306 protein-coding genes, 1 tRNA gene, 4 pseudogenes and 2 riboswitches (1 of these 313 only partly in view) are annotated in these 371,717 nt (G+C 67.1%); of the genes and pseudogenes, 130 read left to right on the forward strand and 181 right to left on the reverse strand.

Translation table 11 applies throughout. The annotated features are described in order from the left end of the window. The 4 genes from KXV01_RS12920 to KXV01_RS12935 all read right to left on the reverse strand — a co-directional run. Window positions 1-272, reverse strand: partial view of a M28 family metallopeptidase gene (locus KXV01_RS12920; protein ID WP_049412562.1) — the beginning only. The gene continues 1,381 nt to the left of window position 1, outside the view; 272 of the gene's 1,653 nt are visible here — the first part of the coding sequence; the start codon lies at window positions 270-272; its stop codon lies beyond the left edge, outside the window. Between the two features lie 106 nt (window positions 273-378). Then, window positions 379-1,311, reverse strand: coding sequence for an MBL fold metallo-hydrolase (locus tag KXV01_RS12925; RefSeq protein WP_049412565.1), 933 nt, complete (start codon window positions 1,309-1,311; stop codon window positions 379-381). Between the two features lie 149 nt (window positions 1,312-1,460). Continuing rightward, window positions 1,461-1,757, reverse strand: coding sequence for a hypothetical protein (locus tag KXV01_RS12930; protein ID WP_180879428.1), 297 nt, complete (start codon window positions 1,755-1,757; stop codon window positions 1,461-1,463). A 123-nt stretch (window positions 1,758-1,880) separates the two neighbouring features. Beyond that, complete coding sequence (locus KXV01_RS12935; protein ID WP_049412569.1) at window positions 1,881-3,173, reverse strand: tryptophan--tRNA ligase; 1,293 nt, start codon at window positions 3,171-3,173, stop codon at window positions 1,881-1,883. A 108-nt stretch (window positions 3,174-3,281) separates the two neighbouring features. On the opposite strand from KXV01_RS12935, the gene KXV01_RS12940 reads away from it, so the two are divergent. Next, complete coding sequence (locus KXV01_RS12940; RefSeq protein WP_111096995.1) at window positions 3,282-4,082, forward strand: hypothetical protein; 801 nt, start codon at window positions 3,282-3,284, stop codon at window positions 4,080-4,082. Between the two features lie 66 nt (window positions 4,083-4,148). On the opposite strand, the gene KXV01_RS12945 is transcribed toward KXV01_RS12940, so the two are convergent. The 3 genes from KXV01_RS12945 to rocF form a co-directional block, all read right to left on the reverse strand. Continuing rightward, on the reverse strand, window positions 4,149-4,370 hold the full coding sequence (locus tag KXV01_RS12945; RefSeq protein ID WP_019661831.1) for a CsbD family protein: 222 nt from the start codon (window positions 4,368-4,370) through the stop codon (window positions 4,149-4,151). A gap of 201 nt (window positions 4,371-4,571) precedes the next feature. Next, window positions 4,572-4,709 (reverse strand): entericidin A/B family lipoprotein, encoded by a 138-nt coding sequence (locus tag KXV01_RS12950; RefSeq protein WP_019661832.1) that lies wholly within the window; start codon window positions 4,707-4,709, stop codon window positions 4,572-4,574. A gap of 163 nt (window positions 4,710-4,872) precedes the next feature. Continuing rightward, window positions 4,873-5,793, reverse strand: coding sequence for an arginase (gene rocF, locus KXV01_RS12955; RefSeq protein ID WP_049439712.1), 921 nt, complete (start codon window positions 5,791-5,793; stop codon window positions 4,873-4,875). Window positions 5,794-6,065: 272 nt separating this feature from the next. Here rocF and KXV01_RS12960 point away from each other — a divergent pair, with 272 nt between their 5' ends. Continuing rightward, window positions 6,066-6,515 (forward strand): hypothetical protein, encoded by a 450-nt coding sequence (locus KXV01_RS12960; RefSeq protein WP_099488055.1) that lies wholly within the window; start codon window positions 6,066-6,068, stop codon window positions 6,513-6,515. A 56-nt stretch (window positions 6,516-6,571) separates the two neighbouring features. Here the strand turns inward: KXV01_RS12960 and KXV01_RS12965 are convergent, their stop codons facing one another. Further along, entirely contained in the window at window positions 6,572-7,342 is a 771-nt protein-coding gene (locus KXV01_RS12965) for a DUF3011 domain-containing protein (protein WP_263467836.1), read from the reverse strand. A gap of 597 nt (window positions 7,343-7,939) precedes the next feature. Between KXV01_RS12965 and KXV01_RS12970 the strand changes: the two genes are divergently transcribed. Next, window positions 7,940-8,347, forward strand: a complete 408-nt coding sequence (locus tag KXV01_RS12970) for a hypothetical protein (RefSeq protein ID WP_263467837.1) — start codon at window positions 7,940-7,942, stop codon at window positions 8,345-8,347. Between the two features lie 79 nt (window positions 8,348-8,426). After that, on the forward strand, window positions 8,427-8,750 hold the full coding sequence (locus KXV01_RS12975; RefSeq protein ID WP_263467838.1) for a hypothetical protein: 324 nt from the start codon (window positions 8,427-8,429) through the stop codon (window positions 8,748-8,750). Window positions 8,751-8,807: 57 nt separating this feature from the next. On the opposite strand, the gene KXV01_RS12980 is transcribed toward KXV01_RS12975, so the two are convergent. The 7 genes and pseudogenes from KXV01_RS12980 to birA form a co-directional block, all read right to left on the reverse strand. Continuing rightward, entirely contained in the window at window positions 8,808-9,110 is a 303-nt protein-coding gene (locus KXV01_RS12980) for an addiction module antidote protein (protein WP_263467839.1), read from the reverse strand. 58 nt (window positions 9,111-9,168) lie between these two features. After that, window positions 9,169-9,479: pseudogene (locus tag KXV01_RS12985) on the reverse strand (type II toxin-antitoxin system RelE/ParE family toxin). A 152-nt stretch (window positions 9,480-9,631) separates the two neighbouring features. After that, window positions 9,632-9,707: transfer RNA gene (locus KXV01_RS12990), tRNA-Thr, on the reverse strand. 175 nt (window positions 9,708-9,882) lie between these two features. Further along, complete coding sequence (locus KXV01_RS12995) at window positions 9,883-10,824, reverse strand: hypothetical protein (protein ID WP_263467840.1); 942 nt, start codon at window positions 10,822-10,824, stop codon at window positions 9,883-9,885. 93 nt (window positions 10,825-10,917) lie between these two features. Beyond that, on the reverse strand, window positions 10,918-11,766 hold the full coding sequence (locus KXV01_RS13000; RefSeq protein ID WP_263467841.1) for an SPOR domain-containing protein: 849 nt from the start codon (window positions 11,764-11,766) through the stop codon (window positions 10,918-10,920). Between the two features lie 9 nt (window positions 11,767-11,775). Next, a complete protein-coding gene (locus KXV01_RS13005) occupies window positions 11,776-12,507 on the reverse strand; it encodes a type III pantothenate kinase (RefSeq protein ID WP_263467842.1) in 732 nt (243 codons plus the stop codon). Next, complete coding sequence (gene birA, locus KXV01_RS13010; protein ID WP_263467843.1) at window positions 12,504-13,472, reverse strand: bifunctional biotin--[acetyl-CoA-carboxylase] ligase/biotin operon repressor BirA; 969 nt, start codon at window positions 13,470-13,472, stop codon at window positions 12,504-12,506. The genes KXV01_RS13005 and birA overlap by 4 nt, the downstream gene beginning before the upstream one ends. A 144-nt stretch (window positions 13,473-13,616) precedes the next feature. Here birA and KXV01_RS13015 point away from each other — a divergent pair, with 144 nt between their 5' ends. Together KXV01_RS13015 and KXV01_RS13020 are read left to right on the forward strand one after the other, a co-directional pair. Beyond that, window positions 13,617-13,901, forward strand: coding sequence for a hypothetical protein (locus KXV01_RS13015; protein WP_014645622.1), 285 nt, complete (start codon window positions 13,617-13,619; stop codon window positions 13,899-13,901). Beyond that, a complete protein-coding gene (locus tag KXV01_RS13020) occupies window positions 13,868-14,659 on the forward strand; it encodes a M90 family metallopeptidase (protein WP_263467844.1) in 792 nt (263 codons plus the stop codon). Before KXV01_RS13015 ends, KXV01_RS13020 begins: the two co-directional genes overlap by 34 nt. Window positions 14,660-14,744: 85 nt before the next feature. Here KXV01_RS13020 and KXV01_RS13025 read toward each other — a convergent pair whose 3' ends face one another. The 7 genes from KXV01_RS13025 to KXV01_RS13055 form a co-directional block, all read right to left on the reverse strand. Further along, window positions 14,745-16,169 (reverse strand): sensor histidine kinase, encoded by a 1,425-nt coding sequence (locus KXV01_RS13025; protein ID WP_099495452.1) that lies wholly within the window; start codon window positions 16,167-16,169, stop codon window positions 14,745-14,747. A 25-nt stretch (window positions 16,170-16,194) separates the two neighbouring features. Continuing rightward, window positions 16,195-16,878 carry a response regulator transcription factor gene (locus KXV01_RS13030; protein ID WP_004136763.1) on the reverse strand — a complete coding sequence of 228 codons (684 nt, stop codon included), beginning with the start codon at window positions 16,876-16,878 and terminating at the stop codon, window positions 16,195-16,197. A gap of 73 nt (window positions 16,879-16,951) precedes the next feature. Continuing rightward, entirely contained in the window at window positions 16,952-17,326 is a 375-nt protein-coding gene (locus tag KXV01_RS13035; protein WP_005420623.1) for a hypothetical protein, read from the reverse strand. Window positions 17,327-17,538: 212 nt separating this feature from the next. Then, entirely contained in the window at window positions 17,539-18,570 is a 1,032-nt protein-coding gene (gene dusA / locus KXV01_RS13040; RefSeq protein ID WP_164283785.1) for a tRNA dihydrouridine(20/20a) synthase DusA, read from the reverse strand. A 94-nt stretch (window positions 18,571-18,664) separates the two neighbouring features. Beyond that, the gene (locus KXV01_RS13045) at window positions 18,665-21,046 is read right to left on the reverse strand and encodes a peptidoglycan-binding protein (RefSeq protein ID WP_263467845.1); all 2,382 of its coding nucleotides are present in this window, start codon (window positions 21,044-21,046) and stop codon (window positions 18,665-18,667) included. A gap of 25 nt (window positions 21,047-21,071) precedes the next feature. Then, window positions 21,072-21,665, reverse strand: coding sequence for a lysozyme inhibitor LprI family protein (locus KXV01_RS13050; protein ID WP_049438556.1), 594 nt, complete (start codon window positions 21,663-21,665; stop codon window positions 21,072-21,074). A 155-nt stretch (window positions 21,666-21,820) separates the two neighbouring features. Beyond that, window positions 21,821-23,275 carry a SulP family inorganic anion transporter gene (locus KXV01_RS13055; RefSeq protein WP_263467846.1) on the reverse strand — a complete coding sequence of 485 codons (1,455 nt, stop codon included), beginning with the start codon at window positions 23,273-23,275 and terminating at the stop codon, window positions 21,821-21,823. Window positions 23,276-23,483: 208 nt separating this feature from the next. On the opposite strand from KXV01_RS13055, the gene KXV01_RS13060 reads away from it, so the two are divergent. After that, the gene (locus tag KXV01_RS13060; RefSeq protein WP_164283781.1) at window positions 23,484-24,464 is read left to right on the forward strand and encodes a cation transporter; all 981 of its coding nucleotides are present in this window, start codon (window positions 23,484-23,486) and stop codon (window positions 24,462-24,464) included. A 111-nt stretch (window positions 24,465-24,575) separates the two neighbouring features. After that, window positions 24,576-25,001, forward strand: coding sequence for an organic hydroperoxide resistance protein (locus KXV01_RS13065; RefSeq protein ID WP_005411948.1), 426 nt, complete (start codon window positions 24,576-24,578; stop codon window positions 24,999-25,001). 314 nt (window positions 25,002-25,315) lie between these two features. Here KXV01_RS13065 and mmsB read toward each other — a convergent pair whose 3' ends face one another. The 5 genes from mmsB to KXV01_RS13090 are packed head-to-tail and all read right to left on the reverse strand — an operon-like array spanning window position 25,316 to window position 30,855. Then, window positions 25,316-26,206, reverse strand: coding sequence for a 3-hydroxyisobutyrate dehydrogenase (gene mmsB / locus KXV01_RS13070; RefSeq protein WP_049449384.1), 891 nt, complete (start codon window positions 26,204-26,206; stop codon window positions 25,316-25,318). Next, window positions 26,203-27,378, reverse strand: a complete 1,176-nt coding sequence (locus KXV01_RS13075) for an enoyl-CoA hydratase/isomerase family protein (protein ID WP_164283779.1) — start codon at window positions 27,376-27,378, stop codon at window positions 26,203-26,205. Before KXV01_RS13075 ends, mmsB begins: the two co-directional genes overlap by 4 nt. Next, on the reverse strand, window positions 27,375-28,172 hold the full coding sequence (locus KXV01_RS13080) for an enoyl-CoA hydratase (RefSeq protein WP_263467847.1): 798 nt from the start codon (window positions 28,170-28,172) through the stop codon (window positions 27,375-27,377). The genes KXV01_RS13075 and KXV01_RS13080 overlap by 4 nt, the downstream gene beginning before the upstream one ends. Beyond that, complete coding sequence (locus KXV01_RS13085) at window positions 28,169-29,335, reverse strand: acyl-CoA dehydrogenase family protein (RefSeq protein WP_134729691.1); 1,167 nt, start codon at window positions 29,333-29,335, stop codon at window positions 28,169-28,171. Before KXV01_RS13085 ends, KXV01_RS13080 begins: the two co-directional genes overlap by 4 nt. Window positions 29,336-29,349: 14 nt before the next feature. Further along, the gene (locus KXV01_RS13090) at window positions 29,350-30,855 is read right to left on the reverse strand and encodes a CoA-acylating methylmalonate-semialdehyde dehydrogenase (RefSeq protein WP_263467848.1); all 1,506 of its coding nucleotides are present in this window, start codon (window positions 30,853-30,855) and stop codon (window positions 29,350-29,352) included. A 115-nt stretch (window positions 30,856-30,970) separates the two neighbouring features. Here KXV01_RS13090 and KXV01_RS13095 point away from each other — a divergent pair, with 115 nt between their 5' ends. After that, entirely contained in the window at window positions 30,971-32,338 is a 1,368-nt protein-coding gene (locus KXV01_RS13095; RefSeq protein ID WP_049412618.1) for a short-chain fatty acyl-CoA regulator family protein, read from the forward strand. A 448-nt stretch (window positions 32,339-32,786) separates the two neighbouring features. Here KXV01_RS13095 and KXV01_RS13100 read toward each other — a convergent pair whose 3' ends face one another. Together KXV01_RS13100 and KXV01_RS13105 are read right to left on the reverse strand one after the other, a co-directional pair. Beyond that, window positions 32,787-33,224: a hypothetical protein gene (locus tag KXV01_RS13100; RefSeq protein ID WP_263467849.1), complete on the reverse strand. Its 438-nt coding sequence runs from the start codon at window positions 33,222-33,224 to the stop codon at window positions 32,787-32,789. A 43-nt stretch (window positions 33,225-33,267) separates the two neighbouring features. Continuing rightward, a complete protein-coding gene (locus KXV01_RS13105) occupies window positions 33,268-35,160 on the reverse strand; it encodes a patatin-like phospholipase family protein (protein ID WP_049415821.1) in 1,893 nt (630 codons plus the stop codon). Between the two features lie 188 nt (window positions 35,161-35,348). On the opposite strand from KXV01_RS13105, the gene KXV01_RS13110 reads away from it, so the two are divergent. The 6 genes from KXV01_RS13110 (at window position 35,349) to pncA (ending at window position 42,100) form a co-directional block, all read left to right on the forward strand. Then, window positions 35,349-36,404 carry a bifunctional nicotinamide-nucleotide adenylyltransferase/Nudix hydroxylase gene (locus tag KXV01_RS13110; protein ID WP_263467882.1) on the forward strand — a complete coding sequence of 352 codons (1,056 nt, stop codon included), beginning with the start codon at window positions 35,349-35,351 and terminating at the stop codon, window positions 36,402-36,404. Window positions 36,405-36,468: 64 nt separating this feature from the next. Beyond that, the gene (locus KXV01_RS13115; RefSeq protein ID WP_263467850.1) at window positions 36,469-37,878 is read left to right on the forward strand and encodes a nicotinate phosphoribosyltransferase; all 1,410 of its coding nucleotides are present in this window, start codon (window positions 36,469-36,471) and stop codon (window positions 37,876-37,878) included. A gap of 315 nt (window positions 37,879-38,193) precedes the next feature. Beyond that, window positions 38,194-39,147 carry a retron St85 family effector protein gene (locus KXV01_RS13120; RefSeq protein ID WP_263467851.1) on the forward strand — a complete coding sequence of 318 codons (954 nt, stop codon included), beginning with the start codon at window positions 38,194-38,196 and terminating at the stop codon, window positions 39,145-39,147. Then, entirely contained in the window at window positions 39,144-40,070 is a 927-nt protein-coding gene (locus KXV01_RS13125) for a retron St85 family RNA-directed DNA polymerase (protein WP_263467852.1), read from the forward strand. Before KXV01_RS13120 ends, KXV01_RS13125 begins: the two co-directional genes overlap by 4 nt. A gap of 320 nt (window positions 40,071-40,390) precedes the next feature. Further along, window positions 40,391-40,608: riboswitch (cobalamin riboswitch) on the forward strand. Window positions 40,609-40,746: 138 nt separating this feature from the next. Further along, the gene (locus KXV01_RS13130; RefSeq protein WP_263467853.1) at window positions 40,747-41,418 is read left to right on the forward strand and encodes an epoxyqueuosine reductase QueH; all 672 of its coding nucleotides are present in this window, start codon (window positions 40,747-40,749) and stop codon (window positions 41,416-41,418) included. A 55-nt stretch (window positions 41,419-41,473) separates the two neighbouring features. Next, window positions 41,474-42,100: a bifunctional nicotinamidase/pyrazinamidase gene (gene pncA, locus KXV01_RS13135; RefSeq protein WP_049438534.1), complete on the forward strand. Its 627-nt coding sequence runs from the start codon at window positions 41,474-41,476 to the stop codon at window positions 42,098-42,100. A 140-nt stretch (window positions 42,101-42,240) separates the two neighbouring features. Here the strand turns inward: pncA and purU are convergent, their stop codons facing one another. Next, on the reverse strand, window positions 42,241-43,092 hold the full coding sequence (gene purU, locus KXV01_RS13140; RefSeq protein ID WP_049415819.1) for a formyltetrahydrofolate deformylase: 852 nt from the start codon (window positions 43,090-43,092) through the stop codon (window positions 42,241-42,243). 114 nt (window positions 43,093-43,206) lie between these two features. Between purU and KXV01_RS13145 the strand changes: the two genes are divergently transcribed. Continuing rightward, window positions 43,207-44,118 (forward strand): LysR family transcriptional regulator, encoded by a 912-nt coding sequence (locus KXV01_RS13145; protein ID WP_049438538.1) that lies wholly within the window; start codon window positions 43,207-43,209, stop codon window positions 44,116-44,118. A gap of 3 nt (window positions 44,119-44,121) precedes the next feature. Here the strand turns inward: KXV01_RS13145 and KXV01_RS13150 are convergent, their stop codons facing one another. From KXV01_RS13150 to KXV01_RS13160, 3 genes are all read right to left on the reverse strand, one after another. Continuing rightward, window positions 44,122-45,222, reverse strand: coding sequence for an NADH:flavin oxidoreductase/NADH oxidase (locus KXV01_RS13150; protein ID WP_080354726.1), 1,101 nt, complete (start codon window positions 45,220-45,222; stop codon window positions 44,122-44,124). 164 nt (window positions 45,223-45,386) lie between these two features. Next, window positions 45,387-46,193: an NAD-dependent protein deacetylase gene (locus KXV01_RS13155; RefSeq protein ID WP_099495444.1), complete on the reverse strand. Its 807-nt coding sequence runs from the start codon at window positions 46,191-46,193 to the stop codon at window positions 45,387-45,389. A gap of 43 nt (window positions 46,194-46,236) precedes the next feature. Continuing rightward, on the reverse strand, window positions 46,237-46,638 hold the full coding sequence (locus KXV01_RS13160) for an acyl-CoA thioesterase (protein WP_021203756.1): 402 nt from the start codon (window positions 46,636-46,638) through the stop codon (window positions 46,237-46,239). A gap of 90 nt (window positions 46,639-46,728) precedes the next feature. On the opposite strand from KXV01_RS13160, the gene KXV01_RS13165 reads away from it, so the two are divergent. After that, window positions 46,729-47,364 carry a LysE family translocator gene (locus KXV01_RS13165; RefSeq protein ID WP_099495443.1) on the forward strand — a complete coding sequence of 212 codons (636 nt, stop codon included), beginning with the start codon at window positions 46,729-46,731 and terminating at the stop codon, window positions 47,362-47,364. 132 nt (window positions 47,365-47,496) lie between these two features. Here the strand turns inward: KXV01_RS13165 and KXV01_RS13170 are convergent, their stop codons facing one another. The 4 genes from KXV01_RS13170 to KXV01_RS13185 all read right to left on the reverse strand — a co-directional run bounded on the left by KXV01_RS13170 (window position 47,497) and on the right by KXV01_RS13185 (window position 53,477). Continuing rightward, window positions 47,497-48,516 (reverse strand): ribonucleotide-diphosphate reductase subunit beta, encoded by a 1,020-nt coding sequence (locus KXV01_RS13170; RefSeq protein ID WP_005420683.1) that lies wholly within the window; start codon window positions 48,514-48,516, stop codon window positions 47,497-47,499. 153 nt (window positions 48,517-48,669) lie between these two features. Next, on the reverse strand, window positions 48,670-51,072 hold the full coding sequence (locus KXV01_RS13175) for a ribonucleoside-diphosphate reductase subunit alpha (protein ID WP_049415794.1): 2,403 nt from the start codon (window positions 51,070-51,072) through the stop codon (window positions 48,670-48,672). Between the two features lie 636 nt (window positions 51,073-51,708). Further along, the gene (gene zapE, locus KXV01_RS13180; protein ID WP_049415791.1) at window positions 51,709-52,809 is read right to left on the reverse strand and encodes a cell division protein ZapE; all 1,101 of its coding nucleotides are present in this window, start codon (window positions 52,807-52,809) and stop codon (window positions 51,709-51,711) included. Beyond that, the gene (locus tag KXV01_RS13185; protein WP_099495442.1) at window positions 52,806-53,477 is read right to left on the reverse strand and encodes a CocE/NonD family hydrolase; all 672 of its coding nucleotides are present in this window, start codon (window positions 53,475-53,477) and stop codon (window positions 52,806-52,808) included. The genes zapE and KXV01_RS13185 overlap by 4 nt, the downstream gene beginning before the upstream one ends. A 43-nt stretch (window positions 53,478-53,520) precedes the next feature. Here KXV01_RS13185 and KXV01_RS13190 point away from each other — a divergent pair, with 43 nt between their 5' ends. After that, on the forward strand, window positions 53,521-54,378 hold the full coding sequence (locus KXV01_RS13190; RefSeq protein ID WP_099496109.1) for a hypothetical protein: 858 nt from the start codon (window positions 53,521-53,523) through the stop codon (window positions 54,376-54,378). A gap of 300 nt (window positions 54,379-54,678) precedes the next feature. Here KXV01_RS13190 and KXV01_RS13195 read toward each other — a convergent pair whose 3' ends face one another. The 3 genes from KXV01_RS13195 to KXV01_RS13205 all read right to left on the reverse strand — a co-directional run bounded on the left by KXV01_RS13195 (window position 54,679) and on the right by KXV01_RS13205 (window position 57,631). Next, window positions 54,679-56,124, reverse strand: a complete 1,446-nt coding sequence (locus KXV01_RS13195; RefSeq protein WP_099496108.1) for an ExeM/NucH family extracellular endonuclease — start codon at window positions 56,122-56,124, stop codon at window positions 54,679-54,681. A gap of 173 nt (window positions 56,125-56,297) precedes the next feature. Continuing rightward, window positions 56,298-56,816: a c-type cytochrome gene (locus KXV01_RS13200; protein ID WP_005420711.1), complete on the reverse strand. Its 519-nt coding sequence runs from the start codon at window positions 56,814-56,816 to the stop codon at window positions 56,298-56,300. 197 nt (window positions 56,817-57,013) lie between these two features. Beyond that, on the reverse strand, window positions 57,014-57,631 hold the full coding sequence (locus KXV01_RS13205; RefSeq protein WP_049413500.1) for a TetR/AcrR family transcriptional regulator: 618 nt from the start codon (window positions 57,629-57,631) through the stop codon (window positions 57,014-57,016). Between the two features lie 158 nt (window positions 57,632-57,789). Between KXV01_RS13205 and KXV01_RS13210 the strand changes: the two genes are divergently transcribed. From KXV01_RS13210 to KXV01_RS13220, 3 genes are read left to right on the forward strand one after another with little or no spacing between them, the layout of a single operon-like run. Next, window positions 57,790-58,953, forward strand: a complete 1,164-nt coding sequence (locus KXV01_RS13210; protein ID WP_014035590.1) for an isovaleryl-CoA dehydrogenase — start codon at window positions 57,790-57,792, stop codon at window positions 58,951-58,953. Window positions 58,954-58,963: 10 nt separating this feature from the next. Beyond that, window positions 58,964-60,574, forward strand: a complete 1,611-nt coding sequence (locus tag KXV01_RS13215; protein WP_099496107.1) for a carboxyl transferase domain-containing protein — start codon at window positions 58,964-58,966, stop codon at window positions 60,572-60,574. 41 nt (window positions 60,575-60,615) lie between these two features. Then, on the forward strand, window positions 60,616-62,598 hold the full coding sequence (locus KXV01_RS13220) for an acetyl/propionyl/methylcrotonyl-CoA carboxylase subunit alpha (protein ID WP_049410952.1): 1,983 nt from the start codon (window positions 60,616-60,618) through the stop codon (window positions 62,596-62,598). Window positions 62,599-62,617: 19 nt separating this feature from the next. Here KXV01_RS13220 and KXV01_RS13225 read toward each other — a convergent pair whose 3' ends face one another. After that, complete coding sequence (locus KXV01_RS13225) at window positions 62,618-63,784, reverse strand: putative peptide maturation dehydrogenase (protein ID WP_049438816.1); 1,167 nt, start codon at window positions 63,782-63,784, stop codon at window positions 62,618-62,620. 138 nt (window positions 63,785-63,922) lie between these two features. On the opposite strand from KXV01_RS13225, the gene KXV01_RS13230 reads away from it, so the two are divergent. Next, window positions 63,923-64,219 carry an NHLP-related RiPP peptide gene (locus tag KXV01_RS13230; protein WP_005420725.1) on the forward strand — a complete coding sequence of 99 codons (297 nt, stop codon included), beginning with the start codon at window positions 63,923-63,925 and terminating at the stop codon, window positions 64,217-64,219. 7 nt (window positions 64,220-64,226) lie between these two features. Here KXV01_RS13230 and KXV01_RS13235 read toward each other — a convergent pair whose 3' ends face one another. The 4 genes from KXV01_RS13235 to aceB form a co-directional block, all read right to left on the reverse strand. Next, a complete protein-coding gene (locus KXV01_RS13235; protein ID WP_099496105.1) occupies window positions 64,227-66,728 on the reverse strand; it encodes a putative peptide modification system cyclase in 2,502 nt (833 codons plus the stop codon). Between the two features lie 4 nt (window positions 66,729-66,732). Next, window positions 66,733-67,773: a GGDEF domain-containing protein gene (locus KXV01_RS13240; RefSeq protein ID WP_049410942.1), complete on the reverse strand. Its 1,041-nt coding sequence runs from the start codon at window positions 67,771-67,773 to the stop codon at window positions 66,733-66,735. A 433-nt stretch (window positions 67,774-68,206) separates the two neighbouring features. Further along, the gene (aceA, locus tag KXV01_RS13245) at window positions 68,207-69,508 is read right to left on the reverse strand and encodes an isocitrate lyase (protein WP_049410939.1); all 1,302 of its coding nucleotides are present in this window, start codon (window positions 69,506-69,508) and stop codon (window positions 68,207-68,209) included. 64 nt (window positions 69,509-69,572) lie between these two features. After that, complete coding sequence (aceB, locus tag KXV01_RS13250; protein WP_099496104.1) at window positions 69,573-71,195, reverse strand: malate synthase A; 1,623 nt, start codon at window positions 71,193-71,195, stop codon at window positions 69,573-69,575. 109 nt (window positions 71,196-71,304) lie between these two features. Between aceB and KXV01_RS13255 the strand changes: the two genes are divergently transcribed. Together KXV01_RS13255 and KXV01_RS13260 are read left to right on the forward strand one after the other, a co-directional pair. After that, window positions 71,305-72,273 (forward strand): LysR family transcriptional regulator, encoded by a 969-nt coding sequence (locus KXV01_RS13255; RefSeq protein WP_049410934.1) that lies wholly within the window; start codon window positions 71,305-71,307, stop codon window positions 72,271-72,273. Window positions 72,274-72,539: 266 nt separating this feature from the next. Continuing rightward, window positions 72,540-73,448 carry a LysR family transcriptional regulator gene (locus KXV01_RS13260; protein WP_049439147.1) on the forward strand — a complete coding sequence of 303 codons (909 nt, stop codon included), beginning with the start codon at window positions 72,540-72,542 and terminating at the stop codon, window positions 73,446-73,448. A 94-nt stretch (window positions 73,449-73,542) separates the two neighbouring features. Here KXV01_RS13260 and KXV01_RS13265 read toward each other — a convergent pair whose 3' ends face one another. Both KXV01_RS13265 and lepB read right to left on the reverse strand, forming a co-directional pair. After that, window positions 73,543-74,799: an MFS transporter gene (locus KXV01_RS13265; protein ID WP_099496103.1), complete on the reverse strand. Its 1,257-nt coding sequence runs from the start codon at window positions 74,797-74,799 to the stop codon at window positions 73,543-73,545. Between the two features lie 125 nt (window positions 74,800-74,924). Continuing rightward, window positions 74,925-75,551, reverse strand: coding sequence for a signal peptidase I (gene lepB / locus KXV01_RS13270; protein WP_099496102.1), 627 nt, complete (start codon window positions 75,549-75,551; stop codon window positions 74,925-74,927). Window positions 75,552-75,808: 257 nt separating this feature from the next. Here lepB and KXV01_RS13275 point away from each other — a divergent pair, with 257 nt between their 5' ends. Continuing rightward, a complete protein-coding gene (locus KXV01_RS13275) occupies window positions 75,809-76,210 on the forward strand; it encodes a hypothetical protein (protein ID WP_019661885.1) in 402 nt (133 codons plus the stop codon). 3 nt (window positions 76,211-76,213) lie between these two features. Beyond that, a complete protein-coding gene (locus tag KXV01_RS13280) occupies window positions 76,214-76,660 on the forward strand; it encodes a 3-dehydroquinate dehydratase (protein WP_004153636.1) in 447 nt (148 codons plus the stop codon). A gap of 116 nt (window positions 76,661-76,776) precedes the next feature. On the opposite strand, the gene dcp is transcribed toward KXV01_RS13280, so the two are convergent. From dcp to arfB, 3 genes are all read right to left on the reverse strand, one after another. After that, complete coding sequence (gene dcp / locus KXV01_RS13285) at window positions 76,777-78,933, reverse strand: peptidyl-dipeptidase Dcp (protein WP_049439148.1); 2,157 nt, start codon at window positions 78,931-78,933, stop codon at window positions 76,777-76,779. Window positions 78,934-79,044: 111 nt separating this feature from the next. Then, the gene (locus tag KXV01_RS13290) at window positions 79,045-79,647 is read right to left on the reverse strand and encodes a lysophospholipid acyltransferase family protein (protein WP_049413619.1); all 603 of its coding nucleotides are present in this window, start codon (window positions 79,645-79,647) and stop codon (window positions 79,045-79,047) included. A 4-nt stretch (window positions 79,648-79,651) separates the two neighbouring features. Beyond that, complete coding sequence (arfB, locus tag KXV01_RS13295; RefSeq protein WP_111096367.1) at window positions 79,652-80,083, reverse strand: alternative ribosome rescue aminoacyl-tRNA hydrolase ArfB; 432 nt, start codon at window positions 80,081-80,083, stop codon at window positions 79,652-79,654. A gap of 133 nt (window positions 80,084-80,216) precedes the next feature. Between arfB and KXV01_RS13300 the strand changes: the two genes are divergently transcribed. Beyond that, window positions 80,217-80,750 (forward strand): DUF2059 domain-containing protein, encoded by a 534-nt coding sequence (locus KXV01_RS13300; protein ID WP_005420757.1) that lies wholly within the window; start codon window positions 80,217-80,219, stop codon window positions 80,748-80,750. Between the two features lie 75 nt (window positions 80,751-80,825). On the opposite strand, the gene KXV01_RS13305 is transcribed toward KXV01_RS13300, so the two are convergent. From KXV01_RS13305 to KXV01_RS13320, 4 genes are all read right to left on the reverse strand, one after another. Beyond that, a complete protein-coding gene (locus tag KXV01_RS13305; RefSeq protein ID WP_088496707.1) occupies window positions 80,826-81,569 on the reverse strand; it encodes a pseudouridine synthase in 744 nt (247 codons plus the stop codon). A gap of 131 nt (window positions 81,570-81,700) precedes the next feature. Further along, complete coding sequence (locus KXV01_RS13310) at window positions 81,701-82,252, reverse strand: O-methyltransferase (RefSeq protein WP_164282726.1); 552 nt, start codon at window positions 82,250-82,252, stop codon at window positions 81,701-81,703. 32 nt (window positions 82,253-82,284) lie between these two features. Then, window positions 82,285-83,940, reverse strand: a complete 1,656-nt coding sequence (gene ubiB / locus KXV01_RS13315) for a ubiquinone biosynthesis regulatory protein kinase UbiB (RefSeq protein WP_061479344.1) — start codon at window positions 83,938-83,940, stop codon at window positions 82,285-82,287. Continuing rightward, complete coding sequence (locus KXV01_RS13320) at window positions 83,937-84,572, reverse strand: SCP2 sterol-binding domain-containing protein (RefSeq protein WP_005420772.1); 636 nt, start codon at window positions 84,570-84,572, stop codon at window positions 83,937-83,939. Before KXV01_RS13320 ends, ubiB begins: the two co-directional genes overlap by 4 nt. Before the next feature lie 409 nt (window positions 84,573-84,981). On the opposite strand from KXV01_RS13320, the gene ddlA reads away from it, so the two are divergent. Next, window positions 84,982-86,076 (forward strand): D-alanine--D-alanine ligase, encoded by a 1,095-nt coding sequence (gene ddlA, locus KXV01_RS13325; protein WP_111096371.1) that lies wholly within the window; start codon window positions 84,982-84,984, stop codon window positions 86,074-86,076. A gap of 76 nt (window positions 86,077-86,152) precedes the next feature. On the opposite strand, the gene KXV01_RS13330 is transcribed toward ddlA, so the two are convergent. From KXV01_RS13330 to oleC, 3 genes are all read right to left on the reverse strand, one after another. Further along, the gene (locus KXV01_RS13330) at window positions 86,153-86,308 is read right to left on the reverse strand and encodes a DUF1328 domain-containing protein (RefSeq protein WP_005407633.1); all 156 of its coding nucleotides are present in this window, start codon (window positions 86,306-86,308) and stop codon (window positions 86,153-86,155) included. A gap of 81 nt (window positions 86,309-86,389) precedes the next feature. Then, on the reverse strand, window positions 86,390-87,382 hold the full coding sequence (gene oleD, locus KXV01_RS13335) for a 2-alkyl-3-oxoalkanoate reductase (RefSeq protein ID WP_111096365.1): 993 nt from the start codon (window positions 87,380-87,382) through the stop codon (window positions 86,390-86,392). Beyond that, window positions 87,379-89,037 (reverse strand): olefin beta-lactone synthetase, encoded by a 1,659-nt coding sequence (oleC, locus tag KXV01_RS13340; protein WP_049441070.1) that lies wholly within the window; start codon window positions 89,035-89,037, stop codon window positions 87,379-87,381. Before oleC ends, oleD begins: the two co-directional genes overlap by 4 nt. Window positions 89,038-89,141: 104 nt before the next feature. Here oleC and KXV01_RS13345 point away from each other — a divergent pair, with 104 nt between their 5' ends. Further along, window positions 89,142-89,573: a YkgJ family cysteine cluster protein gene (locus KXV01_RS13345; protein ID WP_049416617.1), complete on the forward strand. Its 432-nt coding sequence runs from the start codon at window positions 89,142-89,144 to the stop codon at window positions 89,571-89,573. Window positions 89,574-89,673: 100 nt separating this feature from the next. On the opposite strand, the gene KXV01_RS13350 is transcribed toward KXV01_RS13345, so the two are convergent. From KXV01_RS13350 to KXV01_RS13365, 4 genes are all read right to left on the reverse strand, one after another. Then, on the reverse strand, window positions 89,674-90,564 hold the full coding sequence (locus KXV01_RS13350; RefSeq protein WP_049441068.1) for an alpha/beta fold hydrolase: 891 nt from the start codon (window positions 90,562-90,564) through the stop codon (window positions 89,674-89,676). Between the two features lie 140 nt (window positions 90,565-90,704). Continuing rightward, window positions 90,705-91,721, reverse strand: coding sequence for a 3-oxoacyl-ACP synthase III (locus KXV01_RS13355; RefSeq protein ID WP_005420782.1), 1,017 nt, complete (start codon window positions 91,719-91,721; stop codon window positions 90,705-90,707). A 102-nt stretch (window positions 91,722-91,823) separates the two neighbouring features. Then, complete coding sequence (locus KXV01_RS13360; protein WP_111096364.1) at window positions 91,824-92,141, reverse strand: DUF4156 domain-containing protein; 318 nt, start codon at window positions 92,139-92,141, stop codon at window positions 91,824-91,826. A 168-nt stretch (window positions 92,142-92,309) separates the two neighbouring features. Then, window positions 92,310-95,159: a pitrilysin family protein gene (locus KXV01_RS13365; RefSeq protein WP_111096363.1), complete on the reverse strand. Its 2,850-nt coding sequence runs from the start codon at window positions 95,157-95,159 to the stop codon at window positions 92,310-92,312. A 416-nt stretch (window positions 95,160-95,575) separates the two neighbouring features. Between KXV01_RS13365 and KXV01_RS13370 the strand changes: the two genes are divergently transcribed. Then, window positions 95,576-96,052: a hypothetical protein gene (locus KXV01_RS13370; protein ID WP_049441064.1), complete on the forward strand. Its 477-nt coding sequence runs from the start codon at window positions 95,576-95,578 to the stop codon at window positions 96,050-96,052. Window positions 96,053-96,121: 69 nt separating this feature from the next. Next, window positions 96,122-96,601: a tRNA (cytidine(34)-2'-O)-methyltransferase gene (locus tag KXV01_RS13375; RefSeq protein ID WP_099496096.1), complete on the forward strand. Its 480-nt coding sequence runs from the start codon at window positions 96,122-96,124 to the stop codon at window positions 96,599-96,601. 406 nt (window positions 96,602-97,007) lie between these two features. On the opposite strand, the gene KXV01_RS13380 is transcribed toward KXV01_RS13375, so the two are convergent. After that, window positions 97,008-98,171, reverse strand: coding sequence for an acyl-CoA dehydrogenase family protein (locus KXV01_RS13380; protein ID WP_024956299.1), 1,164 nt, complete (start codon window positions 98,169-98,171; stop codon window positions 97,008-97,010). A gap of 257 nt (window positions 98,172-98,428) precedes the next feature. On the opposite strand from KXV01_RS13380, the gene KXV01_RS13385 reads away from it, so the two are divergent. Then, entirely contained in the window at window positions 98,429-100,105 is a 1,677-nt protein-coding gene (locus tag KXV01_RS13385; protein WP_069138112.1) for an electron transfer flavoprotein-ubiquinone oxidoreductase, read from the forward strand. 65 nt (window positions 100,106-100,170) lie between these two features. Beyond that, a complete protein-coding gene (locus KXV01_RS13390; RefSeq protein WP_049416603.1) occupies window positions 100,171-100,572 on the forward strand; it encodes a c-type cytochrome in 402 nt (133 codons plus the stop codon). Here KXV01_RS13390 and KXV01_RS13395 read toward each other — a convergent pair. Continuing rightward, window positions 100,566-104,165 (reverse strand): transporter substrate-binding domain-containing protein, encoded by a 3,600-nt coding sequence (locus KXV01_RS13395; protein WP_164282717.1) that lies wholly within the window; start codon window positions 104,163-104,165, stop codon window positions 100,566-100,568. The genes KXV01_RS13390 and KXV01_RS13395 overlap by 7 nt on opposite strands. Before the next feature lie 75 nt (window positions 104,166-104,240). Here KXV01_RS13395 and KXV01_RS13400 point away from each other — a divergent pair, with 75 nt between their 5' ends. The 5 genes from KXV01_RS13400 to pnuC all read left to right on the forward strand — a co-directional run bounded on the left by KXV01_RS13400 (window position 104,241) and on the right by pnuC (window position 109,944). Beyond that, complete coding sequence (locus KXV01_RS13400) at window positions 104,241-104,879, forward strand: response regulator transcription factor (protein WP_049439268.1); 639 nt, start codon at window positions 104,241-104,243, stop codon at window positions 104,877-104,879. Window positions 104,880-105,305: 426 nt separating this feature from the next. Then, window positions 105,306-105,713, forward strand: coding sequence for a glycine zipper 2TM domain-containing protein (locus KXV01_RS13405; RefSeq protein WP_049416597.1), 408 nt, complete (start codon window positions 105,306-105,308; stop codon window positions 105,711-105,713). A gap of 129 nt (window positions 105,714-105,842) precedes the next feature. Then, window positions 105,843-106,967, forward strand: a complete 1,125-nt coding sequence (locus KXV01_RS13410; RefSeq protein ID WP_099496094.1) for a phosphotransferase — start codon at window positions 105,843-105,845, stop codon at window positions 106,965-106,967. A gap of 43 nt (window positions 106,968-107,010) precedes the next feature. Continuing rightward, a riboswitch (TPP riboswitch) is annotated at window positions 107,011-107,106 on the forward strand. Window positions 107,107-107,176: 70 nt separating this feature from the next. Then, window positions 107,177-109,366, forward strand: coding sequence for a TonB-dependent siderophore receptor (locus KXV01_RS13415; protein ID WP_263467854.1), 2,190 nt, complete (start codon window positions 107,177-107,179; stop codon window positions 109,364-109,366). Between the two features lie 8 nt (window positions 109,367-109,374). Next, window positions 109,375-109,944, forward strand: a complete 570-nt coding sequence (gene pnuC / locus KXV01_RS13420; protein ID WP_111096370.1) for a nicotinamide riboside transporter PnuC — start codon at window positions 109,375-109,377, stop codon at window positions 109,942-109,944. Between the two features lie 59 nt (window positions 109,945-110,003). On the opposite strand, the gene KXV01_RS13425 is transcribed toward pnuC, so the two are convergent. Together KXV01_RS13425 and KXV01_RS13430 are read right to left on the reverse strand one after the other, a co-directional pair. Next, window positions 110,004-110,420, reverse strand: a complete 417-nt coding sequence (locus KXV01_RS13425; protein WP_111096359.1) for a hypothetical protein — start codon at window positions 110,418-110,420, stop codon at window positions 110,004-110,006. An 80-nt stretch (window positions 110,421-110,500) separates the two neighbouring features. After that, window positions 110,501-111,475 carry a Dyp-type peroxidase gene (locus KXV01_RS13430; RefSeq protein WP_049416589.1) on the reverse strand — a complete coding sequence of 325 codons (975 nt, stop codon included), beginning with the start codon at window positions 111,473-111,475 and terminating at the stop codon, window positions 110,501-110,503. A 179-nt stretch (window positions 111,476-111,654) separates the two neighbouring features. Between KXV01_RS13430 and KXV01_RS13435 the strand changes: the two genes are divergently transcribed. Further along, window positions 111,655-112,752: a hypothetical protein gene (locus tag KXV01_RS13435; protein WP_080353033.1), complete on the forward strand. Its 1,098-nt coding sequence runs from the start codon at window positions 111,655-111,657 to the stop codon at window positions 112,750-112,752. Between the two features lie 217 nt (window positions 112,753-112,969). Here the strand turns inward: KXV01_RS13435 and KXV01_RS13440 are convergent, their stop codons facing one another. Beyond that, on the reverse strand, window positions 112,970-113,545 hold the full coding sequence (locus KXV01_RS13440; RefSeq protein ID WP_049416584.1) for an Ax21 family protein: 576 nt from the start codon (window positions 113,543-113,545) through the stop codon (window positions 112,970-112,972). Between the two features lie 161 nt (window positions 113,546-113,706). Here KXV01_RS13440 and KXV01_RS13445 point away from each other — a divergent pair, with 161 nt between their 5' ends. The 4 genes from KXV01_RS13445 (at window position 113,707) to KXV01_RS13460 (ending at window position 116,562) form a co-directional block, all read left to right on the forward strand. Beyond that, complete coding sequence (locus tag KXV01_RS13445) at window positions 113,707-114,702, forward strand: DUF2268 domain-containing putative Zn-dependent protease (protein WP_049416582.1); 996 nt, start codon at window positions 113,707-113,709, stop codon at window positions 114,700-114,702. A gap of 212 nt (window positions 114,703-114,914) precedes the next feature. After that, on the forward strand, window positions 114,915-115,187 hold the full coding sequence (locus KXV01_RS13450) for a hypothetical protein (RefSeq protein WP_005420910.1): 273 nt from the start codon (window positions 114,915-114,917) through the stop codon (window positions 115,185-115,187). Window positions 115,188-115,343: 156 nt separating this feature from the next. Then, window positions 115,344-116,030 carry a L,D-transpeptidase gene (locus KXV01_RS13455; protein WP_049416581.1) on the forward strand — a complete coding sequence of 229 codons (687 nt, stop codon included), beginning with the start codon at window positions 115,344-115,346 and terminating at the stop codon, window positions 116,028-116,030. Window positions 116,031-116,229: 199 nt separating this feature from the next. Further along, a complete protein-coding gene (locus KXV01_RS13460; RefSeq protein ID WP_238378540.1) occupies window positions 116,230-116,562 on the forward strand; it encodes a hypothetical protein in 333 nt (110 codons plus the stop codon). A gap of 28 nt (window positions 116,563-116,590) precedes the next feature. Here KXV01_RS13460 and arsH read toward each other — a convergent pair whose 3' ends face one another. Then, the gene (gene arsH / locus KXV01_RS13465) at window positions 116,591-117,319 is read right to left on the reverse strand and encodes an arsenical resistance protein ArsH (RefSeq protein ID WP_099496088.1); all 729 of its coding nucleotides are present in this window, start codon (window positions 117,317-117,319) and stop codon (window positions 116,591-116,593) included. Window positions 117,320-117,336: 17 nt separating this feature from the next. On the opposite strand from arsH, the gene KXV01_RS13470 reads away from it, so the two are divergent. From KXV01_RS13470 to arsB, 4 genes and pseudogenes are all read left to right on the forward strand, one after another. Then, window positions 117,337-117,666: a metalloregulator ArsR/SmtB family transcription factor gene (locus tag KXV01_RS13470; RefSeq protein ID WP_049439249.1), complete on the forward strand. Its 330-nt coding sequence runs from the start codon at window positions 117,337-117,339 to the stop codon at window positions 117,664-117,666. Between the two features lies 1 nt (window position 117,667). Next, window positions 117,668-118,087, forward strand: a pseudogene (arsN2, locus tag KXV01_RS13475) (arsenic resistance N-acetyltransferase ArsN2); the annotation flags it as partial. Between the two features lie 36 nt (window positions 118,088-118,123). After that, window positions 118,124-118,627 (forward strand): arsenate reductase ArsC, encoded by a 504-nt coding sequence (locus KXV01_RS13480; protein WP_238378556.1) that lies wholly within the window; start codon window positions 118,124-118,126, stop codon window positions 118,625-118,627. 13 nt (window positions 118,628-118,640) lie between these two features. Beyond that, entirely contained in the window at window positions 118,641-119,672 is a 1,032-nt protein-coding gene (arsB, locus tag KXV01_RS13485; RefSeq protein ID WP_263467855.1) for an ACR3 family arsenite efflux transporter, read from the forward strand. Window positions 119,673-120,128: 456 nt separating this feature from the next. Here the strand turns inward: arsB and KXV01_RS13490 are convergent, their stop codons facing one another. Further along, window positions 120,129-120,575 carry a hypothetical protein gene (locus tag KXV01_RS13490; RefSeq protein ID WP_152904756.1) on the reverse strand — a complete coding sequence of 149 codons (447 nt, stop codon included), beginning with the start codon at window positions 120,573-120,575 and terminating at the stop codon, window positions 120,129-120,131. Between the two features lie 675 nt (window positions 120,576-121,250). Between KXV01_RS13490 and KXV01_RS13495 the strand changes: the two genes are divergently transcribed. Next, the gene (locus KXV01_RS13495) at window positions 121,251-121,625 is read left to right on the forward strand and encodes a hypothetical protein (RefSeq protein ID WP_111096352.1); all 375 of its coding nucleotides are present in this window, start codon (window positions 121,251-121,253) and stop codon (window positions 121,623-121,625) included. A 13-nt stretch (window positions 121,626-121,638) separates the two neighbouring features. Here the strand turns inward: KXV01_RS13495 and KXV01_RS13500 are convergent, their stop codons facing one another. The 6 genes from KXV01_RS13500 to KXV01_RS13525 all read right to left on the reverse strand — a co-directional run bounded on the left by KXV01_RS13500 (window position 121,639) and on the right by KXV01_RS13525 (window position 125,042). Then, window positions 121,639-121,773, reverse strand: coding sequence for a hypothetical protein (locus tag KXV01_RS13500; protein ID WP_258014920.1), 135 nt, complete (start codon window positions 121,771-121,773; stop codon window positions 121,639-121,641). A 183-nt stretch (window positions 121,774-121,956) separates the two neighbouring features. Beyond that, a complete protein-coding gene (locus tag KXV01_RS13505) occupies window positions 121,957-122,982 on the reverse strand; it encodes an NAD(P)H-dependent glycerol-3-phosphate dehydrogenase (RefSeq protein ID WP_049439236.1) in 1,026 nt (341 codons plus the stop codon). Window positions 122,983-123,002: 20 nt separating this feature from the next. Continuing rightward, the gene (secB, locus tag KXV01_RS13510) at window positions 123,003-123,521 is read right to left on the reverse strand and encodes a protein-export chaperone SecB (RefSeq protein ID WP_005407596.1); all 519 of its coding nucleotides are present in this window, start codon (window positions 123,519-123,521) and stop codon (window positions 123,003-123,005) included. A 100-nt stretch (window positions 123,522-123,621) separates the two neighbouring features. Beyond that, window positions 123,622-124,059, reverse strand: a complete 438-nt coding sequence (locus tag KXV01_RS13515; protein WP_049416566.1) for a rhodanese-like domain-containing protein — start codon at window positions 124,057-124,059, stop codon at window positions 123,622-123,624. Between the two features lie 57 nt (window positions 124,060-124,116). Then, complete coding sequence (locus KXV01_RS13520) at window positions 124,117-124,542, reverse strand: hypothetical protein (protein WP_111096351.1); 426 nt, start codon at window positions 124,540-124,542, stop codon at window positions 124,117-124,119. Window positions 124,543-124,574: 32 nt separating this feature from the next. Next, complete coding sequence (locus tag KXV01_RS13525) at window positions 124,575-125,042, reverse strand: YiiD C-terminal domain-containing protein (RefSeq protein WP_049439234.1); 468 nt, start codon at window positions 125,040-125,042, stop codon at window positions 124,575-124,577. 35 nt (window positions 125,043-125,077) lie between these two features. Here KXV01_RS13525 and KXV01_RS13530 point away from each other — a divergent pair, with 35 nt between their 5' ends. The 3 genes from KXV01_RS13530 (at window position 125,078) to KXV01_RS13540 (ending at window position 128,272) form a co-directional block, all read left to right on the forward strand. Next, window positions 125,078-125,887 (forward strand): uroporphyrinogen-III synthase, encoded by an 810-nt coding sequence (locus tag KXV01_RS13530; RefSeq protein WP_263467856.1) that lies wholly within the window; start codon window positions 125,078-125,080, stop codon window positions 125,885-125,887. Between the two features lie 105 nt (window positions 125,888-125,992). Next, window positions 125,993-126,970, forward strand: a complete 978-nt coding sequence (locus KXV01_RS13535; RefSeq protein ID WP_263467857.1) for a uroporphyrinogen-III C-methyltransferase — start codon at window positions 125,993-125,995, stop codon at window positions 126,968-126,970. Between the two features lie 6 nt (window positions 126,971-126,976). Further along, window positions 126,977-128,272: a heme biosynthesis HemY N-terminal domain-containing protein gene (locus tag KXV01_RS13540; RefSeq protein WP_099488158.1), complete on the forward strand. Its 1,296-nt coding sequence runs from the start codon at window positions 126,977-126,979 to the stop codon at window positions 128,270-128,272. A gap of 108 nt (window positions 128,273-128,380) precedes the next feature. Here KXV01_RS13540 and KXV01_RS13545 read toward each other — a convergent pair whose 3' ends face one another. Then, window positions 128,381-129,676 carry an acetyl-CoA C-acetyltransferase gene (locus KXV01_RS13545; protein ID WP_005420942.1) on the reverse strand — a complete coding sequence of 432 codons (1,296 nt, stop codon included), beginning with the start codon at window positions 129,674-129,676 and terminating at the stop codon, window positions 128,381-128,383. Window positions 129,677-129,769: 93 nt separating this feature from the next. Between KXV01_RS13545 and KXV01_RS13550 the strand changes: the two genes are divergently transcribed. Then, window positions 129,770-130,657 (forward strand): hypothetical protein, encoded by an 888-nt coding sequence (locus KXV01_RS13550; RefSeq protein WP_263467858.1) that lies wholly within the window; start codon window positions 129,770-129,772, stop codon window positions 130,655-130,657. 120 nt (window positions 130,658-130,777) lie between these two features. On the opposite strand, the gene KXV01_RS13555 is transcribed toward KXV01_RS13550, so the two are convergent. The 15 genes from KXV01_RS13555 to glnA form a co-directional block, all read right to left on the reverse strand. After that, entirely contained in the window at window positions 130,778-131,404 is a 627-nt protein-coding gene (locus KXV01_RS13555; RefSeq protein ID WP_049408330.1) for a superoxide dismutase family protein, read from the reverse strand. Between the two features lie 32 nt (window positions 131,405-131,436). Then, window positions 131,437-132,006 carry a superoxide dismutase family protein gene (locus KXV01_RS13560; protein WP_049439225.1) on the reverse strand — a complete coding sequence of 190 codons (570 nt, stop codon included), beginning with the start codon at window positions 132,004-132,006 and terminating at the stop codon, window positions 131,437-131,439. 93 nt (window positions 132,007-132,099) lie between these two features. Continuing rightward, entirely contained in the window at window positions 132,100-133,548 is a 1,449-nt protein-coding gene (ntrC, locus tag KXV01_RS13565; protein WP_049416552.1) for a nitrogen regulation protein NR(I), read from the reverse strand. After that, a complete protein-coding gene (locus tag KXV01_RS13570) occupies window positions 133,541-134,602 on the reverse strand; it encodes an ATP-binding protein (protein WP_111096369.1) in 1,062 nt (353 codons plus the stop codon). The genes ntrC and KXV01_RS13570 overlap by 8 nt, the downstream gene beginning before the upstream one ends. A 114-nt stretch (window positions 134,603-134,716) precedes the next feature. Next, window positions 134,717-136,762, reverse strand: a complete 2,046-nt coding sequence (locus KXV01_RS13575; protein ID WP_263467859.1) for a TonB-dependent receptor — start codon at window positions 136,760-136,762, stop codon at window positions 134,717-134,719. A gap of 102 nt (window positions 136,763-136,864) precedes the next feature. Then, a complete protein-coding gene (locus KXV01_RS13580; RefSeq protein ID WP_049435786.1) occupies window positions 136,865-137,179 on the reverse strand; it encodes a hypothetical protein in 315 nt (104 codons plus the stop codon). Between the two features lie 108 nt (window positions 137,180-137,287). Beyond that, window positions 137,288-138,454, reverse strand: a complete 1,167-nt coding sequence (locus KXV01_RS13585; RefSeq protein ID WP_111191727.1) for an MltA domain-containing protein — start codon at window positions 138,452-138,454, stop codon at window positions 137,288-137,290. A 67-nt stretch (window positions 138,455-138,521) separates the two neighbouring features. Beyond that, complete coding sequence (locus KXV01_RS13590; protein ID WP_263467860.1) at window positions 138,522-139,268, reverse strand: N-acetylmuramoyl-L-alanine amidase; 747 nt, start codon at window positions 139,266-139,268, stop codon at window positions 138,522-138,524. Between the two features lie 141 nt (window positions 139,269-139,409). Continuing rightward, window positions 139,410-139,796, reverse strand: a complete 387-nt coding sequence (locus tag KXV01_RS13595) for a hypothetical protein (protein ID WP_049439218.1) — start codon at window positions 139,794-139,796, stop codon at window positions 139,410-139,412. 94 nt (window positions 139,797-139,890) lie between these two features. Next, window positions 139,891-140,286, reverse strand: a complete 396-nt coding sequence (locus tag KXV01_RS13600) for a hypothetical protein (protein WP_134709074.1) — start codon at window positions 140,284-140,286, stop codon at window positions 139,891-139,893. Window positions 140,287-140,304: 18 nt separating this feature from the next. Further along, window positions 140,305-155,532 carry a hemagglutinin repeat-containing protein gene (locus tag KXV01_RS13605; RefSeq protein WP_263467861.1) on the reverse strand — a complete coding sequence of 5,076 codons (15,228 nt, stop codon included), beginning with the start codon at window positions 155,530-155,532 and terminating at the stop codon, window positions 140,305-140,307. Between the two features lie 106 nt (window positions 155,533-155,638). Beyond that, window positions 155,639-157,363: a ShlB/FhaC/HecB family hemolysin secretion/activation protein gene (locus tag KXV01_RS13610; RefSeq protein WP_111096345.1), complete on the reverse strand. Its 1,725-nt coding sequence runs from the start codon at window positions 157,361-157,363 to the stop codon at window positions 155,639-155,641. 295 nt (window positions 157,364-157,658) lie between these two features. Then, complete coding sequence (amt, locus tag KXV01_RS13615) at window positions 157,659-159,089, reverse strand: ammonium transporter (protein ID WP_263467862.1); 1,431 nt, start codon at window positions 159,087-159,089, stop codon at window positions 157,659-157,661. Between the two features lie 21 nt (window positions 159,090-159,110). Continuing rightward, window positions 159,111-159,449, reverse strand: a complete 339-nt coding sequence (locus KXV01_RS13620) for a P-II family nitrogen regulator (protein WP_004134334.1) — start codon at window positions 159,447-159,449, stop codon at window positions 159,111-159,113. Window positions 159,450-159,770: 321 nt separating this feature from the next. Next, window positions 159,771-161,180, reverse strand: a complete 1,410-nt coding sequence (glnA, locus tag KXV01_RS13625; RefSeq protein WP_019661939.1) for a type I glutamate--ammonia ligase — start codon at window positions 161,178-161,180, stop codon at window positions 159,771-159,773. Between the two features lie 224 nt (window positions 161,181-161,404). Between glnA and KXV01_RS13630 the strand changes: the two genes are divergently transcribed. Together KXV01_RS13630 and KXV01_RS13635 are read left to right on the forward strand one after the other, a co-directional pair. After that, window positions 161,405-162,199, forward strand: coding sequence for an undecaprenyl-diphosphate phosphatase (locus KXV01_RS13630; protein WP_263467863.1), 795 nt, complete (start codon window positions 161,405-161,407; stop codon window positions 162,197-162,199). Between the two features lie 73 nt (window positions 162,200-162,272). Next, window positions 162,273-163,097, forward strand: coding sequence for an META and DUF4377 domain-containing protein (locus tag KXV01_RS13635; protein WP_049414463.1), 825 nt, complete (start codon window positions 162,273-162,275; stop codon window positions 163,095-163,097). A gap of 156 nt (window positions 163,098-163,253) precedes the next feature. On the opposite strand, the gene KXV01_RS13640 is transcribed toward KXV01_RS13635, so the two are convergent. The 9 genes from KXV01_RS13640 to KXV01_RS13680 form a co-directional block, all read right to left on the reverse strand. After that, window positions 163,254-163,865, reverse strand: a complete 612-nt coding sequence (locus KXV01_RS13640; RefSeq protein WP_049414462.1) for a YbhB/YbcL family Raf kinase inhibitor-like protein — start codon at window positions 163,863-163,865, stop codon at window positions 163,254-163,256. A 10-nt stretch (window positions 163,866-163,875) separates the two neighbouring features. Then, window positions 163,876-165,945, reverse strand: a complete 2,070-nt coding sequence (locus tag KXV01_RS13645; protein WP_263467864.1) for a tetratricopeptide repeat protein — start codon at window positions 165,943-165,945, stop codon at window positions 163,876-163,878. Window positions 165,946-166,001: 56 nt separating this feature from the next. Further along, window positions 166,002-166,991 carry an alpha/beta fold hydrolase gene (locus KXV01_RS13650; RefSeq protein WP_049414470.1) on the reverse strand — a complete coding sequence of 330 codons (990 nt, stop codon included), beginning with the start codon at window positions 166,989-166,991 and terminating at the stop codon, window positions 166,002-166,004. A 52-nt stretch (window positions 166,992-167,043) separates the two neighbouring features. After that, the gene (locus KXV01_RS13655; protein WP_049414460.1) at window positions 167,044-167,835 is read right to left on the reverse strand and encodes a lysophospholipid acyltransferase family protein; all 792 of its coding nucleotides are present in this window, start codon (window positions 167,833-167,835) and stop codon (window positions 167,044-167,046) included. A gap of 118 nt (window positions 167,836-167,953) precedes the next feature. Continuing rightward, complete coding sequence (locus tag KXV01_RS13660; protein ID WP_049414459.1) at window positions 167,954-168,388, reverse strand: hotdog fold thioesterase; 435 nt, start codon at window positions 168,386-168,388, stop codon at window positions 167,954-167,956. Between the two features lie 10 nt (window positions 168,389-168,398). Then, window positions 168,399-170,456 carry a phospholipase D family protein gene (locus tag KXV01_RS13665; protein ID WP_111096342.1) on the reverse strand — a complete coding sequence of 686 codons (2,058 nt, stop codon included), beginning with the start codon at window positions 170,454-170,456 and terminating at the stop codon, window positions 168,399-168,401. Beyond that, a complete protein-coding gene (locus KXV01_RS13670; RefSeq protein WP_005420984.1) occupies window positions 170,453-171,070 on the reverse strand; it encodes a YceI family protein in 618 nt (205 codons plus the stop codon). The genes KXV01_RS13665 and KXV01_RS13670 overlap by 4 nt, the downstream gene beginning before the upstream one ends. Before the next feature lie 4 nt (window positions 171,071-171,074). Then, entirely contained in the window at window positions 171,075-171,551 is a 477-nt protein-coding gene (locus KXV01_RS13675) for a histidine phosphatase family protein (RefSeq protein WP_005420985.1), read from the reverse strand. A gap of 49 nt (window positions 171,552-171,600) precedes the next feature. Continuing rightward, window positions 171,601-172,230, reverse strand: a complete 630-nt coding sequence (locus tag KXV01_RS13680) for a ParA family protein (protein WP_049414457.1) — start codon at window positions 172,228-172,230, stop codon at window positions 171,601-171,603. 123 nt (window positions 172,231-172,353) lie between these two features. Here KXV01_RS13680 and KXV01_RS13685 point away from each other — a divergent pair, with 123 nt between their 5' ends. Then, window positions 172,354-173,838 (forward strand): AAA family ATPase, encoded by a 1,485-nt coding sequence (locus tag KXV01_RS13685; RefSeq protein ID WP_005420987.1) that lies wholly within the window; start codon window positions 172,354-172,356, stop codon window positions 173,836-173,838. Window positions 173,839-174,182: 344 nt separating this feature from the next. Here KXV01_RS13685 and KXV01_RS13690 read toward each other — a convergent pair whose 3' ends face one another. Continuing rightward, window positions 174,183-174,818: a tetratricopeptide repeat protein gene (locus KXV01_RS13690; RefSeq protein WP_049414456.1), complete on the reverse strand. Its 636-nt coding sequence runs from the start codon at window positions 174,816-174,818 to the stop codon at window positions 174,183-174,185. Window positions 174,819-174,989: 171 nt separating this feature from the next. Here KXV01_RS13690 and KXV01_RS13695 point away from each other — a divergent pair, with 171 nt between their 5' ends. Then, window positions 174,990-178,676: an indolepyruvate ferredoxin oxidoreductase family protein gene (locus tag KXV01_RS13695; RefSeq protein WP_111191413.1), complete on the forward strand. Its 3,687-nt coding sequence runs from the start codon at window positions 174,990-174,992 to the stop codon at window positions 178,674-178,676. An 82-nt stretch (window positions 178,677-178,758) separates the two neighbouring features. On the opposite strand, the gene KXV01_RS13700 is transcribed toward KXV01_RS13695, so the two are convergent. Beyond that, window positions 178,759-179,373 (reverse strand): class I SAM-dependent methyltransferase, encoded by a 615-nt coding sequence (locus KXV01_RS13700; RefSeq protein ID WP_263467865.1) that lies wholly within the window; start codon window positions 179,371-179,373, stop codon window positions 178,759-178,761. 687 nt (window positions 179,374-180,060) lie between these two features. On the opposite strand from KXV01_RS13700, the gene KXV01_RS13705 reads away from it, so the two are divergent. From KXV01_RS13705 to KXV01_RS13745, 9 genes are read left to right on the forward strand one after another with little or no spacing between them, the layout of a single operon-like run. Further along, on the forward strand, window positions 180,061-181,692 hold the full coding sequence (locus tag KXV01_RS13705) for a TldD/PmbA family protein (RefSeq protein ID WP_164282689.1): 1,632 nt from the start codon (window positions 180,061-180,063) through the stop codon (window positions 181,690-181,692). A gap of 30 nt (window positions 181,693-181,722) precedes the next feature. Beyond that, a complete protein-coding gene (locus tag KXV01_RS13710; protein WP_111096552.1) occupies window positions 181,723-183,357 on the forward strand; it encodes a TldD/PmbA family protein in 1,635 nt (544 codons plus the stop codon). A 20-nt stretch (window positions 183,358-183,377) separates the two neighbouring features. Further along, complete coding sequence (locus KXV01_RS13715) at window positions 183,378-184,712, forward strand: TldD/PmbA family protein (protein WP_049416132.1); 1,335 nt, start codon at window positions 183,378-183,380, stop codon at window positions 184,710-184,712. After that, window positions 184,712-185,419, forward strand: a complete 708-nt coding sequence (locus KXV01_RS13720) for a DUF4159 domain-containing protein (RefSeq protein WP_005421001.1) — start codon at window positions 184,712-184,714, stop codon at window positions 185,417-185,419. Before KXV01_RS13715 ends, KXV01_RS13720 begins: the two co-directional genes overlap by 1 nt. Window positions 185,420-185,435: 16 nt before the next feature. Beyond that, complete coding sequence (locus KXV01_RS13725) at window positions 185,436-186,419, forward strand: MoxR family ATPase (protein WP_049416131.1); 984 nt, start codon at window positions 185,436-185,438, stop codon at window positions 186,417-186,419. Between the two features lie 7 nt (window positions 186,420-186,426). Next, the gene (locus tag KXV01_RS13730; protein ID WP_111096551.1) at window positions 186,427-187,323 is read left to right on the forward strand and encodes a DUF58 domain-containing protein; all 897 of its coding nucleotides are present in this window, start codon (window positions 186,427-186,429) and stop codon (window positions 187,321-187,323) included. Beyond that, the gene (locus KXV01_RS13735) at window positions 187,320-188,441 is read left to right on the forward strand and encodes a BatA domain-containing protein (RefSeq protein WP_111096550.1); all 1,122 of its coding nucleotides are present in this window, start codon (window positions 187,320-187,322) and stop codon (window positions 188,439-188,441) included. The genes KXV01_RS13730 and KXV01_RS13735 overlap by 4 nt, the downstream gene beginning before the upstream one ends. After that, window positions 188,438-190,606, forward strand: coding sequence for a hypothetical protein (locus tag KXV01_RS13740; RefSeq protein WP_263467866.1), 2,169 nt, complete (start codon window positions 188,438-188,440; stop codon window positions 190,604-190,606). The genes KXV01_RS13735 and KXV01_RS13740 overlap by 4 nt, the downstream gene beginning before the upstream one ends. Beyond that, the gene (locus KXV01_RS13745) at window positions 190,603-192,411 is read left to right on the forward strand and encodes a hypothetical protein (protein WP_111096548.1); all 1,809 of its coding nucleotides are present in this window, start codon (window positions 190,603-190,605) and stop codon (window positions 192,409-192,411) included. Before KXV01_RS13740 ends, KXV01_RS13745 begins: the two co-directional genes overlap by 4 nt. 99 nt (window positions 192,412-192,510) lie before the next feature. Here KXV01_RS13745 and KXV01_RS13750 read toward each other — a convergent pair whose 3' ends face one another. Both KXV01_RS13750 and KXV01_RS13755 read right to left on the reverse strand, forming a co-directional pair. Then, window positions 192,511-193,185: a hypothetical protein gene (locus KXV01_RS13750; RefSeq protein ID WP_072167397.1), complete on the reverse strand. Its 675-nt coding sequence runs from the start codon at window positions 193,183-193,185 to the stop codon at window positions 192,511-192,513. Between the two features lie 40 nt (window positions 193,186-193,225). Next, window positions 193,226-193,744 (reverse strand): hypothetical protein, encoded by a 519-nt coding sequence (locus KXV01_RS13755; protein WP_061479909.1) that lies wholly within the window; start codon window positions 193,742-193,744, stop codon window positions 193,226-193,228. Between the two features lie 126 nt (window positions 193,745-193,870). Between KXV01_RS13755 and KXV01_RS13760 the strand changes: the two genes are divergently transcribed. The 4 genes from KXV01_RS13760 to KXV01_RS13775 all read left to right on the forward strand — a co-directional run bounded on the left by KXV01_RS13760 (window position 193,871) and on the right by KXV01_RS13775 (window position 199,092). Further along, a complete protein-coding gene (locus KXV01_RS13760) occupies window positions 193,871-195,085 on the forward strand; it encodes a hypothetical protein (protein ID WP_263467867.1) in 1,215 nt (404 codons plus the stop codon). Between the two features lie 93 nt (window positions 195,086-195,178). Next, entirely contained in the window at window positions 195,179-197,668 is a 2,490-nt protein-coding gene (locus tag KXV01_RS13765) for a DEAD/DEAH box helicase (RefSeq protein ID WP_263467868.1), read from the forward strand. Continuing rightward, window positions 197,665-198,693 carry a ribonuclease H-like domain-containing protein gene (locus KXV01_RS13770; protein WP_111096546.1) on the forward strand — a complete coding sequence of 343 codons (1,029 nt, stop codon included), beginning with the start codon at window positions 197,665-197,667 and terminating at the stop codon, window positions 198,691-198,693. Before KXV01_RS13765 ends, KXV01_RS13770 begins: the two co-directional genes overlap by 4 nt. Before the next feature lie 78 nt (window positions 198,694-198,771). Beyond that, complete coding sequence (locus tag KXV01_RS13775) at window positions 198,772-199,092, forward strand: I78 family peptidase inhibitor (protein WP_049416109.1); 321 nt, start codon at window positions 198,772-198,774, stop codon at window positions 199,090-199,092. Between the two features lie 67 nt (window positions 199,093-199,159). On the opposite strand, the gene KXV01_RS13780 is transcribed toward KXV01_RS13775, so the two are convergent. After that, window positions 199,160-201,151, reverse strand: coding sequence for a M56 family metallopeptidase (locus KXV01_RS13780; RefSeq protein WP_263467869.1), 1,992 nt, complete (start codon window positions 201,149-201,151; stop codon window positions 199,160-199,162). 3 nt (window positions 201,152-201,154) lie between these two features. Next, window positions 201,155-201,541 carry a BlaI/MecI/CopY family transcriptional regulator gene (locus tag KXV01_RS13785; protein ID WP_072167402.1) on the reverse strand — a complete coding sequence of 129 codons (387 nt, stop codon included), beginning with the start codon at window positions 201,539-201,541 and terminating at the stop codon, window positions 201,155-201,157. Window positions 201,542-201,732: 191 nt separating this feature from the next. Between KXV01_RS13785 and KXV01_RS13790 the strand changes: the two genes are divergently transcribed. Beyond that, the gene (locus tag KXV01_RS13790) at window positions 201,733-202,800 is read left to right on the forward strand and encodes a serine hydrolase domain-containing protein (RefSeq protein WP_164282681.1); all 1,068 of its coding nucleotides are present in this window, start codon (window positions 201,733-201,735) and stop codon (window positions 202,798-202,800) included. Window positions 202,801-202,839: 39 nt separating this feature from the next. On the opposite strand, the gene KXV01_RS13795 is transcribed toward KXV01_RS13790, so the two are convergent. Next, window positions 202,840-203,946: an SDR family oxidoreductase gene (locus KXV01_RS13795; RefSeq protein ID WP_111096544.1), complete on the reverse strand. Its 1,107-nt coding sequence runs from the start codon at window positions 203,944-203,946 to the stop codon at window positions 202,840-202,842. Window positions 203,947-204,142: 196 nt separating this feature from the next. Here KXV01_RS13795 and KXV01_RS13800 point away from each other — a divergent pair, with 196 nt between their 5' ends. Beyond that, entirely contained in the window at window positions 204,143-204,451 is a 309-nt protein-coding gene (locus KXV01_RS13800; RefSeq protein WP_049438731.1) for a hypothetical protein, read from the forward strand. On the opposite strand, the gene KXV01_RS13805 is transcribed toward KXV01_RS13800, so the two are convergent. Beyond that, a complete protein-coding gene (locus KXV01_RS13805) occupies window positions 204,439-205,497 on the reverse strand; it encodes a DNA topoisomerase IB (protein ID WP_263467870.1) in 1,059 nt (352 codons plus the stop codon). The two genes, KXV01_RS13800 and KXV01_RS13805, sit on opposite strands and share 13 nt — an antisense overlap. Window positions 205,498-205,608: 111 nt before the next feature. On the opposite strand from KXV01_RS13805, the gene KXV01_RS13810 reads away from it, so the two are divergent. The 3 genes from KXV01_RS13810 to KXV01_RS13820 all read left to right on the forward strand — a co-directional run bounded on the left by KXV01_RS13810 (window position 205,609) and on the right by KXV01_RS13820 (window position 212,158). Continuing rightward, window positions 205,609-205,998, forward strand: coding sequence for an I78 family peptidase inhibitor (locus tag KXV01_RS13810; RefSeq protein WP_032954733.1), 390 nt, complete (start codon window positions 205,609-205,611; stop codon window positions 205,996-205,998). A gap of 174 nt (window positions 205,999-206,172) precedes the next feature. Then, the gene (gene gltB, locus KXV01_RS13815; protein WP_049438733.1) at window positions 206,173-210,627 is read left to right on the forward strand and encodes a glutamate synthase large subunit; all 4,455 of its coding nucleotides are present in this window, start codon (window positions 206,173-206,175) and stop codon (window positions 210,625-210,627) included. Between the two features lie 85 nt (window positions 210,628-210,712). Then, entirely contained in the window at window positions 210,713-212,158 is a 1,446-nt protein-coding gene (locus KXV01_RS13820; RefSeq protein WP_263467871.1) for an FAD-dependent oxidoreductase, read from the forward strand. Here KXV01_RS13820 and KXV01_RS13825 read toward each other — a convergent pair. Then, entirely contained in the window at window positions 212,144-214,552 is a 2,409-nt protein-coding gene (locus KXV01_RS13825; RefSeq protein ID WP_262223679.1) for a response regulator, read from the reverse strand. The two genes, KXV01_RS13820 and KXV01_RS13825, sit on opposite strands and share 15 nt — an antisense overlap. Window positions 214,553-214,719: 167 nt before the next feature. On the opposite strand from KXV01_RS13825, the gene KXV01_RS13830 reads away from it, so the two are divergent. Beyond that, window positions 214,720-215,586, forward strand: coding sequence for a methylglyoxal synthase (locus KXV01_RS13830; RefSeq protein WP_049416084.1), 867 nt, complete (start codon window positions 214,720-214,722; stop codon window positions 215,584-215,586). A 156-nt stretch (window positions 215,587-215,742) separates the two neighbouring features. Here the strand turns inward: KXV01_RS13830 and KXV01_RS13835 are convergent, their stop codons facing one another. From KXV01_RS13835 to ttcA, 3 genes are read right to left on the reverse strand one after another with little or no spacing between them, the layout of a single operon-like run. Further along, complete coding sequence (locus KXV01_RS13835; protein ID WP_049438735.1) at window positions 215,743-216,522, reverse strand: SprT family zinc-dependent metalloprotease; 780 nt, start codon at window positions 216,520-216,522, stop codon at window positions 215,743-215,745. Between the two features lie 59 nt (window positions 216,523-216,581). Then, complete coding sequence (locus KXV01_RS13840) at window positions 216,582-217,487, reverse strand: recombination-associated protein RdgC (protein WP_005421064.1); 906 nt, start codon at window positions 217,485-217,487, stop codon at window positions 216,582-216,584. A 36-nt stretch (window positions 217,488-217,523) separates the two neighbouring features. Further along, window positions 217,524-218,444 (reverse strand): tRNA 2-thiocytidine(32) synthetase TtcA, encoded by a 921-nt coding sequence (ttcA, locus tag KXV01_RS13845; RefSeq protein WP_170944947.1) that lies wholly within the window; start codon window positions 218,442-218,444, stop codon window positions 217,524-217,526. Window positions 218,445-218,535: 91 nt separating this feature from the next. Between ttcA and KXV01_RS13850 the strand changes: the two genes are divergently transcribed. Continuing rightward, window positions 218,536-218,739 (forward strand): YdcH family protein, encoded by a 204-nt coding sequence (locus KXV01_RS13850; protein WP_005421068.1) that lies wholly within the window; start codon window positions 218,536-218,538, stop codon window positions 218,737-218,739. An 88-nt stretch (window positions 218,740-218,827) separates the two neighbouring features. Here the strand turns inward: KXV01_RS13850 and plsB are convergent, their stop codons facing one another. The 5 genes from plsB to KXV01_RS13875 form a co-directional block, all read right to left on the reverse strand. Next, the gene (gene plsB / locus KXV01_RS13855) at window positions 218,828-221,464 is read right to left on the reverse strand and encodes a glycerol-3-phosphate 1-O-acyltransferase PlsB (RefSeq protein ID WP_049416076.1); all 2,637 of its coding nucleotides are present in this window, start codon (window positions 221,462-221,464) and stop codon (window positions 218,828-218,830) included. After that, complete coding sequence (locus KXV01_RS13860) at window positions 221,464-222,417, reverse strand: hypothetical protein (protein WP_049438737.1); 954 nt, start codon at window positions 222,415-222,417, stop codon at window positions 221,464-221,466. Before KXV01_RS13860 ends, plsB begins: the two co-directional genes overlap by 1 nt. A gap of 269 nt (window positions 222,418-222,686) precedes the next feature. Then, complete coding sequence (locus KXV01_RS13865; protein ID WP_049416072.1) at window positions 222,687-223,508, reverse strand: serine protease; 822 nt, start codon at window positions 223,506-223,508, stop codon at window positions 222,687-222,689. Between the two features lie 218 nt (window positions 223,509-223,726). Then, window positions 223,727-224,452, reverse strand: a complete 726-nt coding sequence (pyrF, locus tag KXV01_RS13870) for an orotidine-5'-phosphate decarboxylase (RefSeq protein ID WP_049416068.1) — start codon at window positions 224,450-224,452, stop codon at window positions 223,727-223,729. Beyond that, window positions 224,449-225,372 carry a 5'-nucleotidase, lipoprotein e(P4) family gene (locus KXV01_RS13875; protein WP_049416065.1) on the reverse strand — a complete coding sequence of 308 codons (924 nt, stop codon included), beginning with the start codon at window positions 225,370-225,372 and terminating at the stop codon, window positions 224,449-224,451. Before KXV01_RS13875 ends, pyrF begins: the two co-directional genes overlap by 4 nt. Window positions 225,373-225,473: 101 nt before the next feature. Here KXV01_RS13875 and KXV01_RS13880 point away from each other — a divergent pair, with 101 nt between their 5' ends. Then, window positions 225,474-226,127: a DUF480 domain-containing protein gene (locus KXV01_RS13880; protein WP_049416063.1), complete on the forward strand. Its 654-nt coding sequence runs from the start codon at window positions 225,474-225,476 to the stop codon at window positions 226,125-226,127. Between the two features lie 72 nt (window positions 226,128-226,199). On the opposite strand, the gene KXV01_RS13885 is transcribed toward KXV01_RS13880, so the two are convergent. Both KXV01_RS13885 and KXV01_RS13890 read right to left on the reverse strand, forming a co-directional pair. Continuing rightward, the gene (locus KXV01_RS13885; RefSeq protein ID WP_099487458.1) at window positions 226,200-226,727 is read right to left on the reverse strand and encodes a GNAT family N-acetyltransferase; all 528 of its coding nucleotides are present in this window, start codon (window positions 226,725-226,727) and stop codon (window positions 226,200-226,202) included. 339 nt (window positions 226,728-227,066) lie between these two features. Continuing rightward, window positions 227,067-229,043, reverse strand: a complete 1,977-nt coding sequence (locus tag KXV01_RS13890) for a UvrD-helicase domain-containing protein (protein WP_049438979.1) — start codon at window positions 229,041-229,043, stop codon at window positions 227,067-227,069. Between the two features lie 99 nt (window positions 229,044-229,142). On the opposite strand from KXV01_RS13890, the gene KXV01_RS13895 reads away from it, so the two are divergent. Beyond that, window positions 229,143-229,814, forward strand: coding sequence for an SEL1-like repeat protein (locus KXV01_RS13895; protein ID WP_099486979.1), 672 nt, complete (start codon window positions 229,143-229,145; stop codon window positions 229,812-229,814). A 125-nt stretch (window positions 229,815-229,939) separates the two neighbouring features. After that, on the forward strand, window positions 229,940-230,560 hold the full coding sequence (locus tag KXV01_RS13900) for a thymidine kinase (RefSeq protein ID WP_100479099.1): 621 nt from the start codon (window positions 229,940-229,942) through the stop codon (window positions 230,558-230,560). Between the two features lie 524 nt (window positions 230,561-231,084). On the opposite strand, the gene KXV01_RS13905 is transcribed toward KXV01_RS13900, so the two are convergent. The 5 genes from KXV01_RS13905 to KXV01_RS13925 all read right to left on the reverse strand — a co-directional run bounded on the left by KXV01_RS13905 (window position 231,085) and on the right by KXV01_RS13925 (window position 235,912). Further along, on the reverse strand, window positions 231,085-232,689 hold the full coding sequence (locus KXV01_RS13905; protein ID WP_069138171.1) for a glucan biosynthesis protein D: 1,605 nt from the start codon (window positions 232,687-232,689) through the stop codon (window positions 231,085-231,087). A gap of 105 nt (window positions 232,690-232,794) precedes the next feature. Further along, window positions 232,795-233,607, reverse strand: coding sequence for a bifunctional DNA-formamidopyrimidine glycosylase/DNA-(apurinic or apyrimidinic site) lyase (mutM, locus tag KXV01_RS13910; RefSeq protein ID WP_005421105.1), 813 nt, complete (start codon window positions 233,605-233,607; stop codon window positions 232,795-232,797). Window positions 233,608-233,660: 53 nt separating this feature from the next. Then, entirely contained in the window at window positions 233,661-234,311 is a 651-nt protein-coding gene (locus KXV01_RS13915; RefSeq protein WP_181453013.1) for a hypothetical protein, read from the reverse strand. A gap of 69 nt (window positions 234,312-234,380) precedes the next feature. Continuing rightward, complete coding sequence (locus KXV01_RS13920; RefSeq protein WP_263467872.1) at window positions 234,381-234,713, reverse strand: hypothetical protein; 333 nt, start codon at window positions 234,711-234,713, stop codon at window positions 234,381-234,383. Further along, entirely contained in the window at window positions 234,710-235,912 is a 1,203-nt protein-coding gene (locus KXV01_RS13925; protein WP_164284694.1) for a fatty acid desaturase, read from the reverse strand. Before KXV01_RS13925 ends, KXV01_RS13920 begins: the two co-directional genes overlap by 4 nt. 151 nt (window positions 235,913-236,063) lie before the next feature. Here KXV01_RS13925 and KXV01_RS13930 point away from each other — a divergent pair, with 151 nt between their 5' ends. Continuing rightward, window positions 236,064-236,885: an ATP-binding cassette domain-containing protein gene (locus KXV01_RS13930; protein ID WP_049416214.1), complete on the forward strand. Its 822-nt coding sequence runs from the start codon at window positions 236,064-236,066 to the stop codon at window positions 236,883-236,885. Window positions 236,886-237,015: 130 nt separating this feature from the next. Here KXV01_RS13930 and KXV01_RS13935 read toward each other — a convergent pair whose 3' ends face one another. Together KXV01_RS13935 and KXV01_RS13940 are read right to left on the reverse strand one after the other, a co-directional pair. Beyond that, complete coding sequence (locus tag KXV01_RS13935; RefSeq protein WP_164284697.1) at window positions 237,016-238,218, reverse strand: DUF4785 domain-containing protein; 1,203 nt, start codon at window positions 238,216-238,218, stop codon at window positions 237,016-237,018. Between the two features lie 11 nt (window positions 238,219-238,229). Next, window positions 238,230-239,108 carry a hypothetical protein gene (locus tag KXV01_RS13940; protein ID WP_049416212.1) on the reverse strand — a complete coding sequence of 293 codons (879 nt, stop codon included), beginning with the start codon at window positions 239,106-239,108 and terminating at the stop codon, window positions 238,230-238,232. A gap of 261 nt (window positions 239,109-239,369) precedes the next feature. On the opposite strand from KXV01_RS13940, the gene KXV01_RS13945 reads away from it, so the two are divergent. Continuing rightward, window positions 239,370-240,209 (forward strand): phosphatase PAP2 family protein, encoded by an 840-nt coding sequence (locus KXV01_RS13945; RefSeq protein WP_263467873.1) that lies wholly within the window; start codon window positions 239,370-239,372, stop codon window positions 240,207-240,209. A gap of 112 nt (window positions 240,210-240,321) precedes the next feature. On the opposite strand, the gene KXV01_RS13950 is transcribed toward KXV01_RS13945, so the two are convergent. Next, window positions 240,322-242,592: a TonB-dependent receptor gene (locus tag KXV01_RS13950; protein ID WP_099494537.1), complete on the reverse strand. Its 2,271-nt coding sequence runs from the start codon at window positions 242,590-242,592 to the stop codon at window positions 240,322-240,324. Between the two features lie 160 nt (window positions 242,593-242,752). On the opposite strand from KXV01_RS13950, the gene KXV01_RS13955 reads away from it, so the two are divergent. Further along, entirely contained in the window at window positions 242,753-243,769 is a 1,017-nt protein-coding gene (locus tag KXV01_RS13955; protein ID WP_263467874.1) for a TIGR00266 family protein, read from the forward strand. A gap of 233 nt (window positions 243,770-244,002) precedes the next feature. Further along, complete coding sequence (locus KXV01_RS13960; RefSeq protein WP_049416200.1) at window positions 244,003-244,995, forward strand: patatin-like phospholipase family protein; 993 nt, start codon at window positions 244,003-244,005, stop codon at window positions 244,993-244,995. 39 nt (window positions 244,996-245,034) lie between these two features. Here the strand turns inward: KXV01_RS13960 and KXV01_RS13965 are convergent, their stop codons facing one another. Next, window positions 245,035-245,520 (reverse strand): Lrp/AsnC family transcriptional regulator, encoded by a 486-nt coding sequence (locus KXV01_RS13965; protein WP_014035441.1) that lies wholly within the window; start codon window positions 245,518-245,520, stop codon window positions 245,035-245,037. 125 nt (window positions 245,521-245,645) lie between these two features. Here KXV01_RS13965 and phhA point away from each other — a divergent pair, with 125 nt between their 5' ends. After that, window positions 245,646-246,539, forward strand: a complete 894-nt coding sequence (gene phhA / locus KXV01_RS13970) for a phenylalanine 4-monooxygenase (RefSeq protein WP_111097227.1) — start codon at window positions 245,646-245,648, stop codon at window positions 246,537-246,539. 31 nt (window positions 246,540-246,570) lie between these two features. Beyond that, complete coding sequence (locus KXV01_RS13975; RefSeq protein WP_111097226.1) at window positions 246,571-247,221, forward strand: DUF4375 domain-containing protein; 651 nt, start codon at window positions 246,571-246,573, stop codon at window positions 247,219-247,221. A 79-nt stretch (window positions 247,222-247,300) separates the two neighbouring features. Here the strand turns inward: KXV01_RS13975 and KXV01_RS13980 are convergent, their stop codons facing one another. The 9 genes from KXV01_RS13980 to KXV01_RS14020 form a co-directional block, all read right to left on the reverse strand. Then, window positions 247,301-248,398 carry a GDSL-type esterase/lipase family protein gene (locus KXV01_RS13980; protein ID WP_111097225.1) on the reverse strand — a complete coding sequence of 366 codons (1,098 nt, stop codon included), beginning with the start codon at window positions 248,396-248,398 and terminating at the stop codon, window positions 247,301-247,303. Between the two features lie 90 nt (window positions 248,399-248,488). Further along, window positions 248,489-249,244, reverse strand: a complete 756-nt coding sequence (kduD, locus tag KXV01_RS13985; RefSeq protein WP_005421125.1) for a 2-dehydro-3-deoxy-D-gluconate 5-dehydrogenase KduD — start codon at window positions 249,242-249,244, stop codon at window positions 248,489-248,491. A gap of 79 nt (window positions 249,245-249,323) precedes the next feature. Continuing rightward, a complete protein-coding gene (gene kduI, locus KXV01_RS13990; RefSeq protein ID WP_049416190.1) occupies window positions 249,324-250,172 on the reverse strand; it encodes a 5-dehydro-4-deoxy-D-glucuronate isomerase in 849 nt (282 codons plus the stop codon). A gap of 197 nt (window positions 250,173-250,369) precedes the next feature. Continuing rightward, the gene (locus tag KXV01_RS13995; protein ID WP_005421130.1) at window positions 250,370-251,428 is read right to left on the reverse strand and encodes a LacI family DNA-binding transcriptional regulator; all 1,059 of its coding nucleotides are present in this window, start codon (window positions 251,426-251,428) and stop codon (window positions 250,370-250,372) included. Window positions 251,429-251,467: 39 nt separating this feature from the next. Next, the gene (locus KXV01_RS14000; protein ID WP_309250489.1) at window positions 251,468-253,012 is read right to left on the reverse strand and encodes a family 43 glycosylhydrolase; all 1,545 of its coding nucleotides are present in this window, start codon (window positions 253,010-253,012) and stop codon (window positions 251,468-251,470) included. A gap of 62 nt (window positions 253,013-253,074) precedes the next feature. Continuing rightward, window positions 253,075-254,358, reverse strand: coding sequence for a TRAP transporter large permease (locus KXV01_RS14005; RefSeq protein ID WP_005421133.1), 1,284 nt, complete (start codon window positions 254,356-254,358; stop codon window positions 253,075-253,077). A gap of 3 nt (window positions 254,359-254,361) precedes the next feature. Continuing rightward, complete coding sequence (locus KXV01_RS14010; protein ID WP_005421135.1) at window positions 254,362-254,892, reverse strand: TRAP transporter small permease; 531 nt, start codon at window positions 254,890-254,892, stop codon at window positions 254,362-254,364. Window positions 254,893-254,902: 10 nt separating this feature from the next. After that, window positions 254,903-255,904 (reverse strand): TRAP transporter substrate-binding protein, encoded by a 1,002-nt coding sequence (locus tag KXV01_RS14015; protein ID WP_049413376.1) that lies wholly within the window; start codon window positions 255,902-255,904, stop codon window positions 254,903-254,905. A 40-nt stretch (window positions 255,905-255,944) separates the two neighbouring features. Next, complete coding sequence (locus KXV01_RS14020) at window positions 255,945-256,772, reverse strand: 2-keto-4-pentenoate hydratase (protein WP_111097223.1); 828 nt, start codon at window positions 256,770-256,772, stop codon at window positions 255,945-255,947. 174 nt (window positions 256,773-256,946) lie between these two features. Between KXV01_RS14020 and KXV01_RS14025 the strand changes: the two genes are divergently transcribed. From KXV01_RS14025 to KXV01_RS14035, 3 genes are read left to right on the forward strand one after another with little or no spacing between them, the layout of a single operon-like run. Beyond that, window positions 256,947-257,921: an alpha/beta hydrolase gene (locus KXV01_RS14025; RefSeq protein WP_099495975.1), complete on the forward strand. Its 975-nt coding sequence runs from the start codon at window positions 256,947-256,949 to the stop codon at window positions 257,919-257,921. Continuing rightward, complete coding sequence (locus KXV01_RS14030) at window positions 257,918-259,540, forward strand: carboxylesterase family protein (protein ID WP_111097222.1); 1,623 nt, start codon at window positions 257,918-257,920, stop codon at window positions 259,538-259,540. Before KXV01_RS14025 ends, KXV01_RS14030 begins: the two co-directional genes overlap by 4 nt. 51 nt (window positions 259,541-259,591) lie before the next feature. Further along, window positions 259,592-260,179, forward strand: a complete 588-nt coding sequence (locus tag KXV01_RS14035) for a cysteine dioxygenase family protein (RefSeq protein ID WP_005421147.1) — start codon at window positions 259,592-259,594, stop codon at window positions 260,177-260,179. 34 nt (window positions 260,180-260,213) lie between these two features. Here KXV01_RS14035 and KXV01_RS14040 read toward each other — a convergent pair whose 3' ends face one another. Together KXV01_RS14040 and KXV01_RS14045 are read right to left on the reverse strand one after the other, a co-directional pair. Next, a complete protein-coding gene (locus KXV01_RS14040) occupies window positions 260,214-264,017 on the reverse strand; it encodes a LamG domain-containing protein (RefSeq protein ID WP_263467875.1) in 3,804 nt (1,267 codons plus the stop codon). Between the two features lie 138 nt (window positions 264,018-264,155). Beyond that, window positions 264,156-266,906, reverse strand: coding sequence for a TonB-dependent receptor (locus tag KXV01_RS14045; RefSeq protein WP_049413383.1), 2,751 nt, complete (start codon window positions 266,904-266,906; stop codon window positions 264,156-264,158). A 283-nt stretch (window positions 266,907-267,189) separates the two neighbouring features. On the opposite strand from KXV01_RS14045, the gene KXV01_RS14050 reads away from it, so the two are divergent. Together KXV01_RS14050 and eda are read left to right on the forward strand one after the other, a co-directional pair. Beyond that, entirely contained in the window at window positions 267,190-268,209 is a 1,020-nt protein-coding gene (locus KXV01_RS14050; RefSeq protein WP_005421153.1) for a sugar kinase, read from the forward strand. Further along, complete coding sequence (eda, locus tag KXV01_RS14055) at window positions 268,196-268,834, forward strand: bifunctional 4-hydroxy-2-oxoglutarate aldolase/2-dehydro-3-deoxy-phosphogluconate aldolase (RefSeq protein WP_049438647.1); 639 nt, start codon at window positions 268,196-268,198, stop codon at window positions 268,832-268,834. The genes KXV01_RS14050 and eda overlap by 14 nt, the downstream gene beginning before the upstream one ends. A 38-nt stretch (window positions 268,835-268,872) precedes the next feature. On the opposite strand, the gene KXV01_RS14060 is transcribed toward eda, so the two are convergent. Continuing rightward, entirely contained in the window at window positions 268,873-270,762 is a 1,890-nt protein-coding gene (locus tag KXV01_RS14060) for a sigma-54-dependent Fis family transcriptional regulator (protein WP_049413388.1), read from the reverse strand. A 236-nt stretch (window positions 270,763-270,998) separates the two neighbouring features. Here KXV01_RS14060 and adh point away from each other — a divergent pair, with 236 nt between their 5' ends. The 3 genes from adh to KXV01_RS14075 all read left to right on the forward strand — a co-directional run bounded on the left by adh (window position 270,999) and on the right by KXV01_RS14075 (window position 274,186). Further along, window positions 270,999-272,540, forward strand: coding sequence for an aldehyde dehydrogenase (adh, locus tag KXV01_RS14065; protein WP_005421161.1), 1,542 nt, complete (start codon window positions 270,999-271,001; stop codon window positions 272,538-272,540). Between the two features lie 75 nt (window positions 272,541-272,615). Beyond that, window positions 272,616-273,644, forward strand: coding sequence for an alcohol dehydrogenase AdhP (gene adhP, locus KXV01_RS14070; RefSeq protein ID WP_263467876.1), 1,029 nt, complete (start codon window positions 272,616-272,618; stop codon window positions 273,642-273,644). A gap of 149 nt (window positions 273,645-273,793) precedes the next feature. Beyond that, window positions 273,794-274,186: a hypothetical protein gene (locus KXV01_RS14075; RefSeq protein ID WP_049413416.1), complete on the forward strand. Its 393-nt coding sequence runs from the start codon at window positions 273,794-273,796 to the stop codon at window positions 274,184-274,186. Window positions 274,187-274,257: 71 nt separating this feature from the next. Here KXV01_RS14075 and ligD read toward each other — a convergent pair whose 3' ends face one another. The 3 genes from ligD to KXV01_RS14090 form a co-directional block, all read right to left on the reverse strand. Next, window positions 274,258-276,744: a DNA ligase D gene (gene ligD / locus KXV01_RS14080; protein WP_049413390.1), complete on the reverse strand. Its 2,487-nt coding sequence runs from the start codon at window positions 276,742-276,744 to the stop codon at window positions 274,258-274,260. A gap of 3 nt (window positions 276,745-276,747) precedes the next feature. Continuing rightward, window positions 276,748-277,668 carry a Ku protein gene (locus KXV01_RS14085; RefSeq protein WP_049438649.1) on the reverse strand — a complete coding sequence of 307 codons (921 nt, stop codon included), beginning with the start codon at window positions 277,666-277,668 and terminating at the stop codon, window positions 276,748-276,750. Window positions 277,669-277,831: 163 nt separating this feature from the next. Beyond that, entirely contained in the window at window positions 277,832-278,230 is a 399-nt protein-coding gene (locus KXV01_RS14090) for a hypothetical protein (protein ID WP_049413394.1), read from the reverse strand. Between the two features lie 146 nt (window positions 278,231-278,376). On the opposite strand from KXV01_RS14090, the gene KXV01_RS14095 reads away from it, so the two are divergent. Continuing rightward, window positions 278,377-278,721, forward strand: coding sequence for a hypothetical protein (locus tag KXV01_RS14095; protein ID WP_049413396.1), 345 nt, complete (start codon window positions 278,377-278,379; stop codon window positions 278,719-278,721). Between the two features lie 81 nt (window positions 278,722-278,802). On the opposite strand, the gene KXV01_RS14100 is transcribed toward KXV01_RS14095, so the two are convergent. Continuing rightward, entirely contained in the window at window positions 278,803-280,896 is a 2,094-nt protein-coding gene (locus KXV01_RS14100) for a TonB-dependent receptor (protein WP_263467877.1), read from the reverse strand. A 171-nt stretch (window positions 280,897-281,067) separates the two neighbouring features. On the opposite strand from KXV01_RS14100, the gene KXV01_RS14105 reads away from it, so the two are divergent. The 3 genes from KXV01_RS14105 (at window position 281,068) to KXV01_RS14115 (ending at window position 284,442) form a co-directional block, all read left to right on the forward strand. Beyond that, complete coding sequence (locus KXV01_RS14105; protein ID WP_263467878.1) at window positions 281,068-282,270, forward strand: amino acid aminotransferase; 1,203 nt, start codon at window positions 281,068-281,070, stop codon at window positions 282,268-282,270. 339 nt (window positions 282,271-282,609) lie between these two features. Next, window positions 282,610-283,626 (forward strand): class 1 fructose-bisphosphatase, encoded by a 1,017-nt coding sequence (locus KXV01_RS14110; RefSeq protein WP_049438869.1) that lies wholly within the window; start codon window positions 282,610-282,612, stop codon window positions 283,624-283,626. A gap of 108 nt (window positions 283,627-283,734) precedes the next feature. Beyond that, window positions 283,735-284,442 (forward strand): 2OG-Fe(II) oxygenase, encoded by a 708-nt coding sequence (locus KXV01_RS14115; protein WP_099542793.1) that lies wholly within the window; start codon window positions 283,735-283,737, stop codon window positions 284,440-284,442. 55 nt (window positions 284,443-284,497) lie between these two features. Here the strand turns inward: KXV01_RS14115 and KXV01_RS14120 are convergent, their stop codons facing one another. The 15 genes from KXV01_RS14120 to dnaA form a co-directional block, all read right to left on the reverse strand. Next, window positions 284,498-285,589 (reverse strand): PA0069 family radical SAM protein, encoded by a 1,092-nt coding sequence (locus KXV01_RS14120; RefSeq protein ID WP_099485357.1) that lies wholly within the window; start codon window positions 285,587-285,589, stop codon window positions 284,498-284,500. A 99-nt stretch (window positions 285,590-285,688) separates the two neighbouring features. Beyond that, window positions 285,689-286,432: a pyridoxine 5'-phosphate synthase gene (locus tag KXV01_RS14125; protein WP_164284299.1), complete on the reverse strand. Its 744-nt coding sequence runs from the start codon at window positions 286,430-286,432 to the stop codon at window positions 285,689-285,691. Between the two features lie 9 nt (window positions 286,433-286,441). After that, window positions 286,442-286,711: a hypothetical protein gene (locus KXV01_RS14130; protein ID WP_049438866.1), complete on the reverse strand. Its 270-nt coding sequence runs from the start codon at window positions 286,709-286,711 to the stop codon at window positions 286,442-286,444. Window positions 286,712-286,751: 40 nt separating this feature from the next. After that, window positions 286,752-288,212, reverse strand: a complete 1,461-nt coding sequence (cls, locus tag KXV01_RS14135) for a cardiolipin synthase (RefSeq protein ID WP_049413411.1) — start codon at window positions 288,210-288,212, stop codon at window positions 286,752-286,754. Between the two features lie 157 nt (window positions 288,213-288,369). After that, window positions 288,370-288,783 carry a biopolymer transporter ExbD gene (locus KXV01_RS14140; RefSeq protein WP_005411740.1) on the reverse strand — a complete coding sequence of 138 codons (414 nt, stop codon included), beginning with the start codon at window positions 288,781-288,783 and terminating at the stop codon, window positions 288,370-288,372. 3 nt (window positions 288,784-288,786) lie between these two features. Further along, window positions 288,787-289,212: a biopolymer transporter ExbD gene (locus tag KXV01_RS14145; protein ID WP_005421196.1), complete on the reverse strand. Its 426-nt coding sequence runs from the start codon at window positions 289,210-289,212 to the stop codon at window positions 288,787-288,789. Between the two features lie 61 nt (window positions 289,213-289,273). Then, complete coding sequence (exbB, locus tag KXV01_RS14150; protein ID WP_005411738.1) at window positions 289,274-290,035, reverse strand: TonB-system energizer ExbB; 762 nt, start codon at window positions 290,033-290,035, stop codon at window positions 289,274-289,276. A gap of 94 nt (window positions 290,036-290,129) precedes the next feature. Then, window positions 290,130-290,687: an energy transducer TonB gene (locus KXV01_RS14155; protein WP_171956535.1), complete on the reverse strand. Its 558-nt coding sequence runs from the start codon at window positions 290,685-290,687 to the stop codon at window positions 290,130-290,132. Window positions 290,688-290,941: 254 nt separating this feature from the next. After that, on the reverse strand, window positions 290,942-292,135 hold the full coding sequence (locus tag KXV01_RS14160) for a tetratricopeptide repeat protein (protein WP_049417129.1): 1,194 nt from the start codon (window positions 292,133-292,135) through the stop codon (window positions 290,942-290,944). 132 nt (window positions 292,136-292,267) lie between these two features. After that, window positions 292,268-293,074 (reverse strand): M48 family metallopeptidase, encoded by an 807-nt coding sequence (locus KXV01_RS14165; protein WP_049417131.1) that lies wholly within the window; start codon window positions 293,072-293,074, stop codon window positions 292,268-292,270. A 71-nt stretch (window positions 293,075-293,145) separates the two neighbouring features. Then, window positions 293,146-293,994, reverse strand: coding sequence for a CPBP family intramembrane glutamic endopeptidase (locus KXV01_RS14170; RefSeq protein WP_049417132.1), 849 nt, complete (start codon window positions 293,992-293,994; stop codon window positions 293,146-293,148). A 67-nt stretch (window positions 293,995-294,061) separates the two neighbouring features. Next, window positions 294,062-296,521 carry a DNA topoisomerase (ATP-hydrolyzing) subunit B gene (gyrB, locus tag KXV01_RS14175; protein WP_049417134.1) on the reverse strand — a complete coding sequence of 820 codons (2,460 nt, stop codon included), beginning with the start codon at window positions 296,519-296,521 and terminating at the stop codon, window positions 294,062-294,064. 112 nt (window positions 296,522-296,633) lie between these two features. After that, on the reverse strand, window positions 296,634-297,728 hold the full coding sequence (recF, locus tag KXV01_RS14180; RefSeq protein WP_099494992.1) for a DNA replication/repair protein RecF: 1,095 nt from the start codon (window positions 297,726-297,728) through the stop codon (window positions 296,634-296,636). 984 nt (window positions 297,729-298,712) lie between these two features. After that, window positions 298,713-299,813, reverse strand: coding sequence for a DNA polymerase III subunit beta (dnaN, locus tag KXV01_RS14185; protein ID WP_049417138.1), 1,101 nt, complete (start codon window positions 299,811-299,813; stop codon window positions 298,713-298,715). A 275-nt stretch (window positions 299,814-300,088) separates the two neighbouring features. Further along, a complete protein-coding gene (dnaA, locus tag KXV01_RS14190; protein WP_049417185.1) occupies window positions 300,089-301,420 on the reverse strand; it encodes a chromosomal replication initiator protein DnaA in 1,332 nt (443 codons plus the stop codon). A gap of 255 nt (window positions 301,421-301,675) precedes the next feature. On the opposite strand from dnaA, the gene rpmH reads away from it, so the two are divergent. The 14 genes from rpmH to KXV01_RS14260 all read left to right on the forward strand — a co-directional run bounded on the left by rpmH (window position 301,676) and on the right by KXV01_RS14260 (window position 320,401). Continuing rightward, a complete protein-coding gene (gene rpmH / locus KXV01_RS14195) occupies window positions 301,676-301,816 on the forward strand; it encodes a 50S ribosomal protein L34 (protein ID WP_005411729.1) in 141 nt (46 codons plus the stop codon). A gap of 5 nt (window positions 301,817-301,821) precedes the next feature. Continuing rightward, on the forward strand, window positions 301,822-302,316 hold the full coding sequence (gene rnpA / locus KXV01_RS14200) for a ribonuclease P protein component (protein ID WP_072168770.1): 495 nt from the start codon (window positions 301,822-301,824) through the stop codon (window positions 302,314-302,316). Then, window positions 302,316-304,031, forward strand: coding sequence for a membrane protein insertase YidC (gene yidC / locus KXV01_RS14205; protein WP_111096992.1), 1,716 nt, complete (start codon window positions 302,316-302,318; stop codon window positions 304,029-304,031). Before rnpA ends, yidC begins: the two co-directional genes overlap by 1 nt. A gap of 115 nt (window positions 304,032-304,146) precedes the next feature. Continuing rightward, the gene (locus KXV01_RS14210; protein WP_263467879.1) at window positions 304,147-306,816 is read left to right on the forward strand and encodes a polysaccharide deacetylase family protein; all 2,670 of its coding nucleotides are present in this window, start codon (window positions 304,147-304,149) and stop codon (window positions 306,814-306,816) included. A 3-nt stretch (window positions 306,817-306,819) separates the two neighbouring features. Next, window positions 306,820-308,169 carry a tRNA uridine-5-carboxymethylaminomethyl(34) synthesis GTPase MnmE gene (gene mnmE / locus KXV01_RS14215; protein WP_100477386.1) on the forward strand — a complete coding sequence of 450 codons (1,350 nt, stop codon included), beginning with the start codon at window positions 306,820-306,822 and terminating at the stop codon, window positions 308,167-308,169. Between the two features lie 265 nt (window positions 308,170-308,434). Continuing rightward, a complete protein-coding gene (locus tag KXV01_RS14220; protein ID WP_238378391.1) occupies window positions 308,435-308,704 on the forward strand; it encodes an Arm DNA-binding domain-containing protein in 270 nt (89 codons plus the stop codon). Continuing rightward, a complete protein-coding gene (locus tag KXV01_RS14225; RefSeq protein WP_238378392.1) occupies window positions 308,644-309,414 on the forward strand; it encodes a site-specific integrase in 771 nt (256 codons plus the stop codon). The genes KXV01_RS14220 and KXV01_RS14225 overlap by 61 nt, the downstream gene beginning before the upstream one ends. Then, window positions 309,369-309,557 carry a hypothetical protein gene (locus KXV01_RS14230; RefSeq protein WP_317987337.1) on the forward strand — a complete coding sequence of 63 codons (189 nt, stop codon included), beginning with the start codon at window positions 309,369-309,371 and terminating at the stop codon, window positions 309,555-309,557. The genes KXV01_RS14225 and KXV01_RS14230 overlap by 46 nt, the downstream gene beginning before the upstream one ends. A gap of 158 nt (window positions 309,558-309,715) precedes the next feature. Next, on the forward strand, window positions 309,716-310,048 hold the full coding sequence (locus tag KXV01_RS14235; RefSeq protein WP_202908076.1) for a MarR family transcriptional regulator: 333 nt from the start codon (window positions 309,716-309,718) through the stop codon (window positions 310,046-310,048). A 28-nt stretch (window positions 310,049-310,076) separates the two neighbouring features. Then, on the forward strand, window positions 310,077-313,391 hold the full coding sequence (locus tag KXV01_RS14240; protein ID WP_100477387.1) for a helicase-related protein: 3,315 nt from the start codon (window positions 310,077-310,079) through the stop codon (window positions 313,389-313,391). Then, on the forward strand, window positions 313,384-317,322 hold the full coding sequence (locus tag KXV01_RS14245; RefSeq protein WP_100477388.1) for an Eco57I restriction-modification methylase domain-containing protein: 3,939 nt from the start codon (window positions 313,384-313,386) through the stop codon (window positions 317,320-317,322). Before KXV01_RS14240 ends, KXV01_RS14245 begins: the two co-directional genes overlap by 8 nt. Further along, entirely contained in the window at window positions 317,319-318,866 is a 1,548-nt protein-coding gene (locus tag KXV01_RS14250; protein ID WP_157803425.1) for a HEPN domain-containing protein, read from the forward strand. The genes KXV01_RS14245 and KXV01_RS14250 overlap by 4 nt, the downstream gene beginning before the upstream one ends. Next, window positions 318,863-319,120 (forward strand): ATP-binding protein, encoded by a 258-nt coding sequence (locus KXV01_RS14255; protein ID WP_202908077.1) that lies wholly within the window; start codon window positions 318,863-318,865, stop codon window positions 319,118-319,120. Before KXV01_RS14250 ends, KXV01_RS14255 begins: the two co-directional genes overlap by 4 nt. A 174-nt stretch (window positions 319,121-319,294) precedes the next feature. After that, window positions 319,295-320,401 carry a glycerophosphodiester phosphodiesterase gene (locus KXV01_RS14260; protein ID WP_263467880.1) on the forward strand — a complete coding sequence of 369 codons (1,107 nt, stop codon included), beginning with the start codon at window positions 319,295-319,297 and terminating at the stop codon, window positions 320,399-320,401. Between the two features lie 67 nt (window positions 320,402-320,468). On the opposite strand, the gene KXV01_RS14265 is transcribed toward KXV01_RS14260, so the two are convergent. Both KXV01_RS14265 and KXV01_RS14270 read right to left on the reverse strand, forming a co-directional pair. Next, window positions 320,469-321,239, reverse strand: coding sequence for a rhomboid family intramembrane serine protease (locus tag KXV01_RS14265; RefSeq protein WP_049417149.1), 771 nt, complete (start codon window positions 321,237-321,239; stop codon window positions 320,469-320,471). A 106-nt stretch (window positions 321,240-321,345) separates the two neighbouring features. Continuing rightward, window positions 321,346-322,308: a TerC family protein gene (locus KXV01_RS14270; RefSeq protein WP_049417151.1), complete on the reverse strand. Its 963-nt coding sequence runs from the start codon at window positions 322,306-322,308 to the stop codon at window positions 321,346-321,348. A 372-nt stretch (window positions 322,309-322,680) separates the two neighbouring features. On the opposite strand from KXV01_RS14270, the gene KXV01_RS14275 reads away from it, so the two are divergent. Together KXV01_RS14275 and KXV01_RS14280 are read left to right on the forward strand one after the other, a co-directional pair. Beyond that, window positions 322,681-323,850, forward strand: coding sequence for a class I SAM-dependent rRNA methyltransferase (locus KXV01_RS14275; RefSeq protein WP_049417152.1), 1,170 nt, complete (start codon window positions 322,681-322,683; stop codon window positions 323,848-323,850). A gap of 103 nt (window positions 323,851-323,953) precedes the next feature. Beyond that, window positions 323,954-325,195, forward strand: coding sequence for a dipeptidase (locus KXV01_RS14280; RefSeq protein WP_049439131.1), 1,242 nt, complete (start codon window positions 323,954-323,956; stop codon window positions 325,193-325,195). Between the two features lie 92 nt (window positions 325,196-325,287). Here the strand turns inward: KXV01_RS14280 and KXV01_RS14285 are convergent, their stop codons facing one another. The 3 genes and pseudogenes from KXV01_RS14285 to KXV01_RS14295 form a co-directional block, all read right to left on the reverse strand. Next, window positions 325,288-326,715, reverse strand: coding sequence for an amino acid permease (locus KXV01_RS14285; protein ID WP_049417155.1), 1,428 nt, complete (start codon window positions 326,713-326,715; stop codon window positions 325,288-325,290). 164 nt (window positions 326,716-326,879) lie between these two features. Further along, the gene (locus tag KXV01_RS14290; protein ID WP_049439130.1) at window positions 326,880-327,296 is read right to left on the reverse strand and encodes a hypothetical protein; all 417 of its coding nucleotides are present in this window, start codon (window positions 327,294-327,296) and stop codon (window positions 326,880-326,882) included. A gap of 57 nt (window positions 327,297-327,353) precedes the next feature. Next, window positions 327,354-328,432, reverse strand: a pseudogene (locus tag KXV01_RS14295) (aldo/keto reductase). Between the two features lie 110 nt (window positions 328,433-328,542). Between KXV01_RS14295 and KXV01_RS14300 the strand changes: the two are divergent. Beyond that, complete coding sequence (locus KXV01_RS14300) at window positions 328,543-329,460, forward strand: LysR family transcriptional regulator (RefSeq protein WP_111096987.1); 918 nt, start codon at window positions 328,543-328,545, stop codon at window positions 329,458-329,460. 30 nt (window positions 329,461-329,490) lie between these two features. Here the strand turns inward: KXV01_RS14300 and leuE are convergent, their stop codons facing one another. Next, the gene (leuE, locus tag KXV01_RS14305) at window positions 329,491-330,120 is read right to left on the reverse strand and encodes a leucine efflux protein LeuE (protein ID WP_049417162.1); all 630 of its coding nucleotides are present in this window, start codon (window positions 330,118-330,120) and stop codon (window positions 329,491-329,493) included. Window positions 330,121-330,134: 14 nt separating this feature from the next. Further along, window positions 330,135-331,106 (reverse strand): LysR family transcriptional regulator, encoded by a 972-nt coding sequence (locus tag KXV01_RS14310; RefSeq protein ID WP_049439127.1) that lies wholly within the window; start codon window positions 331,104-331,106, stop codon window positions 330,135-330,137. Between the two features lie 91 nt (window positions 331,107-331,197). Between KXV01_RS14310 and KXV01_RS14315 the strand changes: the two genes are divergently transcribed. Further along, window positions 331,198-332,205 (forward strand): zinc-binding alcohol dehydrogenase family protein, encoded by a 1,008-nt coding sequence (locus KXV01_RS14315; protein WP_049417166.1) that lies wholly within the window; start codon window positions 331,198-331,200, stop codon window positions 332,203-332,205. A 161-nt stretch (window positions 332,206-332,366) separates the two neighbouring features. Here KXV01_RS14315 and KXV01_RS14320 read toward each other — a convergent pair whose 3' ends face one another. Further along, on the reverse strand, window positions 332,367-332,972 hold the full coding sequence (locus KXV01_RS14320; protein WP_049439125.1) for a glutathione S-transferase N-terminal domain-containing protein: 606 nt from the start codon (window positions 332,970-332,972) through the stop codon (window positions 332,367-332,369). Between the two features lie 45 nt (window positions 332,973-333,017). Between KXV01_RS14320 and rmuC the strand changes: the two genes are divergently transcribed. The 3 genes from rmuC (at window position 333,018) to KXV01_RS14335 (ending at window position 335,723) form a co-directional block, all read left to right on the forward strand. After that, a complete protein-coding gene (rmuC, locus tag KXV01_RS14325; RefSeq protein ID WP_099494987.1) occupies window positions 333,018-334,574 on the forward strand; it encodes a DNA recombination protein RmuC in 1,557 nt (518 codons plus the stop codon). Window positions 334,575-334,645: 71 nt separating this feature from the next. Next, window positions 334,646-335,041, forward strand: coding sequence for a hypothetical protein (locus KXV01_RS14330; RefSeq protein WP_099486007.1), 396 nt, complete (start codon window positions 334,646-334,648; stop codon window positions 335,039-335,041). Between the two features lie 136 nt (window positions 335,042-335,177). Continuing rightward, window positions 335,178-335,723 carry a glutathione peroxidase gene (locus tag KXV01_RS14335; protein ID WP_049417173.1) on the forward strand — a complete coding sequence of 182 codons (546 nt, stop codon included), beginning with the start codon at window positions 335,178-335,180 and terminating at the stop codon, window positions 335,721-335,723. Between the two features lie 85 nt (window positions 335,724-335,808). Here the strand turns inward: KXV01_RS14335 and KXV01_RS14340 are convergent, their stop codons facing one another. The 6 genes and pseudogenes from KXV01_RS14340 to KXV01_RS14365 all read right to left on the reverse strand — a co-directional run bounded on the left by KXV01_RS14340 (window position 335,809) and on the right by KXV01_RS14365 (window position 339,905). Then, window positions 335,809-336,822, reverse strand: a complete 1,014-nt coding sequence (locus tag KXV01_RS14340; protein ID WP_099486009.1) for a VacJ family lipoprotein — start codon at window positions 336,820-336,822, stop codon at window positions 335,809-335,811. A gap of 1 nt (window position 336,823) precedes the next feature. Further along, a complete protein-coding gene (locus KXV01_RS14345; RefSeq protein ID WP_049417176.1) occupies window positions 336,824-337,135 on the reverse strand; it encodes an STAS domain-containing protein in 312 nt (103 codons plus the stop codon). Further along, complete coding sequence (locus KXV01_RS14350) at window positions 337,125-337,787, reverse strand: ABC transporter substrate-binding protein (protein WP_049417178.1); 663 nt, start codon at window positions 337,785-337,787, stop codon at window positions 337,125-337,127. Before KXV01_RS14350 ends, KXV01_RS14345 begins: the two co-directional genes overlap by 11 nt. Before the next feature lie 56 nt (window positions 337,788-337,843). Next, a pseudogene (mlaD, locus tag KXV01_RS14355) lies at window positions 337,844-338,308 on the reverse strand (outer membrane lipid asymmetry maintenance protein MlaD); the annotation flags it as partial. A gap of 59 nt (window positions 338,309-338,367) precedes the next feature. After that, window positions 338,368-339,117, reverse strand: a complete 750-nt coding sequence (locus KXV01_RS14360) for an MlaE family lipid ABC transporter permease subunit (RefSeq protein WP_005414955.1) — start codon at window positions 339,115-339,117, stop codon at window positions 338,368-338,370. Beyond that, window positions 339,117-339,905, reverse strand: coding sequence for an ATP-binding cassette domain-containing protein (locus tag KXV01_RS14365; RefSeq protein WP_014039019.1), 789 nt, complete (start codon window positions 339,903-339,905; stop codon window positions 339,117-339,119). Before KXV01_RS14365 ends, KXV01_RS14360 begins: the two co-directional genes overlap by 1 nt. Window positions 339,906-340,094: 189 nt before the next feature. Between KXV01_RS14365 and recC the strand changes: the two genes are divergently transcribed. The 3 genes from recC to recD are packed head-to-tail and all read left to right on the forward strand — an operon-like array spanning window position 340,095 to window position 348,996. Beyond that, window positions 340,095-343,442 (forward strand): exodeoxyribonuclease V subunit gamma, encoded by a 3,348-nt coding sequence (gene recC, locus KXV01_RS14370; RefSeq protein WP_111096986.1) that lies wholly within the window; start codon window positions 340,095-340,097, stop codon window positions 343,440-343,442. Further along, on the forward strand, window positions 343,439-347,119 hold the full coding sequence (gene recB, locus KXV01_RS14375; protein ID WP_263467881.1) for an exodeoxyribonuclease V subunit beta: 3,681 nt from the start codon (window positions 343,439-343,441) through the stop codon (window positions 347,117-347,119). The genes recC and recB overlap by 4 nt, the downstream gene beginning before the upstream one ends. Next, the gene (gene recD / locus KXV01_RS14380) at window positions 347,116-348,996 is read left to right on the forward strand and encodes an exodeoxyribonuclease V subunit alpha (protein ID WP_164283806.1); all 1,881 of its coding nucleotides are present in this window, start codon (window positions 347,116-347,118) and stop codon (window positions 348,994-348,996) included. Before recB ends, recD begins: the two co-directional genes overlap by 4 nt. 226 nt (window positions 348,997-349,222) lie before the next feature. Here recD and KXV01_RS14385 read toward each other — a convergent pair whose 3' ends face one another. The 6 genes from KXV01_RS14385 to KXV01_RS14410 all read right to left on the reverse strand — a co-directional run bounded on the left by KXV01_RS14385 (window position 349,223) and on the right by KXV01_RS14410 (window position 354,864). Further along, window positions 349,223-349,621: a hypothetical protein gene (locus KXV01_RS14385; protein ID WP_164283808.1), complete on the reverse strand. Its 399-nt coding sequence runs from the start codon at window positions 349,619-349,621 to the stop codon at window positions 349,223-349,225. A 61-nt stretch (window positions 349,622-349,682) separates the two neighbouring features. Next, a complete protein-coding gene (locus tag KXV01_RS14390) occupies window positions 349,683-351,722 on the reverse strand; it encodes an FUSC family protein (protein ID WP_049411004.1) in 2,040 nt (679 codons plus the stop codon). A gap of 3 nt (window positions 351,723-351,725) precedes the next feature. Beyond that, complete coding sequence (locus KXV01_RS14395; RefSeq protein WP_164283810.1) at window positions 351,726-353,180, reverse strand: efflux transporter outer membrane subunit; 1,455 nt, start codon at window positions 353,178-353,180, stop codon at window positions 351,726-351,728. After that, complete coding sequence (locus KXV01_RS14400) at window positions 353,177-354,094, reverse strand: HlyD family secretion protein (RefSeq protein ID WP_164283812.1); 918 nt, start codon at window positions 354,092-354,094, stop codon at window positions 353,177-353,179. The genes KXV01_RS14395 and KXV01_RS14400 overlap by 4 nt, the downstream gene beginning before the upstream one ends. After that, a complete protein-coding gene (locus tag KXV01_RS14405; protein WP_025875651.1) occupies window positions 354,091-354,300 on the reverse strand; it encodes a DUF1656 domain-containing protein in 210 nt (69 codons plus the stop codon). The genes KXV01_RS14400 and KXV01_RS14405 overlap by 4 nt, the downstream gene beginning before the upstream one ends. A 108-nt stretch (window positions 354,301-354,408) precedes the next feature. Further along, complete coding sequence (locus tag KXV01_RS14410; RefSeq protein ID WP_005421298.1) at window positions 354,409-354,864, reverse strand: MarR family transcriptional regulator; 456 nt, start codon at window positions 354,862-354,864, stop codon at window positions 354,409-354,411. Window positions 354,865-355,524: 660 nt separating this feature from the next. On the opposite strand from KXV01_RS14410, the gene folE reads away from it, so the two are divergent. From folE to KXV01_RS14430, 4 genes are all read left to right on the forward strand, one after another. Then, a complete protein-coding gene (gene folE, locus KXV01_RS14415; protein ID WP_004141296.1) occupies window positions 355,525-356,136 on the forward strand; it encodes a GTP cyclohydrolase I FolE in 612 nt (203 codons plus the stop codon). A 112-nt stretch (window positions 356,137-356,248) separates the two neighbouring features. After that, window positions 356,249-357,718, forward strand: coding sequence for a DUF3375 domain-containing protein (locus KXV01_RS14420; RefSeq protein WP_049412510.1), 1,470 nt, complete (start codon window positions 356,249-356,251; stop codon window positions 357,716-357,718). Next, window positions 357,705-358,406, forward strand: coding sequence for a DUF4194 domain-containing protein (locus KXV01_RS14425; RefSeq protein WP_049438706.1), 702 nt, complete (start codon window positions 357,705-357,707; stop codon window positions 358,404-358,406). The genes KXV01_RS14420 and KXV01_RS14425 overlap by 14 nt, the downstream gene beginning before the upstream one ends. 16 nt (window positions 358,407-358,422) lie before the next feature. Further along, window positions 358,423-361,803, forward strand: a complete 3,381-nt coding sequence (locus KXV01_RS14430) for an SbcC/MukB-like Walker B domain-containing protein (RefSeq protein ID WP_099486022.1) — start codon at window positions 358,423-358,425, stop codon at window positions 361,801-361,803. Window positions 361,804-361,892: 89 nt separating this feature from the next. Here the strand turns inward: KXV01_RS14430 and KXV01_RS14435 are convergent, their stop codons facing one another. Further along, window positions 361,893-362,672: a TSUP family transporter gene (locus tag KXV01_RS14435; protein WP_049412519.1), complete on the reverse strand. Its 780-nt coding sequence runs from the start codon at window positions 362,670-362,672 to the stop codon at window positions 361,893-361,895. A gap of 102 nt (window positions 362,673-362,774) precedes the next feature. Between KXV01_RS14435 and KXV01_RS14440 the strand changes: the two genes are divergently transcribed. Continuing rightward, complete coding sequence (locus tag KXV01_RS14440; protein ID WP_111191829.1) at window positions 362,775-363,167, forward strand: YchJ family protein; 393 nt, start codon at window positions 362,775-362,777, stop codon at window positions 363,165-363,167. A 3-nt stretch (window positions 363,168-363,170) separates the two neighbouring features. Here the strand turns inward: KXV01_RS14440 and KXV01_RS14445 are convergent, their stop codons facing one another. Beyond that, window positions 363,171-364,451: a GGDEF domain-containing protein gene (locus tag KXV01_RS14445; RefSeq protein WP_164283814.1), complete on the reverse strand. Its 1,281-nt coding sequence runs from the start codon at window positions 364,449-364,451 to the stop codon at window positions 363,171-363,173. 166 nt (window positions 364,452-364,617) lie between these two features. Here KXV01_RS14445 and egtB point away from each other — a divergent pair, with 166 nt between their 5' ends. The 4 genes from egtB to KXV01_RS14465 all read left to right on the forward strand — a co-directional run bounded on the left by egtB (window position 364,618) and on the right by KXV01_RS14465 (window position 369,930). Beyond that, window positions 364,618-365,889 carry an ergothioneine biosynthesis protein EgtB gene (gene egtB / locus KXV01_RS14450; RefSeq protein ID WP_111191827.1) on the forward strand — a complete coding sequence of 424 codons (1,272 nt, stop codon included), beginning with the start codon at window positions 364,618-364,620 and terminating at the stop codon, window positions 365,887-365,889. Beyond that, window positions 365,886-366,860, forward strand: coding sequence for an L-histidine N(alpha)-methyltransferase (gene egtD, locus KXV01_RS14455; RefSeq protein WP_164283816.1), 975 nt, complete (start codon window positions 365,886-365,888; stop codon window positions 366,858-366,860). Before egtB ends, egtD begins: the two co-directional genes overlap by 4 nt. Window positions 366,861-366,943: 83 nt before the next feature. Beyond that, a complete protein-coding gene (locus KXV01_RS14460) occupies window positions 366,944-369,130 on the forward strand; it encodes a lytic murein transglycosylase (protein ID WP_164283818.1) in 2,187 nt (728 codons plus the stop codon). 26 nt (window positions 369,131-369,156) lie between these two features. Beyond that, the gene (locus KXV01_RS14465) at window positions 369,157-369,930 is read left to right on the forward strand and encodes a DUF2628 domain-containing protein (protein ID WP_164283819.1); all 774 of its coding nucleotides are present in this window, start codon (window positions 369,157-369,159) and stop codon (window positions 369,928-369,930) included. 6 nt (window positions 369,931-369,936) lie between these two features. On the opposite strand, the gene KXV01_RS14470 is transcribed toward KXV01_RS14465, so the two are convergent. Beyond that, window positions 369,937-371,124 (reverse strand): benzoate/H(+) symporter BenE family transporter, encoded by a 1,188-nt coding sequence (locus KXV01_RS14470; RefSeq protein ID WP_099494581.1) that lies wholly within the window; start codon window positions 371,122-371,124, stop codon window positions 369,937-369,939. Window positions 371,125-371,717 lie beyond the last annotated feature (593 nt).

Raw genomic sequence — 371,717 nt, forward strand, 5'->3', positions numbered from 1 at the left:
TCCAACTGCGCGCGCACCAGCGGCACCGGCTGCACCCAGCTGCCGTCCACGCCGCCCGGCTGCAGGCCATAGCTGCGGAACTGCTCGATCAGGTACTGCACCGTGCGCTCTTCGCCCTCGGTGGCCGGTGCGCGGCCCTCGAACTCATCCGACGCCAGCACGCGCACATGGCGCGACAGCGCCTGCGGATCGATGCCGCCACCCGGCAGGTCGTTGGCCGCATGGGCCAGGCCCCCGACGAACAGGCAGGACGACAGCAGCAACACGCGCATCGGATTCACGGCAGTACCACGGCTAGCTTGGAAGTCACCAGAGTGTAACGTGGTCGTGACATCACGGCGCAGGCTTGGGCCTGCGTCATCCACGCAGGGCGTGGATCTACCTGCTGATACGGTCCAGCCAGCAGGCCAGGCCCTGTGCGTTGAGCTCGATGTCCATCGCCAGCACGGCGGTCACTGCCGCATCGTCCAGCGCACAACCGTGCAGCTGTGCGCGTTCCAGGTACAGCGCCTGCAGTGCGGCCAGCAGGCAGCGATGGCGGTCCGGCCGGCCATCGCACTGGCGGCCGATGGCGGCCATCGCATCGATCTGCTCGAACAGGTCCCCTGCCAGTTTTTCCACCTGCTCCACGCGCCCATAGTGGGTCAGGTACATCGCCTGCGGCGCGTAATCGAGCATGCGCCGGATCGAGGCCTTCATCGCCTCCGGGTCGAACTGCACCGGCGAGGAGGTCGGGAAGATGAAAGCGCCCTGCGCGCTGTCCAGCTCGCGGTAGGAGATGCCGAACGTATCGCCGGTGAACCAGCTGCGGCTGCGCGCATCCCACACGCAATAGTGGTGCAGTGCGTGGCCCGGCGTGTGCAGCAGCACCAGCTCGCGGCCAGCGAGATCGATGCGGTGGCCGTCTTCGGCCACCACCACGCGGTGCTCGGGAATCGGCTCGATGCGGCCGTAGCTGCGCGCGATCTCCTCGGCGCCGTACACCGCCGTCGCACCCGCAATCAGCCGGGTCGGGTCGATCATGTGCGGCGCACCGCGCGGATGCAGCACCGCCTTTGCGTTGGGCAGCTGCTGCATCAGCAGTCCGGCGCCGCCGGCGTGGTCCAGGTGCACGTGCGTGAGCAGCAGCCAGTCCACCGCGTCCACGCCCAGGCCAGCGTCCACCAGCGCCTGCAGCATGGCCGGCACTGACAGCCCTGTGCCGCAGTCGACGAAGGCCGCGCGGCCGTTTTCAACGATCAGGTAGGCCGCGTCGAAATCGGGACGCTGGAAGCCGGTATCGATGGTGTGGATGCTGGGGTCGGCGATCATCGGCACGCACCTGGCAGTCTCGGAAACAGACGCCCATGGTAGGCGCGCAGGCGGTCCAGGTTCGATGCGGCTTTGGTCGGGTAGTGCCGGCCGCTGGCCGGCAACCTCGGGGCAGCCCGTTGAATGCCGTTGCCGGCCAGCGGCCGGCACTACCGGTCCAACCAGCGCGGCCGCAGCAGCAGGGCCAGCACCAGCACCGCCAGGAACGCGCCGTAGGCATACAGCACCGCCAGCACCTGCGGCCAGATCGGGCCGGCGCCGGGTTGCACCACGCCAAGGCGGTAGCCCCACAGCATCGACACGATGCTCAGCGCGAATGCCACGACCAGGGTGGTGCCATCGAACAGGCGCCGCCGCGCGCTGCGCGGCTGGCGCGGAAACAGCCAGTACAGGCTGCCCAGCAGCAGGAACCAGGGCAGGAACAGCAGCAGCGACAACCAGGCCATCGCAGACTCCATGTCATCGCGCCGGAGGCGCGCGGACATCATGCCATGACCTTGGGCGGCGGGTAGTGCCGGCCGCTGGCCGGCGTTTCCCATGCAGTTGCCGGCCAGCGGCCGGCACTACCTTTACGCTTCGCGCAGCGCGGCCAGGGCGGCCAGCACCGCGTCCACCTCGGCGTCCAGCTTGAACAGCTCGCTCTGCAGCTGGTCGCCCTGCTCGGCCTGCTTGATCACGGCAATCAGCTGGCCGGCATCACGTGGCGAATCGAAGCCTTCGCTCTGGATCAACAGCGTGCCGTCACCAGCAGTCAGCTTGAAGTAGAAACGCCCATCCTTCTCGCGGTACTGCTTGAACTGCGGCGGTGCCACACGGGCCACGCCCGCGTCCTCACTGGCGATGTCGCCGGCGCTGGACAGGTCACGCAGGCCCACCGCATGGCGCAGCTCGTCCAGCAGCGGCGCCGCCAGCTGCTCGCGCAGCTGCTGGCCACGGCGCTTGAGCAGCGCTTCGATCTTCTCCGGCTCGGCCATCAGCGCGTTGTAGCGCTCGCGCAGCGGCGACAGTTCGCTGTCGATGCGCTCGAACAGCTGCTGCTTGGCGTCACCCCAGCTGATGCCCGCAGCGAACGCCCTGGCGAATTCGGCGGTCTGTTCCGGGGTGGCGAACGCCTGGTACATCTGGAACAGCGCCGAGCCCTCGGTGTCCTTTGGCTCGCCCGGCGCGCGCGAGTCGGTCAGGATCGAGAACACCAGCTTCTTCAGCTCCTCGCGCGGCACGAACAGCGGGATGGTGTTGTGGTAGCTCTTGCTCATCTTGCGGCCATCCAGGCCCGCCAGCGTCGCCACCTGCTCGTCGATCACCACGTCCGGCAGCGGGAAATACTCCTTGCCGTACACGTGGTTGAAGCGCTGGGCGAAATCGCGCGCCATCTCGATGTGCTGGATCTGGTCACGGCCCACCGGTACCTGGTTGGCCTTGAAGATCAGGATGTCGGCCGCCATCAGCACCGGGTACATGAACAGGCCGGCGCTGACGCCTGCGTCCTCGTCCACGCCTTCCTCGCGGTTCTTGTCCACCGCTGCCTTGTAGGCGTGCGCGCGGTTGAGGATGCCCTTGCTGGCGATGGCGGTCAGGAACCACATCAGCTCGGTGGTCTCGCGGATGTCGCTCTGGCGGTAGAACCACACGTGTTCCGGGTCCAGGCCGCAGGCCAGCCAGCTGGCCGCGATCTCCAGGGTCGCGCGCTGGGTGCGCTGCGGGTCCTGCGACTTGATCAGGCTGTGCAGGTCGGCCAGGAAGAAGAAGCTCTCGATCCCCGGCGCGCGGCTGGCCGCGATGGCCGGACGGATGGCACCAACGTAGTTGCCCAGGTGGGGCGTGCCGGAGGGGGTAATGCCGGTAAGGACTCGGGTGGTCATGACTGCGTGGGGTAACCTTCGATGAACGGGGCCAGTTTACCTTGCACGCCACCAACCCCGTCAGGCCCTGCGGCGCGTTCATTCACGCAACCCTGCTGGAGACGCCCGATGAAACGCCTGCTGCCCCTGCTGCTGATCCTGCCTCTGGCCGGCTTCCGCCCGGCCCCGATTCCGCCGCCGGTCTACGACCGCGGCCCCGTGCGCATGGCCCTGGTCGACCGCGACCGCGGCACCGAACTGCGCAGCTACCCCGCCGAGGGCCAGCGCTGGGTGGCTGGCGAGCGCGGCCACCGCTACGCCGTGCGCCTGTACAACGACAGCCCGCGCCGGGTGCTGGTAGTGCTGTCGGTGGACGGCGTCAACGCCATCTCCGGCGAGGATGCCGATCCCTCGCAGACCGGCTACGTGCTCAATCCCGGCCAGCGCGCCGACATCACCGGTTGGCGCAAGAGCCAGGACGAAGTTGCGCAGTTCGTGTTCAGCAGCCCCAGCGGCAGCTATGCCAGCCGCACTGGCCGCCCGGACAACATCGGCGTGGTCGGCGTGGCGGTGTTCGAGGAGGCGCGTCGCTGGTACCCGCAGCCGATCCTGCGACGTGGCGTGCCGCTGCCGGCACCAACCGCGCAAGCCGAGGCTGCCGCCGACGCCAGTGCCAGCCGCATCGAGGGCTATGCCAGCAAGTCGCAGGCGCCAGCGCTGGGCACCGGCCACGGCGCACGCGAACAATCTTCGGTGCGCGATACCGACTTCGAACGGGCCAGCCGCAGCCCGGCGCAGGTTCTGCAGCTGCGCTACGACAGCGCCCGCAACCTGCGTGCGCGCGGCATCCTGGTCGATGCGCCCTCGCGCCTGCCGCGCGAACCGCAGGCCTTCCCCAACCGTTACGTGCCGGACCCGCCGGCACGCTGAGCGGAGACAGCACAACGCCCGCAACCTCGCGGTGCGGGCGTTGTGCTGTGGGGGAATCCGTCGCGCTTACTTGTAGTCCGGGTAGTCCTTGCGCACGCTGTCTTCGAAATCCCTGACTTCCTTCTCGGCACGGTCCTTGGCCCAGCCATAACGTTCCTGCAGGCGGCCGGCCAGGTATTCGGCATTGCCTTCGGCCACATCGAAATCGTCGTTGGTCAGATCGCCCCACTTGGCCTGGGCCTTGCCCTTCAGCTGCGACCACTTGCCGGAAATGATGTCTTTGTTCATTGCTGGGAGTCCTTGGTTGCAACGGCGTTCTTACCGTAGCTCCAGCTTCGCGCAGCGGCTGTTGAATACCGGTCAACCGGCAATGAAATAGATGCTCACCTGCTTGAATGGTTCACTCCGCTTGCACAGCCGTGCGTGGCAGCGGGCATAAAAAAGGCCGGGGATGATCCCCGGCCTTTCTCTTTCCGTTCCGCACCGGGCTCAGTTGCCCTTCGCGGCATCCTCAACCTTCTCGCCGGCCTTCTGCACGTCCTTGCCGGCACCGGCCACGGTGTTGCAACCGGCCAGCAGGGCCACCGAGAACATCGACAACAGCATCAGGGCAACTACGCGCTTCATGGGCTTCTCCTTGGGTTCGCCGCTATACCGCTTCATTCGCGGATGGGATTCTCTCGCTCGGCGGGAGGGCACCAATGCCCACTGCCGCCGCGTGAAGTGCAATCTGGCGGCAGCGGCGTGGAGCGGGCGTGAACGGTTCGGCTATCCGTTCAGCAGGGGGCGGTCAGTCGCGCATCAGGGTGGACTTGCCGAACAGGCTTTCCACCAGGTCCACGGCCAGTTCGGCGGTGGCATTCTGCTTGTCCAGCAAGGGGTTGAGCTCGACGATGTCCAGCGAACCCATGCGCCCGGTGTCGGCGATCATCTCCATCACCAGCTGCGCCTCGCGGTAGTTCACCCCGCCCGGCACCGTGGTGCCCACGCCCGGCGCGATGCTCGGGTCGAGGAAGTCCACATCGAAGCTGACATGCAGGTGGGTGTTCTCGTCGATGCCCGCCAGTGCTGCTTCGACCGTGCGCTTCATGCCGTTCTCGTCGATGTAGCGCATGTCATAGACATCCACCTTGTGGGTCTTGATCAGGCGCTTCTCTTCCGGGTCCACCGAGCGGATGCCGATCTGGTGCATCTGCGCCGGGGTGATCGCCGGCGCGCTGCCACCCAGGCGGGTCAGTGCGTCCGGGCCGAGGCCACACAGGCAGGCCACCGGCATGCCGTGGATGTTGCCCGACGGCGTGACATCGCTGGTGTTGAAGTCCGAATGCGCGTCCAGCCACAGCACGCGCAGATTCTTCCCCTGCTCGCGGCACCACCGCGCGACGGCGGTGATCGAACCGATGCCCAGGCAATGGTCGCCACCGAGCATGATCGGCATGCGCCCGGCCTGCAGCTCGGCGTAGCTGGCTTCCATCAGTGCGCGGTTCCAGGCCACCACCTCATCCAGGTGGCGGTAGCCCTCCACCGGCGCGGTCCAGGGGTTGCGCGGGCCATCCAGGTTGCCCACGTCGCGCACGTCCACGCCGCGCGCCTCCAGCGCCTCCGGCAGGCCCGCCACGCGCAGCGCTTCCGGCCCCAGCCGTGCACCGCGATGGCCCGCACCGACATCGGTGGGAACGCCGATCAGGGATACGGAAATGGGATGGGCCATGGGTGCCTCCTGCGCGGAAAAAGAAGCACAGTCTAGCCAGAGCTGTGTGACACCACTCGCGGCGGTGCAGCAGGCCGAGGGTAAGATCGCCAGGAACGCGTGGCCCTTACCGGTCAGGCTTTCCAGCGCTGGATCGTCAGACATTCAATCTTCCGCGACCCGCTTCACATCCCGGTCGGTTTCGCCTCTTACGCAAGGCTGTTGTTGTGTCCAGGCTGCGTCGGCACCCTGAAGGTGCCGCATCACTTCCTCACTCATGGAGCACCACGCGCATGAAACATGCACTCAATGGACTTGCGGTACTGGCAATTGCCCTGGGCGGACTGTTTCCCGCCGCTGCCAGTGCACCCTCGCAACGCATCACGCATACGGTGACCACCGACGCGTACCCCATGCAGACGGCAGGCGCACGCCAGGTACTCGACTGGGTGGCGCAGCGGGTGAAGCCGTCGTTCGCCCCGCAGGGCTACGGCAGCATACAGGTGGAACGACAGGCAGTCTCCGTAGGACGTGCGTCTGCACGCTCGGATGAATCGATTCCTGGAAAGCTGCCAGACCAGGGCATTCCCGGTGAGATCTACCGGGTGGAAAACCTGCTTCCCGACGGCTCCATCCAGACGTGGGAATTCACCTGGGTAGAACCCTCATCCGGCCATGGCGGCGGCTGGGATGTCACCGGGTACTCCTACAAGAAGGGAAATGACCCGGTGAACCAGCAATAGCCGGACTGGGGCAACGCGCACCGCGCTGCCCCCTTCGGACACGCCGCCGCAGCGCCTCAACCGCCGCGGCGGCGAACCGGCGTCAGGCTCTGCACCTGGCCGTTGTTGCGCATCATGCACAGGAAACGGCCATCGGGATAATCGATGATCAGTTCCTGGTAATCGCTGCCCACCGGCATCTGGGTGACCAGCGCGCCCTGAGCGCCCTTGCGCATGTTGCAGGAACCCAGCGCGGTATCGCCCGCCGGCGCCGGGGTGGCCACCGAGGACACATTGCGGAACACCGCGCGGCAGCCACCGTTGACCCACACCGAATGCCGCGCCAACCCCCAGTTCTTTCCTTTCTCGCAGCGGGTACGGCTGAGCTGGCGCACGATTTCGACGTTGCCACGGGTATTCAGATCGCACGACACCTGCTGCTGGCCGGTGGATTCGCAGGTGACTTCGCGGGGTAGCGCGGCATCCCCGGCGGCAGCGTCGCGAGGGCGAACGCTGTTTGCGGCGGGCGCAGGCGCACCACTGCTACTGACCTGGCAGATGCCATTGGCGCCGCCACGGCCGGTGTAGCTGATCTGCGGCGTGCCGTCATCGCTGCGGCTGATCGACAACGTGATACCACTGTTGGCATCGCGTGCTTCGAAATAGCGGTCGTTGAAGCGTTTCAGCGTGGCCTCGCGGCCCTGCACGTAGACCGGCCCGCCTTCGTCGGCGTGCACATCGATGCCGCCCGGGCAGCTGGCGTTGAAGAACGGCACCGCGGCCATGGCCGGGGCCACGAAAGCGGTGGAAAGCAGGGCGACGGTGAGCGGCAGGGCGTGGCGATGCATGGGCGGATCCCGAAGCGGCCGAAGTGGGCGTGTGGCGGCAGTATGCGGTGGGGCGTTGCTCACTGTCCGTGAGGAATATCAAGATCCGGACGGCGCGCGTTGTGGGCTTCAGGTCTGATATCGTGGCCTCGGCGTCTTGCCGGGCCTGTTAAGCCAGCTTTACTTCGCACGCCGAAGCAAGCCGCGTCACCACAAAGGCGCGGCCCTGATTGCCGATGATGGCGGCACTGCGCGATATGTCGCTTTCAGCATCGCAGCGGCGGGAACAGGCCAATCGCGATAATTCATTTTTCCTTTCAGGTCACCCGATGCCATCGAAACAATCGACTGGCAGGCGGGGGTTTGGCGTGCGCATGATGAATCGCCACCTGCAAAGGTGGTCGGGTCTTCCAAGCCCGTGTAATCGAAGCTGTATACGCTTGCCAGCCGGCGTCGTCCTCCCAAGAGCGGCGTCGGCTGGCAATCCGTTCGCCGATCGACGGCGGGCGGTGCGTGGGGGCCTTGTGCCCGCCGGCTCATCGATTCCCGGTCTTGGAAGCCACGCATCGCCCGCCACCTTATCGTGGCGGCGCCTCTGTGCCTGACGAGGATGCCCGCATGTCCAAGACGCTCTACCCGTATCTGACTGCCACGCTCGGCGACGCCGCCCTACGCTTGCCACCCGAACTGGCGCAGCCGCTGGAAGCCGCTTTCGCCGCCGCCAACGAGGCGCCCGCGCCGATCGATCTGCCCGGATGCCTGCAGCGCATCCGCGCCGGAGATGCTGCCGACGGACAGCCATGGCAGGGGCCATCCAACACGCTCGGCCACGCCGTGGCCGCCGCGCGCAGGGACCGCGCCGCGGTTGGCCTGGTGTCGCTGCTGGAGCTGTACCACGCCAAAGAGCGAGTACGCGTGGATGGGGAAGAGAATGACGATATTGGCGACGGTGCACGCGAGGGATTGATGCTGGCCTGCCGGGGGCTGGCGGAGTATGTGGCGTTGCAGGTGCGGGGGGCTCAGTAATGCAGGACGGTGGGATTCCAACGCACAGCTTCAACGCGTCGCTACCCCGGCTATCGAATCAGGCTGACCCACTCCTGAAATGAGCACACCCCATCCAAACCTGAAACCTGTTCTCGTTGAGCTGCGGCTGGACGAAGTGGATTCGCGCGGCGGCGCTGTTGCCGAGATGATCGCCTCCACCGCGCGCCCCATGGCGCTTTCAATAAGCCCTGAACTCATGTGGTACAGCTTCGTGCTGAATGATCGCGTCATCACCCGCATCGCACCGGGAACGCGGGCACACTGCACGATCTCATTCGTCAACCATGACGGTGCGAAGGAGGTATTCCGCTGTGGAACGGTGGCCGCCTTCGGAGACGGATCGGCAACACGAGGGTTGATCCGCATCATTCGGTTTGATTGAACCTGATCGCGCCGGGCTTCTTGAGGTGGCAGAAGTGGAGCGCAATGCCTCGATCCCTCACACGGCACTGGCATGCAGGCGCACACCCAAGGCACGGGTCACCTTCAGGATGGTGGCGAAATCGGGGCTGCGCTCGCCGGACAGTGCGCGGTACAGACTCTCGCGCGACAGGCCCGCCGCACGCGCGACCTTGCTCATGCCCTGAGCGCGGGCGATATCGCCCAGCGCTTTGGCAATGAATGCAGAATCGCCGTCACTTTCAGCGATGCAGGCGTCAAGATAGGCGGCCATTTCTTCGGGCGTCCGAAGATGCTCGGCCACATCAAATGATTTGAGTTCGACTTTTTTCTTCGTGGCCATGGTGGGACAGCTCCAGTGCTTCGGTACTGAGTCGTTTCGCCTACAGCCGGTTCGACGCTCACAGGGCATGCGCAATCTCCCTGGCCTTCTCGATATCTCGCTGCTGCGAACCTTTGTCGCCTCCGACCAGGAGAATCACCAGCTGCCTGCCGCGCTGGGTGTAGTACACGCGATAGCCCGGTCCTGCATCGATACGCAGTTCGGAAACACCGTCCCCCAGATAGCGGTGATCACCCGGCGGACCTTCGGGCCGTCCGATGCGAGCCAAGATGCGCGCGCGGGTACGTCCTTGAAAGCGTCAATCCATGTCGCGAACTGACGGGTACGCTGGATCTTCCTGGAAGACTGTAGCCTACTGACTACACCCATTCAACCATGAGGAATGCGCTCGCGGGAATGCACAGCGACGCGTCACGCGCCGGATGGCAGAACAGCAAGGGAAGTAGGAAGAAGACGGGGTAGGGAGCAATGCTCGACCAACGACCGTGCCGCCGCTTTGCGGGGCCAATGCAGTTGCTTGATGGTGCCGCTTATCCGAATCGAACGGATGACCTACTGTTTACAAGACAGTTGCTCTACCAACTGAGCTAAAGCGGCAAGGAGACTGTTGGCTGCCCATCCCGCTCAGCCGCTAGAACCTAGTGCAGACAGCAAGAAGGCCGGCTAGGGCCGGCCTTCTTGGAAGGCAGCAAGATGTTAGCCGCCCTGTGTGTCGTTGTCACGGAACATGATGCTACCTCCGCCAAAGGACTGTGAGGACACGAAGTGTAACCTAAATTTGGATCGAAAACGTGATCGGCGTACTCGGCTTGACTTCACGTGCCAGAAAGATCTCCAAAGCTGCTGTAGGCTCCAGTTCTTCAACTCTATCAATGTTAGTGTGAACTGGTCGTTTAGGCTCCGGATTGGGTCGGACAGTCAGCTTCCGTTCTGTAAGGTTAGCCACTCGAACTGATAGCGTTTCCGCAAAACGATTCACACCCGTCCAAAAGTTATCCTCATTCTTAACCCAACCCTCATATTCGTACTCGTAATAGAGCTCCCCGTGAGGTGGGATCGAAAGCAGGACCTCCGACTGATATCGCTTCTTTTCAGCAGTCAACTGCTGAGGAGACTTGAGGTGCTCAACTTTTCGCTGATATCGCCCCTCCCCATCGCAAGCCGTGGTCTCAATCCGTATGACCGCCCCCATATTTCCCTCATGCCCAGCAACCGGGTCAAAGCCAATACCAATTGGCATCTTCTGCTCGTAAACGTCTCGCTTCATCATATTGACTATAGTCATAGATATCCGGACATTCACTCGAACTGACTTACCGTCGGACGCAACCTCGAGGAAGTTGTAAAGCGACTCTGCGCCTCGAATTGTGGCGCCCAACGTCATCAACTGATCAGTCAGGTATGCCTTCGTAGCTTGGCTATCGTCAAGACGCGCTGAGTATAAATATGCAATTCTTTCAGAAACCGCGTCCTCATCCGGCTTTCGAAGCGACGCGAGGAATGTAAATGCGCCAAGCAGCGCAAATGCGACAACTCCCGCCAGTAGAGAATCTATGAATACTGCAAATCTTCCCCATGTAACTATCGATGCAGACGGCGACATCCACCATATCAAACAATAAGCGATACCTACGATTACAATTGAAAGTGCTAACGCCCACAGAACCCACTTTAATCCACGCCTCACTACCGGCGAAAAGTTTGAAACTGCCATCCCTGCCCCCTGATAAACTGAAGATCATTCCATCATTGCAACTACTGAAATTCTAAGAACTCAGTCTAGAAACTTCATTTCAAACGAGAACAATCAACGCAACCCTGCACATTCCAGCGACCGGCTCTGTGCCGCCCCGCTGCGCTGCTGGGCCTGGGCCGGCTGCGTGCCTGCCGCCAGCTGCCCTTCCAGCCACCATTGGCCGGTGTCGCCGCTGGCGACCAGGCGCGGCTGGAAGCCGGCGGCCTGCACCGCCGCCATGCGCCGCTCGGCGCCTTCGCGGTTGCGGTACTGGCCCAGCGCCACGGCGTTGGCCTCCTCGCCCTGGCTGATGATGTAGTAGTCGCTCAGGCCGGCGGCGATGATGCGCTTCACGGTGGCCTGGGCCTCGTCGCGGTTGGCGGCGGTCGGCAGCAGCACCCGGTAACGGGCGCTGCCGCTGGCAGCGGGCTGTTCGCGCAGGCGCGCCTGGCTGAGCAGCGTGCCGGCCTTGCCCTGCGCGCTGCTCGCGGCGGCGCGGTCGGCGAACGGGCCCAGCGCGACGCAGCGCGGCGGCTCGGCGGCCGAGGGCGGGGTTACGGGTTTTTCAGGTGCCGGCACGGCTGCGGGCGGTGTTCCCGGCTTGGCAGCGTCAGCAACCGGCGCAGCCTCAGGCACCTGCGGCCTGGCGATCTCCGGCTTGGCCGGCGCAACGGGCGGGGGCGTCGCAGCCACTGCGGTCTTCGCCGCCGGTTCGCGCTCCATCAGCGGTGCGGTCGGGGCGGCGGCGGTGGCCTCGGCTGCGGCATTGGCATCCACGCCACCGGGCACCCAGCGCAGCTCGGCAACGCCAGCGGGTTGCGGTGGCGGCGCAGGCTTCTGTGGTGCATCGCGCAGCAGCCACCAGCAGGCGACGCCGAGATTGAGAATGGCCAGTACGACGATCAGGGCACGGGTCAGCATGCGCGGATACTAGCGCGCGGGCTGGTGCACCGCCCAGCGGGCGAGGCCATCCAGCACCAGCGAGGGGTGGTAATCGGCGGCGGGCAGCAACGGCATCAGCGCCGGAGCGCCGCCACCGTGCACCAGCAGCGACGGTGGCACGCCCAGCAGCGTGTGCGCGTGCTGTGCGCTGCGTTCAATCAGCGCCACCGCAGCGCCATCGCAGCCGGAGGCCAGCGCGTCGGCGGTGTCGTTGGCGAACTCGCTGTAGCCGCCACCGGTCGCGGGCAGCTGCACGGCACGGGCGTGCAGTGCTTCGCGCATGGTGGTGGGCGATGCGGAGATGCGGCCACCGTGGTGCTGGCCGTCGGCATCGAGCAGATCAATCGTCAGTGCGGTGCCCACGCCGACCACCAGCACCGGGCGCTGCGCCTTGGCCGCGGCCAGCAGGGCCAGGAAGCGGTCGACGCCGAACTTTTCCGGCCTGGCATAGGCGATGCGCACACCGGCGCATTCGGCGCTGGTGCGCACCACATGCACATGCTCGAAGCGGCGCTGCAGCTGGTCCAGCATGGCGCTGGTCAGCGACGGTGCCGCTACGCTGGCCACGAACGCGGTGCGGCCGCTGGGCAGGCTGTGCGGCGGCTGCCCGGCCATGCCTTCGGCGCCATGCGCCCAGGCCTGCACGTCACCGGCACGGTCACCCTGCAACGGCGCGAACTTGAAGCGCGAGTTGCCGAGGTCGAACAACCAATCGCTCATGCGGCCCTCACGCTGACTTCGCCGGCGTGCAGCAGGCGTTCCTGGCCATCGATGCGCACGCGCAGTGCGCCGTCATCGGCCAGGCCGAGCGCGGTACCGTGCTGCCACTGCCCTTCCAGTTCCACGCGCACTTCGCGGCCGGCCAGCATGTCGAAGGCGGCGTAGCGCGGCAGGAACGGAGCGAGGCCTTCGCGATCGAATTCTTCCAGCGCCGGCAGCAACCGCGCCAGCACGGCAGCAACCACCCCATTGCGGTCCACCGGCTTGCCGGCCAGCGTATCCAGGTCCACCCACGGCTGAGTGATCTGCTCGCCGAACGACGGCGGCATGTGGGTGTTGATGCCGATGCCGATCACCGCGCGCGCCGGGCCGGCGTATTCGCCACCGCCCTCGGCAAGCAGGCCGACCAGCTTGCGCTTGCCATCGACAATCAGGTCGTTCGGCCACTTCAACTGCGCCTGGGTGTAGCCCAGGTCGTGCAGCGCTTCGGCCACGGCGATGCCGGCCACCAGGCTCAACCCGGCCAGGCGGCCCAGGCCGCCGGAGTACAGGCGCATCACCGACAGGTAGATATGCGCGGCCAACGGCGAGGCCCAGATGCGGCCACGACGGCCGCGGCCGCCGGTCTGGCGTTCGGCCAGCAGGACGCTGACCCCGCGCTGGGGCGCGCTGCACCGCAGCAATTCGGCGTTGGTGGAGTCCACCGTCCAGGCCACCTGCAGGTCGTGCAGCAGGGCCTGGGCATCGGCAGGCAGGTCGGCGCGGATCGCCGCCGGGTCCAGCAGGTCGACCGGGCGGGTCAGGCCATAGCCCTCGCCAGCACGGCCCTCGATGTCCACACCTGCGGCCCTAAGCCCTTGAATACGCTTCCAAACAGCCGCCCGGGTCTGGCCCAGCTCTCGGGCCAGGGCGTCGCCGGACAGGCGACCGGCAGCGAGTTTGGCCAGCAATTGGCGATCGTCCACGGCAGCTTCCACGAAGTCAGGAAGGAATTATGCGGGAAAGCCGCCAGCGACGCCTGCCACGCTGGGTTCCGCCGGGGCTTCCAACGGGGCGCCGGGTTCGGGCTAGAATCGGGAACTCACCCTCCCTTAACGTGGATGTCGTCAATGCGCCGTTATGCCCATTGCCTGATCCTGCTGATGATGCCCTTCGCGGCGTCTGCAACGGCAGCGCTGGACGACAGCCGGGGCGCCTGCGTGTCCTCCAACGGTGATGCCGCCTCGCAGCGCGCGCCGACCGCGACCGCCTCGGCTGCGACCACCAAGCCGGCACCGGTACGCCCTGCGGCCAGCAGTGCCACCAGCACCGGGGGCGGCGGCAGCGACGACGACGTGCTGCAGCGCATCCGTGCGCCGAAGTGGCACAGCTACCTGCCGGGAATGTTCCGCTGATCAAGTCGTTGCTGCAGTGGCTGCGGCCCTCGCCGCGGCCGATCGACGATGCGCTTTGGGAAGACGCCTGCCGCCGTGCGGCCTGGCTGCGCGGCCTGGACGATGAACGCCGCGCGCAACTGCGCGTGCTGGCCACGCGCTTCCTGCATGAGAAGACCATTACCCCTGTCGGTGAACTGCAACTGCAGGCTGGCGATGGCGTGCTGCTGGCCGCACTGTGCTGTCTGCCGCTGCTGGAATTCGGCGAAGTGGGGCTGGAAGGCTGGTCGCAGCTGATCGTCTACCCGGATGCGTTCCGCGTGCACCGCAGCCACATGGATGCGGCCGGCGTGCTGCACGAGTGGGATGACGAGCTGATCGGCGAGTCGTGGGACAGTGGTCCGCTGATCCTGTCCTGGGCCGACGTGCAGGCCGACTTGGCCGCGCCGCACGAGGGCTACTGCGTGGCGGTGCATGAGATGGTGCACAAGCTCGATGCGCTGGATGGCGCGATGGACGGCACACCGCCACTGCCGCGGCAATGGCAGCGCGAGTGGGCGGCCACGTTCCAGCGCGCCTACGACGCCTTCTGCGCGCAGGTGGACGCAGGCGAGGAAACGCTGATCGACCCGTATGCGGCCGAGGCGCCGGAGGAGTTCTTCGCGGTGGCCAGCGAGTACCACTTCTCGGCACCGGATCTGCTGCAGCAGGCGTTGCCGGAGGTGGCCGCGCAGCTGCGGCGGTTCTACGGCGAGCCGCCCGGGATCGCAGTGCGGTAGTGCCGGCCGCTGGCCGGCACCCTCATGCTCTTCGATGGCATGGCCTGGTTGCCGGCCAGCGGCCGGCACTACCGATCAACGCGGTTTACGGCCCTGTGGGCAAGCGCACTTCGAAGCGGGCGCCACCCAGTTCGGCCGAACGGCCCACGGTCAGTTCGCCGCGGTAGTCCTTGATCAGGTCCTGCACGATCGACAGGCCGATGCCGTGGCCCTGCACGCGCTCGTCGCCACGCACGCCGCGCTGCAGTACCTTGCCGATGTCGTCCGGGGCGATGCCCGGACCATCATCGTCCACCGCCAGCAGCAGGCCGGCGCGACGCGCGTTCGGCGCCGGCAGCGGCTGCGCGGTCAGCAGCACGCGGCGGTTGGCCCACTTGAAGGCGTTCTCCAGCAGGTTGCCGAGCAGTTCCTGCAGGTCACCCGGTTCGCCGTGGAAGCGCGCGGCCGGGTCGATATCGAATTCGCACAGCACGCCCTTGGAGGCATAGACCTTCTCCAGGCCACGCACGATTTCCTCGGCGTTGGACTCGATCGGCAGCGGCGCGGAGAACAGCTTGTGGCCGGACGAGGCCGCGCGCGCCAGCTGGTACGAGACCAGGTTGTTCATGCGCTGCAGCTGCACGTCCAGTTCTTCGCGCAGCGCACCGTCGCCGGCGCCGCTGTCCATCTGCGTGCGCAACACCGCAATCGGCGTTTTCAGGCTGTGCGCCAGGTCGGCCAGGGTGTTGCGCTGGCGCTCGAGGTTCTCGCGCTCGCTTTCGATGAAAGCGTTGATGCTGTCGGTCAGCGGTTCCAGCTCGCGCGGGTGGCGCTCGCTCATACGCTCGGTCTCGCCGCGCTGCACCTTGGTCAGCTCGGTGATCACGCGGCGCAGCGGGCGCAGGCTCCACTGCAGGATGACGGTCTGCAGCAGCAGCAGGATCAGGCCGATGCCGCCCAGGTAGAACCAGACGCGGCCACGGAACACGCGCAGCTGCGCACCCAGCGCGCGCGAGTCTTCCATCACGTAGATGGTGTACGGGAATTCGGTGGCGGGGTCGGCGTCAGCGCCCCACACCAGGCCCAGGCCATAGCGGTAGACCGAGCCCTGGCTGCCATCGATCTGGATCATCGGCAGTGGGCCTTCGAACACTTCCTGGCGCGGTGCCAGCAGGCCGCCGCCCACGGTGGGCAGCATCGGGCCTTCGGCGGACATCGAATTGCCCTTGCCGTGCGGCATGACCACCTGCAGGTACAGGCCACTGCCAGGTACGTCGAAGCGCGAATCCGGCGGCTGCTCGCGGATGTACAGCGAGCGGTCGCGGGTGAAGTCGATGCCGGCCGCGTAGGAGGTGGCGTAGTTCTTCAGGCGCTCACGCAGGTTCGCCTTCGCCGTATCGGCGAAGGCGGCGTCGAGCGCGTAGCCGGCCAGGGCCAGGAACGCGACCAGGCCCACCGACGCGGCGAGCATCTGGCGCGCCTGCAGTGAGCGCGGCCGCCAGCGTCGGAAGAACCACAGACGGCCGGACATCGTGTTATCGCCAGGGTGAGCCGGCTCAGCCCTCGTTGCGCGGGATCGCGAAACGGTAGCCGCGACCGCGCACGGTCTCGATCGGCTTCAGTTCGCCATCCGGGTCCAGCTTCTTGCGCAGGCGGCCGATGAAGACCTCCAGCACGTTCGAGTCGCGGTCGAAGTCCTGCTGGTAGATGTGTTCGGTGAGGTCGGCCTTGGAGACCAGTTCACCGGCATGCATCATCAGGTACTCCAGCACCTTGTACTCGTAGCTGGTCAGGTCGACATTGCTGCCGGCCACGCTGACCGTCTGGGCGGCCAGATCCAGGGCGACGGGGCCGCATTCCAGGGTCGGCTTGCTCCAGCCGGCGGCGCGGCGCAGCAGCGCGTTGACGCGGGCCAGCAGCTCTTCGACGTGGAACGGCTTGACCAGGTAATCGTCGGCGCCCTGCTTCAGGCCCTCGACCTTGTCCTGCCAGCTCGAACGCGCGGTCAGGATCAATACCGGGAACTTCTTGCCTTCGTCACGCAGGGCCTTGATCAGCTCCATGCCCGACATCTTGGGCAGGCCGAGGTCGATGATGCCGACATCGAACGGAACTTCGCGCCCCATGTAGAGGCCTTCCTCGCCGTCCTGCGCAGCATCGACGGCAAAGCCTTCGCGCTTGAGCCGGGCTGCCAGGGTCTCACGCAGCGGGGCTTCGTCTTCGACCAGAAGGATACGCATGAACTCTCCCTAGTGTCCTGGGTGTGGCCCGGAGGCCTGTGGGGTACGGGTTGATAGCGACGACTATCCCTGTTCAGGGGTTATCGCCGCGTAGTGATGACATATCCGACCGCGGCGTGCGCGGCTGTGAACGCGACGGGGCGGGGTCGTCCATGTAGCGGACCCGGCCCCGGTCGTCCATGTACTTCACCCGGTTGATATCACGACCATCGAACGGCACGCGCTCGGCGCCGAGGATGTGGCCGCCGGTGCTGCGCTGCACGCGGCGCACGGCATCGGACAGCGAACGCTCGTCGCCACGGTTGCCGCGCTCTCCCCGATCCATCATTTCCGCCCGTGCCTGCTCGCCGCGCGGCGGCTGTTGCGCCAGCGCCGACGACAGCGGCGCAGCCGACAGCACCACGCAGGTGGCCAGGGCAATGCGGCAATGGAAGGGAGCGGAAGACATCGATGCGATCCTAGCCGAGCACGGCGATTCGTTCAAAAGTCGTAAATCCGGGAGCCGGGTGCGGGACCCGGCCTTTACAATTCCTTTGCAAATTCTTGGTTTGGGGCAGTGAATCCGGTCTGAACTTTTCCGGCCGCAGCCCTGCGATGTTCAGCTAGGTGAACATTCGGGACGAATCGCCGTCCCTTGTCAAGTCAGGAATGTGACTGCGGTCACGCTGCGGCACGATCGGCTTCGCGCTCGGTGACCGACAGCGCCTGCTCGACCAGGCTCCAGTCGGCGCCCGGGCGGTGCGCGCCTTCGCTCAGCACCTGGCGGAACGCGCGGCCACCGGGCTGGCCGTGGAACAGGCCGAGCAGGTGGCGGGTGATGTGCTTCAGTGCCAGGCCTTCGCCCAGGCGCGCTTCCACGTAGGGACGCAGCGTGCGCAGCAGGTCACTGCGCGCCTGCAACGGGGCGCCGGTCTGCAGCGCCTCCAGCTGATGCAGCAGGTAGGGGTCGTGGTAGGCCGCGCGGCCCAGCATCACGCCATCGACATGCGCGGCCTGCGCCTGCACCGCCTCGATGCTGGCCAGGCCGCCGTTGAGCACCACCGGCAACGCCGGGCGCTCCTGCTTCAGACGGTAGGCCCAGTCGTACTTCAGCGGCGGAACCTCGCGGTTCTCCTTCGGCGACAGGCCCTTCAGCCACGCGTTGCGCGCATGCACCACCACCATTGCGGCACCGGCGGCGACCTGGCGGTCGACGAAGGCGGCGAACACGTCGTAGTCGTTGTCCTCGTCCACGCCCAGGCGGCACTTCACCGTCACCGGGATCTCGACCGCGTCGACCATCGCCGCCACGCAGTCGGCCACCAGCACCGGCTCGCGCATCAGGCAGGCGCCGAAACGCCCGGCCTGCACGCGGTCGGAGGGGCAGCCGCAGTTGAGGTTGACCTCGTCGTAGCCCCACTCCGCCGCGATGCGCGCAGCCTGCGCCAGCAGCGCCGGGTCGCTGCCACCCAGCTGCAGCGCCAGCGGCTGCTCGCTGCGGTCGAAGCCGAGCAGGCGCTCGCGATCGCCGTGGATGACCGCATTGGCGTGCACCATTTCCGTGTACAGGCGCACACCCGGTGCCAGCACGCGATGGAACACGCGGCAATGGCGATCGGTCCAGTCCATCATCGGGGCCACGGACAGGCGCAGGGAATCGGCGTAACGGGCGGTCGCGGACGTCATCGGGGTGTTGATCGGGGAGACTGGCATTGCCAGTGAGATCAACAGTTTACACCGGGTGGCTGAACGGCGGCGGGTGGCGCCGGGACTGGCCGCTCGCCCGGCGCCGGGGACGCCGCGTGGCTTACAACCCGCGGTGGCGCACCTGTTCCTGCTGCTGCTCCTGCGCACGCGGGTTGAACTGGCTGTCCAGCGCTTCACTCTGCCGGCTGCTGGCCTCAACCGAATGCGATACCGCCTGCTGGCGGTCGACGAAGGTCCGCTGCGCTGCCGGGTCACCCAACTCGCCCTGCACTGCGAACAGACCGGTGCCGTCGGGGCGGGCCACGACATGGTCGATCTGGCGCATGCCGGACACCTTGCTTTCGTACGCCAGCTGGCCGGCCGCCCGCTCAACCTCCTGCGGGTTGTTGAACAGGGGCTTCAGCCCGGCCTGGGCACGCTGCTGCTCCAGCGCCTGCAGCTTGCCCAGCGCCTGATCGAAGCGCGCGTTGTCGGCGTGCCCGGCGTCACGCATGCTGGCCGGCGCTGCAGGTTCGGCCCGGGCCGGTGCGGTACCGGCCTTCACCACGTTGGGGGCATCGACCTGCGCCAGGGTCTTGCGGCCGGCCTTGCCATCGTCGTCCAGGCCATTGTTGGCCTGGAACTGCTTGACCGCTGCGAGCGTGTCCTTGCCATACACGCCATCGGGGTGCAGCGGCTTGCCGTCGGCCCCGGCGTAGCCCAGCGCCGCCAGCTTGCCCTGCAGGGCCTTGACCTCATCGCCGCGCTCGCCCTGCTTCAGCACGCCATCGGCCATCGGCGCCTGCTGTGCACTGCGTGCGGCCTGCGCGGCCTCGGGGCCCTGCGCATGGACCTTGCCGCCCAGGGTGATGCGGTCGTTGAGCATGTCACCCAGGAACCTGCGGTACTGATCGGGCTCGAGCTCGATATGTGCATGCACGGCACCCGGGGTACCGGCATCGGACTGGCGGATCAACGGCGCACCGTACTCGACGAAATCACCGGTCTTGTAAGGGGTGGTTCCACGCGCACCGTGCAGCACCTGCCCGACCAGTTCACGCTGCGGATGCCCGGCCGGATGGCTCCAGATGCTGATGGAGTTCCACTTGTCGTTGTTGACCTGCACGTAGCCCGCGACCGGATTGGGAATCATCACTTCCCGGTCGCCGCGCGAAGTACTCAGGATCAGATCCTTGTGCACCAGCGGAATGCCGTTGCGATCACCACGGGTCCGCACCGTTTCCAGCTCGCCCTCGACCATGGCCGACGGCCGGTCAGCCTTGGCGGCATTGCCGGTGCGTACGGCCTCGGCGTTGGTGTTGGGGTGATGGATCTTCAGTTCGCGATAGGCATCCTCGCCACTGGTGCCATGACGCAGTGTGCGGTTGCTGCTGCCATTGCCAAAGGGTTCGACCACGACGATGCGCTGGCCGCCGGGTGCGGCGGCGGCGGCGGGTTCCCGCGCGGTCGCGGGTGCGGGTGCCGCCGCAGGAGTGGCCGGTGCCACAGGCTGCGCCGGCGTGTGCTCGCGTACCGCCGTATCCAGGGCCTGCAGGGTCTGCCGGCCGGCCTTGCCATCAACGGTCAGCCCATGCGCTTGCTGGAACGCGCGCACCGCATGCTCGGTATTGGCACCGTAGTGGCTGTCGGCCGTCAGCGGCTGCCCGTTGCGGCCGGTATGGCCGGCCTGGATCAGCTTGGCCTGCAGGGCCTGGACTTCGGTACCGCGCTCGCCGGGTGCCAGCACGCCGTCGGCCATCGCCGATGCGGCCGCGCGCTGCCCGCGCTGGCCCGGCTCAGGCTCACCGAACGCCTGCTGGTAATCCTTGCCCCGGTAAGCCTCGGGGTTGCGGTTGATCTGGTCGTAGCGCGCCAGCCCGACCAGCGCGGTCTTCTCGGTGAGCGCACGATCACGCAGCGAATCCCACAGGGTGGGCGAGCTCTGGAAGTGCGACTGCACGTTGGCGTGCTTGTAGTCCTGCACCGCGCGGACAATCTGCTCGTCACTCAGCTCAGCCAGCTTGAAGTCTTCGCCGTAGGCTTGCTGAAGACCCTTCTGGAACACCGAACGTGTCATGCCGCGGTACTGCACCGAGGTGCTCCACAGCGCGTCCTGCACGGCCGCACCACGGCCGGAGAGATCGATGCCCACATCCTTCAGGCGGCCCATCTGCACGTCGTAGTACTTGCGTTGGATGAAGTCGTGCTGGTCCCTGGCAAACCCTGCCGGATCGGCGGCCGCCACTTCCTTCCAGCGTTCGGTGAAGGCCGGGGTTCCTGCCTGCAGGCCGTTGAAGCGGTTGCCATAGCGCGAGGCGGCGACGTACTCATCCACGCCGCCAACGCTGGTGGCGTACTGGTAACTGCCATACGACACGCCGCCGTGGTCGCCCCTGCCGGTGGACACGTGGCCGGGGCCGCGACCTCCGGTTTCGAAATGCGCCGACGTCTGGCCGCGATGCCAGTTGTCCATTGCCTGCTTTGCCTGGGTCACAACATCCATTTTCCTGCACTCCTTTGCGGGGGAACTACTTCGAGGTCAGTGCCTGCAGCACGTCGGCACGGTTGGCGGTGCGATTGATCCGGCAGGACTGCGCGTCCAGCATCTGCCCCTGCCCGTCTTCGGCAGGGTTCCAGCGGCAGTAGCGATTGGTATCGGACATGTAGGCGGCCTGCTCGTCCATCAGCCTGTCCTTGTCCTTGCCATCGGGGCCGTCGACGATCTTCATGAAGGCCTGCTCGAGTCGCTGCTCCTGCCAGGCAAGCTCCTCATCGCCGCACGCCTGCAGTGCCGGTGTCTCGCCGCCGCTGGACTGCACGCACGTGGCGTACTGCGGCCGCAACGTGGCCTTGTTGTAGGAATCATCCGGGCGCTGCGGCGGCATGTCCTGGTCATCGGCATCGGCCGCTGTCGTGGCAGGTGCGGCACGTGCAGGCGCTGCAGTGGCCGGCGGCGATGCAGTGGCCGGCGCGGCGGCCACGGGGGCAACTGCCGTATCCGCCTCAGGGCTCTTGGCCTGGCATGCCGCCAGGCTGAGGCCAAAGGCCAGCGCAAGCGCGATGGCACCGGCCTTGCCGATCGTCTCCCGGGGGGCCGCTGGAAGGTGGTTCGTTCCCTGCATTGCGTGCATCTCCTTGGCATTCAGGCCCGTGGCCCGTCAACGCGGTGCCGTCCATCGGCCCCATCAGGAAACGCATGCTACGCGAGCGTGGATTTCAGATGCCTGACTGGATTCAGAATGCGTGCACGTCGTCGCAGAAGCAGGATGCGCAAGCCTCAAAGCCCACCCGCGCGCCCACCCACCTGCTCGATCAGCGTCCGGCTGGCGGCATTGAGCCCCACCACCGTTACATCGGCGCCATGCGCGGCCAGTTTTTCCTGCGCACGTTCCAGCGCGGCCACGGCGGTCAGATCCCACAGATGGGCATCGCGCAGGTCAATCTGCACCTTCGGTGCTACGTGCTGGTAGTCAAACGCCGCGCCCAGCTGGCCGGCGGAAGCGAAGAACACCTGGCCACGTACGCGGTAGACCTGCGTGTCTCGGGCATCCTCGCACTGCACCTCCAGCATGCGGCCGACCTTGCGGGCGAAGAACAGCGCCGACAGCAGCACGCCACTGAGCACGCCCTTGGCCAGGTCGTGGGTGGCCACGGTGACCACCACGGTCAGCAACATCACGGCCGAGGAACTGCGCGGATGCGTGCGCAGGTCGCGCAGCGAGCGCCAGCTGAAAGTGCCGATGCTGACCATGATCATCACCGCCACCAGCGCAGCCATCGGGATCTGCCGCACCAGGTCGCTGCCGTACACCACCAGCACCAGCAGCAGCACGCCGGCCACCAGGCAGGACAGGCGGCCGCGGCCACCAGACGTCACGTTGATGACCGACTGGCCGATCATCGCGCAGCCGGCCATGCCGCCGAGGAAACCGGTGACCGCGTTGGCCACGCCCTGGCCGACGCATTCGCGGTTGCGCTCGCTGGGCGTCTCGGTGATGTCCTCGACGATCTGCAGGGTCATCATCGATTCGAGCAGGCCGACCACGGCCAGCGTGGCCGACACCGGCAGCAGGATGCGCAGCGTTTCCCAGCTGAGCGGTACATCGGGGATGAGGAACTGCGGCAGGCTGTCCGGCAGCTGGCCCATGTCGCCAACACTGCGCACGTCCACGCCAAAGCCGATCACTACGGCGGTGAGCACGACGATTGCCACCAGCGGCGAAGGCACAGCGCGGGTGAGGCGCGGCAGCAGGTAGATGATCGCCAGTGCGGCGGCACACAGCACGTAGACGGTGGGGCCGCGGCCGATCAGTTCCGGCATCTGCGCCAGGAAGATCAGGATCGCCAACGCGTTGACGAAGCCGGTGATGACCGAGCGCGAGACGAATCGCATCAGCGACCCAAGCTTGAACACACCGGCCAGCACCTGCAGCAGGCCGGCCAGGATGCTGGCGGCGAACAGGTAATGCAGGCCATGGTCCTTGACCAGGTCGACCATCACCAGCGCCATTGCACCGGTGGCGGCGGAGATCATGCCCGGCCGGCCGCCAGCGATGGCGGTGACCACCGCGATGGAAAACGCGGCGTACAGGCCGACCTTGGGGTCGACGCCGGCGATGAGCGAGAAGGCGATGGCCTCGGGAATCAGGGCCAGGGCGACGACCATGCCGGACAGCAGATCACCACGGATGTTGCCGAGCCATTGCTGGCGCAGGGGGTAGGACGTTTGCATGGAAAAACTCCGCGCGCACGCGGGCGTGGCCGCGAGGCGCTGCAGTGGAAAGACACGGGATCCTGAGCCGGGCGGGCCGGCTGCCGAGGTGCGGCAAGGGTCAGGGTGGCGTGATCACTGCAGGCGGGAATCGGTACGTGGGAGGGACGCAGTCTACGGCACAGGGCTGCCCAGGGACAGCGTCGGCAGGCCGCAACGGCAGCGGAGCATGGCTCCACTCTACAATCGGGGCATGGCCACTCACCGCCCACAGTTCTTCGATCCCACCACCGAACAGGGCGTGCTGCGCCTGTCGATCGCCGCCTCACTGCTGCTGGCTGCGGCAGCGGTGGTGTTCGGCCTGCTGGCCAATTCCTCGCTGATCATCTTCGACGGCATCTACGGCCTGATCGACGTGGTGATGACCTGGCTGTCGCTGCTGGTCGCGCGGCTGATCGCGCTTTCAACCAGCACCGACGCGCTGCAGTCGCGGCTCAACCAGCGCTTCACCATGGGCTTCTGGCACCTGGAGCCGATCGTACTGGGGGTGAGCGGCACGCTGATGATCGGTGCGGCGCTGTATGCGCTGGTCAATGCGGTCGACGCGCTGATGTCCGGCGGCCGCCACATCGCGCTGGGCCCGGCCATCGCCTTCGCCGGGCTGTCCATCGTCGGCGAAGGTGCGCTGGCCGGGTTCATCCTGCGCGCCAACCGCCGCATCGGTTCGGAGTTCATCGCGCTGGACGCGAAGAACTGGGTGATCGCCGCCAGCATGTCGGCCTGCTATCTGCTGGCCTTCCTCGGCGGCGTGCTGGTGCAGGGCACCTCGCTGGCCTGGGTCGGGCCGTACATCGACCCGGCCATCCTTGCCTTCGTCTGCGTGCTGGTGATGATCGCCCCGCTCGGTACCGTGCGCCGGGCGCTGGCCGGCATCCTGCTGGTCACTCCGCCGGAACTGCAGGCGCACGTGGACGCGGTGGCACGCGCGATCGTGGCCAAGCATGGCTTCGTCGAGCACCGCAGCTACGTGGCGCAGGTGGGGCGTGGCGAGCAGATCGAGTTGTTCTTCGTGGTGCCGGAAGACGACCCGCCGCGGCCCTTGGTGGAATGGGACCGGCTGCGCGACGAGATCGGCGAAGCGCTGGGCGAGGCTTCGCCGGACCGCTGGCTGACCATCATGTTCACCACCGACCGCGAGTGGACGATCTAGGCCGGCAGGACGATCGATCAAGTTTTTCGTACGCGTTGCAACCCAACGTACGCGGAAAGCGGGCAAAGTAGGCTCCAACGCAACACCCACCCACTGACCAGGAGCATCCCGATGTCCATCGAAAAGGTTCTGTACACCGCCCAGGCCACCTCCACCGGCGGCCGCGAAGGCCGTTCCGTCTCCTCCGACAACGTGCTGGACATCCAGCTGTCGACCCCGCGCGAGCTGGGCGGCGCCGGCGGCCCAGGCACCAACCCGGAACAACTGTTCGCCGCCGGCTACTCGGCCTGCTTCCTGGGCGCACTGAAGTTCGTGGCCGGCCAGGCCAAGGTCGCGCTGCCGGCCGACACCACCGTCACCGGCAAGGTCGGCATCGGCCAGATCCCGACCGGTTTCGGCATTGAGGCCGAGCTGACCATCAACGTGCCGGGGGTGCCGCGCGAGCAGGTGGAAGAACTGGTGCAGAAGGCACACATCGTGTGCCCGTACTCCAACGCCACCCGCGGCAACATCGACGTGACGCTGGTCGTGGCCTGATGCAACGCCGGGGTCGGATCCCTTTGCCACCGGCAAAGGGCTCTGACCCCATCCCAGGCCCCGCGCGGCTATATGGGGTCAGATCCCTTTCGCGTTGCGAAAGGGATCCGACCCCGGGGATCCGACCCCCAAAAAATGGGCGGATGCCGGTCGAAACCGAACATCCGCCCATCCCACCTCGGGTGGGCCCCGGCGCGCAGCCGGGGACGCATTCGCTTCTGTAGAGCCGAGCCCCTGCTCGGCTGATCCGTCCGGCGCGGGAACATCCGGCGAAAAAGCAGCCGAGCACGGGCTCGGCTCTACATATCCAAGCCTTACTTCTCGCTCGTGATGAGCTGCACCACACTGGAAAAATCCAGCTTGCCGCGGCCGGCTTGGTGGTTCATCGAGTACAGGTTGCGCGCCACTTCGCCCAGTGGGATCGAGGCGCCGACGCTCATTGCCGCTTCCACCGCCAGGCCCATGTCCTTCAGCATCAGATCGCTGCCGAAGCCACCGCTGTAGCCGCGCGAGGCCGGAGCGTTTTCCAGCACGCCCGGCCACGGGTTGCACACTTCGGTGGCCCAGCTGCGGCCGGTGCTGACGGCCATCATCTGCGACAGCACCTTCGGGTCCAGCCCGTGCGCCACGCCCAGTGCGATGGCTTCACCGGTCACCGCCATGATCACGCCCAGCGCCATGTTGTTGCACAGCTTGGCGACCTGGCCGGCACCGCTGGCGCCGACATGGAAGATGTTCTTGCCCATTGCCTGCAGCACCGGGCGGGCGCGTTCCAGCGCGTCCTCTTCGCCACCGACGATGAAGGTCAGGGTGCCGGCCTGGGCACCGGCGGTACCTCCGGAGACCGGTGCGTCGATCATCTGCAGGCCACGCGCGGCGGCCGCTTCCGAGACCTTGCGGGCACTGGCCGGTGCGATCGTGCTGCAGTCGATGACCAGTGCACCGGCGGGGATTGCGGCAAGAATGCCGTCGTCGCCCAGGTACACGCCTTCGACGTGGCGGCTGGCCGGCAGCATCGAGATCACCACTTCGGCATCGGCCAGGGTGTCGCGCGCCGACGCGGCGGCGCTTGCACCGGCATCGACGGCGGCCTGCACCGCGGCCGGGACCAGATCGAACACGCGCACGCTGTGGCCGTTCTTGACCAGATTGGCGGCCATCGGGCCACCCATGTTGCCCAACCCGATGAATGCAATGCGGCTCATGCAAGGCTCCTTTCAACAAGGGGAGTGCCCAGGTCGGCCAGCGGATGCGCGGCATCGGCCCAGGGGGAAGCAAAGAAGGTGTCGGACCACGCGCAGGTGGCCTCGGCCAGGGTGGCCGGGTTCCACTGCGGATTGCGGTCCTTGTCGATCAGCAGCGCGCGGATGCCTTCGGCGAAATCACCATGGGCGGCGCAATGCAGGGCGACGATGTACTCCAGGCGGTAGATCGCGGCCAGATCCTGGCCGGCACTGCGGCGCTGCAGCTCGTACGACAACCGTGCTGACCCCGGTGCACCGGCGGCGAGGGTTTTCTGTGCCGCCTGCAACCACGCATCATCGGTCTGCAGGCCGGCAATGCGCGCGACAATGGCTTCAAGGTCATCGCCTTCGCACAACGCATCGACCTGCGCCGCGTTGGCCAGCAGCGGACCGGTGGCGGCATCGCTGGCATGCGACTGCAGCAGATGGGTCAGGCGTTCGTGGTTGTGTGCGGGGTCACTGGACCAGGCCACCTGCAGCAGCGCATCGAACACCGCACTGCGGCGCTCTTCGGGCACATGTACATCGGCCAGGCCAGCGTAGATGGCATCGCCCGGGTTGAGCAGCGCCCCGGTCAGCGCCAGGAACAGCCCACCCTTGCCCGGCACGCGCGGCAGCAGCCAGCTGCCACCGACATCAGGGAACAGGCCGACGGTGATTTCCGGGAAGGCCAGCTTGGAGCGCTCGCTGACCACACGATGGCTGGCGCCGGACATCAGGCCGATACCGCCGCCCATCACGATGCCGTGGCCCCAGCACAGGATCGGCTTGGCATAGGTGTGGATGAGGTAATCAACGCGGTACTCGACGTCGAAGAACTCGGCGGCATAGGCGTTCTCGCGGATGTCGCTGCGGCCGGCCTCACGGAAGGCGACCATGGCCTTGTACAGGCTGTGCAGGTCGCCGCCGGCGCAGAACGCCTTTTCGCCGGCACCCTGCAGCACCACCATGGCGATGCCGTCGTCGTCGGCCCAGGCGTTCAACTGCGCCAGCAGCAGGTGTGCCATCGGCAGCGAGAAGCCATTGAGCGTGCGCGGCGCGTTGAGCGTGGCGATGCCGATGCGCATGCCGTTACCGGCCACGCGCTCCTCGAACAGCACCGGTGCGTCGTCGGCAGCGGTATCGGTGCTCATGCGTTCTTCCACTGCGCGGCGCGCTTTTCCAGGAAGGCAGTCACGCCTTCGACCTGGTCAGCGGTGTCGAACAGGTCGACGAAGGCTTCGCGCTCGGCCACCAGCGCCGAGGCGTGGGTGCCGGTGCGGGTGGCCTGTACCAGGGTCTTGCAGGCGGCGATGCTGGTCGGGCTCTGCTTGCCGGCCTTTTTCGCCCATTCCAGCGCCAGTGCCTTGGCTTCGCCCTTGCCGACCTTTTCTTCGACCAGGCCGATGCGCAGCGCGGTCTCGGCGTTGATGCGCTCACCCAGCAGGATCATGCGCTTGGCCCAGCCCTCGCCGACCAGGCGCGGCAGGTTCTGGGTGCCACCGGCGCACGGCAGCAGGCCGACGGTGGCCTCCGGCAGCGCGACCTGGGCGTGCTCTTCGATGATGCGCAGGTCGCAGGCCAGTGCGCATTCCAGGCCTCCGCCCATCGCGTAGCCGTTGATCGCGGCGATCGACACGCCACGGAAATCGGACAGCGCCTCGAAGGCTTCACCGAAGCGGCGCGCGGCCTCGCGCGCAGCGGCCTTGTCGCCGGAGGCGAACTGGTTGAGGTCGGCACCGGCGGAGAAGAACTTCTCGCCGTCACCGGTAATCACCAACGCGTAGATGTCGCGGTCTGCGTTGAGCGCGCCCACCAGGTCGCGCAGCGCCGACAGGCTGTGCACGGTCCAGGTGTGCGCCGGCGGGTTGTTCAGGGTGACCACGGCGGTGTGGCCATCGACCTCCACCTTCAGGCCCACGTGCTCCTGGGTACGCCAATCCTTCATCGCAGTTCCTCTTCGGTGTTGAGCAGGTGACGGGCAACGATCACCCGCATGATCTCGTTGGTGCCTTCCAGGATCTGGTGCACGCGGCAGTCACGCAGCAGGCGTTCGATCGGGTATTCACGGATGTAGCCGTAGCCACCGTGGATCTGCAGCGCTTCGTTGCAGACGTTGAAACCGGCATCGGTAGCGAAACGCTTGGCCATCGCGCACCACACGTTGGCGTCGCTGGCACCGGCATCGAGCTTGCGTGCGGCGGTGTGCACCATCTGCCGCGCGGCCACCAGCTGGGTGACCATGTCGGCCAGCTTGAACTGCAGCGCCTGGAATTCGGCCAGCGCCTTGCCGAACTGGCGGCGCTCGCCCATGTAACGGCGTGCGGCATCCAGCGCACCTTGCGCGGCACCCAGCGAACAGGCGGCGATGTTGATGCGGCCGCCGTCGAGCCCCTTCATCGCCAGTTTGAAGCCGCCGCCTTCCTCTCCCAGAAGGTGGCTGACCGGCACGCGGACGTTTTCGAAGGTGATGCCGCGGGTGGGCTGGCTGTTCCAGCCCATCTTCTCTTCCTTGCGGCCGAAGCTGATGCCCTGCAGGTCCGACGGCACGGCAATGGCGCTGACACCACCGGCACCGGCACCGCCGGTGCGCGCCATCACCACCAGCAGCTCGGTGGCCCCGGCGCCGGAGATGAAGGCCTTCGAGCCGTTCAGCACATAGAAGTCGCCATCGCGCACGGCGGTGGTCTTCAGCGAGGCCGCATCGGAACCGGCGCCCGGCTCGGTCAGGCAGTACGAGGCCAGCTTGCTGCCTGAGGACAGGTCGCTGCCCCAGGCATCGCGCAGTGCCGGCTGGCCCCACGTGGACACCATCCACGAGGCCATGTTGTGGATGCTGATGTACGCCGCCGTCGACGGATCGACGTTGGCGAGCTCCTCGATGACGACGGCGGCGTCCAGCCGGCTCAAGCCGCTGCCGCCCACTTCCGGGTCCATGTACAGACCGCAGAAGCCCAACTCACCGGCCTTGGCGATCGCCTCGCGCGGAAAGATGCCCTCCGCATCCCATCGCGCGGCGTGCGGCGCCAGTTCGGCCAGTGCGAAGTCGCGCGCAGCCTCGCGGTACGCCTGCTGTGCTTCGTCCAGTTCCGTCGTCATCGAGTGGCTCATGGCTGCTCCTGCCGTTACTTCAGGCTGATCGTGGTGTTGACGCCGTGGCTCAGCGTCTCGTCATCGAACCAGCGCGCGGTGACCGTCTTGGTCTGGGTGTAGAACAGCACCACCTGCTTGCCGTACGGGCCCAGGTCGCCCAGCTTGGAGGCGCGCGAACCGGTGAACGAGAACAGCGGCACCGGCACCGGGATCGGCACGTTGATGCCGACCTGGCCGACGTCGATGTCTTCCTGGAACTTGCGCGCGGCAGCGCCGGACTGGGTGAACAGTGCGGTGCCGTTGCCGTTCGGGTTGCTGTTGACCATCGCGATGGCGTCTTCCAGCGTCTCCGCTTCGAGGATGACCAGCACCGGCCCGAAGATTTCTTCCTGGTAGATGCGCATGTCGGTGGTGACACCGGCAAAGATGGTCGGGCCGACGAAGTTGCCCTTCTCGAAGCCATCCACTTGCGGCTTGCGGCCATCCAGCACCAGCTTGGCACCCTGCTCCACGCCTGAGGCGATCAGGCCTTCCACGCGCTCGCGGGCGCTGCAGGAGATGACCGGGCCGACGTCGGTGCCGGCCACGGTGCCGGCACTGACCTTCAGGGTCTTGGCCTTTTCAACCAGATCCTGCACCCAGTTGCGCGCTTCACCGACCAGCACCAGGGTGGAGGCGGCCATGCAGCGCTGGCCGGCCGCACCGAAGGCGGCGCCGACCATCGCGTTGAGGGTCTGTTCCTTGTTGGCGTCCGGCAGCACCACGGCGTGGTTCTTGGCGCCCATCATGCACTGCACGCGCTTGCCGGCCAGCGAGGCGCGGTTGTAGACGTGGGTACCGACGCGGGTGGAACCGACGAACGACACGGCCTTGATGTCCGGGTGGTCGCAGATCGCGTTGACCACGTCCTCGCCACCGTGGACGACGTTCAGCACGCCCTTCGGAATGCCGGCTTCCAGCGCCAGTTCAACCAGGCGCATGGTGACCATCGGGTCCTGCTCGGACGGCTTGAGGATGAAGGTGTTGCCCGTTGCAATCGCCATCGGGAACATCCACAGCGGGATCATCGCCGGGAAATTGAACGGGGTGATGCCGGCGCACACGCCCAGCGGCTGCATGATCGTGTAGGTATCCACGCCATTGGCCACGTTGTTGGCCAGCTCGCCCAGCTGCAGGTTGCCGATGGCGGCGGCGTGCTCGACCACTTCCAGGCCGCGGAACACATCGCCTTCGGCGTCGGGCAGGGTCTTGCCCTGTTCGGCGGTGAGGATGTGGGCCAGCTCGCTCATGTTCTCGCGGATCAGCTGCTGGTACTTCAGGAAGATGCGCGCGCGGGTGCCGATCGGGGTCTTGCGCCAGGTCTTGAAGGCTTCCTTGGCGGCGGCGACGGCGGCGTCCACTTCGCCGGTGGTGGCGAACGGCACCTTGGCCAGCACGTCCTGGGTGGCCGGATTGATCACGTCCTGCCAGTGGGAGGTGGCCGATTCAACGAACTGGCCATCGATCAGCATGCGGATACGGGGCGCTGCAACAGTCATGACGACAATCCCACGGGGTGCGAAAGATGCTTGGCATTATTCACAGCACCCGTCTCGATTTCTGGGCTGAATCCGCTTAATCTGGCCAACACGCCCCACGATTCCTGTTAATTCTGTGAATCTCTCAGCTCCCCAGCGGCAACTCGGCCTGCGCCTGCTGCGGCTGCGCGAACAGCGCGGCTACAGCCAGGTTGACCTGGCGCGTGCGCTGGGGCTGTCGGCCAGCTACCTGAACCAGATCGAGCGCAACAAGCGCCCACTCACACCAGCGGTGCAGAAGAAGCTGGGCGAGGTATTGGGCGACGTTTCCGCACTGTTCGACGAGGATGAACCCGCCGCGCTGCAGGAAGCGCTGGGCGAGACCCTGCGCGACCTGGGCCTGGCCGAAGTCAGCGCGACCGAACTGCGCGCCCTGGCGGGCAACCTGCCGCAGGTCAGCCGCGCGCTGCTGGACCTGCATCGCCGCCATCTGGCACTGCGCGAACATGCCGCCGCGCTGGAGTTCCAACTGGGCGAGCCCGGCGCCGGCAGCACCCTGCCCGCCGGTGACCAGGTGCGTGAGTTCTTCAACCGCATGCACAACCACATTCCCGAACTGGACGAGCTGGCCGAACGCCTGTTCGCCGAGTGGGGGCTGTCGCCCGGGCATGTGGCGCCACGCCTGCGCCAGCTGCTGGCCGACCGCCACGGCGTGCTGGTGGAAGTGGCCGCGCTGCAGGCCGGGCGCGAGAAGCGCCAGTACGACGCCGGCACGCGCCGGTTGTGGCTACCCGATTATCTGGAACCGGGCCAGCAGGCGTTCCAGATGGCCGCCGAACTGGCCCTGCACGGCTACCTGCCGCAGATCGATGCGGTGGTGGCGCGTGCCGGCTTCACCGATGACGCACGCATCGCGCAGGCGCGGGTGGGTCTTTCGAACTACTTCGCCGGCGCGCTGGTCATGCCCTACATGCGCTTCCTGCGTGCGGCCGAGGCCAGCAGCTACGACATCGAACTGCTGGCGCACCAGTTCGGCGTCGGCTTCGAGGCGGTCTGCCACCGGCTGAGCACGCTGGCACGGCGCAGTGCGCCCGGCCTGCCGTTCTTCTTCATCCGCGTGGACCGCGCGGGCAACGTATCCAAGCGCCATTCGGCCACCGATTTCCACTTCTCGCAGGTGGGCGGTTCGTGCCCGCTGTGGATCGTCTACGAAGCGTTCAACCAGCCCGGTCGCATCCTTACCCAGACCGCGCGCATGCCCGACGGGCGCCGCCATTTCTGGCTGGCGCGGCAGGTCAGCAGTGGCCCGGTCGGCCATGGCCAGCCCCGCAAGACCTTCGCGGTGGCGCTGGGCTGCGATCTGCAGCATGCCGAGCGACTGGTGTATTCACTGGGGCTGGATGTGCAGAGCCCGGGCAACTCGGTATCGATCGGACCGGGTTGCCGGGTGTGCCCACGCGAGGACTGCATGCAGCGCGCGTTCGCGCAGCTGCCGGGGAGGTAGGGGGGTTTGCAGGGCTGCGCCCTGCACCTGCGGTAGTGCCGGCCGCTGGCCGGCAACCTCAAAAGCAGAAGCGGGCATTCCGGGAGATGGCGGGGTGGATCCGGTTGCAGGGGACGCTGCAAGTACCCCTCCGGGGCCCGGCCCAGCCGCTGGCGGCTGTGCGTTCGGGCGCTTGCGAAGCAGTGCTTCGCAAGCAAAGCGCCCTCACCCATGTAAGCCCGGTCGCCGCTTGCTCGTGTGCGCTGTCCTGCGCACACGGCAAGACCGGGGTTGGGCGTCCTGCCCAACCCGCCCGAGGCACGCCTCGGGCCCATGCGGCTCACGCCCCTGCAACCGGACCCACCCCACCTTCGACAGTTTCCGCGGCTGTTGGAACGGCACGGGGTCAGATCCCGTTGCCACGCAACGGGCTCTGACCCCATTAGGTGCCAACCCTGGTTGGCGCGTTCTAGTCCCAGAACACGGTCAGTACGCGGTGGCCTCCCGAGGGCACGGGTGCGTCGATGTGTTGGCCGTACGGCCAGCCTTCGCCCACGCCGTCGCACTCCAGACCCTGCAGCCAGCCTTCCACGGTCTCGACGTCGGCACTGGTCAGCACGTGCACGTTCTCCGCGGCAGGCCATTCGCTGTCGTCGTCCAGTGCGCTGCCCCAGTCCTGGTGCAGCCCCACGTAGACACCTTCCACTTCGGGCTTTTCGGCAATCGCAGCGAGGCGTGCGTACAGCTCGGCAATCGGCGGGCGGCCGTAGCCCCACTGGTTCGGTGCAATGCACTCTTCGAAATCGTTCCCTTCGAAGTACGCGGCCAGTGGCACAACCGGCAGGTGCTCCGGGTCGCGGATATCGAGGCGTTCAAGCAGATCCAGCAGTTCCTGACGGGCAGACATCCAAAACTCCTTGCAGCGAGACGCGCAATTGTATCGGCGCCGATCAGTAGATCGGCGTCACCTTCATCTGCGGCAGCGGGCGCGGTGCGCCATCGGTCAGGTCCGGGCCCAGGTCTTCCCAGGTTCGGCCCTGCTCGACCATCTGCGCCCACAGCTGCTGCGAGCCGCGACGCTTGTCTTCCGAGCCCAGCTTGTACGACGGCGGTGCCGGCTCGCCACGGGCAACCATCGAGTACGCCGCGCGGTAGGCCAGCACCTGCTGCGCCGGGTCGTCGGTACGCGCCACTTCCAGTGTGTAGCGCTGGTAGGCCGAGGCCAGGTTGCGCCAGCGGATCCAGTAGTGGTTCCCGAACGAGAACGAACAGAAGCGCGCGCCCGCCAGGCTGCCCTTGTCGGCGATGCGGGTCAGCACCTCCTGCGGCATGTCCAGGTTCATGCCACCCTCGTCGCCCTGCAGGCTCACGTGCACGATGCGGTCGCGATAACCCGGTGCGCGCGCCTGCAGCAGGTCGCGCCAGTTCTGCATGGTCGCCACGACGGCGAACAGGAAGCGCCCCAGTTCGGCTGCGGCCAGCGGCGTGGCAATGGACTGGTAATGCCGTTGCCAACCGTGGCGGTTTTCGGTGGGCAGGAACACGGCACGTTCCAGCGCCTGTCGGCCATCACTGCCGCGACCCACGTCTTCGGCATGCTGCGGGTAGACCAGGTTGATGGCGAAGGTCGGCCAGCGCGGTAGCGCGGCATCAAACAGATGGATCGGGAAGTTGCTGCTGATGCCGCCATCGGAGAACCAGCAGATGCGGAACGCGGTGATCACAGGGCCGCAGGTCTGCCCGGCGCTGGTCAGCCCTTCCATGCTGTCGGCCACGTTGTGCTCCGGGTCGGCTGCCGGCGCGGTCGGTTCGCAGCGGCGTTCGCGGCGCGAGGGCTCATGCAGCGGCACCGCGCTGATCAGCAGCGGGAAGCTCAGGCTCATGCGCGTGGCCACCAGCACCGGCAGCTTCGGGCCCTGCGGCAAGTGGTAGTACCGGCGCCCTTCCACCTCCAGCGGCGGACCGGCTTGCGTCACCAGCCACTGCACCACGCTGGCGGGAAACAGCTGCTCGAACTCCTCGCGCAGGAACCAGAACTGCGCGCCGCCCAGCGGCAGTGTGCGCGGCTCGTTGTGCGACACGCAGGTGGTGATCATCTGCAGGCTGATCGCATGCGGGCTGTCCGGCTCGCCGGCATAGCGCGGCGCGTCGTGCAGGTCGGCAAAGGTCAGCGGTGCATCCAGCGGCTTGCCGGACAACTGCTGCAGGCACTCGTGCAGCCACTCGGTCAACGCCGGCTTGCGTGCATCACGGCCGAGGCCGCTGCACAGGCCCAGCAGGTTGCGCCGCGCCACCCGCGCCACCCGCAGCGCGGCTCCGGCCACGCCTGCACCGTAGGCGCACAGCAGCGACGGCAGCAGCGTCGCGGCCACGCCGCTCCAGCCCCCGCCCCACCAGCCCAGGCCGAGCAGCAGCGCCAGCGACACCAGCACTTCCAGCGGCGCGATCTCGAATACCGCCACCGCCAGGCACAGCAGCTTGTGCGGCAAGCTGGCATTGCCGGTCAGCACCACCAGCAGCCGATAGGCCGCGCGCGCGCCCCGCGCCGGTTGGAACAGGCTGTAGATGAACCCCCGCCGCGACAACTGCGCCGACACTGCCGACAGCCCGCCATAACCGGCATCACCGGGCAGGTGCTCGCCGGCCTGCTGGCGGCGATCACCGCATGCCGCCGCAGCCGCCACCGCCGCAGCGATGGCGCCGGCAGAGGTGCCGCCAATGCTCTTGAACCGGTACTCGCGTGCCAGCGCCAGTACCGCATTGGGGTACACGATGCCGCTGGTGATGCCGCCTTTCATGACCAGATCGCAGTACTTGTCCGCCACCGTCTTGCCCCCGAGCATGCCGTCCGCCGCGTGGATGCCAGTATGGCGCAGCGGCTTCTCAGGGCCTGAGAACACCACCGCAGTCCGGGCAGGAATCTGCGGCGTTCAGCAGATGGCAGGCCTGCAGGCTTGACCGGCCCCGCCATCGGCGTAGCATCTGCAGCAAGCCAAGGGACAGACCCGCGGCTGCCACAACGACATGAGGGATTCTCATGGAATTCGACTATCTCGTCTTCATCGGGCGATTCGAGCCCTTCCACAACGGCCACGCCGCCGTTGCCCGCCTGGCGCTGAGCCGGGCCCGCAAGCTGATCTTCCTGGTCGGCTCTGCCGATACTCCCCGCAGCCTCCGCAATCCCTGGACCGTGGCCGAACGCGCCGTGATGATCCAGGCCGCCCTCGATGGCCACACCGACCGCCTGCTGATCCGCCCGCTGCGTGACCACCTGTACAACGAAGCACAGTGGATCGCCAACGTGCAGCGCCAGGTGGCCGACGCCCTGCGCAACGACGGTGCCGCCGCCGATGCAAAGGTGGGCCTGATCGGCATGGACAAGGATGCCTCCAGCTACTACCTGCGGGAGTTCCCGCAATGGCCGCTGGTGGACGTGCAGCACACCGCCACGCTGTCGGCCACCGAACTGCGGCGTTACCTGTTCGAGGCCGGCGACGTCGACTTCCACGGCGCGCTGCTGATGCTGCGTGGCAATGTGCCGGCGCCGGTGTTCGACATGCTCGAAGCGTTCCGCAAGAGCGCGCCTGCGTATGCCAAGCTGGTGGCCGAGTACCGCTTCATCGAACAGTACAAGGCCGCCTGGAAGGATGCACCCTACGCGCCCACCTTCGTCACCACCGATGCGGTGGTGGTGCATTCAGGCCACGTGCTGCTGGTGCGTCGCCGTTCGGAACCCGGCAAGGGGCTATGGGCGCTGCCCGGCGGTTTCGTCGGCCAGGAGCAGAGCCTGCTGGACAGTTGCCTGCGCGAACTGCGCGAGGAAACCCGTCTGAAGATTCCGCTGCCGGTGCTGAAGGGTTCGCTGAAGGGCCAGCAGGTCTTCGACCACCCCGACCGCAGCCAGCGCGGCCGCACCATCACCCACGGTTTCCACTTCGAATTCCCGGCCGGCGAACTGCCGCCGGTGCGCGGTGGCGACGACGCCGACAAGGCGCGCTGGATACCGGTGAGTGAGGCGTTGGACATGGGCCCGCAGCTGTTCGAAGACCACCTGCACATCCTGGAGTATTTCCTCGGCCGCGGCTGACAGGCCCGGCCTCCCCGCCGGCGGATAGACCGCTGGTGTCACTCGACGCGAAGGAGCTTCCGTCATGCACTACCTCGATAATCTTCTCCTCAATACCGACAGCTACAAGGCCAGCCATTGGCTGCAGTACCCGCCGGGCACCGATGCCACGTTCTTCTATGTGGAATCACGTGGCGGCCTGCACGATCGGACGGTGTTCTTCGGCCTGCAGGCGATCCTCAAGGAGGCGCTGGCACGACCGGTCACCCACGCCGACATCGACGACGCTGCTGCGGTATTCGCCGCGCACGGCGAACCGTTCAACGAGGCCGGCTGGCGCGATATCGTCGACCGGCTTGGCGGCCACCTGCCGGTGCGCATCCGCGCCGTTCCCGAGGGCAGCGTGGTGCCCACCCACCAGGCACTGATGACCATCGAGTCGACCGATCCGGCTGCGTTCTGGGTGCCGTCGTACCTGGAAACGCTGCTGCTGCGCGTGTGGTATCCGGTCACCGTGGCCACCATCAGCTGGCATGCACGGCAGACCATTGCTGCGTTCCTGCAGCGGACCAGCGACGATCCGCAGGGGCAGCTGCCGTTCAAGCTGCACGACTTCGGCGCGCGCGGGGTATCGAGCCTGGAATCGGCCGCGCTGGGCGGTGCCGCACACCTGGTCAACTTCCTCGGCACCGACACCGTATCGGCCCTGTGCCTGGCCCGTGCCCACTATCACGCGCCAATGGCCGGTTATTCGATTCCCGCCGCCGAGCACAGCACCATCACCAGCTGGGGCCGCGAGCGCGAAGTGGACGCCTACCGCAACATGCTGCGCCAGTTCGGCACGCCGGGCGCGATCGTGGCAGTGGTGTCGGACAGCTATGACATCTACCGCGCGATCAGTGAGCACTGGGGTACCACCCTGCGCGATGAAGTGATCGCTTCGGGCGCCACCCTGGTCATCCGTCCCGACTCGGGCGACCCGGTGGAGGTGGTGGCCGAAAGCCTGCGCCGGCTGGATGAAGCGTTCGGCCACGTGATCAACGGCAAGGGCTACCGCGTGCTCAACCACGTGCGGGTGATCCAGGGCGATGGCATCAACCCGGATACGATCCGCGCCATCCTGCAGCGCATCACCGGCGACGGCTATTCGGCCGACAACGTGGCCTTCGGCATGGGCGGCGCGCTGTTGCAGCGGCTGGACCGCGACACCCAGAAGTTCGCGCTGAAGTGCTCGGCGGCACGGGTCGACGGTGAGTGGATCGACGTCTACAAGGATCCGGTCACCGATGCGGGCAAGACCAGCAAGCGCGGCCGCATGCACCTGTTGCGCCGCCTGGATGACGGCAGCCTGCATACAGTGCCACTGCCGGCCAACGGCGACGACACCCTGCCGGACGGCTTCGAGGACGCAATGGTGACCGTGTGGGAGAACGGCCGCCTGCTGCACGACCAGCGGCTGGACGCCATCCGGGCCCGGGCGGCGGCGGGGCGCTGAAAGGGCCCTCTCGCGTTGGATAGCCTCACCGGCCACCGGACCTCTTGGCAGATGTCGGCAAGTCAATGGGTCACTTGCACCTCCGTCACGCTTGAACCTCACACGCGCCGCTACATATGCTTGACAAGCGAACTGAAACGGTGAAAATCGAGGTGCTCTTTACGCGCTTGAAATGGAAGCAGAATAGTCTGGCGTTGCGCCAGACAGCTATGGATTGATTGGGTTTATCGCCCCGCATAGCCGGCACGGGCTCACCGTTCCGGTCCAGTGGGTCCTCGCGGTAAGCCCGCACCGGCTATACGGGGCGTTCTCTTGGTGAAGAGCAGTGATGGTGATCCACGGCTAGTTTTTTTGGAAAATGTGGATCTTACAAAGACCAGGGTAAAGGCTTTTGAGGGCTTTATCCTTCTTTGCGGGGGCATCAGTGACATCCAGCCCCATCCTGTCAAGTCGGTAAGGCATCTAATATATTCCGAGCTAACTAACGGCCGGCACGAATTGGCCCATCGAGTTCGGCTGGCAGAAGACACGAAAGATTGGCTTGATGGAGGGGTATATTCCGACCTCCTTACCTTTGAAGAACATCTAGCAGGCCTTTCTGCTGTTATTGTTTTAGTGGTGGAGACTGCTGGTTCTATTGCGGAACTGGGTGCATTCTCAGTGAGCGAACCATTTCTTGACCGGCTGCTGGTCATAGTCTCCAATCATCACTACGAACAAAAATCCTTCATCCGACTTGGCCCGCTCAATAAAATTGAGCTTAAGTCCAATAGCTCAGTCTTAGTTTATGACTGGGAGAGGGTCGCGCACGACGGCAGACCTATCGCTGATTTTTCTGTCGTTTCTGGCGACATTGAGGAGATCATCCAAAGCATTAGAGATCAAGCCTCGCCAGCCGGAAAGGAGCACAATTTCAAATTGTCGGAACCGGCGCATACGATGAACCTTATCTGTGACTTGTGCGACTTATTTGGCGCATTGAGCGAAAAGGACATTTGCGACTTCTTAGCCAAGATTGGAATCTCCATCCCGCCGATTCAGGTTGCACAGTACATCTTCCTACTCACAAAGTGCGAAATGCTTTTCTCCCGAAGAAAGGGTCATGGCACGTATTACTTCGTAAGAGACTGGCAATCGAGAATATCGTTTGGCCTGACGGACAATTACAAGTTCTATAAAGAAAGAATCCAGGTGGACACCTTGGCTTTCTATGAAAAAGAACTCTCCAGCAGAAGTGATGTCATCAAAGCCATCAGGAAATCAAAATGAGCGGTGTCGTTTCGGAAATTTCTTCGACAACCGGAATTTCTCGATCGAGTTGTCACAGAATTGCTAAGACTGCATTTCTCAGGTACAAAACCTTTGATTTACGGAAGAAGAACGGCGGCATCCGAACTGTCGCACAACCAGCTAGGGAGGTGAAAGCTGTTCAACGCGCGATATGCGACATACTTTCGCCACAACTTCTCGTTCACCCACTTGCCACAGCCTACAAAAAGAACAGCTCAATCCTAATTAATGCCTCTGTGCATGCAGGATGTCGATTTCTTACGAAGCTCGACTTCAAAGATTTTTTCGGCAGCATTAACGCAGCAACGCTCGCAAAAGTACTGCAAAGCAGCTGCGAAAACATGACTGATGCTGAAATACTGTTCATCATCAACTCTTGCACATGGCGCCCAAATGGAGAGAAAGTTCTGTGCATTGGTGCACCTAGCTCTCCGTTTCTTGCAAATGCTGCCATGTACTTGTTGGACAGCAGCATCAGCGAATCCATGTTGCCACTGAATGTTAGATACAGTCGATATTCCGACGACATATCAATATCATGCAACTCGCCCGACGTACTGGTCGAGGCTGAGAATATTATCCGCAAGCTTGTCAGAGACTGCACTCAGCCAAGACTTAGCTTTAATGAAGACAAGAGGGTCGCAGTAGGTCGCTCAACTTCCATGACTGTGACAGGCTTGACGCTAACAAATCAAGGCGGCGTAAGCGTAGGAAGAGAGAGAAAGCGCGGAGTAAGAGCGGGTGTCTTGCGCTTCCTTAGCGGAAATATGTCCGATGAAGAAGCCATCAGACTTAAAGGTGAACTTGCTTTTGTTCTGAGCGTAGAGCCGGACTTTCGCAAAGTTCTAATTAATACGTACGGAGCTTCGGCATATAGGGTCCTGCCCAAACAGTCGAAATGAATTAGAAGTATTAATCTCCAGCATCCCACACGAGTGCAATTTGCGAAAAATTATAGCCATGAAGCCCACCTTTCAAAACTTGGGCGATGGCAAGTGCTCGCACGGAGGATTCACCAAGCTTATTAGTCAATTCGAATTACTCAATTCGTCACTAGAAAATCCAGCCACTCGTGGCGCCACTCTTTTCATTCCGTTGATTAGGCGCCTGAACGCACAAGGCAGCCATCTTCGCTGTGACTATTACGTTGAAAAGGCGATTGGGCTCCGTCCGACCCCAGCGCCCCCTTGACCCGCGCCGCCAACGCGTCCACCGTGGGCGCGCCGAAGGTATCCCTCCAGGCGTTCACGCGCGGGGAAGGATTTAAACGGGAATCCGGTGAAGGCGCCTGGCGCGCCCATTCCGGAGCTGCCCCGCAGCGGTGAATGGAAACGAATCCTGCCAACAGCACTGGGCTCGCGCCTGGGAAGCGGCAGGGAGTAGGTGGGCTGCGGTCCGTGTCCATCAGCCCGAAGACCGGCCCCGGCCGGGGGACACGACCGTCCCCTGATTCGACCTGGACTCTCCGCGGGGAGGGTGCCGGGGCCATCGCCAGCCTGCATGCGCAGGCGGCGTGGCCGCGCGCGTCCTGTTCACGGTAACCGGCCAGACCGCTCCCACGCCCTGACGCACGCCACGATGACCGAGTTCCAACGCCCCACCCTTACCCTGCCCGCCGATGGCAAGCGCCTGCTGCTGCATTCGTGCTGCGCGCCCTGTTCCGGCGAAGTGATGGAGGCGATCACCGCTTCCGGGATCGACTACGCGATCTTCTTCTACAACCCCAACATCCACCCGGTGAAGGAGTACGAGCTGCGCAAGCAGGAGAACATCCGCTTCGCCGAGCAGCACGGCATCCCGTTCATCGACTGCGACTACGACACCGACAACTGGTTCTGCCGTGCGCGTGGCATGGAAAACGAGCCCGAGCGCGGCATCCGCTGCACGATGTGCTTCGACATGCGTTTCGAGCGCACCGCGCTGTACGCGCATGAACACGGCTACGACACCATCAGTTCGTCGCTGGGCATCTCGCGCTGGAAGAACATGGCGCAGATCAACGACTGCGGCATCCGTGCGGCGTCGCGCTATGAAGGCCTGCAGTACTGGGACTACAACTGGCGCAAGGGCGGCGGTGCCAGCCGCATGATCGAGATCAGCAAGCGCGAGCAGTTCTACCAGCAGGAGTACTGCGGCTGCGTGTACTCGCTGCGCGATGCCAACCGCCATCGCCGTGAGAACGGCCGCGAGCGGATCAGGATCGGCCTGCTGTACTACGGGCAGGACGCTGGGACGCCGCAGGGCGATTGACGTGCAGGCATGGGGCGGCCACGCTGGTCGCCCCTTCTGATGTAGTGGATCTGCCATGACCGCCGTGCCCGCCGATGTCGCCCTGCTGGTGATCGACCTGCAGCCGGACTTCATGCCGGGCGGTGCGCTGGCCTGCGACCAGGGCGATGCGCTGGTGGCGCCGATTGCCGACCTGTTGGCGCAGCGCCGCTACCGCACCGTGGTGGCGACCCAGGACTGGCACCCGGCCGACCACGCCTCGTTCGCCAGCCAGCACCCCGGCAAGCGACCGTTCGAGACCATCCTGCTGCACGCGCAGCCACAAACCCTGTGGCCCGACCATTGCGTGCAGGGCAGCGATGGCGCCGCGCTGCACCCGGGCGTGGACTGGACCACGGCCGACCTGATCCTGCGCAAGGGCACCCGCCCACAGGTGGATTCGTACAGCGCCTTCCGCGAGAACCACGGCCCCGATGGCGAGCGCCCGGCCACCGGCCTGGCCGGCTGGCTGCACGAGCGCCGCATCCGCGAAGTGCACGTCTGTGGCCTGGCCCGCGACTACTGCGTGCTGTGGAGCGCGCAGGACGCGGTGAAGTCCGGTTTCCGGGTGAAGTTCCTGTGGGACCTGACCCGGCCGGTGACCGAAGCCAACAACGCGATGGTGCGCGAAGCGCTGGGCAAAGCGGGGATCGCGATCATCTGACGCGTGGTCGCCGGTGGTAGTGCCGGCCGCTGGCCGGCAACGCCTGGACCCCTGCAGTTGCCGGCCAGCGGCCGGCACCACCGGATCACACCCGTGGGTAGCGCCGGGCCATGCCCGGCGAACCCCGAAGGGGCAGCACGTTACCGGAACACCACCGTGCGGTGCCCGTTGAGCAGGATGCGGTGCTCCACATGGCGGCGCACCGCGCGCGCCAGCACCAGCGATTCGGTATCGCTGCCCAGCCGCACCAGCTCGCGCGGCGCCATGGCGTGGTCGACGCGGGCCACGTCCTGTTCGATGATCGGGCCTTCGTCCAGATCCTCGGTGACGTAGTGCGCGGTGGCACCGATGATCTTGACTCCGCGCGCGTGCGCCTGGTGATACGGCTGCGCGCCCTTGAAGCTGGGCAGGAAGCTGTGGTGGATGTTGATCGCACGGCCGGCCAGCGCGCGGCACAGCGTGGGTGACAGGATCTGCATGTAGCGCGCCAGCACCACCAGGTCGATGCGCTCACGCTCGACCAGGTCGATGATCTGCTGCTCCTGCACCGCACGCGTATCGGCGGTCACCGGCAGGTGGTGGAACGGTACCTGGTAGGACGCGGCCAATGGCGCGAAGTCGGCGTGGTTGGACGCCACTGCCGCGATATCGACCTTCAGCTGGCCGCTGTGGGCACGGAACAGCAGGTCGTTGAGGCAGTGCCCCTGCTTGCTGACCAGCACCAGCAGGCGTGCGCGGCGGCGGCCGTCATGCAGCTGCCAGTCCATGCCGAAGCCTTCGGCAAGTTTGGCCATCGCGGCATGCACGGTTTCCAGCGGCAGGCTGGCATCGCGGTCGAAATGCACGCGCAGGAAGAAGCGGCCACTTTCCTCGTCGCCGAACTGCTGGGCGTCGAGAATATTGCAGCCGTGGTCGAACAGCAGGCCGGACACGCGGTAGACGATGCCGGTACGGTCGGGGCAGGACAGGGTGAGGATGGAATCGGGGCGCATCGCCACAGTGTAGGGCAGCTTCCTGCCCAGCAGCCGGATCATCACCGATGCAACCGAACCGCTTGGTTCAGTCCCAAGCGATACTTGGCCATCACCGTGGCAAGCTGGTCGGTCATGAACCTGTTGCAACTGATCCGCAGCTTCACCCGCACCGCAGAGACCGGCAGCATTGCCGCCGCGGCCCGCATCCTTGGCATCAGCGCCACCGCGGTCGGCCAGAACATCAACCGGCTGGAAGCGCATCTGGGCGTACGGCTGCTGAACCGGAGTACGCGCCAACTGGCCCTCAGCGAGGCTGGCGCGCTGTACCTGGCGCAGGTGCGCCACATCGAGGGCGACCTGGCGCGCGCGCAGGCGATGGTCACCTCCGGTGATATCGAACCGGCCGGCCCCCTGCGCATCGCCAGCAGCAGCGCGTTCGGCCGCCACGTGCTGGCACCGTTGCTGCCGTCACTGCAGCAACGCTACCCGCAGCTGCAGCTGGAACTGCGGCTGACTGACCGTGCCGTGCAGCATGGTCCAGAGGCGGTGGATGCCAGCATCCGCATCGGCGCGCAGCTGGAAGACGGTGTGGTCGCACGGCAGCTGGCGCGCGTGCCGTTCGTGTTCTGCGCCTCGCCGGCCTACCTGCAGGCCCATGGCACCCCGCAGGAACCCTCGGATCTGGGCAGCCATCGCGGGCTGCTGCACCGCTTCCCCACCGATGGCCGGCCGCTGCGCTGGGGCCTGCTGAAGGACGGCCAACGCGTGGACGCCGCGCTGCCGCCGAGCATGGTCTGCGATGACATCGATGCGCTGGCGTCGCTGGCGGCGGCGGGTGCCGGCATCACACGATTGGCTGCGTTCGTGGCCGAGCCCTACCTGCGCGACGGCCGACTGCAGGCGGTGTTCGGTACCGACAGCGCGTGGCGGCCGGAACCGATGGACGTCTATTTCTGCGTCAGCGACCGCCGCGACTTCACCGCCAAGATCCGCGCGCTGTTCGAGCACCTGCAGGCCGGCATGGCGCCGGCTTGGCGGGTGTGAGCCTCAGCGCGCCTTGAACACGCCGCGCGCGTCGCGCGGCTCGCAGCGCAGGTACTGCGGCGCCGGTTCCACGCTGTCGCGCAGCGCGGCGGCGGCATGCCACGGCCAGCGCGGGTCGTAGAGGATGCCGCGCGCCAGGGCCACGGCATCGGCGTGGCGATGGCGCAGGATCGACTCGGCCTGTTCCGGTTCGGTGATCATGCCCACCGCGATCACCGGCATGCGTACCTTGGCCTTGATCGCTGCGGCGAACGGCACCTGGTAGCCGGGACCGACGGTGATCTTCTGCCGCTCGTCCAGGCCACCGCTGGAGACATGCAGGAAGTTGCAGCCGCGCGCGTCCAGCACCTGGGCCAGCGCTTCACTCTGCACCAGGTCCCAGCCGCCATCGACCCAGTCGCTGGCGGAAATGCGTACGCCCACGGCGATCTTGTCCGATACCGCCGCACGCACAGCGTCGAATACTTCCACCAGCAGGCGCAGGCGGTTCGGCAGCGAGCCGCCATAGCCGTCGGTGCGGCGGTTGCTCAGCGGCGACAGGAACTGGTGCAGCAGGTAGCCGTGCGCGGCATGCAGCTCGATCAGCTCGAAGCCCAGGCGCTCGGCGCGCACCGCGCTGGCGGCGAAGGCGGCGATGAGCTCGGCGATGCCGGCCTCGTCCAGTTCCTGCGGTGCCGGGTCGGCGGCATGGAACGGCAGCGGCGACGGCGCCACGGTGGCCCAGCCACGCGCATCACCGGCCGGCAGCTGTCCACCACCGTCCCATGGGCGGTTCACCGAGGCCTTGCGGCCGGCGTGGCCCAACTGGATGCCCAGCGGCATCGGCGACCAGCGGCGGACGCTGGCCAGCACCTGCGCCAGCGCGGCCTCGGTGCCGTCGTCCCACAAGCCCAGGTCGGCCCAGCTGATGCGGCCGCGCGGCTCGACCGCAGTGGCTTCCAGGATCAGCAGGCCGGCGCCGGACTGCGCCAGGTTGCCCAGGTGCATGGCGTGCCAGTCGCTGGCGCGACCGTCTTCGGCGGAGTACTGGCACATCGGCGCGATGACGATGCGGTTGGACAGGGTCAGGGGGCCGAACGAGATCGGCGAGAACAGCTGGGTCACGGCGATGCGGGGGACAGGCGGATAGAGGGGGCGTATTGCACCGCCGCACGGCCTGCGAATCAACCGTCTGGATGGATCGCTGTTTCGCGTGACCTGCAGCAGCCGAGCGTGCGCTCGGCCCTACAGAAGCCCTCGCCCCTTGTAGAGCCGAGCCCATGCTCGGCTCAGCGCGAAGCCCAGGCGGCCAGCGCTTCAGCGCAGTCCCGCTCATCCTTGAACAACAGCAGGTCGTCGGCTCGGGTGCGGCCGCGGTTCAGCGCCGCCACCGGCACCCCTGCCTTCGCCGCCGCCTGCACGAAGCGGAAGCCGGAATAGACCATCAGCGACGAGCCCACCACCAGCACGGCGTCGGCCTGCTGGAGGTGATCGTGCACCGCCGCCACCCGTTCACGCGGCACGTTCTCGCCGAAGAACACCACATCCGGCTTCAGCAGGCCGCCGCAGTACGGGCAATCGGGCACCACGAACGTGGAGAAATCGGTCTCCAGATCGGCATCGCCATCGGGCGCGATGCCGGCCTCCAGTGCATCCCAGCCCGGATTGGCGTCCAGCAGCCGCTGCTGGAAATCCTCGCGGCCGCTGCGGCGCTCGCAGCCCATGCAGCGCACCCGGTCCAGGCGGCCATGCAGGTCGATGACATTGTGGCTGCCGGCACGCTGGTGCAGGCCGTCCACGTTCTGGGTCAGCAGCAGCTGCAGCTTGCCGTGGTTTTCCAGCGCGGCCAGGGCCTGGTGGGTACCGTTGGGCCGGGCCAGGCCGAAGCGCGGCCAGCCCAGCAGGCTGCGCGCCCAGTAGCGCTGGCGGGTACCCGCTTCGCCCATGAACGCCTGGTAGGTCACCGGCGGGGTGCGCTTCCACTGGCCGTCGGCATCCCGGTAATCGGGAATGCCCGAGGCGGTGCTGCAACCGGCGCCGGTCAGCACGAACAGGCGCCGGGCGCGGTCGATGAAGTCGGTCAGCGGCGAGGTCATGGCTGCCAGATGGGGGCGCCGCAGCGCCCGTGCAAGCGCCGGCTCAGGCGGCCGGCAGCGGCGGCACCGCGATCGGGTGGCCGTCCTCGTCCAGCGCGATCATCACGAAGTGGCCGCGGGTACACAGCTTGCGCTCGCCGCTATGCAGGTCCTCGGCGACCAGTTCCACCTCGACCTTCATCGAGCTGCGGCCGACTTCGACAATGCGGCCGATGGTTTCCACCATCTGGCCGATGCGGATCGGCAGCTTGAAGTCGACCTGGTCGCTGCGCGCGGTCACCACGGTGCGGCGCGAATAGCGGGCGGCGGCCAGGAAGGCGGCCTTGTCCATCCACGCCAGTGCCTGGCCACCGAACAGGGTGCCGAGGTGGTTGGTGTGGTTGGGGAAGACGATTTCGGCCATGCGCACTTCGGTGGGCGGCACGGTCTCGGGGATCGGGGTCATGGGGGTGCTTCGGTGTGGGGTGCGGCAATTTTAAGCCAGGCCCCGTGCAGGCAGCGCTACACTGCGCCACGCCCACTGCCAGAACCGCCCATGCCCGCACTTTCCGACCTGTTGGCCTTCGCGCTGGTTTCGCTGGCCATGGTGCTCACGCCCGGGCCGAACATGATCTACGTCATCTCGCGCTCGATCTGCCAAGGGCCGCTCGCCGGGCTGATCTCGCTGGGCGGGGTGGCGCTGGGCTTCGTGTTCTACATGCTGTGCGCGGCGCTGGGCATCACCGCCGTGCTGATGACCGTGCCGTTCGCCTATGAGGCGCTGCGCATTGGTGGCGCGCTGTACCTGCTGTACCTGGCCTGGCAGGCGCTGAAGCCCGGCGGCCGTTCGCCGTTCGCGGTGCGTGACCTGCCGCAGGACAGCCCGCGCAAGCTGTTCACGATGGGATTCCTGACCAATCTGCTGAACCCGAAAGTGGCGGTGATGTACCTGTCGCTGCTGCCGCAGTTCCTGCACCCGGACAGCGAAGGCAGCGTGCTGATGCAGTCGATCGTGCTGGGCTCCACCCAGATCCTGGTCAGCGTCAGCGTGAACGGCATGATCGCGCTGACCGCCGGCAGCATCGCTGGCTTCCTGGCCGCACGCCCCACCTGGCAGAGGGTGCAGCGCTGGCTGATGGGCACGGTGCTGGCCGGGCTGGCGGTGCGCATGGCGGTGGAAGGGCGGCGCTAGCCGCTCCTTGTAGAGTCGAGCCGTGCTCGACTGCTGTTTGCGGAGATCAGTCGAGCATGGCTCGACGCTACAGAAACGAAAAACCCCGGCGCTGGCCGGGGTTTTTCGTTGCGACAGGCCTGACCGCTTCGATCAGAAGTTCATGTCGAAGGCGACTTCGCCCTGCACGCCGACCTGGTAGGCCGAGACGCGGCGTTCGAAGAAGTTGGTCAGCTCCTGCACGTCCTGCAGCTCCATGAACGGCAGCGGGTTGCGCACGTTGTACTTCTTTTCCATGCCCAGCTTGGCGAAGTGCTGATCGGCACAGTGCTGCAGGTACTGGCGCATGTCACGGGTCGAGATGCCGGCCACGCCGCCGGACAGCACGTCCTCGGCGAACTGCACTTCGCATTCGATGGCTTCGGCCAGCATGTCGTAGACCTGCTGCTTCATCTCGTCGTCGAACAGGTCCGGCTCTTCCTCACGCACCACGCGCACCGACTCGAAGGCGAACTCCATGTGCGCGCTCTCGTCGCGGAACACCCAGTTGGTGCCCGAGGCCAGGCCCGGCAGCAGGCCGCGCGAACGGAAGTAGTACACGTAGGCGAACGCGGCGAAGAAGAACAGGCCTTCGATGCATGCAGCGAAGCAGATCTGGTTGAGCAGGAACTGGCGGCGCTGTTCGCGGGTCTCGATGCGGGTCAGGTCCTGGATCGAGTCGATCCACTTGAAGCAGAAATCGGCCTTCTTCTTGATCGAGTCGATGTTCTCCACCGCCGAGAACGCCTTGGCGCGCTCTTCCGGATCCGGCAGGTAGTTGTCGAGCAGGGTCAGGTAGAACTGCACGTGCAGCGCTTCTTCATACAGCTGGCGCGACAGGTACATGCGCGCTTCCGGTGCATTGAGATGCTGGTACAGGTTCAGCACCAGGTTGTTGGACACGATCGAGTCGCCGGTGGCGAAGAACGCGACCAGGCGGTGGATCAGGTGGCGCTCGCCCGGCGACATCTTGCTGTGCAGGTCGGTGATGTCGATCTGGAAGTTGATCTCTTCCACCGTCCAGGTGTTCTTGATCGCATTCCGGTACATGTCATAGAACTGCGGGTAGCGCATCGGGCGCAGGGTCAGTTCAAAACCGGGATCGAGCAGCATCTGCTTGGGCTTGTCGGCCATGGGTGTTTCCTTGAATTCTCGGGTCAAAACGCCGGGCATGGCCCGGCGCTACCTTGGTGTTTCCGTGCTGCAGCCGAGCATGGCTCGGCTCTACAGGTGCGAGGTGTTCGAGTGCCGGCCAGCGGCCGGCACTACCGCGCGGCGGTGCCGCTCTTACTGGCACGCCTCGCAGGCTTCCGGGTTTTCCAGCGAGCAGGCGATGGCTTCGTCCGGGCTGAACACCTTGGCCGGTGCGGCGGCACTCACCGTGGTCTTGGCGATCTTGGTGGCCGGGCGCGAACGCAGGTAGTAGGTGGTCTTGATGCCCTGCTTCCAGGCGTACATGTACATGGAGGACATCGCGCCGATGTTCGGGCTTTCCATGAACAGGTTGAGCGAGGCCGACTGGTCGATGAAGGCGCCACGCTCGGCGGCCATGTCGATCAGCGAACGCATCGGCAGTTCCCACGCGGTGCGGTAGACCTCACGCAGCGTTTCCGGGATCTGTGGCAGACCCGCGATGGAGCCTTCGGCCAGCTTGATGGCATCGCGCATTTCCGGCGTCCACAGGCCCAGCTTCTTCAGCTCGTTGACCAGGTAGCGGTTGACCTGCAGGAAGTCACCGGACAGGGTCTCGCGCTTGAACAGGTTGGACACCTGCGGCTCGACGCACTCGTAGCAGCCGGCGATCGAGGCGATGGTCGCGGTCGGCGCGATTGCGATCATCAGCGAGTTGCGCAGGCCGTGTTCCTTGATGCGCTCACGCAGGGCATCCCAGCGCGCAGTGTCTTCCGGCACCACGTTCCAGGCGTCGAACTGCAGTTCGCCGCTGGCGGCACGGGTGTCGTTGAACGACGGGTGCTTGCCGCGTTCCTGGGCCAGCTCGCAGGACGTTTCCAGCGCGTGGAAGTAGATCGCTTCGGCGATCTTCTTCGACAGCGCGCGGGCTTCGGCGCTGTCGAACGGCAGGCGCTTGCGGAAGAACACGTCCTGCAGGCCCATGCAGCCCAGGCCGACCGGACGCCAGCGCAGGTTGGCGCGACGGGCGGTTTCGATCGGGTAGAAGTTCAGGTCGATGACGCGGTCGAGCTGGCGCACGGCCAGGCGCACGGTCTCGGCCAGCTTCTCGAAGTCGAACTCGTTGTGCTCGTCGAAGTGGTTGCCCAGGTTGATCGAACCCAGGTTGCACACTGCGGTTTCATCGTTGGAAGTGACTTCCAGGATTTCGGTGCACAGGTTGGACAGGTGGATCACGTTGCCCGGACGCAGGGTCTGGTTGCTGGCGCGGTTGCACTTGTCCTTGAAGGTCATCCAGCCGTTGCCGGTCTCGGCCAGCGTACGCATCATGCGGGCGTACAGCTTGCGCGCGGAGATGGTGCGGTTGGCCTTGCCCTGGGCTTCGGCCTGCAGGTAGGCAGCCTCGAAGGCTTCGCCGAACAGGTCGGTGAACTCCGGCACGACGCGCGGATCGAACAGCGACCATTCCTGGTCGGCCTCGACGCGCTTCATGAACAGGTCCGGCACCCAGTTGGCCAGGTTCAGGTTGTGCGCACGGCGGGCTTCGTCACCGGTGTTGTCGCGCAGTTCGAGGAAGTCCTCGATGTCGGCGTGCCAGGTTTCCAGGTACACGCAGGCCGCGCCCTTGCGCTTGCCGCCCTGGTTCACCGCGGCCACGGACGAGTCCATGGTCTTCAGCCACGGCACGATGCCGTTGGAGTGGCCGTTGGTCGACTTGATCAGCGAGCCACGCGAACGCACGCGGGTGTAGCTGACGCCGATGCCGCCGGAGAACTTCGACAGCTGGGCGATGTCGCCGTACTTGGCATAGATCGACTCCAGCGAGTCCTGCGGCGAGTCCAGCAGGAAGCACGAGGACAGCTGCTCGTGGGTGGTGCCGGAGTTGAACAGGGTCGGGCTGGACGGCAGGTAGTCCAGGTTGCCCATGCGCTTGTACAGCGCCAGGGTCTCGGACACGTCCTCGCTCAGCGCGCTGGCGATGCGCAGGAAGAACTGCTGCGGGGTTTCGATCACCTTGCGGGTGTGCGGATGGCGCAGCAGGTAACGGTCGTACAGGGTACGCAGGCCGAAGTAATCGAAGTTCAGGTCCAGCGCGCCGTCGATGGCGTCGTTGAGCTTGCGTGCATTGGTCTGCACGAAGTTCAGCAGGCGGTCGTTGATCAGGCCGACTTCATGGCCGCGGCTGACCGACTGCGAGAAGGCGTAGATTTCCTGGCCCGAGACTTCCTTGGCGATGTAGTTGGCCAGCAGGCGCGCAGCGAGGCGGCCGTACTCGGGCTCTTCACCGATCAGCAGGGCGGCGGTGCGGATGGACAGTTCGTCCAGCTCGCGGGTGGTGGCGCCGTTGTACAGGCCGGAAATGGTGCGGGTGGCCACGCGCATCGGGTCAACGGCGTGCAGGCCTTCGGAGGAACGCTGCACCGCGCGCACGATCTTGTTCAGGTCCACCAGCTCGGTGGTCCCGTTGCGCTTGGTCACACTCATCGCGTTGGCCGTCGGCGGCGACGTCAACAGGAATTCGCTTTCCTTCTCGATGGTGGCGCTGGATTCGGTGCTCACGGCGTATGTCCTCTTGGCGTGATTGGGGGTGCTCGATGCATCGGGGTGACGCAGCCCGGGACATGACGGCCCAGGATGGCAGGACGGCGTCGCAGGGGATGAGACCCTGCGCCTGCCACTGCCGTTGACGATCGCCGATGGAGACTGCGGCCAACCCCCAGACGTGGGGTTGCTGCGACCGACGGCCACAAGATAGTGGGGGTAGTGGGGTCCGTCAACGCCAAATGTAGTGAAATTCGGCAATCCCTTGCGCCGCAAGGATCGTGCCATCGGCGCCCGGATCAGACGCTTCAGACCTGCCGGAACGGGCTGCGCAGTCAAGCCCGAAAGGCGTCATGGCGGTGGCACAACGCACCGCGGAAACGGAACAATGACAGCTTCACATGACAGTGATGAAACTGGCTAGGGACAACCCTGTGGATAGAGGGTGGGCAGCCGGTGGGAATCCGGTGGATGCCGGGATCACCCGCCGGGCAGCGACGCGAGGCCGTATGTGGCGGCCAGGCCGGAGGAGCGGCCGCAGGGAAACGCCGTTGCGCCCTATCCCCCGATCATTGCCGGCCAGCGGCCGGCACTACCGGAATCCCAGGGTGGTCGTGCCGGCCGCTGGCCGGCATTGCATTCGCGCGGAACCCCTCACGCCCGGTGCGGGGTGCCCAGGTACTCGGCGCTCTGCATCTCGATCAGGCGCGAGGCGGTGCGCTCGAACGCGCCCTGCAGGCGCTGCCCGGTGTACAGCTCGACCGGCGAGGTGCTGGCGGTGCAGACCAGATTGACGTGGCGGTCGTACAGCTCGTCGATCAGGTTGACGAAGCGGCGCGCGGCATCCTCGTTCAGGCGATCGAAGGCGGGAATGCCGCCCAGCAGCACCGTGTTGAACTCGTGCGCGATCTCGATGTAATCCGACGGCCCACGCGGGCCCTCGCACAGCGCGGCGAAATCGAACCAGGCGATGCTCTTGCCGCGGCCCCGGACCGGGATCTTGCGGCCCTCGATCTCGATGTTGCCGGGCTTGGCCGGCTGGCCGCCGCTCAGTTCGCTCCAGCGCGTGGCCAGCCAGTCGTCGCTGTCGGCGGCCAACGGTGCGCGGTACACCGGCGAGCGGGTCAGCGCGCGCATCCGGTAGTCCTCGGTGCCTTCGGCGTACAGCTCCACGCAGAAGCGCTGCAACAGGCCGATGGCCGGCAGGAAGCTCTCGCGCTGCAGGCCGTTGAGGTACAGGTTCTCCACTGCGGTGTTGGAGGTGGTCACCAGGGTCACGCCCTCGGCGAACAGGCGCTCCAGCAGCCGCGCCAGCAGCATCGCATCGCCGATGTCGGTGACGAAGAACTCGTCCAGCACCAGCACGCGCAGGTTGCTGCGCCATTCCTGGGCGATCTTCGCCAGCGGGTCGCTCTGGCCCTGATGCTCGCGCAGGCGCTCATGGACGCTGCGCATGAAGCGGTGGAAGTGCGTGCGGTACTTCTGCTTGATCGGCAGCCCGTCGTAGAACAGGTCGACCAGGAAGGTCTTGCCACGGCCGACGCCGCCCCAGAAGTACAGGCCCTTGACCGGTTCGGGCTTCTTCCAGAACGAGGACAGGCGGTCCAGCCAACCGTCCTCGGCACTGTCCAGCAGGCCCAGGTGGATGCGGTCCAGCTCGGCCAGCGCCGCATGCTGGGCCGGGTCGTCCTGCCAGTCGCCACGGGCAACCCCTTCCGCGTACCGCTGCGACGGGGTCAACTCGGTTGCACTCATGCCGCCGCGCCCAGCCAGTGCTTCACGCCGTGGGTCAGCGCGCCGCGCAGGTCGATCAGCTTGCGGTGGAAGAAGTGGCTGGTCTCGGGCATGCGCACCAGCTCATGCGGGAAATCCAGCGTGTCCAGCCACTGGTAGACGGCCTGCGGGTCGACGATCTCGTCCTGCTCGCCCTGGATCACCAGCCAGCGCGCCGGCGGTGCGATGCCATCGAAATCCCAGCGGCCGGCCGGCGGCGCGATCGAGATCAGTGCTTCGGGCTGCAGCGCGGCAGCGGCCTTCAGCGAAACGAACGCGCCGAAGCTGAAACCGGCCAGCCACAGGCGGTCGTGCGGGCGCTGGCTGCGCACCCAGGCGGCGACCGCCTTCAGGTCATCCTGCTCGCCCACGCCGCCATCGAAGGTACCGGCCGAAGCGCCGACGCTGCGGAAGTTGAAGCGCACCGTGGCGACGCCCAGCTCGCGCAGGGTGGTGGCGGTCATGGTGACCACCTTGTTGTGCAGGGTGCCGCCTTCGGTGGACAGCGGATGGCAGACGATGGCCACGATCGGCTGCACCGGCACATCGGCCTTGGGCAGGTCGACGACCACTTCCAGCGGGCCGGCCGGGCCATCCAGTTGGAGACAGGCGGTTTCGCCGGGGGCGACGGGGAACGGGGGCTTGTGCATGGCACCATGATACCGTCCCCCGCCCCTGCCCTGTGCCCGCCCCATGCTCTACCTGTCTTTGGCCGTGATCTGCAGCGTGCTGGTTTCGGTGCTGTTGAAGGTGGCCGGACGCCGCCAGCTGGATGTCGCGCAGATGGTCACCTGGAACTATCTGGTGGCGGCAACGCTCACCGCCGTGGTGCTGCAGCCGCCGCTGGATGCGCTGCGCGCGCCGCATGCGCCGTGGCCGTCATTGCTGGCGCTGGCGGTGGTGCTGCCCTCGATCTTCCTGGTGCTGGGCCGCGCGGTGGCGGTGGCCGGCATTGTCCGCAGCGATGTGGCACAGCGGTTGTCGCTGCTGCTGTCACTGGCTGCCGCCTTCCTGTTCTTCGGTCAGACTGCGACGCCGTGGAAGCTGGCCGGGCTCGGCCTGGGCCTGCTGGCGATGGTGGCGATCAGCCTGCGCCCGCGCGGCCCGGCGGTGGCGTCCTCGCCCGGCGGCTGGGGCTGGCTGCTGGGCGTATGGGCCGGGTTTGCGGTGGTGGACGTGCTGCTCAAGCAGGTGGCGCTCTCGGGCACGCCGTCGATGGCGGCGGTGCTGACCAGCTTCAGCGTGGCCTTCGTGCTGATGCTGGCCCTGCAGCTGTGGCGGCATGTCAGTGGCCGCAGCCGGCTGGCCTGGCACAACCTGGGGGCGGGTGCGCTGCTGGGCCTGCTCAATGGCGGCAACATTCTTTTCTATGTGCACGCCCACCAGTCGATGCCGGACAACCCGGCCACCGTGTTCGCCGGCATGAACATCGGCGTGGTGGTGCTGGGCGCGCTGGTGGGCGTGTTCGCCTTCGGCGAGGCCACCACGAAGTGGAACCGCGCCGGCCTGGCGCTGGCGGTGCTGGCGATCGGGTTGATCGCCTGGGGGTGAGCGTTGGTTGCGGCGGGCCATTTCCGCGCCCGCGGTGGGATGTCGCTTTTCTTTTCGCGCGAAAAGAAAAGTAACCAAAAGAAACGCGCCGCCAGCCGCGAGCCGGTGCTGTGCACCGGTTCCCTGCGCTTGTCGGTGAATCAGGGGACAGCGCCAAACTCGCTGCGCTCAGACATCGGCGCCTCTTCGCCCCCGATTCCCCTGCGATGCTCGGCTCGCTTGAAGGCGGAATGGAAGATCAAAAGCAACGGCAGCATCCGTGCCGATCAAGGTCCCCCCAGAGCAGATGCCCGGCGAACCTTATCTGTCGAAGCCCAGCAGCAGCGGGTCGTGGTCGGAACTGCGCCACGGGCCCTGCACGTTGCGGCCCTGATAACCGCTGGCGTCCTGCTCGTCGGCATTGCTGTGCCATTCGGCGGCGCCGCGCAGGCGCCTGGCCATGCCCGGGCTCAGCAGCGCGTGGTCGAGGCGGCCGGTGTAGCCGTTGTAGACGTAGCTGTAGGGATGCTCGACCTTGGCAACCTTGAACGCGTCCTGCCAGCCCAGGTCGTGCAGGGTGCGGATCGGGTCTTCCATCGCGTAGGCATTGAAATCGCCGAGCAGCACCGCGTCCTTTGTACCGGTACCGGTCGGATCCGTCTGCAGCCAGGCATGCAGTTGCTGCGCCGAGGTCACGCGGGTGGCGTTCCAGCAGCCCTGGTTGTCGTTGCGGTCGGCGTCGGCGCCGCTTGCGTCGCGGCAGCCCTTCGACTTGAAGTGATTGGCCACCACCACGAACGGCGCGCCCTGCCTGCCCTGGAAGGCCTGCGCCAACGGTACGCGGCTGTGCTCGACGAACGGGCCACCGGTCAACGTGGCCGGCGTGCCGACCGGCTGCAGGCGTGAGCTGCGGTAGATGATGCCGACCCGGATCGGGTTGTCGCCGGGGCCGTTGCCGGCATCGACGAAGCGCCAGTCGCCCTGCGCGCCGCGGTCGCGGTTGAGCGCATCGACCAGTTCGGCGATGGCCGACTGCGGGCCGTAGCCGTCGTTCTCCAGCTCCATCAACGCGGCGACGTCGGCGCCCAGCGCGTTGACCGTGGTGACCAGCTTGGCCACCTGCGCCTTGTGCTCGTCCAGCGTGCGGGCGCCGCGCAGGGTCGGGAAGCCGCCGCCCTGGCCATCACCGTTGAAGAAGTTCTCCAGGTTGAAGGCGGCCACGTGCAGGCTGCCCGGCACCGTCGGCACCGCCGGGCGCTTGAGTTCCGGCAGTTTCAGCACACCCTCGACCTGCAGGCGCGGATGGCCCTGCGCGTCCACGCGCACGATGCCCTGCACGTCGCGCAGCTGCATGCCGGTGCGCAGCACCGGGCTGCCCGGCAGGTACGCCACGCTGGCCGGATCGCGGGCATCACTGCCATCTTCCAGCACCAGGCGGCGGCGCTGGTTGTCGGCCATCACCTGCTCGTAGCCGGCGGTGCCCGGCGCGGCCACTTCGGTCGGCTGCCAGAGGCGGCCATCGAACGCCACCGTGAGCTGGCCGAAGTGCTCCAGGCCATCGCTACCGGCCAGGGTGAGCGGTGCGGCGATGCGGACGCGCTGTCCATCCAGCGCGCGCCAGTCGGCTGGCGCGGCGGTCAGCACCACGCTGGCGCTGCTGCGCGCAGCGGGCGGCGTCGCGACCGTCGTGGCCTGCGGCTGGGCCTGGGCGATGGCGCCGGCCGGCAGCAGCAGGGACAGGGCAAGGGCTAGGGAGCAGCGGCGCATCGACGGGCGATTCCTGGGACGAGGGCGCACAGACTAACCCTGAAATGCGAAACCCCGCCTGCGGGCGGGGTTTTGACCTTGGTGGGCAAAGCCTGGGTCGTGCCGGCCGCTGGCCGGCAACCTCATGACCTTCGTGCGATGTGTGGTTGCCGGCCAGCGGCCAGCACTACCGCTTACTTCAGATTGGCCAGCATCCAGTCCACGGTGGCGTGGATCTGTTCTTCCGTCAGGGCCGGGTTGCCGCCCTTGGGGGGCATGATGCCGCCGTCGGGGCCGGTATAGCCCTCGATGGCGTGCTTGTAGAGCGTGTCCTTGCCCTGCGCGATGCGCTTGTCCCAGTGCGAATGGTCCAGCGTCGGTGCCATGCCCACGCCGGTGGTGTGGCAGGCGGTGCACAGGTTGTCGAAGATCACCTTGCCATCCTTGGTGCCGCCGTAGGCCACCTGCGACGCGGCCTTGGCCAGCGCGGCGGCCTTGGCGGCGGCCTGCGCGGCAGCGCCGGTACTGCCGGCATAGACCGCGCCGGTGGGCGAGATGCGCTGTTCGGTGCGCTTGGCCGCGGTCGGCGACACCTCGGGCGGAATCCGGGTGTGGATGTAGGCGGCAAGGAGGATGAGGCCGAGGGTGATGGTCGCCAGCAGCGCGATCACCATGGAGAAGCGTTTCAGGAACTCCAGATCGTAATTCCGCACTCTTCGTTACCCCTGGCTGATAGTCGTTGGACCACGGCTGAGCGACTGCGTGATGGGCCGAGTATAGAACGCACTTTGCGTGCGACAACAGGCGTCACTGCTGATGCGGCGCAGCATGCCCACCCGGTAGTGCCGGCCGCTGGCCGGCATCACCATCCTGCCAGATGGATCGCGCAGAAGCCGGCCAGCGGCCGGCGCTACCGAATTGCCGGGGCGCCGATCGCGCGCAGGCAGAAGCTGCAGATCGCATCCACCAGCGCGTCTTCGTCGCGGTGCGCTTCGCGGCTGGGTGCGGTCGGGCCGACCATCGCTTCGGTGAAGGCACCCACCAGGCAGGCGGCGGCCACATGCGCGTCCTGCGCAGGCAGCTCACCGGCCGCCACGCCCTCCTCCACCAGCCGCAGGAACACGTCGCCGAATGCGCGACGACCGCGCATGCGCTCGGCTTCCACATCCGGGTCGACCGGTTCGACGATGAAGGCGTGCGCGAGCCCCGGCCCGGCCAGGGCACGGCGGACGAAGGCGGTGATGGCCAGCCGCAGCCGCTCGCTGGCTGCCTCCGGGCCACTGGCGATCCGCTCCATGATTGCGACCTCGTGGGCCACGGCAGCATTGAGGACTTCCACGAACAATTCGGCCTTGGACGGGAAGTGGCGATAGATCAGGCCGGTGGACACCCCGGCCTGGGTCGCCACGGCCGTCACCGGGGCATTGCGCCAGCCGCCCGTGGCGACCAGCTCGCGGGTGGCCAGCAGGATCCGTTCACGGGCGCCCGCCAGGCGTTCTTCCATCAATGCAGAGCGTTTATAGGCCATGTTCTGATTCTAGTTTCAATTTTTGAATTCGTATTCACTTCTTACCCGAACCCCGCTACGCTGGGGCCATCGCCCGTGTGGGTGACGGTCCTGCAGACCGCCGCCCACTCCCCCGCCGGGTGCGTCCATTCCTGCCATCCCGCCGTGGAGCCACCACAATGCACGTGCCATCCCTGAACTTCGATCTTGGCGAAGACATCGACCTGCTGCGCCAGAGCGTGGCCCATTTTGCCGCCGCCGAGGTCGCTCCGCTGGCTGCCGAGGCCGATGCCAGCAACCAGTTCCCACTGGCGCTGTGGCCGAAACTCGGCGAACAGGGCCTGCTCGGCCTCACCGTGGAAGAAGCATACGGCGGCACCGGCATGGGCTACCTCGCCCACGTGGTGGCGATGGAGGAAATCTCGCGTGCCTCCGGCGGCATCGGCCTGTCCTATGGCGCGCACTCCAACCTGTGCGTGAACCAGCTGCGCAAGAACGGCAACGAAGAACAGAAGCAGCGCTTCCTGCCCGGACTGTGCAACGGCAGCCTGGTCGGCGCGCTGGCGATGAGCGAGCCGGGTGCCGGTTCGGACGTGGTGTCGATGAAGCTGCGCGCGGACAAGCGCGGCGACCGCTACGTGCTCAACGGCAACAAGATGTGGATCACCAACGGCCCGGATGCCGACGTGCTGGTGGTCTACGCCAAGACCGACATGGAAGCCGGCGCCAAGGGCATCACCGCATTCCTGGTCGAGAAGGGCATGAAGGGCTTTTCCACCGCGCAGAAGCTGGACAAGCTGGGCATGCGTTCTTCGCCCACCTGCGAGCTGGTGTTCCAGGACTGCGAGATTCCTGAAGAGAACGTGCTGGGCCAGGTCGGCGGTGGCGTGCGCGTGCTGATGTCCGGCCTGGACTACGAGCGCGTGGTGTTGTCCGGTGGCCCGCTGGGCCTGATGGCCGCGGCCATGGACGTGGTGATGCCATACGTGCACGAGCGCCACCAGTTCGGCGAGCCGATCGGCAGCTTCCAGCTGATCCAGGCCAAGATCGCCGACATGTACGTGGGCCTGGGTGCCTGCCGCGCGTATGTCTATGCCGTGGCACGCGCCTGCGACCAGGGCCGCACCACCCGCCAGGACGCCGCCGGTGCCATCCTGTACGCCGCCGAGAAGGCCACCTGGCTGACCGGCCAGGCGATCCAGATCCTCGGCGGCAACGGCTACATCAACGAATACCCGACCGGCCGCTTGTGGCGCGATGCCAAGCTGTATGAGATCGGCGCCGGCACCTCGGAGATCCGCCGCATGCTGATCGGCCGCGAACTGTTCCAGCGCACCCTGTAAGGCCACTGCGATGACCGTATTGAGCACCCAGCTGCAACCGGGCAGCGAAACGTTTGAAAGCAACCGCGCGGCCATGCAGGCCGTGGTCGACGACCTGCATGCCACCCTTGCCCGCACCGCGCTGGGTGGCAGCGAAGCCGCACGCGCCAAGCACACCGCGCGCGGCAAGCTGCTGGTGCGTGACCGCATCGACGCGCTGCTCGACCCCGGCAGCGCCTTCCTGGAAATCGCGCCGCTGGCCGCGCACGGCATGTACGAAGACGCCGTGCCGGCCGCTGGCGTAGTGGCCGGAATCGGCCGCGTGAGCGGCGTGGAATGCGTGATCGTGGCCAACGATGCCACGGTCAAGGGCGGCACCTACTACCCGATGACGGTGAAGAAGCACCTGCGCGCGCAGGAGATCGCCGAGCAGAACCACCTGCCGTGCATCTACCTGGTCGATTCCGGTGGCGCGTTCCTGCCGCTGCAGGACGAAGTCTTTCCCGACCGCGACCATTTCGGCCGCATCTTCTACAACCAGGCCAACCTGTCGGCGCAGGGCATTCCGCAGATCGCCTGCGTGATGGGCAGCTGCACCGCTGGTGGTGCCTATGTGCCAGCGATGAGCGACGAGACGGTGATCGTGCGCGAGCAGGGCACGATCTTCCTCGGCGGCCCGCCGCTGGTGAAGGCGGCCACCGGCGAAGTGGTGACGGCCGAGGAACTGGGCGGTGCCGATGTGCATACGCGCATCTCCGGCGTGGCTGACCACATGGCCGACAACGACCTGCAGGCACTGGCACGGGTGCGCGCGATCATCGCCCAGCTCAACTGGCGCAAGCCGGAATCGGCAATGGCGGTGCAGCCGACCGAAGAACCGCTGCTGCCAGCACACGAACTGTACGGGGTGATCCCGGCCGATACGCGCAAGCCCTACGACGTGCGCGAAGTGATCGCGCGGCTGGTCGATGGCTCGCGCTTCGATGAGTTCAAGCCGCGCTACGGCGCAACGCTGGTCACCGGCTTCGCTCATCTGAACGGCTACCCGATCGGCATCATCGCCAACAACGGCATCCTGTTCTCCGAGTCGGCACTGAAGGGCGCGCACTTCATCGAGCTGTGCACCCAGCGCAACATCCCGCTGGTATTCCTGCAGAACATCACCGGCTTCATGGTCGGCCGCAAGTACGAACAGGGCGGCATCGCCAAGGACGGTGCCAAGCTGGTGATGGCGGTGGCCTGTGCCAGGGTACCGAAGTTCACCGTGGTCATCGGCGGTTCGTTCGGTGCCGGCAACTACGGCATGTGCGGCCGTGCATACTCGCCGAACTTCCTGTGGATGTGGCCGAACGCGCGCATCGGCGTGATGGGTGGCGAACAGGCCGCCAGCGTGCTGGCCACGGTCAAGCGCGATGGCATCGAGGCCAAGGGTGGCCAGTGGCCGGCAGCGGAGGAAGACGCGTTCAAGGCACCGATCCGCGACCAGTTCGAGCAGCAGGGCCACCCGTACTACGCCAGCGCGCGCCTGTGGGACGACGGCGTGATCGATCCGGCCGACACCCGCCGGGTGCTGGCGCTGGCGCTGTCGGCCAGCCTCAACGCCGCCCCGCAGCAGACGCGCTTCGGCGTGTTCCGCATGTAATCCATGCCATGACCGAGCACGCTCCCATGAAGCCCGTTGCCATGTTCACCAAAGTCCTGATCGCCAACCGCGGCGAAATCGCCTGCCGCGTCATCGCCACCTGCCGCCGCCTCGGCATCGCCACCGTGGCGGTGTATTCCGATGCCGACCGCAATGCACGCCACGTACGCCTGGCCGACGAGGCCATCCACATCGGCCCGGCCGCCGCGCGTGAGAGCTACCTGCGGGGCGACGCGCTGCTCGACGCCGCACGCCTGACCGGCGCGCAGGCGATCCACCCGGGTTACGGCTTCCTGTCCGAGAATGCCGACTTCGCCGATGCCTGCGCCGCCGCCGGCGTCACCTTCATCGGGCCGCCGGCCAGCGCGATCCGCGCGATGGGTGACAAGAGCGCCGCCAAGGCATTGATGGCCAAGGCCGGTGTGCCGCTGACGCCGGGCTACCACGGCGACCAGCAGGAACCGGCGTTCCTGCGCGCGCAGGCCGATGCCATCGGCTACCCGGTACTGATCAAGGCCAGCGCCGGTGGCGGTGGCAAGGGCATGCGCAAGGTCGAACGCAGCGAGGACTTCGTCGATGCACTGGCCAGCTGCCAGCGCGAGGCCGCCTCGGCATTCGGCAACGACCATGTGCTGGTCGAGAAGTACGTCGAGCGCCCGCGCCATATCGAGATCCAGGTGTTCGGCGACAGCCACGGTGATGCGGTCTACCTGTTCGAGCGCGATTGCTCGGTGCAGCGCCGCCACCAGAAGGTGCTGGAAGAGGCGCCCGCCCCGGGCATGAGCCCCGAACGTCGTGCTGCGATGGGCAAGGCCGCGGTCGATGCCGCGCGCGCGGTGGGCTACGTCGGTGCCGGGACGGTGGAATTCATCGCCGGCCCGGACGGCGATTTCTACTTCATGGAAATGAACACCCGCCTGCAGGTCGAACACCCGGTCACCGAGTACATCACCGGCACCGACCTGGTGGAGTGGCAGCTGCGCGTGGCCTCGGGCCAGCCGCTGCCGCTGCGCCAGGAGCAGCTGGCGATCCACGGCCACGCCATCGAGGCGCGGCTGTATGCCGAAGACGCCGACCGCGGCTTCCTGCCGTCCACCGGCACCCTGCGCCGCCTGCGCCTGCCGGCCGCGTCGGCCCACGTGCGCGTCGATACCGGTGTCGAGGAAGGCGACAGCATCACGCCGTACTACGATCCCATGATTGCCAAGCTGATCGTCTGGGACGTGGACCGCGACGCCGCGCTGCGCCGCATGAGCCAGGCCCTGGCCGACTGCCAGGTGGTGGGCGTGACCACCAATGCCGGTTTCCTGCGCCGCCTGGTGAACACCGATTCGTTTACCCACGCCAAGCTGGATACCGCGCTGATCGAGCGCGAGCAGGCCGCATTGAGCCGGGTGGGTGACAGCGATGATGCGCTGTGGCTGCTGGCGGCGGTGGCCGCCGTGGCCACTACTGCAGGTGCAGCCAGCGATGCGCGCGACCCGCATTCGCCGTGGCAGGCGCAGGACGGCTGGCGCCTTGGCGCGCCCGCGCCGCGCGTGCTGCCGCTGCAGCAGGGCGAACGCCGGCACACGCTGAAGGTGTGGGCGCAGGCCGATGGCTGGCGTGTGCAGTGCGATGACGCAGCACCCGTGCAGGTGATCGGCACAGCCGATGAGCGGGGGCTGGCGGTGCAGCTGGGCGACCGCCGCGGGTCGCTGCAGCTGCTGCGCGACGGTGACCAGCTGTACCTGTTCGGCACCGACGGCCAGCACCGTTTCACCCTGCATGATCCGGTGGGCGAATCGGACCACGCCGTGGCCGATGCCGGCAGCCTGCTGGCACCGATGCCCGGGAAGATCGTGGCCACGCTGGTCGCCGCCGGTACCGAGGTCAAGCGCGGCACGCCGCTGGTGGTGCTGGAAGCGATGAAGATGGAGCACACCCTGCAGGCACCGGCCGACGGCATGGTGAAGGGCTACCGCGCCAAGGCCGGTGACCAGGTCGGCGACGGCGCGGTGCTGGTCGATTTCGAGGCGGCGTGAACGCTGGGGTGGCGACCGCTCAGCGGTCGTCGCCCGTTGCCACCCGCCCGGCGGGATCGAATTCGGCCGTGTCCAGCGTGGCACTGCGCCAGCCCAGGCCACAGATGGCCATCGCGCTCTGGCCGATGCCGTCGAAGCCGAAGGCACGATCGACATCGGCATCGTTGATGGCCGCTGTCACGAACGCCGCCAGCCCGCGCTCGGTCGCGCACAGATACAGCAGCTGCGAGATGTGGCCGACATCCAGCGTGACCGCACGATGCGCCTTGGCGTGGTTGCGGTACTTCCAGAAGCAGCGGTCATAGCGCGGCGCCAGCACCAGCAGCGCTGGCGCATCGGCGAACCACGCCTGCCCGGACAGCATCCGCCGCGCCAGCGCCGGCAATGCATCGGGCGGCGGCGAGGGCAACGGCAGTACCGCGTGCTGCACGGGGTGGTAGTGGTATAGCCCAGGTGCCAGCCCCTTTACGTTCTGTACCAGCAGGAAACCTTCGGTGGGATGCAGGCCGCCACCGGAGGGCACGTTCTTCTTCAGGAACTCGGTATCGCGCTCGACCTTCTGCACCGCGTGCGCCATCAGCGTGCGCTGCAGCACCTGGGCCAGCAGCGGCAGCGGCAGCGCGCGCTGCGGGTCGAAATTGCGGCAGGTGGTGCGGCGCGCCAGCAGTGCGTCGAACGCGGCCTCTTCGCTGCGCGGCAGCGGCTGGTAGTCGCCCTGCATGGGCTGCACCACCGGCGGTGGCGGCCCGAGGCGCTGGCGCAGGCCGGCAGCGGTGTCCAACCCCTGCCGGCGCATGTCCTCCACGCTGTCCACGGCCTGCCAGCGTGCATGGCGATGGGCCAGTGCAGCCAGCGGCCACCACTGGCTGCGCCGCAGCGCCTCGTCGCGCAGCTGGTGCCCCACCTCGCTCGGCGGGTCGGTCAGCAGCAGGCCCTGCTCGACCAGGCGGGCCAGCATCGCCGGGGAGGCATCGGCGGGCGGTTCGCTCCAGCGGTGCGCGCTGAGCTCGCCCAGCAGCTGGCGCTCCTCGGCGTCCACCGGCAGTGGCTGGTCCAGATGCGCGGCCAGCGCCACCCAGCTGATCTGGCTGTCCATCTCGGCATGGCCGGCCAGCATCGCGCGCAGGTCCAGGGTGACTGCCTCGCGGGGCTCGAACATCAGGCTGGCGCAGCGGCGCAGGCGCATGGGTTTCCTTCCTTCTGCCGCACAACCGGCATAGCAGCAACGACCGCGGCGCGGCCAACTTTAGCGATGTGCACAGCGCGGCCCTCAATGGCAGGCTGTCGCGGCCGATACGAGAAACTCCACCTACGGACGATCCCCATGAGCACCCATCCCCGCCTTTCCGCCGCAGACGCCAGCCTCCTGCTGGACCACCTGATCGGCAATGACGACTTCCGCAGCCACTTCACCGCGTCGCCAGCCAAGGCGCTGGCCTCGATCGGGCTGGACGGTGCCGTTGGCGAGAACGACTGCATGAAGATCGGCACCCTGGCCTCGGTCGAAGAGCTGAGCCAGGTGCGTGACGGGCTGCAGGCCCACCTGTCCGGGTCGGTGGCGGCCATGACCGTGGTGTTCTGCTTCGAAGCCGGCAAGGTCGGCGAGCGCATCGACGGCTGACCCGCCATCAGGGTGCGCCGGCCGTGGCCGGCGTGCCCCACGTGGAGACGTCATGCACGTTCAGCGGTTGCCACACCTGCAGGGCGGTGACCTCGGCAATGGCCTGGCCGCGATGCTGGGCCAGCCATGCCTGCTGGCGGCGTACGGCGGCTTCATCGCCCTGCGCACGCAGCGCGAGCAGCAGCACGACGTGCGCCTGCACCGGCTCGCTGCCATCGAGCATCGGCTCGATCAGGGTGCGGGCCGCCTCGGGCCGCTGCCTCTGCAGCTCATCCATGGCGCTGACGATGCGCAGCCAGCGGTCCGCGACCGGACTGCGCAGGCTGCGCAGCAGGGGCCGCTGCTCGTCCAGCCAACGCCTGGCCAGTTCGAACTGGCCCTGCCGCTGCGCCAGGTGGACCAGCGCCAGCCATTGCAGGCCACGGGCATGCAGCATGGGATCATCACGCTCCTGCAGCATCGGCTGCAGCAGCGCCGCAATGGCCTGCAGCCCGGCACGGTCAGCGCTCGGGCACAGCGCCGCCACGCTGGCGTGCTGCAGGCGCTGCTGCACCTGCAGGTCGATCAGCGTCGGCGCCGCTGCATCTTCGCTTATCGCCTGCTGCATGGCCGCGCAATCGCGCTGCGCAGCAGCCAGCAACAACTGCGCACGCAGCTTCATCCGCTCCTGCAGGCCATCACTGGCGTGGATCTGCGGCAACAGCTGCGCGGCCTTCGCGTACTGTCCCTGCGCCACCAGCACATCCACGCCGGTCTCATCGGCATCATCGCGACCGCGCAGGACCTGCGCCTGGGCCAGCGTTTCGGCAGCGAGCTGCGGTTGGTTGGCAGCGATCTGTATCCGCACCAGGTGGACCAGCGGATACAGCCGCAGCGGATCCTGCGGCACTGCGGCCGCACGCGCATAGGGTTCGGCCTCGCTGAACTGGTTGGCCTGCAGCAGGTACCAGGACGTGTTGGACAGCCCCGCGAACGAATCCGGATAGACCTTGGCCAGCGTGCGCCATTGCTCCAGCGCCCAGCCACCCGGCTCCAGCTCGGCCATCCAGGCCTTCAGGTACAGCCGCTCGCGTGGCGGCAGCCGATCCTGCAGGTCCAGCGCATGCTGCATGGCTTCGCGTGCACGCCGCCCTTCTTCGACGCGCGCATGCAGTTTGGCCACGCCCATGTAGGCCAGGGCGAAACCAGGATCGATATCGATCGCCGCCTGGTACAGGTTGCGCGCCTCCTCGAAGCGACGCTGGCCCAGTGCATTCTCGGCCAGCGCGAACGCCCGCAGTGCGCGAAGGTCCTGGGTCGATGCCCGCGGCAGCGGCAACGACTGTTCCAGGCTCGCCACCGATTCGCCCAGTCCGCGACGCAGGCGCCCGACCACGTCGTCCACCGCGAACACCATCTGGTCGGATCGATCCACGGTGGCGGTGAACGTCTGGATCACCTGGCCGGTGCCGGGTGCGGCGACATCGATGGCCAGCTCGTAGCCACCGATCTTCTGCCGCACCGTCGGCAGCAGCACGGCGCGCGCGCCTTCCCGCACCGCCACGTTGGCCGCGGTATCGCGGCTGAGCCGGGTATCGCCCGAGAGCCGCGCCATTTCCAGGCTTTCGCGGATCTTGCCCTCCGACAGCACGTTCACGTAGCGCGACTGCTCCAGCGCAATCCGGATGGCGTGCCGCATCGAGTCGTCGAAGATCGGGTCGCCGGTGAGGTTGTCGACATCACCGAGCACCACCCAGTCGCGCTCGGCGAACGCGATCGCCGGTTCCGGCCGCAGCAGCAGCCACCCGCCCAGCACCACCACCGTCAGTACCAAGCCTTCCGCGGCCAGCACCAGCGGCTGCCGCCACAACGGCAGGTCGCGGCGGGCCTTGGCATTGGCACGCGGCATGCGCAGCGGTGCGGAGCCGATCTCGCCCACTTCGATCACTTCCTGTACCACCGGCACGCCCTTGAAGCGCCAGCGCCCGTGTGACTTCCACAACAGGCGCGTGCCGCGCTCCCCCAACGCATCGGTGGCACGGCGGGTCAGCGATTCGGCTACCGCCGACAACAGGATCTGGCCGGGCCGGGCCAGCATCATCAGGCGCGCCGCCATCGGCTTGGCCAGGCCTTCCACTTCCATCGACTTGGCACCGGCGCGGACCGCCTCGGCACTGTTTTCCCAGGTCAGCACGTCACCCACATGCAGGCCGGCACGTGCGCGCAGTTCAATCGCACGCTGCTGGCCCAGCGCATGCAGTTCGCGCTGGTAGTCCAGGGCGAAGCCCAGGGCATCGATGGCGCGCTCGAACAGCATGAACAGGCCGTCCGAACGATCGATCAGCTGGCCATTCCAGCGGTGCTGCAGCACCAGCACCAGGCGGTCGTGCTCCTGGAACAGGTTCGCCGCCGCCACGTCGCCGATCCGCTCGACCAGCTGCAGCGAATCACACAGATCAGTGAACAGCAGGGCGCGTAGCTGTGGGCTATGCGGGGCTGACGTTCCGTTGTCGCCATTCATCGCCTGCATCTCCCTATTGGCCGTCCGGATCATCCACCCAGCGCAGGCAGTTGCCGCCATCACGCTTGGCCCGGTACAGCGCCCGATCGGCGCTGGCATACCACTCGCTCCAGCCCGCGTCGGCATCCAGCAGGCTGGCCCCGATGCTGACCAGGCTTACATGCGGCGTACCGTGGCTGCGCTCGAGCAGGCCGTGCACCGCACTGAGGATGAACTCGGCAGCGTGCTGCACGATCTCGCGGTTGCCACGGCGCAGCATCAGGCAGAACTCGTCGCCGCCGAGCCGGCAGGCCAGGTCCTGTTCGCCAGCCATCGAGCGCAGGATGTTGCCCATGCTCTGCAGCACCCGGTCGCCGGCCTGGTGGCCGTGGCGGTCATTGATCTGCTTGAAACGGTCGCAGTCGATCAGCAGCAGCGCCTGCGGCGGCCCCTCGGCACGCTCGCGGCACTCCTGCAGGTACAGGGTGAGGCCACGGCGGTTGTGCAGGCCGGTCAGTTCATCGGTACGCACCAGCTCGCGGGTGTGGGTCAGCTGGTGGGTGGTGATGTAGAGGTTGTCCAGCGCGGTTTCCAGATCGTGGTTGCGCCGGCGCAGCTGGCTGATCAGGGCCTGTTCGTTGGCCAGCACGCGCATGATCGTGCGGCGCAGGAAGTAGGCCACCAGACCCGGATCGGATTCGACCAGCCGGTGGAAATCAGCCGGCCCCAGTTCCAGCACATCGCAGTCGACCAGCGCGCGCGCGCTGGCGCTGCGCAGGTGGTCGCCGACCAGCAGGCCCAGTTCTCCGAAGAACTCATGCTGCCCGAGTGTCTTGATCACCAGGTCCTCGCCGAAGTCCAGTTCGATCTGGCCCTCGAGGATCACATACATGCGCTCGCCGCGGTGGCCACGCTGGAACAGCCACTGCCCGGCACGGAGCTTGCATGCGCGGGCGAATCTGGCGAACAATGCCACCTCGGCATCTGACAACAGCGCGTGCACGATCTCGGCCATCGCCACCCGGGCGATACCTGTCGTCATGTCACTGTTCTCGGCCGCACCCCTGCCGGTCATTCCCTGCACCCGCCGCCAGCGTCCCCTGGTGAGCCGCGGAGCATAGCACCGCTTTAAAGTGTGCGCCCTATCTCATTTTGGCCCTTCTGCCGATCTTGATTGATGTGAAGATCGGTGGTGGCCCGTTCTGGTCACGGGTGCCCGGGCAAAACCCCTGCTGGATCAATTCGATGCCGGGTTTCACAGGGATTCGGCCAAGTTGCCGGAACCCGGGGTGCGCCTGATTGACGCTGCCCGCTGGCTGCACCCTTGCATCGATACAACAACGCCGGCAGGTCCCCCGACCGGCCGGCGTTGCCTGGCCCTTCCCTGGCCACCCTGATCGGATTTCGAGGCGGTAGAGCCGGCCGCTGGCCGGCTGCCACGCCGCGCTGGGAGCATCCTGTGATTGCCGGCCAGCGGCCGGCACTACCGGATCACGCGGCGCGCCGCATCACGCCGCGCGTTCGCTGCGCCCGCCATGGAACTGTTCTTCCTCGGTCGAGCCGGTCAGCGCGGTGGTCGAGGACTGGCCCTGCTGGATCGCCTGGGTCACCGCGTCGAAATAGCCGGTACCAACCTCACGCTGGTGCTTGACCGCAGTGAACCCGCGCTCGGCCGCTTCGAACTCGGCTTCCTGCAGTTCCACGAACGCGCTCATCTGGCGGCGTGCGTAGCCGTGGGCCAGGTTGAACATGCCGTAGTTCAGCGCATGGAACCCGGCCAGGGTGATGAACTGGAACTTGTAGCCGTAGCTGCCCAGTTCGCGCTGGAACTTGGCAATGGTGGCGTCGTCCAGGTTCTTCTTCCAGTTGAAGCTGGGCGAGCAGTTGTAGGCCAGCAGCTTGCCGGGGAACTTCGCGTGGATCGCCTCGGCGAATTTGCGTGCGAACTCCAGGTCCGGCTTGCCGGTCTCGCACCACACCAGGTCGGCGTAGGGCGCATAGGCCAGGCCGCGGCTGATCGCTTGGTCCAGGCCGTTGCGGGTCTTGTAGAAGCCTTCGACGGTGCGCTCACCGGTGGTGAACGGCTTGTCGTTGCCGTCGATGTCGCTGGTCAGCAGATCAGCCGCTTCGGCATCGGTGCGCGCGACCAGCAGGGTCGGCACACCCAGCACGTCGGCGGCCAGGCGCGCGGCGTTGAGCTTCTCGATGGCCTCGCGGGTCGGCACCAGCACCTTGCCGCCCATGTGCCCGCACTTCTTGACCGAGGCCAGCTGGTCCTCGAAGTGCACGCCGGCGGCACCGGCCTCGATCATCGCCTTCATCAGTTCAAAGGCGTTGAGCACGCCGCCGAAGCCGGCCTCGGCATCGGCCACGATCGGCTGCAGGAAGTCGATGTCATCCTTGCCTTCGGCGTGGTGCAACTGGTCGGCGCGCAGCAGCGTGTTGTTGATGCGCTTGACCACCGCCGGCACCGAATCAGCCGGGTACAGCGACTGGTCCGGATACATCTGCCCGGCCAGGTTGGCGTCGGCCGCCACCTGCCAACCGGACAGGTAGATCGCCTTCAGGCCGGCCTTGACCTGCTGCATGGCCTGGTTGCCGGTCAGCGCACCCAGCGCGTTGACGAACTCGCGCTCGTGCAGCGACGCCCACAGCTTCTCGGCGCCCAGGCGGGCCAGCGAATGCTCGATGTGGACGGTGCCGCGCAGGCGCACCACGTCGGCGGCGCTGTAGTTGCGCTGGATGCCCTCCCAACGCGGGTGGGTGTCCCAGTCGTGCTGGATCTGTTCGGCAGTGGGCAGCTTGCTCATGTCTTTCTCCAGTTCGGTTCGTGCGTGCAGCGGGGAGGGAAACGGCGGCAGACGCGGGCGGCGGTCAGTCGATGCGCGCGTAGGCCGGCAGGGTCAGGAAATCGGTCAGTTCGTCGCTGCGGCTCAGTTCGCCGAGCAGGGCGATGGCCTCGCCGATGCGCGCGCCGCCGGGCAGCGCGGTGGAGTCGCCCAGCCGCGCCGGCAGCTGCGCCAGGGTGGCATCCAGCAGGGCCAGGTCGATCGCAGTGCCGTCATCCAGCTGCTGGCCCGGGGTGTGCAGCCATTGCCACAGCTGGCTGCGGCTGATCTCGGCGGTGGCCGCGTCCTCCATCAGGTGGTGGATCGGCACGCAGCCATTGCCATCCAGCCAAGCGGCCAGGTAGCGCACGCAGACTTCCACGTTGCCTTCGAAGCCGGCGCGGGTGATCGTGCCCGGCGGCCGCGCGATCAGTTCGTCGCGGCCGACGCGCACATCCTGGCGCAGCACGCCGTGCTGGTTCGGGCCGGGCATGTGCTCGTCGAAGATCGCCATCGCCACCGGAATCAGCGCCGGGTGCGCGACCCAGGTGCCGTCGTGGCCGGCGCTGACTTCGCGCAGCTTGTCGGCGCGCACGCGGGCCATCGCCTGTTCGTTGGCGGCGGCATCGTTGTTGATCGGAATCTGCGCGGCCATGCCCCCCATCGCATGCGCGCCACGGCGGTGGCAGGTCTGGATCAGCAGTTCCGAATAGGCCTTCAGGAACGGCTGGGTCATGGTCACCTGGCCACGTTCGGGCAGGACGCGGTCGGCGTGGCGGCGGAAGGTCTTCAGGTACGAGAAGATGTAGTCCCAGCGCCCGCAGTTCAGGCCGACGATACGATCACGCAGCGCGTGCAGGATCTCGTCCATCTCGAACACCGCCGGCAGCGTTTCGATCAGCACGGTCACCTTGATCTGGCCGTGCGGCAGGCCGAGCATGCCCTCGATGTGCGACAGCGCGGTCTCCCACAGCGCCGCCTCTTCCATGCTCTGCAGCTTGGGCAGGTAGAAGTACGGGCCACGATCCTTCGCCTGCAGGGTGCGGGCGTTGTGAAAGGCGAACACCGCCGCATCGAACAGGCCACCGGCGAGGAACTGGCCGTCGACGCGTACGTGCTTCTCGTCCAGGTGCCAGCCACGCGGGCGCACGATCAGCACCGCCTGTTCGTCGTACGGGCGCAGCGTGTAGTGCTTGCCATTGGGGGCGGTGTATTCCAGATCGCCGCGCACCGCCGCAGCCAGCGACTGCTGGCCGGCCAGCAGGTTGCGCCAGGTCGGCGAGGTCGAATCCTCGAAGTCGGCCATGAACACCTTGGCGCCGGAGTTCAGCGCGTTGATGACCATCTTCGGGTCGGTCGGGCCGGTGATCTCGACGCGGCGGTCCTGCAGCGCGGCCGGCAGCGGCGCAACGCGCCAGTCGCCGCTACGGATCGCGGTGGTGTCTTCGCGGAAGTCCGGCAGGCCGCCCTGGTCGAAGAACGCCTGGCGCTCGCGGCGGGCCTGCAGCCTCGCCTGCCGGCCCGGTTCCACCGCACGGTGCAGCGACACCAGCAGGGCCAGCAGCGGCGCCGGCAGCACGATGTCCTGGCCGGCCACGCGGGTCGCCAGGGCGATGCCGGGGGTGGCCTTGCTGGCAGGGGTGGAAACAGCGGAAGCGACGGCGGACATGGGGCGACTCCAGCGGTGGGGAACGTCTCCACGGTGCCGCCGGGCCTCAGTATTTGGCAAAACAGTTTTTGCAATGTTTTACATAAATTGTGCTAATACTCGTTACACGATGAGCACACGCGCCTCGCCAAGTCCTCGTTTTTCCTACAAATCCGACCGGCTCAAGCCGCTGCGCGCGTTCTGCCAGACCGTGCGCCTCGGCTCGGTCTCACGGGCGGCTGAGGCGCTGTTCGTCAGCCAGCCGGCCATCAGCCTGCAGTTGCAGGCGTTGGAACGGGAGCTGGGGGTGCCATTGTTCGAGCGCAGCGGGCGCCGCCTGGTGCCCAGCCGCGAGGGCCAGCTGCTGTACGAAATGGCGCAGCCGCTGGTGGAGAACCTGGACGGGCTGGAGGCGCGCTTCCGCGACAAGGTGCGCGGCCTGGACGCGGGTGAGCTGAACATTGCCGCCAACAGTTCGACCATCCTGTACCTGCTGCCGAAGATCGTCGAGCGCTTCCGCCTGCACCACCCGGACGTGCGCCTGACCCTGCACAACGCGATCAGCGCCGACGGCACCGACCTGCTGCGCGAGGATGCCGCCGACCTGGCGATCGGTTCGATGACCGATGTGCCGGCCGACCTCAGCTATGCGCCGGCCTACCGCTTCGAACAGGTGCTGATCGCGCCGCATGACCATCCGCTGGCCAGCGGTGCCGAGCTGGAGCTGGCCGACATCGCGCGCTATCCGCTGGTGCTGCCACCGAAGCGGCAGATCACCTACCGGCTGGTCGACCAGGTATTCCAGCGCCACCGCATCGCCTACACCGTGGCGCTGGAGGTGGGGGGCTGGGAAGTGATCAAGCAGTACGTGGCGATGGGCATGGGCATTTCCATCGTGCCGGCGCTGTGCCTGAACGAGGCCGACCACGAGCGGCTGGCGGCGCGATCGATGAAGCGCTGGTTCCCCGAGCGCAGCTACGGGGTGATCGTGCGCCGGGGCAAGGCGTTGTCGGCGCAGGCGCGGGCGTTCATCGAGCTGATCCAGCCGGAGTTGTTCAGTCCGCGCGATTACGATCAGAGCGGGCATTCGGAGCGGTGAGGGTTTGCCGGCAGGGCTGCGCCCTGCACCTGCTGAAGCCAAAGCAACAGCAAAAGCCTGCTATCCGTTGATGGCGGGGCGGTGTGGGTGGGCAGGACACGCCGTACCTCCCTGGGGGCTCGATGGCGCCATCCATGGCGCCAACGGTCCTGCCCACCCACACCGCCCCGCCTCTGACAGGTTTCCGCGATCTGTCGGGGTCGGATCCCGTTGCTGCGCAGCGGGCTCTGACCCCATTCCCGGCTGACGATGAATAAACTGGACGCATGTCCATCGAACTCCGTCACCTGCGCTACTTCCTCGCTGTCGCCGATACGCTGCACTTCGGCCAGGCGGCGGAGCGGCTGGGCATGTCACAGCCGCCGCTCAGCCAGCAGATCCGCCAGCTGGAAGAACTGATTGGCGCGCGCCTGTTCGTGCGCAGCCATCGTCGCGTGCAGCTGACGCCTGCGGGCGAACTGCTGCAGGAGCGCGCGCGCGCCATCGTGCAGCAGGTGGAAACGGCCGTGGACGAGGTGCAGCGTGCACAGCGTGGTGAGCAGGGTGAACTGCATATCGGTCTGACCCGGGCGACGCCGCTGTCTCCGCAGATTCCGCGTTCGATCCTGCGCTACCGTCAGCAGTACCCGCAGGTGCGGCTGCAGCTGAGCGAGATGAACACGCTGCAGCAGATCGACGCGCTGCTCGACGGTTCACTGGACGTGGGCATCATCCGCAAGCGCGCGCTGCCGCCGGAACTGGTGGCGCACAGCCTGTTCGTCGACCCGCTGGCGCTGATCGTGCACGCCGACCACCCTGCCCTGCGCAGGCTGTCGAGGCAGGGCACGCTGTCGCTGCGCGACTTCGCGCAGGAGCCGTTCGTAGCGTTCCGCCGTAGCGCCGGCGCGGGCATCCACGACCACATGATCGCGTTGTGCGCAGCCGCGGGCTTCACGCCGCGCATCGTGCAGGAGGCCGGCGAGGCGTCGACATTGATCAGTCTGGCCGCCGCCGGGCTGGGCGCGGCGATCCTGCCATCGTCCTGCGACCACATCCGGGTGGAAGGCGCACGCTTCGTCGCGCTGGCCGACGCCGGGGCGCATTCGGAGGTGCAGCTGGCGTGGCATCGCGAGCGCGTCACGCCGCTGATCCGCAACTTCGCCGGGCTGCTGCGCGGAGCGTTCGCCGAAGGGTAGGCGTGCACTCCACCCGGGTAGCGCCGGCCGCTGGCCGGCAACCCCACATGGGCCGGCATGCCGGCCAGCGGCCGGCACTACCGTACGCGTTGGGTCACGCGGTGACCGGCTGCGGGGCGCGCTGCTGCAGCGCCCAGATGATGCCGCCCCCGATCAGGGTCAGCACGGCAGCGAACGCGCACACGCCCAGCCATTCCCAGGCCGCATAGGCCAGGCCACCGACCCCACCCAGCACGCTGGATCCCAGGTAGTAGGCGAACAGGTACATCGCCGAGGCTTCCGCCCGCATCGCACCAGCGCGGCTGCCAACCCAGCTGCTGGCCACCGAGTGGCCGCCGAAGAAGCCGAACGTGACCAGCGCGATACCCAGTGCCATCGCACTCAGCCACGGCATTGCCAGCAGCGCGATGCCGGCGCCGATCAGCGCGAACGAGATCGACAGGATGCGGCCGCGCCCGTAGCGCGTGGCCTGCTGGCCCATCCACGCCGAACTGAAGGTGCCCACCAGGTACACGCTGAAGATCAGGCCGACCACGGTCTGGCTGAGGTGGTACGGCGGCGCCAGCAGGTGATAGCCCAGGTAGTTGTAGAGGGTGACGAACACGCCCATCAGCACGAACGAGGTGGCGAACAGCCACGGCAGGCCCGGGTCGGCGAACAGCAGGCGCCAGCGCAACGGCAACTGGCGCAGGCCGTCACGACGGGGATGGAAGTGGCGCGACGGCGGCAGCTGCAGCCACAGCAGCACGGTGCTGGCCACCGCGATGATCGAGACCACGCCGATGCCCCAGCGCCAGCCCCAGTGATCGGCGATGATGCCGGCCAGCAGGCGCCCGCTCATGCCACCGATGGCGTTGCCGCCGATGTACAGGCCCATCGCCAGGCCCAGCGCGCGGCTGTCCATTTCCTCGACCAGGTAGGTCATCGCCACTGCCGGCACGCCGCTCAGCGCCAGGCCGAGCAGGGTGCGCAGCACCAGCAGCGTGGTCCAGTCATCCACCAGCGCCGTGCTCAGCGACAGCATGGCCGAGGCCAGCAGCGCGGCAATCATCAACGGGCGGCGGCCGACCGCGTCGGACAGCAGGCCGGCCAACAGCATTGCCACCGCCAGCGTGCCGGTGGTCAGCGACAGCGACATCGCGCTGCCGGCGGCCGACACGCCGAAGTGGCGGCTGAACTCGGGCAGCAGCGGCTGCACGGTATACAGCAGGCCGAAGGTGGAAAAGCCGGCCAGGAACAGTGCCAGCGCGGTGCGGCGGAAGGCCGGCGTACCCTGCTGGATGCGGGTCTCGGCGCTGGAGTCGACGGTGTGGGGGCGGCGTTCGACGGCCGCCGCGGTTTCGCCAGTCATGGGATCGATGGGCCGGTGGGGGACGGCCGGGCATGGGAGGGAACGGGCCTCAGACTAGGCCCGTCGATCCAGTCGATCCATAACCTGATAGATCAGGATTGATATACAGAAAGTATCAATTCAGCTTACAGCCGTTGCCACTCGAAACCGTCACCGCGGCGGTAGTACACCGCCACCGCGCGGCCATAGAGCTTGTCGGCGTCGACGAAGCCGAAGAAGCGGCCGTCGAAGCTGTTGCCACGGTGGTCCCCCAGCACCAGCACCTTGCCGGCCGGCACCACCAGATCGGCGATGTCCGGACCGCCGCCCATGTCCAGATCAAGGCGGGCACGGCGCTCGCCGAAGGCTTCCACGTCCTGCAGGTCGGCCATCTGCAGCGGCTGGCCGTTGATGCTCAGATGGCCCTCGCGCATCTGCACATGGTCACCGGCCACCGCCGCCACGCGCTTGATCAGGCGGGTGCCGTCGGCCGGTGAGTCGAACACCGCCACCTCGCCACGCCGCGGGGTGCCGGTCGCCATCAGTTCCGTGTTGGTGAACGGCAGGCGCAGGCCATAGGCGCGCATGTCCACCACCACCCGGTCGCCGGGCTGCAGGGTCGGCTGCATCGAGCCACTCGGCACCACGTAATGGTTGGCTAGGGTATCGCGGGCGGCGGCGAGCAGGCCGAGCATCACCAGCAGCGGCAATGCCTCCTTCTTCAGCCAGGCCACGGCGCGTTGGGAAAAGGGGGGACGGGCAACAGCATCCATGACGGGCTCCGGGTGGGTGGTGACTGCATCAGACCACATCCGGGCGGGAGAGGTTCCCGCGCCGGCTTGTTGTAGAGCCGAGCCCGCGCTCGGCTGCTCTTCAAGCGTCGGTGCACGCCAGCCGAGCGTAGGCTCGGCTCTACAGGAAGGGTTACGCAGGTTTTACGCGCGCACCCGGCCACGGGCATCGCACCTTTACGGCCAGCACGTGCATCGTGTGCCCACCGCGCCACAGGGCGCATTCCGCAAGGTGTTGTATGACCCTCCTGGTGATCCGCCACGCCTCTTCGTCGGCACCGCGTCCCCAACTGCCGGCACAGCTGGCCGGCCATCGCGTGCTGTGCAGCGACTGCGCCAGCCTGTCCGAGGTGCGCCAGTGCCTGTGCCAGCCGCAGGCGCGATCGGCCGACTGGGTGCTGCTGGATGTCGGTGCCGCCGACGAGGCGCAATGGCAGGCCGAAGGTGGCGCGCTGCAGGCGGCGCTGGAACGGCTGCCGGCGCAGTACATCGAGTTGCAGGCTCCCAGCGAACCTGGTCTGGATGCACGCCTGCGCCTGCAGCACGGCCCCGCCGCCGTGGTGGTCGACCAGCGCAGCCAGCAGGCCGGTTACCCGTTGTCGCTGGCCATCGTCGGCCGCCGCCTGGCACAGGAGGGCTGAGTCATGTCGATCTTCATCATCCGCGGCCCGGAAGCCGCCGGCGCCCTGATCCGAACCGCGATGCCGCTGCCGGCACCGGTGCTGAAGTCACTGGTGCACCGCGCGATCGACGCCGGCACCAGCGTGGCGATCCGTGCCTGCGGTTCGGAGCAGGAACTGCTGGACGCGCTGCGCGTGGCCGACCACAGCCGCGGCGAGGTGACCCTGCTTGACCCGGGTGCGTGTGCCAACAGTCTGCGCCTGCAGCGGCTGCTGCCCTATCTGCACAACGCGTACGTAGAGGTGCATGACGACGGCGCAGTGGCCGAACCGTGCCTGCCGGCCGGTGTCGGCCAGCGCCTGGGCATCGCTGCTGGGTATGGCGCGCAGAGCTATGTGCTGGCGCTGGATATCGCGCTGGATCACCTGGGGTTGGCCGAACAGGCGAACCGCGTGCACGTGGGGACGTAACGCTGTGTGTAGAGCCGAGCCCATGCTCGGCTGCCTTTCCAGGAGCCATCAGCCGAGCGTGGGCTTGGCTCTACAGAAAGAGAAACGGCGGGGTTGCCCCCGCCGTTTTCTGTTTCTCACTTCAGCCCGCGGAACTTCAGCAGCGGTTCCACCGACGGGTCCTTGCCGCGGAAATCGCGGTACAGGGTCGACAGCTCCACACTGTTGCCGCGCGAGAGGATCTTGTCGCGGAACTCCTGGCCGTTGGCCGCCGTCAGCCCACCGTGTTCGGTGAACCACTGGTAGGCGTCATGGTCCAGCACTTCGGCCCAGAAGTAGGCGTAGTAACCGGCCGAGTAACCACCACCCCAGATATGGTCGAAGTAGGTGGTGCGGTAACGCGGCGGCACCTGTGGCAGGTCGACCTTGAACTTCTTCAGCGCGCTGGCCTCAAAGGCGCCGACATCCTGCAGCGGTGCGTCGGCCTTCTGCGTATGCCAGGCCAGATCCAGCAGCGCGGCCGACAGGTACTCGGTGGTCGCATAGCCCTGGTTGAAGCTGCGCGCCTTGAGGATCTTGTCGACCAGTTCCTGCGGCATCGCCTCGCCGGTCTTGTAGTGCTTGGCGTAGTTGGCGAACACCTTCGGGTCCAGCGCCCAGTGCTCGTTGAACTGCGACGGGAACTCGACGAAGTCACGCGAGGTGGCGGTGCCGGCGATCGACGGGTACTTCACGTTCGAGAACATGCCGTGCAGTGCATGGCCGAACTCATGGAACATCGTGGTGACGTCGTCGAAGCTGATCAGCGCCGGCTGGCCGGCAGCCGGCTTGGTGAAGTTGCAGACGTTGTAGACCACCGGCTTGGCACCGGTCAGGCCGTCCTGTTCGACGAACACGTCCATCCAGGCGCCGCCGGACTTGCTGTCACGCTTGAAGTAGTCGGTGTAGAACAGGGCCAGCGAGGTGCCGTCCTTGTCGAACACTTCGTACACCTTCATGTCCGGGTTGTAGGTCGGAATGTCGGTGCGCGGCTTGAAGGTGATGCCGTACAGCTGGGTGGCAGCGTAGAAGACGCCGTTCTGCAGCACGTTGTCCAGTTCGAAGTACGGCTTGATCTGCGACTCGTCCAGATCGTACTTGGCCTTGCGCACCTGCTCGGCGTAGAAGTCCCAGTCCGAAGCGGCGACCTGGAATCCGCCCTTCTGCGCGTCGATCACCTTCTGGATCTCACCGGCTTCGGCACGGGCCTTCGCGGTGGCGGCCGGCACGGTGTCGGTCAGCAGCTTGAGCGCGGCAGCCGGGGTCTTGGCCATCTGGTCGCCCAGCTGGTAGTCGGCGAAGGTGTCGAAGCCGAGCAGCTTGGCCTTCTGCGCACGCAGCTGGGCCAGGCGCTGCACGGTCTGTCGGGTGTCGTTGGCATCGCCGCGCTCGGCGCGGGTCTCCGAGGCCTTCAGCACGGCGGCGCGCTGGTCGCGATCGCTCAGCGAGCCGAGCACCGGCTGCTGGGTGGTGTTCTGCAGCGGCAGCAGGAACTTTCCGTCCAGCTTGCGTTCCCTGGCGGCGGCCGCGGCGTTGTTGATTGCGCCCTCGTCCAGGCCGGCCAGCTTGGCCTTGTCGTCGACGACGACGGCCGCAGCGGCGGTGGCGGCCACCAGGCGGGTATGGAACTGGGTGGAGAGGGTGGTCTCTTCCACGTTGAGCTTGCGCAGGGTCGCCTTGTCGGCGTCGGACAGCTGCGCACCGGCGCGCACCAGGCCATCGTAATAGTGCTCGACCAGGCGCTTCTGCACCGGGTCCAGCTCCAGCGTGTCACGCTGGTCGTACAGCGACTTCACGCGCGCGAACAGCTTCGGATCGAGGTTGATCTCATCCTGGTGCGCGGCCAGCTTCGGCGCCACTTCTTCCTGGATCTTCTGGCGCGCATCGTTGGTGTCGGCCTGGACCAGACCAAAGAAGATGCGCGACACGCGGGTCAGGGTCTCGCCGCTGCGCTCCATCGCCACGATGGTGTTGTCGAAGGTGGCCGGCTCGCTGCTGTCGGCGATCTTGCGCACGTCGGCCAGGTGCTGGCGCATGCCTTCTTCGAACGCCGGCAGGTAGTCGCTGTCCTTGATCTTGTCGAACGGCGGGGCCTGGAACGGCAGCGTGCTGGCACTCAGCAGCGGATTGGTGGAGGCTTCGGCCGGCTGCTGGGCCGGGGTCTTCTGGGCATCGGACACGGGGGTGGACTCCTTGCCGGAACAGGCCGCCAGCGCCAGGCTGATGGCGGCGGCCAGGACTACGGTACGCGACATGTAAAAACGCTCCTTGGGCAGACGGTATGGATACCAGCCCTCCACCCTACTCCTGTCGCGCTCGCCCGGCATGTGCCGGACGTGGCGTCTATGCGGCGGCCTGCGGCCGGCTCAGACCGTGCCGCGGGTCTTGCCGATCCAGGGCCGGTAGAACTCGCGGATGGCAGCCATGTCGGCCACATCGTCGCCGCTCGGGGTGAACAACGGACCGATGCCGATGGTCTTTTCCGGATAGTGGAAATACGCAGTCAGGATCGGCACGTCGGCCATCCGGGCGATCTTCAGGAAGCCGGCCTTCCAGTCCTTCACCGCCTTGCGGGTGCCCTCGGGGGTGATGGCGAACCACATCTTCTCGTTGTTGCGCAGCAGGTCCACCGCCTGGCCCACCGTGCCCTGTGGCGAGCTGCGATCGAGCGGAATCACGCCCAGCCGGTGCAGCAACGGGCCCAGCGGCCACCAGAACAGCGACGCCTTGCCCAGCACCTTCACCTTCATGCCGAGCGCGATCTTCGCCGCCATGCCCCACAGCCCGTCCCAGTTGGACGAATGCGGGGCGATGATGAAGACCAGCCTGGGGATGTCAGGCAGGGTGCCGGTCACCTTCCAGCCCCCCATGCGCAGGGTGCAGCGCGCCAGCCAGCGCAGGAAGGCGTTGGGTTTGACCTGCGGCATCTGCGGCGGGACGGCCGGCAGCAACGAAGTCGGGTTGTTCAAGCAATCACTCCCAGTCACGTGATGAGCGCCCGCGCTTGATCTGCGCGCGCCCGCGTTTGGCGTCCAGACGACGCAGTTTCGACCCGAGGGTCGGCTTGGTGGCCTTGCGCGGTTTGGGCACGCTCAGCCCGGCCTGGATGAAGGCCGCCAGCCGCTCGCGCGCATCCTCGCGATTGCGATCCTGGGTGCGGAAACGTTGCGCGTGGATGACCAGCACGCCTTCGCCGGTCATGCGCCGGTCACGCCGCGCCAACAGCCGCGCGCGCAACGGTTCGGGCAACGAGGGCGAGTTGGCCACGTCGAAACGCAGTTCCACCGCAGTGGACACCTTGTTGACGTTCTGGCCGCCGGCGCCACTGGCGCGCACGAACCGCTCGACGATCTCGCCGTCGGGGATTTCAAGCTGCGCGCTGATGGTGACCGGTCCACTGCCCATCCGCGCATTGTAGCGGCAGCCACGTGGTGGAGTGCGCCATCGCGCCCCGTATGCCGCCGATCAGGCGCCGAACACGCCGCCTTCGCCTGGGCTGCAGGTATGCTGGCGGTCCCATGTACCGCAGGAAGCCCGCATGACCCGCTTCGCACCCGCCCTGCCGTCCCTGCTGCGCCGCGCCGCCCTGCTGCTGGCACTGGCCACGGCCAGCGTCCCGGCACTGGCCGCCCCGCCGACCGACGGCGACATCAACCGCCTGCTGTCGGCCTCGCGCGCGCAGAGCATGATCGACACCATGGTGCCGCAGATCGAAGCCATGCAGCAGCAGCAGTTCCAGCAGGTGGCCGCGCAGCGCCAGCTCACCGCCCAGCAGCAGGAACAGCTGAAGCGGATCCAGGCGCGGACCAGCCAGACCCTGCGCCAGGCCATGTCGTGGCAGCAGCTGCGGCCGATGTACGTGGACCTGTACAAGAAGACGTTCAGCAAGGAAGACGTGCTGGCGATGGCCGAGTTCTACGAGAGCGCGGCAGGCCAGAGCCTGCTGGACAAGACCCCGGCACTGATGCAGAACGTGATGGTGGCCATCCAGGCGCGCATGCAGCCGCTGTTTGCGGACCTGCAGAAAGACCTGGAAGCGATCGTCAACGAGCCGGAAAAGAAACGAGAATGAGGTAGTGCCGGCCGCTGGCCGGCTCCCCAGTACACCTGGAATCACGCAGCTGCCGGCCAGCGGCCGGCACTACCGTCAAACTGCGTCCACCTGCCAGCCGAACAGGTCCAGTGCCTTCTGGAACTGGCGGTCCAGCGGCGCACTGACATCCACGTTGCCGCCCTCCGGATGCGGAAAACGCAGGCGCTCGGCGTGCAGCAGCATGCGGTGCACGCCCTGCATGCGGAAGACGCGGTTGTGGCGCCCATCGCCGTGGCTGGTATCGCCGATCATGTGATGCGAGAGGTGCTTGAGGTGACGGCGGATCTGCCGGAAGCGCCCGGTCTGCGGCTGGCAGCGCAGCAGCGCGTAGCGCGAGCTGCTGAATTCGCCCACCGGCACCGACAGCTCGCCAGTGGCCAGGCGCTGGAAATCGGTGATCGCCGGCTTCTTCACCGGCTTGCCCGGCCCGCCATCCAAATCATGGTCCACCCGCCAGGACAGCTCGGCAGGCCAGCCTCGGCAGACCGTCAGGTAGTCCTTGGCCACTTCGCCACCCATCAGTGCCTTGCCCAGCGAACTGGCGGTTTCGCGGTCGAAGGCCAGCAGCAGGCAGCCACTGGTGGCCCGGTCCAGGCGGTGCACGAGGAAGATCGGCCGCCCCAGCTGCTCACGCAGGCGGTCGGCCAGGAAATCATCTTCGCCACGGGCCAGCTTGCTGTCGTGGACCATCAGCCCGGCAGGCTTGTTGACCACGGCCAGGCGCTCATCCAGGTGCAGCAGCTGCAGGGGCGCGGTTTCAGTCTCGACCGCGGCGAGGGTGTCAGGTTCGGTACTCACCGCGGGATTATCGTGGCTGGGCACTGAATGGGGTAGAGCCGGCCGCTGGCCGGCTGCCTCCGGGCAGTTGGATTGCGGCGGCTGCCGGCCAGCAGCCGGCACTACCGGATCACGCGCGGGCAGCGTGGCAATCAGGCGTTGCGCACGGCCAGCAGTTCGCCGTTGCCCACCGGCACCACGCTGGTGCTGAAGTCCGGATCGGCATCCAGCAGCAGGCACAAGGGTTCCATCTCTTCCGCGTGCGACGTGGCGTTGTCCACCACCAGCAGGCCTCCTGGCCGCAGCACGCGGCGCAGTTGCGGCCACCAGCCGGCGTACTGCCCGCGGTCCGAATCGAGGAACAGCAGGTCGATGCAGCCTTCGCCGGCCTCTGCCAACCACTGCCCGGCATCGCCATGCACCAGCGTGATGTGCGCGGCCAAGCCGCTGCGCGCGAACGTGGATCGCGCCATCGCCACCTTGTCCTCGGCGACTTCCAGCGTGGTCACGTGGCCGTCGATGGCGGCGGCGGCTTCGGCCAGCCACAGCGTGGAGTAGCCATTGGAGGTGCCGATTTCCAGTACCCGGCGTGCGCTGCCGAAACGCACCAGCACCGACAGGAATTCACCGGTATCCGGCGTGATGTTGAGCATGCGCCGAGCGCGCTCGGTTTCATGCGCGTCGTTTTCAGCACCGAAGTGCATCAGTTCGTTCTTCAGCGTCTGCAGCACCGGGTCTATCTCCACCACGCGCGCGCCAGCGCCAGCGCGCCGACGGCACCGGACACCCAGCTCCACATCGGCAGGTCGCCCCAGTACCAGCCCGGCGGCTGCAGCACGTACATCAGCGCGGCGATGGCCAGCAGGCCGACGCCGGTGATCGCGCCGACCGCGCGCTTCTGCAGGCGCTGCACGCTGGCATCCAGCGCAACCAGATCGCGCGAGCGCATCGCCAGCTCGTGGCGCCCCTCCACCTGCTGGGTCAGCCAGGCGTGTACGAGGCGCGGCATGTCCGGTGCGTGGGTCATGATTTCCGGCAACCGCTTGCCGATCTCGCGCACGACCCGGCGTGGGCTGTAGCGCTCGCGCAGGATCTTCGCCAGCACCGGCTTGGCCACCGCCCAGATATCGATCTGCGGATCCAGCTGGCGGCCGACACCTTCGATGTTCAGCAGGGTCTTCTGCAGCAGGATCAGCTGCGGCTGCAGGGTCAGCTGGTAGCGCTGCGCCACGCGGAACAGCTTCATCAGCACTTCGGCCAGCGAGATCTGCGACAGCGGACGGGTGAAGTACGGCTCGCACACCGAACGCACGGCCGCTTCCAGATCATCGATGCGCACGTTGTCCGGCATCCAGCGCGCCTGCACATGCAGTTCGGCGATGCGGCGGTAGTCGCGGTTGAAGATGGCCATGAAGTTCTCGGCCAGGTAGTACTGATCCTCCTGCGACAGCTGGCCCATGATGCCGAAGTCCAGCGCGATGAATCGCGGGTTGGCGCGGCGGGCCGGATCGGTGTCGACCCAGATGTTGCCGGCGTGCGCATCGGCATGGAAGAAGTTGTCGCGGAACACCTGGGTGTAGAAGACCCGCACGCCCTTGGCGGCCAGTGCTTTGCGGTCGATGCCCGCCTTGTCGAGCGCAGCGATGTCGTCGGACGGGATGCCCCACACGCGCTCCAGGGTCAGCGCGCGCTCGGCGGTATGGCTCCAGATCACTTCCGGCACGTACAGGTCGTCGCTGTTCTCCCAGAAGCGGCGCAGCACGCTGGCATTGGCGCCTTCGCGCTGCAGGTCCAGCTCGGCGGCCAAGGTGTTCTCGACTTCGGCCACCACTTCGCGCGGTCGGATCTTGTCGGCACGCGGATGGGTACGCTCGACCAGCGCGGCCAGCGAGTTGAGCAGGGCGATATCGGCATCGATCTGCTTCTCGATGCCGGGGCGCAGCACCTTGACCACCACCTGGCGGCCATCGGCCAGCGTGGCCGCATGCACCTGCGCGATCGAAGCCGACGCCAGTGGTTCGGTATCGAAGCTGGCGAACGCCTCGCTGACCGGCAGGCCAAGCGCTTCCTCGACAATCCGGCGCGCGGTATCGCCGTCGAACGGCTTGACCCGGTCCTGCAGCAGGGTCAGCTCGTTGGCCACATCCGGCGGCACCAGGTCGCGGCGTGTGGAGAGGATCTGGCCGAATTTGACGAAGATCGGGCCGAGATCCTGCAGCGCCAGCCGCAGGCGCGCACCGCGCGACTGTGCGGCGATGTCGGCCGAGGCACGCGGCACGAACGGCTTGGCCAGACGCAGCCAACGCTCGGCCGGCGTGCCCTGCAGCAGGTCGTCAAGGCGGTAACGCAGGATCACCCGGCCGATGCGGCTCGCCCGCAGCACGGCCTTCATGCGGCACCCCGCAGGCGCTGCACGCGCGCGCCGAGACGCTCGACGTCATCACGCAGCACGTCCACGTCATCGTGGAAGGCATCCAGCTCGGCACGCGGCACCACGTCGCGCGACTCCTCGGTGATGAATTCGGCGGCGCTGTGGGCCAGGTCGATCGCACCCTGGCGCGCATGCTGCAGGGCGCTGCGCAGGGTGTTGGCAACCTGCACGCCCAGTACCTCGCCGAATACGCTGACGAAGGGCTGCTGCCAGTCCGGATCGAAGCCCTTGGCCAGTTGCTGGAGGCGTCGCGCCAGTTCGGCGTCACCGGCCACGCGTACACGGCCCTTGTTGTTGGACTCGCCGCGCCGTGCGTTGGCCAGCAGCGGCAGCTGCGCCAGCACGCCGGCCAGGCTGCTGCGCACGGCCAGGTCGGCTTCCTGCGCATCCACCGGGCCGACCCGCAGCTGGTCGCCGTCGACGCTGATGCGCATCGCCAGCGACGGCGCTTCCAGGGTCAGGTCGATGTGCCGGCCATCGAGGCTGGCCAGGGCATGGCGGGTATCCGGATCCAGCGCCAGCGCGCGGTTCAGGGCGATCTGCAGGGCGCGGCCAGCGACCGGCTTGAGGGACTTGAGCAGGGAAAGAGCCATGGGCGCATTCTACCTGCGTGGGTGGGGGGCTTGGGCCGGGCTGCCGCCCGGCACCCGCGGTAGTGCCGGCCGCTGGCCGGCAAACCTCAACCCCAACAGCAACAGCGGGCATTCCGTGGGTTGGCGGGATGGGTCCGGTTGCGGGGGACGCTGCAAGTACGTCCATGCAAGCTCGGTCGCGCCATCCATGGCGCTCACGCCCCCGCAACCGGACCCACCCCGCCTTCGACAACTTGCTGCGATCTGTCGGGACGGCGTTCTGTGTTGCTGTTGGTGGGTGTCGACCTTGGTCGACACGGCAGATCCACGCCATGCGTGGATGGATATCCGGTTCATCTGTGCCTCACGCGAAGGGCCGATGAAGGTTCATGCTATGAGGCCACGCAACGCACAGGACATCGCATTCCCCATGGCACGGACCCGGGTCGGCATCATTTTCGGGGGCAAGTCTTCCGAGCACGAAGTTTCGCTGCAGTCGGCGAAGAACATCCTCGATGCGCTCGATCGCGACCGCTTCGAGCCGGTGCTGGTCGGCATCGACAAGCAGGGGCAGTGGCACCTGAGCCAGCCGGAGACGTTCCTGATCAATGCCGAAGATCCCGCGCGCATCGCGCTGCATCGGTCCGGCACGTCGCTGGCGGTGCGCCCGGGCGCCGAGCAGGGGCAGCTGCAGCCGTGCGATGCGGCCAGCGCGCTCGGCCAGATCGATGTGGTGCTGCCGATCGTGCACGGACCGTTGGGCGAGGACGGTGCGCTGCAGGGGCTGCTGCGCATGGCCAACCTGCCCTTCGTCGGTTCGCCGGTACTGGGCTCGGCAGTGGCGATGGACAAGGACGTGACCAAGCGTCTGCTGCGCGACGCCGGGCTGCAGGTGGCGCCGTGGCTGTGCATCCGCCGCCACCAGGTGGCGGAAGTGGATGTCGATGCGGTGATCGCCCAGCTTGGCCTGCCGCTGTTCGTGAAGCCGGCCAACCAGGGCTCGTCGGTAGGCGTGGGCAAGGTCAAGGATGCGGCGGGCTTTGCCGAAGCGCTGGCAATGGCGCTGCGCTACGACCACAAGGTGCTGGTGGAATCGGCGGTGATCGGCCGCGAGATCGAGTGCGCGGTGCTGGGCAACGAACATCCGCAGGCCAGCCTGTGCGGCGAGGTGGTGGTGCACGACGAGTTCTACGCCTATGACACCAAGTACATCAACGAGGATGGTGCCGAGGTGGTGGTACCGGCCGATATCGATGCCGGCACCCAGGCACGCATCCAGCAGATCGCGCTGCAGGCCTACCAGGCGCTGGAGTGTGCCGGCATGGCGCGGGTGGATGTGTTCCTCACCGCAGGCGGAGAGATCATCATCAACGAGATCAATACCCTGCCCGGATTCACCCGCATCAGCATGTATCCGAAGCTGTGGGGCGCCAGCGGTGTCGACTACACGACCTTGATCACGCGCCTGATCGAACTGGCGCTGGAGCGCCATGAGGCCGATCGCGGGCTGCAGAGCGCTGTGTAACGTCGTGATCGCCCGCAGAGTCGAGCATGGCTCGACTCTGCGGAAAGCGATGCCGGCCAGCGGCCGGCACTACCGGCTAGCCGCGCTTGCGGAACATCGAGATCACCGCAAGGATCAGGAACACCACGAACAGGATCCAGGCAATGTTGGTTGCGGCGCCGGCAATTCCGGAGAAACCCAGAACGGCGGCGATGATGGCGATGACAAAGAAGATGATGGCGTAGTGCAGCATGGCGCTCCTCGCGGGTGGTCGAGCCTTGGATGGCGTGGGTCCATCCTCCCGATCCTGCGGTGTGCAACCAGTGATGGCGATCTATGCAGCAGATGAAGCCTTCAGCCTGCGCAGACCCTCTTCGATGCTGACCTGCGGCACGTAGCCGAAGTCACGGCGCGCCGGTTCCATGCTGTACCAGTGCGGCGTGCACAGCTGTTCGGCCAGGAAGCGGGTCAGCGGCGGCTCGCCACGCAGGCGCAGCAGCGGCCACAGCCGTTCGCAGACCGCGCCGATGCGATAGGCGGTCTTGAAACTGATCGCCTTGTCCACCGTCGGCGCGCCAACAGCGGCCAGCAGCTGGTTGACCAGTTCGCGCATGGGCAGCGGTTCGCCGTTGGAAATGAAGTAGGCCTTGCCCGCACACGCTGCACCCGGCGCCAGTGCCTCGAAAGCGAGGAAATGCGCGAGCGCGGCGTTGTCGATGTAGGTGGTATCGACCTTGTTGTTGCCGTCGCCGACCAAGCGCAGGCGGCCCTGCCGTGCACGCTCGGCCAGGCGTGGCACCAGCTGCTGGTCACCCGGGCCCCAGATCAGGCGCGGGCGCAGTGCCACCGTCGCCAGCGACGGATCGTTGGCGGCCAGCACGCGCTGTTCGGCGATCGCCTTGGTCGCCGCATACGGTGCCTGGAAGTCCTCGCCGTACGGCACCTCGTCGGCCCCCAGGCCTTCCACCGGATGCGTGGCGCGGTGGGTCACGCTGGGCGTTGAGGTGTAGACCAGCCGGTTGATGCCGTGCGCGCGGCATGCCGCAATGACATTGTCGGTGCCGACCACGTTGGCCTGGTGGTAGCTGTCATAGCTGCCCCACGCCCCGGCCTTGGCGCCGTTGTGGAACACCGCATCGACGCCAGCCACCGCATGCAGCACCGCCTGCGCATCGGCCAGATCACCGCGGATCTGGCCCACGCCCATGGCCTGCAGCGCCGGGTAATGACTGCGGTTGAACGCCAGCACCTGGTGGCCACGCTCGACCAGGCCACGGCACAGCGCCTGACCAAGGAAACCACCACCGCCGGTGACCAGGATCTTCATGCGCGCTTCTCCAGTTCGGCGCTGGCCCAGACGGCGAGCTTTTCGCGGCCGATCTTGGCGTTGTGACGGATATCGACGGGGAACGCCGGATGCACCAGGAAGTGCTGCAGGCCGGCCTCCGGCAAGCGGGCGGCGGCATGTGCACGCAGCGCTTCCTGCAGCGCCGGGCTGTCGGACTGGCCGCGCTGCAGTTCCACGCACAGCACCGGCACCTGCGCGCCGGCGGCGCCGACGCCGACCAGTGCCGTGCGCGCCACGCCGGCCACGGTGTTGAACACCGGCTCGACCTGCTCGGTGTACAGCGGCCCGCGCGCGGTTTCCACGCGCTGGGTCTTGCGCCCGCAGAACCACAGGCGGCCCTGCGCGTCGAAGTAGCCCACATCGCCCATGCGGTGGACGATGCGCGTGCTGCCGTCGTCCAGCGTCTCGCGGATCTTCGCCGCCGCCGTGGCCTGCGGGCGGTTGAAGTAGCTGTCAGTGGCGGTCGGCCCGGCCACGGTGATTTCCCCCACTTCACCCACCGCCAGCACGCGCGCCTGCGACCAGTCCGGCAGCGGTGCGTCGTCGATGGCGATGATGCGCACCTCGTTGGGGGCCACCACGCTGCCCACGCAGGTGCCGGCACCGGCCTCGGTCGCCGCGCGGGTGCGCTCCAGTTCGCGGCCTTCGACCACCGCCACCGGCAGGCATTCGGTGGCGCCATAGGGGGTCCAGAACTGCGCATCGGCCGGCAGCAGGCTGCGGATGGTGGCGACCACATCCGGCGGCACCGGTGCCCCGGCCGAGGTCACCCGGGTCACCGTCGGCAGTGGCCGCCCGTGCCGGGCCAGCACCCGCATCAGGGCTGGCGAGCCGAACAGCTGGGTCACCCCGAAGCGCTGGATGGCATCGTGCAGGCGTCCCGGGTCGGCCTGCGCCGGCCGCGTCGGGTCCATGTCCGGGATGACCGAGGTCAGGCCCAACGCCGGGTCGAACAGCGCGAACGGCGGGAAGGTCGGCAGGTCCACCCCACCCGCTTCCATGCCGAAGGCACTGCCCAACAGCTGGATCTGGCCGACGAAGTGGCGGTGGCGGTAGACCACGCCCTTGGGCACGCCGGTGGAGCCACTGGTGAACAGGATCGCGGCCATGTCCTCGCCATCGGTGTCGGCCAGCATCGGCCCCCCCTTGGCACCGGCACGTTCCAGCGCGGCCAGGCTGGTACCGCCCCAGCCGAGGCGGCGGCCGACCGTCACCAGCCGGGTGGCCGACGGCGCCCAGCGCAGCACCAGCCGCGCCACATGCGCCAGCGGAATGCCGATGAAGGCCTGCGGCTGGGCTTCGTCCAGGCATTGCTTCAGCGCGCGCCGGTCGATGCCCGGATCGACCAGCACCGGCACTGCGCCCAGCTTGAACAGCGCGAACATCAGCAGGAAGAACTCCGGAGAAGGCCGCACCATCACCACCGTGCGCACGCCACGGCCGATCCCGTAGCCGGCCAGGCCGGCGGCCATGGCATCACTGCGGGCGTCCAGCTGGCGGTAATCGAGGGTGACATCGTAGGCGGCCATGCCGTTGCCGGCGCCGCGGCGGCCCGGGCAGCGGATGGCGATCTGATCGGGACGTTCACGCGCCAGTTCAGGCAGGCGCGCGGCAATGTTGCAGGGTCGGTTCATCCGTTCATTGTCGCCGCTTACGGAATTTCTTGCGCGGCGGCCCACTTCGTGGAAAATCCGCTCCCTCGTTCCTGATTCCGACTGCCGCCCGAGGCGGCTTGCCCATGCAACATCCCTGCATGACCTGCGGCGCCTGCTGCACCCAATACCGCGTGGCCTTCCACTGGATGGAATCGGACGAGGTCACCCCCGGCGGCGTGCCGCACCAGCTCACCGAGGTGCTGGACCCGCATCGCCTGTGCATGCGCGGCACCCACTCCAGGCCGGTGCGCTGCGTGGCGCTGGATGCGCAGATCGGCGTTTACTCGCGCTGCACCATCCACCCCAACCGGCCCAGCGTGTGCCGTGAGGTGGATGCATCGTGGGAGTACGGAAAGGCCAGCCCGCAGTGCGACAAGGCGCGCATCGCCTATGGCCTGGATCCGCTGACGCCGGCCGACTGGCGGTGGCGCGATGACGCCGACAACGACGACGATCACCCGGACGACAACGGCAACAGCCCGTCCTCGCCCCCGCAGGCGCCGGTCGCGGCGTAATGGTAGTGCCGGCCGCTGGCCGGCAAGCGCGCTATGCCCGCCGGGTTCATGAGGTTGCCGGCCAGCGGCCGGCACTACCGGAATCCGGCCCGGGAACCGATCAGATCGGGTTGGCGTCCAGGAACGCGCGGATCTCCGGCACCAGCACTTCATGCTTGTCTTCCAGCACATAGTGGCCGGCGTCCTCGAAGGCATGCACCTGGGCCTGCGGCAGTGCGGCCTGGAAACCCTTCAGGAAATGATGGTCGAACACGAAGTCGCGCAGGCCCCAGCCGAGGAAGGCCGGGCGGTCGGTGAACGACGGCAGCGCCTTGCCGGCGCGCTCCAGCAGCGACCAGGCCTTGTCGGCCGGCGACAGCGGGATGTCCTGCATGAAGCGGATGGTGCTGATGCGGTTGGCCCAGCTGTTGTACGGCGACACATAGGCGCGGCGGACGTCGGCCGGCATCCTGCGCTCCACGCCCAGCCACGAGGCGCCGGACGAGAATGCGTTGAAGCTGCGGATGATCCACTCGCCGATCTTCCAGTGGCGGCCGAGCGCGATCTGCCACGGCATCTTCTTCGCCGCCGGCATCGGGAACGCAGCGGTGTTGAGCACGACCAGGCGCTTCACCTGGTCGTGGTGCGACAGCGCCCAGCCGAAGCCGATCATGCCGCCCCAGTCGTGCACGGCCAGGGTCACCGGGCCGGTGATGCCCAGATGCTTCAGCAGCGCATCAAGATCGTCCACGCGCGACTGCAGCGTGTACTCATAGCGGCTGTCATCGGGCTTGTCCGACAGGCCCATGCCGATGTGGTCCGGCACGATGCACCGGTACCTGTCCGACAGGCCGGCTACCAGCGTGCGCCAGTAGTAGCTCCACGACGGGTTGCCGTGCACCATCACCACCACCTCGCCATCGCGCGGGCCCTCGTCGAGATAGTTCATCGACAGGCCGGGGCGGACCTCGAAGCGCTGCGGGTGGGCGGGGTAACCGGGAAGATCGCGCATGCGGAGCACCTAAGGAGAGTCGCGGCGCAATGTAGAGCCGAGCCGTTGCTCGGCTGCTCTCCGGTCCGCTGCGGAAGAGCCGCGCTGCGCGCGTGAGCCGAGCATGGCTCGGCTCTACAGGAGGTCGGGCAACGGGCTGCTTACCAGACCACTTCAGCCATCGAGCAGTTCAGGCCCGAGCCAATACCCAGAAGCGCGATGCGATCGCCCTTCTTCAGCTTGCCCAGCTGCTTGAGCTTGCTCAGCACGATCGGCACCGAGGCCGGGCCGATGTTGCCGTGCTCGCCGAAGATGGTCATGACCTTCTTCGGGTCGATGCCGAAGTTCTTGATGAACGCGGCGGTGTGCGGCTGGCTGACCTGGTGGATCACGAACTGGTCCAGCTCCTCCACGGCCCAGCCGAGTGCGATCTTGGCGGCGCTGAAGGTCTTCTGCGCCAGCTTGATGCCTTCGATCAGCAACAGGCGGGTGTCGGTGACCATGCGGTCCAGGTTGCCCAGGCACAGCTGGTTCCACTCGGTGGCCGAGCGGGTCACGCCGCCCTTGTAGCGCGGCGCGTCCGGCACCAGCTCCGCGCGCGCCATCACCATCGCGGCGGCGCCCGACCCGGTGGTCAGCGCGGCCAGCTCGTTGCGGAAGTCGTCGGCGGTGACGTCCGGGGCGGTCATGCGCTCCAGGGTCTTCTCGTACACCAGGTTGGCGGTCTCGCCGTCCACCACCAGCGCGTAGTCGATATCACCGCGCTCGATCATGCGCGCCGCGATGTCCATGCCGTTGATGAAGGCCAGGCAGGCATTGGCGACGTCGAAGGTCATGCATTCGTCGCTGACACCGAGGTTGCCCGACACGATCGAGGCCGTGGACGGCTCCAGGTAGTCGCGGCTGACCGAGGTGTTGACCAGCAGGCCGACCTGGGTCGCGGTGATGCCCGCGTCTTCCAGTGCCTTGCGGCCGGCCATGGTGGCGGCGTCCGACGCCAGCACGCCGTTGTCCCACAGGCGGCGGGCGTGGATGCCGGCGATGTCGCCGAGCACATCGGTGCGGATACCCAGGCGATCCAACGTCGGCTGCAGGCGTTCGTTGATTTCCTTGGTCGTCAGCGTATGCGGTGCGTCGACGTGTGCCAGGCCGGCGATCGAGACATTCTTGAAGAGCATCGAGGTTAGCGCCAAGGCTCAGGCAAAAGGGGGCGCTATTCTATAACCCCCGGGCTTTCACCGCATCTTTACGAATTCAGCCTCGGCCGTATGGTGAAGCGTTCAGCGCGGCGGGCACTGGAACGCGGCGAAGCGCTGGCTGCCATCGGCGGGGGCCGCAGCGGCCTGGACGGCATTGGCGTCGGCGCTCGGGGCCTCGTTGCGGGCCAGGGTTTCCAGCTCTTCCTGCACCCGCAGCGGGTTGCGGTTGTAGAAGCCGACCTTGCTCTTCACGGTGACCACCACCTCGCCCTTGGCGATGCAGCCGGCTGGAACCGGGCCCGCCGGCAGCACGCGGGTCGCCTTGCCGGCCGGTTCGATCGGCACCCAGGTACAGGCGGTGACGGTGAGCAGCAGGGAGGAAAGCAGCAGAACGCGCATGGGCAGATCCTGGAAGGGTATGGGGGGGATTCTGCCTGAACAGCCTGAATCGGGGGTAGCCGGTGGGGAGCGGATCCCCCGCAGGGGGCTCTGACCCCTTCAGGGTTGCCGGCCAGCGGCCGGCACTACCGGGGGAGCCGGCCCGCCACAGGGCGGGCCGGTCGTGCCTTATTTCTTGACCGGGTTGCCTTCGGCGTCGATCACCGTCACCTCGCCCAGGTTCAGCGCACGCACGGCCGCTTCGGTCTGCTTGAGGTCACCCACCACCACCCAGGTCAGGGCCTGCGGCTTGATCTCGGCGGCGGCCTGCTGCACCTGCGCCGGGGTCATCGCTTCGATCTCGGCCTTGCGCCGCAGCACGTAATCGTCCGGGCGCTTGAACTGCACGATCGAACCGATGGTCGACGCCACCGCACTGGCGGTCTCGTAGGCACCGGGCAGGCTCAGGGTCTGGATGTTGCGGATGCGGTTGACCTCGGCAGCGGTGGCCGGCTTGCTGCCATCGGCGAACGCGGCGATTTCCTTGCGCATTTCCGCCAGTGCCGGGCCGGTCTTGTCGATCTGCACCGGCGCGCTGGCCATCCACGGGCGCTGGCCCACCGAATTGACCGCGCTGCTGCGCGCACCGTACGACCAGTGCTTGTCCTCGCGCAGGTTCATGTTCAGACGCGAGGTGAAGTCGCCACCGATCACGCCGTTGGCGATGTCGAAGCGGGTCGAGCTGGTGGCACTGGAAGGTGCCACCACCTGGCCGGCGAACAGGTTGGCCTGTACCGCGCCCGGCTGGTCGATCAGGAAGACGCGCGGGCCTTTCGGCAGCGCAACGTCGGTGGCCGCCTTCACCTGCGGGGCCTCGCCACTGGCCTTCCAATCGCCCAGCTGCTTGTCCAGCAGCGGCACGATCTCGGCCAGGGTGGTGTCGCCGACGACGATCAAAGTGCCGTTCTGCGGGCGCAGCCAGTCGTGGTGGAAGTCGACCAGGTCCTCGCGGGTCAGGCCGTTGATCGCCGCCTCGTCACCGCTACCGGTAAACGGAATGGCATACGGGTGGCCCTTGCCGTACAGCAGCGGGGGCAGCACGCGCATCGCCACCGCACCCGGGTTGACCTTCTCCTGCTGGATGCCCGCGATCCAGCTCGCCTTGACCCGGTCGATCTCGCCCTGCTCGAAGCGCGGCTCGCGCAGCAGGTCGCGGTACAGCGCCAGCGACGGCACCAGGTTTTCCTTCAGCGCCGACAGCTCCACGCTCATCGAGTCCAGGCCGGCCGAGGCATCCAGGCTGGCGCCCAGCGCATCTGCGGCGTCGGCGAAGGCCAGCGAGCCCAGCTTGCCGGCGCCTTCGGTCATCAGGCTCATGGTGAAGTTGGCGGTGCCCGGCTTGCGGCCCTGGTCGGCGCTGAAGCCGCCCGGGAACTGGTAGCTGAACTGCACCACCGGAATCTCGTGGCGCTCGGCCAGGATCACCTCGGTGCCGTTCTTCAGCGTGGCGCGCTGCAGCGCCGGGAACTTCAGCTGCGGGAACTCGCGGGTCTGCGGCACGCCGGCCTTGCGGTCGACCTGCTCGGGCAGGGTGCTGTACTTCGGGTCCACCGCCGGCACAGTGAACGGCTTCGGCGCCTGGCTCGGGTCTTCCTTCAGCGCCACGCGCTCACCCGGTGCGATCACCAGGGTGTGGCTGCCCTTGTCCAGCCACTGCGCGCCCAGCCGGCTCAGATCAGCAGCACTGGCCTTCTCGATGTTGGCCAGCGAGGTGCGGAAGCAGCCCGGGTCGCCGGTGAACACCGCGCACTCGGCCAGTGCATCGGCCTTGCCGCCGAAGCCACCGATGCGCTCGATGCCGCGGATGAAACCGGCGCGGGCACCGGTCTTGGCGCGCTCCAGTTCGGCCGCGGTCGGGCCCTGCTTGATCAGCCGGTCCAGTTCCTCGTCGATGATCTTCTCGACCTTGGCCGGGTCCTGGCCCTGCTTGACCGTGGCCATGATCACGAAGTTCGAGCCCAGCTGCGAAGTCGACAGGCCCGACGCGATGCTGTCCACCAGCTTGTCCTGGTGCTGCAGGCGCTGGCTCAGGCGCGAAGACTTGGCACCGCCCAGCACCTGCGCGAACAACTGCAGCTGATCGACCTCGGTGGTGCCGACCTGCGGTACGTTCCAGGCACGGTAGATGCGCGCCTGCGGCACCTTGTCGGTCATCGTCTCGCGCGTGTCGGCACTGCGTTTGGCCACGTTCACCGCCGGCTGCGCCATGGTCGGGCCGGCCGGGATGCTGCCGAAGTACTTGGCGACCTTTTCCTTGGCGGTGGCCAGGTCGATGTCGCCGGCCAGCACCAGCACCGCGTTGTTCGGGCCGTACCAGGTACGGAACCAGGTCTTCACGTCATCCAGCGACGCCGCGTTCAGATCGTTCATCGACCCGATCACGCCGTGGTGGTACGGGTGGCCCACCGGGTACAGCGCCTTGTTGAGCTGGTCCCAGGCCTGGCCGTAGGGCTGGTTCTCGCCCTGGCGCTTCTCGTTCTGTACCACGCCACGCTGCTCGTCCAGCGCGGCCTGGTCGATCGCACCGACCAGATGGCCCATGCGGTCCGATTCCATCCACAGCGCCATGTCCAGCGCGGTGGTCGGCACGTTCTCGAAGTAATTGGTGCGATCGGTGTTGGTGGTGCCGTTCTGGTTGGTGGCACCGACCTGCTTGAACGGTTCGAAGAATTCGCCGTCGTGGTTTTCGCTGCCCTGGAACATCAGGTGTTCGAACAGGTGCGCGAAGCCGGTACGACCAGCCGGCTCGTCCTTGCTGCCCACGTGGTACCAGACGTTGACCGCGACGATCGGCGCCTTGCGATCGGTATGCACGATCACGCGCAGGCCGTTGGGCAGGGTGAACTGCTCGTACGGGATATCGACCTTGGCCGGTGCCGCGGGCCTGGCGGCAAGCGCGGAGGTAGGAGCAAGCGTGCCCAGGGCGGTGCTGAGGGCGACGGCCAGCAATGCGGTGCGCGGGCGAAGGGCGAGAGACATATCCGGATCCTTGGTCACATAGGTGAACCCCGATCCTAGCCTGCGCACGCGGCGGCAGGAATCGGTCGCCAGTCACTGGGGGTGTTTGCCCAGATGGCCATCGAGCCCGACGCCCACGGGCGCTCTTGAAACGTCACAGACGCCGGCTGAAGGCGTCCGGACAGTGTCCGCGGCTTATCGAATGGACAGGTGTCCGCCCAGCGGACACTTTCGGGACCACACAAAAGCCTTGCAAATCAATAACTAAAAGTTGGCACGCGGATTGCTTGGTACTTCCTGCGCCAAGAAGGGCTTCAGGCAAAAGCTGACTGGAGACTGAACAAATGCAGGAAATCGAAAATTTCTCTTGCATGCCCAGAACTGGTGTACTACCTTACTACCACACCACTGCTCACCAACACTAAACAGGCCCCGTCATGAACGCCAAGACCATTGCCATCGCCATCGCCCTGATCGCCGGCACCGCGGTTGTTTCGTCGGTGCAGGCCTCCGAATCCATCAAGACCCTGTCCACCGTGCAGGTTCGCCCGGCCGCCGACCAGCTGGCCCAGCAGGCCTGGGAACAGGCCAGCGGCATCCCGACCCTGGCCACCGTGGAAGTGCGCCCGAGCGCCGACCAGCTGGCCGAGCGCAACGGCTACGTCGCCGCCCCGGTTGCCGCCGCGCTGCCGATCACCACGCTGGCCTCGGTGGAAGTGCGCCCAAGCCTGGAACAGCGCGTCGCCCTGGCCGCCGAACTGGAAGCCCAGCGCTACGCCGCCACTCTGGCTGCGGCCGCGACCAACGTCGCCCACTCGGTCATCGTCAACCTGCCGGCCCTGCAGGTGCGTCCGAGCGCCGCCGATCTGCAGGCCCTGGCCACCGAAACCGCCCAGGTCCTGCTGCGCCCGTAACCGGTGCCGCCCTGCCCCGAGCAGGGCGTGCGCCGTAAAGGCGGCGGTCGTCGCAGGTACACTGCGCCGATGAATGCCGCGCCCCCGTTCCACGTGATCCTGTTCCAACCGGAAATCCCGCCCAACACGGGCAATGTGATCCGGCTCTGCGCCAACACCGGCGCGCAACTGCACCTGGTCGAGCCGCTCGGCTTCGCACTGGAAGACAAGCAGCTCAAGCGCGCCGGCCTGGACTACCACGAGTACTCGCGCCTGCAGGTGCACCCCGACCTGGACACCGCACTGGCGCGGATCGCACCGATCCGGTTGTTCGCACTCAGTACGCGCGCCAGCGTGCGCTACGACAGCGTGGCCTTTGAAGAGGGCGATGCGTTCCTGTTCGGCCCGGAAAGCCGCGGCCTGCCGCAGGAGGTGCTCGATGCCCTGCCCGACGGCCGCCGCCTGCGCCTGCCGATGCGGCCGGGCAACCGCAGCCTCAATCTTTCCAACACCGTTGCCGTGGTGATGTACGAGGCGTGGCGGCAGCATGGGTTTGCCGGCGGCGCGTAGCGCCACGCGCCTCTCTTCTGCCTGATTGTTGCTGTGGCGGGCGCATGCGTTCATGGGCGTTACTTTTCTTTCCGCGCGGAAAGAAAAGTAACCAAAAGAAACGCGCCGCCGTCTGCGAGCTGGTGCTGCGCACCGGTACCCTGCGCTCCTCGGCCCGCCGGGGGACGGCGCGGAACTCGCTGCGCTCAGACACCCGCGCCTCTTCGCCCCCGCCGGACCTGCGGTGCTCGGCTCGCTTCAAGGCGGACCCAACAGCCGCGCGGTACAGGCTATCCTTGAATCCATCGCGGTCCGGTGCGCGGTTCGGTACACCGATCGCTCGCCTGCGAATACGCTGCTGGGCAATGCCGGCCAGCGGCCGGCACTACCACTTCGCGCTGGCCAGCGGCCGGCACTACCGGTGCACTCAGAACGCGTTGATGCCGGTCAGTTCGCGGCCGATCACCAGCTGGTGCACGGTCTCGGTGCCCTCGTAGGTGATCACCGATTCCAGGTTCAGCGCGTGTCGGATCGCCACGTGCTCGGTGGTGATCCCAGCCCCACCCAGCAGATCGCGACACTCGCGGGCGATGTCGATCGCCATGCGGCAGTTGTTCCATTTGGCCAGGCTGACCTGCTGCGGTTGCAGCTGGCCGGCTTCCTTCAGCCGGCCCAGCTGCAGCGCCAGCAACTGCGCGGTGGTGATGCGGCGGGCCATCTCGGCCAGCTTGATCTGCGCGCTCTGCGTGGCCGCCAGCGGACGACCAAACAGCACACGCTCCTTGGCATAGCCCAGCGCTTCATCCAGGCAGGCAATCGCCGCACCGATCGGCCCCCAGCTGATGCCGTAACGGGCCTGGGTCAGGCAGCCCAGCGGCCCCTTCAGGCCCTTCACGTTCGGCAGGCGATGGCTGTCGGGTACGCGCACGTCGTCGAAGAACAGCGCGCCGGTCAGCGACGCGCGCAGGCTCATCTTGTGCTTGATCTCCTGCGTCGTGAAGCCGGCCATGCCCTTTTCCAGCACGAAGCCCTGGATGCCGTCCTCGGTCTGTGCCCAGACGATGGCCAGGTCGGCCACCGGGCCGCTGGTGATCCACATCTTGCTGCCGCTGATGCGCCAGTCGCTGCCGTCGCGCACCGCGCGGGTCTTCATGCTGGCCGGGTCGGACCCACCGTGCGCCTCGGTCAGGCCGAAGCAGCCGATCAGTTCGCCGCGTGCCATCGCCGGCAGCCACTGCTGGCGCTGTTCCTCGCTGCCGTACGCGTAGATGGGATACATGCACAGCGAGCTCTGCACCGAAACGAAGCTGCGCAGGCCCGAATCGCCGCGCTCCAGCTCCTGGCAGATCAGGCCATAGCTGACCGCGCCGAGACCACCGCCGCCGTACTCGGTCGGCAGGGTCGCGCCCAGCAGGCCCAACGAGGCGATCTCCGGCACCAGTTCGTCGGGGAAGCGGGCCTGGTCGAAAGCATCGCCGATGATCGGCAGCACGCGCTCGTTGGTGAAGCGGGCGACGCTCTCCTGCACTGCGCGCTCTTCCTCGTTGAGCAGGGAACGGACATCGAACAGATCGTACGGATGCAAAGCCATGGCACTCACGCGCAGTCAGGACCCGGCCATTGTCGGTCATCCGGGCAGAGCGTGCCGACCAAGGTCGGCACCCACCAGAGCTGCAGCACTACGCTGCAATGCAGCAATCGTGGTGTGAACATCGCTGATCTAGCTCGATCACGCGCGTACCGGTACCCTGACACATTCAAACAACCGTTTCGCCCGTGGCCGCACGCGCGATTCCCAGGCACCGCCGGTGGCCCCGATGCCGGCCCTACCCACGAGTCATGCAATCGATGAGCGCTGAAGCCAACGCCCTGCCCCCGCGTGAAGTAATGGAATTCGACGTGGTGATCGTCGGTGCCGGCCCCGCCGGCCTGGCCACCGCGATCCGGCTGCGCCAGCGCGCGATCGAAGCCGGCCGCGAGCTGTCGGTATGCGTGCTGGAGAAGGGTTCCGAGCCGGGCGCGCACGTGCTGTCCGGCGCGGTGATGGATCCGCGCGCGCTGACCGAGCTGTTCCCGGACTGGGCCGAGCGCGGCGCACCGCTGAAGCAGAAGGTGACCCGCGACGAATTCCTGTTCCTCAGCGAGACCGGCGCGCGCAGCACCCCCAACGCGCTGCTGCCGGAGTGCTTCCACAACGAAGGCAACTACATCATCAGCCTGGGCGAAGTGACCCGCTGGCTGGCGCAGCAGGCCGAGGCGCTGGAGGTTGCGATCTTCCCGGGCTTCGCCGCTGCAGAAGTGCTGTACGGCGACAACGGCGAGGTGATCGGCGTGGCCACCGGCGACATGGGCATCGAGAAGGACGGCAGCATCGGTCCGGCCTTCGAGCGTGGGATGGCGCTGCACGCCAAGTACACGATCTTCGCCGAAGGTGCGCGCGGCCACCTCGGCCGCCAGCTGATCGCCCGCTACAAACTGGACGAAGGCAAGGACCCGCAGGCCTACGGCATCGGCATCAAGGAGCTGTGGCAGATCGACCCGGCCAGGCATGAGCCGGGCCTGGTGGTGCATGCGGCTGGCTGGCCGCTGGACAGCGACACCTACGGCGGCGCGTTCCTGTACCACGCCGACGGCGGCAAGGTCGCCATTGGTTACGTGGTCGGCCTGGACTACAAGAACCCGTGGCTGAGCCCGTTCGAGGAGTTCCAGCGTTTCAAGACCCATCCCTCCATCCGCAAGCACCTGGAGGGCGGCACCCGCATCGGTTACGGCGCCCGTGCGATCACCGCCGGCGGCCTGCTGTCGCTTCCGAAGACGGTGTTCCCCGGGGGCGCGCTGGTCGGCTGCGAGGCCGGCTACCTCAACGCCAGCCGCATCAAGGGCAGCCATGCCGCGATCAAGACCGGCATGCTGTGCGCCGACGCCGCGTTCGACGCGCTGGCCGCCGATCGCCAGCACGATGAACTGAGCGCCTACCCGAAGGCGTTCGAAGCCAGCTGGCTGTTCACCGAACTGCAGCAGGCCAAGAACTTCAAGCAGTGGTTCAAGAAGGGCCAGACCGTTGCCACGCTGATGACCGGCGTGGAGCAGTGGCTGCTGCCCAAGCTGGGCGTGCGCAACCCGCCGTGGACCCTGCACCGCACCCAGCCGGACCACGCCTGCCTGGAGCCGGCGTCGCAGCACACCCGCATCGCCTACCCCAAGCCCGATGGCGTGCTGACCTTCGATCGTCTCAGCTCGGTGTTCCTGAGCAGCACCAACCACGACGAGAACCAGCCCAGCCACCTGACGCTGAAGGATCCGAGCATTCCGGTGAAGGTGAATCTGGCCGAGTACGCCGGTCCCGAAGCCCGTTACTGCCCGGCCGGCGTGTACGAGTTCGTCGGCGACGCCGACAACGCGCGCCTGCAGATCAACGCGCAGAACTGCGTGCACTGCAAGACCTGCGACATCAAGGACCCGACCCAGAACATCGTCTGGGTGACCCCGCAGGGCGGCGGCGGCCCGAACTACTCGGGCATGTGATCGCCCCGGGCTGCGACCGCGTGTCGCAGCCCGGCCGCTCCACCGCACCGCTATCCTGCCCGCCCATGCGTGCCTCCTGCCTGCTCACCACCGTTGCCGTGGCCCTGCTCGCCACGGCCTGCCAGCGCCCGCCTGCGGCGCCGGCCACGCCCGAACAGGCCCGGCAGCAGGCCATGCAGCGCGCGTTCGAACTGTGCGCCGGCTGCCACACCGTGCAGCCCGGCGGCATCCACCGCTTCGGGCCGAACCTGCACGGCGTGATCGGCCGCCGCGCCGGCAGCCTGCCCGACTACGGCTATTCCGAGGGCATGCGCCGCGCCGACATCACCTGGACCGCGCAGACCCTGGATGCGTTCCTGCAGTCGCCCACCCACGTGGTGCCCGGCACACGCATGTACAACGCCTTTCCCAGCGCCGAACGCCGCGCGCTGGTGATCGCTTACCTGCAACAGCAGTCGGCTCAGTGAGCCAATCGCTGCAGCTGGTGCTGCAGCCGTGCCACGAACGCCGTTACAGCGGCGAACACCGGTGCCGGATCGGCCTCGGTCGCATCCTGCAGCCGCTCGACCAGCGCGTTGGCCTGCCCGGCCAGTGCGCTTGCCCCGATTGCCCCCAGACCACCCGCCTGGCGATGCAGGTGGAGCGCCGCAGTCTCGCGGTCACCGGCCCGCACGGCGCGCTGTACCGCCGCCAGATCACTTTCACTGGCCTGCAACAGGCTGTCGCGCAGCTGCTCGGCCACGGCGCGCGAGCCATAGCGCTGCTGCAGGGTGGCCAGATCAGGCAGTACTTCAGCGTCGTCGGCGACAGTCTCCTGCACTGGCGCATCGAACGACTGGCCCTGTGCCTGCGGCAGCCAGCGCAGCAGCGCGGTGCGCAGCGTGGCCAGCGACAGCGGCTTGGCCAGCACCTCGTCCATGCCGGCCTCGCGGCAGCGGCGCGCATCGTCGTCCAGCACGCTGGCGGTCAATGCCAGCACCGTCAGTCGCGGCTGCCCGGTACGACCCTCGCGTTCGCGCAGCAGGCGGGTGAATCCAAACCCGTCGAGTACCGGCATGCGGCAGTCGGCAATGACCAGGTCGAAGGACTCCGATGACAAGCGGTCCAGCGCCTGCTGGCCGTCGCCCAGCAGCACATGGGGCACGCCCAGTTGCTGCAGCCGCCACGCCATCATCGCCTGGTTGGTCGGGTGATCCTCGATCACCAGCACCCGCGCCTGGCGCAACGCGGCGGGCAGCAGCGCGGTCTGCTCCTGCTCGGCCAGCAGCGCCGCCGCGTCCTCGCTGCCGGCCTCGACCAGCGAGACCCGCACTTCGGCGCGCGTGCCTTCGCCCAGCGTGCTGTGCAGGGTCAGTTCGCCCTGCATCATCTGCACCAGGCGCTGGCAGATGCTCAGGCCCAGGCCGGTGCCGCCGTGGTCACGCTGGATGTAGGCGCCGGCCTGGGTGAATGGCGCGAACAGGTGCTGCAGTTGTTCCGGTGCGATGCCCACGCCGGTGTCGGTCACGCTCAGGCACAGCGGCTGCACACCGTCCTCGCTGGTCGGCCCCAGCACCTCCAGCTGCAGGCGCACCTCGCCCTGGCTGGTGAACTTGATGGCATTGCTGAGCAGGTTGAACACGATCTGGCGCAGCCGTACGCCGTCCACTTCGTGGGCCGGCGCCAGCTGGGGATCGATCTGCACGTGCAGCGCCAGGCCACGCGCGCTGGCCTGCGCGGACAGCAGGCGGCACACGCTTTCCAGCAGGGGCCGCAGCGGTTGCGGCACCGGCTCCAGGCGCAGTGCACCTGCTTCCAGCCGCGAGTAATCGAGGATGTCGTCGAGGATCTGCCGCAGCATCTGCGCCGAATCCTCGATCACGCCGAGGATGCGCTGCTGCTCGCTGTCCAGCGGTGAGTGCGCCAGCACCTCCAGCATGCCCAGCACGCCGCTCATCGGCGTACGGATCTCGTGGCTCATCGTGGCCAGGAAACGCGATTTGGCCTCAGCGGCCTGCTCGGCGTCCGCCTTCGCCGCCGCCAGTGCATCGGCCTGCATCCGGGCTTCGCTTACATCCACCCAGTACCCGCTCCAGATCACCGCGCCTTCTTCGGCGGCGTAGGGATGGGCCTGGCTGCGCACCCAGCGCACGCCTTCCCCGTCGCTGCGCAGGCGGAACTCCAGGATCAACGGCGCGAACTGGTGCGCGGCCTGCTCGATGGAATGCAGGATGCGCGCGCGGTCCTCCTGCTCGACGCGTTCCAGCAACACCCTCGCATCCTGTTCGGCCTGCTGCCGGGTGATGCCGAACAATGCAGGCAGGTCGCCGGCGATGAACGGGAAGCTCAGCGTGCCATCGGCATCGCGACGGGCCTGGTAGACCACCGCCGGCAGGTTGTCGGTCACCTCGGCCAGTCGCTGCTCCAGCTGGCGGCGTCCTGCCACCTCACGGCGCAGCCGCCAATGGCCCACGCCATGCACCAGCAGCGCGGTCAGCAGCACCATCAGCACCGGCACGCCCCACCGCAGCAGATTGCTCCAGTCCACCCCATTGCGGTACTCCACCGCCAGCCAGTCGCTGCGCAGCGCCTCGCGCTTGCGTGGGGTCATCTGCAGCAGCAGGCGATCGAAGGTCGTGGCCAGGGCCGCATGGCGGCGATCCACTGCCAGCGCCAGCTGGTCGTTGAAACCGGCCGGAGCCGCTACCTGCATCCGCCCCGGGAAACGGCTGCGCAGCAGGTGATCGACCACGGCAAGGTTGCCGACATAGGCATCGGCTTCACCCTCGAGCAGGCGCTGCAGCGCCTGCTCGGCACTCCGCGCAGCAATGATCCGGGCCTGCGGCGCCTGCTGCTGCACATAGCCACGCACGCGCTCCGGGTCGGACAGCAGCACGCGCTTGCCCTGCAGGTCGGCCAGGCCCAGCAGCGACTCACCATCGCTCCTGACCACAATCACGTTCGGCACGCTGATGAAGGGCTGGCTGAACACCCAGTCCGGGCCCAGGTAGCGCGAATCAACGGGTATGCCCATCACCGCCTGCAGTTCACCGCGGCGGGCCTTCTCACGCACCTCGTACCAGTCATGGCTGTTCTCGACCTTCAGGTTGGCGCCGGCCTGCATCAGGCGCTGCAGGTACTCGCTGGCCAGGCCACTGGGCCGGCCATCCTCGCCGGTGAACGACAGGGGCGCGGCATTCGGCGCGAAACCGATCATCAGCGGCTTCTCCAGCACACGCTTCTCGGCCTGGCTCAGCGCCAGCTGCGCCGATGCCGACCAGTGCGGCGGTGACAACCAGCGTTGTGCGAGGGCATCGCGCTGGGCCTGGCTGGTCGCGGCCAGCGCCAGGTCCAGGGCTTCGGCCAGCGGTTGCTTGCTGTTGGGAATGCCGAAGTGCAGCCGCTCAGGGGGCAGGTCGCTCGGCCGCAGCAGCGCCACGCCCTGCAGGCGCCGGCTGGCAATCAGCTCGGTGGCGACAAAGGCATTGCCGATGTAGACGTCGGCCTTGTCGTCTATGACCATCTGCAATGCGCTCAACGTGTCGTTTGCGACAAGCTGGCGGGCACGCGGGAATCGGGCGCGCACCTGCGGACCGGTCAGGAAATCCTGCTCGATCACGACCCTCAGGCCATCCAGGTCCGGCATGTCGGAGGCACGCAGGTCATCGGGCCGGCCCACCAGTGCGAGGGGCGCCTCACTGTAGGCCGCGGTATAGACCATGCAGCGGGTGCGGTCGGCACTGAGGCCAACATTCATCACCACGTCGATCTCGCCACGACATGCCGCATCCAGCACGGATGTCCAGTCCGGATAGCGGCGCGCCTCGACCTTCACATCGAGCTGGCGAGCAAGATGCGACAGGTAGTCCGGTCCCAGCCCGACCTGCTCGCCATCACGGAGGGACTCGAAGGGCGGCCAGCCACTGTCATACTGCCCGACAACGATGGTCGGATGCGCCACCAGGTATTCGCGCTGCAACGGGCTGAGCGGCAGCAGGCCAGGGGCCGGCTGTGCCTGGGCCACGGGCAGCGCCAGCACCGCCAGCAGCAGGAGCAGCCCGCGAACAGCCCACCTACGCATCTGCGTCGATCTCCTAGAATCCTGCCAGGGACCGCGATCGTCGCGGTCCGGCGTGCCCGATGGCCATACTAGAGCATGAGCTTGCGCATCATCATCGCAGACGATCACCCGGTGGTCCGCATCGGTACCCGCGCCGTCATCGAGTCCAGTGGCGTGGGCCGCGTGGTCGGCGAGGCCGACAGCGCGCAGGCACTGATGACCCTGCTCGCCAACCAGCCCTGTGACCTGCTGGTCACCGACTACTCCATGCCGGGCAGCCCGCAGGCCGATGGCTTCGCCATGATCGGCATGATCCGGCGCCGCCACCCGGACCTGCCGGTGCTGATGCTCAGCGTTTCCAGCAACCTGGCGATCCTGCGCATGGTGCTCGACAGTGGTGTGCTCGGCCTGGTCGACAAGAGTTCGTCGATGGACGAGCTGCCGCAGGCGATCCAGGCGGTCTACCGCGGCCAGCCCTACATCAGCCGCAGCCTGCGCGAGCGGGTCGAGGCAGCCGGCAGCTGGCGCATGCGCGAGGGTGACGGCAAGCCGCTGTCCCCGCGCGAGGTGGAGGTGCTGCGCCTGCTCGGCACCGGCATGACAGTGAAGGAGATCTCGCTGCTGCTGCACAAGAGCGTCAGCACCATCAGCCGGCAGAAGGGCGACGCGATGCTCAAGCTGGGGTTGAAGGGCGATGCCGAATTGTTCGACTACCTGCGTGACGGCAAAATCTGAGACGCGATTCACATAATCGCCCCGGCAACGGCGGCCGCCTTGCTGGTCTGCGGATCTGTACCAGGATGAACGGGCGTGGGTTCTCAATTCGAGGTCGAAGGAATCGACCCGGCTCATGTCCGGCCGCCAGCCGCGTCACCGTGGAGACGCGGGCCGCCAGCGAGCGACGGGCGTCTGACATGCCAACGCCTTGGCAGAGAAGGGAGGGCCCACGCCCGCGTGGCCTTTTCCCTTTCTGCCAGCTGAGCGGCCGAGGCCGCTTTCAGCCTTGCTTCATGCCACCTGCCGCTAGATGAATGCGCAAGCCGCTCGATACGCCAGGCAATGTTCCGGCAATGTTGGAACGCCAGCGTGGACATCACGGCAGCCGGGGCGCCCCGCGCCCTCCCTGCCCAGCGTGGCATGCACCTCACAGGAGAACGAATCATGCTCAGTACTTCCACACTCAGCTTCCGTGGTCTGGCGATGGCGCTGGCACTGGTGGCCGGTGTCGCCGTGGTCAGCGATGCCAGCGCGATGTCGAGGAAGGACAAGCGCACCCTGGTCGGCGCCGTGGTCGGTGGCGTGGCCGGCAACCTGCTCTCCAACGGTGATCCTGCCGCCACCGTCGGTGGTGCCGTGGCCGGCGGCGCGATCGGCAATCTGACCACCTCCGACCGCCGCGACCGTCGTTATTACGACAATCGTTACTATGACAACCGCTACGACCGCCGCTACGATCGTGGCTACTACCGCAGCGGTTACTACGACCGTGGCGACGACCGCCGCTGGCAGCGCGAGCGTTACTACGACAACCGCTACTACCACGACCGCGGTCGCCATCGCGGCTGGTAAACGGCACGGCGGCGGTACCCCTGCCGATGGCAGAGACGGGCGGGTCGATGACCCGCCCGTTTGCGTTGGCCGCGCGCATGGCGTTGAATGCGCAGCCTTGGATGTGACTTTCCCCTCTCGGGCCGCGGCATGACGTCTTCCTCCCACCGTGTGCAGGGCCTCAACAACGACGAGGTGGCTGCCGACTGGCCACCGATCAGCGCGGCGGACATCGCATGGCTGCGCCAGCGCTACTCGCAGCTGGACAGCGGCAGCCAGCCACGCTGGCACAGCCCGCGGCCACTGTCGGCTGCCGCCATCGTCGATGGCACGCGCGGCGCAGTGTTCATCAAGCGCCATCACCACAGCGTGCGCAACGCGGCCTGCCTGGAGGAAGAGCACCGCTTCATCGCCCATCTCGCCGCTGCCGGCGTGCCGGTGGTGCAGGTGCTGGCGGCAACCGATGGCCACACCGCGGTCGAACACGGCGAATGGACGTTTGAACTGCACGACGTCGGCGTAGGCGACGACCTGTACCGCGACGCGGTGTCGTGGTCGCTGCTGACCGATGTCGCGCAGGCCCGCGAAGCCGGACGCGCACTCGCACAGCTGCACCGCGCCGCCGCCAGCTACCACGCGCCCCAGCGCAGCACCCATCTGCTGGTGGCGCGCGACGACCTGATCCGCGCCGACGATCCGATTGCCGCAATCAAGGCAGGGCTGCACGAGCGCCCCGGCCTGGCCCGCTATCTCGCGCGCATTCCGTGGGAAACGCAGCTGCGGCGTGACGTGCTGCCGTGGCACACGGGACTGGCCGAGCGCCTGCACGACGAACCACGGCTGTGGGCGCACAACGACTGGCATGTCTCCAACCTGCTGTGGCGCGACGGGCAGGTCAGCACCGTGCTGGATTTCGGCCTGACCTCGCCCACCAGCGCACTGTTCGACCTCGCCACCGCAATCGAGCGCAACGCCGTGGCATGGCTGGAACTGGCGCGCGGCATGGAGGCAGTGCGCATCGATATCGCGCTGGCGCTGCTCGATGGCTACCGCCAGGTGCTGCCGCTGTCGGCGGCACGCGTGCACCTGCTGGCCGACCTGCTGCCGATGGTGCACTTCGACTTCGCACTGTCCGAAGTGGAGTATTTCGAGGGCGTCACCGGCTCGACCGCCAATGCCGATGTGGCGTGGCAACCCTTCATGCTGGGGCATCCGGCGTGGTTCCACAGCGCGCCAGGGCAGGCACTGCTCAACGCGCTGCACGCGGCAGCCTGAAGGGCACCGGCTCGCAAATCCGTACCATTTGTAGTGAAATGGTCACCTGAAGCGGGGGTGCCTGGATCTGCCAGGCTGAGAGAGTCCCTTGGAACCTGATCCGGTTTGCACCGGCGTAGGGAGCTTTGAGCCGCAGCCACATCCCCATCCTGGGCCGGTGCACCTGCGCGCCGTCGCTTCGTCTCCCTTGTTGGCCGAAGACGAACCGAATGAACCGCTGCCTGCGCCCCACCCTGCTCTCCCTCGCCCTCTGTGCCGCGCTGCCGCTACATGCCAGCGAGGCCGAGGCCACCACCGATGCGGCCGCCATCGGCGCCGAACGCTCGCCGACCGAACTGGCAGCGGTGCGCGTGCAGGCCGGCAAACCGAAGGCCGATACCTCGCGCGTGAACGCCTTCGGTGGCGGTTCGTGGAAGGACACGCCGGCTTCGGTGAACGTGCTCGAGCGCGACTATCTCGACCGCCGCCAGCCACGTTCGCTGTCCGAGCTGGCCAGCAATGATGCCTCGCTGGGTGATGCCTACGCGCCGGTGGGCTACTACCAGAACGTCGCCATCCGCGGCTTCGCCCTGGACGCCGCCACCGGCTACCGCTTCAATGGGCTGTCCATCGCCGGCGAGCAACGCCTGCCGCTGGAGAACGTGCAGTCGGTGGAGATCCTCAAGGGTGAAGCCGGCCTGGCGGCAGGCGTGATGGCGCCGGGCGGAATCATCAACTACATCGGCAAGCGCCCGGCCGAAGTGCGCACCGCCACGCTCGGCACCGATTCGGAAGGCTCGCGCTACGTCGCCGTCGATGTCGGCCACTGGATCACCCCGCGCTTCGGCCTGCGCCTGAATGCCGCATGGGATTCCAGCAATTCCTACGTCGAGCACGCCGATGGCCGCCGCAACTTCTACTCGCTGGCCGCCGACTGGCTGATCGGCGAGCGCGGCAAGCTGGAAGTGGATGCCAACTACCAGACCAGCTCGCAGCGCTCGGTGTCCGGCTACCAGCTGCTGGGCGCACGTGACCTGCCGCGCGGCGTCGACCGCGAGCACCTGCTCGGCTACCAGCCGTGGCAGCGGCCGGTGGATATCGCCAGCACCAACATCACCGCGCTGCATACCTACGACTTCAACGACGCTTGGCAATCACGTGTATCGGTGGGCCACAGCCGTTCGGTGATCGATGACAACGTCGCCTTCGCCTACGGCTGCTACTACGCCGCGCAATGTGCCGACGGCAGCGTGCCGGGCAACTACTTCGCGCCCAACGGCGACTATGACATCTACGACTACCGCAGTCCGGACGACACGCGCCGCAACCAGCAGGCTCGTGCCGAACTGCGTGGCCGCTTCGAGACCGGCAGCGTCGGCCACCAGCTGACCCTCGGGGCCGACTACTTCCGCCGCACCGTGGACAGGCGCCCGAGCGTCAACGAGTACGTTGGCACCAGCAACATCCACGACGCACCGGTGCCGGTGTTCGCGCCGTCGCCGAAGATGCCGGGCCCGTCCGCACGTCGCCTGGACAGCCGCCAGACCGCGTTCTTCGTGCTGGACCGGATCAGCTTCGGTGACGACTGGCAGTGGCTGGCCGGTGGCCGCTTCGTCCGCCTGGATGAGCGGGCCTACGACAAGCGCGGCACCCCGCAGCGGCACAGCCGCCTGTCGCGCTTCCTGCCACAGACCGCGGTGGTGTGGAAAGCCACCGACCAGCTCAACGCCTACGCCAGTTACGTGCGCGGCATTTCGCTGGGCCAGGAAGCGCCGTTCTGGACCAGCAACGCCGACACCTTCCTGCCGTCGGTGCAGTCGCGGCAGCTGGAAGTGGGCCTGAAGTACGTGCCGGTCGAAGCGCTGACCCTGGGCGCGGCGGTGTTCCGCATTTCGCAGCCGTACCAGTACGCCAAGCCGGACAACAGCGACGTGGGCTACACCTTCGTCGAGGAAGGCACCCAGACCCACACCGGCCTGGAGCTGACCGCCAACGGCCAGCTGACCGATGCGCTGCAGGTCGTGGCCAGCGCCAGCGTGCTGCAGGCGCGCGCGCGCGACACCGGCACGCCGGCCTATGAGGGTCATCAGCTGGTGAACGTGCCGAAGGTGCGTGCCAGCGTGCACGTGGCCTATGCGCTGCCGTTCGTGCAGGGCCTGGATGTCACTGGCGGGTGGCGCTATGCCGGTGCCAACGTGGCACGCGCCGACGGCGCCGTACGCGCGCCGGATTACTCGGTGTTCGATGCCGGCCTGCGTTTCCAGCACCGGCTGCACGAGCGCGCCGTGACCTGGAACCTGTCGGTGGACAACGTGTTCAACCGTTTCTACTGGCGCGATACCGGCAGCAGCGGCGGTGACTACTACCTGTTCCCCGGCGCACCGCGACAGGCGCGCCTGTCGGTGACGTTCGCGCTGTGAACGGCGTCGTGCTCGAGTGGACCGCCGCGCTGTGCAGCGTCCTCGGCGTCTGGCTGATGGCCCGGCGCCGGCTGTCTGCATGGCCGGTGGGCCTGCTGTCGGTCACGCTGTATGGCCTGGTGTTCGCCGAGGCCAAGCTGTATTCGGACACCCTGCTGCAGGTCGCCTTCGGCGGCTTCCTGGTCTATGGCTGGCTCAACTGGCGCCAGCACGCCGCCGATGAAGGCAGCATCCGCATCGTGCCGCTGGCGCGCGGCAAGCTGCTGCGCGACCTGGCCATCGGCCTGTGCGGTGGCGTGGCGCTGGGTGCGGCCATGCACAGCTTCACCGATGCCGCACTGCCGTGGCTGGACGCGATGCTGACCGCGCTGAGCCTGGTCGGCCAGTGGTGGCAGGCACGCCGCCACGTCGCCTGCTGGTGGGTATGGATCGCCGTGGACGTGGTCTACGTGGGCGCCTACCTGTTCAAGTCGCTGCACGTGACCGCCGCGCTGTACGTGTTCTTCCTCGGTCTGGCCGTGTTCGGCCTGCGCGCATGGAGCGCGGCCGCGCGCGAGCCGCAGGTGGCAACGCAGTAGAGCCACGCCATGCGTGGCTGTTGCGGGCAATCGGCGCGCCATCCACGCATGGCGTGGATCTACGGGGTCAGGGCCAAACCCAGCCGCAGCGGCTGGCGCATGTCCGCCGGCGGTCCCGCCTGCAGCGGGCCGGCCTGCAGCGTCGCGCGCAGGTCGGCGTCGACCTGGGCGTCACCCAGGCTGTCGAATTCCAGTTTCGAAATACGGCCATCCGCCGCGATCCACACGCTCACCGGCAGCGGCGTCGGCGTGTCCGAGTGGGCCTGCAGCCACTGCAGCACGCGCTGCGCCTGCGGGTCCTGTTCCTGCTGCAGGCGCTGCTGCAGCTGGCCACCCACGGCGGCGGCGTAGGCCATCCAGTGCGCAGGGGCTTCCTGCGCGGACGCCGCGGCACTCCCCAGTGCCAGTGCGCCGAACACCGCAGCCAGACGCCGCCACCAGCGGCGTAGGCCTGTCCTGTTCCCTGCCATGACAATCGCCTGCCTCCTGCGCGCCCATCCAGCGCGCCATGGTCGGCGTCATAGATGACAGGCAGATGGCGGTCGGCCCGGCGCGATCACTCGCCCAGGTCGGCCAGCACCTTGCGCGAGGGCGCGAAGAAGGTCACGCCGGTGGTGGCGGTGGAGAAATCGAGGATGCGGTCGTGCAGCGGCGCGGGATTGCCGATGAACATGCGCTCGAGCATCTTCTCGATCACCCACAGGCGGCGCGTGTAGCCGATGAAGTAGGTGCCGTACTCGCCACGGCCCGGGTTGGCGAACGGCATGTTGTCACGCAGGATCTCGTGCTCGCCGTCAGCGTCTTCGATGGTGCACAGCGTCTTGTGCGATTTCTGCGCATCGGCCGGCGCATCATCCAGCTCGATGTTGTCGTGCTTGGTGCGGCCGATGATCGCCTCCTGCGCCTCGGTCTTCTGCGCGCGCCAGGCATCGAGGTTGTGCAGGTACTTCTGCACCACCACGTAGCTGCCACCGGCATGCTCCGGGTCTTCATCGCCAACAATGGTGGCTTCCGGCAGCGACAGTCCTTCCGGGTTGGCGGTGCCATCGACGAAGTCGAGCAGGTCGCGGCCATCGAAGTAGCGGAAGCCGGCCACGTCATCGACCGCTTCGACCGCATCACCGAAGGCCATCAGCAGATTGCGCTCGAACGCCACGATCAGGTCCATGGTACGTGCGCGGATGTGGTACAGCAGGTCACCGGGCGTGGACACAGCGGTGTGGGTCGCGCCCTTGATCTCGCGGAACGGCTTCAGCTCGCGTGGCGGCGTGGACCCTACCAGCGGCTGCCACACGCGATGGCCGATGGCCACGTTGCAGGTGAAGGTGCGCTCGATCTCGCGGATGGCGGTGTTCTTGATCAGATCGTCGGTACTGGCCAGCACCTCGCGCGCCTTGGCGATCGACGCCTCGTCGTCCTTCACCTTCAGCACCAGGAACGCCGCCGAATGGGTGAGCGGCGCGGTGATCTGCTGCGGCTCGTTGTCGAGCGTGTGATTGAGAGCGGTGATCTGGGCGGGCTGGGTGTTCACGGTATTCCTGCGGGCTTGAGGCGGGCGCATCGCGCGTGGCGATGTGCGGGCGATCATAGCGGAACGGCCTCGCGGGCGACGGAGCGGTTCTCAGTTCGCGCGTCAGACCGCCTCCACTGGTTGCGCGCTGCGATGGATACCTTCAGGCTTGAATACCTTCAATGAATCGATGCACTGCCATGTCGTCACGCAAGTTCAGTATGGAGGGCGCGTTGCACCTGATATCAGGTGGGCCTGGCGTCCTGTCGCCGGCAGATCTTTTCCACACAATTGACGATGACAAGACCCGCGAAAGGTTTAAGGGCTGCAATATCTACATGGTGGCGATTCGTCGACGCATGCTGATTGATCCGGCATCGGTTGCCATCCAGCAGGGTGCTTTGATCGGCAACCTGATGGTGGCACGTGACCAATGGCGGCCGGTGCCGTTCCGTCTGGCATTGCACGACGTGCTGGATCACCATCCACCCGGCACCCTCCGCGCTTGGGCTGCGCCGACCGGAACGCACCTTGTACTCGACGTCGATGGCAATAGGCTGCAGATACGATCCCACGTCATCGTGGCCAAAGCAGAGTGCCAGCTTACACCTGAGGAACGGGATCTGAGTGTTCTCTATGTTGGTCAGGGTATCGGTCGCACCCGTTCCCGACTGGCGATCGACCGGCTTTACAACCACTCGACGCTGCAGCGAATCCTCGCGGACATGCATACCCACCAGCCCGAAGCGGAGGTACTGCTGCTGCTCTACAGATTCGGCGATTCCCGAGTGATGATCAGCTCGGCGGGCGATCTGAACCTTATACCCTCCTCTACTGTTGAGGAGGATCGATCACATCTGGATCGTCTGCTTACTGCGGAGGTGGGGCGGCACGCGCGCGTGTGCCTTGCAGAGGCTGCATTGATCAACCATTTCCAGCCCCCCTACAACACAACGTTCCGTGGCACCGACTTCACCAAGGCGCGCAAATTGAAGCTGTTGCGCGAGATCCTTAATCAGGATCTGACCGGCCTGATCGTTGAAATCGACTCTCACACGATACGCTCGCGGCTGCGCACCGAGCACTGCGCACCCAGGGAACCGGATCCCGCACTCCTGGAAGGTTACCGTCGAATAGCCAGTATTCCGGGCGAACTGCAGCGCCAAGCCCACGCCGAGCTGCAGCAGATCCTCCATACGCACATCGCCCATTTCCCACTGACCCAAGCCGAGGAACGCGACAGCTTCCTGCATGGCACCTGCTGGCATGGCGAATCAGAGCGCCAGCCACTGTTCTAGAAAGTACAGGAATTTCTTTCCCTCTGCTGATCCAGCACGCTAGAGCATTGCAGGAGATACCCTGAATGCTCCAGTGGCAAAGCAACCGGGCTCGACAGCAGCAGATATTGTTCTACACAAAAAAAGAAGCCCGGCACGAGGCCGGGCTTCGGTTGGCGTGTGGGAGAGAGAGAGAGAGTCACACGCCAGCACAACACGCTCTAACGACGGGCGTTTGTTACCAGGTGAAGCGCGGGCCCACGAACCACTCGCGGTCGCCGGCCTTGGCCAGCTTCACTTCGCCACTCAGGCCCCAGTTCTGGTTGAACTTGGCGGTGGCGCCGACGCGGCCGTAGAACTCGCCGTCCGGGTTGATGCCGTGCTTCTTGGCGTAGTCCTCGTAGCCGGCCATCACGTAGCCTTCCACGTACGGGTTGAACGCGGTGCGCACGCCGACCTCGGTCGAGTAGCCGTTGAAGTCCAGGCCGTGCTTCATGTCGAACTTCTGGTACGCGACGCGGGCCACCAGGTCGGTGTTCGGTGCGATACCGTAGTTGTAGCCGGCACCGATGCGCCACTGGTCGACGTCATTCTTGAACGTGTCGGTCTCCTGCGCGCTGTAGTCGCCGAAGATGTGGAAGTTCGGGTGCACCGCCACGGAACCCTTCACCTTCCAACCATCGGCGTCGCCGCCCTTGGCATCGGTGTTCACGTAGCCGCCTTCAACGTAGTTGTACGACAGGCCATCGGTTGCCGATGCAGCGAACGGCAGAGCAGCCAGAAGGCCCAGGGCGAGCAGCGAATTCTTGTTCATCGGGACACACCTTTAATTATTTTGGTTTCGTCGGCCGCCTCCCGGGAGGGGGAGAGAGAGGAGGCGGTCGACAGGTGTGAATTATCCGTTAGGGGGTCTAATCGGCCCTGAATATTGAACTGACTGGTGTATAAATAAGGCTGGCGTTCAGGGAACTCCTCATGCCGCACGTAGCCATCCCGTCACTGCTGTTTCCGCTGCATGCCCGACGCACAGCGCGGGCGTTGCTGCTCTTCGCCCTGCCGATGATGCTGCAGGTAGCCAACGCAGCCGAGCGAACCCGCCCTTCCGGGCGCATCGTGATTCAGACCGACGATGTCACGCGCTTCTTCAACGTGCTGGATGCAAGCGGAGGCAAGCCGAGTGCCGACGATCTGCAGCGTGGCTATCTGCATGCGGGTACGGATGCACTACGCAGCTTCACTGACAGCCGTATCGGCTCGATGGATCGTCTTGCAGATGCGATCCAGCACAAACCTGCGCTGTTTGCCAAAGCACGTACCTGTGCGACGGCGCTGCCGGAGATCCGCGAGCGGGTTGCCAAGGCGCTCGATCGGTTGGGCACCCTGCTTCCCTCCGCACGTTTTCCGCCGGTCACCGTGCTGGTGGGTCGGGGCAACAGCGGCGGTGTCACCACGCCCGACGGCGTGGTGATCGGACTGGAAGCACTGTGCAACGCCGACTGGATGCAGGCCGATGTGAGCGACCGTTTCGTGCACCTGATCGCCCATGAGTATGTACACATCCAGCAGCCGGGCGCAGCCGCGGACGTTGCGCAACCGACCCTGCTCTATCAGACGCTGCTGGAAGGAGGCGCCGAGTACGTGACCGAGCTGATCTCCGGGCAACCGGCCAACGCGCATCTGCGTCGTTGGACGCAGGGCCGCGAATGCGCCCTGGAACGCCAGTTCGCCCGGGACAGCGCCGGTACTGATCTGTCGCAATGGCTCTACAACGGAGCGGGCGACGAAACGCGCCGCGGCGATCTTGGCTACTGGATCGGCTACCGCATTGCCGCTGACTACGTTGCCCGCGCCGATGACAAAGCCGGTGCCGTCGCCACGCTGCTGGAGGTGCGCCCGGAAAGTGCGCCGGCATTGTTCGCCGCAAGTGAATGGCGCCCGGCGTGTGGGCCAGTGGAAAACGGCCAGGAATGAGGCCGTCTTCAGGCTGATGAATTGGGCGATTCGAGCAACCGCAAGGCCGTCGCCTCTGTGCACATCAGCTCGCCTGATCTCACTCGTTAAGCTTCGCTGACGAACATATTTCACAACCCTTCCACGTCTTCCAACTTCAGCTGAAAGCGCTTGTCAGCGTGGGGAACAAACGCCGCTATATTCCAGCTTCCCCAGACGAAGGAGGGAGTGCAATGAACCTGAACCCGCAACACATGAAGACGGCCCGCGCACTTGCTGTAGCGCTCATCGCCACCGTGAGCCTTGGCGCTTGTGCCACCTACAAGGACGAGTTCGCAACCATCAACTCGCGCCTCGATCAGCTCGATGTAAAGGTGCAGGGCGCTGCACAGAGTGCCGAGTCCGCCAACCAGTCGGCACAGCAGGCCAATCAGCGCCTGGACCAGATCGAAGGCCGCGTGCAGCAGCTTGAAAGGGCTCCCGTCGGACGCAAGCCGCGCGGCTGATCGTTCCCTCACCGTTTGAATTGATCCACCTCTGTATCGGGAACCAGTGGCCCTCACCGGCCACTGGCGTCCTTCCACCAAGATTGCATTGCCAGGAGCCGTCCCATTCGTACCTCCTCCTCCCCTGCACGCCGCGCCCTCCATGCCGCACTGGCCATGGCACTGGCCGTTGCATGCAGCGGCGTAGCCAACGCCAGGGACAAGGACGCACCCGCACCACCGTCGGCCGCCGTTGATGAACTTCCGCCCGACCAGAGCGTCTCCGAAACGGTGATCGAGCTGGCCGGCTGGGTGGTCGCCAGCAAGGACAACCAGGGTTATCCGTTCGCGATCATGGACAAGGCTGCCGCGCAGGTCCTGGTCTTCGGTGGCGACGGCAAGCTGCGCGGCGCCGCACCAGCGCTGTTCGGTTCGGCCATCGGCGATCATTCCGCACCCGGCGTCGCCAAGCTTGCCCTGAGCGCGATTCCCGGCCACGACCGCACCACGCCTGCGGGCCGCTTCATTGGTGCCTATGGCCCCTCCGACGATGCCGGGCGCGTGCTGTGGGTGGACTACGATTCCGCCGTGTCGATGCATCCGCTGCCGCCGGGCAGCCCGAAGGAAAAGCGTGCCGAACGACTGGCAACGCCGACGCCGGACGACAATCGCGTCACCCACGGCTGCATCAACGTCTCGCCGGCGTTCTACGAGCAGATCGTGCACTCCACGTTCGAGAAGGGCGGCGTGTTCTACATCCTGCCGGACAAGGATTCGATCGCGAAGACGTTCCCGGCGTTCGCGCAGAGCCGTGCCGCCGCGGATGGCGACGAAAAGAAGACTGCACAGCACGCTGGCGAGTAGTGCGTTTGTGCGTCCGCTCTGGGCGTTGTGGGCACATGCCTGGGCCATGCCCGGCCGCCGGGGCGGCTGCGATGCACAGTCTGCTCGTGGAAAGCCGCCTGCCTATGAGACCGGGTGCCCCCCGAGGCGCGGCGCGCTGGCATACTGCGCCCGTTGATGATCCTGCGAGGCAATGCCTGCCTCGTCCAAGAGGCCGCCGGTGGACCCACTCTTCCAGTTTCTGCTGAGCACGATGGGTGGCGTATTCGTCTTCCTGTTCTTCGTGGCGCGCGAGTACCTGCGTGGCCTGGGATGGCTGCTCGGTTCCTGGGATCCGAACATGGGGCACGCGACCGAAGATGAGCTCATTTCGAAGGCCAATCGCAGCGCCTTGCTGATTGCGGCGGTGCTTCTGGCGTGGGCCTTCATGGGCCCTTCTCCCTACCGCCGCAACTGGGAAATCGAAGTAATGGGCATCGGCACCGGCATGTTGCTGGCCTATGTGGTGATCATCCGCCTTGCAGCTTCAAGGGTGAAGAGGCTGCTTGGGTGAGCGTGCCTCACATCGGCACCAATGAGGATCAGGAAGCCGTAGCCTCTGCAGCCCGCGCCAATGCCGCGGCGTGCGCGTCGCCCTTCCGCTCGCTGTAGCGGTCTACCAGGTAGTCCGACCGGCCCCGCGTCAGCAGCGTGAACTTCACCAGCTCTTCCATCACGTCCACCACCCGATCGTAGTACGGCGAGGGCTTCATCCGGCCGTCGTCATCGAATTCCTGCCAGGCCTTGGCCACCGACGACTGGTTGGGGATGGTCAGCATGCGCATCCAGCGGCCGAGCACGCGCAACGTGTTGACCGTATTGAACGACTGCGAGCCGCCACTCACCTGCATCACCGCCAGCGTCCTGCCCTGCGTGGGCCGCACGCTGCCATCTTCCAGCGGCAACCAGTCGATCTGGTTCTTGAACACGCCGGTGACCGTGCCATGCCGCTCGGGGCTGACCCAGACCTGCCCTTCCGACCACTGCGACCAGGCGCGCAGCCGCTGCACTTCGGGATGACTCGAATCCACGCTGTCCAGCATCGGCAGCGCATGCGGATCGAACACCCGGGTTTCGCACCCCAAGTGGCGCAGCAGCCGCTCGGCTTCCAGCACCAGCTTGCGGCTGAACGACTGGGGCCGCAGCGAGCCGTAGAGCAGGAGAATGCGTGGCGGCCCCAGATCTGCCGCGGCGAGCTGGTGATGATCGGGCTGGGGCAATGACGATTCCGCCAGGTTGGGCAGGTCCGGGCTTGTGATTGGCACATTCATTCGACTATTCTAGAAATATGGAAACGTCGAATGCAATCACCGCCCTGACCGCCCTCGGCCATGCCACCCGCCTGGCTGCCTTCCGCCTGCTGGTGGAGGCGGGGCCGGCAGGGCGCATGGCGGGCGACATCGCCACGGCCCTGCAGGTGCCTCCAGCCACGCTCAGCTTCCACCTGAAGGAGCTGGTGCAGGCTGGGCTGGTGGCGAGCGAAAGCCAAGGTCGCCACGTCTGCTACCGCGCCAACTTCGATGCGATGAACGGCTTGATCCAGTACCTGACGCACAACTGCTGCGCGGGCTCCCCGGATGCGCGGTGCGCGGTGAGCGAACCGGCATGCAGGTGCTGAGATGAAACCCGACCCGGTGATTCGTGCAGGCACGCGCGACGACGTGTGCTCCATCCGCGACCTTCTGCAGCAGGCGCAGTTGCCCGTGGCCGATCTGGAAAGCAGCGAGGTGGCGTTTCTCGTCGCAGACCTCGACGGCGTTCCCGTGGGTGCCGTTGGATTGCAGATCTTCGGCGCGTCGGCCCTGCTTCGCTCCCTGGTGGTGTCCGATGACCGACGCAATACCGGCCTTGGGCGCGCGTTGCTGTCAGCGGCCGAGGACATGGCCCGCCGCATGCAGGTCTGGGAACTAGTGTTGCTGACAACGTCGGCAGGCCCGTGGTTCGCGCGGCACGGCTATGCCGGATGCGATCGCGCGCAGATAGCCGAGGCGATCCGCAGCTCTGCCGAGTTCACTTGTCTCTGCCCGGCCAGCGCGCTTTGCATGTCCAAGCCACTCACTGACCACGGAAGCCACATGACCCGCAATGTCCTGTTCCTCTGCACCGGCAACAGCGCGCGCAGCGTGCTGGCTGAAGCCACCCTGCGCGCCTGGGGCGGCGATCGCTTCAGGGCTTTCAGTGCGGGCAGCCAGCCCACTGGCCAGATCAATCCCTTCGCGCTCGCCCAGTTGCAGGCCGAAGGAATGCCCATTGAGAGTCTGCGCAGCAAGTCGTGGGATGAGTTCGTGGATGCAGCGCCGATGGACCTGGTGATCACCGTGTGTGACGCGGCCGCTGCCGAAGCCTGCCCTGTGGTGTTCGGTGACTTCATCCGCAGCCACTGGGGCCTGCCCGATCCGGCCGCCGTGGAAGGCACCGATGCCGACAAGGCCGCAGCCTTCGCACTGGCCCATGCCATCGTGAAAACGCGCCTGCGTGCGCTGCTCGCACTGCCCGAATCGGTGTGGTCCGAACGCGAAGCGCTGCAGCACGCGCTGGACCGGATCGGCCAGCTGCTGCCGACCGACAGCGCGCAGTGACGGTGCCACTGCCATGAGTCTGTTCGAGCGACACCTGACGCTGTGGGTTGTGCTGTGCATTGCGATGGGCACGCTGCTGGGCCACGTCCTGCCCGGTGCTTTCGCGGCGCTGGCCTCCGCCGAAGTGGACAAGGTCAACCTGCCGGTTGCCGCGCTGATCTGGCTGATGATCATCCCGATGCTGCTGAAGGTCGACTTCACTGCGATGCGCCAGTTGCAGCAGCACTGGAAGGGTATCGGGGTGACGCTGTTCATCAACTGGGCCGTGAAGCCGTTCTCGATGGCGCTGCTGGGCTGGCTGTTCCTGCGCCATGCCTTTGCCGACTGGTTGCCGCCGGGGCAGATCGACAGCTACATCGCCGGGCTGATCCTGCTGGCAGCCGCGCCCTGCACCGCCATGGTGTTCGTGTGGAGCAACCTGTGCCGTGGCGATGCGAATTTCACCCTGAGCCAGGTGGCGTTGAACGACGCGATCATGGTGGTCGCTTACGCACCGGTGGTGGCACTGCTGCTCGGCCTGTCGGCGATCACCGTGCCGTGGGACACCCTGCTGTTGTCGGTTGGCCTCTACATCGTGGTGCCGGTGCTGGTGGCCGCGTTGCTGCGGCGCTGGATCCTTTCGCGTGGCGGCGAGGCGAGGCTGCAGCGTGCGCTTCGACGGCTGGGCCCGCTGTCGCTGTCCGCCCTGCTGCTGACGCTGGTGCTGCTGTTCGGGTTCCAGGGCCAGCAGATCGTGAAGCAACCGCTGGTGATCGCGCTGATCGCCGTGCCGATCCTGATCCAGGTCTATTTCACTTCGGGCCTGGCCTACCTGCTCAACCGCCGCCTGGGCGTGGCACATTGCGTGGCGGGCCCGTCAGCACTGATTGGCGCCAGCAACTTCTTCGAACTGGCGGTGGCGACTGCGGTGGGACTGTTCGGCGTGCATTCGGGTGCTGCGCTGGCGACGGTGGTGGGCGTGCTGATCGAGGTGCCGGTCATGCTGTCCGTGGTGCGGATCGTGAATCGTACTCAGGCTTGGTACGAAAGACCCGGAGAGCGCTGACAGATCAAAGTGTGTGGGAATCGATTTACGTTCTTCGCCCCGCACTGTCGTCATCGGCTTGGTGGGGTACCCGTACGCCACGTCATCAACTTCGACCCATGATGCAAAGGACGAAGACGAGAAAAGTGCGCGGCGCGCGAGCAAGTAGCACGCCGGCGTACAGGCCACGCTGGGGAAACACGCGTTGCGGGCCGGCTTGGTTCAGGTGTTACGTCTGCATGTCCGTTTTCTAATTCAAAGCACGATGGAGGGAAGAACTGGTCTGCACAGGCCCGCACGGCTCGTTCGTGCTTGAGCTGCCAATGTGCAGGTTGACGGCCTGCCTGCCTTCCGAAGAGGCATTCCGAAGCAACGCCCCTCGTGGACGGCCGATCTCTGGCCTCAACTCACAGAAGAGCTTGAACTGTGGCGCGTGACCCACCAGGCAGCGTTGGTCGTGGACCCCATGGCCCGGGTCTACTGACTGATAGCAGTAATTCGAGCAGCCCGGAACATCACTGCCGTCTCCTTGGCATAGGCAGTGGCGCCGGGCATGCGGATTTTTCTCAGATAGTTTCTTAGATCTGGGCCCTCGCCACGGTGCAACCAGTACTCGATCAGATGACCGATGGGCATGTGCAGGTTTGCGGGCTCATTGACAATATTGTCTGGCCCTCCTTCCGCTTCCATGTATGCAGTGAGCTTCCGCGCAATGTATCTGAAGGTCTGAACGCGTTCCGCTTCAATCAGGCCCAGCAGCGCTTCAGGTGTCACCTCGGCGTACCCCATCCATTCTTCATGCAAGCGGACAATAACGGCCCTAATGGGTGCGTCTTGGTTGAAAGGGTGCCCGATCAGATGCGATTCCAAGTCAGATAAATATTTGCGATAGGCAGCAGAGATCAACAAATCTCTCAGATTCATGGTGCGCAGTCATGGAAAGGAGGAAGCGTTTATAGCGACATACTCTGACTCCGCAAAGCGTGAATTGCGACACCGTTGCGATGGAGGCCTACTCCACTGCTGTGCTCCAGTAGGCACAACACCGTCTGTGCCTGCTCCGAAAAAAGGCAGCCCTTCTGTTGAAGCGCAATGTTGTGGGCGATCAGGGTCATTCAATAGTCCAACGGCGATCTTGCTGCTTCCACCCCACCTTGTCGTCATCGGCCAGGTGACGCGGCAGAGCGCAGCACCCTCAACTTCGACCCATGTCGCATATTCCCCATGCTGCTACGGACGTTGCGGCACCTTCGTCCGCGACGGCTTAACAGCATGCAAGAATGCTGAAAGCGTCTTCGATCAAACGCTGTTTGCAACTTGTCTGATTGGCGTTTCGCAGCGACAGCGGTACAGATGGCGGGCCACCGGAAGATGGGTGGCCGGGCCTCGAAAACCCGTGGCAATGCGTACGTTGTATGCGCCTGCCCGTCGGCGTCATTTAGTGTGGCGCCGGCGGGCAATTCGTCTGCCGACTATGGCGGGCGGAGCGTGGAGGCCTTGTGCCTGCCGGCCTTGTACGCACTGTCCCGGTTTTCGAGCCACGTCTCCGCCCGCCACCTTTGCGTGGCGGCTGCCGTCTGTCCTGCACGGAGCACTGCCATGACATCACCGGACTTCCCCCGCCTGCATCCGCATCGCACATCTGCCACTGACGGTGAGCCATCAGAGCACGCGCCTGCGACCGATCCGAATGCCTTCATCGCCACGCTTCGCCGCATCGGCAAAGGCGCGGCCGCCGATGGCCAACCCTGGCCGGAGCGTCACCAGATGCCGGGCCGTTGCATGGCGCTGGCCGATGCGGACTGTGCGCTGGCCGGCCAACGCGTGACGCTGGAGCTGCTGCTGGCGGCCGAGCGCGTGCGTCAGAGCGGCACGGAGGCCGAGTACGTGGGCGACCGGGTGATGGAAGGGCTGATCCTGGCGTGCCTGACCATGAACGCACAGGCCAGCACGCGCATGCAGCCGGAAGGATGACGCGGGCGCCACATCACTCGCAGAGTGCGCTGTCTTCCTTCAACGCGGCATCCTGCAGTGGCTGGCGTTGTTCGATCTGCGCACGCTGTTCCGCCGTCGGCTCACCCAGCCACCACACACGACAACGCGCGGTAAGACGGCCGACCATCTTCGCCTCCGTCGGCGAATACAGCATCGCCAAGGCGGTGCCGGGGCAGTCGTGGGCCTGGCAGGCGGTATAGAACCAACCAAGGTTGGCAGCTACCAGAAGCGGGCTCCGTCGTAGATCCACGCCATGTGTGGATGGCACGCGCACAAAAAAAACCCCGGCACGTGGCCGGGGTTTTTCGATTCACTTGAACAGCGTGTCCGGATACTCCGGTTTCTGTTCCCGCGCCAGCAGTGCGCGCAGGCCTTCTTCCGGGGTCTGCTCGCCATGCAGCACGGCACGCACACCGTCGGAGATCGGCAGGTCGATGCCATGACGGCGCGCCTGTCGCATCACTTCATCGGCAGTCTGCACCGACTCGACCACCTGGCCGATCTCGCGCACCGCATCCTGCAGCGTCTGGCCGCGGCCCAGGGCCAGGCCCAGGCGGCGGTTGCGCGACAGGTCGCCGGTACAGGTCAGCACCAGATCGCCCAGGCCGGCCAGGCCCATCAACGTTTCCGGCTTGGCGCCGATCGCAGCGGCCAGGCGCAGCATCTCGTTGAGGCCACGGGTGATCAGGCCGGCACGGGCGTTGAGGCCCAGCTGCATGCCATCGGCCACGCCGGTGGCCACGGCCAGCACGTTCTTCATCGCGCCGCCCAGCTCGGCACCGACCATGTCGTCGCCGGTGTAGGCGCGGAACGCCGGGCCATGCATCGCCTCGGCCACCGTCTGCGCGAACTCGGGTATGTCGCCGTGCACGGTGATCGCGGTCGGCAGGCCCTGGGTGACTTCCTTGGCGAACGACGGCCCGGTGACAACGGCCAGCGGCACATCCTCACCCAGCACTTCGCGCGCCACTTCATGCAGGAAACGGCCCGAACCGGGTTCGAAGCCCTTGGTGGCCCAGGCCACGCCGGCACCGGCCGGCCGCAGCGGCGCCAACGCACGCACGGTCTCGCCGAACGCGTGCGACGGCGTCACCACCAGGATCCAGGCCGCGCCCTGCACCGCCGACGCCAGGTCGGTGGTAGCCCGCAGGCTGTCCGGCAGCGGGATGCCCGGCAGGTAACGCGGGTTCTCGTGGCGCTGGTCGATGGCGTCGACCACGGCAGCATCGCGCCCCCACAGCACGGTCGGGTGACCGTGCCGTGCGAGCAGGCTGGCCAGCGCGGTTCCCCAGGAGCCGGCGCCCAGCACGGCGATCTTGTCAGCGGGAGTGCTCATCCGTGACGTCGCGGCAGGAATCAGGCGTTGCCGGCCGGCTCGGAGTCAGCCAGCGACGGTGCGTCGCCCTGCTCCTGGCGCTGGCGCAGGGTTTCTGCGTACAGGCCTTCGAAGTTGATCGGCTGCAGGAAGAACGGCGGGAAGCCGCCGGCCTGGATCAGGTCGCTGATCAGCTGGCGCACGTACGGGAACAGGATGTTCGGGCACTGGGTGCCGAGCAGCACGTCGATCGACTGCGGGTCCAGGCCGACCAGGCCGAACACGCCGGCCTGCTTCACTTCGGCCACGTAGGCGGTGCGCTCACCGGCCTGGCAGGTCAGGGTCACGGCCAGCACGACTTCGAAGGCGTTCTCACCCAGGCGCTGCACCTGCTGGTTCAGGTTCAGCTGCAGCTCCGGCTGCACCTGGTCATTGAAGATGGTCGGCGCGTTCGGCGACTCGAAGGAGACGTCCTTGACGTAGATCTTCTCGACGGTGAAAGCGGGGCCGGTAGCGGCATCGACCGGCGCAGCGGCGCCGTTGGTGATCTCTTCGGACATTTCCAGTAACTCCAGGTGAATGCAATGAAAACGATGGTCGAACTACTGCGATGGGGGCGGGACCAGGCCCAGACAAGGCCGGATCCGCCACCTGCGACAATCAGTTGCGGCCCTTGACCAGCGGCAGTTCGGCCTGCTGCCAGGCGGGAATGCCGCCATCGAGCACGTAGACCTTTTCGAAGCCGGCCTTCTTCAGCGCCTTGGCGGCGGTTTCCGAAGCGTTGCCGCTGCGGCACACCAGCACCACCGGCGACTGCTTGGCATTGGCCACCAGCTTGTTTTCCGGGCCGAAGGCACTGGCCTGGGCATTGCGGCTGCCGGCAATGTGGCCCTTTTCGAAGTCACCGCTGGCCGACAGGTCGACCACCACCGTGCCGCCCGCGTTGATCAGCTGGGTCAGTTCGGCGGGCTTGATGCCCTTGAAGCCCCGGAACAGGCGGCGGATCTCGGTGACGATGATGGCCACGGTCAGGCCGACCAGGGCCGCGGACAGCATCGGGTTTCGGCCTGCAAAGGCCAGCAACTCTTCGTAATTCACTCAGGTCACGGGTCGATTAAGCGGGCGCCGATTGTCGCACAAGCCGGACGCGGCCCGTCACTGCCCCTTCCACAGGTCCGGCAGGCCGGCGGTCTGCCACCAGCGCTTGGCCTCCGGGTCCCAGCGCCAGCGCTCGACCACGACCACGGTGCGCTCGGCCTGGGTGTTCTGGTTGATCACCCCGATTTCAACCCGGCGCTCGACCAGTCCCCCGTCCAGTGAGGCACTGCTGCGCTCGCGATAGGACGACACGCGCAGCTGCGCGTAACGGTTGAGCTCGAACTCGGTGGGCGGCTTTTCCTTGCGCAGCTTGGGGTCGAGATAGCCGATGGCATCGTCCATGCTGCCCCAGCGGATGGTCGCGCCGTAGGCGATCTGGGTCTCTTCCAGCAACTTGCGCTGCTTGCGGCTGAGGTCGTCGGCCGAAGCCACGGCGCTGACCAGCAGCAGGGAACAGATCAGGAACTGGATGAGGCGGCGCATCGGTGGTTTCCCCAGGACGTCAGCCTGCCATCCTACCCTTTGGCGAAGGCAACAAAGCGACCGCTGAACTCGGCGGCAGGCCGGCCATCGGCGCCGGGCTGGGTGGCGATGATGCTGATGCGGGCCTTGCGGCGCTGCCGGAAGGTGTTCAGGAAGGCGTCCCAGCCGGTGGCCTCGGCCGCTTCGGCGTGGGCGTGCAGGTCTTCGTAGACCGGGGCCAGGTAGCGCAGGTTGCTGTCGGCCACGTAGACCTCGGCATCGTGGCCGGCCAGGCGCAGGCGCAGGCTGACCAAGGCCCAGCCGGACAGGGTCAGCACCGAGGCCAGGCTGCCGCCGAAGGCGTTGCCCTTGTCGTTGACGTTGGCAGCGAGCGGCGCGGTGATGCGCAGCACGCCATCGGCATAGCCATCCAGGCGGATCTGCATGGCGCGCACTGCCGGCATGCAGTCCAGCACGTCCTGCAGGGCGGCCAACGAGGAAGTCAGGGCATCAACGGACATCGGAGCAGCGACCACGACAACGAAGGGCCCGCATAATGCAGGCAATGGTCGACCATACGATACCCACTGGCGCCACCCGTTCCGGCGCGCGCTGGACCCTGATCTCGCTGCGCCCGCGGGGCCAGAACGTGGCGCTGCGCCGCGCCGTTGCCGGGCTGGGCGGGAATGTCCTGGCCCTGGCGCCCTGGCGCCTGCAGCGCCTGCAGGGCACGGCTGTGGTGCGCCAGCTGCAACGCGCGCTGAACTGCGACCGGGTGGTGTTCACCAGCCCGGCCGCTGTCGCCGCAGCGGCATCGCTGCTGCCGTTGGCCGAAGCGCAGTGCAGCCCGTGGCTGACCGTGGGCGACGGCTCTGCGCGTGCCCTGCAGGCACTGGGCGTCGACGAGGTGCATGCGCCGCAGCGGATGGACAGCGAGGGGCTGCTGGCGATGCCGGTGCTGGCCGACGTACGCGGCCTGCGCATCGGCCTGGTGACCGCCCCCGGCGGGCGAGGCCTGATCGCTGCGCAGCTGCACGCAGCCGGCGCCACGATCGAACGTGCCGACGTCTACCAGCGTCGCCTGCTGCGACTGCCCCCGCGAACGCTGGCTCGATTGGCGCATTCAGCGCAGCCGTGGGTGCTGGCCGTGAGCAGTGGCGAAGCGCTGCAGCATTTCTGGCAACAGCTTCCGCCGGCCGGGCAGCAGCGCCTGCGGGCGTCTGCCCGCGTGGTGGTTGCCAGTGACCGCCTCGGCGAACAGGCGCAGGCGCTCGGCCTGCAGCACATCACACGCAGCGCCGGCCCCACCGCTGCGCAGCTGGTGGCCGCTGCACACGCGACGCTCACCGTCCCGGCAGCGACCTGAACAGGGACGTGGATCACGCTTGCCGCTGCCGTCGGCAACGGTAATGCTGTGCACAACGCAGCCTGCCGGCACCCCGACCGGCGACGTTGCCGACAAGGAAGCCCGATGAACGATACTCCGCCCGCAACCCCACCCCATCGACCCGTGCGCTGGCTGCTGCCGCTGGCCGCCGTGGTCGTGCTCGGCGCGGGCGGCTATGCCGGCTGGTACGTCTGGCAGCAGCAACAGCATGAGCAGGAAGCGCAGGCGCAGACCACGGCCGTCCAGCTGAAGGGCCTGGAGGCCACGCTGGATGCGCTGCGCCGTGACCAGCGCGCGACCAGCCAGCGCCTGCAGGATGCGGCGACCACCAACCGCGTGCTGCGCGACGAGATGCTGGGGCTCTCGCAGCGCAGCGCTTTGCTGGAAGAGAACCTGGCCAAGCTGGCCGACAGCGCCAACCAGGGTCGCCAGGCGGTGCAGCGCGACGAGGCCGAGCTGCTGCTGACCCAGGCCGCACAGCGCCTGAACTACGCCGACGACGTGGACGGCGCACGCCGCCTGTATGCACAGGCCGCCACCGCGCTGGCCGAACTGCCCGACACTGAGGGACTGAACCTGCGCCAGGCGCTGGTGCAGGAGCGCGAGGCACTGGATGCGCTCGGCAGCGGCCCGCGCGTGCAGTCGCTGCAGCGCCTGGATGCTGTGGCCCGGGCGCTGCAGGGCCTGCCCTCGCAGATCACCGGCACGACCGGCAGCAGCACCGCCAAGCCCTGGTGGCAGGCCACGCTGGCACCGTTCGTGGACATCACCCCGAGCCGCCAGAACGGCCCACTGACTGCCTCCGAACAGCGCAACGCCGACGATGCGCTGCAGCTGGAACTGACCTTGGCGCGCGCCGCGATCGAGCGCGGCGACCGCGCGGGCCGCAACACCGCATTGGACCGCGTGGAACAGTGGGCACAGCGGCGCTGGCCGGATTCACCGGCCCTGCGCGCACAACGTGCTGAACTGAAGGCCCTGCGCGAACTTCCGCTGCAGGCCAGCGACGCTGTTCTTGGCAGCACCCTGCAACAACTGCGCACCCAGACCGACCGGAGGTAAGCCCGCATGAAACCCCTGCAATCCCTGGTCGTGCTGTTGCTGGCCGTGGCCATCGGCGTAGTCGCCGCGCAATGGCTCGGCGCCGATGACCTTAACCGCTTCGGCGAGGTGACCCTGCGCTACGGCGGCTACGACTATCACAGCAACCTGCCGAAGGTAGCGCTGCTGGCGGTGATCACGGTGCTGGTGCTGTGGCTGCTGTGGAGCCTGATCGCTGCACCGTTCCGTGCCTGGGGCCGCTACCGCCGCAAGCAGGGCCGGGTGCGCCTGATCGACGGCCTGCAGGCCTACGAGCATGGCCAGTGGCAGCGCGCGGAAAAACTGCTGGACGGCGCCGCCAGGGACCCGGAAGTGAGCGCGGTGGCACTGGCCACCGCCGTGCGCAGCGCGCAGGCACGGGCCGACGGCCCCGCCGGAGAGGCGCTGCTGCAGCGCCTGGGCGAAAGTGACGCCACCCTGCAGGCGCTGCTGCGCGCCGAACAGCTGCTGGCGCGCGATCTGCCAGTCGATGCGATCAACGCGCTGGACGTAGCGGCGATCCAGCCGCTGCCGCCACGCGGCCTGTGGCTGCGTACGGAAGCGCTGGCACAGGCCGGCCGCGCCCACGAAGCGTATGGCCAGCTGGGTGCGCTGCGCCAGAGCAAGGTGCTGCCGGCCGACGCGAACAGCGAACTGGAAGCACGACTGGCCGCACAGGCGCTGCTGGAAGCGGCCGACGTCAATGCACTGGCCGCGCAATGGGAAGCCACGCCGAAGGCGCTGCGCCCGACCCCGGACGTGGTGGGCGCCTATGCCAGCCGCGCCGTGGCGCTGGACTGGGACGAGCCGGCGCTGCTGGCGCTGGAACAGGCCCTGGACCAGCGCTGGGATGACGAACTGGTGGCGCTGTATGGCCGCCTGCCGGCCGAGCGCCTGGCCACCCGCCAGGCCAACCTCGCTCGCTGGCGCAACGTGCATGACGGCTCGGCCGCGCTGCGCCTGGCGCAGGGCCGCGTGGCCCTGGCCCAGCAGCAGTGGGAGGCCGCCGATGCGTTCCTGCACGAGGCCATCGCCGCGGGTGCCGGTGCACCAGCGTGGGAAGCGCTGGGTGAACTGTTCGCCCAGCGTGGCGAACACGCGCTGGCCGCACAGTGCCTGGCCAATGCCCTGCGCCTGCAGCGTGGCGAGGACAGCGTGGCGCTGGTGCGCGGCAGCGAAGCGCCGCTGCGTGCCACGGTGGAAGAGCAGCCGATCGCGGTGCAGCCGCCAGTGTATGACGCCAACGAAGAGCGCGACGAATTCGGCAATCCGCGGTTGCCGTGAAGCGTGCCGACCAACGGTCGGCACCCACCGATGCAAAAAAAAACGCCGCCCATTGGGCGGCGTTTTCGTACCAGCGCTGCCGGCCAGCGGCCGGCACTACCGTGATGCTCAGCGTTCGACGATCGCCACCACGCCCATGCCGCCGGCGGTGCAGATCGACACCAGTGCGCGGCCACCGCCGCGTTCGGCCAGCTGCTTGGCTGCCGTGGCGATCACGCGGGCGCCGGTAGCAGCGAACGGATGGCCAGTGGCCAGCGACGAGCCCAGCAGGTTGATCTTGTCCGGGTCGATGCGGCCCAGCGGCGCGTCCAGGCCCAGGCGGTTGCGGCAGTAATCCTCGCTCTCCCACGCACGCAGGGTGCACAACACCTGCGCGGCAAAGGCTTCGTGGATCTCGTAGATGTCGAAGTCCTGCAGGGTCAGGCCGTTGCGCTTGAGCATTTCCGGCACCGCGATGGTCGGTGCCATCAGCAGGCCTTCGCCATGCACGAAGTCCACCGCGGCCACGTGCGCGTCACGCAGGTAAGCCTGGGGTTCATGGCCATGCGCGCGTGCCCACTCTTCGCTGGCCAGCAGCACTGCAGCGGCACCGTCGGTCAGCGGGGTGGAGTTGGCGGCGGTGAGCGTGCCACGCCCGGAAACCTTGTCGAAGGCCGGCTTCAGCGTCGCCAGCTTTTCCAGCGAGGTATCCGGGCGCAGGATGTTGTCGCGCTCGACGCCACGGAACGGTGCGATCAGGTCGTTGAAGAAGCCACGCTCGTAGGCGGCGGCCAGCTTCTTGTGCGACGACACCGCCCACTCGTCCTGCGAGTCGCGCGAGATGTTCCACTCCTTGGCCATGTCCTCGCAGTGGTCGCCCATGCTCTTGCCGGTGCGCGGCTCGGCCACGCCCGGGAACTCGGGCTTGAGCTCGGAGAACTTGAAGCCAGCGGTGAGCGCGCGGATCTTGTCGCCGGTGCTCTTGGCGCGGTTGGCCGCCAGCAGGCGTGCACGCAGCTTCTTGCCGTAAACGATCGGCACGTCGGAGGTGGTGTCCGAACCACCGCCGATGCCCGATTCGATCTGCCCCAGTGCGATCTTGTTGGCAACGGTGATGATGCTGTCCAGCGAGGTGCCGCAGGCACGCTGCAGGGTGATGCCCGGGGTCAGCGGCGACAGGCCGGACGACAGCGTCGCTTCGCGGCCCAGGTTCCAGTCGCTGGAATGCTTGATCACCGCGCCCATCGCCACTTCACCCAGTTGCTGGCCATGCAGGCCGAACCGTTCGACCAGCGCGCCCAGCGTACGGACCGACATGCCGAGGTTGCCGACATCCGAATACGCGGTGTTCTGGCGGCAGAACGGAATGCGGACGCCACCGAGGATGGCGACGGGACGAGCGTTGGGCATGGAGATACCTGGCATGGATGAGGGTGTCTGCAACATGGCCTGCACGACGGAGCAGGCATAATGGAGCCAAGTGTAGCTGCCGCCCTGTGATGGGCCAACCGTGGAACCATGAGCAAACCCGACCCCGCGATGAATGCCCTTGGCGTGCTGGCCCTGGAACTGGCCGGCGGCGAAATCCCCCGCCAGGCGGTGCTCAGGGCTGAACAGGCCGGTGAACTGGCCGAACGCGTCGGCCGTGACCTGGCCAAGCTGGTGCCGCAGGTCGCCGAGCTGGACCTGGTGTTCGCCGCCGCGCATTTCGACCCGGCCGAAGTGCTGCGTCCGGGCTGGCCGATCCATCGCCGCCTGGAAGAGCTGCAGATGCGTGCCCCGGGCCGCAACCAGGGCCCGCGCCTGCTGGCCTTCGGTACCGATGCCGAGGGTGACGTGCCACTGCCGTTCCAGGCCGATGCCACGCTGGTGGGCGGTGGCCTGCGCGTGGTGCCGTTCCTGCTGACCGGCAGCGATGTAGCCACCACCAACGCGGTCGCCGATGCGCTGGAAGAAACCTTGCTGGCCAACGGCATGGCGCATGCCGACACCGCGCTGATGGCGCAGAACGCCTTCGGTGCCCGCATCGAGCACGCGCGCTATTTCACCGTGAACGACCTGGCCGCGATGATGTCGATGCAGTACGACAACCAGGGCCTGGCCGCACTGTGGCCGCTGATCGAGACCGCGATCATGGCGCCGGGCGAGGACGAGTGGCTCAATGCCGCGCCCGAGCCGCTGCTGCGCTATACGCATGGCGAAGCACGCATGGCGCTGTTCGACCCGGCCGGGTGGTGCGCGCACTACAGCCACAGCAAGAACGACTGCGATCGCCTGCAGGGCATCTACGAGCAGTTCCTGATGCGCCAGCGACAGATGGCTGCGGTGCTGGAAGCACACGGCGTGCCGGTACTGTTCGTGCACTGCGAGGCCGGGCAGGACGCGCGCGAACTGCTGGCGCGCTGATCCGGGTGATCTGTGGGTAGTGCCGGCCGCTGGCCGGCACCTCCGGATCTGTGATTGCCGGCCAGCGGCCGGCACTACCCATCAGGAAAAACGCCGGCTTGCGCCGGCGTTCTTTGTTTCTTACGGGGCCTTCTGGATCACCGCACAGGCCAGGCGCGCGCCGGCGTTGCCGGTTGGCTGGGTCTTGTAGTCGTCCGCATCGGCGTGGACGATCAGGCCGCGGCCGATGATGTCGAAGTCATCACCCTTGCCGATGTTGACGTTGCTCGACACCGGGCCGTCGATGGTGGCCACGCCCTTGTCGTCGGCCTTGATGTTGGGCATGTCGCCGCCGTGGTGCGGATCGGTGGCGACGTTGCCGTGATCCTGCTTGCCCGGGTTGAAGTGGCCGCCGGCGCTCATGCCGTCCGGCGCGCTGCAGTCGCCCTTCTCGTGAATGTGGAAGCCATGTTCGCTGCCTGGCTTCAGGCCGGTGATCTGGCCGGTCACGTGGACCTTGCCATCAACCACCTTGAAGGTGACGCTGCCCTTGGTCTCGTTGCCCTGGGTCGGTGCCAGCTCGGCCGTTGCCGAAGCATCGGCCGCCGGTGCCGCAGCCGGTTCAGGAGTTGCAGCCGGCTCGGTGGTGGCGCCGTCAGCCGGCGCGGCCGGCGGAGTTTCAGTCTGCGGCGCGGCGGGCTGCTGGTTACAGGCCGCCAGGCCCAGCGCGGCGATGGCCGCAAACAGCGAAGTGTGGATCAGACGCATTGGAATCTCTCCCTCGATGATGCCTGCAGTGATCAGCGGACGACCCGGATCACGCCACAGGCGATGCGGACGCCGGCATTGCCGGCGGGCTGGCTGCGATAGTCGTCGGCGTTGGCATGCACGACCAGTGCGCGTCCGGCGATATCGGTGGCGGCGCCTCCGCCAAGGGTAACCCCCTTGAGGTGGATATCGACGTTGGCGCGGCCCTGGGCATCGGCACGCAGATTGTCCATGTCGCCCAGGTGGTGCTTGCCGGTGCCGGCGCGGCCATGCGCAGCGCCACCGGGATTGAAGTGATTGCCGGCGCTGCTGGCATCCACCGCGCTGCAGTCGCCGCGCTCATGGATGTGGAAGCCGGCCTGCTGCATCGGCTGCAGGCCACCGACCAGGCCGGTGATGTGGATGCCACCGGGCTCCACCATCAGCGCGATGCGGCCACTGACGATGCTGGCCGAGGCGGGCGCGAGATTGGCCTCGCCCTGCTTCGCAGCACTGACCACGGTCGGCGGCGGCGGCGTGGGCTCAGCCTTCTTCGGCGCACTGCCACAGGCAGACAGCAGCACGGCGGCGGACAACGGGAGGATGGCAAAGGACAGACGCATCGAAGACTCCTTGCAGGTGACACTAAGCATTGCATCGTCCATGAACGATCAACGGTTCGGCAAGCGGGCGCGAGGATCGCGTGCAGGGACCGTTCAATGGCCCCCGCGGCGGCGCCCGGCGCCCAGCTTGCGGGTAAGCGTATTGCGGCCCAGGCCCAGGCGGGCAGCGGCTTCGGCGCGGCGGCCATGGGTAATCTGAAGCGCCGCCTCCAGCAGCGCATGGTCGACCCGCTCGCGCACCTGCGCATGCAGCCCTTCCACGCCTTCGGCCAGCTGGCGGCGCGCCCATTCGGCCAGCAGCGCTTCCCACTGGCCTGGATCGGCAGCGCTGATGCTGCCGCGACGGCCCCGCGTACGGTTCAGCGCGGTATCGACGTCGGCCACGCCGATGGTGTCAGCGGCGGCCAGCGCGGCCATCCGCCAGCACACGTTTTCCAGTTCGCGCACGTTGCCGGGCCAGTCGTGTTCGCGCAGCGCCTGCAGGGCCGCGGCGGTGAGGCGCTTCGGTGGCGTGTCCAGCCTGCGTGCGGCGGCGGCCAGGAAGGTGCTGGCCAGCTGCGCGATGTCCTCGCGGCGCTCGCGCAGCGGCGGCAGCTGCAGGCGCACCACGTCCAGGCGATGCAGCAGGTCGGCACGGAACTTCCCCTGTGCGACCAGCCCTTCCAGGTCCTGGTGGGTGGCGGCGACCACGCGCACATCGACGCGGATCAGTTCGCGGCCGCCGACGCGGAAGAACTCGCCCTGCGCCAGCACGCGCAGCAACCGGGTCTGCAACGGCAGCGGCATGTCGCCGATCTCATCAAGGAACAGCGTGCCCCCGTTGGCCTGCTCGAAGCGGCCGATATGGCGGCGCTGCGCACCGGTGAAGGCACCGGCCTCGTGGCCGAACAACTCGCTTTCCAGCAGCTCGGATGGGATTGCAGCGGTGTTGAGCGCGACGAACGGACCCTGCGCGCGCGGCGATTCGCGATGCAACGCATTCGCCACCAGCTCCTTGCCGGTGCCGGTCTCGCCGGTGATCAGCACCGCCAGCGGTGCCTGCGCCAGGCGACCAATGGCGCGGAACAGCGCGCGCATCGGCGGTGTATCACCGACCAGCTGCGGCGGCTGGTCGCTGCCGGTTTCGAGCGCAGGGGTGGGCGCTGCCATGGCCGGTGCAACCGCCGGCAGCACGCGCTGCGCCAACGCCACCGCATCGTCCAGATCGAACGGCTTGGACAGGAATTCATGCGCGCCGCCGCGGAACGCGCCGGCCGTGCTGGCGACATCCGTGTAGGCCGACATCACCACCACCGGCAGCTGCGGCAGCGCGGCCTTGAGCTTGTCCAGCAGCACCAGGCCATCGTCGCCGGGCATGCGCACATCGGTGAACAACAGGGCCGGCGGCGGGCCCTCGCTCAGGGCCTGCAGGGCCGGGGCGGCACTGTCGAAATCGACGACCTGGTAACCCGCCTCGCGCAGCGCGGTGCACAGCACGAAGCGCACGGCACGGTCATCGTCGACCACCCAGATGCGCTGCGCAGTGGTGGGGGACTCAGACATCGCGCGGGGCCTCCTCGGCCGGAACGGCGCCGTTGCCGATCGGCAACAGCAGGGTGAACACGGTATGGCCCGGACGCGAGCGGTAGGTCAGCGTGCCGCGATGCTCGCGCGCCACCTGCTGGGCCAATGCCAGGCCGAGTCCAGTGCCTTCGGCACGGCCACTGACCAGCGGCAGGAACAGGTGTTCGGCCAGTTCCTCGGGCACGCCACGGCCGTCGTCAGCGATTTCCAGGCGCAAGGCCAACGTGTGCAGGTGTTCGGCGATGCGCACGCCATGCTCCACGCGGGTGCGCAGGGTGATGCTGCCGGCACCGGCCTGGATCGCGTTGCGCACCAGGTTCCACACCGCCTGGGTGAGGCGGTCGGCGTCGCCATGGAACTCGGGAATGCTGGGGTCGTAGTCGCGCTGCAGGCGTACCGCCCAGCCGGCCTCGTTCTCGGCCAGGCGCAGCACGCGCTCGAGCGCGGCATGGATGTTCAGTTCGGCGTGCGGTGCGGCCGGGGCCGGCGACAGCAGCTGGTCGAGCAGGCCGTTGAGACGTTCGATCTCCGAGCCGATCAGCTCGATCAGTTCGCGTTCGCTGGCATCGCGCTGGGCCGCGCGGCGGGCCAGCAGCTGGGCCGCGCCCTTCAACCCGGCCAGCGGGTTGCGCAGCTCATGGGCCAGCCCCTTCAGCGCTGCACTGAGCGCGCTGGGCAGGGCCTGGGTCGGGTCGAGCCCGGGGAATTCATCGACCGGATGCGCCTCCAGCAACCAGCCGCCATCGTCGCGCCGGCTCATCCAGCCCTCGGCGAAGCGCGGCGCCTCGCCGGGCACCGCCAGCGCCAGCCGGTTCAGGCGCAGGCTGTCGCGCTCATCGCGTGCCAGGAAGTGGGCCAGGGCTTCGCCCTGCACTTCCAGTGCGGCCAGTGGCTGGCCCAGCAGGCGGCGACCGCTGACGCCCAGCCAGCGCCCGAAGGCCGGGTTGCAGCCGATGATGCGGCCATCGGCCCCGGCCCAGGCCAGCGGCGTGCCCAGGGCATCGAGGGACGGCGGGGGGGCGGGGTCGGACATTGCACCAATGTAGTGCAAAACGGGGGTCCGGGGCCAAAGCCCATTCCTGGCGGAAAGGGCTCTGACCCCTGCTGCAGGTCGAGCAAGCTCGACCACTACCAGATGCGTGGCCGGTTACAGCTTCATGTTGAGGCCGACGAACACGCTGCGGCCCGGCGCCGGCGAGAACATCGGGCGGGCGCTGTCCCAGAAGAAGCTGTCGTACCAGGCGTAGGCGTACTCGCGGCCGGTAACGTTCTTCAGCTGCAGGTCCACGCTGAAACGCGGGGTGAGTTGGTAGGCCGCGCTGAGGTCGAGCACGGCGAAGCCTCCGAACTTGCCGGCCACGTTGCGCTCTTCCAGGTAGTAATCGCCCTGTGCACGCGCCTGCAGGCCCAGCCGCAGCGCATCCGTGGCGCGGTAGTCCACGCCCAGATTGCTGATGTGGCGCGGGGTGGCGGCCACTTCCCGGCCCTGCAGGGAAATGCTGGCATCGCGGTCGTCGCGGGTGATCTTCGCTTCCTGGTAGGCGTGCGACGCCCATACCGTCCAGTCGTCGCCCAGCTGCAGGTTCAGCTGCGCATCCACGCCGCGCCGGCGGGTCTTGCCCAGGGTGACCGTGGTACCGGTGGCCGGCATGTTGGACACCTCGTTTTCCGCGTCCTGCTGCCACACCGCGAGGCGTGCCTGGCTGCCGGCAAACGGCTGGAATTTCAGGCCCAGCTCCATGCCGGTGTTGGTGGACGGCTGCATCGTTGCCTGTCCCGGGGTGAGGTAGGCCGGTGCGGTAGACCCGGTCAGCACCTGGAAGGTGCGTCCCCAGTTCGCGTAGACGTGAGTGGTCTGGCCCAGGCTGTGGATGATGCTCAGCTTGGGCTGGCCGATGCTGCCGTAATCCTGCAGCCGAGCGGTGATGCCGTTCATCAGGTGCGTGCGGCCACTGAAACGGTCGACGCGGTAGGCCGGCACGATCTTCCAGGCCTCGACCGGCTGGTAGATGGCCTGTACGTAGGCACCCCAGTTGTCGAAGCTGTGGCGATCGTTGTTCTGCACCCGCGCCGGCGGCTGGCTGAAATCAGTGGGTTCGGCGTAGGCGTAGCGCTCGCGGAGGTAGCCGTTGTCCTGCTGCTCGTAGTTCAGGCCGCCCTCGACGGTAAGCGTGGGGCTGGCCTGCCAGGTCAGCGTGCTGAGCAGGCCATGCTGCCGCTCGTCCCACACGCGGCGCTGGCGCGGCAGGTTGCCGGTGGGCAGGTCGCTGAAGGTCACGCGGCGGTCGTCTTCATAGCGGTTGTAGTACAGCCGCGTGCCGAAGGTGAGCGCGTCGGACAGCTTCAGGTCGAGGTGCACGGCGATCTGGCGCATGTCGCGGTCATCGCCATCGTTGCCGTTGCGCAGGTCGCTGCCACGGCGATGCGTGCGCAGTTCCTCGGCGGTCATGAAGCCGGGTTCGTCGGCTTCGTGGTGGTACGCACGCGCGGTCAGTCCCACGCGCAGGCCGTCGTCCAGCGTGCCGAAGAACCACTTGCCACCCAGTGAGTACTTCTTCGAGGTGTCGTGGTCGCGGTAGCCATCGCTGGCCTGGGTGCCGACGAAATAGTTCTGCGCGAAGCCATTGGCTTCGCGGCCAACCGCCAGCTGCGCATCACGGGTGTTGTAGCTGCCGTAGGCCAGGCGCGCATCGGTGTAGCTGCCCCCCTGGCGCGTACCGAAGTTCACGTTGCCGCCGATGTTGTGCAGGCCGTAGCGCGGGTCGTTGGTACCACGCACCACTTCGATGTAGCTGATGTCCAGCGGAAACAGCATGTCGATGAAGCGCTGGTTGCCGCTGTTGACGTTGCTGGGGATGCCGTCGATCAGTGTCTTGATGGCGTTGAGGTAGCCCTCGCCGTTGAAGGCGCGGAAGCTGACCTTGCCCGATTCGGCGCCCTGCCGCGTTTCGGTGAGCTGGATGCCGGGCATCTGCCCCAGCAGCTCCCAGCTGTGCGAGACGTTGCGGTTTTCGATCTGGTCTGCACCCAGGACGTCCACCGAGGTCAGCACCTGGTGCGCGCTGAGCTGGCCTTCGCCGTGCTGATGTACCTGCACCTTGCCGAGGGTGAGCGCGGCGTCGGCAGACTGCGCGAGTGCTTCAGGGGCGAACGGTGCGGCCGCGAGGGCGGCCACCAGGGTGGGAGTCTTCATGGGAAAGGGCGGCTACGGTGAAATGTAATCATATAACATTTCACACGCCCGCTTTTGCAGCGTCGAGCAAGGCTCGGCGCTGCAAGGGCGGGTGCCGGGGGATTACACCGGGTATCCGGTGGCTTCCCGGGCCTTCTTCCAGGCGGCTTCGAATTCACGTGCGGAGATTTCGTCGTCCTCGTCGAAATCCAGGAACGACACCGGCTGGTCGGCCAGCAGGAAGCGGTCGTCGCTGTGGGCATGCTCGTCGGCCCAGACCATCTTGGTGCCGTAGATTTCCACCTGCCGCACGATCTTCTCGCCGCGCGCTTCCATCAGCACGTTGCCCTTGCCCAGGCCCGATTCGGCCCAGTGCTTGTAGTACTTCTTTGCGGCGGATTTCGCGCCGGATCTTGCGTTGTGCTTTGCGTAGGTCATTGCAGGAGCCCTGGCCGCAGGCGCGGCCGGAAAGTACGGAATGGCGCCATTATCAGGCATCCGGCGTCAGAGCCCTTCCCTTTGGAAAGGGATCCGACCCCTGCTGCTTCAGTTCGGCAGGGGCACGCCCTTCGGCCACAGCATCCAGATGTTGCCCTTCTGCTTCATGTCGCCAGCCAGCTTGCCGGCGGCATCGCCGCTGCCCCAGTACAGGTCGGCGCGCACTTCGCCGGCAATGGCGCCGCCGGTGTCCTGCGCGGCCACCGGGCGCACCACTGGGCTGCCGTCCGGGCGCGTGGTGGACAGCCACAGCAGGCTGCCCAGTGGCACCACGGTACGATCAACCGCCACGCTGTAGCCGGCGGTGAGCGGCACGTTCAGCGAACCGCGCGGGCCCTCCGGGCTGTCCGGGTTGCGCACGAAGAACACGTAGCTGGGGTTGCTGCGCAGCAGCTCAGGCACCCGCGCGGGATTGGCCCGGGCCCAGCTGCGGATCGCGTCCATGGTGACGTCTTCCTTCTTCAGCTGGCCCTGGTCGACCAGCCAGCGACCGATGGCGCGGTAGGGGTGTCCGTTCTGCTCTGCGTAGGCCAGCCGAATCTGCGTGCCGTCGCCCAGGCGCACGCGGCCGGAGCCCTGGATCTGCAGCAGCTGCAGGTCCATCGGGTCGGTCAGCCAGGCCAGTACCGGCGCCTTGGCGCCCTTGCTGGCGATGGTGCCGGCATCGTCATAGGGCTTGAGCACCTTGCCTTCGACGCGCCCGCGCAGGCGCTTGCCCTTCAGTTCCGGGTAGAGGCTGTCCAGCTGCACCACGATCAGATCATCGGGCGTGCCGTACACCGGTACCGTCGCCTTGTCGGTGCGGGTCAGGCTGCCGGGGTAGATCGGCTCGTAGTAGCCGGTAATCAACCCGTCGGCCTGATGGCCACCGGCACGCAGCGCGTAGGCATCGAGGTCGCGCTGCAGGAACTGGCGGATCGCGGCCGGGTCCTTGTCTGATACCGCGGCGGCGGTGGCGCAGGGTTTGGCCCAGACCGCGTCGTTTTTCAGGCGGGCGCAGCTGCTGCGCCAAGCCACGAAGCCGGCCTGCAGATCGCTGTCGGAGACCGCTGGCAGGGCTTTCCAGTCGACCTTGGCGTAGGTGGCCGCCGGCGGCGAGGTCGGCGTCGGCGCTTCGGAGCCCGTGCGGGGAGCGGTGGTGGCGCAACCGGCGAGCACCGCCGCTGCCAACAGGGTCCAGTGCTTGCGCTTGAAGAACGTAGCGGAATCGATCATGCCGCCATGGTGGAGTGCCGGCCGCTGGGCGGCAACCCAGCGCGGGGTCAAGCGTTCATGCGCGGGGTCACGGCATCTGCAGCAGCAATGAATGCAGGATACGGGCGTCCTCGGCATCCAGGGTCTTCGGCAGGTCGTCGCGGCCACGGAAGCGGCGATGGAACGCGGCGACGGTGGCCTCGCGGTTGTCGAGCGGGTAACCGAAGCGCGCCAGCGCATTCCACGCGTCGAAACCCTCCGGTGCCGCGCCGTCGGCCGCGCGCGGCCAGACGCCGAAGCCGGCCTCGGCCAACTGCTGCCAGGGGAAGAAGCGGCTCGGATCCTGCTTGCGCGTCGGCGCCAGATCGGCGTGGCCAATCACCTGGCGCGGTGGGATGTTCAGGCGGGTGGTGAGGTCGCGCAGCAGCAGGATCAGTGATTCGATCTGCGCCGCACTGAACGGGCTGCGGCCATCGTTGTCCAGCTCGATTCCGATCGAGGTTGAGTTGAGATCGGTGATGGTGCCCCAGCGCCCGGCGCCTGCATGCCAGGCGCGGCGCTCGTCGGCCACCAGCTGGTAGCGATGGCCATCGCTACCGATCAGGTAATGCGCACTGACCGGTCCACCGCTGTTGGCGGTGCGCAGCGTATGCAGGCTCTGCTGCACCGATTTCTGCTCGGTGTGGTGGATGACGATGATGACCGGCGTGCGCGCGTTCTGGTTGGGTGACGGCACCCAGGTGGCGAGCGGGTTGTGCTGTACGGGCGCGGTAGCCGTGCAGGCCGAAAGGGCCAGCGCCAGCAGTGCGGAAACCAGAAGGCGGGGGCTGATCATGGGCAGATTGTAACCATGGACTGCGGCCGTGGTTCGACGCAGCGTACCGATCGACATCGCCGGTGGCTCCGCAGTCCGCGTGCTGATGGCTGTGCCTGATCATGAAGATGTAGCGAATCACATGGAAAGAGCGAAGCGGCACTACGAGGCAGCAGGACCCGGAAAGATCAGATCCTGCCCAAATCTTGCGGCATAGATGCTCTCGAACTGGAAGGAAAGCACGAACCCCGATTCACATGCCGCAGCATAGCGCTTGATGAAACGGCAAATTTCCTCCCAAGCGCATTCAAATCCGCCTGCGCGGAAATGGAACGAACCCATCAGCCCCACACGCCACTCGGCCTCCTGCCCTTCCGCGACGACAGCCTCCGGCGGTTCAACGATACGGAAACCGAATCCCGTGTTGGACGCTGGGAGATACCGCTGTAGCTTGTCCAGATCATCGGAATATGCGAACTGGATAGAATCCAAGGCTTGTAGCACGACCTCGAGGCTGGAACCGACCTCGACTTCGAGCGAAATGCTCATCGTCGAACCTTTATAGCGGCGCCATCATCAAAGATCTTGTGCTGCGGCAGAGCGGTCTCATCCGCCTATCGGGCAATCGGACGCAATGATCCTCTTATCCGCTGATCTTACCCATGAATTCCGCAATCAACGCCCGATCCGAATCATTCTTTCCAGCCCGATCCAGAACTGGACCAATATGGTAGGCAAGAAGGTCACGATAGGCACCGGCCTCTGGAATGAAAGCATCAAGACAACTCAAGAACGATCTCACCGACATAAACGAAAGAAACACCTCGTAGGGATATGAGCTCGCAAAAGGAACACCCTGCAAATAGTAGTTTGCCAGCTTCTTTTGCTCTGCCCTTGGCCAAGAGCGGCACTTCATCAGAACAAATGCATCCCGATAATTGTCCGATTTCAATGGCGCGTAACCCATCAGCCACTCTGATGCGGCCGTAGCGTCCATTGCAGACATCTCACCGCAGAGCTTTCTAACTCTCTCATCCATAAAACCACCTAGAATTCATTAACGACCGTTAGATCCATTGAACTTATCCAGCGGGAGACCGGCTCCCCCATTGAGAGTCGCCGGAGGCTTGTAATGACCGGAGTTGTTATTCCAATCCACCACCTTCCCGCGATTCGGACCATCATTATTTCCAAATCGGATAGATCCGGCATACTTCACCTCTCCACCTCCGCTCAAGCCCAAGTGGGTAGAGTAATCCTGGTTTGGCCCAGGACGGGAGGCACGAATCGTACCATCCGGCATGGTCACGAAGTCGTACCTACCAGACGGAGTAATGAGCTTGCCACTTTCAGTCTTCAGCCAGTAACGCCCGGCATCATCCTGAACTAGCACGCGGACTGGCTTCTGCTGCACGGCCAGATCAGCCGGAATAAGATTTACAAGCGTTCCGCGCTCAGTAACATTCTCACCTGCCTTGCCAGCAGCCCCTAGCGCAGTAGTATCTCTGCCTGCAAGCGTATCGCGACTGCGACTCCCACTGGATGCCCTGCTGCCTGATGCGGCGCCAGTAGACGGGTTTATTCCCAGCCTCCCGGTCACCGGCAGAAGTCCAGTCTTTCCAGCTGCCACCGCGCCAGCTATCAGCGCGATGTTCCCAGCGGTCATGGTAAGGGCATAGCGATCATCATCGCTCAACCCTGCCGCCGTGCCGAAGAGATAGGCGCCACTGGCCAGGGGGCTCGCGATCTGTGCATCAAGCAACGCGAAGTCGTGCCTTTGCCTCATCGCAGTTGGAAGCAGATCTTCGGATCGCCAGATCTGCAAGCCCGACTTGATGATGGCCTCGTTGTAGATCGCTTCATTGATACCCTGTGGCCTCCAGATGTATCGCTCGAAGGCAGAGAAGTTCTCATCCGCATACTGCCGCTTGTCGGATGACAGACCGGAGTATGGGAACTCACTTGCTTTGCGGAATCCGCCAGCAACGAGGGCGGCAGCCGCGTCTGCGCCATTCTGCTGCGCGTACGTACCAAGGTAGATCTCAAGATTGCGCTGTTGCACTTCTGTGAGCTTTTCACCCGCGTACAGCTTGTTGAGCAGGCCATCGCTCATGCGATCGCCGGCATCTAGGTACAGGAGCTCCGTGGACTCCTGGGGCGTGAGACCACCCTTCTGTGACTTTTCGCGCAGGCTTGCAAGCCTCTTCTGATCGACATGGCCAAGGAAGTTGTTCTCAACCGAGTTCTTGGCGATCCCCGCATTCAACGTGATCCCAGCCAGATCCTGCCCCGACAGCCCACCCGCCAGCGCACCCACCGCCTGCGATAACGCCAGCACCATCTCCCTCTGTTCCGGACTCAATCTGGAAGGATCTCCCCCGGTCAACGTATTGGTCAGCACCTTCGCAGCCAACTCGCCGCCTGCCGCCGACACGGCACCGGTCCCCGCACTGCCACCATTGGCTTCCGCCAGCAGCGCACCCAACACCGCATGCGACAGCAATTGAAGCGTCGCGTTCGGGTCACTGCCATGGTTCGGGTCAAGCGTGCTGCCGATGAAATAGGCGGCATAGGGCGCCAGTGCATTGGAAGCGACCTGACCAGCACCTTGTCCCGCTACGCCTCCCACAAGCGCTGTCGTCACCGCGTTCAATGCACGGTTGTATTCGCCGCCCGTGCCCCACTTTTTGGCATTTTCGTAGGCTGGGCTGTTTGCCGTCAGCACCGCATCGCGTTGTTCCGCACTCAGCGCGTTGAACGCCTTCTTCTGTTCCGTTGACAGGCTGTCGTAGTACGCTTGGGTTGCCTTGTTGCTCTGATAGGCCTGCACATCCACGGCGACCTGCTTGCTGGTGGCGAGCACCGTGCTGGCTGCGTTCGCCATCGCCTGCTGATCGACCAGCAGCTTGTTGGCATCAGGCATCGCGTCCAGCGCACGGTGTGCAGCGGCTGCATCGGTGTTGACACCCAGCTCGGCCGCGGTGGTCTTCCTGCCGCCAATGGTGATGTTGCCCTCGGTCAGTGTCGCGCGCGTGCTGGAGCTGTCGCTGCCGCTCTCATGCATGGGCAGCCCGCCACCCATTGAGACACCCGTCGGCCCCTCCAACTTGCCCGTCACGATGCTCGTGCCGATGCCCTTCAGCTGCTCGCCGACCCCCACACCCTTGCCGGCCGGTCCCTTGCCCCCGTTGCCGAAGCCACCACTGATGCTGCCGGAGCTGGCCTTGTAGTCCATGTGGTTCTGCAGGTCGGTGAACGTCAGCGTATCCGCAGTCAGTTCACTGTTGCCCGCATTGGTGCTGGCGATCGCGCCACCCACCAGGTTCACCTGGCCGGCATCGACGTGGTACCCCCCATTGCCGGCAAACAGGCCGCTCTGCTGGCCAACGCCCTGATAGCTGCCGTTGGCTTTGCCTGCACTGGCGTAACCGTCGGCATTCCACGCGGTACCGAACGACACCTGCACGCGGCCGCCCACCTGGCTGTTCTTCGACATACTCTCGGCGATGTCCTGCAACGACTCGATGGTCAGCGTGCCGCCGGTCTTGACGTCGATGCGATCAGCGGTCGCCGTGGCCCCACGCAGCGTGGTGTCGCCCTCAGCCTTCATCGAGATGTTCTTGCCGGTCAGCGTGGTGTTCTGCCAGGTGCTGCTCTCGGCGTTGGACTTACTGCTGCCGACGCTGGCTTCGGCGTACACGTACACGCCGGTCTGCGCGCCCACCGCAACGCCCACGCCGACTTCGGCGCCGGCATTGCTGCTCTTGCTACGGTCGGCCACATGCGCCCTGCCCGCTTCCAGCAGGATGTCACCGGCCGAATCCAGGCTGAGCGTGTTGCCCGCGCTCAGATTGCCCTGCACCACGTGGATGTCGCCCTGGGTGCTGGTCAGGTTGACGTTGCCGCCCCCCTGGATGGTGGAGCCTCGCGAGACCTGGCTGCTGCCATCGGCACTGCTGCTGGAGGTCTTGAAGCCGACGCCGGCCTCGGCACTGAGCAGTGCCCCGCCTCCGCCCTTGCCGGCCATGCTGGAGATGGCACTGGCGGCCTGATAGGCATTGGCACCAGCGGCAAGTCCCTGCATCTTCTGCAGGCGATCGTCGGACTTGCGCGCGGCGTCGACGTTGTTGAGCAGATCGATCAACGGCGACTTCACCCGCGCGAAGGCACCGATCTTCAGGTCCTTGTCGCTCTGCGAGTAGTGGCCACTTTCGTCGGCGGTCAGCAGCTCGATCTCGGCAGCGGTGATGTTCACGTCCTTGGCTGCCACTACATTGCTGGCGCTCTGGGTGTACTTGCCACCTGCGGTGAGGTTGACGTTGCCGCCGAGGCTGCCGACGGTGCTGGCCACCTGTGAGACCTGCGCGCTGTCATCGCGATGCTGTTCGCGATGCCAACCGGAGAATTTCTCGGTATCGGAGATCTGCACAGTGCCGATCGCCTTGCTGTCCGAGCGGTTGGCATTGCTGACCGTGTCCTGCCCGCTACGGATCGTCAGATCGCCCGCAGCACGGATGCTGACGTCCTTCTCCGCCGCAATGTTCGCAGCAGTGAGACTGATGTCACCCTCCGTGGTGGCCATGCGCACGCCACCACCGACCGACAGCTGGGTGCCGGTAATGGTGTCGCTCTGTCCGGCGCCATCGCTGCGTGAGTTGTTGGTGCCGAACGGCAGGCCTGCCGAGTTGGTGGCGATACCCCAACCCTTGCCACGGCTGTCGCTGTCACTGCGCTCGGTGTTGTGCGCGACATCGAACACGATGTCCTTGGTAGCCAGCAAGGCGGCATTGCCCTCGGCCGACATCTGCGCGCCCTGGCTGGTGATCGAGCCGCCGTTGGCAATCAGCGAGAGATTGCCGCCTGCATTGAGATTGCTGACCCGGGCATCACTGGTTGAGTGGCTCTGGTTGCTGTTGGATCGCTGGCTGCCGGCCGTGATCGCCGGCAGCACGGCCGCCGACACGCCGGCCGCCACGCCCTCGGCGGTGCGCGTGATCCGGCCCATCATCGTGCCGCTGTCGGCCATGCCTTCGGTAGCGTTGTCGCGTGCGGCGCGGTACGCCTTGGCCGGGTCGTAGGTGACGCCCACCGAGAAGCCGCTGGACTTGCTCGACTGGCTGGACTGCGTATCCACGGTGTCCTGCCGGGCAACCAGGTTGATGTCCCTGCCGACCAGGGTCAGATCCTTGCCTGCCGCCACGTCGGACGCCGCGACCGTCAATTGGTTGCCTGCGTTGATCAGCACGCTGCCTTCGCGCGAGGCGATGGCCGAGCCGACCTGGGTGGTCGACTGCTCGGCAGTGCTGCTGCTGTTCTTCGAGCTACCGTAACCGATCGAAGCGGTGCCATTGGAGAAGCCACCGGTGAAGCCGGACTTCTTCCTGCTCTCGCTGGACTCGCTGCTGTGATGGTCCTCAGCGGAGGTGATCAGCACATTGTTGCCAGCGCCGAGAACGACCGTACCCGTGGCATCGACCATCGCGCCCACCGCGGTCAGGTCACGGCCGGCGGTGACGCTCACGCTCTCGCCCATCAGACCGGTGCCGATCGCGTAGCTGTCGCTGCTCTCGGCATGGCGGGTGGTGGTGGTGCTCGAAAGTGTCTTCTTTTTCTTATCGTAACTGTCCAGGCTGAAGTCATGCGTCTCGCTGGCCGAGAGCAGGTTGACGTCGCGACCGGCGGTCACACTCAACGTGCCATCCGAGCTGGTGGCCCGGGTAGCGGTCAGATTGATATCGCGGTTTGCCCTCAACACCATGTTGTCGCCAGCCAGCAGCTGGCTGCCGCGCACGGTCTCATCACTCTGGCTGATCTGCAGCGAGCTGCGCTTGCCACCGGCATTGAAGTCGCTGCTGCGGCTGTCCACCAGCACCTGGCTGTTGATGTCCCCACCGGCCTGCAGGGCCATGCCGCCATCGGCCTTGATGCGGGTTGCAGCCAGGTTGATGTCCTTGCCCGCTGCCAGCACCACATCGCCAGCGCCTTCAATCGAAGACACCGCATGCGTGGTCTGGCTGTTGCTGGTGTGATTGCGGCTGTCGTGGTTCAGCGCGCTGCTCTGGCCCAGCGTCTGCGCACCCAGGTCCAGGGTGCCGCCAGCAACCAGCTGGGTGATGCCATCCTTCCCGGCATTGCGGACCTCTGCCGCCTTGAGGCCGATGTCACCGCCGGCCACCACCGACAGCACGCCGTCGCCGCTGGGATTGGTGACATACAGACCAGCCACGCGATCGAGCGTGGTCTTCTGCTGCGACAGGCGATCGCCCTGGTCCTTCCATTCCGTGGTAGTCGAAGCCACGGTGATGTTGCCGCCGGCCTTCAACGCCAGCGCATCGGTAGCCTTGACGGTACTACCGATGATGTCGATGTCCTGCCGCGCCGACAGGCCCACCTGCGCACCGCTGATCTGGCCGCCGGACAGGTTGCGGATGTTGCCGGCATCGATGCTGACCAGCTGCCGGCCGGCAATCGTGCCGCTGTTGACCAGGTCACCGCGCAGCTTGACGTCCACCTCCGCGCCGGCCAGCAATGCGCCATCGTTGCCAAGGTCGCCCGGCAGCACCCGCAGGTAGACCTGCGGGACCAACGCGCGAACCACCGAGCCATCGGCCAGGGTGACGTCCTTTTCCACCAGCCAGACGATGTCGCTGGTCAGGCGTGCCATCTGCTCGGCGGTGAGCGCTACGCCGGGGCGCAGGCCCCATTCGCTCGCCACGGTGGCACCGGCCTCCAGCAGCGCGCGGTACTGCTCCTCGTCGCTGGCGTGGCCGCTAAGGAAGCGGCGGCCGGTGAGTTCGCCGATCTGCTCGCGCACCAGCTTCTGCTCGTAGAAGCCATCACCCAGACGCTTCTGCGTCTGCGCGGGATCGAAGCCTGCGCGCTGCAGAAGATAGTCCGAGCTGAGCCAATCACGATAGCTGGTAAAGCGCGGGTCAGTTTCCACGATGTGGTTGCCACGGTTGGCGTCCACATTGAACAGGCTGGCGGTGGGCGCACTGGCATTCGGGGTGGTGGTGACCACCACGCGCGGATCAGCACCGGTTGTCGTGGTGGCCTGCTTGCCATCCACCGCGGCATTGCCATCACTGCCGGCATGCTCTCCGGCGCGCACCGCCGCCGGGCCGTTGGCATTGGCCTGCCCGGCCTGGGTGGCACTGATGTCCTGCGCCGTGCCAGCGCCCGCCCCGGCATTGCCGGCCTGGCCGGGGCCCTGGGCACCCGCCGCGTCTGCCCGCACGCCGTCGGCCTGTGTTACCGCCTGCTGATGGCCGCCGTTGGCCCCCTGCGCCGCGCCAGCGGTGCCCGGCCCCTGCGCGTCTACGCTGCCCGCACCCTGCCCCGTGCTCTGGCCGGGCCCCTGCACGCTGCCCGCGCCGGGACCGACCGCACCTGCACCGCGGCCGTTGGTATCCACCTGCGCGGTGCCCTTGCCACCCCCGGCGTTGGGGTTGCTGCCCCCGGTGTTGTCGTTGCGCAGGTTGCCGACATCGATGGTGAGCTTGCCACCGGCGGTTATCGACGAACCCAGCGCGCCGGTCTTCTCGGTGATCGGTGCCGCCTTCCAGCGGCTGGAGGAGCCACCGTAGGTGATGGACACGTTGTCGAAGGTGCTGGTGCGGGTCAGCTGCTCGGCAGCATTGATCACCTCGGATTGATCGCGATTCAGGCCGACGATGGCCAGGTCGCGACCCGCAGCGATGTTGGCGAAACGGTTCTCCAGCCGATCGGTGCTGATCCGCATGTTGCCGCCCGCATTGATCACGGCGTTGTTGCCTGCCGAGACCACCACGTCTTCCACGGTGGTGCGGGTGGCAATACGGGTCTTCTCGTTGCCGCTGGTCTCCTGCGGGTGGCGCTGCATGTTGATCAGCGTCGCGTCCGGATTGTCATAGTCCGGATAAGTGATGAGCTGCACGCAGGTGGTGGTGCAGGTGCCGTAGGCGTTGTTGTACCGGAGGGTATCGGTTACGTACTCGATCGGCGGCGAACCGGCCCCGCGGACGGACAGGTCGCGGAAGGGATCTTCCGCGCCCGCGCCGAGCTGGTCGGGATTGTTGCGGTTGTCGGCACGGCCGACGTAATAGATCGTGACGGTGCCGTCCTGCACGTTGAGGCGTTCGCGTGAAGCGCGCGCACCATACGCGCCGCCGCGGGCAAAGGCATAGGCGCTGGTGTTGCTGGTCAGCCGGATGACCGCCTTGCGGATCTGCTGGCCATCCGGGGTGACGTAGGGGGTGTCTTCCAGGATGTCCGACGGATCAAGGTAGTAGATCTCGTACGGCTGGTAGTTCGAGGTTGCCCTGAAATCGCGGTTGTTGTTGTTGGCGTTCTTGAACCAGCCGGGCTGCTCCAGCCGGACCGGCGCGTGCACGGTGGTGACCTTCTCCACGACTACGTTCTCGCGGATGTTGTTCACTGCCAGCGCGGACAGATCCAGGTTGCCGCTGACCTCGATGGTGGATCCGATGTTGTCCACCCGCTGCGCGCTGCCTACTGCGGCCAAGCCGTTCAGGGCGCCGCCGATGGCGGCGTCGCCATCGCTGAAGATCAGGCTCTTGCCGCTGTTGGTCAGCGTGCCGACGCCGAGGTCCAGGCGCTGGCGCGCGGCGATGGTGCCTGCACGGTCCACGCCACCGATGTTGGCCGCCACGTTGTTGAGCGAGCCCGCCTGGATGGCGACGCGGTCACCGTAGATGCGGCCGCTGCCGATGTTGTCGACGGTCGCGGCGGTGATATGGGTGACGTTGCCTTCCAGCAGGCCGTAGTTGACCAGTGCGCCGCCCGCTGCAAGGCGGGTCAGGCCGATGCTGCTGATCTCGCCGGTGGACGCATTGGTGATGTTGCCCGCATTGATGTTGACGTTGGCGCCGGCCAGCTTGCCGGTGTTGTCCAGGTTGCCCTGGATGGACAGGCTCAGCGTGCCGTTGGCCACCATCTCGCCACGGTTGGTGTGGCTCTGTCCCAGCTCCAGGGTCATGTCACCCTGCGACATCAGCCGGCCGTCACCGATGATCTCGCGGGTGCGGAGGGTCTGCTGCCTGCCGGCCACCAGGGTGCCGCCGCTGTTGACCAGGGTATCGGCGCGGACATCGGAGCCTAGGGCCGCCGACACCAGGCCACCGCTGTTGTCCAGGCGCTGGTTCACCTGCAGCACGAGGTTGTCCGCAATCACCTGGCCGTTCTGGTTGTCCAGGTTGCTGGTGGTTACCTGCAGGGTCTTGCCCTGCAGCCCCAGTGCAGGACCATTGCCCGGGCTGAGCGTATTGCGGTTGTCGACGTGGCTGGCTTGCAGGTCGAGGCGGCCGGTTGCGGCCACCAGGCCGCCACTGTTGAGCAGCGCGCCCTGCAAGCCGATATCGGCGTTGCCACCGGCGGTCACGCTGCCACCACTGTTGGCCAGCTGCTGCGCGCGCAGCAGCAGGTCGGCCGCACTCACCAGCGAGCCACCGCCACTGTTGTCGATGTTGATGGCCTGCACGTCGGCGCCGGACTTGGCGGACACGGCGCCGCCACGATTGTCGAGATCGCCGCTGCGGATCTGCAGCGTGCCGCTGCTGACGATGCCGTTGCCGTTGGAACTGGCATTGGTCAGCCGCTGTCCCCCAGTGTTGATGCTGAGCGCCGCCGCCGATTGCAACAACCCGCCGGTATTGTCCAGCGCACCACTGCGCAGCTCCGCATTTCCGGAAAGGCTGGCAATGATGCCGCTGCGATTGTCCAGCGCCTGGCCGCGGGTATCCAGCTGCAGGTCGTTGGCGATGATCCGGCCACTGGTGTTGTTCAGGCCGCTGGCCGAGACCTGCAGGTGCTTGCCGGCCTGGACCAGGCCAGCCTGGTTGCGCAGCACTTCACCGCTGGTCAGCTGCATGTCCTGACCAGCCGCCACGGTGCCACCGTCGTTGTTGATGGACTGTGCCTCGGCCAGCAGCGTGCCTCCGGCGGACAGGGTGCCCTTGTCGCTGTTCTCGAGCAGGCCGTCGACGCGCACGGTCAACGCGCTGGTGCCATCGCTGTGCACGGTGCCGCCGCGATTGTCGAACGCGCCTGCTGTGAGGGTGGCGTCTCCTGTGGTCAGGATGCGGCCGCCGCGATTCTCCAGCGCACGGGTGATCGCCAGGGTGCTGCCACCGCCGCCGGCAGCCTGGATCGTGCCCCGGTTGTTGAGCAGCTGCGCGCTGCGCAGATCCAGCGTGCCATTGCCGGCAAGCGTGCCACCGGTGTTGTCCAGCCTTTCGCGCGCGGACACCTTAAAGGCATCGCGACCGGAGGCGATGATCGAACCGCCCGCGTTGAGCAGCGTGCCGGTATCCACGGCGATGCGGGCAGCCGACAGCGTGCCGTCACTCAGGTCGGTGGTCTCGCCGGCCAACTGCAGGGCGCCATTGCTGAGCAGCTTGCCGCCCTGGCCATTCAAGGTGTGCGCGTTGATGGCCAGCGTGCCGGTGCCGGCCTGCTGCACGGTGCCGCCAGCATTGCCGAACACTGCGCTGGTCAGGGCCAAGTCGCCATTGCTGGCGATCAGACCGTTGCCACCATTGTCCAGTGAGGTGGTGGCCTGCACGCTGCTGGCCTGCGTGCCCGTCGCCAGCAGCTTGCCGTTCTGGTTGTCGAAGCGGTCGGCATTGATGTTGAAGTGATCGGCACTGAGCGTGGCGCCGCGATGGTCCACAGTCATCGCATCCAGCTGCAATGCGCCTGCCGTGGCGATGCTTCCGGCAGCTCCATCCAGCTGGTTGGCCTGCACGGTCAACACGCCCTTGCCTGCATGGACGATGCTGCCGGCAGCGTTCACCAGCTGCCCGGCATCGATACGCAGGTTGCCGGCATTGCTGGCGAGGGTGCCGCCGCCGTTGTTGAATCGGCCGGTGACGGTGACCCGGCTGTCGGACGTACCTGCCGAGCTCAACGTGCCGCCCGCATTCGATAGCGAACCGGCGCTGATCTGCTGCGCGCCGTTGGCGGCAATGGTGCCGCCGTCATTGCCCAGCGCGCCGCGCACCTGCAGCGACATCGCCTGGTTGCCGGTGGCGTTCAGCGTACCGGCCGTGTTGTCGAGCTGGCCGACCTCGATGCTGACCTGCTGCGCGGCCGTGGTGCCCGCACTCAGATCGACGGTCTCGCCCTTCAGCTGCAGCTCGCCGTTGCTGACGATACGGCCGGCGTGGCCCTGCAGCGTAGTGGCATCGATCTGCAGCAGGCCGTCACCCGCCTGCTCGATGCTGCCGCTGCGGTTGTCTAGCGAAGCCGCCGCCACCTGCATGCGCGCGCCACTGGCAATCACGCCCTTGTTGCTGTTGTCGAGCAGGCCATCGGCCTTGACCACCAGCCGTTCAGCGCTGTGCAGCGCACCGCCCTGGTTGTCGATGCTGCCGGAAGCGATGCCGAGCCCACCGTTGGCCAGGATGCGGCCACCGCGGTTGTTGAGGTCCTGGCCGATGCTCAGCTGGCTGGCCGCTGTACCCGCGGACTGCAGCGTACCGCCGGCGTTGACCAGCACGGCGCTGCGCAGATCCAGGCCACCGTTGCTGGACACCGTACCGCCGCTGTTGTCGATGCGTTCGCGTGCGCTCAGCCGCAGCATGTCACTGCCGGTCGCGGTCAGCGTGCCGCCGGCGGTGACCAGGGTGCCGGTGTCCACCTCGATCCGCTTGGCCGAGGTGACACCCGCCCGCAGGTCGGTGGTGGTGCCCTTGAGCAGCAGGCTGCCATTGCTGACCAGCGTGCCGCCCGTACCGTTGAGCGCTCCGGCGTTGATCGACAGCACGCCTTCGCCGGCGTGCTGCACGCCACCGCCGGCATTGCCGAACACCGCCGCCTGGATGCCCAGGTCGCCATTGCTGGCCAGCAGGCCACCCTCGCCGTTGTCCAGCGTGCCGGCCACCTCGATCCGGCTGCCCTCGGCACCGGTTGCGATGACCTTGCCGGCCCGGTTGTCGAACGACTGTGCGTCCAGCGTGATGCGCTCGGCCTGCAGGGTGGCGCCGCGATGGTCCACGCTGCCCGCCTGAAGGGTGATGCCCCCTGCGCTGGCAATGGTGCCGCCCTGGCCATCCAGTTGCCCGGTACGCAGCAGCAGGCCCTGCGTGCCGGCATGGCTGAGCGTGCCCTTGACGTTGGCCATGCCGCCGGCGTCGATCTTCAGCGCCGCACCATTGCTGGCCAGCGTGCCGTTGCTGTTGTCGAAGAGGCCATTGACGCGCAGCTCAGTGGACGCGCTGCCGGCCGAACTGAGCGTGCCGCCACGGTTGGAGAGCTCGCCGGCTTCAATGTGCTGCGCACCGTTGCTGGCGATGGTGCCCGCGTCGTTGGCCAGCCGGCCGCTTACTTGCAATGCCAGCGTTCCGCTGCCGGTTGCACGCAGCGCGCCTGCACTGTTGTCCAGGCTGTCGGCCACGATATCGAGCTGCTCGGCCGCCACGCTGCCGCCGCGGAGATCCAATGAACCGCCCTGCAGAGACAGCGCGCGGGAAGCACTTATGCTGCCGCCCTGGCCCGACAGCATCTGCGCCTCGATGCGCAGGTCGCCGTTGGCGGAGAGCGAACCGCTGCGGTTCTCCAGCTGCGCGGCACGGATTGCGGATGCAGCATCACCGGCGACGATCAACTTGCCGTGGTCGTTGACGAAGCGGCCTGCATGCACGTCGACGGCGCCATTGCTGCCCAGCGTTCCGCCGGTATTGTCGAGCAGGCTGCGGGCCTGCAACTGGAGCACCTGGCTGCCGAGCGCGCTCAGATTGCCGCCCGCGGTGATCACGCTGTCACCGGCGATGCTGATGCGTTGCGCCGTCGTGGTGCCATCGCGCAGATCGAGGGTGTCGCCCTGCAGGTCCAGCGAACCGTTGCTGAGCAGGGTGCCACCGGCGCCGGTCAGGTCCTGCGTGATGATGACCAGGCTGCCGGAACCGGCCTGCTGCACGGTCCCTCCGGCGTTGCCGAAGGTGCGCGCGTGGATGTCCAGGTTGCCATTGCTGGCAACGGTGCCTCCATTGCCATTGTCCAGCGTGCCCTGCACGCGCAGCGTGTTGCCGCCGGTGCCGGTGGCGATGATGCGCCCACCGCGGTTGTCCAACCCGGTCGCCGTGATATCCAGCTGTGCGGCAGCCAGCGATGCGTCCTGGTGGTCGACCTCGGCCGCAGTGAGCTGCAGGGCGCCAGCAGTGGCAATCTGTCCCTTCGCCCCGTCCAGGCGCCCGGTAGCGATGACCAGGCCGGCGCTGCCCGCATGGCTGAGGGTACCGCCGGCATTGACCAGCGCGCCGCTCTTCAGCTGCAGATTGGCCGCGTTGCTGGCGATGCTGCCGCCACTGTTATCGAGGGTGCCGTCGACCCGGATCTGCGACGCTGCAGTACCCGCCGAATTGAGCGCACCGCCGCGGTTGGACAGCGCGCCCGCCTGGATCTGTTGCGCGCCATTGGCGCTGATGCTGCCGCCGTCGTTGCGCAGCAGGCCCTGCACCTGCAACTGCATCGCATTGTTGCCCAGGGACAACAGGCTGCCGCCGCTGGTGTCCAGGCCCGTGGCCGTGATCTTCACGTCACGGGCGCGGGTGTTGCCCTTCTGCAGGTCCAGCTGCTGCCCGCTCAACTGCAGCTGGCCGTTGCTGGCGATGCTGCCGCCAGCCCCCTGCACGGTGATCGCCTCGATCTGCAGCGTGCCGGTGCCGGCATGGTCGATGCTGCCGCCCTCGTTCAGCAGCCCATCGGCATTGATGTCCAGATCGCCATTGCCGGACAGCAGGCCGCGCTGGTTCTGCAACCGCTGGCTAGCATGGATGCGGCTGGTGCCAGTGCCTGCGGCGATCAGTTTGCCGCCATCGTTGATGAGGATGCCACTGTTGATGTCCAGCGCACCATTGGCGCCAACGGTGCCGCCGCTGTTGTCCAGGGTGCGCGATACCTGCAGCTGCAGCGCGTCGCCGCCCGTCGAGGTCAGCGTGCCACCGGCGGTGGTCAGGTCGCCGGCACGTACATCGATGCGCTGCGCGGCGGTGGTGCCGTTGCGCAGGTTCAGGGTATCGCCGTGCAGCTGCAGGGTGCCGTTGCTGAGAACAGTGCCGCCCTGGCCCTGCAGGTTGGCGGTGGCAATGCGCAGGTTGCCGGCGCCCGCCTGCTGCACGGTACCGGCAGCATTGCCGAAGGACACCGCGTCAATCTGCAGGTCGGCATTGCTGGCCAGCAGGCCACCGTCGCTGTTGTCCAGGTGATTGCGGACATTGAGCGTACTGGCCTGCAGCCCGGTGGACAGCACGCGGCCGCCACGGTTGTCGAAGTCCTGTGCGGTCAGCTCGAGCTGACGGGCGACCAGCTGCGCGCCGCGGTGGTCGGCACGGCCCAGCAGCAGATCTGCCGCGCCTGCGGTGGCGATGCTGCCTTGCACACCGTCCAGGACCCCCGCACGCAGCAACAGCCCTTCACTGCCAGCGTGGCTGATGCCACCTCGCGTGTTGACCAGGGTGCCGATGTCCAGACCCAGGCGCGTGGCATTGCTGGAGATGCTGCCCTCGCTGTTGTCGAGCTGGCCAATCGTCCAGGTCGTCTCGGCGCTGCCACCGTGGGCGAGGCTGCCGCCGCGATTGATCGCCGACATCGCCTTCAACTCGAAGCCACGGGCGAAGGTCATGCGGCCGCCGCTGTTGTCCAGCTGTTGCACCTGCGCGCTGGCCGCGCCCTGGACCTGCAGGGTGCCACGCATGTTGCGCAGCGCCTGTCCCTGTACCTGCAGGGTGCTTGCGCCCAGGGTACCGTCGCTGTTGTCCAGGCTGTTGCGGGCGCTGAGCTGCAGGTCGCCACTGGCTTCGATGCGGCCGCCGTCGTTGCCCAGCGTTCCGGCGATGTTGAGCACACCGGCCGCCAGCGGCGGAAGTGGCGTGACCGGCGGGGTGCCGGTGCCAGGAGAGCCGGTGCCCGGAGTACCCGTGCCTGGCGTGCCGGTACCCGGGCTGCCCGTACCCGGTGTCCCGGTTGCCGGTGTACCCGTGCCAGGCGGGGTACCGGTGCTGGTACCCGGCGACACACTGGCCACGTTGCCGATACGGCCCTGCAGATTGCTGACGTCGGCCGCCTGCAGCTGCAGCACCTGCGCTCCAAGCTGTTCGATGCTGCCGCCACGATTGCGCAGTGCATCGGCATTTACTTCGATGCGCCGCGCGTTGAGGGTGCCGCCGCTGTTGTCGACATCCGCAGGGGTCTGCAGGCGCAGCTCGCGCTCCGCACTGAGCGTGCCGGCATTGGCGATGCCCGCGCTGGCATCGATGCGCAGGTCCTGTTGCGCATGCATCGCGCCGGTGTTCTGCAGCCGGCCGTCGGCAGTGACGACCAGCTCGCCGGCCTGCGCGCCGATCTTGCCGGCGTTGCTCACGCCCACGCCGTGTTCGTTGCCGACCAGCCATATGCGATTGGCGTACATGCCGCCCAGCGCGCCCACATCCAGCGCGAAGGTGGGCGCCGCGGATGCAGGACTCTGCAGCTGCACACTGCTGTGTTCAGCGCTGACCACGTTGCTGCCCAGGCTGGCCTGCAGCTGGTTGGCCCAGATGCCGGCGTTGACCTGCAGCGAACGGGTGATGATGTCGGTGTAGTCGGCGCGACTGGTATCCAGGCCTGCGCCACCGATACCGATGCTGCCACCTTCCACGCGGTACCCGTCCAGTACGCCCTGGGTGACGATCGGCGTACCGGTGGTGAGGGTCACCCGGCTGGCATTGAGGAAGCCCGCGCCATTGACCTGAATGCCGGCCGGGTTGGCGATGACCACCTGCGCCCGCGCACCCGCCACTTCCACGTAGCCATTGAGGTGGCTCGGATTGCTGCTGTTGATCTCGTTGAGGATGACGCGCGCGCTACCGGTGGCCAGCCACGGATTGCCCTGCACCCAGCCGCCCAGCTGGGTCTGCACCTCACCGCGCGAGTTGTTGAGGATGACGCCCTGCTGGCCGACGTCGAACTGCTGGTAGGTATTGCGCGACACGCCGCCAGCGCTGGGCGTGGTGATGTTGACCTGGGGCGTGCCGTTGGCCGAGGTGATCACCGTCGGGCGCTGGTTCGCCGGCGCGCCGGGGTCTGCGGCAATTCGGCCCGGGTCGGCCGGCGCCTGCTGCGCGGACAACGGCTGCACCAGACCCACCCACCCCAGCATCAGCCACAGCGCGAAACTGATCGGACGCAGCGTGCCAACCGTACGGCCTTCCCGGTTGTCGGCACCGCCGTGCGCGGCGTTGACCAGCTCGGACGCCACCTGCATGACCCCGAGCGTACGGTTGAAGACCAGACGGTAGACTTTGTTCACGGCGCTGATTCCTTTCGGTGCTGTTGGGTTGTATGCGCAGCAGGCTGCGCGGTACCACATCGTGTTGGCCGCGCAGCGGACTGCGCAGGCCGGTCATGTGCAGGTGTCAGAACGAGACGCCCACGTTCATTCCGAACGTGGTGTAGGCGGTCTGGAAACCACGCGGCTTGGACAGCGGGCTGCCGACGAACGCATCCCAGTTGATGTGGCGGGTGCCACCGCGAAGTCCGAGCGCGGTGCCGGTGAGCCGGTTGCCCAGCAATCGCGCCGTGGACGGGCCGGCAACACGCCCGTGATCAACGGCAACGTAGGCCTCCACGCCGCCGCCCAGGGGCACGCCTACTTCATTGCGTAGCAACCAGCCACGCTCACCGGTCAGCGACATTTCGCCATCAAAGCCACGCACGGTGTAGCGGCCACCAATGGAGAACCGGTCCTGCGGCACCAATGGCGAGCGGTTCCACTGCGCGCGCCAGCTGCCGATGTAGCGCAGGCTCTGCTTGCCCCACTGCAGGGGCAGGACCAGCTGCGCGTCCGCGGTATAGATGCGGCCATGCGCCGTGCCTTCGCCAAAGGCCTCTTCCGGCGCACGCAACGCGTTGAAGGCACCGGTACCCTTGCGGTACGCCAGGTTCACATCCAGCGTCGCCTTGCCGATGAAGTGACGGTGGCCCAGGCCCAGCTCCCAGCCGGCCATGCGGCGGCGCTGCACTTCAATCTCGGTGTCGTTGATGAAGTTGTCCGATTCGCGATACCAGCCACGCGCGTACATGCTGGTCTTGGCGTGCGCATTGCGGAACAGCATGCGGGTCAAACGCAGTTCCGCATTGCGGCTGGAGCCGCTGTAGACGTAGTTCTCGAACGCACCGGCAACGGTCTGCTCATAGTCGTACTTGCTGGCATTGGCGCCCAGCAACCAACCGCCCAGCGGCAGGCTGTAGTGCGCCGCCCAGCTGTCGGTGCCACGTTCGCTGCCATTGAACACCGATCTGCCCACGTTGATGTAGAACAGATCGCTCAGGCCCGCAGGGTTGTCCACCGACACCGTGGCACCGGCCTGTATCTTGCCCGTGCTCTGGCTGCCGGCATCGTCCAGGGTCAGATTGACCCGTACCGGGCGCGCCTGCTTCCAGCTGATCACCAGGTCGCTTTCGCCGGGTTTGGCGGCCGCGCCGTCGGCTGGTGGCGCGATCTGTATGTCCACCGAGGCAGTCGGCACGCGTTGCAGGTTCTCCAGCGCCTGCTCGATGTCACGCAGGTTCAGCACCTCGCCGCGCGTCACCGGCATCGCGTTCCAGAGGGCGGGGGTACGGCCTTTTCCATCGGCGAAGCGGATGGCGTTGACGCGCCCTGGCACGACCGTGAGCGTCAGGATGCCGGCCTTCAGGTCCTGCGGTGCGGCCAGGATGCGGGTGGTGACGTAGCCGCGCTCGATGATCGCGTTCTGAACGCGCTTCATCACGACGTCCACGCCGCCCGTACCCAAGCAGCGCCCGGTGGCGGGATCGCTGCGGGGATCAGCTGCCGCCAGCGCCCAGCGGAAGCGGTCCGCAAGATCCCCCTGCAGCGCGATGGCGTTGATGGTGAAGCACGGTGACTCCTCCACCGGCAGGTGGCCGAGGTCTTCGGTAGCCGGCTGCAGGCGGACGTCCGGCGTGGACTCCTGCTGTTCACGCAGGAGACGCTCGCGCTCCTGCTGCCGGAGCAGTTCCTGCTCCGGCGACACCGTCTGCGCCCATGCCGGCGCCTGGAGGCCGGCGATGGCCAATCCCACGCCCACGGACAACCGCCACCGCAACGCGCGGCTGCGTACCTTACGTCCCTGTTTCACGATGCTCTTTCCCTGCGGATAACTGCCAGTCCGACGAGTATTCGGCTGGAAGAGGCCGCACTTTAGGGGAATCGCATGGAAGGCGACAGAGCCAGCACGCTACGCGGGCCAAAGCCTTGCCCAGCAAAGTGTGATGTCCGACGAGGCGGCTTCTGGCAGCCGGCGGCCATCGGAATCTGCTCCGACACTGCCAGCCGGTGGATAGACATTGGCGGCCCTAGGGCCGCCGAGGGCGGACGCCCGCTACTGCCTGTGCGACGGCGGTAACGAGGCGTCCGCGAAACCGTGAAGCCGGTCAGGCCTCGTACGCCGATTCGCCGTGCGAAGTCACATCCAGGCCGGTGCGTTCGGCCTCTTCGGTCACGCGCAGGCCGACCACGACCTTGACCATCAGCAGGATGACCGCGGTCACCACCGCCGACCACAGTACGGTCAGGCCGACGCTGACCACCTGCACCCAAACCTGGTGGGCGATATCCAGATCGGCCTTGGTACCGCCCAGCGACTGTGCACTGAACACGCCGGTGAGGATCGCGCCGACGATGCCGCCGACACCATGCACACCGAACACGTCGGCCGTGTCGTCCACTTTCAGCAGGCGCTTGAGGCCGGTCACGCCCCACACACAGACCACGCCGGCGACGAAGCCGATCACGATCGCGCCGAGCGGGCCGACCGTGCCGCAGGCCGGGGTGATGCCGACCAGGCCGGCCACCGCACCCGACGCCGCCCCCAGTGCCGACGGCTTGCCCTTGCCGATCGCTTCCACCAGGGTCCAGCCGAGCACGGCGGCGGCGGTGGCCAGCACGGTGTTGAGGAAGGCCAGCGAGGCCACCGTATCGGCCGCAGCGGCGGAACCGGCATTGAAGCCGAACCAGCCCACCCACAGCAGCATGGCGCCGATGTAGGTAAACGGTACGTTGTGCGGCTTCAGCGCGGTCTGGCCGTAGCCCAGGCGCTTGCCGACGAACCACGCGCCAACCAGGCCGGCCACGCCCGCGTTGATGTGGACCACGGTGCCACCGGCGAAGTCGATCGCGCCCAGTTCACCCAGGTAGCCGCCGCCCCAGACGATGTGTGCCATCGGGATGTAGCTGAGGGTGAACCACAGTGCCGAGAACAGCAGCACCGCGCGGAACTTGATGCGCTCGGCGAATGCGCCGACGATCAGCGCGGTGGTGATGCCGGCGAAGGTCGACTGGAAGGCGACGAACAGGTAGTCCGGCAGGCCCTTGATCGGCGTGTTGCCCACCGAGTCGGGCGTGAAGCCCTTGAGGAAGGCGAATTCGGTGAACGAACCGAAGAATGGATTGCCCGCGCTGAACACCGCGCTGTAGCCGTAGGACACCCACAGCAGCAGCACCAGCGAGAACACCACCAGGATCTGGCTGAGCACCGACAGCACATTCTTCGACCGCACCAGTCCGCCGTAGAACAGGGCCAGGCCTGGAACCACCATCAACAGCACCAGCAGGGTGGAGGTGAGCATCCAGGCGACGTCGCCACGATCGTAGGCGGCGGCCGCTTCGGCCACGGCCGGCGCAGCGGCGCTGGCGGCCGGATCGTGCAGCGGCTCGACCGCAACGGTTTCGCTCGGCAGCGGCGACACCTGTGCCTGGGCATGGGCGCTGCCCGGCCACGCACCTGCAGCCAGCGCGCTGAGCAGCATCAACAGGCACACCAGGTGGAACCGGGCCTGCCACCCGGTGAGAAGGCGGATCTTCATTGGGGAGTCTCCGGAAGGGGGTTACAGCGCGTCGGCACCGATTTCGCCGGTGCGGATGCGGATGACCTGTTCGACGGCGGTGACGAAGATCTTGCCGTCACCGATCTTGCCGGTGCCTGCCGACGACTGGATCGCTTCGATCACCGCGTCGGCACGCTCGTCGGTGACCACCGTTTCGATCTTGATCTTGGGCAGGAAATCGACGACGTACTCGGCGCCGCGATACAGCTCGGTGTGGCCCTTCTGGCGACCGAAACCTTTCACTTCGGTCACGGTGATGCCCGACACGCCTGCATCGGACAGGGCCTCGCGGACCTCGTCGAGCTTGAACGGTCGGATGATGGCGGAGATCAGTTTCATACGCATGTCCCGATGGTGGATGGGGCCAGCGCGCCAGCGCGCGTTGGCATCAGGCAACCACAGGTCATCAGGGTGATGACCGTGGCTGTTGCACCGGACACGTACAGGGCCGGGACGGCCGTGCCTCTCTCCTTGCACGACCGACGCGGGAGGGAGGGCGGCCCTGGTCGCGTATCCGGTCTCTCTCTTGCCCCTGGGGTGGGGTCAGAGCCCTTTCGCGGCGCGAAACGGATCTGACCCCCTACAACCGCGGCTCCCCAGCCGCGAAAACGGAAGCGATGGCGGCGGGTGGGAGGGGGAACCCACCGCCATCGCGTCCGGTCAGCTGGCGTAGTACAGCTGGTATTCCAGCGGGTGGGTGGCCGCGCGGAACTTGGTCACTTCCTGCATCTTCAGCGCGATGTAGCCGTCGATGAAGTCATCGCTCATCACGCCGCCGGCCTTGAGGAACTCGCGGTCCTTGTCCAGCGCTTCCAGCGCTTGGTCCAGCGAGGAGCAGACCTGCGGGATCAGCTTCTCTTCTTCCGGCGGCAGGTCGTACAGGTCCTTGTCGCTCGGTGCACCCGGGTCGATCTGGTTCTTGATGCCGTCCAGGCCGGCCATCATCAGCGCGGTGAAGGTCAGGTAGCCGGACTGGATCGGATCCGGGAAGCGCATTTCGATGCGGCGCGCCTTCGGGTTGGAGACCCACGGAATACGGCACGACGCCGAACGGTTGCGGGCCGAATAGGCCAGCATCACCGGCGCCTCGAAGCCCGGCACCAGGCGCTTGTAGCTGTTGGTGCCCGAGTTGGCGAAGGCATTGATGGCCTTGGCATGCTTGAAGATGCCGCCGATGTACCACAGCGCCAGCTGGCTCAGGCCACCGTAGCCATCACCGGAGAACAGGTTGGTGCCGCCCTTGGACAGCGACTGGTGCACGTGCATGCCGCTGCCGTTGTCGCCGACGATCGGCTTGGGCATGAAGGTGACGGTCTTGCCGTTGCGGTGCGCGACGTTCTTGATGACGTACTTCATGCGCAGCAGCTCGTCGGCCTTCTGCACCAGGGTGCTGAACTTGGTGCCGATCTCGCACTGGCCGGCGGTGGCCACTTCGTGGTGCTGCACTTCCACTTCGATGCCGACCTGTTCCAGGGTCTTGCACATCTCGGCGCGCAGGTCGTGCAGGGTGTCGGTCGGCGGAACCGGGAAGTAGCCGCCCTTCACGCCGGGACGGTAGCCGCTGTTGGCGCCGTCATACTTGGCGCCGCTGTTCCATGCCGCTTCTTCCGAGTCGACCTTGAAGAAGGTGTTGCCCATTTCGTTGGCGAAACGGACCGAGTCGAAGATGAAGAATTCCGGCTCCGGGCCGAAGAACGCGGTTTCGGCGATGCCGGAGGACTTCAGGTAGGCCTCGGCACGCTTGGCGATGCCGCGCGGGCAGCGGCCATAGGCCTGCATGGTGGCCGGATCGAGGATGTCACAGCTGATCACCAGGGTCGGATCGGCGTAGAACGGATCGACGTAGGCGCTGGACGGGTCCGGCAGCAGCACCATGTCCGATTCGTTGATGCCCTTCCAGCCGGCGATCGAGCTGCCGTCGAACATCTTGCCTTCTTCGAACAGCGACGGTTCGACGATGCTGACCGGGAAGGTGACGTGCTGCTCGACGCCACGCATGTCCACGAAACGCAGATCGACGAACTCGATCTGGTTGTCCTTGATCAGCTTCTCAACGTTTTCCACGGACATCGGTACGACCTCGGATGGGGATGAATGCCTGCTGAGGTACAGCAATGACCGTGCCAACTTTTCGAAGGCCGCAAGTCATTGATTTTTGGACGAGCGCCCCGTACCGGTGCATTGCCCCGCGCACCAAACGGGTGCACTTGCCAACAGACGCACCCGTTTGGTGCAGCAGGGATCGTCTATCCTCTCGACCTTCTTCCTTCCTGCCGCGCGTGCCCGCACCGTCCATGTCCGACCTGCTCTCCGCCCTGCTGCTGGGCATCCTCGAAGGCTTGACCGAATTCCTGCCGATCTCCAGCACCGGCCACCTGCTCATCGCCCAACACTGGCTGGGTGCCCGCTCGGACTTCTTCAACATCGTCATCCAGGCCGGCGCGATCGTGGCCGTGGTGCTGGTGTTCCGCCAGCGCCTGCTGCAGCTGGCCACCGGCTTCAACCAGCGCGAGAACCGTGAGTACGTGTTCAAGCTGGGCGCTGCGTTCCTGGTTACCGCCGTGGTCGGCCTGGTGGTGCGCAAGGCCGGCTGGTCGCTGCCGGAGACGGTCAGCCCGGTGGCCTGGGCACTGATCATCGGTGGCGTCTGGATGCTGCTGGTGGAGGCCTACACCGCGCGGCTGCCCGATCGCGACCAGGTGACCTGGACAGTGGCAATCGGCGTGGGCCTGGCACAGGTCGTGGCCGGGGTGTTCCCCGGTACCTCGCGCTCGGCCTCGGCGATCTTCCTGGCCATGCTGCTGGGCCTGAGCCGCCGCGCGGCCGCCGCCGAGTTCGTGTTCCTGGTCGGCATTCCCACCATGTTCGCCGCCAGCGCCTACACCTTCCTGGAACTTGTCAGGGAAGGGCAGCTGGGCAGCGAGAACTGGACCGAGGTGGGCGTGGCCTTCCTTGCCGCGGCCATCACCGGCTTCGTCGTAGTGAAGTGGCTGATGGGCTACGTCAAGTCGCACAGGTTCACGGCCTTCGCCCTCTACCGCATCGCGCTGGGCGCGGCGCTGCTGCTGTGGCTGCCCTCCGGCAGCTGAACAGCACTGGGGCACGGTAACCCCATGGCCGGCCCCACCCCGTTTCCCCCACGGTTCCCCAAGGAGAATCACCATGAACCGCAAGCTCACCCTGCTCCTCCCGCTGGCCCTGATGGCCGCCTGCAGCCAGACCCCGGCCCCGGCCGGCACCGGCGGCGACGACGTGGCCCCGGCCGCAGCCAAGGCAGCAGATCAGCAGACGCTGGCGCACCTGGATGCGCAGCGCCTGCAGAGCCAGCACTGGCTGCTGCAGCAGGCCACCGGCGCCGACGGCAAGCGCATCGACGCGCTGTTCGCCCGCGAAGGCAAGCCGGTCACCCTGGACTTCGCTGACGGCCGCCTGTCGGTCAGCAACACCTGCAACCGCATGGGCGGCGGCTACACCCTGGCCGACGGCAAGCTGACGGTCAGTGCGATGGCCTCGACCATGATGGCCTGCACCGACAAGGCGCTGATGGCGCTGGACGAAGCCGTGTCGAGCCGCCTGCAGGGCGAACTGAAGGCCGAGCAGGATGCCGATGGCAAGCTGACCCTGACCAACGCCAAGGGCGACGTGCTGGTGTTCAACCCGGAACCGACCGCTGAAACCCGCTACGGCGGCGCCGGCGAAACCGTGTTCCTGGAAGTGGCCGCGAAGACGCAGAAGTGCTCGCACCCGCTGATTCCGGACTACCAGTGCCTGCAGGTGCGCGAAGTGAAGTTCGACGACAAGGGCCTGAAGCAGGGTGAGCCGGGCAAGTTCGAGAACTTCTACGGCAACATCGAGGGCTACACCCATGAAGACGGCGTGCGCAACGTGGTGCGCGTGAAGCGCTACGAAGTGAAGAATCCGCCGGCCGATGCGCCGTCGCAGGCGTATGTGCTGGACATGGTGGTCGAGTCGGCCATCGAGAAGTGATGCAGAGCCGACTGTCAGTCGGCTGATGGGTGGAGGGCGGCCGCAAGGCCGCCCTCTTCGTTGTGGGTAGAGCCGGCCGCTGGCCGGCTGCCATGCGCGGATCCGGCAGCACACGGGCGTTGCCGGCCAGCGGCCGGCACGACCCGTTATGCCGCCTCAGCCCAGCGCCGGATTCAACGTGTAGGTGCCGTGCAGTGCCGCCTCGGCCAGCACGTGGCCGTGCATGGCGCGGTAGGCGTCGGCGGCGGTGAAGCGTGCCGGCAGCTGCAGCGATGCCACGTCCAGCGCGAACACGCGGAAGAAGTAGCGGTGCACGCGCTCGTCGTTGAACGGCGGATAGGGGCCGTCGTAGCCCAGGTAGTCACCGGCCATGTCCGGGTTGCCGGCGAACCAGCCGGTGAAGTCGTTCAGGCCCTGGCGGCTGCCGGCCGGCCCGGCCGGCGTGGTCTTGCCCTTCACCACGAAGCCGTCGCTGCAGCTGCCTGCGGCGATCTCCTGCACCGAGGCCGGGATATCGGCCATCACCCAGTGCACGAAATCGCAGCGTGGCTGGTCGCGTGGCACGCTCATGTCGGTGCGGCCGACCGTCTCCGGCACGGTCGGCACGTCCGGATCGACGCATACCAGCAGGAACGAACGGGTGCCCTCCGGCACATCGCTCCAGGCCAGGTGCGGATTGCGGTCCGGTGCGAAGCCTGCGGCATCGCCGGCGGCGAATTCGCGGTCGATCGGTGCACCGTTGGTCAGGCTGTGGCTGCTCAGTTGCATCGGCGTGTCCTCACTCTTCCGGGTAACCCAGGCGCACCGCGATCGGGGTGAGCTTGGCGAAGGCGGCGCTCATCACGTCGCGGTAGTTGCGCCAGTGGCCCGGCGGGAAGCGCGGCGCGCCCAGCTGCGCGGCCGGCGGCATCGGCCGCTCGAACAGGCGGCCCAGCAGATCGGCCATCGCCTGCGGATCGTTGCCGATCTGGTCGATGCGCAGCAGCACCTGCGGGTACAGATCATCCTCGTGCAAAGCGGCGACCTGGGCCAGTGCGCGCGCCAGCCATTCGCTGGCTTCGGCCAGCGAGGTCATCGCCAGCGGCGCGGCCGCACCGTAGGCCACCCAGTCCAGCAGCATGTCGCGCGGGTCGCGCAGCACCACCAGCAGGCGGCCCTGCGGCAACTGCGGGCGCAGCGCCCACAGCAGCGCGTTGTCCCACCACAGCAGCCAGTCGATGATCGCGTCGTCCTGCACGCCGCGCGACGGCAGCTGTTCGCGCCAGCGCTGCACCAGCCGCTCCGGCGTCAGCACGCCCGAAGCGAGGTCCTGCAGCGTGTGGTAGTTCTGGAACGCGTCGTCGGGTGCGTTGGAGGTATAGCGGTCGCTGCGCAGCACCGGGCTGGCCGCGGCCAGGCCGGTCGCCACGCGCTCCACGCCCGACCCCGGCGCCCCCCACAGGAAGATCGGCGCGGAAGTGGCATCACCGTCGATCTCGCCCTTGTCCGGCCAGCTCGGCGGTGCCTTGGCCTGCGGCGGCAGCGGCAGGCGCTGCGGGGCCTGGTCGGCCTGCAGGGCCAGCCAGGTCTGCAGTGCGTCTTCGTGCTGCCCGGCGCGATCCTGGATCTCGCCCAGCCAGGTGCGCAGGTCGGCGCGGTGGCCTTCCGGCGCCATGCCGATCAGCGCCTGCACGCGGGCGATGGCGGCCGCCGGATCGCGCTGCAGCAGGCCTTCGACCAGGCGGGTCTCGCCGCTGACGCGGCCCGGCTCGAGGCTGACGATACGCTCGGCGATCGCTTCGGCCTGCGCGTGTTCGCCCACCATGTCGTGCAGCCGCAGGCGCGCTTCCAGCGCCGGCAGGTGGCCCGGCATCGCGTCCATCCAGCGCTCGACCGTAGCGGCGGCGGTGGCACTGCCGACCTCCTCCACCGCCAGGCGTGCCAGCCACAGGTCGTGCAGCTGCGGGTGCTGCTCCAGGGCGGCATCCAGGCGTGCGCGGGCCTCGTCTTCGCGGCCCAGGCGCTGCCAGGACATCAGCAGCAGCTGCAACACATCGCGGTCGCCGGGCGCCGATTCCAGCAACGGCAGCAGGTGTTCCAGCGCCTGCAGCGGCTGGCCGCTGCGCAGCGCCAGTTCGCCGGCCAGGCGGCGCATCGACGGCGTATCCAGGCCTTCCTGCTGCAGCGCGATCTGCATCGCCTCTGCCGCAGCTTCCAGGTTGCCCTGGCGCATGGCCAGCTGCACCACCAGGCCATGCAACGAGGCGATGGTCGGGTTCAGTTCCAGCACGCGGCGGAACGCCTGCTCGGCGAAGGCCAGCATGTTCTTGCCCAGGTAGGCGAAGCCCAGTGCGTAAAGCACGCGGATGTCGTTGGGCAGGGCCTGGTTGGCGGCCGACAGCAGCGTCAGCGCGCGATCGGCATCATCGCGGCGCAGCGCGATCATGCCATCGATGGTCAGCAGCTCCGGGTGGTCCGGTTCGACGCGCGAGGCCAGCGTGGACAGGCGCTGCGCTTCATCGAAATCGTTGCGACCGATCGCCAGGTGGGCCTGCATCAGGTACGCGGCGAATGCGTTCGGGTCCAGCCCGGTGGTGCGCGTCAGTGCTTCGCCTGCGCCGTCGAACTGGCGCAGGGCCAGCAGCAGGCCGGCGTGCTGCAGGTGCAGCTGGGCATTGTCCGGGGCCAGCTGCAGCGCCTGCTGCAGGGCCTCCATCGCGTCCTCGGCCTTGCCCTGCTGCTGCAGCGCAAGCGCCAGCCAGCGGTGGGCCTCGGCCTGGCCGGGTTCATCACGGGTCCACGCCTGGGCCAGCTGCACGGCCTGGTCGGCCTCGTTCTGGCGCAACGCTTGGATGATCTGGTCTTGCATGGCGGTCCGGTTCAAGGGCAAACCCGCATTGTAGCGGCCTGCGCGCCCGTGCCGGTTCAGCCTTGCAGCACGCGCTGCAGGCGCTGCGCCACCCAGCGCTCGGAGAAGCCGTCACCGCGCCAGTTTTCCAGGAAGCCACAGTGTCCGCCCCAGCTGGCGGTTTCCAGATGCGCCTGGTGCGGCAGCTGCCAGTCGCTGAAGGTCGCGTAGGGGATTACCGGGTCGTCCTGCGCCATCAGGATGTCGGCCGGCACCTGCAACGTGGACAGCCGATCGCCGGCAATCGAGTAGCCATCGAAATAGGCCTGCAACGAACCGAAACTGGTGTGGCGCTCGACCAGCCAGGCGGTCAGCGCGCGGATGTCCAGTTTCAGTACGCGATCGTCGCAGTCGCTCAGTTCGGGGAACAGGTCGCGCTTGCGCCGCAGCGAACCGGCCCACTTGCGGCGGAAGTACCAGTCGTACATCGCCGGACCGTTCTCGATGTTCTCCATGGTCAAGCCTGGGTCCAGCACCGGGCATACCGACGCCACGCGCAGCAGCGGCACGCCGGCCGCCGGCGCGCGCAGGGCCAGGCGCAGCACGAAGTTGCCGCCCAGCGAGTAACCGGCGGCCACCAGCGGCAACTGCGGCCAGCGCTGGGCGATATCGCCCGCGGCATGCACCACTTCGTCGATCAGGTTGGAGTGGAAGATGCCGGGGTTGAGATGATGGGTATTGCCGTGGTCGCGGAAGTTCAGCCGCACCACGTCGAAGCCCTGTTCGAGCATGCGCGCGGCCGCCATGCGCATGTAGCTGGATTCGGCGCTGCCTTCCCAGCCGTGCAGCAGCAGGGCCATGCCCTTGGGTTCGCGGCCTTCGATGTGGCTGTGCCAGCCTTGCAGGCGCACGCCATCACCGCCGTCGAGGATCAGTTCTTCGCTGATCGCGCCGGTCGCGGCCAGCAACAACAGGCCGCGCTGCAGGCGCATGCGGCTGGAGCTGAGCATCGACTGCAGGTGCGGATTGCGCAGCCAGCGCGGCGGCTGGTAGTCAGCCGCGTGCAACGTCGGCGTGCCGGCGTCCAGGACGGGTGGCGGGATCAGGGCCACCGCACCCTCACCCGGTGCTCATGGCCGCCACGATGCGCGCGCGCGACGTCTCCGCGATGCGCCGACGGCCTTCCAGGTCCTGCGCACCGATCGGTGCCAGGAAGTGCACTTCTGCACGCCGCGCCGGCTCACCGAGCAGGCGCAGGAAATTGGCGAAGAAACTCTCACCGGGGCCGAACGCGACAATGGTCTGCGCATCGCCCTTGAGCCCGTACACCAGCGCCACCGGCTGCACCGGCACGCCGGTTTCAACCGCGGCCTGGAAGATGCGGGCATGGAACGGGCCTACTTCGTGGCCGCCGCGGGTGCGCCCTTCCGGGAACACGCCCACCGCCTTGCCTTCGCGCAGGCGGTCAGCCATCACCTGCATCACGCCACCGAGCGATTCGGTGTTGCCGCGCTGGTGGAAGATGGTCTGGCCACGCGCGGCCAGCCAGCCGACCAGCGGCCAGCTGGCGATCTCGCGCTTGGCGACAAAGCCCATCATGCGCTGGCTGTGCAGGATGCAGATGTCGACCCAGCTGACGTGGTTGGCGACGAACAGCACGGCGCCGGGCAGCGGCGTGCCGATCTGCACCAGGCGGAAGCCGAAGATCCACATCAGCCCGCCCTGCCACCAGTTGACCACTTTGGCCCCCAGGGTCGCCTCGCCCACGCGCAGTTCGCCCCACGGCCGAAGCATGCCGATCAGGATGAGCGGCAGGAACACGATGATGTGGACCAACAGCAGCGGTACGCGGTACAGGTAACGGCACACACGCGCCACGCCGCCGCGGGGGGCCGGAGTGGGGGAATTCATCCGCGCACGATACCGGAGGGCCGTCATCGCTGCCAGCCGATTTAGGCCATAACACCCATCGACCGGGGCAATCGGCGGGGAACGCTGGGTTCCGCTGCCGTCACCGGCCGTCCGGGGCTCAGCCGTGGCCGGCCGCCACCACCGCCAGGGTCAGCCGCGAGATGCACACCAGGCGGCCCTGCTCGTCCTCGATGCGGATCTCCCACAGCTGGGTGCTGCGGCCGACATGCAGTGCGCGTGCGGTGCCGGTCACGGTGCCCGAGCGCACGGCGCGTACATGGTTGGCGTTGATCTCCAGCCCTACGCAGATCTGTTTGGCAGTATCCACGCACAGGTTGCCGGCGCTGCTGCCCAGGGTCTCGGCCAGCACCACCGACGCGCCGCCATGCAGGATGCCGTAGGGCTGGCGGGTGCGCTCGTCGACCGGCATGGTGGCCTGCAGCCAGTCATCACCGGCCGCGCTGAAGACGATGCCCAGCGACTCGATCGCGGTGTTGCGGCTGAGCGTGTTGAGCTGCTCGAGGGAAACGGCTTCGCGGAACACCAGGGTCATGCGGGCACCTTCAGAGGATGGGAACGAGGCCGGCGCCGAATGCGGTCAGCATGCGTACCAGCAGCCATTTCGGGCCGACATTGACTTCGGGGAAATCGCCCACGGCGACATAGCAGCGGTGGAAGTCCGGGTCCTGCCGGGGCAGCGGCCGCGGGCAGTCCGGGCCGGGCTTGAACTCGTAGTCGGTGGCATAGCGCCACGGCCAGAAGTCGAGGATCGGCAGTGCTTCGGAGGCCTTGCCGACGCTGTAGTTGAGCCCGGACAGCACCGGCGGCTTGGCCCGCGGCGCCACCGTCCACGAATTCTGCGGGTGGGTGTCGCGCAGGATGCTCTCGGCCAGCTGCTCGGCGAAGGCCGGGTCATCGATGATCACCGCACCTTCGGTGTTGTAGTTCTCGCTGCGCGGATCGAAGTTGTGGGTGCCGACCACGCCGATGCGGCGATCGACCACCAGCGACTTGGCATGCAGGCCCATGCGCGCGCCCTTGCGGGTGACCGGCAACGGCTTGTTGACCGCCTTGCTGCCCAGGAAGGAGGGCCGGGTCTCGGTGCGCAGCAGGCGGGTCTCGACCTCGCTGCCGGCCGCGCGGCGGCGCTCGCGTGCGTTCTGGTAGGCACTGCCGGTGCGCGGGTGGTTCACCGCCCCCTGCTTGCCGGCGGGTGCCGGGTGCTCATCGCGATCGCGGCTGTCGCCGGCATTGCTGCCCGCGGCGCTGCCGCCGATCAGCGGATTGCGCCCGCCGTCGTCGTCACCCCCGGGCGCGGCGATCGGATCAGGCAACAGGTTGCGGTAGTCGACCGGTGCATCCAGCGGGAACGGCTTGTACTCGAAGATGTTGAAGCCCAGTTCGCGCATGTTGCGCCGCTTGTACTTGTACGACAGCGCATACACGATCGGATTGTCGGTGGCCGCCAGGCTGTTGCTGGACACCACTACCCGCGGCGGCTGCGGGTGCTTGCGCAGCTCGCGGAACAGCTTCTGCGCCGGCTTGGACAGCACCAGGTACGGGGTCTGCAGGATCACTTCCTCCTGCGCGCCGGCGATCAGCGCATCCAGCTGCGGCTCGGTCACGTGCTGGCCCGCCAGTGGCGCATCGGCCTTCTCGCGCCGGTGCTTGCGCGGCAGGTCGGCGACATAGCGCACCGAGGCCACCGGCAAGGCGGTATCGACGAAGGAACGGCTGACGAAGTCGATGTCATTGGCTTCGGCGCTGACCCGCTGCACACGCTCGGGGCGGCGGAAGCTGGCCGGCGGCAGGGTCGGCACGCCCTCGCGCAGCAGGGTGCGGCCGACATCGTTCAGGCGCTCGGCCGGCACGCTGCGCCTGGCATGCCAGAAGGCATCGAAGTTGGCGGCCATCGCCCGCGCCTCCGGGCCGGCGATCAGCACGTCGCGGTCGCGGAAGTTGTACTCGCGGTCCCAGTCGTAATAGTCGTCCTGGTAGTTGCGGCCACCGACCACGCCGATCGCATCGTCGATCACCAGCAGCTTGTTGTGCATGCGCTGGTTGAAGCGGCGGAAGCAGCACAGCACGCTGCCGGCATAGTCGAAGTAGTTCAGCCGGGCCTTGCCGAAGGTCGGGTTGTAGACCCGCAGCTGGAAGTTCTGGTGCGCGCCGGACAGCGCGCCGAGGATCTGCAGGTCGGAGATCGCCGAGAGCTGGTCGATCAGCACGCGCACCTTCACCCCGCGCCGCGATGCAGCCAGCAGCTCGTCGATGACCAGCCGGGCGCTGTCGTCCTTGTCGAAGATGTAGGTCTGCAGGTCGATGCTGCGGGTAGCGCTGCGCAGCAGGTTCAGGCGCGCCACCAGCGCACCTTCGCCCTCGTCGAGCAGGGTGGCGTAGTGGCGCGGCTGTTCGGGGGTGGATTCGGTGAACGCGCGGCCGGCCAGCGCTCGCAGCGGTGAGTCCTGCGCGCAGCGGTCGGCGCGCTGGCAGCCGACCACGGTCGAGCGCGCCTGCACGGCGATCGCTTCGGCACGATCGCGCTCGGCATGCGAAAGCGATGCACAACCGCTGCCCAGCAACACCGTTGCCAGCGCCAGTAAACGCAGCAGGAGGTTCACGGTTTCGGCGCCTCGCTCAGGCGCGCACGTAATACGAAGGTCACTCGGTCACTCAGGGCTAGCTGCCAGCTGTCCATTCCATACCGGCCTCGCTGCACGGTACCGCGGCTGACGACATCGCAATCATAGCCGGGTCGGGCGCACTCCGCCTTCTCGACCCGCAGCGACTCGGGGTGGCTGACGCCGCGCAGGGTCAGCCGGCCGTTGATGTCGCCGCCCTGTTCCACCGTCTCCGGCCAGTACGGCAGCGAGTCGAACTCGACCACCGGATGGCGCCCGGCATCGAAGAACTCTTCGCCGCGCATCCAGCCGGTGTAGCGCGCCTTGCCAGGGATCTCTACCGAACGGGTGAACATCTTCAGGTGCACCTGGTGGCGCCCGTCGGACAGGATCTCGATGCGCCCCTCGAAGTGCGGGAATACGCCTTCGATGCGCTGGCCGAAACGGGTCCGCACCTCGAAACCGATCCGCGAGCGCTGGGTATCCAGGCGCAGTACCCGCGGCGCTTCGGCGGACACCGGCGGCAACGGGGTTGGTGGGGGCACAGCGGCCCAGGCCGGGCCAAGCGCCAGCAACGCGGGCAGCAGAAAGCGGCTGCGCCGCGCCTGGCTCATCGGATCACGGCCACCAGAACGCGTTCAGGCTGGCCACGCCCGGTTCGATCGAGACCTCGCGCGGGAAGCCGAGGACCGCCACGCCGCCCGGCGGCATGCCACGGTAGTCGCTGCTGGTGCCGTCGGTCATCAGGGCCACCAGCTGCTCCAGGCCCGGGTTGTGGCCCACGATCAGCACCCGGTCCAGGTCGCGACGCTCGTCCACCAGCGCCGCCAGGGTGCCCGGGGTGGCTTCGTAGATCCGGTCTTCCAGGCGCTTCTCAACATAGCCGATGGCCGTCATCACCGCTTCCAGGGTCTCACGGGTACGTCGCGACGGCGAGCACAGCACGCAGTCCGGCAGCAGGTTGTTTTCCTTCAACCACTTGCCGGCGGCTTCAGCTTCGGCCAGCCCTACCGGCGACAGCGGCCGGTCGAGGTCGGCCTGACCGGAAACGGCGGGTTCGGCATGGGCATGGCGCAGCAGGATCAGTTCACGCATCGCGGGTTTCCATGGAGAAGAGGATGCAGCAGGAGAAGTGACGCAGGCATCAAAGCTTGAGCCAGGACAGCAGCGGTTCCCAGTCGGCCTGGTGTTCGCGCACCTGCGCGGAGCGATAGTCGAACAGGCTGCGGCCCAGGCCGGTCATGACCACGTAGCTCTGGCTGTCACGCAGCTGCGCGACCACCGGGTACGGCCATTCGGCCAGCATCTGCAATGCCTGCTGCGAGGTCTGCGTCCAGGGTTTGGTGCGGTTGAGGACCAGCCCCACCGGCAGCTTGCGGCTGTGCACGCGCGGGTTCTGGGCCAGGCTGTTGAGGAAGCCGACGATGGCTTCGATATCCAGCGCCGAGGGCAATACCGGCACCACCACGGCATCGGCCGCGTCCAGGAAATGGGGGATATCGTCGGCCAGCGCACCGGCTGGTGCATCGATGATGACGGTATCGGTACCGTCGGGCAGCTTCTGCGCCCACTGCTTCTTCCGATACACATCGACGGGGAGCACCGCGCTTTCCAGCCCGGCACGCCGTTGTGCCCAGCGGGTGCTGGAGCCCTGCGGGTCGGCATCGGCGATCACCGTGGCCTTGCCCTGCAATGCCGCGTACGCGGCCAGGTGGGTGGCGACGGTGGTCTTGCCCACCCCGCCCTTGGAACCGGCCACCAGGATCGTCTTCATGCCAGCCTCGCTTCCGGGTACGTGCCCCGAGCGTACACCGGCGGTGGTGACGGGAGGTAGCGCCGTGCTGAACCAGTGGCCATCGCCTTTGCTATCGTGGCGCCCCCGAAGGATCGAACCGGCATGAGCGAACTGCAGGACCTGAGCGCACTGATCCGCGCCAATACCCCCCTGATCGTGATCGAGACCCAGGATGAGGGGCGCATCGTCGAACTGTTCCGGCAGACGCTGATGCACGTGTGGCGGGCCCTGCACCGCTGGTCCATCACCGAGGGCCTGCGCCGCATCGACCTGGACCGCGAGGATCCTCCTGTCGGCCCGCCCGATGCCAGCGCCGCGCTGCAGATGATCCGCCAGGCCGACCAGCGCGGTGTCTACCTGCTGCTCGATTTCCACCCCTACCTGGGCTATGCCAGCCACCAGCGCGCACTGCGCGACCTGATCCAGCGCCGCCACAGCGAACCGCACGTGCTGGTGCTGATCGGCGCCAAGGTCGAGCTGCCGGCCGAGCTGGAAGCACTGGCGGTGCGCTTCAACCCGCGCCTGCCCGATGCCAACGCCCTGCTGAAGATGCTGCGCGAGGAGGCCGACGCCTATGCGCGCGAACACGGCGGCCGCCGTGTCGAGGTCGACAGCGAGGCGGTGAAGAAGATCCTGAAGAACCTGCAGGGCCTGAGCCTGGTCGATGCCCGCCGCATCGCCCGCCAGCTGATCTACGCCGATGGCGCGCTGCGCGACGACGACCTGCCGCAGCTGGCACGGCTGAAGTTCGAGCTGCTCAACCGCAGCGGCCACCTGTTCTTCGAGCACGACAGCGCGCGCTTCGGCGACGTAGCCGGCGCCAACCGGCTCAAGCGCTGGATCAGCCAGCGCCGGGTGGCCTTCATCGCCGGCTCGGCACCGGCCGGCCTGGACCCGCCGCGCGGCATGCTGCTGCTGGGCGTGCAGGGCTGCGGCAAATCAATGCTGGCCAAGGCCACCGCCGCCGGCTTCGGTGTACCGCTGCTGCGCCTGGACGTGGGTGCGCTGTACAACAAGTATCACGGCGAGACCGAGGCCAACCTGCGCCAGGCGCTGGCCTCGGCCGAGCAGCTGGCGCCCTGCGTGCTGTGGATGGACGAGATCGAGAAGGGCCTGGCCAGTGGTGGCGAGGACGGTGGCGTATCACGCCGTGTACTCGGCTACCTGCTGACCTGGATGGCCGAACGCAAGGCGCCGGTGTTCATCGTTGCCACGGCCAACCAGGTGCACGAGCTGCCGGCCGAACTGCTGCGCAAGGGCCGTTTCGACGAGATCTTCTTCGTTGACCTGCCCACGCCGGAGGTGCGCGTGGAACTGCTGCGGCTGCACCTGGGCCGGCGCCAGCTCAATGGTGACGACTTCGCGCTGCCGGCGTTGGCGGCCGCGGCGAATGGTTTCTCCGGCGCGGAGATCGAGCAGGCGATCGTGGCCGGGCTGTATGCAGCGCACGCCGAAGGCCGGCCGCTGGACACCGAACTGCTGATGAATGAGATCCGCGCGACCCGACCGCTGTCGGTGCTGATGGCCGAACAGGTAGAGGCACTGCGGGCGTGGGCGTCGGGGCGGACGGTTTCCGCAGACGATTGAGGGGTTTCCAGCGAACGGCGCAGCCCCTCGTGGCGGCTGGTTGGCTGTGAACATCAAAAGCCGCGCTTGGCCGGGCGGGGTGGATTCGCGTTGGCTGGCCGCTCTTGAGCGCATGGGGTCAGATCCGTTTTCCTCTGGAAAACGGATCTGACCCCAGTTCGATTTCTATCCCGGGCAGATCAGTGAGCCGCATGGATGCGGCGACCAAGCCCCCATGGATGGGTTTACGGCGGCCCCGCAAACCCACAGTGCCCCGCCATCCCTCAGGAAACCCGCTTTGGCTTTGGCTTTGGCTCCAGCCCTTGCTTCTGCGGGTGCCGGGTGCAACCCGGCCCCCCCTTCCCTCAGGGCCAGGCCGGCGGGGCGGCCGCCCAGGCCTGCTGCACTTCCGCCAGCGAAGCACGCTCGTCGTCGCGCCACAACGGCAACAACTGCGCATAGCGGCTGCTGTCGCTCCATTGCGTCGGCTCGGTACGCACTGCGGCGGCATACCACTGCACCGCCTCCTGCTTCCGCCCGGCCCGCCACAGCGCCAGCGCATAGGTCGGTGGCAACCAGCCCGGCTTGCTCAGCGAACCACCGGCAGCCGCCTGCCATTGCTCCAGGGCGGCTTCGGGCTGGCCCTGACGCAGCAGGTCCCACCCGTAGTTCCAGCGCACGCCACGGCCCAGGCTGCCCTGCACCGGCGCATCCTTCAGCGCTTCGCGATACAGCTGTTCACCCAGTTCGGTACGGCCCTGGGCAATGGCCACCGACGCCAGCTGCACGGTGGCCTCCACGGTCCGCCGGCCGCGCTCGCGCTGCTTGAGCAGCTGCGCCACCAGCGCATCCCCGTCGGACTGGACCACGATCATGGGCACGGCGGCCGCATCGCTGTCGAAGTAGAACTCCTGTGGTGCTGGCACCGCCGGCGCGGCCCACACCGGGGCCGCTCCCGAGACCAGCAGCATGCTGCCCAGGATCTTTCCTGCAACTGACATCCCTTCTCCCCAGGCCGCAACTGCAGCCTCCCTCTCTCTCTCCCCGATCCTAACCCCAGCATGGCCGCCGGCGCGAGTGCCGGGGCGGCCGGGCCTCGCTGCTACAATTCGCGCCTTTCCCGCCGCGTGCCTGCACGCGGCCGGTGCCAGCCGATCCTGACCGGGCCAGCCATGACCAGTACCGCGCAACTCACGTCGCCCTCCTCCACCGACCTGATCGACCGTGACTACACGCTCGACCACAAGTACACCCGCAACGAGGGGCGGATCTATCTGAGTGGCGTGCAGGCGCTGGTGAAGCTGCCGCTGATGCAGCGGCTGCGCGACGCGCACCAGGGCATCGACAGCGCCGGCTTCGTCAGTGGCTACCGTGGCAGCCCGCTGGGCGGCTTCGACCTGGAGCTGTGGCGCGCACGCAAACACCTCGACGCCGCCAAGGTGAAGTTCACCCCCGGCCTGAACGAGGACCTGGGCGCCACCATGGTGTGGGGCACCCAGCAGACAAACCTGTTCCCCGGCGCCAACGTGCAGGGCGTGTTCGGCATGTGGTACGGCAAGGGCCCGGGTGTGGACCGCTGCGGCGACGTGTTCAAGCACGCCAATGCCGCTGGCACCTCGCGCTACGGCGGGGTGCTGGCACTGGCCGCCGATGACCATGCCTGCCGCAGCTCGACCCTGCCGCATGGCAGCGAGGACGAGTTCGTCAGCGCGATGATGCCGGTACTGAATCCGGCCGGTGTGCAGGACATCCTCGACATGGGCCTGCTGGGCTGGGCGATGAGCCGCTATACCGGGCGCTGGGTCGGCTTCAAGACGATCGCCGAGACAGTCGAATCATCGGCCTCGGTCGAGGTCGACCCGATGGCGCGCCGCATCGTGCTGCCGGAGGACTTCGAGATGCCTTCGGGCGGTCTCAACATCCGCTGGCCGGACCCGCCGCTGGACCAGGAAATGCGCCTGCACCGCTATGCGGTGAAGGCCGCACAGGCGTTCGCCCGCGCCAACGGCATCGACAAGGTGGTGATGGACGCGCCGCGCGCGCGGCTGGGCATCGTCACCACCGGCAAGAGCTACCTGGACGTTCTGCAGGCGCTGGAATACCTGGGCCTGGACGAAGCCGCCTGCGCCGACATCGGCATCCGCGTGTACAAGGTCGGCATGACCTGGCCGCTGGAGCCGCAGGGCATCGCGCGCTTCGCGCAGGGCCTGGAAGACATCATCGTGGTGGAGGAAAAGCGTGCCTTCATCGAGCGCCAGATGAAGGAACAGTTCTTCAACTGGCCGGCCAGCTGGGGCCAGCGCCCGTCCATCGTCGGTAAGTATGACGAGAGCGGCGAATGGATCCTGCCGTCCACCGGCGAGCTGACCCCGGCCACCATCGCCGGTGTGATCGGCCGCCGCATCCAGAGGTTCTTCAACAACGCATCGATCGAGCAGCGGCTGCAGTGGATGCAGGAAAAGGAAGCCGAGCTGGCCCTGCCGCGCGCCAGCTTCCCGCGCGTGCCGCACTACTGCTCCGGCTGCCCGCACAACACCTCCACCAACGTGCCGGAAGGCTCGCGGGCGCTGGCCGGCATCGGTTGCCATTACATGGTGACCTGGATGGACCGCAGCACCGACACCTTCACCCACATGGGCGGCGAAGGCGTGACCTGGGCCGGGCAGGCGCCGTTCACCGATACCCCGCACGTGTTCCAGAACCTGGGCGACGGTACCTATTTCCACAGCGGCTCGCTGGCGATCCGCCAGGCGGTGGCTGCCGGGGTGAACATCACCTACAAGATCCTCTACAACGATGCGGTGGCGATGACCGGCGGACAGCCGGTGGACGGCCCGTTGAGCGTGCCGGACATTGCGCGGCAGATGCGCGCCGAAGGCATCCACACCATCGTGGTGCTGTCGGACAACATCGGCAAGTGGACCGCCCAGCGCGAACACTTCCCCAGCGATGTCGAGTTCCACGACCGCAGCGAACTGGATGAGGTGCAGAAGCGCCTGCGCGAGGTGAAGGGTGTTTCGATCCTGATCTACGAACAGACCTGTGCCACCGAGAAGCGCCGTCGCCGCAAGCGCGGCAAGCTGGAAGATCCGCAGAAGCGGGTGATGATCAACTCGCTGGTCTGCGAAGGTTGCGGCGACTGCGGCAAGAAGAGCTTCTGCGTGTCGGTGCTGCCGAAGGAAACCGAGTTCGGGCGCAAGCGCGAGATCGACCAGTCCAACTGCAACAAGGACTATTCCTGCGTGAACGGGTTCTGCCCGAGCTTCGTCACCGTGCACGGCGGCCAGCCGCGCAAGGGCAGCAAGCGCGATGCCTCCACGCTGCTGGACAACCTGCCGGCACCGACTCTCCGCGGCAGCCTGGAACAGCCCTGGAACATCCTGATCACCGGCGTCGGCGGTACCGGCGTGGTGACCATCGGTGCGCTGCTGGGCATGGCCGGCCACCTGGAAGGCAAGGGTGCGACCGTGCTCGACCAGACCGGCCTGGCGCAGAAGGGCGGCGCGGTGACCACGCATATCCGCATTGCCCGTCGCCCTGAGGACATCCATGCCGTGCGTATCGCCGCTGGCGAGGCCGACCTGGTGCTGGGCTGCGACATGGTAGTGGTCAACGATTACTGGGCGCTGTCGAAGGTGCGTGCCGGCCGTTCGCAGGTGGTGCTGAACACCTACGAAGCGATGCCGGGCACCTTCACCACCCGCCCGGACATGCAGTTCCCCGCCGCCGACATCATCGCCGGCGTGCGCGTGGCACTGGGCGGCCAGGAGCCGCTGCTGCTCGATGCCACCCAGCTGGCCACCGCGCTGCTGGGCGATGCCATTGCCGCGAACCTGTTCATCCTCGGCTACGCCTGGCAGCAGGGCCTGGTGCCGCTGTCGTTCGATTCACTGATGCGCGCCATCGAACTCAACGGCGCCGCCGTGGCGATGAACCAGCAGGCCTTCGCCTGGGGCCGCCTGGCGGTGGTCGACCCGCAGGCCGTGCAGCAGGCCGCCGGCCTGGTGCGCAACCGCCATACCGATACCGAATCCACCCCGGGCCCGCTGCATCCGCTGCCGCCGGGCGAGTGGGAGGGCAATGAATGGGGTGCCACTGCGGCACCGCGCAACACCGGCGACGAGCGCGAACTGCGTGGCCTGCCCTCGCACGGTGGCGACGTGGCGTTCCTGCCGCTGGACGACGCCCGCCTGTCGCGCTCGCTGGATGAAATGATCGAGCGCCGCGCCGCGTTCCTGGTCGAGTACCAGGATGCCGCCTACGCCAAGCGCTACCGTGACCTGGTAGCACGCGTGCGCGCCACCGAAGCCGACCGCATCGGCGGTTCCACTGCGCTGACCGAGACCGTGGCGCGCTACCTGTTCAAGCTGATGGCCTACAAGGACGAGTACGAAGTGGCGCGCCTGTACACCAGCGGCGACTTCCAGCGCCGCCTGCAGCAGCAGTTCGAGGGCGACTACCAGCTGCGCTTCCATCTGGCACCGCCGCTGTTTGCGAAGAAGGACGGGCAGGGCCGGCTGCTGAAGAAGGAATACGGCCCGTGGATGTTCAAGGCCTTCGGTCTGTTGGCGAAGCTGAAGTTCCTGCGTGGCGGCCGCTTCGATGTGTTCGGACGCACCGAGGAGCGCCGCATGGAGCGCAAGCTGATTGCTGATTACGAGGCGACGGTGCAGGTGCTGCTGGACGGGCTGGAGGATGACCGTCTGTCGCTGGCGGTGGAGATCGCCAGTATTCCCGAGCACATCCGCGGCTTCGGCCATGTCAAGGAAGCCCACCTCGAACAGGCCAAGGCACGCGAAGCGGCCCTGCTGGCGCAGTGGCGCAACCCGAAGGCGCTGCATATCGTGCAGGTGGCTTGAGGCCGCGGAACAGGTAATGCCGGCCGCTGGCCGGCATCCGTCCTGGCAATCGGTGCCGGCCAGCGGCGGCACTACCGGCGATTCAGCCCAGCCGCCACAGCAGCAACCGGTTGTTGGCCGGCATCGCCACGTCACCCAACCGGGTAAACCCGTTGTCCGCCGCCAGCGCCTGCACCGCTTCGCTATCGCGGATACCGCTGCTCGGGTCGCGCGCCTTCAGCCAGGCATCGAACTGCGCGTTGCTGTCGCTGGTGTAGCGACCGCCGTAGTTGAACGGGCCATACACCGCCAGCAGCGCGCCATGACGCAGTACCGCAGGCAGTGCGGCGAACAGTGCCTGCACGTGCGCCCAGCTCATGATGTGCAGGGTGTTGGCGCTGAATGCGGCGTCGAACGCGCTGCTTCCTGGAAGGTCCAGGCCCGTTGCAGGTGGCAGCTCCACCTGCAGCGCCACCGGCGGCAACAGGTTCAGCAGCGCGGCCTCGGCGCGCCAGGCCTCGATGCCGGGCAGATGGTCCGGATGGTCGCTGGGCTGCCAGCGCAGCCACGGCCAGCGCTCGGCGAAGAAGGCTGCGTGCTGGCCGGTACCACTGCCGATCTCCAGCACCCGATGGCGGTCGCCCATCCACGGGTCGAGTGCGGTGGCGATGGGTTCGCGGTTGCGCTCGCAGGCTTCTGAATACGGCTTGCTCGACATCAGGACGGTGTCCAGGCGGGGTCGGCCCCATTGTGCACGAGGGGGGTGCCTGCAGGGCTTGCAGCCCTGCACCCGCAGGAGCAACGGCAAAGGCCGAAGCAACGTCAAAAGCGGACTTGCTGTGGGTTGGCGGGGTGGGTCCGATTGCGGGGGACGCCGTAAATACGTCCCTGTAGGCTCGGTCGCGGCATCCATGGCGCTCACGCCCCCGCAACCGGACCCACCCCGCCTTCGACAGATTTCCGCCATCTGTCGGAAGTGCTCTTGGGGTCAGATCCGTTTTCCACAGGAAAACGGATCTGACCCCGGATTCATTTCGATACCTGACAGATGTGTCGACCAAGGTCGACACCTACCAACAGCCGCAGGAATCTGTCAGAGGTGGGGCGGTGTCGGATTGCGGGGTGTCAGCCGCATGGATGCGGCTGCCAAGCCTCCATGGACGGATTCACGGCGTCCCCGCAATCCGACACCGCCCCGCCCACCCACGGAATGCCGCTCTGGCTCTGGCTTTGGCCGTTGCCGTTGCCGCTGCATTGAGCAGGTGCAGGGCGCAGCCCTGCCGAAACCCTCCCCAACCATGACTGCAGTCACTTGCCCGGTTGCGCCGCGCTGGCGAAAGTCGAGGAGTTGACGTGATCGGTCCGGCGCGTTGCCGACCGCACGCAAGCGAGAGAGAGAAACGCTGTGCAACGACGTGAGTTCCTGGCTTTTTCCGGTCTGGGCCTGGCCGGCCTGCTGCTGCCGCATTCCCGTGCCATCGCCGCCGAGCAGCTGCTGGCGCCGGTCGATACCGCCCAGCGCCGGCGCTTGGCCGAGGTCGCGCTGGCCACCGCACGCTCGGCCAAGGCCAGCTACTGCGATGTGCGCATTGGCCGCTACCTCAACCAGTCGGTCATCACCCGCGAGCACCAGGTCGGCAATGTGACCAACCGAGAATCCTCCGGCGTGGGCGTGCGGGTGATCGTCAACGGTGCCTGGGGCTTTGCTGCAACCCACCAGCAGACCGAGGCCGCCGTGCGCGCGGCAGTCGAGCAGGCGGCGGCAATCGCCCGCGCCAACGCCAGCATCCAGACCCGCCCGGTGCAACTGGCACCCACGCCGTCCGTCGGTGAAGTGCGCTGGCAGACGCCCGTCCGCAGGAACGCGATGGCGGTGCCGATCCAGGACAAGGTCGAGCTGCTGCTGGCCCTCAATGCCGCTGCGCTGGATGCGGGCGCCGACTACATCAATTCCACCCTGTTCCTGGTCAACGAACAGAAGTACTTCGCCTCCAGCGACGGCTCCTTCATCGACCAGGACATCCACCGCATCTGGTTGCCGTTCACCGCCACCGCCATCGACAAGGCCAGCGGCAAATTCCGCACCCGCGCCGGCCTGTCCTCGCCGATGGGCATGGGCTATGAGTTCCTCGATGGCGATGCGCGCGGCAAGGTGCAGCTGCCCGGCGGCATCACTGCCTACCGCGATTCCTACGACCCGGTCGAGGACGCCATTGCGGCCGCCCGCCACGCACGCGAGAAACTGAAGGCGCCGTCGGTGAAGCCCGGCAAGTATGACCTGGTGCTGGACCCGTCCAACCTGTTCCTGACCATTCACGAGAACGTCGGCCACCCGCTGGAGCTGGACCGCGTGCTCGGCTACGAAGCCAACTACGCCGGTACCAGCTTCGCCACGCTGGACAAGCGCGATGCGGGTTTCCGCTGGGGCAGCGACATCGTCACCTTCTTCGCCGACAAGACCCAGCCCGGCAGCCTCGGTGCGGTCGGCTACGACGACGAAGGCGTAAAGACACAGCGCTGGGACCTGGTGCGCGACGGCATCCTGGTCGACTACCAGGCCACCCGCGATGAAGCCCACATCCTCGGCCGCGATGCATCGCATGGCTGCAGCTATGCCGATTCCTGGTCCAGCGTGCAGTTCCAGCGCATGGCCAATGTCTCGCTGGCGCCGGGCAAGCAACCGCTCAGCGTCGAGGACATGATCAAGGACGTGGAGAACGGCATCTACATCCACGGCCGCGGTTCGTATTCGATCGACCAGCAGCGCTACAACGCGCAGTTCGGCGGCCAGCTGTACTACCAGATCAAGGACGGAAAGATCGCCGGCATGGTTGAGGATGCGGCCTACCAGATCCGCACGCCGGAATTCTGGAACGCCTGCACCGCCATCTGCGATGAACGCGACTTCCGGCTGGGCGGTTCGTTCTTCGACGGCAAGGGCCAGCCCGGCCAGGTCTCGGCGGTCTCGCACGGTTCGTCCACCACCCGCTTCAACGGCATCAACATCATCAATACCGCGCGCAGTCTCGGCGCTTGAGCCACCCATCCTTCGACATGGAGAGCAGCCTTGCAAAGACGTGACTTCCTGGCCCTGACCGGGCTTACCGCGGGCGGGCTGATCGTGCCCTCCTTCTTCGGCAAGGTGATCGCCGCCGAGCAGCTGCAGAGCACGCTGGACCTGGGGCTGAAGAAGCGCCTGGCCGATGCGGCGCTGGCCGCCGCCCGCCAGGGCGGTGCCACCTACTGCGACGTGCGCATCGGCCGCTACCTGCGGCAGTTCGTGATCACCCGCGAGGACAAGGTGCAGAACGTGGTGAACACCGAGTCCACTGGCGTGGGCATCCGCGTGATCGTCAATGGTGCGTGGGGCTTTGCCGCCACCAACGCGCTGGGCACCGCCGACGTGGCCAAGGCAGCGCAGCAGGCGGCCGCGATCGCCAAGGCCAACGCCGGCGTGCAGACCGCGCCGGTGCAGCTGGCCAAGGCGCCGGGCGTGGGTGAGGTGAGCTGGCGCACGCCGATCCGCAAGAATGCGATGGAGGTGCCGATCAAGGACAAGGTCGGCCTGCTGCTGGACGTCAACGCCGCCGCAATGGGCGCCGGTGCCAGCTTCGTCAACTCGATGCTGTTCCTGGTCAACGAGCAGAAGTACTTCGCCTCCACCGACGGTTCCTACATCGACCAGGACGTGCATCGCATCTGGGCGCCGATGACGGTCACCGCCATCGACAAGGCCAGCGGCAAGTTCCGCACCCGTTCGGGCCTGTCCTCGCCGATGGGCCTGGGCTACGAGTACCTGGACGGCGCCGCCGCGGGCAAGGTGGTCAGCCCCAATGGCGTGGTCAACTACAGTTCTTCCTACGACATGAAGGAAGACGCCATCGCCGCCGCCCGGCAGGCGCAGGAAAAGCTGAAGGCACCGTCGGTGAAGCCGGGCAAGTACGACCTGGTGCTCGATCCGTCGCACACCTGGCTGACCATCCACGAGTCGATCGGCCACCCGCTGGAACTGGACCGCGTGCTCGGCTACGAAGCCAACTACGCCGGCACCAGCTTCGCCACCCTGGACAAGCGCGAACAGCGTTTCCAGTACGGCAGCGAGCTGGTCAACATCTTCGCCGACAAGACCCAGCCGGGCAGCCTCGGCGCCGTGGCATACGACGATGAAGGCGTGAAGTGCAAGCGCTGGGACCTGATCAGCAACGGCAAGCTGGTGGACTACCAGACCATCCGCGACCAGGCCCACATCCTCGGCAAGACCGAGTCCGACGGCTGCTGCTATGCCGACTCGTGGTCCAGCGTGCAGTTCCAGCGCATGGCCAACGTGTCGATGGCACCGGGCAAGAAGCCGCTGAGCGTGCCGGACCTGATCAAGGACGTGGAGAACGGCATCTACATCATCGGTGATGGTTCGTTCTCGATCGACCAGCAGCGCTACAACGCGCAGTTCGGCGGTCAGCTGTTCTACGAGATCAAGAACGGCCAGATCACCCGCATGCTGGAAGACGTGGCCTACCAGATCCGCACGCCGGAATTCTGGAACGCCTGTACCGCCGTGGCCGACGAGCGCGACTACCGCCTGGGCGGCTCGTTCTTCGACGGCAAGGGCCAGCCGGGCCAGGTCTCGGCGGTCTCGCACGGCTCGTCCACCGCGCGCTTCAACGGCATCAACGTCATCAACACCGCACGCAGCCTCGGCTGACCGGTCAGGAGCCCTTACACATGAGTATCTTCACCGAAGCCCAGGCCAAGGCCATCCTCGACAAGGTCATCGCCCTGTCCAAGGCCGACGAGTGCACCGCCGTGCTGGCCGGTGCGATCAGCGGCAACATCCGTTTCGCGCTGAACAATGTCTCCACCAGCGGCATCGTCGACAACACCGAGCTGGCGGTCACCGTCGCCTTCGGCAAGCGCGTGGGCACCGCCTCGATCAACGAGTTCGACGACGCCGCGCTGGAACGCGTGGTACGCCGTGCCGAAGACCTGGCCCGCCTGGCCCCGGAGAACCCGGAGTTCATGCCGGCCATTGGCAAGCAGAGCTACCGCGCCAGCCCGACCTTCAGCGAATCCACCGCCGCGATCGATCCAGCCTTCCGTGCCAAGGTCGCTGCCGATTCGATCGCCCCGTGCCGCGGCCACGGCCTGATCGCCGCCGGCTTCCTGGAGGACGGCCAGGGCTTCCAGGCCACCGCCAACAGCAACGGCAACTTCGCTTACCAGCGCACCACCAACTTCGACTACACCTGCACCGTGCGTACCGAAGATGGCCGCGGTTCGGGCTGGGTCGGCCGCAACCTGAAGGATGCTGCCGACTTCAAGGCCGACCAGGACATCCGCATCGCCATGCGCAAGGCCACCGAGTCGGCCGAAGCCAAGGCGCTGGAACCGGGCAAGTACACGGTGATCCTGGAGCCGGCCGCGGCGGCGGGCCTGATCAGCTTCATGATGAACTTCTTCAGTGCACGCTCGGCCGATGAAGGCCGCAGCTTCCTGTCGAAGAAGGGCGGCGGCAACAAGCTGGGCGAGCAGGTCTACGACCCGCGCGTGACCATGATCGCCGACCCGTGGCATCCGGAGGCGCCGGTGCTGCCGTGGGACAACGAGGGCCTGCCGCGCGAGCGCATGGCGATCATCGAGAACGGCAGGATCGCCAACCTGGACTACTCGCGCTTCTGGGCGCAGAAGCAGGGCAAGACCGCCAAGGCCTCGCCGGGCAACCTGCTGATGAGCGGTGGCGACAAGAGCACCGCCGAGCTGGTGCGCGGCACCCAGAAGGGCATCCTGGTCACGCGTACCTGGTACATCCGCATGGTCGATCCGCAGACCGTGCTGCTGACCGGCCTGACCCGCGACGGCACCTTCTATATCGAGAACGGCCAGATCAAGCACCCGGTGAAGAACTTCCGCTTCAACGAGTCGCCGGTGATCATGCTCAACAACATCGAAGAGCTGGGCAAGCCGGTGCGTGTGGCCGGTGATGAATCCAGCTTCGTGATGATGATCCCGCCGATGAAGCTGCGCGATTTCACCTTCACCTCGCTGTCCGACGCGGTCTGATGGATCGCCGGGCCTGCCTGCGCTGGTTGGCCGCTGCCGCTTCGGCGGCGGCGCTGCCGGCCTGGGCACAGGCAGGCCCGCGCAGTTCGCGCTACGACTTCTGGTTCACCCGCCTGCAGTACGACTCCGGTGACTGGGACGTGGACGCGCGCATGCCATCCAACCTGATCACCTCGCTGATCGACTACACCTCGCTGCGGGTGGACCCGCAGGAACACGTGGTGGCCCTGGCCGACCCGCGCATGCTGGAAGCGCCGTTCTGCTACCTGGCCGGGCACACGCTGGTGGAGTTCAACGCCGCCGAACGGCAGAACTTCGTGCGCTACGTGCGCAATGGCGGCTTCGTCTTCGTCGACGACTGCAACCATGACATCGACGGCCTGTTCGCCACCTCGTTCGAGGCACAGATGGGCCGGCTGTTCGGCCCCAAGGCGTTGCAGAAACTGCCCAACAGCCACGCGCTGTACCGCAGTTTCTTCCGCTTCCCGGACGGTCCGCCCGCCACCAGCTTCGAACTCAACGGCTGGGGCGACGACCTGGTGCACGACTATCTGAAAGGCATCGAGGTCGATGGTCGGCTGGGCCTGCTCTACAGCAACAAGGACTATGGCTGCGAGTGGGACTACGACTGGCGCAACAAGCGCTTCCTGGCCGAAGACAACACCCGCTTTGGCGTCAACATCGTGATGTACGCGCTGAACAATTGACAGGACCTGCACGCCCATGAACGCCTCCGACCTCGATTCCCTGCTGCCGCGCCTGGATGAACTGCGCGCCGCGCTCGCACGCGCGGTGGTGGGCCAGCACACGGTGGTCGAGCAGCTGCTGATCGGCCTGCTGGCCGGCGGCCACTGCCTGCTGGAAGGTGCGCCCGGGCTCGGCAAGACCCTGTTGGTACGGTCGCTCGGCCAGGCATTGGAACTGCAGTTCCGGCGCGTGCAGTTCACCCCCGACCTGATGCCCAGCGACATTCTCGGCACCGAGCTGCTGGAGGAAGACCACGGCACCGGCCATCGCCATTTCCGCTTCCAGCAGGGCCCGATCTTCACCCACCTGCTGCTGGCCGACGAACTCAACCGCACCCCGCCCAAGACCCAGGCCGCACTGCTGGAGGCAATGCAGGAACGCACCGTCAGCTACGCCGGTACCACCTACGCACTGCCCGCGCCGTTCTTCGTGCTGGCCACGCAGAACCCGATCGAGCAGGCCGGCACCTACCCGCTGCCGGAGGCGCAGCTGGACCGCTTCCTGCTGCACGTGCTGGTGGATTACCCCAGCGAAGACGAGGAGCGGCGGATCCTGGAACAGACCACCGGCGGTGCCACCGACGCGGTGCCGAAGGTGATGGATGCCGAGGCGGTGATCGCCCTGCAGGCCGCCGTACGCCAGGTGCATGTCAGCCCCGACGTGCTGGCCTGGATCACCCGCCTGGTGCGCGCCAGCCGGCCTGGCGACGGCGCCCCGGCAGCGATCAACCAATGGGTGAAGTGGGGCGCCGGCCCGCGCGCCGGGCAGTCGCTGGTGCTCGCGGCAAAAGCGCGCGCATTGCTGCAGGGCCGCTTCGCCGCCACCCGCGAGGATGTGCAGGCGCTGGCCGCACCGGTGATGCGCCATCGCCTGCTGCTGTCGTTTGCCGCCGAGGCCGAGCAGAAGCGTGCCGACGACGTGGTTGCCGCGCTGCTGCAGGCCGTGCCGTTCCCGGGTTGATCCACGCGTGAACGCCGGTACCCCGCTGACCTTGCCACCGGAGCTGCGTGCACGCCTGCGCCTGCTGCGGCTGCGGCCGCGCCTGGCCAGCGGTGCCAGTGGCATCGGCCAGCACGCCAGCCGCAGCCGCGGTGCCGGCCTCGAATTCGCCCAGTACCGTGCCTACGAACCAGGCGATGAGCTGCGCCAGATCGACTGGAAGCTGTACGCGCGTTCGGACCGCTTCTTCGTGCGCGAATCCGAACGCGAAAGCCCGATCACGGTCTGGCTGCTGCTCGATGCCACCGCCTCGGCCGGCCAGGCCGATCGCGCGGCACCGCAGCGCACGCGCCTGGATCACATGCGCGGCGTGGCCGCCTGCCTGGTGGAACTGGCCCTGCAGCAGGGCGACCGTTTCGGCCTGCTGGCGATCAATGGCGATGGACTGCAGTTGGTGCCGGCAGCGAACGGCGCACGCCAGCGTGACCGCGTGCATCTGCAGCTGCATGCCCTGCAGGCACGCGGCGCCTGGCCTGCGGCTGATCGACTGCGCCCGCTGTGGGAGCGCGTGCGCCCGGGCGACCTGCTGCTGGCGATTGGTGATGGCTTCGACGCGGCCTGCATCGTGCTGCTGGAGCAACTGGCCAGCGCACGCCGTGAAGTGGCACTGCTGCAGATCCTGACCGCCGACGAGCGCGACTTCCCGTTCGACGCAGGCCATCGCTTCCGCGATCCGGAGACCGGCGAGGAACTGCTGGGCGATGGCGCGGCGATCCGCACCGACTACCTGCAGCGCTTCGCTGACGCACGCAACGCATTGCGGTCGCGCCTGCAGGCCAGTGGCATCGCCAGTGCCACCGGCTGGCTCGACCAGCCGCTGGACCAGGCACTGCAGGCGCTGTTCGGCCGTGGGGGCGGTGCATGACCCTGCTGTTCCCGTTGGGCCTAGCCGCGCTCGCTGCAGGGTTGCTGCCGCTGCTGATCCACCTGGCCCGGCGCCATCCGTACATGCCGCTGGATTTCGCCGCGCTGCGCTGGCTGCGCGCACAGATCCGTCCGCGCCAGCGCATCCGCTTCGATGACTGGCCGTTGCTGCTGATGCGCCTGTTGCTGCTGGCTGCATTGGCCTTGCTGCTGGCACGCCCTGCATTGACCGGCCCCGCTCCCATCCCCACCGCGTGGACGGTAGTGGCTCCCGGATTGGACGCCGCCGCACTGCGCCGGAGCGCCGAAGCGGGCAACTGGCACTGGCTGGCACCCGGCTTCCCCGCTATCGATCACGCACCACCTGCGTCCAGCACATCGCTGCCCAGCCTGCTGCGCGAGCTGGACGCACAGCTGCCCACGGGCACCGCGTTGACCGTGCACGTTCCCGATCCCCTGCCCGGTCTGGACGGCGCCCGCCTGCAGCTGTCGCGCGAAGTGCAGTGGCGGCCGCAACCGGTACCGGCCACTCCGCAACCGAGTGCCGCGACGGTGCCGCGCCTGCGCGTGCACAGCGGCGCGCCGGCCGCCGCCCAGCACTGGGTGAACGCACTGCAGCGCGCGTGGGGCATGCCGGCGCCGCTCTCTCCTCTGTCGGCCGATGCCCTGCCCGAACGCGGCGAGATCGGTGTATGGAGCCGCAGCGATGCACTGCCGGCAAGCTGGCAGGCATGGCTGCGCGACGGCGGTCGTGCAGTGAGCGCCGGCAAGCCTGCTGGCGACGCCGGCATCCTGCTGCGCAACGCCGACGGCACGCCACTGCTGTGGCAGCAGCGCATCGGCCACGGTGTCCTGCTGTCACTGCCCGGCGACTGGGATACCTCAGGCAACGCTGCGCTGCGCGACCCGCAGTTGCCGCGTGCCCTGCTGCTGGCGCTGCAACCGCCAGCGTCACCGCGCCGCGGCGATGCACAGGACCAGGCACCACGCCGGGCCGCACTGCCCGCCATAGCGCCTCCAGCGCGTGAGCCAACCATGTGGTTGCTGCTGGCCATCGTGCTGCTGTTCGCACTGGAGCGCTGGATGGCCAGCAGTCGCCGGCGCAGGGTGGCCACATGAACACCCTGCAGCACGCCTGGCAGCGCGCACGCCGTCGCCGTGCACTCACCACCCTGCTGCTGGGCCTGCCGTGGGTGCTGGCCGCGACGACGCTGGCGCTGCGCCTGGTGGGCTTCGATATCGCCTGCGTGGTCGGCACGGTCAGCCTGCTCGCCTGCGCAGCGCTCGCCACGGCACGTGCCCGCCAGCTGGACCCGCAATGGTTGCAGCGCCACCTCGATGCCAGTGGTGCCAGCGAGGACAGTGCCGACCTGCTGTTCGCCGATGCCGCCACGCTCAATCCGCTGCAGCACCGCCAGCGCGCGCATGTGCTGGCGACGCTGGAGCGCGGGACACTGGACCTGCGTCCGCGCTGGCCGCGCAAGGCGTTGGCCCTGAGCTGGGTCGCAGGCCTGGCGATCACTGCGCTGGCATTCGGCTGGCCACGTTCCGGCCCCGGCTCCGCGCCGGCCCGCACATCGGCGCCTGTCAGCACGGCTGCCGCCGGGCCGCTGCACCTTCAGTCCACCCGCCTGCGGATCGACGCACCGGCCTATACCGGCCAGGCCACGCGCACCCAGAACGCGCTGGATGCCAAGGTCGCCGCCGACAGCCGGCTGTCGTGGTCGTTGCGCTTCGATCGCGCGCCGGACAAGGCATGGCTTCAGTTCCACGACGGCCGCCGGCTGCCGCTGAGCGAGCAGGATGGGCAGTGGCTGGCGCAGGATGTGGCGCGCGTGCCTGTGCTGTACCGCGTGGTGAGCGAACCTGCACTGGCCCAAACCCGCCTGCATCGGCTGGATGTGGTCGCTGATCGTGCGCCCAGCGTGCGCGTGCTGGAGCCCGCCACCAGCCTGGTGCTGGGCACGCCCGGGCAGCGCCAGTGGTCGCTGCGGTTCGAAGCCAGCGATGACTACGCCGTGGCCACGCAGGCAACGCTGTCGATCACCATTACCCAGGGCAGCGGCGAGAACATCACCTTCGTTCGCCGCAGTGTCGGCCTCACCGGTAGCGGCGAAGCGACTGCACGGCGATTCGCGCACACCCTCGACCTGGCTGCGCTGGGCGCGCAGCCCGGCAGCGATGTCATCGCCCAGCTGGAGGTGCGCGACAACCATGCGCCGACGCCGCAGGCCGGGCGCAGCAGCAGTGTGATCCTGCGCCTGCCCAGCACCGAAGTCGCGCTCGGTGCCGAGCTGGAAGGCCGCATCAAGAAGACGCTGCCGGCCTACTTCCGCAGCCAGCGGCAGATCATCATCGATGCCGAGGCGCTGATCCGGCAGCGGCGCAGCCTCGCCGCCGAGGACTTCGTGAAGCGCAGCGATGCGATCGGTGTCGACCAGCGCATCCTGCGTCTGCGCTACGGCCAGTTCCTGGGTGAGGAAAGCGAAGGCGCACCGAAGCCGCCGCCGACCAGCGACCTGCCCACCAGCGATGCGCCAGCTGCAGGCAACCGCGACGACGAGCACGAGCACGACCATGGCGTCGAGGCCGGAGCACACGATGAGCATGGCCACGATCACGGCGGCAAAGCGTCCAATGCCGATGCCCCACCGGTGTTCGGCAGCGCCACCGATGTGCTCTCCGAATACGGTCATACCCATGACCATGCCGAGGCCGCGACCCTGCTCGACCCGCAGACCCGGGCCACGCTGAAGGCCGCGCTGGACCAGATGTGGTCGGCCGAAGGCGAGCTGCGCCAGGGCCGTCCGGAGCAGGCACTGCCGTTCGCCTACAAGGCACTGGGGTTCATCAAGCAGGTGCAGCAGGCCGAACGCATCTATCTGGCGCGGGTGGGGCCGGAGCTGCCGCCGATCGATGAAGGCCGTCGGCTGGGCGGCGATCGCACCGGACTGGCCAGTCGCGAACTGCCGCTGGCCGCACGCACGCCGCCCGACCCGGCCATCATCGAAGCCTGGCAGCGCCTCGGTGATGACACCAGCGCGCCCGACCTCGACGCACTCGCTGCCTGGCAGCAGCGCAATGCAGCCTACCTGCCCGATGCGCTGGATCTGGCTGCCGCCATCGAGCAGCTGCGCATCGAGCCCGGTTGCCGCGACTGCCGCCAGCGCCTGCGCGCTCAGTTGTGGCGGGCGCTGCAGCGTCCACTGCCGCAGGCGATGCGGCGCAGTGCCGCCGATGCGATGGGCCAGCGCTACCTGGACGCGCTGGAGGCGCAGCCATGAACCCGTCCGCCCTGAACCTGTGGATCGCCCTGGCACTCGCTGTGATCGTGGCGATCGCCAGCGTTCGCCAGTCGCGCGGCAACACCGCCCACCGTGGCCGCCGCTGGGGGGTGATCGGGCTGCAGGTCATGGTCGCCACGCTGCTGTATTTCTGCCTGGTGCCGCCCACCCGCCAGCAACCCGCAGCCGGGCTGGTTGTGCTGGGAATCGATGCCGGCAAGGCCGGCGCGTTCCCGGCCAGCGCAGGTCCGCTGTGGCTGTTGCCGGAAGCTGCCGATGTGCCCGGCGCAAAGCGCGTACCCGACCTGGCCACCGCGCTGCGGCAGCATCCGGCCTCCACGCTCACCCTGGTCGGTGCCGGACTGGTCGCACGCGATCGCGATGCTGTACTGCCACGCGACGTACGTTGGCAGCCGGCGGCACCGCCGCGCGGCTGGGTCGCCTTGCAGCCACCGGCCGACAGTGCGCCCGGCGCACGCTTCGAGGTATGGGCGCAGGCGCGCGGCGTTGCCAGGGCAAAGGCGGAACTGCTCGACCCCGCCGGCAGCGTGGTCGATCGCGCGGAGGTGGCCGACGACGGCCGCGTGCAGCTCAGTGGCATCGCCCGGGCCGAAGGCCGCAGCGTGTTCCAGCTGCGCCTGCTCGATGCCGACGGCCATGTGGTGGACAGTGTGCCGGTGCCGCAGCAGACCCTGCCGGCGGCGCCGCTGCGCCTGCAGGTGCGTGCCAGCGCGCCGGGTCCCGAACTGAAGTACCTGCGCCGCTGGGCAGCCGATGCCGGCATCCGCGTGCAGGTGCAGGCCGATACCGGTGCCGGCCTGAGCGTCGGCGACGGCGCCTTGCCGCTGGACGCGGCATCGCTGGCGCGCAGCGATCTGCTGCTGCTGGACGAGCGCAGCCTGGCGGCATTGAATGCCGCCCAGCTGGCCGCTGTGCGGCAGGCGCTGCGCGAGGGACTGGGCGTGCTGGTACGCAGTGCGGGCGCCCCTTCGGCCAGCGCGCGCCAACGCCTGCACGATCTGGGCCTGCCGCTGCGGGGTGATGGCAGCAGCCAGGTCCTCGAACTTCCCGGCGACGGCGAGAGCGCGGTCCTCGCCGCACGACGTGGCCCGCTCGCCGCGGGTACGCTGCCGACCGGCTACGGCGCAGAGGCAGACCGCAGTTCGCACGACGCCGCGCTGCCCACACTGGAAGCACTGGGGCTGCAGGTACCTGGCAGCAACGCGCTGCTGCACGATCGCACCGGCAAGGCTGTCGGTGGCTGGCGCGCTACCGGCAAAGGCCGCATCGGCCTGCTGCCCATCACCGACAGTTGGCGCTGGGTGCTGGCCGGCCGCGATGACCGCCACGGCGAACTGTGGAGCGGCGTGGTTGCCACGCTGGCGCGGGCGCAGGGCAGCGCTGAGGCGCTGTGGTCGCCACAGCCGATCAGCTGGGCGGGCGAACGGCAGGCGCTGTGCGGCGTGCAGGCGCCGCTGCAAGCCTTCAACGCACGCGGCGAAGGCACGCCGCTGATCGTCGATGGCGCGACGTCAGACCTGCGTTGCGCGGGCTGGTGGCCGCGCGAGGCGGGCTGGCAGCGCCTGCAGCACGGTGACGCCACCCTCTGGCGCTATGCGTTCGACCCGAAGGACGCGCCCGCGCTGCATCAGCAGGCAATGATCGATGCAACCACGCAGGCGCTGGCGGGCAGCTCCCCGGCAACCGCGTCGCTGATGCAACCCGTGCCGGGATCGCGCTGGCCGTGGTGGCTGGCGTTCGTGCTGTGCGCATCGCTGCTGTGGTGGTTGGAGCGGCGGCGCTGACCGCGACGATGGGATCGCGGGCGGCATCCACGCATGGCGTGGATCTACTGGCCGGTTGCCCTGGTGGACGCCAACCTTGGCTGGCGTCTTTCGGCGGGGTCAACGCGTTCCCGCGCGCCGGTACACGCCATTGAAGCGCACGTTCATGCCACCGCATTCGCTGTTGTCGGCCACGATCAGCACCTCACCCAGCGAGTGCACACGCACCCGGCACGTATCCTCGGCGAACTCGACATCGGCACCCTGCGGTGTGGCACGCGCTTCCACCTGGCCCAGGTTCGGCCCATACGGGCGCTGTTCCGGCGTGGGGTTGGCGGAGGGCCAGTAGGCGTCGCCATCCACATGCAGCTGTCCACCCTGCACCGTGATGCGCAGGCCGTTGTCGCCATCTTTCCAGTGGCCCGTCCAGTCCTGCAGCGTGGGCACGGCCACCGGCAACGGCTGCAGCTTGCTGCGGTCGACCCAGCCGGCGCTGCCGCCCACCTTGTTGGGGAAGAACGCGCAGCGGTAACGGCCCAGGTCGCGACCGGTCACCACCGTATCGCCGTTGACCACATAGCTGCGCTGGCGGCAGGCCGGTTCGCCCTTGGCGGGGCAGCCCTCCATGTCGCCGAGCAGGTACAGGCGCGGTGCATCAACCACCCGCGCCAGCGCGAACCGGCTCTGTTGGGAGGGGAACGCGCCATTGCGGCAGGCGCCGCCATCGGCGATACCGGACGCGAAGGCGGAGGCCGGCAGCAACGCGGCCAGCAGGCAGAATGAACGCAGGGACATGACAGCATTACTGGTGGGGGAGCCCGCAGGATATACCGGCCTACTTCACTGGCGCTGTGTCGCCGGCATCCTGCTCCTGTGAGAACCGCAGCGCGCGCTGCTGCTGTTCGGCACTGAGCTCTGGGGGTGGCCGCGCCACGGCCGCCTGGATCTGGTCGGGACCGCCGGTGAGTTTGTTGATGCCTTTGGCTGCCGCCAGCACACCCTTGACCACGCCCATCATGATGTAGCCACCGCCCATGCTGACCTGCTCCGGCGATGGCGGTTCGCTCCAGTCGCGGCTGAAGCGGTTATCGCCGAACTTCACCGGGTTCTTGAAGCGGTACAGGTCCAGCGGCTCGTCATCGGGCTTGAGCGCACGCACTTCGCCGAGGGTGGTGACGTTGTCCTGCGGCAAGGTGGTGGAGATCGGTGCGGTGGGGGCAGGCGGCGCATCTTCAGGGGGAACGGGTGCAGGATCGGGCACCGCCACCGGCGCAGCCTGTTGCGCCTGTACGATGCCGGTCAGCAGCATGCCGGCCAGAAGTGCTCCCTGCGTTCCACGTCGTGCCACAGCCATCCACCCTGTTGGTTGCGTCCAGCGCCCAAGCATACGGATGCCGGCTTCAGATTTCGTTGGCAACGGCGGGGGCATTCAGGCTGTGTCGCGCATCATCGCTGCGCGGCCGGGACACCGAAGTTTGCAATGAACTTCATTCCCCCCCGGGGGGCGGGGACGGCATCCTGCCGTTCTCCCGGTACGGCGCTTCCTCATGACAGCTCCCTCCACAATCCCGCCACGGCAGCCGGTCGCCTGCTGATGTCGCGCGCAGCAGTACTGGTTGGTTTGGCAATCGTGCCCCTGATGGTCATCGCGGCCGTTGCCGAATGGACATCACGTGTCCACGCAGGCATGGCTTCGCTGCGCCGGAGCAGCACGCTGCGTACGCTGGGCACGGACGAACACAGGGCACTGGCACCATTGCGCGCATTGGCCGGCTGCGACCATGACGACCAGATAAAGCGGCTGCGTGGAGCATTCACCGGCGGTGCGTGCCGGAACAGCTTCCCGGTCGGTGAAGGCCTGCTGGGTGGCGTTCCCGCACTGGTGCCAAAGCAGGCGTGGCCCTACCTCGCGGAAGACAATGAAGCCGAAGTGGTGTTGGGCAAACGCGCGGCCGTGGTGGTATGTCTCAACGGCTTCACTATCGCTGCTGCACGGCCGGCTGCAACCACCAGCCGCGTCTGTGGCGAGCGCCTGGAGACACCCGAAGAAGTTTCGATGCGACGGGGACCCGGCCTGCGCCCTTCCCCGCTGGTGATTGCCGCACTGGCGTCATGGGCCGCCGCTGGCGCCCCAGGGCTGCTGGCCATGCCGTTGCTCGCCATCGCCGGGCTGGCGGCCTGGCTGGCACTCCCTCGCCGCAACAGCCCCGCGACGGCTCAGCGCGTACTGCAGGTTCGCGGACGCCTGCGCGCTTACCAGCGCACTGCCCAGACTTCGCGGGTGTGGTTGCTCGGCAATGACCGCCGTGTGCAGCTTCCAGCGGAATGGGAGCACGCTGCGGCATTCTCCCGCGGACGCTCGATGGTGCTGGAAGTGCGCGCCTGTGATGGATGGGTGCTGGGCGCAGGGACGGCATGGTGCCTGGCCAGCGACCGACGGCGCTATCCGCCCACAGGAGGGTCGTGGCATCTGGCATGGCTGGGCCTGCTCCTGCGCGTGCTCGTGTTCGGCGCTGGCGGAATGCCGCCGCCCCGTCCGGATCCTGCATGGGCGGCTGCCTATGGCTGGGGGGTGCTCGCAGTGCTGGCATCGGGCTGGCACGCGGTGCAGGTCGTGGTCTGCACCGTGCAGTTCCTGCTCCGCCGCCGCGCGTTTGACGCAAACATCGCGCAGCGTCCCGACCCGTGGCACTGAACGGTTCACGCGTTCCCATGCTGGTGTCTCACATCCTGAGACATGGATGTGGTGCCATGTGACCCCTCGCAATCCGTCCCGGCTCCATCTTCCATGGCTTACGAACTCGCCAAGCGCACCGCCGATGCCGAGCAGAAGCTCGCCACCCGCGATGGCCTGCCCGCCCGCGACGGCGCCCTGCTCAGCGCGCGCCTGCAGCGCCGCTACCAGGACCGCATCACCGGCAGCTTTGCCATTCCCGGCCGCGAAGGCCGCTATGCGCCCATTCCCGATTCGGTTCCGCCTGCCCTGGCCGCCGCGCTGAAGGCCCGTGGCATCGAGCAGCTCTACAGCCACCAGGCCGAAGCCTGGGAGGCCAGCCAGCGCGGCGAGCACGTGGCCATCGTCACCCCCACCGCCAGCGGCAAGTCGCTGTGCTACACGCTGCCGGTGGTCAGCGCGGCCATGCAGGACAAGGCCAAGGCGCTGTACCTGTTCCCGACCAAGGCGCTGGCCCAGGACCAGGTGGCCGAGCTGCTGGAACTCAATCGTGCCGGCGACCTCGGCGTCAAGGCCTTCACCTTCGACGGCGACACCCCCGGCGATGCGCGGCAGGCGATCCGCCTGCATGGCGACATCGTGGTGTCCAACCCGGACATGCTGCACCAGGCGATCCTGCCGCATCACACCAAGTGGGCGCAGTTCTTCGAGAACCTGCGCTACATCGTCATCGACGAGGTGCACACCTACCGCGGCGTGTTCGGCAGCCACGTCACCAACGTGCTGCGCCGGCTCAAGCGCATCTGCGCGTTCTACGGCGTGCAACCGCAGTTCATCCTGTGCTCGGCCACCATCGGCAACCCGCAGGCGCATGCCGAGGCGTTGATCGAGGCACCGGTCAGCGCCGTCACCGAATCCGGCGCGCCCACCGGGCCGAAGCAGGTGCTGCTGTGGAACCCGCCGGTGATCAACCCCGACCTGGGCCTGCGTGCCTCGGCGCGCTCGCAGAGCAACCGCATCGCCCGCATCGCGATCAAGTCCGGGCTGAAGACCCTGGTGTTCGCGCAGACCCGGTTGATGGTCGAAGTGCTGACCAAGTACCTGAAGGACATCTTCGACCACGACCCGCGCAAGCCGCCCCGCATCCGCGCCTACCGCGGCGGTTATCTGCCCACCGAACGCCGCGAGACCGAGCGTGCGATGCGCGCCGGCAACATCGACGGCATCGTCAGCACCTCGGCGCTGGAGCTGGGCGTGGATATCGGCAGCCTGGACGTGGTCATCCTCAATGGCTACCCCGGCAGCGTGGCCGCCACCTGGCAGCGTTTCGGCCGTGCCGGTCGCCGCCAGCAGCCCGCGCTGGGGGTGATGGTGGCCAGTTCGCAGCCGCTGGACCAGTACGTGGTGCGGCATCCGGACTTCTTCGCCGAAGCCTCGCCCGAACATGCGCGCATTGCGCCAGACCAGCCGCTGATCCTGTTCGACCACATTCGCTGCGCGGCCTTTGAACTGCCGTTCCGGGTCGGCGATGGCTTCGGCCCGATCGATCCGGAAGTGTTTCTGGAAGCGCTGGCCGAAACCGAAGTCATCCACCGCGAAGGCGAGCGCTGGGAATGGATCGCCGACAGCTATCCGGCCAACGCGGTCAGCCTGCGTGCGGTGGCCGACGGCAACTTCGTGGTGGTCGACCGCAGCGACGGCCGCCAGCAGATCATCGCCGAGGTCGATTACTCCGCCGCCGCACTCACCCTGTACGAAGGCGCCATCCACATGGTGCAGTCCACGCCCTACCAGGTGGAGACGCTCGACTGGGAGGGCCGCAAGGCCTACGTCACCCGCACGCATGTGGATTACTACACCGACAGCATCGACTTCACCAGGCTCAAGGTGCTGGACCGCTTCGATGGTGGCGTGGCCGGGCGCGGTGATTCGCACCATGGCGAAGTGCACGTGGTGCGGCGCGTGGCCGGCTACAAGAAGATCCGCTACTACACCCACGAAAACATCGGCTACGGCCCGGTGAACCTGCCCGACCAGGAACTGCACACCACCGCAGTGTGGTGGCAGCTGCCGCAGGCACTGCTGCTGCGCGCGTTCGCCAGCAGGCAGGATGCGCTCGATGGCTTCCTCGGTGCGGCGTATGCGCTGCACATCGTCGCCACCGTGGCGGTGATGGCCGATGCGCGCGACCTGCAGAAGTCGGTCGGCAACGGCGATGGTTCCTGGTTTGCGATCGCCGACCAGAGCGGCCGTGGCCAGTTGCGCGGCAGCGAGGGTGATCCTGGCGTTGTCGAACTGCTGCAGGAATTCGTGCCCACTGTGTATCTGTATGACAACTTCCCCGGTGGCGTCGGCCTCAGCGAGCCGTTGTGGCAACGCCAGGCGGAGCTGGTGCAGCGCGCGCGTGAACTGGTGCAGCGGTGCGACTGCAAGGCCGGTTGCCCGGCCTGTGTCGGCCCGGTGCTGGCCGCACAGGAAGAGGACGAAACCTCGCCGCGTGCGCTGGCGCTGCGTGTGCTGGACCTGTTCGATGCCGAGGCCTGCCGGCACGTCCCCGACGTGGTGGTGACCGCGCGCGACCCGATGGAGCTGCTGGCCCCGTGAGCCTGAGCCTGGACAAGCTGCGCCTGCTGCGGAAGCAGGCCGGCGACCCGAAAGCAGTCACGCCGGTGGCGCCCGAGCCGCCCCCTCCGGCGCCGGCCCCGGTAGCCGCCAACGATGCGCGGCAACCACCGGCCGAGCGTTCGGTGTTCGCCTGGGTCGAGCAGGAGATCCGCCACAAGCCCACGGGTGCTGCAGCGGCCACATCGGCACCCACGCCGGCCCCACTTCGGCGGCCGGAAGTGGGCAGCCTGCACCGCCTGCTCGGCCTGCGCTCGCGTGGTGGAGCCGCACCGGCACGCGCCAGTGCCCAGGATCGCCAGCTCCCCGGCGAGGAAATCGCGCCGGGTCTGTTCCTGATCGAATCGCTGCAACCTCAGCCGATCCCAACCGCGCCGCTGTCGCTGGCCTTCGCCAAGCGCGAAGACCAGCACGTGGCTGCACGCGATCTGCTGTTCTTCGACACCGAGACCACCGGGCTGGCCGGCGGCACCGGCACCCGTGCCTTCATGATCGGCGCAGCCGACTGGCATGTGTGCCCGCAGCGTGGCGAGGGCCTGCGCATCCGCCAGTTGCTGATGGCCACCATGGCCGCCGAGGACGCGATGCTGGCCACCTTTGCCCGCTGGCTGCAACCGTCCACCGTGTTCTGCAGCTACAACGGCCGCAGCTACGATGCGCCGCTGCTGAAGGCGCGCTACCGGCTGGCCCGGCAGCCGGATCCGATCACCGCACTGGACCATGTCGACCTGCTCTACCCCACGCGCCGTCGCTATCGCGGCAGCTGGGAGAACTGCAAGCTGTCCACCATCGAACGCCAGCTGCTGCGCGTGGTGCGCGAGGACGACCTGCCCGGCTCGGAAGCACCCGGTGCATGGCTGCGCTTCCTGCGCGGCGGCGATGCGGTGAACCTGCGCCGGGTGGCCGACCACAACCACCAGGACGTGGTGACCCTTGCCCTGCTGCTGCAGCGGCTGGTGCGCGAGGAACAGCGCGAGCGCGAGACGCTGGCGCTGGTCGGGCACTAATGACACGGGGCCGCGTTGACATGCCCTGACGGCGGTTGCGGTGACACTGCCGCCACCATCCACGCCTGGAGCCCGACGATGCGCCTCAATCCGCTTGCCCTGCTTGCCATCCTGCCACTGGCCGCCTGCAGCCACGCCGGCAGCAGCACCGCCCTCGATGCCGCGCCAGCGCCAGCACCCGTGGCCGACGCCGCGCACGAATGCAAGCCGGAGGCGCTCGAGGCCTTCACCGGCAAGACGGCTGACGAAGCCACCATCAAGAAGCTGGTGGCCGCCAGCGGCGCGCGCGGTGCACGGGTGGTCAAGCCGGGCATGGCGGTGACCATGGACTTCCGCCAGGACCGCGTGACCGTGCAGGTGGATGCGCAGAACCGCATCGAACGCGCCAGCTGCGGTTGATCGGCCCAGGGCAGTGCCGGCCGCTGGCCGGCACCCCACATTGCCGGCCAGCGGCCGGCACTACCGATCAGAGTCGCTCGGCCTTGCCACTGGCCAGGGCGCGTGCGATCACCTGCTGCGCCTGCTGCGATGCCTGCGCATGCACGCGTGCCTGGCGCTCGCCCAACGCGGCCTGCTGGCTGCCCAGCGCTGCCTGGCGGCTGGCCAGTTCGGACTGCTGGCTGGCCAGGCGCTGCATGTCGCGGGTGTGGCTGGCCCGCGCGGTTTCGTTGTCCACGTCCCGCATCGCACGACGTGCCTGTGCGGCGGCGTCACGTGCAGCCTCGCGGGCAACGGCCGCATCGTGGGTCGCGCCCCGCGCCGCCTTTGCCGCTTCTGCCGCCGCCTCGCGGTTGATGTCATGCGCGGCCATCGCACTGCGCGTGGCCTCGGCGGCGATCAGTGCGATGCGGCGCGATTCCTCGCCCTGCAGGCGGCCCATTTCACCCATCTGCCTGCCGAGTTCGCCCTGCTGGCGACCCAGCACGCTTTGCTGGCGGCCCAGTTCGCTCTGCTGGCGGCCCAGCTCTACGGCACCGCTGTAGGCACGCTGCAGGGTCTGGATCAGCATCGGGTCACGCACCACGTAGCGCCTGTCGCCCTGGCGGAACCACAACGCCGGGCCCTTGCCGAGCTGCCTGCGGGCCACCGTCACGTCATCCATGCCGCCGTTGGCGAAGGTCGAATCACCATCAACCAGAACGAAGGCCTCCCGGGGCGACCTGCCCAGGTCGAGGCGACCGTAGGTGGTGATGGAGGTGGCGGCCGACGTCGCGCCTTCATCGTCTTCGGCCATGCCCGTGGCATCGTCGACTTCGGCCACATCGGCATCGTCGGGCCCGGTCGCGTCAGCGGGTTCGGCCGGCGCGGCCGGTGCTGCAGGCGCGGCCGGGGCCGCCGGCACGCCCGCGGCGGAGGGCGGTGCGGCCGGAGCCTTGGGAGCCTTCGGCGGTGGCGGCGCCACGACCTTGGGTGCCGCCGGTGGCGCGGGCGGTGCCGGCGGTACCGGCGCAGCGACCAGCCGCATCGGCGCCACACCCACCAGTACCACGGCCGCCGTCAACGCCATCGCCAGGATGCGGGGGCAGGCACGGCGTGGCTGCAACGAGAGCAGGCGACGCTTGAGGCTGGTGGCATCCGGCGCGGCACTGGCCACGCCCAGGTGCGGCTGCGGTGCCACCCCCAGCTGCAGCAACAGTCGGCCATAGGCCTGGCGGCTGGCAGCGTGCTGGCCCACCACCGCTGCGTCCACCGCTTCTTCGCGCGCTTGTGCATATTCACGCACCGACAGGCGCAGCAGCGGATGGAAGAAGAACAGGTGCTGGGCCAGCGCAGGCAGCAGGCCCCACTGCAGGTCCCGCCGCTGCAGGTGCTGCAGTTCGTGGGTCAGGGCCAGGTCCAGCGCGTCGCCCTGCAGGGCATTGTCGCCAGCCGGCAACAGCAGCACCGGGCGGAACGGACCGACCAGCTGCGGTGCGTCCACCTGCGTGCTCATCCACAACCGCGGCGCAGGCCGCACACCATGTGCATCGGAAGCCAGCTGCAGGGCCTGCACCAACGCCTGGTCCTCGCAGGGATAGGCCGCTGCCAGCAGCGCGCGGCAGCGACGCCACTCACCGAAGGTACGCAGCGCCATCAGCAGCACGCCGGATGCCCACAGCGCGGCCAGCGCGACGGCCCACCACGCCACTGCCGGCGCGTCCGCTGCAGGCATCGGCATCGCGGCCAGCAACTGTGCCGAGGCCTCCGGGGCCAGCGGGTAGACGATGTCAGCGGCCACGTCGGTCGCGGTCATCGCCACCGCCTGCGGGGCAGGCAGCCAGGCCAACTGCAACGGCTGGCTCCAGAACAGGCCGAGCACGGCCTGCAGCGAGACCAGCCACCACAGGCGGCAGCGGGTCGCCGCCGACAGCGACGGCAGCGCGCGGCACAGGCCGTACACCAGCGCCACCAGCAGCACGGTCTGCAGGCTGGTCCAGCCCAGGCGTTCCAGCATCGGGATCAGCATCGTGGTGTCCATGGCTCAGCCCTCGTGGCGACGCGATTGGAGTTGGGCGACCAGCGCTTCCAGCTCGGCCAGCTCGTTGTCGCTGACCTTCTGCCGCTGCGACAGATAGGCCACGAACGGCGACACCGAGCCCTGCAGGGTGTTGTCGACGAACTGCGCCACCGCGCCCTGCAGCACGCTCTGCGGGCCACGGGTGGCCTGGTAGCGGTAGACGCCGTCCTGCTGCCGACGCTGAAGATACCCCTTCGCCCGCAGGCGCTCCATCATCGTCAGCACAGTGGAACGAGCCAGCCCACGGGCCTCGCCGTAGCCACTGGCGACCTCACCGACACTGGCCGGCGCATGTTCATCGATGTACTGCAGCAGGGCCAGTTCCTGGTCCCCGATGGTCTTGCCGCGCATGACACCACTCCCTTGACTACACGTGTCGTCACTGTCAGCTTGACGACATCTGTAGTCAACCCCCCGGAAGTCATGGGCCGACGAACGGTAGGCGCCACCGAGCGCTTAAACCTTTGACCCGCCCGCCGCATCCGATCCGCAACGCCCCGCTGGAATTCCGCATGTCCCGCCCAATGCTCCGAGTCCTGCTCATGCTCATAAGTGCCCTGCCCTTCGCCGCCGTCTCTGCCAGCCAGGACCAGGCCAACGACCAGACCCGCCGCCTGATCCGCCAGATCATGCTGGAGCAGCGCATCCCGGGATTGCAGATCGCGGTGGTCAAGGATGGGCAGATCGTGCTCTCCGAAGCCTACGGGCTGGCCAACGTGGAGAACGGTGTGCTTGCCTCGCGCGACACCCGCTTCCCGCTCAATTCGGCCACCAAGGCATTCACCGGCGTGGCGGCCGCGCAGCTGGCCCAGCAGGGGCAACTGGATCTGGACGCGCCGGCCTCGCGATATCTGGGTGATCTTCCGCCAGCGTGGAGAGACGTACGCGTACACCAGCTGCTGGCGCATACCTCCGGCCTTCCGGACATCCTTGATGCGAACGGGCTGCTGGGCGGAGGTTCCGAAGCACAGGCATGGGCGGCGGTGACAGCTCGACCGCTGGAAGCGGCGCCTGGGCAGCGCTTCGCCTACAACCAGACCAACTACGTATTGCTGGCACGGATCATCGCGCAGCAATCCGGCATGCCCTACGAACGTTTCCTGGCCACGCGCCAGTTCAGCAGCGCGCGCATGGCCCGCACCACCTTCGGCGACAGCTACGACCTGATTCCGGACGCGGCAACGATGTACAGCCTGGCCCCGCGTGCCACCGATGCTGCGGATGCACCGTCCCGCCTGTCGCACTGGTTCTACGACATACCGCCTTCGCTCTGGGCCGGTGGCGGCATCCTCACCACCGCCGACGACGCCGCGCGCTGGCTGGCCGCGCTGACCGAAGGCCGCCTGCTGCCGGAAACGGCCCTGCGGCGGATGTGGAGCGCAGAGCGCCTCGCTGATGGCCGTGCCGGCCCGTGGGCGGGTGGCTGGGCGGTACTACGCGCATCGCCCGACCTTCAGGTGGCCGGTATCGGCGGTGCGCGCTCGGCCTTCGTGGTCTATCCCGAGCGCGGCGTGGCGGTCGTGGTGCTGACCAATCTTGTCGGTGCCAATCCGCAGCAGTTCATTCCACGCATTGCCGATCTTTATGCGCCTGCGGTGACCGTGCCCTGAGGCTGCCGGCCAGCGGCCGGCACTACCGGCAGTGCTTGTTCACCCACGCGGTCCACCCATCACCGGCAGGATTACCCCGCTGATGTAGCTGGCACAGGCCGGCGAGGCCAGGAAGACGTAGGCCGGCGACAGCTCCTCGGGCTGCGCGGGCCGGCCCATGTCGCTGTCCTTGCCGAACTCCGCCACGTCTTCGGCCTGCTTGTCGGCGGGGTTCAGCGGCGTCCACACCGGCCCCGGCGCCACGCAGTTGACCCGGATGCCGCGCGGCAGCAGCTGGCTGGCCAGCGATTTGGTGAACGCGTGGATCGCGCCCTTGGTCGCCGAGTAATCGATCAGCGCCTTGCTGCCGAAGATGCCCGTTTCCGAACCGGTGTTGATGATGCTCGCGCCCTCGCCCAGATATGGCAGTACCGCACGCGCCATCTGGATGTAGCCGCCGATGTTGGTCTGCAGCGTTTCCTGCAGGTGCGCGTCTTCCAGATCTTCCAGGCGCTCGCAGTGCAGCTGGAACGCGGCGTTGTTGACCAGGATATCGATGCCGCCGAACGCCTTGGCCACCTGCTTGACGGCCTTGTTGCAGAAGCGCGGATCGCGCACATCGCCAGCGATTACCACGCAGCGGCCGCCTTCGCGTTCCACGTGCTGGCGGGTGATGTCCGCGTCTTCGGGCTCGTCCAGGTGCAGTACCGCCACATCCGCACCTTCGCGCGCGAACAACACTGCCACCGCACGGCCAATGCCGGAGTCGCCACCGGTGACGATCGCACGCATGCCCTGCAGCTTGCCGCTGCCCGCGTAGTCGGGCGCAAGGAAACGGGGCGCCAGCTCCAGTTCGTGCTCGTGTCCGGGCTTGGCCAGCTGCTGCGCCGGCATCGCCTCCGGCTGCCGGCGTGCGCCGGCCTGGGTCGCGGTCTTCTTTGTTGCCTTCTTGGCCGCGCGGGCGTCCTTGGCCTTCTCCTGGTCCTGCAGGCGCCGCTGCCGTGCAGCGACGCGTGCCGCCCGCGGATCACTGGCGGCCGCCTTGCGGGTTGCGGTCTTCACCACGCGCGGGCGATCGGGGTCGGCGACCGCCTCGGTCGGGGTGCTGCCTTTACGCACTTTCGGCGATGCCTTACGGCGGGCGGGGGTCTTCCTGGTGGTGGCCATGCAGGTCTCCTCGGGAGGGAAAGGGGCTGCCGGCCAGCGGCCGGCACTACCGGGGGGCGGCCCATGCCGCTCCTGCAGTGTCGCCACCCACGCTGTTGGCGGCAGTGAGCGCGCCGTGTCCACGATGTGCACGGCATTCATTCCGCCACCACGTCTGACGTCGCACCCTGCACGCAATCACACAAGGACCGCCGCCATGAAACTTGCCATCGCCACCGCCGCCGCCTGCTTTGCCCTTGCCGCCTGCAGCAGCACGCCGATGGCCCAGGTGCAGCCGATCGACGGCGTGATTTCCGGCCAGTGCCACAGCGACAGGGTGCGCGGCGCGGTGGGCCTGGCCGCCTCGGACGCCACCGTGGCCCGCGCACGCGTGGACAGTGACAGCCTGCACGTACGGGTACTGCGCCATGACGGCCCGCGGGTGCCGCCGGCCAGCGAAGGCGGCGACCGCCTGACCATCGAGAAGGGCCGGACCAACAACATCGTTGCGATCTACTGCGGCTGACGACTGCGACTGAGCCGCCGCGCCCGGCGCAGCACTTTCAGCGTGGCTTGCTCCCACTGCCGCGGGCCGCGCAGGCCAGCCAGCGAGGCCAGCTCACCGCGCTCCCAGCCGGCAAACACGCACGGGTCGATGTAGGCCTTTCGGCACACGGCCGGCGTGTTGCCCAGCCGTGCCGCCACTTGGCATACCACTTCGCGCTGCGCCCTGGCCAGCGCGCGCTGGCTGGCCGGTTCCGGCAGTTCGGTGGCGGCGAATGCCTGTACCGCCGCCAGCGTGCCGCCCCAGGTGCGGAAGTCCTTGGCGGTGAAGTCTTCGCCCATCACCTCGCGCAGGTAGTCGTTCACTGCGCCGGAATCCACCGGCTGCAGCGCGCCTTCGTCGTCGCGGTACTGGAACAGCGCCTGCCCGGGCAGCTGCTGGATGCCGCGCACCAGCGTGCCCAGCCGCCGATCGCCCACCACCACCTCGTGCAACTGCCCGGATTTGCCCCGGAAGCGCATGCGCACGCGGCCACCGCGCAGCAGGTCCAGGTGGCGGTTGCGCAGCGTTGTCAGCCCGTAGGATTTGTTTTCCTGTGCATAGCTTTCGTTGCCCACCCGCACCAGGGTGTCGGCCAGCAGGGCCACCACCACCGCCAGCACCTTGTCGCGCGGGAAGCCGGGCTGCTTCAGATCACGCGACAGCCGCCGCCGCAAGGTGGGCAACGCCTCGCCAAAGGCGATGATGCGGTCGAACTTGCCGGCATCGCGCTCCTTCGCCCAATCGGCATGGTAGCGATACTGCTTGCGTCCACGCGCATCGCGGCCGGTGGCCTGCAGGTGGCCGTTGGCGTGGGCGCAGATCCACACGGCGGTATACGCAGGTGGAATCGCCAGCGCACGGATGCGCTGCAGGGTGGCGGCATCGCGAACCGTGTGGCCATCGGCATCGCGGTAACTGAAGCCCTTGCCGGCGCGGCGCCGGCTGATGCCGGGCTGGGTGTCATCGACATAGCGCAGGCCGGCCGCTCGCGCGGCCTGTCGTTCGGGGGTAGGGGAGGTTGGCATGACCGCAGTGTCGCCGTCGCGATGCCGCGAACCTGTCGATAACAGAAGACAAACACGTGAGGGTCGGTTCGCCGCTATGCTCGGGCTTTCACAATCCCTTCCGGAGTCATGATGTCGTTCCCGATTCGCGCCCGTTCGCTCTCCGCCCTGCTGCTGCCGGCCGTGCTGGCCCTGACCGCCTGCCAGGCTCCGGCGCTGGATGAACAGGATTCGGCCACGGCCCATGCCCAGCAGGCGGCCGAAGCCGCCAAGGCGCCGGCCGACGAAACCGGCAAGGCCACCGAGGCACCGCCGGTCGGCACCTGCGATGCCAGCCAGGTGCAGAGCCTGGTCGGCCAGGCCTACGCCGACGCGCTGGGCAAGCAGGCGCAGGAAGATGCCGGTGCCCACCAGCTGCGCGTCATGAAGCCCAATGACGTAGCCACCATGGAGTTCCTCGGCGACCGCCTGAACATCGAAGTGGACGACAAGGGCCTGGTCAGCGGCGTGCGCTGCGGCTGAGTTCGACCGCGCGCCGGCACGGGGTTGCCGGCGCGTTCTGTTGCACCTGCAACCGTGTATTGCGGCGCTGCAGCAACCTGTGATCTAGTCGAGGCATCCGGTGGCCTCACGATGCGCTCCAGGGAATGAGCGGGGACGAGTGTCGCCGCCAACCCTATACGCATCGAGGTAGAGATGGCCCCCCGCAACCGCCAAGGGCTTTACGACCCGCGCTCCGAGCGCGATGCCTGTGGATTTGGCATGGTCGCCCAGCTCGACGATCAACCTTCGCGCCTGTTGGTTGATACCGCCATCGCCGCGCTTTCGCGCATGACCCACCGTGGCGGCGTCGCCGCCGATGGCCTGACCGGCGATGGCTGTGGCCTGCTGCTGCGCCGCCCCGATGCATTCCTGAAACTGCTGGCCAGCGAAGCCGGCATCGCCGTCGCCGCGCGCTTCGCTGCCGGCCTGGTGTTCCTGCCGCACGACACCGAGGCCGCCGACGCCTGCCGCACCCAGCTGCAGGCGCAGGTGGAAGCGGTCGGCTGCAAGGTCGCCGGCTGGCGCGAGGTACCGACCGACGACAGCGTCTGCGGCCAGCTGGCGCGCGATACCCTGCCGCGCATCGAGCAGGTGTTCGTCGACGCCGGCGTCGGCCAGGATGATGCCGGCTTCGCGCTGGCGCTGTTCCTGGCCCGCCGCCGCAGCGAACAGCAGCTGCGCGACCATGCCGACTTCTACGTCACCACCCTCACCCCGGATGCGATCAGCTACAAGGGCATGGTGCTGCCGGACAAGCTCAGCCGCTTCTTCCCGGACCTGCAACGCCGCGAACTGGCCTCCAGCGCGATCGTGTTCCACCAGCGCTTCTCCACCAACACGCTGCCGCGCTGGCCGCTGGCCCACCCGTTCCGCATGCTCGCCCACAACGGCGAGATCAACACCATCGAAGGCAACCGTCGCTGGGCGCAGGCGCGCAGCAAGGTGTGGAAGACGCCGCGCTTCGACATCGCCGAGTTCGATCCGGTGATCTCCATGCACGGTTCGGACTCGCAGAGCCTGGACAACATGCTGGAGCTGATGGTCGCCGGTGGCATGGAGCTGATCCAGGCGCTGCGCATCCTGGTGCCGCCGGCCACCCAGTCGCTGGAGTTCAAGGACCCCGACCTGGCCGCGTTCTACGAATTCCACGGCCTCAACAGCGAGCCGTGGGACGGCCCGGCCGGCATCGTCGCCTGCGACAGCCGCTACGCGGTGTGCACGCTGGACCGCAACGGCCTGCGCCCGGCGCGCTGGATGCTGACCGCCGACCGCCACTTCCTCGTCGCCTCCGAAGCCGGCGTGTGGGAAGTGCCGACCGAGCGCGTGGTGCGCAAGGGCAAGCTCGGCCCCGGCGAAATGGTGGCCATCGACCTCAAGCGCGGCGACCTGCTCGATTCGGACGCGGTGGACCGCATCAACCGCGGCCGCGCGCCGTACAAGCAGTGGCTGCAGCAGGGCGTCACCTACCTGCAGACCGAACTGATCGACCCGTCGCTGGTGGAAGAGCCGTTCGACGAAAGCACCCTGCGCAGCTACCACAAGCTCTACCAGCTCAGCAGCGAGGAAGTGGAACAGGTGCTGCGGCCGCTGGCCGAGACCGAGCAGGAAGCCACCGGCTCGATGGGCGACGACACACCGATGGCGGTGCTGAGCCAGCGCAGCCGTCCGCTGTACGACTATTTCCGCCAGGCCTTCGCGCAGGTCACCAACCCACCGATCGATCCGCTCCGCGAAGACTGCGCGATGTCGCTGTCCACCCAGCTTGGCAAGGAGACCAACATCTTCCATGCCGGCCCGGAGACGGTGAACCACGTCATCCTCAATTCGCCGGTGCTCAGCCAGCGCAAGCTGCGCCAGTTGCTGAAGATGGACCAGTACGTGCAGGCCAACCGCCTGCTCGACCTGTCCTACAGCGAAGACGAGGGCCTGCGTGCCGGCATCGAGCGCATCTGTGCCGAGGCCGAACAGGCCGCGCGCGAGGGCATGGTGATGCTGCTGCTGTCCGACCGCTACCCGGTGGCCGGTCGGCCGATGGTGCATGCCCTGCTTGCCACCAGCGCCATCCACCACCACCTCTCGCGGCTGGGCCTGCGCTGCGACGTGAATCTCATCGTCGAGACCGGTACCGCGCGCGACCCACACCACATGGCCTGCCTGCTCGGCTTCGGTGCCACCGCGGTGTATCCGTACCTGGCCTATCAGACCCTGTTCGACCTGGGCCGACGCGGCATCCTCAAGCTCAGCAAGGGCGGCGAGCAGTCGCAGATCGGCCGCCGCTACCGCAAGGGCATCTACAAGGGCCTGTCGAAGATCATCTCGAAGATGGGCATCTGTACGGTGGCCAGCTATCGCGGCGCGCAGCTGTTCGAGATCATCGGCCTGGAACCCGAGGTTGTGGACATGTGCTTCCCGGACACCGCTTCGCGCATCGGCGGCGCCGGCTTCGCCCGCCTGGATGCCGACGCGCGCGAGCTGTGCGCGCAGGCGTGGGATGCGCAGCAGGGCGTGGATGTGGGCGGCCTGCTGAAGTACGTGCACGGCGGCGAGTACCACATGTACAACCCCGACGTGGTCACCACCCTGCAGCGCGCCGCGCGCAGCGGTGACCCGCGTGCGTGGCAGCAGTACTGCGATGCGGTGCACGCGCGCCCGCCATCGGCGCTGCGCGACCTGCTGGAACTGGTGCCGGCCGCTACGCCGGTGCCGCTGGACGAGGTCGCCCCGGCCAGCGCCCTGTTCCCGCGCTTCGATACCGCCGCCATCAGCCTGGGCGCGCTGTCGCCGGAAGCGCACGAGGCGCTGGCCATTGCCATGAACCGCCTCGGCGGCCGCAGCAATTCCGGCGAAGGCGGCGAAGATCCCGCACGCTATGGCACCGCGAAGCGCAGCAAGATCAAGCAGGTGGCCTCGGGCCGCTTCGGCGTCACCGCCGAATACCTGGTCAATGCCGAAGTGCTGCAGATCAAGGTCGCGCAGGGCGCCAAGCCCGGTGAGGGCGGCCAGCTGCCGGGGCACAAGGTCAACGAGCTGATCGCACGCCTGCGTTATGCGCGTCCGGGCATCGGCCTGATCTCGCCGCCACCGCACCACGACATCTATTCGATCGAAGACCTGGCCCAGCTGATCTACGACCTCAAGCAGGTCAACCCGACCGCGCTGGTGTCGGTGAAGCTGGTCAGCCATGCCGGCGTCGGCACGATTGCCGCAGGCGTGGTCAAGGCCGGTGCGGACCTGATCACCATCTCCGGCCATGACGGCGGCACCGGTGCGTCGCCGGTCAGCTCGATCCGCTATGCCGGCGTGCCGTGGGAACTGGGCGTAGCCGAAGCGCACCAGGCGCTGCTGGCCAACGACCTGCGCGGGCGCACCCTGCTGCAGACCGATGGCGGCCTGAAGACCGGCCTGGATGTGGTCAAGGCCGCGCTGCTGGGGGCGGACAGCTTCGGCTTCGGCACCGCGCCGATGATCGTGCTGGGCTGCAAGTACCTGCGCATCTGCCACCTCAACAACTGCGCCACCGGCGTGGCCACCCAGGACGAGCGCCTGCGCGAGAACCACTTCACCGGCCAGCCCGAACGCGTGGAGAACTTCTTCCGGCTGCTGGCCGAGGAAGTGCGCGGCTGGCTGTCGTACCTGGGCGCGCGTTCGCTGGAAGAGATCGTCGGCCGCACCGACCTGCTGCGGCAGATCGAGGCCGCGCCGCGCGACGGCGTGCGCGTGGACCTGTCGCGGCTGCTGGCCGACAGCCGCTACGAAGGCAGCCACTGCGCCGCGCAGCGCCTGTACGAATCGCCGGACAGCCTGGCCACGCAGATGGATGGGCTGCTGGCCCCGGCCATCGAGCACAAGCGCGGCGGCGAGCACCGCTTCCTGATCCACAACACCGACCGCAGCATCGGCACCCGCCTGGCGGGCGCGGTGGCGCGCGCGCACGGCAACCAGGGCATGGCCGAGGCACCGCTGGAACTGCGCTTCCGCGGCAGCGCCGGGCAGAGCTTCGGGGCCTTCAACGTCGGGGGCCTGCACCTGGAAGTGGAAGGCGAAGCCAACGATTACGTCGGCAAGGGCATGGCCGGCGGCCGGCTGGTGGTGCGTCCGCCGCGTGGCGCCCGCTTCGAGGCACGCAGCACCGCCATCATCGGCAACACCTGCCTGTATGGCGCTACCGGTGGCGAGCTGTTCGCCGCAGGCCGCGCCGGCGAGCGTTTCGCGGTGCGCAATTCGGGCGCGCTGGCAGTGGTGGAAGGTGCCGGTGACCACTGCTGCGAGTACATGACCGATGGCGTGGTGCTGGTGCTGGGCAAGGTCGGGCTGAACTTCGGCGCCGGCTTCACCGGTGGCCTGGCCTACGTGCTGGACGTGGATCGCGATTTCGTCGACCGCTACAACCACGAGCTGATCGACATCCATCGCGTCTCCGCCGAAGGCTTCGAGAACTACCGCCAGCACCTGCACCGCCTGATCGGCCGCCACCGCGAGCTGACCGGCAGCATCTGGGCGCAGCAGATCCTGGACGAGTTCCGCGATTACATCGGCAAGTTCTGGCTGGTCAAACCGAAGGCCGCTAGCATCGAGTCGCTGACCGAAACCCTGCGCCGCGCCGCATAACGGTAGTGCCGGCCGCTGGCCGGCATCCCAGGATCACGTAGTGCCGGCCGCTGGCCGGCATCCGGAAAACACCACAGAGTCCGCCATGAGCCGCAAGCACGCCTTCCAGTTCCTCGACCTGCCCCGCACCATGCCGCAGCGCATCCCGGTGGAACTGCGCACGTCCGGCGACTGGGGCGAGCTCTACGGCAAGTTCGGCAAGGAAGACGCCCAGTACCAGGCGGGCCGCTGCCTGGACTGCGGCAACCCCTACTGCAGCTGGAAGTGCCCGGTGCACAACGCCATTCCACAGTGGCTGCAGCTGGTGCAGGAAAACCGCATCCACGAGGCCGCCACGCTGTGCCACAGCACCAATCCGCTGCCGGAAGTGTGCGGCCGGGTCTGCCCGCAGGATCGGCTGTGCGAAGGCAGCTGCACGCTGGAGGAGTTCGGCGCGGTCACCATCGGCGCGGTGGAGAAGTACATCGTCGATACCGCACTGGCCAGTGGCTGGCGCCCGGACCTGGGCGCGGTGCAGCCGACCGGCCACAGTGTGGCGGTGATTGGTGCCGGCCCGGCCGGGCTGGCCTGTGCCGACCGCCTGGCACGCTCCGGCATTGCCGCCGTGGTCTACGACCGCTACGAGCAGATCGGTGGCCTGCTGCAGTTCGGCATTCCCAGCTTCAAGCTGGACAAGGACGTGATCCATCGCCGCCGTGAAGTACTGGAAGGCATGGGCGTGCAGTTCCGCCTCGGCGTGGAGATCGGCCGTGATGTCAGCGTGCAGCAGTTGCTGGACAGCCACGATGCGGTGTTCATCGGCACCGGCGCCTACCGCTATACCGATGGTGGCCTGGTCGGCCAGGACCTGAAGGGCGTGCTGCCGGCGCTGCCGTTCCTGGTGCAGAACAGCCGCATCGTCGGTGGCGATGATCCGAAGGGCCGGCCGATCGCCGGCTGGGAAGACACCATCGCCCTGCCCGACCTCAACGGCAAGCGCGTGGTGGTTCTGGGCGGAGGCGATACCGGTATGGACTGCGTGCGCAGTGCGGTGCGGCTGGGCGCGGCCAAGGTCACCTGCGCCTATCGCCGCGACGAAGCCAACATGCCCGGCAGCGCGCGCGAAGTCGCCAATGCACGCGAGGAAGGGGTGCGCTTCCTGTTCAACCGGCAGCCGCTGTCGATCGAAGCCGGCGCCGACGACGAGGTGATCGGCGTGACCGTGGTCGAGACCCGGCTGGGCGAGCCCGATGCCAATGGCCGCCAGAACGCGGTGCCGATCGAAGGCAGTGAATCGCTGCTGGAGGCAGACGTGGTGATCATCGCCTTCGGCTTCTCGCCGAGCGTGCCGGCGTGGCTGGCGGAACTGGGGGTGGAAGGCCAGCCCAATGGCCGCATCCTCGCCGGTGGCAGGGACCGCCTGCCGTTCCAGACCGCGCATCCACGCCTGTTCGCCGGTGGCGACGCGGTGCGTGGTGCCGATCTCGTGGTAACTGCGGTGGCCGAAGGCCGCGACGCCGCTGCCAGCATCGTCCGCCTACTGGCGCACTGAGTCCGGCAACAGCAGCACTTCCAGCAGCGCGCGCAGTTCGTGCGCCTCCACTGGCTTGGCCAGGAAGTGGTCGATGCCCGCCTCACGGCAGGCCTCGCGCGTGCGTTCCAGCACGCTGGCGGTCAACGCAATGATCGGCACCGGAGCACGGGCAGCGCGGGTATCGCGACGGATCGCGCGCGCCAGCGCGAAGCCATCCATGTGCGGCATATGGCAGTCGGTGATCACCAGGTCGAACGGTTGCGCCTGCCAGGCCTCCCATGCCTGCAGCCCGTCGCTACAGGTGTAGACCTGCAGCCCCAGCTCGCACAGGCGCTGCTCCAGCAACTGCAGGTTGGTCGGATGGTCCTCGACAACCAGCGCCCGCGCCGGCGGCAGCGCCCGCGGCGCAGCCCTCGCGGGCACTGGTGCGTCCCTGGCTGCCACAGAGGCCGCCAGATCCAGATCCAGCCCTACCGTGGTGCCCTTGCCCTGCACGCTGCGCAGGTGCAGCTGCCCGCCCATCGATGCCGCCAGCTCACGGCAGATCGACAGGCCCAGCCCACTGCCGCCGAAGCGACGCGTGGTCGAGGTCTCGGCTTGTTCGTAGGCGGCGAACACCGCCTGCTGGCGCTCCACGCTGATGCCCACGCCCGTATCGGTCACCTGCAGGCGCAGTCGCTGGCCGCCGTCGCGCTGCTGCAGCACCTGGACCTGCAACACCACGCTTCCCTGCAGGGTGAACTTGAGCGCATTACCGGCCAGGTTGAACAGGACCTGCCGCAGGCGCAGCCCGTCAGCCAGCGACCAGGGCTGCAACGCCGGGTCGATCTCGCTGCACAGGTGCAGCCCGCGGCTGGCCGCGACCGGCATCAACAGCTGCTGCACCGCGCGCACCAGCGCCGCCAGATCGGTCGGACGCAGCTGCAGGGGTGCCGGCTGCAGACGCTGGCTGTGCAGCACATCGTCGAGGATCTGCCGCAGCATCTGCGCAGCGTCACCCACGGTGGTCAGCACCTGCCGCTGGCCCGCATCCAGGTCAGTGCCAGCCAGCCGCTCCAGCATGCCCAGCAGGGTGCTCATCGGCGTGCGGATCTGGTGGCTCATGGTCGCCAGGAAATGGCCCTTGGCCAGCGCCGCCTGCTCGGCCGCGCGGCGCGCCTCGGCCAACGCCGCTGCACGCGCCTGGGCTTCGCTGACGTCCATCCAGTAGCCGCTCCACTCCACGCTGCTGTCATCGCACGGCAACGGTCGTCCCTGTGATCGGACCCAGCGCCAGCCCTGCGCCGACCGGGTGCGGAAGGTAACGTCGATCGGACCGCGCACGAGCGCGGCCGCTTCGATGCTCGCCATCACCCGGCTGCGGTCACCGGCATGCACGGCCGCCAGCAGCTGCAGATGGTCGATCCGCTCAGTTTCCACGGCCACGCCGAACAGCGCCTGCACGTCGCCGGCGATCTGCGCCAGGCTGTAGTGGCCGGTTGCCGAACGGCGCGCCTGGTAGACCACCGCCGGCAGGTTCGCGGTGACTTCATGCAAGCGCTGCTCCAGTACCCGGCGACGCACGCTCTCGCGATGCACGCGCCAGTAGCCGAAGGCATGCAGCAGTATGAGCGCGAGCAGGATCAGCGACACCGGCACCAGCCAGCGCAGTGCCGAACCGGCGGGCCGCGCACGTGGCAGGTCCGGCAGCCAGGCACTGCGAACCGACGCCCGACGCGCATCGCCCTCCCGCTGCAGCTCCCGGTCGAAGGCAGCGACCACCGCGGCGCAGGCCGGTACGGCGGCCAGCACCAGTGCATCGCCGAAGCCAGCGGGTGCTGCGATCACCAGAGGGTCACCCGGCACGGCGCGAAGCGCGGCTTCGACCTCAGCGAGATTGGCCACCACCGCATCGACCAGCCCGGCGCGCAGCAGTGACAGCGCGTGGTCCAGCGGCGCCGGTGCCAGCAGCTGCGCACCCGGGGCCTGTTCGGCCAGCAGTGCCTCCAGCGGTAGCCGGTCCGGACTGGCCACGCTGCGCCCACGCAGGTCCTCCAGCCCCAGCACGGCTGCCGCGCTCTCGCGCCGCACGATCACCTGTGGCACTTCCAGGTAGGGGCTGCTGGCCACCCAGCCGGTCGGCAGCTGTGCGCGCGGCCAGCCCAGCAGCACCTGGGTGCCAGCCGGCAGCGGGTCATCGGTGAGCACCGCTGCGGGCAACGGCTGCGCATGCTGCAGCGCCTGCGGGCCCAGCAGGGGCAGGTAATCCGCAGCCACCCCCGCAAGGTCGCCCTGCACGCTGTATGACAGCGGCGGCCGATCGGAACGCCATGCCACCTGCAGTGGGCTCGCGCAGTCGGACGCAGCAGCGATGCCGGGCAGCAACAGCGATGCCATGACAGCGGCGACGGCGCGGCGGCCGGCGACATTCACGGTAGACATCCTCATTTCGCGGGCAGGAACCACGGCCGCGCAGCGGTACCGCTGCCAGCCACGCTAGCGAGGCGCGCTTCCGCGACAATGAGAAAAATTGGAAAAACATCCCTATCGGCGAATGCCGACATACACTGCCGCTTCTACCCGTCCCTACGGAGCGCTCGATGCGTATCGGCCTGGCCGCCAACCGTCTCCATCACCACGATGCGCGCGCCGCGCTGTTCCGCTGGCTGCGTGCCAGCGAGGCCGGGCTGCGTGAACTGGGGGTATCGCTGCACGCGGTCGGGCGCACCCACGATGCGATCGAACGGCAGGGCTTCCTGGCCGGCTACGGCGGCCTGCACCGGTATCCCTACGGACGCGAGGGTGGCCTGATGAAACTGGTGGCCGAAGTGGTTGGCATGGGGCCGGAGCGCACCCTGGACGGCGCGATCTACCTGATCGACCCGGTCGATCCTTCCTCGGTGTTTCCGGAGGCAACCGCGCTCAAGCGGCAGTGCGTGATCCACGGCAAGCCGTTCATTTCAACCGTGGCCACTGCGCGTGACTGGATCGAGGTGGAACGCGTCCACGCCGGGCTGGCCGCTGATGCCGGTGCCGACGATCTGCATGCCTTCCAGCACCAGACGCTGGCGCTGATCGCGCACGACGCGATGAAGCCGGCAATGCTGGCCTTCGCTGACGAGCACTTCGATGTGCTGGCACGGTTCGGCGAGCGCGTGGCGACCGGCACCACCGGCCAGCGCTTGAACGAGCTGGCCTGGAGCCGCGGCTGGCCCAGCGATACGCCGTGGGTGACGCGCTACCAGAGTGGCCCGATGGGCGGCGATGCGCAGATTGCTGACCGTGTGCTGGAGGGGCGCTGCCAGCGCGCGATCTTCTTCGAGGACCCGCATGTGGCACGCCAGCACGAGGCCGATATCCAGCTGCTGGAGCGCGCGGTGACAACGGTGACCGACCAGGCGGTGTGCATCACCGCGCCGCGGGTGGCGGCGCGGTGGGCGGCCGCGGCGGCATTGCGGGCGGGGTGAGGGTTTCGGCCAACGGCTGAGTCCCTCGCGGTGGGTGGGGCTGCACGATCATCAGGTTGGGTCGCGCTTTTGTAGAGCCGAGCCGATGCTCGGCTGCTGTTGATCGCGAGGGCTGGATATCTTCGCCACCCGCGTCAGCCGAGCATCGGCTCGGCTCTACAGCAGCTGGCGAAGCATCGCCTTCAGCCTGCGGCCTTCCAGCTGGAAGTAGTCGCGCTGCTCGCGCCACGCGGGGAAACGTTGTTCGACTTCGTGCCAGAACGCGGGCGAATGATTCGGCTGGATCAGGTGGCAGAGTTCATGCACCAGCACGTACTCGAACGCTTCCGGACGACCGAGCACCAGGGCCAGGTCCAGGGCCATGCTGCCATCGGGGGCCAGCGAGCCCCACTGCGAGGACATCACCTTCAGGCGCAGGCGGCTGGGGGCGCGCGGCAGGGTGGGCAGGTACTTCGGCAGCCAGCGGCCGACGTCGGCGCGGGTCTGCGCTTCATAGAACTCGCGCAGCAGGCGGCGCAGGGTGGCGTCACCACCACGGGTCGGCCACTGCACGCAGGCGCCGTGCGCGTCGATCTCCAGCCGCGCGTAGCGACCTTCCTGCCAGCGCAGCGGCAGCAGTTCGCCGCGCAGGGGCAGCACGCCGTCTTCGCCGGGCTGCAGCGGTGGCGGCAGGCCCTGCCCCTGGTACTGCCGCAGCTGCAGCGCCAGCCAGTCGCGGTGCTGTTCCAGGAAGCGTTCGCCCATCACCAGGCTTGCGCGCGGCGGCAGGGTCAGGCGTGCGCCGCGCTCGTCCACGCTCAGCTTGATGCGGCGCGCGCGTGGATCGCGCACGCGCAGCACCTCGATCTCGGCATCCTCCAGGCGCAGGCGAACGGTATCGCGCTGTACGGTGGCGGGCGGGGTCGGAGTGATCAGGCGGCGCAGCAGACGGCTCATGCGCCCAGCATAGCGCTGCTTCGGGCCGCCGGATGACCGGCGACCGTCGGGCTGCCTGTTCAGTCAGCCTTGCTGAGCTTGAACGCTTCTTCCAGCAACAGGAACAGGCGGCGGATCTCGGCGCTCTGCAGGGCGAAGCGGGCATCGAACTCGGCACGGCGGCCGTCTTCGTCGGCATGCTCCAGCTGGTCCAGGGCGCCGTCGAGGAACTTCAGCTTGCGCACGATCAGGTCGTCGCCGATCACGAAGGACAGGTTGTCCTCGAAGATCAGCGCCAGCTTGGTCACCTGCTTGCCGGCGTCCAGGTGCTTGTCGATCTCGTCGCAGCGCAGTTCCTGGTGCTGGCACTTGACCACCGCGCCGCCTTCGACCGGATCCTTCATCTCGCACTCTTCGCCCAGGCTCAGCCCGGTCGGCAGCGGCTCGCCGGCGATCCAGCCGGTCAGGATCGAGCGCGGCGCGACTTCGGCGTTCAGCGGCATCGCCGGGAAGCTGCCGAGCAGCCCGCGGATGTCGGACATGAAGTATTCGCCGGTCTTGCGGCTGGAGGTATCCACCGCCACGTAGCCGTGCTGCAGGTCGATGAAGGCGTCGTTGCGCGAGGACTTCACGAAGGCGCGCGGCAGCAGTTCATGCAGCAGGTCGTCCTTCATGCGCTTGCGCTCGCGGCCACCCGGGCGCCGCCCTTCCTTCTCCTCGATCTCCTCCAGCTTGCGCTCGAGCAGGTCGTTGACCACCGCCGCCGGCAGGATCTTGTCCTCGCCGCCCACGGTCAGCCACAGGTGTTCGGCGATGCGGTGGGAGAGCAGTTCCTTCTCCTCGCGGCCGAACGGCGAAATGAAGCCGCGGGAATTCATTTCCAGCGCGCCAACAGGCTTGAGCACGGCGTGCGGCAGCAGGGTATCGACTTCGGAAAAATCGGTGGTGGTCGGGAAACGGAAGAACGTCAGGTTGCGAAAGAACATGGAATTCCGGATGGCGAAGAGGAAGGGCGACCGACCTTAAACGGTGGGCGTCTCGGGATCTGCGTCGGCGTCGGCCGGGGAGCCGGCCAGCCAGGCATGGGCGTCGGGCAGCGGCGTGTCGTCGCGACGGCCCAGCGCCATGAAGTCGAACAGGGTGGTGTCGGCCAGCTGCGAGGGCCGGACTTCACCCATGGCGCGCGCGATCTGCTCGATGCGGCCCGGATGGTCCTTCTCCCACTGCTTGAGCATCAGGCCGACCTGGCGGCGCTGCAGGTTCTCCTGGCTGCCGCACAGGTTGCAGGGAATGATCGGGAACTGGCGTGCCTGCGCGTAGTCGACGATGTCGCTCTCGCGCACGTAGGCCAGTGGCCGGATCACCACGTGCCTGCCGTCGTCGCTGCGCAGCTTCGGCGGCATGCCCGCCAGCTTGGCGTGGTGGAACAGGTTCATGAAGAACGTGGCCACCATGTCGTCGCGGTGGTGGCCCAGCGCGATCTTGGTGAAACCGTGGGTCTCAGCGTAGTTGTACAGCGCGCCACGACGCAGGCGCGAGCACAGCGAACACATCGTCTTGCCCTCCGGGATGACCCGGCTGACCACCGAATAGGTGTCCTGCTCGATGATGTGGTACGGCACGCCCAGCCCTGCCAGGTATTCCGGCAGGATGTGCTCGGGGAAGCCCGGCTGCTTCTGGTCCAGGTTCACCGCCACCAGCTCGAACGGCACCGGCGCCTTTTTCTGCAGCTGCAGCAGCACGTCCAGCAGGGTGTAGCTGTCCTTGCCGCCGGACAGGCAGACCATCACCTTGTCGCCGGCCTCGATCATGCCGAAGTCGGCAATCGCCTCGCCGACCTGGCGGCGCAGGCGCTTGGCCAGCTTGTGCTGCTCGCGCTCGGCCACGCGCGGATCGCGGGCGGCGCGCGGCTGGGGATCGGGAAGGGAAATCACGGCACTCATGGGTTCCATTCTAACGGCTCGGAGCCGCCCCGGCCGGGGGTCGGGTTTCCCCTCTCCCGGCAGTCATCAACGCTGTGTATGCTCGGAGGCTGTGGATACCTACAGCCCCGCCGAGATCGTCGAGCACCTCGCCGCCCTGCGCGCCGAGCATCGCCTGCTGGATGAACAGATCACCCGCATGGCGGCCAACGGCGAGGACGAACTGGAAGCCAAGCGCCTGAAGCGGCGCAAGCTGCAGCTGAAGGACTGCATCGCCAGGCTGGAAAGCCTGCAGATTCCCGACGAGCCGGCCTGAGCCGGGTTCGGATGGGTGCCAACCCTGGTTGGCACGGCTGGAAGGTGTGGACCGAGGTCCACACCCACCGCATTGCCCGGCGCTGCCTTCAATCCTGCGGCGCAGGCTCGTCCGGGCGCGCTGCTTCCGGGCTGACCCGCTCGATGGTGTGGCGCAGCTCGCGCCCCAGGATGAACTTGGCGTCCTTGGCCCAGGCATCCAGGCGTTCGTCGAACAGCAGCTTGCTGTTCTCGTCCGGCCACACCAGGCGCAGTTCGCGCAGCTTCTGGATGAAGCCACGGAACAGGGCCTTGTCGAAGAACTCGGGAGCGGCCGGCGCATAGAGCAGGCTCAGGCGCTGCGCGGCCTGCTGGCACAGGCTTTCCAGCTCGGCCGCGCCGAGCACGCCGGGGCCGTTCTTCACCAGCACCGAGATGGCGATGTAGTAGCGCTCGAACGCCTGCTGCAGCGAATGGCCGATCGCCCGCAGGCGGAACACCTCGTCGGTCTGCCCGGTGTTGCGCGCCAGGATGCCGCCGTCGTCATCGTTGACGTTCTGCAGCAGGCCTTCGCGCACGAACACGTCGATGGTGCGGTCAATGCGCTGCGCGAACTCGTCCTCGCTCCACGGCAGGAACAGCTCGGCCTGCAGGAACGGGTACACCGTGCGGCCCAGCTGGACCAGGCCGGTACGGCTCATGCGGCGGTTGTTCTGGAAGCAGCAGGCCACCCACGACGAGGCGGTGAACAGGTGCACCACGTTGTTGCGGAAGTAGCTCAGCAGCACCGCGGTGTCGCCGCTGACGCTGAGCACATCGCCCAGCGGATGCTTGATGCGGGTGAGGACGTTGATTTCCTCGGCATGGGCGATGATCCGCTCCGGCGAGTGCGGGGTCACCGTTACCCGGTCCGAGTACGGCATCTCGACCAGCAGCGTCTTGCAGAGTTCGATCTGCGCGATCAGGTCGGCCTCGCCCATCGCGTGCTTCGGCGTGGACAGCAGCGCCAGCGCCAGCAGGTTGATCGGGTTGACGTCGGCGGCGCCATTGATGCGCACCTGGATGCGTTCGGCCAGCGTATCCACCGTGGTCGACAGCCAGGCTGGCTTCTCGTCCTCGGACACCGCCTCGCCCTTCCACTCCGGCGCCTTCTCGGCCAGCACGTCGTTCAGCGCGATCGGCTCGCCGAAGTTCACCACCACCTGGCCGTAGTTCTGCTTGAGCACCTTGGGGATGCCCCACAGCAGCGACCAGATCGATTCCTTTTCCTTTGGCCGGCCGGACAGTTCGTCCAGGTAGCTGCCGCCCTCCATCAGCTTCTCGTAGCCGATGTAGATGGGCTGGAACAGTACCGGCTTGCGCGGCTGGCGCAGGAATGCACGCAGCGTCATCGAGATCATGCCGCCCTTGGGCTGCAGCAGGCGCCCGGTACGCGAGCGGCCGCCTTCGACGAAGTACTCCAGCGAGTAGCCACCGGCCACCAGCTGCGCGACGTACTCACTGAGCACCGCAGAGTACAGCGCATTGCCACGGATCGAACGGCGGATGAAGAACGCACCGCCCTTGCGCAGCAGGGTGCCGACCACCGGCAGGTTCAGGTTGATGCCGGCCACGATGTGCGGCGGCACGATGCCACGGTCGTACAGCAGGTAGGACAGCAGCAGGTAGTCCATGTGGCTGCGGTGGCTGGGCACGTAGACCACTTCGTGGCCCGGCGCGGCGGCCTTGAACTTGTCCAGGTGGTGTACCAGCACGCCCGCATAGATGCGGTTCCACACGTGGCTGAGCATGAAGCTGGCCGAGCGCACGACCGGGCTGGAATAGTCCGCAGCGATTTCCCAGGCGTAGGCGTGTGCCTTCTTCCAGGCATCGGCCGGCTTCGAGTTGTCGCGCTTGGCCTGTGCGGCGATCGCTTCGCGGACCGGCTCGGCGGCCAGCACCTGGTCCACCAGCAGGCGCCGGGTCGACAGGTCCGGGCCGATCACCGATTCACGGATGCGGCGGAAATGGGTGCGCAGCACGCGCTGCAGCTTGCGCACCGTGCGCTCCGGTTCCAGGCCTTCGTCGACGGTGCTGCGCAGCGAGATCGGCGGAGCGAAGCGCACGATGGTATTGCGCCCGTTCAGCAGAAGCCCCAGCAGGCGGCGGAAGCGGCCCACCAGCGCCCAGTTTTCCGAGAACAGCACCGCGAACCAGCCGCTCTGCTTGTCCGGCGCGCGGCCGACGAAGATCGACACCGGCACCAGGTGCACGTCCAGGTCATCGCGCACGCGGTGCGCCTGCAGGACCTTGGCCAGCGAATCGGAGTGGGTCTTGGCGCCGCGCTGTTCGGGGATCAGCGAGTTGCTGGAGCTGCGCCGCGACAGCGCCAGGTAGGCGCGCTTGCGGCCGGTCGGATCACCGGCCAGCGGCACCAGCGGCGACGGCAGGCCGGCCTGGCGGCAGGCCTTGTCCAGGATCAGCGCGTTGGACAGGCCGTAGTCTTCCAGCACGTACATGACCGGGCGGCCATCGTTGTACTGGCCCGGGTCTTCCGGTTCGATCTTCAGCGACAGCCACGGCTCGACCAGGCGACCGAGCAGGCGGGCCCACAGTGGACGGCGTCCGGCCGGACGCGCGTGCGCGGGCGGCGGTACCGGGTTCGGGCCGGTACCGGTCGAGGGGGACGCCGACACCGTATCGGCGGGCGTCGACTGGGATTCTTCGCCGGGGAACGGCAGCGGGTTCTGTTTCGACATCGGCGCCATTATGGCTTAGGCGGCGGTGTTGCCGCTTCCCCACCCTCGGCGGGGGCTTCAGCCGGTACTGGCGACGCCGCCGCGCGGGCCGCATCGGCCTTGCGCAGCAGCGCGTCGGTGTCGGCCAGGGTGCGGGTCAGGTACCAGTGGCCCTCGCGCCGGCTCAATGGCAGCTGCAGGGTCATCTCGCGACCGGCCAGGTCGTAGTGCAGGCGCACCAGCGCATTGTCGCCCTGCACCGACAGCAGTTCGCCGCGCACGCTGCGCAGCGCGTCGTCCACGCCGAGTCCGTAGCTGCCCAGCACCGCCTTGAGGGTGTGGATGAACGGCGCCAGCTGCTGCAGGCTGCCTTCCATGCCGGCCGCCTGCAGGCCGGCTTCATCATCGAAGCCGACCTTGCTGGCGGCGCCGACCAGCGCGGCGATGGTGCTGCGGGCACGTGCGCGGTCGCTGATGGGGGCAGCCTGCGCCCACCCCGCCAGGGTCTCGACCAGGGCGATGTAGTGGGCCTGCTGGCTGGGCGTGTAGCCCTTCTGGTGGCGCAGGTACTGCACGCCGAAGTTGCCCATCGACTGTGCGGCCTGGCGCACGGCGCCGGCCTGGCCAGCCAGCTGGCGATCGAAGCTGCGCTGCAGTTCGGCGCTGGCACCGGGCTTGCGCAGTGCGGCCAGCATCGGCAGCAGCTGGTCGCCCAGTGGCAGCTCGGTCAGCGGCCACTGGCTGTGGCCTTCCACCCACGCCTGCTGCAGGCGCTGGTACTGGGCCGGCGGCACCGACAGCTTTGCGTAGCCGACCAGATCGTCTTCGGCAAGGCGCAACGCCATCGCCTGTACTGCAGCCACCGGCTCGGCCGCCGGCCTGGCCGGATCGTTGGCAGACTCGCGGCACCCCGCCACGGCCAGCAGCAGCATGGCCGCCAGCCCCCATCCACGCGCAGACTTTCCTCGCACCGCCACGCTCATGCACTCGGACTCCCCGGACCGGCCCGCATCTTGCGGCCTGCGACGTGACAGCGGCAAGCCGGGACGTCACGGTTTCCAGCCAAGGGGGCCACCGGGATAAAAAAAGAGCCCGGATCACGGGGATCGCAGGCTCTTCAAGCCGGCACGGGGCCGGAGGACAGTGTTGTGGCGCATGTCCGGTCAAGGACCGGATGGCGGCGATCCTACGCTGCCGCCCAAGTTAAGGCAACACTTTACGTAATGCATTGTATCTATTTGATTTTAATGGATCAGTCCCGTTGCCAAACCGCCTCAATGAAATCTACGGCATGTTTTTCGGCGATTCGGGCATAAACCCCGGGATAGCCGGCCAGCGCGCACCCCTCGCCCCAGCTGACGATGCCGAACTGGGTCCAGCCCTCGCGCAGGCGCAGCAGCAGCGGGCCACCGGAATCGCCCTGGCAGCTGTCCACGCCTTCACGGCCGGCGCAGATCACCTTGCCGCGTGCGAGTTCACCGCCGTAGGCCTGCTGGCAGTCACTGAAGGACACGAACGGCACCTGCGCGGTCTGCAGCTGGGTGGGGTAGATCCGGCCATCGCCGATGTCGGTGTCGCCCCAGCCAATCACGGTGAACTCGCGGCCCGGCTTGAGGTAGCCGGCGTCGGGCCGCAGCCGCAGTGCCACCGGCTGTGCGCCATCCAGGGGCGCGCTCAGCTGGACCAGGGCAACGTCGTGTTCGAGCGAATTGCCGCTGTTGAAGGCCGGATGGACGTGGATCGCCTTGACGTTGGACGGTCGTGGCGCGGCGTCGGTGGACAGGGTCGTGACCTTGCCGACAACGGCGATGCCACCAGGCGCTTCGCCCTGCACGCAGTGCGCGGCCGTCAGCACCCACGAGGGTGAGATGAGGGTGCCCCCGCAGAAGTGGCGGTCGTGGTCCGAATCGCCATCGAAAATGCCTTGGATGCTGACCATGAACGGGTACTCGCCGGCGAGTGCCGCTTCGCCGCCGATCACGCGCGGCGCATCGCGCACCTGTGGCGCAGCAAAGGCGGGTACGGCGGACGCGGCCAACAGCAGGCCGATGAACAAAGAGGTGCTGCGATACATTTCCCTGTACTCCTCTGTCGATGGTTGGAACCGGCGCGGCCGCGGTCCGTACCGGTGCATCGATTGGGGAGCAGTGGAGAGGCCCGCAGCGCGAACCTGCGCACAGTTCTCGTGGCTGGCGCTGCGTGCGACAGATGCAGCCCCACAAATGCGAACGCCATCCCGCATGGATCGGGATGGCGTTCGTGGTGCCAGCGTGATCGGCGTCGGCTGTGGGCTCAGCGTGCAGCCAGAGCCGACGCGATTTCCTGCTGGATCGCCCGCGCTGCGGCCTGCGGATCGGCGGCCAGGCGGATCGGGCGACCGACCACGATGGCATCGGCGCCATCGGCAAAGGCCTGCGCTACGCCAACGGTACGCTTCTGGTCATCGCCGACCGGGCCACCGGGGCGGATGCCCGGACAGACGATGGAGAATCCGCTGCCGGTGGCAGCGCGGATCGGGCCGGCTTCCTGGCCCGAAGCGATCACGCCATCGATGCCGGCGGCCTGGGCGGCCAGCGCGCGCTCGACCACCACGTCCACCGGTTCGCGGTCGATGCCCATCCGTGCGAGGTCGGGGCGACCCATCGAGGTCAGCACGGTCACTGCCAGCAGGCGCATGTCGCCGCTGTTGGCGGCCGCGCACGCCTCCATCATGGCCGGGTGCCAGCCATGGATGGTGGCGTAGCTGACCGGCCACTGCGACAGGCGCTTGATCACCGCCGCAGCGGTGGCCGGAATGTCGAAGAACTTCAGGTCGACGAACACGCGCTTGTCGCGGCGGGCCAGCTCATCAAGCACCTGGAAGTACTCGCCGGAGGCGAGCAGTTCCATGCCGATCTTGTAGAAGGCCACGCTGTCGCCAAGGCGGTCGACCCACTCCAGCGCCTGCGCGCGGTCAGGCACGTCCAGCGCGAAGATCAGGCGCTCGTCATCGCGCAGCGGCAGCGGTGCGCGGCTCATGGTGCGTAGTCCAGGGCGGCGCGCTTGGCGTCGTGGCGGGCCTGGCGCGACTGGCTGTAATCGTTGTTGAACTGCGCCGGCTCGAAGCCGCCGTAGGTCGGGTTCGGCAGCATCCACCAGCGCTCGCCGAACCAGTCGTGGTACTGCTGCAGCAGTGCGTCACGGCCTTCGTTGGTGTTGGCGGTCACTTCCACGAAGTCACCCAACTGGTCGCCGAACTGCATCAGCACGCGGTACTTCTGCCCGGCCAGGCGGCGGCGGCAGTTCTTCTCGCTGCCGGCCTGCTCGCAACCCTCGACCACGGTGCCCAGGCCCAGGAACACGCTGTCATCGGCCACCGGCAGGCCCTGCTCGCGCAGGTTGGCCAGGGTCGCGTCCTTCAGGTGCACGGCGCGGTTGGAGATGTACAGCAGGGTCACGCCCTTGGCGTTGGCCGCCTTGGCGAAATCAACCACGCCCGGGATCGCCTTGGCCTTCTTTTCGGCCACCCACTGGTCCCAGCTCAGCTCGTCGTATTCCTTGCCGTCGCGCACCAGGCGCGCCTGGTAGGGCGAGTTGTCCAGCACGGTCTCGTCCACGTCCAGCACCACGGCCGGCTTCAGGCCCTTGGCCTCGTTGCCGCGTTCTTCCGGCACCAGTGCGTCCCAGTGGGCCTCCTTCAGCGCGGCATCCAGGTGGTCGGCGGCGGCACGATAGGTCTGCTCGGTGATGGCCTTGTACTCCTGCGCGCGCTGCATCCACAGCACCGCATTGAGATTGTCGTTGGCGGTCGCATCAAGCGCGCCATCGGCCTTGGCAGCGGCAGCGGGCGCCTGCGGGGCAGCGGCTTCGGCGGCAGGCGCCTCCACGCGCTTGCAGGCGGACAGGCCCAGCGCCGCGGTAGCGAGCAGGGTCAGGGACAGGGAAACGGGACGACGCATGGATTCACCGGCAATCAGATATACCGGCGCATTTTACCGGCAAAGGCGGCCCCGGGACGGCTATGCTTGGCGGTTGACCCGTTGCCCTTCCGGAGGCCGCCATGACCGATTCCGTCCAGACCCCCGACGTCCCGCTGCTCGACGCCGTGCAGGCCCGCCTGCTGGGCTGCCTGGTGGAAAAGGAGGCGACCACCCCGGACACCTACCCGTTGACCGTCAATGCCGCCCAATCGGCAGCCAACCAGAAGACCGCCCGCGAGCCGGTGATGAACGTGGACGCCGGCAGCGTGCAGCATGCGCTGCGCCAGCTGGAAGCACTGGGCCTGGCCCGCCAGCACTTCTCCTCGCGCGCCGACCGCTACGAGCACCGCCTGCAGGCCGCGCTGGACCTGACCCGGCAGCAGACCGTGCTGCTGGCACTGCTGTTGCTGCGCGGCCCACAGACCCTGGGCGAGCTGGTGTCGCGCAGCGAGCGTCTGTACCGGTTTGCGGATATCGACGAAGCCCGCCACGCCGTCGAGCGCCTGCAGCAGCGCGCGCTGCTGGTGGTGCTGCCGCGCGCCAGCGGCCAGCGCGAAGACCGCTACATGCACCTGCTGTGCGGTGAAGTGGACGGCGCGGCGTTGGCAGCAAAGTACGCCAGCAGTGGCGGTGGCAGCGGCGATGCGGCCGATCCGGGCCTGGCCGAGCGCGTGGCCCAGCTGGAAGCGGCCGTGGCCGAGCTGCAGGCACAACTGGCCGAACTGCGCGGTTGAACGTCCACATCCGGTAGCGCCGGCCGCTGGCCGGCAACCCGGTGATGCCTGGATGCCGGCCAGCGGCCGGCACTACCCGACCTGCGCCGCCCCCGGCGTGGCATACAGGCGGCTGGCGCTTTCGATGCCCGGCAACTGGATCACCCCGCGCTCCTGCATGCCCAGGCCCAGCAGGATCTTCCCGGACACCACGTTGTCCAGGTCGGTGATGCCATACAGATCGTGCAGGCCCAGCGCTCCGCGTGCATGCGCGAACACCGCCCGCGCTGCCTCACCGGCATAGCCCTGCCCGGCGAACTGCGAAAGCACCGCATAGCCGATATCCGGCCCCGGCAGGCCGTCACGCCGCACCAGCCCGGCATTGCCCACCCAGGCACCATCGGACAGCCGCTCGATGGCATACATGCCGAAGCCGTTCAAGGCATAGCTGTGCAGCACGCGCAGCGCGATGTACTCCCGCGCCTGCGCCTCGCTGCGCACGTTGCGGTCGCCGATGAAGCGCAAGAAGCCCGGATCATTCAACAGCGCCAGCATCGGCGCCGCATCGCGATCAGGCTCGATCGCACGCAGGCGCAGACGTTCACTCTCGATCGGTTGCACAGGCAGACCTCCAGCCGAAACCCCGATTCTGCCTCAACCCCGGCTGCTGCTTTTGATTTTCTTTTTTCTTTCCGTGGCTGGCGCGCACGGAAACTGTCAGGGGCCGGGCGGGTGGGCTGGACGGGACCGTCCGCGGCATGGGCCCGAGGCATGCCTCGGGCGGGTTGGGCAGGACGCCCAACCCCGGTCTTGCCGTGTGCGCAGGACAGCGCACACGAGCAAGCCGCGGCCGAGCCCCCATGGATGGGTTTACGGCGTGTCCCTACCGGCCCACCCGCCAGGCCCCCCACGAATGCATTGCGAACGGCGCCAACCACGAGGGGCTGCGCCGTTCGCCGATCAGTCGAACAACGCCTCGATCGCCGCCAACCCCGCCGTCGCGCGCTCCTTCTTCCGCGCCGCATCGGCCACCGGATCAGCACCGTCGCGCTGGATCTCCTCGGCCGGGATCTCATCGAAGAACCGGCTCGGCTTCAGCCGCACATGCTCGCCGAACTTGCGCGTGAGCTTGCTGTAACTCATCCACAGCTGGATCTTGGCGCGGGTGATGCCCACGTACAGCAGGCGCCGCTCTTCCTGCAGGTTGCCCTCATCCAGGCTGACCTGGTGCGGCAACACGCCGTCCTCGCAGCCAACGATGAACACGTACGGGAATTCCAGGCCCTTGGAGGCGTGCAGGGTCATCATGCGTACCTGGTTGCCGCCCTCGTCCTTGTCGCTGCGCGAGAGCAGCGCCAGCTGGCCGGCCAGGTCGGCGGCGGTGGCACCGCGCGGGCCGCCCTCGAACCACTGCGCCAGTTCCTCGATGTTGTTCGCCCGGCGCTGGTAGCTGGCCTCTTCCTTGGCCTGCTGGCGCAGCTCGCTCAGCAACCCCGATTCCTTGGCCACCTTGCGGATCATGTCGCCGGACGTCACCTGGCGCATCTGCGCGCGCAGGTCGCGCAGGATGTCGGTGAACCGCGCCAGGCTGTTGGCCGCGCGCGGTGGCAGCTGCTGCAGGGCGCCGATGGTCTCGGCCACATGCGCCATCGGCATGTCCTTTTCCTGCGCCAGCTCGGCCAGCCTGGCCAGCGTACCGGCACCCACATCGCGCTTGGGCGACTGCACCGCCCGCATGAACGCGGTGTCGTCGTCCGGGTTCACCAGCAGGCGCAGCCAGGCCAGCGTGTCCTTCACTTCCTGGCGTTCCAGGAACATGGTGCCGCCGGTCAGGTGGTAGGGAATGCGCAGCAGCTGCATCGCCTTCTCCAGCGGCCGCGACTGGAAGTTGCCGCGGAACAGGATGCAGAAGTCACTCCACGGCACGTTGCGCGACTGCGCCACGAAGGCGATTTCGGCGGCGACCTTTTCCGCTTCGTGTTCGCTGTTGCGGCATTCCCACACCCGGATGCGCTCGCCGTCGGCCTGGTCGCTCCACAGCTTCTTCAGGTGCTCGTGCGGGTTGTTGGCGATCAGCGCATTGGCTGCGCGCAGCACGCGGTTGGAGCAGCGGTAGTTCTGCTCCAGCTTGATGATTTCCAGCGTGGGGTAATCGCGCCCCATCTGCTGCAGGTTTTCGGGATTGGCGCCACGCCAGGCGTAGATCGACTGGTCATCGTCGCCGACGCAGGTGAAGTTGCCCTTCTCGCCGGCCAGCTGCTTGAGCAGGCGGTACTGCGCGTCGTTGGTGTCCTGGCATTCGTCCACCAGCAGGTAGCCGATGCGCTCGCGCCAGGCCAGGGCGATGTCCGGATTCTCTTCCAGGATCTGCACCGGCAGACGGATCAGGTCATCGAAGTCGACCGCATTGAACGCGGTCAGCCTCAGCTGGTATCGCTCGTAGACGCTGGCCGCTTCCTTCTCGCGGTTGCTGCGTGCGGCGGCCATCGCCTGTTCGGGCGACAGGCCGGCGTTCTTCGCGCGCGACACCAGGTTCTTCATGTCCTCGATGTCGTCGGGCTTGGCCCCGTGCATCAGGTCCTTGATCTGCGCAGCGGCATCGTCGGCGTCGAAGATCGAGAATCCACGCTTCAGGCCCACCGCCGCGTGCTCGATCTGCAGGAACTTCAGGCCCAGCGCATGGAAGGTGCAGATCGTCACCTCGTCGGCATCCTGCTCGCGCAGGCGCTTGGCCACACGCTCGCGCATTTCCTTGGCCGACTTGTTGGTGAAGGTGATCGCCGCGATGCGGCGTGCCGGGTAGCGGCCACAGCTGATCAGGTGGGCGATCTTTTCCACGATCACGCGCGTCTTGCCGCTGCCCGCGCCGGCGAGCACCAGCAGCGGACCTTCGATGTGCAGGACGGCGGCGGCTTGGGGGGGATTGAGACCGTGCATGAGGACAGGATTGTAGCGGGGTGCCGGCGGGCCGACCTGACTTGCATGACGCCTGGCCGTAAGGTATTGAGTCGACACCGGAACACAGGAGCGTGGTCCATGTCCTTGAACATCATCGCCCGCCCGTTGGTGGCCACCCTGCTGGGCCTGCTGGCCGTGCCTGCGGCCGGGTCCAGCCCGGCACCGCCTGCCGACGCCTATGAAGCGATCGTGCTGCAGTCGCACGAGTTTCTTGTCTACCATCCGGACCTGCGCTTCCGTGGGCTCGGCATGCAGGCCCGCGAGCGGGGCCGCCACGAAGAAGCCCGCAACGACTTCCGCAATGCCGCGCGCTACGGCGACAAGCTGTCACAGGCAGCGCTGGCCGACATGCTCTGGAACGGGCAAGGCGGTCCGGTCGACCGCGCCCTGGGCTATGCATGGATGGACCTGGCGGCCGAGCGCGGCACCGAGTGGCTGGTGGTACAGCGCGAACGCTTCTGGGAGGCGCTGTCCGCCGACGAGCGCGAGCGCGCGGTGCGCGAGGGCCGCGCGCTGTATGCCGAGTTCGGCGACCCGGCGGCGACGCCGCGGCTGGAACGTGAACTGCGGGCCGGCAGCATGCAGCAGACCGGCAGCCGCGCCGGCTGGAACGGCGCCATGCGCAGCCAGGGCCGTGGCGATGCGGGGGTCCGTGTGCTGCAACCGGAAAAGCACCAGTTGGCCCGCTACTGGAACCCGGTGGCCTACCGGCAATGGCAGGACGAGGCGCTGGCCAGATCGGGGCGATGAGCCACGCCTGCCAGGCCATCGTTGCCTCGGCGCTGCATGGCATCGGGGTACGCGACAGCCGGCACGTGATCGCCCGGCCACGGCCGATCCGCGACGGCGGGCCGGGTGGCGACTAGAATTGGCCGATGGCCAAGCTCTACTTCTACTACTCGGCGATGAACGCCGGCAAGACCACCACCCTGCTGCAGAGCGCGCACAACTACCGCGAGCGCGGCATGCGGGTGGCGATCCTGACCCCACGCCTGGACGATCGTGCCGGCGCCGGCGTGGTCGCCTCGCGGATCGGCCTGCGCGCTGACGGCATGGCCTTCGACCGCGATACCGACCTGCAGCGCTGGGTGGAGCAGGATCTGGCAGCCAACGGCCCGATGGGCTGCGTGCTGGTGGACGAGGCACAGTTCCTGACCCGCGCCCAGGTCTGGCAGCTCAGCGAGGTGGTCGACCAGCTGCGCATTCCGGTGCTGTGCTACGGCCTGCGCACCGACTTCCGCGGCGAGCTGTTCGAAGGCAGCCAGTACCTGCTGGCCTGGGCCGACGAGATGCAGGAGATCAAGACCATCTGCCACAGCGGCAAGAAGGCGACGATGACCGTGCGCGTGGACGAGCATGGCCACGCCGTGCAGGACGGCCCGCAGGTGGAGATCGGTGGCAACGACCGCTACGTATCGGTCAGCCGCGCGGAGTTCAAGAAGATCACCCGCGGCGAAGGCCGGATCGAGCCGATGCAGGCGCCGCTGCCGCTGTAAGCGGTGTTCTTTTGCAGGGCTTGCAGCCCCGCACCCGCGGTGGTGCCGGCCGCTGGCCGGCAACAGCAACAGCAAGAGCTGGCATTGCGTGTGATGGCGGGGCGGTGTCGGAGTGCGGGGACGCTGCAAGTACGTCCCTGTAAGCTTGGCAGCCGCATCCATGCGGCTGACACCCCGCACTCCGGCACCGCCCGCCTCTGACAGATTTGCGCAGCTGTTGGTAGGTGTCGACCTTGGTCGACACATCTGTCAGATATCGAATGAAATTCCGGGGTCAGATCCGTTTTCCTTCGGGAAACGGATCTGACCCCAAGAGCAATTCCCACAGATCACGGAGATCTGTCGAAGGCGGGGTGGGTCCGGTTGAGGGGGCGTGAGCGCCATGGATGGCGCGACCGAGGCTACATGGACGTATTTACGCCGCCCCCCCTCAACCGGACCCACCCCGCCATCCCACGGAATGCCCGCTTTTGACGTTGACGTTGACGTCAGCAGGTGCAGGGCTGCAAGCCCTGCCCCCCCTCTTAGTACAGCGTGCGCTCCGGCGCTCCGGCCGGCGGCGGGGTGTACTGGTACAGCCAGGTCTCGGTGAGGGTCTTGCCACCACTGCGCAGGAACAGGCGGATGTCGATCTGCTCGGTACTGCCTTCCGGCGGCACCAGGTCGAACATCGCGCGGTAGCCGTTGATCTCGCGCAGCGGGCGCGCCGACACGATCTCGACCCGGCCACGGCTGGCTTCCACCACCGCTTCGACCTCGGCCTTGTCGATCAGCCTGGCCAGTTCGCCACCTTCGAAGTCCACCGCGAAGCGCCAGCTGAAGTACTCACGCTTCTTGCCGACCACGCCGCCCAGGCCGGTGCGGCTGGCCACGCAGTGCGCCAGCGGCGGGCGCGCCGGCGGTTCGGCGCCCCAGTACAGGCGGTAGCCGACCAGCAGCTCCTGGCCCGGCTGCGGCTTTTCCTTCGGGTTCCAGAACGCCACGATGTTGTCGAAGGTCTCGTCCACGGTGGGAATCTCCACCAGCTGCACCGAGCCCTCGCCCCATTCGCCCTTCGGCTCCACCCACAGGCACGGGCGCTTCTCGTAGAACACGCCGTCGTCCTGGTAATGGTCGAAGTTGCGGTCGCGCTGCAGCAGGCCGAAGCCGCGCGGGTTGCGGTCCACGAACATGTTGAAGCGCAGGTTGCGCGGGTTCAGCAGCGGGCGCCAGATCCATTCGCCGGCACCGGTCCACAGCGACAGGCCATCGGTATCGTGGATCTCCGGGCGCCAGTCCCAGCCCATGCGGCGGTCGTTCTCGCCCACCTGGTACATGCTGGTGCACGGGGCGATGCCCAATCGCTCGATCGCCTTGCGCGGGTACAGCGCGCTGTCGATGTCCATCAGCAGCACGTCACCGTTGGTGATCGCGAAGCGATAGGCACCGGCCACGCTGGGCGAATCCAGCAGGCCATAGACCACGATCGTGTCCGAATCAGCCGACGGCTGTTCCAGATAGTAGGCGATGAAATCCGGGAATTCCTCCGGCTTGCCCATGCCGGTGTCGATCGCCAGGCCACGCGCGGACTGGCCGTACTGGCCTTCCTTGCCGACGGCGCGGAAGTAGCTGGCGCCCAGGAAGGCGGCGAAGTCGCGGTCGGTATCCTTGCGGGTGTTCAGGCGGAAGCCGGCGAAGCCGAGGTCGGCCGGCAGCTCGCCATCCTTGATGCCGCTCTTGCCGTAGTTGAACGCCGCGCCGTCATACGCCAGTTCCTGCGCCTTGCCGTCGACCACGTCGAACATGCGCACCGGCGAATGGAAGTACAGGCCCAGGTGGAAGAACTTGGCCTGGAACTTGCCCGGCTGGTCGGCCCACAGCGCATGGTCCTGGCGGTAGCCGATCGACTGGTACTGGTCCCAGTCCAGTCCTTCCAGACGGCCCGGCAGCACCCGCTTGTGGCTCTTGTAGGGCGCCTGTGCCAGCGCGCGCGCCTGGCCCTTCAGGGTGGCGAAGTCGAACGGTTGCGGCTGGCCGAGGCGGCGCAGGCCCATCTGGCCGCTCCGGCTGGCCGCGCACGCGGGCAGGGACGGCAGGCCGAATGCAGCCAGGGCGAGGGAGGCATTGCGGATGAAGTCGCGTCGTTGCATGCAGGCGCGTCAGGCACAGGGAGGAAGGTCGGCCATCATAGGCAGACAAACGTTAACGGGCAGCGGAGACGCGCCCTGCCCGTTCAGCTGCCGCTGGCCGCCGGCTCAGCGCTGGCAGTGGCTGCACCAGACACTCGCGCGCTGGCCGATGGTGGCGTGCTTCAGCGCGCGGCCACAGTTCGGGCAGGGCAGCCCGTCGCGGCCGTACACCAGCAGCTCCTGTTCGAAGTAGCCCGGCGCGCCATCGGGGCTGATGAAATCGCGCAGGGTGGTGCCGCCACGGGTGATGGCGTAGCCCAGGATCTCCTTCACCGCGTCGGCCAGCCGCTGGTAGCGTTCTCGCGAGATCTTTCCTGCCTCGCGCAACGGGCTGATGCCGGCCTTGAACAGGCTCTCGGCGGCGTAGATGTTGCCCACGCCCACCACCACCGCCTGGTCCATCAGGAAGGTCTTCACCGGCGCGCTGCGGCCCCGGCTGCGGGCGAACAGGTAGTCGCCGTCGAACGCGTCGTCCAGTGGCTCCGGGCCCAGCCCCTGCAGCAGCGGGTGGATCTCCCCAGCCGGCTGCCAGAGCAGGCTGCCGAAGCGGCGCGGGTCGTTGAAGCGCAGCAGGCGGCCGTTGTCCAGGCTGATGTCGACGTGGTCATGCGCCCGCAGCGGGGTATCACCGGGCAGCACGCGCAGGCTGCCGGACATGCCCAGGTGCAGCACGGCGCTGCCGATGGCGGTATCCAGCAGCAGGTACTTGGCTCGCCGGCGGATGTCCTCGATGCGTTGCCCCGGCAGCAGCTCGGCCACTTCCGGCGGAATCGGCCAGCGCAGATCGGCGCGGCGCAGGATCACGCCATGCACACGGCGGCCCTGCAGGTGCGGCGCCAGGCCGCGGCGGGTGGTTTCGACTTCGGGCAGTTCGGGCATGGGGCGATTCTACGCGGGGCCGTGCAAAGCCGCTGGCATGGCCCCGCGCCGCCCTATGAATCCAGACCCGCCGCTTCCACCAGGAACGCGCCCTCGACCAGTGCGCCGCGTCCGCCCAGGCGCCAGAACGCCAGATAAGGCGCGAAATCGACGGCAGCCGGGGACAACGGCTGGGCGATGTACCAGCCCAGGTAGAGGTCCGAAGCGATGTGGTACAGCGCCTCGTCCAGTGCGGCCATCTGAGGGGTATCCAGCGTGCGGGCCTCGCGCACCACATCGCAGACGACGTCGTGCAGATAGGCGCTGGGACCCGATTCGCGCCATGCGGCCTGCAGCTGCTCTGCGGGCGCTGCCATCACCGGCACGTCGCGCAGTGTGGCCTGCAGCGCGGACTCACCCGCCATACCTGCCACCCTCGCCAGTTCGTCCAGCCAGGTGCGCGCGGCGGCCGCCACTGCCTGCACGTCGCCAGCGATGGCCGGCTGCAGGTACAGGTGCCCGTCCCAGCGCCCTGCGCCAAGCACGTCCAGCGCGCGCGACTGCAGCGCATCGGCATGCGGGAAGCCTGCGAATACCGCCGCCAGCGTATCCGGGTCGGTCACGCCCTGCAGCAGGCCGGAGAAATACCAGTCCTCGCGCTCGCTGCGGCCAGCGCAGAATTCAAGCCATTCGGCGAACAGTTCCTCGTCGATCCGGTCATCCATGGGGGAACTCCTTGGGGAACATGGGCCCGCGATGATCGCCCGGCAGCGGGTACGCAGGCCAGCATGCGCTCAGCGCGGAGGCGCCGCCAGTTCGCGCGCGTCCAGGAAACCATCACTATTGGCATCCTGCTTATGAAAGCGCTGCACGATCACCTGCCGCTGCTGCTCGCGACTGATCGTCCTGCCCTTGCCGCCGGGCAGCTCGTCGGCGCTCAGCACGCCATCACCGTTGCGGTCCATGCGATCGAAGGCATACAGCATCCACTGTACGTACTCGGCCTCGCTGACCTTGCCGTCGCCATCGCTGTCCATCCGCTGCAGATAGCTGGCGGTGTCGGTGACCTGAGCCAGCGCCGCACCCGGCAGCAGCGCCGCCAGCAGAAGCCCGTACCCTGCCCTCACGCGCCCACCAGGCTGTAGCCCTTCAACCGTGCGGCGTAGGCCTGCAACGCCGCGATACCGCTTTCCTCGGCCTCGCGGCACCACGCCTGCAGCTGATGCAGGCGCTCGGCGGCATCGTGGCCACGGGCTTCCAGCAGCGCAGCCAATCGCCCGCGGTACTCGACCAGGGTGCGGATGCGCGGCCGCTGTGCCACCCATGCGCTGAGCTGGGCGCGGCTGTCCGGCTTCAGCCAGCGGCCATCGTTGACCAGGCCACGGCGCAACCGGCGTGGCAGCAGCCGGCGCAGCTTGGCCCCGGCCTGCGCGGCCTCCTCGCGCAGGGCCGGCATGAACACGTTGCGCTGGTAATCGGTCATCGCCTGGAAGCGATGCGACAGCAGTGCCTTCAGCGTTTCGGCATCGGGCACGGCGATGTTCGGGCGCACGTCCATGGCCGGTGCCACCCGCAGCACCCTGGCCAGTCGCAGCGCCTGCAGCAGGCGGATCGCACTCCAGCCGATGTCGAACTCCCAGCGCCGCATCGCGAAGCGCGCCGAACTGGGGAACGCATGGTGGTTGTTGTGCAGCTCCTCGCCACCGATCCAGAACCCCCAAGGCGTAAGATTGGTGGAGGTATCGGCCGACTCGTAGTTGCGGTACCCCCACCAGTGGCCCAGGCCATTGACCACGCCCGCCGCCCAGAACGGGATCCACGCCATCTGGATCGCCCACAGGGCCACGCCGGGCAGGCCGAACAGCACGCTGTTGATCGCCAGCAGCAATACCGGCCCCAGCGTGGCGTGCGGGGTATACAGATGGCGCTCGATCGCGTCGTCCGGCGTGCCGCGCCCGTACTGCTCGATGTCCGCGCGCATGCCGCGCGCTTCGCGGTACAGCTCCACGCCATGCCAGAACACCTTGCCGATGCCGCGGGTGACCGGGCTGTGCGGATCGTCCTCAGTCTCCACCTTGGCGTGGTGCTTGCGATGGATGGCCACCCACTCGCGGGTGATCATCGACGTGGTCAGCCACAGCCAGAAGCGGAACAGGTGGGCCAGCGCCGGGTGGAAATCGACCCCGCGATGGGCCTGGCTGCGGTGCAGGTACAGGGTTACCGAGAAGATGGTGATCTGGGTGAAGGCCAGCAACACCGCCAGCATGCTCCACCCTCCCAGGCCGAGCACACCACCGGTCAACAGGGACATCAGGGCATCAGACATGGCAGCTCTCCGGATCGACGCGGGGATGGCAGACATGATGGGCGCTTGCGTTGCAAACTGCATCCCTGCGGCGATGTATCGCATCGCCATCCGTGGCACCGTTCACAGTTGGGGACCTGAGTTGTCGAGCCTTGATCCACGCACCAGCGCCATGACCGCCGCCCCGCCCGTCGCGGAGCAGCCCCCGTTGATCGAACTGGACCGTGCCACCGTGGTGCGCGGCCAGGTGAAGGTGCTGCACGGGCTCAGCCTGCGCATCGCACAGGGCCAGCACACCGCCCTGCTCGGCCCCAACGGCTGCGGCAAGTCGACCTTCATCAAGCTGATCACCCGCGAGCTGTACCCGCTGGCGCAGGTCGACGGCTCCGTGGCGGTAAGGGTGCTGGGGCAGAACCGCTGGCAGGTGGACCGGCTGCGATCGCAGCTGGGCATCGTCACCGGCGATCTCAGCAGCAATCTGGCCGACATGCCGGGCCTGACCGTGGAACAGGCCGTGCTGTCCGGCTTCTTCGCCAGCTACGTGGTGCCGGCCTTCCGCGAAGTGACCGCCGACATGCGCGCACGCGTGGGCGAGACACTGGCGATGACCGGCGCCCTGTCCCTGCGCGACCGCGCCTACGCCGAGTTGTCCGCTGGCGAGACCCGCCGCGTGCTGATCGCCCGCGCGCTGGTCAACCGGCCACAGGCACTGCTGCTGGACGAACCCTCCACCGGGCTGGACCTGGTCGCCCGCGAGCAGCTGGTGGCGACGATGCGGGTGCTGGCGCAGCAGGGCATCACCTTGGTGCTGGTGACCCACCACATCGAAGAGATCATTCCCGAGATCGAGCGCGTGGTGCTGCTGCGCGACGGCCGTGTGCTGGCTGACGGTACCCGCGCCGAGCTGCTGCGCAACGAACCGCTGTCGGCGGTGTTCGGCGGCGCGATCACCGTGTGCGAGCAGGAAGGCAGGCTGACCGCATACGCGGGGTGATCGGCATGCCGTTGTAGAGCCGAGCCGATGCTCGGCTGCTCGTGATCACGACAAACAGCAGCCGAGCATCGGCTCGGCTCTACAGGATGCAATGCAGCGGGCCGGATATCCCGGCCCGCCACCGCCGTGCTCAGAACCGCAACGCCAGCGCGCGCGACTCGATCGGTGCCATCCGGCTCTGGTCCTGCAGCTGCAGGTCGCGCAGCTCGTACGGTGCGCCGAAACCGGCCGGCAACGCAGCCTGGTCGAACGGCAGCACCAGCTGGCCGGCGCCTGGGCCGTCGAACCACGCTGCTGCATGTGCCTGCGCGACCGGCTTCATCCGGCCATCGCGGGCCGTGGCATACAGCGTGCCGCGTGCCTCGTAGCGGCCTGCCGCAGCCACCTGCAGCGGCAGCGCCACCTGGCGGCTGGACGGGTCCGGTGCTGCCTGGCCACTGAAACGCGCGGTCGGCCGTGCCACCGCGAAGGCCACCTTGCCATCGCGCAGCACGCCATCGGCCTGGGCGAACACCTGCAGCTCCCACAGCCCCTGCACGGTGCCGACGTCGGTCGGGATCCGCACCTGCGCGCGCAGGCTGCCATCGGTGGTGCGCAGCAGGCGCTGCGGCCAACTGCGGCCATCCGGTGCGACCAGCAGGGCTTCACCACCCAGGCCGCCACGACGCGATGCCAGCTGCGCGGTGGTGGCGCCGTCTTCCAGCAGGCGTGCCTGCAGCTGCACGTTGCCACCGGCCAGCACCTGCGCCTGGTTGGCCTGCACTTCCAACCGCAGCGGGCTGTTCGGCTCCAGCACCTGCACCACATAGCGGCCCTGCGCCTGCGCGCTCTGCAGCGTGTACGCACCGGCCGCACTGGTCGCGCCGGTGCGCAGCATGCTGCTGCCATCACTCACCGGCATGCCGGCATCCTGCAGGGCGCGCGCATCGACACTGCGCGCCACGCTGCTGCGGCCGGCCGGGTCACGCACCTGCAGGGCGCTGGCCGGCAGCACGCGGGCACCTGCGACCGGGCTCAGCTGGATCACCGCATCGGCCGCCGTCAGCGGCAGGTCCAGGCCGCGCTGCAGTTGGGTGCCATCGACCTGCTGCCAGTAGCTGCGGCTGACCGAGGCATACGGCGTAGCCGCCTGCAGCGATTGCGCCGGGTCCAAGGCCCAGGCGAAGGACAGCGGTGCGCGTTCGCTGTCATCGGCCGGCAACGGCGCGGCAACCAGCGCAGCGGGCACCTGGTCGCCCGCGCGGGCAGCTTGCAGAGGCTGCGCGGCCTGCGCGGCGGAAAGGGACAGCACTGCCAGCACGGCGCTGGCCAGCAGGGTGGAATGGATCGTCATGGTCATCTCCCTCACTGGGTCAGGTCGTTGCGCAGCAGGGTGCCCAGGCCGAAGCACTCACGGCGGCTCTGGTTGTGGCTGAGCGGCTCTGCCCCCTGTGTACGCTGCGTGTCGGTGAACCAGGTGGTGCCTGCGGCCTTCTGGCTGCTGCACTCCAGGAAGCCATCGGAGCAGGACGACAACCAGTTCTGGGTGAACTCCAGGCCGACGTTGGCGGCATAGCCACCGCAGTAGCTGTTGCTGTCCCACACCGCTGATTCCACGTCACTGCCGACCACCGCGCGGAACGGCTTGGGCAGCGCCGGGCGACCGGCCGTGCCGTACAGGTTCTGCGCGTTGTAGGTGGCCATGCTGGCCACCTGCTGCTGGCGCACGGCGTCGTTCTTGTAGCCCAGCAGCCAGCCCAGCGAGGTTTCGAAGGTATTGCCGTTGAGCACCGCATCGGCCAGTGGCGTGCCCGCCGAGGACGGTGCCAGCGCGGTGACCTTGCGCACCGTGCGGATGATCTTCGGATAGCGGCTGTCGTAGGTCGGGTTGGACAGGATCCAGCGCACCACGTTGCCGCCGTTGGAATGGGTGATCACCACCAGCTGGGTGATGCCACGGCTGTCGATGAAACTGGTCAGCTGGTTGGCCAGGCAGCCGGCGGCCTCCGGCTTCCACATGTACTGGGTGAAGTCACAGTTGATGACAACGTAGTTGCTGCTGTTCGGCAGGCCCTGGCGCACGGTGTCGATGATCGCCGGCTGCCAGTAGTCCTGGGTGGCATTGGTCTGCGCGCCGGTGCCATGCACGAAGGCCACGCCGACCACGTCGGCGGCCTGCGCCGGCGCTGCTGCCAGCCCCAGAAGCAGGGCCAGGACGGTACTTCCTGTTGCGGTGCTGCGCATCGCTTCTCTCCCTCTGTCTTCGGATCCCCCCGACCCGGCTGGAACTGGACGGCCCCTGGTGCCTGCCGATGTGCCGATGCTCACGGCGCGGCCGCGTGAAAGTCCGTGCGCTGCGCCCGGATTCAGCAGACTGGCACGCTTCGATGACGTTCTTCATCTCCTGTGATGACCATGCCGGGTCTGGCCGTATGACCGATGGCCACTGCGGTGCCGCATACGGGCTGCGATCATGACGCGATGTTTTTCCTCCGGAGCCCGTCCATGTCGTTGATTTCCCACCCCGCCCGCCCGCTGCTCGGCCTCGCCGTTGCCGTGACCCTGGCCGGCTGTGCTGCCTCGGCCACCAAGCCGACCGCCGTCGAAGCCAACATCACCACCAAGGCGGTGGGCTATCTGGACAAGAGCGCTGTTCCGGCCAGCCTCGATCTGGTGCCGGCACCGCCGGTGGCCGGTTCGGCCGCCCTCGCCCTGGACGAACAGGTCAGCCGTGAAGCCCGCGCGCTGCGTGGCAGCCCGCGCTTCGCCCAGGCCGGCGTCGATGCGGAACTTGGCTTCCCCGAAGGTGCAAACCACTTCTCCTGCGCCGCCGACATCGACATCGATGCGGTGAAGACTCCGGCGCTGTATCGACTGCTGGAGCGCAGCCGGATCGACGCCAGCGCCGCCACCAAGGCGGCCAAGAACCACTACCAGCGCCCGCGCCCGTTCATGGTCAACGGTGAGCCGACCTGCTCGCCGAAGGACGAGGATGGCCTGCGCAAGAATGGTTCCTATCCATCCGGCCACACCTCGATCGGCTGGGCCTGGGCACTGATCCTGTCGGAGATCGCGCCGGACCGCGCCGATGCCATCCAGGCCCGCGGCCGCAACTACGGCGAGAGCCGCCTGGTGTGCAACGTGCACTGGCAGAGCGACATCCTCGAAGGCCGCTTCATGGGCGCCACCGCCGTCGCCCGCCTGCATGACAACGCGGCGTTCAACAAGGACCTGCTGGCCGCACGCAAGGAGATCGAGGCGGCGCGCAAGGCCGGTCGGCACTCCAGCCGCGACTGCGCCACCGAGAATGCGGTGCTGAAGGTGCGCCCGCAGAGCGCGCTGTAGGCGCCTGCGCGATCGGTCATTGCCGGCCAGCGGCCGGCACTACCGGTGGGTGCGAAGCAGAAGGGCCGGCATTGCGCCGGCCCTTCTGCATTGCATCAACGCAGCGACCGCATCAGAACTTCGCGGTGAACTCCACGCCCCAGGTCCGCGGCTCGTTGAGGAAGCCGGTCAGGTTGTTGAAGTCGATCGCACCGACCACGCGGGTCTGGTTGGTCAGGTTGCGGCCGAACACCGCCACGTCGTACTGGCCATAACCCCAGTTGTAGCCCAGGCGCAGGCCGCCTTCCAGCGAACTACGGCCGCGGAATTCCGGCGACTCGTAGATGAAGAAGTTCACCGCGCTGCGGTAGGCCCAGTCGGTGTAGGCGTACAGCTCGCTGCCATCGCTGAGCGGGAAGCCCACGCGCAGGGTCGCGTTGTGGATCCACTTCGGCGCCTGCGGCAGCGGGTTGCCGTTCACCAGCGCGTAGGTCTGGCCGTTGATCACCGTGGTCGGGTCGGTGATGGTGCAGCCGCCGCCACAGATCGCCACCGCCAGGCTCTTGTCCTTGATCTCGGTGTCGTTGTAGCTGCTGCCAAAGGTCAGCAGGACGTTGTCGGCCAGGTAGGCCTCCAGGTCCAGCTCGACGCCCTGGCCGATGGTCTTGTCGGCGTTGAGCAGGGTGGCGGTGTTGTTGGAACCGCCCACGGCGATCAGCTGCTGGCCATCGACGTCGTAGCGGAACACGCTCAGGCCCAGGCGGGCGCGGCGCTCGAACAGGTCGGCCTTGATGCCGGCCTCGTACGAGATGACCTTCTCCGAATCGGCCTGCGACAGACCCGGCGCAAAGGCCAGGCGGCCCTGGATCGACGGCGCGCGGAAGCCCTTGGCCACGCGGGCGTAGGCGTTGATGTCGTCGGTCAGCTTGTAGACGCCGCTCAGGTCCCAGCTGACGTCGTTGACGTCGGTGTTGGCCAGGTACGGGCCACTGACCGGGGTGCCGAACGGAACGGCCTGCAGCACGCTGGCGCTGAAGTCCTTCTTGTCCTGGGTGTAGCGCACGCCGGCACGCAGCTTGAAGCGGTCGGTGACGTCGAAGTCACCCGAGGCGAACACCGCCCAGGCCTTGTTGCGCTGGTTCTGCACCACGTGGCCGGTCTGCGGATTGCCCGGGGCCAGCGAGTCGTAGTTGAAGTTGTTGATGGTCACGTCTTCATCGAAGTAGAAGACGCCGGCCTGCCAGTCGAAGCGGCCCCACTCGTTGGATTCGACGCGGAATTCCTGCGTCCACTGGCGGTGGTGCGGCAGGCCGTCGGCCGACTCCGAGGAGAACGGAATCAGGCCCGGACCGTAGTTGCCGGCACCGAGGAAGGCTGCACCGTAGCCGCCGTCGATGTCGCCACGGTTGAGCGATTCGGCGGTCTCGTAGCCGGTGATCGAATGCAACGTCACCGAGCCGAGGTTCCACTGCAGGCGCGCGCTGCCGCCCCAGGTCTCCAGGTCGGAGAAGTTGACGCCATCGTTGGCCACCTTGTCGCGGTCGAAGTTCTCGACCAGCGAATTGCCACCCTTCTGGATGATGTTGGCACGGAACAGGCGGGCGGTGCCGTTGAGCTTGCGCTTGTGCAGATTGAACAGCGCTTCGAAGTCATCGCCTTCGTACAGGAACTGCACGCGGCCGGCGGCTTCGTCGTAGCCTTCGAAGCCGCTGTTGGGCGCGCCGACACGGGTGTTGTCGACCCAGTCGTCGCGGCGCTGGTAGATCGCCGAGACGCGTGCCGACCAGCGGTCGGTCAGCGGGCCGCCGTAGGCGCCCTGCACGTTCCAGCTGTTGTAGCTGCCGTAGCCCACGCGCACGTAGCCATCGGCATCCTGCGACGGTCGCGCCGAGTCGAACTTGACCACGCCGGCCGGCGTGTTGCGGCCGAACAGGGTGCCCTGCGGGCCACGCAGCACTTCCACGTTGGCCAGGTCGAACAGCGGGAAGCCCTTCAGCAGCGGGCTTTCCTGCACGACGTCGTCGTATACCAGCGACACCGGCTGCGAGGCATTGAGATCGAAATCGGTGTTGCCCAGGCCGCGGATGTAGAAGCGCGGGAAGGCACGGCCGTAGGACGACTCGATGTTGAGGCTGGGCACGCGTGCGGCCAGGAAGCGGATGTCATCGCCGGCCGAACCGAGCACATCCAGCTTCTCGCCCTGGATCGCGCTGACTGCGACCGGTACGTCCTTGGCGTTCTCGACACGGCGCTGCGCGGTTACCTGCAGGGTATCGAGGGCAACCGGATCCTTGGCGGCAGGGGTTTCCTGGGCGGCTGCTACCAACGGCAGCAGGGCGGAAAGAGCGGCAACGAGAGGGCGCGCGACCGGAAGGCGGCCACGGGAAGTGCGGGTCGGGGACATGGCGGTAGGCTGTGTTTGGAGGGGTGGTAAAACGGCGCTACCAGATAATTGTTGCAATACAGCACCTGCCCCGCAAATGCCCGCCGTTCATGGCCCCGTCGCCCTGCCCCCCGGGGCGCTCGCTAGACTCGGGGTTTTCCAGCGCCGCGGAGCCGCCGCAATGACCCAGTGGTACTTCCATCCCTCGGCCCAGGCCGACCGAATCGGACCGCTCGATGACCAGGCCGCGCGCCGCTACGCGCAGGCCAACCCGCGCGCGCTGGCCTGGTGCCAGGGCATGAGCGGATGGACCTCGATTGCCGAAGTGCCCGAACTGCAATCAGCGGCCCCGGGCATGCCCCACACCCCACCCCCGGTCCCCGCCACCGCCAGCGGCCGCGCCGACGACATCGAATTCCGCATCGTCGGCCATGAAATGCAGTTCGTGGAAATCGAGCTTGATCCCGGCGAGAGCGCCATTGCCGAGGCCGGCGCGTTGATGTTCAAGGACGCCACGGTGCAGATGGATACCGTGTTCGGCGCCGCCAATGGCGACCAGGGCGGCGGCTTCATGGGCAAGGTGATGGCTGCCGGCAAGCGCGTGCTGACCGGCGAAAGCCTGTTCGCCACCGTCTACACCCAGAGCGGCCATGGCAAGGGCAGGGTCGCCTTCGCTGCGCCCTACCCTGGGACGGTGCTGGCGATGAAACTGGACCAGCACGGCGGCCGCCTGATCTGCCAGAAGGACAGTTTCCTGGCCGGCGCGCGCGGCGTGCAGATCGGCGTGCAGTTCCAGCGCAAGATCATGACCGGCCTGTTCGGGGGCGAGGGTTTCATCATGCAGAAACTGGAGGGCGACGGCTGGGTGTTCATCCACGCCGGCGGCTGCGTGGTGGAGCGCGAGCTGGCCGCCGGCGAACGCCTGGACGTGGATACCGGCTGCGTGGTGGCCTACCACCCGACCGTGGACATGGACGTGCGCCGTGTTGCGGGCATCAAGAGCATGCTGTTCGGCGGCGAGGGTGTGTTCCTGGCCACGCTGACCGGCCCCGGCAAGGTCTGGCTGCAGTCGCTGCCGTTCTCGCGCCTGGCCGGCCGCATGTGGATGGCCGCACCGCAGGGCGGCGGCCAGAGCCGCGGCGAAGGCTCGGTGCTGGGCGGCCTGGGCCGGATGCTGGATGGTGACAACCGGTTCTGACCGGCTCCGGTCGTGCCGGCCGCTGGCCGGCAGCCTCATGGACTTCGCGCGCATCCCGGTAGTGCCGGCCGCTGGCCGGCAGCCCCATGGACCGTTGCCAGTTTCCCTATGGTTGCCGGCCAGCGGCCGGCACTACCTTTATGAATGGGCGATATTTCCCACCCTGCCCGCCCCGCCGCGGCTTCGGTATGCTGGCGCCCTTTCCTGAATCCGGCGCCGCGCGCGCACTGCCGATGAGCCTGTTCCGCCCCCGCATGCTGCTGTCTGTCGCCCTGATCGGCCTGCTGGCCGGCTGCGGTGGCGATCCGGTCCGCCCCACGCCGCCGCCGGCGCCGACCGTGGTCCCGCAGGCCAAGCCGGTGAAGATCGGCATCGCCCTGGGCGGCGGTGCGGCCAAAGGCTTTGCCCATATCGGCGTGATCAAGATGCTGGAGGCCAACGGCTTCGAGCCGGCCGTGGTCGCCGGCACCAGCGCCGGCAGCGTGGTCGGCGCCCTGTATGCCAGCGGCATGGATGCCTTCCAGATGCAGAGCAGGGCCGTGGCGCTTGATGAAGCCAGCATCCGCGACGTTCGCCTGTTCTCCGGTGGCCTGGTGCAGGGCCAGAAGCTGCAGGACTACGTCAACGAACAGGTTGCCAACCGTCCTGCCGAGCGCCTGAAAAAGCCGTTCGCCGCCGTCGCCACCCAGCTGGAAACCGGCGAGCGCGCGATCTTCGTGCGCGGCAATGTCGGCCAGGCGGTGCGCGCATCGAGCAGCATCCCCGGCGTGTTCGAACCGGTGAAGATCGGCGGCCGCAACTACATCGACGGTGGCGTGGTCAGCCCGGTGCCGGTGGACGCTGCCCGCCAGCTCGGCGCCGACTTCGTGATCGCCGTCGACATCTCCAGCAAGGCCAGCGGCAAGGCGCCGACGGACATGCTGGGCATCGTCAACCAGTCCATCTCGATCATGGGCCAGCGCCTGGGCGAGCAGGAACTGGCGCGCGCCGACATCGTCATCCGGCCGAAGGTGCTGGACATCGGCGCCGCCGATTTCAGCCAGCGTGGCACCGCGATCCTGGAAGGCGAAAAGGCGGCGATGGCGGCCATGCCGCAGATCCGTGCGAAGATCCAGCAGCTGCAGCGCGCACGCGCCGCCGCAGCGGCACCAGCGCCGGTGGCCGCACCGAAGTGCGAGGAAGCCTCGCGCCTGGGCAGGCTGATGGGCCGCAAGGACAAGTGCTGATCCATTGATGCCATGCCGCCGGGCACGCCTGGTGGCTGCTCAGGGCTCCAACTGCGACAACGGCAGCGCCTGGAAGCCCTTCACCGTGCGCAGCACGAAGCTGGAATTGGCATCGGCCACGCCACCGGCATTGAGCAGCCGATCCAGCAGGAAGTGCGAGAAATGCTCCAGGTCGCGCACGTAGACGTGCAGCAGGTAGTCCATGTCGCCGGTCAGCGCATGGCAGGCCACCACTTCATCCCAGCCCTGAACGCTGTCCACGAAGTGGCCGATGGCGGCCTGGTCGTGTTTTTCCAGCTGCACGCGCACGAAGGCCTGCAGGCCCAGGCGCAGTTGCCGTGGCTCCAGGCGCGCACCATAGCCGACGATCACGCCCTCGCTTTCGAGCCGCTGCAGGCGGCGCAGGCAGGCCGAGGGCGACAGATTCACCCGCGCCGCCAGTTCGGCGTTGGTAGCGCGCCCGTCCCGCTGGATTTCAGCCAGCAGGCGTATATCCGTGCGATCGAACTGGACTTCTCCGGCCATTGTTGCCCCGCAACATGGTGAGTACGCAAGGATATTGCGCCAACAACGGCAATCGGCGCAACTTTTGCAACCCTGTTGCGCGCGCCCTGCCCTAGCATCGTGGGTATCCCTTCAAGGAGCGCCCCATGGACCTCGCCCAGCCCCGCCGCGTCGAACACCAGCAGACCGACAAGGGCTACGTGCCGGTGTACACCACCGCGCTCGTCGAGCAACCGTGGGACACCTACACTGCCGACGACCACGCGACCTGGAGCACGCTGTACCAGCGCCAGCGCGAGCTGCTGGTCGGCCGCGCCTGCCAGGAGTTCCTGGATGCGCAGGACGAGATGGGGATGAGTGCGCACATGATTCCGCGCTTCGACCAGCTCAACGAAGTGCTCGGCGCGGCCACCGGCTGGACCCTGGTCGGCGTCGAAGGCTTGTTGCCGGAACTGGATTTCTTCGACCACCTGGCCAACCGCCGTTTCCCGGTGACCTGGTGGATCCGTCGCCCGGACCAGATCGACTACATCGCCGAACCGGACCTGTTCCACGATCTGTTCGGCCACGTGCCGCTGCTGATGAACCCGGTGTTCGCCGATTACATGGAGGCGTACGGCCGCGGCGGCGTCAAAGCGCATGCGATCGGTCCGGATGCGCTGCAGAACCTGACCCGCCTGTACTGGTACACCGTGGAATTCGGCCTGATCGACACGCCCGAGGGCCTGCGCATCTACGGTGCCGGCATCGTGTCGTCGAAGGGCGAGTCGCTGTACTCGCTGGAATCGGCCGCGCCCAACCGCATCGGCTTCGACCTGCAGCGGATCATGCGCACGAAGTACCGCATCGACACCTTCCAGAAGACCTACTTCGTCATCGACAGCTTCGAACAGCTGATGCAGGCGACGTCGCCGGACTTCACCCCGATCTACGCGGCACTGGCCAACCAGGCGCATCTGCCGGCCGGTGACGTGCAGGGCGATGACCGCGTGTTCCAGAAGGGCACGGGCGAAGGCTGGGCCGACGGCGGCGACGTGTGAGACGCGCTGGCCTGCGGGTATCCTGCACGGCATGACCGATGTGTTTGCCGCCCTGCGCGTGACCGGCGTCGCTTTCGACGACGACTTCATCCTGCTGGCCCTGGCCGATGGCCGGCGCACCCGACAGCCGCTGCGCTGGGCACCCGCGCTGTTCGAAGCCGATGCCGGGCAACGCGCGCAGTGGGTCGCCACCGCCGATGGCCTGGGCGTGAACTGGCCGGCACTGCTGCCGGCACGCGAGGCGGGCGTGGTCGATATCCTCAACCAGGTCTGGGAAGACCGCTACGACGCGGCGATGGCGCGGCTGAAGGACGCCGGATGGACGCTGGATGCGCTGTCCGATGAGGACCAGCAACTGGTGGCGCTGTGGCGCATGGAAGCGGACATCAACAACGGCGGCTTCATGCAGTTCCTGTGCAACTGGGGCGACCCGACCTGCCAGCTGGCGCTGCGCGCGCTGCAGGCGATGGGCGCGACGCAGACCCACGCGATCCTGGCCGGCATGCGCGGGCTGCTGGATCGGCTGGAAAACGACCCGGCGATCAAGGAACTGACCGACCTGTACGACGCGATGAGCGAAGACGAACAGCAGGCGCTGGAGGCGTTCGAGGAAGCCTATTTCGAACGCCCGGAAGACCTTGCCCGGCTGGGCCTGCTGCACTTCGGTGCAGAGCGGCTGTAGCAGCCCGTAGAGCCGAGCCCATGCTCGGCTGCGATCAACCGGATGCAAGACAGCCGAGCGCAGGCTCGGCTCTACAGGATCAGCGCGGGTACGCCAGCAGCAGCACCAGGTCCTCGTCACCCACCTGCTGCAGCGCATGGCGGCTGCCCTTGCGGGTCAGCAGCGCGTGCCCGGCGTGCACGTCGTACTGCCTGCCGTCCAGCACGTAGCTGCCCTGCCCACTGACGATGTAGTAGATCTCATCCTTGTGCTGCGGATGCAGGCCGATACCCGCGCCCTTGTGCAGCACGCGCTTGCGCAGCACGAAGGGCAGGTCCGCCGCGCCGGCAAAGAACGGATACGCGGTGGTGGGCCCGCCGCCGCCGTGCGGGCCGGGCTGCATGCGCGCAATCGTGCCTTCGTGCACGACCTGCGAATGTCCCGTCGCACCGGCGCCCTGCCCTGCATCCATCACGTCGCAGTCGATGTCCCGCACCAGCGCCGGCTGCAGCGCGGGTAGCAGCGGAACCGCCTCGCGCAATACCAGGCAGGCCACCGCATGGGCGCCGGCCACGCTGAAATGGGTGCCGTCGGCCTTGTTCTGTTCGGGTACGAACAGGAAGTAGGGTCGCGCGCCCTCCTCACCCAGCGCGCGGATCCAGCGCATGCTGCGATCATTCAGATCAATCAGCGCAATCTGCTCGCGCGCGGCCAGCGCCTTCATCGACTGTGTGTAGCGGCCATGCGTGTCCAGCAGTGAACCGAAGTCGTACAGCAGCCGCGCCACCGGCGTGACCAGCACCGGCGTGGCGCCCTTTCCGCGCGCGACCTGTACGTAGCGCATCAGCAGGCGCGGATAGTCGCTGTCCGGGTCGGTATAACGCGTGCGGTCTTCGAACTTCGCATCGTTGTGGCCGAACTGGATCAGCAGCACGTCGCCTTGGCGCAGCTCGGCGGCGATGGCATCCAGGCGCCCTTCTTCGATGAAACTGCGCGTGCTGCGCCCGCCCTTGGCGTGGTTGTGCACCTCCAAGCGCGCCGGGTCCAGGTAGCTCTGCAGCACCTGGCCCCAGCCGGCCTGCGGCGCGCGCTCGGGGCCGTATGCGGCCGCAGTGGAGTCACCGGCAATGAAGACCCGCACGGGCGCCGCCTGTGCGGTGGTGCACGACAGCAGCAACAGCAGCAACAGCTTGCGCATGGCCAGGCCCTTGTAGAGCCGAGCCGTGCTCGGCTGCTTTGGGAAAAGCGGGCGGACCAAGGTCCGCACCCACCGTTCGTCGCCTTGCCGTCAGCGCGCCAGCCAGCCACCATCGACCGGCAGCACGGCACCGTTGATGTAATCCGACGCGGACGAGGCCAGGAACACGGCCGCACCGGCCAGGTCATCCGGCGTACCCCAGCGGCCGGCCGGGATGCGCTCCAGGATCGCCTTGTTGCGCGCTTCATCGGCGCGCAGCTGGGCGGTATTGTCGGTAGCCATGTAGCCCGGGGCGATGGCATTGATGTTGATGCCCTTGCCCGCCCACTCGTTGGCCAGCAGCCGGGTGATCCCGGCGATGCCGCTCTTGCTGGCGGTGTACGACGGCACGCGGATACCGCCCTGGAAGGACAGCATCGAAGCGATGTTGATGATCTTGCCGTGGCCCTGTTCGATGAAGTGGCGGCCGGCGGCCTGCGAAATGAAGAACGCGGACTTGAGGTTGACGTTCATCACGTCGTCCCAGTCCTGCTCGCTGAAGTCCACCGCATCGGCGCGTCGGATCAGGCCGGCGTTGTTGACCAGGATGTCCAACCCGCCCAGCCCTTCGATGGTCTCGCGGACCACGCGCGCCACCGGCTCGATGCTGATCAGGTTGGCTTCGATGGCCAGGCAGCGGCGGCCCAGCGCGGTGATCTTTTCGATGGTGTCGGTGGGCGGGGCGATGCCGGCCACGGCGACGTCGGCGCCAGCGGCGGCCAGTGCCACGGCGATGCCCTGGCCCAGACCGGTGTTGCCACCGGTTACCAGAGCGACCTTGCCTTCCAGGCTGAAGGGATTAGCCATTGCGTATGCGTTCCTTGATTGGGGCGAGCGGGGTCAGCGCTACGGCCGCCGGCACACGGTGCGCGGCGGCCAGGCGGGCTTACTTGAGCTGGCAGATGTCCAGCACGTGCATGTCGGTGTAGTCCAGGTTCTCGCCACCCATCGCCCAGATGAAGGCGTAGTTGCTGGTACCGGCACCCATGTGGATCGACCACGGCGGCGACACGACCGCTTCGTTGTTCTGGATCACGATGTGGCGCTGCGCGTCCGGTTCGCCCATGAAGTGGTAGACGCGGTCGCTGTCGCCCAGGTCGAAGTAGAAGTAGACCTCGCTGCGACGGTCGTGCAGGTGCGGCGGCATGGTGTTCCACACGCTGCCCGGCTTTAGCACGGTCAGGCCCAGCAGCAGCTGCGAGGACTGGCAGGTGGCCGGCACGATGTACTGGTAGATGGTGCGCTCGTTGCTGGTTTCCAGCGCGCCGCGGTCCAGTGCAACGGCGTCCTTGATGGACAGCTGCCTGGTTTCGAAGCGGGCATGGGCCGGGGTCGAGGCCAGATAGAACTGGGCGGGGTTGGCGGCGTCCTGCGAGGCGAATACGACCTCCTTGCTGCCCATGGCCACGTACAGACCGTCCTTCGGACCCAGCGTGTAGACGGTGCCATCCACGGTGACCGTACCGGTGCCGCTGCCGACGTTGATCACGCCCAGTTCCCGGCGCTCCAGGAATGGGTGGCCTGCGGCCGAAGCGGGTTCGGTCTGGGTCGGCAGCGCAAGCGGTGCGTCCACCGGGGCGGCGCCACCAATCACGAAGCGCTCGTAGTGGGTGTACTTGAGGGTCACCGCACCGGCGTTGAACAGGCCATCGAGCAGGTACAGGTCACGCAGCTGGTCGTTGCTGGCACCGTGGATGGCATCGGGATGGGTGGCGTAATGGGTCTTGCTGTACATGGCGTCTCCAGAGCGGGGGGCGGGCCGACGGGTCGGCCCCGGCGCGGTTCACGGTCGATTCTAGCCAGACAGGAAACCGGTGTCATTTTGCGTCGCACGATGCCGGGATGGCCCGGGCAGGCGCGGTGGATCGGGTGGATGGGGCAGGGGCGTGTTACGACCAGAGGTCATGACCTGCAGGATTGATCCCTGGGGGATCAATCCTCCGGCGGCTGGCAGGAATCGCGGACGATCAGATGCGGCCGCACGCTGGCAATGGGCAGCGCGGCCTGGCCTTCGGGCTGGATCAGCATCGCCGCGGCGGTGCGCCCGGTATCGCGCGTGTGCCGGCGCACCGAGGTCAGCGAGGGCCACAGGCGCGAGGCCAGCGGGCTGTCGTCATAGCCGACGATGGACAGCTGGCGCGGAATGTTGATGCCCGCGCGCAGCGCCACCTTGTAGATACCGGCAGCCATTTCATCGTTGCCGGTGAAGATGGCGGTCGGGCGGCGCTTGCCCAGCAGCAGTTTCTCGGCAGCGGCTACACCGGATTCGAAGGTGTAGCCGGCCTCGATGATGCGGTCCTTCGGCAGCTCGATACCGCGTTGCAACAGTGCGTCGATGAAGCCGGCGGTACGTTCATGGGCCGAACGGTAGGCGCTGGGACCGGTCACCAGGGCAATGTCACGGTGGCCGAGCGAGAGCAGGTAGTCGGCGGCTTCGGCCGCACCATCGCGGTCATGGGTGACCACCATCTGCGAGCTTTCGTCCAGCGGCAGCGCTGCCACGCGGGTAAACCGGCAGCCGATCTCATCCAGCATGTCCGCCAGCGCCTGGTCTTCCGAGGCACGCGGCACCAGGATCACGCCGTGCAGCTTCTGCTGCTGCACGAAGCGACGCACGCCTTCGATGTAGCCGGGGCTGCGGCTATCACAGGGATGCACCACCAGTTCGAAGCTGGATCCACGCAATGCATCCAGCGCGCCGTACTGCATGTCCACGATGTACTGCGCGGTGGGGTTGTCGTAGACCATGCCGATCAGGAAGGAGCGGCGGAACGCCAGCCCGCGGGCCAGTGGATCGGGCGTATAGCCCACTTCACGCATCAGCGCTTCCACCTTGTCGCGCGTGTCCTTGCGCACCAGTGGCGAGTTGTTGATGATTCTTGAAACCGTTTTCTTGGATACACCCGACAGTCGCGCGATGTCGTTGATGGTGGCTACCTTGCCCTTCGCCAATGCCGGCGTAGCGGCATCGTTCTTGTTGCGCACTGACATGTTTTGAACCCGGTAAGTCTGGGGATTCCGGCTCCGCGCTCAGTCCAGCGCGCGGTAGCGGAAGTTGCGGAAGGTTACCGCACCGTCGCCGGCCGCATACAGCGCCGGCTTCAGCGCCAGGAACCTGCCCGCGACATTGTGATGGTATCCGGACACTTCCATCTGAACCGGATACTTCTGCCAAGTGTGCCCGTCGGTGCTGGAGTGGAAGGTGACGATGTGCCGGTTGTTGGTCACCCGCAACCACAGCCGGCCGCCGCGGCCCGGCGCCGGCCTGGCAGGGCGCTCCTCGCCGTAGCGATGCATGATGAACGACTCGCCGTTGCTGCCCACGCCCACGTACAGCCGGTCGCTGTAGAACAGCAGCGCGCCACCCACGGCACCGGGGGCGATCTCCATCTCCACCTCGAACTGGTAGGCCCGGTCGCCGGCGATGGTGGTCAGCGGCGAGGCATCGCGCGGCGTGCTGCCCTTGCCCTGCAGGACCAGGCCGTTGCCACTGAAACCCAGCCGGCGGTACTCGTCCTGCGCCGGGTTGAAGAACGCCCACTGTGGGCCAAGCGTGCTGCCGCGGAAATCATCCGACAGCGCCATGCCATGAGGCGACAGCGCCTGTCCTGCCGGCTTGCGCAGTGGCTGGCCGAGGTCGCCGCCGTTGGCCCGGAACCAGCCGTCAGCGGTCCATTCGATCGGTTCGAGCAGGGCCTGCCGACCCAGCGTCCAGAAGCCGTTCTCGTACCCGTGGTACATCATCCACCAGCGTCCATCGGTCCCTTCGATCACCGTCGCGTGGCCGCGTGACCACCAGGGCTCGGCCGCCGACTGCGTGCGTGTGATCGGGTTGTTGGGCGCGTTCTGCCATGGGCCGTGGATCGAACGCGAGCGCGCCGTGATCACCATGTGCCCGGTCGGCGGACCGGCGGTGCCACCCACTGCCGTGGTCATGTAGTACCAGCCGTCGCGGACGTGGATCTTCGGGCCTTCCTGCGCGTAGGCCTCAACGTCCCAGTCCTGCGGGTAGCGCCAGCCGTCATAGACGTGTTTCGGCGTGCCGACCACGCTCAACCCGTCGTCGGCCAGCTGCACGTAATCACCGCCACTGAGGAACAGGTAGCGCTTGCCGTCTTCACCTACTGCATGGCCGGGATCGATGTAGCCGCCCAAGCCGATGTCGATCGGCGCGCTCCACGGGCCCTTGATGTCATCGGCCCAGACCACGAAGTTGCTGCGGCGCTCGCCGGTGCGGGCCGGGAAGTAGATGAAGTAGCGCCCCCGGTGCTTGACGATGTCCGGCGCCCAGATCGCCCCCACGTTGCGGGTGATCGCATGGCCCAGCGGCTGCCAGTTCACCAGGTCGCGCGAGTGCCAGATCGGCAGGCCGGGATAGGCGTCGAACGACGACAGCGTGAGGTAGTAATCGTCTCCGTCCTTGAGCACCGAGGGATCCGGATGGTCGCCGGCCAGCACCGGATTGAGGAACGTGCCATCGCCACGGTCCGCCTGGCGCTGGTGTTCCAGCCCCCGCGCCCACTGCGCCGGGGCGCGCGCGGTCTCCGCCGCGGGTGCAGGCCGTGCCGGCAGCAACAGCACGAGCAGAGTGGCGGTGGCGGCGATACGCAGTGCACGCATGGCAGTCTCCTTGTGGCTCAGCCGCGCAGCGCGGCGGGCAGCCACAGCGACAGTGAGGGGAAGAAGGCCACGACCAGCAGCACGGCGAGCGCGGCGAACCAGAACGGCCAGATGGTGCGCATGCTCTGGCCCACGCTGATCTTGCCGATGGCCGTGCCGATGAACAGCACCGAGCCTACCGGGGGCGTGACCAGACCCAGGCCACCGGTGAGCACCAGCACCAGGCCGAAGTGGATCGGATCGATGCCGTAGGCGCGCGCCACCGGCAGGAAGATCGGCGTGCAGATCAGGATCATCGGCGCCAGGTCCATGAAGGTGCCCAGCAACAGCAGCATCACCACGATCATCAGCAGCACCATGAACTGGCTGTGCGCGAACGACTGCAGGAACTCGACGGCGGCCGCGGGCACCTGCAGGTAGGCCAGCAGCCAGCCAAACACGGCAGCGGTAGCGATCACGAACAGGATCACGCCCGTGCTGCGCGCAGCGTGGATGACGGTGTCGAAGAACTCGCGCCAGCGCAGTTGCCGGTACAGCACGGTGGTCACCAGCAAGGCGTAGACCACGGCGATGGCTGCGCTTTCCACCGCGGTGAAGATGCCGGCACGGATGCCGATGAAGATCAGCGCGACCAGGCCCAGGCCGGGCAGGGCGGAGACGATGCGCAGGGCCACGGCGCGCCAGCCGGGAAAGACCTCCACGCCATAGCCGCGGCGGCGCGCCACCGCATAGCCGGTGACCATCAGCGCCAGCGTCATCAGCAGCGCGGGGACAATGCCGGCGGCGAACAGGTCGGCGATGGACAGGCCCCCGCCAGCAGCGGCCGAGAACAGGATCAGGTTGTGCGACGGCGGCACCAGCAGCGCCACCAGCGCGGCGGTGATGCTGACGTTCACCGCGAAGTCGCGGTCATAGCCGCGCTTGACCATCTGCGGGATCATCGTGCCGCCCACCGCCGAGACATCGGCGATGGCCGAGCCGGACACGCCGCCGAAGAACAGCGAGGACAGGATCGAGACCTGGCCGAGGCCACCGCGCAAACGGCCAACCAGCGACGAGGCCAGGGCGATCAGGCGCTCCGAGATGCCGCCGCGCATCATGATCTCGCCCGCGAAGATGAACAACGGAATGGCGATCAGCGAGGCCGAGCCGGTACCGGCCGAGATCTGCTGCACCAGCACGATGCTGGGAATATCCAGGTAGAGCAGGGTGGCCAGCGCGGCTGCGGCCAGCGCGTAAGCCACCGGCACGCCGAGCAGCAGCAACACGGCAAACACGGAGAACAGGATGGTGATACCCATGGATCAACGATCTCCTTCAGCGTCTTCGGCGCCGGTGGCGCGGGCCTGCAGCGCGTTCCACGCACGGTTCAGCGCGAACAGCAGCATCAGCCCGCCGCCCACCGCCAGTGGCAGGTAGTTGATGCTCTGCGGCAGATCGGCGCCGGCGGTCTTGATGTCCAGGCCGTCGAGCAGCAGATCACCCGACCAGAAGGCGATGAAGCCTCCCAGCACCGCCACAACCAGCTGCACCAGCACGTCCACCGCACGGCGCAGGCCGGGGCCCATGCAGGCGTGCAGCAGGAAGAAGCCGAAGTGGCGGTTGGTGTGCACACCGCAGGCGGCACCCAGGCTCATCGCCGTGGCCAGCAGCAGCAGCGTGACCGGCTCGGTCCAGCTGGGCGAATCGTTGATCACGTAGCGCGCGAACACCTGCCAGCCCTGCACCACCACCAGCCCCAGCAGGGCAGCAACGGCGCCGTAGATGGCGATGTCGGCGATGCGGTCCAGCAGGCGCTGGCCAGGCCCGGTGGCGGGCGTCGTCGTCTCGGTCATGGCAGTGTCCTCAGGCGGCGCGGATGCGGTCGACCAGCGCGGCGATCTCCGGCTGCTGCAGGTACTGCTGCAGCAGCGGCTGGGCGGCGGTGCGGAAGGCGGGCATGTCCACCTCGTTGGCTTTCACCCCATAGGCCAGCACAGCGCGGCGTGCGGCGTCCTCCGACGCATCCCACTGCTCGCGCATCACCTTCACCGATGCGCGCGCGGTCTGCAGCAGCAGCTGGCGGTCGTCAGGCGACAGGCGTTCGAAGCTGGCACGCGACATCAGCAACACGTCCGGCGCGTACGAATGGTCGCTCTGCGACCAGTAGTGCGCCGCTTCGAAATGGCGGCTGGAATGGAAGCTGCGCATGTTGTTCTCGGCGCCGTCGATCATGTGGGTTTCCATGCCGGAGAACGTGTCGCCCAGCGACATCGGCGTCGGGTTGGCGCCGAGCAGGCGCATCAGCTGGATGAAGATGTCCGATGAGGCGACGCGCAGCTTCAGGCCGTGCAGGTCCTTGGGCGAAACGATGGGGTGCTTGGTGTTGTAGAAGCAGCGTGCACCGGAATCGTAGATCGCCAGGCCGACCAGGCCGCGGCCCTGGAAGCCGCGCAGCACGGCTTCGGCCACGCCATCATCCAACGCGGCACGCTGGTGCGCCACCGACGTGAACACGTAGGGCAGGCACAACGCCTGGGTCAGCGGAAAGGCATTGTTCAGCGCACCCGCATAGACGCGGGTGATATCGATGGCACCGAAGCGCGCCATGTCGATCGCCTCGGATTCGCGGCCCAGCTGGCCGGAGTGGTACTGGCGCAGGCGCAGGCGGCCGTTGGTTTCGCGCTGCAGCGTTTCGCCGATCCACTTCACCGCGGTGACGGTAGGGTAGTCGGCCACGTGCACGTCGGTGGCGGTCAACAGCGCGCCACCGGCCAGATCGCTGCCCGGCCCGCGGCCACAGGCGGCGAGCATCGGGGTGGCCAGGGCAGCAGCGCCACCGGCCAGGAAGTTACGTCGTGTGATCATCTGCGCCCTCCCGCGCGTGTTCACCAGGGCAGCCCCGCGGTCATCCCGCGGGCACGGCCCGGCAGGCAATGTCACCGAAGCCGGCAAAGCGCACCAGCGCCGTTTGTCCTGCCTCGATATCGTGGATGCCGGTGGCATTGCCGGTGGCGATCAGGTCGCCCTTGCGCAGCGGCCGGCCACGCAGGGCCGAACGGGACAGCGCAAAGGCATAGGCCGCCCGCAGGCCACCGGGCAGGCGGGTGGCGCCACCGGTGCCGACCACCTCACCTTCGATCAGTGTCTCGGCACGCAGCGAGTTTTCGTCGCGTGCGGTCCAGTCGACGATCTCCGGGCCCAGCACCAGGCCGTTGTTGTTGCCAAAGTCGGCCACCACCACGCGCGGACCGAGTTCGTTGATGGTGGCGAGCGGACTGCTGGCCACTTCCACGCCGATGTAGAGGCGCGCAGGCAGCGCTTCGGCCTGTTCCGGGGACCAGTGCAGCTGTCCGGCCGGCGCGTCCTCCAACAGCTCCAGCACGTACTCTGCTTCGACTGCGCCGAAGCCCCCACCGAAGACCGGGATGTCGCTTGTTCCACCGGTATCATTCCAGAGCTGACGTTTGAAGATCGGCCCCAGCAGGCGCTCATCGCCGGAGCCGTCGCGACGCTCGGCAGCGATGTAACCCACCTTCCAGCCGACCACCGTATCGCTCCACAGACCGATGGCCTGGTCCTGCACGTGGTAGGCAGCCACCAGATCGACGGGGATCTCTCCGGGGAACGCGGGCAGGGCCTTGCCTGCGCGGCGTGCATCGGTGAAGGCGCGGGCGATGGCGGCTGCACCGTCCGGCGCCGGCTTCTGCCCCTGTGTGCCGTGTTCGTTGCTCAAGAACGGTCTCCCTCTGCGTTGTTGCACTGCCCATCGACAGCGTCTGCAGGAGGTGTATATGGTAAACCGGTGTCATCGCGCAAGCCGCAGCGCATCACACCCGCTTCCGGGGCGCTTGCGGCACGCTGCCCACCCTTCGCTGGAGCCCGGTCCACCATGCGTCTGCCCCCTCTTGTGCTGTTCCTGTGCGTTCTGTTGACGCTTGCCCCGGCACGTGCCGCCGACGTCCCGCTGCGCGACGGCCAGCGGCTTGCCGGGGAGGTGGCGGGCGAACGCCTGCCGCTGTGGCCGGACGGCCAGGTACCTGGCCAGAGCGCTCCGGCACGGAAGGCGCGGGTGGTTGAGCGCAGCTCTGATCCGGCCCATCCGGACCGGTTCGTGGACGGGATCGATGCGCCATACATGATCGTGCACGCGCCGCCACGTCCGAACGGGCAGGCGGTGCTGGTCATTCCGGGCGGCGGCTACCAGCGGGTGGTAATCGACAAGGAGGGCAGCGCGCTGGTGCCGGGCTGGGTGCAGCGGGCAGGCTTCACCCTGTTCGTGCTTCGCTACCGCCTGCCGCAGCCGGGCAGGGACCGCCAGGCGGCGCTGGCCGATGCCCAGCGTGCGCTGCGGGTCGTGCGCGACCAGGCCGCACGCCGCGGCCTGGAGGCTGACAATGTGGCGGTCATGGGCTTTTCCGCCGGCGGCCACGTGGCTGCGCGGCTGGCCACCGGCTTCGATGCTCCGGTCTATCCCGCACGCGATGCGATCGATCAGCTGAGCGCGCGCCCGGCACGGGCGGTGCTGGTCTACCCGGTCATCGACATGGGCGCGCATGCGCACAGCGGTTCGCGCGGGCGATTGCTGGGCGAGCACCCTGACCCCGCATTGGCGGCCCAGTACTCGGTGCAGGAGCACGTGCGCGCGGACATGCCACCGACCATGCTGATCCATGCCAACGACGATCGCGTGGTCAGCGTGCACAACAGCGAGGTGATGGCGCAGGCGCTGGCCAGGGCAGGTGTCGAGCACGAACTGCATGTGTTCGCCCATGGTGGCCACGGCTTCGGCATGCGCCTGCAGCCCGGCTCCACCCTGGCGCAGTGGCCAGCGCTGGCACAGGCATGGCTGACAGCAGGAAAGGGTGCGGAGGGCAGCCGATGACGGGAGCACCCGACGATCTGCAGCGCCGCCGTTTCCTGCGCGACAGCGCGCGCTGGGCGTTGGCCACGGCCACGCTGGTGGCACTGCCGGCAGCGGCGTTGCCCGGTGCACGCGACGAACGCCTGCCGATCGTCCGCGTGCGCGGGGGGCGCGTGCGCGGCCAGCATGAACAAGGCGTGCTGGTATTCCGCGGCGTGCGCTACGGCGCCGATACCGGCACCCATCGCTTCCAGCCACCACGCCGGGAAGCGGCATGGAACGGGATCGCCGACGCACTGGACTATGGCGCGGCCGCACCGCAGGGCGGCGCGGAAGGCCCCGGCAGCGAAGACTGCCTGTTCCTCAACGTCTGGACCCCCGCACTGGGGGATGGCGGCCGCCGCCCGGTGCTGGTCTACATACACGGGGGTGGATTCAACAACGGCTCCGGCAGCGATCCGCTGTACGACGGCAGTGCGCTGTGCCGCCGCGGCGATGTGGTGGTAGTGACCCTCAATCATCGGCTGAACACCTTCGGTTACCTGTACCTGGGCGCACTTGGCGACGCACGCTACGCCGCGTCGGGGAATGTCGGCCAGCTCGACCTGGTACAGGCGCTGCAGTGGGTACGCGAACACGCGGCGATCTTCGGCGGTGACGCTGGAAACATCACCGTGTTCGGCCAGTCCGGGGGCGGCGCCAAGATCGCCACGCTGATGGCGATGCCTGCGGCACGCGGCCTGTTCCAGCGCGCGTGGACAATGAGCGGGCAGCAGGTCACCGCGGCCGGCCCGCGTGCCGCCGCACAGCGCGCCGCCATTGCAATGGAGGCAGTGGGTGCAAAGGACCTGTCTGCCCTGCTGCGGCTCCCGGCCGCCGATCTGCTTGCAGCCACCCGTGCCCGCGATCCATCGCGGGTGGAAAGCACATCGCTGTACTTCGGGCCGGTACTGGACGAAGTCTCCCTTCCGGTGCATCCGTTCTGGCCGCAGGCACCGCGGCAGTCGGCCAGCATTCCGATGGTGATCGGCAATACGCGCGACGAGACCCGCGCCTTCCTCGGCAACGATCCGGCCAACTTCACCTTGACCTGGGAGACGCTGCCGGCACAGCTGCAACGCCAGCAGTTCGTGGATCTGCTGCCGCAGACGGTGATCGCCGAGTATCGGCGCCTGTACCCGCATTACACGCCTTCGGAGGTGTTCTTCGCAGCCACTACCGCAGGCCGTTCCTGGCGCGGCGCAGTGGAGGAACTGGAAGCGCGTGCGCGCCAGCCCAGTGGGGCCGCGCCCACCTGGGCCTACCAGCTGGACTGGGGCTCACCGGTGGAGCAAGGCCGGCTGCGCGCCTTCCACACGCTGGACATCCCACTGGTGTTCGACAACGCCGGCCTGCCCGGCGCACGCACCGGTGGCGGCGCGGATGCGCATACGCTGGCGGCGGCAATGAGCGACGCACTGATCGCCTTCGCGCGCAACGGCGACCCCAATCATCGCGGAATGCCGCAATGGCCACCCTACGCGCTGCCCCGGCGGCAGACCATGCTGTTCGATCGCCAGAGCGGCGTGGTGGACGATCCTCGTGCCGGCGAACGTGCGCTGTACGCGAAAGTACCGTTCGTGCAGCGCGGTACGCAGTGATGACACCGCGGTGCAAACATTCTGTTAACCCCTCTCGGCTAGAGTCGGGACATGGGAACGATGTCCTTGCCACCGTCATTCACCGGCCGGGAACGGCTGTTCGCTGCGATCGATGCCGCGGTGATGCTGGGTACGCCGGAGGCCATCACCGGTGCGCTGCAGCGGGTGCTGCGCGAGGCCATCGTCGATCCGTCCATCCAGCTGCCCCCCTGCGTGCGGCGCCCGGTCGAAGGGCATTACGCACGCCGTGAACTGCACCGCAGCCCGACCCTGGGCTACAGCGTCATCGCCATGTGCTGGGGCCCAGGCCAGGGCACGCCCCTGCATGACCACGATGCCATGTGGTGCGTGGAAGGTGTCTGGCAGGGCGAACTGATCGTCACTCCCTATGCGCTGATTGAACAGGATGGCGAACGTCATCGCTTTGCCGCCCAGCCCACGCTGTACGGCCACCGTGGTAGCGCCGGCAGCCTGATTCCGCCGCACGAGTACCACACGCTGTGCAACGCCAGCGACGCAGACGTGGCCGTGTCGCTGCACGTCTACGAGGGCGTGATGGAACGCAGCGCGGTGTTCGAGCCGTTGGATGATGGCTGGTACCAGCGCCGGATGAAGCGGCTGGAGACCGAGGCGTCCTGACCCGCGCCGGATCAAGCCGGGCGTAATGCAGGCATCATCGTGGCACGCCGACCACGTTGTTGAGCCGGGTCACTTCCTCGCCACCGTCGGCCAGCGCCACGCGCACGCGCAGGCCGCTGCGGTCGCCGGCCGGCAATGGCAACCAGACCTGCACGGTCTTCGGCTGCAGGTCACTGGGTGCCCCCAGCGCCGGCACGTCCGTGCGGGCGATCTCGCGACCGCGCGCGTCTTCCAGCATTGCTACGCCCATGCCGGTGCCGACATGCCCCAGGCTGTGCACGGTCACCTGCAGCTGGCTGCCGTCGATGCGTACGTCGCCGCGACCCACGCCCAGGTCCGGCCGTGTTTCCACCGGTGTTCCCTCGGACACGCGTTCGAACTCGAACACCTCGGTACGCCCGGGACGGAACTGCAGCGCTACCGAAGCGCTGGTTTCCAGCTGCACGCGGCGTTCGGCGGGCGTGCCGTCGATGTGGCCATCGCCATCGGCATCCACGCCGCTGCGTATCCGCCAGGTCCCGCTGGCCACGTTCCAGCCGGTCATGTCGGCGCCGATGGTGCGCGTGCCCAGGTTGTAGCTGGTAACGGTGAAACGTTCACGCGACGGCGCATGCACCAGCAGGGCGACCTGTTCGGCCGCTCCCTCGCGGTCGAAGCGCCAGCTGACGGTATGGCCGGGCCAACTCTGGTTGCGCTTCAGCGCAATGCCACCCAGGCGTGCGCGCTGCAGGAATTCACTGGGCGCTTCCACGCGGTCGGACCACCAGTGGCCCTCGGTGTTCATGTATGCGCGCTGCACTTTCGCCTGCAGGCCGTCGGCATGAAGGGCGGCGATGTATGACCTGTCGCCGCTGGCCTGCCACGCCATCAGGCTGGCGAAACCGGTTTTTCCCGCGTCGGCCTCGGCGCGCAGCAGCGGGTACCAGTCCTGTTGCCGGCCCAGTACGTCCACGACGTTCTCGCCCAGGTTGGCCAGTGCGCCCGGGCCGCCACGGGCCACGCGGTAGTCCAGTGCCTGCAGGTACTTCGCATCGCCGCTCCAGCGCCACGCCGCCCAGAAGGTGTGCATCGTGTCGCCGTTGCCGGAGCCGTTGTTCAACTCGCCGCCGCGGGTGGCACCGCTGGCCCAGTTGATCTCGTTGGGCAGGGTGAAGCCTCCCTTGTCGTCCTTGCCTGCGTGGGCCAGATAGCCATCGGCCAGGCCGATCACCAGCGCGCGGCCGGTGGGATCGGCGTTGTACTGGCCCAGCAGGAACGCCGGGTGCAGCACCGGGAAAGAATACGGCTTCTGCCACTGCCAGTTCGGTTCGCGGTAGACCTTGTTGCCACCGAACCAGTTGCTGGAAAACAGCAGGTGGCCCTGCGGGTTGCGCAGGATGATGCGCTCGTCGAAGGCCTTCACCGTTTCCATCAGGCGTTCCAGCGTCAGCGGGTCGCCCCAGTTGAGGTAGAGCATGGCGCTGTTGGTGTTGATGCCTTCCTCATAGGAATGCAGCTCGTCGGTCTCGATGGTGCTCAAGCCGTTGCTGAACATGCCATTGCGGTACACCGCATCGGACAGCGCGGTCAGCGAGGCGTTCAATCGATCCGGCTGCACACCCATCAGGGCCAGCCCCGGCCACTGCTGGGTCAGGTCGGAATCGTCGGAGATGCCACCGCCGAAATCCCCGTAGGCCACCTGCCGTTCATCGATCCACCAGTCGACGAACTGCCGCACCTGCGCCAGGTCCTGCACCTGGTTAAATGCCCACGCCGGCACGCCCCTGGGCACGGCAGGCGCCGTGTAGGGCGGTCGGCCCTGGCTGTTGTAGCTGATGTAGTTCCAGTACAGGCGGCCGAGTTCATGGTCCGGGTCCACCCGCAGCAGGTCGCTCAGGTCCGCATACACGCGCGCGTACAGGCGTTGGCGCTTGGACGTGGTGTGCTCTTCCACCAGGAAGCCCCAGTTGTCGCGGACCTGGTTGAAGCGGTCGGCCACGTGCTCCGTCAGCGCGTCGGCGCGCGGCTTGAACACCAGCCGGACCTGCGCACCGTCGAGGGCATCGGCATCGAAGCCCGGTGCGGCCGAGGCGATGCTCAGCCACAGGCTGTCCGGGGTGAGGATGCGATCGCGCAGGTCCAGCCACAGCGTGCGTTTCTGCCCTGGTGGCACCGACACCGATACGTCGATCATGTCGCGCGCCGGCCAGATCGGATCCTTGATGCGGATGTTCAGCGGGATCAGCCCATCGTGGGTGGGCGGCAGGTTGAGCGCGGGAAGGTCGATGGCCACGCCGTCCAGGCCGTCGTGCATGTTCTCCCAGCTGTAGGCCCAGCTGCGGATCAGCGGCTGGTTGGCGGGTGCATCGCCCACCCCGGAAGGGATCAGCACGTGCACGATGGGCCGCGGATGCGCAGGCAGGGTGCCGGCATCCCGGCGGCGGGAACCGGCGCCCTTCGGCAGCGCCATCACCGTGCTGCGTTCGGCGGCCGGGAAACGTCCATCGATGTAGCGGCGCAATGCGTCCAGGTTGGTGTAGTCGGGCAGCGCGTGGCTGTCGATGATGTAGGTCTGCTTCACCGTGCCTTCCGGCTCGCCGCCCTCGCTCACGTGGTAGGCCCAGATTTCCTGGATCGGTGTTTCCTGCTCGACGTTGCTGAAACGCAGCACGCCGCCGCGCTGCGCGGCAATGTTGTCGACGCTGCGCACCACGCCGCGCGGGCGCGTGATCAGCACGTCGGTGGCATGTTCGGCGTCGGGCCCGTGGGAGAGGGTGCCGAAGGCCGCACCACGGATCTCCACCCGATTCACCGTTTCGGTGGCCGGCAGGGTCAGGTCCAGGTGCTGGCCGCCTTCCACATAGGTGTTCCAGTCCGGAAGCTGGAAGTAGTCATTGCGGCCGGGCAGGCGCGAGCGGTTGTAGACGCCCGGCCAGGTGGTTTCGGCGATGCCATCGGTGGCCTTCCACATCCACGCCTTCAGGTCACGGGTGTCGGCAAATTCGATCTTGCGGATGCGGGTGCCGCCCGCCGCCACCGCTGGGGGTGCAGCCCCATCCCAGCCGAAGCGGTGGCGCCAGGCGCGCGTGCTATCGGCAACCCCCACGGCGCTGGCCGGTTCGCGCCCGCGAGCCAGCGCTGCCACCGCTGGCACATCCAGCATGCGGTCGTAGACCCGGATGTGCTGGAAATCGCTGCCACGCAGGAAGTTGTAGCGGCTCTGCACCTGGTACGGCGCCATCACCCGACCGGCCAGGCCAAGCTGGTCCAGCGCGGCATCGTAATCGCCGGTGGCCTGCGCGCGCGCGACTTCGCGGCCATCGATGAACAGGCGCACGCCCTGGTCCTCATCCCAGGCGAAGGCCAGGTGCAACCACTGGTCGGGACGCGGCAGTGCATCCATGCGGAACGACACGCGGGTGCGTGCCAGGTTGGCATCGGTTACGAAGGCATCGAAGCCGTGCCCGTTCCAGTCGATGCGCAGCCAGGCCATGTCCCAGCTGCTGTGGTCGGCGTAGCCGACGCGGAAGATCACGAACGGCGCTTCACCCACCGCGTAGCGTGAACGCCAGTCGAAGGCCAGCGTGCCGCGCTGGGCCAGGATGTTGCCCGGCGCATCCCAGGCAAGCACGCCGTCGTCTTCCCATTGGATGGCCTTGCCATGCTTGCCGTCGTCGACCACCGCCACCTTGTCGCGAAAGTTCGCTACGGCCTCACCGTGAGCGGTCACGGCCTGCAGGCCGTGATTGGCATCCACATGGAAGAGCAGGGTGGGGACATCGGCGGCGGCCGTCGCGGGGCCTGCGGCCAGGGCGACTGCCAGCAGCAGGCAGCGGAACACGGTCGTGCGGTGCGGCATGGAGACATTTCCTTTCAACGGGCGACGGCCGGCGGCGGGCCGCCGGACCGTAGCAAGGCCACGCCGCAGCGGCACCTTGCGGCGCAGCAGCGGTCATGGCGAACCGCGGCGCGTATCGGCACGCGCCGCCGGCGTTGCTCAGAACTTGTAGCGCACGCCCAGCAGGAACTGGCGGCCGGTTTCGGTGTACTGCAACGGCAGTCGGCCGGTCAGCGGCGAGTAGACCCACTCGTCGGAGGCCTCGTTGGTCAGGTTGATGCCTTCCAGGCTCAGTTCCAGCTGGTCGCTGATCTTGTAGCGGACGGAGGCATCGAACACCGTGGTGCCGGTCATGCCGTGATAGCCATCCAGATTGAAGCCGGTCTCCTGGCCAGGGGCCTGGGTCAGGTAGTCATCGCGGTTGGTCGCCGAGATGCGGCCGGCAAACCGCTCCCCTTCGTAGAACAGCGTCGCGTTCCACGATGACTTCGACAGACCGGTGAGATCGGTCTTCATGACCGGCTGGCCTGCCGAGTTGAGGTACTGGATCTTCGATTCCACCCAGGTGTAGTTCAGCTGTATGCCGAGGTTGGCCCACTTGCCGGGCAGGAAGGTGAAAGGCTGCGTGTAGTTGGCTTCCACGCCGTGCAGTTCGCCACCGGGCGTGTTGACCGGCTTGCTGTAGGTGAAGTCATCGCTGGCCGAGGCTCCGGTGCCTTCCAGCAGCGAGGCGGGCAGGCCGCTGTCGCTGTAGGGACGCACTTCGCGGGTGGTCTGGATGAAGCTCTCGATGTCCTTGTAGAACAGGCCGATGCCGGCCATCGCACCCTCGGCGAAGTACCATTCGAAGCCGAGATCGACATTGGTCGCGCGGATCGGATCCAGGTCAGGATTGCCGCTGGAGATGGTGCGCGCGCCGCCGGCCACAGCCACGGTCGCACCGGGCGTCAGGCTGCCCAGTCCCGGCCGGCTCATCACCTTGGCCGCGCCGAGCCGGATCAGGAAGTCCGGCGTGACTTCCGCCACCAGGTTGAACGAGGGCAGGGTGTCGTCATAGGTGCGGTTGGCCGTGGTCTGCACCGTGCCGTTGGCCAGCGTGGACAGGCCGGTGGAGGACTGCTTGGTGCGCACGTACCGCACGCCCACGTTGCCCGACAGGGGCAGGCTGCCCAGTTCGGTGGAGAACTCGCCCATCAAGTAGGCACCGCGGTCCTTTTCTTCCACGCTGCGCACATTGTTGGCACGCGGCGCCACCGCGAAGCTGCCGCTGTTGCTGTAGATGTCGAACTGCTCGGCAATCGCCCCGAGGTCGGGGACGACCCAGCTGGCGGGGCTGCCGTTGATGCCCTTCAGCCCTGCGGGCGTGGTCATGCCCGCCGGCACGACCTTCGTGCCATCGGCAAAGCCGGGTACGGCCAGCTCGCTGGCACGGCGCAGCTCGGTGGTGCTGAACGTGTAGTCCTTGGCCAGCACGCCGCCCTTCAGGCGGAAGCCCGGGCCGAGATTCCAGTTGAAGTCGATCTGGCCGGTATCGAAGTCATTGTCCACGTACTGCGGCCGCAGGCGGATTTCCGCCAGCTCCCAGCCGTTGGGGTTGGTCGGGTCGATGCCATAGTTGAGGACCGGCGCGCGGTTGTTGCCACGATAGTCGTAGCTGTAACCATCGACGTCATACTTGTCCATGATCACCGTGGTCTGCACGGGGTTCTCATGCCTGGAGCGCGAGATGCCGATCTTGCCGGACAGGGTGAAATCATCTCCGAAGCGATGCTGGCCGTTCAGTGCGATCTGCTTGAACTCGGTACTCCATTCGTCATGGCGGCTTTCGGAACGGATGTCGACATTGTCGAACTCGCCCTGGACCAGGGCGTTGTTCTCGATCACGCCGTTGCGGACCACCATGGCCGGCTTGCCGACCAGGCGCGGCGTGCTGCTGGTGCCGCGGCTGAAGGAGATCGCCTCGATGTAGTTTTCATCGCGGGTGGCATCGATCTTCGAGTACAGCGCATCGAGCGAGATTTCAGTGGCATCGCCGGGTTTCCACTGCAGCGAGCCGGTCACGCCCAGGCGCTTCTGCTCATGCTCCATCTGCACGTAGCGCGGGAAACGCGGATGGAACACGTTGGCACCACGCGCTGCGGCGAACGGCGAAGAGGCCGCGAAATTGCCGTTGCTCGGGCCGTTGGCCCAGCGCCCGGTGTTGGAGCCTTCCTCCAGCGCCTGGCGCTCGGAGTAGGCCACCGAAAGCAGGGCGCCGAAGGTGCCATCGGCGAAGGTATTGGATACCAGCGCCGCGACCCGCGGGTCGGCCTTCTCCGCCATGGCGTTGTAGCTGGCCTGGCCACTGGCGGCGAAGGTGAAGCCCTCATAGTCGAACGGCCGCGCGGTACGCAGATCGACCGTGGCACCCAGCGAGCCTTCTTCAACGTCGGCCGAGGCGGTCTTGCGCACCAGCAGCTGCGAGAACAGGTCCGAGGCGAACACATTGAAGTCGAAGCCACGGCCGCGGTTGGTGCCACCGCTCTGGTCACCGGCGCCGACGGTGGTCAGCGCCTCCATGCCGTTGATGCGCACGCGGGTGAAATCCGGGCCCAGGCCGCGCACGGAGATGTTGCGGCCTTCGCCGGCCTCGCGGGTGATGACCACGCCCGGGATGCGCTGCAGTGATTCGGCCAGATTCAGGTCGGGGAACTTGCCGATGTCCTCGGCAACAATGGCGTCGACCACGCCGGCTTCGCCGCGCTTGATGTCCAGCGCCTTTTCAACGCTGGCGCGGTAGCCGGTGACGGTGACCGTGTCCAGATCGGTGGCGGCCTGCTGCTGGGCAGCCGCCGTGGTGGACAGGGCCAGCGCCACGCCCATTGCCAGCAAGGTAACCGGTGTCTTTTTTCCGTGGATCCGAGATTGCATGCCTTTCCCCTCTCCCAAAGGTCTGGTATCGCAGCTGTGCAGCGGAATGACACCGCTGGTCAAAGCCGACGTTAACAGCACGCCTCGAATCGGGCATCTTGCAGCGCAACAGATCCGCAATGTCTCCAAGACGCTTGCAGGACAATGGTTTCGACATGCGAACCGAGCACCCGCGGCGCAACTTCGGTCTAGAATGACACCGCTAGTCAACGCCACACCCCCACGTGGTCCACAACCATGCCGCGCAGTGTCCCACGCTGGCGGCAAGCACGAAGGAGCGGAGATGGGTCGTATCGTGTGTTTCGGGGAGCTGCTGCTGCGCCTGGGTGCGCCCGGCCGCGAGCTGCTGCTGCAGTCTCCGCAGTTGCAGGTGCACGTGGGCGGAGCGGAAGCCAACGTGGGTGTCTCGCTGTCCCGGCTGGGACACCAGGTCTCGATGGTCGGCGCGGTCGCAGGCAACCCGCTCGGTGCCCACGCGCTGGCAGAACTGCGCCGGCACGGCGTGGACACCCGCCACGTTCACGAGGTGCCGGGCGCTCGGATGGGGCTGTATTTCCTCACCACCGGGGCGGTCCAGCGTGCCAGCGAAGTGGTCTATGACCGCGCGGACTCGGCGTTCGCGCGCAGCACTGCGGGCGACCATGACTGGCCGGCGTTGCTGCAGGGCGCGCACTGGCTGCACCTGTCCGGGGTCAGCCCGGCACTGGGGCCGGAGGTCGCCGCAGCGACGCTGGATGCCGCACGCGCGGCGCGGCAGGCCGGGGTTCGTGTTTCCTTTGACGGCAACTTCCGCCCCAGGCTCTGGCAGCGCTGGGGTGGTGACGCCCAGGCCGTGCTGCACGAGCTGTTCGCCCAGGCCGACATCGTCTTCGCCGACCACCGTGACATGGAGGTGGTGCTGGACCGGCCGTTCACGCAACAGGAGCCGGTCGCCCGCGTCGAGGCCGCCGCCGTCGCTGCGTTCGCAGCGTTTCCACAGCTGCAGTGGATGGCGTGCACGCAGCGGCAGGTGATCAGCGTCGACCACCATGCGATGGGTGCACTGTTGCTGGGCCGCGACGGAACACGCGCGCAGGCGCCCGTGCGCCAGCTGCAGGGCATCGTCGATCGCATCGGCGGTGGCGATGCCTTCGCGGCCGGCATCCTGCATGGCATCCTGTCCGGCCTTGATGCCGACGCCACTGTGCGCTTCGGCCTGGCCGCCGGGGCCCTGAAGCATTCCATCCCCGGTGATTTCAATCCTGTCAGCGAAGCTGACGTGCTGGCCCTGATGGGCGAGGAGCGATTCGATGTCCGCCGCTGATCCGCGCGTGCGCGCGGTGCTGAAACTGGCACCGGTGATTCCGGTGTATACCCCCGGCTCGGTGGAGGAGGCCGTGCAGGTCGCACAGGCGCTGTTCCGTGGTGGCCTGCCGGTAATCGAAGTCACGCTGCGCACGCCGCAGGCGATGGACGCCATCCGGGCGATGCGGGAGGCGGTACCCGATGCCGTGGTCGGTGCCGGCACCGTCCTCACGCCCGCGCAGATGCAGGCGGCCCGGGAGGCGGGCGCGCGTTTCGCCGTGTCGCCCGGCGCTACGCCGGCCCTGTATGCAGCCGCCCGCGATGCCGACCTGCCCTACCTGCCGGGCGTGGCCACCGGGTCGGAATTGATCCTGGGCCTGGAGCACGGCCTGGATACGTTCAAATTCTTCCCTGCCGTGCAGGCTGGCGGCGCCGCGCTGCTGTCGGCCTGGCACGGGCCGTTCGCCGATGTCCGCTTCTGCCCGACGGGCGGGATCAGCGTGCAGACCGCACCACAGTTCCTGCACCTGCCCAACGTGCTGTGCGTGGGCGGTTCGTGGCTGACCACCCCGGCGCTGCTGCAGACCCGCGACTGGGATGCCATCGAACGCCTGGCCCGCGAGGCCGCAGTGCTGGCCGGCTGAGGCCGCTGCTGCATTGCACCGGGCACCGTCGCGCGCGCTCAGCGCGTGGCGGGCCGGCCCAGGCGCCGGTACAGCGTGCTGCGGCTGATGCCCAGCTGCTTGGCCGCCGCGGAGATGTTGCCGTCGGCGGCCTGCAGGGCCTGACGCATCACCTCCTCGGCGATATCGCGCAGCCCACCGCGGACAGCGCAGGCGCTGTCTGCGGCCGTCACCTGCGGCGACAGCGGCGTGCTCATCAGGTCCGCCGGCAGGTGTGCTGCAGTGATCGGCTCGCCAGGGTCGCTCAACGCCACCAGGGTGCGCAGGCAGGCCTGCAGCTGCCGCAGGTTGCCCGGCCAGCGCTGCCGTTGCAGCAGCTCCAGCACCTCGGCCTGCAGTACGCGGCCTTGGGCCATCGGTGCCCACAGCGCCTGCAGCAGGGCGCCGCGCTCGTCCAGTTCGCGCAGGGTGGGCAGGTGCACCACATGATCGGCGATGCGGTAGTACAGGTCCGCGCGGAAGCGTCCGTCGGCCACGGCCTGCTGCAGGTCGCGGTGGCTGGCGCAGACGAGGGCGAAGTCCAGCTTTACCGGACGGCCACCGCCGAGCGGTGACAGTTCGCGTTCCTGCAGTACGCGCAGCAGTCGCGGCTGCAGGGCCAACGGCATGTCGCCGATCTCATCGAGGAACAGCACACCCCCCTGGGCCTGCCTCAGCAGGCCGGTACTGCCCTGCCGGCGCGCGCCGGTGAAGGCCCCTTCCTCGTAGCCGAACAACTCCGCTTCGATCAGCCCCTCTGGCAGGGCCGCGCAGTTCACCGCCACCAGCGGCTGGCCGGCGCGCGTACTGCGGCGGTGCAGCTCGCGTGCGAATACTTCCTTGCCGGTGCCCGTCTCCCCCTGCACCAGCACCGGCAGGCCGGCATCGAGCACGCGCACGGCCCGGTGCAACTGCTGCTGCACCGGCGTGGCCAGCACCGTGCCGGGCGCCGCCGGCACGGGAGCCACGGGGACCACGCGCGGAGCGCGTGCGGGCACGACGCTGCCGGCGCGTGCGCGGCGCTTGCTTTCACTGTGGCCGTACAGCGCGCGTCCCTGCCGGTCCAGCAGCATGCCGTCGTCGTGCAGCCGCGCGAGTGGCTGGTCGAACAGGGCCTCGTAGGAGGCGTGGCCGATGTCGTGCCGGTCCAGCCCGAACAGCCCCAGGCCAACGCGGTTGGCAGCCACCAGGCGGCCGTTGCGGAAGCCGAGCAGCGCTTCGCGCGGGCTGCCCAGCAGCAACGGCTGGGCATGCAGGTGCAGCAGTTCGCAGTCGTCCAGTCCGTCGGCAAAGTAACGGTGCTCGATCTGGTCCACGGCCTGGCGACCCAGCGCCAGCGCATGCAGATGGGCGTGGCGCGCGTCACCGGAAATGTCGAGCACGCCCACGCGTTGGCCGAAGGGATCGAAGATCGGTGTGGCCGAGCAGGTGAGGATGCCGTGCGGGGCGAAGAAATGCTCGCCGCCGCGTACCTGCAGGGCGCGGCCTTCGACGATGGCGGTGCCGATGGCATTGGTGCCGACGGTGCCTTCGTCCCAGCGCACGCCGGGCATCAGCGCGACCTGGCCGGCACGGTCCAGGAAGCTGTTGCTGCCCTCGGCATCCAGCACCCAGCCTTCCTCATCGGTGAGCAGCACGATGCCATCACTGCTGGCCAGCGAGCCGGCCAGGCCTTCCAGCTCGGGCCGGGCCAGCCGCCATAGGCGCTCGCGGCGCTGGCGCAGTTCGCGCAGAGAGGGTTCGGGCACCGGCGCCACGTCGGGCCGTGCATCCACCGATAGGCCCTGGCGCTGGCAGCGCCGCCACGACTGCAGGATGGCGTCGGGTACCACGCCAGCCGGCACTGCACCGCGCTCGAAGAAGGCACGGCGCGCGCCGCCGACGCGCTCGGGAAGAATCGGCTGGGACACCCTCTCGCTCCTTGTCGCATTCTGCGACAGCTGTTGCGGGCACTGTTTCGATTAAAAGCACATCCCGCCTTCAAGTGCCATGACGTCCACTGGTGCGCTGCGGCATTCCGCCAGGGGACCGCCAACACTGATACCGCCGCGCCGCGTGATGCGCCGCAGCACCGGCGGGATTGGCACGCTCGTTGCGGTAGCCGGGCAGGTCCCGGGTTGTCCGGGCCATCCAAGGAGTGCCCCCGATGAATGCCGTTGCTTCAATCCCGCCCTCGCCCTCAACCGACCCGGCCGGTCCCGGCACGCTGTTCAAACCCCGCTACGACAACTACATCGGTGGCCAGTGGGTGGCACCGCGCAGCGGCCAGTACTTCGACAACATCACGCCGATCACCGGCAGGGTGCTCACCTCGGTGGCGCGCTCCAACGCCGACGACATCGAGGCCGCGCTGGATGCGGCCCATGCCGCCAAGGAAGACTGGGGCAGGCGCTCCACCGCCGAGCGCGCCAACCTCCTCAACCGCATCGCTGACCGCATCGAGCAGAACCTGGAACTGATCGCGCGCGCCGAGACCTGGGACAACGGCAAGCCGATCCGCGAAACCCTCAACGCCGACATCCCGCTGATGGTCGACCACTTCCGCTATTTCGCAGGCGTGGTGCGCGCGCAGGAAGGCAGCCTGTCGGAGATCGACAAGGACACCGTGGCCTACCATTTCCACGAACCGCTGGGCGTGGTCGGCCAGATCATCCCGTGGAACTTCCCGTTGCTGATGGCGGCCTGGAAGCTGGCCCCGGCGCTCGCCGCCGGCAACTGCGTGGTGCTCAAGCCGGCCGAGCAGACCCCGGCCTCGATCTTGGTGCTGATGGAGATCATCGGTGACCTTCTGCCCCCGGGCGTGCTCAACATCGTCAACGGCTTTGGCCTGGAAGCAGGCAAGCCGCTGGCCAGCAGCCCACGCATCGCCAAGATCGCCTTCACCGGCGAGACCAGCACCGGCCGCCTGATCATGCAGTACGCCAGCCAGAACCTGATTCCGGTGACGCTGGAACTGGGCGGCAAGTCGCCCAACATCTTCTTCGCCGACGTGATGGCCGAGGACGATGATTTCCTCGACAAGGCCGTGGAGGGCTTCGTGCTGTTCGCGCTGAACCAGGGCGAAGTGTGCACCTGCCCGTCGCGTGCGCTGGTACAGGAATCCATCTACGAGCGTTTCATGGAACGGGTGCTCAGGCGCGTGGCCGCGATCAGGCAGGGTGATCCGCTGGACCCGGACACCATGATCGGCGCACAGGCCTCCGCCGAACAGCTGGACAAGATCCTCTCCTACATCGACATCGGCAAGCAGGAAGGGGCCGAAGTGCTGATCGGTGGCGAGCAGAACACCCTGGGTGGCGACCTGGCCGGTGGTTACTACGTGAAACCCACCGTATTCAGGGGCCACAACCGCATGCGCATCTTCCAGGAGGAGATCTTCGGGCCGGTGGTAGCGGTGACCACCTTCAAGACCGAGGAAGAAGCTCTGCAGATCGCCAACGACACGCTGTACGGCCTGGGTGCCGGCGTGTGGAGCCGGGACGCCGCGCGCCTCTACCGCATGGGCCGTGCCATCCAGGCCGGGCGCGTGTGGACCAACTGCTATCACGCCTACCCGGCGCACGCCGCATTCGGTGGCTACAAGCAGTCGGGCATCGGCCGCGAGAACCACCGGATGATGCTCGACCACTACCAGCAGACCAAGAACCTGCTGGTCAGCTATTCGCCGAAGAAGCTCGGCTTCTTCTGATGGATTGATCGGGATCAAGGCGCAGGCATGGGGCCGGCGCCATCCTGTCTGCAAGCGCACTACGGAGAAGCATGCATGAACAGAACCATGAAGGCCGCCGTCGTCCGTGAGTTCGGCAAGCCACTGGTCATCGAGGAAGTCGTGGTACCGCGCCCGGGGGCGGGCGAGGTACTGGTCAAGATCGAGGCTTGTGGCGTCTGCCATACCGACCTGCACGCCGCCGAGGGCGACTGGCCGGTGAAACCGAACCCGCCGTTCATCCCCGGCCACGAGGGCGTGGGGCACGTCGTGGCCGTGGGAGGCGGGGTAGGGCACGTCAAGGAAGGCGACAGGGTCGGCATCCCCTGGTTGTACTCGGCGTGTGGTCATTGCGAACACTGCCTGGGTGGCTGGGAAACGCTGTGCGAGACGCAGCGCAACACCGGCTACTCGGTCAACGGCGGCTTCGCCGAGTACGCACTGGCCGATGCCAACTATGTCGGCCTGCTTCCGAAGGACGTGGGCTTCGTCGAGATCGCGCCGGTGCTATGCGCCGGCGTGACCGTCTACAAGGGCCTGAAGGTCACCGACACCAAGCCCGGTGACTGGGTGGCGATTTCCGGCATCGGTGGCCTGGGCCACATGGCGGTGCAGTACGCTCGCGCAATGGGCCTGAACGTGGCCGCGGTGGACGTGGACGATACCAAGCTTGCACTGGCGCGCCAGCTGGGCGCGCAGGTCACCGTCAACGCGCGCACCACCGACCCGGCCGCCTTCCTGAAGAAGGAAATCGGTGGCGCACACGGTGCACTGGTCACGGCGGTGTCGCCGAAGGCGTTCGAGCAGGCACTGGGCATGGTGCGCCGTGGCGGCACTGTCTCGCTCAATGGCCTGCCGCCCGGCAACTTCCCGCTGGATATCTTCGGCATGGTGCTTAATGGCATCACCGTGCGCGGCTCGATCGTCGGTACCCGGCTGGACCTGCAGGAATCACTGCAGTTCGCCGCCGAGGGCAAGGTCGCGGCCACGGTCAGCACCGACCGCCTGGAAAACATCAACGACGTGTTCGCGCGCATGCATGCGGGCACCATCGAAGGCCGCGTGGTGCTCGACTTCGCCGCCTGACCGCCTGTGCATGGCCGCCGTCGCTCCGTCCCCCTCTCCCACGGACGCGGCGGCCATGCCGATTCATCGGATCGGATCCACACACATTTCGGTAGTGCCGGCCGTTGGCCGGCATGCCGGGTTCTCCGCCGCAGCCGTACAATGCGCGCATGCCTGGCGTGCTCAAGACCCTGTTCCTGTCCATCGTTGCCCTGATCGGCGGCGTGCTGTCGCTTGCGCTGGTCAGCAGCGTCGCCAGCTGGCTGCCACCGTTGCTGGGCCTGTCGCCGGACAACAACAGCGTGCAGCTGGGCTGGGATCTCGCCTTCAGCGTGCTCGGTGGCATCGCCGGGGTTTCCTTTGCCACCTATTACGCGCCCTGCTGGCCGCGATCGCACGGCTTCTCGATCTGGTCGCTGGTCGCGCTGGGCTGTGGCTACGCAATGTGGACGGCCGGTGCGGATTTCCCGTTCTGGTTCGTCATTTCACTGCTGGCGTCACTGCCGTTGCAACTGCTGGCCGGCTGGTGGTTCGGCCGTCGTCCCTCGCGCGATCCGCGCTGAGCGCATACAGGTAGTGCCGGCCGCTGGCCGGCAACCTTGGCCACCCTGCAGTTGCCGGCCGGCGGCCGGCACTACCGCTTCAGCGACGGCAACGTCTGCTTCAGCCGCGCGATGCCGTGCCAAGGGTCCGCCTTCAGCCGCTTCGCGCGCGCCAGCGCCTTGCCCATGGGAAATGCGTCGGCGGCATTGATACGAGCCAGTTCATCCCAGCGCAGCGGTACTGCCACGCCAGCGGAATCGCGCGCACGCAACGACCACGAGCACACACTGGTGGCACCCCGCGTATTGCGCAGCCAGTCGATGAAAATGACGCCACCACGCTTGGCCTTGCTCATTGTTGCCACGTAGCGGTCCGGCGCCCGCTCCGCCATCGCCCGGGCGAACGCCTCACAGAACGCCTTGGCCTGTTCCCAGTCAGCCTTGGGCCGCAGCGGCACCACCACATGCACGCCCTTGCCCCCGGACAGCCGCACGAAACTCTTCAGGCCGGCTTCCTGCAGGCGGTCACGGACATCACGCGCAGCGGCTTTCACCTCTGCCCAGCCCACCCCTTCACCGGGATCGAGATCGAACACCAAGCGATCCGGGTGCTCGGGATCGGCCACGGTCGCGCCCCACGGATGCAGCTCCAGGGTGTTCATCTGCACCAGTTGCAGCAGGCCCCGCACATCGTCGATGTAGACGTAGTCCTCGCGGCCGCTCTTCTGCTGCAGGGGCACCGCGTGCACGGCATCGCCCAGGCCGGGGCCATGGTGCTTCTGGAAGAAGCAGGCCTTGCCCACGCCATCCGGGCAGCGCAGCAGTGACAAGGGCCGCCCGGCAATTTCGGGCAGGATCCAGCGCGCCATGCGCTGGTAGTAGTCCGCCACGTCGCCCTTGCTGAGCTTCTGCCTGGGGAACACCACCCGCTCCGGATGGGTGATCTGGACCTCGCCCCCGGCTTCAGCACTCGATACGGCCACTCCCAGGTCCTCCTTCTGCTTGTCGCTGCGCAGCCGCTTGAAACTGGCCTGGCGCAGCAGGCCTTCCTTGCCCCAGCCACGGAACGCCACCTCCGCTACCGTCACCGGCTTCACCCAGCGAACGCTGGCGGCGCGGAACGGCACATGCGCGGGCAGTTCCAGCACCGGCGTCCTCACCGCCAGTGGCTGCAGTGCCTTGAGCAGCGCGCGCAGGCTCTCGTCGTCGAAGCCGGTGCCGACCCGCCCCACATAGCGCAATCCGCCGTTGTCCGGCGTGGCGAGAAGCAGCGAGCCGAACCCTACCCGGGAGCCCTTCGGTGCCGTGTAGCCGACAATCACGAACTCGTCGGTGTCTTCATGCTTCACCTTCACCCAGCTGCGTGCACGGGTGTTCACGTAGGGCGCATCCACCTGCTTGCTGACGATGCCTTCGAATCCCGCCTTGCCGCTGGCATCGAACACCTGCGGGCCATGGTCGATCACGTGCTCGCTGAAGGCCAGGGTTCCGGGCGTGGGTCCGATGAGATCCTTCAGCAGCGCCTTGCGCTCCAGCAGCGGTGAACGACTGATGTCCACGCCGGCCACACCCGGCAGATCGAACACGATGTAGCGCAACGGTTGCTTCGAACTCCCGTCGATCACGCGCTGCAGCGCGGCGAAGTCGCTGCGTCCATCCCGGTCCAGCACCACCAGCTCGCCGTCCAGTCGCGCATCCGTCACCGGCAGTGCCTGCACGGCCTGTACCACCTCGGGGAAATCACCGGTCCAATCCAGGCCGTTGCGGGAGCACAGCGTCACCTTGCCTTCGTGCAGATCGGCCAGCAGGCGATAGCCATCCCACTTGATCTCATGCAACCAGCGCTCGCCGTCCGGTGCACTGTCGCGATGATCGGTCAACTGTGGCTTGAAGGCACGCGGGTAGGGCGTGTCACGCGCGCCGTCCAGGTTCAGCGCTCGCGCATGCCAACGCGCATCGGCCTTGCGGGTCGCCGATCGTGCAGCCGGTGCGGCGCGCGTTGACTTGCCCGCCGTGCGCTTGCTCACTGCGGATGTTCGTTTCGGCATGGGGGATTGGAGCAGATCATCTGCTTCGGCGTCACGCGCTTCCCCGTCGTCGCGTTTGATCAACAGCCACTGCAGCTGGCGTCCCTTCATCGCTGTGCGCACCAGCTTCCAGCCGCCGGCCAGGCGTTGCCCATGCAGCACGAAGTCGATCTTTCCCGCTGCCAGTGCCTGCAGTGGATCGCCTTCGCAGGCCCATGTGCCGTGATCGAAGACCTCCACGTGGCCAGCGCCATAGTGGCCTTCGGGAATGTCTCCTTCGAAAACGGCGTAGGACAGCGGATGGTCTTCCACTTCCACGGCCAGCCGCTTGTCACCAGCGCGAAGCGAAGGACCCTTCGGCACCGCCCAGCTTTTCAGCACACCGTCCATCTCAAGGCGGAAGTCATAGTGCCGCGAACTGGCATGATGCAGCTGTATGACAAAGATCGGCCGCCGCTTCGGGTTGCCGTGTGCGGGTGTGTCGTCAGGTTCCGGTGTCTGCCCGAGGCCACCGCCAAGCCGGCGCTTTCGCCGGTACTGGTGCAACGACATGGCTCAACCTGCCTTGCGCCGTGCAGCGGTTTTCTTTGCGGCCTTCTTCGTTGCCTTCTTTGCGGCTTTCTTTACCGTCGGCTTGGTGGCTGCTTTCCGCGTTGCCGTCTTCTTCGCCGGCGTACGCTTGTTCGCGTCCAGGCTCTTCTGCAGCAGCGCCATGAAATCGACCACGTTGGTGGTGGCATCCTCGCGCGGTACAGGCTCATCCTCCACCCGGGTGGTACCGCCCTTGGACTTGATTCGCTTGTTAAGCACCTGCTGCAGGCGCTCGCGGAATTCGTCGTGGTACTGCGACGGATCCCAGTCCCCGGACATCGACTCGATCAACTGCTCGGCCATCGCCGTTTCCTTGCTGCTGATGCGGTAATCGGCGAGCTTTCCGGTGGGCAGCTTGTAATCTTCGGGATCCACCAGTTCCTGCGGATAGCGCAGGATCATCAGCACCAGCGCGTCCGCATGCGGCATCACCGCGCACAGGTATTCGCGGGTACGCACCACCACCCGGGCGATGCCCACCTTGCCGGTACTGCGCAATGTCTCGCGCAGCAGCACGTAGCCCTTTTCGGCCTTCTTGCCGGGCACCAGCAGGTAGGGTTTCTCGAAGTAGCGCGGGTCGATCTGTGCGGCATCCACGAACGATTCCACCTCCACCGCTTCGTGGCTTTCCGGTGCCGCAGACCGGATATCGCCTTCCTCCAGCACGACATAGCTGCCCTTGTCGTACTCGTAGGCTTTGACGATATCCTTCCATGGCACTTCCTCGCCGGTATCGGCGTTGACCCGCTCGAAGCGGATCGGCTTGCGGTCGCGGGAGTCGAGCATGCGGAACTGCAGATCGACCTTGCGTTCGCCTGACATCAGCGACACCGGCACGTTGAGCAGGCCAAACGACAGCGTGCCGGTCCAGATCGGGCGGGCCATGAGCGTACCTTTGGCGGGGCAGGGCATCCAGCTTCGGATGGACGGTGTAAACCACCCGTGTCGATACCGTGCACGTGGGTTCTACGAAGAACGGTAGTGCCGGCCGCTGGCCGGCAGAGCTCGCGGCCTGAAGTTCCCTGAGGTTGCCGGCCAGCGGCCGGCACTACTGCAGCAACGGCCTCACCGCCACCGCAGGAATATGATCCAGCGCGCGCCAGGCGTCTTCCACCACCGGCCGTGCCTGCGACCAGCTCAACCGCGACTGCCCGCGCATCTGTTCCCAGTGTTCGGCCAGTTCCTCGCACGTATCCGCAGCGTCACCGCGCGGCCAGTCGGCAGCGTGGGTGGTCAGTGCGAAGGCATAGACCGGGCATAGATCGCGCCAGTTGCGGTGGTTCTGCCCGCGACGCTCTTCGTAGTCGCTGAGCATGTACTGCAGGTAGTCCTGCGCCACCGCCTGCGGATCTTCATGGCGGCGCGTGCGGCGTTGTGCGGTGCGCTGGCCGAGCGGATCGAGCAGGGCGTTGAACACGGACGGTGCGGGTCGTTCAAGACGGGGCATGGCCGGCTCCTGCAGCGGGGGCGGGTGGGCAGGAATACGCGCGGTGCCGTTACCGGGGGGTGAGCGAGATGTTCATGACGCCGGGTTCGCGGCGGCTTTACCTGTGGCGCGGTGTAGTGGGAACCCCGAGCGCAGGTAGCCAGACCATGAGCCGAGAGACCTCCCGAGACCCGTTGCGGGAAAATCACCCGCCCATTCCCGGCGAGCAGCGTGGCAAGCGCGACGCCGACAACGCGGACTACCGTGGCACCGGCGCACCGTTCTTCGATGCCGAGCACGGGAGCGACCATCTGCCGGTGAAGCACCAGGCTGAACAGGCGGCCCAGGACCGCAAGGATGGCGGCGACCGCCATCGTGGCGGCCAGGAAAGCCCGCTCAAGCGCCGCGAACGCAAGCAGCGCGCCAGCGACAACCAGGACGAGGCGCTGGAGGAGACCTTCCCGGCCAGCGACCCGACCTCGCCGTTCGTACCGGCCAAGGCCCCCGACTGACGGGTAGTGCCGGCCGCTGGCCGGCAACGCCTGGGCTGCCCTGCACAGAGCGATGCCGGCCAGCGGCCGGCACTACCACTTCTAATGCCACGACCACTGCAGGCCAATATTGGCTCGCCGTCCCGGTCCCGGCTCATAGAAGCGCCCGTTGCCGTCGTTGACGATCACCGAGCCGATGTAGGCCTGGTCCAGCACGTTCTCCAGCCGGGCGAAGGCGCGCAGCTCGCCGCCCGGCAGGCGCCAGCGACGGCCGGCTTCCAGGTTCAGCAACGCGTAGCCCGGCGCCCGCTCGGTGGCGACGTCGTTGACCACGGTATCGCTGCTGGCGGCGGCCTCCAGTGCCCACTGCCAGTCGGCCGGCGTCCACTGCAGCCGGGCAAACGCCTGCTGGCGCGGTACCCCGGGCAGGCGGCTGCCTGCAGCAACCACGCTGTTCGAGGTCAGGTACGGCGAGCGCACCTGCGCCTGCAGCCAGGTCCATGCCAGCTGCAGTTCCAGCTGTTCGGCCAGCGGCTGCCGGTAGTGCAGTTCCACGCCCTGGCGGCGGGTGCGGCCGATGTTGCGATAGGTGCTGCGTCCGCCGATGTTGCTGGCAACTGCCAACTCATCGTCGGTATCTGCGCGGAACAGGCTGATATCGAGCTGGGTTCCGTCCTGTGCATGCCATTTGCTGCCCACCTCCAGGCTGCGGCTGCGCGCCGCCGCCAGATCCAGCGCCAGTCCCGCCTGGCCGTCGGCGCGATACCCCAGCTCGTTGAAGGTGGGCGTCTCGAAGCCGCGGCCCACGGATGCATGCAGGCGCCACTGCGGGCTGGCCTCGAAGCTGATCCCGGCCACCGGTGTGGTCGCTTGGTAGCGGCGGTGGCCACTGTCGTCGGGGTTTGCGCCGACGATGTAGCGGTCGTCGGATTCGAAGCGCACCGCGCTGTGACGCACGCCGGCCAGCAATGACCAGCGCGGGCTCCACTGCCACCAGGCCTGGGCGAACTGGTCCACGTTCTGCACGACGTCGATCTGGTCACGGCGTAGGCGCCCGCGCACGCCCAGGATGCTGCCGATGAAGTTCTCGTAGCCGGTGCGGTGCTGGCGCTGGCGGTCTGCGCTGAGCCCGGCCACCAGATCCAGCGGCCGGCCGGCCAGGTCGCCGTGCCAGCCCCAGCGCGCGTCCAGCCCGCCATAGCCGCCCTGCAGATCGATCACTCCGCCGGCATGCAACGGGCTGTTGGTCTGAGCTGCCGGCGGGATCGGCAGGTACTGGCGTACCGCGCGCTGGCCGGCATAGCCCATCAGCTGCCAACGCTGCGGCCCGGCTTCACGGGTCCAGCGCAGGCCGGTCTGCTGCTGGCGCACCGATTTACGGGTGTTGTACTGGTGCGCCACGGCGGTGGCCTGGCGCGGATCGGCCGCCACCTGGGCACGGCTCAGGCCCAGCGGGTCCTGCGCATCGGGGGCATCCAGCGCATTGAGCAGCAGCTCCAACCGTCCACCGCCCAGATCACCACCGATACGCGCAGTGAGCGATTCGCGGCGGGCACGGCTGTGGTCGCGCCAGCCATCGGTACGGAAGTGGTTGGCGGCGATGTTGTAGTCCAGCCCGCGACCGGCCCCCTTCAGCTGCGCGCCGACGCTGAGCGTGCTGTCGGCCCCGGCGTTCACGCGCAACCGCCACGGATCGCCGGCCTGGCCCTGCGCACTCCAGACCTGCAGCACGCCGCCGGAAGAGTTGCCGTACAGCGCCGAGAACGGTCCGCGCAGCACGTCGATTCGCTCGGCGCCGAGCAGGCTGGCATGTGACAGCTGGCCCTGACCGTCAGGCATGGTGGCCGGCACGCCGTCGATCAGCACCCGCACCCCGCGCACGCCAAAGGTCGAGCGTGCGCCGAAGCCACGGATCGACAGCTGGGTGTCCTGCGCGAAGTTCTGGCGGTCACGGGCGACCAGGCCCGGGACCCCGGCCAGCGCCTCGGACAGCTGCACACCGGCGCCGGCACGCGCGGCGTCGATCCAGACCGTGTCCTGGCTCGCCGGCAGCGCGAACGGGTCGATGCCGGGCACGCGTGCGGCCTGCACCTGCACGCTGGGCAGGGCGGTCGGCGCGGGCTCGGCCAGCGCCGCCCAAGGCGACAACAGCAGGGTAGCGAGCGGCAGGCAATGGCGTCGTGCGGCAGGATTCATGATTCAGGTTGATGGATCGGGCGGCAACGCACGCCATGGTACGGGGCTGCGGATGACGATGGCGGCGGCCAGCCCCGGCAGGCTTTGTTACGATGGGCTGTTTCCGGCTGCAAGGCCGCAGACCGCGTAGCGCACTTCCTCCCCCTTTCCGTCTACCGAACGAGTACCGCCGTGTCCTTCTTTGCAAACGTGGAACTGGTCCCAGGCGACCCGATCCTGGGCCTGACCGAGGCGTACAACGCCGACAGCCGCCCGACCAAGGTCAACCTGGGTGTGGGCATCTACTACGACGAGAGCGGCCGCATCCCGCTGCTGCGCGCCGTCAAGCAGATCGAGCAGCAGCTTGCCGCTGAAGCCAAACCGCGCGGCTACCTGCCGATCGACGGCCTGCCGGCATACACGCAGGCCACGCGAGAGTTGGTATTCGGCAAGGACTCGCCGCTGCTGGCCGCCGGCCGCGTCACCACCGCACAGACCGTCGGTGGCAGCGGTGCGCTGCGCGTCGGCGCCGACGTGCTGAAGAAGCTGCTGCCGCACGCCACCGTGGCGCTGAGCAACCCGAGCTGGGAGAACCATCGCGCGGTGTTCAGCGCCGCCGGTTTCGAGGTGCTGGATTACACCTATTTCGACCCGACCACCCATGGGGTTGATTTCGACGGCATGCTCGCCGACCTGGGCAAGCTGGAAGCCGGCACCGTAGTGCTGCTGCATGCCTGCTGCCACAACCCCACCGGTGCCGACCTCACGGTCAGCCAGTGGAAGCAGGTCGCGCAACTGCTGAAGGACAAGCAGCTGTTCCCCTTCATCGACATGGCCTACCAGGGCTTCGACAAGGGCATCGAGCAGGACGGCGCCGCCGTGCGCATCATCGCCGAAGCCGGCATCGACAGCTTCATCGTCGCCAACTCGTACTCGAAGTCGTTCTCGCTGTACGGCGAGCGCGTGGGTGCGCTGTCGATGGTGGCGCCGACTGCCGCGGACGCCAAGGCGGTGCAGTCGCAGGTCAAGCGCGTGATCCGCACCATCTACTCCAGCCCGTCCACCCACGGTGCTGCGCTGGTGGCCGGCGTGCTGACCAATCCGGAACTGCGCGCCATGTGGGAGCAGGAACTGACCGAGATGCGCGAGCGCATCCACGCCCTGCGCCAGGGCCTGGTCGAGAAGCTGGCCGCCGCCGGCGCGCCGCAGTTCGGTTTCATCAACGAACAGGCCGGCATGTTCTCGTATTCCGGCCTGAGCCGCGAACAGGTCGAGCGCCTGCGCGACGAGTTCGGCATCTACGCCGTCGGCACCGGCCGCATCTGCGTGGCCGCGCTGAACCAGAACAACCTGGAATACGTCGCCAAGGCCGTGGCCACCGTCGCCAAGGGCTGAAGCAACACTGCACTGGTTTGAGAACAAAGGCGCCGAAGGGCGCCTTTGTTTTTGCTCCTGCTTTGCCTTTGCCACACTCTCCGCGCTCGCGGCGAACCCTGAAGCGCAGGGCGAGGCACACCGTGGCCAGGACCGTGAGGCGCATGGATGCGCCGATCGAGCCCCCATGGATGGGTTTACGGCGTGTCCTGGTCACGGTGTGCCTCGCCCTGCGCCTCCATGAAGGAGTGCGCCGACAGCGCAACGCATCTGGAAACGATTACGCCTTCCCGCGCTCACGCACGCCCCCGCCAGACGGGCCACAATAGGCGTTTTCCCGCTGCCGAGACCTGCCCGCCCATGTCCCGTACTTCGTTGACCCGCTTCCTGATCCAGGAACAGCACGCCGGCCGCATCAACGCCGACCTGCGCCAGCTGATCGCGGTCGTCGCCCGCGCCTGCACCAGCATCTCCATCGCCGTCAGCAAGGGCGCCCTCGGTGGCGTGCTGGGCGATGCCGGTACCGGTAACGTGCAGGGCGAGGCACAGAAGAAGCTGGATGTGATCAGCAACGAGATCCTGCTCGAAGCCAATGCCTGGGGCGGCCATCTCGCTGCCTGCGCCTCGGAGGAAATGGACCATAGCCAGCCGGTGCCGGACATCTATCCGCGCGGTGATTTCCTGCTGCTGTTCGATCCCCTCGATGGCAGCTCCAACATCGACGTCAACGTCTCCGTTGGCACCATCTTCTCGGTGCTGCGCTGCCCGACCAACGTCGAACTGCCGGGCGATGACGCGTTCCTGCAGCCGGGCAGCAAGCAGATCGCCGCCGGCTACTGCATCTACGGGCCCAGCACCCAGCTGGTGCTGACCGTCGGCCACGGCACCCACGCCTTCACTCTGGACCGCGAGAAGGGCGAGTTCGTGCTGACCACCGAGAACATGCAGATTCCGGCGGCCACCCAGGAGTTCGCCATCAACATGTCCAACCAGCGTCACTGGGAAGCGCCGATGCAGGCCTACGTCAGCGACCTGCTGGCAGGCAAGGAAGGCGCGCGCGGCAAGAACTTCAACATGCGCTGGATCGCCAGCATGGTGGCCGACGTGCATCGCATCCTGACCCGCGGCGGCATCTTCATCTACCCGTGGGACAAGAAGGATCCGTCCAAGGCCGGCAAGCTGCGCCTGATGTACGAAGCCAACCCGATGGGCCTGCTGGTCGAACAGGCCGGCGGCGCCGCCTCGACCGGCCGTGAGCGCATCCTCGACATCCAGCCTGATCAGCTGCACCAGCGCGTGCCGGTGTTCCTCGGTTCGCGCGAAGAAGTGGCCGAAGCGGTGCGTTACCACCACGCGCACGACGAAGCGAAGGGCTGACGGCTCGACGCCTGACGACGGTCATGGCAGTTCGATGACATGACCGCAGGGTGACACCGCGGGCGGCAAACGGCACCATCAAGCCGTTGCCGCCGAAGGAATGCACGCATGCACGAGCAGGGCCCGGTCGATTTCATCGAAGTCATCCACAACGCCGTCCCCAGTGAGGTCTGCGCGGCCATCGTCGAGCGCATGCGTGCCACGCGTGGCCTGCTGCCCGGTGCGGTAGGCAGTGGCGTGTTCCCCGAGCTCAAGCACAGCAAGGATCTGCGCATCAGTGGCCTGGACGGCTGGCAGGACGTCGACCAGCAGCTGCAGCTCGCGGTGTTCAACGGCCTGCTGACTTATCTACGCCGTTATCCACAGGCGTTGATCGCGCCGCTGATGTTGCAGATCCAGGACAGCAACGGCCAACCGCGACGCCTGTCTGCCGAGGACTTCCCCGACATGCCGCAGCAGCAGCTGGCCGAGCTGGCCCGTACCTGCCTGCGCCCGGGTGCGATCAACCTGCAGTGGTATGCGGCAGGTGAGGGCGGCTACCCGTACTGGCACTGCGAGCTGTACCCGAAGGATGCGCAGGCCGAGACCCTGCACCGGCACGTGCTGTGGACGCTCTACCTCAACGACGACTTCGACGAAGGCGAGACCGAGTTCCTGTTCCAGGGCCGCAAGATCGCGCCACGCACCGGCAGCCTGCTGATCGCCCCGACGGCGTTCACCCACACCCATCGCGGCAACCGGCCACAGGGTGGCGACAAGTTCATCGCGACGAGCTGGATCCTGTTCCAGAGTGCGCAGAAGTTGTTTGGAGGGTGACGCAGAACTGCTCGTCGGCCTTGATGTAGAGTCGAGCCATGCTCGACTGATGGCCTCAGAACAACGATCCCTGCGGCGAATCCTTCTTCGGCGGCAACGGCTTCTGGAACCGGCTGCAATCCAGCTTCGGCCAATGGCTGTTCTGCGCATTGAATCCCAACCGCTTGCGCGCCAGCTTGAAGCGGTTGTTCAATAGATCGGCATACACGCCCTGGCCCCGCATGCGCGTGCCGAACCGGCTGTCGTAGTCCTTGCCGCCGCGCAGCTGCTGGATGGTGCTCATCACATGCGCGGCGCGATCGGGATGATGCGTGTCGAGCCAGTCGCGGAACAGTGGTGCCACTTCCAGCGGCAGGCGCAGCAGCACGTAGCCCGCGGTGCTCGCACCTGCGTCGTGTGCGGCCTCCAGCACGGCTTCCAGCTCGCTGTCGTTGATCCACGGAATCACCGGCGCCACCATCACGCCCACCGGGATACCCGCATCATGCAGGCGCTTCATCGCGCGCAGCCGTGCATGTGGCGCTGATGCACGCGGTTCCAGCTTCGCGGAGAGATGCGGGTCCAGCGAGGTCACCGAGAAATGCACGCTGACCAGGTTCTCCGCGGCCAGCGGCGCAAGCAGATCGATATCGCGCTCGACCAGTGCGTTCTTGGTGATCAGCGAGAACGGATGCCTGGTCTCCAGCATCACTTCGATCAGCTGGCGGGTCAGTTTGAACTTGCGCTCGATCGGCTGATACGCATCGGTGTTGATGCCCAGCGCGATCGGCTGCGGCACGTAACCTGGTTTCGACAGTTCCTTGCGCAGCAGCTGAGGCGCATTGGTCTTGGCGAACAGCTTGGTCTCAAAGTCCAGGCCCGGCGACAGGTTCAGATAGGCATGCGAAGGGCGCGCGAAGCAGTAGGAACACCCATGCTCACAACCGCGATACGGGTTCACCGACTGGCTGAAGCCGACGTCCGGCGAAGTGTTGCGGGTGATGATGCTGCGCGCGGTTTCGGCGCGTACTTCGGTGCGCAGGCGCGGGGCGAGGAACTCTTCGCTTTCGTCGACCGCCCAGCCGTCGTCCACCGCCTCGCTGACGGTGCTTTCGAAGCGCCCGGCAAGGTGGGACGTGGAACCTCGGCCCTTGATCGCAATACCCATTGCGGCAGCGTACGCCGTGGCCGTCTCAATGGCTGCGACGGCCGCCTGAAGGGTTCAGCGGGATGCTGAGCCGAGCGTGGGCTCGGCTGCATCCATCGGTCACAGCAGGGCCAGATAGCCCCGCACGGTGGCATCCAGCCCGTCATACAGTGCCTCGCCGATCAGCGCATGGCCGATCGACACCTCCAGCACGTCCGGCACATGGCCCAGGAAATCGCGCAGGTTGTCCTGCGACAGGTCGTGCCCGGCGTTGACGCCCAAGCCCACCGCCTGCGCCCGCCGCGCGGCAGTGGCGAACAGTTCCAGCATCGCCGCAGCGTCGCCCGCCGCATGCGCCTCCGCGTAGGGGCCGGTATACAGCTCGATGCGATCGGCACCGACCTCGGCCGCCTGCTCCAGCAACGGGTTGCCCGCGTCGACAAACAGGCTGACCCGGCAGCCCATCGCCTTCAGTTCGGCAATCAACGGGCGCAAGCGCTCGGCGTCGCGTTCGAAGTCGAAACCGTGGTCGGAGGTGATCTGGCCGTCGCCGTCGGGCACCAGGGTGGCCTGCGCGGGCCGAGTCTGTTCGCACAGCGGCAGCAGCCCCGGGTAGCCCTCGCGCGGCGGCGCGAAGGGATTGCCTTCGATGTTGAACTCGACCCCACGCGCGCGGGTCAGGGTGGACAGGGCCAGCACGTCCTCGGCGGTGATGTGGCGGCGGTCCGGCCGCGGATGCACGGTGATGCCATGCGCGCCGGCATCCAGGCAGGCCTGGGCGGCGCGCACCACGTCCGGTTCGGTACCGCCGCGCGAATTGCGCAGGACGGCGATCTTGTTGACGTTGACGCTGAGCTGGGTCATGGAACGGAACTACTTGGAAAGAGGGGACGGATCGTTGTCGTTGGCGTCATCGTTGCGGCGCGCCTGGGCCTGCTCGCGCAGGCGGCGCAGTTCCTCGGCATCGATCAGGGTGGCCGGGTCGCGCTGCAGGTCGCCGAAACGGGCCACGTAACGACCGCGTACCCAGGCCAGCAGGAAGGCGAGCGCCGCCAGCAGGCACAGGGTCATCAACCCTGCGCTCGGGGTCTTCAGCGCGAAGGCAAAGCAGCCCAGCGCCAGCAGCAGGTACAACCAGTACATAGTCGGGCTCCCCGGATGATCGCCGCAGTGTAGCGCTGCGTCAGAGCAGCGGCGAGGCCAGCCGGGCGAAGGCCTCGGGCAGGCGGTGCAGCCACAGCGAGCGCCCGGCCTGGTCATGCACCCGGGTGGCGCGATCGAATTCACCCTGCAGCAGCTCGGCCAGCGCCGCCACGCGGTCTCGGTCGCTGATCATCATCGACAGCTCGAAGTTCAGGCGGAAGCTGCGGTGGTCGAAGTTGGCACTGCCGACAATGCAGACGTCGTCGTCGGCGATGAATGCCTTGGTGTGCAGCATGCGCGGGCCGTACTCGTAGATCTTCACGCCGGCATGCAACAGCTCGTCGAAGTACGAGCGCGCGGCCTGGGTGACGAACCAGGAATCGCTCATTTTCGGTACCAGCAGGCGCACGTCCAGGCCGCCCAGCGCGGCCGAAGTCAGTGCCATCCGCGCCGCTTCACCCGGCACGAAATAGGGCGTCACCAGCCACACCCGCTCGTGCGCTTCCTGGATCGCGGCGACGTGCAGCCGGTGGATCGTCTCCCAGCCCGAATCCGGGCCGGACACCAGTACCTGCGCGTTGATCGCGCCATCCCCGCGCAGCGGCATATCGGCCGGCCACAAGCGGGCGATATCCATCCGCGACGGTTCCTGGCCACTGGCGTAGAGCCAGTCCTCGGCGAACACCAGCTGCAGGCTGCGCACCACATGACCGCGGATGCGCATGTGCAGGTCGCGATAGGCGTCGGGCCTGCGGCTTTCGTCTTCCTCGTCGGTGATGTTGATGCCGCCAGTGAAGGCCAGGCGGCCATCGACAATCACCAGCTTGCGGTGCGTGCGCAGGTTCAGCCACGGGCGCTTGAACGGTTTCAGCAGCTGCCGCGGGTGGAACCAGATCGCTTCACCGCCGGCCTCGAGCAGGGGCTGCAGGAAACGGCGGGGCAGGGCGGATGAGCCCACCGCATCCAGCAGCAGGCGCACCTGCACACCGGCACGTGCGCGCTCGACCAGGGCATCGCGCAGGGCGGTGCCTGCGTGATCCGGATTGAAGATGTAGTACTCCAGATGGATGTGATCGTGCGCCTGTGCAACGGCTTCCAGCAAGGCCGCGTAGGTCGCCGCACCGTCCACCAGCCAGGTCACTTCGGTGGCACTGCTTGGGGCCAGTCCGGTCGTGGCCTGGGCAACCTTGGCCAGTTCGGTGCAGTCCGAATCGGGCGGGCAGACATCGCTGTAGTGCTCCATGCCAGAGCGTGCACGGCCACGACGCAGGCGCTGCCGCTTCACCTTCTGCGGGCCCAGCAGGTAATAGATGAAGAGCCCCAGGTAGGGCAGCAGTGCCAACGAAAGGATCCAGCTCAGCGTGGCCACCGGCTCGCGCTTCTGCAGCATGATCCAGCCCGCCAGCGCGAACAGGTACAGCAGGTAGGCCACCGCCAGGATCGTGCCGAGGTGGGCGATACCGTCGAGCCAATGGCGCAGGGAATCGAAGAGGGCGAGCATGCGCCGATCATAGCGGGCGCGTGCTCCCTGATGGGGCCAGATCCCTTTTCCTGCGGAAAGGGATCTGACCCCGACTGCATCCCACAAACAAAAAAAACGCCCCTGTCTCCAGGGGCGTCTGCAGTCGCGTCATGACTGTTGTATTGCGGTGTCGCGTTTACTGCTGCACAAAACCGATCTTCTTCATCTGAGCGTTCTTCGCGGCGGCCAGAACCTTGGCCATCACGTCGTACTCGGAATCCGGGCTGGCGTCGATGCGCAGTTCCGGCTGGTTGGTCGGGTCACGCTGGACCTCCTGCTCCATCCGCTGCTGCAGCTCGCTGGTATTGATCGGGCTGTTGTTCCACGAGACCTGGTTGCTCGCGTCGATCTTCAGTTCGATCGGCGGCGGCGGTTCGACCAGCTGCGGCGGTGGGTTGAGCACGCGCTGCGGCAGGTCCACGGCGATCGGGTACGTCATGATCGGCGCGGTCACGATGAAGATGATCAGCAGCACCAGCATCACGTCCACGAGGGGCGTGACGTTGATGTCTGCCATGGGGCCCTTGCCACCACCACTACTGAATGCCATGGCTTATTGCCCCTTTTCTTTGGTCGCAACGAAGCCGACGTCCAGCATGCCCTGTTCCTGCGCGACCTTGGTCAGGTCGTTGATGACGCGCATCTTGGTGGTGCGGTCACCACGCAGGTTCAGCGGCGGCTGCGGGGTCTGCTGTGCGGCGGTCGCCAAGCGGGACTCGAGAGTCTGCTTGTTGATTTCTTCGTCGTTCCAGTAGATCGAGCCGTCTTCCTTGACTGCCAGCGTGATCGGGTTCGGACGCTTTTCAGCATCTTCCGGCTTCTGGATCAGGTTGGCTTCCGGCAGATCCACCTTGACCTTGTGGGACATCAGGGGCGCCGTGATGATGAAGATGATCAGCAGCACCAGCATCACGTCCACGAGGGGCGTAACGTTGATGTCGGCCATGGGGCCGCCGCTGTTACCACTACTGAAAGCCATAACGGGCTCCGTCTAGATCTTGGTGACTACTTACTTCGTCGCTGGGTGACGCGCGCCGCAATTAGCGGACGCGCGAACCGGTGGCGAAGAAGTCGTGCAGGTCGTGCGCGAAGGTATCGAACTTGCTGATGGTCGCGCTGTTGATCTTGCTGAAGAAGTTGAAGGCGAACACGGCCGGGATTGCGACGAACAGACCGATCGCGGTCATGATCAGCGCTTCACCCACCGGGCCGGCAACGGCGTCGATCGAAGCGGAGCCGGTGGCACCGATCTTGATCAGCGCGCCGTAGATGCCCCACACGGTACCCAGCAGACCGACGAACGGAGCGGTCGCGCCGACGGTGGCCAGCAGGGTCATGCCCGACTGCAGCTTGTTGCTTTCGCGGGTAACGGCCTGACGCAGAGCGCGGTCGACGAACTCCGAACGGCTCAGGTTCTCACCGACGCCGCCGGTAGCACCGCCTTCAGCGCGCTGGTGGTGGGCAGCTGCCTGGGCAGCGTCCAGGGCGATCTTCGAGAACGGCTCCGAAGCCGGCTGCTCTTCCATCGCACGGATGGCGTCCTGCGCGTTCGGGGTGTCCCAGAACAGGCTGACGACGCGATCAGCGGCGCTCTTCAGGCGGGTGGCACGGAAGATGTTGATGACGGTCCAGTACCAGGACATGGCCGACATGGCGATCAGGGTCAGCAGCACGACCCAGGAAACCGCGAAATCACCCGGCTTGGTGGTCATTTCGTGGATCAGGTGCTCGAAGCCCATCTGCGACAGGGCGTTGGACGGATTGCCCCCGGCAGCAGCGGCGATGAAAATTTCCTGCAGCATGACGCTTACCTTTGTTGTGTGTGGTGATAAAGGGTGTAGCTAAGCTAAACAATCGAACCGGGAGCGGGGGTGGCCAGGCGGCCACCCGGACGCATCAGTTCAGTGCAAAGTTGACCGGGACGCGAACGCGACCTGCCGTCTTCTTACCGCCTGCTTCAGCGGCGTTGAAGCGCCACTTGCGAGCCGCTTCCATCGCAGCACGGTCCAGGTCGCGGTTACGGCTGGACTTTTCCACCGTGACATTGGTGACGTTGCCGCTGGCATCGACATCAATGATCAGGATCACTTCGCCCTGGATACCTGCGCGGAAGGCTGCCGGCGGGTAGCGCGGCGGATTCATGGCCTTCGACGAGATGTCCACGCTGGCCTCGATCGAGGTCGGCGGTGCCGGCGGCGCCGGAGGCGACGGCGGGGTGACGATATCGTTCGGGCGCGGCTCCGGCACGTCGACGACCGGCGCCTGCGGCGGCGGCGGTACGGGCGACGGCTTCGGCGGCGACAGATTCTTCACCGGCGGTGGCGGAGTATCCTGCGGCGGCGGCGGCGGCGGCGGCGGTGGGGGCGGCGGCGGCGCGTCGACGATGGTCACCATGACGTTGCGCTCCTTCTCCGCGACGGCCTTGGGAGCCACGGCGGGAATCAGAAGCATCATGAAGGCGGCCAGATGCAGGGCAATTACAAACGCGATGCCGACGATGCGAGGCCAGCTCAGCCCCTTGTCATCGGGTTGTTCGTACCGGTGAACGACTAGTTGTTCCGTCATGCGCCAAGAGCTCAATAGTGGGGCCGGAATCCCGGGGGCGGGATCCCTGATCAGCGGTGCATGACACCGCAGGAACCTCCAAGCTTATACCAATCCTGAGCGCCTGCGCATCAACTGAGCAGGCATTCAGGCGTTATTCCTACTTACTTCAGGTTGATGATTTTTTTGGCATCAGCCTGGTTCTTCACGCCCTTCGCCAGCGCCTGCTGGGCGGCCTGCTTGGCCTCGGGGACGCGACCTTCGGCATGCAGGACGCGTGCCAGGTTCAGGTAGGTCTCACCGTCCTTGGAGAGCGGGGCGGCCTTCTGCCACGCATCGATCGCCTGCGGCACCTGGTCGGAGTAGTAGTAGGACTGGGCCAGCGCCAGGTAGACCTGGTAATCCGGCTTCAGGATGCCCTTCTGCAACCCTTCGTTGATGACCGCGATGACGTCCTTTTCCTTGTTCTCGGTGTTGGCATAGATCGAGTACAGCTGCTTGTACTCGCGCTCTTCGGTGAGCTGGCCGCTGCTGCGCAGCTTGTCCATCACCGCGGCGGCCTTCGGCATCTGGTCAGCCTGCATGTACATGTTGGCCAGATTCAGCTGGGCCTTCTTGTCCGACGGGTTCTTGGCCGCCAGCGCTTCTGCGGCCTGCACGGCCTCACCGGTCTGGCCGGCTTCGGAAAGGGCCGCCATCAGCAGCTGGTTCCAGTTGTCCTTCGGCTCGGCAGCGCCCGCAATGGCCTGCTTCAGCACCGGGATCGCTTCCTGGTAGCGCTCCAGCTGGTACAGCGCCTGGCCCTTGGCAATCAGCTCTTCCGGCTTGGTCGACTTGCTCTCGGCGAAGTACTTGTCCAGGGTGGCCAGGCCTTCCGCAGTCTGGTCTTCCTGCAGCTGCAGCTGGCCCAGCATCAGCATCGACTGGAAGTGGCCGTTGTTGTCCAGGCCGTTGAACTGGATGGCCTGCTTCAGGTAGGCGATGGCGGCCGGGGTGTCGTCGGTCTGGTAGGCGGCCTGCGAGGCCAGCTGCGCGGCCAGCGACTTGTCGTACTCGTTGGAGGCGCTGTCAGCCAGGATCGCGTCAGCCTGCGTGCGCGTCTCCGGGAACTTTTCCTTGTTGTAGCTGTCGATCATTTTCTGCAGCTTGCTGCCCATCTTGGCCGAGGCCTTGGCGGTCGGCTCCTGGCGGGTCGCATTGGGGTACAGCGGTTCGGCCTTGGCCTGCTTGCTGCTGCCGCCGCGGCTGCCACGGTCGGAGGAACGCGAGGACTGCGCGAAGGCATCGGTGACCACGGCGCCGGTCAGGGCGGTCGCGACGAGGACGGAAAGCACAGCTTTGTGGTTACGGAAAATCATCGTTCACCTCGATCGAACCGCCGGATAGCGGCAAAGTCGGACTGTCAGAAAAATCTGAGCCGCCAAACGTATCAGAAACAGATGGCGTGAGAAATCGTTTTATGTGCTGCAATACAGCATAGAACTGCGCACTCATCCGCACTTTGGCCGCAGCCCGGCCGCCTGCGCCTGCTGATAGATCGGCGTCAGGCCTGGTGCATCACGGCGCAGTTCCTGGATCCGGTTGGCCGGATCGGGGTGGGTGGACAGCCATTGCGGGCTGCGACCACCGCTGGCCGCCATCATGTTCTGCCACAGATCGACCGCCTGCGCCGGGTTGAAACCGGCCTGGGCCATCAGCCGCTGGCCGATGACATCGGCCTCGCTTTCCTGGGTCCGCGAGCCTGGCAGCAGGAAGGCCGCCTGCGCACCCATGCCGCCCAACTGGTTGACCGTACTGGCGGCACCATCGCCATAGGCAGCACCGGCCAGTGCCCCCAGGACGGCCAGGCCGGTCTGCGCGCCCATCTGCCGGGTGATGCGTTCTTCGTGGTGACGGGCGATGACATGCCCGATCTCATGGCCGATCACGGCAGCCAGCTGGTCCTGGTTCCTGGCGACGGTGAAGATGCCGGTGTTCACGCCCACCTTGCCGCCGGGCAGGGCGAATGCGTTGGGTTCCTTGTCGACGAATACGGCAGTCTCCCACCGTACGCCACGGTACTGAGGCGGCAGTTGTGCGACCAACGCATTGACCACGCACTGCACGTAGCCGTTCTGGCGGCCATCGGTGCTGATCTTCTCTTTCTGCTTGGTCTCGGCAAACGCCTGCGCGCCGAGCTGGTCCAGCTGTGCCTGCGACACGCCGCCCACCATCTGCCGTCGCCCGGTTGGCGAGGTGGTGGTCGCACAGGCACTGACCACGGTGGTGATGACTAGAGCCAGCAGCAGTTGTTTCATGGGTCCGCCCCCGTGTTCATGTGCGCAGTGTGTAGCGTACCTGCTTAATCTTTCGTCAAGCGGGCACGGCGTTACGTTGACCCCAGGAACACCATTGCGGCGAGCGCAACCGCGTTGTTCAGCGCATGCGCGGCAATCGCCGCCCACAGGGTGCCGGTGCGGCGGTACAGCCAGCAGAAGGCGGCGCCCATGCCACCGTACACCAGCCACAGCTGCGCCATGCCCAGCAGCGAGTTCTTGCTGACACCGGGCACTTCATGGACCAGGGCGAACGCCAGGCTGCTGAGGATGAGGCCCAGCCAGGGGCGGCCAGCCTGCCACAGGCGCCCGAACAGGACGCGGCGGAACAGCAGCTCTTCGTAGGCGGGGGCGAGGACGACCGCAAACAGCACCAGGAACAGCGGGAAGCGAGCGATCGCGCTCTGCATCAGTTCCACGTTGGTGGGCACCGGCTCGATGCCGAACTGCTTGGAAAGGAAGGCGATGCCGTTGCTGCCGAGCACGATCAGCGTGGCCACCAGCAGGGTCCAGCCCCAGGTGGACGGCCGCAGCAACGCCTGTCGCGACGCCATGCGTTCGCCGGCGTTTGCCGGGCGTCGCCAGAAGTACAGCAGCAGCGCCGCGCCACCGGTGGCGATCAGGGCCATCAGGATCTGCGCCAGGGCACCGGGCTGGCCCACGGCCGCGCCGACGGCGTCAGGTGTCAGTCCGCCGCCATTGGCCTCGGCGTTGGCGCGGCTGACCACGATTGCACGGTAGAAGCCCCAGAACAGGCCGGTGACCATGCTCAGGCCGACCAGGGTAACGGCGGCGATGCCCAGGTCGATGAAGAAGCCTGCCAACGGTGCCACGGCGCGCGGCGGGGCAGACACCGGCGGAACCGGGGGCGGGGCGGCGGAGACCGGGGTGGATGCGGACATCAGGTACCTGTGCTCAAGGGACGAAGGCCGGTGCAGCTCCCCGCGCACCGGCCAGGTCCCGATTGTGTCAGATATCCAGGTTGGCGACCTTCAGCGCATTGTCTTCGATGAAGTCGCGACGCGGCTCGACGACATCGCCCATCAGGGTGCTGAAGATCTGGTCGGCAGCGACCGCATCCTCGATGCGCACCTGCAGCAGGCGACGGGTCTCCGGGTTCACCGTGGTATCCCACAACTGCTCCGGATTCATTTCACCCAGACCCTTGAATCGCTGGATCTGGCGGCCGCGCTTGGCCTCCTCGAGCAGCCAGTTCTGCGCCTTCGCGAAGCTGTCGACTTCGATCGACTTGGCGCCGCGGGAAATCGTTGCACCTTCGCGCACCAGCCCGTGCAGCAGCTTGGAGGCCTGGTGGATCGCACGCAGTTCGCCACTCTCGAACGCCGACATCGGCAGCACCTGGATGTGCTCCTCGCCCATGTGGCGACGGGTCACCAGCACGGCGGCGGGGCGCTCCTCGTTGGCCTCCTGCAGTTCCAGGCTGAAACGCGGGCTGCCCAGGCTGCCCTGGTTGAGGCGCTTGGCCAGCGCATCCAGGCCTTCGCCTTCGCCCGCATTGCGCAGGCTGTCCATGTCCATCGGCACGAAATCGACCAGCGCTTCGAGCAGGTTGCGGTCATAACGGTGCGCGTTGCGTTCGATGGAATCGAGCGCGGCGGCGTAGGCCAGCAGCAGCTTCTCCAGCGCAAGGCCTTCGATGCCGGGCTCGCCGGTGGCCGGCACCAGTGAAGCGTTTTCCACTGCGCTGCTGGCCAGGTAGCTGTCCAGCGCCGGGTCATCCTTCAGGTACAGCTCCTGCTTGCCCTGCTTGATCTTGTACAGCGGCGGCAGGCCGATGTAGACGTAACCGCGCTCGATCAGCTCCGGCATCTGACGGTAGAAGAACGTCAGCAGCAGGGTGCGGATGTGGGCGCCGTCGACGTCGGCGTCGGTCATGATGATGATCTTGTGGTAACGCAGCTTGTCCGGGTTGTACTCGTCACGGCCGATGCCGGTGCCCAGTGCGGTGATCAGCGTACCGACCTGGTCGGAGGACAGCATGCGGTCGAAGCGCGCGCGTTCCACGTTGAGGATCTTGCCGCGCAGCGGCAGCACCGCCTGGTTCTTTCGGTTGCGGCCCTGCTTGGCCGAGCCACCTGCCGAGTCACCCTCGACGATGAACAGTTCGGACAGCGCCGGATCCTTTTCCTGGCAGTCGGCCAGCTTGCCCGGCAGGCCGGCGATATCCAGCGCGCCCTTGCGGCGGGTCAGGTCGCGGGCCTTGCGCGCAGCTTCACGTGCACGGGCGGCATCGACGATCTTGCCGGCGATCGCCTTGGCTTCGTTCGGGTTTTCCTGCAGGAACTCTTCCAGGCGCGCACCGAAGGCGTTTTCCACCGCCGGACGCACGTCGGAGCTGACCAGCTTTTCCTTGGTCTGGCTGGAGAAGCTCGGGTCCGGCACCTTCACCGACAGCACCGCGATCATGCCTTCGCGCATGTCATCGCCGGTCAGGTTGATCTTGGCCTGCTTGGCGATGCCGTTCTGCTCGATGTAGTTGTTGAGCACGCGGGTCAGCGCACCGCGGAAACCGGCGAGGTGGGTACCGCCGTCCTTCTGCGGGATGTTGTTGGTGAAGCAGTACATCGTCTCCTGGTAGGAGTCGGTCCACTGCAGCGCCACCTCCACGACGATGCCGTTGTGCTCGCCGGTGACGGAGATGACATTCGGGTGCAGCGGGGTCTTCAGCTGGGCCAGATGCTCCACGAAGCTGCGGATGCCGCCTTCGTAGTGGAAGTCATCGCGACGGCCGTCGCCACGCTCGTCGGCAAGAACGATCTTGACGCCGGAGTTCAGGAACGACAACTCGCGCAGACGGCGGGCCAGGATGTCGTAGTGGAATTCCACGTTGTCGTGGAAGGCGACGGTGGACGGCCAGAAGCGCACGGTGGTGCCACGCTTGGTGGTGGCTTCCAGCTTGGCGAGCGGGGTCACGGCTGCGCCGTTGCTGAACTCCTGCTGGTAGTGGGAGCCGTTCTGGAACACGTCCACCAGCAGCTTCTGCGACAGCGCGTTGACCACGCTGACGCCGACGCCGTGCAGGCCGCCGGAAACCTTGTAGCTGTTGTCGTCGAACTTGCCGCCTGCATGCAGGACGGTCATCACCACTTCGGCGGCGGAGACCTCGCGACCGAGCTTGGCGCTCATCTGCTCGTGCTTGCCGGTCGGAATGCCGCGACCGTTGTCGGACACCGAGACCGAGCCGTCAGCGTGGATCGTCACCGCGACATGGTCGGCGTGGCCGGCCAGCGCTTCGTCGATCGAGTTGTCGACAACCTCGAACACCATGTGGTGCAGACCGGTGCCGTCATGCACGTCACCGATGTACATGCCGGGTCGCTTGCGGACAGCCTCCAGGCCTTCCAGGGCGGTAATGCTGTTGGCGTCGTAATTGCCGTTGTTTGCCGGGGTGTTCTGTTCGTCGCTCATTGCGCTTGCCGTAGGCTCCGCAGGTCGGACACCGCCTGAGGCGATGTGCCGAGAATGAAAGGATTCCAACCCGAATTATACCAGCCGGGGTCGAGTGGCCCTGATGTGCCCACTATGGCACAGCCACGATCTGTGCATGTTCCACGTGGAACCGGGCGATCCGGGGCAGGTCCTGCAGGGCCGCCGGGGGTTCAGTAGCGGTGACGAAGATCTGCGCCGGGCCAGTGAGCAGGCGCTCCAGTACCCGCGCCTGGTGGGTACGATCCAGTTCGGAGGCCAGATCGTCCAGTGCGATCACCGGCCATTCGCCGCGCTGTTCTGCATAGTCCTCTGCCTGCGCCAGCAGGCACGCCAATGCAGTCAGCTTGGCCTGACCGCGTGACAGTGCATCGCGACCAGGAATGCTGTGGAAATCCACGCTCCAGTCCGCCCGGTGCGGCCCAACCGAGGTGTACCCGGCCTGGCGGTCACGATCCCTGGCCAGAAGCAGAGCATCCGCCAGGGGAAGCTCATGCCGACGCCAGCCCGGACTGAGTTCCAGTGCCTGGATGCCGAGTTGCGGCGCCAAACTGGCAGCCAGCGCCACGGCACGCTGCTGCAGCCGCTCCAAGTAGTGCTGACGCCGGCTGGTAAGGGGCTCTCCGGCCTCAGCCAACTCGTGATCCCAGGTGTCCAGCATCCGCGACGGGCCGCCCTGCTTGAGCAGGGCATTGCGCTGCTTCAGCGCCCTTGAATAGCGGCGCCACAGGGACAGGAAATCAGGTTCCACGTGGAACAAGCCCCAATCCAGGAAGCGACGGCGGGGCTCGCCACCGCCGCTGACCAGCGCATGGCTGCCGGGCTCGAACGTCACTACCGCCAGCGCTGCGCAGAGGTTGCCGAGCTGAGCCACATCTTCGCCGTCCAATCGTCCCTTCCAGTCCTGGCCACTGTGGCGCAGGCCGGCCTTTCGGCGATGCGGCGCATGGTCGGCACGCTGTTCGTCCCATTCCACGAAGATTTCCAGCGCCTCCTGGCCCTGGCGTACCAGTCCATCGCGGACCCGGCCGCGGAAGCTGCGGCCATAGGCCATCAGATGCAGGGCCTCCAGCACGCTGGTCTTGCCGGCACCGTTGTCGCCAGTGAGCAGGTTCAGCCCCGGCTGGGGCGAAAGATCCACCGCACTGAAGCGACGCAGTTGGTGCAAGGCGAGGCGGCGGATAAGCATGGGGCGCGAACGACCATCCGCTCGAGGCGGTAGAGGGGCAGGGAATCCATCAGCTTACTGCATCGGTCAAGCCGGACGCGCTGCACCGCATCGATGCGGAGCAGAAGCTCCTGCGCACCCACTGATCGCGGGTTCCACGTGGCGCCAGTTCACGGCATGCCCGCTTCCAGCTCCGGACGCAGCTGAAATTCCTTCAATTCTGCACAGGGTTGCGGGGTGTGGCCCCCCAGATTTCGACGATTTCAGGACCACTGCCGCAGGTGTTTGGCGAGCGCTTGGCCGGCCGGGTGAACGGGCGGGCGCCCGGATTCCTCCAAATCTGCGATCAGATGCCCTGGGAGGTTCCACAGATTTCAAAGAATCCGGCCCATTGGTTTCACGCTGTCCACAGCGGCCCTGTATGACTTATACACAAGGTATGGGCAATCTGTGGATAAAAAAGCCCTTTTGCTTGGGTCTGGAAACTATCCACAGGTTCCCCCCCAGCCTGAGGCGCCTCTATACAGGGGGTTTCACCCACATAAATCCCTTTTAGATCATGTAGATAACACATTTTTCCACGAAATCTGGCTCCACCATCACCACCATGCTTTAGATTTATACCCAGATTTAGAAGCTAGGCTTGGCCCGATCTGCCCCGAATGACTCCTGTGGACAGAGAGGATTTCAGAAATGGCGAGCACCGTCGCCGCAGCGTGGATGCGCTTCGGCATCCGACCAGGTCCATAGCAACTGCGTTGAGACTCCAGCTACCGGCTCCGATCAAAGCTGATTCGGAAGCAGTCCCTGGCATCGACTCAAAGTCCCCGTCGGCAGCGGGCGTGGTAAGCAAACCGCACGCAACCGGGTCCAACAGGGAAGATGCTTTCCGTCCGAAATCCGCGCTTGAAAGGGTAGTCCCGATGATCCACGTGGAACGTGCAAAAAAAAACGCCCGGGAGCGTCCCCGGGCGTCGTTATGTTCCACGTGGAACCGAGCTGATGTCAGAGACGCAGCGGCATGACCACGTGGCGCGACTTCTCGCTGCTGGACTCACGCACCAGCGCCGAGGAGTTGGAGTCGCGCAGCTGGATGATGACTTCCTCATCGCGCAGGGCGGAGAGGGCATCCAGCAGGTAGTTCACGTTGAAGCCAATGGCCAGATCGCTGACCGTGGTGTCGGCTTCGATCTCTTCCTGGGCTTCTTCCTGCTCCGGGTTGTGCGCGCTGATCTTCAGGTTGCCCGGCGAGACTTCCACGCGGATACCGCGGTACTTCTCGTTGGACAGGATCGCAGCGCGCTGCAGCGAGGCGCGCAGCGCTTCACGATCAACCTTCACTTCACGGTCGGCACCGATCGGAATCACCGCTTCGTAATCCGGGAAACGGCCATCGATCAGCTTGGAGGTGAAGGTGACATCGTCGCGCTTGACGCGGACGTGGCTGCGGCCGACTTCCAGCTCGATCTCGCGATCACCGCTTTCCAGCAGGCGCTGAAGCTCGGTCACGCCCTTGCGCGGCACGATGATCTGGCGCTTGGAACCGCTCGGCTTGGCCAGTTCGGTTTCACACAGCGCCAGACGGTGGCCGTCGGTGGCGACGGTACGCAGGGCATCACCGCGCAGATCGAACAGCAGGCCATTGAGGTAATAGCGTACGTCCTGCTGGGCCATCGCGAACGCGGTGCGCTCGATCAGCTCCTTCAGGGTCGCTTCGCCGATGGCCACGCGCTCAGTGGCTTCCACTTCGTCAACCGACGGGAAGTCATTGGAGGGCAGGGTTGCCAGGGTGAAGCGGCTACGACCGGCCTGCACGGTGATCTTGTCTCCGGTCTGCGAGACGGTGATCCGGCTGCCATCGGGCAGGGCGCGGATGATCTCGAACAGCTTGCGGGCGGGAATGGTGGTTTCGCCGTCTTGGGCATCTTCAACCGCGATCCGCGACACCATCTCCACTTCCAGGTCGGTACCGGTCAGCGACAGCTGGCCGTTCTGCACCTGGACCAGGAAATTGGCCAGAACCGGAAGGGTCTGGCGGCGTTCGACCACGTTGACGACCTGTGCCAACGGCTTGAGAAAGGCTTCGCGCTGCAGTGTGAAACGCATGTGGTTCCGTGCCCCTATGCTTTAAAAAATGTGGAATAAATCAAAAGCTTGGTGGTGCTGGTAGAGACAGAATCGCTGGAAAACAATGCTAAGTCTTTGTAAATAAAGGTGTTTCAGGCATCGAAACCCTCTGTATTACCGACCCCCAAGGGGTGGGGAAAGCTGTGGATAAATTCGACGGGATTTCAGACGCCATTTTTATCCACAACGTGTCCCGCGCTTGCTACCGGATTCTGCACCGTTTTGTGCGATGACGCCTCATCGGCATCCGTGCATCATTCGCTCAGCTTCCGGATCAGCTTGTCCCAGTCCTCGCGGAGCTTGCCGTCGGTTTCCATCAGGGTCCGGATCTGGCGGCAGGCATGCAGCACCGTGGTGTGATCGCGACCGGCAAAGGCGTCGCCGATCTCGGGCAGGCTGTGCTCGGTCAGTTCCTTGGTCAGCGCCATGGCGACCTGGCGGGGGCGGGCGAGCGAGCGGGTCCGACGCTTCGACAGCAGATCCTTGATCTGCAGGCCGTAGTAGTCGGCAACGGTTTTCTGGATGTTGGGAATGCTGATCGCCTGCTGCTGGGCGCGCAGCAGGTCGCGCAGGGTTTCCTGGGCGAATTCGGTGGTGATCGCGCGGCCGGTGAAGTTGGCGCGGGCGGTCAGGGTATTGAGCGCGCCCTCGAGGTCACGCACGTTGGAGCGCATCTTCTTGGCGATCAGGAACGCAACATCATCGGGAATCTCGGCACCGCGTTCGCGCGCCTTGGCCAGCACGATCGCGGCGCGGGTCTCGAAGTCCGGCGGTTCGATCGCGACCGACAGGCCCCAGGCAAGCCGCGACTTCAGGCGCGCTTCCAGGCCTTCGACCTCGCGCGGATAGCGGTCGCAGGTCAGGATGATCTGCTGCTTGCCATCGAACAACGCGTTGAAGGTGTGGAAGAACTCTTCCTGCGTGCGGTCCTTGCCGGCGAAGAACTGGATGTCATCGATCAGCAGCGCGTCCACCTGCTGGAACTGGCGCTTGAACTGATCCATGGTCTTTTCCTGCAGGGCCCGGATCATGGCGCTGAAGAACTGTTCCGAACGCAGGTACAGCACCTTCGCGCCTGGATTGGCCTGGCGCATCGCGTTGCCGGCGGCGAACATCAGGTGGGTCTTGCCCAGGCCGGTGCCTCCGTACAGCAGCAGCGGATTGTGGGCCCGGTCGCCCGGCTTCTGCGCTGCCTGGAAGGCAGCGGCCAGGCCCAGCTGGTTGCTGCGCCCTTCGACGAAGTTGGCGAAGGTGTAGTGATTGTCCAGATTGCCGGCAAACGGCACCTGCGGTTCGCTGGACACAGGCGCCGACGACGTGGAAACCGGCGCGTTCTGCGCCTCCACGGGGCGCGGGCGCGAGCCGATTTCAAGAAAAACGTCGCTGAACCCGGCGAAGTGCGCCAGCAGTTCGCGGATCCGGGCCAGGTACAGCTCGCGGACCTGATCGACGATGAAGGCATTGGGTGCATACAGCACCAGGCTGTCCACGCGCAGATCGGCCTGCAGCGGCTTCAACCAGGTATGAACGTCTTCCGGCGGGAACTCCGCTTCGAGGCGCTCGAGACTACGGGACCAGGCATCCATCAGCAATAATCGTCCGGTGGCCGGGGCATGGACGCGACAAGGCGCCCAGACACAGGCCGGAAAGGGGGGAAATGGATGGCTCAGACTACCACCGAGCGCCCGCCTTCGGAATGCTTGTCCCCTACTTACTCACAAAAACATCCACAGCTATTGCACAGCCCGGTGAATTCGCGTAGTCCCCAGGGGTTGACGTGAGGGGGGAGACCTCTCTAGAATTTCCGGTTCTTTCCGTCCCATTCATACGAGAGGCCCCCAATGGCCACGAAGCGCACCTACCAGCCCAGCAACCTCAAGCGTAAGCGCGACCACGGCTTCCGTGCCCGTATGAAGACCGCTGACGGCCGCAAGATCCTGTCGCGTCGCCGCGCCAAGGGCCGCAAAGTCCTGAGCGCCTGATTGCCATGCCGCACCCCGCGGCAGACGCAATCCCTTCGACAGTGAATACTGCAGACCCGCGCAAGCGATTCCCTCGCTCTGCGCGGGTTCGCACGCGTGCCGAATACTCAACGGTCTTCAACGGCGCCCGCCGTGTGTCCGATCCGCTGATGACCCTGCACTGGCTGCCGGCTGACCGGCCGGCCAGGCTGGGTCTGGCGGTTTCCCGCAAGGTCGATCCGAACGCCGTCGGGCGTAACCGGATCAAGCGCGTCCTGCGCGACATCCTGCGTCAGACACGTACCGATATCCAGCCAGGCGACTTCGTCGTCGTGGCCCGTAGTGCTGCGCGTTCCGCCAGCAACGACGAGATCCGCCAGGCCTTCCTGCGCCTGCTGCGTCGCCTGCGTGCATTGCCCGCGCCGGGCGTGGACGGCACAATGCCGCCGCCTGATGGCATCGCAACTCCTTCTTTGACCGAGCCGGCATCGCGTCCCGGCCCCGCCGAGCCTGTCCGCTGATGAACCAGACCCGCGTATTCCTCATTTTTGCCTGGCTGATGGTGGCCGTGCTGCTGTGGATGGAGTGGAGCCGTGAAAAGGCTGCTCCGACCCCGCCACCGACGACCACGTCGGCCCCGGCTGCCGCACAGAGTGTTCCGGGCGCTGCCTCGGGCAGCATTCCCAGTGCACAGGTCCTGGGCGCCCCGGGCCAGGCCGCTGTGCAGGCGCAGGCCAGTGCCACCCCGGCCAGCCAGCGCGTGACCGTCACCACCGACGTGCTGCGCCTGGTGCTTGATGGTGGCCGCGTGCTCGACGCCGAGCTGCTGCAGTTCCCGCAGACCAAGGACGAAGGCAGCCCGCCGGTTCGCCTGCTGACCGAAGACCCCGCGCATCCGTACAGCGCGATCAGTGGCTGGGCCAGCGAAGACAAGAACACCCCGGTTCCCGGCGCCGACGGCTTCAAGCTGGTCGGTGACACCAAGGACTTCGTGCTGGCCAAGGGCCAGAACGAGCTGCAGATCCCGTTCGTGTGGACCGCCGACAACGGCGTGACCATCAAGCGCACCCTGACCGTCTCGCGCAACGAGTACGCCGTGCGCTTCAAGGACGAGGTCAGCAATGCCGGCACCGCACCGTGGAACGGTTACGTCTACCGCACCCTGGACCGTACCCCGACCATCCTGTCGCGGAGCATGACCAACCCGGACTCCTTCAGCTTCAACGGCGCCACCTGGTACGACAACGACAAGAAGTACCAGCGCCGTGCGTTCAAGGACTACCTGGAAGACGGCACGCTCAACCAGAACATCACCGGCGGCTGGCTGGCGATGCTGCAGCACCACTTCTTCACCGCCTGGATCCCGCAGAAGGACCAGACCGCACACTACGTACTGTCGCAGGTGGCCGGTCGCGACCTGATCGAAGCGCGCGGCCCGGCCTTCACCGTGGCCCCGGGCCAGTCCACCAGCACAGAGGCCCGGCTGTGGGTCGGCCCGAAGCTGGTCAACCTGATTGCCAAGGAAGACGTGCCGGGCCTGGACCGCGTGGTCGACTACAGCCGCTTCTCGATGATGGCGGTGATCGGCCAGGGCCTGTTCTGGGTGCTGAACCAGGTGCACAAGCTGGTCGGCAACTGGGGCTGGGCGATCGTCGGCCTGGTGGTGCTGCTGAAGCTGGTGCTGTACCCGCTGTCGGCGACCCAGTACAAGAGCGGTGCCAAGATGCGTCGCTTCCAGCCGCGCATCGCGCAGCTGAAGGAACGCTATGGCGATGACCGCCAGAAGTTCCAGACCGCGATGATGGAGCTGTACAAGAAGGAAAAGATCAATCCGATGGGCGGCTGCCTGCCGATCCTCATCCAGATGCCGATCTTCTTCGCCCTGTACTGGGTGCTGGTGGAATCGGTCGAACTGCGCCAGGCGCCCTGGTTCGGCTGGATCCAGGACCTCACTGCACGCGACCCGTACTTCATCCTGCCGGTGATCAACGTGGCAGTGATGTGGTTCACCCAGAAGCTGACCCCGGCACCGGGCATGGACCCGATGCAGCAGAAGATGATGCAGTTCATGCCGCTGGTGTTCGGCGTCATGATGGCCTTCATGCCGTCCGGCCTGGTCCTGTACTGGGTGGTCAACGGCGGCCTGGGCCTGCTGCAGCAGTGGTGGATGACCAAGCGCCACGGCGGCGAGCCGGTCCCGGCCACCACCGCTCCGGCCCCGGTCAAGAAGAAGTAATCGGTAGAGCCGGCCGCTGGCCGGCCGACCCCAGCAGAAGCCCGCCGCAAGGCGGGCTTTTCGCATGCGGCGTTAGAATCGCCTGCACACCGTTCCTCCCATCTTCGAGTCCGCCATGCGTGCGTCGTCGTTCCGCCTGTTCCTGCCTTCGCTGTTGTTGACCCTGGTTGTTGCCGGCTGCGGTGACAAGGACGCGAAGGCGCCGGCGACCACCGTCACCCAGGCGAGCGCGCAGGCTGCGGCTGCCGCCGATCCTGCCGCTGCGCCGTTGCTGGCAGCGCTGCAGAAGCAGCTCGATGGCTACCGCCGGATCATCGTGCTGCTGGCCGACGAGGAGCAGCAGTCGACCGCCGACCGCGGCACCTCCACGCGTGTGGGACAGCAGCTGTTCCACGATGGCCTGGAACAGCGCACGATCATCGCCGCGCAGTTCGACACCCTGCTGCGCGGTTCCAGCCCGCAGCGCTTTGCCACCCTCGGCACGGTGCTGGACTACATCGAGTCTGCGCCCGAACTGTTCGACGCCGATCGCCTGGCCTTCCGTGAAGTGCTGCGTGACCTGCATGAGCGGGTCGGCACCGATTCCTCGCTGCCGGCGGTGAAGCTGCACCAGCGCATCGGTGAGGATCTGGAAGCACTCGATGAGATCGAGCGCAACTACAACCAGGAACTGACCCGCATCTTCAGCCGCTTCGAGCGCACCCGCGCCATCGAACTGAAGCGCGAGAAGTGGGACGACTACATCACCCACCTGCACAGGGACTACAGCCGTGAAGCGATCCTGCGCGACTACGGGGTGATCGAGCCGTATCCGATGTCGATGAAGGACAGCGACCGCGAGATCTTCGGCCGCGACCTGCCGGCCAAGACCGTGGTGCTGACCTTCGACGATGGCCCGCACAAGGCCTATACCGATGAAGTGGTGGCCATCCTCAAGCGCTACGACGTGCCGGGCGTGTTCTTCGAAGTGGGCCGCAACCTCGGCAAGGTCGAGGCCGATGGCAAGGTCAGCCTCGGCCCGATGGCGAAGATCAGCCGCAACCTGATGGAACAGGGCTATGCGGTGGGCAACCACAGCCTGACCCACGCCCAGCTCTCACGGACCACCGGCGATGCGCTGCGCCAGCAGGTGCTGGACACCGACACGCTGCTGAAGGATGTCGACAGCAAGCGCGCGCCGCTGTTCCGCTTCCCGTATGGTGCGCGCAATGCCGAAGGCCTGCAGCTGCTCAACGAAGCCGGGCTGAAGTCGATCATGTGGAACATCGACTCGATGGACTGGGCCGACCCGGTACCGGAATCGATCGTGCAGCGCGTGCTCGACCAGGTGAACAAGGAGCAGCGCGGCATCATCCTGTTCCATGACATCCATGATCGTGCAGTCAAGGCGCTGCCGCAGATCCTCGACCGGCTGATCGCCGAGGGCTACCAGTTCGCCGGCTGGAACGGCCGCGACTTCACTGTCGCCCGTGCGCGCAAGGGCGATACCGGTGCCGCCACCGTCACCACCGGCTACGAGAAGTCGTGGGCGATCGTGGTCGGCATCGACAACTACGCCAAGTGGCCGAAGCTGGAATACGCCAGCCATGACGCGCAGGCGGTGGCCGATACCCTCACCGGGCAGTTCGGCTTCCCGTCCTCGCAGGTGATCGTGCTGAAGAACGAGCAGGCCACGCGCAACAACATCCTCGCGGCCTTCCACGATCGCCTGGCTGACGATCGCACCGGAAAGAACGACCGCGTGTTCGTATTCTTCGCTGGCCACGGCGCGACCCGTCAGCTCGCCTCCGGACGCGACCTCGGCTACATCATCCCGGTCGATTCGGATCCGAAGGAATTCGCCACCGACGCGATTGCGATGACCGACATCCAGAACATTGCCGAAAGCATGCAGGCCAAGCATGTGATGTTCGTGATGGATGCCTGCTACAGCGGCCTGGGCCTGACCCGTGGCGGCCCGTCGTCATCGTCGTTCCTGCGCGAGAACGCGCGCCGCAGCGCGCGGCAGATGCTGACCGCCGGTGGTGCCGACCAGCAGGTGGCCGATGCCGGCCCGAATGGCCACTCGGTATTCACCTGGGTGCTGCTGCAGGCGCTGGCCGGGAAGGCGGATCTCAACGGCGATGGCCTGATCACCGGTACCGAGCTGGCCGCCTACGTGGCGCCGGCCGTATCGGCGGTCTCGCACCAGACCCCGGCCTTCGGCAGCCTGCCCGGTTCGCAGGGCGGGGAGTTCGTGTTCCAGGTCCCGGACAGCCAGGAATTCCTCAACGCTGATACGCGCCAGCTGACCGCCGATGCGATCGCGCTGAACAACAAGGTGGATGCCGCCAGCGAGGCCAAGGGCAGCCAGGCACCGGTGACGGTGGCTGACCTGCAGGGCGGCAAGGCCCAGCTGGTGGTGCCTTCCGCCGGGCCGGCGTCCGACCGCCAGCGCGCGCAGCAGGCCAATGACCGCGGCCTGCAGCTGTACCGCGAGAAGCAGTACGACGAGGCAGCCGCGCAGTTCACCGAAGCGCTGAAGCTGCGTCCCGACTTTGCCCAAGCGGCGAACAACCTCGGCTTTGTCTACTACCGCCAGCAACGCTATGCCGAAGCCGCGCGCTGGCTGGAGAACACGCTGAAGATCGACCCCTCGCGCGCCGTGGCCTATCTGAACCTGGGCGATGCCTACTTCAACGCGGGCGACAAGGCCAAGGCGAAGCAGGCCTATACCACCTACCTGGCGCTGCAGCCGCAGGGCAGTGGTGCCGCGCAGGCACGCGCGCAGCTGGAGAAGCTCTGAGCCATGAATGACGCGATCCGCACCGACACCATCGTGGCCATTGCCAGTGCGCCGGGCGCCGGCGGTGTCGGCCTGCTGCGCTTGTCCGGCCCGCGCGCCGCGGCGATCGCCCGCGCGCTGGGCGCGCCCGCGCTGCGGCCGCGCCATGCGCACTATGCGCGCCTGCGCGACGCCGATGGCGAAGTCATCGACGATGGCATCGTGCTGTGGTTCCCGGCGCCGAACAGCTTCACAGGCGAAGAGGTGGTGGAACTGCAGGGGCACGGCAGCCCGGTGCTGCTGCAGCAACTGGTCGCGCGCTGCATTGCACTCGGTGCGCGCCAGGCGCGGCCGGGTGAGTTCAGCGAACGCGCGTTCCTCAACGGCAAACTCGACCTGGCCCAGGCCGAGGCCATCGCCGACCTGATTGCCGCCGGTGACAACCGTGCCGCGCGTGCCGCGCGGCGCTCGCTGGATGGCGTGTTCTCGCGGCGCATCGACGCCGTGGTGGAACAACTGGTGCTGCTTCGCATCCATGTGGAAGCGGCCATCGACTTCGCCGACGAACCGCTGGATACCCTTGGCGGTGCGCAGGTGCGGCGTGGGCTGGAGCAGGCGCGCAATCATCTGGCCCTGCTGCGCCGCGACGCCGAACGCGGTCGTCGCCTGCGCGATGGCCTGCATGCGGTGCTGGTCGGTCCGCCCAATGCCGGAAAGAGTTCATTGCTCAATGCGCTGGCCGGCAGCGAGCGTGCCATCGTCACCGACATCGCCGGCACCACCCGCGACACCCTGCGCGAAACCATCCGCCTGGACGGCCTGGAGCTGACCCTGGTCGACACCGCTGGCCTGCGCGACGGCGGCGATGCCATCGAACGCGAAGGCATGCGCCGCGCCCACGTGGAAATCGAGCGCACCGACCTGGCGCTGATCGTGCTGGATGCGCGCGATCCGGCGGCCGGTGAAGTGGCGCTGGGCGATGCAGTGGCGACGGTGCCGCACAAGGTCTACATCCACAACAAGTCGGACCTGCTGGCGGCGTTGCCGTCGCTGGACGATCCGGACCGCGTGTTCGTCTCGGCCGCCACCGGTGCCGGGCTCGAGGATCTGCACGCGCGCCTGCGTTCGATTGCTTCGGCCGGTGCAGGGGAGCAGGTGGACGGCGAGTTCTCGGCGCGCACGCGGCATGTGGATGCAATCGAGCGTGCGCAGGAACACGCGCAGCGTGCCGATGGCGAGCTGGTGCACGAGCACCTGGAACTGGCCGCCGAGGAACTGCGGCTGGCGCATGACGCGCTGGGCGAGATCACCGGGCAGATGAGCGCCGATGATCTGCTGGGAAGGATCTTCTCCAGTTTCTGCATCGGGAAGTGAATCTATGTCCAAGGACATCCATCGACATCTTTAGAATGATCTTAATATGGTGCAAAGAAGGGAGTTTTTGTCCACAGACGAGTTTGGTGATACAGTCAAAGCCACTCATTGATATGTCCAAGTTTGGCTCCAATTAGCGGGATATGTGCTCTCCATTCCTCTGCTTGGACATACGGAGGATGAGATGGCACTGACCGATGCCGCGTTCAAGGCGCTCAAGCCCAGGGACAGGACCTATACGGTTACCGATGACAGGGGGCTGTAAGTGGAGGTCTTCCCGACCGGGGGCCTCATCTGGCGCTACCGCTACCGTCTGAATGGCAAGTACGAGAAGTTGACACTGGGCAAGTACCCCGCGCTAACGCTGAAGAACGCACGCCTGAAGGGGGACGAGGCGGCCCACCAAGTGGCGATGGGAGATTCGCCGGCAAAGAAGAAGCAGCAGGAGAGGTGGCAGGCGCAGAAGGCGCCACCGTGGCCGAATTCGCCGAACGCTTCTTCAAGGACATCCAGTCACGCGACCGCAAGAACGTGACCATGCCCCGTCGCTACCTGGAAAAGGACATCCTGTCGCACATCGGCAGCAAGCCGATCCGGGAGATCACCGCCGAGGACGTGCGCAGTGTCATCTGGCGCAAGAAGGAGCAAGGCTTCGATCCCGCCGCCGGCCAGGAGCGCGGCCTGCTCAAGCGCATGTTCGATTACGCGCTCACCTGCGGCCTGATCCAGGCCAACCCGGTCATGGCCCTGCCGATGCGGCACGTCTATCGCGCCGCCGCCGGTGACCGGGCGCTGACGCCTGACGAAATCCGGCAGTTCCTGCGCGCCATGCAGGCTTCCAATATCCGCCGTCAGCTCAAGATCGCTTTCCAGTTGATCCTGATGACCCTGGTGCGCAAGTCCGAACTGATGCTGGCGCAGTGGAAAGACGTGCATCTGGACGAAGGCGAATGGCACATCCCGGTCGAGAACTCGAAGACCGGAAAGCCGCACATCGTCTATTTGTCCACCCAGGCGCAGACGCTGTTCAAGGAACTCAAGCCGCTGGCCAGCAGCAGCGTCTGGGTGCTGCCGGGCCGTGGCACCCTGGCAAAGCCCTTTGCCAGTAACGCGCTGAACCAGGCGCTGAAGGTGTCATTGCTGGGCAGGAAATCCCCGCCTTCACCATCCACGACCTGCGGCGCACCGCATCGACCCTGCTGCACGAACAGGGCTGGTCTTCGGATGTCGTGGAGAAGGCGATGAACCACACCATCGGCGGCGTGCGTGGTGTCTACAACCGGGCCGAGCACGCCGAACAGCGGCGAGAGATGTTGCAAGCGTGGTCCGACTACATCGACAGGCTGGCGCCGTCGGGGAACTTGGTGATCAGTGCTGCTTCGGCTTGAGGGTGGCCTTTTCCTTTTCCGGGTAGGGCTGTTGTCCCTTGAGCGCTATTCCTTGCCTTATCCCCCTTTGGTTGCAAAAGGGCACCGCCATCTGCAACCGAGACATCTTCAACGACGATGATTATCACGCACTGATATAATCATCAAAGAGACATGTCATGGACCTCACGATCATGAAGCGTTGCACTGTCGGCGTCCGACAGACAGATAGACCACCCCAAAAAGGGAGCGAGATGCCAAGCATCTGGTTTCCATCCCTGGCATCGCTGGCTGCCGTGCTTTCCGATGACAACCGCCGTCTTCTGCGCCTCATTCACGACAGGCAACCCAAGTCCATGACGGAACTGGCCGAACTCAGCGGGCGCAAGGTGCCAAACCTGTCGCGCACGCTGCGGTTGATGGCGGACTATGGGCTGGTTTCCCTGCAACGCAATGTCCGGGACGTTCAGCCGACCGCGCTGGCAACCGAATTCTTGGTGGTACTGGATTAATAGACGCGGACATGAAGAGAGCCTGCCGATGAGTACTCAAAGAAACATCAATAGCCACGGCATCCGCGACAACCATTCCCGTGGCAAGGTCGCCGACTTCCTGGCCGAGAAAATGGCCGCGGGCAGCCAGCTCTCGGTGGTATCTGCCTACTTCACCATTTATGCCTACGACGCGCTTTCCCAACAGCTCGATCAAATCGAGCACCTGAACTTCCTGTTCGGCGAGCCCCGCTTCATCGCTTCGCTCGATCCGGAAAAGACCGACAAGAAAGCCTTCAAGATCGAAGACGAGGGGCTGGAGTTGGCCAACCGCTTGCAGCAGAAGGAAATCGCTCGTCGCTGCGCTGGATGGCTGCGCGACAAGGTCGATATCCGCTCAGTCCGCCAGGCCAATCTTCTGCACGGCAAGCTCTACCACATTGACGATGGCCGACGTGAACACGCCCTGCTGGGCAGTTCCAATTTCACCCGGCGCGGCTTGGGCTTGTCCGACACGCCCAACATTGAACTGAACCTCATCGTCGATGGTGACCGAGACAGGGCAGACCTCAAGCAATGGTTCGATGAAATCTGGGGCGACGAAAAACTGGTTGCCGACGTCAAGACCGATGTTCTGCGCTACCTCGAACAGCTTTACGTCGATCACGCGCCGGAGTTCGTCTACTTCAAAACGCTCTATCACGTGTTCGAGCGATTTCTGTCCGGGCAGGAAGCCGACGCGGCACTGTTCGACCAGACGGCCATCATCGACACCGACATCTGGAAGGCCCTGTTCGACTTCCAGAAAGATGGAGTCAAAGGCGCCATCCACAAGATTAACCAGCACAACGGCTGCATCCTGGCCGACAGCGTGGGTTTGGGCAAAACCTATTCGGCGCTGGCGGTCATCAAGTACTACGAACTGCGCAACCACCGTGTACTGGTGCTGTGCCCCAAGAAGCTGCGCGACAACTGGACGGTCTATCTCGCCCAGAACAACAGCGAACTCAACCCCTTCCTCAAAGACCGTTTTGCCTACACCGTGCTCTCGCACACCGATCTTTCCCGCGACAGTGGCCGTGTGGATGGCATCGACCTGGCCACGCTTAACTGGGGCAACTTCGATCTGATCGTCATCGACGAATCGCACAACTTCCGCAACAACACCAAGGGTAAGCGCGACGAAGAAGGCAAGCTCATCAAGAAGAGCCGCTATGAGCGCTTGATGGACGACATCATCAAGTCCGGCGTCAAGACCAAGGTGCTGCTACTCTCCGCAACCCCGGTTAACAACGACCTGAAAGACTTGCGTAACCAGATCTACTTCGTCACCGAAGGGCGCGATACCGCCTTTTCGCAAAGCTTCGGCATCAACAGCATCAAGGACACGCTCACTGTCGCTCAGAAGACCTTCATGGAATGGGCCAGGCGTTCCGGAGAGCGAGATGCCCGCGATCTGATGGAGCGACTCTCGGCCGGATTCTTCACCCTGCTGGACGAACTCACCATCGCCCGTTCGCGCAAGCACATTCAGAAATACTACAAGGCCTCGATGGCGCAAATCGGGCAGTTCCCGAAGCGCCGGAAGCCGGAGTCTGTGTTCTCGGAGATTGACCTCAAAGGCCGCTTTCTCTCCTATGACAAGCTAAGCGACGAAATCGACAACTACCAGCTCTCCATCTTCAAGCCATCCAAGTACGTGCTGGAAGCGTTCAAGGCGCAGTACGAAGACCATCGCGTCCAGAACTTCAGCCAGGAGAACCGCGAAAAATTCCTGATCGGCATGATGAAGGTGAACTTCCTCAAGCGTCTGGAAAGCTCGGTACGTGCCTTCGCCATCACCATGGAGCGCACCGTCAGCAAGATCGAAGACCTGGAAGAGCGGCTCAAGCAGTTCCAGCAGCACCAGGCCATGGCGGCAGAAGATGTCCAGCCTGATTTCTTTGCAGAGCCTGCAGAAGAAGACGAAGAACTGGCCCAGGCCTTCCAGGCAGGTACCAAGCTCAAGTACCGCATGGAACACATGGACGTGGCCGCCTGGCTGGCCGATCTGGCCACCGACAAGCAGCAGCTTTCGCTACTGGCCGACGCGGCCCAAGCTGTCGATGCATCGCGCGATGCCAAGCTCGCCGAACTCAAGCGCCTGATCGAACACAAGGTATGCCACCCCGGCACCAACACGCAGGGCGAAGAAAACCGCAAGGTCATCGTGTTCTGCGCCTTCGCCGACACCGCAGCCTATCTGTACGAAGAACTGGAAGACTGGTCACGCAACACGCTGGGCATTCACATCGCCCTGGTGTCTGGTGGCGTACGCCCCAACCGCAGCACCTTCGGTCACGCTGATTTCACCCACATCCTCACCAACTTCGCCCCCCGCGCCAAACAACGGGTGAAGATGAAGTCCATGCCGCAGGATGGAGAAATCGACATCCTCATTGCCACCGACTGCATCTCTGAAGGCCAAAACCTGCAAGATTGCGACTACCTCATCAACTACGACATCCACTGGAACCCGGTGCGCATCATTCAGCGCTTCGGCCGTATCGACCGGATTGGCAGCCCCAACCCGGCCATCCAGCTCGTCAACTTCTGGCCCACGCCGGATCTCAACAAGTACATCAACCTCAAGAATCGTGTCGAAGCACGCATGGCATTGGTGGACATCGCCGCCACGGCCGAAGACAACATCCTGCAAGCCGAAGACCTGGAAGACCTCATCAAGCAGGACATGCGTTACCGCGACAAGCAACTGCTGCGACTCAAGGACGAGGTGCTCGATCTGGAAGAATTCAACGAGTCCGTCGCGCTGGGTGAATTCACGCTGGATGACTTTCGTATGGAATTGGCGACCTATATCGAAGCCAACCGCGAAAAGCTAGAAGAAGCCCCCTTCGGCCTCTACGCCGTTGTGCCGCCACACGCGGAGTACAGCACCATCAAGCCCGGCATCATCTACTGCCTGAAGCAGCGCATCGACGCCGCCGGAAACGAGGCAGTCAACCCGCTGCAACCGTACTTCCTTGTCTATATCCGTGACGATGGCGAGGTGCGCTACAACTTCACCACGCCCAAGCAGATTCTGGAAATCTTTCGTACCGTCTGTCAGGGCCAGACCGAACCGCACGCCAAGCTGTGCAAGCTGTTCGATGAAGAGACTGCCCACGGGCAGAACATGAGCCGTTACAGCGACCTGCTCGACAAGGCAGTTGCCGCCATTGCCGCGCAGTTCGGGCGCAAGAACGCGGGCAATCTGTTCTCGGGGCGTGCTGGCAAGCTTGCTGATGCATCGAAGCAAATCAAGCAAACCAACGATTTTGATCTCATCACCTGGTTGGTGATCAAGGACGTGAACAATGGCTGACAACTCCGCCCTTCGCCAATCCATTCAGGATGCGCTGCAAAACCTCGCCAGCCAGCCACTGGCAACAGGCGCCATCGCTCTGTTCAATACCTTGGGCTACAGCAGCGATAAAACAGCAGAACTGGGCAGCACCGCAGAAGAATTGCTGGGCAATGTCGAACAGCTCCGCCCCGAACTCGGCTCCATCAACCGCGCCAAGGTACAAGCCAGTCGCTGGAAGTCTTGTGCTTTCCTGTTCCAGCTCACCAACGACGAGATTCCTTCCCTGGCACTGGGTCAAGCACCCGTGGGCGCAGATGGCAAGCTGACACAAGGCCAGATGGAGTCCTTCGTCTTCCTCGCCATCGATCTACAAGGCGAGGGTTGGTCGCGTAGCCAACTGGCAACCATCGCACGCGAGCTGAACAAGCGATTCCCCATGCCTGCCATCTTCCTGTTTCGTCATGTAGGACTGTTTTCTCTCGCGGTGATAGACCGGCGGCAAAACCTGCGCGATGCCAGCCGCGATGTCATCGACAGTCGCATCACCGTCATTAAGGACGTGCGCCTTGCTTCGCCACACCGGGCCCACATCGACATCCTTGCAAGTCTTGCTCTGCCTAATCTGGGTGACAAGCGCCGCCCTAGCAACTTCCGCGAGTTGTATGACGCCTGGATCAACGCGCTCTCCACGCAGAAGCTCAACAAGGATTTCTATCAGCAACTGGCCTGGTGGTACATGTGGGCCGTCAAGGAAGTGGAGTTCCCCAGGGGCGGTGGGACGGACCGCAACGCCATTGGTGTCATTCGCCTACTCACGCGCCTGATCTTCGTCTGGTTCATCAAAGAGCGAGGGCTGATACCCGATGCTCTATTCGAACGCGATGCCTTGCGCGCCCTGCTTAAGCAGGCCCCGGATGCCGCGCCTGACGAAAGCAACTACTACCACGCCATCCTGCAGAACCTGTTCTTCGCCACGCTCAATCAGGAAATGGGCGACCAGCGCCGCTGGGCCAAGACCGGCAGCGGCATGAAGGGCGACTACCTCATCTCGCTGGTCTATCGCCATCAGGATGCCTTCAAGCACCCGGACAAGGTGCTTGAAGAGTGCTTCGCCAAAGTACCTTTCCTCAACGGCGGCTTGTTCGAATGCTTGGACGAGCAGCTTACAGATGAAGAACTGGCCCGTCGCCCGGAACTGAAGAAGCTCGTGGTGCAGGAAGGCAAGGGCTGGGTGCTGCGCGTGGACGGATTCTCGCGCCGTCCGGAAGCGCAAGCCAAAGTGCCCAACAAGGTCTTCTTCGGTGGCACCGACGATGCAGCGCTGAACACCGAGTTCGAGACCAAGGGCAAGCGTTACCCGGTCAAGGGCCTGATCGACCTGCTCGACAGCTACAAATTCACCGTGGACGAGAACACCCCTCTGGACGAGGAAGTGGCGCTCGATCCGGAACTGTTGGGCAAGGTGTTCGAGAACCTGCTGGCCAGCTACAACCCGGACACCCGCAGCACTGCCCGAAAGCAGTCTGGCAGCTTCTACACACCGCGAGAAGTGGTGGACTACATGGTGGATGAGGCGCTCATCGCCTACTTGACCCGCCATCTGCCCGATGGCGAACAGCGTGAACAGGACTTGCGCCAGTTGCTATCCCACGCCGACACGGAGCATGCTTTCAGCGAGGAAGAGGCGGACAAGCTCGTTCTTGCCATCGAGCAACTCAAGGTACTCGACCCGGCCTGCGGCTCCGGCGCTTTCCCCATGGGCGTGCTGGCCAAGCTGTTCGTGGCGCTGCAAAAGCTCGACCCCGACAACCTCCGCTGGCGTGCGCAGAATCTGGCCCCACTGCAAGAACGCCTGGCACTGGCAAAGAAGACGCCGGACCCCGTGCAGCGCGATGCCGAAATTGAAGATGCCGAAGCTGCGCTGGAAAAACACCAGAAGGATTTCGCCGATCCGGCCTACGCTGACTACACACGCAAGCTCTACCTGATTGAAAAGTGCATCTACGGCTCGGACATCCAGCCCATTGCCGTGCAGATTGCCAAGCTGCGGTTCTTCATCTCCCTCAGCGTCAGCCAGCCCATAGACAAGACCAAGCCCAACTGGGGCATCACCCCGCTGCCCAACTTGGAAACCAAGATCGTCGCTGCCAACACCCTGTTCGGCGTGCCGCGCCACGGTGCGCAAGGCTCGCTGCTGGATGACCCCGCTATCGCGGAGAAGGAGGCCGAACTGCGCGATGCCAACGCCGCCTACTTCACCTCGCGTACCCGTGCCACCAAGAAGCGCCGCAAGGAAAAAGTGCAGAAGCTGCACGAGGAACTGGTAACTCTGCTCAAGCGCGATGGCTTCGTCACCGCCAACGATGCTGAGCGCATGGCGCGTTGGAGTCCCTTCGACCAGAACCGCTTTGCCGACTTCTTCGACGTGGAGTGGATGTTCGGTATGTCGCGTGCTGCGTACAACTCCGAAGCGGTTTTCGACATCGTGATTGCCAACCCGCCCTATGTGCGGCAAGAGGAAATCAAGGAGCTCAAGCCTCTGCTGAAGGATGTATACAAATACGAGTGCTACACCGGCACGGCGGATCTGTTCGTCTATTTCTACGAGCGTTCTGTCAAGTTGTTGAAGCCGCGGGGCGTACTTTCGTTTATCACGTCCAACAAGTGGTTTCGTACCAAGTATGGCGAAAACCTGCGCCTGTTCATGGCTACGCATACGCGGCTGAAGAACATCATTGATTTTGGCGATGAAGCAGTATTCACGGCGATTGCCTATCCAACCATTGTGATTGCCACGCGGCGTGAGAGGCCGCTGAACCCGCCACCAGCCTCCGATCAGGTACGCGCATTGAACTGGACGCAGGAATACCCTGTCGAGGAATTTCCCGCAGTTTTCCAAAGTGCGGCTTTCGACGTGCCGCAAGCAAAGCTGACGAAGGCCAGTTGGCAGCTTGAGCCTCCAGAAAAACGGCAACTCTTGGAGCGGGTGATCACTACGGGTACGCCCTTGAGAAAGTATCTTGGCTCACGGGTTTCGCGTGGTATCACGACCGGATTGAATGAGGCGTTTATCGTTGATGGCCAGACACGAGCAAGATTGATTGCAGAGGATGCAAATTCTTCGGACGTCATCAAGCCATTCATGCGTGGAAACGACGTGAAGCGATGGAGGGCAAGGCCAGAAGATCTTTGGCTCATATTCACGAGAAGGCCGTTTCCTATCGGTCAGTATCCGGCTATCAAAAAATATCTTTCCATTTTCAAGTCTCGACTTATGCCCAAGCCGGAAGGCTGGGATGATGGGCGTGACGGAAAGTGGGAGGGGCGAAAAGCGGGCAGCTACGAGTGGTATGAGATTCAGGACAATATTGCGTATTGGCAGGAGTTTGAGAGGCCAAAGATTGTTTCCACAAAGGTATCCATAGAACCGACGTTCTCATTGGACAACGAAGCACACTATCTGGGTAACACGGCCTACTTCATTCCAGCGGGTGAGGATCGGTTTTACCTGCTGGCATTGCTGAACAGCAGTGTGTCTGCCTACTACGCCAGAGGGCGATTTGTTGGAAAGCAGAACGGCTACTACGAAGTGCAGCCGGAAGCGCTGGAGGCTTTTCCGATTCCATCGGCTACTACTCAGCAAAAGGCCGTGCTGGGTGTTGTGGCCAACTGCGTCTTGGCTACCAGTGACCCGCAATTTGAGCAACTCATCAACGGCCTCGTCTTCGAACTGTTCTTCCCCAAGGAACTCCACGCCGCGAACATCCATCTATTCGACGCCTGCGAAGCAGTCGTCTTCGACAAACTTGCCGAACTGCAAGGGGATGCCGTGCGCGGAGCAGCGGAAAAGATGGCCGCCATCATCTTCGCTAACGATCACCCCATCTACGCGATGCTCTTCGACCTACAGGCGCTGGAAGTGGTGCGCATCATTGAGGGCAAGGAGTGAGCGCACAGTTTCCCCCTCCCGCATTGCCGCCCGCCGCTCCGGCAGCCGCGCCCCTGCGAATCAAACACCTCACGCTCACCGACTTCCGTGCCTTTCCGGGGCCAACACCGGCACGCTTTGATTTGGATGGAAAAAACCTTCTGGTATATGGCGAGAATGGCGCGGGCAAGTCCTCCCTCTTTCATGCGCTGAGCGGCATCTTCGCACTTCGCCTTCCTCAAGATGCGCTGCGCAAGCACAAGAATGTGTTCTCTGGCCTACCGGATACGGATTGCAAAGTAGCCGTCGAGTTTTCCGACGGTGGAGCCGCGGCCGAGTGGACGGTGAACAGCCACCCAGGTTCACTACGAGGGAGAGCGCTGGATGCACGCATCACCGAGGCCGCATTACGCCGCGCCTGTCTGGATTACCGTGCTCTGTTGGATACCAATTACAAGCAGGGGACCGGATCAATCAACCTGTTCGACATCGCTGTTGAACACCTGCTGCGCGATTTCCCCGTGACCGTGACGGGCGGCACGGCGACTACCCTTGGCGAACTGTGGAACAAGGTGCAAGGCGGCATGCCGGCCACCCATACCAGCGCTGCGCTCAAAAACATTAACGATGCCTGCGTGGAGTTCAATACGGCCTTTCGCGGGGCATTTCCGGCATTGATTCCACTCATCAACGAACTGATGCAGTTGCTGGGCTGGAAGGATGTAGAAATCAAAGGCTTCAATACGCCGGGGCTGACCTATAACGGGGCACACCGCAATAAGGATCGTGCTCTTGATGGTCAGCAACTGACCCCAGAGTTGAGCTTCCGCAACCATACATTGACCACGCCACAGCTATTCCTTAACGAAGCGCGCTTGTCCGCGTTGGGCCTGTCCGTCTATCTCGCGGGCCGCTTGGCTTGCACTCCGACAACACCCTCAACAGCCCTGAAGCTGCTGGTGCTCGACGATGTGCTGATTGGCCTCGACCATTCTAATCGCTTGCCGGTTCTGGATCTGCTGCAAGCCAAGTTCGCCGACTGGCAAACTGTGCTGCTCACCCATGATCGCAACTGGTTTGACCTGGCGCGTTCGCACCTGCCTGAAGCCGGCTGGAAATGTGTCGAGGTGTATGAGGGCGACAATGCGGCAACGGCGCCCATCCCCATCGTTCGATCCACGCAGAACCGCCCAGCCCGCGCTTTGCTTGACAAGGCCAAGGAACTGGTTCAGACGCCCTATGTGGAGGCCGCCGCCAACTATGCCCGCCAAGCGTTCGAGTTGGGCGTTCGGGCGGCTTGCGAGTTGAAGAAGATCGAGATGCGCTACGCCGTTGATCCAAAGGCCCATCAGGCACAGGACTTCCTGGACAAGTTGAAGGTGTGGAAAGCAACTGGTGGTGTGAAGCAGGCGGATTGGGACGCCGCAATCACCCGCTTGGAAACGCTGAAGAATGTGGTGATGAATCCCTATTCCCACCCCAACGCGCCGAATATCCCTAAGGCGGAGGTGGAGCAGGCGATTGATGCTGTCGAAAAATTCCTCGATCTTGCAGCGAAGAAATGAATCAACCTGACCTTACTCAGTTGCTGCACAGCCTGATTGCCACCTGGGAGAACGAGGTGGTGGAGTTCAAGCAGGCCGGCAACGACTACAGCACCGTCGACATTGGCAAGTACTTCTCAGCGCTGGCGAATGAAGCCAACCTGCGTGGCGCTGCCTGCGGCTGGCTGTTGTTCGGCGTCAACAACAAGACCCGCCGTATGGTTGGCACGGACTACCGTCCACAGCCGAAACGCCTGCATTCGCTCAAGATGTAGAGTGCCGAGAATGCCGAGCCTCGCATCATCTTCGGTGACATCCACGAATTGGCCCATACCGATGGCCGCCAAGGCGCCGACCAAGGTCGGCCGCTACCGGGTCATGCTGTGCGGCGCCCTGTCACATTCCCGCCGCATACTGACGGCCATCACATACCGCTTGGGGAAGTCGCAGTGAAGTCGTGGGGTTGTGCATTGCTGTTGTCGCTGGCCATGGCACCATCGGTGGCCATGAGTGCTGAATCCTCCACCCCGGCCGCACCCAAGGTGTCGGTCTACGGCCATCGCGGGGCAAGCGCGCTGCTGCCCGAGCACACCCTGGCGTCGTACGCGCAGGCCATCGCCGATGGCGCCGACTACATCGAGCCGGACCTGGTGATGACCAAGGACGGCGTCATGGTGGCCCGGCACGAGAACGAGATCGGTGGCACCACCGACGTCGCCTCGCATCCGGAGTTCGCCAGCCGCCGCACCCGCAAGGTGATCGATGGGCAGCAGGTCGAGGGCTGGTTCACCGAAGACTTCACCCTGGCCGAGCTGAAGACCCTGTACGCCCGTGAGCGCCTGCCGGAACTGCGCAGCACCGCCTACGACGGCCAGTTCCGCATCGCCAGCCTGGACGAGATCCTGGCCTTCCTGGTCCAGCAGGCCGGACGTGCCAACCGCGGCATCGGCCTGGTGCCGGAGATCAAGCACCCGACCTACTTCCAGTCCATCGGCCTGCCGATGGAAGACAAACTGCTGGCCGCACTGCGTGGCAACGCGTACACCAATGTCGGGCCGGTCACGATCCAGTCGTTCGAGACCGCCAACCTGCGCTACCTGCGCGGCAGGATCGGCCGGGGCAGCAACATCCGGCTGCTGCAGCTGCTGTGGAAGGGCGATACCCAGCCGGCCGACATCGCCCAGGCCGGCGGCGCGCTGACCTATGCGCAGATGATGACCCCGGCCGGCCTAAAGGACATCGCCAGTTATGCCGACGGCATCGGCCCGGAACTGCGCTCGATCATTCCGCTGGATGCCAAGGGCGCGTTGGGCACGCCGACCTCGCTGGTACGTGATGCGCGTGCCGCCGGGTTGATGGTGATTCCGTACACCTTCCGTCCGGAAAACCACTTCCAGCCCAGCAACCTGCGCCAGGGCGCCGACAGCGCGCGCAATGCCGAGGGATCGATCGCCGAGATGCGGGCTTACCTGGCGACGGGTATCGATGCGTTCTTCACCGATGACCCGGCGCTGGGCCGGCAGGCGGTGGATGGGATGGGCGCGGCGGGGAACTGACCGTCCCGGTAGTGCCGGCCGCTGGCCGGCATCCGGGTACCGGCCAGCGGCCGGCACTACCGTCACCTCAACCGCGCGGTTCGTCCGGGCGGCGGAACGGGATCACCACGTAGTCCTGGCCCTCGCGAGGCTGCCACAGCACCGGTACGCGCTGCGGTGACGGCGGCTCCAGTTCCTCGTTGGACAGCGGCTCGGCCTCGTCTTCTTCGTCTTCCCAGCTGTAACGCTGGCGCGGTGGCAGTGGGTCGGCGTTGCGGAACAGCAGCGCGGCGATGATGCCGGCGAAGGCGCCGCCCATGTGCGACTGCCAGGACACACCATCGGCGTGCGGCAGGATGGTCATCAGCATGCCGCCGTAGAACAGCATGCCGATCAGGCCGGTGGCAATCGCCGCACGGTCGCGGCGCAGCAGGCCAAGGCTGGCCAGCAGGAACATCAGGCCATGGGTGACGCCACTGGCGCCCAGGTGCACGCTACCCGGATTGCCCAGCATCCACGCGCCGAGGCCCGAACCCAGCCACAGCAGGGGCAGCGCGCGTACGGTGGCTTTCGGATACACGCTGCCGGCGAGCGTGCCGAGGATCAGGATCGCGATGCTGTTGGCGGCGATATGCTCGACCGAGGCATGCAGCATCGGGCCGCCGATCAGGCCGAGCAGGCCCTTGGCTTCCAGCGGCGCGACCGCCCACGGTCGCCAGTCGAAGGTGCCCTGCAGGGCGAACACGGCCACCAGCACCAGCACGGCGGCCAGGCTGACATTGAACGCCCGCAGGATGCGCGAGCGATCATTGCGGGGGGCCGGCACGTCGCCAGCGGGCAGGGGCGCGTTGTTGTCCATACCTCAGCAATGGCGGTGACTGGCGCGAAACCAAGGCCACCGCAACGGGAGAGTGGAGGCGGCCGGCGGGACAATCCCACCGGCCGCGTCATTCAACGGGTCAGGCTCAGGCCTGGCCTTCGCCTTCCTTCGGCGGGTACTTCAGGCTCAGCACCACGGTGGCGGCGATGATCACCGCGACCACGCCCAGCGAGACCGGGGTCGGGATCTTGAACAGGTCGATGATCATCATCTTGATGCCGATGAAGCCCAACACCAGTGCCAGGCCGTACGGCAGCAGGTGGAAGCGGTCGGCCATGCCGGCCAGCAGGAAGAACATCGCGCGCAGGCCCAGCACCGCGAACACGTTGGAGGTGAGCACGATGAACGGGTCGGTGGTGATCGCGAAGATCGCCGGGATGCTGTCCACGGCGAAGATCACGTCGGTGACCGCAATCAGGATCAGCACCGCGAACAGCGGGGTGAACCAGCGCACGCCATCACGCTTCACGCTCAGCGCATTGCCTTCATAGCCCGGCAGCAGGCGCAGGTGCTTGCGCATCCAGCGCAGGGCCGGATTGGTCTCCAGGTCCGGTTCCTGGCCGGCGGCGAACCACATCTTCCAACCGGTGAACAGCAGGAAGGCGCCGAACACGTAGAGCAGCCAATGGAACTGGCTGATCAGCACGCTGCCAGCGAAGATCATGATCGTACGCAGCACGATCGCACCCAGGATTCCGATGATCAGCACCTTCTGGCGCTGTTCCTCCGGCACCGCGAAGTAGCTCATGATCATCAGGAAGACAAAGATGTTGTCGACCGCCAGGGCTTTTTCGACCAGGTAGCCGGTCAGGAACTCGAGGCCGACCTTGTTGGCCACGACCTGGCCGGCGGTCTCATTCAGGTAGTACCAGAGGCCGGCGTTGAACAGCAGGGCCAGCGCGACCCAGCCGATGGACCACCACAAGGCCTCCTTGAAGGTGACCTTGTGCGGTCCACCATGGCGCATCAACACGAGGTCGACCAGCAGGGCGATGACCACCACCGCTGCGAAGCCGCCCCACAACCACACGTTACCGATCGTCTGCATTGGGAATGTCCGTTGGAAAGATGAATGCCAGGCCGGACGGCGAGGATCTGCAACGGAGGATCGGGAGGGGGATCCAGGGACAGAGCTTCGCCAGTACGGCGAAGGTCTCGCTCGCAGTTCCAGTCGGCTGGAACTGCCGTTGCACCGGAGCCTGCGGGCTCGAAATGACGGCGACAACGTCTGGGAGCTACTCCCCTTCTGGGGCCGATTCTGCCGCCTGGCCGGGCCGCCGTCAAATGCCCCTGCACTGGGGTCGGATCCCCAACGGGGCTCCGCGCCCCGCTCTGGTAGATGCCAACCTTGGTGGGCATGCCGGCCCGGGTCGGAGCCCCTGCGGGGAACTGACCCCGGCGCCCGGTTTACAATGGGTGGATGAATACCCCCCTTCCGATTGTCCGCCTCAAGAATGCGTGGCGCTCCAGCCACCCGTGGATCTTCCAGAAACTGGTCGAGAAGCCGACCGTCCGGCCCAAGCCCGGTTCCATCGTCGACGTGGTCGGCATCGATGGCGAGTTCATTGGCCGCGGGTTCTACAACGGGCACTCGCGCATTGCCGTGCGCATCCTTGAAACCGACCAGAACGTACCGGTGGATGCCGGCTGGTTCTCGCGCAAGATCGCCCAGGCAGTGTCGCTGCGCCGTGAGGTGCTGAAGCTCGACGCGGTGTCCGACGCCTGGCGTGTCGTGCACAGCGAAGGTGACGGCCTGTCCGGCCTGGTGGTGGACCGCTACGGCGACCTGGTGGTGGTCGAGTTCTTCGCCGCCGGCATGTTCCGCCACCGCGAATGGATCTACGATGCGCTGCGCGAGCAGTTCCCCGGCTGCCGTTTCCACAGCTTCGCCGACGAGCACGTGCAGAAGCAGGAAAGCTTCGACTTCCACGGCAACACCACCACCGAAGCGTCGGTGATCACCGAGTACGGCATCAAGTTCCGCGCCGACCCGGCCGGTGCGCACAAGACCGGTTTCTTCGCCGACCAGCGCGAGAACCGTGAGTGGCTGAGCCAGCAGGTGGAAGGCAAGAGCGTGCTCGACCTGTGCTGCAACACCGGCGGTTTTGCCGTGTACGCAGCGGCGCGTGGTGCTTCCGAAGTGATCGGCATCGACATCGACGAGGACGTGATCCAGATCGCCAAGGGCAATTCGCGCCTGAACAACGTGCGCCCGAAGTTCATCCAGTCCGACATCTTCCCGTGGCTGCGCGACGCCGCCAACCGCGGTGAGCAGTACGACGTGGTGATCCTGGACCCGGCGAAGATGACCCGCGACCGCGACCAGGTCATCACCGCGCTGAAGAAGTACCTGGACATGAACAAGCTGGCGCTGGGCGTGGTCAAGCCGGGCGGCCTGTTCGCCACCTTCTCGTGCACCGGCCTGGTGGCCGAGGACCAGTTCCTCGACATGCTGCGCCGCGCGGCCTATTTCTCCGGTCGCACGATCCAGATCCTGAAGGTTGCTGGTGCGGGTCCGGACCATCCGTTCATGGCCCACGTGCAGGAATCGCGTTACCTGAAGGCCGTGTTCTGCCGCGTGGTGGACTGACCGCGTCACTGCCGATCTCTGTAGAGCCGAGCCCACGCTCGGCTCTACAAAAAGGCCGGGCGCAGCGCTATGGTCGGGCTCTTCCCATTGCCGGTGAGAGCCCATGCCCTCGTTGCGCCACCTGTCCGTCGTGCTCGCCCTGGCGCTGTGCGCGCCGCTGTCCGTCCACGCCATCGAGTTCAGCGCGCAGGAGCTGGCCCGTGCCAAGGCGCTGCAGCAGCGCCTGGTCACTCTCGACAGCCACCTCGATACGCCGGCCAACTTCGGCCGCAGCGGCTTCGACATCGAACAGCGCCACGACCGCAACGCACTCTCGCAGGTGGATTACCCGCGCATGGTCGAAGGCGCGCTGGACGGCGGCTTCTGGGCGATCTACACCGACCAGGGCGATCGCAGCGCCGCAGCGCATCTGGCCGAGCGTGACCATGGCCTGCAGCGGTTGCTGGAAATCCGCGAGATGCTGGCGGCCAATCCCGAGCGCTTCGCGCTGGCATTGACCGCCGATGACGCGGCGCGGATCAAGGCCGCCGGCAAGCGCGTGGTCTACATCAGCATGGAAAACGCCAGCCCGCTGGTGGCCGACCCCAGCCTGCTCTCGTTCTATCACCGCGCCGGCCTGCGCCTGCTCAGCACCGTGCACTTCGCCAACAACGAGTTCGCCGATTCGGCCACCGACCCCAAGGGGGCCGAGTGGAAGGGCCTGAGCCCGGCCGGCAAGGACCTGGTGCGGCAGGCGGTGAAGCTGGGCATCGTGGTCGACCAGTCGCACGCCTCGGACGCGGTGTTCGACGACCTGCTGGCGATGATGCCGGTGCCGTTCGTGCTGTCACACAGCTCGGCCAAGGCGGTCTACGACCATCCGCGCAATCTTGATGACGCGCGGCTGCGCAGGCTGGCCAAGGCCGGCGGCGTGATCCAGGTGAACGCCTATGGCGGCTACCTGATCGACACCGCAAAGACGCCAGAGCGCAAACAGGCCGAGGAAGCGCTGAGCAAGCAGCTGGGCGGCTGGGAAGGCATGGGCATCGAACAGGGCGTTGCCCTGCTGAAGGCCGAACAGGCGCTGGACCATGAGCATCCGGTGCGCCACGCCAGCCTGGACGACTTCTTCGCCCACTTCGAGCACATCCTCACGGTGGTCGGCCCTGAGCACGTGGGCATCGGCCTGGATTGGGATGGTGGTGGCGGACTGAGTGACCTGCCCGATGTCAGCCAGCTGCCGAAGATCACCGCGTGGCTGCTGCGCAAGGGCTATACCGAGAAGCAGATTGCCGGCATCTGGGGCGGCAACCTGCTGCGGGTGATGCGCCAGGCGCAGGATTACGCCGCAAAGCAGGGCGGTTGAAACGCCCTGCGGCAGTGCCGGCCGCTGGCCGGCATCGCCCTATCAACAGGATGCGGGTTGCCGGCCAGCGGCCGGCACTACCGGTGATCCGTTCATTTCGCGATCAGCGCGTGGCGGCGGCTGTACAGGAAGTACAACACCAGGCCGGCCACGTTCCACAGCAGGAAGTACAGCTGAGTGGTGTGCGGCAGGCTGATGAACAGGTAGATGCAGCCCAGTGCGGCCAGCGGGCCGACCACGAAAGCCAGCGGCGTGCGGAAGGTGCGCTCGCGGTTCGGCTCGCGCAGGCGCAGCACCACCAGGCAGATACCTACCGCAGTGAACGCAGCCAGGGTACCGGCGTTGGCCAGTGCGGCGATCTCGTCCAGGCGAGCCACGCCGGCCAGGGCCGAAACCACGACCGCAGTGAACAACGTGGTCGCCACCGGCGTGCCGGTACGTGCGTTGACCTTGGACAGGCCACGCGGCAGCAGGCCATCGCGGCTCATCACGAAGAAGATGCGGCTCTGGCCGTACAGGAAGGCCAGCAGCACGGTCGGCAGGGCGATGATCGCAATCACGCCGATCACCATTGCCGCGGTCGGATGGCCCAGCTGGCGCATGATCAGCGCCAGCGGCTCGGCGCTGTGGCCGAACACCGCGTAGCTCATCGCACCGACTGCCGCCAGCGCCACCAGCACGTAGACGATGGTGCAGCCGATCATCGAACCGATGATGCCGATCGACAGGTCGCGGCCCGGGTTCTTGGTTTCCTCGGCGGCGGTGGAGATCGCATCGAAGCCGTAGAAGGCGAAGAAGATGATCGCCGCTGCCGCCATCACGCCGTGCTCGACGCCGTCGGGGCCCATCGACTTGGCAAAGCCGTACGGCATGAACGGCTGCAGGTTGGCGCTGTCGAAGGCGGGCAGGGCCACGGCGACGAAGATCGCCAGCGCGATCAGCTTGAACACCACCAGGATCGCATTGAGCGTGGCGCTTTCCTTGGTGCCGGCCATCAGCATGCCGGCCACCAGCCAGGTGATGATGATCGCCGGCAGGTTGATCATTCCGCCTTCCACGTGCGGGCCGGCGGCGAGCCAGGCTGGCAGGTGCACGTTCCAGCCGAACTGGGTGTGCACCCATTCGAGGAAGCCGACGAAGTAGCCGGACCAGCCCACCGCCACCGTACTCACCACCAGCGAGTACTCCAGGATCAGGCTCCAGCCCACCACCCAGGCGAACACCTCGCCCAGTGCACTGTAGCTGTAGGTGTAGGCACTGCCGGCGGCCGGCATCATCGTCGACAGCTCGGCGTAGGACAGCGCCGCACAGGCGCAGACCGCACCTGCGATGGCAAAGGAGATCAGCACGGCCGGGCCGGCCAGGTTGGCACCGACGCCGATCAGCGTGTAGATACCGGTACCGACGATGGCGCCAATACCCAGCGCGATCAGGTGCGGCCAGCTGAGCGTCGGGATCAGACGCCTGCCGGCTTCGTGGACGGTGACGGAATCTAGGGACTTGCGCCGGAACAGGGACATGCAGGCCTCGGAAGGGGTGACTGAGAACGACAAGTTCCCGAGTGTGACCGAACGCAGCGCAGCATTACCACTGACGGGGGTCATACCCGACGCGCCGCGCGCTGCACCTCGATCAGGCTGCCGGAATCGGCATACAACAGGCCGGACCCCCGCGCCGGGCGACGTCAGGGCATGGCGGGCCAGTGGCAGCCGTCTTCCTGCCAGGCCTCGACGTCATCGTGAAAAGAGGTCCTGCGCCCGTCACGGGCACGCTCATAGCTCAGGTCCAGCACCAGCGCGCCCTGGGTACTCAACAGGTAGCGGCCGTTGAGGCGGCCGTCGATGCGCTCTTCCCACACGCTGTCGAACTGGTAGGGACGATCCTCTGCCAGCACCGTGGTCTCCATCGAGACCCGGCGCAGGGGCAGGCGCCCGCGCTGGCCGGCGTAGCGCACGTCGGCCGCGCCGTCTTCCAGCCAGCGCCATTCCAGGTGGATGCTGTCGTTGCGGCCGCCGGTCAGGCAGCGATGGTCCTGCACGGTGGCGCCAGAGGCGGTGCCGGCGAACAGCAGGGTCAGGGCGAAGCCGGTCAGGCGGACCATCCACGCGCATCCATTGCAGAAGGGGGGCCAGCATAGCCCGCCCTGCCTGCCATGCCCTCAGCGCCCGCGCGGCCGCAGCTGGGTGCCGCCGCTCATCAGCATCCGCGGCAACGGCATCCGCAGGAAATCGTGCGGGAACGACGGTGCCACCGCACTGATCGCATCGAGGTGGGCAAGGGCCTCGGCCGGCAGCACCAGCTGCAGCGCGTCCAGATTGTGCTCGAACTGCGTCAGGGTGCGGGCGCCGATGATCGGCAGCGCGCCGGCGCCGGGGCGCTGCAGCAACCAGGCGAGTGCAACCTGCGCAGGCGAATGCGAAAGATCGGCAGCGATGGTTGCGACGTCCCCGGCAATCTGCAGCGAACGCGGCGTCAACGCACCATTGATCAGGGCCACGCTGCGGCGCGACCCGCCGGGTGTGGCTGGCAACGCCTCGGCGCTGGCGAGATCGGCCGTGCTGTACTTGCCGGTCAGCACGCCGCTGCCCAATGGCGACCACGCCACCACGCCACCACGCCCAGCCCCAGCGCATCGGCCATCGGCAGCAGTTCATGCTCGACGCTGCGCTGGATCAGGCTGTACTCGATCTGCAGCGCCACCAGCGGCGACCAGCCACGCAGGTCGGCCAGGGTCTGCATGCGCGCGATCTGCCAGGCCGGCGTGTCCGAGATGCCGGCGTAAAGCACCTTGCCGCTGCGGACCAGGTCGTCGAAGCCCCGCATGACTTCGTCAACGCCGGTGGTGTCGTCCCAGGCGTGCAGGTACAGCAGGTCGAGGTAGTCGGTCCCCAACCGCCGCAGACTGTCCTCCACCGAGCGCAGCATGCTCTTGCGGTGGTTGCCGGCGTTGTTGGGGTCACCGGGGACGGTGGCGAGGGTGTACTTGCTGGCGATCACCAGCCGGTCGCGCTGGCCCTGGGCGAACCGGCCAAGCAGGGTTTCCGCACTGCCGTTGGTGTAGTTGTTGGCGGTATCGATGAAGTTGCCGCCACGTTCGACGTAGGTGTCGAAGATGCGGCGAGCCTCGGTTTCGTCCGCGCCCCAGCCCCAGTCGGCGCCGAAGGTCATCGTGCCCAGTGCCATCGGGCTGATGCGAAGGCCGGAGCGGCCGAGCAGGCGGTAGTGGTCCAGCGACATGCGGGGGTCTCACAGGAAGGCGACGGTGCCGCCGGGAGGCACAGCATCGGCCGACCGTTCCTGTGGATAAACTGGATGGCACCGGACTCACCATGAAGAGTGGCTTCACAATGGATCCCTCCGCACCGTTGTCGGCGGTGGTCGCCTTCGTTCACGTCGCCGACCATGCCAGCTTCACCCGCGCTGCAGATGCGCTGGGCATCTCCACCTCGGCACTTTCGCAGAGCGTGCGCGCGCTGGAGGCGCGGATGGGCGTGCGCCTGCTGCAACGGACCACGCGCCGGGTCGGCCTGACCGAACACGGTGCGCGCTTCCTTGAACGTGTACGGGGCGGACTGGAGCAGATCGATTCGGCGTTCGCGGACTTCGACAGCGCGCGTGCGGTTCCGGCCGGGAAGCTGCGCGTCACCCTTCCACGCATCGTGGCCGAGCGCCGGGTGCTGCCGGCACTGCCTTCGTTCCTGGCGCGCTATCCACAGGTGGACGTGGAGCTGTGCGTGGAGCCGGCGTTGACCGATCTGGTGGCCGAAGGCTTCGACGCGGGTATCCGGCTCGGCGAGTCACTGGCGCGCGGCATGATCGCAGTGCCGATCGGACCGCCGGAGCGGCAGGTGGTGGTGGCCACGCCCGGCTACTTCGCGCAGCACGGCATTCCGGCCAGCCCGCACGAACTGCAGGGCCATGCATGCATCATCGTCCACCGCCGCGCCAACGGCCGGCTGATGCCCTGGGAGTTCAGCCGCGATGACCATGACCTGGAGGTCGAGGTCAACGGCAGGCTGGTATTCAACGATGCCGAGCTGGCCCACGGCGCCGTGCTGGCCGGGCTCGGCATGGCGCAGGGGTTCGCGTCACTGGTGGCCGATGACCTGGCATCCGGGCGCCTGCAGGCGGTGCTGCAGGACTGGCAACCGCCGTTCCCCGGCTTCCACCTGTATTACCCCGCGCGCGAGCACATGGCACCGAAGCTGCGGGTGTTCATCGACCATCTGCGCGCAGGACTGCACGGCGGGACGGGGCCCACCTAGGCCGGCAGGCGTAGCGTCGAGCCTGCGCTGTCAGCCGTTCAGCCCCAACCGGATGCCGAACCCGACCAGGAACAGGCCGGCCACGCGGCGCAGCGCGTCGCTGATCCGCGGGTGCTGGATCAGCCGGCGACGGGCCAGGTTGCCCACGCCGATCAGCATCGAGCAGTAGGCGATGCTGACCACCAGGATGATGCCGGCCAGCGCCGCGAAGGTGGCGATGCCCTGGTGTGCCTTGGGATCGATGAACAACGGCAGGAACGCCATGTAGAACAGGATCGCCTTCGGGTTGAGCAGGCTGACCAGGATCGCCTGCTGGAAGTAGCGGCCCGGCTGCATGCGGATCGGGCCGGCATCACCGCCCTCGTGCTTCGGTGTGCGCAGCAGGCCGATGCCGACCCACACCAGGTAGGCCGCACCCAGGTACTGCACGGCGTGGAACACCAGCGGGTTGGCCTTGAGCAGCGCGGCCACGCCGGCCAGCGCCAGCCACATCAGGATCTGGTCGCCGACCAGCAGGCCGGCCAGTGCGGTGTAACCGCCGCGCACGCCACCACGGCCGGTGGCGGTCAGCAGGGTGAAGGTACCGGGACCGGGCAGGGCGAGAAACACCAGCACGGCGACCAGAAACGTCCACAGGTCCTGGATGCCCATCCACGGCATGGCGGTGTTCTCTCTTACGGGGGGCCGCCATTGTCGGCCAGTGCCGGGACTGGCGACAGGGGGCCGGCTGGACCTTCAGGCATGCCGGACAGCAGAGGTTGCAGGTGCTGGCGCAGCTGCGCGTGCAGCTGCCGCACCGCCGGCGAGAACTGCTTGCGGTGCGGGCAGACCAGCTGCAACGGTATGTGGCTGCCGATGCCGTCCAGCAGCAGCTGCAGGCGCCCTGCGAGCACATCCTCGCGCAGGTCCAGCCAGGATTTGTAGGTGATGCCTTCGCCGGCCACCGCCCAGCGCCGCACCACGTCGGCGTCGTCGCAGACCAGCGGGCCGCGCACCGGAATCACGCTGCGGCGCCCGTCGACCTCGAACGACCAGCGATCGTAGGCGCGGCCACCGAGCTGGTAGACAAGGCAATCGTGCTCACGCAACTCGTCCAAGCGGGTGGGCGTGCCGCGCCGCTGCAGATAGTCGGGCGACGCCGCGAGTACGCGCCGATTGCCTTCCAGCAGGGGCAGGGCGACGTAGTTGGCGTCGTCGAAGTGGCCGATGCGGATGGCCACGTCGACCGGGTCGCGGAACACGTCGGCCACTTCGTCGGACAGGCGCAGGTGCAGGCGCAGCCGTGGGTGCGCGGCGCGAAAGGCGCTCAGCCAGGGCAGCAGCAGGTTGCGGCCGAAGTCCGACGGGGCCGACAGCTGCAGGGTGCCGTGCAGTTCGGCGTCTTCGCCCTGCACGCGCGCCTGGCCCTCGCGCAGGGTGGCCAGTACCTCCTGCGCATACGGCAGGTACAGCGCCCCCTCGCCGGTCAGGCGCAGGCTGCGCGTGGTGCGCACGAACAGGCGCAGGTCCAGCTCGCGTTCCAGCCGCGCCACCGCCGCAGCGACCTGCCCCGGCAGCAGGTCGGCTTCGCGGGCCGCCTGCGAGAAGCTGCCCAGTGCGGCAGTGCGGACGAACAGCTGCAGATCGTCGAAGCGGATCATCTTCATCGCCAGAGTGAAAGTGCTGCCCGATTCTGCGCCTTTCTGAGGGACCGCGTGCGGCGCAACCTGTCGCCTCCTTCCCCACTGGACCGCTGCCATGCGCGCCATTGCCTACACCCAAGCCGGCCTGCCGATCGATGATGCCCAGGCCCTGATCGACATTGAACTGGAACTGCCGCAGCCCGGCCCGCGTGACCTGCGCGTGGCGGTACGCGCGGTGGCGGTGAACCCGGTCGACACCAAGGTCCGCCGTGGCGTGGCCACCGATGGCCCGCGCGTGCTGGGCTGGGATGCGGTCGGCATCGTCGACGCGGTGGGCAGCGAGGTGACCCTGTTCCAGCCCGGCGACGCGGTCTACTACGCCGGCGTCATCGACCGCCCGGGCAGCAATGCGCAGTACCAGCTGGTGGACGAGCGCAGCGTCGGGCGCAAGCCTGCCAGCCTCGATGATGCCGCCGCCGCCGCGCTGCCACTGACTGCAATCACCGCCTGGGAGCTGCTGTTCGACCGCCTGCGCATCCCGGAGGGGGGTGGCGAAGGCCAGACCCTGCTGGTGATCGGTGCTGCCGGTGGTGTCGGTTCGATCCTGGTGCAGCTGGCGCGGAAGCTGACCAGGCTGACCGTGATCGGCACCGCCTCGCGCCCCGATACCCAGGATTGGGCGTACGCAATGGGGGCACACCACGTGATCGACCACAGCCTGCCGCTGGCCGAGGGACTGGCGCGGCTCGGCATCAGCGAGGTGCAGCATGTCGCCAGCCTGACCCACTCCGACCAGTACTACGCGCAGATCGTGGAACTGCTGGCACCGCAGGGCCAACTGGGGCTGATCGATGATCCTGGCCAGGTGGACGTGATGGCGCTCAAGCGCAAGGCACTGTCACTGCACTGGGAGTCGATGTTCACCCGGCCGCTGTACCGCACCGCCGACATGCAGCGCCAGCACGACCTGTTGAACCGTGTGGCCGAGCTGATCGATACGGGCGTGCTGCACACCACCCTGGGCGAGCACTTCGGGCGCATCGACGCGGCCAACCTGCGGCGCGCCCACGCGCTGCTGGAAAGCCAGCGCGCCAAGGGCAAGATCGTGCTGGAAGGCTGGTAGCACGAAGCGCTTTCTGTAGAGCCGAGCCCGCGCTCGGCTGCTGTTCGCATAGGGGCCTCAGCCGGGCATGGGCCCGGCTCTACAGCGCTTCTTCCACGCATGATGTGGATCAGCCGTGTCGACCAAGGTCGACACCTACCAACAGCTGCGGGAACCACGGCTCACGCCACGCCGTTGTCGACGTGGGTGGCGAAACCGGGCTGCTCGCGCAGGCGTTCGAACCATGCTGCGAGGTGTGGCAGCGCCGGTTTACTGCCCGGCGTGCTGCGCCAGCGTTGGGCCGACAGCCCCAGCACGACATCAGCGAGGGTGAAGGCGTTGCCCGCCACGTAGCCGTTGGTGGCGGCCAGCTGTGCATCAAGCACAGCCATCAGCCGGTTCCACTGCGCCAGGCTGGCCTCGGCACGGGTGTCATCGGGGTAGTCCGGGTGCCGCCGCACGCGCGCCATGAACACGTGCCGCCAGGCGCTGTTGAGGTCGCTGGCCTGCCAGTCCATCCACTGCTCGACCCGGGCGCGGCCCTGTGCCGTACCGGGCAGCAGGTCATCACGGCCAGCGCGTACGGCCAGGTAGCGGCAGATGCTGTTGGATTCCCACAGCACGAAGTCGCCATCGCGCAGGACCGGCACCTGCCGGTTGGGGTTCAGCGTGGCCAGCAGGTCAGGTGGGGGGGCCGGCTCGTGATGCAGGGGCAGATCCAGCCCCGCGCACAGCCACAGTACCTTGCGCACGTTGATGGAAGTGGGCTTTCCGTATAGAGCGGGCATGGTCCTGACGCAGCAGCTGAGACTCGGCCAGCCTACACTTGCCCCATGCAAACCGAATACCTGCTCATTGCCGGCCTTCTATTGGCTGTGCTCATCCTGCAACTGGTCGCCCTGCTGCGCCGTCCGCCGCATGACCGCCTGGAACAGGCCGTGCGCGAGGAGGCCCGCGCCGGGCGCAGCGAACTGCGTGAACAGCTCGATGGCTTCGCCCGCGCGCTGACCGATCTGTCCACCCGCACCGATCAGCGCCTGGACCTGCTGCGCGAAGCGCTGAGCGAAGATGCCCGCAAAGCGCGCGCTGAAGTGGCCGACAGCCAGCAGCGCGGCGCAGCGTCGATGGGGCAGCGGCTGCAGGAACTGCGCGGCCAGCTGGAGACCTTCGGCCAGCAGCAGGAGGCACGCATCCATGCGTTTGGCCAGCAGCTGCAGGAGCTCACTGCGCGCACCGATACCCAGCTCGGGGCGCTGCGCCAGACCCTGGTGGACGATGCACGCAAGGGCCGCGAGGAGGGCGCGCAGTCGCAGCAGCGCCTGACCGACAGTCTGGGCCTGCGCCTGCAGGAACTGACCCAGCGCAACGAGCAGCGCATCGCCGAGATGCGTGCCACGCTGGAGGAACAGCTGCGCGCGCTGCAGAACGACAACGCCCAGAAGCTGGAGCAGATGCGCCACACCGTGGACGAGAAGCTGCAGTCGACGCTGGAAACGCGGCTGGGCAACTCCTTCAAGCTGGTCTCCGAACGCCTGGAACAGGTGCAGCGTGGCCTCGGCGAGATGCAGCAGCTGGCCACCGGCGTGGGCGACCTCAAGCGCGTGCTGACCAACGTCAAGAACCGCGGCAGCTGGGGTGAAGTGCAGCTGGAGAACATCCTCGAGCAGACACTCACCCAGGAGCAGTACGCGCGTGCGGTGAGGGTGCGCCCGGATAGTGGCGAGATGGTTGATATCGCCGTGCGCCTGCCGGGCCGCAGCAGCGACGACACGCCGGTGTGGCTGCCGATCGACTCCAAGTTCCCGCGCGAGGATTACGAGCGCCTGCTGGACGCACAGGAACAGGGCGATGCCGAGGGCGTGCGCCTGCAGGGCATCCAGCTGGAGCGCGCGGTGCGCGTGCAGGCCAAGTCGATCTGCGACAAGTACATCGTGCCACCGCACACCACGGACTTCGCGGTGATGTTCCTGCCCACCGAAGGCCTGTATGCCGAGGTGATCCGGCGCCCGGGCCTGGTCGACCTGCTGCAGCGCGAGCACCGTGTGGTGGTGGCCGGACCGACCACGGTCACCGCGTTGCTCAACAGCCTGCAGATGGGCTTCCGCACGCTGGCCATTGAAAAGCGATCCAGCGAAGTGTGGAGCCTGCTGGGTGCGGTCAAGAGCGAGTTCGGGAAGTTCGCCGGCATCCTGGAAAAGGCCGAGAAGCAGATCACTACCGTTGGCCGCAGCATCGGTGAGGCCAGCCGCAAGACCCGCACCATCGAACGCCGCCTGCGTGGCGTGGAGTCGCTGGCGTCCGAACAGGCGCAGTCGCTGCTCGGCGACCTGGCCGAGGGTGATGCGGCGGCCGAGGAGGAAGGCAGTGACGGCGAGGGCGACGAGGCCTGAGCCACGCTGACACGCCGCCTGCATCGCCGATGGGTATGCTGGCGGCCTGTCCGCTTCGACCAGGTACCGCCATGCGCCTGCCCCGCTGCACCAGCCTTGTCCTGACCGCGCTGCTCGCCGCCTGCAGCAGCGCGCCAACGACCGTGGACACGACCACGCAGGCCGCCTCCAGCACCCCCGAAGCGGACGAGGCCTACCGCGAAGCACGAGACGTGGACTGCCAGGCCGCCGGTGGCACCCTGCAGCGGCTCGGCCGGCTGCAGCGCGAGCAATGCGTGATTCCCTATGCCGACGCCGGCAAGGTCTGCAGCCGCAAGAGCGACTGCAGCGGGCAGTGCCTGGCGACGGGGGAGGTGGCCGCCGGCAGTGCCGTCACCGGTACCTGCCAGCGCGACGTGCGCCAGAACTTCGGTTGCCGCCAGCGCATTGATGACGGCAAGGCGCAGGGCACGCTCTGCGTGGATTGAATCCTCGCGCCGGCCGCTGGCCGGCAGCCTCATGAACCCGTGCGAACGGTCGCACGATTGCCGGCCAGCGGCCGGCACTACCGGCATCGCGCGGCGCTATGCTGGTGGGCCATTCCCGCCGTAGCCGGAGCCTCGCGTGAGCACCCCGATCCAGGACATTCCCCTCACCACCATCGACGGCCAGCCGTCCTCGCTTGCCGACTACCAGGGCAAGGTGCTGCTGCTGGTCAACGTCGCCTCCAAGTGCGGCCTGACCCCGCAGTACGAAGGCCTGCAGGCGCTGTATGCGGAAAAGCATGCGCAGGGCCTGGAAGTGCTGGGCTTCCCCGCCAACAACTTCCTTGGCCAGGAGCCGGGCAGCGAGGCCGAGATCCAGCAGTTCTGCCAGCTCACCTACGATGTCAGTTTCCCGATGTTCTCCAAGATCAGCGTGGCTGGCGAGGACACCCACCCGCTGTACCAGCAGCTGACTGCCGCGCAGCCGCAGTCGATCGGCGAAGGCCCGCTGCGCGAGCGCCTGGCCAGCAAGGAGATCCCGATCCATCCGGCACCGGCAGTGCTGTGGAACTTCGAGAAGTTCCTGGTCGGCCGCGATGGCAAGGTGGTTGCACGCTTTGCCCCGGACGTGGCGGCCGATGACGTGCGCCTGCGTGACGCCATCGAGGCCGCGCTGGTGGCCTGAGCAAAGCGTGCCAATCCAGGTTGGCACCTGCCGGAAAAGAAAAACCCCGCCGAGGCGGGGTTTTTTCATGCACGGGTTGCAGCGATCAGTTGCTCCAGTTCGGCATCGGCATCGCATCCACGGGGATCGGCGAATTGGCATCATCATGGCCGCGGTCGCGCTTGCTGCGCAGATCGTTCTCGATCTGGTAGTTGCGGCGCTGCATCCACGCATCGCGCACCAGCGAGTACTCGTCCACGGCGGTGTCGCGCAGATCGTCGATCGCCAGCAGCTGCGCGCGGGTATCGACCAGCTGCAGGCCCTGCAGGCCGATGCGGACCTTGTCCTCTTCGATTCGGCGGATCGGCGACAACGGGATGTCACCGGCCAGGCCGAAGACATCGCGCACGGTACGCGGGCCGAAGAACGGCAGTTCCACGTAGCGCGAACGACGCCAGCCCCAGGCACCCAGGGTCTGGCCGAAATCTTCATTGCGACGCGGCACCATCGCCTTGCTGGCCGGATCGAACAGGCCACCGATGCCCAGCGTGCTGTTCATCAGGAAGCGGCCGAGGCTGTCCCACGCATCGGCACCGCGGCCCTGCAGCAGCTGGTTGGTGATGGTCACCGGCGCACGCAGGTTGCTGAAGAAGTTGCTGACGCCGGTACGCGCGAAGCGCGGCACCACATGGGTATAGGCGGTGGCCAGCGGGCGGGCCACACCGCGGTCGACCGCATTGTTGAACTTGTGGACCTTGCGGTTGAACGGTTCCCACGGATCGTAGGCCGCCGCACTGCCGGTGTTGCCGGTGCCACCATACAGGGCGTCGAAATCATCGTCGCTGGCGGCGGAGGATGCTGCGGTCTTCGGTGGGCTGGCCTCTGCGCCCTGCGGCGCAGCTGTCGGCGCCGCAGCGGCAGGCGTCGCCGGGTTGGCCACGGAAGCAACCGGAGCAGTACCGACCACGCCGGTATCGGCCGTTGCGGCCGGCGCTTCGGCAGCAGGGCCGGCCGCGACCACGGTGCTGGCGACCGGTGCGTCGCTGCGCGCGGGCTTGCCGGCACAGGCGGTCAGGGCGGTGGCCAGGAGGATCAGGGGGAAAGTGCGTACGACGTTCATGTCAGCTCGCAGCAGAAGTAGCGTTGAAGTCCAGGTCGGGCGACAGCCGGTAGGCTGCGCTCAGCTCGTTGAAGCCGGCCGGCGCGCCGGAAATGGCCAGCGCATGGCCCGCCTTGCGTGCCCGGGAGGCCAGTTCGGCCAGCAGGGCCAGGCCGGCGCTGTCCACGCGCTCGACCTCACCCAGCTCCAGCCGCGCCAGCTTGGCTGGCAGGGCCTGCAGTTGCGGCCACAGTGCAATCACCGCGGCACGGTCGAGCACCCCGCGCAGGCGCAGGGTGTCGCCTTCCAGCAGCGCCAGTGCGTTACTTGCCATTGCCCGCCGGCCCGGCCTGCATGCTGCCGCTGCGCAGCTCGCTGGCCACCTGCTTGATGCCCTTCTGGCGCAAGGGAGTATCGAACTGGTTGCGGAAGGTCTGCACGTAGGAAATGCCTTCGATGTTGACGTCGAAGATCTTCCACTGGCCGTTCACGTTGCGCATCCAGTACTCGACCGGGGTCGGTTCGTTGCCGGCGCGCACCAGTTCAGTGCTGACGCGCACGCCACGGTTGCCCGGCAGCGGGCTTTCACCCTTCAGGCGGAAGCTCGGCTTGCCCTGGATGTTGAGCAGGGTCGAACCATAGCGCTGCATCAGGCTGTCGGCCATCGCATCGGCGAACAGCTTGATGTCGGCGTCGGAGGCGCCGCGTGCGTGCGGGCCCAGCACCAGGCGTGCCGCATAGTCGCGGTCGAAGGTGCGGTTCAGTTCGCTGTCGATGTAGCTGCGCAGGCTGGCCGGGTTGCTGCTGAACTCGCTGCGGCGCTGCTGCAGCGTGGTCAGAATGCGCGTGCTGGCGTCGATCACCACCTTGCCGGCCTGGCCCTGCGCTGCGGCAGCGGCGGGGGCGGCCGCCTGGGCCTGGGCAAGGAACGGGGTGGCCATCAGCAGCGCCGAGGCGAGCAGGGCGGGGATCAGTTTCATTTTCATGGTTGCGGTTCCGTTGCAGGCGCCTGCGCGCCATCGTTGGGCTTCTGAGCGGCGCCGCCACCGGCGCCGCCACTGAACATGTACTTGCCAACCAGCTGGATCAGGTCCACCGCCGGCTGGGTGAAGACGATCTCGTCACCGGCCTTCAGCACGTCCGGGTCACCGCCCGGCTGCAGACCGATATAGCTCTCGCCGAGCAAACCACTGGTGAAGATGCCCGCCGAGGTGTCCGCCGGCAGGTCCTTGACCTTGCTGTCCATGCGCAGGGTCACGATGGATTCGAACTTCACCGGATCCAGGTCGATGGAGGCGACCTGGCCGACGGTGACGCCGCCGATCTTCACCGGCGCCTGCTTGCGCAGCTGGCCGACCTGGGAGAAGCGCGCCTTCAGCTCGTAGCCCTGGCTGCCCCAGCTCCAGCGCTGGTTGGTCGAGGCCACGGCCAGCACCATCAGCGAGGCCAGGGCCAGCAGCAGGAATGCGCCGACGGAGAATTCGAGTCTGGGACCGCGGATGGCCATGTGGATTACCTGATCGAGTCGTGGTGGCCGCGCGCGCATGCGCACCGCCGGTGGAGGGGTTAGGTGAACAACATTGCCGACAGCACGAAGTTGAACATCAGCACCAGCAGCGAGGCATTGACCACCGCACGGGTGGTCGCCACCGAGGTGCCCTCGATGGTCGGCTCGGCGTGGAAACCAACATAGGCGGCGACCAGCGCTGCGGTGCCGCCGAAGATCGCCGACTTCAGCATCGCCACGCCGAAGTCATCCCAGAAATCGACGCTGTTGCGCAGTGCCGACCAGAACACGCCATTGTCCAGGCCCAGCACGTGCACCGCTTCGAAGTAGCTGGCGCTGATCGCCAGCGAGCAGAAGATGCCGGTCAGCAGCGGCACGGTCAGCACCGCCGCCCAGAAGCGCGGCGCGACGGCTTTGGCCACCGGGTCGATCGCCATCAGCTCCAGTGCCTTGATCTGATCGGTGGCGCGCATCAGGCCCAGTTCGGCGGCGATCGAGCTGCCGGCGCGGCCGATGAACAGCAGCGCGGTCAGCACCGGCGCCAGTTCCCGGTACAGCGACAGGCCGAGCAGGGTCGACAGCGCGTCGGCCGCACCGAAGGTGGTCAGCGTGCGGTAGCCCTGCAGGGTCAGCACCAGGCCGACGAAGGCACCACCGACGGCGATGATCGGCAGCGAGCGTGCGCCGATCTTGTAGATCTCGCGGGTCAGCTCGGCCAGGAAATCACGGGTCGGCAGCGAACCACGCAGCACGGTCAGCGAGAACAGGCCGGCGCGACCCAGCGAGCGGGTGGCTTGGACGAACGGCATCAGGCGACCCTCGCGCGCGGCGCGGCATCGAACGGAATGGGGCCATCGGGCTGGCCGTGCAGGAACTGCCGCAGCAGCGGGTCCTGGCTGGACTGCAGCGCCTCGGGCGTGCCCTGGAACACGATGCCGCCATTGGCGATGGCGATCACCTGGTCGCAGATCGGCAGGGTCTCGTGCACGTGGTGGCTGACGATGATGCTGGTCAGCCCCAGGCTGTGGTTGAGGCGCTGGATCAGGCTCATGATCACGCCGGAGGCGATCGGGTCCAACCCGGTCAGCGGCTCGTCGTAGATCATCAGTGGCGGATCCAGTGCCAGCGCGCGGGCCAGCGCCACGCGGCGCGCCATGCCGCCGGACAGTTCGCGCGGCCAGGCATCGGCAGCGGCCAGCAGACCCACGGCGTGCAGCTTCATTTCCACCAGGCGGCGCAGCACGGCGGTCGGCAGGCGGGTATGCGTGCGCAGCGGCAGCGCGACGTTTTCGGCGACGGTCAGATCGGTCAGCAGGCCGTTGCCCTGCAGCAGCACACCCACGCTCTTGCGCATTTCCAGCAGCGCGCCGCTGTCATGCGGAATCGGCTTGCCGAACAGGGTGACCTCGCCGGCGACCGGACGCAGTTCGCCGGTCAGTGCCGCCAGCAGAGTCGACTTGCCACTGCCGGACGGGCCCAGCACGGCAGTGATGCTGCCCTTGGGCACCTGCAGCGACACGTCACGCAGGATCGTGCGCCCGCTCCGGTCGATGCGGACGTTGGATAACTGCACCAGACTGGAGGTGGAAGCCGACATGGGCACCATTAACGTTTTTTAGACATCGAAGGATCGGGCCCATCGGCTGAACATAAGCAGACTGGACGGTCCAGTATTGTGGCACGGCAAGACCCTTGCCAGGCCGGGACAATCGGCCGGCGGCGCGGAACAATCCGTACCGGCGATGGGCGGGCCATTGAATACTGCCTGCCGTGCTGCACACTGTGCATGATGAGTGACCCGGGCAGCGATTTCCGCCTCTACCATTCCAACTCCCTGGACGTGCTGGCTGCGCTGCTGGCGCGCAACGTGCGTGTGCCGGTTCCGGGCCAGCCGCTGCTCGCGCCGGAGGTGGTGCTGATCCCGCAGGTGGCGATGCGGCGTTGGCTGCAAGCGACACTCGCTGCCGAATATGGCGTGGCCGCCAACCTCGAGTTCCTGACCCCGGGCGAGTTCGTTGCCCGTGCACTCAATGCCAATGTGCCGGGCGAACACGACGACCTGGACGCGGCGGGCCTGCACTGGAAGCTGTACCAGGCACTGCGCGACCCGGCGCTGCTGGCGCAGCCACCGATGCGCGCGCTGCAGTCCTATCTTGCCGGCGGCGACGCCCTGAAGCCGTGGGCACTGGCCGGTGAACTGGCGTCGGTGTTCGAGAAGTACCAGGCCTGGCGCCGCGACTGGTTGCTGCGCTGGGAGGCCGGCGCCGACCCGGCCGACCCGCAGGCGATCCTGTGGCGCACCATCGCCCATGGCCGCGACTACCGCGCGCGCCGCATCCAGGCGTACCTGGATCGCTTCGAGGGCGCCGGCCAGCCGCTGCCGCAGGGCCTGCCGCCGCGCATGTCCGCGTTCGCAACGCTCAACATCTCGCCCGATGTGCTGCGGGTGATGGCCACCCAGGCGCGGGTGGGCGAGCTGCACTTCTATATGCCCACCCCGGTGCAGTCGTACTGGGGTGACCTGCAGACGCTGGCCGAGCGCCTGCGCAGCGGCGCGCCCGATCCCTTCGGTGAAGCGGCCGGTGAGAACCGCCTGCTGGAAGCCTGGGGTGCGGCCGGCCGCGACTTCATGGCGGTGCTGGGCAGCTACGAGGTGGTGCACCCGGCCGGCGAGATTGCCGCGTATTCGGATCCGGAAGAAGACACCCGGCCGACCCTGGACGAAGGCGGCCTGTCCGACAGCCTGCTGCATCGCCTGCAGCGCGATCTGTTCCACCGTCGCGCAGTGCCCTCGGGCGAGCTGCGTGATGGGCTGCGCAGCGACGACCCCAGCCTGCAGGTGCATGCCTGCCACACCCGGCTGCGCGAGCTGCAGGTGCTGCACGACCAGCTCAGAAGCCTGTTGCAGGACCCGCGCTTCGACCCACCGCTGCAGGCGCGCGAGATCGCGGTGCTTGCACCGGACATCGATCCCTATGTGCCGTACCTGGAAGCGGTGTTCGGCGGCCGCGGCGGCGAGGAGGAGCACATTCCCTACGCGCTGGCCGACAGCAGCCCGCTCGCGGGCGAGCCGCTGGCCGATGTGTTCGTGCACCTGCTGGGCCTGCCGGTGTCGCGCTTTGGCCTGAATGAAGTGCTGGACCTGCTGGCCAGCGCGCCGCTGGCCGAAGCGGCCGGGCTGGAGGCAGTGGACTTCGATCGCCTGCATGGCTGGCTGCAGCAGGCTGGCGCACGTTGGGGCCTGGATGCGAAGCACCGCAACCAGCACCAGGCACCGGCCGACGACGCCTACACCTGGCAGTTCGCACTGGACCGCCTGGTGCTCGGTCACGCCACCGGCAGCGAGGCGGACCTGGCCGGCGTGGCTCCGTGGATCGAGCTGGAGGGCGGCGCGCTGGAAGCACTGGACCGGCTGCTGCGGCTGCTGCGCGTGCTGGCGGTCTACCAGCGTCGCCTCGGCGAGCTGCTGACCCCGGCGCAGTGGCGGCAACGGCTGCTGTCGCTGCTGGACGCGCTGCTGCCGACCGCGCCCAGCTCGCCCAACAGCCAGCGTGCCCTCGAGCGCCTGCGCAAGCTGCTGAATCAGTTCGCCGACGATGCCGCCAAGGCCGGGTTCGAAGACGGTGTGCCGCCTGAGGCGGTGCGTTCGCACTTCGCCGGCGTACTGGGCGAGGCCGATACGCGCGCGCCGCTGCTGACCGGTGGCATCAGTTTCGGCCGCATGGTGCCGATGCGCCTGCTGCCGTTCCGGGTGATCTGCGTGCTCGGTCTCAATGATGGCGATTTCCCGCGTCGCGACCCAGCTGCCGGTCTCAACCAGCTCACCGCCGAGCTGGACACGCCACGCCGCCGCCCGGGCGATCGCTCCACCCGCGAAGACGACCGCTTCCTGTTCCTGCAGCTGTTCGCCGCCGCGCAGGAGGTGTTCTACCTCAGCTACCTCGGCGCCGATCCACGCGATGGCAGCGTGCGTGAGCCGTCGGTGCTGGTCAGTGAACTGATCGATGCCGCCGCCGCGTATCACCTCGATCCGCCTGCGGCGGCCCGCGGCTTTACCGTGCGCCATGCACTGCAGCCGTTCTCACCTGCGGCGTTCGGAGATGGTGATCCACGCCGCTTCAGCTATCGGCGGCAATGGCATCCCGCTGCCGGCCGCCTCACCGGCCAGCGTGGGGGCCTGCAGCCGTGGTTCGATGCCCCTTTGCCGCCGCCGCCCGACGATGCGGTGGAAGGCGAGCTCGCGCTCGACACCCTGCGCCGCTTCCTGTGCGACCCGGCCGGGCAGTTCCTCGCACAGTCGATGGGCCTGCGCCTGGCCGACGATGCCGGGGAAGTTGATGACCTGGAACCGCTGGTGCTGTCATCGCGCGGCCCGGAAAAGCGCAGCGTACAGGCGGCGGTGGTGCGCGCCACGCTCAGCGGCGATACCGAGCCGCTGTACCCGCGGCTGCGCGCGCGTGGCCTGCTGCCGTCCGGTCCATTGGGCCAGCGCCAGTTCGAGGTGGAGCAGTTGAAGACCCGCCCGTATGCCAGTGCGTTGCTGGACTGGATGCAGGGCGAACCACTGGAAAGCCGTCGCTACGAAGTGGAGATCGACGGCGTGCGCCTGCACGGCCGCGTGGCCGATCGGCATCCCGAAGGCCTGGTGCGGCTGCGCGCCGGCACGCTCAATGGCAATGCAGTGATCCGCCAGGGCCTGGACTGGCTGCTGGCCAACGCCGCCGGCGACGCACTGCCCCTTGTGCAGTTCCACGATGGCGGCGACGCCGGTCCCGGCCCGCATGTACTGCCGGCACTGAGCGTGCCTGCTGCACGCGCGGCGCTGCGCGCGCTGCTGCAGTTGCGCCAGCGCGGCCTGCGTGAGCCGCTGCGCTTTGCCCCGTATACCGGCTGGGTGCTGTACAACGCGCCGGCAGAGAAACAGCGCAGCGAGGGCTGGAAGCAGTGGCACGGCAGCGACCGCAGCTGGGGTGAATCCAGCAGCGACGCCTGGCAGCTGCTGCTGCGCGGGGCCGACCCGTTCGCTACCGATGCCGGCTACGCTGACCTGCTGCGCAACAGCCAGCTGGTCTTCAGCGCGGTGCGCGAAGGCCGCGCTCTCGGCACCGAAGCACGCCAGGAGGGCAACGCATGAACACCGCCATCGCCGAAGACGGCCTCGAATCCTTCAGCCGCGATCCCTATCTGGCCCTGCCGCTGGAGGGCATCCGCCTGATCGAAGCCAGCGCCGGTACCGGCAAGACCTTCACCCTGGCCACGCTGTTTACCCGCCTGGTGGTGGAGCAGGGCCTGCGCATCGGACAGATCCTGGCGGTGACCTTCACCGATGCGGCTACCCAGGAACTGCGCAAGCGCATCCGCGAGCGCCTGGCGCTGGCCGCACGCCTGGTCGATCTGGAACCGGTCGAAGGCGAAGCGCCGGACGTGCGGCTGACCCGCGAGGTGCTGCAGCGCCATCTGCAGGGCGGCACCGAGAGCGCCGCCGCACTGAAACGCCGCCTGCAGGTGGCCGCCGACGAGATCGACCTGGCATCCATCTTCACCATCCACGGCTTCTGCACCCGCGTGCTGCGCGAGCACGCGCTGGAAAGCGGCCACACCTTTGATCCGCCGGAACTGCTGGCCAGCGATCGTGAACTGCTGGAGGAGCTCGCGGCCGATCTGTGGCGCGTGCATGCCAATGACCCGGCCACGCTGGAACCGCTGACCTGGCTGTGGTCCACCCCGGACGCACTGGCCGCCGATCTGCGCGCTCTGCTGGCCGCGCCACCGCTGCACCCGTTGCCACAGGCGGTGGCGCTGGCCGATCCACACCCGGCATTGCAGACCACTGCCTCCGAACTGCAGCAGGCGCTGCGCGAGCATGGCGAGCAGTTCTTCATCGACCTCTGCGATGCGGTCGACAACAAATGGATCAACGGCGTGTCCTACAAGCTGGGCTGGCTGCACCCGCTGGGCCGGCAACTGCTGGGCTGGGCCGAGCGCGCAGACCCGCGCGAGCTGCTGACCAGCGAGCGCCTGCCGGCACTGCTGCCGGAGGCGCTGGCGGCCAAGACCAACAAGAAATTCGCCGAGCGCACGCCATCGTCGCCATTGCAGGCGCCGTTGGCCCGCTATGTCGCGCTTCTGGCCGAACGCGATGCCTGGCTGCGTGCCACCGCGTTGAACTTCCTGCACGCGCTTCGCGCCGAAGCCAGACAGCGCCTGCAGGCGCTGAAGCGCACCCGTCGGGTGCAGACCTACGACGATCTGATCGATGGCGTGGCACTGGCCCTGGAAGGCCCGCAGCGGCTGGCACTGGTCAAGCAGCTGCGCGCGCAGTACCGCATCGCGCTGGTCGATGAGTTCCAGGATACCGACGACCGTCAGTGGGGCATTTTCCACACCGTGTTCGGCGATTCACCGGAGGTGCGCGAGCTCGGCCTGGCACCGGCGCTGTTCCTGATCGGCGATCCCAAGCAGGCGATCTACGGTTTCCGCGGCGGTGACATCCACACTTACCTGAAGGCCAAGCGGGCGGCGCAACAGGCGCCGGTGCTTGACCAGAACTTCCGCTCGCGACCGGCCGTGCTGCGCGCGCTGCAGGCGCTGTATGACAACGGTGGCGAAGACGCCTTCCTCGAGCGTGACATCCAGTTCGAGCCGGTGCGGCCCGGTGGCGTGCGCAGCGATGCGGACTACCAGCGCGACGGCCATGCCGCCCCGGCACTCACCCTGCACGTGCTGCGCAGTGGCGGTGACAAGGCGATGAGTGCCGATGCCTCGCGCGAGGCAGCGACCCGCGCCTGTGTGGCGGCGATCCACCAGATCCTGGTCGAGGCGCGCGCCGGCAACGTGGTGCTGCGTGGGCGCCCGGTAGAGCCGGGTGACATCGCGGTGCTGGTGCGTTCGCATCGCGAGGCCACGCTGGTGCAACGCGCGCTGGCTGCGGTCGGCATTCCTGCCGTGGCAGCGGGCAAGCAGAGCCTGTTCGCCACCAGCGAAGCGCGTGATCTCCGTGCACTGCTGCTGGCGTTGCTGCAGCCGGCCGACGAAGGCCGCCTGCGGGCCGCGCTGGCAACGGTCCTGCTCGGCCAGCGTGCCAGTGCGATTGCGGCGATGGAACGCGAGGGCGACCTGCAACGCGGGTTCCAGGCACAGCTGCTGCATTGGCGCGAGCGCTGGCAACGCGGCGGACCGTTCGCAGTGATTGCCGATGTCTGTGCCGCACAGGGTGAACGCCTGCTGGCGCTGATCGATGGCGAGCGCCGCCTGACCAATTACCTGCAGCTGGGTGAACTGCTGCAGGAGGCCTCGGCGCAGGCGCTGGGCATGCATGGCCTGCTGGACTGGCTGCAGGGGCAGATGGCCAGTGCCGACCAGGATGACGAGCAGCAGCTCCTGCGCCTGGAGTCGGATGCGCGCCGCGTGCAGATCATCACCCTGCACAAGAGCAAGGGCCTGGAGTATCCGCTGGTGTTCCTGCCCTTCGTCGGCATCGACGGCGGCGCACCGAACACCGCCTCGCACTGCACGGTCCATGTGGGAGGCCAGCGCCAGCTGCACTGGAAGCTGGGCAAGGACGAGGCCTGGGAAGCGGCCACTGCGCAGCGCGAACGCGAGCAGCGTGCCGAGGATGCGCGCCTGCTGTACGTCGGCCTGACCCGTGCCGAGCACGCGCTGTGGATCGCCGCGGGTGATCTGGCCGGCCTCGGCAGGACGCGGCTGGCACCGCTGCTGGGTGACCTGCAGGCGCTGCGCGCGCATGCCGATGTGTGCATCGATGACAGTGAGGTACCGGCTGCGCTGCCGCAGCTGGCAGCCGAAGTGGAAGGAGATCTTCCGGCGGTGCGTGCACTGACCCGGCGCGTTCCGCACGACTGGTGGGTGTACAGCTTCACCCAGCTGGCCCACGCCGATGCCGGCGCGGGCAGTGACATCGAAGCCGCTGCTACCGCGCTGCCGGCGCCGGCAGCCGACGAACCCACCGGCCCGGAGCTGCCGCTGGAACCGGCACTGCCGGAAGCCGCCGCGGCGGCCGAGGACAGCGCGCCGCTCGACCCGCGTTTCATGGGCAGCCGCTTCGGCAACGTGCTGCACGAGGCAATGGAGAACGTCGACTTCGCCACATGGGCTGACTGGCAACCAGGCCGGGAAGCTCCCGAGGGCCAGGCCGAGGTGCTGCGCAAGGCGCTGCACGATGAGGGCTATGCCGACGTCGATCTGGACGATGGCGTAGCGGTGCTGGTGCCGCTGGTGGGCCACACGCTGACCGTACCGCTGCCCGAAGGCGGTGCGCTGTACAGCCTCGGTGAAGGCGAGCGCCGCGCCGAAATCGACTTCCATTTCGCCATCGAACCAACCACGGTGCCGGCCCTGCTGCAGGTGCTGCATGCGCACGGCGTTTCCAGTGGTCGTCGAGGCTTCGGCCAGCGCCGCCGCCTGGAAGGGCTGATGACCGGCATGATCGACCTGACCTACGTGCGTGATGGTCGGTGGTACGTGCTCGACTACAAGTCCAACCGCCTGCCCGGCTACAGCCCGGATCTTCTGGCCATTGCCATGCGCCACAGCGAATACGATCTGCAGGCGCTGATCTACACCGTGGCCCTGCATCGCTGGCTGCGCTTCCGCCTGGGCGCCGCCTACGACTACGAGCGCGACATGGGCGGCATCCGCTACCTGTTCTGCCGCGGCCTGGATGGCGCGGGCAATGGCGTGCACGTGGATCGTTTCCCGTACGCGCTGGTGGATGCACTCGACGCGCTGTTCGCCGGCGGCGAGCAGGCCCAGGCCCAGCTCGCCGCGCGTGCCCTTGGAGCCAGCGCATGAGCCTGCTGAAGGAGCTGCACCAGAAGGGCCTGCTGCGCACTCTCGATCATGCATTGGCGACCAGCCTGCAGCGGCTGCGCGACGACACGCCCGACAGTGTGGCACTGGCGGCGGCTCTGGCTTCGCTGGCGGTGTCGCAGGGCCACGCCGCGTTCGATCCGGCTCAACCGCAGCGGTTGCTGGAAGGCGTGCCCGAGTGGCCTGCCGCTCAGGACTGGCTGGCACAGTTGCGTGCATCGCCGTGGGTAGCGACGCCGGACCAGGCCGACGCCATCGCCGAGAATGCGCCGCTGGTGCTGGAAAACGGCCTGCTTTACCTGCGCCGCTACCGGGAGTACGAACGGCAGTTGGCCGCCGGGCTGCAGCGCATCGGCCGGCATCCGCTGCCGGCACCGGACATGGCGGCTCTGGCACCGTTGTTCGCGCAGCTGTTCCCGCAGGCATCGGGCAGCGAAGATCACCAGGCCCGTGCCGCCGGCGTGACCCTGCGCCATCCGCTGGCGCTGGTCACCGGCGGCCCCGGCACCGGCAAGACCACGACCATCGCACGCCTGTTGCTGCTTCTGGCCGCGCAGGCCCGGCACGCCGGCCAGCCGCTGCCCGAGGTGGCGCTGGCCGCGCCCACCGGTCGCGCCGCCGAGCGGATGGCAGAGAGCCTGCGGCAGGCCGTGCAGCGCCTGCAGGAGAACGGCGTGGACCCGGCGCTGTGCGCGGCATTGCCCAGTACCGGCACCACCCTGCATCGCCTGCTCGGCGTGATCCCGGATTCGCCGCGCTTCCGCCACCACGCCGACAATCCGCTGCCGGTGGATGTGGTGGTGGTCGACGAAGCGTCGATGATCGATCTGCCGATGATGGCCAAGCTGGTTGACGCGATCGCCAGCGGCACGCGGCTGATCCTGCTCGGTGATCCCGACCAGCTGCCGTCGGTGGAAGCGGGCGACGTGCTCAGTGCGATCCTGCGTGCCAGCGGCGATGGCAACGGCACCCGCGCCGACGACGCGCTGGCGCTGCACGGCCTGCTGGCCCCGGCCACCTTGCAGCCGCAGGCCGCACCACGCGCTTTCGCCGGCCGTCGCGTGCAGCTGCAGCGCGGCTACCGGCAGAGTGATGCGCTGGACCTGGCACCGCTGGCGCATGCCGTGCGCGAAGGCGACAGCGGCACCGCGTTGCAGCTGCTGCGCAGTGCTGAACTGGCCGGCGTGCATTTCCACGAAGGCGAAGCCGATCCACTGCGCGGCCAACGCGAGCACCTGCTGGGCCATTGGCGTGCACTGGCCGAGGCCGCGGATCCGGTAAGTGCCCTGCAGCAGGCCGGTCGCCTGCGCGTGCTGACCGCGCTGCGCGAAGGCCCGCAAGGTGCGCGCGGGCTCAACAGCCGCATCGAACAGCTGCTGGCTGGCAACACCCCGGGCTACTTCCAGGGCCGCCTGCTGCTGGTCACCGAGAACAGCTACCGGCACCGCCTGTTCAACGGTGATATCGGCATCTGCCTGCGCGATGGCAGTGGCGCGATGGTGGCCTGGTTCCCCGGCGACAGCGTCGACCAGCCGCGGGCCTTCCACCCGGCGGCACTACCCGCGCACGAAAGCGCCTTTGCGATGACCGTGCACAAGGCACAGGGTTCGGAGTTCGATGAAGTGTGGTTGCAGCTGCCGCGCCAGGACAGCCGCGTGCTGTCGCGCGAACTGGTCTACACCGGCCTGACCCGTGCCCGCCAGGTCCTGCATGTGGCGGGCAGCGACGACGTGCTGCAGGCAGCGTTGAAGCGCCACGCCAGCCGATTGGGCGGGTTGGCCTGGCGGTTGGGTGCCGAAGATGTGCCCGAACAACCAGCGCGCATCGAACAGCCCACGGTGCAGGGCACGTTGTTCTGAATCGGGGCCGGATCCCGTTCCCATCGGGAACGGGCTCTGACCCCTTCACCTGATCGCCAGGCAGAAGCAGTCGAGCATGGCTCGACTCTACAAAAGCGTACTTCGATCATTCCGACGTTCATCCACGCATGGCGTGGACCCACCCCGCCAACCCACGGATAGCACGCATTTGGCGTTGCTGTTGACGTTGATTCGGCAGGTGCAGGGCGCAGCCCTGCCGCCCCAGTCATTCAGCGATCAATACCAGCCCATCCGGGAACACGATCGCGGCTTCATCAGCACTCACATCGAAAAAGCCCACGCCGTGCTTCTCTGCCAGATCCTGCACGCGCCCGTGCGCGCGCTCGGCCAGCGAATAGGCAAACGCACCGTAGATCACCTGCTGGCCGATGCTGTACTCGGTCACTTCGGCACGGTCGTCATCGTCGTTGCTAAGCGGTCCGTTCATCGGCGGGAATTCCTGCGCCATCTCCGTAAACCACGCCTGCAGCGCCGCGCTGCTGACTGCCGGGTCGTCGTACTCGTGGCGCTCGTTCCACTGCGTCTGCTTTTCGAACCAGGCGATGAATGCCGCCGCCTCACGTGGGGCGGCGCTGGCCTCGAACACCATCATGTCGTAACTCATTGAACCATCCTGCTGCCGTGGCGAAAGGCTGCCGGGCATCGCCCGGCGTCACCGATCATTATCAGGCTGATGCAGCGTCGGTGTCCGCCCACTCCGGCGCCAGCGCCTTCGCCTCCGGGAACAGCGCGAAGCGCAGGCCGATCAGGCCCATCAGCGCCTCGTCGCGGGCCTTGCAGGCGGCCACGCTGCCGACCCGTCCCAGCGAGGTATCCAGCCGCTCGCGCAGCGCGTCGGCCGCCACCATCGGCTTGCGCGCCGCGATCTGCCGCCGGTAGTGCCCAGCGATCTCCTCCAGGATGTGCTCGACGGCTTCGCGGCTGCGCTCGGGCAGTTCCAGCCGTGCACGGCGCAGCTGCAGGATGTTCAGGCCGATGCGCGCCTCGTTGAGCATGTCCACCGAGGCGATGTCGCTGCCCTCCGGCGTCGCCGCCAGGCGCGGTGCGAGCAGGCCCAGCAGGTCGAGCATGCGTGCGGCGAAGCGCTGCCGGTCCTGCTGGCCACGTCCTTCGGCGGCTTCGGCCAGCGTGGTCCAGCCCTGCCGCACCAGCCGGCGTGCGGTCCACTCGGCACCTACCGAACGGAACAGGCGGGTCATCACCACTGCAAAGCCAATGCCGATGAACATCGCGATCGACGAGTTGAGGAAGACCTGGATGTTGGCGCTGTAGGTGTTCTGCAGGCTCAGCAACGCAGCCAGGTTGACTGTCAGCGGCAGCGCGAACAGCGCACTCTTGGGATGATGCAGCAGCAGTCCCAGCGGCAGGAAGGCCACCGCCAACACCAGCGCCAGCAGGCCGAAGTCGTGCACGGCTGGAAACACGCCGAACAGGTACACGCCCGCCACTACCGAGGCGACCATCGCCCACACCAGGAACTGCACCATGCTGGGGGCCGGATCGTCCTGTGCGGCGAAAAATGCGGCCGTCACCGCGGCCATCATCGCGCCGTTGCCGCCGCCTTCCCAGCCCAGCGCGATCCACAGCACGCAGTAGCTCATCAGCGCCACGCCGGCACTGAGCGCGGAGAACAGCGCCATGCCGTAGTCGACGTGCCTGTCGGCGGCCACTCGTTCGGTGCGGATGCGGTAGTGCGCGCGATCCAACGGCGCGGTGCCCTGATCGATCGCGTGCTGCAGGGTGCGGCAGTCCTGCCACAGGTCCACCAGTTCCTCCAGGCGCAGCAGCAGGCTGGCCAGCTGCAGGTGCTGCAGGTCGCGGTCCACCTGCGGCTTCAGCGCGCTGATACGCGCGCGCAGGCGCGCGTACTCGCTGGCGTTGGTCGGGCCGTCCAGCCAATCGCGGATGTCGTCGACCAGCGCCGGCAGCCCTTCGGGCAGGGCCTGGCCGCCGCTGCGCAGCGCGCTCAACCGATCGGCAATCGAGGACAGCACCGGCAACAGCAGCAGCATGCGCTCACGCAGGCGCTCCATCGACACCGCAGACCCGGCGTGGCGCGGGTCGTCTCGGCGCAGGAACTCGATCAGTGCCTCGAACTGCACCAGGTCGGCGGCCAGCCGGTTGCGCGGCGCATGCGCGCGGCCACGTTCAAGGATCTGCCGGCACCACTGCGCGGCGTCCTCCATCCAGTTGCCGATGCGGGCGCGCAGCATCGGGCGCACCGAGGCCGGGAACAGCAGCGAGGCGAACAGCACCGCCACCACGGTGCCGAGGATGATCTCCTCGCTGCGTGCCACCACGGTGTCGAAGATGGTTTCCGGTGAGGTCACCGCCGGGAAGCCGATGAAGGCGGTGGTGTAGCCGGCCAGCAGGAACGCGTAGCCGCGCGGGCCGCGGTTGAGCAGGGCCATGAACAGGCAGCCGGCCAGCCAGATCGACATCGCCGCGCTCAGCACCAGCGGCGTTTCCACCAGCGCCGGCAGCACCAGCAGGGTGGCCAGCCCGGCCACCAGGGTGCCGACGATGCGGTACACGCCCTTGGCGCGGGTCGGCCCCAGCAGCGGCTGGCTGACGATGTACACCGTGCCCATGGCCCAGTACGGGCGCGACAGGTTGCCAGCCATGGCGATGTACAGCGCGGCCACCGCGGCCAGGTAGGTCTTGATCGAGAACAGCCACGCCTGGCGATCGGTCAGCGCGTTCATGGCTTACTTCGCCGAGGCCTGTGCATTGGCGGACGTTGCCTGCCAGCCGCCACCGAGCACCAGGAACAGATGGATCTGGTCGCGCGAGACCTGCGCTTCGGCGGCGGCCAGGGTGGCATCGCTGGTGGCCAGGCTGCGGTCGGCATCCAGGCTGGACAGGTACGGCGTGCGGCCGCCCTGGTACAAGCGGCGGTTCTGCTCGGCGGCCAATGCGGCCTGTTCCTGCGCGGTGTGCAGCGACTGCAGGCGGCGCAGGTCCTGGGCGTAGCGGTCCAGCGCGGTCTGGGTCTCGCGCAGCGCCTGCAGCACGGTGTGGTCGAACTCGGCCAGGGCCGCGTCGGCACCGGCTTCGGCGGCGTGGATGCGCGCGTGGGTACCGGACGACGGCAGCGTCCACGAGATCAGCGGGCCGATTGACCACTGCTGGGTCATCGGCGTGCCGAAGTCTTCCAGCAGGCCAGCCGCACCCACCGAGGCACCGAGGCGGATGTCCGGATACAGCTCGGCGGTGGCGACGCCAATCCGCGCGGTGGCCGAGGCCAGCTTGCGTTCGGCCTGGCGCACGTCGGGGCGGCGCTGCAGCAGTGCCCGGCCGTCACCGACCGGCAGCGGCTGCGCCAGGCTGGGCGCGTGCGCACAGTCGATCACGCCGGCTGGTAGCTGGCCCGGGGTTTTCCCAAGCAGCGCGGCCAGCGAATAGGCGGCCGCCGAACGCTGCGCGCGCAGCGGCGGCAGCGCGGCTTCCAGCAATGCCACCTGCGCATTGGCGCGGGCCAGTTCCGGCGGCGTGCCGCGGCCGGCTGCGATCAGGCGCTCGGTGACGCTGCGGCTGCGCTGCTGCAGCTGCAGCGAATGCTCGGCCACGTGCAGTTCGTGGTTGGCGTGGCAGATTTCCAGGTAGCTGTCGGCGACCTGCGCGACCACGCTGACCTGGGCCAGGTCGCGCGCCGCAGCAACGGACTGCTCGTCGGCACGCGCCGCCTCGGCGCCGCGCTTGAGCTTGCCGAACAGGTCGAACTGGTAGCTGACCGCGAACTTGCCATCGGCCAGGTTGATCACCGGCAGTTCGTGCTCCTGCAGGAACGATTCGGCCGACAGCTGCGCGCGGCTGACCCCGGCCTCGGCTTCGTACTCGAAGCCACCGGCGTCCAGCGCCTGTTCGTATACCGCCGCCGCACGGCGCAGGTGCGCATCGGCGGCCTTCAGTTCCACGTTGTCACGCAGTGCCTGGGTGATCAGCCCGTCCAGCACCGGGTCGTTGTACAGCGACCACCAGCGGTCGGGCAGCGCCTGGTTGGCGGCAATCTGCGGGTTCTGCGTATCGATGAACGCCGCATTGGCCTGCGGGCGCTTGAAGGCCGAGCCTTCCGGCAGTGCATAGTCCGGGCCGACGGTTTTGCACGCGGCCAGGCTGGCCAGTGCGACGATCAGGCCGAGACGGGGCAGGGCGGCGTTCACAGGCCCGCCTGTGTCGGCACGGTGCCGGCCTTGTCGTCGTGCTTGGTGCTGGTGGTCTGCACGGTCACCGTGGCGGTACGGCCGGCAATCAGCTCAACGCCCTTGGGCACTTCGTCGATGGCGATGCGCACCGGAATGCGCTGGGCCAGCCGCACCCAGTCGAAGGCCGGGGTCACGTTCGGCAGCAGGGTGCTGCCGTTGCTGCGGTAGCGGTCTTCGATGCCGGCGGCGATGCTTTCGACATGGCCGCGCAGCGGGGCCGACTCGCCCATCAGGCGGATGTCCACGCGCTGCCCCGGGGCCACGCCGCGCAGGCGGGTCTCCTCGAAGTAGCCATCGATGCGGAACGAGCCGGTATCCAGCAGCGCCAGCACCGGCTTGCCGGCCACCACGTAGTCGCCCACGCGCATCGTGCGGTCGTTGACCCGGCCGTCGGCCGGCGCGCGCACCTCGGTGCGGCCCAGGTTGAGCTCGGCCAGGTCCACTGCGGCCTGTGCGGTGGCCAGCGCCGCCTGTGCGGCCTGCAGCTTGGCGCGGCGCACTTCGGCGTCCTCGGCGGCGACCAGGTCCTGCAGGCTGCGGTCGCGGCCGATCTCGCGGCGCAGCTGTGCCACCGAGGCCTGGCGCTCAGCCAGGCTGGCCTTGGCCTGCTCCAGCGCGATGCGGTAGCGGGCGCGATCGACCACGAACAGCAGGTCGCCCTTCTTTACTGCCTGGTTGTCGGCCACGTTCACCGTTTCCACCAGGCCCGAAACATCCGGCGCCACCTGCACCACGTCGGCGCCGACATGGGCGTCGCGGGTCCACGGCTCATCCATGTAATAGACCCACAGCTGGCGCAGCACCAGCAGGGCGATGATCACGGCTGCGCTGGTGAGCAGCACCGGCAGGGTCTTCTTCACGATCTTGTTCACGATTGCATCCAACGCAGGAGGTGGAACAGCAGGCCCAGCACGATCCCGTACAGCGCCAGGTTGAACAGCGCCGGGTGCCAGACATGGCGATAGGCACCGGCACGCTGCAGCAGCGCGTGCAGGCCGCTGTTGACCAGGTAGGCCAACACCATCAACCCGAGCAGGGTCGGGACGAACACTCCATGGAGACTGAATTCACCGGGCATCGGTAGGGGCGGGGACGAGGTTGGGGAGGGGAGGGACAACGAAACAACGGCAACGGGTAAAAGCCGCTGGCGTGTGCACGGCAGCGGCGGCGTTCGGGGGCAGCGCTCTTACGTGATGCGGTCGGCGGCCTCGGCCAGCAGGCGCCATGCCTTCAGCACGGCGTGCAGTTCATCCATGGAAAGCTCGCCGAACACGTCCTGGCGCAGGCCGATCAACTGGTCTTCCAGTTCGCTGACGAGCGCATGGCCCTCGTCGGTCAGCCACAACAGGTTGGCGCGGCGGTCGCTGGCGTCGCTCTCGCGGCGGACCAGGCCACTGGCACACAGCTTGTCCAGCAGGCGTACCAGGGAAGGACCCTCCATGCCCAGCTGCTGGGCCAGCGCCACCTGGCGGATGCCACCGCCGGAGCGGCCGATCATCAGCAGGGGCATGGTGCAGGCAGTGGAGATGCCGTAGCTGCCGAGCCGGCTGTCGGCCAGGCGCTGCCACTGCCGCCCTGCGTACAGCAGGCCGGAGCTGAGCTGCATCTGCAGCACGGTGCGCTCGTCGAGGGGTCGGTCCATAAGAGATAGATAGGATACTACTAATTTCATTCCTATCAATGGGTTTTTATGAATGGGCGGGGTGTTGTGAGGAAAGCGTTGCGCCTGTTGGCTATCGGTTGGGATGGCGGAGGGCCGGACGGGGCAGGGCACGCCGTGAACCCCCCTCCGGGGTCCGGCCCAGCCGCTGGCGGCTGTGCGTTCGGGCGCTTGCGAGGCATGCCTCGCAAGCAAAGCGCCCTCACCCTTGGGGGCTCGGCCGCGGCATCCCTGCCGCGGACGGTCCTGCCCCGCCCGGCCCGCCGCCTTCCCATCACCCCGCGAGCGCGGTGGGTTGGCTCTTAGAAGCAAGAGCAGAAGCAGTGCGGACCAACGGTCCGCACCCACCAGGGCAGCGGCGCGCCGCTTCCAAAGCCATGAACCCCCGCTTTCGGGCGGTCCGGCCGCGCCCGCAGGAAACTGTCAGGGATGGGGAAGGGCGGCAGGGCAGGACCGTGAGGCGCATGGATGCGCCGACCGAGCCCCCAAGGACGGGTTCACGGCGTGTCCTGCGCAGTCTCCTATCCCCCTCCAAACCGATAGCAACGACGCGCCGCCAGACCCCCGATGAACCGTCCCAACAGGACGACCCACCCCCCGGTCGGGTACGATGCTCGCCCCCCGTTCGGGACGCTGTACGCAATGAGCAAGAACAACGAAAAGGCCGCCCCGCAGGGCGACGTGACCCAGGACCAGGCCGAGGATGCCGTGCGCACCCTGCTGCGCTGGGCCGGTGAGGACCCGTCCCGTGAAGGCCTGCTGGATACCCCCCGCCGTGTCGCCGAAGCCTATGGCGACTGGTTCAGCGGTTACCGCGACGACCCGCGCGCCTACATGGAGCGCACCTTCGAGGAAGTGGCCGGCTATGACGAACTCATCGTCCTGCGCGACATCGAGTACGAAAGCCACTGCGAGCACCACATGGCGCCGATCATCGGCCGTGTGCATGTCGGCTACCTGCCGGCCGGCAAGGTGGTGGGCATCAGCAAGCTGGCCCGCGTCGTCGAAGCCTACGCCCGCCGTTTCCAGGTGCAGGAGAAGATGACCGCGCAGATCGCCCAGTGCATCCAGGATGTGCTGCAGCCGATCGGTGTCGGCGTGGTCGTCGAAGGCGCGCACGAATGCATGACCACCCGCGGCATCCACAAGCGCGGCGTCAGCATGGTCACCTCCAAGATGCTGGGCAGCTTCCGCGACGACGCGCGTACCCGCGCCGAGTTCCTGCGCTTCATCGAAGTGGGCGGCAAGCGCTGAGCCGCTTGACCGCACTCCGCCGGCCCCTGCGGGCCGGCATGCCCACGGCTGCCGGCGCGGCCGCCGTGCGTGGCTGCCCCTCCCCGCCAGCCCTCATGACTCCTTTCGCTGCATGAAGCATCGCGAACGCATCTCCCGTTACCGCCATCTGCGCGAACAGCCCCAGTGGAAGCTGCTCGCCGCCGACCACGCTCCGGAAATCATCGGCCTGCTGCAGGGGCTGCTGATGGACGGCGAGCGCACCCTGCCTTCGTCGGTGCTCAACGAGCGCCTGCAGCGTGCGCTGGATCAGCTCAACGGCGATGAACTGTCGCGCGAGCTGCCGCGTACCGCGCAGGCCTACATCGCGCACTGGCTGGCCCAGGGCTGGCTGGAACGCCGCCTGCCCGAGGGCGCCGACCAGGAGCAGTACGAACTGTCGACCGCGGCGCTGCAGGCGATCCGCTTCGCCGACGGTCTCGAGCAGGCCCGCGTGGCCGCCACCGAAAGCCGCCTGGCACTGGTCATCGAACAGCTCTCGCAGCTGGCCGCGCAGACCGAATCCGATCCGGACGCACGCCTGTCGGCGCTGCGCGACGAGCGCGACCGGATCGACGCAGAGATTGCCCGTGTCGGCGCCGGCCGTGTGATCGCGCTGGACGGCAAGCGCGCGCTGGAACGTGCGCGCCAGATCATCGGCCTGGCCGACGAGCTGACCGAGGACTTCCGCCGCGTGCGCGACGACTTCGAGCAGCTCAACCGCGAGTTCCGCGAACGCATCATCGACGACGAGGGCGAGCGCGGCGATGTGCTGTCGCAGCTGTTCGAAGGCGTGGACGTGATCGGCGAAAGTGATGCCGGGCGCAGCTTCCAGGCCTTCTGGCGCCTGCTCAACGACGCCGAGCAGAGCGCCCAGCTCGATGCCGCACTGGAGGCAGTGCTGGCGCGCGGCTTCGCCCGCCGCCTGGACCGCAACGAACGCAACTTCCTGCGCGGCTTCACCAGCACCATGCTCGAGCGCGGTGGCCAGGTGCACGATGTGCTGCAGCACTTCGCGCGCAGCCTGCGCGGCTTCGTGCAGAGCCGTGGCTATCTGGAACAGCGTCGCCTCAACCAGCTGCTGAAGCAGGCGCAGTCCGAAGCGCTGGCACTGCGTGACGAGTTCCCCGCACAACGTGGCATCGGCCGCGACCTGCAGCTGACCACCAGCCGCCTGCGCTCGTGGTCGCAATGGAAACTGCACGATCCGCGCAGCGCCCAGGTCGATGGCAACGTCGAGTACAACGACGCCGCCGCGATCAGCCTGGAAAGCGTCGGCGATCTGGTGGCCTCGTCCGAAATCGATTTCCGCACCCTGCGCCGCGACCTGCACGACCTGCTCGATGCCCAGCCGCGGCTCAGCATCGCCCAGGCCCTGTCGCAGCGCGAGGCGCCGCAGGGCCTTGGCAGCGTCATCGGCTACCTGTCGCTGGGCACGCGCTTCGGCAACGTGGTCGCCGGCGAGCAGGAGCTTGCGCAATGGCGTGGTGGCGACGGCCAGATCCGTCGCGCCCGCATCCCGCTGGTTTGGTTCACCCAGGAGAGACGCCATGAGCTGGCATGAAGATCCCATCGACGCAGCGCAGGCCGACATGGCGGAAGACGCCTACGAGGCCGAGCCGGTGGCGGCCGTGGCGCAGCCCCGCCGTGGCAACGACGTGTATTACCTCGGCGATACCGGGCGCCTGCCGCTGGATGCGCGCCGCGCGCTGTGCCAGCTGCTGATCGGCCCCAGTATCGACCAGCTGCGCCACGCCAAGCTGTGGCCGGCGCTGATCCGCAGCGAAGCGGCCATCCGCTCGTCGCTGGCCGACCTGTTCCTGGAACTGGTGCTCGACCGCGACAGTGGCGTGGCGTTCACCCGCCAGGCCGATACCGAGGACGTCGATGCGCCGGTGCTGCTGCGCACCTCGCCGCTGACCTTCATCGACTCGGTACTGCTGCTGTACCTGCGCCAGCAGCTGGCCGAGGCCGATGCGCGCGGCAACCGCGCGGTGGTCGCCGACGCCGAGATGGCCGAAGCGCTGGCCATCTACGAAAAGAACCTGTCCACCGACCGCGCCGGCTTCAACCGTCGCGTCGCATCGGCGGTGCAGAAGATGAAGGACAACCACATCCTGACCCGCCTCAGCGGCCAGGAAGACCGCCACGAAGTCTCGCCGGCGCTGAAGCTGCTGTTCTCCGCCGAAGACGTGTCCCAGCTTTCGGCGGTCTACCGCCAGCTGCGTGAAACCCCGGCCGCCGAGGCCTGAGAGACCCGACCATCGCATGGCTATCTCCAAGCACACTCCCGCCCTGTTCAACGAAGGCCTGCCGGACCCGCGCCTGCAGCAGTTCCGCATGCGCCGCCTGCAGGTGCACAACTGGGGCACCTTCAACGGCCTGACCGAAGTACCGATCGCCGAGCGCGGCTTCCTGTTCGTCGGCCGCTCCGGCTCGGGCAAGTCGACCCTGCTCGATGCCATGTCCGCGCTGCTGACGCCACCGGCCATCGTCGACTTCAACGCCGCTGCGCGTGAAGCCGAGCGCAGTGGCCGCGACCGCAACCTGGTGTCCTACGTGCGCGGCGCGTGGGCCGACCAGCAGGACAGCGGCACCGGCGAAATCGCCACCCAGTACCTGCGCAAGGGCGCGACCTGGACCGCACTGGTGCTGGAATACCGCGCCGGCGATGGCCGCGTGGTCAGCCTGGTGCGCCTGCTGTGGATCTCCGGCAATGGCACCTCGGCTGGTGACGTGCGCAAGCACTACATGATTGCCGAGCGCCCGTTCGACATCGCCAAGGACCTCGGCGGCTTCGACCTGGACCTGCGCAAGCTGAAGCAGAAGCTGCCCGACCTGCACCACTTCGATACCTTCTCCGGCTACGCCGAGCGCTTCCGCGACCTGCTCGGCATCGACAACGAGATGGCGCTGCGCCTGCTGCACAAGACGCAGTCGGCAAAGAACCTGGGCGACCTCAACGTCTTCCTGCGCGACTTCATGCTCGACACGCCGAAGACCTTCGACGCCGCCGAGCGCCTGGTCAGCGACTTCGCCGAGCTTGATGGCGCGCACCAGGCGGTGGTCACCGCCCGCCGCCAGGTGGAAACCCTGCTGCCGGCGCGTGCCTACTACAACGACCTGAAGGAAATGCACCGCCGCCGCGGCGACGACGAAGCGCTGAAGCTGGGTGTCGACAGCTTCCGCGAAAGCCGGCGCCAGGCGCTGATCGAAGCGCGCCTGCGCGAGATGGACGTGCGTGACCGCGGCCTGCTTGGCGAAGAAGCCCAGCGCCGTGCCGCACTGGACAATCACACCGAGCGCCTGGCCGAACTGGAACTGCAGCGCCGCCAGCAGGGCGGTGAGCGCATCGAAGAACTGGAACGCGAGCAGGGCCGCGCCGAAGCTGAGCGCGACCGCCGCCAGGCCAAGCGCGAGCAGGCACGCCAGGCGGCGCAGCAGCTGGGGACCGAACTGCCGGACGACGCCCACGGCTTCGCTGAACTGGTCGAGCGCGCACAGAACGAACTGCAGGACCGCCAGCGTGCCTCCTCGGCACTGGACGACGCGATCAGTGACCGCCTGGGCGGCAAGCGCGATGACGAGCGCCGCTTCGGCGAGGTCCGTGCCGAACTCGAAGCAATGCAGCGCACGCCCTCCAACATCCCGGCGCCGATGCAGAAGCTGCGCGCGCGTCTGGCCGAAGAGACCGGCATCGCCGAGGCGGCACTGCCCTTCGTCGGCGAACTGATCCAGGTCCGCTCGGAAGAGCAGGGCTGGCAGGGTGCCATCGAGCGCGTGCTGGGTGGCTTCGCGCTGTCGCTGCTGGTCGACGACAAGCATTACAACGACGTCGCCGAATGGGTGAACCGTACCCACCTCGGCATGCGCTTCACCTATTACCGCGTGCGCCGCAACGATGATGCATTCGCCCGTGAGCCATCGGCGAAGTCGCTGCTGCACAAGCTTGAACTGCGCGAGCATGTGTTCGAAAGCTGGCTGCGCCGCGAGCTGGGCAGGCGCTTCGACTACGAATGCGTGGATGCCAAGCAGCTGCGCAACGTCGACCGCGGCATCACCCGCGAAGGCCAAGTCAAGCATCCCGGCGACCGTTTCGAGAAGGACGACCGCAGTGCGGTGGGCGACCGCCGTCGCTGGATCCTCGGCTTCAACAACCACGACAAGGTGGGCGCCTTCGAGCGCGAAGCACAGGAACTGGCCAAGCGCATCGCCAGCTGCGAGACCGACATTGCGCGCCTGCGCGGGCAGCGTGACCGCGACAACGAACGCCGCCTGGCGTGCCACGAGCTGGTCAGCATCAGCTGGAACGAGATCGACATCGCCGCTCCGCAGCAGCGCCTGAGCGATATCGAAGCCACCCTGCGCGACCTGCGCGAAGGCAACGCCGATCTCGCCAAGCTGGCCAAGCAGATCGACGCCGTGCGTGCCGACATCGAGCAGGCCCGCCGTACCTATGAAGACGTCCGCGTCGAGCGCGGCCAGCTGGTCAAGGAACGTGATCGCCTTGACCGCGCACGCCAGCAGAGCCGCGCACTGGTGCTGCCGAGCCTGGCCCAGGAGCAGGAAGCCGGCCTCGCCGAGCGCCTGCAGGAACAGGGTCCGCTCAGCCTGGAAACGCTCGAAGCGCACATGCGCCAGGTCAGCAACGCGCTGAACGAGCAGCTGTCGTCCTCGCAGCAGGACCTCAACCGCATCGAGAACCAGCTGATCGGCTGCTTCCGCCGCTTCATCCAGCAGTGGCCGGAGGAGTCGGGCGACTTCACCGTGTCGGTGGCCTCGGCCGAGGACTTCCTCGCACGCCTCGAACGGCTGGAACGCGACGGCCTGCCACAGCACGAAGAGCGCTTCTTCGACCTGCTGCAGAACCAGAGCAAGAACAACCTGCTGGCCCTGCAGCGCCACAGCGCAGAGGCCCGCAAGTCGATCGGCCAGCGCCTGGACGAGGTGAACGCCAGCCTTGAGCAGGTGCCGTTCAACCGTGGCACGCTGCTGACCATCGAACTGAGCGACCGCCGCCTGCCGGAGGTCGCCGAGTTCCACCTGCAGCTGCGCGAGGTGCTGTCGCAGCAGCAGACCGAGCAGCGTGAGCTGGCCGAGTCGCAGTTCACCGTGCTGCGCCAGCTGGTCAACCGCCTCGGCTCGCAGGAAGGCGAGGACAAGCGCTGGCGCGAACTGGTGCTGGACGTGCGCATGCACGTGGAGTTCATTGGCGTCGAGCTGGATGCGGAAACGCGCCAGCAGGTCGAGATCTACCGCAGCGGCGCCGGCAAGTCCGGTGGCCAGCGCCAGAAGCTGGCCACCACCTGCCTGGCGGCTGCGCTACGCTACCAGCTCGGCGGCGCCGACAGCCAGCTGCCCAGCTACGCCGCGGTCGTGCTCGACGAGGCCTTCGACAAGGCCGACAACGAGTTCACCGCGCTGGCGATGAACATCTTCGACAACTTCGGCTTCCAGATGGTGGTCGCCACCCCGCTGAAGTCGGTGATGACGCTGGAACCGTTCATCGGTGGCGCCTGCTTCGTCGAAATCAGCGGCCGCCACGACTCAGGCGTGCTGCTGATCGAGTACGACGAAGAGGGCAAGCGCCTGAAGCTGCCCGAACGTAGCCGCCAGCAGGCCAACGAACCGGAAGAAGCCGAGGCCTGACCCGGCCGATTGAAGGGGAATGCCGGCCAGCGGCCGGCACTACCCATGGGCGGGATTCGGTAGTGCCGGCCGCTGGCCGGCAACCGCATTCACGCAGCGCGGAACGTATCCCACGCCATCCGCGCGATCAGCACCACCACCAGCCCCACGAACAGCTTGCGGATGAACGGCGTGCCGCCCTTCAGCGCCAGGCGCGTGCCCACCACCGAACCGATGATGTTGGCTGCGGCCATTGGCAGCGCGAACAGCCACAGGATGTTGCCGGTCGGCACGAAGAACGAGATCGCTGCCACGTTGGTCGCCAGGTTCACCACCTTCGAAGCCGCTGACGCGCGCAGGAAATCCAGCCCGAAGAAGCGCACGAACAGGAAGATCAGGAAACTGCCGGTGCCTGGCCCGAAGAAGCCGTCGTAGAAGCCGATCGCCGCACCGATCGCCAGCGCGATCACCAGTTCGCGGCGGCCGATCTCCTGCGGCCGGTGCAACGCGCCGAAGTCCTTCTTCCACAGCGTATAGGCCAGCATCGCGATCAGCAGCACCAGCACCAGTGGGCGCACCGCGTCCTTGGGCAACAGGCTGACCGCCGTGGCCCCGGCGAAGGAGAAGATGAAGGCCGTGCCGGCCGCGAACAGTACCGGCTTCCACGGGAAGCGCACATTGCGCGCATAGCGCCAGGCAGCCGCACCGGTACCGAACATCGAACTGAACTTGTTGGTACCAAACAGCATCGCCGGCGTCTGCTGCGGCAGCACCGTGAACAGGCCGGGCAGCTGCACCAGGCCACCGCCGCCCACGGCAGCATCCACAAGGCCGGCGATGAAGGCGATCACCACCAGCCACCACAACTCAGGGGGAACCAGTTCCAGCACGGCGATCAATCAATGTGGGGGCGCGACAGCATACGCCTGTCCTGCTCCGGGCGACTGCGGCCCCGCGTGGATCAATCCCGGCAACCCGGCGACAATGCCGGCATGAGCCGAAAACCCGCCGATCCGTGCCCCTGTGGCCTTCCTGCCGATTATCCGGCCTGCTGTGGCCGTTTCCATGCCGGCGAGGCCGCGCCCGATGCCGAGCGCCTGATGCGTTCGCGCTACAGCGCCTATGTGAGGGGCCTGGCCGGCTACCTGCGCCACACCTGGCACCCGGACACGCGACCGGCCGAGCTGTCGCTGGACGAAGCGCCAGGCCAGCGCACCCATTGGCTGGGCCTGACCGTGCACGACCACACGGTCACCGGCGCAGACAGTGCTGAAGTGCGCTTCACCGCGCGCTACCGCATCGGCGGCGGCAGCGCGGTGAGAATGACCGAGCACAGCCGATTCCGGCGCATCGACGGCCGCTGGTATTACCTCGACGCGGTCTGAGCCCTACGCACTGGATGCAGCCAGCAGGCGCTGGCCGCCGTGCGCGCGGACCTGGTTGCGACCTCCGTCCTTGGCCATGTACAGCGCCTGGTCGGCGGCCTTGACCACTGCCGTCGGTCGCGGATCCACGCGGCTGTCGGCCAGCCCGATACTGACCGTCACCTGCACCACCTGGCCGGTGCCGCCGCGTCCGCGCTGCTGACGGCCGGCTTCGTCGTCACGGCTGCGGGTGCTGCGGTCGCGCAGCTGCATGCGGGTGTCCTCGATGCTCTGCCGCAGTGCTTCGACGGCCTCGATGCAGGCCGTCGCCGGGCGGTCCAGGAACACCACCGCGAATTCCTCGCCGCCATAGCGGAACGCTCGGCCACCGTCGCCGACACGCGCCAACCGCGACCCCACCAGGCGCAGCACGTCGTCGCCGGTGTCGTGGCCGTGGGTGTCGTTGAACGACTTGAAGTGGTCCACGTCCACCATCGCGATGCTGTAGGTGCCGCGCGCCCGCTGCAGGGTCTCATTGAACGCTCGTCGCCCCGGCAGGCCGGTCAGCTCATCGCGGAAGGCCATGTGGAAGGATTCCTGCAGCATCGCGCCCAGCATCAGCAGCAGGGCAGCGCTGCTCAGCGCCGGCAGCAGTACCGGCTGCAGGAAGATCCGCGGCAGCATCCACCACAGGCACAGCAGGGCCAGCAGCATCGCCGTGTGCAGTGGCCGCGGATGCCGCCACGCCTGCCAGCCCAACGCTGCGGCCGCCAGCAGGAACAGCAGCGCCGGCAGCTGCGCCAGCGCATTCCAGTCGGCGGGAATCCAGGCCCAGTGACGGCTCGACAGCAGATCGTGCATGCCCTGCGGCTGTTGTGCCGCAAGCAGCAGGAAGATCACCAGGGCCGCGCCGCAGACCACGCTGCGCAGCAGCAGGTCCTGGCGTCGGCGTCCGCGTTCCGGCCACAGTGCCAGCCCGGCAAACAGCAGCGGTACCCAGGCCGAGATTGCGTGGAAGCGCAACGGAGTCCAGGCGTCGACATGGCCGCTGCGCAGGTAGCCCCCGACGTCCCGGTGCAGCAGGGCGAACACCACCGCCACGACCAGCAGCAGGCACAACGTGCGTATCTGGTGGTAGAGCAGGGCCAGGCCCGCGCCGAGGCAGGCCAGCAGCCAGGGCAGGATGCGTTGGGCCGGGCTGGCCACATCCTCGGTGCCCAGTGCCATCCACAGCACCAGGACGACCAGCATGGCGGGCAGCACGAACAGGTAATGCGCAGGCTGGCGGAGTGGATGCAGGGGCACGCAGGAAGTCCAGTGCGGTGACGATGCGGCCGCAACACTGCCGTTAGCGGCGTCCTCACCCGCTTCTTGAACACGCGCTTCCTGAAAAGGTATGCCCGCAACCATGTGAATGGGGCAGTGTGCCGCCATGACGTCGCACTCACCGCACTGCGCCGATGCTGTAGGCATGGACAGCGTACCCACCGCCGTCGCTGCCCCGCAGCACGACCTCGCCCACCACTTCGCACGTGTGCGTGCCCGCAGCCTGCAGTTGGCCGCACCGCTCAGTGCAGAGGACGCCATGCTGCAGAGCATGGCCGACGCCAGTCCCAGCAAGTGGCACCTGGCCCATACCACCTGGTTCTTCGAACGCTTCGTGCTGGCAGGATTCGCCAGCGCGCCGGCGCATGATCCAGCCTGGGACTATCTTTTCAACAGCTACTACAAAAGTATCGGTCCGGCGCACGCGCGGCCGCAACGCGGTCTGTTGTCGCGGCCATCGCTGCAGCAGGTGCGCGACTACCGCCAGCGGGTCGACATGCAGGTGCAGTCACGGCTGGCGGCGGGTGACCTCGACGCGCAGGCGCTGCACCACCTGCAGTTGGGCCTGCAGCACGAACAGCAGCACCAGGAACTGCTGTTGACCGACATCAAGCATGCGTTCTGGTGCAATCCATTGCAGCCGGCCTACCGTGAGGACCTGCAGCCTGCCACCAGCGCTGCCAGTGCGCAGGGCTGGATCGAATCACCCGAACGCATCGTCACCATTGGCGCCGCAGCCTGGCCGCAGCACGCCGCCTTCGCCTACGACAACGAATCGCCGGCGCATCGCGTGCTGCTCCCCGCACACGCACTGGCAGAGCGTCCCGTCAGCAATGGCGAGTACCTCGCCTTCATCGAGGCTGGCGGCTACCGCGAGCCGCGCTGGTGGCTCAGCGAAGGCTGGGCGTTGCGCGAAGCCGAGGGCTGGCAGCACCCGCTGTACTGGGACGATGCCCTGCAGCGCGAGTACACCCTCGGCGGTTGGCGAGAGCTGGACCCGCATGCGCCGGTCTGCCACCTCAGCTATTACGAGGCCGATGCCTGCGCCCGCTGGGCTGGTGCGCGCCTGCCCAGCGAGTTCGAGTGGGAAGCCGCGGCTGCGTCGCAGCCCCTGCGTGGCCATTTTGCCGACGACGATCAGCTGCACCCTCGGGCGGGGCAGGGCAGTGGGCTGCGGCAGCTGTTCGGCGATGTATGGGAATGGACCCACAGCGCGTATGGCGCCTATCCGGGCTTTCGCCCTTTCGCCGGCAACCTCGGTGAATACAACGGCAAGTTCATGTGCGGGCAATGGGTGCTGCGCGGTGGCAGCTGCGCCACGCCGCGTGGCCACGTGCGAGCCAGCTACCGCAACTTCTTCATGCCCCCGGCGCGTTGGCAGTTCTCCGGGCTGCGCCTGGCCAGGGATCTCGCATGAGTACGGTGCAGGACGCGCTGCAGGCGCTGACCGATCTCACTCCCGGCCGCCAGCAGATCCTTACCGACGTGATGGCCGGGTTGTTGCGCACGCCCCGCCAGCTGCCGTCCAAGTACTTTTACGATGCACGCGGCTCGCGCCTGTTCGAGCAGATCACGCATACTCCCGAGTACTACCCCACGCGCACCGAGCTGGCCCTGCTTTCACGGGCACTGCCGGACATCGCCCGAAGCGTCGGGCCGCACCTGCACGTGGTGGAACTGGGCAGCGGCAGTGGCCGCAAGACCGCGTTGCTGCTGACCGCCCTGCACGAGCCGGTGGCCTACACGCCGATAGAAATCTCGCGTGCCGCGCTGCTGTCCAGCATCGACCATCTGGCCCCGGCGCTGCCCGAGGTGGAGATGCTGCCGGTCTGTGCCGACTTTACCCGTCCCGTCGCCGTACCCATGCCCGAACGCGGACCCGCGCGACGGCTGCTGTTCTTCCCTGGTTCCACGCTGGGCAACTTTGAAGGAGAAGACGCGGTCGCGCTGCTGCGCGCGATGCGCCAGACCATGGGGCATGATGGCCTGGCCCTGGTCGGCATCGACCTGCACAAGGACCCGGCGTTGATCGAAGCGGCCTACAACGATGCGCAGGGCGTCACCGCCGCATTCACCCTCAACCTGCTGGCCCGCCTGAACCGCGAGATCGGCAGCGACTTCGATCTCGATGGCTTCCGTCATCGTGCACGCTACAGCACTGCGCGGTTGCGCATCGAGACCGATCTGGTCAGCCAGCGGGCACAGGACGTCCACCTGGATGGCCACATTTTCCACTTCGCCGCCGGTGAACCCATCCGCGTCGAGTACAGCCACAAGTACACCGATGACAGCTTCGACGCGCTGTTGCGGCAGTCGGGCCTGCAGGTGGCGCAGCGATGGGATGCCGAAAGCCCCGCCTATGGCCTGCGCTTGCTGCGCCGCGCCTGAGGTGGTGGCCAGCCGGTGCCCCTTCAGGTTCGGCGGCACCGCTGCCCCTAAGATGGCCGTGCAACGGCAACACGGAGGACGCCATGCCTGTTCTGACCACGCTCGGCCTGGCGGCCGCCCTTGCGTCGACCCCGGCGCTGCCTGCGGCTTCCGCCACCAGCACCGATCCGGCGTTCAGCCGCTGCTTGGCGGGCCTGCAGGCCACCGCCGCGACCCAGGGCATCGGCGCCGATCGCTTCAACGAGATCACCGCCGGGCTCACCCCGGACCCCAGCGTGCTCGGCCTGCTCGATGCACAGCCCGAATTCACCACGCCGATCTGGGACTATCTGGCCGCGCTGGTTGATCGCCAGCGTGTGGCTGATGGTCGCGCCCTGCTGCAGCAGCACCGCGACCTGCTCGATCGCGTGTCGGCCCAGTATGGCGTCGATCCGGCCACCATCGTCGCGGTCTGGGGCGTGGAGAGCGACTACGGCCGCGTGTTCGGCAAGCGCCCGCTGCTGCAGTCATTGGCCACGCTGTCGTGCGCCGGTCGCCGCCAACCATTCTTCCGCGGTGAACTGCTGGCGCTGCTCAAGCTGATCGACCGCGGCGACCTGCAGGCACAGGGGCTCACCGGCTCTTGGGCCGGTGCCTTCGGGCACACCCAGTTCATGCCCAGCACCTATGCACGCATCGCCGTGGATGGTGATGGCGATGGCCGCCGCGATCTGGTCGGCAGCATTCCCGATGCACTGGCCTCCACCGCCAACTACCTCAAGCGTGCCGGTTGGCGCAGTGGTGAACCATGGGGCATGGAGGTGCGTGTGCCCGCCGGCTTCAACGCCAGCCAGGCCGGCCGCACCCAGCGTCGCGCCCTGGCCGATTGGCGCGCGCAGGGCGTGACCGCGCTGGATGGCAGCGCGTTGGCTCCGGCCAACCTGCCGGCGGATGCGCGCGCCGCCCTGCTGCTGCCGGCCGGCAACAAGGGCCCGGCGCTGCTGGTGTTCCGCAACTACGACGCGATCTACAGCTACAACGCTGCCGAAAGCTATGCGCTGGCGATCGCGACGCTGGCCGACGAGTTGCGGGGCGGCAACGGGTTGGCTACCGCCTGGCCGACCGACGATCCAGGCCTGGGCCGCGATGAGCGCCGCCAGCTGCAGACCCTGCTGCTGGCCCGCGGCCACGACATCGGTGCTGCCGACGGCATGATCGGTACCGCCACGCGCCGCGCGATCCAGGCCGAGCAGCAGCGCCTGGGCTGGGCCAACGCAGATGGGCGCGCGGGACAGCGTATCCTTCGCACTCTGCAGAACACGCCGCGCACTGCGCCGGTGCCCACGCGTTTCATGCTTCCCAGCAACTACAGTGCCGTGCAATCGCCGGCCATACGGAGTCGATCCCACGTGCAGCAGATCCAGGGTGTACGCAGCGGGCAGTACCAAGGGCTCGATGCCTGGCTGGTGGAAACCGCCGACGCCAGCGCGGCCGTCAGTGTGTTTGGCGGCCAGCTGCTTTCCTTCGTGCCCAAGGGCCAGCCGGATCTGATGTGGCTGTCCCCCCGGCGCGCCGAACTGCCCACGCCGATCCGCGGAGGCAGCCCCGTCTGCTGGCCGTACTTCGGCCGCCAGGGCCAGGGCAACGACGTGCCCGCCCACGGTTTCGTGCGTACCGTGCCGTGGGAACTGCAACAGGCCCGTCGCCTGGACGACGGCAGCATCGAGCTCACGCTGGCACCCCCGGTGCTGCAGAGCCTGGACCTGCGGCTGCGGATGACTGTGCGCGTAGGCCGCCAGTTGACCCAGCGACTGATCACCGAGAACGTCGGCAGTTCCCATGCCAGCATCACCCAGGCGCTGCACAACTATTTCCGCGTGGGTGATGCCGGCGCGGTGGAGGTGGACGGCGTGGACGGGCTGGACTATCTGGACAAGTTCGAGAACTATGCGACGCCGCGTCGGCAGCAGGGCGCCTGGACGTTGCGCGATCCCCGTGATCCCGGGCGCAGCGATCGCATCTACACGCAGGCCAAGGGTCACTATGTCCTGCGCGATCCGGTGCTGAAACGCCGCATCGACATCCGTACGGAAGGAAGTCGCTCGCTGGTGGCGTGGAATCCCGGTGCCGAGGCTGCAGCGAAGATGGCAGATGTGGGTGAGGGCTGGCGCGACTACGTCTGCCTGGAAGCGGCCAACGCCGGGCCCGACGTGGTGACCCTGCCGCCGGGTGGCAGCCATGTGCTGTCTCAGACATTGTCAGCGGCACCGTGGACACCGGTCACCCGGTAACGAATCAACGCAGCAAGGACGTTTTCATGCAGGAAGCACAGTGGTGGTACGCCAACAGCAGGCAGAGCGAAGGACCGGTGGACCTGGCCGCCCTGCGTCGCCTGCAGCAGGACGGCACGGTGACGGCACGCACGCTGCTGTGGCGCGAAGGCATGCCCTCGTGGCGCCCCTTGACGGAGCTGGAACAGGATTCAACGCCCATCGAGATGGCGCCGGCTCCGGATATCGACACAGCCCCACCGGTTGAGGTCGTTGCGCCAAGTGTCGGCGATCCGTCCGATCCGTATCGAGTGCCCGCCGCTGCACCGGATACCGCTGCCGCCGCGGGGCTGGAGGGCGAGATGGCCTTGTACGCCAGCGTGGTTGGCGGCAACTTCCCGATCTATCGCCAGCGCTGGCGGCTGGATCAGGGCATTGCCACGGCCAGTGGCACCTGGCACTGGCCGGCCTTCCTGCTCGGCCCGATCTGGATGATGTACCGCAGGATGTACCGCCTGGCGGCAATGTGGGTCGGCCTGCTACTGCTGATCAGCGTGGTGGAAACCTTGCTGGATGTGCCCGAAGGCGTGTCGCTGGTCATCACCATCGCGCTCAGCGTCACCACCGGCACCTTTGGCAACACCTGGTACCTGGCACACTGCCAGCGCCTGATCGCCCAGGCCCGTGCCGTCAGCGGCGGCGATGACGCACGGCTGCGCAGCGAACTGACCGCACGCGGCGGCACCAGCGTGGTCGCCACACTCGTCGCCATCGTCATCTCGGTAGTGTTGAGCACCGTCGGCGCCGCAGTGGCGGGGTAGGGCAGGTCAGCGGCCCTGATGGGGCCGCAGCACCAGCAGGCACAGCGCACCGGCCACCAGCCCCCAGAACGCCGAGCCGATCCCGGCCAGGGAGACCCCCGAGGCGGTGACCAGGAAGGTGACGAGTGCCGCCTCGCGGTCGCGCTCCACCGCCAGGGCGCTGGCCAGGCTGTTGGCGATGGTGCCGAACAGGGCAATACCGGCCACGCAGGCCACCAGCTCTCTGGGGAAGGCCGCGAACAGTGCGGCCACGGTGGCGCCGAACAGTCCGATGACGATGTAGAAGGCACCTGCCGCCATGGCGGCGGTATAGCGCCGTGCCGGGTCCTCATGTGCATCACGGCCCATGCAGATCGCGGCGGTGATTGCCGCCAGGTTCAGCGCGTACGCACCGAACGGCGCCAGTAGTGTATTGACCACACCGATCCAGCCGATCAGCGGCGACACCGGGGCGTCGTAGCCGGATGCCCGCATCACCGCCACGCCGGGAATGTTCTGCGAGGCCATGGTGACCACGAACAGGGGCAGGGCGATGCCGGCCACGGCGGTCCACGACAGGGAGGGCGTCACCCACTGCGGGATCGCCAGCTGCAGATGCACCTGCTGGGCGTGCAGCAGGCCACGGCTCGCGGCGACGGCGATGCCGACCAGCAACGTGGCGATCACCGCATAGCGCGGGAACAGCGTGCGCCCGGCCAGCCAGGTGGCGAACATCGCCAGTGCCAGCACCAGCTGGGTGTTCATGGCCACGAACACATCCAGCCCGAAGCGCAGCAGGACACCGGCCAGCATGCCGGCGGCCAGCGCCATCGGCACCCGTTGCATCAGTCGGGCGAAGATGCCCGAGAAGCCCGCCAGCAAGCCGAGTACGGCGGCCAGCAGGAATGCGCCCGTGGCCTCGGCGAGCGACGCGCCGCCGGCACCCACCACCAGCATCGCCGCGCCCGGGGTCGACCACGCCGTCACCACCGGCACGCGATAGCGCAGTGACAGGCCAATGCAGGTCACGCCCATGCCCAGCCCCAGCGCCCACATCCAGGAGGCGATCTGCGCCTGGTTGGCACCGACGGCCTGTGCCGCCTGGAACACGATCACGGCTGAGCTGGCGAAGCCGACCAGCACCGTAATGAAGCCAGCGACGATGGCCGGCATCGAAAGATCGCGCCACCACGCGCGCCGCACCTGCATGCTCATTGCGCTGTCTCCACTGTGCATCCCTGCATTGTGCATCCTTGCATTGATAGGGGTTGCGGCGTTGCCCGCGCAACGCGCGGGCAACGCCGCCGTGATCTTCGAGCGTACGTCATGCGTGATGTCGCGATGCTTCTGTCATCACCGTGCAAAAAAAGCCTTGACGAAATCTGCAGGATCTCTAGAATTCGCCCCCTTGCTGCAGCGCATCGCTTCCCCGGAAACGACACGCGAACAGCGACGCCACCACCGACGAACGCGTTGATCGAACGAAGGTGTTGACGGACTCGAAAAGTCCGGCATAATAGGCGGCTCGCAACGACGAAAGGCCCTCGGGCCCAACGACGAAGCGGCATCGGCAACAACGTCCACTCCGGTGAGACGGCCTTGAAAAAAGGTGTTGACGAAGCGGAAAAGCCGGCTATAATGGGCGGCTCGCTACGAAGGAAACTTCGCAGCACACGGGAATGGCGCTGAGGCCACTTCCCCGGATCTTTGAAAGTATGCGCAGGTATCTTGTGAAGGCGCCTGCAGGAAGGATGATTGTCCATCTTGCAGACGTTTGATCAAGCAACTATTAATTGTTTTAAAGCAAG

Origin of the sequence: Stenotrophomonas sp. Ps181 (assembly GCF_025697425.1) — a bacterium.
GTDB classification, from domain to species: domain Bacteria; phylum Pseudomonadota; class Gammaproteobacteria; order Xanthomonadales; family Xanthomonadaceae; genus Stenotrophomonas; species Stenotrophomonas sepilia.

What these genes read in the sequence shown, in the direction of transcription:
- amt (WP_263467862.1), bottom strand. Translation starts at nt 159,089, where the DNA reads ATGAAGATCCGCCTTCTCACCGGGTGGCAGGCCCGGTTCCACCTGGTG.
- KXV01_RS13880 (WP_049416063.1), top strand. Translation starts at nt 225,474, where the DNA reads ATGACCGATTCCGTCCAGACCCCCGACGTCCCGCTGCTCGACGCCGTG.
- KXV01_RS13965 (WP_014035441.1), bottom strand. Translation starts at nt 245,520, where the DNA reads ATGGCCGGAGAAGTCCAGTTCGATCGCACGGATATACGCCTGCTGGCT.
- ntrC (WP_049416552.1), bottom strand. Translation starts at nt 133,548, where the DNA reads ATGTCTGAGTCCCCCACCACTGCGCAGCGCATCTGGGTGGTCGACGAT.
- KXV01_RS13450 (WP_005420910.1), top strand. Translation starts at nt 114,915, where the DNA reads ATGAACCTGAACCCGCAACACATGAAGACGGCCCGCGCACTTGCTGTA.
- KXV01_RS13915 (WP_181453013.1), bottom strand. Translation starts at nt 234,311, where the DNA reads ATGGATGACCGGATCGACGAGGAACTGTTCGCCGAATGGCTTGAATTC.
- KXV01_RS13810 (WP_032954733.1), top strand. Translation starts at nt 205,609, where the DNA reads ATGTCGTTCCCGATTCGCGCCCGTTCGCTCTCCGCCCTGCTGCTGCCG.
- KXV01_RS13085 (WP_134729691.1), bottom strand. Translation starts at nt 29,335, where the DNA reads ATGAGCCACTCGATGACGACGGAACTGGACGAAGCACAGCAGGCGTAC.
- KXV01_RS13065 (WP_005411948.1), top strand. Translation starts at nt 24,576, where the DNA reads ATGTCCATCGAAAAGGTTCTGTACACCGCCCAGGCCACCTCCACCGGC.
- KXV01_RS13550 (WP_263467858.1), top strand. Translation starts at nt 129,770, where the DNA reads ATGAGCAAACCCGACCCCGCGATGAATGCCCTTGGCGTGCTGGCCCTG.
- KXV01_RS13840 (WP_005421064.1), bottom strand. Translation starts at nt 217,487, where the DNA reads ATGTTCTTTCGCAACCTGACGTTCTTCCGTTTCCCGACCACCACCGAT.
- KXV01_RS12950 (WP_019661832.1), bottom strand. Translation starts at nt 4,709, where the DNA reads ATGAAGCGCGTAGTTGCCCTGATGCTGTTGTCGATGTTCTCGGTGGCC.
- KXV01_RS14045 (WP_049413383.1), bottom strand. Translation starts at nt 266,906, where the DNA reads ATGCAATCTCGGATCCACGGAAAAAAGACACCGGTTACCTTGCTGGCA.
- KXV01_RS14405 (WP_025875651.1), bottom strand. Translation starts at nt 354,300, where the DNA reads ATGCCCGGTGAATTCAGTCTCCATGGAGTGTTCGTCCCGACCCTGCTC.
- arfB (WP_111096367.1), bottom strand. Translation starts at nt 80,083, where the DNA reads ATGGGCAGTGGACCGGTCACCATCAGCGCGCAGCTTGAAATCCCCGAC.
- KXV01_RS13155 (WP_099495444.1), bottom strand. Translation starts at nt 46,193, where the DNA reads ATGACCTCGCCGCTGACCGACTTCATCGACCGCGCCCGGCGCCTGTTC.
- KXV01_RS14005 (WP_005421133.1), bottom strand. Translation starts at nt 254,358, where the DNA reads ATGGGTATCACCATCCTGTTCTCCGTGTTTGCCGTGTTGCTGCTGCTC.
- KXV01_RS14430 (WP_099486022.1), top strand. Translation starts at nt 358,423, where the DNA reads ATGGCTATCTCCAAGCACACTCCCGCCCTGTTCAACGAAGGCCTGCCG.
- gltB (WP_049438733.1), top strand. Translation starts at nt 206,173, where the DNA reads ATGGCCCCCCGCAACCGCCAAGGGCTTTACGACCCGCGCTCCGAGCGC.
- KXV01_RS13945 (WP_263467873.1), top strand. Translation starts at nt 239,370, where the DNA reads ATGTCGTTGATTTCCCACCCCGCCCGCCCGCTGCTCGGCCTCGCCGTT.
- KXV01_RS14015 (WP_049413376.1), bottom strand. Translation starts at nt 255,904, where the DNA reads ATGATCACACGACGTAACTTCCTGGCCGGTGGCGCTGCTGCCCTGGCC.
- adhP (WP_263467876.1), top strand. Translation starts at nt 272,616, where the DNA reads ATGAACAGAACCATGAAGGCCGCCGTCGTCCGTGAGTTCGGCAAGCCA.
- KXV01_RS13090 (WP_263467848.1), bottom strand. Translation starts at nt 30,855, where the DNA reads ATGACTGTTGCAGCGCCCCGTATCCGCATGCTGATCGATGGCCAGTTC.
- KXV01_RS13760 (WP_263467867.1), top strand. Translation starts at nt 193,871, where the DNA reads ATGAACTTCATTCCCCCCCGGGGGGCGGGGACGGCATCCTGCCGTTCT.
- KXV01_RS12980 (WP_263467839.1), bottom strand. Translation starts at nt 9,110, where the DNA reads ATGGCCACGAAGAAAAAAGTCGAACTCAAATCATTTGATGTGGCCGAG.
- KXV01_RS13145 (WP_049438538.1), top strand. Translation starts at nt 43,207, where the DNA reads ATGAACCTGTTGCAACTGATCCGCAGCTTCACCCGCACCGCAGAGACC.
- KXV01_RS14280 (WP_049439131.1), top strand. Translation starts at nt 323,954, where the DNA reads ATGCCCTCGTTGCGCCACCTGTCCGTCGTGCTCGCCCTGGCGCTGTGC.
- eda (WP_049438647.1), top strand. Translation starts at nt 268,196, where the DNA reads ATGTCCGCCGCTGATCCGCGCGTGCGCGCGGTGCTGAAACTGGCACCG.
- KXV01_RS13935 (WP_164284697.1), bottom strand. Translation starts at nt 238,218, where the DNA reads ATGACGATCCATTCCACCCTGCTGGCCAGCGCCGTGCTGGCAGTGCTG.
- dnaA (WP_049417185.1), bottom strand. Translation starts at nt 301,420, where the DNA reads ATGGATGCCTGGTCCCGTAGTCTCGAGCGCCTCGAAGCGGAGTTCCCG.
- KXV01_RS13130 (WP_263467853.1), top strand. Translation starts at nt 40,747, where the DNA reads ATGACCGAGTTCCAACGCCCCACCCTTACCCTGCCCGCCGATGGCAAG.
- KXV01_RS13300 (WP_005420757.1), top strand. Translation starts at nt 80,217, where the DNA reads ATGACCCGCTTCGCACCCGCCCTGCCGTCCCTGCTGCGCCGCGCCGCC.
- KXV01_RS13700 (WP_263467865.1), bottom strand. Translation starts at nt 179,373, where the DNA reads ATGTCGAGCAAGCCGTATTCAGAAGCCTGCGAGCGCAACCGCGAACCC.
- KXV01_RS13190 (WP_099496109.1), top strand. Translation starts at nt 53,521, where the DNA reads ATGCTCTACCTGTCTTTGGCCGTGATCTGCAGCGTGCTGGTTTCGGTG.
- KXV01_RS14310 (WP_049439127.1), bottom strand. Translation starts at nt 331,106, where the DNA reads ATGAAGATGATCCGCTTCGACGATCTGCAGCTGTTCGTCCGCACTGCC.
- KXV01_RS13370 (WP_049441064.1), top strand. Translation starts at nt 95,576, where the DNA reads ATGAACGCCAAGACCATTGCCATCGCCATCGCCCTGATCGCCGGCACC.
- KXV01_RS13735 (WP_111096550.1), top strand. Translation starts at nt 187,320, where the DNA reads ATGACCCTGCTGTTCCCGTTGGGCCTAGCCGCGCTCGCTGCAGGGTTG.
- KXV01_RS13960 (WP_049416200.1), top strand. Translation starts at nt 244,003, where the DNA reads ATGAGCCTGTTCCGCCCCCGCATGCTGCTGTCTGTCGCCCTGATCGGC.
- KXV01_RS13540 (WP_099488158.1), top strand. Translation starts at nt 126,977, where the DNA reads ATGAAACCCCTGCAATCCCTGGTCGTGCTGTTGCTGGCCGTGGCCATC.
- mutM (WP_005421105.1), bottom strand. Translation starts at nt 233,607, where the DNA reads ATGCCCGAACTGCCCGAAGTCGAAACCACCCGCCGCGGCCTGGCGCCG.
- KXV01_RS12995 (WP_263467840.1), bottom strand. Translation starts at nt 10,824, where the DNA reads ATGGCAGTTTCAAACTTTTCGCCGGTAGTGAGGCGTGGATTAAAGTGG.
- KXV01_RS13165 (WP_099495443.1), top strand. Translation starts at nt 46,729, where the DNA reads ATGCCCGCACTTTCCGACCTGTTGGCCTTCGCGCTGGTTTCGCTGGCC.
- gyrB (WP_049417134.1), bottom strand. Translation starts at nt 296,521, where the DNA reads ATGAGCGACGAACAGAACACCCCGGCAAACAACGGCAATTACGACGCC.
- KXV01_RS13380 (WP_024956299.1), bottom strand. Translation starts at nt 98,171, where the DNA reads ATGGCTTTGCATCCGTACGATCTGTTCGATGTCCGTTCCCTGCTCAAC.
- KXV01_RS13275 (WP_019661885.1), top strand. Translation starts at nt 75,809, where the DNA reads ATGACCCTCCTGGTGATCCGCCACGCCTCTTCGTCGGCACCGCGTCCC.
- dcp (WP_049439148.1), bottom strand. Translation starts at nt 78,933, where the DNA reads ATGTCGCGTACCGTAGTCCTGGCCGCCGCCATCAGCCTGGCGCTGGCG.
- KXV01_RS14030 (WP_111097222.1), top strand. Translation starts at nt 257,918, where the DNA reads ATGACGGGAGCACCCGACGATCTGCAGCGCCGCCGTTTCCTGCGCGAC.
- KXV01_RS13600 (WP_134709074.1), bottom strand. Translation starts at nt 140,286, where the DNA reads ATGGATGAGAGAGTTAGAAAGCTCTGCGGTGAGATGTCTGCAATGGAC.
- KXV01_RS14160 (WP_049417129.1), bottom strand. Translation starts at nt 292,135, where the DNA reads ATGATTTTCCGTAACCACAAAGCTGTGCTTTCCGTCCTCGTCGCGACC.
- KXV01_RS13005 (WP_263467842.1), bottom strand. Translation starts at nt 12,507, where the DNA reads ATGAGCGATTGGTTGTTCGACCTCGGCAACTCGCGCTTCAAGTTCGCG.
- arsH (WP_099496088.1), bottom strand. Translation starts at nt 117,319, where the DNA reads ATGAATGTGCCAATCACAAGCCCGGACCTGCCCAACCTGGCGGAATCG.
- KXV01_RS13280 (WP_004153636.1), top strand. Translation starts at nt 76,214, where the DNA reads ATGTCGATCTTCATCATCCGCGGCCCGGAAGCCGCCGGCGCCCTGATC.
- KXV01_RS14145 (WP_005421196.1), bottom strand. Translation starts at nt 289,212, where the DNA reads ATGGCTTTCAGTAGTGGTAACAGCGGCGGCCCCATGGCCGACATCAAC.
- KXV01_RS14270 (WP_049417151.1), bottom strand. Translation starts at nt 322,308, where the DNA reads ATGCAGACGATCGGTAACGTGTGGTTGTGGGGCGGCTTCGCAGCGGTG.
- KXV01_RS13440 (WP_049416584.1), bottom strand. Translation starts at nt 113,545, where the DNA reads ATGAACAAGAATTCGCTGCTCGCCCTGGGCCTTCTGGCTGCTCTGCCG.
- KXV01_RS13045 (WP_263467845.1), bottom strand. Translation starts at nt 21,046, where the DNA reads ATGGATGTTGTGACCCAGGCAAAGCAGGCAATGGACAACTGGCATCGC.
- KXV01_RS12940 (WP_111096995.1), top strand. Translation starts at nt 3,282, where the DNA reads ATGAAACGCCTGCTGCCCCTGCTGCTGATCCTGCCTCTGGCCGGCTTC.
- rpmH (WP_005411729.1), top strand. Translation starts at nt 301,676, where the DNA reads ATGGCCACGAAGCGCACCTACCAGCCCAGCAACCTCAAGCGTAAGCGC.
- KXV01_RS14100 (WP_263467877.1), bottom strand. Translation starts at nt 280,896, where the DNA reads ATGAATCCTGCCGCACGACGCCATTGCCTGCCGCTCGCTACCCTGCTG.
- purU (WP_049415819.1), bottom strand. Translation starts at nt 43,092, where the DNA reads ATGCGCCCCGATTCCATCCTCACCCTGTCCTGCCCCGACCGTACCGGC.
- KXV01_RS13195 (WP_099496108.1), bottom strand. Translation starts at nt 56,124, where the DNA reads ATGCGCCGCTGCTCCCTAGCCCTTGCCCTGTCCCTGCTGCTGCCGGCC.
- egtB (WP_111191827.1), top strand. Translation starts at nt 364,618, where the DNA reads ATGGACAGCGTACCCACCGCCGTCGCTGCCCCGCAGCACGACCTCGCC.
- KXV01_RS13835 (WP_049438735.1), bottom strand. Translation starts at nt 216,522, where the DNA reads ATGAGCCGTCTGCTGCGCCGCCTGATCACTCCGACCCCGCCCGCCACC.
- KXV01_RS14345 (WP_049417176.1), bottom strand. Translation starts at nt 337,135, where the DNA reads ATGGCAAGTAACGCACTGGCGCTGCTGGAAGGCGACACCCTGCGCCTG.
- KXV01_RS13405 (WP_049416597.1), top strand. Translation starts at nt 105,306, where the DNA reads ATGCTCAGTACTTCCACACTCAGCTTCCGTGGTCTGGCGATGGCGCTG.
- KXV01_RS13445 (WP_049416582.1), top strand. Translation starts at nt 113,707, where the DNA reads ATGCCGCACGTAGCCATCCCGTCACTGCTGTTTCCGCTGCATGCCCGA.
- KXV01_RS14210 (WP_263467879.1), top strand. Translation starts at nt 304,147, where the DNA reads ATGCGTGCGTCGTCGTTCCGCCTGTTCCTGCCTTCGCTGTTGTTGACC.
- plsB (WP_049416076.1), bottom strand. Translation starts at nt 221,464, where the DNA reads ATGGCGCCGATGTCGAAACAGAACCCGCTGCCGTTCCCCGGCGAAGAA.
- KXV01_RS12970 (WP_263467837.1), top strand. Translation starts at nt 7,940, where the DNA reads ATGTCCAAGACGCTCTACCCGTATCTGACTGCCACGCTCGGCGACGCC.
- KXV01_RS13385 (WP_069138112.1), top strand. Translation starts at nt 98,429, where the DNA reads ATGAGCGCTGAAGCCAACGCCCTGCCCCCGCGTGAAGTAATGGAATTC.
- KXV01_RS14465 (WP_164283819.1), top strand. Translation starts at nt 369,157, where the DNA reads ATGCAGGAAGCACAGTGGTGGTACGCCAACAGCAGGCAGAGCGAAGGA.
- adh (WP_005421161.1), top strand. Translation starts at nt 270,999, where the DNA reads ATGAATGCCGTTGCTTCAATCCCGCCCTCGCCCTCAACCGACCCGGCC.
- KXV01_RS14385 (WP_164283808.1), bottom strand. Translation starts at nt 349,621, where the DNA reads ATGAGTTACGACATGATGGTGTTCGAGGCCAGCGCCGCCCCACGTGAG.
- KXV01_RS14340 (WP_099486009.1), bottom strand. Translation starts at nt 336,822, where the DNA reads ATGAACGTCGTACGCACTTTCCCCCTGATCCTCCTGGCCACCGCCCTG.
- KXV01_RS13720 (WP_005421001.1), top strand. Translation starts at nt 184,712, where the DNA reads ATGGATCGCCGGGCCTGCCTGCGCTGGTTGGCCGCTGCCGCTTCGGCG.
- KXV01_RS12935 (WP_049412569.1), bottom strand. Translation starts at nt 3,173, where the DNA reads ATGACCACCCGAGTCCTTACCGGCATTACCCCCTCCGGCACGCCCCAC.
- zapE (WP_049415791.1), bottom strand. Translation starts at nt 52,809, where the DNA reads ATGAGTGCAACCGAGTTGACCCCGTCGCAGCGGTACGCGGAAGGGGTT.
- KXV01_RS14350 (WP_049417178.1), bottom strand. Translation starts at nt 337,787, where the DNA reads ATGAAAATGAAACTGATCCCCGCCCTGCTCGCCTCGGCGCTGCTGATG.
- KXV01_RS13685 (WP_005420987.1), top strand. Translation starts at nt 172,354, where the DNA reads ATGAGCGAACTGCAGGACCTGAGCGCACTGATCCGCGCCAATACCCCC.
- KXV01_RS13330 (WP_005407633.1), bottom strand. Translation starts at nt 86,308, where the DNA reads ATGCTGCACTACGCCATCATCTTCTTTGTCATCGCCATCATCGCCGCC.
- KXV01_RS13995 (WP_005421130.1), bottom strand. Translation starts at nt 251,428, where the DNA reads ATGTCAGTGCGCAACAAGAACGATGCCGCTACGCCGGCATTGGCGAAG.
- KXV01_RS13015 (WP_014645622.1), top strand. Translation starts at nt 13,617, where the DNA reads ATGCGCCGTTATGCCCATTGCCTGATCCTGCTGATGATGCCCTTCGCG.
- KXV01_RS14285 (WP_049417155.1), bottom strand. Translation starts at nt 326,715, where the DNA reads ATGTCCCTGTTCCGGCGCAAGTCCCTAGATTCCGTCACCGTCCACGAA.
- KXV01_RS14330 (WP_099486007.1), top strand. Translation starts at nt 334,646, where the DNA reads ATGCGCCTGCCCCGCTGCACCAGCCTTGTCCTGACCGCGCTGCTCGCC.
- kduI (WP_049416190.1), bottom strand. Translation starts at nt 250,172, where the DNA reads ATGTACAGCAAGACCCATTACGCCACCCATCCCGATGCCATCCACGGT.
- dnaN (WP_049417138.1), bottom strand. Translation starts at nt 299,813, where the DNA reads ATGCGTTTCACACTGCAGCGCGAAGCCTTTCTCAAGCCGTTGGCACAG.
- KXV01_RS14410 (WP_005421298.1), bottom strand. Translation starts at nt 354,864, where the DNA reads ATGGACCGACCCCTCGACGAGCGCACCGTGCTGCAGATGCAGCTCAGC.
- KXV01_RS13185 (WP_099495442.1), bottom strand. Translation starts at nt 53,477, where the DNA reads ATGCACAAGCCCCCGTTCCCCGTCGCCCCCGGCGAAACCGCCTGTCTC.
- KXV01_RS13525 (WP_049439234.1), bottom strand. Translation starts at nt 125,042, where the DNA reads ATGTCCGTTGATGCCCTGACTTCCTCGTTGGCCGCCCTGCAGGACGTG.
- KXV01_RS13580 (WP_049435786.1), bottom strand. Translation starts at nt 137,179, where the DNA reads ATGACCTACGCAAAGCACAACGCAAGATCCGGCGCGAAATCCGCCGCA.
- KXV01_RS13470 (WP_049439249.1), top strand. Translation starts at nt 117,337, where the DNA reads ATGGAAACGTCGAATGCAATCACCGCCCTGACCGCCCTCGGCCATGCC.
- KXV01_RS14110 (WP_049438869.1), top strand. Translation starts at nt 282,610, where the DNA reads ATGTCCCGTACTTCGTTGACCCGCTTCCTGATCCAGGAACAGCACGCC.
- secB (WP_005407596.1), bottom strand. Translation starts at nt 123,521, where the DNA reads ATGTCCGAAGAGATCACCAACGGCGCCGCTGCGCCGGTCGATGCCGCT.
- KXV01_RS14240 (WP_100477387.1), top strand. Translation starts at nt 310,077, where the DNA reads ATGAGTACTCAAAGAAACATCAATAGCCACGGCATCCGCGACAACCAT.
- ligD (WP_049413390.1), bottom strand. Translation starts at nt 276,744, where the DNA reads ATGTCGTTGCACCAGTACCGGCGAAAGCGCCGGCTTGGCGGTGGCCTC.
- KXV01_RS13570 (WP_111096369.1), bottom strand. Translation starts at nt 134,602, where the DNA reads ATGTCCGACCCCGCCCCCCCGCCGTCCCTCGATGCCCTGGGCACGCCG.
- rmuC (WP_099494987.1), top strand. Translation starts at nt 333,018, where the DNA reads ATGCAAACCGAATACCTGCTCATTGCCGGCCTTCTATTGGCTGTGCTC.
- KXV01_RS13225 (WP_049438816.1), bottom strand. Translation starts at nt 63,784, where the DNA reads ATGCGCCTGCGCCGCTGCGCCAGCCTGATGTTCGAGCCCCGCGAGGCA.
- KXV01_RS13535 (WP_263467857.1), top strand. Translation starts at nt 125,993, where the DNA reads ATGAACGATACTCCGCCCGCAACCCCACCCCATCGACCCGTGCGCTGG.
- KXV01_RS13320 (WP_005420772.1), bottom strand. Translation starts at nt 84,572, where the DNA reads ATGGCTCTTTCCCTGCTCAAGTCCCTCAAGCCGGTCGCTGGCCGCGCC.
- glnA (WP_019661939.1), bottom strand. Translation starts at nt 161,180, where the DNA reads ATGTCCGTGGAAAACGTTGAGAAGCTGATCAAGGACAACCAGATCGAG.
- KXV01_RS14390 (WP_049411004.1), bottom strand. Translation starts at nt 351,722, where the DNA reads ATGAACGCGCTGACCGATCGCCAGGCGTGGCTGTTCTCGATCAAGACC.
- lepB (WP_099496102.1), bottom strand. Translation starts at nt 75,551, where the DNA reads ATGGATGCTGTTGCCCGTCCCCCCTTTTCCCAACGCGCCGTGGCCTGG.
- KXV01_RS13695 (WP_111191413.1), top strand. Translation starts at nt 174,990, where the DNA reads ATGACCAGTACCGCGCAACTCACGTCGCCCTCCTCCACCGACCTGATC.
- KXV01_RS13780 (WP_263467869.1), bottom strand. Translation starts at nt 201,151, where the DNA reads ATGGACACCACGATGCTGATCCCGATGCTGGAACGCCTGGGCTGGACC.
- KXV01_RS14130 (WP_049438866.1), bottom strand. Translation starts at nt 286,711, where the DNA reads ATGTACTGGTTGTACCTGCTGCTGGCGCTGGGCTGCTTTGCCTTCGCG.
- ubiB (WP_061479344.1), bottom strand. Translation starts at nt 83,940, where the DNA reads ATGAAGGCCGTGCTGCGGGCGAGCCGCATCGGCCGGGTGATCCTGCGT.
- KXV01_RS14300 (WP_111096987.1), top strand. Translation starts at nt 328,543, where the DNA reads ATGGATCCCTCCGCACCGTTGTCGGCGGTGGTCGCCTTCGTTCACGTC.
- KXV01_RS13490 (WP_152904756.1), bottom strand. Translation starts at nt 120,575, where the DNA reads ATGAATCTGAGAGATTTGTTGATCTCTGCTGCCTATCGCAAATATTTA.
- KXV01_RS13160 (WP_021203756.1), bottom strand. Translation starts at nt 46,638, where the DNA reads ATGACCCCGATCCCCGAGACCGTGCCGCCCACCGAAGTGCGCATGGCC.
- KXV01_RS13955 (WP_263467874.1), top strand. Translation starts at nt 242,753, where the DNA reads ATGACCCAGTGGTACTTCCATCCCTCGGCCCAGGCCGACCGAATCGGA.
- dusA (WP_164283785.1), bottom strand. Translation starts at nt 18,570, where the DNA reads ATGCCAGTCTCCCCGATCAACACCCCGATGACGTCCGCGACCGCCCGT.
- KXV01_RS13050 (WP_049438556.1), bottom strand. Translation starts at nt 21,665, where the DNA reads ATGCAGGGAACGAACCACCTTCCAGCGGCCCCCCGGGAGACGATCGGC.
- KXV01_RS13260 (WP_049439147.1), top strand. Translation starts at nt 72,540, where the DNA reads ATGTCCATCGAACTCCGTCACCTGCGCTACTTCCTCGCTGTCGCCGAT.
- KXV01_RS14290 (WP_049439130.1), bottom strand. Translation starts at nt 327,296, where the DNA reads ATGGTCCGCCTGACCGGCTTCGCCCTGACCCTGCTGTTCGCCGGCACC.
- pyrF (WP_049416068.1), bottom strand. Translation starts at nt 224,452, where the DNA reads ATGAGCCGCGCACCGCTGCCGCTGCGCGATGACGAGCGCCTGATCTTC.
- cls (WP_049413411.1), bottom strand. Translation starts at nt 288,212, where the DNA reads ATGCTCGCCCTCTTCGATTCCCTGCGCCATTGGCTCGACGGTATCGCC.
- KXV01_RS13660 (WP_049414459.1), bottom strand. Translation starts at nt 168,388, where the DNA reads ATGACCCTGGTGTTCCGCGAAGCCGTTTCCCTCGAGCAGCTCAACACG.
- rnpA (WP_072168770.1), top strand. Translation starts at nt 301,822, where the DNA reads ATGCCGCACCCCGCGGCAGACGCAATCCCTTCGACAGTGAATACTGCA.
- KXV01_RS13765 (WP_263467868.1), top strand. Translation starts at nt 195,179, where the DNA reads ATGGCTTACGAACTCGCCAAGCGCACCGCCGATGCCGAGCAGAAGCTC.
- KXV01_RS13950 (WP_099494537.1), bottom strand. Translation starts at nt 242,592, where the DNA reads ATGTCCCCGACCCGCACTTCCCGTGGCCGCCTTCCGGTCGCGCGCCCT.
- egtD (WP_164283816.1), top strand. Translation starts at nt 365,886, where the DNA reads ATGAGTACGGTGCAGGACGCGCTGCAGGCGCTGACCGATCTCACTCCC.
- arsB (WP_263467855.1), top strand. Translation starts at nt 118,641, where the DNA reads ATGAGTCTGTTCGAGCGACACCTGACGCTGTGGGTTGTGCTGTGCATT.
- KXV01_RS13480 (WP_238378556.1), top strand. Translation starts at nt 118,124, where the DNA reads ATGACCCGCAATGTCCTGTTCCTCTGCACCGGCAACAGCGCGCGCAGC.
- KXV01_RS14165 (WP_049417131.1), bottom strand. Translation starts at nt 293,074, where the DNA reads ATGAAACAACTGCTGCTGGCTCTAGTCATCACCACCGTGGTCAGTGCC.
- KXV01_RS13875 (WP_049416065.1), bottom strand. Translation starts at nt 225,372, where the DNA reads ATGCGTCGTCCCGTTTCCCTGTCCCTGACCCTGCTCGCTACCGCGGCG.
- KXV01_RS13630 (WP_263467863.1), top strand. Translation starts at nt 161,405, where the DNA reads ATGTCCGACCTGCTCTCCGCCCTGCTGCTGGGCATCCTCGAAGGCTTG.
- KXV01_RS13365 (WP_111096363.1), bottom strand. Translation starts at nt 95,159, where the DNA reads ATGTCTCTCGCCCTTCGCCCGCGCACCGCATTGCTGGCCGTCGCCCTC.
- KXV01_RS13025 (WP_099495452.1), bottom strand. Translation starts at nt 16,169, where the DNA reads ATGTCCGGCCGTCTGTGGTTCTTCCGACGCTGGCGGCCGCGCTCACTG.
- KXV01_RS13075 (WP_164283779.1), bottom strand. Translation starts at nt 27,378, where the DNA reads ATGAGCACCGATACCGCTGCCGACGACGCACCGGTGCTGTTCGAGGAG.
- KXV01_RS13865 (WP_049416072.1), bottom strand. Translation starts at nt 223,508, where the DNA reads ATGTATCGCAGCACCTCTTTGTTCATCGGCCTGCTGTTGGCCGCGTCC.
- KXV01_RS13310 (WP_164282726.1), bottom strand. Translation starts at nt 82,252, where the DNA reads ATGCACTTCGGTGCTGAAAACGACGCGCATGAAACCGAGCGCGCTCGG.
- KXV01_RS13790 (WP_164282681.1), top strand. Translation starts at nt 201,733, where the DNA reads ATGCTCATAAGTGCCCTGCCCTTCGCCGCCGTCTCTGCCAGCCAGGAC.
- KXV01_RS14120 (WP_099485357.1), bottom strand. Translation starts at nt 285,589, where the DNA reads ATGGGTATTGCGATCAAGGGCCGAGGTTCCACGTCCCACCTTGCCGGG.
- KXV01_RS13240 (WP_049410942.1), bottom strand. Translation starts at nt 67,773, where the DNA reads ATGACCGGCAGGGGTGCGGCCGAGAACAGTGACATGACGACAGGTATC.
- ttcA (WP_170944947.1), bottom strand. Translation starts at nt 218,444, where the DNA reads ATGAGTGCCGTGATTTCCCTTCCCGATCCCCAGCCGCGCGCCGCCCGC.
- KXV01_RS13555 (WP_049408330.1), bottom strand. Translation starts at nt 131,404, where the DNA reads ATGCGTCTGATCCACACTTCGCTGTTTGCGGCCATCGCCGCGCTGGGC.
- KXV01_RS13895 (WP_099486979.1), top strand. Translation starts at nt 229,143, where the DNA reads ATGTCCTTGAACATCATCGCCCGCCCGTTGGTGGCCACCCTGCTGGGC.
- KXV01_RS13620 (WP_004134334.1), bottom strand. Translation starts at nt 159,449, where the DNA reads ATGAAACTGATCTCCGCCATCATCCGACCGTTCAAGCTCGACGAGGTC.
- KXV01_RS13265 (WP_099496103.1), bottom strand. Translation starts at nt 74,799, where the DNA reads ATGACTGGCGAAACCGCGGCGGCCGTCGAACGCCGCCCCCACACCGTC.
- KXV01_RS13100 (WP_263467849.1), bottom strand. Translation starts at nt 33,224, where the DNA reads ATGTCTGCCCGTCAGGAACTGCTGGATCTGCTTGAACGCCTCGATATC.
- KXV01_RS13820 (WP_263467871.1), top strand. Translation starts at nt 210,713, where the DNA reads ATGAGCCGCAAGCACGCCTTCCAGTTCCTCGACCTGCCCCGCACCATG.
- KXV01_RS13595 (WP_049439218.1), bottom strand. Translation starts at nt 139,796, where the DNA reads ATGAGCATTTCGCTCGAAGTCGAGGTCGGTTCCAGCCTCGAGGTCGTG.
- KXV01_RS13220 (WP_049410952.1), top strand. Translation starts at nt 60,616, where the DNA reads ATGTTCACCAAAGTCCTGATCGCCAACCGCGGCGAAATCGCCTGCCGC.
- KXV01_RS13255 (WP_049410934.1), top strand. Translation starts at nt 71,305, where the DNA reads ATGAGCACACGCGCCTCGCCAAGTCCTCGTTTTTCCTACAAATCCGAC.
- KXV01_RS13400 (WP_049439268.1), top strand. Translation starts at nt 104,241, where the DNA reads ATGAGCTTGCGCATCATCATCGCAGACGATCACCCGGTGGTCCGCATC.
- KXV01_RS13670 (WP_005420984.1), bottom strand. Translation starts at nt 171,070, where the DNA reads ATGAGCCAGGCGCGGCGCAGCCGCTTTCTGCTGCCCGCGTTGCTGGCG.
- KXV01_RS13890 (WP_049438979.1), bottom strand. Translation starts at nt 229,043, where the DNA reads ATGCACGGTCTCAATCCCCCCCAAGCCGCCGCCGTCCTGCACATCGAA.
- mnmE (WP_100477386.1), top strand. Translation starts at nt 306,820, where the DNA reads ATGAATGACGCGATCCGCACCGACACCATCGTGGCCATTGCCAGTGCG.
- KXV01_RS13830 (WP_049416084.1), top strand. Translation starts at nt 214,720, where the DNA reads ATGCGTATCGGCCTGGCCGCCAACCGTCTCCATCACCACGATGCGCGC.
- KXV01_RS14125 (WP_164284299.1), bottom strand. Translation starts at nt 286,432, where the DNA reads ATGACCCAGCTCAGCGTCAACGTCAACAAGATCGCCGTCCTGCGCAAT.
- KXV01_RS13680 (WP_049414457.1), bottom strand. Translation starts at nt 172,230, where the DNA reads ATGAAGACGATCCTGGTGGCCGGTTCCAAGGGCGGGGTGGGCAAGACC.
- leuE (WP_049417162.1), bottom strand. Translation starts at nt 330,120, where the DNA reads ATGCCGTGGATGGGCATCCAGGACCTGTGGACGTTTCTGGTCGCCGTG.
- KXV01_RS13905 (WP_069138171.1), bottom strand. Translation starts at nt 232,689, where the DNA reads ATGCAACGACGCGACTTCATCCGCAATGCCTCCCTCGCCCTGGCTGCA.
- aceA (WP_049410939.1), bottom strand. Translation starts at nt 69,508, where the DNA reads ATGAGCAAGCTGCCCACTGCCGAACAGATCCAGCACGACTGGGACACC.
- recC (WP_111096986.1), top strand. Translation starts at nt 340,095, where the DNA reads ATGATGAGTGACCCGGGCAGCGATTTCCGCCTCTACCATTCCAACTCC.
- KXV01_RS14140 (WP_005411740.1), bottom strand. Translation starts at nt 288,783, where the DNA reads ATGGCATTCAGTAGTGGTGGTGGCAAGGGCCCCATGGCAGACATCAAC.
- KXV01_RS13355 (WP_005420782.1), bottom strand. Translation starts at nt 91,721, where the DNA reads ATGCTCTTCAAGAATGTCTCGATCGCCGGCCTGGCACACGTCGACGCA.
- KXV01_RS13785 (WP_072167402.1), bottom strand. Translation starts at nt 201,541, where the DNA reads ATGCGCGGCAAGACCATCGGGGACCAGGAACTGGCCCTGCTGCAGTAC.
- KXV01_RS14245 (WP_100477388.1), top strand. Translation starts at nt 313,384, where the DNA reads ATGGCTGACAACTCCGCCCTTCGCCAATCCATTCAGGATGCGCTGCAA.
- KXV01_RS13640 (WP_049414462.1), bottom strand. Translation starts at nt 163,865, where the DNA reads ATGCAACTGAGCAGCCACAGCCTGACCAACGGTGCACCGATCGACCGC.
- aceB (WP_099496104.1), bottom strand. Translation starts at nt 71,195, where the DNA reads ATGTCCGCCGTCGCTTCCGCTGTTTCCACCCCTGCCAGCAAGGCCACC.
- KXV01_RS13545 (WP_005420942.1), bottom strand. Translation starts at nt 129,676, where the DNA reads ATGCCAGGTATCTCCATGCCCAACGCTCGTCCCGTCGCCATCCTCGGT.
- KXV01_RS13925 (WP_164284694.1), bottom strand. Translation starts at nt 235,912, where the DNA reads ATGTCTGATGCCCTGATGTCCCTGTTGACCGGTGGTGTGCTCGGCCTG.
- ddlA (WP_111096371.1), top strand. Translation starts at nt 84,982, where the DNA reads ATGGCACGGACCCGGGTCGGCATCATTTTCGGGGGCAAGTCTTCCGAG.
- KXV01_RS14255 (WP_202908077.1), top strand. Translation starts at nt 318,863, where the DNA reads ATGAATCAACCTGACCTTACTCAGTTGCTGCACAGCCTGATTGCCACC.
- KXV01_RS14470 (WP_099494581.1), bottom strand. Translation starts at nt 371,124, where the DNA reads ATGAGCATGCAGGTGCGGCGCGCGTGGTGGCGCGATCTTTCGATGCCG.
- KXV01_RS14095 (WP_049413396.1), top strand. Translation starts at nt 278,377, where the DNA reads ATGAGCCGAGAGACCTCCCGAGACCCGTTGCGGGAAAATCACCCGCCC.
- KXV01_RS13230 (WP_005420725.1), top strand. Translation starts at nt 63,923, where the DNA reads ATGAGCACCCATCCCCGCCTTTCCGCCGCAGACGCCAGCCTCCTGCTG.
- KXV01_RS13520 (WP_111096351.1), bottom strand. Translation starts at nt 124,542, where the DNA reads ATGCGCCGCCTCATCCAGTTCCTGATCTGTTCCCTGCTGCTGGTCAGC.
- KXV01_RS14085 (WP_049438649.1), bottom strand. Translation starts at nt 277,668, where the DNA reads ATGGCCCGCCCGATCTGGACCGGCACGCTGTCGTTTGGCCTGCTCAAC.
- KXV01_RS14090 (WP_049413394.1), bottom strand. Translation starts at nt 278,230, where the DNA reads ATGCCCCGTCTTGAACGACCCGCACCGTCCGTGTTCAACGCCCTGCTC.
- KXV01_RS13655 (WP_049414460.1), bottom strand. Translation starts at nt 167,835, where the DNA reads ATGAATTCCCCCACTCCGGCCCCCCGCGGCGGCGTGGCGCGTGTGTGC.
- recD (WP_164283806.1), top strand. Translation starts at nt 347,116, where the DNA reads ATGAGCCTGCTGAAGGAGCTGCACCAGAAGGGCCTGCTGCGCACTCTC.
- KXV01_RS13755 (WP_061479909.1), bottom strand. Translation starts at nt 193,744, where the DNA reads ATGGCTGTGGCACGACGTGGAACGCAGGGAGCACTTCTGGCCGGCATG.
- KXV01_RS13205 (WP_049413500.1), bottom strand. Translation starts at nt 57,631, where the DNA reads ATGGCCTATAAACGCTCTGCATTGATGGAAGAACGCCTGGCGGGCGCC.
- KXV01_RS13530 (WP_263467856.1), top strand. Translation starts at nt 125,078, where the DNA reads ATGCAGGCAATGGTCGACCATACGATACCCACTGGCGCCACCCGTTCC.
- folE (WP_004141296.1), top strand. Translation starts at nt 355,525, where the DNA reads ATGAGCAAGAACAACGAAAAGGCCGCCCCGCAGGGCGACGTGACCCAG.
- KXV01_RS13725 (WP_049416131.1), top strand. Translation starts at nt 185,436, where the DNA reads ATGAACGCCTCCGACCTCGATTCCCTGCTGCCGCGCCTGGATGAACTG.
- KXV01_RS13105 (WP_049415821.1), bottom strand. Translation starts at nt 35,160, where the DNA reads ATGCTCGGGGGCAAGACGGTGGCGGACAAGTACTGCGATCTGGTCATG.
- KXV01_RS13060 (WP_164283781.1), top strand. Translation starts at nt 23,484, where the DNA reads ATGGCTCCACTCTACAATCGGGGCATGGCCACTCACCGCCCACAGTTC.
- KXV01_RS13940 (WP_049416212.1), bottom strand. Translation starts at nt 239,108, where the DNA reads ATGCGCAGCACCGCAACAGGAAGTACCGTCCTGGCCCTGCTTCTGGGG.
- KXV01_RS14440 (WP_111191829.1), top strand. Translation starts at nt 362,775, where the DNA reads ATGAGCCGAAAACCCGCCGATCCGTGCCCCTGTGGCCTTCCTGCCGAT.
- KXV01_RS12925 (WP_049412565.1), bottom strand. Translation starts at nt 1,311, where the DNA reads ATGATCGCCGACCCCAGCATCCACACCATCGATACCGGCTTCCAGCGT.
- KXV01_RS12975 (WP_263467838.1), top strand. Translation starts at nt 8,427, where the DNA reads ATGAGCACACCCCATCCAAACCTGAAACCTGTTCTCGTTGAGCTGCGG.
- KXV01_RS13455 (WP_049416581.1), top strand. Translation starts at nt 115,344, where the DNA reads ATGGCACTGGCCGTTGCATGCAGCGGCGTAGCCAACGCCAGGGACAAG.
- KXV01_RS13500 (WP_258014920.1), bottom strand. Translation starts at nt 121,773, where the DNA reads ATGGTCGGCCGTCTTACCGCGCGTTGTCGTGTGTGGTGGCTGGGTGAG.
- KXV01_RS13975 (WP_111097226.1), top strand. Translation starts at nt 246,571, where the DNA reads ATGACCGATGTGTTTGCCGCCCTGCGCGTGACCGGCGTCGCTTTCGAC.
- KXV01_RS13560 (WP_049439225.1), bottom strand. Translation starts at nt 132,006, where the DNA reads ATGCGTCTGTCCTTTGCCATCCTCCCGTTGTCCGCCGCCGTGCTGCTG.
- KXV01_RS13115 (WP_263467850.1), top strand. Translation starts at nt 36,469, where the DNA reads ATGCACTACCTCGATAATCTTCTCCTCAATACCGACAGCTACAAGGCC.
- KXV01_RS13930 (WP_049416214.1), top strand. Translation starts at nt 236,064, where the DNA reads ATGACCGCCGCCCCGCCCGTCGCGGAGCAGCCCCCGTTGATCGAACTG.
- KXV01_RS14360 (WP_005414955.1), bottom strand. Translation starts at nt 339,117, where the DNA reads ATGCCGTTCGTCCAAGCCACCCGCTCGCTGGGTCGCGCCGGCCTGTTC.
- KXV01_RS13635 (WP_049414463.1), top strand. Translation starts at nt 162,273, where the DNA reads ATGAACCGCAAGCTCACCCTGCTCCTCCCGCTGGCCCTGATGGCCGCC.
- KXV01_RS13590 (WP_263467860.1), bottom strand. Translation starts at nt 139,268, where the DNA reads ATGATCAGCCCCCGCCTTCTGGTTTCCGCACTGCTGGCGCTGGCCCTT.
- KXV01_RS13805 (WP_263467870.1), bottom strand. Translation starts at nt 205,497, where the DNA reads ATGCCAACCTCCCCTACCCCCGAACGACAGGCCGCGCGAGCGGCCGGC.
- KXV01_RS12960 (WP_099488055.1), top strand. Translation starts at nt 6,066, where the DNA reads ATGAAACATGCACTCAATGGACTTGCGGTACTGGCAATTGCCCTGGGC.
- KXV01_RS13125 (WP_263467852.1), top strand. Translation starts at nt 39,144, where the DNA reads ATGAGCGGTGTCGTTTCGGAAATTTCTTCGACAACCGGAATTTCTCGA.
- KXV01_RS14315 (WP_049417166.1), top strand. Translation starts at nt 331,198, where the DNA reads ATGCGCGCCATTGCCTACACCCAAGCCGGCCTGCCGATCGATGATGCC.
- KXV01_RS14365 (WP_014039019.1), bottom strand. Translation starts at nt 339,905, where the DNA reads ATGTCGGCTTCCACCTCCAGTCTGGTGCAGTTATCCAACGTCCGCATC.
- KXV01_RS13395 (WP_164282717.1), bottom strand. Translation starts at nt 104,165, where the DNA reads ATGCGTAGGTGGGCTGTTCGCGGGCTGCTCCTGCTGCTGGCGGTGCTG.
- KXV01_RS14235 (WP_202908076.1), top strand. Translation starts at nt 309,716, where the DNA reads ATGGACCTCACGATCATGAAGCGTTGCACTGTCGGCGTCCGACAGACA.
- KXV01_RS14155 (WP_171956535.1), bottom strand. Translation starts at nt 290,687, where the DNA reads ATGATGCTTCTGATTCCCGCCGTGGCTCCCAAGGCCGTCGCGGAGAAG.
- KXV01_RS13360 (WP_111096364.1), bottom strand. Translation starts at nt 92,141, where the DNA reads ATGCGCGTTCTGCTGCTTTCCTCCCTGCTGCTCACCGTCACCGCCTGT.
- KXV01_RS13390 (WP_049416603.1), top strand. Translation starts at nt 100,171, where the DNA reads ATGCGTGCCTCCTGCCTGCTCACCACCGTTGCCGTGGCCCTGCTCGCC.
- KXV01_RS14040 (WP_263467875.1), bottom strand. Translation starts at nt 264,017, where the DNA reads ATGCCGCACCGCACGACCGTGTTCCGCTGCCTGCTGCTGGCAGTCGCC.
- KXV01_RS14010 (WP_005421135.1), bottom strand. Translation starts at nt 254,892, where the DNA reads ATGACCGAGACGACGACGCCCGCCACCGGGCCTGGCCAGCGCCTGCTG.
- KXV01_RS13775 (WP_049416109.1), top strand. Translation starts at nt 198,772, where the DNA reads ATGCGCCTCAATCCGCTTGCCCTGCTTGCCATCCTGCCACTGGCCGCC.
- KXV01_RS13900 (WP_100479099.1), top strand. Translation starts at nt 229,940, where the DNA reads ATGGCCAAGCTCTACTTCTACTACTCGGCGATGAACGCCGGCAAGACC.
- KXV01_RS13495 (WP_111096352.1), top strand. Translation starts at nt 121,251, where the DNA reads ATGACATCACCGGACTTCCCCCGCCTGCATCCGCATCGCACATCTGCC.
- KXV01_RS13000 (WP_263467841.1), bottom strand. Translation starts at nt 11,766, where the DNA reads ATGCTGACCCGTGCCCTGATCGTCGTACTGGCCATTCTCAATCTCGGC.
- KXV01_RS13435 (WP_080353033.1), top strand. Translation starts at nt 111,655, where the DNA reads ATGTCGTCACGCAAGTTCAGTATGGAGGGCGCGTTGCACCTGATATCA.
- KXV01_RS13860 (WP_049438737.1), bottom strand. Translation starts at nt 222,417, where the DNA reads ATGAGCGTGGCGGTGCGAGGAAAGTCTGCGCGTGGATGGGGGCTGGCG.
- KXV01_RS14425 (WP_049438706.1), top strand. Translation starts at nt 357,705, where the DNA reads ATGAGCTGGCATGAAGATCCCATCGACGCAGCGCAGGCCGACATGGCG.
- KXV01_RS12965 (WP_263467836.1), bottom strand. Translation starts at nt 7,342, where the DNA reads ATGCATCGCCACGCCCTGCCGCTCACCGTCGCCCTGCTTTCCACCGCT.
- KXV01_RS13585 (WP_111191727.1), bottom strand. Translation starts at nt 138,454, where the DNA reads ATGATCGATTCCGCTACGTTCTTCAAGCGCAAGCACTGGACCCTGTTG.
- KXV01_RS13715 (WP_049416132.1), top strand. Translation starts at nt 183,378, where the DNA reads ATGAGTATCTTCACCGAAGCCCAGGCCAAGGCCATCCTCGACAAGGTC.
- KXV01_RS13690 (WP_049414456.1), bottom strand. Translation starts at nt 174,818, where the DNA reads ATGTCAGTTGCAGGAAAGATCCTGGGCAGCATGCTGCTGGTCTCGGGA.
- KXV01_RS12930 (WP_180879428.1), bottom strand. Translation starts at nt 1,757, where the DNA reads ATGGCCTGGTTGTCGCTGCTGCTGTTCCTGCCCTGGTTCCTGCTGCTG.
- KXV01_RS13035 (WP_005420623.1), bottom strand. Translation starts at nt 17,326, where the DNA reads ATGTCTTCCGCTCCCTTCCATTGCCGCATTGCCCTGGCCACCTGCGTG.
- kduD (WP_005421125.1), bottom strand. Translation starts at nt 249,244, where the DNA reads ATGGCTAATCCCTTCAGCCTGGAAGGCAAGGTCGCTCTGGTAACCGGT.
- exbB (WP_005411738.1), bottom strand. Translation starts at nt 290,035, where the DNA reads ATGCTGCAGGAAATTTTCATCGCCGCTGCTGCCGGGGGCAATCCGTCC.
- KXV01_RS14170 (WP_049417132.1), bottom strand. Translation starts at nt 293,994, where the DNA reads ATGTCCGCATCCACCCCGGTCTCCGCCGCCCCGCCCCCGGTTCCGCCG.
- KXV01_RS13215 (WP_099496107.1), top strand. Translation starts at nt 58,964, where the DNA reads ATGACCGTATTGAGCACCCAGCTGCAACCGGGCAGCGAAACGTTTGAA.
- KXV01_RS13055 (WP_263467846.1), bottom strand. Translation starts at nt 23,275, where the DNA reads ATGCAAACGTCCTACCCCCTGCGCCAGCAATGGCTCGGCAACATCCGT.
- KXV01_RS13645 (WP_263467864.1), bottom strand. Translation starts at nt 165,945, where the DNA reads ATGCAAGACCAGATCATCCAAGCGTTGCGCCAGAACGAGGCCGACCAG.
- KXV01_RS13745 (WP_111096548.1), top strand. Translation starts at nt 190,603, where the DNA reads ATGAACCCGTCCGCCCTGAACCTGTGGATCGCCCTGGCACTCGCTGTG.
- oleD (WP_111096365.1), bottom strand. Translation starts at nt 87,382, where the DNA reads ATGAAGATCCTGGTCACCGGCGGTGGTGGTTTCCTTGGTCAGGCGCTG.
- KXV01_RS13740 (WP_263467866.1), top strand. Translation starts at nt 188,438, where the DNA reads ATGAACACCCTGCAGCACGCCTGGCAGCGCGCACGCCGTCGCCGTGCA.
- KXV01_RS13345 (WP_049416617.1), top strand. Translation starts at nt 89,142, where the DNA reads ATGCAACATCCCTGCATGACCTGCGGCGCCTGCTGCACCCAATACCGC.
- KXV01_RS13675 (WP_005420985.1), bottom strand. Translation starts at nt 171,551, where the DNA reads ATGCGTGAACTGATCCTGCTGCGCCATGCCCATGCCGAACCCGCCGTT.
- KXV01_RS14035 (WP_005421147.1), top strand. Translation starts at nt 259,592, where the DNA reads ATGGGAACGATGTCCTTGCCACCGTCATTCACCGGCCGGGAACGGCTG.
- KXV01_RS13505 (WP_049439236.1), bottom strand. Translation starts at nt 122,982, where the DNA reads ATGAGCACTCCCGCTGACAAGATCGCCGTGCTGGGCGCCGGCTCCTGG.
- KXV01_RS14050 (WP_005421153.1), top strand. Translation starts at nt 267,190, where the DNA reads ATGGGTCGTATCGTGTGTTTCGGGGAGCTGCTGCTGCGCCTGGGTGCG.
- KXV01_RS13410 (WP_099496094.1), top strand. Translation starts at nt 105,843, where the DNA reads ATGACGTCTTCCTCCCACCGTGTGCAGGGCCTCAACAACGACGAGGTG.
- yidC (WP_111096992.1), top strand. Translation starts at nt 302,316, where the DNA reads ATGAACCAGACCCGCGTATTCCTCATTTTTGCCTGGCTGATGGTGGCC.
- recB (WP_263467881.1), top strand. Translation starts at nt 343,439, where the DNA reads ATGAACACCGCCATCGCCGAAGACGGCCTCGAATCCTTCAGCCGCGAT.
- KXV01_RS13415 (WP_263467854.1), top strand. Translation starts at nt 107,177, where the DNA reads ATGAACCGCTGCCTGCGCCCCACCCTGCTCTCCCTCGCCCTCTGTGCC.
- pncA (WP_049438534.1), top strand. Translation starts at nt 41,474, where the DNA reads ATGACCGCCGTGCCCGCCGATGTCGCCCTGCTGGTGATCGACCTGCAG.
- KXV01_RS13750 (WP_072167397.1), bottom strand. Translation starts at nt 193,185, where the DNA reads ATGTCCCTGCGTTCATTCTGCCTGCTGGCCGCGTTGCTGCCGGCCTCC.
- KXV01_RS13980 (WP_111097225.1), bottom strand. Translation starts at nt 248,398, where the DNA reads ATGCGCAAGCTGTTGCTGCTGTTGCTGCTGTCGTGCACCACCGCACAG.
- rocF (WP_049439712.1), bottom strand. Translation starts at nt 5,793, where the DNA reads ATGGCCCATCCCATTTCCGTATCCCTGATCGGCGTTCCCACCGATGTC.
- mmsB (WP_049449384.1), bottom strand. Translation starts at nt 26,206, where the DNA reads ATGAGCCGCATTGCATTCATCGGGTTGGGCAACATGGGTGGCCCGATG.
- KXV01_RS14265 (WP_049417149.1), bottom strand. Translation starts at nt 321,239, where the DNA reads ATGGACAACAACGCGCCCCTGCCCGCTGGCGACGTGCCGGCCCCCCGC.
- KXV01_RS14460 (WP_164283818.1), top strand. Translation starts at nt 366,944, where the DNA reads ATGCCTGTTCTGACCACGCTCGGCCTGGCGGCCGCCCTTGCGTCGACC.
- KXV01_RS13235 (WP_099496105.1), bottom strand. Translation starts at nt 66,728, where the DNA reads ATGCAGGCGATGAATGGCGACAACGGAACGTCAGCCCCGCATAGCCCA.
- KXV01_RS13575 (WP_263467859.1), bottom strand. Translation starts at nt 136,762, where the DNA reads ATGAAGACTCCCACCCTGGTGGCCGCCCTCGCGGCCGCACCGTTCGCC.
- recF (WP_099494992.1), bottom strand. Translation starts at nt 297,728, where the DNA reads ATGCTTATCCGCCGCCTCGCCTTGCACCAACTGCGTCGCTTCAGTGCG.
- KXV01_RS14115 (WP_099542793.1), top strand. Translation starts at nt 283,735, where the DNA reads ATGCACGAGCAGGGCCCGGTCGATTTCATCGAAGTCATCCACAACGCC.
- KXV01_RS13795 (WP_111096544.1), bottom strand. Translation starts at nt 203,946, where the DNA reads ATGGCCACCACCAGGAAGACCCCCGCCCGCCGTAAGGCATCGCCGAAA.
- KXV01_RS14275 (WP_049417152.1), top strand. Translation starts at nt 322,681, where the DNA reads ATGAATACCCCCCTTCCGATTGTCCGCCTCAAGAATGCGTGGCGCTCC.
- KXV01_RS14320 (WP_049439125.1), bottom strand. Translation starts at nt 332,972, where the DNA reads ATGCCCGCTCTATACGGAAAGCCCACTTCCATCAACGTGCGCAAGGTA.
- KXV01_RS13800 (WP_049438731.1), top strand. Translation starts at nt 204,143, where the DNA reads ATGAAACTTGCCATCGCCACCGCCGCCGCCTGCTTTGCCCTTGCCGCC.
- KXV01_RS13350 (WP_049441068.1), bottom strand. Translation starts at nt 90,564, where the DNA reads ATGCGCGATCTTCCCGGTTACCCCGCCCACCCGCAGCGCTTCGAGGTC.
- KXV01_RS14420 (WP_049412510.1), top strand. Translation starts at nt 356,249, where the DNA reads ATGAAGCATCGCGAACGCATCTCCCGTTACCGCCATCTGCGCGAACAG.
- KXV01_RS13080 (WP_263467847.1), bottom strand. Translation starts at nt 28,172, where the DNA reads ATGAAGGATTGGCGTACCCAGGAGCACGTGGGCCTGAAGGTGGAGGTC.
- KXV01_RS13170 (WP_005420683.1), bottom strand. Translation starts at nt 48,516, where the DNA reads ATGGCCGACAAGCCCAAGCAGATGCTGCTCGATCCCGGTTTTGAACTG.
- KXV01_RS13030 (WP_004136763.1), bottom strand. Translation starts at nt 16,878, where the DNA reads ATGCGTATCCTTCTGGTCGAAGACGAAGCCCCGCTGCGTGAGACCCTG.
- KXV01_RS12945 (WP_019661831.1), bottom strand. Translation starts at nt 4,370, where the DNA reads ATGAACAAAGACATCATTTCCGGCAAGTGGTCGCAGCTGAAGGGCAAG.
- KXV01_RS13375 (WP_099496096.1), top strand. Translation starts at nt 96,122, where the DNA reads ATGAATGCCGCGCCCCCGTTCCACGTGATCCTGTTCCAACCGGAAATC.
- phhA (WP_111097227.1), top strand. Translation starts at nt 245,646, where the DNA reads ATGGACCTCGCCCAGCCCCGCCGCGTCGAACACCAGCAGACCGACAAG.
- KXV01_RS14075 (WP_049413416.1), top strand. Translation starts at nt 273,794, where the DNA reads ATGCCTGGCGTGCTCAAGACCCTGTTCCTGTCCATCGTTGCCCTGATC.
- oleC (WP_049441070.1), bottom strand. Translation starts at nt 89,037, where the DNA reads ATGAACCGACCCTGCAACATTGCCGCGCGCCTGCCTGAACTGGCGCGT.
- KXV01_RS13210 (WP_014035590.1), top strand. Translation starts at nt 57,790, where the DNA reads ATGCACGTGCCATCCCTGAACTTCGATCTTGGCGAAGACATCGACCTG.